Source organism: Marinomonas vaga, from assembly GCF_055388305.1.
Genome location: NZ_AP043903.1, coordinates 619,077 through 1,080,449, shown reverse-complemented (window position 1 = coordinate 1,080,449; position 461,373 = coordinate 619,077). Strand labels below are relative to the sequence as shown.

Genomic DNA, 461,373 nt, shown 5'->3' with positions numbered 1-461,373 from the left:
ACGAAGGCATCTACCCGCCAAAAGAAGTGAAGGAAAAACTCTTCGCCCAAAAAGTACGCGGCATGCGCATCGAGCGCCTAATGGTACGCCTATGGACAGATGTGAAAACGGGACGCTAACCCAGCATAACCCAAAATAAACATCAAAAAGCCGCCAACTTCACCGAACTTGGCGGCTTTTTCGTACCACTTACTTGTTGGAACCAAATCCTTTTGGTGACGAAGATCGCAACCTAGATGTCAACCAGAAGCCACCACAAACGCCCGAACCTCTGTAGGTCGGGCTTTAGCCCGACAACTACGTGACACCCCAGCTCCTCAGAAAGAAAGCCTCCATGCAATTCAATTCGCTTGCGCATTGTCTTGCTTCGTTCCTTAGCTTCGACCGTCAGCGCGAATTAAACACATGGAGACTTATATCAAGGCCATTGTTATTGGAAATGCCGAAAGAATAGCTTAATCTGTAATCAATGCAGTCATGGATGACGAGAAGCCTACCCTTTTACCTCTCCCTGACAAGCACGGTTATCTGCCAAAACGAATGTGCGTGTATCTCCATGCCTAAGATATTTAAAATATTCATGTACATCAATAGTTTATAAGTTTTTAGTAGAGAGCCAAATACAGAATAATGCGCATGCATAGTTTATCGTATAAACACGCACGCGCATTAAAATTTTATGGGCCTGAAGGAGAAATTAATTGAATTGGAAAGATTGGACCGCTGCCCTTGAAAAGGCTGTAAACTCTCAGATTGAAGCTTGCTTTGAAGAGAGAGAAGATGGGCGGTGGGATGAGAATATAATAACCGCAGACATTTTAAGGGCTCTGAAAAAGTTACATAAAGACCCAGTAAAAGTAGAGGATATTTACCGTTCTACTTCTTGGAATGCATACAAGCTAAAGGGTACTTCTGAAAAAACTCATGGTGATATTGCTCTAATCGTTAAGATTCATTTAGAGTCAGGTAAAAGTGTTGAAGGTGTTGCATTTCTTGAGGCAAAGCGAATTACGTATGGAAGTAAAATCTTATCCGGCTCATTTTCATCAATAAAATGGGATCGATTAAAACAATATTCAGAATCATCTCCGGCTCACTATACAATTCTGTATGATTATTTACCTATAGGAAAGAAACCCACTCCACTTTGTCGAAGCATGGTAACAGTGCATTTACTCGCGTTGAATGAAAAGCATCGAGGAATATATAAACACTCAGAGAACATTTCTGAATTGTTAGGATATCGCTTACTGATGGGGCATGGTCTTGATTATCGAGATTCAATTGTGCTCTCTGCTGCAGGGTTTACAGATTCAGAGATAAGGTATAAGTATGTGGTAACAGCAGATGTCATTGTTTCTCATACTCTTGAGCTGGTTGTTGATAATGATCCTGTGCTGGTGAATCGTGAAAAGTATGGAGATATAGATTCACCCGAAGTAAAGTCAAAGCAAGAATATAATAATGACAATGGTCCATCGTTCGGCCCATAAAAAATCCTGCACACGGATAAAATACTAGCTTCGCTCCTATTTTACCGGTTAGCGCGGCGTTAGCTCTCTAGAGTTTAATCACCACAGTTTGCTTACTATATAAAAGGATTGCTAAATGATTGAAAAAGCAAGTATTAGATTCCATAAGGTTAAAAGCTGTGGGCTTTACCGCGAAAAGGCTAGAAATCCAGAAATGGGATCATTTACAGAAATTGTTAATAATATATATAATTGGTCTAACTCGGGTGGAAGGTTAATCCAAAATACATGTACTTATGAAGTCAGTGAAGATTCAGATATGGATTTTCTCGAAACATACTTAGTAAGCATGAAGCACGATCCGAATTCAGGTGATTATTTTTTAGCAATGTGGAATAGAACGCATGATTCTGGTGACTCTGTATATGCCCTAGATCCTTCGGCTACAATAGACAATATTAATGAAAAAGCTTTGCATAGAGGCAATTTGCCTTCTAGATCTATTCCAGGATATGCAACATATTTCTGGTTAATGCCTTCACAAAACACAATAGCCACAATTACTTTTGGCACCCCTAGAACGGGGATGAAATCATTTTCGTATTGGTTAGAGTCTTTTATTAAAACAGAAAGCCGATATGTAAGGTTTGACGAAAATGATCAGTTTCTTGGGTATGCAGTTGGAAATAACCAACCTAATATAGAATTAGTGCCAAGGTTTACTAGAACACTACATAAAAACCCTGCTAAAAGAGATTTGATTATTCGAAGCCGGGCACAGATCCGAGGTGTAATCAGACGTATAAATTTAGATAGAGCTCAACCTGTTCATGAGGGTACAGTAGATAAACTATTAGGCTTGATTGGAATCGCTAATCAAAATGAACATATGCCACACGAAATACCTTTAACATATGAATTGAACTACACACCATCAGAGGGAGAGTTAAATCGAATTATTGCCAATTATGAGGCTGGTCAAGACAATGGAAGCTGGGAGGATGTTGGATTCAAATTCCCTAAAAATAATGTATTTGGTGCAGATGAAAAAGAATGGCTTAGTAAATCTTACTCAAAAGGTAAAATTAGTATCGATGTAGAATGGGTTGTTGTTGGCCAGCTTCTAAATATGATAAACCTCAAGGACAGCATCAATTCCCGTAGGGAAGAACTAATTGCCTTATTACCTGCACGTGAAGTAAATGTATCACCACAGGTGGCTTGATATGAACCTCAGAATGAAGTGGTTGTTAATCATATTAGCCTCTTCAATTGCATTGGTAACTTTATATTTTTTATTCATAGCTGGTAAAAATATAAGTTATGAAGCGCAATCTAAGTATTTTGACAATGTTCGAACTATAGCCTCAATTATATTTGGTGTAACTGGTGCATGGTTAGCTATTACCTATCCCAAAGCCTTAAGTTCAGCTTCTGCTGCTAGACAAGCTTCTGCTGATGAGAGAACCGAAGCACTTAATAGAGCTACTGAAGATTCGAAGATACTTATTGGCTTTGTTAGAACGATGATAATTTCCATTGTTGTTATAGCAATTTCATTATCAGTACCTTTTGTAAAAGAAATATTGGCATTGTATCAGTGGGCAATTGATATAAAAGAATACTTCCGAGGAATTTTATATACGTTACTTGGAATTACTTCAATAGTTCAACTTGCATTGCTAGGTCTTACCTTAAGAAATACTTATTTAGCATTGACTGAATTAAATAGGGAAACAGCAGAGGCTGTCACTCGTGCTGAGCGAGATAGAAATCGCGAGTACTAGAGAGCTAAAAAGCTGTTAAAAAGGACAAAAAATAGTAGTCTTTTCTCCTTCTCCGCTTATTTTTACCAACTATTTTATTGCCTGTTAACAGGGCGTTATGTGTAATTTCTATCGGAGTCTGGGTAGCCTTCATAGGCTAAAGTTTCCGCTAAGGTTTGCGGATGCCCGTTGAAGCGGAAGATCCAAAAAACAGCAAAAGTCCGAACGATCTCATTCCTTAGCATCCTGAAAGACTGAGATCATGCTAATAATGAGAGCCAATGGCGAAATCTATATTAGCGAGTTCAGCAAGCTTGCATCTTAGTTTAGGTGCATTTGGTGCTTTGTTTTTAGTATTGTCTGTTGCATTTCCCCCCAAAAAAGCCCGCACAAGGCGGGCTTCATCATCAGATCTAAAAGCTTAAAACACCATCAATCCTGTTTTGGCTTCTCATTCCAAACGCTCAGATCAATGTCTTTTTGCACTTCTTGGAAGTCATCAGGGTTAAACACAGGGGTGTGTGTTTTGTTCTGGGCGAAGTAGTCTTTGGTCAGTTTCACCACCAAGCCAGACAGCAAGACGATGGCGATGAGGTTGATGGTGGCCATTAAGCCCATGGCCGCATCGGCGGCGTTGAAGACCATTGCCACGCTTTCGTACGCACCCCAAGGAATCATGGCTAACGCTAGGATACGCAGGACAAAGATGCCCGGTTTTGTGGCCCATTTTAGGTAGGTCAGGGCGTTTTCAGCGTAGCTGTAGTTACCAATGATGGAGGTAAAGGCAAAGAAGAAGATTGCGATCGCCACGAAGTAATGACCGCCCGCACCAACGTGATGAGACATAGCCGATTGCGTCAGTACAATGCCTGACTCACCGTTGCCCAATACTCCAGACAAGAGAATCATCAAGGCCGTTGCGGTACAGATCAGCAAGGTATCAATGAACACGCCTAACGACTGCACCATGCCTTGTGACGCTGGGTGGTGAGGATTAGGAGTGGCTACGGCGGCAATATTTGGCGCAGAACCCATACCTGCTTCGTTGGAGAAGAGGCCACGTTTGACGCCGTTTAACAAAGCGCCTGCCACACCGCCTGCGGCTTGCTCGATACCAAAAGCACTCTTGAAGATCAAGGCGAACATAGCTGGCACCTGCTCAATGTTCATGGCGATGATAAACAACGCCAACAGCAGGTACGCAATGGCCATAAAGGGCACCACGATCTCAGCAAAGCGTGCAATCTTCTTGATACCGCCAAAGATCACGATGGCCGCCAGACCCATGATGATCAGGCCTGTGGCCATTTTAGGGATGCCAAAGGCGCCTTCCATTGCTCCTGCGATGGAGTTGGCTTGTACCGCGTTGAACACCAAGCCAAAGGCAAGGATCAAGGCGAGGGAGAAGATAGCTCCCGCCCAAGGTGCTTTTAGGCCTTTACTGATGTAGAACGCAGGGCCACCGCGAAGCTGGCCGTTTTGGTCACGAACCTTGTAAAGCTGTGCCAAGGTGCTTTCAGCATAGGCCGTTGCCATACCGATTAAAGCCACTACCCACATCCAAAAGATCGCCCCTGCGCCACCTAGGGCTAAGGCTACTGCGACCCCTGCCATGTTCCCCGTGCCCACACGGGAAGCCAGACTGGTACACAAAGCTTGGAAAGGAGAGATGCCACCACGGTCGCTTTGGGGGGCTTTAAAAACGGTGCGGACGAATTCAGGGAAGTGGCGTATTTGAATGAAACCTAGGCGAAGGGTGAAGTACACACCCACAGCCAATAGGCCGTAAATAAGAACATAGCCCCAAAAGAAGGTGTTCAGCGAGTCAATTAAAGTGGCCATCAGGCGCTCCCAGTTGGTCTTGTCGTTATGATTTGCAGGAATGAGCTCTGATAGAGCTCGAAGAAACCCCCTATTTTTGGGAGGAGGTTTCTTAAAAAAGGGGCAAGACTAGCGTTTCAGGGAAAATAGGCAAGCAAAAAGGCCTGATAAATGCGCATAAATGGTGCAAATTTAATCAATTGGCCTAATTATGGTGCGTTTTTGAGCGAATGATCTTCAAACCAAACTGGGTAATTTCCCCCGCTTCTAGCTCACGAACGGTCAGCTCGATTTCACCAAAGCGGTATTTATCCCCCACCACCACATGGCCGCGGAACTTGTCTAAGAAGAACTCTTTGACGGTGCTGTCCAGATACTTTTCTTCCATAAAGAAGAAGTAGTTGTAAGCCAGATCCCGCAGTTTGGCGTCGCTGTTGACCACGAAGTCCCCGTAGAACTGACTCATGGTGGTGCGCTGTAGGGCTTGGCCTGGGGTAAAGGCGCGGTTAAGTTCTTGATCGTCTTCCACTTGGGAGAAAAATGCCGCTTTATCAAGGGCTTGTAGCGCTTGATCAGGCTCCAGCAAGAGTTGTCCACTGCGCATGACACCCATTGGGCGCGAGTATTGGGTCGTCGGTAAAGACTCCAAGGGAGAGCCCACCAGATCGCTGTCTTCAGGGACGTGATACACCAGAATATGGCGGTTGTGGTAATCGTCAAAGGCCAAGCTAAAGGAGCTTGGGGTCGCCGCTTTGTCAGGCAGCTCCAATTTAAGCCAACGGGCCACTTGGGGAATCGTCCAGCCCTGTAATACCAAGGACATGATCACCACCACAAAGACCAGGTTGAAATAAATAGGGGTTTGCTCCACCCCTGATAACGAAGGATACAAGGCCAGAATGATCGGCACCGCCCCCCGTAAACCACACCAACTGATAAACACCTGCTCACGCCAAGGAAAGTGAAACGGTAGTAGAGACAGGAGCACCGCAATCGGACGAGCAATAAAGATCAACACGGCACCGATCGCCAATGCTGGGATGATCACTGGGCCGATTTGGCTGGGCACGACTAGCAGACCCAACATCAAGAACATGCCGATCTGGCTCAACCACGCCATGCCGTCGTGAAATCGATGAACGTCTTTTTTGTAGGGCATGTTGGTGGAGTTCCCCAGCATCACACCCACAATGTAAATGGCGAGGAAGCCGCTGCCGCCCCACAGGTTGGTAATGCCAAAGATGCTCAAACCTGCGGAAGTGACCAATAATGGGTACAAGGAGCTGGTGAGGTGTAACTTGGGCAATACCCGATTTAATACATAGCCACCGGACAAACCGATTAATAAACCTAAGCCCATTTGCTGTACCAGCTCCAACAACATGGCCAGACCAAGGTTGGTGTTGCTGGTGCTGATCAACTCCACCATGGTGATGGTTAAGAAGATCGCCATAGGATCGTTGGCACCGGACTCAATCTCTAGGGTCGCGCCGGTACGTTCTTTTAGACGTAAGCCTGCGTTACGGATCAAACCAAATACCGCGGCCGCATCCGTGGAGCCGATAATCGCCCCCATCAAGATGCTTTCTTTCCATGGGAACCCCAGCAAGAAATGCACGGCAGCCCCCGTGAGCCCAGCGGTGACTAACACCCCCACGGTGGCCAGCATAAAGGCGGGTTTTAAACTGATGGAGAAGGTTTCTTTACGTGTTCCGAGACCACCGTCCAGTAGGATGGCGGCAAGGGCTAGGTTACCAAACAGAAATGCCAAACCAGAATTGTCGAACTGGATACCGCCAATGCCATCTTCCCCTGCGAGCATGCCAACGACTAAGAAAATCAACAGCAGGGGCGCCCCAAGGCGGCGTGATAGAACGCTGGCAAGGATACTGAGCAGGGCAAGCAACCCAGCTAAAAATATGTACTGGCTCGATATTTCGATGGTCATGAGTGCGCTATCCGTCGGGCATTTACATGAAAAGGGGTCCTTTCAGTGTATGAAAAGTCTGTGCCACCGACCATAGCAAAGTGACTGATTCTGCTGGATTTTCTTAATCTAGCGTGAGACTGACTAAGTTTTAGAAGGGTGAGGCTGGCTGCCCTTAAGAGCCCACTGCCAGAGCATGTGATTGACCTGTTGGGAATAAGTGATACATAGACCCATGCCCCATAACACAAAGAAGGGTACGCCAAATACAGGATGTGTGACCAGATAAGTGATGAAAAACACAGCGCAGGAAGCCATGAATAACCCGGTGGCAAAGACACAGTAGAGGGCTTTTTGACGCAAGTTGGCGGTTAAAAACGAGCCGCTTTTGGTAGATGACGCTGGAAGGTGGAAGACGGATTTTCTGAGAACTACGGCGCACCAGATACCGAGTACGACAGCGACAGTCGCCATAATCGAGCCACTTAACCAATACTCTAAAATAGGTGAAAGGGCAGCACACAGTAGAGTGAAGACGAGGACGAAAAGCGCCTCAAGGTTGATTGGCTTAGATGTTGGCATACTGAATACCCCTGCGTCCTGCATTGAAAGAGGTATTCAGTGTATCGCTATTAAATAATAATCACTAGCATTTATGCCGTCTGACCGCAGGGCTTTCCAGACTATTTAGCGTGGGGCGCCGTTGGTGCAGGGTAGTCTTGGGTCTGATCGTCGTTTTGCTGTGGCGCTTGCCATTGTTTTTCCAGTGGCAGCACGCCTGCCCAAACGGGCCAATCGAAATCCTCGTCATCATCCAGAGCTCCTTGCGCTCGCACTTTGACACTGGCTTCTTCGATCTTGATGCGTACCAGTCCTGTGGCTTTGACTTCGATGTCCTTCACTGGGCGTAGGCTGTCCCAACGGTTCGGGGAGACTTTGTCTACGAACAGCTTAAAGTGGCGCATTTTTTCATCGTAATCTTCAATGGGCTCAGGCACACCAAATAAGGTCACGGAACGGTAGTTCACCGAGTGGTGAAACGCTGAGCGGGCCAGCACTAATCCATCCAGCTCACAAACGTTAATACACACCTTTTGACCTTCTTTTACCGCCCCATGGGTGTTACGTGCTTTGCTGTGGGCATGCCAGTAAAGGTAATCCCCTTCGCGCCAATGGCAGGTTGGGGTCACGAATACTTGGCCATTCATCTGCTGGCCAATGTGACACAGTAGGGTGTCATCTAGGATTTTGTGTACCAGCTCAACATCGTAAGAAGCGCGGTTTGCCCCACGTTTTACGGTGCTGGTTGGCGTTTGCAATGACGCTGACATGGTCTTTCCTCTGGTGAAAATCAATGGTTACGGTCTGTCGTGGGAGTAAAGTCATCATAGAAGGAGTTGGATGTGTTAAAAATGACCAGATTACATTTATTTAACCAGTCCAGATTGTTGTCGGTTCAGATATAGAGTCAGTTTAGATGGTCGTCAGATACAAAAACGCCCACTCCAAGGAGTGGGCGTTGGTGATGCTCAAAGGCTTGCCGTTAAAGTAGCGGCAAAGGCGGGGGAATTACAGGCCAAGAGCGCTGTTTACCGCCGCAAGACCCGGTTGACCAGAGGTAGTGGTTACGCCTTCTAACCAGTCAGACAGTACGGCTGGGTTGTCCTGTAGCCATTTTTTCGCTGCGTCGTTGGCAGACATGCCTTCATCCGTCATAGAAATCACGGTGTTCTCCATGTTTAGAGTGAATTCCATGTTTTCTAACAACTGGGCCACGTTGCCACATTCGCTGGCGTAGCCTTTACGTGTCACTGTGTGGATGGTCGCGCCGCCGTAGTTTGGACCGAAGTACTCGTCACCACCGGATAGGTACTGTAGGTCAAAGTTCACGTTCATTGGGTGTGGTTCCCAAGCTAGGAAGACGATGAAGTTTTCTCGTTTCACCGCGCGAGACACCTGAGCCAGCATGGCTTGCTCGCCAGACTCAACCACACGCCATTCCCCTAGACCAAAGTCGTTCTTGTCGATCATGTTCATCAGGTTCTGGTTGGCTGGAGAGCCTGCACCAATCCCGTAGATACGGCTACGGAAATCTTTGGAGAACTTCTCAAGGTCAGCGAAATCTGTCACGCCTGCGTCAGCCACGTATTGTGGCACGGCTAGGGTGAATTTAACCCCTTCCAAGTTGGTGCGAATCACGTCTAGGCTGTCTTTGTATTTTTCCAAAAACGCCGTTTGTGCTGGCATCCAGTTACCTAGGAAAACGTCAATTTCGCCGTTTTTAAGGCTTTCGTAACCGATTGGCACCGCCAATAATTTGATATCAGTGCTGTAGCCAAGCGCTTCTAAAACAGTGGTTGCTAAACCGTTTGTCGCGCCGATGTCTGTCCAGCCTGGATCCGTCATGGTGACCGTTTGGCATTGCTCTGGCACGGCCGCGAAGGCTCCGCTGGAAATCGCAGCAGTGGTGAAGGTGGCAATAAGCGTTTTTGATAAGCGCGGGTTTTTCATGAATCGGTTCCTCTGTGATATCTAATCATTTGGTAGTGAAACGAGTTGTTATTACAAATCGGTAACAGGTCTCTTGAGAGAGCCTCTTGAGCTCTCCCAAGAGCATAACATTACACTTTTGGATAACGCGACTTGGCTTCTAGATCATCCAGATCAATATGGTTACGCATGTACATCTCTGTTGCCGGGAAGTACGGCTGGTGATCCCATGCGATGTTGGTTTCGCCTTCGCCCATGGCGCGAACGATCAGACGACGGCGACGTTGGCTGATTTTCACGGCTTGGGTAATGGCATCAGAGTCCCAACGTTGCAATGCTTCTTCTCTGAAAGCTTTAACCACGTCGGCGTGCTCTGGGTCTTGCGCCAAGTTTGTTAGCTCAAGAGGGTCCTTCTCTAAATCGTATAATTGGTCTGGGTCGATGGAACAGTGTACGTATTTATATTGACCGCGGCGAATCATAAACAAGGGGGCGATAGCGCCTTCGCCACAGTACTCGCCAATCACTTCATCGTGACCGCCGTCTTTGCCTTCCACGTGAGGGACTAGCGTGCGTCCATCAATCGGCATAGCGTATTCTGTGCCTTGGTTTTCAGTCGCCCAGTCCACAAAGGTAGGCAATAAGTCCATGGTCGATACGGACGCTTTTACGCGTTTTGGCTCAAAACGGTTAGGCGCACAAACGATCAGAGGCACGCGGGCGGAGCCTTCGAAGTAAGACATCTTGTACCAAAGATTACGTTCACCCAGCATGTCACCGTGGTCCCCAGAGAATACGATGATGGTATCTTCATCTAGGTTACAGTCTTTCAGGGCTTTCAGAAGTCGACCTACTTGGTCATCCACATAGCTGCAAGCGCCGTAGTAAGCATGACGAGCGTTGCGCACTTCTTCTTCTGAGATCTCTTGGTCGTAGTAGGCGTAAACGTCCTGCAAACGGCGAGAGTGCGGGTCTTGGTCTTCTTTCGCAATGGTGACCTTAGGCAAGTCGATCTCATCATGATCATAGCGATCCCAGTATTCTTTGGTGATGGCGTAAGGATCATGGGGGTGCGTCATGGACACGGTTAAACAGAACGGACGTTCTTGCTTGCCGCGGGCATAGTCGTATAGGTAACGCTCGGCGTGGAACACAACCTCGTCGTCAAAGTCCAGTTGGTTACTGCGCACACAAGTACCGGCATCCGTCACAGAAGACATGTTGTGATACCAAGTTGGGCGTGTGTCTGGGTCATCCCAGTTTGGGAACCAGCCGTAGTCCGCTGGGTAGATGTCTGTGGTAAGACGCTGCTCAAAACCATGGAGTTGGTCTGGGCCACAGAAATGCATCTTGCCTGACAGGGCAGTTTGGTAGCCTTTTTCGCGCATGTAGTATGGGAAAGTTGGGATGTCCGCAGGGAAGTCTGCAGCGTTGTCCCATGCACCGATTCGGGTCGGTAGCTGCCCTGTCATGAGTACATAACGGGATGGCGCGCACAACGGGCTGTTGGTGTAAGCCGAGTCAAATACCACGCCCTTCTCCGCCAAGGAAGCAAGATGTGGGACTTTCGCGGTTTTACCGCCATAAAAGGGTAAGGCAGAGGCTGCCATTTGGTCAGCCATGATGAATAGAATGTTGGGCTGTTTAGAAGTCTTGTTGCTCAATTTTGGTGCCTCTATTAAATAAGTGAAAATAATGTCACTGGTGTATAGATTGTGTATGGTTACTAGGTTGCACCCTATAAAACTGTGTGTAAACTGACTGAAATATTATGATTGGGATAAGCTGAACTAATGTTATCTGAAAGCGACATGCCACCCTTACAAATGTTGGTGGTGTTTGAGTCTTCGGCTCGACACTTAAGTTTTACCGCTGCTGCTCGAGAGTTGGGGACCACCCAACCCGCTATAAGCCAGCAAGTGAAAGCCTTAGAGGCATTTTTGAACACACCACTTTTTCGTCGTGTGTACCGTGGCGTGGAGCTCACAGACGAAGGTCATATTTTGCTAAAAACGACTCAGTCGAGCTTCAGTGAGATCCGCAAGGTGGTCAGTTTTATCCGCAAAAAAAATAAGACCCCGCGAATTAATGTCGCAACGGATTTCGCTTTTGCCGCTTATTGGCTAATGCCGCGCTTGCCAGAGTTTCGAAAAGAGCACCCAGAGATCGAGATTCGCCTGCATACCGCCCAGAGTAATGTGGATGTGGGGTTGCAAGACATCGATCTGGCAATTGTCTTCAGTGATGGTTTGCACAAAGGTTTTGTGTCGGAAAAATTGTTCGAAGAAGAGGTGTTCCCTGTTTGCAGTCCGAAGTTAGCAGAGGAATATGGGCCGTTTAACCAGTTAGCCGACATCAGTAGTGCGCCCCTGCTAAAGCTTCACGCGGAGTCCGATGAAAAGTGGATGGTTTGGGAGCGCTTATTTGAACAGCACAACAGTCTTTGGTCGCCCCTACAAACGGTGATGGAGTTTGATAACTATACCCTGCTGTTACAGGCGGCTATTGCTGGGCAAGGGGTGGCGCTGGGGTGGGGCACCCTAGTGGATGATATGTTGGACAAGAATCTGTTGACCGCCTTTCCGGCGTTTTCGACCCGTTCGTCCAATGGCTATTTCTCAGTCATGTCACCGTCTCAGGTAGAAGATCCTGTGGTGAAGACTTTTAAAGAGTGGCTTCACAAAAAGACCGCACCGTTGCCGGTGCGGTAAATCGTCAGGATTGCGATGGGTGAACATCGCTGACGAGGCAATCGAAAACGCTTATTTCAATACACTGCGGTTGATAGCGGATTCAGGATCAAAGCTGTCTACAGGCTTGTTCTGGGCTTTTGCTGTCCACTGCCAAGTCGTAGCAAGGCGTTCAGGCGTCAGGGCGCCCATGCCGTCACGCTCAGACACGGCGTTAAACACCAGACCTTTAATGGATTTGATGGTGTCGGTGGCGGTGGCTGCATCCACTTCTGGCACCATGTCATGGACGATCTCACCGCTTTCTTCAGGGTGGGACCAAGTGTAATCAATGGCTTTGGCGTAGGCGGTAACAAAGCGCTTCGCCACTTCTGGCTGTTCTGATAAGAATCGATCAGAGCCAATAATCGAGGTGGCGTAGAAGGCGAGACCAGCGTCGTACCAAGGCATCACCTTAATGGATTTGTCTGCGATCTGAGCTTGATGCTCGTATTTCACCGTATCCGTCACCCAAGAAATCACCACGTCCGTATTGCCTTGAATCAACATGGCGTTCAGAGCGCCCGGATCGGCTTTGGTCAACTTGATGCTGTCTTCTGGTACGCCATTCACATTCAGTAGCAGAGGCAAAAACACGTTGGAAGAGGTGTAAGGGGAAGTGGCGATGCGCTTGCCTTCCACGTCTTTGACGCTTTCAATTCCCGAATCTTCCAACACAAAGAAAGCATGGGGGGCTTCACTGAAGACGGAATAAACGGCGCTCACGGGCACTTCGTTTTCTGCTTTAGCCATCAACAGGGCGACCAAGTCACTTAGTCCCATGTCGGCGTTGTTGGTGGCGAGCTTGGTGATGGCATCGTTTGAACCACGGCCTGTGGCCACGCTCACGTCTAGGTCTTGCTCCTCAAAGAAGCCTTTTGCAAGGCCCACATAAATCGGTGCTTTGTCCCCGCCTGGTAGCCAATCAAGCTGGAAACGAACCGCGTCCGCTGCAAACGCAGAAGCGCTCACAGAGGCTAGACCAGCCAAGGCAAGAGTGCGGGCAATAGGGTGTTTTACAAGATGAAATTTGGACATAGTGAGACTCCGAAATGATCGATTAATCCGCTAGGCGGAATGAACACGACAAAGTCACGAAGTCGGTGTGGGTGAGGGCGAGAGGATCGGGGTTACACAGCGAGTACAACGGCTGTCACTTCCCATTCCACACGCCGCTTCGGCATCGTCGAATGGGAGTGAGCAATGCCCGGGTATCATCAATACCTGACCGCTTCTACTCAGCTCCAATGGGCCTCTTTAGGAGACCTTGGTTATGATAATGCAAGCGATAGGCCAACTTTTAACCCCATGATTGGCGACGTTTTATGTTTTTCTGCACTATAACGGAACATTATTAGTCTTGGTCTAACCGTTTTGGTGAGATTTAGTTGTGAAACGAGCGTTTCACGCTGGTATAAGATTTGCTTCTCATTTTAATGGCTTGCCGTCGTGGCGATGCCTTACTTATTACCCTATGTAATTTGTACTTTATGTAATGTGTACCCAATGCAAAAGAGTAGAAGCGGTTAGCATCGTTATGACGATCAAGACATTGCTCTTTCCAACTCAGGAGAGGACATGAGCCGCTATCTCATACAGAACTTATCCGCCATGCCAACCGTTGCGGGTTCGGCCAACAGTATTCGCATTCAAGACGGTGTGATCACCGCCCTAGGTGAAGATTTACCTTTAGAAGATGGAGAAATCGCCATCGATGGCTGTCATTGTGTGGCTTACCCCGGTTTTGTGAACACTCACCACCATCTTGCCCAGTCCGTGTTAAAAGGCATCCCTGAAGGTCGTCAGGTCCCCCTAGGGGAATGGTTGGCGCAAGTGCCCTACCGTTATTGGCCCAAGATTACCCCAGAAGACATGTATGTGGCCGCCAAAGTGGGCTTTTATGAGTTGCTGCGCTCGGGTGTCGCCACCTGTGCGGATCAGCATTATTTGTATCATGCGGGCACTTCCCCTGAGTTAGAGGATGCGGTTTGGCAGGCAGCAGAAGAGCTGGGTATTCGCTTTGCTTTGTGTCGCGGGGCCACGACCACCACTGGCAGCCATCGAGGCATGCAGGGCAATCGGATTCAGCCAGAAACCTTAGATATGGCCCTCAGCCGTATGGAAGCCAGTCGTCAGCGCTACCATGATGGTTCAGAGTTGAGTATGCGCCGCTTGGTGGTGGCGCCCACCAGCTTGGTACACACGTCTCCTAAAGACGATCTGCTGGCTTTTGGTAAGTTTGCCAAAGCCAATGGGCTAAAACGCCATTCCCATCTGTTAGAAGTCAGCTACGACGAGCAAGTGGCGCAAACCCAACATGGCATGAGCGCCGTGGACTATGCGGAATCCTGTGGTTGGCTGGGGGAGGACGTTTGGTTTGCCCATCTGGTGAAAGCCGATCGTCCAGCCATTGAAAAATTGGCTCAGTCTGGGACACGTATTGCCCATTGTCCTACGTCTAATAGCCGTCTTGGCAGTGGTATTGCGCCAGTGATTGAGATGGCTCAAGCAGGCATGAAGATCACCCTAGGGGTGGATGGCTCAGCTTCCAGTGAAGGAGGTTCCATGCTCCAAGAGATGAACCTTGCTTGGTTGCTGCACCGCACCCAGCATGGGGCCGACGCCACCAGTCCAGAGGGCGTTATGGGGTTGGCCACAGAAAATGGCGCTGACCTTTTAGGGTTTAAAACAGGCCAACTGGCCGTGGGTTATGGGGCAGATATTGTCCTGTATCGTTTAGACAATCCTCGTTTGGCTGGCATTCATCAAAGTGAATGGGCCCCTGTCATGGCGGGTGAACCCTGTGAGATCCACACCAGCTTGGTCAATGGCAAGCCAGTGGTGCAGGACGGGCGAGTCCTCGGGGTAGATGAGCAACAACTGGCCCAAGACGCCATGGCGGTAGTTCAGCGCTTAAAAACTCTGGTCAATGGCTAAATCCTCTGGTGGTAGGTTTAAGATCTGGTAGGCTGAGAATCTAATATTTAAGTAGATTAAGGCCAGTCCAGAACATGATCGCCAGCCTTTCCTTTAGTTTGGAGTCCAATGAGACCCCAAGGTATCAGCAGTTACAGCAACAGCTCTTAGCAGCCATTGAGCAGGGGCGATTGGGGGTAGGTGATAAGTTGCCTTCCAGTCGCTCCTTGGCGCAATCTCTGGGAGTCTCCCGCAGTGTGGTGATTCAGACCTATGAGCAACTCATTGCGGAAGGAGTGCTGATCAGTGAGCCCAAGCGCGGTGTGTTTGTGGCTGCGGTAGAGCGTGTGATGCCTAAAAGCTCGACTGTGGCTCGCTCTCAGCCTGTGGCACCTACGTTTGCGTTTGATTCAGGGGTAGACGTGGGGGCGTTCCCCCGTAAGGCTTGGGCGGCGAGTATGCGTCGTAGCTGGTTGAATCCAGATCCCAATCTACTTACTGGTGGATTTCGGGCGGGCTTTCCGCCTTTGCGTTTGGCCATTGTGGATTATCTCTATGCGCTGCGTGGATTAGAGTGTTCCCCTGAGCAGATTATCCTGACCGCTGGTAATCGGGATGCCTTGGCCCTATTGACCCATGCCCTGCGTTCAGAAACACGGACTTGGCTGTTAGAAAATCCAACCTACCCACCCATTCAAGCAAGCGTGTCCAGTTATGACAGTCTAAGCCTGCCTGTAACAGACCAAGGGGCGCATCCCCCTGAGAACCTACAGCAGTGGGGGGCTATTTTAACTCCTAACCGTCAGTACCCTTTAGGGATTAGCTACAGCTCACCAGTACGGGAGCAATGGCTAGAAGCCTTAGCGTCCGGTCAGGGCTATGTAATTGAGGACGATTACGACAACGAGTTTGTCTATCAAGGCAAACCTCAAGCGCCCCTGATGCAATTAGCCCAGCGCCGTGGGGCGGCCAGCGAGCGGGTGTTTTATGTGGGTAGCTTCTCAAAGGTGCTGTTTCGTGGCTTACGCATGGGCTTTATCGTGGCGCCAAGTTCTCAGGTGGAGCGAATCATGGGGAGTCAGCAGGCTTTGGGGTTATCGGCGTCTTTGCCGGTACAACCGGTGATTGCCGATTTCATGGAGACAGGCAGTTTTTACCGACACCTGAACCGTATGCGCCGCCTGTATCGTCATAAGCGAGACGTGCTGATTGATGCCTTGGACCGTCATTTGGGTCAGTGGTTTGACTGGGAGCGACCCAGTGGTGGCATGCATGTCATCCTGCATGTGAAACCGGACTACACTTCTGATGTTTGGTGGCAAGCTTTGGATCAAGGCTGTCGCGCAAAGGGTTTGCATTTGTCTTGGTTGCATTCGCACTATCCCTCGGGGGAGCCTGCTCCACTAGGGTTGGTGCTAGGTTTTTCTGGACCGGATGAGGCCAATCTGACCCTTTGGGTGTGTTGGATTGCTGACGTGGCGCAAAGAATTGAGTGATTAAACTGGACAAATGCAAATGATACTGATTATCATTAATGAAATTCTCATTGATGGAGAGGTATTCAATGGAACAGTGGCAACGGTTAATCGTGGCAGGTAACAAGGCATTTCATACGGGCAACAATACTGAGGCGGAGATTCACTATCGTGATGCCTCGCGATCGGCACGCCAAATGATCGATTGCTGGTTCGACACGGAAGGAGCGATTAACGCCTTGGTGGTCACAGATTTAAATCTGGCGGAGTGCCAGTGCCGTATGGGGTGCTTTGAGCAAGCCATTGATACTTACTCCTCTTTAAGTTTGGATTTGCGTAAGTTCCAACTGAGCTTTGCTCCGAGTAACCCTATTGTGGGGATGGTAGCCCGTGCTCTAACGCAAATTAAAAAGGAGTTCCTCACTCTGACTCAAACTTATGCTTACGACATTCTTCAGGTCCGTGAAGCGCCTGTGGTGTCAGCGCCTCGTTCGAGTACTTCAGCCATCACTTCTGCCTCTTAATTCCCTTCTTTTTCTGACAAAAGTTTTGACAACCCCACCGGATATTGATGAATATTCGGTGGGGTAACGAACTTTTTTTGTTGTCTTCTTGCTCCAAAATGACAGTATTTTTAGTGTCTTTTATGACGGAATAAGTGAGTTTTATTGCTTGTTTTATAGAGTTTTTTTGGATTTTTATCGCTATTTTGCAGACGTTCATTAGGTTTTTGCGACAGATTTTTACCTGTTTTACTCAGGCCAGATATGGAAAATTTTTTCGTGTTTAGACAGTTGCAAGTGACTTTGTATGATGTATGATTAAGTCGTTCTTTTAGTCAATTTTAAGCGTTTCTCTGTAGGAAGCATCCTTAGAAAAGCTTAAAGAGCGCGATATCTCGTCTAATACAAAAACAACTACGGGACAGGACAATAACTATGAAAAATATTCTAAAAAATGCAAAAGTAGCTGTATTAGCCACTACTCTTGTTGCTGCACCAACAATCGCTTTCGCAGCGGATAACCCAATCCGTGGCAATATCCGTATCGTGATCGGTTCTAAATCGACCGGTGGAGACACTTACCAAGCGTCTTCGATCATTGCCGAAGCGTTAGCAGCCAAAATCGACGCCAACGTTAAAGTAGATGCTGTCGGTTTCTCTGCGGGTTACCAAGCACTTGCACGTGTACCAAGCGGTAACACCCTAATGATCTTCCATGACCAAGCTTACCTAGGCAACTTGTACGGCAAGAAGGGCTATGAAGATCCATTCAAAAAATGGAACGTCGGTCCAACCTTTGCTACCAACCCAGGTAACGCTTACCTAGTCTCTAAAAGTTCTCCATACAAATCTATGGATGAAGTTTTGAATGCGGCAGGTAACGGCGAAACCATCCGTGTTGCGATCCAACCAGGTGGTGTTTCTGAAATCGGTTTCTCTGCAATGAAAAACGCTGTGCGTCTTGCTTACCCAGGCAAAGAAGACAACATTGTTGCTTTGAACACAGGTTCTCAGTCTGATAAAAACCAAGCGATGTTTGACGGTCTAGCGGACGTGATTAACGGTAGTGTGCAAGCCAACGAGCAGTACACTCGCCTGCCTGCTGATGACCAAAAAGCGATGAGCTTTGTTTGGTTGACTGCAAAAGCGTCGACTGTACAAGATGCGAACCCAGAAGGTATGGGACAAACCTCCCGTGATCAGTTGATGCAGTACGCATCCGGCCTTGGTGTAAAAGTGCCAATGGATGCTGAGAACGATTTTACCTTCGATAAAGAGTTCTTCTTCTTGTACAACAAACGTATGTCTAAAGAGACCGTTGAGTTCTTAGACAATGCGTTAGCAGAAGTATTTGCTGACGGTAAAGTTCAAGAAACCCTTAAGAAGTCTTTCTTCATCCCTAATTTCCGTAAATCTGCTGAAGCGCAAGAGCACTTGATGGCGAAACGCGACAGCTACGCGAAAATTATCCAAAGTCTACACAAGTAATCCTTATGTAGATGGCCGCTCCGGGGGTACCTGCCCCCGGAGTGTTTGACTTCTTAGAGAGGTTTGTTATGTCTTGGTTTTCCTCACTGAATAATGTCGTCATCGATTTTGACCAATCTCATCTGTTTTTCCCGCGTATCATCATTGCGCTGGTGTTGATTTTGGGGCTGGTGATTGTGGTGGTGAATTTCCGACCTGTACTACGTGCTATTCGCACAGGCCAATACCAATTTTTTGTTAAGAACGCGGACTTCTTTCGGTTGATCGCGACCTTAGCGTTAATCCCTGCCTACTTCTGGGGTATGGACTTCATCGGGATGATGTTGCCCAACATGGGATTAGGATTTCTTTTGGCATCGATTCCATTTGTGTTCTTAATGTCGATGCTCTACTGCCATGAACGGACGCGCCGCAACCTTATTATCATTACGGCTAATGCATTGATTGCACCGACGCTTGTCTGGGTCGTTTTGTATCATTTCTTCCTTGTATCAATGCCTTAGGCTAGTGGAGTGACACTATGGAGTTTTTAGAATTACTCTCGCCTGCGTACTTCCTATTAGCGGCAGCAGGATCCATTATCGGCATCATTTTTGGTGCGATTCCAGGTATGACAGCCACTATGGCGGTAGCGGTGTGTTTGCCGTTAACCTATACCTTGGGTTTGCACGACGGTTTGGCGCTGTTGCTGGGTCTATACGTGGGTGGCATTTCCGGTGGCTTGGTGCCAGCGGTATTGCTGAACATCCCGGGTACCCCATCTTCTATTACGACAACCTTTGATGGCTACCCCATGGCACAGCGTGGCGAAGCCGAGCGTGCCTTGAAGACTTGTATTGTAGCTTCCTTGTTTGGTGGCTTCTTTAGTGCTGTGATCTTGTTCTTTTTTGCTCCGATCTTGGCGGATTTTGCGATTAAGTTCTCCTATGTTGAGAAGTTCTTGATGATCTTCTTTGCTATGTCGGTGATTGCATCCCTATCGAAAAACATCCTAATGGGGGTTTTCAGTGGCTTATTAGGTGTGCTGTTGAGCTTGATCGGTACCTACGATGTGTCCAACGGTGGTAACGGTGAATACCGTCTGATGGCGGATTTCATGGAGCCCTACTTGGCCTACGGTTTCTCCCTATTGCCAGTGCTGATCGGTTTGTTTGGTATTTCCACCATCATCGAAGAAGCGGAAAAAGGCACCAAGGAAACCTCGGTTGAGAACAAGGTGAACCTGTCCAAAGGTAAGCCGTTTTCCTTCAATATCTTTAAAGGTCAAATCGGTAACCTATTCCGTTCCTCTTCTATCGGTACTTTTGTGGGCATGTTGCCGGGTATCGGTGGTAGTGCAGCGTCTATTTTGGCCTACACCCAGCAGAAAAACTTGTCGAAACAGCCTGAAAAATTAGGCAAAGGTGAGCCGGAAGGTTTGGTGGCGTCTGAGTCTGCCAACAACAGTTTGACCGGTGGTGCCTTGATCCCGCTATTGTCCTTGGGTATCCCAGGTGACAGTACCACAGCGGTTTTGATCGGTGCCTTTACCCTTCAGGGCTTACAAGTGGGGCCGTTGTTTATCGGTGAAAACATCGATACTTGGTACTCCATGATCACTGGCTTGATGTTTGCCAACATTGTGATGTTCATCGTCATGTTCTATGCGATCCGTCACATTGCCAAAGTGGTGTTGATTCCGAAATTTATCCTTTACCCAATCATCGTCATGATGTGTGCGGTAGGTGCTTATGCCATCAACTACGGCATCATGTTTGATGTTTGGACGCTGTTGATTTTCGGTGTGGCCGGTTGGATTTTCACCAAGATTGGTATCGAAGTCGCGCCTTTGGTGATCGGTTTTATCTTAGGTAGCTCTGCGGAAGTCTACTTTGTGAAAAGCTTGGAGTCCTACGGTGAGTACTCGGTGCTTGTGACTAAGAGTCCAATTGCTATGGTGCTTTGGGGGCTGATCATTCTGTCTGTTGTGGTGTCGGTTATGATCCACAAGAAGAGCAAGCAACAAGCGAATAAAGAGGCGTAATCATGAGCGATTCCTACGTACTAATTAAAATTCATGAGAGCGACAACGTTGCGATTATTCTCAACCAAGGTGGCGCGCCAAAAGGGGCAGAATTGCCCGGCGGCATCACTTTGATTGAAGACGTCCCACAAGGTCACAAGGTGGCCTTGGTGGACATCGAAACCGGTGGCCAAGTGCGCCGTTATAACGAGGTAGTGGGCTACGCGAAGCACGACATCAAGCAAGGTTCTTGGGTGTCTGAAAAAGTCGTGGATATGCCAACGCCACCTAAGTTAGATGAGTTGCAACTGGCCACTCGCGAAAAACCAGCATTTGAGCCATTAGAAGGTTACACCTTTGATGGTTATCGTAATCCAGACGGCTCCGCAGGCACGAAAAACCTTCTAGGTATTAGCACCAGTGTGCAATGTGTGGCGGGGATCACGGATTATGTGGTGAAACTGATCAAGAAGACCTTGCTGCCGAAATACCCGAATGTGGATGGCGTTGTGGCGCTGAACCACACTTACGGTTGTGGTGTGGCCATTACGGCACCAGCGGCCATTGTGCCCATTCGTACCCTACAAAACATTGCTAAGAACCCAAACTTCGGCGGTGAGATCATGGTTATCGGTCTGGGCTGTGAGAAGTTATCACCGTCTCGCTTATTAGAGATTGATGATGAGCAAGCGGTAAACATTCTGCCGAACTCGGAAGCGGCCAAGACCCTAGAAGACCATGTGGTCAGTCTGCAAGACGAGAATCACCATGGTTTCCAAGATATGGTGGATCACATCATGGAGATGGCGGAAGCGCACCTTGAGCGTTTGAATAAACGTCGTCGTGAGCCTTGTCCTATCTCTGAGCTTGTAGTGGGCATGCAGTGTGGTGGCAGTGATGCGTTCTCTGGTGTGACCGCTAACCCAGCAGTGGGTTATGCGTCTGACTTGATTGTGCGTGCAGGGGGTTCCGTGATGTTTTCGGAAGTGTCCGAAGTGCGCGACGGCATTCATCTGTTAACGCCCCGTGCGGACACGGTTGAAGTGGGTCAGGCCTTACTCCGTGAAATGCAGTGGTTTGATGATTACCTGAGCCAAGGTAAAGCAGACCGCAGTGCCAACACGACTCCGGGTAACAAAAAAGGCGGCTTAAACAACATCGTTGAGAAGTCCCTTGGCTCCATTACCAAGTCCGGTAACAGTCCTATTGTTGATGTGTTGAGTCCTGGAGAGCGCATTCGTAAGCGTGGTTTGAATTTCGCTGCGACCCCAGCCAGTGACTTTATCTGTGGCACCTTGCAGTTCGCTTCGGGGATGAACATTCAGGTGTTCACCACGGGTCGAGGTACGCCATACGGTTTAGAAGTCGCTCCAGTGATTAAGGTGTCTACAAACTCTACCTTAGGTAAGCGCTGGCACGACATGATCGACATGGATGCTGGCCGTATTGCTTCCAAAGAGATCACTTTAGAAGAAGCGGGTTGGGAGCTTTTCCACCTGATTCTGGATGTGGCGTCTGGCCGCAAACAAGTGGCGGCAGACAAGCTCGGCCTACACAACGACTTGGTGTTATTTAACCCTGCACCAGTGACCTGATTTTTAATCGTAAATGGCATTGCTATTTAATTGTATAGTTGTATGATGTATTACAAGTAAACATCATACCAACAAGCCGTTAGGCTCAAACAAATAACAACAAGAGAGGAAAACAGCATGGCTTTTTCTGTAGAACAAATTCGCGAAGCATTGAGTGATGGTCTTTTATCTTTCCCAGTAACTGACTTTGATGCGAACGGTAAATTTAACGCTGAAACTTACAAAGAGCGTTTGGAAGCTTTCATCGCTCACGGTGTGTCTTCGATCTTCATCGCAGGCGGTACAGGTGAGTTCTTCTCTCTAGACGAAGAAGACTTCCGTGAAATCGTAGAAGTGTCTGTTGCTACGGTAAAAGGTCGTGTGCCTGTGATCGCTGCAGCGGGTCGTAGCATCAAAGATGCGTCTAAGTTCTCTAACATTGCTGCGGATGCTGGCTGTGACGGTATCTTGTTGATGCCTCCTTTCCTAACAGAATGCCCAGAAGATGGCGTGGTTGAATACGCGTCTGCAGTCATGGCAAGTGCTGACATCCAGTTCGTTTACTACAACCGTGGTAACGGCATCCTAAGCGCTGAGTCCGTAAAAGAATTGGCAGCGCGTAACCCGAACATGGTGGCGTTAAAAGACGGCGTGGGTAACATCGCTGCATTGAACGACACAATCAAAACAGTGGGTGATCGTTTGGTTTACATCGGTGGTGTACCAACAGCGGAGATCTTCGCTGAAGCCTACCTATCAATCGGTGTTAACACTTATTCTTCTGCGGCGTACAACTTCATGCCTGAAATGGCGATGAACTTCTACAAAGCATTGCGTGCCGGTGACAAAGCGACTGTGACCAGCATCATTCAAAACTTCTTCATTCCGTTCTGCCGTCTACGTGACACGAAAAAAGGTTACGCAGTGAGCTTGATCAAAGCGGGTGTTGCATTGCAAGGTATGCCTGCTGGTGACGTACGTCCGCCACTAACTATGCCTAACGATGCTGATCTAGCGGCACTAAAAGCGATCATCGAACAGAACAAATAAGTCGATAACGGGAGAGTTTGCTCTCCCGTTTGCTCATTGAGTGGAGAGAATTATGTTTACCACCATTAAAAAAATGGAAGTCGTACCGGTTGCAGGCTACGACAGCTTCCTACTTAACCTAAGTGGCGGCCATGCCCCTTGGTTCATCCGTACCGTTGTCGTGCTAGAAGACAACGATGGCAACATCGGCCTTGGGGAAATCCCAGCCACAGACAGCATCATTTCAACCCTAGAGCGTTGCAAAGAATTGATCGTGGGCCAGAGTGTTGGCAAGTGGAAGTCCATCATTTCCTCTGTGCGCGAAGCCACTTCTGGTCAAGCAGACGACGTACGCGGCAACCAAACCTTTGACCTACGTACTGCGGTACACGTGATCACAGGTATTGAGTCCGCCTTGTTGGATCTTGCGGGCAAAAACATGGGCTTGCCAGTGGTTGAGCTACTGGGCCAATACGGTCGTCAGCGTGATGAAGTGGAAGCTTTGGGTTACTTGTTCTTCCTTGGTGATCGCAAGAAAACCGATCTACCGTACCCAAGCTACGACAATCCAATTGATGCATGGGACAAAGTTCGTGGTGAAGAAGCTCTAACGCCAGATGCCATTGCTAACCTAGCAAAAGGTGCCTACGAGCGTTACGGCTTTAAAGACTTCAAACTAAAAGGCGGTGTTTTGGACGGCCATCAAGAAGCGGACTGTATCCGTGCCTTGTATGAAGCTTTCCCAGACGCGCGTCTAACCTTAGATCCAAACGGTGCTTGGACCCTTGATCAAGCGGTTGAGTACCTAACACCGATTAAAGACATCTTAAGCTACGCAGAAGACCCATGTGGTCAAGAAGGGGCTTGGTCTGGTCGTGAAACCATGTCTGAATTCAAACGCCGTACGGGTTTGAAAACAGCTACTAACATGATCGCCACTGACTGGCAGCAATTCCGCAACGCTGTGCGTCTGGACTCTGTGGACATCCCTCTAGCGGATTGTCACTTCTGGACGATGCAAGGCGCAGTAGCAGTGGGTGAGTTGTGTAACGAGTGGGGCATGACTTGGGGTTCTCACAGTAATAACCACTTCGACATCTCACTTGCGATGATGACTCATGTTGCCGCAGCGTGTCCGGGCGAAATCACTGCCATCGACACACACTGGATTTGGCAAGATGGTCAACGCATTACCAAAGACCCATTCAAGATCAAAGGCGGCAAGATCGCCGTGCCAACCACTCCAGGTCTAGGCATTGAATTGGATCGTGAGAAATTGATGGAAGCACATGAGCTGTACAAGTCGCTAACACTGGGTCAACGTGACGACTCCATGGCGATGCAGTTCTTAATTCCTGGTTGGACCTTCAATCCGAAGAAACCAACGCTTGTTAGATAATGCGCTCTAGGATAATGTTCTATAAAAAATAATGGCATGAGACGCATGGGCAGTAACGAAACATTGAGTAGCACACTTCAAATCCAACGAGTTGGCAAAGGCGATAGCCTCGCCACCACCGTTGCAAAGCAACTGGAAACAGAGATTACCTCTGGACGCATTAAGGTCGGCGACAAGCTGCCCACCGAAGGCGCCCTGTGTGATCTGTTTGGAGTGAGCCGAACTGTTATTCGTGAAGCTATTACCCAACTCAAGTCATTAGGATTGGTGGAAACTCGACGGGGCGTGGGCACGACCGTGCTACGCTCCATGTCGAGTGAAAACGTGTTTGCATACAACGTCGATCCGACGGCGATCAAAGACATCTTGCACATCCTTGAGATTCGCATGAGTGTTGAAAGTGCCGCCTGTGCACTGGCCGCTGAGCGTCGTACCGATGCAGACTTGGCACGAATGGAACAGCACTTTACAGAGTTTGACGCGGCGCTTTTGCGCGGTGAGCTGGCTCGTAAAGAAGACTATGAATTCCACTTAGCCATTTGCCAAGCGACCCACAATCCATTTTTTAAGCAGTTCTACGAACAGTTTAATAAGAACGTTATCCCACGAGCTAACTTGGTTAATTCAGACGTTGACCATGTAGCCAGTGAAGAATATTTGGAACGAGTGCGAGCAGAGCACAAGGCCATCTTAACCAGCATCCAAGCAAAAGATTCGGATGCGGCCCGAGATGCCATGTACCAGCATTTGAACCGAGCATTCCAACGTTACCAACGCTACAGTGTCTCCAACACGTTTGATTAACCTCTCGATGAACTATTAAGTCTGGCTCAGGCTGGCTTAATCCGCTCAAAAAGGGGATACAAATGGAAGCTCAACTTAAAGGCACACTTCTGATTGCAGGTCAGGAGGTTCAAGGCTCATTGAAAGCCATTGAAGCGATCAACCCTGCAACCAACGAAATCATGGCACCTGCTTACCTAGGTGGTACCAAAGAGCAGGTTAACCAAGCCGCTGACGCCGCATGGCAAGCATTCGATACGTACCGTGCTACCACACCTGAAGCACGTGCAACTTTCCTAGAAACCATTGCTGACGAGATCCTAGCCCTAGGCGACACCCTAGTTCAGCGCGCCATGGCAGAGTCTGGTTTGCCACAAGCGCGTATTGAAGGTGAGCGTGGCCGTACTATGGGTCAATTGCGCATGTTCGCAGGCGTGGTTCGTGCAGGTAAATACCTAGACGTGCGCATCGATCCTGCGATGCCTGAGCGTACTCCACTGCCACGTAATGACCTACGTCTTCAGTACATCCCATTGGGTCCTGTTGCAGTATTTGGTGCGTCTAACTTTCCATTGGCGTTCTCTGTTGCCGGTGGTGATACCGCTTCTGCACTAGCAGCAGGTTGTCCTGTTATTGTTAAAGCACACTCTGCCCATCCTGGCACAGCTGAACTTGTTGGTCGTGCGATCACGGCTGCAGCCGCTAAGACAGGCATGCCAGCAGGTGTTTTCTCTTTGATGTACGGCTCTGGTCGTGAAGTGGGCGCTGCCTTGGTTGAGCACCCATCCATCAAAGCAGTGGGCTTTACCGGTTCTCGTTCTGGTGGTGTGGCGCTGATGAACATCGCTGCAGCCCGTAAAGAGCCGATCCCTGTGTACGCAGAGATGAGCTCGATCAACCCTGTATTCTTGATGCCAAACAAGCTAGCGACACAAGCGGAAGCGGTCGGTAAAGGCTTTGTGGGCTCCCTAATGATGGGCGCTGGTCAGTTCTGTACTAACCCTGGTCTTGTTGTGACTTGCGATGGTGAAGCGACTGATACTTTCATCAATACGGTAGCATCTGAAATCCAAGCCCAAGGCACACAAACCATGCTGACACCGGGCATCTACCAAGCCTACTGTGAAGGTGTGGCTAAGCTAGCGGACAACAAAGGTGTTGAGCTAGTGGGTAAAGGCAACTCAAGCGATGCGCCAAACCAGTGTCAGGCACATGTATTCAAAACCACGGCTGCGGCGTTCCTAGCGGACCCATCCATGGAAGACGAAGTGTTCGGTTCTACCTCTTTGGTAATCCAATGTGCCAATCTGGACGAGTACAAAGCGGTGGCAGAACACTTGGAAGGCCAGCTAACGGCCACTATCCAAATGACAGACGAAGACACAGAAGCAGTTCGTGCCCTACTACCTACTCTAGAGCGCAAAGCAGGTCGTATCCTGTGTAACGCTTACCCAACGGGTGTGGAAGTGTGTCATGCCATGGTTCACGGTGGTCCGTTCCCGGCAACGTCTGACTCCCGTACGACCTCTGTGGGCAGCGCGGCGATTGATCGCTTCGTACGTCCAGTGTGTTACCAAGATCTACCTGTAGCGCTTCAGCCTGCGGCGATCCAAGACGCCAACCCTCTGAATGTGCCTCAGTTGCTAGATGGAAAAGTAAAGTAAGCATTTGCTAACTTAGACTCCAAACTCGCTATTTTATGGGGCACGTTATGTGCCCCTTTTTTGTTGGAGCGAACTAAAACCTATTCAGGAGTGGAATATGGATGCGTCGGCGTTTACTGCAATATTGGATGTTTCTGCACCGGTGCTATTGTTGATCGCGGTCGGCACGTTTTTACGTAAACGACGCATCATCGACGACAGTTTTATCTCGTCGGGTTCCCGCTTTGTGTTCATGGTGGGCATGCCGACCCTTCTCTTCTTCAGCATGCTGGGCGCCTCTCCTGGGGACGTCATGTCATGGCAGCTACCTGTGTATTTCTTTGTCGGCATCATGGTGACCTTTGGCTTCGCCTGGTGGGCATCGGGCCGTATTCACCTACCTGAAAACGAGCGCGGTCATTTCATTCAGATGGCATTCCGTGGCAACACAGGGGTGTTTAGTTTGGCCCTCGTGGTCAACATGTTTGGTGACGAAGGGGTGGTCATTGGTGGTGTGCTTGCCAGTATTACCTCGGTGACCTTTAACGTTCTCGCAGAGACGGCCTTCGCTCGGTTTCAAGACGATCGCAAGCTAGACATCAAAGTCCTGCTTAAAACCATCGCCACCAACCCCATGATTGTAGGGGTAGCGGCGGGTATCTTGGTGAACTTAATTGGTTTGCCCGTGCCGTCTCAGGTGGTGTCTGCGGGGAAATACCTCGGGGGCGTGACCTTGCCTTTGGCGCTCTTATGCATCGGGGGCTCTTTGGCGACCAGCCGTTTTTCCATGTCGAAACAAACCACCTTTGCCATGGGCATTAAGGTGTTTATCAGCCCGATTGTGCTGACCATAGGCGCATCATTGTTGGGCTTTAGCCAGCATGAACAGCTCTATTTATTCCTGTTTTTTGGTGCCCCCATCGCGGCTTCAGCCTATGTAGTATCGGTGGCCCATGGTAGCAACGGCAAAGAAACGGCTAACGCCATCGCCACTTCGACCTTAATCGGTTCTGCGGTGTTGGTGCTCATTGGCCCCCCTTTGTTATCGATCCTATGAATTGCGAATCAGTAAGCCCAATACGAGAAAAAACATGGATTAGGCATATTTTGGCAGCAGACAGGCTGCCTACGGGAGAATCTTAAGATGAGTAAAATCGACGTATTAGTGGTTTGGCCAAATCGACCAGAACAAATGAAAATACTGGAAGAAACCTACCAACTTCACCGTTATGACCAAGCAGATGAACAGGGTAAAGAGGCGATGCTGGACGAGGTGGGCGAGCGTATTCGTGCTGTGGTGACGACTCACGGCGGCGGTGGCTTCCCAGAGTCCCTGTTGGCCCGTTTGCCTAACTTAGAGATTGTTTGCTGTTCTAGCGTGGGATTGGACACTCTCTGTGTGGACAAATGCCATGAGCGTGGCATTCCCGTGACCAATACCCCTGATGTCCTCACCGATGACGTGGCGGACATGGCCATGATGCTGACTCTAACAACCCTGCGTCGATTCTTACCGGCGGTGAACTGGATTCAAGACGGTAGCTGGGTAGAAAAAGGCATGATGCCTTTAAATACCGCCATTAAGGGCAAAAAGCTCGGTATCGTAGGCCTAGGTCGCATTGGTAAAGCCATTGCCAAACGGGCCGAAGCATTTGGCATGATCGTGAGCTACTACAGCCGTTCTCCTAAGCCTGAAGTGGATTATGCCAATTACGATGATTTAGTTGCCTTGGCAAAGGACGTGGACGTGCTGGCCCCTGTGGTGCCGGGTGGCGCAGACACACAGGGTATGATCAGTCGAGAAGTACTGACGGCCCTAGGGCCAAAAGGCTACTTCATTAACGTTTCCCGTGGCTCAGTGGTGGATGAACCCGCCATGGTGGAGTTGTTACAACAAGGCTCTATCGCTGGGGCAGGCTTAGATGTGTTTGTGGATGAGCCAAACGTGCCAGCGCCGTTGCTGACCATGGATAATGTGGTTTTGCAGCCCCACTGTGCCAGCGGTACCTATGAAACCCGTGGGGCCATGGCCCAGCTGGTAGTGGATAATCTGGCTGCCCATTTTGCTGGAAAGCCGCTGCTAACCGCCGTGTAACCCCTAGGTGTTTCTGCTCTCACAGAAAAGCCCTTTAGCTGACAGTTAAGGGGCTTTTTCATGTCTTGGGCTTATTTATTCATTTATTGTATCATTCTCTATTCTATCTATATTAGACCTAAATAAGTTGTCTGCTTACTATGTGCTCATATTGTGAACATAGGGTTAGGAGACACATTATGAATCAAGCCACACTGACACAGACTATCGAAGCGGATGCAATTTCGTACATCAAACTACGTTCCGTGAATGTCCCACTGAAACAAGCTGTAAGTGATGCCAAGGTACTAACAGGTAAGCAAAAACCACTGGGCGAAGTGGCCCTGTTAGTGGTGGAGATTGAAACTAAGCAAGGTGTCTACGGCATGGGCTTTAGCTACACCTTACGTACCGGTGGTCCAGCGCAATATGCGTTTGCCAAAGAAGTGGCACCTCTGCTGATTGGTGAAGACCCAAGTGATATCTCTCGCCTGTGGAGCAAGCTGACTTGGGCGGGGGCTTCCGTCGGTCGCGGTGGTTTGGTGGCTCAGTCTATTGCTGCCTTTGATACGGCTTTGTGGGACTTAAAAGCCCGCCGCGCTAACTTGCCTCTGTCTAAGTTGCTGGGTTCCCATCGCAACGAAGTGCGTTGTTACAACACGTCAGGCGGTTATTTGCAGGCGTCTGTGGGTGAGATCATTGATAAGGCTGAAGCTTCGTTAGCCCGTGGTATTGGCGGCATCAAGATGAAAGTGGGTCATCCAGATCATAAGGAAGACATCGCTCGAGTTGAGGCGATCCGTAAGCACTTTGGTGATAGCGTGCCCCTAATGGTAGACGTGAACCAGCAATGGGATCGAACGACTGCCATGCGCATGGGTAAAGCGTTAGATGACTTTGGTCTACAGTGGATCGAAGAGCCATTGGACGCCTACGATGTGGCGGGTCACAAGATGTTGTCCGATGCCTTGATTACGCCAGTGGGTACGGGGGAAATGCTGGTAAGCGCTGCGGAAGTGAACCGTTATGTGGAAAACGAAGCGGTTGATGTATTGATGCACGATGCTCCTCGTATTGGTGGTATTACGCCTTTCTTGAAGGTGGCAGCACAGGCGGAACAGCGTGGCATGATCATGGCACCGCACTTTGTGATGGAAATTCACCTACATTTAGCGGCGGCCTACGAGCACAGCACTTGGGTAGAACATTTTGAGTGGTTAGAACCTGCCTTTAATGAGCGCTTTGAAATCCGCGATGGCAAGATGATCGTGCCTCAGCGTCCGGGCTTAGGTTTGACCTTACATGAACAAACCGATCATTGGACCGTAGCAAGCTGCGAGTTCCGTTAATCGGTCAACCGTGGGACGAGTACATCGACTCACAGGAGTGAGTCGATGGAATTTTTCCAACTACGTTGCTTTGTCACCGTTGCCACTGAGCTAAACTTCAGTAAGGCAGCGGAGCGTCTCAATATGACGCAACCTCCCTTGAGTCGTCAGATCCAGCTATTGGAACATCAGCTTGGGGTGTCCTTACTGACCCGCACCACCCGCAGTGTGGTGCTGACCGCTGCCGGTCGTGCTTTTTTAACAGAAGCCAAAAGCCTGTTAGAGCGAGCCGATCGGGCGGCCATGTCCGCCAAGAAAATTGCCGCAGGTGACATAGGCACGGTGACCCTGAGTTTTGTTCCCAGTGCCGTCTACGAGTTTGTCCCTAAGGTGATTGCCAACGCCCATCAGCAGCGTCCAAACATCAAGATTTCCCTTGCGGAAATGAACAGCTTTGAACAGCAAGAAGCCGTGCGCTCACGGCAAGTGGATCTGGGCATTGTCCGGTCAGCTCCGCCGCAACCGGATCTGGCGAGTCAGTTCCTATTAAGTGAGCCATTTGTATTGGCTTTGCCCCGTCAGCACCCCTTGGTGAAACAGCCTAAAATAAGCTTGGCCGACCTCCATGAGCAGGCGTTTATTCTGTACTCTCATTCCGAATATCATCCCTTCCATGAGCTACTGTCGGGTATGTTTCGCGCCGCTCGAATCGCTCCCAATGTGGTGCAAAATCTGGGTTCTACACTGACTATTTTGTCCTTGGTAAATGCCAACGTGGGCATGGCCTTGATCCCCAAAAGTGCTGCTGTGATTCAATTTGATCAAGTGGTGTGTCGCCCGATTGAGTTGCCTGAGGGCATCAGCAGTGACTTGCATTTGATCTGGCGGGAAGACAATGACAACCCTGCTTTAATAAGCTTGCTAGAAGACATTCAAACTTCGGTACTCACGCCATAAAAAAGCCCGAACTCATCACTGAGTTCGGGCAAGCAGGACAATAACCTTGTCTTTGATTTGTCACAACAGGGCAGACAAGGGGCCCAGTTGTTAGGTTAGAAACGTGGTACAGTACCCTTCCAGTCAGGTTGGTACTTACGCATCTCAGAAACATCATCACGGGCACGAATACCGCAGTTTTTGTAGTTCTCCGCTAAGACGGCTAGGGCCTCATGGTCTAGCTCCACCCCAAGACCTGGGCGATCTGGTACGACCACTGCCCCGTCTTTGAATTGGATTTTGCCACCTTTGATGACTTCCTCTTCTTGCCATGGGTAATGGGTGTCACAGGCGTAGGTGAGGTTTTCAATGGCCGCTGCCGCATGGGTCATGGCCATTAAGCTGATGCCCAAGTGGGAGTTGGAGTGCATGGAGAGCCCCATGTCCCAAGTCTTACAAATTTTTGCCAGCTCTTGGGTGGCCTTTAAACCGCCCCAATAATGGTGGTCCGATAGGATCACCTGTACGGAATCCAGCTCAATGGCTTTGGGTAGATCAAAGAAACCAATGACGTACATATTGGTCGCCAGCGGAATGTCCGTCATGGCGCTCACTTGGCTCATGGCTTCTTTGCCGTGGGCTGGGTCTTCAAGGTATTGCAGCAAGCCATTCCCGAATTTATCTAATAAACGCTTGGTGGTTTCCACGGTCCAGCCGCCATTTGGGTCAATTCGTAGGGGCAGGTTAGGGAAGGCATCCCGCAGGGCTTCTAGGGCTTGGATTTCTTCCTCTGGCTCAAACACACCGGCTTTAAGCTTGATGGATTGGAAACCGTATTGATCGATCATGGCGCGTGCTTGATCAACGATTTGTGCTGGAGTCACAGCCTCGCCCCATTTGTCCACCCATGGATCATCGGTGAAACCGTGGCGCTCAAATTTGTAAAATAGGTAGGCGCTGTAGGCCACTTCATCCCGCACTTTACCACCTAACAGATCGCAGACAGGACGGCCGGTAATCTTACCCATTACGTCTAAACAGGCCACTTCAAAGGCAGAGAAAATACGTGGCACAGTGGTCGCACCTAGGGTACCCGGAGCAATGTCTAAGCCTGAGTCTGGGTCAGGTAAGGTGATGACTTCCTCGATTTTCTGGCGGATAGCGTTCATGTTAAACACGTCCATACCTTCTAAATGGGGAGCCACTTGACGCAATTGGCTGATGGTTTGCTCGTCACCGTAGCTCTCCCCCAGACCGTACTGGCCGTCTTCGGTTTTCAGCTCGATGATGGTACGTAACGCCCACGCCTCGTGGACCCCATACACATTCAACAGAGGTGGATCGCGAAAGGCGATAGGTGTGATGACGATGGATTGAATGCGAGACATAGTGTTTCTCCTGATAAAAGCTGTCCGTATCGGCCAGCAAACTGGCCGATAGGCACCTACAAAAATGGGTTTAAATCTGAATGCGTGTTTTAAGCGAAACCGGCCGCAAGGCTGAACATGCAAACGATCAATGCGGTTGCTATGACTCCCCCTGCGATCCAAGGGGCAAATCCATAGCGGTCGATTTCTTCGTGGTTATCGTGACCAATCATAAGAAGACTCCTGTGTTAACTGCCTAAGGCTTCGGGCAACCAAAGCGCGATCTGAGGGAAGCTCATAACCAAAATCAAACCAACGATCTGTAAGCCGATAAAAGGCAATACGGATAGGAAGATCTCTTGCAGCGAAATGTCTTTCGGTGCCACGGATTTAAGCCAGAAACAGGCCGGACCAAATGGCGGTGACAAGAAGTAGATTTGGATGTTGAGCACAAACAAGATACCGAACCAGATTTTTGCTTGGTCTTCGGTTAAACCAAGTTCTGGCGCTAGGGACATCACCACAGGGGCGAATACAGGCACCGTGATTAAAACAATGGCGATCCATTCCATGAAGGTACCCAGTACCACCAAGATCAACATCATCACCAAGATGACGCCAATGGCTGGAATGCCAAGGTTCATGAACAAGGAGCGCATAAAGTCCGCACCACCGATCAGGTTAAAGATCCCCACAAATGAGACCGAACCCAACACCAACCAGATGATGGTACCTACTGTCGCCATGGAACCCACGAGGGCAGCTTTTAGCATGGACCATTTGAACTCATGGCGTACCGCAGAGACCACCATCGCCCCTAACGCACCCACAGCAGCGGCTTCGGTCACGGAGGCGATACCGCCATAAATGGAACCCATGACACAGCCGATCAGCATGATGCTTAGGAACACAGCGCTCAAGCGGGCGCGGGACAGCTTTTTCTCAGTGCCGGTTTTCTCGGCAACTTCTTTGGCGGTCGGTGCCATAGACGGGTTAATGTGCACACGCACCAGTACGTATACCGCGTAGAATACCGCTAGCATCAAGCCAGGTACGGCCCCCGCCATAAACAAGTCACCAATGGCTACTTCTGCAGACAAGCCGTAAACGATCATAATGATGGACGGTGGAATCAAGGTCGCCAACGCGCCTGCCGCACAGATCAAGCCAATGGTCATCTTGCGGTCGTAACCAAGACGCAGCATCTGGGGCAGAGCCACCAAACCCAGCATTACGATTTCGCCCCCCATTACACCGGACATGGCTGCTAGAATCACTGCAACCACAACGGTTTGCACCGCCACGCCGCCGCGCAAATTACCCGCAAACACTGACATAGCGTCGAACAAGTCTTCCGCGATACCGGATTTTTCCAAAATAGACGCCATTAAGACGAAGAAAGGAATGGCGATCAGAGTGTAGTGATCCAGTAGGGCTGCGGTATTGGCAGACACCAAATACAAGCCGCGAGGACCAAAGAAGGCAATGGCCATGATCACTGACACGATCAAGGTAACGATGCCCAGAGGCATACCCGTCATCATGAGGGAGACCAGCATCATCACCATGATCAAAGAGATCACACCTAAGCTGTAGGAGCGCATGTTCAAGGCTTGGCTCGGATCCAAGCTAGAGCCAATCGCAGAGAAGTAACCGCTCACGGAAGCAAAAATAGACTCAGGGCCAGACACAAAAGCCAATAGGCCATTGATAAAGTAGAGCGCCATAAACAGGCCCACTAGCTTCACAAGGGTTTTTGCCCAGTTGCTTTGTACATGACGCACAAGGTTGACCGTTAACTGAGACAAGTACAGCAGGCCGCCGATCAGCAAGAGTGACTTCATGATCATAGGCATGGGGGAGTTAAAAGCACTGCCGGTACGCTCGATGTGCTCCACGGCTAAATAGGCGCGAAGGGAGGCGTCGGCTAACAGTAAAAAGAGTGCTGTGATTCCTACGATCATGGCAAACAGATCTAATCGCCATTGGTTTTTAGGCGACGCGATATTGTGGATCACAGTGATGCCAATGTGACGTTTTTTCAGTGTGATGTAGCCAGCGGACAGCATCCACGTGGCAGCACATAACACCATAACGACTTCAAATGCCCATTGGGTTGGAGCATTAAACACGTAGCGTGCGACCACTTCCCAAAGGGTTGCGCCCGCAGCGACTAAGTACAAAAGAGACACACCAATGCCTGTGAAATGGCTCACATGGTCAATCGGGGTGTAATCGAACTGTTCCTGAGGTTGGCTGTGTTCGATAGGGTTATCATCCGCGATGTTCACCACATCATCGGCATGAAGGCTTTGGGAATTAGACATGGTTTCACCTTATTGCCTTGAGTCAGTCAACTTGACTCAACAATGGAATACGCAAGAGAACGGGTCAGGTTCTGCTGGCTGACCCGTTGGTCTTGTGACAGACGTGGGTTACAGAAGACCTTGTTGCTTCATGTATTTCACGTGGGCTTCGTAGACTTCTTTCGCTAAAGGCGATGCCGCGGCGAAAGCTTCCCAAGCTTCTTGAGCGATCTTACGGAACTCATCACGCTCAGCTTGCGGCCAGTCGATGATGGTGATGTCACCGGCTTTTTTGTCACGGGCTACCAGCTCTTTGTCTTTTTCATCTAGGTAGACGCGTAGATCCCCGTAGGCATCGCTGAACCACTGAGTAAGCGCCTGCTGGTCGTCTTTAGACAAAGACTTCCATTTGCTATCAGTGATGGTGAATTGCATAAATGGCATAGAGTGGATGCCAGGGTAGATAGGGTACTTAGCAACCTTGTGCATACCGCTGGCGTCATTATTGGCGTAGGCCGAAGAGTCAGCTGCGTCGATGACGTTTTTCTCTAGGGCGGTGTACACCTCAGAACCCGGCAAAGAAACCGGAGCGGCACCAGCACGACGGAAGACGTCAGCCGCAAGACCTTCAGGGGAACGGATCTTCAGACCTTTAAGGTCTTTCACCGCACGTACTGGGACTTTCGACACGAAGGCTTCACGTTTTTCTGAGCTACAACCGACCACATGAATACCTGGATCGTACTTGTTGTAAAGCTTCTGCAGCAGCTCTTTACCGCCGCCATTCATACAGAAATCGTGGATTTGTCCAGGATTGTCATAACCAGCAATCAAGTCACCCATCAAGGCGAAGGCCGGATCTTTACCTGCGAAGTAACTGGTTGCGGTGAGGTCACCATCCAAAATGCCCATGGAAACCGCTACCGGTGTTTCTTTGTGAGACACCACGGAACCAATGGGTAGCAGCTCGATTTCCACGTCGCCGCCAGTCATTTCTTTTAATTTCGGAACCCACACATTGTTCAGGCGCGTTAGGCTGATGTGTGAAGCGTTGAAGCTGGTTTGCACCTTAAGCGTTTCAGCACTCGCGGCTGCAGCAGACAGGGCGAGACCTGCGGACACAGTGGCAACGGTGAACGCTTTGCGTAGGGGAGTGAAGTGCATAGTGATGCTCCTAATTATTGTTAGATTTATTGTCGTGTAGAGCGATCCAGAACCGAATATAAACTGATATATTAGTTGCTGATTCGATAGATATACTAATATATTAGTTACGAAGTGCAAACTTTTTTTCTCTTTCACCTGTAAAGGGCGTTTGAGATAATGACCCCAAGACTGGATAAATTGTGAACGTAAACCTTATGACTCAAAGCAGTAACTACTTAATAAAGAGTTACCTAGAAAGCACCCATGAAAAGCCTAGAACCGCGGTAGATCGGGTCTATGAAGAGATTTTACGACGTATCGTGAACTTGGAATTACCCCCAGGCTCTCCCCTTGTGCGTGGTGAATTGTGTGCGGAATATCAAGTGAGCCAAACCCCCGTTCGGGAGGCATTACTTCGTCTGGAACAAGTGGGCTTGATCAATGTGCGTCCCCAATCGGGCACCGAAGTCGCCTACATTGACGTAGCGCAGTTGGAGCAAAATCACTTCCTGCGTGAAGCCTTAGAATGTGAAGTGATCCGTCGCCTCGCGGAACAAAAAGACCAGTCCCTAGTGGATCATTTGCGTTCCATTATCGATATGCAGGAGCAGGTGGCGTCCCAAGATGACGATGTGATGCTGTTTGCTAAACTAGACGAATTATTCCACCGCACCATGTACGAGGCCGTGGGGCAATTAGCCTTATTCAATCTGGTACGTTCCCGCTCTGGACACATGGACAGAGTGCGCCGTTTGCACCTGCCCAGCGAAGGTAAAATCCGCAGTGTGCTAGAAGGCCACCGCAACATCATTGCAGGCATAGAGCAGGGCAGCCCTGAGTTAGCCATTGGTTACATGCGTGAGCATTTGGCGGGCACCATTGAGCGAGTCAGAAGCCTCCAAGAAGAGTTCCCTGAATACTTTTGTTAGGGGATTACCCCTAAACGTCATCAAATCCCCCTGAAATGACGCTTTTGGTTTGGAACCACTGGCGTCCTAGGTTTAAGCTGTAATGATCATTAATCGTTTTGGGGATTGTGTATGGATGCCTCGATCAAGCTGGTGTTAAGCGGCATTGCCATAGTGCTGGCTTTAGCTGGCTTTGTTCCCTACATTTGGGCGGTGCTAAAGGGACATGTTCGCCCCCATGTGTTTTCCTGGTTGATCTGGGGAATCACCACGACCATCGTATTTTTCGCCCAGTTGGACGCGGAAGGTGGCATGGGCGCTTGGCCCATTGGTTTGTCAGGCTTTGTCACCATTTATGTGGCATTTCTCGCCTATGTGAAGCGTGGTGATGCGTCTATCAGTCGTTCTGATTGGTGGTTTTTAACAGCCGCTTTGGCCTCTTTGCCCCTCTGGTATGTGACCAGTGACCCTCTTTGGGCCGTGATCGTCTTAACCATTGTTGATCTTTTGGGCTTTGGGCCGACCTTACGGAAAGCCTATCACCGTCCGTTTGAAGAAAGCCGTCTGTTTTTCCTCATGGTGATATTGCGCAACGTGTGTGCCATCGGGGCGTTAGAAGCTTACTCTATGACCACTGTGATGTTTCCGTTGTTAATGGCCCTAGGTTGCGTGGCGCTGTTATTGATTATGCAGTACCGCCGCCTGGTGGTAAGTCGACTCATGGCGGCGGCACAGGTCAAATCCTAGAATGCGCTAAAAGATGACCACGCCTGCTGGCTCTGTTTTACATGTTCTAGCAGGGTGTGCATTTCATGGTCGTTCCGTGGTGGAGTATTGGCTGGGTTATTGCTCAGGACAAACTCAAATACGATGGGCCCATCAAAACCACCCCGTTGCAAGGCTTCATAGTGTTCTAGAAAGTCGATGTTACCGTGACCTATCCCTTCCCTATTGGAATCAGACACATGGAAAATGGCGTTTTTAGCGGCATAGTGTTCGGCGGCCAAAAGCGGGTCTGACTCTCCGATATTCATATGGAAGCTGTCTAGCAAGATGCTCAAATCCTCGCACTGGCTGTCATTGACCAACGCCTGAAAGTCACTGGTTGTGTGAATCAAAGGGACTTCGTAAAGGTTGCAAGGCTCGTAAGACAGGTGTACCTGCCGGGTCTCGGCGTAAGCTTGGATGCGTTTTACGCTTTCCACCAGTTGTGCCCAAGCCGCTTCTTGGGTGTTGCATTGGCTGGTCCAAGCACTCAATCCCTGCAGGGTCGCACCACAGCCTAGTTGCTTAGCATAATCCACAACACGCTGATAAAACGCCACGGCACCTTCAAGACTGGCTTCGCCGTTTTCTTCACTCGGACGGCAGTCGAAGGGGTCAAAGATGAGCAGGTCTAAGTTGTATTTCTGTGCCATGCGTACCACGTCTTCCGCCTTGTGAGCAGACATGGATTCGCAATACTGAACGCTGTTTAAACCCGACTCAGCGATGGTCGACATCAAGGTTTCCAGATCATCAATACCTAACGTCCAAGTACAGATTCCGAATTGCTGACTCATCGTTTTACTCCTTGTTGCTGTGGGGGATCTCTTTAAGTTAGCGCGATTGGCGTTGTGCTTTGTTGAAGAAACAAGAAGTAATTATCCAAAACCTATGGGGTTAGCGGTCTGCTGGTCAAGCTAATTGGGCTTTGATCAAGGCGCATAAGCTCATCAGTTGTTGGTAGGCGCTGTCGCCCTGCTGAGATTGATGCAGTGGCCAACCGCAGTTAATGCGCAGGCAATCTTTGTAATCGGGGTAGGTGCTAAAGCAAGCGCCGGGACGAATGTCTAACCCCTGCTGTTGGGCAGTGGCGGCGAGCTGATTGGTGTCCAGTTGTGGCACCCGTAGCCAAAGCACCAAGCCTCCTTGAGGGGCGCTGATTTGGGTATTGCTAGGCAGCTCTTTCCCTAACAATTGTTGGTATTGATGGATTTGGGAGGGTAGCACGGAACACACCTTATTCATGTGTTGGCGATAATCACCGCAGGCGATGAACTCAGCAATACAACTTTGAGTGAGGTTATTGACGCCCATGGTGGTGCGGTTGTGTTGTTCCAAATACTGCTCTAGGTAGCGCCCAGGTAAGCACCAGCCCAGTCTTAACCCCGGTGCTAGGGTTTTAGAGATGGAACTGCACCAAATAATGTAGCCGTCTTTGTCCCAGTGCTTTGCTGGCAAGGGTTTGTCTTTCCCGTGGCTCAGCTCAAAGTAAACGTCGTCTTCAATAATAGGCATTTGATAGCGTGACCCTAACGCCGCTATGGCTTGCTTTTGGCTATTGGGCAAGGTGATGCCTAGGGGATTCACATGGGTGGTGCTAAGCAATGCTGCCGTGACTTTTTGTTCAGCAAAGCAAGACTCTAAGGCGGCCAAATCAATGCCTTCATGGGTGATGGGGACTTCGATGATTTGGCGCTTTAACGTGGTCAGTAAGTCCAATAAGCCACTGAAGCAAGGGGAGCATACGGCAATGGCGTCCCCAGTTTGAGTTAAGCATTCCAGTGCCACGCGAATGGCTTCAAGGCAGGAGTTGGAGATCACCAATTCGTTAGCACTGAAGGCAAAGTGTTGGGTGCGGAAGTGGTCAGACAGGGCCTGCCGAAGTGCCAGTTGTCCTTGGGTCTCAGGGTAGTGAAATAGGCTTTGGTTGAGTCGACGGGTGACGCGCTTAAGAGTGCGGGTAAGGTCCGTCTCGGGGAGCAGTTCAGGGGCTAGCAAAGACGTGCCCAACGGTGTGAAACCACTTAGAGCGGTGTTGTACCCCTGCTCAGGGGCGAACTCTTGGGGATTCCTTGGGGTGAGTTTGTTATGAACAATGCTAGGAAATTCGGCAAAATGAGTGCGATTTGCGACGAAATAGCCAGATTGAGGGCGAGCATAGATCCAGCCTCTGTCTTCTAAATAGGCATAGGCCTTGCCTGCTGTGGTCAAGCTGACATCCTCTTGCTGAGCCAATTGACGAAGCGCCGGTAGCCGTGCTCCGGTGGGCAGTCGCCCGTTACGTATATCATCGATAAAGGCGTGTGCGAGGGTTTCGTATAAGGTCATCATCAGGGCTCAGTTTATGGCTTAGCTAAATTGCCTATTTAAATTGTACTCTTATTTTTATCAAAAATTGTATCTGATCTCTTTTTGGGCGTGCCCGTCATACTGACTGCAGTTGAATCGAATAAAAAGGTGCAAGGTATGACGGGCAAAGACAGTCTTTTTTTGGTGCTTTTGATGGCGCTCTGGGGCTTTAACTTCAGTGTCATCAAGCTTGGGGTCAATAATATTGAGCCGCTTCTCCTAACGGCTTTGCGTTTTACTTTGGCGGTGTTGCCGTTGATCTTCTTTATCCGTCGCCCCAATGTACCTTGGCGTTACCTCATGGCTTATGGTTTGACGTTTGGGGTGGGGGTCTGGGGGCTGACGACCTTGTCGGTTGGAGCGGGATTGTCTTCTGGCTTGGCCTCCTTGCTACTGGATATGAGTGTTCTCAGTAGTCTGTTGGTCGGACGCTATGTGCTGAAAGAAGCTCTGACGCCAGAGAAGCTGTTTGGCTCCCTGTTAGCGCTGCTTGGGCTGGGCATCATTATCTGGTATCAAGGGGGGACGGTAACACCTTTGGGTTTGATATTGGTGTTGGCGGCGTCGGTCTTTTGGAGCATCAATGGGGTCATTGTTAAGCGCTCCGGCACCCAGTCTGTATTCGCCTTTAACATTTGGGGCATGGCGTTCGCTCCTGTGCCATTGCTCTTGCTGGCGCTGGTGTCCTATGGCCCTACGTCGGTGTCAGAGTCTTTAGCCCAAGTAAATGGCTCCGTGTTGTTTTCGGCTGCGTTTCAAGCCTATCCCACCACCTTGCTCGGTTACTGGTTTTGGAACAAGATGATTGTTAAATACTCTATTTCTACCGTGGCCCCCATGAACCTTTTAGTGCCGGTGTTTGCGTTGATCGGTGGTCTATTGTTTCACGGGGAACAATTGGCCATGCCGCAAGTTGTGGCAGCGGTGGTGATTTTATTGGGTGTGGCGGTCAGCGAAGTTAGATTCCCTAAAGGTAGATTGGCTAAGCTGTAATTGTATTATATTGACGAAGAACGAGAATTTTAGAGGCGTTTTTAAGTGTCTTAACGACTCTTGCTAAGACGCCAAAGGGATCATTTTGCAACAGAGGGACGTTTATTATGATAACGATTGAATACCTACTCACCGCATTAGTGCTGGTGTTGATTCCGGGGACGGGGGTGATTTACACGGTGGCCACAGGGTTGTTTGTGGGCAAGCGTGCCAGTGTGTTTGCCGCTTTTGGATGCACCATGGGGATTTTGCCAGCGCTGCTGGCCAGTAGCTTTGGTTTGGCTGCGATATTTCATACCAGCGTGGTCTTGTTTCAGGTGGTGAAATACGCAGGGGCCATGTATTTACTGTATTTGGCTTGGCAGATGTGGCGTTCTGCCGCACCTCTTGAAGTAGAGGAAGGCCAAGCTGAGCGTTCTTATGTCAGCATTGCCGTGAAGGGATTTTTACTTAACATCTTGAACCCTAAACTTTCGATCTTCTTTCTCGCCTTTCTGCCTCAGTTTATTCCCAGCACCCAAGACAGCGCTTTCGTCAGCATGTTGCTTCTGGGAGGCGTGTTTATGCTGATGACCTTTGTTGTCTTTGTGGTGTATGGCTTTTTGTCTGGCAGCTTTAGCAGCATGGTGGTGAGATCTCGCCGGGCCAGCATCATGATTCAAAAGGTGTTTGCCTCAAGCTTCGCCGCACTTGGCATTAAGCTGGCCTTGAGTGATAAGTAGCGGCGTCATTACCTCGGGAGAATAAGACCAAACGGTGCGTTCATGCGTATAGCTTCGAAAGTATCTGGAGGTGTATGTAATGATTCGCGCTGTTTGTTTTGCTGTGGTTATGATGTTGGTCGGTTGTACCTCTGCCCCAAAAGGCATTGAGCCGGTTGATGAGTTTGCGTTACCTAAATACCTCGGCACTTGGTATGAAATCGCACGTTTAGACCACAGTTTTGAGCGCGGTTTGTCTCAAGTCACTGCGCAATACAGTCTGCGTGAAGACGGTGGCGTAAAAGTGATTAATCGTGGCTATTCAAAAGAAGATAAAGAATGGAGCGAAGCGGAAGGCAAAGCCTACTTCGTCGAGGACAGCAGCACTGGCCATTTAAAAGTCAGCTTCTTTGGCCCATTTTATGGCGCATACGTGGTGTTCGATTTGGACGAAGATTACCAACAAGCCTTTGTTTCTGGTCCTGATCGCTCGTATTTGTGGTTCCTGTCTCGTACCCCTACGGTCTCTGAAGCTGACAAGCAACGCTTTATCCAAGCCGCACGGGCAAAGGGATTTGATACTGATGAATTGATCTTTGTTGAGCAATAACAGTGCCGCAAATCCCTCTTGTGGGACCCGATTGCATCGGGGACAAGGCCAGCAACTTCACTACCAATTAGAGACACCTAAAAGACTCAACCCTTGTAGAGTGGGCTTTAGCCCAACCATTACGAAGTGAAAATACCCATCACAAAGAGTCGTCTTGTGTATGATGTATTTTCAGCCGAAATCAGTGCTTCAGAAATCAGACAATAGGAATGTCGATGCATATTCGAGAAATAACACCCCAAGATGCGGACGCTGCAAGTGCGGTTTGCATGGCAGCTTTCACGTTGTCCGTGGCGGGTACAGTATCAGAAGAGGGTATTGCCACGTTTGCAACGATTGCGTCCCCCGACGCCTTTCTCAATCGAATGAGTCGCGGCGATTATCTTACGTTAGTCGCTGAAATCGATGGCGTGATAGAGGGCGTTTCAGCACTGAAGGATGGTCATCATTTAGCTATGTTGTTTGTCAGGCCTGAACGCCAAAAGAGCGGAATAGGACGACAATTGCTGCGATCTTTAATAGAAAATGTCACCGTTGATACAATGACAGTGCGCGCTTCATTATCGTCTGTTACGGCTTACGAAAAATACGGCTTTGAACTCTCTGGCGATATAGGCGAGTCTGCTGGATTGGCTTATCAGCCTCTAGAGCTTGTGCTTTAGTAGTTCATTATTCCTTCTCGTTTAAAGGTCAATAATCTATTAGCAGTTTGGTCATATTGATCAAATTTTTGCAGTTTAAGGACCATCAAATGCTATAGCAGTTGAACGTATGATATTTAGCATTTCAGCTGGGTTTGTAAGAAGTGTTACATTGGGCTGTCTCCTTATAAAATCAATCTGATTATTTAAGCTTACATAGTCTGCATTAATGCTTTTAAATTCATGCTGCTTGAATTGGCTGTTAGGAGAGATTTTATATGCTTCCTTATTTTGGCATTGGCTCAAGGGTCCATTTAGATCCTGAAGTAGCTTTGTCATTTTTATTGATCTAGTAAAATAAAAGTCGACGATTTTTTCTGATCCAGTATAAGCCTTCATTGCTCTTAGCTCGGAGTCGAATTTTTCAAACTCTGGGATACCTGTATAGAGTGCTTCGCCAAAAACCAACCCTGTTAGGGTTAGAATCGAGAATGCCTTTTTGTCTAAGCTATCAGATAGTAATAGAGACTCTAAATGAGAGCAGAGTTGTCTTACTCTGCGTAGCGGGAGGTGGTTCTTATTTAGTTGGCATATTAAGCTTACTGAATATTGAAGTTCTTCTGTCGTGCTTACTTTGGGTAAAGTTAATAATTTACAGAGATTTACGCCTTCAAAAATTTTCTGAGCTTTTATGAATTCCAAGTAATCTGGCTCTGGCAAAGTTAGTCTCTGCTCAAAGAAGCGACTGAGGTATTCATGAGAGTCGAAATCCTGTCCATAGATTGCTTTTATTGAATGTTGAAGTTGTTTCGTGTCTGTCGAGAAGATGAACACAAAATTTGGTATGTCGAAGAGGTGTTTAACAGTCTCTAGCATCTCTATAGCGTATGACGGACGGCAGCGGTCAAGTTCATCAATAAAGATAAAGACCTTCTCTTTCGGTGTGTCTGGCTGAGCGAATTCAACGAGTTTTTGTACTTCTCGTTTAAAGTCTTTGGTGAATTGCTTGTGTCTTATATGTGCTCTTGTTGTTTCGAGGCCAAGATCACCAATATTTAGATTCGATTTATAATCTTTTGCGTTAACTGCTGAGCCTACTATCGATTCAAAAAGTTCAAGCAGCTCTTTGCTTCCTTGATCCCCGATCAACTTCCCAAGCAAAGAAGTTAGTATTTTGGGAATGCTGCCTTTGAGCTGAGTAGCAAAGTGAACGACTTTCTTTTCTTGTTCATAAAAACCATCTTTCCTTGTTAGCTCAGATAGTTGATCAATGATCTCCGCAATAATGATTGTCAGAGGGTCATCAAGATAATCTGACTCCCATGCATCAATCTTAATTCCAATATGTCCCTTTTCTTCAACCAGCCGCTTCCAGTTTTCCACAAAGAAGGTTTTTCCTGTTCCCCAGGCACCATTCAGGTTTACCGGGAAAGCATGCTCTTCGGTGTTACGTGTTATTAAATATTGAGTAAAACGTTCAGCAAGCTTTTTGCGCTTTGAGCCTGTAGCGCAGTTTTCAAAAGGGCGTTTAGGCATTCGGTAACTTCCTTATAAAAATTATCTCAATCGTGAGTCTTTTCTAGTTCTTCCAATAGCTGCTTAGTTAGTGTTTGAAATATTTCCATCGCATCCTGCCAAGTGACAGGATGTTCTGCATATACCATAGGGCTGACATACTTATTGTAGCGCTCTGCATATAGCTCGTTATTCAGGAGCTGTTCTAACCCAAAACTTAGCTCATCCAGTGGTGAGTCGACTAGCTGAGGGTGTTGATTGCCATACTGCTGAACGTCAGTCTTGATGACGTTGCTAACGAGAGTTGCGAGCTTTTCTGTATTGGAAGGCTCGGCCATTTGGATGTGATAAGTATCGTAGACATGTCTTATGAGTGTTTCGTCATCTACTCGGTTTTGATCTCGGGTGGCGCTAGCTGTTCTTCGTAGCATTGACACCAACTTCTCTGCTTGTGTGTCGAGAATAGCGGCACAGTCCATTTCGATAGTCTGATCGGACTGTTTTAGTATTTCCGAATAAATTGATTGGATGCATCTTTTTTCGGGCGGGCTAAGAGTGACTGATTCAATTAACTCCAGCTTGATGAAAGGCCTAAGGCAAGGCGCTTGTAGGTAAGCCTGCGGATACTTTATTTCAAAGGCTGAATAGCGGTACTCATCTTTTACGTCAGGCGTGCCTTCTATTGAAAATAATCGACTTTGTTCTAGCAGAAGCTCTACTTGTTGTTTGGCTTTCTTGCGAGCATTTCGCCTTGCGTTACGTGATAAAACATCTGAGTAGTTCGGCTTTGGGACCAGTTTCAGATCTATATCCTCGGACATCCTGTATGTCTTGATGGCGGATTTTGCTAATGCCGTACCACCTGAAAATACGATTTGATGGTAGTCCAGATCAATGGTGGAGATCAGTTTTAGCAGCTCGACGATGTAATAATCTTTTTCGACAATGGCGGGGTTGCCGAGTCCTATGGCATCGGCAATATCAACGAAGAGAGAGCTATCGAAGTTCGTTGACACTCTGGCTTCCTACTTTGATCTTACGTGTAAAGCGAGTGCTTCTTGGTGTCACTTTAATCTTGGCAGGAATTTGAGTGCTGTTGCCTGAGAGGCTTGATTGCGATACTTCATCAAAAGAATATGCAACATTGAGTCTTTCAAGCGCTTCAATCATAACGCCATCTGAGCCTGCTGGATTATCTGGCATTGGTTTACCTGTGATCCTATTTATGCGCGCTCGGACGTATAACCCATAGCTTATTTTTAGCAGTAGACCTTCATCAACAAGTTGCCTTAAACAGCGTCCAACTTGGTCGTAATCTGCAATATCTTTAAAGTCTGAACGCATGAAAACAGAACGCTTTGAGCGCTTTACTCTATTTTGTATTCTGCTTTGAATGGTCATGACGTCACCTCGTTAATGTTGTCTATATAATAGACAAAAATACGACATTTCTCAAAAGCAAAAATACGACATTTTAAATACGCTCTTCCTCCCTCAGCGTCAGCACTTCATAGCCTGTTTCCGTCACTAAGATGGTGTGTTCCCATTGTGCGGAGAGTTTGCGATCCGCTGTGACTACCGTCCAGCCGTCTTTTTTGGTTTTGGTCTTGGCACGGCCTTGGTTGATCATGGGTTCGATGGTGAAGGTCATGCCTGGCTTGAGCTTCAAGCCTTTACCCGGTTTACCAACGTGCAGCACTTGTGGGCCTTCGTGCATCTCTCGACCGATGCCATGGCCGCAGTACTCCTGTACCACGCTGTAACCGTTAGCGCGGGCGTGGGCTTCGATGGCGTGACCAATGTCCCCCAGGGTGGCACCGGGCTTCACTTGTTTGATCCCTTGCCACATGGCGTTGTAGGTTTCCTTCACCAGGCGGCGTGCCTCTGGGCCAGCGCTAGGCATGACGTACATCTTGCTGGAGTCGGCGATGAAACCGTTTTTCTCGAGGGTGATATCGAGGTTGATGATGTCTCTTGGGCGCAAGGCGTAGTGTTCTTTTGGCATACCATGACACACCACTTCGTTCACTGAAGCATTTAACACGTACGGGTAGTCGTATTGGCCGAGGCTAGCTGGACGTGCCTGTAATTCTTGACGAATGTAGCGTTCTACCTCGTCGTTGATGGCCATGGTGGTGACGTCTTCTTTGACGATGCTGTCGAGGTGTTTGAAGACTTTGGCAAGCAGGCGACCTGCCTCTCGCATCAGTTCGATCTCTGGTGCGGTTTTGATGTGAATCTGATCGCTCATGCTAAGGCCTGCTTGGGCACTTCAGTCATTGCTTGCTCTTCTAGATCGGCTTTGTCCAGCTCCATTTGTATGATTTCAGAGAAGCTCATGGTTGGATTGCGCTCTGCTAAGCGGCCGATCTTGATCCAGAACTCGGCCTGCGCGTTGATCGAGCGAGACATGACTTGCGAAGCGCGGCGTACATCATCATGTACGTCGTCAGAGATTTTAATGATTCCCATGATATGATCCATATATAAAACGTATATAGACCATATTCTATGGTTTTTATCTTCAATTGGAAAGTCGAGTCAGATTATAAAAATGATGAACTGGGCCGTGACCTTGGCCAACTCGCAGTTCATCCGCGTGCGCGATGGCGTTTGCGATGTAGTTTTTGGCACGTTTTACGGCAACAGGTAAGGTCGCGCCTTGGGCCAAGTAGGAGGCAATGGCAGATGACAAGGTACAGCCTGTGCCGTGGGTGTTGTGTGTCTTAATGCGAGGTGTCGAAAACGGCATCACCTGATCGTTTTGTAGCAACCAATCGGTACTGTCGGGAGACTCGCTTAAGTGTCCGCCTTTAAGTAAGACCGCGCTCACGGGCAAGTTGCTAAGCAACGGGATCAAGGCTTCAGCCTGTGCTTCTGTTTGTGGTGCGGTTTGATTCACCAGCACTGCGGCTTCAGGCAAATTGGGGGTGATCAGCGAGGCGCATGGCAGTAGCTCGTCGAGCATGGTTTGTACCGCAGCAGATTCAAGTAAAGCATCGCCGCTGGATGCGATCATCACAGGGTCGAGTACGACGTGAGGGGGGTGATATTGCTTCAGTTTGCGAGCAATTAGTCGAATGATGTCGGCATTTGCCAGCATACCGATTTTCACGGCGCGGACGTTTAAATCTGAGAAAACCGCATCGAGTTGTGCTTCGATGTGCGTCAGGGGGATTGGGTGTACATCGGTCACACCTAGGGTGTTTTGTGCTGTGGTGGCGGTGATGACAGTGCAGGCGTAACCGCCTGTGGCAGAGATGGCTTTGATGTCAGCTTGGATACCGGCACCGCCGCCACTATCGGACCCAGCTATGCTTAATGTGATCGGTGTTTGGCTCATGGATCTCCCTCTTATTCCTCTCAAAGGGAGGAAAAAAGGGGAGATCTCCAACGTGCTAATACAAGCCGAGCGCTAGAGCAATTGCGTTCCCCATAGTTCCCTCCGTCAGTACTAACTGAATCAGGTTCAACGGGTCTCGCGCTGGCGATCTCAGCATTTCTGCTCCCCGACTATGTGTGTTGTAGATCATATCAAACGAATGAGGAGTTGGCCTAATCTCTCGTTGCTCAGATTGATAGAAGCAAAAAAGCGGATCAATAAAAAAGGCGAATAACCTTTGTTATTCGCCTTTACCGTCATGACAGGTTTAAAGGGGATCTTAAAACTCTGTGCTCACAGACAGTTTGATTTCTCGTGGGTCACCTTGGCTAAGGTAGCCTCCAGCGGCAGAAGCCCAGTAAGCTTCGTTGGTCACATTAGTGATGTTTAGACGCCAAGTTAAAGGCAGATCAGACCATTGAGTTTCGTAACGGGCGCTAAGATCTAAACGTGTCCAAGGGTCTAGTTTAAGCGTGTTGCCTGCGTCTAGGTATTGAGGCCCCGTGTGGATGATTTTACCGCCTAGGGTAATGGCGCGCTCGATCGGTAGATCGTACTCACCCCCAAGCACGACGCTGTACTTGGCAACACCTACGGCTTGATTGCCGTCATTAGTGCCATTTTGTGTGCTGGTCAGCTCCGCATCCGTCCAAGCAAAGGAAGAATTCAAGCGGATATCGTTGGCAGGTGAGCCAAATACGCTCACTTCTAGACCACGGTTAACCTGCTCTCCGTAGACACCGTAGGTGCCGTTTTCCGTGTAAGCGGAAGGCTTTTTGATCTCGTATACGGCGAAGCTGGTAGCTAGGTCGTCAGACTCATATTTGACCCCCACTTCGTTTTGCTTGGCTTTGTACGGTTCAAACACTTCGCCGCTGTTGCTGGCACTACTAGGGGCCGTATCCCCTTTTTGTAGGGATTCAACATGGTTGGCGTAAAGGGACACAGATGGAGTGACCTTGTACACCACGCCGTACACAGGGGAGATGGCGTTTTCGTCGTAGTCTGATTCTTTTACGCCTTCATAGCTGTAGTTTTTAACCTGAAGCTGTTGGTAACGAGCACCTACTGTCACAAGTAGGGTGTCATCTAGGAAGCCTAGGGTGTCAGACAAGGCAAGGCCCTGTGCGGTCGTGCGGCTGCGGATATTCGGGTCATCCATGCTGCCGCCTGAATATAAAGTGGCAGGATAGTCAACGTCTGCTGGATCGTATAGGTTGGTGGCAGAGTTGCCAGACATGGTGTAAGCCGTATACACCTTGGTGTCGAAGCTAGAAAACCCAAGGTTAATGTCATGGCTCACATTGCCCGTTTGTACATCACCTTTTAGGCCAAACGCAGAGGACACAGTATCCGACTCGTAAGGGACGGATAGGCGGTAGAGCGTGGCATTACCCTCATTGTCCGTGGGGGTTGGAGAGGAATAATCACCGTATTCTTTGTTGTGGTTCACACCCAGGGCACCGTGGGCTAGCCAGTTTTCGGACAACTGATAGTCTGCAGTCGCCATAGCAAAGGTGTTTTCTAGCTCAGAGCTAGCCCAAGATGGCGCATAGTTTGTATCTGCTGAAGGTGCGTCTGGGATCTCGGTTAGAGAGCCTTGATAGACCACTGAGCGGCCGCCTTCGATATTAAGTTTTTGATAACCGGCTTCAAGGGCAGTGTGTACCTTGCCTTCCCGGTAATCTACGCCCACGTTGATGGACGTTTCTTCACGGTTTTCGTCATCAATGGCAGTGTCGCCCGCACGGTGAAGTACACTAGCGTGGGCACCATACTGGTCGTGATCGCCAAAACGTCGAGCCACATCACCTGACACGCCAGTGCGGCCTTGTGCTGTGGTGTCTAGGGTTAAGCGGGTGTAGTCATAGGTTGGGATTTTAGGCTCGATGTTGATGGCGCCACCGATACCTGAGTTCCCTGGAGTAACGCCATTGGCAAAGGCGTTTGCGCCTTTCAGAAGTTGTACGCTTCCCACTGGGTTGGTGGAGACCAATTGACGTGGCAGGATGCCGTATAAACCACCATAAGAGATTTCATCGCTGTAAAGGTTGAAGCCTCGCACCATGAAGATTTCAGAGTAGTTACCATAGCCGAAGCCGGATTGAACACTGGCGTCGTTGCTCAACACATCGCCGATGGATTCAAGTTGTTGGTCTTCGATGACCTGAGCAGTGTAAGACACAATGCTGAACGGCGTGTCTTTCGCTTGTTGGTTGCCTAGAACACCCAAGCGCGCGCCTGTTTCCACTTGGCCAGCAGCAAAGCGTGGTGCAGTTTGAATCAAAGAAGGTGCGGTGACGGAAACCGCGCCTAGCTCATGGTTTGCCGCTGCTTCGATGTAGTAGCTGTTGTCATTGCCGGCCACAAGGTACAGACCTGAGTCTTCCAATAACAGGTTGATCACTTCAAGGGGGGCGTATTCGCCGCTTACTGCTGGGTTTTGTTTCCCAAAGGTCAGCAATGGGTCAAAGGCCAATGGAATCTGCGCTTGTGCCGCTACTGTCGTTAGGGCGACGCCTAGATCCCCAGCAGGAATATCAAAATACTGTTCTGCTTGGGCGGTAGGGTTGGCTGTTTGCGCCAACAACGCCGGAGAGCTGACCGCCACAAGGGCAATAGAAGAGCCGAAAAGCGCCGCTCTAACGGCAGCACGTAAAGAGTTTACTTTAAGCATTGGAACGAATTACCTCAGATAAATGGGAATCATTTACTAGATAGGCCACTTAAGATTTAAAAAGGTATCAATACAAATGAGATTTATTTCTATTTTTTTGATCAGCTAAGAAATATTGACCCAAAAGCCCGCTAGGTTTTGCTCCACGTTTAAATGGTAGGAACGCTCCAGCATGGCAAACAGTTGGCGACTGTCTGTGACAGGGAAAGATCCGGATATAAGCAGCTTACGTTTATTCGGCGCAACACGAATTAACCCGTATTGATAGCGCATAAGCTCCTCTGCGAAGTCCTCCATGGGCATGGCGTTGACTGCCAGCATGCCTGAAAGCCACGCCTTTTGGGCTTGGATATTGCCAATCCTTGCTTGGCCTAGTTGCGCCTCTTTAGAGTAGGTGGCCACTTCCCCTGCTTGGAGAGAGAACCTATGGGTGTTGTTCGCAGTGATGACGGTGGCACTACCCGTGAGCAGGGATACCTTAGTGATTCCAGGGTACTGGCGTACACAGAGCGTCCCGTTGTCGCTGGCGATTTGGCATTCTTTGCTGGCGAGGGTTAATGGCGCTAAGGTAGGTTTGTTGGCGACGGCGAGATAGATTTCTCCGTCCAGCAAATCCACATGACGAGTGGTGTCGCTAAAATGAGTATTGATAGCAGACTCGGTATTTAACGTGACTTGGCTGGTATCAGGAAGCTCAATAGTTTCTCGCTCACCTTTGTTGGTGCGATATTGGGCTAACAAATTAAAGTGTTGGGTACCTTGATAAGAAGCAAATCCCATGGGAGCCAGTAGCGCCAGGTAAAAGCTATTGCGCAAGGCTTTACGTTTTCTGAGGTCTGCTGGTCGGTTCAATACCGGTAGGGCAATCTCTGATGGCAAGCCGTTCATTTGCCCGAGCAGGCGCTCGGCACGTTTCCAAGTTCTAGCGTTATTGGGCTGGGCGTACCAAGTTTCCCACTGGGCTTGATCTGCTTTGGAGAGGGTTCCTTCTTCCGCCATTTTGACGAGCCATTCCGAGGCTTCTTCTAAGCTTTTTAAATGGCTCGCATCACTCAAAAAGGTCATCCTCCATAAGTAACAAGCACTGCATAAAGGCTTGTTTCATATAACGTTTTACTGTTATCTCGGATACCTGCATGTGTTCCGCGATGACTTTGTAGGTAAGTCCTTCCAGTTGTGACATTAAAAATGCCTGCTTAACCTGAGCGGGTAAACGGTCCAAGCTTGCGTCAAGTTCTGTCAGAGTCTCGATTAAAATCTGCCGTTGTAACTCATCGAGCTGGAACACCTCAGGGGATAGCGCAAGGTGCTCTAGATAAGACTGCTCAATGCTCTTTCTACGGTAAAAGTGGCTGATCAGTCCTTTTGCGATCGTTGCCAAATAGGCACGTGGGCTATCGATGGATTGGATTTCACGGCGCTCATAAAGACGTAAAAACGTATCTTGAGTGAGGTCGCTCGCATCGAAATGGCACTCCAGCCGACGATGGATCCACTTATAAAGCCAAGTTTGGTGCTCAGAATAGAAAGAGTTGAAGTGGCTTTGTGCAACATTACTCGCAGGTAGCGACATAAACTCCTCAACAAAAAGACTAATGATAATTATTATCATTAGATCATTAAATGATCATAAGATCAATCATTCACCAGTGTAAAGAGTGACTTGTCTGATGGCATGGTTAAAGGTGCTAACACCCTGAAGGGATGTTAGCAGTAGGGTGCGATAGAGTTATTTGGGAGCTTTTGTGGTGCGTAAATAGGGGAGTTTGACGTTGATCTGACCAAATCGCTCTTTTGCTTGGTCATCGTTAAGGCTTAAATCTATGATCACGTCCTCGCCGACTGTCCAGTTGGCGGGGGTGGCGATGGGCGCTTGATAAGTAGCCTGAAGCGCATCCAACGCTCTTAAAATTTCTGCGAAATTACGACCGACTGCCATGGGGTAAGCGATGGATAACTGGATCTTTTTATCTGGGCTAATGATAAACACCACTCGTACGCTGGCTGAGTCCGCGGCGGTTCTGCCATCTGGCAGGTAAGCATCCTCTGGTAACATATTGAGTGCTTTAGAAATCTCCAGTGACTCGTCAGCAATGATAGGGAAATTAGGCTTCGCGCCAGAAAATGTTTCGATGTCAGCTTTCCAAGCCGCATGCTCTTCAACACTGTCCACAGAAAGTCCGATAACCTTGGCGTTACGCTTTTTCCAAGCATTATCCAACAAGGATACTGCGCCAAATTCTGTGGTGCATACAGGGGTGAAGTCCTTTGGGTGGCTGAATAAAATGGCCCAGCTATCACCGATCCAATCATGTAGATCGAAACGGCCCTGATCTGTATTCACTGTTAAATTGGGCAGTATTTCGTTGATGCGTAATGACATGAGTGTCCTCTTCAATGTCTAAACTACTTAAGGTACTAATGTAGCTTAATGTGGTCGACAATTCATTTATTAGGTTTACCTAATGTTTTGGTTGGCCTGATTTGGAGCGACTGTGGTTAAGGGTCAAATCACGAAGCTTTTTGATGGCCACGTCCCTTGATCGCCCTCGTTTAAAGACTAGCGAAAATGGCGCTTGGAAGCCGAAAACGCTGGGATTAATAGGCTTAAGCAGGTTTTGCTTCATGTATTGCTCCGCATAATGTTCCGGCAAATAGCCAACGTAACGGCCTGACAAGATCAGCGCCAGTTGCGCTTCCATGGTATCAACGGTGGCGGTGCTGTAGCCGAAACCCCGTTTGCGCAAATCGGAACTTTTCCAATAACTGCGACTGACAACGCCGTAGTTTTTGATTTCTTCAATGGCGGGCATCTGACTGTTAAACAGGGGGTGCTGATCGCTGCAATAGAGCCAATGTTGTTCCTTGTAAAGAGGCATGTCCACAAGGTTGTTCACCTTGGAAGGGAAGGTGCCAATGGCCGCATCAAAGCGCTCATCCAGTACCCCTTGTGCTAATTCATGGGGGCTGCGAATCAAGAGATTTAACTGCATGGCGGGGAAGGTATCGTGAAACGCGCCAATGATTTCTGGGATGTTTAGGGTTTTATCCATCACTGTGGCGTCTAGTATGGCAAGATTGAAAGTGCCTATTTCATTGCCGTCCAAAGCCAGAGAAGCTTTCTCTAAAACGTCGAATTCTTCTAAAAAGGTCTCCACATATTGCAGATACTTTTGGCCTTTTTCCGTCAGCATAAAGCCTGATCGCCCTCGTCGACATAATACAAACCCCACATGCTCTTCTAGTTCACTCATGTAGTTGCTGATGGCTGAGGTTGTCAGGTTTAAGTCCTGTTGCGCACCGGAATAGCCCTGGTGACGTACTACGGACACAAACACTTCTAGCAGACGGATGTTGACTCTTTTGTTCTTCATAAGGGTATGACTCTAACGGTTTTAATACTTCAGTAATTCATGAAGTAACTATTTCTAATCTTCTATTTAATTCGAATATTTATTTTAACAATATTGATTTAAGCCAGATTAAAAAACCAGTCACGAATAAAAGAATTAAGGTTAACGTTCTATGGACAAAATCTTCCATCAACCGCAGAGTGGCAACGACGTACCGCGTTTCGCCGGCCGTGCCACCATGATGCGTCTGCCATTTGTCGAAAACTTAGAAGGCTTGGATGCGGCCTTTATCGGCATCCCGCTGGACGTGGGTACTTCCCAGCGTGCGGGAACGCGTTACGGTCCCCGCCAGATTCGCGCCGAATCTGTGATGATTCGCCCTTACAACATGGCGACGGGGGCAGCACCATTTGATGCCCTTTCGGTGGCAGACATCGGTGATGTGCCGATCAACACCTATAACCTGCTGAAGTCTGTGGACATCATTGAGCAGTATTACAAAGCTCTAAACCAATACTCACTGATCCCTCTGACGTTGGGCGGTGATCACACTCTGACGCTCCCTATCTTGCGTGCTATCAAAGAGAAACATGGCCCTGTGGCCTTGATCCACATCGATGCCCATACGGACACCAATGACAACATGTTTGGTGAGAAGATCGCCCATGGCACCACCTTCCGTCGTGCAGTGGAAGAAGGCTTGCTGGACTGTGACCGCGTGTTCCAGATTGGTCAGCGCGCCCAAGGCTACTCCTCAGAAGACTTTAAATGGGGAACCCAGCAGGGCTTTACCTTGTATACCGCAGAAGACTGCTGGCACAAATCCCTAGCGCCGCTGATGGCGGAAATCCGCGAAAAAGTGGGAGATACACCGATCTACATTTCCTTTGATATCGACGGCATCGACCCTGCTTGGGCACCGGGTACAGGTACTCCAGAAGTGGGTGGTTTGACTTCGATCCAAGCGTTGGAAATCGTCCGTGGTTGTAAAGGATTGAACATCGTTGGTGGTGACCTAGTGGAAGTGTCTCCTCCTTACGACGTGAGTGGCAACACCTCCCAGCTTGCTCTACGAAATGCTCTGCGTATTGCCCGGTGTGGCATACAGATAAGTTATAAAAATCAAAGTCTTATGCTAGGCGTTCAGGTGCTTTCTTCAGCGTGTTTTTAGCGTCCTCCCAGACCATGAAGCCTGAGCGCCAAGCACTTTAAAACTAGATCTCGCAGATATTGATTCAGTGGCTGACGAGGCGAAAAAATGTCATATACAATAATATAAAGCAGGAACAAATATGAGCCAGAATAAAGATACCTTGGAAGCAGGGCAGGTGGTTTTGGGTGATCAGGATGATGGTAATCGTTGCTTTACCCAATCAGATTATTTGAAATTTATTATTCCCTCTCTTATCGGGGCGCTATTTTTTTTAGTCCCCATTTTCATTGATGGCAAAGTGACCATTGGTATGGGGGTTATCTCCGATTACTTTAAGCTTGTGCTTAAGGATTATTTGCCTGGTATTACTGTGTTCTTGCTCAGTTTTTCTGCCGTGCTATCAGTGGTGTTTTCTCTTTTCATTTCCCCGAAGAAAAAGGCTCTTCAATCAATTTTTAAGGTAAGTTTGCCATGGTTACTGCTACGGGTATTAGGTGCAGTATTTGTGATCTGTACTTGGCAAGAAGTAGGGCCTGAGTGGATTTGGGATCGCAATACTGGTGGCGTTGTTTTATACGACTTGGCTCCTGCCTTAATTACCTTTTTCTTTTTTGCATCATTGTTGCTGCCCTTATTAGTCGATTTTGGCTTAATGGAATTTGTAGGGACTTTGGTACGTAATGTTTTTAGGACAATTTTTCGCCTGCCAGGGCGTTCATCTATTGATGCGGTAGCGTCTTGGATTGGCTCTGGGACGGTTGGTGTTCTGATTACTACGCAACAGTATGAAGGGGGATTTTACTCAAAGCGAGAATCCGCCGTCATTGCCACGAATTTTTCTATTGCTTCCATCGCATTCAGCTTGGTGGTTGCTAGCTTTATTGGTATCGATCACCTATTTATTGAATTTTATGCTTCAGTTTTAATTGCCGGTTTGATTGCAGCGATTATTACCCCAAGGCTACCGCCCTTGTGCTGGAAAAAAGACGAATACGTTGAAGGAGTGGGTAAGCAACTGACAGAAGACAATCATGGGGATATTTCTCTGTTTAGGTGGGGGCTTCATCAAGCAGTAGCTCGGGCTAGCAAGGCGCCTAAAGCTGGGCAAGTGGTGAAAATGGGTCTGCATAATGTGGCTGATATCTGGTTTGGCTTGCTGCCTCTGGTGATGGCGATTGGCACCATTGCGATGGCGTTGACCGAGTACACTCAAATTTTTGTGTGGTTGTCGAAGCCTATTATTCCACTGCTTGATTTGCTGCAAATTCCTGAGGCCGCTAAGGCTGCACCTGCGTTTTTAGTTGGTTTCGCGGATATGTTCTTGCCCGCTATTGTTGGCAAGGGTATCGAGAGTGAATTAACACGATTTGTGATCGCCGGTGTCTCCATGACTCAGCTTATTTACATGTCAGAAGTCGGTTTGCTGCTGATGAAATCTAAGATTCCTCTGAATTTTGTTGAACTGGCGGTTATCTTCATTCTGCGTACCTTAATCACACTTCCTATCATCGCGTTGCTTGGGCACTGGTGGGTGTAACAGACGCCACTACGTCAAATGACGTATATCACTAGGGTGTTTAGCGCATACCGTTTTCCATGTGATTTTTGAATACTGAGTGAACTGGTTATGAAGTGGTAGGTGTTCTACCTGCCACTTGCTGATCGGCTCATAAAATCAAAAATCACATAGGACGACTTAAATCATGAAACTCAAGACGATTGCTTCTGCGATTGCACTGTCTGGTGCAACGCTCATCGCTCTGCCTTCTATGGCAGCCGATACCATCAAAGTCGGCGTGCTGCACTCTTTGTCAGGCACCATGGCGATTTCTGAAACAACTCTAAAAGACACTGTGTTGATGATGGTGGACGAGCAAAACAAAAAAGGCGGCTTGCTAGGCAAAAAGTTAGAAGCAGTTGTTGTTGACCCTGCGTCTAACTGGCCTTTGTTTGCAGAAAAAGCTCGTGAGCTACTGACTGAAAACGACGTAGACGTCATTTTCGGTGGCTGGACATCGGTCTCTCGTAAGTCCGTATTGCCAGTAATCGAAGAGTTAAATGGTTTGATGTTTTACCCCGTTCAGTACGAAGGGGAAGAGTCGTCCAAAAACGTGTTTTACACAGGCGCTGCGCCGAACCAACAAGCAATCCCAGCGGTTAACTACTTGAAAGATGAATTGGGTGTTGAGCGTTGGGTATTGGCGGGAACTGATTACGTGTACCCACGTACTACGAACAAGATTCTAGAAGCTTACCTAAAAGATATGGGTGTGGCGGACGAAGACATCATGATCAACTACACGCCATTTGGTCATTCTGATTGGCAGTCTATCGTATCGGATATTTCTAAGTTCGGTAGCGAAGGCAAGAAAACTGCTGTGGTATCGACCATCAACGGTGACGCTAACGTGCCTTTCTACAAAGAGCTAGGTAACCAAGGTATTTCCTCTGAAGACATTCCTGTGGTGGCCTTCTCTGTAGGTGAAGAAGAGTTGTCTGGTTTGGATACTGAACCATTGGTAGGTCACTTGGCTGCTTGGAACTACTTCCAAAGTGTTGAAACCGATGAAAACGAAGAGTTCATCACTAAGTGGCAAGCTTTCACTAAGAACCCAGAGCGCGTAAGTAACGACCCAATGGAAGCCACTTACATCGGCTTTAACATGTGGGTAAATGCGGTAACAGAAGCGGGTACAACAGACGTGGATGCGGTTGAGCAAGCCATGATCGGTCAAGAAACCCCTAACCTAACTGGCGGTATCGCCGTGATGAACAAAAACCATCACTTGAGCAAGCCAGTACTGATTGGCGAGATTCAAGACGACGGTCAGTTTGAAACGGTTTGGGAAACTGACGGTGTGGTGGCAGGTGACGCTTGGTCTGACTTCTTGCCTGGCTCTAAAGATCTGATTGCCGATTGGACGGCTCCGATCAAGTGTGGCAACTACAACACCAAAACGAAAACCTGTTCTGGTCAGAACTACTAATCTGACTGCCTCCCAGGGTTAAAACTTGGCTCCTTGAGATTCAAGGAGCCTTTTTTCGACTGCCTAAATTTGATCAATCCTGGAGAATGACCTTGAAAGTTCTTATCTCTCTGTTTCTCTTCTTAAGTGTGTTTTGCAACACCGCAGCGGCCCTGACGCCGACCACACAAGGCTTGTTGCAAGATCTAACCGAAGCCAAATTATCCAAAATGCCTGATATGGTCGAGCAGCTGGAGACCGCCGGTGGTGAAGAATTGCTGCCCGTGTTTCGCGCTTGGCTGGAAGGTGATCTTCATTATACCCGCGACCAAGGTCGATTAGTCGTGGAGGTGGAAGTCAAAGGCGAAGACACCTATCAAGATCCTTTTACGGCTGAAACGATTGCCACTTTGACCAGTCGTGATGTCAGAAAAATCAAAGTAAACAACAAGCTGCGAGGCCTATTACGAGGTGTGATCGCACGTATTCAGTTGACGTCTAAAGACGCTGGGGTGCGCGAAGGGGCAGTTCGCGCATTGCTCACCGAGTTAGATGATGACACCTTCGCAACCTTGGAATCGTTATACCCTGAGGAAACCAACAGCGATGTAAAAGACATGATGAGCACGGCGCTTTCCATGTACATCGCCCAGCAATCGGATAACTCTGTCAGCGTGCGTTTGGATGCCATTGAGCGTCTTGGGGACAGCCTAGAAAATGACGTGCGTAACGTCCTTGTTCGTTTGCAAAACGATCCGGCTCCCGCCATTGCCAGCGCCGCAGAAAAGGCCTTGGTCAGCATTAATCAGCAGGTAGAGCGCTACGCCTTGGTGGATCAGTTGTTCTTCGGTTTAAGCCTTGGCTCTGTGCTCTTGCTGGCGTCCATTGGCTTGGCGATCACCTTTGGTGTGATGGGCGTAATCAATATGGCCCACGGGGAGATGATCATGCTGGGGGCTTACACGACTTATGTGGTGCAGTTGTTGATGCCGAATTACATCGATTACTCCATTATCGTCGCGATCCCGGCGGCATTCTTGGTATCGGGCTTAATGGGCGTATTGATCGAGCGTCTTGTGATTTGTCGTTTGCATGGCCGCCCTTTGGAAACGCTACTGGCGACCTTTGGTATCAGTCTGATCTTACAACAGTTGGTGCGTACGATTTTCTCTCCCCTTAACCGTCAGGTTTCTGCACCAAGCTGGATGAGCGGCTCATGGGACATCAACCCAGTGCTGTCCCTCACCCTTAACCGTTTGTATATCTTGGCGTTTGCGCTCTTGGTATTCATCGCCTTGGTGCTCATTTTGAAGAAAAGCTCCTTGGGCCTAAATGTGCGTGCCGTGTCCCAAAACCGCAGCATGGCAAAAGCCATGGGGGTCAAAACCGAATGGGTCGATGCCATGACGTTTGGTCTTGGTTCTGGCATTGCTGGTATTGCCGGTGTGGCCTTGTCCCAGCTAACCAACGTAGGGCCAAACTTGGGCCAAGCCTACATCATTGATTCCTTCATGGTGGTGGTGTTCGGCGGTGTGGGCAATCTGCTTGGCACCTTGGTGGCAGCGTTCACTTTAGGTATCGCAACGAAATTCTTGGAACCCACCACTGGGGCTGTGTTGGCTGCGATCTTGGTGCTGGTGTTCATCATCCTATTTATTCAAAAACGTCCTAAAGGGCTGTTTCCACAAAAAGGGAGGGCAGCAGAATGAGCAAGGTGATCAAGTGGTTCTCAGAAGGTCGCTCATCAGGCAAGTACACCCTGCCATTCGTGATTCTATTGCTGGCGATTACTGTGTTGGCTTCGGGGGCAAACCTATTGCTGCCGCCGGATTCGCCTCTGTACGTCAGTACCTACAGCATTACCTTGTTGGGCAAGTATTTGTGCTACGCCATGCTGGCTCTTGCAGTGGACATCATCTGGGGCTACTGCGGCATCTTGAGTTTGGGCCACGGGGCGTTCTTTGCCTTGGGTGGTTACGCCATGGGTATGTACCTGATGCGCCAGATCGGTGACCGTGGTGTATATGGTCACCCGGTGTTGCCTGACTTCATGGTGTTCTTGGACTGGCAGGAGTTGCCTTGGTTTTGGCTGGGGATGGATCAGTTTTGGTTCGCCATGATCATGGCGGTGGTAGTGCCGGGGTTATTGGCCTTTGTGTTTGGCTGGTTGGCGTTCCGCTCCCGTGTGACTGGGGTGTATTTGTCGATCATGACTCAAGCCCTGACCTATGCGCTCTTGTTGGCCTTCTTCCGTAACGAAATGGGCTTTGGTGGCAATAATGGTCTGACGGATTTTAAAGAAATCATTGGCTTCGACTTGCAGGCAGACAGCACCCGTGTGTCCTTATTTGTGATCACGGCCTTGATGCTGGCCCTCATCTTGGTGGTCAGTCAGCGTATTCTTTCGTCCCGTTTGGGTAAGGTGACCTTGGCGGTTCGTGATGCCGAAGCACGTACTCGCTTTATCGGCTATCGCACGGAGCGCTACAAAGTATGGTTGTTTGTTTACTCCGCTGTGATTGCTGGGGTGGCTGGGGCGTTATACGTACCTCAGGTGGGCATCATTAACCCAGGTGAGTTCTCTCCGATCAACTCCATTGAAGTGGTGATTTGGGTAGCTGTTGGCGGTCGTGGCACCTTGATCGGCGCCATCGTTGGTGCCCTGTTAGTGAATTATGCGAAAACACGTTTTACCGCCATCATGCCAGACGGCTGGTTATTTGCACTGGGGGCTCTGTTTGTCTTGGTGACCTTGTTCCTACCAAAAGGTCTGGTCGGCTTGTACGGCCAGCTGAAGTCTAAACGTCGTCAACCCAGCGGTCAGGAGGTGCAATCATGAGTGCATTAGATCAATCCATTCAAGGCCTGCGAGAGACTTTTCGCCGTGACCAAGTGTGGCCATTTTTAGCGCCGGAGCAAGCCGCTAAGGTGGATGTCTCGAATCAGATGATTCTCTATGTGGAAGGCTTAAATCTGAGCTTCGACGGTTTTAAGGCTCTAAATGACCTGAACCTGTACGTAAAAGATGGGGAATTGCGTTGTTTGATCGGTGCCAATGGCGCCGGTAAAACCACCCTAATGGACGTGATTACAGGTAAAACCCAATGTGACTCAGGCACCGTCTATTTTGGTCAGACCCACAATCTACTGACCAAGGACGAAGCGGACATTGCCCAGTTGGGGATTGGACGTAAATTCCAAAAACCTACGGTGTTTGAAGAACAAACCGTGTTCGACAATTTAGAGTTGTCCCTGAAGACCGACAAGCGTGTGATTCAGACTTTGTTTGCCCGTTTATCTCCTAGTGAAATTGATCGGATTGATGAAGTGCTGAAGATAATTGGCCTTAAAGATCAACGCTTTATGAAGGCTGGTGCCTTGTCCCATGGACAAAAGCAATGGCTGGAGATTGGCATGCTCCTTGTATCAGATCCTAGGTTGTTATTGATCGACGAACCGGTGGCGGGCATGACGGCTCAGGAGACGGAACGCACCGCCGAGTTGCTCACGTCTTTGGCTGGGGAGCGCACCGTTATTGTGGTGGAGCATGATATGGAATTTGTTCGCAGCATTGCCCGCACAGTAACAGTATTGCACCAAGGTTCCGTCTTAGCAGAAGGCACCATGGATCAAATTCAAAACAACAAGGACGTCATCGAAGTGTACCTTGGCGAAGAAGCGGCGGAGGCTTAAACATGATTTCGATTAATAACGTCAGCCAGCTTTACGGCGGTACGCAAATTCTTTGGGATTTGAACTTAGATATAGTGCCGGGTTCCATTACCTGCATCATGGGGCGCAACGGAGTGGGTAAAACCACCCTGATGAAGGCTATTATGGGCCTGTTGCCAATCCAAAAAGGTGAGATCACCATGGGTGATGAAGCGCTCCATAAGCAAAGCGCCGAACGCCGCGCCTACGCAGGCATTGGCTATGTGCCCCAAGGTCGCGACATCTTCCCTATGCTGACGGTGGAAGAAAACCTACGTATTGGTTTGCCAGTGCGCAAAAGCAAAGAGATCCCGGAGAAAATTTTTGAGCTGTTTCCGGTACTGAAAGAAATGCTCCATCGTCGTGGCGGCGACTTATCGGGTGGTCAACAACAGCAGTTGGCCATTGGTCGCGCCCTTGTGTTAGAGCCTAAAGTACTGATCTTGGACGAGCCCAATGAAGGGATTCAACCGAATATCGTGAAGCAAATTGGGGACGTCATTTTGAAGCTCAACGAAGAGGAAGGCCTGACGGTTATCTTGATTGAGCAGAAGCTTGGCTTCGCCCGTCGTGTGGGGAAAGAGTTCCGCTTAATGGAAAAAGGTCGTATTGTGGCGGCTGACAAGATGGAAAATCTCAACGACGAGCTGATTAAACAATACCTTGCGGTGTAACCCCAAGGTATTGAATCCTGCAGACTAAGGAGTGACATGAGTCTAGTGAGTGAAGCTGTGACCCCAAAGGTCAGCGCTGACGAGCGCCCACCCCAAGGGAGCCAATGGCAAGCCTACCTAACCCTAGGTTTTACCAAAACGGCTCGGGGCACAGTATTAAAAACCTGCGATCACAAAGGTCCCTTATATGTGCAAAAGCCCTTCTATCCAGAAGGGCCAGATACCGCACACATCTATTTGCTTCATCCTCCGGGCGGTTTAGTGTCTGGGGATGAGCTGGTGATCGAATCAAACCAAGCCCCCGACACCCATGTATTAATCACCACCCCCGGAGCGGGGCGGGTCTACAAGGCTCGCCCCGATCGTACGTTACAGTGCCAAACGACCCGCCTGAACGTTCCCAAGGACGCCATCATGGAATGGCTCCCTCAAGAAACCATCCTCTACCCTGACGCCAATACCCGTTTACGTAACCAGATCGAATTATCCGCCAATGGCCGCTTTATCGGCTGGGAAATCACCTGCTTTGGGCTGCCAGCGAATCAGCTGGATTTTGGTGTTGGCCATGCTGACCAGAGTTTTCAGATTCGTGTGGATGGCCGTTTGCGATTGCGAGAGCGGTTGCGGGTGGATGCTCAGAGTCAGACCCTCATGGGTGGACAAGCCGGATTACAAGGGTGTCCTGTGAATGGCTTGATGTTGGCTGGGCCGTTTACTGCGTTTGATGACGATGCTTTAGAGCGTTTACGTCAGCTGTGCCGAGACGCAGACGGTGTATCAGGGGTGACCCTAGTAGATGAATTTGTCGTGGTGCGCAGCCTCAGCCATGACAGCGAAAAAATGAAACGACTGTTTACCCAGTGCTGGGGTGTGTTGCGCCCAGAACTGTTAGCAAAAGACGCCTGCGCCCCGCGTATTTGGGCCACTTGATTCTGCGTCTGAGACATTGATTAAACCTATTGCGACCTAAAAAGGTGACACCATGGAATTACTACCAAGAGAAAAAGATAAGCTGCTGGTTTTTACCGCGGCACTGTTGGCGGAGCGCCGTTTGAATCGAGGTTTGAAGCTGAACTACCCAGAAGCCATGGCCTACATCACCATGGAAATCATCGAAGGTGCTCGAGATGGCAAAACCGTAGCGGAGCTGATGGCCTTTGGTAAAACCTTGCTCAGTGCCGAGCAAGTCATGGACGGGGTGGCAGACTTGATCCACGAGGTTCAAGTGGAAGCGACCTTTCCTGACGGCACTAAGCTAGTCACCGTTCATAATCCGATCAACTAAGCAGGAGGCAACATGATTCCAGGAGAAATTCAGGTCGCTGACGGTGTGATCAATTTAAACGAAGGCCGCAAGACCCTCACATTACGAGTAGAAAACACCGGCGACCGTCCGGTGCAGATCGGCTCCCATTACCACTTTTACGAGGTTAACCCCGCGTTAGTATTTGAGCGAGAGCAAGCAAAAGGCTACCGCCTGAACATTGCCTCTGGCACCGCTGTACGCTTTGAGCCCGGCCAAGGTCGTGAGGTGGAGCTGGTGGAATACGCCGGTACAAAGACCATTTATGGCTTCCGTGGTGATGTCATGGGTCGCTTAACAGAGGGAGAAGGCTAATGGCAACGATGGACAGACACAGCTATGCACAGATGTTTGGCCCGACCACTGGTGACCGAGTGCGCTTGGGGGACACAGATCTTTGGATTCAAGTGGAGAAGGATTTCACCACCTACGGAGACGAAGTGAAATTCGGTGGCGGCAAGGTAATTCGTGATGGCATGGGGCAAAGTCAGCTCACCAACGACGTGGCCGTCGACCTAGTGATTACCAATGCCTTGGTGCTGGATCACTGGGGGATTGTTAAAGGGGATGTGGGCGTTAAGAATGGCCGCATTTTCAAAGTGGGCAAAGCCGGTAACCCAGACGTACAAGATAACGTGGACATCGTGGTAGGGCCGGGCACGGAAGTCATCGCCGGTGAAGGCTCGATTCTGACCGCGGGTGGCATCGATGCTCACATTCACTTTATCTGCCCACAGCAAATTGAAGAAGCCCTAACCTCAGGGGTCACCACCATGATTGGTGGCGGCACAGGGCCAGCCACAGGCACCAATGCAACCACTTGTACCTCTGGTCCTTGGTATCTGGGTAAGATGATGCAGGCCACCGACAGCATGCCTATGAACTTAGGCTTCCTAGGAAAGGGTAACGCCAGCCTGCCGGAAGCCTTGGAAGAGCAATTAGAAGCCGGGGCCTGTGGTTTAAAACTCCATGAAGACTGGGGCACCACACCAGCGTCCATCGACTGCTGTTTGTCCGTTGCGGAGAAATACGACGTTCAGGTGGCGATCCATACGGATACCCTAAACGAGTCGGGGTTTGTGGACAGCACCCTGAACGCCTTCAAAGATCGAGTGATCCACACTTACCATACTGAGGGTGCTGGCGGTGGTCACGCACCGGATATCATCCGTGCAGCGGGTCATCCAAACGTTTTACCATCGTCCACCAACCCAACCCGTCCTTACACTCACAACACGGTGGATGAGCATTTGGATATGTTGATGGTGTGTCACCACTTAGACAGCAATATCCCTGAAGACGTTGCCTTTGCGGATTCACGTATTCGTAAGGAAACCATCGCAGCAGAAGACATTTTCCACGATCGTGGTGCCTTCTCCATGATCTCATCAGATTCCCAAGCCATGGGGCGAGTGGGGGAAGTGGTGACCCGTACTTGGCAAACGGCCCATAAGATGAAGCAGCAATTTGGCCTACTGCCAGAAGATGTGACAATCGGTGCCGACAACTTCCGCGCTAAACGCTACATCGCCAAATACACCATCAACCCTGCCATCGCCCACGGGGTGAGCCATGAAATAGGCTCTATTGAGCCGGGCAAACTGGCGGATCTGGTTTTGTGGAAGCCTGCATTCTTCGCGGTGAAACCTTCCATGATCATCAAAGGTGGCATGATCGCCAGCGCTCCCATGGGTGACCCGAATGCTTCCATTCCTACGCCGCAACCTGTGCATTACCGTCCTATGTTTGGCTCCTTTGGTAAAGCCAGTGCCGCTACCTCTGTGACTTTTGTGTCAGAAGCCGCATTGAAAAATGGCATTAAGGAACAGCTGGGTTTGGATCGTACCTTGGTGGCCTGTAAAAACACCCGCAACATCAGTAAATCAGACATGGTGCACAACGCTTGGATGCCCAACATCACGGTAGACCCGCAAACCTATGAAGTGCGCGCCGATGGTGAATTACTGACCTGTGAGCCTGCCGAGCAGCTGCCTTTGGCTCAGTTGTATAACCTGTTTTAAGGAATTGGATATGTTGGACATTTATACTCGCCTTGGCACCCATTGCCACGATGAGGTGTACACCACAGTGGTTTTAGATCATGAACAACGGGAACGTGGACGTCTGAAGTTAACCGGCGAAAACGGCGAAGACATTCGTGTGTTTTTGGAGCGTGGTAAGCCTCTACTAGTAGGGGAATATCTACGCTCTGAGTGCGGTAAAACCATTCAAATCCTTGGTGCAACAGAAGACATCGCCCACGCTAGCTGTGACGATTGGACGACCTTTTCCAAAGCCTGTTATCACCTAGGCAACCGCCACACCAAGGTGGAAGTGGGAGAGCGTTGGTTGCGCATTAAACCAGACCACGTATTGGAAGAAATGCTGCACCTCCTTGGTCTAGTCGTCACCCATGAGCAGGGGGTATTTAATCCAGAATCAGGGGCCTATAGCCATGGTCATCACCACCACTAATCAGGCCATGCTGCGTATCATGCAGCTCAGTAGCGTGAGTTTGCCAGTGGGAGGTTATGCCTTTTCCCAAGGGATGGAATACGCCATAGAGACTGGCTGGGTGACCAAGCAACAACAGGTGGCGGATTGGACCGCCTTACAGTTAACCCAGTCCCTAGCTCGAGTGGATTTGCCTGTGTTGCGCTTGGCCATGGACGCCTGGGGCACTCAAGACGAAGGTCGCATCGTTGAATTAAACGATCTTGTGTTGGCCTGCCGTGAGACCAAGGAGCTGCGCCTAAATGACACCGCTATGGGAGAAGCCCTAGCACGTCTGTTACGAAGCTTGGAGATCCCCACGCCTTTTGTGCGATTGGAAGACATCAGTTTTGTTGTGTTATTTGCCATTGCGGCAAAACATTGGCAGATCGACTATGACACTGCTGCCTTAGGATTTGCTTGGTCTTGGCTAGAAAATCAAATTGCCGCAGCCACTAAGTTAGTGCCTCTTGGGCAAACTCAAGCGCAAAAACTATTAGGGAAGCTGCAACCCGTATTAATGGAGGCCATTACTCTGGCCGACCAGCTGGACGAGGACGACATTGGCGCAGGCTTACCTGCGGTGGCCATTGCCAGCTGCTTACATGAAACTCAATATTCGCGATTATTCCGTTCATAGAAGATCGCCTGACCCATACAAAGAGGAAGGAAACATGAGTAAACCAAAACAAACACTGCGCGTTGGCGTAGGTGGTCCAGTGGGATCAGGTAAAACGGCTTTGCTACGTTCCCTGTGTTCTGCCATGCGCGAGCATTACAACATCGCCGTGGTAACCAATGACATTTATACCCAAGAAGATGCTAAATTCTTAACCCGCCACGAAGCCTTAGAAGCTGATCGCATCATAGGGGTGGAGACCGGTGGTTGTCCCCATACGGCGATTCGTGAAGATGCCTCCATGAACCTAGCCGCCATTGATCAACTGTTAGAACGCCATGGTGAATTAGACGTGGTATTCGTGGAGTCAGGTGGTGATAATCTCAGTGCGACCTTTAGCCCAGAGCTGTCTGACCTAACCATCTATGTGATTGATGTGTCTGCTGGGGATAAGATTCCCCGTAAAGGTGGTCCGGGTATTACTAAATCCGACCTGCTGATCATCAACAAGATCGATTTGGCACCTTTAGTGGGGGCATCCTTAGAGGTCATGGACGAAGATGCGAAAGCCCAGCGTGGCCCCCGTCCCTTTGTGTTCTCTAACTTAAAAGCCGCCCAAGGACTGGATGACATCATTCAGTTCATTGTTTCCGAAGGCATGTTAGAAGCGAAAGAAATTCCGCCCGCTAAAGCGGTCGTATAAAGGCAACCTATCGATAGATAGGCCAATAAAATGCAGTGGGTAACCCTGTGTGCCCACTGTTCATTGAGGTGCTATGACAGCCGCGCAAAAGATTTTTAAAGTCCGGCGCCACTATAACAAGTGGGTGGCCGATCAAACCCTTGAAGACTATGCCCTACGCTATACGTCCAAGCAGGGGCATACCATGACCATCGAGCGAGTGGGGCACACGGCCCTAGGCGCGGCGGCATTTTTAGCGCTCGAAGGCTTGGCGGCGGTGATTACATTAGGATACGGCTTTACCAACGCGGTAGCGGCTATCCTGACGGTGCTGGCGGTGTTTTTCATTACTGGTTTTCCCATCGCATACCACTCTGCGAAACATGGCCTAGACATTGATCTGTTGACCCGTGGGGCGGGCTTTGGCTATCTGGGCTCCACCATCACGTCCCTGATTTACGCCACCTTCACCTTTATCTTTTTTGCCATCGAGGCGGCCATTTTGGCTTCGGCCTTGGAGGTGCTGCTGGGCATTCCATTACCCATTGGTTACGCCTTATCGGCTTTATTTGTGATTCCCATTGTGACCCATGGGATTCGGGCAATTAGCCGTTTTCAAAACGGCACTCAATGGATTTGGCTAGTGCTACAGTTTGCCGCCATCGGTGTGGTGGTGACTCAGGAATACCAAAATTTTTACGGCTGGACCGAGTACGTCCCAGCCCATTTGCCCCAAGATACGGGGTTCAATTGGGTGTTATTTGGCGCGGCGGCGTCGGTACTATTTGCCCTTATGGCACAAATCGGCGAACAAGTGGATTACCTACGCTTTTTCCCGAAGAAGACCCCAGAAAACCGTAAAAAGTGGTGGTTTTGGCTGATTCTTGCAGGACCCGGTTGGGTCTTTATGGGGGCCATCAAGATGCTGCTGGGGTCATTTTTGGCCTATTTGGCTATTTCAGAAGGGGCGACGGCGCTACAGGCCACGGACCCTACTTATTTGTATCAGCGCATTTTCCTATTTTTGACCACTTCCCCAGCCATTGCCTTGATGCTGGCGGCGGTGTTTGTGTTCATTTGTCAGATGAAAATCAATTTGACCAACGCCTACGCTGGCTCCATTGCTTGGTCGAATTTCTTCTCTCGCTTGACCCACTCCCATCCCGGCCGCGTGGTGTGGTTGGTGTTTAATGTCACCATTGCCCTGTTGTTAATGGAACTGGGTATTTACCAAGCCTTGGGCGCTATCTTGAGTGTGTTTGCCATCAGTGCGGTGAGTTGGTTGTCGAGCTTGTCAGCGGATTTATTGATTAATAAGCCTCTTGGTTTGAGCCCCAATTACGTGGAATTCAAGCGGGCGCACCTGTATGACATCAACCCTGTGGGCACTGGCTCCATGTTGATCGCTACCACCCTTGGTTTAATTAGTTATTTGGGGGTGTTTGGTGAGGTGGCGAAGAGTTTGTCGCACTTTATTTCCATTGCGGCCTGCTTTGTCTGCGTGCCCTTGATTGCTTGGATCACTAAGGGGAAATACTACATCGCTCGCCAAAGCCCAGAGCTGGTGCCCTTGCTGACCATTGAGCAAGCGCGACATCCTAATCGTCTGGTCACTTTAACCTGTGGCATTTGTGAGAACCCCTTTGAAGCAGAAGACATGAGCTTTTGTTCCGCCTATCAGCAGCCTATTTGTTCTCTTTGTTGCTCTTTGGATGTGCGTTGTCTTGATAGCTGTAAGCCTCAGGCGAGTATTAGCCAGCAGAGCGACTATTTCCTTAAGTTGTTTTTGCCTAAACGTACGGTGAAGGCACTCAGTTCAAGACTTGGTCGGTTCATTTCCCTGCTGGTCTCCATCAACATCATTAACGCCGCCTTGATGATGCTGATCTATCGTCAGATGGCGCCGGAAACCCCCAGTGAATCCCTGTTGCTACAAGAAGCCATGTGGGCGCTGTTTTTTACGTTGTTGATTGTGTCTGGAGTGTTGTCATGGTTATTTTTGTTGGCCCATGAAAGCCGAGTGGTGGCCCAAAAAGAATCCAATCGACAAACCCGTAAGCTAACTCGGGAGATCGAGGCCCATAAAGAAACCGATTTGGCGCTACAAAGTGCGAAGGAGCAAGCGGAACATGCCAACGAAGCCAAGAGCCGCTATCTCAGTGGGATTAGTCATGAGCTTCGAACGCCCCTGCAATCCATTATTGGTTATGCACAATTGCTGTCGGAAAAGGAAAATACCCCCTCCGGACATCAAAACGGGTTGGATATTATTCAGCGCAGTGGCATGTATTTGGCGGATTTGATCGAAGGGCTATTGGATATTTCTAAGATCGAAGCGGGACGCTTTGACCTGTATCGCAACACCGTGGATCTACCCAAGTTGATTGATCAGCTTAACAGCATGTTTGCCATGCAAGCCCGGGAAAAGGGGATCACCTTTCAAGCGAAAATCCTCGCGCCCTTGCCGAATCACGTGGTCACAGACGAAAAGAGATTACGGCAAATTCTGATCAATCTGCTGTCAAATGCGGTGAAATATACGCCAAAAGGCTCGGTTGTGTTTGAAGTGAACTATCGTAACCAGGTGGCGGAGTTTGTGATTCGGGATACTGGATTGGGTATCAAAGAGGAGCATCTGCAGCGCATTTTCGACCCCTTTGAGCGGGTACGTGACGTAAGCACCGCAAACCTACCGGGTACCGGATTAGGTTTGACCATAGTGAAGCTGTTGACGGACATCATGGGCGGGGATCTTCAAGCCCATTCTAAAGTGGGGGAAGGCAGTGAGTTCAAAGTCAGCTTGATGTTGCCGTGGCTCAGCCAGCCCACGTCCTTGCCGAGTGTGTCTAAGCGGATCGTCAGTTACCGAGGTTATCAACGTACCATCATGGTGGTAGACGATGATCCGGTGGTGCGAGGGCTGTTGTCGGATATCTTGGTGCCTTTAGGATTTAACGTCATTGAGGCAGCGGATGCGAACGCTTGCTTGGAAGAGCTTGCGACCTGCTCCCCTGATCTGTTCATCTTAGACGTGTCCATGCCTGGAATGGATGGTTTAACTCTCGCGAAGGTGTTGCGGGAGCGAAACTATGGGGCCCCAATCGTCATGCTGTCGGCGGATGCCCAAGAGAATCAGCGAGGGCCAGAAGAGGCTAATGCCTTTAACCAATACATTGTTAAACCAGTGAAAAACAGTGCTCTGTTGGATACATTACAGCATTGGTTGGCATTGGAATGGGTCTATCAAGAAACCGAAGCTGCCCATGGGGTGAGTTTGTTTGATCCGGCGGCCAGTGCCCCTGAACAAGAATCAGACAGCCCAGATCTGACGCCGATTCCAGACCATGAAAGTATCCGCGAACTGACAGCGTTTGCGCAAATGGGCTACAAAAAAGGTGTCCGTGGCGTGCTGGATCAAATCCGTGCACAGCATATAATCAGCGATGCTCATCTGGAACAGTTAGAATCCCTCTACAAAAGCTTCCAGTTCGACGGCATTGCCCAGTACTTACAACAACATTCGGCCTCTGACGGTAATTAACATGATGAATGGGACAACTCACAGCGACATCGTATTAGTGGTAGATGACTCCCCTGATGCCCTTAGCATGATTCATGATGCCTTAGAGTCCGCCAATATGGATGTTTTGGTGGCCTTGGAAGGTCGCCAAGCTTTGACCATTGCCAAGCGTATTCGTCCAGACATCATCTTGCTGGATGCCATCATGCCTAATATGGATGGCTTTGAGACTTGCCGTGCCTTGAAGGCGGATCCGAGCTTGTCCAGTATTCCAGTGATCTTTATGACCGGCCTGAGCGAAACCGATGACATTGTTCGTGGACTGGAAGCGGGGGGCGTGGACTATCTCACCAAACCCATTCAGCCTAATGAACTCATCGCTCGCATGCGGGTGCATTTGTCTAATGCCCGCTTGAGTAACAATGCCCAGTCTGCCTTAGACAGCATGGGACAATACTTGATGACCTTTAATGGACAAGGGGATGTTGCTTGGGCGACACCCCAAGCCTATGCACTCATGGCAAAGGCGCGGATTACGCCAGAGTGGCGTGAGTCAGAACTGGCATCGCAAGTACGCACCTGGCTTAATCACAGGCCTGAAGCTGGGCACAGCCTGACCCTGCAAGGCTTAGAATACCCCATTGCCCTAAAATTCATGGGCTTTACCGAGCAATCCGAAGCACTGGTGAAACTCGAAGACGGGGACAAACTGGCTGGAGCAGACCTGCTCAAATCCAAACTCACCCTGACAGAGCGTGAATCCCAAGTGCTCTACTGGATCGCCAATGGCAAAACCAACCGAGAGATTGGCGAAATCCTCGAAATGAGCCCACGCACCGTTAACAAGCACCTGGAACAAGTCTTCCCCAAACTCGGAGTGGAAAACCGCACCGCCGCCGCTGGCGTCGCCTTGAGAGTTCTAGTGGCGGAGTAGGTTTTACTTTAGTCCGACAGGACCGCTCACAAGGACGCGCAGTACTCTTCCGTTGTGCCTTGGAAATTCACTAGGTGTAGCAGGTCTTCTTTGTGGGCGTTCACCACCTCTGCTCCAAGTATTTGGCGTAGCTTGAAGTGTGAGACATATGAGTCAAAGTCCTTGAGTTCACGACCGAGCGTGCGAATATCATTTGAACTGGGCATTAACTCAGTGGTGTCATTCGCAATAAGCTGCTTTTCCAAGCATGAATAGCGCCAGTAAAGAATGGTTTCATCGCGTTTGTAAGTTGCTGGTGGTGACGGAGCTGGCAGCGTTGCTTCGTACTGTTCAATTGCTTCACAATCGAAGTATATGGCGGCTTTTGTACACTGGGGGGATGTGAAAACATCATCATAATAAACCACCTGGGTAGGTGTTTTTGCGCCTTCCCCAGCGTATTCTAAGTAGCGTGAAATAAATGACTGATAGATGCCAAATTTAAAGTAGGCTGCTCCCCCATCGCTATCGATGGTGCTGCCTGAATACTGGTATCTAGGTACAGTTTCTCCGTTGATGTAGATCCGAAAAAAACCTTGATAGTCCGCTCTAAAGTTAGCATGGACAAGAATGTCAGACCACTTTCCACGCATCTCCTCGTCTTGCATAACAGGCTTGTTTTCTGACGTGCCACCCCTTTGTTGCCTATCAATTCGGTAGCCAGCTTTTTGATTCTCCCATTTGTTGGAAACTTGAAACAAAAAAGGTGGATTTGGTCCACTTCGTTGATGAAATTGACCTAAGGTAACAGTAGATGGATAGAGACTTGGAAAATCCTCTGGGATATAGAGCGACCAGTTAAACCAAACATCTCCAGAGGTTCCCTTGGTTGTGAACTCGTGACGCTGACGGTCATTATCACAGTCGCTCCAAACGTCGTTACGGGCACAGTCCCCGTCACGTACTTCAAACCGGATGGAGCTGTTCCCAGTGCGAGTAGGATATCCTTCGTCACTGGTAACACTCATAACGCCCCAAGGTTGAAAGCCAATTGGCAGGCTTTTTTTATAAGTTAAATTAGTGTCGCTACCGGTCGTCGCGCAGCCAGAAATAGTCCCTGCGACTAAGCCGCTGAGCAATAGGGTATGTAGTTTGATCATGAGGGGCTCTTTTACGTTAGTTCCTTTAACAACAAATGTAAGCATATTTGCCGATAATCGCTAACAAAAAACGCTTCTCAAGGTGTTATAATACCCGCACATTTAATCTGGTTTTTATAAAAGGTTTTTAGAATATGAGTCTTCCGGCCTGTCCAAACTGTAGCTCTGAGTATGTTTACGAAGATCAATCCATGTTGATCTGCCCAGAGTGTGCCCATGAATGGAACCCAAATGAAGAAGTGGTTGATGAGGATGCGCTGATCCTAAAAGATGCAAATGGAAATTTGCTGGCGGAAGGGGACAAGGTCACATTGGCCAAAGATCTGAAAGTAAAAGGCTCTTCGCAAGTGCTTAAAGTGGGCACTAAAGCGACGATCAAGCGCTTTGTTGATGGCGACCATGACATCGATTGTAAGGTGGATGGCGCAGGTGACATGATGCTGAAATCAAAGTTCGTCAAAAAAGCCTAACGGTCTGTTTTATTTGATAAAAAGCCCCTTTTATGGGGGCTTTTTTTTGTCGATACCTTTTTTAAGCCTTCTTGTTTTGTTCCTTGGCGAAGGTAATGTGATCTTCCACGTCTTTCGGATGACAAACATAGGGTAGCTCAATATAACCACCCGGAGAGTAGAGCCGAATAGTGGCGTAGCCAAAAAGCCGGCCAAACGGTGTGGTGGTCTTTTCTTGATTCTCAGAGTGGATAAACTCCAACACATCTTCCGTCCTAGTGGCAAACCCTCGATGGGAGGCGACCCTGTTGTGGTGCATCTCGATTTTGACGGTGAACGGTTCTGCGATCTTATAGACATCTTTTAAGATATAGAGCGATGGTAATAGCAGCATACTGATTAAGATGTCTTGGCTATTGTCCGATGCGTCAGTTAACCATAAGAGATATTTAAACGATAAGTAGACAATACTTATCCCCGCTAACTGGATGATTAGCTCTAAAAGGGCTTCAATTGCCCGAGGAATCTTTGAGGTTTTAAGGTATTTTAAGTCGGTTTTACATTCCATTGTCATGAACCTTATTTAGTGGCGCTCGGGACCATAGGATGCTGTACGCACTCTTCCCATTGTTCTCATTGGTTGTCTGAAAACCATGATCTGTTGAAAGCGGCGAATGAGCGTCTATCGCGAGACGACAAGGTTAAGAAAGGGGTGAGAGCAGCTTGGCGCTGATGCCATCAAAACCTAGATGCCATCATTAGCCTGTTTTAAGAGTGACTCCCCTGATAGACATAGGCGAATCATACAAATCTTGCTCTGCTTCCCTGCGAACAAAAATTCTAGTTGGGATTAGTTGTTCATGACTTTTGAGTCCTCAGTTGATGGCGTCCTAGCCATTGATGAACTTAGAAACGGTTCATCTGGCGTATTTTTAACCTATTCCTTGGTTCTAGGCAACCTCACCGAAATCAATGCGGTTAAGCCGATAAAGCCAGCGGACACCCATAAGCACACGGCTAAGCCATATTCCTGATACAGCCAGCCGGACAATAGGGTGCCAATAAGGCGACCCATGGCATTGGCCATGTAGTAAAAGCCCACATCAAGAGAAACGCCATCTTGACCTGCATAGCTGACGATTAAGTAACTATGGAGTGAGGAGTTAATTGCGAAGACTGCTCCAAATGCCAGCAAACCAGCCAGTACGGCGAATTCTATTTGCCAGTTGAAGGTGAGTGCTAACGCAATGGCCGCGGGGATAATGCCTAGTACCAAGGCCCAGCGTAGGGCTTGTCGGCCATCAGGCACCTTGCCAGATGCTTTACCGGTAAAGCGCGGGGCAAAACCTTGAACGATACCATAGGCAATGACCCAAGCAGCGAGGAAGCCACCCACGTACCAGTGATCCCAGCCAAACGTACTGGCCAGAAATACGGGTAGAGCCACGACAAACCAAACATCCCGCGCGCCAAACAAAAATAGGCGTGCTGCAGAGAGGTAGTTCACCGCAGCACTTTTCGAGAAGATATCGCCAAATTTCGGTTTGTTTTTGGCTTTTCCAAGATCTTTTTTGAGAGATAGGAGACTTGCAATCCACACCAGGGTGAGAACGACGGCCATGCCAAGCACGGCACCTTTAAAGCCAAATAAGCTCAACAGTGCGCCACCAAGGAAGAAGCCTACGCCTTTTAGCGCATTTTTAGAGCCGGTTAACAGGGCAACCCATTTGTACAGTTGCCCTTGGGCATCTCCGGGAACCAACAGCTTGATAGAGCTTTTGGCACTCATCTTATTCAGGTCTTTGGCAATACCTGATAGGGCTTGGGCAGCCATAACCCAAGGTACGGTTAAGGCACTGGCGGGCACCAGCAACATGCTCAAGGCGAGGATTTGCAGAAACAGGCCAATGTTCATGGTGCGGTTTAACCCTAACCGCGCTCCGAGCCAGCCCCCTACGAGATTGGTTACCACGCCAAAGATTTCGTAAAACAAAAACAGCATGGCGATTTCCAGTGGGCTGTAGCCCAGTCCATGGAAATACAGCACCACCAGCATACGCAAGGCGCCATCGGTTAACGTGAAGGCCCAATAATTTCCTGTGACCACCATGTATTGGCGGATCGCTGGAGAAAGGTTGGCTAGTGTATCCATTACTCGTAGTGGCTCCAAGAGTGGCTCCCTCCCCTTAAGGAAACAAGGGGAGGGTTAGGGTGGGGTCAGCTGTGATCTAAACGACCAACCATACGCATTAGCTCAGCGGTGCGGTTGGCGTAGCCCCATTCGTTGTCGTACCAAGCGTACAGCTTCACCTGTGTGCCATTGATGACCATGGTAGACAGGGCGTCGATGATGCTGGAACGGGGGTCGGTTTTGTAATCCACGGACACCAGAGGACGCTCTTCGTAACCCAAGATATCCTTTAGTTCGTTCTCTGCTGCGTCTTTTAGGAAGCCGTTGACTTCTGCTTCTGTGGTCGGGCGGCTGACTTCAAAGACACAATCGGTTAACGACGCATTCGCTAATGGCACACGTACCGCATGACCGTTTAGCTTACCTTTCAGCTCAGGGAAGATATGAGTGATGGCAGTGGCGGAGCCCGTAGTGGTTGGGATCAAGCTAGCACCGCATGCGCGGGCGCGACGCAGATCTTTGTGGGGGGCATCCAAGATAGTTTGGGTATTGGTGATGTCATGGATAGTGGTCATGGACCCGTGTTGAATCCCCAGCTTTTCATGTATCACTTTTACCACAGGTGCTAAGCAGTTTGTGGTACAGGATGCAGCGGTCACGATGGGGTGATTAGCTGGATCGTACAGATCATGGTTAACCCCCATAACGACGTTGAGCACGCCTTCTTCTTTCACTGGGGCAGTCACCACCACACGCTTTACCCCTTGATCTAGGTAAGCTTGAAGCAGGGCTTTGGTTTTTATCTTGCCACTGGCTTCGATCACCACATCACAGCCAGACCAATCTGTTTCGCCAATGGCTTTGTTTTGTGTGCATGGAATACGCTGGCCATTGATGATCATCTCATTGCCCTCGGCAGTGGCTTCGTGGTGCCAACGGCCGTGAACAGAGTCGAATGTGATGAGATGAGCTAGGGTTCCCGCATCGCCTGCTGGGTCATTGATTTGGACAAATTCTATTTCGTCCCAGTCAAAGGCGGCGCGAAAAGAGAGGCGCCCCATACGACCGAACCCATTAATACCAACTTTAATTGTCATAATTTCTCGCCTTTTTTAACGATGTTATGAGTGAAACCAATGGCGAGTTCGGTTGGCAAACCACACCAAACTCAGCATAACCGGTACTTCCACTAGCACACCGACCACGGTGGCTAGAGCCGCACCAGAGTGCAAACCAAATAATGAAATAGCCACGGCGACGGCTAACTCAAAGAAGTTAGAGGTGCCGATCAAGCACGCTGGAGCCGCAATTTTGTGGGCCAAGCCTAGCTTTTTCGCCATGGCATAGGTGATGGCGAAGATCAGATAACTTTGGATCAGCAGCGGGATGGCAATTAATACCATGGCTTGAGGGTTATCAAGGATGGTGTCTGCTTGAAACCCAAACAACAAAGCTACCGTGCCCAATAAACCAATAATTGACCAAGGCTTAAGCTTAGCCAATAACTCATCTAGTCGGCTTAAATCCCCCGCACGATCTAAGGCTCGGCGGGTGATCGCACCCGTTATCAAGGGGATCACCACATACAAGACAACCGATAGTGTAAGGGTGCTCCATGGCACTGTGATGTCAGTCATGCCTAATAGGAAGCCCGCAATCGGAGCAAAGGCGAAAATCATAATGACGTCATTGATCGATACCTGTACCAAGGTGTAATTCGGGTCACCCTTGGTGAGCTGGCTCCAGACGAACACCATAGCGGTACAGGGGGCAACCCCTAATAAAATCATCCCAGCGATGTATTCAGTAGCGGTTTGCGGATCGACCCAATCGGCAAAAATTCCCTTAAAAAACAACCAGCCAAGCAGTGCCATGGTAAAAGGTTTGATCAACCAGTTAACCACCAAAGTGAGGACGATGCCCTTGGGCTTTTTACCCACATCCTTGATGGCTGAGAAATCCACTTGCACCATCATGGGGTAAATCATCAGCCAGATCAGCACGGCAATCACCAGATTCACATGGGCGTACTCAAGGCTGGCAATGACCATCAAAGGCTGTTCCGCAAACAGTCCTAGCCCCACACCAGCTAAGATCGCCAGAGCAATCCAAAGGCTTAAATAACGTTCAAATATTCCCATTAGAGGCTCCTATTAACCACAGCAGGATTGCATACGGGCAGGGCGGTCACCCATGCTGTGCAAGCGTGCGCGGTCATCTTCGGTGTATGACGGGTTTTCTACCGTACTGATTTGCAGCACCAGCTCTGCCCATTCTGGGAGAGACTCATTGATGCGGTAATACACCCACTGGCCTTGGCGGCGGTCGGTCAGCAAGCCGCACTGGCGTAACTGCGCCAGATGGCGAGAGATTTTAGGCTGGCTTTCTTGCAGAGCTTCTACTAGCTCGCAGACGCACAGCTCTTGCTCTAAAAAGATCAGCATAAGTGCCCGCAGGCGCGTGTCGTCAGCGAGGCATTTGTAAAAATTTATCGGATCTAGGGTCATGAATCGTTCGTATATATGGAATTTCGTATATGCAAAATATCATATATTTCTAAGATGACGTTGTAAACACCAGCCTGGTGGTATGTCGATAGGGGGTCTGTGGTGTTACCAAAGAGGATGGAAAGTGAGAAAGGTTAGGGCTGTTGGGGAAGTTTTGTGGCTCAAGGGCGATGCCAGAATAATCCTGATAACGTCCGTCATGACTTAGGTAGCCACCGGTATACACCTGTAGCCCAGGTTCAGTGGTGTACACCTGCAGCACGCGTCCTGATCGGGTCTCTGCCAGCTGACAGGCGAGGCGTTCGGTGTGGCGTTCTCCATTAAGGACAAAGTTGTGGTCATAGCCCCTTTGAGTGTTTGAAAAAGCCTGTTCATGCTCTAAAGGGCGACGTGTACGAAAGTCGAAAGGCGTGTCTGCGACCGATAATAATGCGCCGGTTGGAAGGTTGTTTTTATCGGTGACAGTGATTTGCTCGGCCTGCACCTGCAACGTGTGCTGGCGAATGCTTGAATGCAGCTCTCCGGATAAATTGTAATAGTTGTGATGGGTGAGGTTAAGCACGGTTGGGCGGTCAGTGGTGGCTTCAAACAGCACTTTTATCTGATTTTCTATGAGCTGAAATGTCACTTTTACATGGCAGTTCCCCGGGTAACCCATATCAAGGTGAGGAGAGCTGAGTGTGAAGCAAACGCTGGTGTCTGACGGATCGATTTCATAGTCCCAAATCCGCTGGTGAAACCCGTTGGTTCCCCCGTGGAGGTGGTGCTCACCCTCGTTTTTATCGAGCTGAAAAGTGTTCCCGTCGAGAATCATTTGTCCTTTTGCGATGCGGTTAGCAAAGCGGCCACACACCGCACCTAGGTAGGAGGTGTCTTTTTGATATCCGATTATATCTGGGTAGTTGAGCACAATATTCTTAACAATCCCGTCACGATCCGCGACGTTCAGTTCTGTCATTCTTGCCCCAAGATTTATAAAACTGGTCGTGATATGTTGGTTAGATAAGGTTATTTTATCTATGACATGCCCATTACATTGACCAAATGGTGACACCTTAATCATCCGTGTTGTCCTGTCTTGTTATTGTTGGGAGAGGGGGTAAGCGTGGCCATTGCCAGTGTTCTTTGCCCCCACAGATCGCCTATATAGAAAACACTGTTAATAAAAATAAGTAAACGTGCGATGCAGGAATGAATGCCTGTGTCATAGGGGGAACCATGGATATCGGGTTGTCAAAACACCTGAAATTAAACCAATTGCGGTTGATTGCCATCATCGCCGAGTTCGGCCAACTTAGTATCGCTGCCGATGAACTGGCAATCACTCAGCCTGCTGCCTCGCGCATGCTCAGCGAAATAGAGTCCACCTTAGGTGCTAAGCTGTTTACCCGACATGCCAAAGGCATGGTGCCTACTTTGGTGGGGCAGGCTATTTGCCGTCGGGCCCATAACTTGGTGGTGGAGCTGCGTGACCTATCCCGAGAAGTGGAGGAATTGAAGCAGGGCAACGGGGGATCCACTGCTATCGGTGCGGTCACGGGGGCTGCGGTGGGTTTTGTGATCCCTGCGATCCAGCAGTTGCGAGCGGTGGCACCTAAAGCCGAAATCGATATCAACGTCGATACCAGTGAAGCACTGGTAAAAGACCTCATCACGGGAAACAACGACTTTGTCGTGGCGCGTTTGCCCAGTCATTACAACTCTTCTGAATTCGAAATCCTGCCAGCCCGTACCGAAAGCGTGGCGCTCTTGGTGCGACAAGGTCATCCTTTGGCCGAGGCCGATCAAGTATCCATGCGGGATTTATCTAAATACGAATGGGTCATGCAATCCCATCGGGCACCGATCCGCGAAGCCGTGGAAGGGGCGTTTGTGGCTGAGCGTGCCAGCTTGCCCTCTGCCATCACTAACAGTACGTCTCTACTGGCTTTGATCGCCATTTTGGTGTCGTCCAACAGTATTGCTCCCCTCGCCAGTGAGGTGGCGGATTTGCTCATGAGCGAGTCCGTGGGGGCTAAGCTCACCGTGTTGCGTTTGGAGCGAAAAATCGAGTTGAGCCCTTACTTTTTGCTCAAATTGAAGGGGCGTAACTTGTCCCCCCTTGCGCACCAGCTAGAACGCCTGATTCGGGCAGAATTGTCTAAACGTTAATCTAATTTCGCTAGCTTTATACCAAAAATGATATGGCTGGCGTCGTTTTTTCTATTTGAATGGTATGGGGGATATTCCTACTCTACTTGGCAGGTTAGATAACCTGATTGGCTAAAAATAAAGATAAAAAAACCCGGCAGCCGGCGCATTCTAAACAACGTGGGTTGCCATAGGAGGAGCTAATGAATTTTGTAAAAGGCGGTATTGCTACGGCGATTCTGGGTGCGGGCATGGTCTTTGGGACAGGTGCCTACGCGAGTGAAGGGTATGTGGGCATAGCGATGCCGACCAAGTCTTCAGCGCGCTGGATCAGTGACGGTGAGTCTATGGTCAAGCTGTTTGAAGATGAGGGTTACAAGGTCGATCTGCAATATGCGGAAGACGAAATCCCGAACCAGCTAGCACAGATTGAAAACATGATCGTAAAAGGGGTGGACGTGCTGGTGATTGCCGCCATCGATGGTACTACCCTATCGAATGCCCTTGAAAACGCCAACGCAGCGGGCATAGAAGTGATCGCCTACGATCGCTTGATCAAAAACAGCCCCTACGTAAGCTACTATGCAACCTTTGATAACTTCCAAGTGGGCGTACAGCAGGCTAAGTCCCTAGTGTCTGGCCTAGAAGAGCGTTTTGGTGATGGCCCATACAATGTTGAGTTGTTTGGCGGTTCTCCTGACGATAACAACGCTTACTTCTTCTACAATGGTGCCATGTCGGTGCTACAACCGATGATCGACTCCGGTAAGATTGATGTGGTGTCTGGCCAGCAAGGCATGGACACTGTGGGAACCTTGCGTTGGGACGGTTCCGTTGCCCAAGCGCGCATGGACAACCTAATGTCGACTTACTACACCCAAAAAACCCTCCATGGGGTCTTGTCTCCTTATGATGGTCTATCCATCGGTATCTTGTCGTCTTTGAAAGGGGTGGGTTACGGCTCTGGCGGTATGAAAATGCCCATTGTAACTGGCCAAGACGCAGAACTTCCTTCCATTAAATCTATCGTTGCCGGTGAGCAATACTCCACCATCTTTAAAGATACCCGAGTGTTGGCAGACGTGACCGTTGGCATGGTGCAAGCCGTGTTGAACGATGTGACGCCGCAAATCAATGACACCGAAACCTATGACAATGGTTACAAGGTGGTACCGAGCTTCCTACTAGAACCTGTAGCAGTTGACGCAAGCAACTGGGAAGAGGTGCTACTGGGCAGTGGCTACTACCAATCCAACCAAGTGAAATAAGTTAAACCCTAGTAAACACTAGTTTGTTGTAACAGCAGCAGGTGGCTCTGTGCCGCCTGCTCAGGGGATTGTCATGCAAAACGTAATCTTAGAGATGCGCGGTATCACCAAAGAATTTCCCGGGGTGAAGGCTCTGGATAATGTGAATCTGCAAGTAAAGAGCGGTGAGATTCATGCCCTAGTAGGGGAAAACGGTGCCGGTAAATCGACCCTGATGAAGGTGCTGAGTGGCGTATACCCCCATGGGAGCTACGACGGCGATATTCTATTTGAAGGGGAAACCGTGGCCTTCGGTGGCATTCGCGACAGCGAAGAAAAAGGCATCATTATTATTCACCAAGAGCTGGCGCTGGTGCCGCTTTTGTCGATTGCAGAGAACCTCTTTCTCGGCAACGAAAACGTGGAAGGGGGCAAGATTAACTGGCCACACACCTTCGCACGTACCCAAGAGTTATTAGCCAAGGTTGGCCTAAAAGAATCCCCGTCTACTAAGGTGGGCAGTCTTGGGGTGGGTAAGCAACAGTTGATAGAGATCGCCAAAGCCTTGGCGAAAAAGGTAAAGCTGTTGATTCTAGACGAGCCCACTGCAGCGCTGCAGGAGAACGACAGTGCCAAGTTGTTGGACTTGTTGTTGGAGTTCAAAGCTCAAGGCATTTCTTCCATCTTGATCACCCATAAATTGAACGAGATCAGCCGTGTTGCAGATGCCATTACCGTGATTCGAGACGGTGCTTCCGTGTCGAATTTGGACTGCCATGCCCAGAAAATCAGTGAAGCGGACATCATCCGTGACATGGTGGGACGAGACATGGCGAACCGTTACCCAAGTCGGGATGTGGCCATTGGGCAGCAGCTTATGTCGGTCGCCAATTGGAACGTCTGGCACCCTATCCAAACCGAACGCCAAGTCATCGAAGACATTCAATTTGACGTGTGCGCAGGGGAAGTCGTGGGTATTGCAGGCTTGATGGGATCAGGTCGTACCGAGCTGGCCATGAGTATCTTTGGTAAAAGCTACGGCAAAAACATCCAAGGGGAAGTCAAGATGCGCGGCGTACCAGTGGATGTGTCCAATGTACCTAAAGCCATCAAGAGTGGTTTGGCTTACGTGACCGAAGACCGCAAAGAGCTGGGGCTGGTATTGGATGAAAGCATCAAGATGAACACCACCATGGCGGCCTTGGATCGTGTGGCAGAGCGTGGCGTGATCAACAAGTCAGAAGAACAACATGTGGCGGAAGGCTATCGCAAAGCCTTACGTATTCGAACCCCAAGCGTACAGCAAACCGTGGGCAATTTGTCTGGTGGTAACCAGCAAAAAGTGGTGCTCAGTAAATGGCTGTATTCCCAGCCTGATGTGTTGATCTTAGACGAGCCAACACGGGGTATCGATGTCGGTGCCAAATTTGAAATTTACAGCATTATCAATGAGCTAGCGAAAGATGGGAAAGGCGTGCTGATGATTTCATCAGAGATGCCAGAGCTACTTGGCATGTGTGATCGCATCTACGTGATGAACGAAGGTCGATTTGAGGGCGTGCTGAATAAAGACGAAGCCAGCCAAGAAAAAATCATGTCGATGATCGTCAAGGGCTAATCGGAGAGAACCATGAATACAACAACAAAAACAGAAACCCCCGTTCAAAACGAGCCGCCTCAGGCTCCCTCAGCCATGGGCTTTTTAAAGAACCACATGCGCGAGTACGGCATGTTACTGGCCCTTGTGGCCATCATGGTGATGTTTCAGGTGCTGACTGAAGGTACCTTGATGCGTCCCGTGAACTTAACCAATTTATTCCTACAAAACAGCTACATCATCATTATGGCCATTGGCATGTTGTTGGTGATCGTCGCTGGTCACATCGACTTGTCTGTGGGCTCAGTGGTGGGCTTTATTGGCGCCTTAGCAGCCGTCATGGCTGTGAACTTTGAGCTGCCTACGGTCGTGGTGGTTCCGGTGTGTCTATTTGTCGGTTTATTGATCGGTGCAGCGCAAGGGTACTGGGTCGCCTATTGGAAAATACCGTCCTTCATTGTGACCTTGGCGGGCATGTTGATCTTCCGCGGCTTGACTCTGGCATTGCTTGCGGGGCAGTCCGTAGGGCCTTTCCCTAAATCCTTTCAGTTGATGAGTACGGGCTTTGTGCCAGACATCTTTGGCATTGGTCGTCCAAACGTCACGGCGATTGTACTAGGCGTGTTGGCAGCGACTTCCATTGTATTTTTAGCCGCTCGTCAGCGTGCCCAAGCAGCCCGTTACGGTATTCAAGATGAGCCATTTAGCTTTTTCATTGTGAAGAATGCTTTAGTGGCTGTGGCACTGATTTACATCTCTTACTTACTTGCTACCTACCGTGGTTTGCCAAACGTGCTAATCACCATGGCGGTGTTGGTGGCTGTGTACACCTTCCTCACCAACTCCACCACCATTGGGCGTCGTATCTATGCTCTGGGGGGCAATGTGAAAGCGGCCAAGCTGTCCGGCATCAACACAGAGCGCCTGACCTTCTTGACCTTCGCCAATATGGGCATGTTAGCGGCCTTAGCGGGTTTGATCTTCGCTGCCCGTTTGAATACCGCTACCCCTAAGGCTGGTTTTGCCTTCGAGCTGGATGTGATCGCAGCGGTCTTCATCGGTGGTGCATCCATGACAGGAGGTGTCGGTAAGGTCATCGGTGCCGTGGTGGGTGCCTTGATTATGGGTGTAATGAACAACGGCATGTCGATCCTAGGTATCGGTATCGATTGGCAGCAAGTGATCAAAGGTGCGGTCTTGTTAGCGGCCGTTATCTTCGATGTCTACAACAAACAGAAAGCGCGCTAGGCAGGAGTCCTCATGATGTATTTGTCTCAACATAAAAACGGCGGCGTGATGTGCCGCATGGGCCAGACTGCGAAATGGGTACAGGATGCAGAATCTGTCTATGCCCTAGCACAAGAAGCCGTGAGCGCTGGCCTGTCTCTAGCCACTCTGGTGGAGCAAAAGGGCTTCGGTGATACGGTGGACTTGGCCGCCCTTTACGCCAATGGCGAACTCGACTGCCCTGTGCGCCACCCCGATCCAGCTCACACGTATTTAACTGGTACTGGCTTAACGCACTTGGGGTCTGCTGCCACGCGAAATGCGATGCATGGCAACAGCGATGACATGACCGACTCCATGAAAATCTTCCAGATGGGAGTGGAGAAAGGCAAGCCCGCAGCAGGGGAAGAGGGCGTGCAGCCAGAGTGGTTTTACAAGGGGAATGGTGCCGGCATGGTTGCCCCTGGCAGTGCTTTGCCATCCCCTTCCTTTGCCCTAGATGGGGGTGAAGAACCAGAGATCGCAGGCTTCTATTTGATTGGTGACGATGGAACGGTACACCGCATTGGCTACACCTTAGCGAATGAGTTTTCTGACCATGTGACAGAGAAGCAAAACTACCTCTACTTGGCTCACTCCAAACTGCGCCCAGCGTCTTTTGGTCCTGAGTTATTAGTAGGGGAGTTGCCCGCACACATTGAAGGTCATTCAAAAATTGAACGAAACGGTAACACCCTGTGGGGTAAGGACTTTTTGTCAGGTGAAGACAATATGTCCCATAGTTTTCGCAACTTAGAACATCACCATTTTAAATACGATTTATTCCGTCAGCCGGGAGATCTGCATGTGCACATGTTTGGCACGGCCACGTTATCGTTTGCGGATAGCGTTGCTGCGCAGCCGGGTGACGTGTTTGAAATCTCTTCACCGACTTTTGGTTTGCCATTGCGCAATGCTTTAGCCATCGAGGAGGCGCCAGATACAAAGGTGAACGTCCTATGAGTTCGGTAGCGAATTACCCTGATTTGGCCCAACGTACCGTGTTTATTTCCGGTGGTGCCACGGGCATTGGTGCAGCCTTGGTGACCGCCTTTGCGCAACAAGGGGCTAAAACCGCTTTTGTGGATCTGGATAAAGAGGCGGGTGAAACCCTTACCCGTCAGCTGATGGAGCAGGGACATCAGGTTTGGTTTCGCCAATGTGATGTGACGGACACTAGCGCTTACCAAGCGGCTATTCGTGATGCGGCCAATGATCTTGGGCTGATTTCGGTGTTGCTTAATAACGCCGCCAACGATGTGCGTCATTCGTTGGACTCCCTTAGCTCGGAGCGTTTTGACGATCTGGTGGGGGTAAACCTGAAGCATGCCCTGTTTGCGGCACAAGTCGTGACGCCCATGATGAAAGAGCTTGGTGGTGGCTCCATCATTAACTTCGGCTCGGTGGGCTGGATGATGGCGTCCGCTGGTTACCCTACTTATGCAGCCAGCAAAGCAGCCATGCACGGTCTCACTCGCGGCCTTGCCCGAGATTTAGGGGGGGATCGCATTCGCGTAAACACCCTAGTCCCCGGTTGGGTTATGACTGAAAAGCAGTTGCAGCTTTGGGTGGATGACGCTGCCAAAGAAAAAATCAAGCAGAGCCAATGCCTTGCGGGCTCTGTACTTCCTGAACACATTGCCAATATGGCGCTCTTCCTTGGGTCTGATGCGTCGCAAATGTGTTCCGCTCAAAACTTTATTGTTGATGGAGGTTGGGTATGAGCCAATTCACACCAAAGCCTTGGCCGCGCAAATTGCGCTCTACGGAATGGTTCGGCGGCACGTCCCGAGACCATATTTATCACCGCAGTTGGATGAAAAACCAAGGTCTGCCAGCCGACTTATTCGACGGACGTCCAGTGATTGGTATTTGTAATACCTGGTCCCAGCTTACCCCTTGTAACGCCCATTTGCGGGATCTTGCGGAGCGTGTGAAGCACGGTATTTACGAAGCGGGCGGTTTGCCCCTTGAGTTCCCTGTGTTCTCTGTGGGAGAAAGCTCCCTACGCCCTACGGCCATGATGTACCGCAATATGGCGGCCATGGACGTGGAGGAAGCCCTGCGAGCCAACCCACTGGATGGTGTGGTGTTGTTAGCAGGGTGTGACAAGACCACTCCTGCCCTGTTAATGGGTGCTGCCAGTGTGGACATTCCCTCTATCGTGGTGTCCGGTGGCCCTATGTTGAATGGCTACTTCCGTGGTGAGCGTGTGGGCTCAGGCACGGCCCTGTGGCAAATGTCGGAAGACATCAAAGCGGGCAAGATGACCTCTGAGGATTTCCTAGAAGCAGAGCAATCCATGTCCCGTTCTCCGGGCTCCTGTAACACTATGGGAACCGCCTCTTCCATGGCCTCCATGGCTGAAGCCTTAGGGATGGCCCTGTCTGGCAACGCGGCCATTCCTGCAGTGGACAGTCGCCGTCGAGTGATGGCACATCTTACCGGACGTCGCATTGTGGACATGGTGAAAGATGATCTGAAGCCTTCCGATATATTGACCCGTCAAGCCTTTGAAAATGCCATTCGAGTAAATGGTGCCATTGGTGGCTCGACTAATGCCGTCATCCACCTATTAGCCATTGCTGGCCGTGTGGGCATCGATCTTAGCCTTGATGACTGGGATAAGCTGGGGCATGAAATAGCCACCATAGTGAACCTGATGCCATCGGGAAAATATCTGATGGAAGAGTTCTTCTATGCCGGCGGTCTACCGGTGGTCATCAAACATTTGGCAGAAGCCGGACAGCTTCATAAAGACGCGCTTACCGTGTCTGGGGGCAGTGTTTGGGAAGAAGTCAAAGACGTTCGCAACTCCAATCCAGACGTGATTCTGCCGGTGGAAAAAGCGCTTACCCAAAAAGGGGGGATTGCCGTTCTGAAAGGTAACTTGGCACCTCAAGGCGCGGTGCTGAAGCCGTCTGCCGCTTCGGAGCACTTGTTGAAACACCGTGGTCGCGCCGTGGTGTTTGAAGACATCGACGATTACAAAGCTAAGATCAATGACGAAAGCTTAGACATTGATGAAACCTGCGTCATGGTGCTGAAAAACTGTGGACCGAAAGGTTATCCGGGCATGGCTGAGGTGGGCAACATGGGCTTGCCGCCTAAGGTGCTACGCAAGGGGATCAAGGACATGGTGCGTATTTCAGATGCGCGTATGTCGGGTACTGCCTATGGCACTGTCGTGCTGCACACGACCCCAGAAGCTGCGGCGGGTGGCCCACTGGCGATCGTTCAAAATGGCGACATGATTGAGTTGGATGTGGATGCTCGTCGATTGCAGTTGGACATTCCTGACAGTGAATTAGAAGCCCGTCTAGCCGCTTGGAAGTCCAGTATCGAGGCGCCTAAATCGGGCTACATCAAGTTGTTCTTTGACCATATTCAGGGTGCCGATACCGGTGCCGATTTTGATTTCCTTAAAGGGTGCCGTGGTGCGCCTGTGCCGAAAGACAGCCATTAACCGGAGAGCTTATGTTATCAGGTAAACACTTAATCGCTGGGCAGTGGGTTGCCGCTTCAAATACCTTCCACTCTGCCACGGTCAATAACACAGATGCCGAATTTTCAGTGGGGCGGGTGGAAGACGTAAACGCCGCGGTGGAAGCTGCTGAAGCCGCTTTTGATGTGTTTGGCTACAGCAGCCGAGCAACTCGTGCTGGTTTTTTAAATCAGATCGCGGACGAGATAGACGCCCTTGGTGATGAGATTACGGCAGTGGGATGTGCTGAGACAGGTTTGCCAGAGGCACGCTTGATTGGTGAGCGTGGGCGCACGACTGGGCAGCTGCGTTTATTCGCCCAACACATTTTGGCGGGCGATTATTTGGATCGTCGCTACGATGAGGCGCTCCCTGATCGTACGCCTTTACCGCGTCCAGATTTGCGTATGATGCAGCGTCCTATTGGCCCAGTGGCGGTGTTTGGTGCATCGAACTTTCCATTGGCTTTTTCAACGGCGGGGGGCGATACCGCTGCGGCCCTCGCGGCGGGTTGTCCTGTGGTGGTAAAAGGCCACTCAGCGCATCCGGGGACTGGGGAGTTAGTGGCTCAAGCCATTGATAAAGCAATAAAAATTTGTGGTGTGCCAGCCGGGGTCTTTTCCTTGATTCAAGGGGGAGACCGAAAAGTAGGCAGCGCCTTGGTGCAACATCCACTGATCAAAGCTGTGGGTTTCACTGGCAGTCTTGGGGGCGGTCGCGCCTTATTTGATTTGTGTGCTGCTCGCCCAGAGCCCATTCCATTTTTCGGGGAGCTAGGCTCCGTAAACCCTATGTTTGTCTTGCCAAATAAGCTGGATCAAGACACTGAAGCGTTGGCATCAGGCTGGGCTCAGTCGCTCACCATGGGCGCTGGGCAGTTTTGTACCAACCCTGGGATCGCCATTGTGTTAGAAGGCGAAGGGTGTGAGACCTTTATTGAAAAGGCTTCCGCTGCATTAACTCAAGTTCAAGAACAAGCCATGCTGACCCATGGTATAGCGGATGCTTACCGGGAAGGGGTGGCGGTGTTTGATCAGTCTGGGGCCCAATCGGTGTTGCGTACGAAGGATGCTCAGGGACGTCAGGCATTGCCTAATTTGTATCGGGTAGCGGCTCGAGAGTGGCTGGATAAGCCTTCTCTCCATCATGAAGTATTCGGGCCTTTGGGTTTAGTGGTGGTGGCGGAATCTATCGAGCAAATGATGGCCCTTGCTCGACAGCTGGAAGGTCAGTTGACCTGTACCCTGCATTTATCAGAAGCGGATTATGACAGTGCTCGTGGTTTATTGCCGATTCTTGAGCGTAAAGCCGGACGTGTGCTGGCCAATGCTTTCCCAACGGGCGTCGAAGTGTGCGACACCATGGTTCACGGTGGGCCTTATCCAGCGTCTACTAACTTCGGTGCCACGTCCGTTGGTACCTTATCCATTCGTCGATTCTTGCGGCCTGTGTGCTATCAAAACATTCCGGCGCAGATTCTCCCAGCCGATTTGGTGGGATGAGTATGAGCAAGCCTTTATGCATTGCGGTGGACTGGGGGACAAGCAACTTACGAGTCTATTTGATTGATCATGATGGCAAGGTGATGGCAGAGCAAGCCAGCGATCAGGGCATGCTGTCATTAGCACAGGGGGACTTCGAACCTGTGCTCAGTGACTTGATTCAGCCTTGGTTACACCATCAGGTGCCAGTCTTAATGGCTGGCATGGTGGGGAGTCGTAGTGGCTGGCAGGAAGTGCCTTATCTAGAGTGTCCCCTTGGCTTAGATGGGCTTGCCACGCAACTTCATCAACTCGATACAGCATTACCGATTGCGGTTTACATTGTGCCCGGGGTGAAAGGGGTTGGAGCGGCTGGGCAAGTGGATGTGATGCGGGGTGAAGAAACGCAGCTACTGGGCTTATGGGGGGCTCACTCTGACAGTGACGGGCCTATGACCTTTTGCTTACCGGGCACCCATTGCAAATGGGGGCAATTAGATCAAAGCAGGTTAGAGGGCTTTTCTACTGTTATGACAGGGGAGCTATTTGCGTTGCTGTGCCAGCACTCCAGTTTGGCAAAAGGGCAGGCAGACTCAGCTTCTCAGTTTGATCAGGATTGGTTTGATGCGGGTGTGATACTGGCAGAAGAACAGGGCGGTTTAATGCATCAGTTGTTTACGGTGCGCAGCCGTACGGTTACAGGTGAATTACCCGCTTCCGGCCTTGCCAGTTATTTGTCTGGCATCTTGATAGGTACGGATGTGCTGGCAAATTTAGATCTATGTGACAACCGACACCTGTACCTGATTGGTTCAGATACGGTGAGCGCACGCTATCAGCGGGTGCTGTCCCGATTTGCTGTGGACGTTTCCCAACTGACTGCGAAAGACGCCAGTGTGCAGGGCTTTGTTGCCCTAGCAAGATCGGCACAAGCACAAGGAGTCACCCTATGAACTTTCATGATTGTATGGCAGAGCTGCCTTTAGTGGCCATTTTGCGCGGGGTTAAGCCAGATGAGGTGCTGTCCCATGGGCAAGCGCTCGTGAATGCTGGCTTTCGGATCATCGAAGTGCCTTTGAACTCTCCTGACCCCATGGAAAGTATTGCGATTTTGCAGGCGTCATTGGGCTCACAAGCCTTGATCGGCGCTGGCACTGTGATGACGATGGAACAGGTGGATCAGCTGGCTGATCTAGGCGCTAAGTTAATGGTGTGTCCCCATACGGATACCAGCTTAATTCGCTACGCGAAAGCGAAATCTTTGTTTGCGTTACCAGGCTTTTTTACTGCAACGGAGGCCTTTGCGGCACTGGATGCGGGGGCTGATGGGCTCAAGCTGTTTCCAGCGGAAGGCATACCTTCACCTAAAGTGATTAAGGCAATGTGGGCAGTGCTGCCTAAACCCCTTTGGTTTTGTCCGGTTGGCGGAGTGTCCCCTGATAATTTGGCAGAGTACGTCGCCATGGGAGCCAATGGCTTTGGTCTTGGCTCCGCCCTATATAAGGCTGGGCAAGAGGTGAGTGAAACCACAGATAAAGCGGCCGCCTTTGTCGCCGCTTGGCGAAACCGACATAAGGGCTCCCTATGACGTTTAAAACCATCAGTTCGCAAAGACATCAATTGGCCGAAGGCCCCTATTGGTGCGCTGAAACTGCTCGTTTATTTTGGGTCGATATCCCCATGCAGCAAGTCTGGTGCTGGGACTCACTCACTGGCGAACATCAACATTGGCTAATGCCTGAGAAGGTGTCTGCGGTATTCGCAACCAATAAAAAGGATGTGTTGCTGGTGGTGCTGGCCACTCGTGTGGCGGTGTTTGATTGTCAAACTCATCGACTAGAGACACTTTGCACACTGGACGATGATCTTCCTAGTAATCGGGGAAATGATGCCAAAGTGGCTCCTGACGGCTCCCTTTGGGTGGGCACCATGGATGACAACGAAGTCCTTTGCCAAGGTCGCCTATGGCGTATTACAGCAGATGGGCAAAAGCAGTGTTTGTTAGACAATGTCGGTATCGCCAATACCTTTGCTTGGGATGAAAGTCGCGGTTGTATGTACTTTGCAGACTCGATGAAAGGGCAAATCCATAAATTTCCGTATCCCGGGTTTCAAGATGTGCGAGGCGCGGCTGCGTTTGCTCAGACCCCAGAAGGCTCAGGGCCGGATGGCTCTGCTATGGATGACGAAGGCGCCCTTTGGAATGCTCAATGGGATGGTCAGCGTATTGTGCGCTATCTACCAGATGGCTCTGAAGGGGCGGTTTTGAAGTTGCCATTCGCTCGTCCAACCAGTTGCGCATTTGGTGGGCCAGAAGGGAAAACCTTATTTATCACCTCAGCGAGTGTCGGATTGGAAGATCAGCTTGCTGAGCAGCCTTTGGCTGGGCAGGTGGTGGCGTTGGAGGTAGAGCAGAGGGGAGCGCCGAGTCGGCCATTCCAGTTAATTTAAAGCAGCCGGCCATGTGACCGGCTGCTTTAGCACTGAAACGTTTTTAGCACTGGAACGTTTTTAGCACTGGAACGTTTTTAGCACTGGAACGTTGAGAAAGCTTAGTTAACGTTCAGGCCTACGCGGATGTTGCCACGTGTTGCATTGGAGTAAGGACATACTTCGTGGGCTTTTTCGACCAATGGCAGTAATGTCTCTTTGTCCATGCCTTCTACTGTGACGTCTAGGTCTACATCAATGGCAAAGCCTGCGCCGTTTGGGTTTGGGCCGATGCCTACTTTCGCTGTGATGCTTGGGTCGTTTGGAAATTTGACCTTGGCTTGGGACGCAACCAACTTCAAGGCACCAATGAAACAAGCAGAGTAGCCTGCGGCAAACAATTGCTCTGGGTTAGTGCCTTCGCCGCCTGCACCACCTAGCTCTTTCGGTGTGCTTAGTTGAACGTCGAGCTTGTTGTCGTCTGAGACAGCGCGACCATCGCGGCCACCAGTTGATGTCGCTTGAGCTGTGTATAGGATAGCCATAATTTTGCTCCTTGTTGTTTCGAATGAGTATAGTTATCGCGATAACTATATGATTAAAAATAAAGGCCGTTCTGGCCTCTGGTTGATAATTAAGTTATCGCAATAACTAATTCAGCGCAAGCCTCAGTCAGTTATTTTCATGAATGTTTTTTCTAAGGTTGTCTAGTTTTTCTTTCAAATCAATGAGTTCGTCTATGTCTATAGAGCAGGCTTTCAGAATGCATTGATTCACTTCTCGGCCTTGCTTTTGTAAAGACTTGCCCGCGGGTGTGAGACAAATGCTTAGGGCGCGCTCGTCTTGGGCGTCTCGTACCCGCTGTACTCGACCTTCTGCTTCTAAGCGTTTAATGACGGGGGTCAGTGCACCGGATTTTTGTCCTAGGCGTGCGCCGATCTCTTTTAATTGAAGACCATCTTGCTCCCATAAAATCAGCATTACTAGGTACTGGGGATAGGTCAGCCCAAGAGGTTCTAATAGGGGCTTGTAGGCTTGGGTCATGGCGAGGGACGCGGAATACAAGGTGAAGCAAAGTTGGTTATCCAATGCGAGTGGGTTGTTGGTATCCATGGAAGCCTCGGCTGATGACGTGAGGGCACAGGATACCGTAAAAATACTGACCGCCAAAATATCTCTCATGGTACATTGCGCTCTGTTTACGAGCCTAAACAAGGAGTAGGTGATGAAAACATGGGTTATTTTGTTGGTGGCCATCGTTTCTGAAGTGGTGGCGACGTCGGCTCTAAAGGCGAGCGATGGTTTCACTAAGCTGGTGCCAAGCGTCCTTGTGGTGGTGGGTTATGGTTTGGCCTTTTACCTATTGTCGTTGACGTTAAAGGTGATGCCAGTGGGGATTGCCTATGCTATTTGGGCTGGTTTGGGGATTGTGTTGACGGCTGTGATCGGCTGGTTGTTCTTTCAGCAAAGACTCGATTTCGCGGCGTTTGCGGGCATTGCTTTGATTCTTGCTGGGGTGTTGGTCATTAACGTCTTTTCATCCACAAATGGCCATTGATAGGGAATGTCTGTTGTTGCTGTGGTTTTCACAGTAGGATGTCACACAGTTTTTATCATTTGTTTTAGGAGTTGTCCGTGTCATTTGAAGACCGTTTAGCCAAGGCCCATGCTGAGTTGCAATCCCACAATGTGTGGTTGTCCAACTATAAGCCGCCTATGTTTAGTTTGTTGCGTGCTTTGGGCATCAAGGTGCCACCGCCATATTACTTAGGCTTTCATTTGAATGCTCTGATCGCCTTTTGGTATTTTGCCATTATCATTTTCTTGGTCATGTATTTTGGCTTATTAGGTAACGATGAAACCCTTAAGTCAGCCATGGATAAAGCCGTAGTATGGGGATTTGTTTATGGTTTAGGGATGGGGGTGTTTTACGCGGTACGTCGTAAAAAATTACAGCTAAGTCGTTGGTCTGATTTTGATTAATTAGTGACTCTGTCCTTTCGGAAAGCCCCAAAGTGTTGCACGCACCTTGGGGCTTTTTTGTCGGTTTTGTTTCTCTGAATGACTTAGGCTCATGTTGGTTTAAAGCAAATAGGAGAAATGCAGGGGATGCCCAAAAATATTTTATGAAATATTTTCAAGTTTGAGCCGCTTCCAGTGACGCAAATGATTCAAGAATGGGCGTTATGATGAAAATGAAGCAGGTTGGGGCATGTTAAGCTAAAATTTAGGTGGAGAGATTTCTAACTAATGTGTACAATTTTCGGTCGAAATTCTTATTTTCGTCAGAATTGATTAAAAACCAATCAGTTTTGTCTGTCTCAGGTAAAAAGTAGGTATCCAACTTTGGAAGTAGGACACAGTCACATTAACATGCGCAACAGCTTTGGCGAGCTGCGTCAGCCTCTTCAGACAGTGAAGTGGGCGGCCCGTTTGTACGCCTTCGTGTTTGCTGTTGTGATGGTGAACTTAGTGATCTTTCCATTAGGTGGGGCTTACGATCCTAGTGACTTTTTCCACACGGTTTTTAAAGACCTACCTCTAATATCCCTGTATGCCTTTTTCGGCATTATCAGCCTATTTGTGTTTGTCTACTGGTTGTTTTGTACCTCCAGTGGGCAATTTGTGTGGCCAACACAGCGCCGCACATACGCAAGACCGCCTCGCGAGACGGTCCTACGCCAAGCCCTATACAGTACTGTACTGGCTTGTCGCGCACCCCCAGTTTCAGCTTAAAGAGTTTTGTAGATATATCTCAGCATTCTCACGAGTGTCGGTTTATATCTCGTGCTCCTTGGGCGCGCAAAACTCCTCCGTTGGAAAACTTCCGGCTTAGCCGGCTTGAATCCTGTCATCGTTTCGATGTCAGCCTACGTCAATCTAGGGTTAGAGGATGAATCTCTTGTTAACTCGTAACTTAAGTAAAGTCGCTTTGGCAGCACTAGTTGTATTACTAGCTGGTTGTCAGGGTGGTGTGCTTGACCCGAAAGGACAAATCGGTGTTCAAGAGAAGGAGCTGATTATTACAGCGACTGTCTTGATGCTGCTTGTCGTGGTTCCAGTTATCTTCATGACGCTTTACTTCGCTTGGAAATATCGCGAAGGTCGTGGTGAAGCTTACGAACCAAAATGGTCGCACTCCACAAAAATTGAGACCGTCGTATGGGTGATTCCAATTATCATCATCGTGATTCTTGGTGTTATTACGTACAAATCAACGCACGCGTTGAACCCATACAAACCAATTGAATCTGATGAAGAGCCTGTGACTGTTGAAGTCGTGTCTCTGAACTGGAAGTGGTTGTTCATTTACCCAGATCTTGGTATCGCAACGGTGAACGAGTTAGCGTTCCCAGCGAACGTTCCTGTGAACTTCAAGATCACGTCTGCGGGCACAATGAACTCATTCTTCATCCCTCAGCTGGGCAGTCAGATTTACTCTATGGCTGGCATGGAAACCAAACTTCACTTGATCGCAGATGAGCCAGGTACTTTCAAAGGTATTTCGGCAAACTACTCTGGTCATGGTTTCACTGGTATGCAGTTCGAAGCGATCGCAACGCCTACTCGTGAAGATTTCCAAACATGGGTTGAAAACGTCAAAGCATCAGGTGAAGCGCTAACAACTGAGCGCTACGAAGAGCTGCTTGAGCCTACTGAATACCACCCTGTGGAATACTTCGGTTCGGTGAAAGATGGCTTGTACTTCGACATCATCTGGGAATACATGGGCGACATGGGCCGTATTGATTTCTACGGTAAGCCTGAATACGGTGCAGAACTTCCTGAAGGCGTGATTTTGCCTCAGCGTGAGCGTACTAGCACTTCCCATGAAGCTGAGGAGGCCTCTCACTAATGAATCTTCTAGGTAAATTGTCTTGGGATTCGATCCCTCATGACCCTATTGTCCTAGGCACCCTTGCGGTAGTAGCTATCGGCGGCGCGGCGTTGTTCGTGTTTATGACGCTTGCTAAGAAATGGGGCTGGCTATGGCGTGAATGGTTGACGTCTGTTGACCACAAGCGTTTGGGTATCATGTACATCATCCTAGCATTCGTAATGTTGATCCGTGGTTTTGCGGACGCGATTATGATGCGTACACAGCTTGCTGTGGCAACCAATGGTTCGGAAGGCTACCTGCCACCGCACCATTACGACCAGATCTTTACGGCACACGGTGTCATCATGATCATCTTTATGGCGATGCCATTTATGATCGGTTTGATGAACATTGTGCTTCCTCTACAGATCGGTGCTCGTGACGTTGCTTTCCCGTTCCTTAACAACTTGTCTTTCTGGTTGGCGGTTTCGGGTGCAGTGCTAGTGAACATCTCTCTAGGTCTTGGTGAATTCGCTATGACTGGTTGGGTGGCATACCCTCCGTTGTCGGGGCTTGAATTCAGTCCAGGGGTAGGTGTTGATTACTACATATGGGCGTTGCAGATATCTGGTATCGGTACGACTCTAACAGGTGTTAACTTCTTGGTAACTGTACTTAAGATGCGTGCACCTGGCATGAAGTTGATGGATATGCCGATCTTTACTTGGACCTGTACTTGGGCCAACGTTTTGATCGTTGCATCTTTCCCGATCCTGACTGCTGCCCTAGCCATGTTGACGCTTGACCGTTACTTGGATTTCCACTTCTTCACCAACGACGCTGGCGGGAACTCGATGATGTACATCAACTTGTTCTGGGCTTGGGGTCACCCTGAAGTATATATCCTTGTATTACCAGCGTTTGGTATCTTCTCTGAGATCGTGTCTACGTTCACAGGTAAGCGCCTATTTGGTTACAAGTCGATGGTTTACGCCTCTGGTGCGATTTCCATCCTAGGTTTCATCGTATGGCTGCACCACTTCTTTACCATGGGTGCGAGTGCCAACGTTAACGCCTTCTTCGGTATCATGACGATGATCATCGCGATTCCGACGGGTGTGAAACTGTTCAACTGGTTGTTCACCATGTACAAAGGCCGTGTACGTCTTGAAGTTCCTATGCTTTGGACCCTTGGCTTCATCGTGATCTTCTCGATCGGTGGTATGACTGGTGTACTACTTGCTGTACCAGGTGCAGACTACGTACTGCACAACTCATTGTTCCTAATCGCTCACTTCCATAACACGATTATCGGTGGTGCGGTGTTTGGTTACCTAGCGGGCTTTGCCTTCTGGTTCCCGAAAGCAATGGGCTTCCACCTAGATCCAAAATACGGAAAGATCTCTTTCTGGTGTTGGACAATCGGTTTCCTACTAGCCTTTATGCCATTGTACGTTCTTGGTTTCCTAGGTATGACTCGTCGTCTTAACCACACGGACAACCCTGATTGGAACATCTGGCTATACATCGCTGCTGTAGGTGCCTTTGTTATCGCGATTGGTATCGCTTCTCAGTTCATCCAATTGTTCCTTGGCTTCAAAAACAAAGACAAGAACTTGGACAAAACTGGCGATCCATGGAACGGTCACACTCTTGAGTGGTCTTTGGCGTCTCCTCCACAGTTCTACAACTTTGCGAAAATCCCGCATGTTGATGACATTGATGCCTTCACTGACATGAAAGAGAAAGGTACTGCGTACCAGCGTCATGAAAGCTACGAGCCTATCCACATGCCAAGCAACACAAACGCTGGCCCAATCATGGGTGCGTTGGCAACTGCTATGGGCTTTGCCCTAATCTGGCACATCTGGTGGTTGGCTGGTGCAAGCTTTATTGGTCTGATCGTTGCCTTCATCTGTCGTGCGTACGCTAGTAACACTGATTACTACGTTCAGCCTGATGAAGTGACACGTATCGAAAACGAACATCTTGATAACGTGGCTAAGGGGTAAGCATGAGTACTTCTGCAACTGCGCATCACGATGCGCACCATGACGAGCACCACGATACCGGACGTAACACTACGTTAGGTTTCTGGATTTACCTAATGACGGACTGCATCTTGTTTGCGTCCTTCTTTGCAACCTACGCTGTGTTGTTTATGAACACAGCGGGTGGTGTGTCTGGTAAAGATATTTTTGACCTGAATCTGATTGCGGGCGGTACTGCTGCCCTATTGTTAAGCTCGATTACTTTCGGCTTTGCGATGATCAGTGCGTACAAGCAAAACAAAGGTGGCGTGCTATTTTGGTTAGCCGTGACTTTCTTGTTCGGTGCTACCTTCATCGCGATTGAATTGTACGAGTTCAATCACTTGATTCACGCAGGTCACGGCCCAAGCGCTAGTGCTTTCCTAACTGCCTTCTTCTCGTTAGTAGGTCTTCACGGTTTGCACGTAACGGCGGGTCTATTATGGATCACAGTTTTGTTTATTGATGTGGCTAAGCGTGGTCTGAAAGACCGCACTGTAACTCGCTTAGGTTGCCTAAGCTTGTTCTGGCACTTCCTAGACGTGATCTGGATCTGTGTATTCTCTTTCGTCTACCTAATGGGAGCTATGTAAATGAGTCAACATGATCACGATGCACATTCTCACGGTAGCGTAAGCTCATACGTTATTGGTTTCGTTCTGTCTGTTATTTTGACAGTGATTCCATTTTGGGCAGTAATGACTGGTGCTTTTGATCGCGCCACGCTGTTTGCGGTTATCGTTGTAACAGCTGTGGTTCAGATCGTTGTGCACCTTAAGTACTTCTTGCACCTAAACTTCACTAAAGAAGGCAAGATCGATACTTTCTCATTTATCTTTACTGCACTGATTATCGTAATGGTTGTAGCGTTGTCCGTTTGGATTATCTACGAATCCGTTCTGATGATGATGTACTAGGCGAAGAAACGTATGTTTAAGCGGAAATCCTCGTCGCAACAACCAGAGCAGCATAGTGTGTTCGACCGTTACGTTAAAGTAACCAAGCCGGGCATCATTATGGGCAACTTGATCTCCGTGGCGGGGGGATACTTCCTCGCCGCTCGCGGAGACATTGATTGGCTGATCATGCTAGTGACCATCATTGGATTGTCACTGGTTGTGGCTTCTGGCTGTGCGATCAATAACTGTGTCGACCGCGACATTGACGCTAAGATGCAGCGTACTCGTAACCGCGTAACCGTAACGGGTGAGATGTCTTTAAAGGCCGCTCTCGCCCATGGGTTGGTGTTAGGCGTGGTTGGGTTTGGATTGCTGGCGTATTTCACGAATCCCGTGGCTGTGTTTTTCGCAGCCTTCGGTTACTTCGTGTACGTTGTGCTTTACACCCTATACTTCAAACGCAACTCGGTTTACGGAACTTTGATCGGGAGCTTGTCTGGTGCAGTACCACCAGTGGTGGGTTACTGTGCAGTTACAGGGCAGTTCGATGCAGGTGCGGCGATTTTGTTGGTAATGTTTAGTATTTGGCAGATGCCTCATTCCTATGCCATTGCCATCTTCCGCTACAAGGACTACGCAGCAGCAGGTATCCCTGTGCTACCGGTTGCTGAGGGCATTCAGAAGGCGAAACATCACATTGTGTTATGGATCGCTGCGTTTGGTATCGCAACGGCTATGCTGCCTCTGACAGGTTATGTTGGTGTGGGCTTTATGGCGGTTGCGGCCTCGACCAGCCTTTGGTGGTTGTACATGGCGCTGAAAGGCTACCGTAAAGACATTGATGTGAATCGTTGGGCACGCCAAGTGTTCTTCTTTTCTATCATTACGGTGACTGCGCTGAGTGTAACCATGTCATTAGACTTTCGTGCCGTAGGGCCGGATTATCTAGTGATGCTGGCCCGCTGAGCCTAGTTCGTTGAAGAATTGAAAACGCCCCGTTGGGAAACCAGCGGGGCGTTTTTTATTGGGCGTTATAAAGCCTCTTCGTTAGACTCTAACGAACGTCTCAAAGCAGATAGGGGGCGCTGATAAAAGCTTGTAGCGAATTTGATGGAACGCTTAAAAGATGGAGGGATAGTGGTATTAAGGTTAATCAAGTCCGTCGAGCAGAAGGCTCGTGGAATTTAGAATTAAAGCCTGAGTGATCTGCTAGACGGTTACCTGATTTTGGATTTGCGCAGACGTGTCGAGGAACGAAGACAATACGCAAGCAAATTAAAAGCAGGTAAGTGTCTTCTGAAAAACAAAGCCCACTTCATCGAAGCGGGCTTTGTTGCTTAGGCTTGCCAGTTTTTCTTCTTGCTGGTTTGGCCGATGCCAGCATTAAAGCTGTTGGTGGGGTCGATCTTTTGGTAGAAGGAGCTTAAGCTTTCTTCTGCCTTATACTCGTGTCCCACGTTGTGTTCTGCTGGGTATTTCGCGCCACGGGCATCGAAGGTCGCCAGAATTTGTTTCTTCAGAGCCTTGCCGTCTACCCCTTGTTTTAGGACGTAGTTCTGGTGCATCACGTGACAAAAGAAGTGACCGTAGTACATCTTCACAGCGATTTGCTCATCAATTTCTGGTGGTAGAGTCTCGTACCAATCTCGTTCGTTACGTGGGAAAGCCACGTCTATGGTCATGATGGAGCCGAGGTTTTGCGCCTTATTTTGAATTAAGTGGAAGCGGCTCAATGCGCCACCTGCCACGAAACGATGTAGGATGGCCTGTTCCGCTTCTCGCTCAGTACACTCGAAGAAGCCGCCTTTCTCAGGGTTTTCTTTGAAATATTGAGTAAGGTAGGCGCGCGCTTCGTCGACACCTTGGTTTGCGGTTTCAATGATCCAGTGGTGGTCGTATTGTTTGCGGAAGTCTTCCATGGGTTTCGGCAAATGATTCGGAAAGAAATTGCTCATGAACTGCAAAGCCCGGTCAGAAAACTGCTTCGGAATAAAGCTGAACTTCCCTGAAATACGATCCACAGTACGTTTCACGGCAAATAATTTAGGCATGTACTTAGTGCCCAGTTTATCGATGACTATAAAGGTATCTTTGCCATATTTTTTACTTAGGTCATAGCAGCTCTTGTGCATGTACTCACCCGACACAGGAATATGCTTGAACTGGGATAGCATATGGCGGCGGATGTCTTCCATAACGCTAGGGTCATTGGTGCCCATGTAGAATACTTGCTGCTTTTCAGGAATCGGGAACGTATCCATGCGCACGGCAAATACCGCTAGCTTACCAGCACAACCTGCAGACTCATGAAGACGACGTGGGTCGGCGTTAAAACGTGATGGTGTGTCTGCGTCCACGTCACGGACGCGTTGTTCGTATTCCACGTCTGAGGCCCGTTGTGCGGTATCAAGAATGTCAGACGCTTGGTAGCGCTTGTTTTCTAGGTTGCTTAGGATTTCTTCTGGGGAGTCTCCAAGCTTAATCCCCAAGTGATTGACCAGCTCTAGTTTGCCGTCATGGGTGACTTCTGCGTAGAGAGACATTTCTGTGTAAGCAGGGCCTCGTTGTACCAGAGCGCCGCCAGAGTTATTACAAATGCCACCTACGATGGATGCGCCAATGCAAGAGGAGCCAATCACAGAGTGTGGCTCACGGCCATGAGGTTTTAACTCTTCTTCTAGACCAAATAGCGTACTACCCGGTAAGCCGATGATCTGTTCACCATTTTTAATGATTTGTACTTCATCGATGCGCATGGTGCTAACAATCACCACTGGGCGGTCATAATCGGCGCCACTTGGAGTAGAGCCACCCGTTAAGCCCGTGTTCGCGGCTTGCATGATGACGATGACATCGGCTTCGACACAGGCTTGTAGCACGTGCCAAATTTCTACCAGGCTCCCTGGGCGAACCACAGCATATGCGCTGCCATTGCCAAAACGGAAACCTTTGCAAAATGGGGCTTTTTTATCGTCGTCTGTATAGAGGTATTTAGCACCGACAATGCCTTTGAGGGTGTCGGCGAGAGGAAGAGAAGAAAGTTCAGTATTCATTAATGCCTGTACCAATGAGAGTTAGCCAATAACGCTTCACATAAGCGCTGGGAGGGGCTGCCACAATATTCAAGAACGCACTACTTTATAAGTTTTTCGAGGGTTTAGCTAATCATCGCTCGTTATGGGTGTCCTAAAAAAACCTGATAGACACCGGAAAAGCTTTGACTATTTTATTGTTATTGATAATCATTAACAATAAAGATTTGTGAGTGTCTCTTCTATGATGGCTGTGTTCGGATCATCTTCCCCCAGAATGTTGTTGCAAACCTTTGCCAACAAGCGAGCCTTGGTGCCTATTTTGGTGGCCTTGCTGTGGGGTTACCCTGCTACCCGGAGCCTTGTGTCCGGCGTTTTGTCTGATGCCTTTCTACAAGTATCTGCTTTTGTGGCGGCAACTTTGGCTCTGTACTACGGCATAAGTCATAGCTTTAGTGTTAAAGGCATTCAAAACTGGGTGAGCAGTAAAGCCTATCGAGAAATTCTGTTTGCCAGTGTCATGGGGGTGTTACCAGGTTGTGGTGGTGCCATCGTTGTCATCACCCAATATACCAAAGGACAGATTCGGTTTGGTGCGGTTGTGGCTGTGTTAACCAGTACTATGGGGGATGCTGCGTTTTTGCTGATCAGTCAAAGACCTCAAGATGCAGTCATTGTTTTGTCTGTTTGCATGTTGGTAGGGGTGCTCTCTGGGCTGTTTACAAACCAATTTTTGCCCGCTCCGAAGCTCTCTTTTGGGGAGAGGGAAGGTAAACCTGAGCCCTATCAAACACCGTCCACATACATGTCATCGGTGGATGTATGGATATCTCGAATCAATGTGGCTTTCTGGGGTGTTCTTATTATACCTATGGCCATCATCGCGCTGCTTATTGCCATGCAATATGACATGGACCAAATCCCTTGGTTGTCGGCTGATGGGGTTCACAGCCTAGGGGCTATGGCAGGATTTGTGTGTCTTTTGCTTTGGGCGTTATCTGCAAGAAGTGATCGCTACTCTGAATTAGCACGAGAAAATGATAACGAACTACCAAGGCACTGGATGCGCAAGGTTGCACAAGATACTCAGTTCGTCACCAGTTGGGTAGTGGTTGCTTTTATTGTGTTTGAGATCGCCATGCTGCTGGTAGGAGAGAATGACTTTATGTTCTCAGGCCCATGGCTGAGTGGTTCTATTTTGCTCGCGGCCTTGATTGGCCTACTGCCGGGATGTGGCCCGCAGATATTAGTCACAAGCTTTTATTTGCAAAATACCATTCCCATGTCTGCTTTGATCGCTAACGCGGTCAGTAATGATGGAGATGCTTTATTTCCAGCGATTGCTTTGGCACCTAAAGCCGCGGCTCTGGCCACCCTATACTCTTTTGTACCTGCCTTAATAGCGGGCTATGGCTACTATTGGATAGTAGAGATGCCATAAAAAAATCCCGCAGTACGTTTCCGTACGGCGGGCAATGAGGCAAAAAGCAGGCAATAGGGATGCCTGCTTCAATGGCGTTAAAATTAGCCTTGCTTGGCTGTTTCTAAACCATGTAGAGCAACGCGCTCAGACTCCATTAGATAGCGGTAAAGGATCGCCGCCGTGAAGCCACCAATAAACAATGCGTAATTGGCTAGGGCAGTAAAGACAAAGCTACAGAAGATGGCTACGATGCCTGCGATCACAAGGGCGTAGACGCTCTTCTTGTTTACCCCATTGTCGTACCAATAAATGCCTTGTTCAGATTCTGTGTACAGAGAATCAATGTCGATTTTGCCTTTCTTAATAAAGAAGTAGTCCACAATGATAATGCCGTATAGGGGGCCGATCATGGCGGCCAACACATCGACGGTGTAGTGGATTACTTCTGGGTTATTAAACAGGTTCCAAGGCATCAGCAGAACTGAGCCGAACGCGGCAATAAAGCCACCGGCTTTAAAGCTGATTTTCTGTGGCGATACGTTAGAAAAGTCGAACGCAGGAGCGACGAAGTTTGCCACGATGTTGATGCCCACAGTGGCAAAGATAAAGGTCATTGCGCCAAGTACGGTAATCAATCCTGAGTCTAGGCGGCGAACTGTTTCTACAGGGTCAGTAATCATACCGCCAAATACTGGAATAGATGCAGATACGATCACTACGCTGAAGATGGAGAACAAGATAAAGTTAAAAGGTAGTCCAAGTAGGTTACCGAACTTCAATTGTTTGTAGCTGCCACAGTAGCGTGAGAAGTCACTAAAGTTAAGGGTTGGCCCTGCGAAGTAGCCAGCCACCAAGGCAATGGCAATGATCATCTGCATGATGGCATCCATACCAGATAAGCTCGCATCACCTAGGGTGAAGCTGATGTTTTCCCAACCCGCTAGATTCACCATGTACACACATAAGGCAAACATGGCCACATAAATAGCAGGGCCAGACCAATCAATGACCTTACGAATCATGTCCATGCCGAACATAAAGACAATGCCTTGTAGGATCCACATGGCAGTGAATCCAATCCAGCCAAGGTAAGACAGACCTAAGAAACTGTCGTCTGCCAAGGTGCTCATGCCTGGGAAGAAATACAGCAACAAGATAATAAAGGAGCTGGAGGCCAAGAAAGTCTGTATACCATACCAAACCACCGCAATCAGGCCGCGGATAACCGCTGGAATGTTGGCGCCGAAGACCCCGAAGGACATACGTGCGATAACTGGGAATGGTGCGCCGGCTTTTTGTCCGGGTTTGCCCATTAAGTTAGCAAACAGTAGGACAATGGAGATGCCCGCGAGCAAACTGATAAATACCTGAATGCCATTTAATCCAAGAGCGAACAGACTGGCTGCAAACACATAGCCGCCGACACTGTGCACATCTGACATCCAAAAAGCAAAGATAGAATACCATCCCCACTTTTGTTCTGTATCAGGCTTGAGATCCTCGTTGCTGAGCCGAGGGCTTACTGGGAGTTTCTGGGTCATGCGAGAGTTCCTTCGTTGGTTTGCTTATTGTATACAATGTCGAATACAACTTTTGTGCCAATTTTCAGGGAACCTATATTTGCTACTCTGACAATGTTTTTTCTCTTAGGTAGAGAAATCAGTGCACACATTTGCGACAAAATAATCCTTTTTGCTCTTTATCTGTGCGTATTTTGGGTTTTTGGTGTGTCTTGTGGAGCTGATATGATTTTTAAAAAGTCTTTATGTATGCGATCTATTTCTAGTATTGTATACAATATATTGAGTCAGTCGGTGTTGGTGCTTAGATCATCCTGATGACTTTTATGTGCAACAAGTCAGCTTATAAAGGACGCGGATATCCCATGCTTATCCAACTTATCAACCCTAACACCAGCGCAACCATGACCGATGCCATGGCGACCAGCGCCCATCAGGCCGCATTACCGACCACTCAGATCCTCGCCAGTACCCCATTGCATGGCCCACAAAGTATCGAATGCGCTTTAGATGAAGCCATTGCCTCTGCGGCTTTGCTGGATCTTATTCAAGCTGGGAAGGAGCAAGGAGTAGATGCTCACATCATTGCATGTTTTGGTGATCCGGCCTTGGAAGCGGCAAGGGAGTTGGCCGATGCGCCTGTCATTGGCATCGCGGAAGCCGCCTTTCAATTGGCCAGTATTGTGGCGTTTAAGTTTGGTGTGGTGACCACCTTGTCACGCACCTTGCCTGCCAGCGAGCATCTTTTATATAAGTATGGCTACGAAAGGCATTGCAGTGGCGTTCGTGCCACGGACATTCCAGTACTTGCATTAGAGCATCTTGAGCCGCAGGCATACGCTTTGCTTAAGAGAGAGTGCGAACAAGCGATGACAGAGGATGGCGCAGAAGCGATTGTTTTAGGATGCGCTGGTATGTCGTCTCTAGTCGCTCGTTTGCAAAGCGAACTGCCAGTGCCCATTATTGATGGGGTCAGTGCAGCGGTTAAGTGGGCAGAAGCCATTCACCAGCTCGGAATTAAAACCTCTAAAGTCGGGCATTTCGGCGCCCCCGTACAAAAGTCTTATGTCGGTAGATATGAGCATTGGACCCGTTAACAGGAAATTAATATGAAACATTACTTAGAACGAGATTACGCAGGTTACGGCCGCCACAATACACCGAAAGTGGTGTGGCCAAACAACGCACGCATTGCCCTGCAATTTGTTCTGAACTTCGAAGAAGGTGGCGAAAACTGTGTGTTACACGGTGACGAACATGCGGAAACCTTCCTGTCGGAGATCTTTGGCGCCCAGCCTTTTAAAGATCGCCATATGAGTATGGAGTCCTTGTATGAATACGGCTCCCGCACGGGTGTGTGGCGCATTTTAAACGAGTTTGAGAAGCGTGGTTTGCCTCTGTCTATCTTTGCTGTGGCCACCGCTTTGCAGCGCAATCCTGACGTGGCAAAAGCCTTTGTAGAGGGTGGTCATGAGTTGGTTTGCCACGGTTTGAAGTGGATTCACTACCAAGAAATGTCTATTGAAGAAGAGCGCGCGCACATGCAAGAAGCCCTCAAGATCATTCAAGACGTGACCGGTGTGATGCCCATGGGATGGTACACAGGGCGTGATTCCCCTAATACCCGTGCCTTGGTCGCCGAGCAATCCCAGTTAAAATACGACTCGGACAACTACGGGGATGACCTACCTTACTGGGTGTCTGTACCGCATCACCAAGATTCTGAACAGACTAAGCCTCACCTGATCATTCCTTACACCCTAGATTGTAATGATATGCGCTTTGCTTCCCCTTATGGATTCAGCCATGGGGATGAATTCTTCCAGTACCTGAAGGACAATTTCGACTGTCTGTACGCTGAAGGCGAAACCGCTCCCAAAATGATGTCTATTGGTATGCACTGTCGTACTTTGGGCAAACCGTCCCGCTTTATGGCGCTAAAAAAATTCCTCGATTATGTGCAATCCCATGAGGATGTTTGGATCACGCGACGCAGCGATATTGCGGAACACTGGATGACGAATCATCCGCCAGAAGCTCAGGGTTAATGGGCTTGTGAGTTCAGAGTAAGCATAAAAGGACGCCCAGTGCGTCTTTTTTATGCTTGGCACCTGTGTACTAAGTCAGTATTGTCATCATTAAATTCTTAACGCTTGAGGTTAGTAATGCCGTCTCCAGATTGGGTCTGGGAGTTTACCCGAGGCTATTTGGCGTTCTTTTATACGTTCGTTGCGCTGTTCTATACGGTGCGCATTGTGACCTTGCAGCGTTCCACTCAACAAAACCGCGTCTTCCATGGCAAGCGAGGCTCCCTAAATTGGTGGCACCATAAGATTTTTGGCGTCTTTCGGGTGCTCATTTGGATGGTATGTGTGTGGCGCCTGTTCTTCCCGTCCATAGACTCGGCATTAGGCATTTTGCCCCTCCATGCTTATCCTTGGTTGATCATCGCCGGCAACCTGTTGCTCACCTTAGGCTTTGCTTGGGCGATTTTCGGGCATTTTTCATTGGGAAGTGCTTGGACCTCTGGCGTGGATCAACAGGGCAAAATGACGCTGGTGACCGCGGGGGTCTATGGTCTGTCTCGAAATCCCATCTATCTTGGGGTACTGACTGCGCAATTAGGCTTTATGCTGGCGCTGCCTTCGGCTTTTTCAATAGTGTGTTTTGTGGTGGGGGTCATGACCATAGTGCGCCAAACCCAAGTGGAAGAAGCGCACCTGTCACAAGTCTTTAGGGACCACTATACCCTTTACTGCTCCCGAGTAAGGCGCTGGCTGTAGTGCCAGTGACTGGAGGCTGGTGAATCGGGCGGCATGGCAGCTGCGTTTCTTGGTATCGCCACCATGACGACCAAGTTGGTTGTGGATGGAGAATGAAGGCTTCCATGGTTTCTAATCCTGCTGTTACCACCCATCCCGCCTGTGATGAATGAACACGTTCTGCGGGGAAGTCTACGCTGTTGACTTCGCGGGCTTGCATCAGTCGTTCGGATATTTCTTCAGAATACACTTGTATCACTATGTCCTCAGCGCCGTGCTCCACCCCAATGGTGCGGCCATTAAAGCCTCCTGCCAGAAAGCGCACGGGGGAAACCTCGCATAGGTCGCCTTGAGCATTGTGTGTAAGATAACGGCCTTCCCCTTTTATGCCCTTTAACAATGTTAGGGTGCCGACGATTAGGTCCGAAATCTGGACCACACCGAATGCCCCTTCCGGGATAAACAGAGGACGTTCCACGGCCTTGGCATTGGGTAGACATACAAACAGGGATAAAAGAATCACAAGCTGACGCATCATAATGGTTGCTCCTGTAATGGCTCTGGCTGGCTTGGAAACGCAAGCAAAATGAGTAGGAACAACAACCCCACACCGGGCACTAATAACAGCAAAAACCACCAAAGAGACAAACCGGTATCCCGCAATCGCCGACAACTGATCGAGAGTATTGGCAACAAGGTCACTAGGCTATAACACAGGTCGATCCAGCCGAGGTTATCCAGAGAGACTTCAAATACTGCAATGGCGCATGTGATGAGCAAGTTGATGAGCATGAACCACCAAAACCCTGCACGCTGTGTGCGTCCGGAGAAGTCTGTGGCATGCTTAAAGGCTAATAAGTAGTCGTTCATTTTAGGCTCCTTCAATTGAGTAAATCAGGTACTAATTTGGTTGAAGAAGCCCCCAAGTGCGTCCTAAATCCGGATTTAGGACGTTTGAAAAGGCGTTTTAGGACATACTGGTCAACCTATTCATGGAGTGAGATGAGCTAATGGTGTCGATCCCTTTGCCGTTTGTCGTGTCCCTGTTGTTATTAGTCTTAGCAGGGGCTGTGTTTAGTCAAAAAGGTACTGAGCAGAAATCGGCTGCGTGTTTCTTAATCATGTGTGCTTTGACCACTGGGGTGGTGGGGTTACGGTGGCTATTAGATTGGTCCATCTTGCGTATGCTACAGCCCGTGTTGGCGAGCTTGATTCCAGTGTTGGCTTGGTATGTCTTTGCTAAAGCCCATCAATCAAAGGGCATTGCCTGGTGGCATGGGCTCATGCCCAGTATTTTGATTGTCAGTTCAATTACCTATCCTTGGTGGCATCCCCCCATAGATCTTATGTTGACCCTTATGTACCTAGCTTATGGGATTGGTCTTTGGTACTTGGCATTGCATCAAGTGGCTTGGTCGGAAAACATTGCGGTGTCGGATTTACCTGCGGCGAGTTTAGTGATGCGTGTGGCGGGCAGTATGTTGTTGTTTTCAGCGATGATTGATGGGGCTCTGTCGGTGGATTTTATGTTTTGGGATGGGAGTCATGCCCAAAACATATTGGCATTGGGGCACGGAATCCTATTGCCTATGTTGTCCTTAGCGGTGATTTGGATCAGTGCCCACACACAACCCAGCGCCCTTGACGTGAATGTGCTAGATGGTGAGAAGGCCAGCTCCGCTTCCTCAGACGGCTTGCAGAGCAACAGCCCTAGCTTGTCGGAAATGCAGGCAACGATGGAGCAGGTGTCGTCAGTATTAGTTAGCCAAACCTTGTTTCTCGACCCTAACTTAACCTTGGCTAAAGTGGCGCGTAAATCTGGAGTGCCGAGTCGATTGATCTCTCAAGGGGTTAATCAGGTCTTGCAAATGAATGTCTCCCAATGGATAAACTGCTATCGCATTGAACACGCCCAGGCCCTACTTGAGCAAACCGATTTGCCCGTCACGCAGATCTATTTGGATTCAGGATTTCAAACTAAGTCAAACTTCCATCGGGAGTTTTCTCGGCAAGTGGGGTGTACGCCATCGGCTTATCGAAAACAGCAGAGTCTTTAGAGGTGGGGATTGGCAACCCCATGTGAAGTAGGTGAGGGCAAATAGAGTACGTTTGCTCGCCTCAGAAACGAAAAAAGGCAGCCTAAGCTGCCTGTTTTTGCTTTAATCCGTTAAAGCTATCTGTCCTTGAAGTGCGATTCCATCGCCGTCAATCCGTAACATGCCATCTTGGCCTAACGTTCGAATCCTTCGAACTGTTATCCTGTGAGAATCCGTCTCTGAATGTTCCTCACTCAATTCCAGCTATCCCGCAAAGCTTCATGCTTTGCTGCACATCTATGTGCCACTCAATCCTTGAGGTCCCTTTGGATAATGAGAATGTAAGTCATCCCAATAGCCTTTGCAACTTTGGTAAAAACTCCAGAAAATAAGGTTTTCTACTTATAAATCAATATGTTGCATGATTTCTTTACTGATTTTCTAACTATCTAGTATGTAATAGAGAAAACTCCTACGCCGATGTCAGATTTCCCCTACAAGATACTTCCGATTTACTGCCGTTATCGCTCAAATTGATGGAGACGATGACGAAATATCCGAGGCAGTCTTAGTGTTCATAGGCGCTTTTGATCGACAAAATGAGGGGAATGAGATGCTTTGGGATAGGCAATGGCGATCATCAACGGCCGCAATGGGTGTTTTTTTCTCCTGATCTGACAAAAATGTTCACCTCTGCCAATAGGAAAATTGCACTGGTTTTGAGCAGGAGTAGGTGTATGCGCGCTTTTTTGGATCAAAAATGCTGGATTCTATCGTAGTAAGTTTGCTGCTTTACGCGGTTTTGATAGGCCATTGGGGTGGCTTTTACGAGCTTTTTAAACTCTCTTAAAAAGTGAGATTGATCACTAAAGCCAAGATCAAATGCCATGTCAGAAAACACCACTTGGTCATGGTGATTAATGTGATAAACAGCGGACTGGCAACGAATAATTCGGCCAAATGCTTTCGGCGACATCCCCATATCGGCCCTGAATTGGCGTTGAATGGTGCGAGTGGTGTAGCCCGTTTCTTGTGCCATAGCGTCGATGCGAACATTGCCCTGTTGCTCAAAAATATTGGCGACCACATAACGGGTTAAAGGTGACATGACTCGGTTGGCTTTGCCTTCAAAAAACTGCTGGAAAGAAGCCACTTGTGAGGCGAAGCTTTTTTCACTGATGATGGCTTCAAATAGTTGATTTGCATGGGGAACTACATCCACAAAATCAAAATGATGCTCGATTAACTCCTCCGCTGACACCTTCAAACAATCGGGAATCACCCCTGATGCGAAACGGACTCCGAAATACTGATGTTGGCGCTTTAATTCGATGTCGATGGCGGACATAGGCGTGCCAAACACCCCTGCGGTTGGGCAGGTGGCATCACAATCAAACAGCATGTCTACGCAGCCGTCGGGAATCGCGAAGCTTTCCTCCACATTGTCCCCAGCTTTGAAACTGTAGAAATGGGAAATCGCCGGGTTATTTGAACCAGCAATATAGAATTTCTCAGCGGCACTGAGTACCAGCCAAGGTTGTTTTGAGCGAATCCTTTCTAACCGACTAATGACTGCTTGATGTGGCATAGCAAGACCTAAAACGAAAAGAGTTAGATCTCTTGTTTTGCAAGCAAGATGCCACATTTTGGCGACTGTTAAAGACTTTTTTCCATGTCGCAAAAGTTCAATACAGAGTGTTTTTCTCCCTCTAGCATCGAAAAGACAGTAACAACCAACACGAATTTTTTTGAAGGTGAAACGATGTCTGAGAGCACAAAGATTGATTTTATTTACCTGTCTGAGCCAGACATGATCAAAGCTGGGGTAACGGACATGCCTGGGTGTGTCGATGCCATGGAAGAGATGTTTGCCTTGCTCTATCACGGTGATTATCGCATGGCGGGTCCTAACAGTGATTCCCATGGCGCCATGATTACCTTCCCAGAAGAATCCCCGTTTCCAATGATGCCAAAGCCCACAGCTGACCGTCGTTTGATGGCGATGCCAGCTTACCTTGGTGGCGATTTTCAAACCTGTGGTGTGAAGTGGTACGGCTCTAACATTGCCAACCGCGAGAAAGGCCTGCCTCGTTCGATCTTGATGATGATTCTGAATGACATCGAGACTGGTGCACCTTTGGCTTACATGTCCGCCAACTTGTTATCAGCTTACCGTACTGGCGCTGTACCAGGTGTGGGGGCACGCCATCTAGCACGTAAAGACTCTAAAGTGATTGGTCTGTTGGGGCCAGGTGTTATGGGGCGCACTTCCGTCGCGGCATTTGTGGCCGTTTGCCCCCAGATCGATACGATCAAGGTGAAAGGTCGCGGGCAAAAGAGCCTTGATGATTTCATCACTTGGGTCAGCGTGAACTACCCACAAATCACCTCCATTCAAGTGGTCGATACGTTAGAAGAAGTGGTTCGTGATTCGGACATTGTGACCTACTGCAACTCTGGTGAAACCGGGGATCCATCCAAGTACCCATTGGTTAAGCGCGAGTGGGTGAAGCCGGGTGCCTTCCTGTCTATGCCGGGCTACTGCCAATTGGATGCAGATATGGAGCGCGATGATGTACGTAAGGTGCTGGATAACACAGGACTTTACCAAGCTTGGTATGAAGAAGTGCCTAAGCCTGCTCACCATCACATTCCGCTACCGGGTGTGCGCTTTATGGACATGATCGAAGAAGGTCAGATCACCCTAGATGACCTTGAAGACCTAGGCAAGATCGTTGCCGGTGACAGCGCTGGTCGTCAAAGCGAAGACGAAATCATCATTTTGTCAGTGGGTGGCATGCCAGTGGAAGACGTTGCTTGGGCTACCAAGATTTACCGCAACGCCATTGAAAAAGGCATAGGTGTACCTCTGAACCTTTGGGACACCCCCGCACTGCGTTAATCCCATTTATCTGTTTGTTTGGCCCATGTCCGTTTCGTTGGGCTGGGGTCGTTAAGTTATTTAGTTAGGTGCGTTATGACACAAATCGTAAAAGTAAAAACAGGTTCTAAATTCGAAGAAATCGCGAGCTACTCCCGAGTCGTGGCAGTGGAAGATTGGGTGTTTGTTTCGAATACCGCTGGCCGTAATCCAGAAACTCAGATCATTCCCGAGGATGTGTTGGAACAAACCGAGCAGGTGTTTGCCAACATTGAGCGAGCGCTAGAGAGCGTCGATGCGTCATTAAATGATGTAGTGATGTCCCGCGTGTTTATCCAAAACCCAGAAGACACGAACGCAGTGATGGCCTTTATCGGAGAAAAGTTCCGTGGTGTTGATCCTGCGACTACTGTGACCTGCCCACCGTTAGGTTCCACGGTTTACAAGGTTGAGCTAGAAGTCACTGCATACCGTGGTGCTGGCAAGGCTAATGTTAAAAAGATCGTTCTAAATCAATAATTCATTCAGCCCCCGAGACCCGACACATGACGAAAACTCTGACCACCTTTGCTACCGAAAATGCCCTGCCTGAGTCGACCTCGGTCGTCATCATTGGTGGGGGCATTGTGGGCGTCAGCGCGGCATTGACCCTTGCTGAACGTAATATCCCTGTGGTGCTGCTAGAGAAGGGGCACATTGCAGGAGAACAGTCGTCCCGCAACTTAGGCTGGATTCGAAAAACCAGTCGCCATGGCGCCGATGTGCCCTTGGCGCAGGCCGCGGATCGCCTTTGGCATGGTATGGCTGAGCGCGTGGGTGCAGAGGTGGGTTATCAGCAAGCCGGCATCATGTTCTTGGGGCGAACCGAGGAACAAATGGCCATGCACGAGGGTTGGCTAAAGTCGGTGTCGGATCTGGATTTGGATTCAAAACTGTTGTCAGCCCAAGAGGTTGATCAACTTGTCCCAGGGGGCAAGGGACAGTGGCAAGGGGGCATTTATACCCCGTCAGATGGCCGAGCTGAGCCCGCCAAAGCGACTGCTGCCATGGCGCAAGCGGCCATAGCAAAGGGGGCTGTCATTGTGCAGCAATGCGCGGTGCGAGGGCTGATTCAATCCGCAGGCCGAGTGAGTGGTGTGATGACGGAAAAAGGTGAAATCCGCTGTGATCAGGTATTACTCACGGGTGGGGCTTGGTCCCGTCGCTTTTTGGGTAATCATGGTGTGTCTTTGCCAACCTTGCCGTTGATTTGTTCTGTGCTGCGCACCAAGGCGATGGAAGGTCCTACCAATATTGCCGTTGGGGGACCTGACTTCTCCTTCCGAAAACACGAAAACGGCGGCTTCATTATCACTCAGCGAGGTAAGTTGGACGCGCCAATTCTGTTGGATCATCTCAAGATCGGCTGGAAATACCGAGACCAGCTGCGTACTGCTGGAGACTTCTTAAAAGTCAGCCTTGGTAAGGATTTCTTTGACGATCTAGCCCTGCCTCGCCGTTGGCACAATAAAGATATTACGCCGTTTGAGACGGTGCGAGTGCGCGATCCTAAGGTCAATCATGGCCTTAATCGTGATGCTCTGAACAACCTAATCAATGCATGGCCTGCCTTTGAAAACGCCGAGATAGAAGAGTCGTGGGCAGGCTTAATTGATGTCACACCGGATTCATCACCGGTGATTGATCGGATTGAGACGATTCCAGGGTTGACGATTGCCACAGGCTTTTCTGGCCATGGTTTCGGAACTGGCCCTGCTGCGGGGCAGTTAGCCGCAGATCTCGTAACAGGAGAGTCGCCATTAGTCGATCCAACACCTTATCGGTTTAGCCGATTTTAAGGTGTTCTGAGCCGTAAGTGTTCACCCGTCAGGGCATAAAAATATTGTGTAAATCACAAGAGGAACTAAAGAATGAGCGATATCACAACCACAGAGAGCTTAGCTGCTGGCAGCTCCAGTGCGTCAAAAATGAAGAAGATAGGATTAATTACCATGATGGCTGTGTGCATAGGCATGGTCATCGTTCAGGGTGCCATGATCTCTGCTCTACAGGGGATTGGTATCGGAGGCATGGCATTTATCTTTGCGATGATTGCTGCCCTCATTATTGCCCAGTTTAATGCCATGAGCTTCGCTGAACTGTCTTTGATGTTCCCTCAAGAGGGCACCTTGGCGACTTATACACAAAAAGCCATTGGTCACTTTCCTGCGATCGTAGCGGTGTTTGCGGGGTATGTGGTGGTGGCCATGCTGGCATTGCCAGTGGAGCTGTTCTTGGTGGATGCCATGATCGGTGAGCTGTTACCGGGCATGTTCCCTGAAAAACTAGTGCCTTTGGCGATCATTGTGATTCTTGCGGTGACCAACCTTATTGGTGCAGATGTCTTTGCTAAGGTGCAGAATATCTTGGCGTTTGTCATGGTGTCGGCCTTGATCGTGACGGGGCTGGTGGCCTTTAGCAGTGGTTCTGAAGCGCCTGCTTTGACCGGCACTCCGGTGGATTGGAGCTTTGGCGGTGTGATGGATGGCAGTTTCATTGGCTTGATTGCATTGGCTATGTGGTTGTTCGTTGGCGCAGAGTACATTTGCCCGATGATCAATGAAGTGAAAGATCCCGTTAAGAGCATTCCCCGTGCCATGCGTTTGTCTCTGTTTGCCATTTTCGCCATCTTCGCGGCGTTTGCTTACGGTGCCACCTTGTTCTTGGACACTGATACCTTGTTGGGATCTCCAATCCCTTACTTGGATTACGCCAGTGCTGTTTTTGGCCCAGCAGGATTAACCATCGCAACGATTATGGCGCTGACGGCAACGTGCAGTACAGTGAACACGATTTTTGCGGCGCTGCCTCGTATGTTGCATGGCATGGCGGAAAATAAGCAGGCGTTCCCACAATTGAAGCAATTAAATCGCCATAATGTACCTTGGGTCGGTGTGGTGATGATGGCTGTTTTGTCTGCCTTGCCATTTCTATTGCTCGACATCGATTCCTTGATTGTTCTTGTGATCGCGGCCACAACGAGTTATTTGCTGGCTTACATCATTGCCCACATTAATGTCATCGTGCTGCGTCAGCGCATGCCGAACCACAAGCGTCCTTACCGTTCTCCGTTTTACCCATTGCCACAGATTCTAGGCATCGCTGCCATGCTGTATGTGGCGCTAAACAACTCTCCTGCACCGGAAATGACGCAGCTGGTGTACAGCATTGCTGGGGGAATGTTGCTGGTAATCAGTGTGATTGCTGCAGTGTGGGTAAAAGTCTTTATGAAGCGTGGCTTGTTTGAGCCAGACAGTGAGTAAATTAGCTGCTTTGGCAGTGTGTTTGCGCCCAATCTTTCTTGGTTTTGCCTCCCTAAACTGAAGGGAGATAGGGTAACTACCCGAGTGGTTTTAGATCGAAACCCTCGGGTATTTTTTGATTCTTGAGAGAGGGCGTCATATGTTTGGTAAGCAGAAAAGACTGCAGCTGGAGGCTCAACTGGCCGCTCGAGAAGCGCAAGTCGAACAGTTAGAACGTGACAAGCTGAGTTTAACCAGTGCCTTGGCTGAAGCGCAGCAGACAATAGAGAGTCGCTTGCAACCTGCGAATGATGACGATCACCTTTTGTCCGCTCAGGCCGCTGGCTTAGCCCCAGTGTTAGCGGTGATTTCACAGGTGTCAGATCACTTGTTTGAACCAATGAGTGCGTCAGAAGGGACGAATCAGGACATTTTAAAAAACCAACAAGAGATTGAGCGATTGTCTGGAGCCATTCGACAAATCGCGGCGCAAACTCAAACCAGTCTCAGTGATGTAAATGTCTTACAGCAGACGGCAGGAGATATTAAAAACTTCACTGATATCATCCAGAGTATCTCTGAACAAACCAATTTACTGGCCTTAAATGCAGCCATTGAAGCGGCTCGAGCAGGGGAATACGGCCGGGGGTTCGCGGTGGTGGCGGATGAGGTGCGTACCCTAGCCAACAAGGCGCGAGAGTCCAGTGAACAGATTTCTGTGTTGGTGGCGCAAATTGATGAGCGTACCCGAGGCGTAAGCGAGCAAATTAATGCGTTGCACCAGCAAACCGTGTCGGTAAACGATGCCTGTTATCAGCTTGACCAGTCCTTTGAGCGCACTGTTGCTAGCACGACAGGTCTGATGGATGCGGGTTACCGTTCCATGGCGTTTGCCCATACAGCAACCGTGTTATTAGAGTTGCAGCAATGGAAAATGGATGTGCTTTTGGCGGCACAAAATGGTCAGCGGTTTGAGCGCTCCGTGCGCGATACAGAATTTGGTCAGTGGTATCTTCAAGGGACAGACAATGAATTTGATTTTCGACAGCAGGATGCTTTTCAGAAGATTTTAGGTCACTTAGAGCAGCTCGATGAGCTAAGAGAAAGTCATTGGGCTATAAGTGCTCCAGCAGATTTGGTGGGATTAGAAGCCGCAGTACAACATCACATTCGAGCTCTTCATGGCCAGTTAGAAGCGGTGCAGGCATACCTTTTTAAGCATCTATAAAAAATGGCAAGCGCCTGAGGGGCGCTTGCTAATCAAGGGGTAGTTCTTAATTATTTGCTTGTTGCCTCAATCGCATCAGCGATGCGCTGACCGACGGTGCGGGTGGTTGTGTGGCCAAGGTAATCCGCTAAGACGGACAGCTCTTGCTGGGTAATACCTGTATTCATCGCCATGTTGATATGGCTGCGTAGCTGAGGGTCTGTGCCAGACATAGAGGCTAAAATGGCAACGGTAAGCATTTCGCGATCTTGGTTGTTTAAAATGCCGCGTGCGAAAACGTCACCAAAAAGGTGTTTCTGCAAGAAGGTGTTTGCCACCGGAGCAAAGTCAAATAACGGCCCTGCAACGGGCTGTCCTACCAATTCCGTTTGCACCTCTGTGCCGAGTGTTAACGAGTCTTCAGGCAGTTCGTTAGGCTCATCACCTACTGCATCCGTTTTGCCTTCGGCTTTACGAGTGTCTACAACGCTCATCAGTGTACCTAGTGCATTAAGCGATTTTGGAAAACCACCATATGGATACAAGTGTACAAGCGCCTCTTTCAGTTCGTTGATCGTTGTTCCGTGATCTAAGGCTTGGTTAATGGCGACTTTTAGAGAGCCTAAGTCGTCAGAAGCTGCAAAAGCTGCCACAAGCGTAAGGTGTTGATAACGCTCTGAAATCGCATCGTAATGGGCATGGCTATGATGATGTTGTGTGGCGGCAAGCGCTGCGTGATATTGCTCGTCCGTTACTTTTTCTTTCCAGCGAACGTTCTCATCGCCTTTGCTTGCCGTGACGACGAAGTGTGTCATGCTGGAGTTTGGCGTAGCCCCATGCCAGTGATCAACGTCTTCAGGACACCAAACGGCTTCCCCTTCGTGGAACTCAATGACTTGTCCATCACGTGTTGCGGTAATGGCTGTGCCTTTGGTCACAATCATGTGTTGACCAGCAGGGTGATCGTGCCAAGCAGTGCGAGCGCCGGGTTCAAAGGTCACGTATGCGCCAGAGTAAGGAACATCATCTTGACCCGGAAAGGCCATTTGCACACTAACGTCCCCAGTAAACTTATCATCTGGACCAACAAAGGATGGTTGGCTACTAGATCCATATAGAACTTGCTGCTTTTCCGTTGCTATTGCTTCGCCAGACAGGCCTGCAACGGCTAGCAACGCGGCAGTGCTAATGCGTACTTCTTTAGACATAAAAACCTCCAATTACCCATAACGTGATCAGTTAAGATTAAAAAGCTGAGGCTTTATTACAGCATTGGGCGGGAGGGAAGATTATCGAGATTGTCCAGAAGGCTTGCCTGATTCTCTAGCAAAAGAGGAACTGATTTGGGTAATCCGTGCTGAGTTTGTCCTTATTCTAAATGGGGGCAAGGTCGGTCTTCTCAGCAGTGGTTGATATCCACTTCCCGAGCACATCATTTGACCTGACTTGTCGAGTCACTAAGTTAAACGCCGGATTGGAAAATCGGACTGTCTAGAATAATGCCTTCCAAACGTTTGGTTGCCTCGTTGGTTTTGCTGGCACTGAACAGGGTCACTTCCATTTCTGGAAGCTTGGGCAAGTCCCAATGGACCACCAAATCTTCCCCCTGATCGAGGGTATTATCTGGCAGTATGGCGACCCCAATACCGGCTCTAACGGCCGCCAGCACACCCGTGCGAGATTGGCTGGTAAAGGCGATTCGATAGGGGATGCCTTTTGCTTCTAATGCCGCACACGCCAATTTACGTTGTAAACAACCCTCCTCAAAGACAATCAAAGGTAAGACTTCTTGGGTGTGTACGAAATGATCTTTGGCGCTGACCCAAATAAGTTGGTCTCGTCGAAGACGGGTGCCACCTTGGGAGTCTGCGGTCATTTCCACCAAGGCCAAGTCGAGCTTTCCTCGATCGAGGCGATCTATAAGTTGATCTGGGCGATAGTCGCAAAAGGCCTCTAGCTCCGCTTCTGGGTAGCTCAAGATGAATTCCTGCAAGATGGGGGCAAGGATGCCGCTGGCGTATTGGTCGTGGGTACCAATACGCACTACGCCGTTGATGTCCATGTTCTGAAAGGTCCCCACGATTTGGTCATGGAGATTCAGCAACTGTTGGGCGTGGCCTTTGAGTTGGTTGCCTGCGGCCGTTAAACGTACGCCATATTGTCCCCGTTCCATTAATGGATTAGCGACCAAATCCTCTAAACGGTTCAGCTGCATGCTTACCGTGGAGGGGGCTTTGTGAAGCTGACGCCCAGCCTCGGTGAGGTTCAGGGTGTCGGCGACCACCATAAAAGTACGCAGTAATGAGATCGGCAAATCGTGCATCGGTCAGTCTTCAATAAAGTTGAACGTAGTTTTGAATATTTATCGATTTTCTGAATTTACGCAAGACTTTATGATGCGCAGATTCCCTCTTTCGAGAGGCCCCTAATACTGCTTTGAGTGCCGAGAGGTGTTTTATGGGCATGGCCATCACATTTGGATTTAATCAGGTAATTAGCCACGGCTTTGGTTTGTTTTTGTTTGCGGCCTTGATGCCGTTAATGCAGGCCAATATTCAGATTGAGAGCTGGTATTTAGCCATCGCTGGCGCTTTAACGCAGATCTCTTATTTAGCAGGGGCGATGTTATTGGGTGTCATCGGGCCGCGGGTGGAATCAGGTCGTCTCATGTTGACGACAGGGGCCATTACGACTGTCTTGCTAGGGGTCATGGCATGGTTGAGCGACCCTTTGATCATGCTTGGGGTTTTAGCGGTGATGGCTGCCAGTGCGGCTATCAGTTGGGGAGGTATTGTGGAGTTGGTTACGCGCCATGGCAGAGCGGACCGCACTGCAACCAATTTATCCATCGTCTCCAGTGGTTCGGCATGGGGCTATGGCATTAATGGTCTGGTGATTCTGCTTGTAGTACCAGTGTTAGGCTGGCGCAGTGGCTGGATGGTGGCTGCATTGGTGGGGGCTTTCGTTTGGGTTGCTACTTATCGGCTGATTAAACGATTACGAATAGAAAATGACACCCAAGACGTGGATGTTACTTTTGCCATGGGAACTGGGCAGTTATTTAAAACAGTTCTCCGTGAGCGGACTGCGTTCTTGTCCTGCTTGATGTTGTTTTTGGTGGGCATGGCGGCCATGACCTTCTCTACTTGGTTAAATACCTACTTAGCTGAGCTGTCTTTACCGACGGCACTGGGAGGTTATGCTTGGGGTGTGATTGGCGTGACGGGTATGGTCGCTGGCTTTGCTGCTGGCAAGTTATCGGATAGATACGGTCATGGTATTGCTTTGATGCTGATTTTTGTGGCGTTTGCCTTAAGTGTATTCGCTTTCCTCTACAATCCTGGGCGCTTTGTGATGCTGGCAGGCTTTGGTTACGGACTCATGTACTTCCCTATTTGGGGCATCATTGCTGGTTGGCTGAGTAAAACTTACAGCTCCAAGGCGACCATGCAGATCAATGGTATCGGAATGGTTACTTTTGGTCTGGGTGGTGCCTTGGGCAACTTGATGGCAGGGGCGGTGCAAAGTACTACGGGCTCCCTTGAGTTGATGTATGTCGTTATTGCCTTGATTGCCTTAGGCTTAGTTGTGATCGCGGGTTACATTTATTTGTCAGCTTTTCAACTTGTATGGGGGCCAAAGAAGGTGTGATGTCTCACACCTTCTTATCTATTGGAAAAGTGGCTTTCAACCCATTTGGAGGCTACTTGCCATAGCGCTTTTGAACCTTTACTAATCACACTACCGTAGCGGGATGTCACCTGCTCCTTGCTCACCTTTCCTTCCACCCATGTACCCCCTTGGGTTTCGATATTGTGTACCAAGGGTTGTAAGCGATCTAAGGATTTAGCAAAACGTGCGTCGGCACTTTCAGCGGCTTCAAACTCATACCAAAGGGACTTAAGTTCTATCCCTTGCTCGGTCGGGAGCAAACCAAAGATTCGATCCGCAGCCGCCTGTTCGGTGGCTTCTTGCACGGAATTGTCACTGGTTTCGTGGATTGGGTGGTCCCCTGCATCAATCTCAACGATGTCATGAATCAGCAGCATTTTAATGACGCGCTCCACATTGATTGGCTCGTCTGCTGTGTCTTTTAGGATCAAGGCATACATGGCCAAATGCCAAGAATGCTCGGCGGAGTTTTCCTTGCGGGATTGGTCGATCAAGGGGGATTTACGGACCACGGACTTGAGTTGATCGATCTCTTTTAGAAACTGGATTTGTTGTGATAGAGCAAGAGAAGAAGACATGTCAATGCAGTACCTAGGTGAAGCGAAAGAGTCGTGACACTAACCCAGTGATCAGCATTCGCCAAGTTATTTGCCCTCTTTAGTGATCGCAGGGTGATGATTGAAGCTTCTGTTGACGGCAAGGGTAGTAGTGTCGATCATCTTCAGTGTGGGAGCAGTTTTCACTGTCAGGTCATAGCTTAAACCTTGGCCGGAAGCGCTGGTTTTATAGCGCAGCATGTAATCTACCTTGCCATTTTTTTTAAGGAGCTTGTCTAAGCCCTTTTGATTGAATCCGCTAAATTGCCCCATGGCTTTTGCCGAACGCTGTGAATCACCTATGTTTGAGCTTTTTATCCCTAAAATGGCGTTACTGTTAGCGCGAATGGCCTCTTCGTAGCCAGTCATAGAGTTCAAATCGAATGCGCTGATATCAATCTGATTTCGTAGTTCTTTTGCCCAGTAAAATTCTAGGAAAGGGATGGGGTCTTTCGGCTTGTCCCAGCCAACGTCACGGGAAAAATACATCAGTGAGCGGTACGGATCATTGGTGAACTGGGTAATACCTAAAGATTGAGGTAAGTTTTGCCCACTGATGGAATTACCTGTTTCATCTAAAAGCCAGACGTTGCCGTCTTTTTTTATCATTTTCCAGAAGGTTTCCATGGAGTTAAGGTTTCGGTAGTCCTTGTCTATAACCACGTTTATACGAAAATCCGCGCCGCCATCGGACATTTGATAGAAAGCATTAAACGTATGGTGGCCATCGGTTAAGTAATAGTCCCCATCGGGTGCTATGACGATGGTTTTCATGTCTTTCTTATGGGTGCCGACTGGGTCATCACATTGAAATGTGTTGGCGATATTAGGGTGTGCGTTGTTTTGAATGGATGAAACGCCTTTTTGCCCATTGGCTTCACAGATCTCGTCATACATTTTCTCCCGATCAAATTGATAGCGGCCCAGTTTATACATGATCTGATCGTAACCAACTGAAGGTTGAGTAGGGTGAAGTTGATTAAGTGTCACTTCCACAATGTCGCCTTGCTTCAGGTCTAAGGCATAACTTGGTAAGGCGGTTACGCAGGCCACATAGGTGGCACTGGTGATAAGCGTTTTAAACAACATAGGGCGTCCTCTGGATTAATAAAGCGTCTGAACACCACATTAGTGAGAGAGTATGACAGCGATATTATGTTTCGTGCTTGTTGTGTGAGCGATATTTGTTATTTGTGCATGGTGAGTTGGCTTTTTCTCTATTTTTTGCTTGATAATTTTGTTTGGTCGATGGTTTTAGTTGCATTGCATCAGGTAGGTGCATGGGATTTTGTTGCTAACCAAAATTGCACATTCGGTTAAATATTTGACGAGTTTTAAAGCTGTTTTAAGAGTTATATGGATAGACTTCAAATCAGTTGTGGCGCGCCTCAGAGCGATTTTTTGTATATAAAATAATCTATTAGGCATGGTTCATGCAGTAAAGATCTTGTTAAATCATTACTTGAAACTTTCATTTAAATGATCGATCTTAATATGGAAATTAGAACTCTAATTAATATTGCTTACAATTTTGGCGAGAAGAGGGAAAGTTTTGGATTCCAATAATGACTCAGGTTTTGTTGTTTTTGACCAAGTTCAGAAAAGCTATGACGGCGTAACGCTTGTTGTTAAAAACTTAAATCTTTCGATTGCCAAAGGCGAATTTGTCACCATGTTGGGCCCCTCGGGCTCTGGTAAAACTACCTGTCTAATGATGTTGGCAGGATTCGAAACTGCTACCCATGGGGACATCTTGCTCGATGGCCGTCCGATCAACAACATTCCGCCCCATAAGCGTGGTATCGGAATGGTGTTTCAAAACTACGCTTTGTTCCCACACATGACCGTGGCAGAAAACTTGGCGTTTCCCCTACAGGTTCGCAACATCGGTAAATCCGAACAACAAGAGAAAGTTCGCCGCGCGCTGGACATGGTGCAGATGAGTAAGTTTGCTAATCGTCGCCCAGTGCAGTTATCCGGTGGCCAGCAGCAGCGTATCGCCTTGGCCCGTGCCTTGGTGTTTGAGCCAGAGCTGGTGTTAATGGACGAACCCCTTGGCGCCTTGGATAAGCAGCTTCGTGAACACATGCAGCTGGAGATCAAACGCTTGCACGAACGCTTAGGCATCTCCGTTGTGTACGTTACCCACGACCAATCGGAAGCTCTGACTATGTCGGACCGTGTGGCGGTGTTTAACGACGGCGTGATTAAGCAGTTAGCACCACCTGAAGAGCTTTACGATAAACCCGACAATGCCTTTGTGGCTCAGTTTATCGGTGAAAACAACCGCCTAGTGGGTAAGGTTGAAGCGACTGACGGTGATTACGCTAGCGTGCGTCTTGCGTCCGGCGAGGTATGCCAAGCTCTGGCGGTGAACTGCCCAGAAGTTGGCGGTGAAACCACCCTTTCTATTCGTCCAGAACGTGTCCTAATCGGTGACAAAGCGCAATCAAACACTGTGACAGCCACGGTACTGGAACAAATCTATCTCGGCGACCATGTGCGTTGTCGCATGTCTGTCCACGGCGATGATGAGTTTATCGTGAAGGTGCCTAATGCTCCGGGCAACAGCCCTCTACAAGTGGGTCAAACGGCTCAAATTGGCTGGGCACCGGAAGATTGTCGAGCACTGGATATGGATACGGCTGGCTAGTCAGCCACACACAATTTGAATGAGGTGTTTCCGTCGTCCCCGTCGAGGAAACACTGCACTGAACTCGGGGTGAACTACGGAGAGATAAGTAATGAAGATAGCAACGAAACTGCTCCTAACGGGCGTTAGTGCCTCAGTATCATTAACCGTAGCGGCCAAGGATTTGACGGTCGTGTCATGGGGTGGCGCATATTCCAATTCACAGCTGAAGGCCTACAGCGAGCCTTACATGGCAATGAACCCAGACGTGAACATCATCAACGACGAAAGCTCCAACGAAGCGGTGGCCAAATTACGTGCCATGAACGAAGCGGGTAATGTTACTTGGGACGTAGTTGACGTGGTCGCATCCGACGCCATGCGTCTGTGTGATGAAGGCTTGGCCATGGAAATCGACCATGACGAAATGCTAGCGCCAGGGGTTGATGGTTCCTCCCCTGAAGACGACTTTGGCGACTTGATTGTCTCTGAATGTTTCATTCCTCAAATCGTATATTCTACGACCTTTGGTTACCGTACAGACATGGTAGGCGATACACCTCCAACCAGTGTGTGTGATGTGTTCGACACAGTGAAATACCCAGGTAAACGTGCTCTCGAAAAACGTCCAATCAACAACATGGAGTGGGCGTTAATGTGTGATGGCGTTGCCAAAGATGAGGTCTATGACGTACTTGAAACCCCAGAAGGTCAAGAGCGTGCCCTAGCGAAACTAGACACCATCAAAGACGATGTGATCTGGTGGTCTGCTGGTGCGGATACGCCACAGTTACTGGCCGACGGTGAAGTGGTTATGGGTTCTACTTACAACGGTCGTCTGTTCTCTTTGATCGTAGAGAAAGAGCAGCCAGTGGCCATGCTATGGGACGCACAGGTATTTGACCTTGATGGTTGGATTATCCCAGCCGGTCTTCCAGAAGATCGCCTAGAAGCTGCATTGGACTACGTTTACTTTGCGACGGATTCTCAGCGTCTAGCGGATCAAGCGAAATACATTTCCTACGGTCCTGCGCGTGAATCCTCTGCGCCATTGGTGGGTAAGCATGCGGAGCTAGGTATCGACATGGCACCACACATGCCTACAGATCCTAAAAACGCCACCAACACCTTCTTGTACAACTATGAGTTTTGGGCGGACTATCGTGATGACATCGATGCGAAGTTCCAAGCTTGGTTGGCACGCTAATCGTTCGCACTAAGGCGAATCCTCACTCACTCTCCTAATGAGGAGAGTGAGTCTCACCCTGATACGACTGATGGCCTATGAGTGAAAAAGTTTCAAATCAGCCACTGCTCGCAGCAGATGGCACCCCGTTAAAGAGCAGCCTTAATCGCGCATTGCGGATGCAGAAATTAAGAGCCTTGATGCTCATTGCTCCGCTGCTGATCTTTGTACTGATTACCTTTATTTTCCCGATCTACGACATGCTGTTTAGGTCCGTGGAAAATGACATCGTCTCAAACACCTTGCCGCGCACGGTTGTGCAGCTCGAAAACTGGTCTGAGGACAGTGGCGAAGCCCCCGGCGAAGATGTTTTTGCAGCCTTTTACACCGACTTATATTTGGCATCAGAGTATAAAACTCACACTCGTTTAGGCTCCCGCCTAAACTACCAACAAACGGGCATTTCATCCCTTTTTCGTAAGACGGGCCGCCGTGTCCAGCGCTTCGATACGGATGTCTATACCGACCAATTTGAAGCCTTGAACCCACAATGGGCATCTCCCACGTTCTGGGCGAGCTTTATGGACAATGAGCGGGTGCAGCAATTGCTGCCAGAAACCGCTTCCAGCTATGCAGGCTGGCGTGAATTTATCATCAGCGAAGAAGACGACCCTAATCAGGAAACCCCAGAAGATTTCGTTTACACCTCCTTGTATCGCGATCTGATGAAACTGTCTGAGCGCGGTGCCTCCGTGCGTAATGCAGACATTCGCAATGGGATGAATGCCGTGGGCAGCTTTGAAAGCGTGAGCCTCAAAGAGCAGTTCATCGATGCGGATGAGGATTGGGCTGACCCTCAGTATTGGGCGACGATCAAACTTTATTCTGGGGAGTACACTTCGGGTTACTTCTTAAATGCCGTGGACATGGAACAAACCACAGACGGTGCGGAGCTTAAGCCGGAGAACGAACGTATCTACGGTACCTTGTTTGCACGCACTATTTACATGTCCTTGTTTATCATGGGTTGTACCATCCTCTTGGGCTACCCGGTGGCATTCCTATTGGCAAACATCTCCCGTAGATCTGCTAACTTATTGTTAATACTTGTGTTGTTGCCGTTTTGGACATCCTTGCTGGTACGTACTTCCGCTTGGAAGGTGCTGTTGCAGCAACAGGGGGTTATCAACGACATCCTAGTGTGGAGTGGTCTAATTGATGAAGCAGGGCGGTTAATCATGATCAATAACCAGCTGGGTACCATCATTGCCATGACCCATATCTTGCTGCCTTTCATGATTTTACCCTTGTACTCCGTGATGCAAACCATACCGCCGAGCTATGTGCGTGCGGCAAAATCTCTGGGAGCCAATGACTGGACTGCCTTTAGACGGGTGTATTTCCCTCAGTCTATTCCGGGTATCGGTGCGGGTTCGATCTTGGTGTTTATCATGTCTATTGGTTACTACATCACGCCAGAAATCGTAGGTGGTACTCAAGGCGTGTTCATTTCGAACCGAATCGCTTACCACATCTCCAGCTCCTTGAACTGGGGCTTGGCATCCGCCTTGGGGGCAATCTTGCTCGCGGTGGTGCTGATTCTCTATTGGCTATACGACAGATTTGTCGGCATTGATAACATGAAACTGGGGTAGCTTATGATCCATTTACCGAACTACGCCACGCCGCTACAAAAGTTTTGGTTCTATGCCTTTCGAGTGATTTGTGGGCTGGTATTCTTCTTTTTGATTGCGCCGATTGTGGTGATTATTCCGCTGTCGTTTAACGCCGAGGACTTCTTTACTTTCACTAAGGAAATGATTGCTTTGGACCCGGCGGGGTATTCTTTGAAGCACTATGAGGACTTCTTTACTAACTCCGACTGGACTGGAGCGCTGTATAACTCGGTACGCATTGCACCGGTGGCAACCTTGCTGTCTGTAGGGCTTGGTACTTTGGCGGCCATTGGCTTAAGCCAATCCCATGTGCCGTTTAAGCGAGCCATCATGGCGATTCTGATTTCGCCGATGATTGTGCCATTGGTTATCTCTGCTGCGGGTATGTACTTCTTTTATAGCCGTATCGGATTACAAGGTACCTATTGGGGGGTTGTGCTTGCCCATGCGGTGTTGGGTATTCCGTTTGTGATCATTACCGTCACAGCCACCTTGGTGGGATTTGATCGCTCTTTAACACGGGCTGCGGCTAATTTGGGGGCGAACCCTGTTACCACCTTTTTCCGTATTCAAATGCCATTGATATTGCCGGGGATCATTTCCGGGGGCTTATTTGCCTTCATTACCTCATTTGATGAGGTGGTTGTGGTGCTGTTTGTCGGCTCCGCGAGTCAAAAGACCTTACCATGGCAGATGTTTACAGGACTGCGTGAGCAAATCAGTCCGACTATTTTGGCGGTGGCATCCATCATGGTGCTCTTGTCTATCTTGCTACTGGCTTTGGTCGAAATACTTCGCCGTCGTTCGGAGCGCATCCGAGGCATGTCGCCGGGCTAGTCTAGGAACGCACCTATGAATAAAAAAGGGCCGCAGTTTGCGGCCCTTTTTTGGTTAATTAGCCAAAGCGCTTTGCACCTGCCACACAGACAACGGCCATTTCAGGTGCTTGAGCAGGCTCTAGATCGCTTAACTCCTCACCTAGACGCCGCGGGTGACAATCAATAACGCAAAAAGCTCGGCTCCGCTTCCATAATCGCAAAGGTCAGCATCACTGGTATCGTCTGCAGCGACCTTAGCCCGGGAAGAGTGAACGTGTGAGCTCTGCGGCAGAAACAGGGCGGCAACCACTGACATTCTGTCCGGCCCACAATGGCGAAAAGTCACCTGAGCCTAGGCTCTCAGCTTGCTTACGAAGTGGGGCAAGCGCAGGGGTGGACAATGGAAAGGGGGGCGCGTCTTGGCTGATTGGCCCAAGCTCGTCCATGACTCTATTAATAATTCCCCGTGCCGCACCACCACTGAAGATATTGGTTAATGCCGTATATTTTGCCTGCTCTGATTGTAAAGCGGCCCGGTGAATGTCTGTTGTGTTGGCTTCGTCACACAGTAAATACCCTGTGCCGATTTGAGCACCGGAGGCTCCCAAGGCCAGTGCTGCGGCGACACCCTGAGCATCGGCAATCCCACCGGCCGCGATCACTGGAACAGAAACGGCTCTGGCGATCTGTGGCACTAAGGCAAATGTGCCTACTTGTGTGGTGAGGTCTTTTGACAGGAAGAATCCACGATGGCCGCCCGCTTCGATGCCCTGAGCAATAATGGCATCTACGCCTCGCTCTTCGAGCCAAAGGGCCTCTTCAACCGTGGTGGCACTGGAAAGAATTTTACTGCCCCAGCTACGGATGCGTTGCATCAGCGCTGGGGAGGGTAAGCCAAAGTGAAAGCTGACAATGGGCGGTTTAAATGGCTCTAAAACATCCGCCATAGCGTCGCTGAAAGGTGCTCGACTTGCTCCGGTTGGTGCGTCATTTGGGTCAACACCAAGCTCTTGGTAGTAAGGGGCTAAGGTAGTACGCCAGCGAGCTTCAATCTCCGGATCAGGCGTAGGAGGCGTATGGCAGAAGAAATTTACGTTGTAAGGCTTGTCAGTCTTGCTGGTCAAGGCGGTTAACTCGGCCGCTAAGCTTTCGGCGTTTAACATAGCGCAGGGCAGCGATCCTAAACCGCCAGCGTTGGAAACCGCTACGGCCAGTTTATGGTCTTGAACCCCTGCCATGGGTGCTTGAATGATGGGTAGTTCAATACCCAATAAGGTTTGAATAGACACTTAAAATCCCTCTTCTTATTGTTTCGCTGCGTCATTTTTAATGGGCTAGCAGGATTTCTCAAAGATACGCTGGCTCTTATTGGTGATGAATCCCAGCGCCTGGTAAAACTGGTGTGCGTCTGTCCTAAGTTCATTACAGCGAACTCTGACTGTACCATCCACTTGGGTAAGAACTTCCTGCACCAACGCATTGGCAATCCCTTGGCGGCGAACGTTGGGAGCCACCACTAAACCGCCAATTTCATAAAACGACGCTGAGGCCAACCGTTGCGCCCAAAAAGCGTGAATCCAACCCACTAACTCACCGTCTTTTAGGGCAACAAACACCATATCATTGGGGGAATCTAGCAGCTCCTCTAAAGCCTGTTGGGTGTCCGCAAGGGATTGATCACCATAGCCCAAATACTGAGACACCCTATGGATGCCTATCGTATCACTTGGCTCGGCAGCACGGATCAAAAGCGTCATGGAGTCACCTCTATGGGTTAATGATGTTTTGCACAACCGCCTGCTTTCACGACTCTCTGGGTGGAAGCGGGATTGTTCACTAGCTTATCTGCAGGACGAATCGGGCGAGGAACCAAGTTGCCACCACAATTTGGGCAGATATCTTTAAGTACATCGCTTTTGCAAGTGGCGCAAAAAGTACACTCAAAGGTACAAATAAATGCCTCGTTAGAGTCTGGTGGAAGATCTTTATCACAACATTCGCAATTTGGGCGAAGCTCTAACATGGTGGACTCCTTTTAGATAATTTGGGCTAGAACCCGTAGTCGCGTTCTACTTTTGCAATGCGTACCTGATAGCTGTCATACCAACGTTCGCGGCCAGTGCGTTGGGCCTTTAGGTGTTCCGTATTGGCTTTCCATTGCTTAATGGATTCGAGATCCGACCAATAGGATACCGTAATGCCTACTTCTTCGCGGGCGGATTCGACGCCTAAAAAGCCTGACTGCTGTGCGGCGAGCTCAACCATCTTAACAGCCATTTCTCCGTAACCATCATCCCCTTGGGTGCGCAGGGACGTGAAAATGACTGCGTAATAAGGAGGCTTTGGGGTGTTGGCAAAGAGAGATGATTTTGAGTCGGTTAAATTGGACATGCTTAAGCTTCCTTGTACCAAGCTCTATGATCGAAGCAACTGAATCACTACTGGTTCAGTGGACACTTCCAAGTCACCTAGAGTGTACCACACAGACATTCTTATGCTTAGAGTGGTGATCTCTTGCGCAAATGAATAGCTTCTAGTTCATGTTAAGTTGTAAAAGACTATTTTATCAGCTAGCCTGTATTCACTTGGATACGGATGTTGACCATGTATAGCATTAAACTCACGGAAGAATTTGATGTTTGGCTCAGTGGCTTAAAAGACAATGTGGCCCGATTACGACTTGCTCGACGTTTGGAGAAAGCGTCTCGTGGAGCGTTGGGAGATGTGAAGACTGTCGGTGCAGGCGTATTTGAGATGCGAGAGCATTTTGGTCCAGGTTGACGTATGTATTACGTTCAGCAAGGCGACACCTTGATCATCATGCTTGCAGGTGGTGATAAGTCTTCCCAGAGTCGAGATATAACAAGAGCTAAGCAAATTGCGAACAATTTAAAGGAGGTGCGATTATGAGCAGTCCAGTATTGAAAAACTTTGATATGGCTGAGCAACTGCGTGATGACGCGGATATCGCAGCATACTTATCGATGGTGTTAGACGAAGGCGATACCGAAGAATTAATTGCGGCAATTGGTCATATTGCCAAAGCGAGAGGTATGACCCAGATTGCGAAGGAAAGCGGTCTTGGACGAGAAAGCTTATATAAGGCATTGCGCTCAGGTTCGCGACCCCAATTCGACACGATTTTGAAAGTGTTAAAAGCGCTCGGATTAGAGCTAAAAATTGTTGGTTAACATGACCTTATCCCCGCCAGCTTCAGGGTGAGCAGGGACAAGTCGAAACAATGGCGCTTACAGCACAGTGCCTTCTGGCAAAGTAACAAAGATCGAATGGCGGATTTCGTTATTCAGCGCCTTGGAGCAGTGGCCTTCTCCTTCCGTATCTTCTAGCAACAGCACGTCACCGCCCGCGAACTGACGGGTCTCACCAGAGGAAACGGTGAATTCACAGTGGCCTTTTAAAATGAACAATACTTGCCGCTGTGGCGCGGGGTGCCATTTAAAATCGTAGTCCCCAGGGGTTTCTCGGAAAATCATATCCCCTGCGGCGAAGCGTTCAGACAGCATGCCAATGGGGCCACCATCACGTACGGGAATAGTCACCTCGCCAAAGTGGCTTTTGCCCTGATCGTCGTTATAAATGCGTGTAAATTGCATGGTAAATTCCTGTAAGTTATTTAAGGGGGCAGATCCCTTAAGCGTCTTATGGTATCGCCTTCGCACTGCTCTCTTTAAAGGGATCTGACCCCTTTTCAGCTGGTTTTAAATTCGCTACTTCAAGTTCTGTAACGTGTGGCTTAGCACAGCTAAGGTGACGGCCACGTCTGAGGTCTCAATCGCTTCCGCTGGATGATGGCTAATACCTTTGTCACAGCGCATAAACAGCATGGCTACGGGGCAAATGTCCGCGATGGCCATGGCGTCATGTCCCGCTCCAGAAAACAGCGTATGAGACGTGATGCCTTGGGCTTCAATGGCTTGGCGTAAGCTGGCTTGCATCCCTTGGTCGCAATGGACGGCATTGGCAGCATGGGTAGGTTCGCGTTTTAACGTCACCTTACGACGCTCGGCAATGTCAGCAAATTGAGCCAAAATATCGGTCAATGCCACGTCTCGACGGTCATCAAATTCGCTGCGAATGTCTAACGAAAAAGTGGTGGCCCCAGAGATCACATTGACCCCATTTGGACGGTTATTGATTTGACCAACGGTGGCAACCACCCCGTGTTTGATCGCACAGGACTCTACCGCCAAGATCATTTCACTGGTGGCAGCAAGTGCGTCTAAACGCAGTGGCATAGGCACAGTGCCCGCGTGTCCTGCCATACCAGTGACGGAAAATTCAAAACGCTTGGCCCCAGCTATGGCGCTGACCACGCCTACTGGTAGATCTAAGTCTTCCAGTACCGGACCTTGCTCAATATGAAGCTCTAGGTAGCCCGCCAGATTATCCGTAGGGATAGCGGCTTCGGGGATGGCGTCAAAGGACAGTCCAAAGTCTTGTAGGGCTTGGGCAAGGCTGATGCCATTTTCGTCTTCTAGGTCAGCCCAGCTGCTTGGCCATTGGCCTGTGAGGGCGCGGCTGCCTAACAGGGTCGAGCGAAAGCGAGTGCCTTCTTCGTCACCAAAACCCACCACATCCAAGTGAAATGGCAAACGAACCTTGGCGGCTTGCAGGGCCGCAATCAAGGTCACCGGAGCCACCACACCTAACATGCCGTCGTATTTGCCACCGTTAGGGACGGTGTCTAAATGACTGCCCATGATAAAGCGCGGGGCGTCGGGGGTGCTGGCTTCCCAGCGTCCCCAGAGGTTGCCTGCCTGGTCTTGCCAAGTGCTCATGCCCGCCTCTTTCATCCAGTCTCCCACTAAGGCATTGGCCTGCTGGTGTTCTGGTGTCAGGTAGCGACGGTCAAGGTGTTCGCTGGATTGGCTAATTTTGCCTAGGGTCTCCAAGCGATCCATCACCTGCTGAGCAAGTTGCTGGAAATCCTTCATAGACTGCCCTTGCCATTGGCCGCGGCGTCAGCATATACAGCCAACGCAGCGTCTACCCCTGCGCCAGCGGGGAGTGAGAAGCCAGCGCGGCGTAACACGGTTTCTAGAGATTGCAGGGTATGCAATACGGCATCTTGGCGAGCATTGTAGCCCATGGTGCCGATGCGCCAGATTTTGCCTTTTAATGGGCCGAAGCTGGTGCCGATTTCGATGTTAAAGATGTTTAGCAGGTCATGACGAATTTGCTCGCCATCCACCATGTCAGGGATGTAAACCCCCACCACGTTAGTCATCTTGTGTTTTAGGTCACCAAATGGCTTCAATCCCATGGCTTGAATGCCTTTAAGCATGGCTGTGCCAGCATTCACGTGGCGTTGTAATACTGCGTCTTGACCTTCCGTTAGCAGGCCCACGGCACATTCCCGAGAGCCAAATAGCATGGTAGCCGCTTCAGTATGGTGGTTAAGACGTTCGTCGCCCCAGTAATCCATGATCATAGCCAAGTCAAAGTAGTTTGAGCGGATACGCTGGCCTTTTGCGTCTTGGTGATGGCTGTCACGAATCCCGGCTTCCACGTGTTGGCGTTTGCGTACCGCCTCAACAAAACGATCACTCATGGAGATAGGGGCGCTGCCAGATGGGCCACCCAGACATTTTTGTAGACCAACGGTCACAGCATCCACTTGCCACGCATCGGTTTCAAATGGGTTGCCACCGATGGACGCTGTGGCATCCGTGTAAAACAACACATCGTGGGCGCGGCAAATGGCGCCTAGTTCTTCCAGAGGCTGCAACATGGTGGTTGACGTATCCCCTTGCACAATGGCCAGCACTTTTGGCTGGACACGCTTAATCGCGTCTTCGATCTGTTGCGGATCAAACACTTCGCCCCAAGGCACTTCAATGGTGTGTACTTCCGCATCGGCACGCTCTGCGATCTCGGTCAGTAGATGGCCGAAGCGACCGAAGACAGGCACCAGTACCTTATCTCCTGGCTCTAAAACCGATACCAAGGCAGCTTCGATGCCTGCACGGGAAGTGCCATCGATCAAGAAGGTCTGTTGGTTTTGAGTTTTGAATACCTGACGGTAAAGCGCCATGGTTTCGTTCATGTAACCCGTCATGGCTGGGTCATATTGACCCACCAACTGAGTGGACATGGCCTGCAATACGCGTGGGTAGCAGTTAATTGGGCCGGGACCCATTAGCAATCTTGGGGGTAAAGACAATGGCTGCATCAGGGGCTCCTAGGCTAAAACTTGGTACAACATACGTACACCTGTGAAGATGAGTACGATGGCGAAGACTTTTTTCAACATGGCCGCATTCAAGCGGTGTGCAAGACCAGCACCCACAGGGGCAAACAAGACAGTTAACGGAATAATGCAGGCTGCACCCACTAGGTTAACTAGACCCACTGTGCCAAAAGGCGAATCAATTGGGGTTTGGCCAACGATCAACATGGTGACCGCGGCAGGCAAAGAAATGATCAAACCCACTGCTGCTGCAGTACCGACTGCACGGTGAGCAGGGTAGTTACAGAACGTCAGTGTTGGGACGGTGAGGGTACCGCCACCGATGCCGACCATAGAGCTGAAGAAGCCAATGCAAGTTGCAATGATGCTTTGGCCCCCTTTGCCTGGCAAAGATTGAAACAAGGCGTCTTTTTTACCCAGCAACATATTGATGGCGGACAGGGTGGCGATCACACCAAATAATAGGGTAAGCCATTGGCCGTCTACTTGAGTTACCACATAGCTACCAATTAACACGCCTAAAAAGATAAACACGCCCCATTGCTTCAGCAGCGCGAAGTCCACGTTGCCTTTAGCGCTGTGCGCGCGAATAGAGCTGATAGAGGTGGGAATAATGGTCGCAAGAGAGGTGGCCGTGGCCACTAACATGGCGGTATCTGCACTGACGCCAAGGCCTTGATACAGGAAGAACAGCACCGGCACGATGACGATGCCGCCTCCTACGCCCAGTAATCCTGCGAGAATACCAGCAATGACGCCTGTGCCCATCATGGCGAGAATCATGGAATAGTTTTCCATTATGAATGACATCTTACGCTTACTCCTAACATTCGGTGTTAATTGACGATTTACGTCTACTGTGTGATTGATTGGGTGTCGCAGGCTATGGCGGCGCCATCGCTGCGAGGGTCTGTGGCCGCTTCGGTTTGGCCATCAGGTTTGAGCACCACCGCGCCAGCGTGCCCCATGAGTTCGTTGCAGGCATCGACGACGACCATGTCGTGGCCTCGCTGAATCAAGGTGTTGCCTGCCAGCTCGGCGAAATCGGCTTCAACCTTGAGGTTATGGCTGACATCCCCCCAAGTGCGACCTAGCAGCCAGCGTCCTTCGCTGATGGCCTTTTCTAGGGGCATCTTATGGTAAACATAGCGACTAAATAGCGCTGCTTGGGTTTGTGGCTGGCCTTCCCCTCCCATGGTGCCGTAGCTGATACGACGGCCATCGGACAGTTCGGCAAAGGCCGGGTTTAATGTATGAAATGGCTTTAAATTGGGCTTAAGTTCTTGCAAATGGCCCGCTTCTAAACTAAAGGATGAACCTCGGTTATTCCAAACAATGCCGGTACTTGGGCTAACAATGCCGCTGCCAAATTCCCAGTACAAGCTCTGAATGTAGCTCACCATGCGTCCTTCTGCGTCACAGGCTCCCATCCAAATGGTATCCCCGTGTTTTGCCGCATGGGGCCAAGGCTGAGCCGTGTTGAGTTGGATCTTCTCAACCATGCTGTCTAGTGAGGCGTCACTTAGTAGGTCTTGTAAATCCAAGGCCAAACGAGCGGTATCCGTGACGTATTCATTACGGGCGATAAAGGCTTGTTTCGTGGCTTCAATCAGCAAGTGGGCCATGTCCACATCACTGCCGTCTCCTAACGCGTGGATACGGTCGTATAGAGCCAAGATGATCAAGGAGGCAATGCCTTGTGTCGGCGCGGGTAAATTGTAAAGGGTGCCGGCTTGGGTGGTGACACTTAATGGCGTTACTTGTTCTGCACGGTAATTATGAAAATCGGCTAATCGAATAGGAGAGCCCGCGGCTTCCAAATCGGCAGCTAACCGCTCGGCAATAGCGCCCTGATAAAAATCGTCTAATCCCACCTCTGCGAGGTGTTTTAAGGTCTCAGCAAGGGTGGTTAACGACAGTGTTTTGCCTGCAGTTAAGGTCTGATTATCATCTAAAAACTGAGAAAAACCCGGCAACATCGCTAAATCTGCATGAACTTTGTTGCTTGCCGCTTGTAAGCTTTCGGTGATCTGGATGCCTGACTCAGCGTGGTTAATGGCGTTGCTCAATAGACTGCTAAGTGACTTAGGTGTTTGCCAAAAAGCACTGATGTCCAACGCCTTTTGCCAACCTGCCACGGCACCTGCCATGGTCAATGCTGCTTTGCCGCCACGGGCAGGAATAGAATCTTCCCCTTGGTAAAAATCGAGAGTGGCCAACTGTGCAGCCTTACCTGATGCATCGATGCCAATAGGGGCTTTACCCGGCTCGCTAATCAGCCAAAAGCCATCGCCACCAAGGCCATTCATATGGGGGTATACCACAGCAATGGTGGCCGCAGCCGCAACCATGGCTTCAATAGCGGTGCCACCTTGTTCGAGAATGGCTTGTCCAGCTTTAGTGGCTTCGTGGTGGGGCGCGGTAAAAGCGATATGAGCCATGGGTTACTCCATTAACGATTTAGCAAAAGCGATTAACGACAAATCACTGCCCCGTGGGCCGATGAGGGACACGCCACAGGGAGCGCCTTCTATCTCGCAAACAGGAAGGTGCAGTTGTGGGTAACCACATAAGCCAGCGATGGCGGTCAGTTCTAGTAACTGGTTGCGATAGTCGGCCAGCTCAGCGTCTGCCATGGTTAACTCCGGAGCGCGCCCCGGTGTTGTTGGCAGGATTAAAATACTGTCTTGGATCGCCTCATCCATCCACGCGCGAAAGGCGGCTTGCTGGGTTTTGGCTTGTTCAACATCACTGGCCGTTAGGGTCTTGGTCCATTCAAATCGGCTGGCAATGTCAGGGGCAAAGTCTGGATCATGTTGGATGATCCAAGCACCGTGGGTTTGCCAAATCTCAGCCCCTTGTAGGGTGCGGAAGGTGGCGCCTGTTTGCCAATGTATTGGATCAATTTCCAAGGAGCCGTCTAAGGTCAGTTTACCCGCTTGTTGCCAATCGTTTAGCTGCTGTGCAAGCTCGACCTTGTGCTCTACTTGGTTCATTAAGGTGTTTGCAATCAACACCTTAGATAACTTTGGTTGCTGATTAGGTAGCAGTGACTGGGCCACTTTTTCAAGACTTGGCAGGGTGCGGGTCATAAAACCAACGGTGTCGAACGATGGTGCCAAAGCGACCATATTGTCCGCAGGGATGGCCCCATGAGTAGGGCGTAAACCGTATAAGCCGTTATAGCTGGACGGCACACGAATAGAGCCACCAGTGTCGGTACCAAGACCAATGTCTGCTAAATCTTGGGACACAGCCACCGCTGAACCTGATGACGACCCACCTGGGAGGCGGTTAGGGGTCACCGGGTTTTGCGGTGTTCCGTAATGAATGTTTTGTCCGTTAAGGCTATAAGCCAGTTCATCAGTAATGGTTTTGCCCACGAAGGTGGCACCATCGGCGATGAGTTTGCTAACACAGGAAGCGGTGTGTGTTGGTGTTGCATGAGTCGCAAGCCAAGTTGGGTTGCCCGCTGTAGTGGGCAAGCCTGCCATATGAAACAAGTCTTTCACCGCTAAACGAAAACTTTGCAGAGGCTGCGACTGAACCTCAGCACCTGCGGGGGCTGAATAAGCGGTCGGCAAACGCAAAAAAGGATGTTGAACGAGTGAATGTTTCATGGATGCTCCTGTGTATTTTTTTATGAAACAATTGTTTCGTGATCTTGTCAACTGAAACAAGCGGCTAGTCGTTTTTTGTTAGCGTTGCCAAAATTCCGCTGGAAAATCCCCTAAACGAAAGCCTGCAATCTTGTGAACTTCCTTCAGCGCCCGATCAAACTCTGTGTCACGGTCGTTTGGAACTCGTTCTTTGAAACCTGCCAAGATTTGTTCTTTGGTGGCGCCTTTCACGGCCATGATGAAGGGAAAACCAAACTTGCTCCGGTAGGTGTTGTTGAGTTCGGTGAAGGTGGCCAGTTCATCAGGGGAGCATTGGTCTAGCCCGGCACCCGCCTGTTCACTGGTGCTGGCGTGAGTCAGCTCACCCGCTAAAGCGGCCTTGCCTGCTAAGTCTGGGTGGGCACATAGTAAAGCCAGTTTGCGCTCATGGTCTGCTTGGTCCACCAAGGCCTGCATGGCGTCTCGCACTGCATCGTGAAGGGGAAGCGAGCTGGATGCTAGGGCGTTACGTTGTTCGAACACGCCTTCAGCAACCCATTCGGAGTGCTCATAGATGTCTTTTAAGGCATTGATAAAGCTGGCTTTATCTAGGGAAAGAAGTGACCCATTGGTGGTCGTCATGGTTGGTTTCCTTGTGTAATGGCCATCATGAATGGCATGTTTTTTGTTTTGGCACTGTTCACTTTTGCGTTGGGAAAGCGCTTAATTTTAAGATCTTCGCCCACCCGTTCACTTTAAAATGTTAGGAATCAGCATGGGAAATTTAACAACACATATTCTAGATACTACCTGTGGCCTTGCGGCGCCAGGGGTGCACATTCGATTGTCACGAGTGAATGGGGATGGTACTCGTACAGAGTTACATACAACCCTCTCAAATGAGGACGGTCGCTGTGATGCCCCTTTGCTAAGCGGTGAATCGTTTGTTTCAGGACAATACGAACTAGAGTTCGCTATTGGCGATTATTTCGCTGCAAAGGACGTTCCCATGTCTGAGCCACGCTTCTTAGATGTGGTCGTGCTGCGCTTCGGTATTGCCGATGAAGACAGTCATTACCACGTGCCATTACTTGTGACGCCTTATTCCTACAGCACTTACCGCGGTAGCTAGTTATTGCATTGTCTTTGTGCGCCTCGCTCCATGGTGGTGCAATGGCGCGGTTGGTTTGACCTTGAATCAGATGTTTCAGATTTCGCCGCAAACCCTTTGAAATTATTGTTTCATAAAAAATAATGCGGAAACAATCGTTTTAGGTATGAATCTTGCCCTAGCAGAAGAATAGATTTGTTTTGCATTGAAGAGGAAAACCATGAAAGCAATCATCATTGGCGCAGGTATTGGCGGCATGTCGGCAGCCGTCGCGTTGAAACAAAAAGGCATTGAGTGTGAGATCTTTGAAGCAGTCAAAGAGATGAAGCCTGTCGGTGCAGCGATTTCGATTTGGTCCAATGGTGTCAAATGCATGAACCATCTAGGGATGGGGAAAATCATGGATGACTTGGGTGGGCCGATGCGCAAGATGGCCTATAACGAAGGTTTGTCCGGTGCCACCATGACCCAATTTAGTTTGGCTCCCTTGGTGGAAGAGGTTGGCGAGCGTCCGTGTCCGGTTGCTCGAGCGGATCTTCAAGCACAGATGATCGATTGGTGGGGACGTGACAAGGTCAACTTTGGTAAGCGCCTTGAATCCGTCTCCCAAGACAAAGAAGGTGTCACCGCCACCTTTACCGATGGCTCCACCGCTTCCGCTGACTTTATGATCGCCGCAGATGGCGCTCACTCGATTGCCCGCGAATACGTCTTGGGTGAGAAGGTTGAACGACGCTACGCAGGCTATGTGAATTGGAATGGCTTGGTAGAGGTCGATGATGCCATTGCCCCTGCCGACCAGTGGACTATGTTTGTGGCCGATGGCAAACGCGTTTCAGTAATGCCGATTGCAGACAACCGCTTTTACTTCTTCTTTGATGTGCCTCTGCCTCTTGGGCTTGAGCAAGATCGATCCACGGTGAAGGCTGACCTAAAAGGCTATTTTGATGGTTGGGCGCAACCCGTACAGACATTAATCGATGCTATTAACCCAGATACCACCAACCGCATTGAGATCCACGATGTTGAGCCGTTCCGCCCATTGGTGAAAGGTAAGGTGGCTTTATTAGGGGATGCGGGACACAGCACTACGCCAGACATTGGCCAAGGTGGTTGTGCGGCCATGGAGGATTCTGTGGTACTGGGGCAGTGCTTTGCCGAGACACAAGACATTGAAATGGCCTTGGCCCAGTACAACGATGCGCGAGTAGAGCGTGTTAAGGATTTAGTACTCAAGGCCCGTGTTCGCTGTGACGTGACCCATGGCTTCAACCCGGAAGTCACTCAGGCATGGTACGACGAACTGCGGGAAGAGACAGGTACTGGCATTATGCAGGGACTGTCGAAAACCATATTAGGTGGGCCCTTAGGCTAACCTATGACCGTTTGACATAATGATTTGGGGCTTCGGCCCCTTTTTTTGGCCAATACAAAATTGTAGGAGCTGATTGCATCAGCGACGAGGTCAGCATCCCAGATGCCAGGCAGAAGTGTCCTCAAGAACTGGCTCTTCTGTAGGTCGTGATTCATCGCGACAACGCCCCAGCAACCTCTGCGACAAACAGAAATGGCCGAGATTGAACCCCAGTTCTAGTTTGGTGCACTGAAACAAGTGTTTCGCTCCCAGTTGGAACGAGTGTTTCTTGTGTTGCTTCCGTTCTTCCTTCCTGTCGATCAATAAAACCATTTAAATCATAGGGTTAAATTCATTTTTAAGCTTGGTGTAAAGCTGGAACGATTGTTGCTTAATGGTAAATATATGAAACGATAGTCTCACAACCCTGTACTTACCATTGGAGAGTTGAATATGAAAGCAGCACTGAAGGTCTCACTACTGGCTACTATGATGGCGAGCTCCGCAGCGATGGCGGCGGATAAGGTGACATTCCAGTTAGATTGGTTGCCAGGTGGTGATAAAGCGCCTGTTTATGTGGGTATTCAACAGGGGTTCTTTGCAGAACAAGACTTAGAAGTCTCCATCGCCAGTGGTCGTGGCTCTACCGACGCTTTGACTAAGATGGCTACGGGTCAGTCCGATGTGGGCAGTTCAGATATTGGTGCTTTGATGGCAGCAAAAGCTCAGGACGGCATCCCGGTCGTTGCTGTGTTCCCGTATTTCACCCAAGCTCCCCATGCTTTCTTTGCTTTGAAAAGTTCAGGCATTGACTCGATCGAAGATCTAAAAGGTAAAAAAGTCGCCACGTCACCCTTCACGTCTTCAAATGCGTTTTTACCTTTAGTGCTAAAGGAAAACGGTTTATCAGAGGATGATATCCAGCTTGTGAAAACCGATCCAGGTGCCCTAGGCCCAATGATGATCACAGGTAACACAGATGCCATCATCGCCTGGGTCACCAACACCGCTTTGTTCACTACCCAAGCCGCGGAAGCGGGCAAAGAAATTGTAGAAATGCCTTGGTCGAGCGCGGGCTTGTCTTTGTACAGCTCGTCTTTGTTGGCGTCTGAGCGCTTCTTAAGCGAGCGTCCTGACGTGGCAAAACGTTTTGTGAAGGCTTTTGCTAAGTCCCTTGAGTTTACTTACGCCAATCCAGCTCAAGCCGGTGCAGACATTCACGCCATGGTGCCAGAAGTGGACGCGGACATTGCGGCAGCTCAGATCGAGAGCATCACTAACCTTGTTTATAACGATGTCACAGAAGCCGATGGTTTTGGCGTCTTCACCCCAGAGCGTATTCAACAAACTTGGACATACGTGTCAGAAGCGAACGGTTTGAGCGAGGATGCCCTAGATCCTCAAACAGCTGTCAACATGAGCTTCATGCCGGAGTAATGGTAATGGAAAGTAGTAAACAAGCAGCCTATGTGAGCATGAAGGGAGTGGGTCATCGCTATGACCCGCGTCCAGAAGCACCAATGGCTGTGCAAGATATTGATTTAGACATTCACCGTCACGAGTTCGTGGCGGTGGTGGGCCCTTCTGGCTGCGGCAAGTCTACCTTGTTGCGCATGGTGTCAGGCTTATTGATCCCCTCCCATGGGGAAGTGTCGGTGTTTAATCGCCAAGTGACTGAGCCCCGTGATGACGTGGGCATTGTGTTTCAAAAGGCAAACTTATTGCCTTGGCTGACGGTGCGCAAGAATGTGCTGTTTCCGTTGAAGCATAAGTACGGCAGCTACTCTAAGGAAGACGAGAAACGTGCAGAAGAGCTGCTGCAGATGGCGGGATTGACGCAATTTGCAGACAAGATGCCGGATGAACTCTCCGGAGGTATGCAGCAACGGGTGGGGATTGTCCGTGCTTTGTTGTTGAACCCAGATATCTTGCTAATGGATGAGCCCTTCTCTGCGTTGGACGCTTTGACCCGTGAGCAGATTGGTTTTGATTTGCTGAAAATTTGGGAAGAAAACCCCAAAACCGTTTTGTTTATCACCCACTCCATTAGTGAGGCGGTGCTCTTGTCGGACCGTATTTTGGTCATGAGTAAACGTCCCGGTACGGTGCTGGATTTAATTGAAGTGGATTTACCACGACCACGTACGAGTAAGACCATCAACGAACCACGCTTTGTAGAACTGACTGATTTAATTCGAGGGCATATTTATGAGCCAAACGTACCAGCCTAAATCTTGGATTGGCCAGCAGGCGTATCGTTATGCGCCAGTCATGTTCTTTGTGGGTTTGATCGCTTTGTGGGAACTGATTTGTCAGGTGGGTAAGGTGCCTAATTACATTCTGCCTTCCCCTTCGGCGATCATTAAAGCGTTTTTCGATGTGTCCTTTGACCGTTGGTTAGGGCATTTGTGGGCGACCTTGAGGGTTGCGTTAATGGGCTTTGCTTTGTCTATTGCCATCGCGATCCCGTTATCCATTGCCATGATTCGCTCTGAGTTATTGAATCGTACTCTGTATCCATTACTGATCGTGATCCAATCCACCCCAGTTGTGGCGGTGGCCCCTTTGATCATTGTATTGCTGGGTACGGATGATCCGTCTCGGGTGTTGATCACTTGCTTGATCACCTTCTTCCCGCTGGTAGTGTCGGCCACAACGGGTATGTTGGAAACACCACCTGAAATGATTGAGCTGAGCCAGTCTCTGCGTGCTCCTCGCTACCGTGAAACTTGGCAGATCCGTATTCCTTACGCGATCCCCCATATTTTCAGTGGTTTACGTGTTTCCATCACCTTGGCCATTATTGGCGCGGTGGTTGCAGAGTTTGTGGCAGCAGAAGAAGGTTTGGGCTATTTCATCCAGTTTTCCACCTCCTTCTTTAAGATCCCACAAGCCTTTGCAGGTTTGATCTTCTTAGCGGGTATCAGTTTGCTGCTGTTCAAATCAGTGCAGTGGATTCAAGCTTGGTGGTTCCCTTGGAGCTTGCCAAAGAAAAAGCATTAAGCCGTTAAGAAAAGGTTGTTGAACATGTTAAACGCGAAAGACGAAGCCCTGTTACGCCGTAGTTTTGAATTGGCGGACGACGCCAAAAAACAGGGCATTCACCCCTTTGCCGCCATCCTTGTTGATGGCGAAGGCAATGAGTTGATGAGCCAAGTGAATGGCTATTTGCCAGATCTGGATATGACAGGCCACGCAGAGCGTAAGTTAATGACCCGTGCCAGCAAGGCCTACCGTCCAGAGTTCTTGGCAAGCTGTACCATGTATGTGTCGGCGGAACCCTGTGCCATGTGTTCGGGGGCCGCTTATTGGGCGGGGATTGGACGTGTGGTGTATGGCTTGAGCGAAGCTCGATTAAAAATCATCACTGGTAATCACCCAGAAAACCCAACGTTAGATTTGCCTTGCCGTGCGGTATTCGAAGCCGGTCAGCGCAAGGTGGAAGTGGTCGGCCCTTGTCTTGAGGACGAAGCGGCGGCCTTGCAAGAAGGTGTGTGGTAAGCATTCGCTAACCTCACACAGACAATTTAAATCAACGGAGTAGAAGCAGTCAGGCCCTTGGCCAGGTCATTGCTCCAGAATTTTTAGGAGACTCTTATGACTCAATCCTATTCTCTGGAAGAACTGCAACGTGAAACCACCTTTGGTGGCGCGGGCATTGAAGCCGACGACCGCCAAGTGCCCATTATTGATCTGAGTAACTTCGAAGAGCGCCGCGCTGAAATCGCCGATGAACTGTGGCAAGCCGCCACTGAAATTGGCTTTTTTCAGTTGAAAAACCACGGTATTGAACAACCGGAAGTGGACGCTGTTTTTCACGAAGCGGATCGTTTCTTTAAGTTATCTGATGCCGTAAAAGGCCAATACCCACGTCCAAAAGGTGTGAATGCTGGCTGGGAAACCCGCAGCCAAATTCGCCCTTCAACGGGCACCGCGGATCAAAAAGAATCCTACCAAATCACCCAATACCACATGGATGGTCTATGGCCAACGGAAGCCGAACTACCGAATTTCCAAGCCAACGTCATGCGCTTTGAGCAGCAATGTTGGGAAGTGGGCATGCAGGTGTTGTCCTGTTTTGCGGACAAGCTTGGTTTTGAGCGTGATTTTTTCACCAAAGCCCATGATCCTAAGCAAGACGATTACCAATCAACCTTGCGCCTGTTGCATTACTACCCAACGGAAGGTGTGACAGAACAAGGGGATATTTGGCGCGCAGGGGCTCACACGGACTTTGACTGTTTGACGCTTTTGTTTCAACACGAAGGCCATGGCGGTTTGCAAGTGTGTCCGGGCAAAGAAGCGGACACTAAACGCTGGACCAGCATTCCGCCCCTACCGGAAGTGATCACTTGCAACATCGGTGACATGCTAATGCGTTGGAGCGACGATCAGCTCAACTCCAACCTGCACCGTGTACGCTTACCACGAGTGGATGAATACTGTGGTAGTCGTTACTCTGTGGCCTTCTTTTGTCAGGCGAATAAGAATCAAATGATCCAAGGCCCTAACCAGCGCTACCAGCCAATTTCTGCTCAGGATTTCTTGAACCAGCGTATTCAAGCAAACTTCACCAAAGCAGACGCTTAAGCGCAACAATGACCTCCTCAAACGGGGAGGTCATCTCTTCATTTTAGGGGTCGAGCAGAGCGCTCCCATGGACGTGATTTGCCAAAGGGATTACTCTTTGTGCTTACCATTTGATTTAGGTTTCCATGCGATGTCTGCTCCGAAGCGCCCGATTAATGTTCACCAGTCTTACCATGCTCACGTTTATTTCGACGAGCAGACCGTTCAATTTGCCACAGATCTATGCCATCAAGCCGGGGAGACGTTTGGTCTTAAGGTGGGCCGTGTTCATGAAAAACTTGTAGGGCCCCACATGCGCTGGAGTTGTCAGATCTTGTTTGGCCATGAGGTGTTTGATGAGTTTTTGAGCTGGTTGGATGCCCATCGAGGGGGCTTAAGTGTTCTGGTACATGGGGACACAGGGGATAATTACGAAGATCACACAACCCATGCCTATTGGCTGGGGGAAGAAGTGGACATCAATCTGAGCCATTTTGAACGAAACAGATGACTCCTTGAACCTGTAAAACAGCCGCTAATAAAGCGGCTGTTGTGTTTCTAAGACAGGGTACAAAACAGGTTAGGGCTCTAGCTCATCCAGCTCTGTGTAAATATTAGAGATGGCCTGAGTGCGGCGTTGAGCATTTTTGCCGATGTGGCGATAGACCCGATTGCACAGCATGGACACCAGACTCATGGGGGCAGCGTAGCTGTCGAATGGGCTGTCATTACCAAGGTGGCAAACCAGTACATGATTCACTTGCTGGTTGTACACCTGTCCTGTCGGGTCGGTAATCAAGATGGTGTTACGGCCTTCCAATGCTTCCACGATCTTTTTGAAAGTGCGAGTCCGGCGGCGGAAGCCAAATAATACGATCACTTCCCCATCTATGATGTCATGTAGGTCCTCTCCTAGGGTTTGTCCCGGTTGCGGCAAAAGGCGAATGGAGGGACGAACCTGCTGTAATTGCTGGCGAAAGTGTAGGGCAATCGGGTAGGCATTACGAAAACCAATCAAGGTCACCCGGCTGGCACCGGCGATTTGTGCACTGATGTCGTTCAAAATCTCCGGGCGTAACCCTTCAAAGGTGCGCGACAGGTTGCTTAGCTCCTCTGCGGTTTGATCAATATTACTACCTTGAGTTAATACGGGGACACCGCTCTCACGAAGTGCCAATTGTGCTTGTTTGGCATCCTGCTGTGACTCAAACCCTAGCTGGCGAAAGAAACGGCTCACCGTCGCTTTGGACGTATTGGTTTTCTCAGCGATTTCCGCTGAGGTTTGGCTCACAATCGCCAGCGGGTGCTGCTGCAAGTAGTTTGCAATGGCACGGGCTGAAGGCGACAGCGAAGGGTAATTTTGTTCAATTAACGAAAGTACATCCTGCTTCACGATGAGTTGATAGCCTTATTAAGTAAGTGAATGGTATATACGGTAATCTAAAGCGGGTTTTGTGCCAACTGAGATTATTTCTCATGGCACTTTTGTTTCATCATTCCACGAAGCAGTATTACTTTGACCGACACCTATTCACAGCCTACACAGCAATTGCTAAATGAGCTAAAGCCCATTAGCGAGCAGATGAAGCAAGAATGGGTGCGTAAAGACCCCAAACTATTTTACAGGGTTATCAAGAGGCTCAGAGAGCCCCTTGAAATGTCACTTCCACCCGTAATCCTGGATGATTGTCTGACAGGGTGACCTTGCCCCCATGGAAACGAGCAATGGCTTGTACTAGGGGCAAACCAAGGCCATAGCCAGGGCTGGTACGGCTAGACTCCATGCGGTACAAGCGCTGGAACACCTTGTCTCGATAGGCTTCGGGAATCCCGGGGCCATTATCTGCCACAATGAAGCCGGTAGGGGTCACCTCTAGTTGTATTTGAGCGCCTTCTCCAGCGTACTTCACTGCATTTTCAAGGGTGTTAAAAAGCGCTCGGAACACTAGGGTTCTATCCCCTTTTAATGAGGTGCTGCTGAAACTTGCTTGAGTCAAAGTCAGGGTTTGCTGCTGAGCTTGGAGCAAGGGCTGAATCAGGTCCACCGCGTCGCTGGTAATGTCTTCCATATCCAAGTTTACAAGGGCCTTGTTCGCTTGTTTGTGCTCTAGGCGGCTAAGCTCCAACATGGAACTAAAGGTCGTTAGAATGTTGTCTAACTCTTCCAGCATGGTGTGAAGGGTGTGTTCGGATACTGGGTGTTTAGAATGCTCAATCAGGCTGCTTTCTAGCATCAAACGTAAACGCCCTAATGGGGTCCGCAAGTCATGGGCAATGGCATCCGTCACCCCAGAGACCGCTTGGAAGGAATGTTCCACTTGGTTCAGCATGCGGTTGATGTTTTGGGCCAACAAGTCGAATTCGTCGTCCCGTTCACTGGTGGGCATCCGCGCACCGAGATCCCCTCGCTGCACCTCTCCTGCAATCTGGTTAAAGCCTTTAATACGTGTCAGCAGCTGACGGGAAATATAGCGCCCAGAAAACAGCCCTAAGAAGATGGTTAAGATCAAGGCCACGACGCTGGCATGCATAAAGCGTGTTTGTAAAAAGTGCAGGGTACCATTGTCCGTAGCCACCAACATGATGCCTTGGCCGACTCGAGCGACACAACCAGAGAACACTCGCAGATCGTCCTCTCCTGTTTCCACTAAAAAGGTACTCTGTCGCGGGCAGCGAGATAAGCGAGAAGGAATACTACTTAAAATGCCAAGGGAGTAATCAGGGCTTTGAAACGCCAAAATTGGATTGGCCCTTTGTTGGGTCTGTACGGTTAATTGGCGTAAGAATTCCTCGGAAGACAGCTCTCGACTGAGAAGGTTTTGCTGCTGAATGGTGAGCCTAAGCTGATGCGCTTGGTTGCGGCTGATTTCACCCACGCTCAGTTGATAGAGCACAAACAACAAGCAGCTGATTAAGATCAGCAGCAAGGAGGTGAATAAAAAGGTAAAGCGCCAGGCGAAACTAGAGAATCGTTTTATCAACCAAGCGGTAGCCGACGCCACGTATGGTTTCAATAATCGTCGGAAGATCATCAGCTTCTACCTTTTTACGTAAGCGTGCCACATGCACGTCAATCACATTTGTTTGTGGGTCAAAGTCATAGTTCCAAACGGCTTCAAACAGTAGCGTGCGCGTGACTACCTGTCCTGGATGTTCCATAAGGTACTGTAATATTTGGAATTCTTTAGGCTGCAAGGGGATGTTTTGGCCAGCCCTTGTTACTTCACGGGTGAGAAGATTCATAGTGAGATCGCCGCTTTGTAATTGAGACGTTGGAGCGGCGCTGGGTGCAGAATGACGCTTTAGGAGGATCTCAACCCGAGCCAACAATTCCGAGAAGGAAAAGGGCTTAACAAGGTAATCATCTCCGCCTTTGCGCAGACCTTTAACCCGTTCGTCTACGGAATCTAAGGCGCTCAGGATTAATACTGGCAGCTCTTTGTTTGCGGCACGAAGGGTGCCAAGCACCGTTAGTCCATCCAGCTTAGGCAGCATGCGATCTAATATGATCAGTTGATAGTCTATCTCAAGGGCTTGAAACAGGGCTTCCTGACCATCGCTGGCAACATCCACTTGATAGCCTTGTTCTGTGAGGCCTTTCTTTAAAAAGCTTTGAGTGACTTGATCGTCTTCAACTACAAGAATACGCACTGTGTTCTCTCATATGACTAAAGCCGTTGCTTAGGGCAACGGCTTTGCAAAGGTTAGACCCAAGTGTCGCTTAGCGACGCATTGATGGCACTTGCTCACCGGATAGGGCATCGATTAGCAAACGACGCTCTTTACCTGGACCCATGTATTCTACCTTGTAAAAGGTGAGGCCGCGCTTGTTTTCTAGCTCAATGGATTCAATGTAAGCATCTGAGTGATTGCGGGCAATTTCTAGGGCTTTGTCCATGGAAATGGCGCTTTCTGCTTGTACGGCTTTTACTGCCGCCGCGTCATCGTCATCCAATTTGCTGAAACCCAATACATTCAAAGAACGTTTGTTGTACTCGGTTTCTTGCTTGCCACGTAGGGTGTAAGACGCTTTGTGACCTTCGCCAGCATCCAAGTCGATGGCTTTCACTTCGTACACTATGCTGTGTTTTTTGTCGTCTAATTCTACCTCAACCACGGTGCCAGAGTATTTGCTACGGAATTCAGCAATAACATCTTCCATGCTGGTGTCGGCGGATTTCAGGGCTAGCATTTCCAGTTCATTGTCACGGTGCTTACGACCCTCTTTTTTGTCGAACTTATGATCCCGTTCCATTTCATGGCCACGGTCGCGGTCATGCATACGCTCTTTTTCCCAATCATCAGCAGACGCAGGACCTGCGAACATAAGTGCAGAAGTCAATGCTGCGTACATAGATAGAGTGGTAACAGTGCTAGTGGCGATGATGCCGTATTTTGATTTGCGGTTCATGATGTAATCCTCTGTTTCGTGATCCTGACATGCACTATAGCCAACCATGCTTAACGCTAAGGTGGACGACACATTAAACTTTTTTAATGTATTGAAATTCTCCTTAGGGCGTGTCTTTGCATTATGTTGGTGCGGCTTTATCTGCTTGAGCGTCACAATGGTTCTTAAATAAATTTGACTTATCGGTCAAATACTTACGTCGAAATGGAAGGTGAAAATAAAGAAAAGTAAGTAATAGCTGATACTTATGTCTCAAAATGCACTTTGTGTGAAACGTTAGTTTCATATTGGCATACGGATTGCTAACTCTGTTTCACAACGACATAAAATGAAACGAGGCAAACCCAACATGAAATCACTTAAGAAACTGCTAGGAAAAACCCTTCTCGCTACCGCATGCTTAGGCACTGCCATGACTGCAGCAGCTGATGTGCTGAGCGACATCAAATCCCGTGACGAGATTCGTATCGCTGTGCCACAGGATTTCCCTCCATTTGGCTCTGTGGGTGCGGATTTGAAACCTCAGGGTATCGATGTGGACATGGCTAACTACATTGCGGATCAACTGGGTGTGGATCTGACCATTGTGCCAGTGACCAGCGCGAACCGAATTCCTTACCTACAAACCAACAAGGTAGATTTGGTGATTTCTAGCTTGGGTAAAAACCCTGAGCGTGAAAAAGCCATCGACTTCTCTACTCCTTATGCTCCTTTCTTCTTAGGTGTATTTGGTGAAAAAAGTGTTGCCGTGGGCTCTCTACAGGATTTATCGGGTAAAACAGTGGGTGTAACACGCGGTTCAGTAGAAGATCTTGAGCTGGAAAAAAATGCACCGAGCGATGTCACCGTGCAGCGTTTTGAAGACAACAACACTACTTTGACGGCTTACCTGTCTGGCCAAGTGAACTTGATCGCAACGGGTAACCTAGTGGCGACAGAAATCGCAAAACGCCGTCCAGCCCGTGCGCCAGAAGCGAAATTCATGTTGAAAGATTCTCCTTGCTACATCGGTATGGCGAAAGGCGAAACAGCCCTGCAAGCGGAAGTAAATGCCATCATTGCTAAAGCGCTATCTGAAGGCACTCTAAACGATATTTCCATGAAATGGTTGAAAGCGCCACTGCCTAAAGGCTTCGGTGCATAAGGCTTAAGCCATGCTGAATTTTACTGATCTATTACCTTATACGGATGTGTTTTTAGGGGGTCTGATGACCACCATTCAACTCACCGTTTTGACCACAGTATTAGGCGTCTTGGTGGGCACAGCATGTGCCGCCATTCGCCAATACGGTGATCCCGTCAGTCAGCGTGTGGTAGCGGCGTATGTGGAGTTGATCCGTAATACGCCGTTTATTGTGCAGCTGTTCTTCATTTTCTTTGGCCTGCCATCCATTGGGTTGATGTTGTCACCATGGCAAGCCAGTGTCATTGCTCTTACGATTAACCTTGGTGCCTACAGTACCGAGATTATCCGTGCTGGACTGAGCAATATTCCAAAAGGCCAGTGGGAAGCGGCGAAGGTGTTGGGGATGAACTTTCGTCAGACCCTGACCCGCGTTGTTTTCACCCCGGCGTTTGAAAAGATTTACCCGGCGCTGACCAGCCAATGCATCATTGTGATGTTGGGTTCTGCTGTGTTGTCGCAGATCTCGGTACAAGACTTGACCTATGCTGCGAACTTGGTTCAGTCCCGTAACTTCCGCGCATTTGAAAGCTACGTGGTAACAGCCTTGATGTATCTTGGGTTGGCGATGCTGATGCGCTACATCTTTAGCCTAATTGGCAAACGCTTCTTTGCCTATCGGGAGGCCCCATGATTGAATTTAGTAACTGGGACATCCTGCGTAACCTGCTGTTTGCGACCCAGTGGACGGTGTTGTTGTCCCTCGCGGCTTTCCTAGGTGGCTCCATCGTGGCGTTGACGCTTACGGCCATGCGTTTAACTCGTAACCCAGCCATGCTGCGATTGGTCAAAATCTATGTGGAGATTTTCCAAGGTACGCCGCTGCTTATGCAGATGTTCTTGTGTTTCTTTGGTTTGTCCATGATTGGCTATGAAATCTCCGCTTGGGGCGCTGCGATCTTGTCTCTGACCTTGTTCACCAGTGCCTTCTTGGTGGAGATCTGGCGGGGCTGTATCGATACTTTGTCTAAAGGACAATGGGAAGCCAGCCGCGTATTAGGGTTGAGTTTTCTACAAACCTTGCGTCATGTGATCTTACCCCAAGCCACTAAGGTTGCCTTTGCGCCAACCGTTGGCTTCTCTGTTCAGGTGGTAAAAGGCACGGCACTGGCTTCTGTGATTGGCTTCGTGGAGCTGACCAAGGCTGGCACCATGCTTAACAATGCCACGTTTGAGCCCTTCAAGGTATTTGCCTTTGTGGCGCTTATCTACTTTGCCTTGTGTTACCCGCTGTCTTTGTGCAGCAAGTATTTGGAGAAGAAATATCATGTCGCTCGTTAAACTTAATCAGGTCCATAAATACTATGGCGACTTCCATGTGCTCAAAGGCATTGATCTGAATATCAAAGCGGGTGAAGTCGTCTCCATCATCGGTAAAAGTGGTTCGGGTAAAAGCACCCTGTTGCGTTGTATTAACGGCCTTGAGCAATACCAGCAGGGCGGTATTACCGTGGATGACAAAGAAGTAACGTCCGAAGACATTCAGGTGCGCCGTTTGGCTCTGAGTGTGGGGATGATCTTCCAGAACTTTAACTTGTTTCCCCATCTCACCGTGGGTGAAAACATCATGCTGGCACCGACGATTGTCTTGAAAAAGAGCAAAGAAGAGGCTGCCAAGACCGCCCGAGCTATGCTTGAGAAGGTTGGGCTTGGGGATAAGTTCGACAGTTATCCAGAGAAATTGTCCGGTGGCCAGCAGCAGCGTGTGGCCATCGCCCGTGCTCTTGCTATGAACCCCAAGGTGCTGCTATGTGATGAGATCACCTCGGCCCTAGACCCAGAATTGGTCGGGGACGTACTGAAAGTCCTAGAACAATTGGCGAAGGAAGGCATGACCTTGATCCTAGTGACCCATGAGATGAACTTCGCCCGTGACGTGGGTGATCGGGTCGTGTTTATGCATCAAGGCAAAGTGTGGGAAGAGGGCAACTCAAAAGTGTTGCTGTCTAACCCTGAGACAGAAGAACTGAAGCAATTTATTGGTGCTGTGCTCTAACTTTTTAGAGGTCATGAGTTCAGATGAAATAAAAAGCGGCGATCTCCCAGAGGCGCCGCTTTTTTTGTGGAAAAATTACTGTAAAGTCGAAGATTGACTCGCACTGGGCGAAGTCTTTGATAGAAAAAGGGAGTGAAGCTTTGATGGAGTTACAAACGATTTTGACCTTTGTGGCTGTGGCCGCATTACTGGTGATTTCCCCTGGGCCAAATGGCTTTTTGATTGCCAAGACTGTGCCTATGTTTGGTCGCAATGCTGCCTTTGCTAATATTTCAGGGTTTGTTGCCGCTTTCTATGTGCATGGCACCTTGTCTATCTTCGGCGTCTCTTTATTGCTCGTACAATCGGCCCAAGCGTTTATGGTTTTCAAACTATTAGGGGCGGCCTATCTGATCTGGATTGGTATTAAAGCCTTGCGTAGCGCCTTCAAACAGGGCCAACCGATCCCTGGGAAAGGCCCAAAACCAGCGCCCCGAAGAGCCTCCTTACGCAAAGCCTTTTTTGAAGGCTTCTTAACTAACGTCTTGAACCCAAAAGTCTCCATGTTTTACTTGGCCGCTTTTCCTCAGTTTATGTCCCTTGATCAAAGCCCATTAACGGCGTACGCCTTGGTCACTGCCCACGCCATCGTTAACGTGCTGTGGTTTGTGTTGATGGTGATGATGCTGTCGCGCGTGAAGTCCATGACCCAGAGTGAACGCTTTAAGAAATGGCTAAACTCTTTTATCGGCGTGGTATTTATCGGATTTGGATCAAAACTGGCGTTGATGAAAAGCAGCGGCTAGACGGTCTTTTGAACAAAGCGAAGCAAGGTGCTTCGCTTTGTTGTGTGGTACTAGAGTTCTTCGAAGACCGACTCAAGGGTGGTTAAGATAAAGTTAGCTTCGTCCTTGGTTAATGTCATCACAGGGCATAAGCAAAGGGTGTTGTTTAATTTTTCAAATGATCGGTTGGTACGGCCAATAATCAGTCCCTTTTGCATACACATACCGACGGCTCGAATGGCCACGGATTCTGGTACAGGCTCTTTTGTTTGTCTGTCCGCTACTAGCTCGATTCCCAGCAGTAAGCCTTTACCTCGCACATCGCCAATAAGGCTGAATTTACGTTTTAATGCCTCCAGACCTTCTAATAGGTATTGCCCCATTTCAGCACTGTTCTTCACGAGATTTTCTGTTTCGATGATGCGCATATTTTCTATGGCAGCAGCAGGGCCACCGGTACAGCCAGCATAGGTACTGATGTCTCGAAAATAGACATCGCGCTCGCTGCCTTCTCCAAGAAACTCATTAAAGACTTCCTCGGTGGTCACGGTACATGAAATGGCGGCATAGCTTGATGCAACGCCTTTCGCTAAGGTCACAATATCTGGTTGGATGCCGTAATGTTGGTAACCAAACCACTCACCGGTGCGTCCAAGTCCACATACGACCTCATCGATGTGCAGCAGTACATTATACTTTTTGCAGATTTCCATGATCTTAGGCCAGTAGCCTTCTGGTGGCGTGATGACGCCTCCGCCGGCTGTAATAGGCTCTAGAATGACTGCGCCTACTGTCTCTGGACCTTCTTTTAGAATGGCTTTCTCAAGTTCTAATGCGGCGAGTTCACCATAATTCTCTACGTCGCCAAATTGGCTGCGGTATTCACTGCAATGGGGAAAGGACACAAACCCTGGAACAAACGGACCATATTGATCGCGGCGCTCTTCTTGTCCCGTGGCGCTTAATGCAGCAATGGTGGAGCCATGGTAATCACGTTCACGGTAAAGGATTTTGTACTTCTGTCCGCCGTATTTCTTGTGGGAGATCTGACGTACAATTTTGAAGGCTTTTTCATTGGCCTCTGAGCCTGAGCTTGCGTAGTACACGCGACTCATCCCCGGCATTTTTTGGATCAATTTTTCCGCAAACTGTGCTCCAGGTATGGTGCCAGCGGTGCCTGCAAAATAATTTAGTTGGCACAGTTGGTCGCGAATGGCGTCTGCAATAGAAGTGCGCCCGTACCCCACATTGACGCACCACACGCCGCCCGCTGAGGCATCAAGATATGAGTTTCCTTTTATATCCCATACACGAGAGCCTTCCCCCTTTACCATGATCATAGGGTCTTGAGTTTTGAGCACGCTGTGCTGACTCAGGTGGTGCCAGATGTGATTTCTATCTTGCTCAATTGCTTGGCTCTCTAAGAGGGACATAGTTTTCTCCAACAGGTGTTGTTCGTAGTGAAAATCAGCTTAGCGGATTGATCTATAGGGCTTTAGAGCCAATAAAGGCAATCAATAGAGCCAGCGGTAAAAGTGAAATCTGGTGCTACGAAGACTGCCAATTGGCTCTACTGATTTGACTCGGTGGGTTGCGATACTCCGTGATCATTTTGGTTTTGGAAAGAGTGAGAAACCCATGGAAAATTTGCTGTATCTAGTTCCCATCGTGTTCTTTGCGGGACTGGTTCGAGGTTATTCTGGATTCGGTTTTGCGGTGATTGCGGTGATTGGTTTAAACGTGTTTTTGCCCCCCATTCAAAGTGTGCCGATTGTTTTGGGATTGGATTTATTATGCAGTGCTGGCTTGTTAAGGCAGGCGTTAAAGCAGGCAAATTTAAGTGTGTTGAAAAGGCTGGTTGTTGGCGCGGCCATGGGAACACCTATCGGCTTGGCGTTACTGCTGATGTTACCTAGCTATTGGCTGAAATTGCTCATCTGCTTGTTTGTGCTAGGTCTGATTGGCGTCTTGCTGAGCAAGTCTCCCAAGCAAACAAAGGATTCTAGCTGGCGTCAGATGGTAACGGGGGCTGCTTCTGGAGCCGGTACAACCTGTGCCTCAGTAGGCGGCCCCATGGTGTTGTTTTACATGCTTTCTAGCCCCCTCAGTGTTGTGACTCAGCGAGCGACCATGGTGCTGTTCTTTGTGTTGTCCGACGTACTTGCATTAATCGGGCTAGGTGCGAGTTTGTTGCAAACGGGAGTGTTGGTAAATGCCATAGCTTGGCTTTTGTTACCGACCCTGGTGGGCGTTAAGATTGGTCAGTATTGCTTTAATAAACGCGCGCCGCGTTCATTCAAAACCTTGTCATTGCCGCTGATGGCTGTAACGGCCGTTGTTGGAATAATCGATGTAATCGGTGATTTCGCTGGGGGGAGTTAAAAGGCCAGTACTTATGTGTGAGTACTGGCCTTTGATTGACTATCGTAGCGTCTGTTCTTAATTTAAGGCTGCTTCAACATATTCTGAGTTGACGAAGTCCCCATAATTGTCCTTTAGACCACTGATTTTATCTTGCTCAAGTAAAAACTCTGAAGTGGATTTTAACGAAGCAACTGCACCACCTTTATCTCCACAACCTAGCCAAGCACAAGAAGCTTGAGCTTCAAGGGATGGGTATTCGTAAAGCGCCATGACCGCAGGCACAGTGCTGATATCGCCGCCAGTCACTTTGCTGATTGATTTCGCCATGGGATTGTCAGCAGTGAAGCTGGCTTTGTTATCGTTATACTGTTTATCGATGGAAGCGATTAACTTAACAAAGTCGGTTAAAAACTCTTTGTGAGTGGCCGCGAATTTTTTGTTTGCAACTAAGCCATCAAAGGTTGGTTTGCCCCATGCGCTTAATGCCTTAGAGGTGATGAGCACCTGTCCAGTTTGTTTGATCTCACCTAACACTGGATCCCAAATAAAAGCCGCATCAATATCACCACGACGCCATGCTGCTGCGATCGCACTTGGTTGCATGTTCAGTAGCTGTACGTCCTTGGGTTCGATACCAAACTGCTCTAGGGCAAACATGGTATGAAAATGGGTTGTAGAGACAAAAGGAACGGCAATTTTTTTACCGACTAAATCGGATGGCTTGATGATGTTGGAACCATTGCGAGCCACCATGGCTTCGGCATCACCAATGTTTTCAAGGATCCAAAACAGCTCCGCATCCACGCCATTGCTCACGGCTGCAGCGATAGGGCTTGAGCCTGCTGAAGTGATATCGACGCTACCGGAAGCGAGAGCTGTCATGGCCTTCGCGCCAGAATCAAAACGGCGCCAATTGACCGTTACACCGAGTTTTTCCTCGACCATTTTTTCATCGATAATCTGTTTGTAGGGGTTAAACATACCTTGGTAACCAATGGTCACTTCTTCTGCTAAAAGGCTGGCTGAGAAGGCCATTGCGCCTGCGATGAGGCCTAGTTTTTTGATTAATCGCATAGTCACTCCTTAAGTGATGAGTTGTTTTTTTAAAAGATTGTCCAAGTGTTAGTTATGCCCTTTCCATGGGACGAGTTTTCGTTCTAAGTAGCGCATGAATAAGTCAAAGCAGTAGGCGATAATGCCGATGACAATGATCCCTGCGATCACGACATCTGTGCGCAAGAATTCAGAGGCGTTGAGTACCATAAAGCCGATGCCTCGTTGAGCGGCGACCATTTCTGCGGCCACTAGCGTTGTCCAACCAAAGCCTATGGCAATACGCATCCCAGTTAGAATATCCGGTAGTGCCCCTTTTGAAATGACTTGTAATATGACCTGCCAACGACTCGCCCCCATTGAGTAGGCAACTTGAATCTGCTCGATTCGAACCGAGGAAACCCCCGAACGAGCGCTTAAGATGATGGGCGCAAGCATGGCTAAGAAAATGAGAGTCATCTTGCTGCCTTCGTCTATCCCTAACCAGATGATGATGAGGGGTAAGTAGGCAAGCGGTGGTAATGGTCGGTAGAACTCAATAAGTGGGTCGAATATGCCTCGCAGAATATTGCTACAACCAATCAATATCCCTAGGGGAATGCCAATGAGACAGGCGAAAAAGAAAGACCCAAAAATACGCGTTAAGCTGGCAAATAGATGCTGGGAGAGGGTCGCCCCTGCAAAGCCATTGTTCGCAATGTCTAGAAACTTTTGAAACACATCTACAGGGGATGGTAGGAATAAGGGTTCAACCATTTCTAACTCGGTAACAAGTGCCCAAACCCCAATAAAAAAGAGGGTGGCAATGACGGATATTAGTCGGCTGTCTCCCGCTCCGGGGGCGCCATAAAACTCACCACTTTTAATCGATGGCTTTTGGATTTTTAGATTGATATAGACCAACAGCTTTTGAATCAGCGGCGTGAATTCTTTCGCTTTTAGGGGTTTACTCTCGGTCGGTTTACCAGTGCTGGAGCTGGGGCTGCTCTCTGCTTTTGACATTGGGAGTATTGTTTCAGTGCTCATGTTTAGCCTCTTGCGTTTCCATTTCGTCGCCATGAATGATGGATAGAATTTCTTCGCGGGTTTTGATGAATGCAGCGCTGGACTTCACTTTTCGAGCATCGCGGCAGGCGAGAAATTCTTTGTTAAAGCTCAAATCAAACTGGTGGGTAATGCGTCCTGGACGTGGGGACATGACAATTAATCGTGTCGCTAATAGGAGCGCCTCATCGACACTGTGTGTGATAAAGAACATCATCTTGTTGGTCTGTTGCCAGACATCGAGGAGCAGCTCTTGTAGGGATTCACGGGTGAGGGCGTCGAGTGCCCCGAGTGGTTCGTCTAACAGCAACATTTCAGGGTTGTTTGTCAGCGCTCTGGCAATCCCCACACGTTGTTGCATGCCTCCTGATAGTTGGTAGCCCCGGTGGTGATGAAAATCTTCTAGGCCTACGAGCTTTAAATATTCTGCCGCTTTCTCACGGCGCTCTCGCTTACCCACACCTTGTAGCTTGAGGCCAAACTCTGTGTTGCTTATGACATCTAACCAGGGCAATAAGGCATGCTTTTGAAATACAACACCTCGGTCAGCCCCTGGCCCTCGAACTTCATCACCAAGGTCCAAACCACAAGCGACCCTTGGGTATCCTTTAATGGAGCTGTCTCCCAGAGTCAGGTAACCCTTGGTTGGCGCAATAAAGCCTGCAATCAGACTTAATAAAGTGGTTTTCCCACAACCTGACGCCCCTAAAGCAACGACCAAATCCCCTTGGCCGATGGTCAGATTGATGTCTGACAGTGCAGTGACGGCTTCTCCCCCTTGAGAGGCCGGATAAATGACTGATACATCTCGAATATCTAATGTATTCATTGTTTACCTCTATCCTAATTTGATCTCTTAGAGCAGATATTTCTGTTAAACCATGGAGGTTAAGTTACGGGTCTGTTGCCATAAGCAATAGAGCCAATCGTTTAAATTGATGGTCCAGTTAGCAAAATAGATTTCTCTTGGCGGGGTTCTTGCTTCTTTCAAGGCATATTTGAAACAGTGCATTCTGAATAGGCTGAACCATGACTGATCATTTAATTAACGTTGAATTTCAACCGGGAAGAAGCTTTCAGCAGCAGATTAGAGAGAAGCTCGTTGATTTGATTCAGAAGGATTATTTTGGCAGTGCGCCATTACCTTCCAGTCGAAAGATGGCTCAATTATTGGGTGTCTCAAGAAATACTGTGATGCTGGTTTATGAAGGTTTAGTAGATGAGCGGTTTCTTATCTCAAAAGAGCGTAGCGGCTACTTTGTAAATCCTGAACTGGGTGAATATGAGCTACCGCAGCCCCTTACTGATGTCTCTTTTGAAGCCCCTACAGGACTGGCTTGGCAGCAAAGGTTTAAGCGAGTCTCTGCAAATTTCAACACCCTACGTAAAGACAAAAACTGGATTACGTATTCTCACCCATTTATCTATGGTCAGATCGAGCCAACGCATTTTCCCATTTACCAATGGCGTGAATGTACTCGTATTGCTCAGAGCCGAGGAACCGTTCATGAGTGGATAGAGGACTATGTGGACATGGACTCTAAAGCCCTGATAGAACAGATTCGTCTAAATATTTTGCCAAAAAGGGGCATTACCGCAGCGCCTAGCGAGATCATATTGACCATGGGAACTCAGAACTCCTTCTCTTTGTTAGCAGGGGTGTTGACGAATGAAGATACGTTAGTGGGCCTAGAGAACCCAGGTTATCCAGATCTAAGGCACATTTTTAGTGCATCCAGATCGAGACTGAAGTTTTTAGAGTTAGATAATCAAGGCGTAGTGGTGGGTGACCAACTCAGTCAATGTGATTATGTGTGTGTGACGCCAAGCCATCAATATCCAACAACGGTCACAATGACCATAGAACGTCGCTTACAACTACTGGCTCAAGCGTCTGAAGATGATTTTATTATCATTGAAGACGATTATGAAAGTGAGGTTAATTTTCACGACCGGCCTCTGCCATCGTTGAAAAGTATGGATAAGGAAGGGCGAGTCATTTACACAGGCAGCCTCTCTAAATCCTTGTCACCAGGATTGAGAATAGGTTACCTAGTGGCCGATGCGGAATTGATTAAAGAGCTGAGAACCCTTCGTCGCCTACAATATCGTCATCCTCCTGCTAACAACCAGACCGTTGCAGCGTTATTTATCAGCCAAGGTTACTATGACAGCCACTTACGGCGTATGAAAACACTCTACGAAACAAAGTGGAATCTCATGCATGAGGGGCTCAAAAAATACCTCTACCAATGTGAGGTAACGGAGACTCGGGGCAGTTTTTGTTTTTGGCTACGTTTGCCGTCTTCCATTAAAAGCGAGGATCTCGTCCGTCTTGCTTCAGACTACAGCATTTTGGTGGAGTCTGGAGACAGTCTGTTTGCCCAGAATCCAGCCCCCAAAAACTTCATGCGGCTTGGTTTTTCTGCGATCCCCGAAAATAAAATAGACTCAGGACTTAAAACCCTTGGAGAGCTTATTGAACGACTGCAAATAGAAGCTCCTACACATGCTCATACCATGAACTAACTGGTACCTAAGGTTACTAAGACTGGTTCTAGTGCAAGGGAAAGCCTTCTACTAACTTAGCCTGACAAATGTATCAGTTTAAGTAGGTAGTGTATGAAAAGGTGCGTATTAATCACGGGAGCAACCTCTGGTTTTGGGTTGGCAGCAGCCAGAAAATTCGCCGCAGAAGGATGGCGTCTTATTTTAACCGGGAGACGTGAAGACCGACTGCTTCGTTTACAAGAAGAGCTAGAAGACCTTGTGCCTGTATCGGTTCACGTGTTGGATGTAAGAGACGGTGACGCCGTAGCCAAATTCGTAGCCTCATTGCCTGAAGCTTTCCAGAGTATCCAATGTTTAGTAAACAATGCGGGGTTAGCCTTGGGAGCAGGCCCAAGTTACGAGGCTGACTTAAAAGACTGGCATACTATGATTGATACAAACATCACAGGGTTGGTGAATGTAACCCATGCCATACTGCCCCGAATGGTGGAGAAAGAAGGGGCCAGCGTTATTAACCTAGCCTCTATTGCGTCAAACTGGCCATATCCTGGTAGCCATGTATATGGCGCATCCAAAGCATTTGTAGCCCAATTCTCAAGAAATCTTCGGGCCGATGTGGCAGGTAAAGGCGTTCGTGTGACCAGTCTGGAACCCGGCCTATCCGAGAGTGAATTCAGTCTAGTTCGCTTTGGTGGTGACCAAGCAAAGTATGATCAGCTGTATGCTGGGGCAGAGGCACTGCAACCGGAAGATATTGCGAACATCATGGTTTGGATTGCGAGTCAGCCACCGCACATTAATATCAATAGTCTAGAAGTAATGCCAACGTCACAAGCTTGGAGCAATTTTAACGTGGTTAAGCGCTAATAGCCTAAGTTTTTAGACTAAATCGCTTCATTGGGGTTGTCGATGTTGAATAGGTAGGCCCATTCTTTATCGCGCCCCATGGCGTCTTTCATTTCGACTTTGAGTGTCCACTGCATACGTTCATCGGTACACAAAGGGACCACGACCTTGCTGTGCCATGTGTTGTCTGGGCGTTTCACTAATGGGTATTCGTAGACACCCAAATACATTTCTCGACCTTCTAGTACTAGGTTAACCGATTGGGCGTTTTGCACGGCTTTGGGTAGGGTGAGTACCGTGTCGATGCGGCGATTCAATTGGATGCCTTTATCAAATTGGATGGTGGCACCATTGAAGCGTTCTGGGGTTTCTTGCAGGGTGCACAGGCCTGTGTCTAAGTTACAGGGGCCGAGGGCATCCGGAAGAGGGTCTTCTGAATGGATTAGTTTTACCAGTGCGGCAACGCCAAAGACGGAGACAAAGGCGCCTACGTAGAAAATCAATTCGGCTTTGCTAAAAGGTTTCATATCAGAGTTCTATTCACTTAATTAAAAATCGAGGACGTATTTTACCCTCTTATTGACCGCGAAGGCAGACAAGAGTTCTAAGTGATTGCAGATTTTGAAAGGGAGATTGATTTTCAGCGCAATTTTTAGAAAGCATATGGCAACTATTTTGGTGCGTGATAGGCATGAGCCGCGGTTTTGTATATATTGTTATCAACATGGTGTGCTCATGGGAGATAACATGATGACAATAAGAAGAGTACAGCCAATCGATTTAGAACCGCTGGTTGAGCTATGGGAAATGGTTTTCCCTGATGATCCGTCGCACAACGCGCCGCGATCCATGCTACCGACTAAATTAGATGTGGATGATTTGATTTTAGTGGCTTGGGAAGATGGCGTGCTGATTGGCGCGTGCATGGTTGGTTATGACGGCCATCGTGGCTGGTTGTATGCGGTTGCGGTGCACCCTGATCACCGTCGTAAAGGTGTGGGGACCAACTTGATTAACGCATCCTTTGATACGCTAAAATCCCTTGGATGCATCAAGGTGAATTTACAAGTTCGTGAGGTGAATAACCCAGAAGTGGTGGCATTTTACGAATCCCTTGGTTTTAAAGTTGAGCAGCGTATTAGTATGGGTAAGCTGATCGACGATTAACCCAATCAGATTAAAGAAAAAGGCGACTTACAATAAGTCGCCTTTTTTTTGCCTTCAATTTAGTTATATCTCCATGCTTCCGCGGCGCAATGGGCAAAAACTTAGGCCAATTTAGGGTGGTTTGGGAAAGAAGCGAGGAGCTTAGTTAGGCTACATTGTATATAGTAAGCAATGTATATAATAATTCTTGTACATAAAATGAGTAACCCCGTATGAGTTTGGAAAGAGAAATAGGTTTTCTGCTGGCTGACGTGAAACGTTTAATGCGTCGCGAGTATTTGAAAAGTGAGTCCCCCATCACACCGATGCAGGCTCGCGCCCTTGTTTACGTGTCACGTTTTGAAGGGATACGGCAAGTCGCATTGGCGGAAATCCTGGAAATTCAGCCCATCACAACGGCTCGTCTCATCGACCAACTGAGTGAAGATAACTTGGTGGTTCGCCGCCAAGACCCAACTGACCGCCGCGCTTATTGCCTGTATTTGGCAGAGGGGGCACGCCAACGATTGGACCAAATCGGTTCTTTCGTTGCTGACGTTAACCAAAAGGCGCTCGCTGGGATCTCGGCAGAGGAAGTAGAGACATTGGTTCGCTTGTTAAAAACCATGCACAGCAATTTGTGCGACAAAGAATGATCCATGCTGCATGACATCTACGAGGATAGAAGCATTATATGAGTGACCAAAATACTGCCCCTGACGTGCCTAAGCAGGTTGCACAAAAAGGCAAACGTCGTTTTCTTCTGTTTGTGATCCCTGTGGTCGCCGTGCTGGCTGCCACTTACATCTATCTGCATGGGGATCGTTACGTTGAGACGGACAACGCCTTCATCCAAAACGACAAAACCCCGATCACAGCAGAAGTGTCAGGTACGATTCAGACCCTTAACGTCAAAGAAAACCAATGGGTGAAGCAGGGGGACTTATTGTTTTCTGTGGACCCGACGCCTTTTAACGTTGCGGTCGCCCAGGCACAAGCGCAGCTTGAGCAGGTACGCATTGACTTGTTGTCTCAAAAAGCGGCTTACGAAGAGAAGCAAGCGCAAATCGAGCAAGCGGAAAACACCCTAGCCTACAATCAGCGTGACGAGAAGCGTCAGGCGGACTTGCTAAAACAGCATTACATTTCTGATTCTCAGTATGATGCTTCCAGTCAAACGACAAAAACCAGCCAGTTGGAAATCAACACCCTACGCAAAGATTTACGTCGTTTGCAGGAGTCCTTGGGCGGTGATGTGACCCGTCCAGTAGAAGAGCATCCAAGCTATAAATCCGCGCAAGCCGCTTTAGAGCAGGCGCGTATCGATCTTAAACATGTCAATGTGTATGCACCGGCCAATGGCATTGTGACGAATGTGCCAAACCATGGGGAATACGTTTCCACGGGGGCCGTTGCTATGGTTGTGATTGGTAATGAGTCCCCTTGGATTGAAGCCAACTTCCCAGAAAAAGACATGACCTATATGCATGCGGGACAAGCCGTTGAGATTGAAGTAGACGCTTACCCAGAGATTACTTGGCATGGGGTAGTGGACAGCATTAGCCCAGCAACAGGGTCGGAGTTCTCTGTGATTCCTGCGGAAAATGCGACGGGTAACTGGGTGAAAGTGACCCAGCGTGTGCCGGTCCGTATTCACATTGAACAAGACCCTAATGGGCCTTTGCTACGCAGTGGTTTGAGTACGACGGTAACGGTAGATACGGAGCATCAGCGTTCTTTGCTTGGCGTTAAGCTTTAGGGGGACACCATGACCTTAACCCAAGCAAAACAAGGGGATGACAATTTCCAGCGCATCATGATCACGGTCTCGGTTATGTTGGCCACCATCATGCAAGCCCTGGATACCACCATTGCCAACGTGGCCCTGCCTCATATGCAAGGGTCCATGGGGGCGACGCAAGATCAGATCTCGTGGGTGTTGACCTCTTACATCGTCGCGGCGGCGATTTGTATGCCTCTTACTGGCTTTATCTCCGCCCGCTTTGGCCGTAAGCGTTTATTCCTATGGTCGGTGATTGGCTTTACTGTGACCTCTATCCTGTGTGGTATGGCCCAGTCCCTCAACCAGATTATTTTGTTCCGTTTATTGCAAGGTGTCTTCGGTGCCAGCTTGGTGCCCTTGTCCCAATCTATCTTGCTTGACAGCTATCCTCGTGAGAAGCATGGCTCGGCCATGGCAATGTGGGGCGTTGGGGTAATGGTTGGGCCTATTTTGGGGCCATTCCTTGGGGGCTTGCTCACCGAGTATTACAGCTGGCGCTGGGTGTTCTACATCAATGTGCCGTTCGGTATCTTGGCGTGGATGGGGATCAGTGGTTTCGTGAAAGAAACGGAGCTGAAGAAAGACCGAAAATTCGACTTTTATGGTTTCTTCTTGCTGGCTATTGGCATTGGTGCCCTACAAATGATGCTCGACCGTGGGGAAACCCTGGACTGGTTTAGCAGTCTTGAGGTGATCATTGAGTGTGGGCTAGCGGTATTGTGTTTGTATATGTTTGTGGTGCACATCAATACGCACAGCACGCCTTTTATCGAAACTCGGCTGTTCCGTGATCGTAACTTCTCCGTTGGCTTAGTGTTTATCTTTATTGTGGGTGTGATTCTGTTGGCGACCATGGCTCTGTTGCCGCCCTTTATGCAGAACCTGATGGGCTATCCGGTGGTGGACGTCGGTACGATTCTCGCACCCCGTGGTTTTGGCACCATGGCAATGATGATCTTGGTGGGGCGTTTGTCAGGTAAGGTAGATCCTAGGGTCTTTATCTTTATCGGGCTGTCTTTGATCATATTCTCCATGTGGGAGATGACCCAGTTTACTTTGGACTCTACCGCTGGCGATATTATTCGTACTGGTGTAGTGCAGGGGGCAGGACTAGGGTTGGTCTTTGTACCGTTATCCACTATTGCGTTTTCGACTTTGGATCCGTCCTTGCGTACGGAAGCGTCTTCCTTGTTCAGCTTGTTGCGGAACATAGGTAGCAGTATCGGTATCTCCATTGTAGCCACTTATTTGACCCAGCAGACTCAGATCAATCATGCGATCTTTTCTGAGTTTGTGAATCCATTCAACTTGGGGCTGTCATTGGCGGAGCAGGCCGGCACTTATTCAACTCAAAGCACACAGGGCCTAGCGGCGTTGGATGCTATGGTCAATGTACAAGCGGCAACTTTAGCCTACCTTCAGGACTTCCGTCTGATGATGTGGGTGACAGTCTGTGCCTTGCCATTAGTGTTTATCTTAAGTGGACCTGCTAAGCGCCAAGCATCTTAGTCACCTTAAGTATCCAAAGAACCCAGTATTAAAATACTGGGTTCTAGGTTTTCCGAACTAACTTCTCTACAATACAGCCACTTCTATTTGTGGTGTGACTATGTCGACGACATTGGCTTCTCGGTTACGAAAATATGGACGCTGGGTGTTATTCGCCTGGGCTTTGTCCTTATTGGGCCCCCTAGTGGTGCCGACCCAGCCAGTGGTAAAAGACGACTTTGTCGTACTGCGGGTATGTACTTTGATGAACGGTGTTCAGTTCATTAAAGTCCCTCTTGCTGAGTATTCAGACAATCAAATCAAAGATCACATCAGCCAGCTGCATGGTAGTTGTAAGTGTGGCTTGAACGTGGATCACATGTCTTTGATTGCGGCTGACTTTGTGTTGCCGCCACGAGATTTTGCCCCGTCACTCTGGGCAATCCCCCATAATGAGCGCGTTATTGCGACTTTCGTGCCTCATTACTACTCCCGTGCCCCGCCTTTCTTCGTAGCACCTTCATCGGTTTGAGTTGTCGAAAATTTTGCTTGAAAAAAGAAAGGGTTAGTTATGTCTGTACGGTTTATTTCTCGTTTGGCGCTGGCAGCGCTAGGGATGTCTTCGGCTATTGCGATGGCGTCATCCATTGAACTCAGCGCACCTGCGGTGCGTGCTACGCCACCGGGTGCGCCTACTAGTGGTGGCTATGTCACCTTGATCAACCACTCGGATCAAGAGCGCTTTTTGGTCGCTGCAGAAAGCAATGTGGCAAATAAGGTTGAGATTCACCTAAGCGAGATGCAAGGGGACACCATGAAAATGTATCAGGTTGATCAGGTGGTGATCCCTGCTCATGGTGATGCGCAATTAAAGCCGGGTGGTTACCACATTATGTTTATGGGGTTAAAACAACCTTTAAAAGCAGGTGATTCCGTTGCTCTTACCTTAGTGATGAAGAACGGTGAGCGTATCAAGTTGTCTGCCCCTGTTTTGTCTCCTGATGAGATGGCTGCCTATGCCCCAGGCAGTATGTCTATGCATCATATGAATCACGGTGACATGGATCACAGTAAGATGAACCATGACAAAATGGATCATCAAGGCCACGGCGACATGGCGGATAAAAAGCACCATTAAGATAAGGCAATTGATCAGGTCATTGGTTATACTTTGACCTGATCATATTTTATCAATCACATCAGGGAGTGTGTGATGGCTGTGCCTCAAGGATCTCAAATAGCTTTGTACCTACCTCGCGCCTTCTTTGCGGACAGTTGGTCTGTATCCGTTCCGTCTAAAAACATCACCGCCATGACCTTGTATATTGAAAGTATGCGCCGAATGCCTGGTTGGGCGAATGCTTTGATGCAATTGCGCAATAATATCTGGGCCACCGTGGGTCTTAAAAATCTCGGCAGTTTTAAAGAAATTTTGCATGTGAAGCATGCGTGCGACTACATCAAAGGAGATCGGGTGGGGATCTTTACTGTGGTTTCAAACGAACATCACGAGGTGGTGCTAGAGGACTGCGATAAACATCTAAATGTGAGAGTGTCCTTTTACATTAATGATTTGGGTGATCAATCGCACATAGCCGTAACAACGGTTGTCCATGTCAAAAATTGGCTTGGTCGTTTGTATATGATTCCTGTCTTTCCTATCCATAAACTCATTCTTTGGCGTTCTATGGCGCAAATCCGTGCCATTTATAAAAGCCAGTAACCTATTGATTCCTTAGCAAAAACCATATTGCCCCTGACAGTTGTCATATATCTTCTCTGGTTTTGGTGTATCGACCAAGCTATTATCGGCGGCCAAAAACTTTAAATTGCGTGCACAGGAGAAGAGTATGAGTCGTCATTACATTCTCGGCTATGGCAGCCTTATCAGTTCAGAAAGCCGAGCTAAAACCGGTGAAACAGGACAAGTTTGGCCGGTGAAACTGCATGGTTTTGAGCGTCATTGGTCCATCATGACATCAGAGTTTGGGATGAGCTCTGTTGCGGTGGTCAAGTCGGATGCTAAAGCCTGCAATGGTGTTCTTATTGAAGTACCGGAAGATCAATTCACCCTGTTTGATGAACGAGAACAAGGCTACCAACGCACGCAAATTGAGCGCGAGCAATTGACTCCTTACCTAGACGAAGAGTTGCCAGACGGTACCTATTGGATTTATCACACGGAAGAAGTGGTAGAACCCCATACGGAATGCCCCATCGCACTGAGTTATGTGGACGTGATTTTGTCCGGTTGTCTTGAGCATGGGGATTCCTTTGCGACGGATTTCTTAGCGTTAACAAAAGGGTGGCGCGGGCCACTACACAATGATCGTTTGCAACCGAGATACCCTCGTGCTCAAACAAATTTATCGACCGAGCGCCTCAACCGATTGTTAGCGCCGGTTACGACTTTATCTTTAAACGAGTTAGCCATCACTTATGAGTCTTAATCCTCCCAGCCTTTTGCTGGAGCGTAACGCAGAGCAATTTACCGGCAAAGTGCTGTTTGCCAACCCTGAAGATGCTTTTCCTCAAGAGCTAAAAGGGCAGGCAGAAGTGTTTGCCTGGTGTCAGTCCTATACCGTTTACGAACAGCTTTTACGGGTAGGTCTGTCTGAGTCTAATGTGCAGTTTTCAGCCCAGTGGGACAGCACGATTGCCTCTGACTTTGACCACGTCATTATTTATCAGCCCAAAGCAAAAGAACTGCTGGATTATTTGTTAGCGGCGACCTTACCCGTCTTAAAAAAAGGAGGGCAAGTTTGGCTCGTTGGAGACAACAAAAGCGGTGTGAAATCGTCTTCAAAGCGTATGGTGTCGCCTTTAGAGCACGTTGGTAAGTTTGATGGCGCTAAGCATTGTTTATTGTTCAATGGTCAAAAAGCCGACGAAGCAAAGCCTTTTGTCTTTGAGGATTGGGTGACTTCTTGGAATGTAGACGTGGCGGGGCAAGCCTTTACCTTGTGCAGCATCCCAGGGGTTTTTGGACACGGTAAGCTAGATCGTGGCACTGTGATCTTATTAGAGCAAATGCAATCCCACCGATTTATGGCGGATGTGGCCAATGCCCGTTTGTTAGATTTTGGTTGTGGTGATGGCATCATCAGTATGTGGTTGCACAAGCACACAGGGGCCAAGCTCCATGCGTTAGATGATTCCGCTTTGGCCTTGGCGGCCACGGAGCTGACGTTTGCTGCGAACCAAGCGGTGGGTGCTGTGACTTTGGTAGCTTCCAATGGTTTAAATGAAGTGAAAGGACGCTTTAATTATGTGATCACTAACCCGCCGTTCCACACGGGAGTGAGTACAGACTACAGTGTCCCTGAGAAGTTTTTTATCAATGTAAAACAACACCTTACCTTGAATGGTGAGGTGTTTGTGGTGGCTAACGATTTCTTACGTTATAGCCCTTTGATGGATGCGGCCTTGAGTAAGTCCGTGCAATTAGAGCGTAAGAATGGCTTTGCGGTGTATCACGCGCGACAAAAGCGCAATTAGACCCACTTGAGATTTGCCCTAATGTATTCATATTAGGGCATTGCGCCCCAGTTAGGCTGGGGGTAAAGTTTTAGCTTATTTTTAATTAATCGAACTTCGGGGCGGGGCGAAATTCCCCACCGGCGGTGACTTTGCTTTGCAAACAGCCCGCGAGCGCCTTCTTTTGGGAAGGGTCAGCAGATCAGGTGTGACTCCTGAGCCGACGGTTATAGTCCGGATGAAAGAAGATCGACCAAGTCTCCTTTAAAGGTGCCTCTATGGGCGCACCTTTAAAGGCGAGGCTCACCCATGCGCTCGTGTGGGTTACAACTTGGCTGTTCAATCATCACCCCTGTGACTCTTATTTATTGGAGAATGAGAGATGGCAGGAACACTGTTTATTATGCTTGCGTGCTTTACGTGGGCCCTTGATACCCTTATTCGCTACCCTCTGCTGGGAGTAGGCTATAGCACTCTTCAGGTCGTGCTGTTTGAGCACCTGGCCTTAGTACTGATCACTGCGCCCTTGATCTGGCGTTATCGTCATCATTACCGACAAATGCGCCGAGCATCCCTTGCTTGTCTGTTTTTCATCGGAGGTGTCGGCTCTGCTCTGGGTACCTTGGCCTTTACTGAAGCCTTCCATTATCTGAATCCCACAGTAGTGATCTTGCTGCAAAAACTACAGCCCGTGATCGCGATTGTGTTGGCTTTTGCTGTGTTGAAAGAGCAGATCCGCGGTCATTTTGTGCGCTGGTCCTTGGTGATACTTGGGGGAAGCTTCCTTATGATCGCCCCAGATATTATGGCACTTGGAGACGCACAATGGCATTACAGTGATGAAGAAGTGGAGGTTCTAAAAGGTTACGGCTTTACTCTACTCGCCGTGGCTGCATGGGGCGCCGCTACCGTTTGTGGTAAGTACCTGTCTTACCAAAGCGTGCCTGCTAACGCCATTATGTCAGGGCGCTTCTTATCGGGTTTGCTGGTGCTGTTAGTTTTGTCCTTGGGCAATACAGATCAGATCAGCACCATGCCAGCGGAGGACTTGGGCGCACTCGTGGTGATGGCCTTATTAAGTGGCTTGTTAGGCATGTGGTTGTACTACCAAGGGTTAAAGACAGTGCGAGCGCAACTGGCGACCCTCGCAGAGCTTACTTTCCCTGTCTTTGCGGCCGGCATTAACTGGTTGTTTCTTGATATGTCGCTCACCCTTTACCAAATTGCCGGGGCGATTTTATTAATCGCGGGCAACATTGGCTTGCGCCTTCGAGATGCGAAAGTCACCCAGCAGGATACCCTGACGGCACAAGGTGCTTGATGTAATCTATAGGTTGAACCGTTTTTAAAAGGATGTACCTATGCGTTTGCCGTCGCTCAAGCTGGCTTCTCTCGACATAAAAACTCTCTCTGGATATGGGGTAGCGTTAGGTTGCGCTTTGTTTCTGTTGGCCTTGATCCCTGGGCTGGGTGGGCTGCTGATTTTGTCTGGAATGGTCTATTGGGCGGTGTTTGTTAGTGCTTGGCAGCGTCTTAACAGACGTAATAAACGACAATGTGGCTTTTTACTTGTGGTGGGGGTTGTGGCGCTGGTGGTGGCGGTCTTTACTGATGTGACTGTGCCGGTGTTTTCTTTGTTACAGGGGAACTTGGCCATTGTGGCCATGTTAACGGGCGTATCCTTGCTGGGGTTATTGCCAGATTCGACTAAGCCAAAGCCACCTATGACTGGGGTAAAAGGTTTTGCGAGCACGTGGGCGAGCATTCAGTTACTTGGCGCTGTGATTAATATGTCAGCGGTGTTTGTGGTGGGGGATAAGCTGCAACGCCAGTCCGGACAGTTATCTGGGCCTCAATACTCGATTCTAGTTCGCGCTTTGACCAGTGCTGGTTGGTGGTCGCCGTTTTTTGCGTCCGTTGCGGTGGCCTTGTCGATTGCCCCTGATGCAGAGTTTCATCACCTTGCTGTGATTGGTTTACCCCTCTCTATTATGGCTTGTGCCTTGTCTTGCTGGGAGTTTAAACGTAGCGGTCAGATCGAGGCTTTTCAGGGGTTTCCTTTATCAGTGAGCTCCTTAGCCTTCCCCGTTTTGTTAGCGGCCTTGGTGCTGATTTTTCATTATTTTGTGATGCCAGAGGCGGCAATTTTGTCCATTGTCACCTTGTTAAGTCCCATCAGTGTAGTGTTGTTTTTATTTCTTAGAGGTGGTCCTCGTCATACCCGCCAGCGGTTGCGTGACCATGCCCACATTCGTTTGCCAAATATGGCCAATGAGGTGTCGTTATTTTTGGCGGCGGGGTTTTTATCCACTACGGTCAGCTTGGCGCTCCAGGGTCTACTGGGAGAAGGGTGGTCCTTGTTTGACCACTTTGGTTTCTTTGAGGCGTACCTGTGTTTTCTGGTGATTTGTGGTATTTCTTTAATGGGCTTGCACCCCATTGTGGGGATCTCTTTGATGAGTTCTATGGTGCCAGCCAGCGGTGCGGACAATACTTTGTTGGCGTTTGTGTCCTTGTGTACCTGGGCCGTGGGTACGGCCATCAGTCCCTTGTCAGGAATCAACCTTTCGGTGGCGGGCAAGTATGGGGCAGACAACTTTGCGATTGCCCGCTCTAATTGGTTCTACGGTGCGTTAATGGCCGGTGTTGTGGCTCTCGCCATGTTGGTACTGACTTGGACCTTGCCTTAGTGGATACTTTACGTGTGTATCATAAAAAACAGCGGCATTTCGCCGCTGTTTGAGAAGATCTGTGGTGCAGCTGCCAGTCTATAAGTTGGCAAACAACTTGATTTGAAATGTATTGGCGCTTGGGTCACTTTCCGCGCTGAATACGTCTTTTTGATAGGCCTTAGGGTCACGATAGGCATATTGGACTTCCATGCCAAAGTCACCAAAGTTATAGCCTAGGCCAATCGGTGCTTGTAACCCGGTAGCAATATAGTCGCTGCTGCTGGTGGTAGATTCCCAATGTTCGCTGAAATATCCAAGTCCAGCGTACCCATAAAACCCTTTGTCGATAAATGATGTACCGAGCAAAAAGTTGAGCTCTAGCCCGGAGGTTTCAAATACTGATGGGCCTGAGTTAGAGCCTTGGGAATAAGAGCCACTTCCGTTGTAGTAATAATTTGTCGCAAACGCGAAATTTTCGTGGGGGATCAACCGCACACTGAAAACAGGGGAGCCAAAATCTACGCTGTAATCGCTACTTGCATCTTCAATATAGCGAGCATGGTAACCACCACCAATTTGGGCATTGGTCTCAGCCTGTGCGTTAGCTGTGATTAATAAGCAGCTGGTAGCGGTTAGAAAGACAAGATTCTTGCAGTACATGATGTATTCCTCATTATGAATGAAAAAAAGTGATTAGTGGCGCTTACCACCATGGCCACCGGAGCTATGACCACCAGAGCTATGACCACCGGAGCTCTTGCTTCCGCCATTGCCTCTGCTACCTGAACTATGCCCCCCTGAGCTTTTGTTGCCTGAGCTATGACTACCAGAGCGGCTACCGCTGTTTTGTTGACGATTGCTTTGTTTGGATGTGATCCCTGAAGAGGATTGCTGATTTGCGTTGCTCGCCTCTTCTTCTGTCACTGTGCTATCTGAGTCCGTTCCTACAAAGGTTTCATCTGATGCTGAGCCTGACTCGCTAGCAACGCTATTATCATCCGCTAAGTAAGTCTCATCAGAGTTTGTTGTACCTTCTTCACTTGCGGCGTCGCCACTTGTGTCACTGCTCGTAGCGCTCTCATCACTGGTGGTTGTGTCTTCTGTTATGACGGTACTGTCTTCGGATGTGGCACTGCTGTCGCTGGTGGCGTTAGCTTCTTCATCCACAACGTTGGCGTATACCTGCGAGGTAAGGGGAAATGATAGAAAAGTGCTCAGCGCTAAAGTAGCGATGAAACGTAAGGAGGAATTGGCCATGGCTGCTGCTCCATATGAGGGGGTTATGGGGTAATAATTGAGTGTTGTTTTATTTGTGGGATATTTTCCCACTAATTATTGAGGTTAAATTAAGTGGATAAATTTCCCACGTCAACATAAAATTTCGAAAAATTGACTATTTATTGAGCCAATATGTCCCAAGACACACCTAGCCAAGGCACGCGCCAGCTGATCACTAAGTCATTAAAGAAGGTTTTATCCTCTTTAGTTCGCTTGGTTGTTCGTTATGGCGTGACTTATCCTGAGTTTTTGGAGTTGTTGAAAAAGGTTTATGTGGATGAGGTACGCCAAGATCTGCAGCGCAAGGGTGATAAAGTCACTTTAAGTCGTATCAGTGTGGTCAGCGGAGTGCACAGAAAAGATGTTAAGCGGCTTCTAGAAGACGCCCCAGATGAGTCGTATGTACCGGAGAAATCATCCCTTACTTCCCGATTAATTAGTTTGTGGGTGGGAGATAGCCGTTTTTTAGACGAGCAGGGAGAGCCTTGCCTTCTGCCCCGGCAAGGTGACTTGTCGTTCGAGAGCTTAGTTCGCGAAGTCAGCGTGGATATTCGTCCTAGAACAGTCTTTGATGAGTGGTTGGATCGAGGTTTGCTGACGGAGCAAGAGGGTCAATGTCAGCTCAATTTAAATGCTTTATTTCCAAGTGATGATTTGGCGACAAAGGTTTCCTTTTTTGCCCGTAATACCTCAGATCATATTGCTGCCTGTGAACACAATCTTCGAGGCGAACTGCCGCCATTACCAGAACGTTCCGTGTTTTATAACCGATTGTCTTGCGAATCAGTGAGTGCTTTGCAAGACACTGCTAGCCATGAAAGCCAGGCCCTGCTCGTGAAACTCAATAAGCAAGCCCAACAACTGGCCCGTGAAGACGATGGCAAAGCGGAGGCCGATCACAGATTTATTCTGGGTGTGTATTTCTACCGTGAGCAGGATCAACAAGATGGCTAACTGGATTAGATGGGGACTTACCCTGCTTCTCAGTCTGTCCTTGGTGATTTGGGCAAGCGATGACCGAGGCATTGGCGGCACCGGTAAAATGATGGGGCAGCCATCGGATACGCAAGGAGATGACCGAGGTATCGGTGGCACAGGGGTAATTGGTACGATCACAGAGTTCGGTAGTATCTGGGTAAATGGTTTAGAGATAGAGCTTGATGAAAAGACCAATATTCTCAGAGACGGTAGAGCTGCTAGTGAGTCAGATCTGCGTCTTGGGCAACAGGTTGCTGTGCTCGCCACGCAAGAAGGTGACCAGTGGTGGGCACGTGTGGTGCGGATTCAACATGCTGTGATTGGCGAAGTGGTTGAGAGTCAATCGGAAGGTTGGCTGGTTCAAGGAGTATCCGTTGTTCCGGCCACCGATGCGCCGGGGGTGCTACCATCGTTAGATCTAGGGCAAAACGTTCGAGTCAGCGGCTATTTTATTGGCGATCAACTCTATGCAACGGATATCGAAAAGATCCCTGAAACGGACCAATGGCAGATTGTTGCACCTGCGCAAGCTGTGTCACAAACCCAATGGCGTTGGGCGGGGAGAGTCCTGCCAGAGGAAATATTGGACGCTAAAGATGGGGAGGTCATCACCTTGCGAGGGCGAAATACTTCACAAGGTGAATCAGCTTATTTTGTCAGGCATGAGCGGTTACCGTTTGCAGGCCAAGTCTCCAATTACTTAATAGAAACGCCGGATGCATCGTTGCGAAAAGGTCGCTCGGTGAAAAATTGGTCCGCCGATCAATTAAAACAGATGCAGCAACGGGAGCCTGAGCGAAGCTTCTCCCGAGAGGGGGAGCCTAAGCACCGCGGAGATGATGGGATGGAATTTACTGACGATCGACAAGGGTCATACTTAGACAGGCATGATACTCGCAGCAATCACTTTGGGGAGCCCACTAAAAACACAGAAGGGTCTTCTCCAGCCTCAGGTGATCGCAGCTCAGGCGGGCGTCATGGCGATGGTCCTAAGAGACATTAAGTTAACCTCGACGCCAGTTATGGTATTTCTCAAGCCAGCGTAATGCCGCTTGTGGGGCGTGGGCTTTTTTCCATTCTCCCGCGGCGTATTTGTTGGCTTCTGCCCACGTTGGGTAGGCATGTATGGTGCCCAAAACCTTGTTTAGGCCTAAACCATGTTTCATGGCCAGTACGAATTCTGGCAGCATTTCCCCAGCGTTTTCCGCCACTATGGTCACTCCCAAAATGCGGTCTTTGTTGGGGGTGGTTAACACCTTAATCACTCCCTCTGCAGCGCTCTCGGCAATGGCTCGGTCTAGGTCCGATACGTCGTACTCCACGACCTCGTAGGCAATGTTTTGAGCGCTTGCCTCGGTTTCGTTGAGTCCAACCCTTGCTACTTGAGGATCTACGAAGGTCACCGCTGGGATCACCCGATAGTCTGTTTTAAAGCGTTTAAATTGCCCAAATAATGCGTTCACACTGGCGTACCATGCTTGGTGCGCGGCAACGTGGGTGAGTTGGTAGGGGCCCGCCACATCGCCTGCGGCATAGATATTTGGATAAAGGGTTTCTAGGTAGTCATTGGTGTCTAGGGTTCGTGTGGCTGGGATGCCTAGTTCTTCTAGGCCAAAGCCTTCTAAACGAGCTGCACGCCCAAGGGCCACTAATGCATAATCAAATTCGATCGAGCCTTTTTGTGTTTGAGCAAGATGACCTTGGACGCTGGTTTCAAAGGCCTGAACTTCCCCGTTGAACTGCACTGTCACACCGTCAGCAGTGAGCTTTTTAAGCACTCGAGCACTGATGTCAGGGTCTTCCTTACTCAGTAACTGACTGCTTCGTTCGAGTAAGGTGACTTGACTGCCAAGGCGCGCAAACGCTTGAGCCAGTTCGCAACCGATCGGCCCACCGCCGAGTACTAATAGGCGTTTGGGTGGTTCTTCTAATTCCGCAAACGTTTCCCAAAGGGTGTCACTGGTGACGTAAGGAATGGTCTCGATACCGGTAATATCAGGCACAAAAGGTTGCGCCCCTGTGGCCAAAATAATGCTGCGGGTGGTGATCTGTTCGGTGTGACCTTTAGCGTCTGTTAGTGCGACGGTCCAAGGGTCAATCAGTTTTGCTTCCCCCTGACGAACGTCTACCCCCATAGCGCTGTATCGCTCTACGCTGTCATGGGGCTCAATGTCGCGGATCACCTCTTGGATACGTGCCATGACACCTTTGAATGAAAACTGAGGTGTCTGAGGTGTTAAACCGTATTTATCCGCCTGGCGCATTTGTGCGGCGACTTTGGCGCTTTTAATGATCGCCTTACTTGGTACACACCCATAATTCAGGCAGTCGCCTCCCATCTTATGACGTTCAATAAGGGTGACTTTAGCCTTTACGGTAGCGCCGATGTAGGCGCTTACTAACCCTGCGGCACCAGCCCCGATTACCACTAGATTTCGGTCAAACTTTTTGGGAGGCGTGTATTTTTGATAAACGCGACGCTTCTGCAGCCCCGATATGATGAGTTTAGCCAGCCAAGGAAAGAGTCCTAGCAGTACAAAAGAGAGAATTAACTCGACGGACAACACGCCCCGGAGGCTTTCCAGCTGAGCCAGTTGAGTGCCTGCATTGACGTACACCGCAGTCCCCAAAAACATCCCCACTTGGCTGACCCAGTAAAAGGTCCAGGTGCGGATAGGAGTGAGCCCCATTACCAAGTTAATTAAAAAGAATGGGAAAACCGGCACAAGGCGTAATGTAAACAGGTAAAAGCCACCGTCCTTTTCAACCCCTTGGTTGATGGTTTTAAGTCGTTGTTGAAAGCGCTTTTGCACCCAGTCTCGAAACAAAAATCGAGACAGTAAAAACGCTATGGTTGCTCCCACGGCACTGGCAAATGAAATCAGGGTAAGGCCCCAAGCCAGTCCAAACAGAGCGCCTCCCGCAAGGGTAAGTATGGTGGCACCGGGAAAAGAGAGTGCTGTCGCCACCACATAGAGGATAAAAAACAGCAATGAAGCGAACACAGGTTGTTGGTCACGCCAATGTTGCAGCTGATCAAGGTTGGTTTGCACCGATTCTAGGGTGAGCAAGTGTCCATATTGGCTTATACCCAAGGTGGCCAAAGCAACAATTATTAGGGCAGTGAACGCTTTTTTCATCAGTGAGCTCCAGAGTGCGGACGGTTTACATAGATGCATGATTGGACGTCCAGCAAGCAATATTATTACAAATTAATAGTGATCTACTTTCTAATTTAGAACGTAAAGAAATGTAATTACGTGAAAATTTAAAAACTAGATCATTGAAAATATTGAGCTTTTTTGGGTCTTTGCACAATTTAAGCGAATTATGAGAATTAAGGAAGTTTGCTCATTTCTCTTTACCTAACGACCAGATAGTTTCTACTCTAAATATATCAACTCAAATCAAATAATTTACAGGGAGTGTAACGCCAGAATGTTTATTCTATCGATCCTCTTTTTCATGATCGGCCTTGTGCTGACGGCTGGTGGTATCTGGCTGTTAGCTCTCGATGGAAGCCCCTACTACGTGATTGCTGGTGTTATTCTATTGGCCGTCAGCTTCACCTTACGCCGTCGCCGAGTGATTGCAAACAGCTTGTATGCCCTATTGCTCATAGGAACCATGGCTTGGTCCCTATGGGAGTCAGGATTCAGCTGGTGGCCACTGGCAAGCCGAATGGGCACCTTGTTGGTTTTGGCCCTACCATTAATGATCTTTGTTGGCCGCAAAGGGCGTGCAGCCCAGCGTCTATTATTGCCAGCTTGGGCCGTTTGTACTGTGCTTACCTTGAGCCCACTCGCCATGGACGATCCCACTGCCGTAAAAGGCACCATGGCGGAGTCTGTCGTCAACCCATCTGCTGCAACGGGGTTAGCGAACCCAGAAGAATGGCACGCCTATGGCCGTAGTAATTTAGGTCAGCGTTATGCGCCAGTAAATCAGATCACCACAGACAATATTGATGATCTGACCTTAGCTTGGCAGTATCAAACGGGGGACACCAAAGGCCCTGAGGATGTGACCGAAACTACCTATGAAGCCACGCCCCTCAAAATCGGCAATGCCCTGTATCTATGTACTCCGCACAACTGGTTGATTGCGTTGAATGCTGATAGCGGTGAAGAGCTTTGGGTCTACGACGCCAAAGTGCCTGCAGAGAGTCAGCGACAGCACCAAACTTGTCGGGGCGTGTCTTATCTTCCTGCTGCCGACAGCAGTAAACAAAATCTAGCCAAGAAACAAAACCAACCTGCACAAGAGCTGGCGTCCATGCAATGTGATGCTCAGATCTTCTTACCCACTTCAGATGCTCGTCTGCTAGCGGTTGACCCCGAGACTGGGGCTTTGTGTTCTAACTTCGCGGATAACGGCACCTTGGATTTGATGCATAACATGCCTTACAAGCAGTCCGGCTTTTACTACTCTACTTCGCCCCCATTAGTCGCGGGCGGTAAAGTGATTGTGGCGGGCTCAGTTAATGATAACTATGCCGTTAATTCTCCGTCGGGTGTTATTCGTGCCTACGATGCCAAAACCGGCGAGTTGATGTGGAACTGGGATGCTGGTCATCCAGAAGACACAACTCCGATTGGCGAAGACGAAACTTACGCAGTGAGCTCCCCTAATAGCTGGTCTGTGGCCAGTGCTGATGAGGAGCTAGGGCTTGCTTATTTCCCAATGGGCAACCGTACACCGGATCAGCTTGGTATGTACCGTTCACCTGCGGACGAAAAATACGCCACCTCAGTGGTTGCTTTGAGCCTTGAAACGGGCCAAGCAGAATGGGTGCAGCAGTTTGTGCACCATGATTTATGGGACATGGACACACCTGCTCAGCCGGTATTATTGGACTTGAACACGGACAAAGGTGTGGAACCTGCATTGGTGGTGCCCACCAAGCAAGGGGACGTATACGTTTTAAACCGAGGCACCGGTGAGCCGATTTTCCCAATTACAGAAGAGCCAGCGCCCCAGGGATCTATTCCAGGGGACTTTACGGCACCGACACAGCCTACTTCTGCGGTAACTTTTAAGCCCGAGCCATTAACCGAGGCGAAAATGTGGGGGGCCACCCCAATTGACCAAATGTTGTGTCGCATCGAATTTAACAGCTTAGATTACGAAGGTCGTTACACGGCACCGTCAGAGAAAGGCGCCATTGTGTTTCCGGGCAACTTTGGGGTATTCAACTGGGGCAGTGTCGCGGTAGACCCTAAACGTCAGGTGATGTTTGGCATGCCTTTATACCTAGCATTTACCTCAAAATTAGTCGCCAAAACGGGACAAGATTTAGGGGAAACCAACCAAGGGGAACAAGGCTTAAATGAAAACGCTGGCGCGCCCTATGCGGTGGAAATGGGACCTTTCCTATCGCCATTAGGTGTTCCTTGTCAGCAGCCACCTTGGGGCTATGTTGCCGGTGTGGATTTACGCACAGGGGAAACCGCTTGGAAGCATAAAAACGGCACCATCGAAGACCTCACACCACTGGCTCTGCCCATTCAAATGGGTGTGCCGGGCATTGGTGGCCCTATCTTAACAGACAGCGGTGTGGCCTTTATGGCCGCGTCTGTGGACGATTACATCCGTGCTTACGACGTGAAAACCGGTGCGCAGATTTGGCAGTCTCGTTTGCCTGCGGGTGGTCAAGCAACCCCAATGACCTATATGAACAGCAAGGGTGAGCAAATGGTGATTCAAGTGGCTGGTGGCCATGGCTCTATTGGCACCACCATTGGTGATTATGTGGTGGCTTACAAGCTCGCCAAATAACCCTCAGAGCAGCCTTTGCAATAGCACTTTAGCTAGAAAAGCCCAGCAGCTGCTGGGCTTTTTTGTGTCTGATTATAGGGCTAAACCATAGGTGGGTGTGTGCTCATCTAAACCCTTGGCAAAGGTCAAAATGTCATTATGAATGCGTTGATAATCCGGTCGCTCGTTGTGTTCTTGGCGGCTCCATAATGCAATATCCCGTCGCGGCATAAAGCGTTCATCTGTGAGCAACATTTGTTCTGGGAGGATCTCGCCACTCATCAAGGCCAATCGTGCAGGTAAAGACACCAACATATCCGTTGTATTGAGTAGGTGGATCACTGAACGAATGCTACTGGTAAAGGTGATCTTGGCTGCATTGTCTTGGATGGGAAGATTGCTGTTCATAAAGCCTGCGCTGGCCCCGGCCACAAACCACTTTTGTCGTTGCAACACCGGTTCTTCGATCAATTGCTTGTGCTGTAGCAGAGGAGAGTGCTTACCCGCAAAAATGGCGGAACGGTCTCTGAAAACTATGGTTCGAGACAAAGTGCTTTGGGCAACAGTGACATGGGCTGGCCCCAACAAAAAGTCCAGTTCTTCCTCCTTGAGTAGTTGGATTTGTGCCGCTGCGGAACCAGTGCGAAGGTGAAAGGCAAATCTGGGCTCATCGATAAAATGGCGAGTAGTTTGTGCCACAGTAGAATACTCCCAAAGGGGATCAATGCCCACGGTGAACTCGTTGCGAAAGCCGCTGTTCCACTGGCGGATAACTTCGTTGCTGTATTCTGACTCCGCAAGAATCTTTTCACCAATGGCGGCCAGCCGCTCCCCAATTTCAGTCGGGGTAACCCCATACCGGGTGCGCTTTAGGACCGGTGCGCCGACTTTTTGCTCTAGCTGTTGAATCGCACGGGTGAGTGTGGGTTGGGTGACAAACAGCTGTTCTGCCGCGGCAGAGATGGAGCCCTGTTTGATGATGATAGCCAATTGCTTCAGTAGGTTTGGATTCATGTATGCGTTTCTTTTTAGTCTGGCTCTATAAATCTATTTTTCCTTATATTTAATCTACTCTAAAGTGAAGAAAAATAACAAATCGGAGTCAGTGCCATGCAATTCCATCAAGACGGTTTTTTTCCTGGAGACCCACGTATTTCAGATCCACAAGATCGAGTGGTGCCGCCACCGATTAAGCGTCCTATGCCAAAACAGGTAGATGTGATGATCGTTGGCTGTGGTCCCGCAGGGTTAAATCTTGCAGCGCAGCTGTCTCAATTCAGCGATATTTCGGTGTGCATTGCCGATTTGAAGGACGACCGTTTGTTAGTGGGGCAGGCCGATGGTATTGCTTGCCGCACTATGGAAATGTTTCAGGCCTATGGTTTCGCAGATCAGATCAAGCAAGAAGGGTATCAAGTGAACGAAGCGGCGTTCTGGAAGCCCGATGCAACCCATCCAAACCATATTGCCCGCACAGGGAAGGTGGAGGATGTGGAGCAGGATTTGTCAGAAATGCCCCATATGATCATCAACCAAGCCCGCATTCACGATGAGTTCTTGCGGGTGATGAAACACTCGCCAAACAAGTTAGAGCCCCATTACCAGCGGAAATTTCTCGGTTTAACCGTGGACGAAACAGAGGAATACCCGGTGACTGTTCAGTTTGAGCGCATGGTGAATTATTCCCAGTTCACCAAAGAAGTGGAAACGGTAAAAGCCAAGTATGTGGTGGGCTGTGACGGAGCCCGCTCTGGGGTGCGTTCTGCCATAGGGCAAACACTGGTGGGCGATGCCTTGAACCAAGCTTGGGGGGTGATGGATGTGCTGGTGAACACGGACTTCCCTGATATCCGCATTAAGTCTCTGATTCAGTCCCATAAAGAAGGCAACATGCTGATTATCCCACGGGAAGGGGGGTATATGGCGCGGGTGTATGTAGAGCTGGATAAGCTCAAGGAAAACGAGCGTGTGTCACGGGATGAGATGACTTCGGACATTCTAGTGGCCGCTGCCAATCGCATCATTGCACCCTATACCATGGACGTGAAAGATGTGGCTTGGTGGTCGGTGTACGAGATTGGTCAGCGTATTACTACGGCATTTGATGATGGTGCACTAGGGCGCGCTCCACGGGTCTTTTTAGCGGGGGATGCGTGCCATACCCACAGTCCCAAAGCAGGACAAGGCTTAAATACCTCGGTAATGGATACCTGGAATCTAGGTTGGAAGTTAGCTCATGTGCTTCGTGGTTTAGCGGATGTGTCCTTGTTGTCCACTTACTCTTCAGAACGACATGAATACGGACAAGCCTTAATCGACTTTGATCGTCAGTGGTCATCTATGTTCAGTGCTAAACCGAAATCGGCGGAAAACCCTGACGGAGTCGATCCGGCAGAGTTTCAGCGCTATTTTAAATTGTTTGGGCATTACACCGCTGGAGTGTCGATCCAGTATCGCCAATCCTCAGTGATCGGTTCAAATGAGCATCAAGACTTGGCAACGGGATTAAAAGTAGGCTTCCGCTTCCATTCGGCCCCAGTGATCCGTCATGGGGATGCTAAGCCGATGCAATTGGGCCATTGCCATACGGTGAATGGTGCTTACAGGGTGTATGCTTTTGCCGGTAACCAAGCGCCCATGTCCGAGGGCTGTGGAGTTCGTCAGTTGGCTGACTTCATGATGAATCATGGGGACTCGCCTGTGAAGAAATACACCCCTGCTGGTGCTGAGGTGGATTCGGTGATTGACCTGCGGGGTATCTTCCCTTGTCATCATCATGCCTTAGAGCGGTCTCAGTTAGACCCGCTGCTGACTCCGGTAAAGGGCAAACTGGGGCTGAAAGATTTTGAAAAGGTGTATTGTGCGGATCACTTAACAGGGCCTGATATTTATGATTTGCGTGGCATTGATCGTGAGCAGGGGTGCCTAGTGATTGTACGTCCTGATCAATATGTCGCCGCCGTCCTGCCGTTAACAGATTTGGCAGGGATGAATGCGTATTTTGAGCAGGTACTCGTCCCTCAGTAATCCTAGGCAAAGTGTTGAAAAAGCCCAGCCTTAGGTTGGGTTTTTTTACATGCTTCTTTATTCCATAATTGATTTGTATATGTAAACCAATAGTCCTTTTAGTTATAACGAAAAGGGTTTTAAAAAGACCAATTTAATATTGGCGCGTCAGAGTCACTTTCCTTATCATGCCGCCTTCATCGTGGCCACAAGCCCCGTAAAAGCAAAATAAGCTGGAAACATCAGTAATCATGACGAAACCTACTCCTTTGGCCTTGTTGCCATTACTTCTTTTCTTAGCCCTGTTTGTGGGCAGCGGTCTTTGGTATCAGAGCCAAGACGTGGACTTTGCCTTTTATCAAATCCAAGCCCCTGTGGCGATTTTGCCAGCCTTGGTGTTAGCCATTCTACTGAGCCGTGGCGCACTGAATGAGCGGATTGAAACCTTCATGAAGGGCGTTGGCGATCAGACCATTATCACCATGGTATTGATCTACTTATTGGCGGGTGCCTTTGCCAGTGTCGCGAAAGCGGTAGGCGGCGTGGATGCCACCGTGAACTTCGGTTTGAGTGTGATTCCTGCGAGCTTGATTCTGCCGGGTATCTTTGTGATCACTGCGTTTGTGGCGACCTCTATGGGAACGTCCATGGGCACCATTGCCGCCATTGCACCGATTGCCTTTGGCGTCGCAGAAGCGACGGATCTGCCTTTGTTGACCACTGTTGGGGCGGTCATTGGTGGTGCCATGTTTGGTGATAACTTGTCGATTATCTCTGATACCACCATTGCGGCCACTCGAACTCAGGGCTGTGACATGCGTGATAAGTTTCGCATGAACTTTAAAATCGCTTTACCAGCGGCAGTACTGGTATTGATCTGGTTGTTCTTCCAAGGCTCCCAAGCACAGCTTGAACAGGTAGAAGACTACAATATCTGGCTGGTATTGCCTTATGTGGCGGTTTTGGTATTGGCGATCCTTGGGGTAAACGTGTTGTTAGTGTTGTTCACCGGCATCTTGCTTGCGGGCATTTTGGGCTTGGTGACCATGGCTGATTACACTGTGGCGCAATGGTCTAAGGACATCTACGCGGGCTACACCGGCATGCAAGAGATTATGATCTTGTCCTTATTGATCGGTGGTCTAGGGGCGCTGATGAAGTCTCAAGGTGGTCTGGAGTGGATCGTTCGCAGTATCGAAAAGATTAGCCGTGCCTTGGGTGCAAAAGATGGCTCACGCCGGGCAGGTGAGATGAGTATCAGTGCTTCTGTGGCGTTGACGAATCTATGTACCGCAAACAATACGGTTGCCATCTTGATTAACGGCTCCGTGGCGAAAGATGTGGCACAGCGCTATAACGTAGATCCTCGCCGCAGTGCCAGCTTGTTGGATATCTTCTCTTGTGTGATTCAAGGTTTGATCCCATACGGTGCTCAGATTCTACTGGCATCTTCTTTGGCTGGATTGTCGCCGCTTGAGGTCATCACCCATGTGCAATACAGCTGGGTGCTGGCTTTGGTTGCCTTGCTTTCGATTGTGATTGGCCGTCCTCGCGTCAATGCATAACGCGCACTGGCTTGAACAAAAAGGTTAAACAAAAAATCCCCGCCTTGGCGGGGATTTTTTATGGCTGAGAGCCGATTACATTATCGAGTGCTGTAGGCGCCCGATGCGTTCTGCTCGTTAGCGGAGCCGGTTGCGTAGTCGGCAATGGCTTCCCCTTGTTTTTCCCATTGTGCTTGCTCTTCTGCCGTAGCTTTAGGAGAGAAAGCGCCAATTTGAGCGTAGATCAGACCCAATACTGGGGAAATCCAACACGCAAAGGCCAGAGGGATGTACAACAAGTTTTCAAAGTTACCGTTGCCAATGCTCAGACCTAGGGCTCCAATTACGAAGGCACCGCCGGCGTTCCATGGCACCAGTGGAGACACTAAGGTACCGCCTTCTTCAATGGCACGGGATAGGTTCAAAGTAGAGTATTTCATACCACGGTAAACTGGTGCGTACATACGTCCTGGTAGGGCGATAGATAGGTACGGGTCTCCTGCCACAAGGTTGGTCGCTACAGACGTTAGTGTGGCAGAAGATTGCACACCGCGGAACGAGTCCACTTTAGACATGATGGCGCGGATGATGGCTTCTAGACAGCGGGTCTTTTCAAGGGCTCCACCAAAGCCTAAAGCGATTAGGATCAAAGAAATGGTCCACATCATAGACTGAATGCCGCCACGGTTGAGTAGGCTGTTGATGGCATCAGAGCTGGTTTGGATAGAGTAACCGCTGTTGGCGTAAGTCAGTACATCGTGTACCCCAGCGCCTTGGGTGAACATGGCCACAGCGGCACCCGTTAGTACACCCGCAAACAAAGAAGGGATCGGCGGCATGCGTTTAACAGCCAAGACGATCACGACTAGGGCAGGTAGTAACAACCAAGCAGAGATTTCGAAGTTGTTTTGTAGGGAAGTAGTGATGGCGTTGATACGCTCGAAGGAAGCGTTATCGTTATCGATTAAGGTGAACCCTGCCACCAAGTAGATCACCAAAGCGATTAGCATGGATGGCACTGTGGTTGGCATCATGTTTTTGATGTGGGAGAACACATCTGTGCCAGTCACCGCAGGCGCTAGGTTGGTGGTATCAGAAAGTGGCGATACCTTGTCACCAAAGAAGGCACCAGAAACTACAGCACCCGCAGTCCAATACATGGGAATCTCAAAACCTGCACCTATGCCCATCAAGGCCAGACCCACGGTACCAACAGTCCCCCAAGAGGTTCCCAAAGATAGGGAGACAACCGAACACAGGATCATTGCCGCAGCCAAGAATACCTGTGGCGATAGGATGGTTAGACCATAATAGATCAGTGTTGGCACTGTACCTGAGGCAATCCACACACCTACGATCATACCCACAAGGATCAATACGGAAACCGACGGCATGGATACGTGAATAACGTGAAAAATGCCTTCTTCGATGTCTTTCCAGCGCAATCCTTGTTTAATACCTACCAGCGCCGTGATCGCTAGACCAATGGCTAAAGGAATGTGCGGGGTGAAGTCACCGAAGTAAAAAATTTGTACGCCCAGAAGCGCTAGTGTTAAGACGACCGGAATCAATGCTAGCCCTAAGCTAGGCATCTCCGCCGTTCTTGAGTTGGTATTAGCCATAGATTTGTTCCTGCGGTTTTGTGTTATGTGATTGTTATAAAGTGCCACCGAAAATGATGATGCACTTTCGATGACTAACGTTTTAGCAGGATGAAAGAATGAATTCGCAAACAGGTCGTAATACTTTGTATGAACAATGTGAACTCCAATTCACGGATTTGTGACAGATTATCGAGGCTGTTTTGACGTATTTTGTCAGTTGATGCGATTTAAAGGCATGAGGTCATGTGAAAAACTGTCACTAGTCTAAAATGCTGGGGCGCGGTAAGCCTGTAAGTGCTTGGCATTTTGTCAAATCTCCGTCTCTTTTACCCCATAGATGGGGTAACTTAGTTAACCCTTAAGACGGGTTTGAATAGCCTGTAAATGACTGTTTATAACTGGTGCTCTTGTTTACATTTCATTTAAATTTGTGCGTTCTTTGAAGCTCTTATTTTTTGTGGAGTGACTTGGTATAGTTATGAAACTAAGGTGCATAGCACACGGCTTAACCAGCGTAGCGCCCCTAGCAACCTCGAACTTCTTACCCTTTGCAGTGCATAGCTTATGTTGATGTCAGATATCAAAATTCTCGTCGTAGACGATTCAAGTGTTACACGGGAAACATTGGAAAGTTACTTTGCCGAGGAAGGCTATTCTGTTAATGGTGTGAATACCGCTGAAGAAGCCGAGCGCTTGATGCAAGATCAAGAGTTTGATTTGGTTCTGCTAGACATACGTTTGCCTGGAAAAGATGGACTCACCTTAACCCGTGAGCTGCGTTCCCGTTCGGAAGTGGGGATCATACTGGTCACGGGTAAACAAGACGAAATTGACCGAATCATTGGATTAGAATGTGGTGCGGACGAATATGTCTGCAAACCTTTTAACCCCCGCGAAATGCTCGCTCGAGCCAAAAACCTCATCCGCCGTGTGCACAAGCAGCGGGAGCAACAAAAACCTGCGGAAGAAACGCCTATTCGTCAGTTAGGTACATGGCAACTGGATATGTCCCGTCGGGTTTTAGTAGGTCGTGATAAGAGTGTTAGCCAGTTAACCGAAGGGGAGTTCCAACTGCTGACGGCCTTGCTTGAGAGTGAAGGGGTAGCGTTAACCCGTGACCAACTAATGGATCGCATTAAAAACCGTACTTGGAATGCCACGGATCGAACCATTGATGTGCTCATTGGACGCATTCGCCGCAAGTTAGCAGAAGACGAGTCTTGCCCTTCTTTGATCATAACGGTTCATGGGGTGGGCTACTTACTTAGCACCCCAAGCCATTCGGACACTCCATGACTTTGACGTGCCGAACAGCCGCCTATGTTTTGGCTCTCGGTATGCTACTCGGATCTTCAGTCAGTCGGGCGGAAGATACTTCTTCGGACTCTCTAGGGGACCTTAAGGTTCGTATTTGCGGCACTCCCGCCTATCCTCCTGTGTCTTGGATCGCCCCTAATGGTCGTGTGGAAGGGGTCAATGCCGCTCTGATTAGAGCCTTGTTATTACCCTTAGGGGTGCAAGTGGATGATCAACAAAACAGTAATTGGCGTCGCTGTCTTAAAGAGGTGGAGCTGGGTAATGTGGATGTGATCTCAGGGTTTCGCAATGAAGAACGTTTGCAATTTGTCACCTATCTCGACACCCCTATCATCGAAGAATCCATCTACTTTTATTACCCCATAGGGGCACCCTTTGAATTTACCCGTTGGGAAAATCTGACGGGTATGCGCATTGGTGTGATGCGCGGGGACAGCTTTGGAGATGGCCCCGATGCGGCGTTGCAAACCTACCCAGACTTGGAATGGGTATCCACGCAAAATCAAAACCTACTTAAGCTTGCCGATGGTCGTCTCGATGCTGTGCCCATGGGGAAGCTCTCTGGGCAGCTACAAACCGCCGCGCTAGGGCTAAATGGACGAGTGGGACATACGGCTACTGATGTAAACGATTACTGGTATGTGGCCATCTCTAAAAAATCTCCGTTAATGAAATGGTTACCAGAGCTGAATGAGCGGTTGGAACGCTTGTTAAAAAATCCTGCCATCATTCCTAGCTTGTTAGCCCGCCAGAAAACCCTATACCTGCGTACCATGCAGAGGCCGTCACAGGAGGCTAAGTAAGATGAATCGATGGTCTGGCCGCACCTTGTTTTCTAGCCTAGTGCGTTACAAGCAAAACCGCCCGTTGGCGTACCGCATCTTTATCAAGTTGCTGGCTTTGAGTCTGTTACTCGCTCTGATTTCCACCAGTATTCAGGTGTACAACGAGTACCGCCGGGAGCGGGATTCCATGCAGCAGCAAACGGACTTTATTACCTCTTCTCATATTGAAGGGATTCGCAAAGGTTTGTGGGATCTAGACAGTGAGCAACTTTTACTACAGCTCAAAGGCATCATGAACTTCTCCAACGTGAATGCGGTTACTCTGCGTTCCGTGGATTGGAGTGATGGGGACATAGTAGTGGGTACTCCCCCGGACACCTTAGAAGAGGGCTATGGCACCACCTTTTCCATTTATTATGTGGACCGCGAGGGGCAGGAAACGGATCGTCTTTTGGGCGAACTCACCGTGTACCACGATATGGCGGCGATCCAGTCTCGATTGCTCCGCTCCGCTCTAGAAATTGCTTTGTTTCAGAGTGGGTTAGTGTTGATTAATGGACTGGTGTTGCTGTTGATCGTGCACCTGATGGTGACGCGACATTTGGAATACATGGCCAGTTACACTCGTACCATTGGCGCGGGTAATCTGAAGCTCAAACTGGTGCTGCCTCATAAAGCTCGAACGGGCCAAGAAGACGAGATTGATGCGGTGGTGAACGCCATGAATGAAATGCGCGAAGCCATCCTTGCGGACATTAAGCAAAAGGATCGTATCGAGGAAGAACTACGCTTCCACCGGGATCAGTTGCAAGAACAAGTGCGTCGCCGCACCCAACGTTTACAAGGGGCAAAAGAAGCGGCAGAAGAAGCCAACGTGGCCAAGAGTCAGTTCTTGGCGACCATGAGCCATGAAATCAAAACCCCATTGAATGGCATCCTAGGCATGGTGGAGCTACTGCAGCGCGCCCCCCAGCCAGAAGACAGTCGGGAAAAACTGGCGGCCATTTATCAATCCGGTGAAGCCCTGTTAGAGATCCTAAATGGCTTGCTGGATTACGCTCGATTAGAAGAGGGCATGTACAGCCCCGAGATCTTGCCTTTTTCAATGCAGGATCTGGTGAATTCCACCTGTTTGTTGTTTTCGGCCCAAGCCCAAGAGCAAGACACGCAAGTGCGGGTCAACATCAGCCCTGAGTTGGATGATTACTATCAAGGTGGCGCCGGTGCTTTACGTCAGATTCTGTCTAATTTGGTGTCCAATGCTATCAAATTTACTGAAAAGGGCGTTGTCACGATTTCGGTGATTCCAGCGAAAGATGATCCGGTTCACAGTGATCATAATCAGAACGAAGGGGTGGTGTTTGAGATTGAAGACACGGGGATCGGTATTTCAGAGGTGTTTCAAGCCCAGATCTTTGAACGTTTTAGTCAGGCGGACGAGAGTATTACCCGTCGCTTCGGAGGCACTGGCTTAGGGCTCGCCATTACAGCGCAGTTGGTGCATTTACTAGGGGGCGAGATCGGCGTTGAGAGTGAAGAAGGTCATGGTAGTGTGTTTTGGTTCTATGTGCCTTTGACTGCCATGAGGGATCGTCATCAAGCGCCTCTTGTGCCACCGGTGGAAGCCAATGAAACTCTGGCTCCCATGTCCATCTTATTGGTGGAAGATACGCCGATTAACCAAGCGGTGACCATTGAGCTATTGCAGCAGGATGGCCACAGGGTCCGCTTGGCGAAAGACGGCCTAGAGGCATTAAAGCTGACAGCAGAGACACGTTTTGAATTGATCCTGTTAGACATTCATTTGCCGGGTATGAGCGGTTTAGATGTGGCGCAGGAGATTCGTGGAGGCGGCGGCCTCAATGCAGAGACACCGATTGTGGCTCTGACTGCGAATGTTCAGCCAAGCAATGTGAAAAAATGCCACGATGCGGGCATCTGGGCCGTCATTCCTAAGCCTTTCAGTCGTGAGCTGCTTCATCAAGTGATGCGTGCCCAAACCCATGGCAGTGACATTGCTGTGGCGCCTGAAGTGGGTCAAGATCTGCTCGACATGACTCTGATTCGCTCCCATTTGACGGCCCTAGGTAAGCAGCGCCTATCTAAGCTGGTGACCTCTTTCTCTCAAGCCTTACAACGGGGGCTGATGGAGCTTAGGGAAATGAACCAAGAGCGTGACGATTATGAATTGGCTGAGATCGCCCATCGCTTAGCGGGAGACGCAGATGCTGTGGGAGCACAGCAAGTGGCTCAAGCGCTCAGAGAGATTGAGCAACAGGCCAGTGCTGGAGAGCATAGAGATTATCTTGCAGATTTGGATGCCCTAGAGACCCTTTATCAAAAGACGGTTACCGTCTATGGGCAAGTTTTGGAAGACGCCTAAAAAGCCAATGAAAACAATCGTGTAAAAAAAGAGCAAAATACGTAAAGGAGTGTGTTTTATCGTCCCTAGAGATTATAGTCGATGCTCTTTTTGAACCAGTTGTTCAAACTCTACTTATAAGAAGAATTCCATGGATCAGTCTACCAAAACTGGCCTCGCGTATGGCATTACTGCCTACGTCTGGTGGGCCATCGCTCCTGTTTACTTCAAGCTTGTCTCAGACATTGGCGCAATGGACATTTTGTCCCATCGCGTACTCTGGTCTTTTGTGATCGTGATTGCCTTGATCCTAGTGATGGGTAAGTTGCCAGTGCTTATCAAGGTGCTGCGTTCTCCAAAGTCGTTAGTGGCGTTGGCAGCATCCACCGCTTTGATCGCGGCAAACTGGGGCACCTTCATTTATGCGGTCAACAGCGACCAAATGCTCAGTGCCAGCTTAGGGTATTACATCAACCCGCTGATCAGCATCATCATCGGCATGGTGTTTTTTAAAGATCGTCTAGATCGTGCGAAACAAATTGCCGCTGCTCTGTGTGTGGCTGCCGTGGTGTTTGAGGTGATTCAGTTTGGCCGTTTGCCGTGGATTGCGTTGGCTCTTGCCTTCACTTTTGCATTTTATGGCTTGGTGCGTAAGAAACTGGCAGTGGACAGTTTCACAGGAATGGCACTTGAAACCCTATTAATGTTGCCATTTGCCTTAATGCAGCTGAAGTGGTCCAGCGACCCTATGAGTAACATGTTTGCCAATGATTTTTGGACCAATGTGCTCTTGTTTGCCGCAGGCCCAGTGACCATGGTGCCGCTCATGTTATTTGCCGCAGCGGCAAATCGGGTTAGCTTGGTGACCTTAGGTTTCTTCCAGTACATTGGCCCGAGTGGGATTTTCTTGTTGGCGGTTTTTGCCTATGGGGAAACATTCTCGCCTTCTAAATTCATCACGTTTGGTTTGATTTGGGCCGCCTTGCTGGTGCTGGTCTTTAGCTCCCTTCGCAGCATGCGTAAGCCGCCTTTAAAAACAGACGCCTAATGCTTTGATGCATTAGGCGAGAGGCGTGCTGTAATCTAGGCAGGATTTAAGAGAACAGCATGAGCTTCATGGCAGCCAGTGTCGACATGATACGAATCAGCCATTTGAAGTGAGCTGGTTTTACATGCTTCAAAAAGTGATAGCCGATTAGGGCACCGATAATCAACCCGGGCAGTGCATAGGTGGAGATAGTCAGGCTTTCTTGGCTAAACAATCCTAAGCCAATGTACATTGGGAACTTCATAATATTGATGATGAAGAAGCCCCATGCTCGGGTACTCACATAGCTTTCTTTGCTGAGCTTCTGCTCCAAGAGAAACAAGCTGAACAAAGGGCCAGCGGCGTTTGCCACCATACTCACTAAGCCCCCAGCAAAACCCATGGAGTAGGCCGTAATCGGCTTCTGCATAAAGGTGGCTGGTCGTGCATCCAGATAAAAACCTAGGGCAATCATGGCGACAATGATCACACCCAGAAGGGTGACGAATTGGTCAGAGTCCATCCCTGATAAGAGGGTAGCCCCCACTAAGACACCGAGTAACCCCAGTGGCAAGAAACGTGCTAACACGCTCCAAGAGATGTTCTTGCGATAGCTGTACACGGCCATCACGTCAGTAATTAAATACAAAGGCAGTAAAACGCCCAGCGCTTCAGGGCCAGGGAAGGCAATCATCACGATTGGCAACACCAGTAGACCCATTCCGCCTACCGAAAATTTTGAAAAGCCAGTGATCAAACCGGCGATAAACATTACCACGAGAGCAGTGGTCACATGGTCCTCCTTTCAATGAATAAGATGTGTTACTTGATTGGCTATAGAATACGCTGAATAATGAAATAAAAATAATTTCGTTTTTTGATCAAGATGAAAGGTTTAAGTTATGAAGTTGGATCAGATTAGAGCCTTTATTGCAGTGGTGGAAACTGGCAGCTTTCGGGCCGCTGCTGACATCATCCATAAGACCCAACCCAGCATCAGCGCCGCGGTGAAAGCGCTGGAAGATCAGTATGGTATTCAGTTGCTGGATCGAGATAGTTACCGACCCACCCTCACGGCTGAAGGTGAAGCCTTCTTTCGTCAGAGTAAGAAGCTCATGCTACAGGCAAACCAGCTGGAGAGTTTAGGCCATCATTTGGCGTTAGGAGCCGAGCAGCCCCTGCGTTTGTGTGTGAGCCAAATGGGGTTAACGGATCAGATCGTGGCGTTGCTTAAAGGCTTTCAAGAGTATGCTCCTAATATCGCCTTAGAAGTCACTTCAGACCACCTTCATGGGGTGCAGGATCACTTAATCAAAGAGCGTTCTGATATTGCCATTGGCCCCAGCTATGGCTTGGATGACCGACACATCTTTGTGGAAGTGGGCAAGTTAGAAATGAACTGTGTCGTCCACCCGGACTTGTTACCTGGACTGCAAGCAGGGGCGCAAAAAGTTAAGCAACAGGCCCTGTACTCCCTGCCACAAATCTTGGTCAGTCGATCCGGTGCGGAGCATGAACATAGGTTTGTACTGCCCACCGGGAAACGCTGGCATGTGAACGACTTTCAAGTGAAGAAAACCCTAGTGCAGGCGGGCTTGGGTTGGTCGCGGATTCCCCATTACATGATTAAGGATTCCCTAGAGGAAGGACGGTTGGTGTTGATGGATGTGGAGAACTTTACCTCCCATAGTCAGTTCCCCTTGTTTATGATCCGCTTACGCAACAAGACCTTGAGTCATGAGGCCAATGTCTTTTGGCGTTACGTGAAAAACACCCTCAAATCCTCCGGTTCCGACGCCTAATGCTCTTGTAAAAACCTTTGGCTGATTTTAGCTGCTAGGTTGACCCCGAACGCAGGGTGAGGCACTGGGGCCACGGACAATACTATGTCTACCGCGGGTAGGGCTGGCCAGTGATTGTCCTGAACGATGTTGATGCCATGTGACACGCTCGACACGGCCATAGCACTGACGCCTATGCCCCGTCGCAGCAAGCTTTTAATCGCCGTGGCGCTGGATGAGCTGACCATCAGGGAATAGTCCCTTTCTTGCTTTTCCATGCCATCAATGGCGGCGCTGTGAAACTTACAATCTGGCTCATAAAGTACCAGTGGTAACGGGCTCTGCTCGAGGACGCTTGGGTCGCTACCGTAGACCCAGACCCCTCGGTCATGTTTTAGCAGATACCCTTCTTCGGCGTCCGGTGCTCGGGTAAGTATGGCTATGTCGATCTTCCCAGCATCCAACATTAGGCGTAATTCCGTGCTGCAATCACAGACGATTTTAAACGCTTGGTTAGGCAGTAGTTCACGAATCAAAGCGGTGACCGTGGGTAATATGGATTCTGCATAATCATCTGGGCAGCCCATCACCAAGGGGCGATGGTGGGTAGAGTGTTTAAAGTGACTGACGGCCTCGTCGTGTAACGAGAGTATCCGGCGTGCATAGCTCACCAGCTCTTGTCCCCGTTCGGTCAGTGCCACATTACGGCCTTCCTTAACAAACAAGGGCTGCCCAGTGTCTTCCTCCAGCTTTTTCATTTGCATGCTGATGGCGCTCTGGGAGCGGAACGTTTGTTTGGCTGCTCGGGTGAAACTGCCCGTATCGACGAAAGCGATGAAACTTCTTAATGCATCAATATCCATGATGAGTCTTGCTAAACCTATTCGTAAATCGAAAGAGATTCTTCAAAAGTATTCGTTAGTCAAATGAATAGCAAGGTTGCACAATGATTGAGCTGTCATTTACATCACAAGGAATTGGAAATGCCCATGAAACTCATCATCGCAAACAAAAATTACTCTTCTTGGTCTTTGCGTGGCTGGCTGGCGCTAGAAGCGTTTGGTGTGCCATTTGAAGAAGTGAAACTGCCCCTGTTTACGGACACCTTCTACGATACCTTGGCGCAATACACACCGGTTAAAAAGGTGCCTGTGTTGGTGGATGGTGACCTCAGTGTTTGGGATTCCCTCGCTATTGCGGAATATGTGAATGAAACCTACTTAGATGGCAAGGGCTGGCCAGCGGATCGAGCCGCTCGAGCAGTGGCCCGTGCCACGGTAGCAGAAATGCATTGTGGGTATTCCGCGGTACGCAGTGCCATGCCTATGAACTGTCGTGCTCGTCGCCATGTGGCAATCGATGATGCGGTGCGCAAAGACATTGCCGCCATTGATGCCATCTGGGGGGAAAAGCGCCTACCGTACGCAGACCAGGGTGAGTACTTGTTTGGTGAATTCAGTTTGGCGGATGTGTTCTTTGCCCCAGTGGTCTTCCGTTTTGTGACCTACGGGGTAGAGCTGTCTGATGCCGCCAAGGCGTACCAACAAACCATGTTGGCACACCCAGCAATGAAGCGTTGGCTCGCGGATGCTCTAACCGAAACCGATGTGGTGGAAGAAGACGAAGCGGGTGAGCCGATCTAACCCTTCAACAATGCCAATAAATGCTCGGCTTCTGCTTGGCTGATACTGTGTGCGAGGCCGTCGAAGGTTTCCAGTGTGGTGCTGGCACCTAAGGCCTCAAGCCAGTTAAAGCCTTGCTCCGCGTGGATCACGGGAATAACAGGGTCTTTAGTGCCATGTAAGAAGTGCACACTGGTGCCTGCTGGCTTTTGCGTTGGTTGCACGGCAAATCGACCAGAGAGTGATACGACTTCTCGTGCCAACTGAGTGTTCTCTAATTGTGTCGAAGACAACGCCATAATGGCCCCTTGCGAAAAGCCAACGATAGCCGTGTCTTCTGCCCCCACGTTTGCGGTGGCTTGCCACTCATGCACCGTCTTAATAAAGGCTGGCATGGCGGTTTTGATGCGCTCCAAGCGATTATCTTCGGTGACTTCCTTAATGGAGAACCATTGAAAACCCTCACCAAAATCAAAACGATCCGGGGCTGCCACAGCGACGATCATTGCGCGATCTAGAGCATCCGCCAGCCAACGACCAAGCGGTGCAAGACTGTTAGGATTGGCGCCCACGCCGTGGAATAACAGGATTAATCGGTTCGCAACAACCGGCTTTTGAATGATAAGAGAGTGGCTCATGGATAACTCCTGTAAAACAGTGACGCCACTGTAATGCCATCGGTTTAATGAATAAATAGCTAAAAACCGAACAGTCTATTTCTTAAATCGCAATAATGAGCTGGGAACTTTTTTCCTTGCTGTGCTTAATCAATCCAAGCTGGGTTGAAGGGCTTGGGTGTTTTGTTTCCAAGTTTGTAAGACTAGGCACACGCCGATCAGCAACATCCCAATCCATCCCCAAGTAGTAATGTGCTCTCCCACAATGGTGACGGCGAACATTGCCGCGACGACCGGCTCGAACAGTGTCAGGATGGTGGCGGTGCTGGCATGGGTGGTTTTCAGTCCAAAACTGAATAACACATAGCCAAGAAACATGGGCACAATGGCCATATAGAGTGCTACGGAGGCATTGTGTAGATCCGCAAACAGATGATCTCCAGTGAACCAAAGTGATGGCAGTAAGACCAAGGCACTGACCCCAAACATGCTGCTGATAGAAGCTTTCGAGTGAATGCCTGCCTCAATCAAATGTTTGCCAATCCAGGCATATAAGGCATAAGCCAAGCCCGCCACCAAGCCCAATATAATGCCTACAAGGGTGTCTTGGGTGCTGGTGTGATAAGTACTGGCATCGTTAGAAAATGCCAGTAGCAATATGCCGGTAATGCCTAGGGAAAGACTGATTAGCCATCGAGTTGTCACGGGGCTTTTTTTGCTGATGAGCCATTCCAATAAGGCGGTAAAAAAGGGCGCACTGCCGATGGTGACCACGGTACCTATGGCCACCCCTGCAAGGTGCATGGAGCTGTAAAATGCCAATGGATAGGTGGCTATTCCTAATGCCCCCAATACCACCAAGCGTCGATGTTGCCAAAGTAGACTTCTGTCTTGCTGTAAGTTTTTCATTGCTACGAGGGCTTGTAGCAGGCCGCCAATGCCCATGGCAAAAGCGCCAATCGCCAATGGGCTAATGGCTGGGGCAAGGCTTGCGACAGTTCCTGTGGTGCCCCACAAAAAAGACGCAATCAGGATGGCAATATGACCCATCTGGGTCCCAGGGGATGCCTGTGTAATGGTAGACATGATGTAACCTAGTGAATGACGTTAGACCCATAGCATACGATGAATTAGAGCTTAATTTTGTGCAGATCGGACGCTTTGTTAGGGTGATTGGCTGTTTCTAATGGGGCACCGATAGCTCTCTAGGGGAGACACCAAAATGTTGTCGAAAACGTCGGCTGAAGGCAGAGAAATCCCCGTAGCCTACTTGCTCAGCTACCAAACGAATGGGGATGTCTGAGTGAATGAGCAGGGCTTTAGCTCGCTCCATGCGTTGCTCAGTTATATAGCTTAAGGGGCTGTGTTGAGTGTTTTCTTTAAACAGCTTCTTAAACTGGGTTGGGCTGAGATGGGCTAGGTCGGCCAACAAGTTGATATTAAGGGGCGCAGCCAGATGATCCAAAATATAGGTTTGCACTCTGCGAATTCGCGGGTCCATGTGCACGTTAAGGTTCTGTTCGTTCAGCAGCTGGTTAAACAACCGGAACAAGGAGGCTTCAATATCAGGGTGTACCTGATGGGCCAGTTGTTTCTCCACAAACATTAAGAAGCTTTGCAGAGGTCCATTGGTGGCAAATACCTGCTCTGTGCTGGTGGCCAGATGATCGGGTAAGTCCGTCATGTCTGCGACGACAAAGCGAGCCGATTCATCAGCGCGAAAATGATGCTCCTGCCCCTTACGAATCACCACACATTCTCCCACTGCAACCGCCCCTTGATAGGTGGGAATCTCGATCATGATGACACCTTGGGTAGGCAGTACCAATTGATGGTAGTCGTGCAGATGGGTGCGACTCTGCCGAGTGTAAGATCGAATGCTTAGGCTGTTTTGCATGGCTTGCTCAGCTCATAATGGTGGTTAAGTGGTCATGTCATGGTACAACGGTGGCATATTGTAATGCGACATTGGCTTCATAGTTGTGTTTCATTCTTAACTTGGATACAACATACAAAATATAACACGAACAGTTAGGTAGGATTCATGGCACGTAAAATGGTGGCAGGGGAAACACAAGGTTCCCTATTGTGTTCACAAGAAGGTTTAAGCTTTTGGGGGGGCGTGGATTCGGCTTCGGGCAAAGTGGTGGACGCTCACCATCCGCTGCACCAACAGAGTCTGGCCGGAAAGCTCGTCATGCTGCCAACCAGTCGAGGTTCTTGTACCGGTAGTGGTGTGTTGCTGGAGTTGATTCAGAATGGCAATGCCCCTGCCGCTTTGATCTTTCGGGAAGCGGAAAGTGTTCTGACCTTAGGGGCATTGGTGGCCCATTATGTGTTTGATTTGTCCTTGCCCGTGATTCGACTTTCGGCCTTAGAATTTGATCTGCTAAGCCAGCAGACTAGTGCGCACATTCAATCCGATCGCATCCTGTTTGAAGGGGGCGAAATAGGTTTGGAGCCTGCGTCAGAAGGGGCAGTACAACTGACTGAAGCGGATAAAAATAGACTCGCTGGTGGCCAAGGGGAAGCGGTTCGTATTGCCATGCAGATCTTGTGTGCCATGGCCCAGAACGAAGGCGCTACGGGCTTTTTAGATGTGTCGAAAGTGCACATTGACGGTTGTATCTATGCGGGAGATGCCTTGCGACGCTTTGCTCAAGTATTTGATGAGATGGGCGCTAAGGTCACCGTTCCCACCACTATGAACTCCATCTCCGTTGAGTATGCTCGATGGCGACAGCAGGGGATGGACGAAGGGTTTGGCGAGGCGGCCCAAGCCCTAGCCGATGCATACTTAAATATGGGCTGTCAGCCAACATTTACTTGCGCACCTTATCTATTAGAAAACCCGCCTAAGGTGGGCGAGAACATTGCTTGGGCAGAATCCAACGCCGTGATTTACGCCAACAGCGTGTTGGGGGCGCGTACCGCCAAGCACCCAGATTTCCTAGATCTCTGCATTGCTCTCACAGGCCGTTCACCCGCCACGGCTATGTACCAAACAGAACAACGCAGTGCCCAGCGTATCATTGAGATGGCGTATTTTGAGACGGTGGATGACGCCTTCTGGCCCATGTTGGGCTACTTAGCGGGCAGTTTGGCCCCAGATTGTATTCCTCTGATCCGTGGTGTGGCGCACTTATCCCCAAATGAAGATAACTTAAAAGCCCTTTGTGGTGCCTTTGGCACAACATCTGGGGCGCCTATGTTGCATGTGGAGGGCATCACCCCTGAGGCGGATCAGGTTCTGCCTGAGGCCCAGATAGTAAAAGCGGATAAAGAGTCATTGCAGCGGGTTTGGCAACAGTTCAATCCAAAGGTGGCTCCAGTTCAGTTAGTGGCCTTAGGGAGTCCGCATTTTTCGGTGTCAGAATGCCGCGATTTGGCTGAACTACTGGAGGGGAAAGCCTGTAAAGAGGGCGTGGTGGGCATGATCACCATGGGTCAAGGGAGCTTAACTCAAGCGAGAGCCGAGGGCTTGGTAGGCAAGATCGAATCGGCGGGTTTTCAGATTCACGGGGACTTGTGCTGGTGTTCTATCTCCGAGCCGGTGTTCCCTGTGGCAACCCAGACCCTAATGACGAACTCAGGTAAGTACGCCCACTATGGTCCAGGTTTGAGCCAGCGAGAGATCCGCTTTGGTAGCTTAGCGGACTGTGTGGCAGCGGCCATGACGGGCCGATCGCCTTCAAATATGCCTAGCTGGTTGGCATAACGCAGTTGCGTCCAGAACGTTTCGCCAGGTACATAGCATCGTCAACCCGTTTAAACAGGCTGTTAAAATCGTCCGTTTGGTAGCTGGTGGCCACGCCGATACTGGCGGTCACAGGGGGTAATCCCTCTGGTGATGCAACAGTGATTGCTTGACGCAGCTGCTCGGCAAACATAATGGCATCTTGTTTGGTTACATCGGGTAGCAATAGGGTGAACTCTTCGCCTCCCCATCGAGCAACATGATAACGCTGAGTGGTTAGCTCTTTCATAAGACCGGCAACATAAGTCAGTACCCGGTCACCCACTAGGTGGCCAAACTCGTCGTTGATGCTCTTGAAGTGGTCTAAGTCCAATAACAAAATGGAGGATTGGATCGTACCAGTGTTGCTTTTATGGAGGGCATCTTTGAGTAAATAGGTGAATTCGCGACGGTTCAGCAGGCCTGTGAGAGGGTCTTTCGAGACCAGCTCTTGCAATTCAAGGTCGCGACGTTTTTTCTCGGTAATATCTCGGCAAATACAGAGCAACAGAGGTTCATCGTCATAAAATGTGGTGTTGCTACTGATTTCAACATTCAGTATGACGCCATCTTTTCGGCGATGTCGCGTTTCAAAGGTAACCCCTTCAAAATCGATTTCGGTCAATAAGCGAATGATTTCGGGCTTGGAAAAATCTGCATCCCAATCCCATATGTGCATGTCATAAACTTCTTCCCGTTGGTAGTGCAACAGGTCCAGAAAAGCTTGGTTAATGTCCACAGCTTCCCCTTGCATATTCACCAAAGCAACAGGGTCACGGGTACTTTCAAATAAAAAGTGCCATGCGGATTTTTCGTTTCTAATCAGCTGTTTAATGTCCGTATCAGGTTGATCGATGGCTACGTCTTGGTGAAGTGGTCGATCTAGCTCGCTCCCTATTTCAATATCTGTTGATGTCATAAGCGGGGGCTCTTTTAAAGGGCTTGCATTGGCATTGCTTTGTGCACATGAATGACAGGTATCAAAGCAATATCTAATCTAATTAGACTAGCATTTTGTGCAAAAATCACTGTTCTGTTTTGTTATCAGCTTGCTGGGATATGTTGCGAAACGCGTCTTTTTGGTGCGCGAATAAATGTTTGCACCGAAACATTTTCGGCTTTAGCTTCTTTAAGCTCGATCAATAAATGCACACTTAGGCTTTCAATATGGGCCTGAATCATAGACAGTAAAAGAATAAGAATGGTGAGAGTGCAGAGTTACCATGTCGATAAAGGATATAGCGACGCAGCTGGACTTGTCCGTCTCTACGGTGTCTCGGGCGCTGAATGATTACCCAGATATCAGCCCTCGGACAAAAAAGAGGGTATGGAAAGCGGCACAAGCCTTAGGCTACAAGCTCAAGCGAGATGATAATACCCAATGGACGCAAACGAAGAAGTCCGTTTGTGTGTTATTGCCAAGTCATGAGTCGCAACTAATCGACCCCATTCTTTCTAAGGTGCTAGCGGGAACCCGTCAGCATCTTCAGCAACATGGCTATCTCCTGCAGGTGATAGCCCTTGATCAAGGCCGCGAAGAGTTGAGCCAACTGGAGCGCTTAATTCGCTCCGGTGATCAAGATGCCTTTCTTCTTTTACGCACGCGGGTGAATGACCCCAAAGTGCATCGTCTACTCAAGCTTAATGTGCCTTTTGTGTGTTACGGCCGAATGGAGCTAGCCCAGCATTTTGCGTGGTTGGATTTAGATAATTACCACATGGGGCGCATGGCTATTGCTAAGCTCGCTGAGCTTGGACACCACAAGGTGGCGATTCTTGCCCCTGACAAGCGTTACTTCTTTGTGCAGGAGCGTTTGCGGGGGATTGCTGAAGAGGCCGCCGCCCAAGGTTTGGTTTTGTCTTCGGATTATTGGATCGAGATGGATTTTGACGAAGAAGCTTGCTATCTCGCCTGCGTTGAGCGGCTTCTTCAGTACCCTGAAATCACAGCAGTGTTGGCCCTGACCAGTGTGGGAGCCAACAGTGCGGGAATGGCGGCACTGCGTGTTGGAGATCAACACCGGCAAGTGGCCATTCTTGGTTGTGATACGCCCTTGGATGAGCAACGGGCAAGTCTCGGCATTATTGGCTTGCAACAGGCGCCACCCCATTTGATTGGTGAGCGTTTGGCTGACATGGTGTTGGCGCGCATTCAAGGGACTCCGGTGAAAGACCTACAGGTCGAGCTGTCCCCCGGGGTTGTAACGTCTGGGTAAGCTTTGCTTACCGTGAAGGATAACAATAAGAGGAAGACGAACATGACACCTAGCAAATCGACTCTCGTTGCCAGCGCCCTAGTGGTGAATGGGCTAATGCTTTCCCCCCTTGCTGCGGCGGCCACCACGGTGGAATTTTGGACCGCACAAACCCAATCGGATCGGATGCAAACCATTCAGGTATTGGCCTCTACTTTTGAAGCCTTGAACCAAGGTATTTCCGTTAAAGTGGTGCCCGTAGATGAGAACGAGATGGCCACGCAAATGGCGGCCGCAGTGGCGGCAGGCACTCAGCCTAATCTGATTGAAGTGAACTCAGAAATCATCATGGCGTTTGGTGAGGAAGGCATCGTGGATGCGGATCTGCACCAACAAGTGCTGAACGATATCGGCGCGGAACGTTTTCATGAAGGGGCGCTGACTTCCTTAAAATCCCCCAATAATACCTATTACGGCCTGCCGTACCATGGCTGGATCCAAGGTATCTGGTATCGCACGGATTGGTTCGAAGAGGCCGGACTGGAGCCGCCGACCACTTGGGAAAGCATCGAAGCCGCGGCTGAGGCTTTGACAGACCGTAGAGCGAATCAATACGGCATCCTTGTCGGTACTAAACAGGACAGCTACACGGAGCAGGTGTTTACTCAACTGGCACTGTCCAATGATGCGCAACAATTCGATGCTGAAGGGAACTTGGTGTTTAACAGCCCAGCCATGCTAGAAACCCTAGAATTTTACAATCGTCTGGCGCAATACAACCCGCCGGGACCACAAAACTGGCGAGCCCGAGATTATTACATGCAGGGCAAAATGGGCATGTTCTTTTACTCGTCCTACATAATGGATGATCTGGCTTTGGCGGAAGTGGCCAAAGGCTCTTTGACAGCGGAGAACTTTAAAGATTTGGTGGGGGGTACCTTTGACCCTGAGTTGGTTAAGAAAACCGGCTTTGCGCCCATTATTACCCACAAGTCGCCGTCGTCTTACGGCACCATCTCTGGGTTAGTGGCCTTGGACGCTGGTTCAGATGAGCAAGCGCAGGCTACGGCTAAGTTTATGGAGTTCTTGTATGAACCCGCCAGTTACATCAGCTTCTTGCACATGGCTCCGGGTGGCATGAACCCCATGTTAAAAGGCATTGCCGAAGATCCTGTGTACTTAAACGATCCTAACGGTGTGTTTGAACTATACGGTCCTGAGAAGATGACTCAGATCGTGTCAGGGTTTGAGGACATTCGTTCCTTCTCCGTAGTGGAAGGACGCACCTTCCCGAAATCAGGGGAAATCTTCTCCAAGTCTGTGATTCCCCGCATGGTCTACAGCGTCGCCATTGAGGGACAAGACCCACAAGCTGCCTTGGATGAAGCAGAGCAAGAAATGCAAGCCATCGTCGGCGAATAAACCATTTGTGAGTTAGAGCGCCCTGCACCCCTCGGGTGGGGTGGGCGCTCATTACAAGGAGGTCGTTATGTCTTCGGTATTGAAGCAAAACGAAGCGTCGTTAGGGTTGAAGTTGATTGCACCTGCGGTGGGCATCATCGGCTTGCTGGTGTTGTACCCGATTCTGTTCAACATTTATCTCAGCTTTTTCGACGTGCAGCTCAACGGGGAGAAAACCTTTGTTGGGTTTGAAAACTACAGTGTTCTGTTAGGCAATGATCGCTATTACCACTCCATAGGCGTATCCATCATTTATCTGATTGGTACTGTGTCGGGCACCACCTTATTGGGGCTTGGGGCGGCTATTCTGATGAATCAGGAATTCCGCGGGCGCAATATGGCTCGGGGCTTGATTCTGCTGCCTTACTTCGCTCCTGTGATCAGTGTGGTGTTTGGTTGGCAGTTCATCTTTGATCCAGTGAACGGCATTTTTAACCATCTCGTGGTGGATGTGATGCAGCTGACTCAGACACGCACCAACTGGATTGGAGAGCCGGATTCCGCTTTGTTTGTGGTGATTCTATTCGATATTTGGAAGCACTTCCCTATCGCGTATTTGTTGCTACTGGCCAAATTACAAAGTGTCCCCAAAGAGCTTTATGAGGCGGCCGCGATTGATGGGCAAAATGCCCTTGGGCGCTTTTGGCACGTGACCTTGCCGGAGATTCGTTTTGTCCTTGCGACTGTGATTCTGTTGCGGGTGATTTGGAATTTAAATCGCTTTGAGGATGTGTATCTGCTGGCGCCTAATGTTGAAACACTGCCCATATTTACCTACTACCAAGCCTTCGCTGGCATTGTGGATCAAGGTATGGCCGCAGCGATTTCTGTTATTCAACTGCTGGTATTGGTCGGTTTGATCTGGCTATACGTTCGCAAAGTGCTGAAGTGGTGATGACAATGAACAGACGAACACCTTTGCAATCGGTGATTCTGTATGGGCTGGTTTTGCTGCTCGTATTGTTTTGCCTATTTCCATTTTTACAAATTTTATCCACCTCTTTGAAACATCCCATCGACTGGGGGAACCCTTCTCTGATCCCCAGAGTATTGCATCTGGATGCCTACAAAGAGCTTTTGGGGTTGATGCCCGCCCAGGAAGTGGAGGTGCCCGCGAGCATTCAGAGACTGCTGGAAAACCCTGCTTTATCGGATGCCCAGCGGCAGGCGATCCTAGCCAAATTTACGTCCACTGAGAGCGTCTTTCCGTTTGGGCGTTACATGTTGAATACCTTCGTGATTTCTTTTGTGACGGGTATCTGTGCCACCTTTTTAGCCTCTCTTGCTGCCTATGCTATCGCTCGCTTACGGTTCCCCGGTCAGTCCTTGATGGCCAACGGGGTTTTGTTTGTGTACATGGTGGGGGGCGTATTGCTGATGGTGCCCTTATATCAAATGAGCGTGAGTGTGGGCTTGGCTTCTAGCTCTGCAGGGACCATCTTCAGCTTGTTCTTGATCTATTTGATTCAGACCATGCCGGTGGCCATGTATATGCTGGGGAATTACTTTCGCACCATTCCCTTTTCCTTAGAAGAAGCGGCCATGATGGATGGCTGCTCTCGGGTGGAAGCATTCTGGCGAATCATTTTGCCCCTCTCTAAGCCCATGTTGTTTACCGTGTTTATCTACTGTTTTGTGATTGCGTGGAATGAGTATTTATTCGCGTCAGTGTTTTTGAAACAGTACCAAGATTTCCATACCTTGCCGTTGGCATTGCAAACCCTGTTTACCTCTAAAAACGCCATTTGGGACCGCATTATGGCGGCGTCTATGTTGACCCTATTGCCAGTGGTGATTTGCTTTATGTTGGCTAATCGTTACTTGTCAGGGGGCTTAACAGACGGCGGTGTAAAAGGATAAGGAGCAGATTATGAGTTCAGTCATTCTTCGTAATGTGAATAAGTCCTACGGCAACTTGCCGATTGTTAAAAATCTAAATTTGGAAGTTCAGGACGGGGAGTTTGTCGTCTTAGTTGGCCCCTCAGGCTGTGGCAAAAGCACCACCTTGAGAATGGTGGCAGGGCTGGAAGACATCACTTCTGGGGAAGCGCAAATAGGGGGCAAAGCGGTGAATGATCTGCCGCCCCATAAACGCAACATCGCCATGGTGTTTCAAAACTATGCCTTGTATCCCCACATGTCAGTACGGGAAAACATCGTATTTGGTCTGAAAAAGTCCGGGGCCGATCAAGGGACCATTAAGTCCCGTTTGGACGCAGTTTCCGAGATGCTGAAGCTGGAGCCCTACTTGGATCGCAAACCCTCGGATTTGTCCGGCGGTCAGCGTCAGCGGGTGGCCATGGGGCGGGCATTGGCTCGGGATGCGGAGGTGTTCTTATTTGACGAACCTTTGTCTAACCTTGATGCCAAGCTACGCCATCATATGCGCACAGAGATTGCGCGGATTCAGCATCAGTACAACATGACCGCCATTTATGTGACTCATGATCAGGTTGAAGCCATGACCTTGGGAGACCGAGTTGTTGTCATGCGGGATGGTATTGTGGAGCAAGTGGGTACACCCATGGAAATTTATCTGCAGCCCTCTAACACCTTTGTGGCGACCTTTATTGGCTCTCCGGCGATGAACTTAATCGAAGCCAAGGTGGAAGGGGAAGAGTTGGTGATCGATCAGTATCGATTGCCAGCCGCCAAAATTGGTCATGTGGATATGGCGACGTTAGCCAAACATGAGACGGTGTTGGTGGGGATTCGCCCTGACTTTTTCGAAGATGCCACCTTGCATCCTGCGGATGAAGACAGTTTTCAGTTTGAAAATATCACCATTGATTTGGTGGAGAATCTTGGGTTTGATCAGGAAACCTTATTTAAGCTGGGAGGCGAAGATTGCAAAGCTCGTCTAGACTTAAGGTCACATCTAGATCGGGGTGTGTTGAGCACATTACAGGTGAATTTGGAGCGGGTGCTTCTGTTCGACACTGATCCCCAAGGCATGTTGCTTAACCCAGGTCATCTGGGGTAAGCGGCATAAAAGCGTGCGGCGAGCGCTCTGTGCTCGTGCGCACGCGCTTTTCCAGCGCTGGCCATCTCTCTGGCAGGGTTTTGTTATTGTTCTTGCGACACTTTTTTAGAATTGTGCTACAACTTATATAACCCCTTTCAAAGAAGCTCTGCTTCTATGATCCTTCTCAAATGTGTTGGGAGATCTGCACACCTATGAAACCTGCATTAATGATTCGTCAAAAAATCAGTCTTGGTTTAGCTGCCATCATAGTATTGGCACTGGTTGTTATTTACTTAGTCGTGGAAGGCAAGGTGAAATCAGACCTCATTGAAGAGCGTCAAATTCAGATTCAAGCGAGTCAGCAGGGACTCATCGATTTGCTTGGAGCTAAGCTAGATCAGGTCCAGTTGTTGACCAGTTCTTTAGCGCTGAGCACCAGTGGTTTGCCAAAAGATGTGGACCTGTTTAAAAAAGTCTTTCCGCCCTTGATTGATAACCATGGTGATTCAGCCATCGCGGGTGGAGGTATTTGGCCTGAACCTAATGCGTTTACCGCCGGTGTGGATCGTCGTAGCTTTTTTTGGGCGCGTAGCGACAGTGGCGTTGAGCTACTGGAGGATTACAACGACCCAAACGGTTCTGGATATCACAATGAAGGCTGGTACACAGTTGGACGTAATGCACCTTTGGATCGCTGTAGTTGGTCAGAAGCTTACACTGACCCAGTAACCAAGATTCCTATGGTCACCTGTACGGTGCCCTACAAGCAAAACGGTAAGTTTGCCGGCGTGGCCACCGTAGACATGATGCTAGACGGTATCGGCGACATCTTGAAAGAACACGGCCAAGAGCATGAAGGGTATGTGTTTGCTCTGGACGCGCAAGGACAAATGCTGAGCTTTCCTGAAACGGCGGCTAAAATCGTAAATCCGGACGACACCATGGTGACAGCAGCGGATTTGGCGAAGAAGCTCCCTTGGATGGCGGGCGTATTAAATGCGGCTAAGACCCTTAAAGGCTCCACCTTGATGGAGATCGAGAACGACGGCATTTTGAATGAAAAAACCTATGTGGACTTGGTGAAAGAGCCTAAAACTGGCTGGACCATAGGCCTTGTGGTGCCCCGTGGTGTGATGACAGAAGTGGCTCAAAGCATGGGCATCTTTATCATGCTGGCGGTGGGCGGATTGCTCATAGTCGTTGGCATTGCCGCGTTTGTATTCTTCAGAAGCCTACTTACTAAGATCGAACAAACCACATCACAGATTAACATGCTGGTGTCCGGCGATAATGCTCAAGAGTTAGAAGAAGGCACGCTTAATGAGATAGGTGAGTTGCGCCAGGCGGTAAATGCTTATGGCGGCAAGCTGAAAATGCTGCTTACTAGTATTCACGCAGAGTCCGCCAAATTGGTGGATGATGCGGGCAAGTTGAAGCTATTTAGCAATGAATTCCTCAATAAAGCCAACAGCTTGAGTGATGAAAACCTGACCTTGGCAGCGGCGACCGAAGAATTTGGCTCTACCTCAGCAGATGTGGCCATGTATTCCAACGAAACCAAAGAAACCGTGGAGCGGATTCACCAAGACGTGCGTAGCAGTGGCCGTGAGATGTCCGGTGTTATTGATACTATGCGCTCCTTGTCCAATACCATGGACAAGGCTCAAAACAATATCCTGCAACTGGATGAAGACAGCCGCAAAGCTCATAGCATGCTGGGTGTCATTCGAGACATTGCGGAACAAACCAACTTGTTAGCCCTGAACGCCGCCATTGAGGCGGCCCGAGCAGGGGAAACAGGCCGTGGCTTTGCTGTGGTGGCGGATGAAGTGCGTAATCTGGCCGCGAAAAGTGAAAGCTCTGCGGTGGAAATTGAGCAGGTGCTAAACCGACTACAGGAAACGTCGAAAGAATCCGTCAGCTCCATGTCTTTGGGACAAGCGGAGACAGAAAAAGCCGTGAACAATGCCGAGTCTACGGCCCAGCACCTTCATGATGTGGTGAATGCCTTCTCACAAATAACGGATCAGGCGACCCAAATCTCTGTTGCTGCTAACGAGCAGCAGAAAGTCTCTAGCGACTTGAGTGAGTTTGTGGCCCGTTTACAAGGGCTGACCAGCAGTAATGCGGACGACTCTAACCGTTTAAGTCGTATGAGTGAGGAAATAGATGCGATCGCGAGACGTCTAAACTCCCTGAAATAATGACGGACATTGGGCTTGGCTTAACCAACGGAGGTCTATATGACAACAGTACTGTGTTATGGCGACTCATTAACTTGGGGCAGTGTTCCCAATGGTGGTCGTTTCCCAGCCCATTTACGTTGGCCGCAATTGTTGCAGCAAGAGCTAGGTGAGTCCTATCAAGTCATTAATAATGGCCTTCCGGGTCGTACCACAATTTGGGACGACCCCTTTCGGGAAGGTCGTAACGGTCTCACTTATATTCAAGCAGCGTTGGAGATTTTTGGCCCGGTCAAAGTCTTGATCATTATGTTGGGCACTAATGACCTGAAACGTTATTTTAACGTGGGGGCTTATGAAGCGTCTAAAGGCGTTGAAAAGATCATCCAGCGGGCTCGTTTGCCATCGGATGTGGGCTTTCCTTATCCCGAGATCATTGTAGTAGCTCCACCGAATATTCATGACCCGAAAGGGGAAATGCGGGACGTCTTTGCCGGCGCAGAAGAAAAATCCCAGTTCTTTCATCAGTACTATCAAAATGTAGCAGCGGCCAATCATTGTGAGTTTCTGAATGCAGCAGGCTTAGTGTCTGCTTCCACTGTGGATGGCGTGCATCTTGATTCAGAAGCTAATCAGCAATTAGCCCACGCTTTACTCCCTAAGGTGACAGGTCTAATTAAATAAGCCATACAGTGACGATTAGCGTCACACTGATGGCATCTGTATGGGTAAATTTGCCTGTCTTTGTCCCTCGTATGTCCTTGAATAATTGGTTACGCTAACACCAAGTCACTCAAGGAGTATGATAATGAAGGTGAGTTTTTTAGGATTAGGCACCATGGGATACCCTATGGCGGGTCATGTGAGCAAGGCTGGCCATGAGGTTGTGGTGTACAACCGGACAACCAGTAAAGCTGAAAACTGGTGTGAAACCTATCAAGGGCGTGTCGCGGTGACCCCTGCTGAAGCGGCGGCACAAACAGACATTGTGCTCACCTGTGTGGGTAATGATGACGACCTGCGCTCTCTTTACCTCGGTGAGCAAGGTGCTCTCACTCAAGCCAAGCCAGGCACCCTTTTTATCGACCACACTACGGCTTCCGCGGAAGTTGCAAAAGAGCTGCATGCAGCAGCCAAAGCAGCGCAATGTGATTTCATTGATGCCCCTGTATCCGGTGGTCAAGCTGGTGCGGTTAATGGTGTTTTGACAGTCATGATTGGTGGCGACCAAGCCTTAATTGATCGTGCCCAGCCAGTGCTGGATTGTTACGCCAAAGCGGCGACTCGCATGGGCGATGTGGGAGCTGGTCAAATGGCGAAAATGGTCAACCAAATCTTAATTGGTGGTGTGCTGACGGGACTGTCAGAAGGCATTCGTTTTGCTCAGAAAGCAGGGTTAGACATTGAAACCCTTGTAGACACCTTGAAGTTCGGTGCGGCAGGCTCTTGGCAGCTAGAAAACCGTGGTCAGACCATGGCGAAAGATGAGTTTGATTTTGGTTTTGCCATTGAATGGATGCATAAGGACCTAGGCATCGCTTTGGCGCAGGCTGATACCATGGGCTTGAAGATTCCCCATACTAAAGCGGTAGATGACGCTTATCAGGGATTGATGGCAGAAGGGCGAGGTCGTCAGGATACGTCCGTGTTGATTAAGTCTTTGGATAAAGACCAGTAGGACTCTTAAGGACTTGAGATGTAAACGCGCAATCAGACCATAGGCTTGATTGCGCGTCTTGTGTCTCAGAAAGAGTACAGCACTGATACAGTGGTTTCTGTATCTGTTTTTTCTGTATCTGCTGGAACATCAGATGTATGTTTGATGCGATAAGCTAGCTTCATGGCAAGATCATTCAAGATGTTTGCTTGGATTGCAGAAACGGATTCGTTAACGGTGCTACCGCCGCTCGTGCTAATTTCCGAAGTTAAATCCTGACGAAATAGGGAATTGGCTGTGAGTTTGTTTTCATAGGTGGCCGCCAGGCGGACGAAGGAGCCACGATCTGATTTCCCGTCAGGGTCTATGTCTCTGTCGATGCCGTAATCACGGTATCCTACTCCAGCGGAGGCTTCCAAATAAGAGCCGTCCGCTTGTTGCCAGAAGCGATTACCATAACCGGTGGAAACAGAGCTTTGATGACGGTAGCCACCGAAGCGGTCACGGTCATAGGTGCCACGGACATACCAGAACTCTTCTGTGTTGAATTTGTAGTTGCTCTGTACCGACCCCGAGTATTTTTCCGCAGTAGTGTCATCATCAGCGCTGCTGAACAAAGAACTTAGGGAGTAATCGGTACGCCATTTTAGGGATTCTTGAGTGATGGCGAGTCGACCATTTAGGTTGTTGGTATCTGAGTTCCCAGAGGTGGCGATGTAACCAAGTTCTGCGGAGCCGGAGATAGGCTTTGGATCTACGACGGGTTGGTCGGCTGCATAGGCTAGCGGCGTCGCTAGCAAAGCAGACATGACCGGTATGAATACTCGTTTCATGGTTCATGGCCTCTTTGAGTCGGTGTGTTTATAGGTTCTTAAAAAGCTATCACACAGACCTTCATTTCGAGAGGCATCTGCTAGGACATTGCATATTCCAGCGAATTTTCCTAATTAGCGCCTGAATAGATAGGTAAGTTTGCTAAAGCTGCACTTTGGGTTCTTATTTAGTCGCTAAGTAAGAAAACGGTCATAATACAGTGAATGTTTAACCTTTAGGTCATTAATGAAGAGTGCCTATGATTGAGTCACCCCAATACTTGAATGCTTATCCAGTGGATATTCAACAGCGCGTAATCTCCATGCTGGAGCAAGAAAAGACAGGGGCTTGGTTGCTAGGGAAATACCCCAAACGTCATGACATTAATGGCGCTCAGGCGCTGTTTGACTATGGCATGGGGATTAAAAATCGCTACATGAAAAGTTCGGCTCCGATCAGTAAGGTAGTCTATGACGATAAAATTCATGTGATTAACAATGCCCTTGGGTTGCATACTTTTGTCTCACGGGTGCAGGGCAGCAAGCTAAAAGCTAAGCATGAAATCAGAGTGTCAGCGCTTTTTCGCAATGTTCCTGAGCCTTTTTTGAGAATGATCTTGGTGCACGAGCTCGCTCATCTGAAAGAAAAAGCCCACAACAAAGCCTTCTACAATCTGTGTTGCTACATGGAGCCGGATTACCATCAACTAGAGTTCGAGCTAAGGGTGTATCTTTGCCATAGAGATAGGTTTGGAGAGCTTTGGACTCTTTAAGTATGAGTTAAAGAGTCCAAATGCTGATTAAGCATAAGCATCAACTGATTGGCCCAACGGGTCATCAGGATCTTTTTCACTAACGGTAGCCTCTTCGTCTTCTTCAGAAGATGAGTTGGATTCCTGCTGCTTGGCTTTTTGGGCCTCTTGCATTTCAAGTTGAGTGATTTGTTGTTGTAGCATTTGAATTTGTTGCTGTAACAGCTTTGCCTGCTCTTCATCTTCCTCTGTTTTATCTGTACTCGTAGAAATAGTAGTAAGCTCCTCTTGAAGCGTTTTTACTTTCTCCTTAAGAGTATCAATCCGAGATGACGATGATGATTGAGAAGCGCTACTGCTTTGGCTAGTGATGCTACTCAGATTCATTGAGACGCTGCTCATAAAAAACCTCCTTGAAATGTGTTGGGTCATACTTTGTTAAGTATCGACACATTTTTCAGGAGGCTTAAGCATTTTTACTTAAATTTACAAAAAGTTGATTTGGTCAACCAAATGTTAATTTAAGTCATCAGCGCTATGGCGTTCTAACACGCTTCCATCACCCCAGTGATTGACTCGGATGCCTCGTTTTACGGCGGGACGTTGGTCGATCTCTTCTGCCCAGCGTTTAACATAGGTGTAGTCTTCCACTTGTAGGAATTCTGCGGCATCGTATAAACGTCCCAGTACCAGCGCCCCATACCATGGCCAGATGGCAATGTCGGCAATAGAGTATTCGTCCCCAGCCATGTATTTATGCGTTGCCAAGTGCTTATTCAGTACATCTAACTGGCGCTTAGCTTCCATGGCAAAGCGGTCAATTGGGTACTGCATTTTACGTGGTGCGTAGGCGTAAAAATGACCAAAACCACCCCCGATGTATGGACCAGAGCCCATTTGCCAAAACAGCCAGTTGCGGCATTCTGTTTTCGCTTTTAAATCCTTTGGCACTAGGGCATCAAACTTATCGGCTAGATATTGCAGGATGGAGCCAGACTCGAATACTCGAAGCTCTGGGGACTCTGAGGTATCCAACAGGGCTGGGATTTTAGAGTTCGGGTTAATGTCCACGAAGCCAGATGAGAATTGTTGACCCTCGTTAATGCGAATGGGGTAAGCATCGTACTCCGCCTCTTTTATTCCTAGCTCCAGCAGCTCTTCCAGCATGATGGTGACCTTTTGGCCGTTGGGTGTCGCAAGGGAATGAAGTTGCAGCGGATGTTCACCACGGGGGAGTGCTTTTTCGTGGGTTGGGCCGGAATAAGGGCGGTTGATTTTTGACTGCCCTGCTTCGCTTTCAAGATCCCATTTCCAAACCTTTGGTGGTACGTATTCGTTTTCAGAACTCATAAGACCCTCCTAGTAAGATCCATAAATTAATCTGTTACCTATAGGTATAGAGACTAAGGGCTGGGCTTTAAAGGGACATAGTTTGCAGTGAATGAGGAACGCAAGGTACTGGAAGTAAAAAAGAGCACCTAAGTGCTCTTTTGAAAGTGATTTATTAAGCCTTTGCTAAGGAAAAATCGGGCTTCACATGGGTGATTTTTTTGATGATAAAAGCTAATAAAACCCCATACATAGGTATGAACAACCCAAGACTAATCAATAACTTAAATCCGTAATCTGCCCAAGCAATGGCTTGCCAATGTTCGGCCATGAAGGGATCTGGGCTTTGGTAAAAGGCAATACCGAAAAACGCTAAGGTATCCAAACCATTACCAATGACAGTCGAAGCGGCAGGGGCGACCCACCAACTGCGAAGCTTGCGTAAACGGTTGAACACATGCACATCTAGGATTTGTCCCAACAAGTAAGCCATTAAGCTGGCCACCGCAATACGGGCCACAAAGAGATTGAATTCACCGAGTGCCCCAAACCCTTGGAATTGACCTTCGTAGAATAGAACCGATAGGCCATAGGATGCTGCCAAGGATGGTAGCATTACCAAGAAAATAATCTTACGTGCCAGTGCTGCACCGAATATGCGAACGGTCAGGTCAGTGGCTAGGAAGATAAATGGGAAGGTGAAGGCACCCCAGGTCGTGTGGAATCCAAACACTGTGAATGGAATCTGTACCAAGTAGTTGCTGGATGCGATGATCAGTAGGTGGAAGGCAACGAGATAACGCAGCGCCTTGCCTTGCTGCTCAGGGGAAAATTGGCTCATTTTCAGACCTTTTTGGTTAGTTTGGGGTAAGGGAACCCAAATAGAAAGTTTCACTTTCTTTGGCGAATCTATTGTAAAAACTGTGTAGTCAAACAACGGCGGGTGATTATACATTAACCACTAAGTGTGTCTAGTTCACACTGATGGCAGCCAAGCAGTTCAGGAAGGAAGCGCCTGCCAGATCTTTGATTGAAAGGAGTTACCCATGATGTACTGCAAACGATTGTGCCTAGTATTGGCCGTTTTTTTATCCTCCGTTGCTCAAGCGGGCTCTTTAGGTGTTGAAAAAGATATTGAATTGCTCACATTGGATGGTGTAGCAGTGAAAGAGAACTATTGGATCCCACGCTCGGTAAAGTCTGGGGAGCACCAATTGGTGTTTCGTTACGCTAAGCGCTTACAAGACGGTGGGCGAGAAGTGGATTATAAGACACCACCTTTGCTGATCACTCTTAACATGTTGTCCAGTGATGACATTGTTGTTTTGGCTCCAGAGTTAAACACCAAGAGCCAGGCGGATTTATATCTGACAAACAACCAATTTTGGCGCGTTAAATACAAGAACGGCACGGTAAAAACAGTGAAGTTTGAGGTACTGAGCAAAGAGACCAATTTGCCAAAAGAGTCGATTCATACCTTGGTGGCGGAATACAATAAAACCCACCAAAATGAATTTGTCCCTGCGCAACCAGAACCTACGCCAGAACAAACGAACGATTTGTTGCGTTCCGTCCAGTTACTGTATATCCAAGCCAATGAAACTCAACGGGAAGAAATTCGCACTTGGATTATGAATCAGTAGTATTCAGAGTTACCACATTGGCTCGACCATGGGCTTTCGCTTCATACAGCGCTTGGTCTGCCAATGCGATGACTTTTTCAGAGGTGTCTTCCGCCGAAAGCTTGTCAAAATAAGCGATACCCACACTGATGGTGATGTGCTGTTTTGGGGAGCGGGTATGAGGTAATTGGGCATCGACCACCCCCTTCAATAATGCGTGCCCCAACTTGTTAATCTGGGCTTGGGTAACGCCTGCTGCGGCAACGATAAACTCTTCCCCGCCGTAGCGCGCTAACATCCCTTGATTAGCCCCCACTGTCGTACGCAGTATTTTTGCCACCTGTTGCAAACACAAGTCCCCGGCTAAGTGGCCATAGTGATCGTTGTAGCGCTTAAACCAGTCTATGTCGATCATCAGGACACCAAAGCTCGACCCTTTGTCTTTGGCCGTTGGCCAAGTGGCACGCAACCAATTAAAGAATGAGCGACGGTTGGCGGTGGCGGTAAGTTCGTCAGTATTACTTTGTTCGTGTAAGGAGGCATTCAGCTTACGCAGCTTTTGATTCGCTTCTTCGGCTTGGTGCTGTGCTTCTTGAGCTTTTTGATGGGATGCTTGGTTCGCTTCCACAAAGACTGAAAAGGCTTTCCCAATAATGGAAATTTCATCTTGCCCCGATTGGGGGATAGGGACGGGCTCTCCTTCCACATGTTGCAGCATGACGCTGCTGAGTCGGTTTAGACGTTGAATCAAAATGCGCTGAATGAGCCAATATGCCACACCGATTAGGAGTAGGAATATCAAACAAAATCCTACAATCATTTTTGATACCGACTCAATATGGCGGCTGTGTTCAAGTGCGGCGGTATCGGCTTCGGATTTTACGTACAGATAGAAATCATAGCTTGCGCCACTCAGGCGCTGGGCATAGAGGCGTGTTTCTCGCATGGCGGCTAAGGTACGCATACGGGTCTGATCAATGTTCATTTTAAGAGAAAGCGCTTGGGACGCTAGATCTTGAAGCTCAGCAATAGTCTGCTGTTGAGCTGGGTCATCGGTTCTGAAAGCAGCTAATTGTTCCAGCTGGTAGGTTACATCCCGAGTGCGTCTAGAAAGCAGGCCAGGGCTGTCAGCTCGCAGCATGAACAATAATGCGCTGGTCGTATCAGAAATATAGGGCGTCAGCTCATTACGCACATCGGTAAAAGGGGATGGCTGCAATCTAGCAAGGCCACGTTCGATATCTCTAAGGCGCAGTTCTTGTCTGAGCTGTTGCTCAATCATTTTATAAAACGCCAGTATTTGCTCGAAATAAGGTCGAGTGAGGGTGTCAACACGATCGATTAGCTCGGCTTCCCGATCGCTGTGTGCCACCAATGAGTCCCGCGCTACGGTAAAGATCTTGGTAATGTCCGTTTGCAGTACGTTGGCGTCGATCTTCCCAAGTCGCTGGGTGACGGTTTTTTCCATGGCTTGGGTGGCGATCAGCTCCGCGTCTCGAGACAGCTCTGCTGCTAGCATGGCACGGTCATAGTAAGTTTGGGTGATGGCGTTAAATTGTTTGGTTTGTTGCTGTAATGTCCAGATCCCAAAGCCAGACGCCACTAGAAAGAAGACGATAATGCTCAATAACACAATGTTCAGACGTAAACCTATTCGCTGTGTTTTGGATACTTTGAAATCGTCTTGGATCATTCTAGTTAATCACTTTTGTATCATTTAAACGGTGGTGCAAACATGAGTCCGCCATCACGCCATAGGGCATTTAGTCCCCGTTCTTGCCCGATGGGGGTGTCGAGACCTAAGTGACGGTCGTAGATTTCGCTATAATTACCCACGGCTTTGATAACACGGTAAGCCCATAGTGGGTCTAGTCCCAGCTGCTCACCAATATCCCCAGATTCTCCCAATAGGTTTCGTACTTCTACATTTTTGGAAGAGGCTTTGATCTGATCGACGTTCGCTTGGGTGATGCCTTTTTCTTCCGCTAAAAAGGTGGCGTGGACAATGGAGCGAATAATGCGCTCCCATTGGTCGTCATCATTGCGCACCGTTGGGCCGATAGGTTCACGGGAGAAGGTCTCAGGAAGTACCTTGTAGTCGTCTTTTTGCTCCACGCGGTTTGCCAAGTTGATGGCTAGATTCATACGATCAGCACTGTAGGCGTCACAGACACTGCCACGGAAAAACTGATCGCCATTGGTGTATACCACTTCCGTATCAAACCCTTGGGCTTTAATGAAATCTTCTAGATTACGCTGGGTGGTCGTGTTGCCAGTCACGCAGACCGTTTTACCGTCGAGATCGTTTACCGAGTCAATGCCTGCGCTTTTGCGCACCACGAAACCTTGTCCGTCAAAAAGGTACAAGGTGGGGAAGCTGACTTGATAGGTGTTTTCTCTGCCGAGGGTCCAAGTGGAGCTGAACATGACCACATCAGTGGATTTTTCCACAAGGGAGGTGAAACGAGAGGTGGCTCCGACTTCTAGGTAACGTACATAGTCAGGGTTTTCTAATACGGCGGCGGCAGTGGCCCGACAAAAGTCCACATAGAAGCCTTCCCACTGACCTTCTTCGTTAATTGCGCTTCGGCCAGGGTCATCTGGGTAGACGCCGCAATTTAAGTCTCCTCGTTCTTTGACAGTGCTTAAGGTGCTCGCGAATGTCATGGAAGACAAGGTTAGTAAAGAGGCCGATAAAACAGCAGTACGCAAAGACAGGGGAGCTTTCATGTGAATGTCCTTATCTGAAGTGATACGCAATGTTACGCCGGAGTAGTCACTTTAATATAACGAATAACTTTCCGGATCACCACAAATCTGACGGACTGGTTAAATCTTATTTGTCATGAAGTTAGACCGTTTTCGTTGCGGGAAAACGGTCGTTCAAATGTAGGCAGGAAATTAGTGAACAAGATTCGCCGTTAATACAAAGGCATCCATATAGCCACGCTCTCCATCCAGGGGCGTGATAGGCGATGCATAATGGAAAAACTGACGATCATTAATCACCACAAACTCACCATGGTCCAAGGGCGCTTTTACGATGGCGTCGCTTTGCTCATCCGGGTGCACACTGACTTCACCCCCGCCAATGTTATGGCGTTGAATAATGTAAATGCCAATGCGGTCAAAGCCGTCTTGGTGAATGCCTTCAGGGGCCACATCCACTGAATGGTGATCAGCAAAGATGCGCATTTGATGAACCTCAATGGTGGCACCGTCTGCGATATTGGTCATATTTTGAAAATGTTCAAACAGAGCAAGGAAGCCGGTGTCCTTTACTGTTTCGTCATCTATTTCAGGATAGGTGCGTTCTACATTTCCTTGAAAGTGGTTAATGCTGGCGTCTTGAACGAAGGCCTTGGTTGGCAGACGTGCGAGCTTGTCGTCTTTAAAAATAAAACGCGAATAACGGCGTAAGCGATAAGAACCGTCGGCGTAAGGGTTAGGTGGTAAGCCATCAAATGAGGGGGCAAGATGGTCAACGGTGTTGGCGTCTAGTTGGCCAAGCTCGATACGAAAAGCATTCTGTGCTGATTTTGTGGTCAACATATAGGTATCCTCCAATAGCGTCGGCAGATCATGCGCAACGTTTGCAGATTTTTATTGTAGAGTCGGTAAACTCATCCTCTAGTGTAGACGGTTTTTCGCCATATAACCCAGTAAAGGAGCAGGGCATGCAAGCCTATTTCATGACGATATCAGCCTTGTTAGCGTTCGCCGCAAACTCGATTTTATGTCGCCTTGCCCTAGGGGCTCAGGTGATTGATGCGGCCAGTTTTACCACGGTGCGGATCTTGTCGGGAGCCATGATGCTGGCGATCTTGTTGCTGTTAAAAGCCAAATTCCGCCCCAGTACTTCTAACATTAAAGGTATGGCTCGGGGGAAGGGGAGCTGGTCAGGAGCCTTGGCGTTGTTTGTGTACGCACTGGGTTTTTCTTATGCCTATGTCTCCCTCGAAACAGGCATTGGCGCTTTGATCTTATTTGGTATGGTGCAGTTCACCATTATTGCTGTAGAAGTCTCTCGTGGTAAGCGCTTTCGCTTACCTGAATGGTTGGGAGCCACAGTAGCCTTTGTTGGGTTTGTTTACTTAGTATTGCCCACGTTAAGTACCCCCTCTTTTATTGGGGCCGTGCAAATGGCCATCGCCGGTATGGCTTGGGGCGTTTATACCCTTGTTGGAAAAGGTTCTACTAAGCCATTAGAAGATACCGCCTATAACTTTGTGAGAGCTGTGCCCATGGCATTGATCTGGTTCGCTTTCGCCTTGCCTGAATGGCGCTTGAGTGCATCAGGGATCTGGCTCGCGGTTTTGTCTGGCACCCTTGCCTCAGGAATCGGCTATGCCCTCTGGTATGGGGCGCTGAAATTTATCATGCCGTTTCAGGCGTCGGTGTTACAGCTATCGGTCCCTGTGATTGCGGCCGTGGGTGGGATCATTTGGGCAGGAGAGACCCTTGAACAAAGACTGGTAGTGAGTGCCCTAATGATTTTAGGGGGTGTGTTTTTAGTGCTCATGAGCAATAAGCTGGCTCCCCAACGAAACTAGGCATGCGAAAGCATGCCTAGTCTATCGAAACGCAGGTCGAACTTATTTGGCGCTAATGACATCCATCACCAGCTTGCCATCTTTACGTACAGGGCCATCTTCTTTTGCCCCAAGGGTGTATTCAAAAACGCCTGTTTTCATGCCGCCTTCTTCCCCATGAAGCATCAGCATTAGCATTTCGCCGGATTTCACAGGCTCCTGTAGAATCGCAGTCACGTCTTTGTTTTTGCCCGCTTTTAGAGGGGCATACCCCACAACTGGGCCAGGTTTCATGTTGGCATCGGTGCGATGTACCACGAGCCAGCCATTGGCTTCGGCGCTGATCATGCTAGCAGTGACTGTGCCACCGGAAACATCTTGGTCCATGCCTTTAACGGACATGCCATGGTGAGCAGCACTGGCGAATGACGCTGCGCCCACTAAAGCCAAAGAGAGTGCGGTATTTTTAACGGTTTTCAATGTTGTAGTGTTCATAATTACCTTCCTGTAATGACAGTTCTCTGTTTACTAAAACACTAACGTTCTTGTAGTTAGTTTTCTTATACACGGTGGCTTTTCAAAAAAGTTTCACTACTCCTTTAAAAAGTTTTGACCTCTTATCACTAGGGCGGTTAAAAAGAGTGTTTTTTGCGTCATAACTTGGTTGCACCGACAGGTAAAAGCGTCTAACAATAGCCATAGGGCAAACGGTTTTATGGAGGCTGTATGGCAGAGTTTTTTGTGTTGGGTGCAGGGATGGTTGGCATCTCTACCGCTTTAGCACTGCAGGCAAAGGGACATGATGTGGTGGTGCTGGATCGTACTTCCCCTGGTCTTGAAACAAGCTACGGGAACGCCGGTATCATTCAGACAGAGGCCGCAGAACCCTATGCCTTACCTCGGGATATTGGCACTCTATTCAAATACGGGGTGGGACTGTCCAACGATGTGGTGTGGTCCCTTGGTGCCACCTTAAAAATGGCTCCGGCCCTGTGGCGCTATTTAAAGTTGTCCGCCGACAAACCTTATCAACGGATTTCCGCGTCCTACTCACAGTTAGCCGCGCGCGCTACCGCGGATCATCAACCCTTGATTGAAGCCTCTAACAGTGAGCACTTGATCCGCCGGGAGGGTCTGGTGATGCTGTACCGAGATCAACAGAGTTTTGATGAAGCGGCCACCCGGGCACAACGCTTAGATCGAGAATATGGCGTTACCTCACGCACCTTGTCTGGTGAAGACTACCGTAAAGAAGAGCCCGCGTTGCTTAAAACTCCGACCGGTGCGGTGCATTGGCTACAAAGCTGGAGTTGTAGTGATCCCGGTGCTTTGACCCAAGCTTATGGGAAGTTATTTCAATCCCGTGGTGGGCGAATCATCCAATGTGATGGGGCTCAGGTGACCCAAGCCGCTCATGGTTGGCAAGCTAATACGGCGGAAGGTCTGCTGACGGCGGAACAGATCGTTGTGGCTCTGGGGCCTTGGGCGCCAGCATTCTTACAGCGCTTTGGTTATTTCATTCCGATGGTTTATAAGCGCGGCTATCACGGCCACTATGATGCACCTATGGCTCTCACTCGACCGTTTCTGGATGTGGAGAATGGCGTGTTGGCATCGTCAATGACTAAAGGCATTCGCGTAACGACCGGCGCAGCGCTGGTAAAAATGGATGCAAAAGCCAACCCGGTGCAGTTAGAGCGCGGCACAAAAGCCCTCAGTGATATGTTAGCGCTAGGTCAAAAAGTGCAAGAGCCTCAATGGTTTGGTACCCGTCCATGTATGCCAGATATGTTACCAGTGGTGGGGCAAGCACCTCGACATCCGACCATGTGGTTTCATTTTGGGCATGGTCATCAAGGCTTTACCCAAGGCCCCACAACGGCTGAGCTGTTATTGGACGTCATGGCTGGAGAACAAAATGATTTACTGAGCAGCTTGTCTCCGGACGATCGTTTTTAATAAAAGGGTGTTAGCCTGATTGTGTGGACGCTTTTTGCCAACTTGTAAACAAAGAGAAGATTAGAGGTCTAATGTTTCTAATCGTATGAATAGGCGCTAGCTTAAATAGCGAATTCATTAAACGGAGGTACAGGAAATGGCAACTTCAAAAAGCAATGCACAGACGAAAGCTCATGACGCAGTAGATAAGGCAGCAAATACGGCTCACAAGGGTGTGGACAACGCTGCAGAAGCCGCAGAGCATGGTCAAGAGCGTGCTGAAGCCATTGCCCGCCAAGTCAGCGAGCAAGCCCAAGCCATTGCAGATACAGCAAAAGCTCAGTCCGAACGTGTCTCCACCGCAGTGGGTGACTATGCTAAAGAGAATCCACTGAAAACAGTTGGTTTTGCATTTTTAGCGGGTGCCGTCGCAGCAAGCCTACTGTGCAAACGAAAATAAGGTAGAAATGACTCATGGAAGAACGAATGAATTCGTCCCACGCTGATCCAACCTTTGCTTCCCGGCAAGCGGAAGATCACACGTCGATCAAGGATGACGACGTGAGTGTGGCCGAGCTATCCAATACCCACCAACGTTGGTTAAAAAGCGTGATCGGGTTAGGGGCATTAGAGGCTAAGATTTGGGTAGCGTCTGGGGCTCAACTGCTGGCACTCATGTGTGGCGTTGTATTTTTGTTGGTGACCTGTTGGTTGCTAATCATTGCGACGGGAGCAGTGTTTGCTTGGCAAAGTGGTATTTCGTTAATTGCCATCTTTTTATCGGCGATTGGCTTAACGGTTGTGGGAATTCTAGTGTTGATCTGGCAGGTTAAACGCACCCTTAAACACATGAATTTTACCCGCACTTTGGATGCAGCCATCCCCACTGATGATGACGAGGATGATTGATTATGTTTGGTTTAAAGCACATGTATCGAGAGCGGGAGCGTCTTTATCAACGAGCATTGAGACTTGAGGATCAGGCTGGTGACCAACGCATTGCCATGAAATCCCAAGTGCTGAGTACGCTTTCGAGCGCTCAAGGTTTGTTGGTGAGCTTTGGCTTAGGAATGACTACCCAGTGTGATGCCGCCACCAAGGCTCGCAATAGCTTATTAAAAAGTGCTCAGTCGGAGCTGATTGGCATAATTAGCCAGTACTTTGCCAGCAAGATGCAACCTCAGTCCCCAGCCAATGATTCAACGGACCCGTCTAAAGGAGATCAATAGCGCCAGCTTGGATGAAGAACGCATTCACCCTTGTCGCTAGAAACCCACATTTCACCGTCTTGAACCGTCACATTTAGCTGCATGGAACGAGCACAAAGCTGCTCAAGGGCTTGAATGTCCACTTCTGGAAACTTCATGATGCGCAGGTTATCAAAACGGCTGACTTTGCCTTTATTTTGTTCCCACCAAATGTCCGATTTGTCATTGTAATTAACAATCACCACATCTTGCGCACGACCACAGGCTTTACGTAGGCGTTTTTCGTCTGGTTGTCCCAGTTCTACCCACATTAAAATCTCATCCGAAAAGTTTTTTTGCCAAAGATCCGGCTCGTCTTCAGTGCTGATGCCTTTGCTAAACGCTAATTGCTCATCACCTTCCTTTTCGTCTGCTAACAAAGCAAACACAGCTAACCGCGCCATCATGCGCTCTTCGGTTTCAGAAGGATGTAAAGCCAGAGTGAGATCATAGCTTTGGTAATGGTGTCGATCCATGTCTGAAACTTGTAGAGATGCTTTGTAAATCGTTGCTTTAATGGCCATTTTTGAGCTGCTTATCTGAAAAGTAAGGCGCGTATTGTACTCTCATTTTCCGACGGGCGCGTAGTCTTTATATCAAGATTGGCGTGCTTTTTGGGCACGCCAAAGAGTGAATATAAGATCCGAAAAGTTTAGGGCATGCCCTGCCACCAGCGCTTGGTTTGTACGTCTTTTACGGTAAACACTTCCCCAAAGATGGGAGTGCTTAAGGTCACATTTTGCGCTTCTGCGGCAGCCGCCACACGATCTAGAGGGTCTTTCCAAGTGTGGAACGCCAAATCAAAGGTGCCATTGTGGATAGGTACCATGACCTTGGCATTGAGATCTTGGTGTGCTTGAACGCTTTGCTCCGGAGTCATATGAATATGCGCCCAGTCTTTATCGTAGGCACCTGTCTCGATCATGGCCAAATCAAATGGCCCATAGCGCTCACCAATGGCTTTGAAGCCTTTGAAGTAGCCGGAGTCACCACTGAAATAGAGAGATTTTCCATGGGAGGTAATGGCCCAAGAGCCCCAAAGTGTTTGGTTGCCATCCCCCATTGCTCGCCCAGAGAAATGTTGGGTCGGGGTGAAGCGAATGGTGTGTTGCCCAGATGTTGTTTCTTGCCACCAATCAAACACCTGAATCTTGCTTTCTGCGACACCCCATTTTTGCAGATCCCCTTCTACCCCCTGAGGCACGTAGAAATGTTGGGTTTTATCTTTTAAAAGTTTGATGCTGGGCTTATCCAAATGATCGTAGTGGTTATGGGAAATGAATACCCGTTCGATCTCAGGCAGGTCCTCCAACTGAATAGGCGGGTTATGAAATCGCTTAGGCCCTGCAAAAGAAAACGGCGACGCCCGTTCACCAAATACTGGATCAAACAGCCAGTATTCACCATGGTTTTTTAGTAGCACGGATGAGTGGCCTAATTTAATGACAAAGAGGTCGTCATTGGGTAATGCATTCAGTTGTGTTCGAGTGACAGTTACCACAGGGATGGCGGACTCGGGCACCGTATCGACTTTTTTCTCTGTGAAAAAACGCACCCAGAGGGCAAGGTTTTCAGAGGTGCTGCGCTGAGGGACCGGAGGCACGTTGTGAAATCGACCATTTTCAAAATGACTAGACTGAGGGACTTCCATATGGGAGGTATCCGCCTTGATTGAATTGTTGAGCATATATCCTCCAAACGCGAGTACGCCAATGGCAGCCGCGAGGTAAGCGATGATTCGCATCATAAAATTATCTGTCCAAGAAAGGGTGCAAGTAATACAGGTAAGAGCTATATATTTAGGGTGATTGTACGAAATGCAATCAGCCTATGCCGTAGCAAAAGTGACTAAACTGTGAAACCTATTGCGGTTTGAGTGTTTGCATTTAGCAACACTTGGCAACCTTTTGATACGCAAATGCGCGGAAACCACATTGAAGAAAGACTGTTTTTTGACCAAAGTTAGAGTCACAACAAGGATAAATTAGTTCGCTTTTTATAGGTCGCTACCATGCAAAATCCGCTTTTCTCTAAAGGTCCATCTAATTCCAGTGTCGCAGCCCAGTCCATTGCGGGTAAGCTGCAGAGCGCTGTTCCGCCATGGAAAGTGGCATTGATTGATGACGAAGACGATGTGATCGCCGTGTCTGAAATGGTGTTGAAACGTTTGGAAGTGGACGAGCGCCCCCTTGAATTTCTCAAAGCTCACTCTGCTAAAGAAGCCCGAGAGCTGTTTGAAAATAATGACGACATTGCCATTGCGTTAGTGGATGTGGTGATGGAAGACGATCATGCGGGTTTGGATTTAGTGAAGTGGATTCGCGAGAGCAATAAAAATACCACTACGCGTCTTGTGCTGCGTACGGGGCAGCCAGGTCAAGCGCCAGAAGAAGAAGTCATTCGTGATTACGATATCAATGACTACAAAAACAAAACCGAGCTAAATTCCACTCGCCTTAAAACCACTATTTATGCGGCGATTCGCTCTTATCGCGATATTAAGGCCATTGAGCAAAGTAGCAAAGGCCTTGAAGACGTAGTCAGTGCGACCACGCGTGTGTTGCAAGCCAACAACAGTGAAGAGTTTAGTGTTCAAGTACTTAAAGAAGTGCGCGCTCTTACCCAAGATCAAGAGGTGGGGTTGAATATTCACTACCGTGCTCGCAATGCCTTAGGGCATCAAGAGCATTTGTTGATGCATGCGCACAGAGGTGAATTTACGTTAAAAACAGACTTAAACAGTGAGCTTTTTGATTCTGAAACCCGCGCCATGATGGACCATATTTTCCAGTTTAGGCGAGATTTAATGACGGATAACAGCTCTTACTGTTACACCGCGCTGGGGAATCAAAGTGAGTGCGTCACCCAAGTAACCTTCGCCTCACCACTGCCAGAAATAACGAAACGCTTACTGAATGTGTTGCTGACCAAGGTGTCGATCATTTTTGAGAACTTGAACCGCCGAGAAGAAATCGAACGTACCCAGCAAGAGCTCATGTTTGTCCTAGGTGAAGCCATTGAACAACGCAGTAAAGAAACCGGCTCCCATGTACGTCGTGTGTCCTTACTTAGTGAGTTTTTGGCTCGAGAAATCGGTTTGGATGAAGAGTTTGTTCAGCTCATAAAGCATGCTACCCCAATGCATGACATTGGTAAGATCGCCATTCCAGAAAACATTCTTCATAAACCTGCGAAGTTGGATTCGGATGAGTGGCAAACCATGCAAACTCACGCTCAAGTTGGCTTTGAGCTACTGAGTCACTCAAAACGAGCCTTGCCTCAAGTGGGTGCCAGCATTGCCTTGTACCACCATGAAAAGTGGGACGGTTCTGGTTATCCAGTGGGCTTGTCTGGGGAAGACATCCCCATTGAAGGGCGCATCATGGCCGTGGCAGATGTCATTGATGCCTTGGCTGCCCGTCGCTCTTACAAAGAGCCTTGGTCAGAGGAAAAAATTCTCAATTTACTTAAGGAAGAGCGCGGTCGTCATTTTGACCCGACCCTGTGTGATATCGCCATTGAAAAGTTCGATCAAATCATGGCGTTACGTGCCACCCTTCCAGATTGATAAAGAGAGAAGATTTTGAATATCGAATTTGAAAACATCTTATTGCAGGTGTCCCAGTCCCCTTATATTGATGAAGGGGATTTGGATAGGGCGGCGCGCTTAATCCTCGACTCCGTTGTCACGGGCCTTGGGGTGAAACGTACAGGCATTTGGTTGCTTGCAGAAGATGGAGAATCCATCGTATGTCGCTTACTTATTGATGTGCATAACAACACTGAAGTAGAAGACATAGTCCTTACTCGCTCTGACTTTCCTACTTATTTCAGTGCTTTAGATACTGAGCGAGCGATTCGTGTGAATGACGCTTTGACCGATCCTGTGACGGCGGAGTTCATTGAGTCTTATCTGAATCCCCTCGGTATCGGCTCTATGCTGGATACGCCTATTCGCCACCGAGGCAAAATGGTGGGCATCATTTGCTCTGAAGGCACAGAACGTGATCGCAATTGGACAGACGATGAAGCGACCTTTTCTGGGGTGTTGTCGGATCTTTATGGACGTGCTGTTTCTGCCTATGAACGTCTGCAGTTGGAACATGCCCTGCGTGATGCCAATGCTGTCTTGGAGCGTAAAGTCGAAGAGCGTACCCAAACCCTTAATCAAACCTTAGAAACTTTGAAAGCTACTCAAGATCATTTGATTGAGTCGGAAAAAATGGCGGCTTTAGGTGGTTTGGTATCTGGTGTGGCCCATGAAGTGAATACACCTCTTGGAGTCTCGATCACCTCGTTAAGTCATATCAAAGAGGAAGTGCACACCCTGCGTAAAGCCTATGAAACGGGTTCCTTGGATGAAAATGGCTTTATCACCTTTTTGAGTGAATTCGACAGTGCGTATCAGATAGCAACGTCAAACCTAGAGCGGGCGGCTAAGTTGGTGTCTGACTTTAAGAAAACCGCAGTGGACCAAAGTTCTAGTGTGGTAGAGTCTGTGAACCTCAAATCTACCGTAGACTCCTTGATTACCAGTTTGAATCCCATCTATAAGCAAAAGAACGCGACGGTCATTTCCACCATACCTGAAGATTTATCTTTGGTGACTTACACAGGGGCGATTGATCAGGTGCTAACGAACCTTATCAGCAATAGTTGTATTCACGGATTTCGTTCTGTTAACGATGAAAATGATATCTACCTCAGTGCCATGCAGGTGGGGGAACAAGTGGTAGTAGATTACCGTGATAATGGGGTGGGGATGGATGAAGATATTTGCCGTCGGGTATTTGAGCCGTTTTATACCACCAACCGAGCAAATGGCGGGTCAGGTTTAGGGATGTCCATCACTTATAACCTAGTGACGCAAAAATTAGGTGGGGAGATCAAGGTTCTGCCTGCCACTAGCGGCGGTGCGCATTTTCAAATTAAGCTGCCCATGCTGCATCACGGTACCCATTGATTGGAGCAAACGTAAAGGGGGATCTCTTTTCCAGAGATCCCCCTTTTTTGGCTTAGAAGTTGTAAGTTGCCTTAGCCATCACGTTACGTGTTGGACCATAGAAGTTAAAGGTCGCCACACTGCCCACTCGAGAGTAGTACTTTTCATCAAACAAGTTATTAACGTTAAGAGAAAGGTTAAGGTGCTCTGTCACGTCTTTGCTGATGCTGGCATCAACCACCGCGTACTCAGGCGCTGTGATAGTGGTACTACCACGGGTTAAAGAGAAATCGCTCATGGCTGTTACCCCAAGCCCCAGCTCAGTACCTACCAGAGCTCCTCCTTGTAAGGTGTATTTACCCCATAGATTGACGGTGTGCTCAGGCATCAACATAAACAGAGTATTTTCATCGCCCGCTAGGTTTTCTGTTTCTTGGTAGGTGTACCCTGCAATCATCTCAATAGCACCATAATGTCCGCTAAGCTCCAGCTCAGCACCGGTTACACGGGCTTTACCTGTGGCTTCTGAATAGCTTTCGCCAGTAACCGATGCAGCACGATTGCTATCCGTTAGTTGGAATACGGTCACGCGGCTGTTTAGACGGCCATTGTCGTAGCTGCCTTTAATACCCACTTCAAATTGCTCGCCTTCTCGAGGAGCTAACATTTCACCATTGGCATCCAAATCCGTTTGTGGTTTAAACACTTCAGAGTAGCTGGCATAGACAGAGTGATGATCGTCCAAATCCCAAACAGTACCGCCGTATGCTGTGAAGCGACCATCATCACTGTATTCAGATTGACTGACTGCACCGGAAGACAAGGTCGTCTCAGAGCTTTCTAGGTCGTACCAGCTAAAGCGCCCCCCTGCGATCAAGGCTAAAGATTCGACCGGGCGGAAGGTTAGTTTACCGTAGGTACCTAGTTCGCTTTCTTCCGATTGCACGCGGGTAGAGTAAGTGGGTGCTGTGTAAGCCACAGATGAGGAATCAAAGGTATTCACATTGATACTGCTGACATAGTTACGTGTCGCGCCGTTTAGGTAGTCAGTGTCGTAATGCTTATAGTCCGTTCCCACTACAAACTCACTCACCGTATCAAAGGTGCTAAACGGTTGGCTGTAGCTCGCGTCCATGGAAAGGGTTTGTTGCTCGAAGTCACGCTGAGTGGTGTTTAAAGACGTTGAACCATCGCTCCCTAGGGCCGAGCCAGTGAAAGCATAGTAGTAATCTGTGGCACGGTCAGACGCACGTAGGGCAAAGCGCCCATAGCCACCATTGCTGAATTCACGGGTCAAATCAGCGAACACATCGGTCGTGGTGTTGTTAAAGTCGTTCCAGTCTGCCCCAAGGAAGGTGGAAGGATCCCAGTCCGCTAAAGTGCCGTCACTGTAGGCTGGATAGCCGTTAGCGGGGGTGATGTCTTTTTTCTGATGAAGGAGCCCAAGGGACAATTCAGTGCGTTCATCTAGGTCCATTTCCAGGGTAGCGTAGACACTTTGGTCTAGGTTTTCATTGCCATCCACTTCGTTAGGCATGTCTTCACGGGACAGTACCACTCGACCGCGTACCGTACCGTCTTCGTTCAATGGGCCAGACACGTCGGCGCCCAGTTCATTACGTCCCCAGCTACCTACGCCCGCGGAAATGCTGGCTTGGTCTTCGTAAGTCGCTCGTTTGCGGACTAGGTTGATAACGCCACCCAGTTCACTAGAGCTATTAAAAAGACCAGAAGGCCCACGCATGATTTCTACTCGGTCGAAGGCAGACAATGAAGGCAAAGTGCCGTTAATAGACTGCATCGGCGCTGCCAGGCCATCGATGCTGTATTCATCGTATTCGTAGCCTCGAGCATAAATGGACGAGCGGCCGCTGTCGTTAGACAAAGTACGTAACCCCGGAGTGACTTTTGCCACATCATCAAGGTGTGTTAGATCGCGATCTTCAAGATAGTCATTGGTGATCACAGTAATGGACTGTGGAATATCTCTTAAAGACGCAGGAGCTTTAGTACCTATGGTCGCGGCTTCAACCCCATAACCTTCCGTTTCTTCAGATGATTCCATGCCATATAGCGCATTACCTTCCACTGATAAGGCAGGTAGGCGGGTAGAGGTGGTAACAGTTTCCGCAATGGCGGTCATTGAAAAGGGAATTAACAAGGTGGCACTTAGGAAGGTCAGCGAACGCATAGGGGTTCCTCAACGATGGAATAGTCGTAAATTTACAAATGCAAAGGATAATGATTTGCATTTATGTTTTGTTGGGATCATTATTCCACATGCGGAATCATTCATGCCTATGCAAATAGCTCAACTAGCTATGACTAAGCATCAATTCCATTGTTATCGCTATACACAGGTGAGTGATTTGCTGACACTCACGCTCCGAGGATACTTATTATGGCTCCCCCAATTACCAGTCAAGACCACTTTGTGGCGCCGAGTGACTTAGCTGCTCAAGCACAACATCTTGAGCATCATCGTATTCGAGTGCCAGCAAAACGCTTTGCTACGCCCCAGTCCGTTAGTAGCTCCCATCCCGTGCTACGGGGAACGGTACTAACGGAAAAAAGTGCTAGCGGCATGTTGGTGCATTTGGTGGATGCTTTGGCAATGCAGGACTTTACTGTGGAGGCAGAGGTATCGGCGTGTTTAAAAGTGACCATCTTTTTTGAAGGAGAGACGCGCTTTCAGTTTGGCGAGCAAACCTTAACCTTAGAAAAAGACTCTCAGCAAGCTAAGGTAATGACCATTAGCCGTGATGAGAAATGCCGCATGAGTATCCGTGACGGAGATCGTCGTTATGGCTTGTATGTGGCGGTGACACCTGAGTGGTTTGCCTCCCACGGATTCAGTGATGTGAACTTGCTACAACGGCTAAAGGAACATTTGTCGATTCAAAACTGGGTATTGCCACGTCATTTATGGTTACAAGCTCGCAAGCTTCTCGAGCAACAGGATACCAGCCCCAAAGGGCGCTTGGTGCGTGAAGGTTTTGGGATAGCGTTAATCGGAGAGTGGTTAGCGTCTATAGAAGAGGCTAACCAGACTCCTGTGCGTTCGGTGAGTCGCCAGGTGCAGCGTTTTGTTCAGTATCTTTCGGATGAAGCGTCATGGTCATTAAGTTTAGATATGATCGGCAACCATCTCGGGATGAGTTCTGCTACCTTGCAGCGCTATGCGCGAGAGCATCTAGGGATGAGCCTCACACAGTATTTGCGCAAGCAGCGTCTCAATCGAGCTTGCCAAGCCTTGCATCGAGGAGAGGCCAGTATCATGGAGGCTGCTCATATTGCGGGTTATAGTCATCCAAATAATTTTACCGTCGCCTTCAAACGACAGTTTGGTGTGCCTCCCACAGAAGTGCATCAGCGCTCTCTGAATAGCTTGTTAACACGCTATTCAGCGTCAGAAGGAGTCCCATGTGTTAAGTCGTAAAACCCGTCGCTGGATTTGGAAAGCGATTGTCTTTGTTATCATAGTAGGAACATTAATGAGTCAGGTGTTTGCTGGCCCAGTGCGCAGTCATGATGAGATCCGCGTGCCCAATAGCTTTTATCTTGATTGGCCGTTAGCGGAAGGCGACCCTAATCATCGTCTATTTATTTCTGTGCCAGAAGGGGAAGTGCCTGCCGCCGGCTTTCCGGTGGTCTATTTAATGGATGGTAATGCCTTCTTTACCACCGCCGTGGACTTGTCGCGCCAATTGAGTCATGCCCTGAAAAGTCCCAAACAGCCCGCTATCATTGTTGCTGTGGGGTATCCCATTGATGGGGCTTACGACTATCAACGACGTTGGTACGACCTGACGCCACCGACCCCGGAGCCTCCCGCCGTGCCGCTGAAACACATGGCTCGTTATAAAGACATTCGTTACGGTGGCGCGGAGAATGTGCTGCAATTCATGACACACACTTTGCGCCCTTGGCTGGCGGAGCGTTACCCCATTAATCCGGAACAACAGATCCTGTTTGGACATTCTCTAGGAGGACTGTTTACCCTTTATGCCTTGCAACAGCATCCCAATGCCTTTTCAGGCTACGGTGCCATAAGCCCATCCCTATGGTGGAATGAAGGCTACCTTAAAACTCCTTGGCAAAAAGTGGAGACTTCTGTGATTGCAGACAAACAAGTGGTGATGGTTGTTGGCGCAGAAGAAAAGGACTTTATGTTGCAGGATTCAAATGTAGCCAATGATTGGCTATTGCAGCAAGGCGTTCGCAGTAAGCGCTTTGTGTTAGAGGCCATGGATCATGGCACAGTGTCTATCCCAGCGTTAGCCATCGCACTGCGGGAATTGCTCCCCGCAGCGGACGCACAATCCCATAATTAATAGGTTTGTTTTTGCATGATTGAGTCAATGCCGGCGGTTAATTCAATGGCTTTGACCCGTGCCACAGGATCGTGGATAGGGAAGGAGAAAATCATCTCATCCACACCTGTTTGCTCAATGAATTGTTGTAATTTGGTCTCGACTGTTTCCGGTGACCCCACCATCGCGTAGCGTAAGGTTTGATTGATCATGGGCATTTCTGCCGCCGCCACCGCGCTTTGCAAGTCTTCCACAGGCTTGGCAAACGGTAAGTTGGCATTGCGGCGCAGGTGAGAGAACTTAATTTGCGCTGAGGTAAACAGGTACTCCGCTTCCCGCTGATCTTCTGCCACAGATGCCATCACCCCAGCGGAGACATAAGGTTTGTCTAGCTGGGCAGACGGGCGGAAGTTGGCGCGATAAACACTAATGGCTTCCAACAACATGTCTGGTGCAAAGTGGGAAGCAAAGGAAAATGGCAATCCCATATGGGCCGCCAACTGTGCCGAATACAAGCTCGAACCAAGTAACCAAATAGGGACATTGGTGCCTTGACCCGGTACTGAAATCAATGGGTTCACCGTATTTTTGTCTGCTAGATATGCCTGCAACTCTTCCACATCGTCCGGGTAAGTATCCACATGACCACTTAAGGTGCGTCGTAAAGCGCGGGCGGTGGCCATGTCGGTGCCTGGCGCACGCCCCAACCCGAGATCAACTCGATCAGGAAACATGGCCGCCAAAGTGCCGAACTGTTCTGCGATCACCAATGGCGCGTGGTTGGGTAGCATAATGCCCCCTGAGCCAATACGTATTTTGCTGGTGGCTTGACCAATAGCCGCTAATAAAACAGCGGTGGCGGCGCTGGCCACCCCCCGCATGCCATGGTGTTCTGCAAGCCATACTCGCTGGTAGCCGTTTTGTTCTGCCGCTTGAGCCACGGCTTTGCTGTTTTCAATCGCGTCTGAAATGGTTTGGCCTTCCCCTACGGGTGCCAAATCAAGAATAGAAAATGGGATGGACATAATCCTCTCCAGTGTCATCAATATGATGTCACCATGAGGGCAGGTAGCGGGGATCGCAAGGCACAAATTTTGACTGTCTTGATTTTGACTTATTTGTCCTTGCTCCCCAATGGATATAACTATGGGTTATGGGACGGGATGGCCTTGGGATGCGACCCAGATTTCGAACCATTCTTTATCGGACAGTTCTATCGTCAGTGCTTGTTGTGCGGCCTTGACCCGCTCAATTTTGCCTGAGCCGATGACAGGTGCAATACCAGATGGATGGCGAATAAGCCAAGCGAGGGCGATCTGATCTAGGCTGGCATTATGAGTCTCAGCGATTTGTGTCATGGCTTGATGCAAGGTCGGGTCAATGCCCTCTAGCTTGAACAAGTCCCCTCCAGCAAATGGTGACCAAGCCATTGGTGTGATCGCGTGTTGTTGGGCATGTTCTAAGGTGCCATCTTTGAAATGCTTGAGTTCTAAAGGCGACAATTCCACTTGGTTTACGACTAAAGGCATAGGCAGTCTAGATTGCAGCAAATCAACCTGTTGTGGGGTGAAGTTAGACACACCAAAGTGGGTGACTTTGCCCACGGTGAAGAGATGCTCAAATGCTTCGGCAATATGATCTGCGTCCATTAAAGGTGTGGGGCGATGCAGCAGTAATAGCTCGATGTTGTCGACGTTTAGGTTCTGTAATGAGCGGTCAACGCTTTGGATAATGTGTTGGGTGCTTTGGTCGTAGCGGTGGCTGCTGATGTCTGGGCGGTGTTTGCTGGGCAGTAAAATCCCGCATTTCGTGACGATCTGAAGTTGATCTCTTAGGGATGGCTTTAGTTTAAGAGCCTGACCAAATAAGCTTTCGCATTGGTAATCCCCGTAAATGTCTGCATGATCCACCGTGGTGATGCCAGCCGCAATGCTTTGTTCGATAAAGCTGACCAACTCTTGGTCGCTCATGCCCCACTCGTTTAATCGCCAATAGCCCTGCGCGATACGTGATCCTTCAAATCCAAGTGGATGATATTGATGCGTCATACGAACGCTCTCCTAATGGGTTTTATTATGTATTTGCGCCTACTCTAGCAACTCAAATCGCCACTGCCTAGCTCAGAAATTGACGCTTGAAAGGCAATGAAATGGGCGTTTATTGGGCTTATTCTTATTTTTTGCACAAACTAATGGCCTGATCCCCAAAGGGGCCCGAAGAGGCTTGGGAAAATTCACGTTGGAAAGTGTCTCAATTGAGACTTATGGAAAGGATAGCAGGGGTGAATTAATGTGTAAGAAATGTGCTTGTCTGGTCATCTAAGCGTATATTAATTATTTAATGATGATAGTTTTTGATTGGAAATCGATCAAATGCGGCATTTATGTCAAAAGGTTGTGATAGCCTTAAAGTGTCATTAGCCATTTGGAGTTGCATTTTGCCTTCTGCTAACAATCCTTACCATCCCGTAAAAAAGTACGCCTTTGCAGGCTTGTTATACGAGCTACTTTTCGATCCAGCCCCCATTTAAATCAGTCCCTCGTTGATCTTCTACCTTCTTTTAATAACTAAACAGTGATCTTATGGACAATCAAAAAATCAAAGCTTACAACATTCGTTACTTACTACTGATCTGCGGTATTGCCGCGTTAGGTGGTTTGTTATTCGGTTACGACACGGCCGTTATCTCCGGTGCGGTAAATCCTATTTCTCGATACTTCGAGCTGACCCCATTTGAAACCGGTTGGGCGGTTTCAAATGTGGCCATTGGTTGTATCGTTGGTGCCCTCACATCCGGTTGGTTAGCGGGACGCTTAGGGCGTAAGAAAACCCTTATCCTCTCTGCGGTGCTGTTTACCATTTCCGCAGTGGGTGCTGCGGTAGCGACAACCTTCTCCTCTTTCATCGTATATCGTTTGATTGGTGGTTTGGCAGTGGGTATCGCGTCAAGTGTGTCGCCTATGTACATGAGTGAGGTGTCGCCAAAGAGTATTCGTGGTCGTGCCGTGGGGATGCAGAACTTTGCCATCGTGTTTGGTCAGGTGGTGATTTTCTTCGGTAACTTTATGATCGCTAAAGGCGCCGCTACCGAGTGGATTGATACGGTTGGCTGGCGCATCATGATCGGTTCTGAGGTGATTCCTTGTGCCTTGTTCTGCATGGTGGTGTTTTTGATCCCTGAGTCTCCCCGTTGGTTGGTGATGCAGGGTAACCAGAAGCGTGCCCACAAGATTTTGAAAAAGATCGGTGGTGAGGCCTATGCAGACAAAGAGCTAGAGGCCATCGAGCGCAGTATCGAAGAGCAACAAGAATGCAAACAGCACCAGTCTCGAGCCAGTGATTTGTTACGGGAAAGCCGCTTTTGGTTGGTGGCTGTGATCGCCTGTATGATCGCTGTGTTCCAGCAAGCCAGTGGTGTGAATGTGATGATGTATTTCGCGCCAGTCTTGCTTGAAGGTGTCACAGGGGATGCAGAAACCGCATTGTTCATGACCATTTGGATTGGTGTTATTCAGTTGGTGGGTACAGCGATTGGTTCCTTTATGATGGACCGCGTCGGACGTGTTCCACTGCTTCGAATTGGCTCCCTTGGTTGTATTCTAGGTCTGTTGATTACCTCCTACTTCTTGTACGAAAGTGGTCAAGTGGGACCTGAAAGCGCTACTTTATATGGTTACCTCACATTGATAGGAATGCTGATTTTCATGGTGTTCTTCTCTTTCTCTTGGGCGTTAGGGGCTTGGATCATCGTTTCAGAGATCTTCCCGAACCGAATGCGTTCACTTGGTATGTCCATTGCGGTGACGATCTTGTGGGTCAGTAACTTCTTGATCAGCTTGCTGTTCCCAATCTTGAACGAAAACACCTACTTGGTGGAAAACTTCAACGGTGCGGCACCTATGTGGTTATTCGCCGGTATTATGATGTGCGCATACTGGTTCGTCGGTCGCTTCTTGCCTGAGACCAAAGGTGTGTCTCTAGAGAAAATGGAGCAGATCTTGGTGGAAAAAGTGCATGGCAAAAAAGCTTGGAAGAAGTCCATCCAAAGCAGTAAACGCATGGTTGCCAAATAGTAGAGAGTTAAAAGTAGAGTGATTAAAAAAGCGCGCCGATTGGCGCGCTTTTTTGTGTCTGGTTAGAAGTTTTCGTAAGGTAGGTTTGATGTCAGTCGAGCCAAGCCTTTAAATAACTTGATCACAGACCAGATCCAAACCCCCAATAAAATAAAGTAGCCAATCACAAACAGGGCTAAGACTACGCCGACGATGCTCAGGCCAATACCCCACCAAAAGATCGAGATCATGTTGCGGTAGTGATCTTCAAACAGAGTGCCTTTCGCGTCCCTTGCTTTAGCCATGGCCCACACGGCGCCAATTACCCAAAAGATGCCTGTGAACAAACCGAAGACCATCAGCAAGTAGGCGATGAGTGCTTGGGTTTTTGCCTGTTCGTCTCGTTCCGTCATCATCATATGAGAGTTACTCCAATTCGACTACGCAACCAAAGGCTATCATGAGAGAGTCTTTTTACCCAAAGTAAGTCGCTATTTATGCACCACAGTATTGATCGATTCTACAGTCTCCAAATAACTAGGGTTAAGACAGCTTAAATAAACTTTTCTGTTATTTTTTCGAGTCAAATAATAGCTTAAGTGGCGGTTGTGACGTTGCTCAGTATTATCCTGGGCTTCGTCTCCGACCAGCGGAACTGCATCACATATATCGACCAAATCATCTACTAAGATCGCGCGGTTCCCTGCAGGGGTGCGAATGATGACAATTCGTTGGTTGATTGGGATTTCTTCATAACGCTCATCTTCGTCTAAATCCTCAAAGTTAAGGCCGAACAAAGTCTCCATATCGTAGAGCAGTAATGATGCCCCTTCATGTTGGAAGACCCCTAATACATTTTCATCGGGGACTGGAATCAGAGGGATATTTGCCATTTTTATTTCGACGATGTCAGTCAAACGCATGCTAAACGTAGTCTTTCGACGAAAAACTAATAGCGTTTCCTTTTGCGAAGTGATTTCTTCAGAAAACATATTCGAGCCAAATTCATGGTCTTTCGCTTGCGTCGAACGGCACATCTTTGAAATCCCTATTACCGTAGGGTGAGTACGCAATGTGTCTACATCCAAATTGAGCAGTAAAGACTCATCTGGAGTGGCTGAGTTGGGTTTACCAATAGAACTGAGCCATTGCTTTCCTTTGAAGTCCTCCTCTGGCAGATCTACAAACGTTTCATCTGGAATAGACACGATATTCAATATATCGTCCACCAAGAAAGCTACGGTATGTTCTTCTGAGGTTTTAAGGGTGATAGCAGGGCCTGATTGTCGTGGTTTATCTAGACTACTTTTACCGAACAATAATAACTGTAAGTCAATTACAGGCACGTACTCCTCAAGATAAACTACTTCTCCTAAGATGATGTCTGCATTGATTTTGGAGGGTGAGAGTTGCCTAACTTGAATAGTTGCATTGACCTTATCGGATTCGATCGTGATCGGTGCTCCCCCCATTTTCATTAAAAAGTATGACGATGTCAGACTTACTTGGGAGTTATTTGTCTTGCCATGATCCAATACGGGGGCAGCTACCGTTGCCATTGGTAAGTCATTGCGTGAGAACAACCAGTCGGTGTTTACGATCACGCTGTCTTTATTCAGTTCTGGTACAAACAGAGTGCCATGAATCAGCTGGTTATCACAGTTTGTAAAATAACTGGGAGGAGCTGCATTATGTTCGGTTAGAGAGATAACTTCACTGATCGTTAAGCCAATACATAAGTCACCCCGGGATAGGATCAGCAACGCATTGGTGGTCTGTTCATCCTCGCTAATAGTCGATCCAGTTAATATATGAGTATGCAAAACGGGAATGCTTTGTTCTCTAACCCGAATGGTGCCAGCGACCACTGGGTTTGCACCTAACATGGGTGTTAAGTGATGAGCTGGCAAAACCTCTCGAATTGTTTCAGCTGGAACACTAAACAAGTGTTTGGCAAATTCAAAAATACCAAACACTGTGTCGACTCTGTCGATTGTGTTGCTGGCAGCAGTGTTAACCATTGTCAGAAACCACTGAAGCTAGTTGTTGCAAGGTACTGTGGACATCTGAGGTAATATTTCGCTGTATTTGCTGTGACGATTCAAAGGCTTTTATTAAGTTGCGAGTCTCGGTTACATTCCAGACGATGGTTTGGAATGCAGAGCTGGCTTCTTCACTGATGTTCGAGCCTTGCTGAATACTTGATTTAATCTCCTTCACAAGGCTGTAAATTTGCTCCGCTGCTTGTGAAGATTCTTCTGCTAAACGTCGTACCTCACTTGCTACGACAGAAAAGCCGACGCCATGAACGCCTGCTCTAGAGGCTTCAACAGCGGCATTAAAGGCTAACAGATTGGTCTGACTGGAAATTTCTCGAATATGGGTCACGATCTCAGAGATGTTTTCATACGCTCCTTTTACTGAGGACCAAGATTCCCCAATCTCATTAATCAATTTTTCACCATGTTCAGCGCTGTTCTGCGTATTTTGTGATGCAATTGCGGCTTCGCTTAACTGTTTTGCTGACGACTCTAGGGTGTTGAAAACATTGGTAACGTTATCACTCATGTTCTTCGTCTCATCAATGATGAGGTTTTGCAGCGCCATCTCTTGAGTGATGTCGTATGCAATTTTGATGATCTTACTGACATTACCATTCAGATCATAAATAGGGTTGTAAGAGGCCTGAATCCAGACATCGCGATTAAACTTGCCAAGGCGATGGAAGCGGCCACTGATAGGCTTGCCTTCACTCAAATTGAGCCAGAATGAACGGTATTCGTCCGAGCGAACATATTCTCCACTGCAGAAAATGGAGTGATGGTGGCCTTGGATTTCTTTCAACGTATAGCCCATCGCGCTAAGGAAGTTATAATTCGCTGTTAGGACATTGCCTTCTAGGTCAAACTCAATGGTCGCTAAGCTCTTATCGATTGACTCAACCTTGGCCTCGTACTCCGCCGAAATCAATTTATGGCGCGTTATGTCTTTGGCGAATTTAACGACTTTTTTGATTTTGCCATTCAGGTCGAAGACTGGATTGTAGGTGCCGTGAATCCAAATCTCTTGGCCGGTTTTAGTGATACGTTTGAATTCACCGCTGTAATATTCTCCCCGACCAAGCTCACGCCAGAAATTGGTGTACTCTTGGCTCTCAGCGATATCTTTTGGCACAAACATCCTATGATGTTGATCTTTGATTTCGCTGAGCTCATATTGCAGCGTGTTTAGGAAGTTGTCGTTTGCACGAATAACGTGGCCATCAGGCGTGAATTCAATGACGGCATCTGAGCGCTCGATGGCATTCATTTTGCCTTCGATTTCTAAGAAGAGCTGCTTCTCATGTGAAACATCTTGACCTAGAACTAAGACACTTTCGACATGACCATTACTATCAGGTAATGGTTGGAAAGTGGCCTTGAACCACACTTCATTACCTTGCTTGTCGAGTCGGCGGATCTCACGGTTGATGACTTTGCCTAATTTAAGGTTGCGCCAATCTTCTTGATAACGATTACTCTCAACAGTGGCTGATGCCATCAGTGATGTTTCTTCCATCGCTTCAAGTTCTGCCACGGGATAGCCTAGGGTCTCGGCAAACTTTCTATTAGCACGGATAATTTGATGATCGAGGTCTAGCTCCCAAACGCAATTATTAGAGTTAATAGCGCTATAAAGTGTGTCTGCACGTGCTTTAAGGCGTTCATTCGCCGTAATATCAGAACAGAATTTTACAACCTTGTAGACTTTGCCATTTACGTTACGGATAGGGGTGTAAGTACCTTGAATGAAAACGGTTTGCCCTTCGCTGTTGTAACGCTTGAATTGACCTTCTTTAGCGTGCCCACGAGCGAGTTCCTTCCAGAATGAAATGTAACTGTCTGAGATGGCTTCTTCACGAGAGACGAACATAGAATGATATTGACCGATCACCTGACTTTGTTCGTACTTCATTGTAGTTAAAAAGTTGTCGTTGGCTTTTAGAATACGACCATCTGGTGTGAACTCTACTACGGCTTGGGTATTGTTGATGGCGTTGAGCTTTTCTTCACGATCGATCTCTATTTCTTTTTGCTGAGTGATATCGAAACAGATCTTGATGACTTTGGTCACTTCTCCATGTGGTCCATGGACAGGTAGGTACATGCCAAATAGCCACAAACGTTCGCCGTTGGCATTTATTCTAGGGAAGGTTCCTGAGTAGCTCATGCCTAGAGATCGCTGCTTCCAAAACTCTGCGTACTCTCGTGATGCTGCAGTTTCTTCATCCACGAACATACGGTGATGTGCGCCTTGTACTTCTTTTCGAGAGTAGCCAACGCTGCTAAGAAACAAGTTATTGGCATCGATAATGGAGCCATCGGGGGAAAACTTAATCATTGGTATGTTATCGAGCATACTTTTCACAGCATTTTCGGCTTCGTACATAGAGCGCAGCCCGAACTCTGAAAACTGACCAATCAGAGCGAACTGATCGTTATCACAGGTGACGAGTTGTCCTTTGAATGACAACAAATCAGCCCCTTCTGCAAAGCTTATAAAAGTGTCACATGTAAGAGATTCTTTTAAATCTTCAAAGTGATTCCCTTTCACACAGACCATAACATCATCGAAAAATAGAGGTTGGTCTTTTAGCTCTTGTGGTTTTTTTCCTAAGAAGCGTGCAAAAGCGTCGTCTGCTTCTATGAGTAGTCCTTCTCCTGTGAAAGTGGCAACTCCCAAGTTTGCTTTCATCATGCTGACAAAACGTTGAATGACAGATTTTTCAGATAGAATTGAGTGTACTTCGGGATTGAGAATGTCTTCTAATTGGTGACTCATGTTCACATGTCCTGTTGTATGCAGAAGCAGCCTAGATGCTTTAGTAAAAACTAATGTTTTAATTGCCAACTAGTTAAAGACAAGATGCCGTAATTGTCAGGGTGAGTTTGATTAACTCTTGTTGCGCTATGTTAAGAGCTGTAATAGGGGTGTTATTTTGTAACTGGCGGGTAGCGAAAATGTTTGAACGTCATAGGTCTGCCCTTTTGACAGATCTATGACATTGTTCAAAAAAGAGAGTGGACTAATCTAATTCGATTACGCAATTAAACGCCACCACCACGCGATCCTTTTGTCCAAAGTAGGGCAACGCAGAATGTTTCAGATAAGAAGGGAAAATCACCACTTGGCCTTCTGTAGGGGCAAAGTCCCAAAAGCCTTGATTGCCTAAATAGGCGGTGCCAGGGTCGGCGTAGTGTTCCGCATTCACTCTTGGATCGTAAAACCGGTTGATACCATTGCGCTGATCTAACGTGGCGTCTCCCGGTTCTAGGTAATAGATGCCACACCATGAGCAGTTAGGATGGGAATGGGCGTCATGGTAGCCGCCGTTTTGGGTAATGTGATACCAAGATTCAATCGCATGGGCGTAGGCGGTGACATCTTCTGGCCAATGGGCGTGATTCACTTCTCCGGCCACGTCTACTACGATTTCTTCCAGTATACGACGCAGCTCCATTACTTCGGGTACTTCTGCGTCGAGATAGTCTAGCTGGCTTTCAAACAGCTTGTGCTTGGCGAGTACCGCCACTTGGCTGTCTACCTCACTCGCCTGTTGAGCTTGGCACTGGTAAATATGTGCCAGCAGGGCATCTTTTAAAAACTCATGATCTGCCAACTGGGCGACAAACAGAGGGGTTGTCCATGCGTCAATGGCTTCAATGGTTGGGCTGTTCATGTGCAAAAAAATGCCTCAAAAGTCGTTCAACAATTGAGGCATTGTAACAGAGAACTCGAGTAACGGATTCCCTGGGAGAGGGTTACTTGATGATGAGCAGTACCGTACTGGCCGTGGCAAGGCCCATCAAAAGGTTAAAAACTCGGCGTCGTTTAGGGTTGTTCAAATAACGGCGAATGGCCATGCCACCCCATGCCCATAAACAGATGGCTGGGCCGCCCATCAAGGCAAATAAAATAATGATCCAAACCCCAGATTGCACATACAGGTCACCAGCGATGGAAAAAGATGTGATACAGCCGATGGTCATCATCCAGGCTTTGGGATTCACGTACTGGAATAACACGGCTTGCCACCAACGCATGGGGCGATGGTTTGGGTCCTTGGCGCTGATTTCATCTGTCGGAGCACTGCCAAGCTTCCAAGCGAGCCACAGTAAATACACGCTACCGACGACTTTTAAAATGTCGTGCGCCGGAGGCCAGAGGATAAAAATAGTGCCAAGCCCCGCCAATACTGAGGTCAACAAACACGCCATACCCAATACAATACCTAAAATATGCGGGATGGTACGGACGAAACCAAAGTGTGCACCGGACGCTAAGAGCATCATGTTGTTGGGGCCGGGGGTGACCGATGTGATGAAAGCAAAGGTCGCCACGGCGAGGTAAAACGAGCTGTCTAAAAACATAGGGGGCCCCTCAGTGGGTGGTGTCAGAATGGATAATGTAACGGGGTTTTCCTAGCTCGTTTAGGGACACTTGCTATGGTTTTTTGCCATACAGAAAAGGATCTATGCATCTGTATGGCAATCTGCATGGTGGGTTGTATGGAAGATCACATCACCACACTATCAAAAATGAACTGCAGGGCGATGTACCCCAGCATGACCCCCATTAATCGGTTGATCCAGAGAATACGGTTGCCTGATAGAGCCGCTGTCTTAAAGCGAGATCCGAGTAACCAATAGGTGGTCGGAGCCCCTGCCGCCAGAGAGCTCAGCAAAATAGACCAGAGAGCGATACTCGGCCCCACGATATGGGCATTAGGAAACTGTATGGTAACAACGGGTAAGATCACGATCAGCGCCTTAGGGTTACTTAATTGCATGATTAAGCCACTGAGGAAGGTCAACTTGGAGCCCTCTTCCTGATTGACTTTAGGGCTTGGTCGGGAGCGTAAGATCTTAACCGCCAGATACAACAAATACAGCCCGCCGAGCAAACCGACCACTCGCTGCAAATGGGGTGAAACGATGGCTTCCCCTAAATAGCCGATCAACAAAAACAGCAGGCACATGGCGACCCCAACCCCCAGACAAAATTGCAAAGTCCGCCAGCCTTCACCTTTGACACCCGCGAGCAGAGTCAGCAGGTTTACTGGGCCTGGGGTATACATGATAGATAATGAGAACAACAGAATTTCGAGCATAGGGTGTCCCTCTTGAGCCTCGTGGGCAGAGTCGGTTGGATTCGTTAGGTAAGGTTATCGTTGCGCTAGAAAGCGCTGATATTGGCGCGGCGTGGTGCCAAAGATCGGCTTAAAGCGACGGTTGAAGTGGCTCACGTCATTAAAGCCAAACGACATGGCAACGTCCTGTACAGACTTGCCTGACAGCAAGGCTTGTCGTGCTTTATTGATACGACCATTGAGCCAAAACTGATACGGAGTCATGCCAAAGTGCTGTTTAAAATGACGCAGCAGGTGAAACTTAGACATGTGAACCGCCTGACTGAGATCGTCCAGAGAGATCTCTTTGTCTAGGTTGTCATAAAGATAGTCCCGTGCCCGCAGCAAGAGGATGTCCCGTTGCTTATTGGGGGTTAAAGGAGCGATTCCGTCAAAGCGGGCCAGCTGCTCTGCAAATTCAAACATGGCAGACGTGTAGGCAAAGGTGCTGGTGTCCTCATCCTTCACCAAGTTTGCCAATTGCAGAATCTGATGGCGTAGCAAAGGGTCTTCTAGTACAGGTGTCCCAATGCGGAACTGCTCTGCTTGTCTAACACCGACTGCGTCTAAAAACGGTGCTAATTGGTTTGGGTGCACATAGAGCATTTGGTAGCGCAAGGTGTCGTCACTGCCGGACTCCCCATCGTGGGCATCGTCTGGGTTAAACACCAGTACGTTCCCCGGATAGCTGTGGCGCTGCTCCCCTTGGGTAAAGAAATCTTGGCGGCCTGCTAAGGTGACACCAAAGGAGAACTCTTCGTGGGCATGGCGGCCGTAAGAAAAGTCAGTCATAGATGCGCTCAGCAACATTACACCGTCAACGGCTTGGCTGGTGGCAAATTGAAACTGATTGTCTTTCGGCATGATCACCTCAGTGCAAATAGAACCCTTGAGTAAGGATTAAACTCTAACCCAGTAAAGTAAAGAAAGATTGGATGAAATTGCGCAATGCTTTGCCCATTGGTGTTAGAACCGAGAGAATAGGGGAGCTATCGATTGACCACAAGGATATACATGACAACTTTGCAGCGTACGCTTTACGACTACTTTGGTTTTGACCAGTTTCGCGAAGGCCAGCAACACACCATTGAGCAACTGTTGCAGGGGCAGTCCTCCTTGGCGGTGTTTCCCACGGGCTCTGGCAAATCCTTGTGTTATCAATTGACTGCTACTCAATTAGCTCACTTAACCTTGGTGATATCCCCCCTGATTGCCCTGATGCATGATCAGCTGGCGTTTTTACAAAGTAAGGGAATCGCCAGTGCCAGCTTGGACTCCACGCAAAGCAAAGAAGAAAGTCAGCAGGTGATGCAGCAAGTGCGTAATGGCGAGATCAAAATCCTAATGATCTCTGTTGAGCGTTTTAAAAACGAACGCTTTCGTCGTTTTATTCAAGGGGTGCCTATTTCCATGTTGGTGGTGGACGAAGCCCACTGTATTTCTGAGTGGGGGCATAATTTCCGCCCCGATTATTTGAAACTGCCCCAGTACCAACAAGAGCTACAAATCCCATTGGTGCTATTGCTCACCGCCACTGCCACCCGTCGGGTGCAAAAAGACATGGCGTTGAAGTTTCAAATCGCCCCAGAGAACATAGTGCAGACGGGTTTTTATCGTCAGAATTTGGACATTGACCTCATCACTGCCCAAGGCCAAGACAAACAGGCTTTGCTGCGCCAAGTACTGAATGACACACAAGGGGCGGGCATAGTGTATGTGACGCAACAAAAGACCGCTGACGACTTGGCAGCCAGTCTTCAGCAGAGCGGTTATTCTGCAGTGTCCTACCACGCGGGGCTTGGCAACGAGGTTCGCGCCGCCATTCAAAACGATTTTATGGCTGGGCAGACCCGCATCATAGTAGCGACCATTGCGTTTGGGATGGGCATCGACAAATCGGACATTCGCTTTGTGGTCCATTATGACCTACCGAAATCCATCGAAAACTACAGCCAAGAGATTGGTCGGGCGGGACGAGATGGTTTGCCAAGTCGCTGTGTGATGTTGGCGAGCCTAGAGGGGCTTCATGTTCTGGAGAACTTTGTCTATGGAGATACCCCCGAGCCCCATGCCATTCAAACCTTGCTGCAAGAAATGGCTGACAACACTGTCCATGGGGAATGGGAAACCCAAGCCTATGGCTTATCCCAGCTCACGAATATTCGGGCCCTGCCCTTAAAGACGCTGCTGGTACAACTGGAGTTGGCGGGGGCCATTGTGCCGCGCTACAGCTACTACAGCGATGTAAAACTCAAATGGAATCAAAGCCTTGAACAGATTGCTCAGTCTTTATCAGCAGAGCATCACACAACACTCCAAAAGGTGGCACAACAAACCCACTTTAAAAAAGTATGGGGCGTGCCGGACTTCGAGCGCTTGCACCAGCAAGGTATCGAGCGAGGCATGGCCTTAAGTTTACTAGAGCATTTGGCGGATCGAGATCTGATTGCCCTAGAAACCAAAGGCCTTACAGAAGTGTACGGAGTACAGGTTGAAAAACTGACGCCAGTGTTGGCTGAAGAACTGCAAGCCTATGTCACCCAAAAAGAAACGTCAGAAATCGAACGTATCGCGACCATGATTCGCTTCTTCGAACTGGGTCGTTGCTTAAATCATAACTTAGCTCGCTACTTCGGTGATCAACAGGCCCCAGAGCAGTGTGGTCACTGTTCTGTCTGCCGAGGGGAAGTGCTGACCTTGAAACAACAGGAAGACGACACCTCTCTTGATGATCTCAACACTGACCTGCAAGGAGCCAAACTCTGGTTATTGCAAAAGCTGCCATCAGAGCAAGTGACGCCAGTATTGTTAGCTCGATTCATGGCGGGTTTAACGCAACCTGTGTTCACCAAACTCAAAGCCCGACAGCAGCCAAGCTTCGCCAAATATGAGAACGTGGCGTACAAAACCTTATTAAACCAAGCAGAAAAACTGTGAAATGATACACTAGCACCGTCTTAGTTTATTGCTCTTACGGTGCTTGTTTATGAGTTTTTCTACCCTTGGTTTGCACGCTGATTTGCTGTCTATTTTGGACCGTCTTGGCTACCAAAATCCTACGCCGATTCAGCAGGCGGCGATCCCAGATGTGTTGGCTGGGCACGATGTGATGGCGGGGGCGCAAACGGGCACAGGTAAAACGGCAGCCTTTGCTTTGCCTTTGATTCAGCGACATCTGACTCGTGCTGACATAGAGAAAAGCATTCGTGTGTTAGTGCTTACTCCGACGCGAGAACTTGCACAGCAGGTCCACCAAAGCTTTGTCTCCTACAGCCAAGGGCTTCAGTTGAATGCCGTCGTGGCTTACGGCGGTGCCAGTATTAATCCGCAAATCGAAGCTCTGAATGCTGGCTGTGATGTGCTGGTAGCAACCCCAGGTCGTCTATTAGAACTGGCTATGAAAGAGCTGATTGATCTCACCACGGTTGAGACCTTGGTACTGGATGAAGCGGATCGCATGCTGGATATGGGGTTCATTATCGACATTGAACGTATCCTGAAGCGCTTACCTGACACACGCCAAACCCTATTCTTTTCGGCCACTTTTAACGATGAGGTGTTTGCCCTCAGCAAAACTCTGTTAAACCAGCCTAAGCTGATCGAAGTTGCGGAGCGCAACGCCACTGCCGCTAAGGTAGAGCAGCGTATCTACGAGGTTGATAACAAGCGCAAAGCGGGCTTGGTGGCCTATTTAATTGGTTCTAAAAACTGGCAGCAAGTACTGATCTTTACTCGTACCAAGCAAGCGGTTGATGAGCTGGCGAAAGAGTTAGCAAAAGACGGTATTAGCGCCGCAGCCGTTCACGGGGATAAATCCCAAGGTGCCCGTGATAGGGGGTTGGAAGAGTTCAAAACTGGACAGGTGCGGGCCTTGGTTGCCACTGACGTGGCGGCTCGGGGGTTGGACATTCAACAGCTGCAATACGTGATTAACTATGAGTTGCCCTACAACGCGGAAGACTACATTCACCGTATCGGTCGAACGGGACGAGCGGGTAAAGAGGGCTTAGCCGTGTCCCTCGTATCCCATAAAGAGAAGTATCTACTGGCGGACATCGAAAAACTGACTGGGGAGCATTTTGTGCCTCAGTGGATGGAAGGGTTTGAGCCGAATCCCATGGCGCAAGAAGACGCTAGCAGTTCTAAACGTAAACCTTCTAAAAAAGCCCTACGGGCGAAGGCCCTTGGCCAAAGTGGTGGCGGCAAACCGAGAAGCGGCAAGCCCCGCCGACGCTAATCCCAACAAGGCATGACTAAGCCGCCAATACCCAATCGGCAGCTTGGTCTTTTTGCTGGAAAACCTTTAGGTTTGAGGAGATCAGCCAACTGGTCGCGCGGATCAAAAAGTTGTGCCAGTGGTTGTGGCCCACAATGGCAATGCGGTTGAATTCGGAGCCAATTCTCAAACCGTGCAAGAGCTCATTCCAAGCGCTTCTGGCGCTGACACTTTTTAATTCACTCAGATCTACCAATAAAGCGATGTTAGCCGATGGAATGGCGTACACCGCTGTGTCCATCATCTGGGAAAGCTTTTTAAAATCTTGGCGGCTAGGGTGACCCGACGGCTTCATGTTGAGAACCAAGGTATCTTGGTGGCGCTGGACATTCAGTGAAATGTTGTTGGCTTGATTTGTCATAAGGCCCTCCCCGTCATTCGTAACGTTAATTAAGTCCTTATAAGGTAAAGCAAAACTCAGGTTAGGAAAGTTGATTAGCTGCGTAACGATTGTAAGGTCACACTGATACTCTTAACGTTCTGGCCGGACTTGGTAGGAAATGGGGATGAATTTTCAGCCCATGTTGGTAAATCATCAAGAGGATAAAGAGGGTGTCAAAGATGAGGTGCAAAGCGCTGCTTAGGTGCAGCGCTTTGCCAAAGGCTTAGTCTTGGATGTTGCGAATCGCAAACACACCATAGCCAGCAACCACTAAGAAGCAGGCAGCGGGAACCAGATAAGATAGGCTAGCGCTCTGGGTATCGATTACAGCCCCTTGAACCATAGGCATAATAGCGCCGCCAAGGATCGCCATGACCAATCCTGCTGAGCCAAACTTAGTGTCTTTACCTAGGCCATTTAAGGCAATGCCGTAAATGGTAGGGAACATTAAGGACAAACAAGCAGAGATACCAACAATCGCCCACACGCCAGTGATATCAGACACTTGGGAAGCGTATACGCACAACAAGGTGCCAGCGAAGCCCAGAGTGGCCAGCAAAATAGTGGGACGGAACACACCAATCAGCCAGGTCATTACAAAGCGCGAAATCAAAAACAAGATCAGGCTGTACTGTAAGTAATCCGAAGCACTGGCTTCGGTGCCGCCAATGGCTTCTTGAACGTATTGAATTGTGTAGGTCCAGACACAGGTTTGCGCCGCCACATTGAAAAACTGTGCCACCACGCCCCAACGGTATTGTGGCAATTTAATGAGGCGTTTAAGGGTGGCGAGAAAGCCATCGTGCTGCTCTTGTTCATCACTGACACCTGCGTTTTCAGCACGGGGAACTTTGACAAAGGCAATCAGCAACCAGATTACCAACAACACCAGCGCCATGCCCACATAGGGCGTCATAACTGCCTGCAGCTCAGCTGCACGGACTGCGTTGAGTGCCTCTTGAGTCATGGCTGCACGCTGCTCTGCGGTGGCCGTGTTCAAATTCGGTAGGATCAATACGGCCGCCAAGAAGACCCCGATATTGGTGCCTACAGGGTTAAAGGCTTGTGCCAAGTTCAAGCGGCGGGTGGCATTATGACGGGGCCCCATGGCCATAACAAACGGGTTTGCTGAGGTTTCTAGGATCGACATCCCCGCAGCCATAATAAACAGCGCAGCTAAGAAGAAACCATAGCTCATGGAAATGCTAGCAGGATAAAACGCTAAAGCCCCTAGACAGGCTAAGCCTAACCCTGTCAGTACGCCTGTCTTATAGGAAAATCGAACATTGATGAAAGCGGCAGGCAGAGCCAAACAGAAGTAAGCGCCATAATAGGCAAATTGCACTAGGGCAGATTGCAAATTCGTCATGGTAAAGATCTTGCTGAAGACTTTAACCAAGGGGTCGGTCATGTTGGCTGCTACACCCCAAGCGGCAAAGCAGGTGATCAAAAGGATAAATGCCAAACGCATGTTGGCATACACAAACGGTTTTGATTCGTTTTGATGCATAAATCTGGTCTCTGTGAAAATGCTATTTTTATAGTAAGCCGAGATATTCGAGGAGAGCTGTCAAGGCACAGTAGCCAGCCAGATTAGAGTGGGAATGCTGATAGAAAATTAACGGGAGATTCTAAGAGTGCACATAATGAGTAAAAAAAGCATATAAAGCCCTCCTTAATTCATGGTGGTCACCCCAAAAGATGTTTTATGAAGCACTCAAAGGAGAGTAAAAAATCGCGGCAAATTTTCGGCTTCCGGCTATGCTCAAATAAACAATAAAAACGGAGTACTTGTTATGAAGTTCGGACTGGTCGATCGACAAGGTTATGTTCCAGATTTAAATTACGGCGCATCAGGTCAAGAACTGGCGTGTTTTGTCCCTCCTGATTACCCTTTCACACAGGTTTCTTATCAAAACGGCGAAGGCGAAGTGCTGGTGGATGGCCACACTTGGCGATTCATTTTTACTCAAGAAGGCATAGGCGTTGAGCTGATGGCCGGCATTGTCACCCTCAAAGAAGCAGACAAGTTTTTGCATGACATCAAATCCCACATTTGGGGCTCCAGTCACCAGCAGGTGCAAATTTTCATTTCTGGTGTCGCACCAGACTAATCTTGTTATAGGTGGAAGGCTAATCGACGATTATTTAATTCGATCGTCGATTTTCTTTGTTGCTTTTTTTAGTTTGTGATAAATGTAACTTATAAGAAATTTTGTCGGCACATCAAGCAGGTAAGCATAACCTAGCCGGGTGGCTCACAAGGTTTCTCTGCAATACACAAACCAACTTAGGTTTACATGGAATGTTTTCATGATGTTTCAACCGTAGGTGGCGTGCAGCCAAGTTGAATAATGTTGTCGAGTGTTGAAAACAAGCTGTGTAACTAACGAGGTTTTCATATGACGGTACGTGCGAAAATAATCGCTCTTGTTGCGGCTGGGGTGATTCTCCCTGTGCTGATTATCTCTATTCTATTTGTGAGCTCTGTGCGTTCTGATGCGGTGAATAAGTTTGCTCAGCAGGCGGAATCTGAAGTGGGCCATGTGGATGCATTGTTTTCCATGTATTTGAATGGATTAGCCGAAGATGCGGCCTTTTTTGCTCGCTCTGATGTGCTCAAACAACTGACCCCTGGCAGCATTGAAAGCTACGCCAAACAAAAAGCCAAACAGATGACCCCTGAGTCGAATTCCCCCCAAGAGCAGGCGGCGTTCTCATTATTTGATGACTTTGGCAAAACCCATCCTGACCTTGCCTACATTTGGTTAGGCACCAATGACGAAGGTTACTTGCAGTACCCACTTGGCAAGAGTGCAGACAATTACACCCCATCAGAAAAAGGTTGGTATAAGCAGTCGATTAATGCCAAAACCCCAGTACGTATTCCGGCTTACCGAGACACCTTCACAGGGGCGCCACTGGTGGACTACCTGCAACGTTTTGAAGGCAAAAACGGTCTCTATGGGGTCGTAGGTGTCGATGTGACCTTGCAGAAATTGACGGAGCTACTTGCGGATGTGAAGTTTGGTGGCGAAGGCTATGTGGTCATGGTGGAGGACACCAATACCATCTTGGCAGACCCAATGGATCCTGAGAATAACTTTAAAAACATCAGTGACGCATCCCGTCCTTACGCGTCTTTGGGAAGTGACAGTGCCATTCAAACCATGATGTACAACGGTGAAGAGTGGTTCGCTAAGGTGTACACGTCACCAGAACTGGGATGGAAGTTTATTGGCCTGATTCCAAGCAGTGTGGTGTATGCTCAAGCAAATAACCTGATCATGATGACCGTCATTGTTGGTGTCATCATGGTGGCTATCTTCGTTTTGATAGGCTCCATATTAGCGGGTGTGGTGCTGCGCCCGGTACGAGATATGGCCGATCGATTGACGGCGATTAGCCAAGGTGACGGTGATTTGACCCAGCGCCTTGAGGCGAACAGCAAAGACGAATCCGGCCAGATGGCGGAAGCCTTCAACCGATTTGTGGCCTCCATTGATGATATTGTCGGTCATACTAAGCAGTCTTGTGGACAGATCAGCAAGGTGGCCAACGAGTCGGAAAGTCTGTCTTCAAACCTCAGCAATATCGTAGCAAAACAAGCCAGTTCAGTGGATCATTTGTCTGCCGCTTTCAATGAAATGGTGGCGACCGCCAATGAAGTAGCCTCTAATTGTACGTCCGCGGCCGCGTCGGCAGAGGACAGTGAAAAACACGTTCAATCGGGTAACAAGCTGATTCAGCAGACGATGGACTCGTTGAAAAATCTAGAAACTGAGTTAAACAGCTCCAATGAGTCCATGACCACCTTGTCCCAAGAGTCTGACAACATTGTGGGGATTCTAGACACCATTAAAGCCATTGCTGAGCAAACGAACTTGCTAGCCTTGAACGCAGCCATTGAGGCAGCACGAGCAGGGGAACAAGGTCGAGGCTTTGCCGTGGTAGCTGATGAAGTTCGTACCTTGGCAGGCCGTACGGCGGAATCGACGGATGAAATCGATAAACTGCTGACCCGTTTGCAACAGCAAACCCAATTGGTGGCCGGTAAGATGTCTAACAGTGTCAGCGTGGCACACAGTTCTGTGGATTTAGCGTCCCAGACCTATGTGGTGTTTGAGCAGATTCTTGAATCGGTGCAAACCATCAAAGACATGATGATTCAAATCAGCGCCTCTGCGGAAGAGCAACATTTGGTGGCAGAGGAGATCAACAACAATGTGTTGGTGATCCATAACGGTTCTAGCGAATCCAATGACTTGTCTTCTCAAGTGTCTCACACTGCGGCCGCATTGAATGAATTGTCCAGTGAGCTACAAGCCATGGTGACGCATTTCAAGTCCAGTAAATAAGCTCGGCTTGGATATTTGATATTAGCCATTAGCTATAAAAAAGCCCCGCTCTGAGCGGGGCTTTTTCGTGGTGATTGACCGATTCAGCCTTAGGCGATACGAGTCAACCAACCGTGTGTATCAGGTGCTTTACCCCATTGGATGTCGTTTAGGGCTTGGCGAAGTTTTTGTGCCATTGGACCAATTTCACCATTGCCTACTTTCACGTCTTTACCGTTATGAATGAAGGTGCCAACAGACGTTAGTACCGCAGCTGTACCAGACAGCATGGCTTCGACACCTGGTTTAGCAGCGCGTTCTAGTAGCTCTTCTACAGACACTTCACGCTCAGACACCGTCATACCTAGGTCTTTCGCGATTTGTAGGATACTGGAGCGGGTCACACCGTGTAGGAAGCTAGAATCCAATGCCTTAGTGATGATTTCGTTGCCATCTACTAACAGGAAGTTTGCGGCACCGGTTTCGGTGATGTAGCCGTTAGGGCAGAACAAAACTTGGTCTGCTTGGAATTTTTCTTTCGCTTCTAGGGTTGGAGCCAACGCGCTGGCGTAGTTACCGCCGCTTTTGATCATTCCCATGTGCGGTGCACAGCGTTGTCCTGTTTCATCTAGCAGAAGACGCAATGCACGCGCGCCGCCTGCGAAGTAGTCACCCACAGGAGATAGAAGGATGTAAACCATAGACGAATCGGATGGCGCTGCGGCTTTACCCACAGCAGCTTCGGTACCGATATGAGTCGGACGAATGTACATAGAACCTGGAGGCGTAGGTACGTCCGCAGCGTATTCTTTTACGATGTCGACGATCATATTAGACACTTGGTCTTTGTCGACTTTTGGAAGAGACAATAGCTCACTGCTTTGGGCGAAGCGGTTGACGTTTTGGTCCATTCGGAAGACATGCACGCTGCCGTCTTCGTGACGGAATGCTTTCAAGCCTTCAAAACAAGTGCTTGAGTAATGCAAGACGTGCGCACCTGGGTGAAGAGAGATGCTGTCTGATGCAACGATCTGAGTGTCAGACCATTTGTTATCTTCGAATGTTGCTAATGCCATTTTCGGCATAAACACGCTACCAAAAGCCGCCATTATTGTTTCCTACTGAGTTGATAAAAGAATACCTAGAGGTAAGTTGGGTTAAGTTTGGGCAGGCTCGAGTGGATGTCCAAATCTTAAGATAACGATACTAAAACAGATTGGGTTTCTAAGAAAGCCGCATTCGCCGTTTAACGGGGGCTTGCTGAGAATTATCAAAATTGATCGCGCCTAGATTTGAGATCAAAAAAATCCCCTAACCGGCGTTTTCCGGCTAGGGGATTTTCTATAAATTGCTCAGTAAGTGATTGGCTTAGCTGGCATTTTGTACTTGAGAGATATAATGGTCAGTACGGTTGGTGTTTTTTAATGGTGCCAACTCAGTGACATGTAAATCTTCATGGTCAGCTTTAAGGGCTTTCACCAAACTCCACATCATTAAAAACATGATGAAGGCAAACGGTAGACCCGCTGCAAGAGAGGCGGTTTGCAGGGCCTTCAAGCCACCTGCGAGCAGCAATACGGCAGCAACTGCACCTTGACCCATACCCCAGAAAATACGGTAGCTATGTGGCGGCTCATTGCTACCCATACTCACTAAGGTTGTGATCACTAGGGTACCCGAGTCCGAAGACGTGACGAAGTAAGTAATGATCAATACGATAGAGATCAAAGCGACGATGTTAGTAAGCAAGCCTAAATCAAGCTGCTCGATCACCACGAACAAAGGTTTTGAGATATTCTCGTTCACGGCATTCATTACCGCGCCAGTACCGAAGCCACCGTCTGCAAACAGCTCCATGTACATACCTGTGCCACCAAAGATCGACATCCAGAAGAAGGTCACTAAGGTTGGTACTAACAAGACCCCTAGACAGAATTCACGGATCGTACGACCACGGGATACACGGGCAATGAACATACCGACAAATGGTGCCCAAGCAATCCACCACCCCCAGTAGAACACTGTCCACCAGCCTTGCCATTGACCTTCAGGATCAGGATCGACCCAGAAGCCCATAGGGATGAAGTTAGCAACGTATTCCCCTACGTTTGTCACGAAGAAGCCCAGTAAGAAGACCGTTGGGCCTGCGACCAAGAACACTGTGATTAAAATCACCGACAGCCACATGTTCATTTCAGATAAGATCTTGATGCCTTTGCCTACCCCTGTCACAGCAGAAACGGTTGCGACGACCGAGACAACACCAATGATCCATACCTGTGACGTAGTACCGATGGGCACATCGAATAAGTAATTAAGGCCCGCGTTAATTTGACCGGCCCCTAAGCCCAGAGTGGTCGCGACACCAAATACCGTACCAAACACCGCTAGGATGTCGGCAATGTGTCCGCGCCAGCCAAAGATTTCATCCCCAAACAATGGGTATAGGGCGGAGCGAATCGTCAGGGGTAAGTTATGACGGAAGGTGAAGTAGGCTAACGCCAACCCAACGATCACATAAACGGCCCAGCCATGGAGTCCCCAATGTAAGAAAGTCACCTGCATGGCCGTGTAAGCCCCTGCCATGGTATTCGCAGTCCCTTCCGCTAAAAATGGATTGCTCTGAATGTGGTACATAGGCTCGGCAATGGACCAAAACAGTAAGCCGATACCCATACCAGCGCCGAACAGCATGGAGAACCAAGAGAAATAGCTGAATTCAGGACGCTCATCTTTACGACCTAAGCGGATATTGCCGTATTTAGACGTCATCAACCAAAAGATAAAAAGGATGAAAATACACATGGACGCTATGTAGAACCAATCCAAAGTGCTTTGAATCCAGTTTTGCATGCCGCTAAAAATGCTACCGGCTAGTTCAACGTCAGAAATGGTAAACAGAACGAATGCGAGAATGACGAACTTGGATAGCATCGCCATGGGTGGGTTTACATCACGGAATAGACCCTGATCGGCGACTATCACGTAATCCGTATCAGAATGCTTAGAATTAGCCATTGGTGTCCCTCATGTCATAGTTATGTACACAAAGTATGCAAATTTCATGGGGCAGTAAACTGACTAAGAAATAATGAAAGCCATTAGTTAAGCTTATATTTAAAGGTTCTAAAGTAGTTGTACCCCTTAAGTCTTGTGGGCTAAAGCGACGTTTCCCTACCGGTCAATGACTAATATTTAAGAGTGAGAGTTTAGTTAGATAATTTTTTAATTGTCTGAAATTTATACACATTTTTAACGAATTATTAGGTGTTTATCATAGCTGTACTTATTTTGATCAGCTGTAACCCTGATGCATGGAGTCTCTCAAAAGTTAACGTCTCTCCTCTTGTGGTTGATAGTATTTTGCCTGCTTATAGTGTTATTTTGCGTTTTTTGCTGCATGAGAACAGATTGCTTACATGGGTAAAGTGACGCGTATAGGCAATTGAGTGGGTTACAGCGTCTGTTTTTCGAACCATTCTCCGATCAATGCAAATACCTTATTTATGCGGGGGCTGGTCCTTAGCTCCCTGTGTGTGACCAACCAAAGGGGTAAGGTCATTACTGGACCAAACCCTTGGAATGCTCGGTTGAGACGAGGTTCGTTATCACCGATAGCCTCTGGGAAAAAGCCAAGTCCATGCCCTCGTAATACCAGTTGCCATTGCAGGGGTTGAAAGCTGGTCACCAATCTAAAGTTGGCAGTACTGACAGGCCAACCTAAGGGAACTAGATGGTTGATGAGTTCGTCATTACGCTCAAATCCGATAATCTGCATGCCCTGAATAGCAGCTTTGGTACGGTTAGTTGCAAATTGGGCAAGGTAATCTGGCGTGCCGTAAAACCAGATGGGCTCATCCATTAATTTGCGTGCGATCAGATCTTCGTCCTTTGGTCTAAAGCTGCGAATGGCAATGTCTGCATCTCGGCGTTTGATATCTGAGACCTGATTACTTACATGAATGGTTAGCTCGATTGTTGGAGCCTGCTGACATATGTAGTCCACCAAGTCTGGTATGCGAAACAGAGCGTCAATTTCACTGACAGAAAGGCTGACTTCTCCTTCCAAAGATTCCGTTAAACCAGCCACTGCAAGACTGACATTTTTTGCACAAACGCCCATAGGTGCAGCGAATTCTAATAGCCGTTGACCTGCGTCGGTAAGTTGCAAGCCTGTGCTCAGGCGCTCAAACAAGGTCACTTTAAGAGACTGTTCCAGCTGATAAATCTGGCGACTTAAGGTGGGTTGTGTCATGCCAAGGTGGATAGCCGCCTTAGAAAATGAGCCTTCTCGAGCGGCAGTTATAAAGCCTTTTAAAGCATTCCAATCCAGCTGTTCATAATTCATTGCCATGCAAAAATGTATATCCGATCTTTAATAATGGGCGATTTTTAAAGGATAAAGGTAAAAATATACTTCTCCTATACAAAATTATAGGAGGTAGTCCATATGTTTTCACATGCGCATCACACCATTCATAACAAGCCCCATGTGGCGATTGTAGGGGGTTCAGGGAAACTTGGGCGTTACATGATTGATGAATCCTTGATGCAGGGGTACCGTGTGACGGTGATTTGCCGCCCGCAAAGCGTGACTAAGTTGGCCCTTTGGGAAGGGTTGATTGACGTTGTGCCAGCCTATACAGATGACCAAGGGGCATTGACTAAGGCCTTGGCTGATGTGGATGCGGTACTAACCGTTATGGTCTGTTGGGGGGTAAACGGCTACGCCACACACACGGTTGAAGCGGTGTTAAACGCTGCGCCAAAAGAGGCTCGTTTGGTGTTCTCCGGAGGTTGGCATTTGAGTCGGGACGGTTTGGATCAGTATCCTTTGAGCTTACGCTGTTTTGCTGCGGTGTTTGGTTCCCTAGCTCGTTGGTTAAGGTTTGCAGACTTGCGTGATCAAGAGCGCGCCGCTAAGACGGTGTTTGAGTCTGGCCGTGATTGGACCCTTGTTCGTGGTAGTGATTTAGAAGAAGGGGAGAGCGAAGGCTTACCGGTATGGGCAGAGCATGTGGGGGATCCTCGTATTGCGCACAATCGAGTCCGCCGTATCGATTTTGCTAAGTTTATGGTGGCGGCGATTAAAAACACGGGCTTAAGTCAAAAAGCGCCCGCCATTGCGAGCACTCGATTGTCTAGTCAGCGGTTTAAAAGATTGGGTCAAGGGTGAGCACAAGGCGCTGCTCCCCAGCGGGAATAGTGGGCGAGCGATGGATAATCCCTGCCCCCTGGTTACCCGGCCAGCCTTCACCTTTTAATAGGGCCACATCACCAGAAGCGATGGATTGAATCTGATCTGTGGATGTCATAAGTCCGGATTGCTCATCCGGTAGTCCGCCATTGCCACGTCCTAGTTTGCTGCGATCCGCATCTTGATGGGCCAGCCATTGGGTCGCGGGTCCTTGGTAAGTCGTAATCAAGCGGCACACCACTTGATCCACATGAAAGCGCGGGCAAGAGGCACGATCGACCACTTCTAATCGAAGGCCCACGCTATCGCAGCCCATTAAACAGCAAAACGCATCGGTTAATTCTGAGATGTCATTGATGAGCGGCTCTAGGTTATCTGTCTTGCCAAGATGGCGAGTTAGAGCTTTGCTCACCGAATCCGGTGTCACTTCTTCCCGAACATTTAAGTGAGGACTTCTATCTGAGAGCTTTTTGGTGGCTCCAATAAGTGACTCAGATTGCTCCCTCTGCCACGTGACCATGTTAATCGTCGCACGGTCGATTTCGGCAAGTCCGATGAGCTCGGATACAAACTCTGATTTAGGGTTGTTGGTAATGGGAAATGCCTGGGCTAAGCTCATGCGGATTCCTCCCAAGCAGGGAAGGGATCATTGAGGGAGTGCCAGTAGTCCACGCCTTTTAAAACTTCTTCTTCGCTCAGCAAACAAGCATTTAGGGCGGCTATCATCTGGTCCTTTTTCAGGTTTTGGCCGATAAAGACTAATTCTTGGCGCATGTCTCCAAAGGGTTCATGCCAATGCTCCATGATCATTTGGCGGGATTCTTCGTCCTGAGGCCAGCGATCCTCCGGTACGGCACGCCAAAACATACCTGCGAAACCATAGTGAGCAATGCCCCCGGCTTGGCTCCATTGCCCAGCAAATTGAGGACGTGTCGCCAACCAGTAATACCCTTTGGAGCGGATCAATTTGCCATAAGGTTCCGTGTTATGTAGCAGGTTATAGAAGCGCTCCGGGTGAAATGGGCGGCGAGCCACATAGGAAAAGCTTGAGATGCCGTATTCTTCGGTCTCGGGAGTGTGTTCCCCTCGCATTTCTTTTAACCAACCTGCTGCTTGTTGTGCTTTCTCAAAGCTGAATTTGCCTGTGCCGAGGACTTTTTCAATGGGGACGTTACCGTGCTGCATAGGCACGATTTCAGCAAGGGCGTTTAACGAACGTAAGATAGCTTGTAGCTGCTCTAGCTCTGCAGGGCTGATAAGGTCGGTTTTGCTGATGAGCAGCATGTCGGCGAATTCCACTTGGTCAACCAACAAGTCTGCTACGCTGCGCTCGTCTTCCTCCCCTAAGCTTTCACCGGTTTCTTGTAGGGATTTTGCGGCTTCGTAATCTTTCATGAAGTTAACCGCATCCACTACGGTAACCATGGTGTCTAGAGTGGCTACGTCAGATAGGCTGATGCCGTCTTCGTCCGTAAAGGTAAAAGTCTCTGCCACGGGCAGTGGCTCTGAAATACCGGTGGATTCGATGACTAGATAATCAAACTGGCGGGCATGGGCCAAACGGCTCACTTCGATTAATAAGTCTTCTCGCAAGGTGCAGCAAATACAGCCATTACTCATTTCTACGAGCTTTTCTTCACCACGGTTGAGTGATACTTCCTGATGAATTTGCTCAGCATCGATATTGATTTCACTCATGTCATTCACGATTACAGCCACACGCAGCCCCGCGCGGTTGTTTAGGATATGACTTAGTAGGGTGGTTTTTCCTGCGCCAAGAAAGCCGGATAAAACCGTGACGGGTAATTTGGGGATATCGGTAGTCATTATGCTCTCCTCTCGAATATTAATGTTATAACATAACATTAATATTCAGTTAAATAGCCAAGAGTCAGACCAGCTCAGACCACGATGGGAAATGTGCACAGAACGTAGAAGTTGATTCGATTTGTGTCATTGAGATGACATTAACTACCGATTGTACACATTTTGTGCCAAATTTTAGTAAGAGAGGCATTACGTCAGGTAAGCGTCGCGAAAGGTTTTGATCGGATAGGGAGATGTCTATGAGTGTCACTATGAAAGTTTTGGTGGGGATGGTGCTGGGTATTCTGGTAGGGCTCGTCATTAATTTGACGGGGATGAATGCATCAGGATCTTGGGCCAATGCTTACCTCACTGAGGGGCTGTTTAGCGTTGTCGGCCAGATGTTTGTAAATGCGTTAAAAATGTTGGTGGTGCCCTTAGTGTTTTTCTCTCTGGTCTGCGGTGTGTGCGGGATCGGAGACGTAAAATTACTAGGGCGTATTGGCTCCAAGGCCTTCTTGCTGTACCTCCTTACTACAGCGATTGCTATTGCTTCAGCCATTATTATTGCTGCGGGCTTTGGTATCGGTGAAGGTATGAATGCCAGCTCGGAAGCTAACTTTTCAGGCAGAGAGTCGCCACCGTTAACTGATGTGATCGTTAGTATTATTCCTTCTAACCCCATTAATGCCATGGCCCAAGGGGATATGTTGCCAGTGATTTTCTTCTCCATCTTGTTTGGTGTGAGTATTTTGATGGTGGGGAAAAAGGCAGAATCCGTCAGTGATTTTGTCGAAAAACTGAACGAAGTCATGATGAAAATGGTGACTGTGGTCATGGCGGTTGCTCCCTATGCAGTGTTTTGTTTGATCGCTCGTGCGATAGCCAATTTAGGGATGGAGTTACTCGGTCAACTATTGGGCTATGTGTTAGTGCTCATTGGTGTGCTGATGTTCCATTTGTTCATCACACTGCAGGTGGTGCTCAAGTTGTTTTCTGGACTTAGCCCGCTGACATTTGTTCGCAAGATTCGTAACGCTCAAGTTTTTGCTTTTAGTACGTCCAGCTCCAACGCCACCATTCCTGTTACTTTAAGGACGGTGACGGAGCGAATGGGGGTGCGTAACTCGGTGGCGTCTTTCACCGTGCCTTTTGGTGCGACCATTAATATGGATGGTACGGCGATCATGCAGGGTGTCGCGACCGTGTTTATTGCCAACATCTATAATGTCGATCTTGGGATGGGCGGTTATTTAACGGTCATTCTGATGTCCGTTTTGGCATCTATTGGTACGGCAGGGGTCCCAGGTGTGGGGCTGATTATGTTGTCTATGGTGTTTGCTCAGGTCGGTTTGCCGATCGAAGGGATTGGCTTAATCTTAGGTGTGGATCGTTTGCTCGACATGATACGTACGGCGGTCAATATCTCTGGGGATGCGGTGGTGTCTGTGGTGGTGGCCAACAGTGAAGGCCAAGTTGATAAAGATGTGTACAACGATCCAGAAGCTGGTGCCATAGGAGAGGTTCATATTGGGCAACAGCCTAGCTAGTTAGATGCATTAAGCGTGAGATAAAAATCCCAGCCTTGGCTGGGATTTTTTGTGCTAAGTGTTTTATCAGAGGCTGGGTAAGTGACAACAAAGTGTGAGGATTGGCTGCAAACATGTAGCAAGCTTGCAACCTATGTGAAGCCTCGCCAGTACGGTTGAAATCCCTTGGCACATCTTCAAATCTATAAATGCGAACGGTAAATATTCATTCATTAAATCGCACAGTGATAGATAAGGAGGAAGCCATGCTTCAGCAAACAGAATCTGTACATCACATCACGGACATTATTAAAGTCATGAACAGCGGTATCGAGTTTTACCAGAAGGCAAAAGAGAAAGTGGATGACCAGAGTTACCAAGGTTTTTTTAATCGCATGATTGATGCGAAAGCCAAAGCTATTTTTGAGTTGCAGCCATTTGCTGTAGAAGAAAAAGGTGATCTTGAAACAGGCACTGACAACTTGGTTAAAGCGCGGGAAACTTACACCCAAGCGGTGGCGAAACTGTCTTCCAACACCGAATTTACTTATGTGGACCAGCTGGAAGAAGTGGAGGATCGTGTTCTGGAAGAACTAGACGATGCGTTGTCTAAGGAGCAAACTCCTGAATCTGAAGCGGCACTACTGCGTATTAAGGTGCAGGCTAAAGAATGTCACGATGAAATGAAAGCGCTGCAAAATGGTATTGTTCACTAAGAGCTTCATTTGAACAAAGTGCTAGACGAAAAAAGCGCCCGATGGGGCGCTTTTTTATTGCCTGTCGTTGGCTGGTGATAGGGCCTACTCGACTCGGTATTTTCCAAGCTTGCTGTTTAGTTGATCCGCTAGGTGGCTAAGCTGTTTGCACGATTCCATAGTGGCTTGAGAGTAGGACGTGCTTTCCTCACCAGAGCGTTTAATGGATTCGATGTTTTGACTCACCTCGTTAGACACCTGACGTTGCTGATCCGCTGCGCTGGCGATCTGAGTGTTGTAGTCAGAGATTTGACGTACCGATTCCAGTACAGAAGTCAGCATTTCACCTGCGTGTTTAGCACTGTTGACACTTTCTAATGCACCACGTTTGTTGTTGCTCATTTGCTCGGAAGCGTCTTTGCCGCCACGTTGCAAACGCTCAATCATGGTACGGATCTCTTCAGTGGAGGCCTGTGTCCGGCTCGCAAGGGAGCGCACTTCATCGGCAACGACTGCAAATCCTCGACCTTGTTCACCGGCACGGGCTGCCTCGATGGCGGCGTTCAGTGCCAATAGATTGGTTTGTTCAGCAATGTCGCTGATCACTTCCAATACCTTGCTGATGTCTTCGCTGGCATTGACTAGCTCTTGCACCACTTGGCTAGAGGTTTCGATAGCTTGGGCTTGGGTCTCAATGCTAAGAATGGTTTGACTCAAGGTTTGGTTCGCTTGAGCGACACTGTCGTTAGCGCTGAGAGCCTGTTGTTCTGCTGCTGCAGCATTATTCGATACATCTTCTGCGGCAATACTCATTTGATGCGTTGCGGCGGAAACTTGCTCCACATCAGAGGTTTGGGCCATGACCGCACGGCTCGACTGGGCGGATGTCTCTGCTAAGGTCTCGGATGAGCGAGTAAGGGTTTGTACATCGGCTTTGGCTTCTTTGATCGTATTTTGAATTCGATCCAGCAGGGCATTAAAGCCAGAAGCCATTTGTCCTAGCTCATCTTTGCCATGGGCGTCAAAGCGTGTTGTCAGATCACCTTCGCCTTCCGCAATGTTTTTGATGGCGCTGACATAGTTGCCCAATGGACGACCCACTAGGGTGCGAATCAACAAGCTGATGATAATGATCAATACGAGACCGATCGCGATCACAGCTAGCGCCGCATTGATAGCCTTGCTGGTGGATGCCGCACTCACTTCACTGTTTGGGTAAGCCATAACGATGTCGTAGCCCCACTTAGCATAGGGTAAGATGTCAATGGTCCAGTCTTGGGTTTTGCCAGAGATAACGTCTTGAATAGCGTCACTGCTTAAGTGCTCAGAATGAAGGCGTACGTTGCCTTTTCCATCACGTAGGGCAATGAAGCCGCTGTCCAGAATTTTGGTTTTATTAATAACGGATTCCAATGCTTTCAGGTCAGCGGAGTAGCCCACGTACCAGATGCCGATGGTGTCATTGCCTTTTTTAATCGGCGCGTAGCCAGTTAAGTATGGGCGACCTAAGATATCTACTTGACCATAGTAAGGCTTCCCTTGATTGATGGCTTTAATGGCTTTACCTGTGGGAGCCAAGATGGTGCCGGTTGCTCGACCGCCTTTATTGATAACGTTAGTGCTCACGCGAACATAGTCTTGACCATCACGGCTAAATAGAGTCGCTGTGCCGCCCATGACAGCGGTTAAACCATCAACGAGATCGTAGTTGTTGGCCTGGGGTTTGTCTCCCAGCAGTAGGTTAGGGGGATTGCGCTCTCCCACTTTGACGGGGCTACCTTGGCTTGGCTGGCCAATCGCCATACCGCGCTGTTGCAGTAGCTTCATGCTGCTTTGCACCTGTGCGGATACTAGAGTGTCAGTGACATCTAGCAAACGAACCATCTGGTCACCCAGCTGCTCTTTTTCATAAGCAATGGCGACCTTTGTTTGGTTGTTAGACAGACCAACCACAACGGCGATCATGATGAGGGTAACGATGGCAATGATGGCTGCAACCGTTAGGGTAAATTTCTTTTGAAGACTCATGGGTAGGGCTCCGATCAAGCACACACTGTTTGAGTATAGTTATATATTTAAGAGCCATTCTTTACCTATGCAGATTTGTAACAGTTTTAAGAGGATTTGTGCGTGAAGCTAACAGACTGTCACAAGGGAAGAATGGTGTTGGGTGCAAGCAGTTGCCTTGTGAAGATCGAAGACCTTATATTGAACCATTGAGCTAGCAACTTAAGGATATGGACTCATGCATTGCTTTCTTTCGGACTCTTACCGTGATCACAATCCTAAATATGAGTACTTTCGTGGGGAGAAGGTGCCTTGTTTTGAGTCAGTGGAGCGCTTGGATAACATCGTCAAGGCATTACAGGCTCGAGGACATAAAACCGTTTCTCCCGATCACGATGCAACAGGTGTGATCCATACTCTCCATGACCCTGTTTATGTCCAATTCTTGGAAACAGCGTGGCAGCAATGGTTGGCGTTGGATCCTGCCAATGAAGCTCTGCAACCTTTCCCGTCTGTCTGGCCGACGCGCACCCTAAGAGACGATGTGGTGCCAGATAATTTCATTGCTAAGTTGGGGCTGTATTCCATGGATAATGGCACCCCATTGGCTCAGGGCACTTGGCGAGCCGCTAAGTCTGGGGCCGATGCGGCGGTCAGTGCTGCCCAGTATTTACTGAACGGTAATGGGAGTGTGTTCAGCGCCAGTCGGCCACCGGGACACCATGCTGGGCGAGATTTTATGGGGGGGTATTGTTTTCTAAATAACGCCGCCTTAGCGGCCCAAACCCTTTTGGAGCAGGGTATGAAAAAGGTCGTGATTCTCGACATCGATTACCACCACGGTAATGGCACCCAAAGTCTGTTTTACGATCGTGATGACGTTTTGTTTATCAGTCTTCATGGGGACCCTAAGACCGAGTTTCCGTTTTACTTAGGTCACGGGGACGAAGCCGGAGAAGGTAAGGGCGAAGGCTATAATATTAATTATCCCATGCCAGCTGGAACGAACTTTGACCAGTGGTTGCAATGTTTAGAACAAGCATTAGAGAACATTCACAGCTTCCAGCCAGAGGCTTTGGTGATTTCTCTAGGACTGGATACCTTTGCGGAAGATCCCATTTCAAAATTCACCATACAGAGCGATGACTTTTTTAAAGTGGGTCACAAGCTTGCGAGTTTGCGGCTGCCGACGGCTTTTATCATGGAAGGGGGTTATGCCACAGAGGCTTTAGGGACCAATGTGGTCAATGTACTTGAAGGGTTTGAGCAAGGCTAAAGGCTTTATTTCTTAGCTTAAGGCTTTATCTCTTAGCTAAAGCGGCTTTGAATTCAACCGTCAGCTCAGACAAAGGCACTTCCCCAAAGCGTTTGAGTAACACTCCTTCTGCTTCATCCATGGCTTCTTTTAACGTTCGGTTTACCGCGTGCTCGATAGGGCATTCGGTATGCTCGTCCGTCAAACCAATAGTAAAGACACTGCTGTCACTTAATGTTTGGTGAATGTCCAACAGGGTGATATCTCCCAGTGCTTTTGCCAGTGACCAACCACCACTGTGCCCCTTGATTGATTTCACATACCCCTGCTCCCGTAACAAAGCCATGGTACGCCTGACTACCACTGGGTTTGTGCCCAGCATCTTTGCCAAGGTGTCTGACGTTACCGGATGTTCAAATGCATCCAAGTGAATGAGGACATGGAGTACTCGAGAAAGTCGACTGTCTTTGCGCATGATGTCACCTCATAGATAGGGTTCTGAGTCTATCACGAAACATTTAATGTTACATGTATTGCGTTTGAGGGTTTTTAAATGTAACAATAAAAGTTACTTAATAGTTGAAGCCTGTCTTGGAGGCAAATATGACCTATGACGTAATCATTATTGGAGGCAGCTTTGCAGGGCTGTCGGCGGCCATGCAATTGGTAAGAGCCCAGCGGAAGGTGTTGTTGATCGATGGGAACTCTCCCCGAAATCGTTTTGCTAAAGCATCCCATGGGGTGTTTGGTTTGGATGGTAAAAGTCCTGCTGAAATTCGTGAAATCGGTCTAAGCCAGTTGTACGCGTACCCTACTTTTGAACTTTGGGAAGATTTAGTAGAAGGGCTGGAGCAGTGTGCTGAGGGGTTCTCTGTTATCACGCAATCAGATCGGCAAGCCAAAGGTCTGCGAGTGATCTTGGCGTCAGGCATTCGTGATCGCCTACCTGAGATTGACGGCATCGCTGAATGTTGGGGCGAGAGTGCTGTCCATTGTCCCTACTGCCATGGCTATGAGCTTCGCAATCAAAATCTAGGGGTCTTGGCGACCACGGAGATGTCATTGCATCAGGCCGCCATGATTCCTGATTGGGGGGCGACAACGCTTTTTACTCAAGGGGAATTTGAGCCAGAGGGGGATATGGCTGGCCTGCTCAGGCGCCGGGGTGTCACCATCGAGCGAACGCCTGTAGTGCGGGTGATCCATGTGGGGAAACAGGTCCAAGGCGTGGTGTTAGCCGATGGTCGAGAGATTCCCCTAGGGGGACTTTATGTTGGGCCACAGATAGAAATGAATACACCTTTGATTGAGCGGCTAGGTTTGGCAATGCAAGAAACGCCCATGGGGAATGTGGTCAAAGTGGACGAGATGAAAGAGAGCTCCATCAAGGGATTGTTTGTGGCGGGGGATCTGTCTAACCCAATGCAAAGCGGCACCTTGGCGGTGGCATCCGGTATGTTTGCGGGAATCTGCGCCCACCGCTCGTTGATCTTTGATCCCGCATTGAGTACTTAAAATCTAACGTTAGGTCCGTCGCCAGACAGCTCTAGCTGCTGGCGATGAGGCTACTGAAAGCTTTGCTGATTAAGTCTTTCTTAACTGTGGTGCGGCTGACTGATTGATCAAACCAGAAACTCATAGGTTGATCATAGCCAATGCCGTGCATGTAGTTGTACAGGGCTTTACGCAGGCCATTCCCTAGCATGTCATGATCTGTGCCAGTGGGATCAAAGAAGTCCACATCATTTTCTGCAAATAAGGTCTCAGGGCGTTCTGCCAGTGTGATGCCATATTCTTCTGGATGAATGCCGATGGGGCTGTGGATCGTGGCCGCAAAGCGATGCCAGTAGGCGGATTGGAAACAGCCTTGGGACATCATCTGGCGCACCATTTCAAGGGCATCCACCGTCTCTTGTTCTGTTTGTGTGGGGAAACCATACATCAAATAGGCGTGTACCAAGATGCCAGCATCGCTGAAGCCTTTGGTCACCCGTGCCACCTGTTCGACGCTGACGCCTTTCTTCATGAGTTTTAGCAGTCGGTCGGACGCTACTTCCAAACCGCCGCTGACCGCTATGCAACCTGAGTCCGCCAGTAGCTGACATTTTTCTGGGGTAAAGGTCTTCTCAAACCGGATATTGCCCCACCAGCTGATTACAACGCCCCGTTGAATCAAGCGTTCTGCCAGAGCGAATAGCGCCTTAGGTGGCGCAGCTTCATCCACAAAGTGGAAGCCCGTTTGACCGGTTTCTTCAATCAGCTCTTGAATACGGTCCACAAGGATATCTGCCCCTGCATAATCATAGCGCTCAATATAATCGAGGCTGACATCACAGAAGCTGCATTTCTTCCAGTAACAACCGTGGGCAATGGTGAGCTTATTCCAGCGGCCATCGCTCCAAATTCGATGCATAGGGTTGAGCATCTCACACAGGGACAAATACTCCGTCAGGGGCAAGCCATCGTAAACGGGGGCACCTACTTCTGTTTGCGGAATGTCGTGCAGCGCTTTGTTGTCATTAAAGTAGACAAATGGCTCGCCAGTTTCGTCTTCTGCTAAAAAGTAGGTGCGCACAAGCTCGTCCACTTCCCGTTGGCCATCAAAGTATTCCAACAGGGTGATAAATGGACGTTCCCCATCATCTAGACAAATGAAGTCCACAAACTCAAACACCCGAGGGTCTTTCAGAGCGCGCAGCTCTGTGTTCACAAAGCCTCCGCCCATGACCACAGGAATGTCAGGGTTAATCTCTTTACAGGTTTGCGCAATACGCAACGCCCCTAATACGTTACCGGGAAAAGGTACTGTTAAGGCAATGACGCTGGGTTGGGTTTCTTCTAAATAGACTTCAATCAACTGCTCAAGGATCTCCGAGCTAAAGCTAGGTTCCCCCATGAGCGTATCGTACAGGTCATCAAAGGTGGGATTGGCTGCAGCCAAACGCTCGCCGTAGCGACTGACCTCAAAATAAGGGTCTACCCCTTGGGTGATGACAGAGGATAAGTCATTGATAAATAAAGTCGCTAGATACTTAGCTTTGTCTTGGACTCCCAGATCTCCAAAGGCTTTGGTGAGCACATCGCCCGAAACCGATTCCATCTGCTCGATGGCATCGAACGCAGGCCCCTCAGGCAAAAAACGACGGGAGTTAATGCGCATGGCAAGACTGGAGTCCTTGCCCTGTAAAAAGCGAATAACGGGCTCGACGCACAGCTTATAGCGGTCAAACTCCGCTAAAAAGGTATAAATCACATCCGGCAGCTCGTCATCCTCAAACTGCTCAAAGTTTTCTTCTACATGCTGACGCATGATGTCGAGACCCTGTCCCGTCATCATCTCCAAAAACAACTCAATGGCAGGATCTCGCTGCACTGCTTCATAGCCCCGAGACCGCAAAAAGCCAGTCAAATAGGCTGTCGCCGGATACGGCGTATTCAGCTGGGTCATAGGAGGAGTCATTAAAAGAACAGTCATAGGGAGCCTTCAGGGTAGCGCCAATCGAAAGGAGGCTATCTTAACAAATGGCGGTGTGAAATGCGCCGCGTAATTGTAGCTTATCTATCTGAAGAGCTTAGCTTGAAATGCCTAATAAAAGGCTTTTCCAGCCCATGCCAAGAGCCTACCGCACACATTAGTGTCACCATTGTTGATATCACTAAGAAGCTACTGAAGGAGAGTGTCGGCCAGATGGCCAGTGTGCTCTGTTGAATCATAAAGCCATAGATATAGGTGCCGTACGAATAATCCCCTAGGCGGTTAAAACGTCGAATCACTCCATTAGGGCGATAGGCGAGCCAGAGGACACTGTAAACAAGGCTTAGGCAGAAGCCGGCGAGCCACAGTGGTGTATTTTGTAAGACGAGAGCCACCAGCCAAAGCCCCAGCATAAATGGCAGGTTTAGAACGAGAGCTCTTCTGGCCAAATAGCTCAGAGCCCCCGCAAAAAAGACGCAGACGAAGACCAGCATAACCCCTGCATCATCGTTGCGGTGTTGAGTGGCGATACTGCCAAACAGACTGAGTATTATCAGCAGAACAAGGCCAATGGTAAGCATTAGGCTTTGGGGATGTTGGCGAGGGAGCAATGGCCAGCGTTCGATAATCAGGTGAATTAGGCAGTAAGCCATGGCGGTCATGACGTACAGCCAAACTTCGATGGGCAAGGTCCAAAGGGAGGCGTTCACATTGTTTGGGAACGGAGCATTACTGAATACCTTGGGGAGGTCAAATTGGGTATGGATGCTCAGCAAGTTTAGGTTCTGCCAATATTGCCAAGTGTTTGGATGGCTGAAATATTCTGAGGGCAGCAGGGTGCTTAAGGAGGGACCTACAATTAACACAGTTATTGCCACTACAAGGCATAACGCCGGAAATAAGCGCACCATGCGTGCGATGGCATAGCGCTTCAAGTCTTGGCTGACGAGTAAACTGCGGCAAATCAAAAAACCGCTGATGGCAAAAAAGACTGCGACAAAAAGGTGATCCAAACGAATGTGAAAAATCTGCCAAGGCAGCGGTTCACCGGTATAAACCAAGATACTATGCGCCCATAGAACGCCCAGCGCACAGACCATACGGAGCAGATTAAAGTTGTTGTCTTTCGACTGACTTAGATCTGTGAGTGAAGGCATAGCAATCGATACAAGCGTTCGTTACTCCAGCACTGAGTTTAAATACCCTGTGCCTAATTGATCCATCTGGCGCTCCACCCATGTCACCCGTTCCCTCAGATATGGGGTGAGGTGGTTCGGGTCTCGCTCTTTCGGGTTGGGGAGCAATACGGCCAATTGGGCGGATTGTCTGGGCGTGAGGCGTTTCGCAGTTTTACCAAAGTAATGTTGGCTGGCGGCTTCTACTCCGTATATGCCGGGGCCAAACTCTGCAATATTGAGGTAAACCTCAAGAATACGTTTTTTCCCCCAGAGGGCTTCTAGTCCTAATGCAATCCCTGCTTCTAGGCCTTTGCGAATATAGCTTCGACCGGGCCATAAAAACAGGTTCTTGGCGGTTTGTTGGGTAATGGTGCTGGCGCCGCGTAAGGTTTCCCCTTCGTCTCGTTGGGTGATGGCCTTACTGATGGCTGTGAAGTCCACACCAAAGTGATCAGGAAAACGCTGATCTTCCGAGCCAACTACAGCTAAAGACACATGGGACGGCAGGTGCTGTATGCCAACCCATTCATAAGTGACAGGCGTTGGGCTCTGCAGCATAAAGGCTGTGGTCGGCGGGGGGAGAAAACGCAAGATCAGTAGCAATACGACAATCAATAAGGCCAAACGCCAAATCACATACCATATCCAACCGAATACACCTCTTTTACGTTTAGCCATTCCCAGTCCCAAGTCATTAATCGTTATAGGATTTAAGCACTGGTGATAGAGCTTTTAAAGAAAAAATGTATCAACGCTCTAGTGTAAAGAAGTAATTTTGGTTGATCTGTGTACAGTTGGATTGCGTAACGCCCTTTAGTATCCATTAAGGAGGTGTTTATGAAACGTTACCTAATACCCTGTGCACTCGCCGCAGCAACACTCGCACAGACAGCCATGGCCAGTAATGGTGAATTAACCAGTTTAAAAGATTTGATCTGGGAGAACCGCATTATAGTGGCGAACAGTGAACAAAACCGCGATGAGCTGACCGATCTCTTTAGCCAAGAAAATAACGGCATCATTGATCGGGATGTGATCTGGTTTGTGTTTTCTGATGATGAATTACAAACCAATTATCCAGGCACTGTGAGTCCAAGTTTATTAAACCGCGTTAAGAGCCAGTACCAACTGAGTGACAATGAAGTCATTTTGATTGGTAAAGATGGGGGCTTGAAAGAACGTATTTCTGGGTTAGATCTGGATCGTTTATTTGGTGATATCGACCGTATGCCAATGCGTGTGCGAGAAATGCGTAACCAACCTTAACTCCCTCCCACCAGCAATGGCGCTTGGCGGCGTTTGACTGGGGTGGATTTGACGATGGAGGTGTTGGTTTCAGCAATCTCGCACACGCGATTGAGAATCTCGTCGAGCTGGTGGATGTCGGTCAGGCAGAGTCGGGCATAAAAGCAGTCTTCTCCGGTGACTCGATCGCATTCGATGAACTGTGGGATCGATTGGATCAATTCTTCCAGCTCTTTTAGCTTGCCTGGCAGTTGGCGCATGCGCACAATCGCCTGCAGCGTATAGCCGATTTGCTCGGGATCTAAAGTGACCGTGTAACCTGAGATAATCCCTGCTTCTTCAAGGCGTTTTAGACGTTCGTTTACGCTGGGGGAGGACATATTCACAGCGCGGCCAAGCTCCGCTATGCTCATGCGCGCATTCTCATTGAGAAGCGAAACCAGCTTCGCATCGATACCGTCCAATGCTCTAACTTCGTTTTTAAGGTTACTTCGCATTTTTGCCTCACGTTATAAATGTTATGAGCTGGTTTTACATAGTTTTATCTATGCCAATGCCCGTTGAAAGCCTCTAATCTTATGCTTATTCAACGTTAGGAGATTAGAGCGTGAAAGTAAATGAAATGACCAAAGGGAATCTTGAGATGATTCTCGCCATGATGCTGTCAGGCACCATTGGCTATTTTGTGGTGCATTCGGGACAGTCGTTTTGGAATGTGGTGTTTTTTCGTTGTGTGATCGGCGGTGGCCTGTTGTTGGCTTATGCCTTCTATCGAGGGGTATTACCCGAAGCGCTCAAGCAGCGCAGTATCTTGCTGCTCGTGCTGTTGGGCGGGGTCACCTTGGTGGCGAATTGGGTGTTTTTGTTTGCTTCCTTCTCCTATATCCCATTTTCCATCGCAACGGTGGCCTATCACACCCAGCCATTAATGTTGGTGTTGGCGGGAGCGTTTTTGTCGCGCCAAGCCCCCACGGGCTCCCTGATCTTTTGGCTGATCGTCTCCTTCACGGGACTATGGTTCGTCATTGAGCTGGATATGGCGGAAGTGCGCAGTTTGTTGCAAGGGGACAGTAATTCTTTTGAAGCCGTATTGGGGTTAGGTTTAGCATTGGCGGCTGCATTGTTATACACGGCTACTACCTTGATCACAAAGCAGGTGCGCAGTGTGCCGCCCTATTTAGTGGCTTTGATTCAAATGGGAGTCGGGGTGCTGATGTTGTTGCCTTTTGTGCAATGGGAAGCCTTGCCATCCAATAATATTGCTTGGTTGGATTTATTTATCCTTGGGGCTATCAATACCAGCTTTATGTACATCATCATGTATGACGCATTTCAGAAGCTGCCGACGAACTTGTTGGCGATCCTGTCGTTTATTTATCCAATAACCGCCTTGTTTGTGGATCATATTGCCTTTGCGACCCATATTTCCTTTTGGCAACTAGTGGGGGTGGCTTTGATTCTATTGTCTGTTTGTGCCGTGAAGTTTGACTGGTCGTTGCCTAAATGGGGGCGTCAATCTTCCACTAAAGGCGTGTCTTAAGCGCCTTTTGCGGACTTCCAAGTAACACAGACAATCCCTCCCAGAATAACCACACCTCCGATTAATAGGGATGCGCTTAAAGGTTCCCCTAAGAATATAGTGGAAGTGAGCAGCCCAATCACAGGGACACCGAGCATGGCATTCGACATGCTCGCTGAGGAAAGCCAGCGCCCTGCCGCGTTAATGGCAACAAAGGAAAACGCTGTGGCCAGAGGCCCCACATACAGCATCACCCACCAGAAGGTCGGACTTAGATCCCCTGTGAAGCCCCCTTCAATCCAGTAGGCCAATGGCAGCAAGCACATGCTGGCTAAGAGCATCTGCCAAGGGGCCAGCTGATAGGCGCTAGCCTCTGTCTGGTGATGACGAATGTGTAGGATGCACACGGCCCAGCACAGGGAGCAAAACAACAATAAAGCATTGCCCTGCACGGTTTGGCTGTCTTGCCAATTGATCTCCCCAGGATTCAACATAAGCATGACACCTGCAAAGCCGACGATGGTGCCGGCCAGTTGGCGTGGGCTGAAGCGTTCTTTGAATAGGAACATAGCCACCGGAGTGACCCATAAGGGCGTGGTGTAACCCAAGATAGCGGATCGCCCTGCTGAAACACTCAACATGGCGATGGCACCAAGGGCGGTAAACATCATCATTTGAATCAAGCCAACGCTGGCAATGATGGGAAAGTCTCGACGCTTTGGTAGGACTAAGCGACCTGATAGCGCCTGTAGCAATATCAAGCAGATGCAGCCAGAAATAAATCGCACAGCGGCAAACCAGATAGGGGGAATGTGGTTTAGGCCAAGCTTCATGACCGGCCAATTTCCTCCCAATAAGGCAATGCCTAGGACAAATAAGGCGATCATTTTGAAATGCTCGGCCTGTTGTGAGGCGAGGCCAAGCCCTGAAAAAGGCGCTGTGGGAAAGGTAGATGTTTTCTGCATAGATCACCTGTATTGCTGATCCATACATTGTAAGCAGTTAGGGTGAGTTTTATTTTCTGAGTTTTTTGTTGAATTTATCTTAGGTAGTAATTATTTTCTTCAATAAATTACTTTTAGAGAAAATTTATAATGGTTAGCTTGGATAAGACGGATATTCGTATTCTTTCGTACATGCAGGAAAATGCCCGGATCACCCACGCGGAGTTAGCCAAGGCGGTGAATTTGTCGACCACTCCCTGCTACAACCGAGTCAAAGCGTTGGAAGAAAAAGGGCTCATAAAGCAGCAAGTGACTCTGCTGGAAGCAGAAAAGCTTGGTTTAACTTTAAACGTATTTATCCATGTGACCTTAGAGAAACAAGTAGAAGAAGCACTGAAATGCTTTGAGGACGCCATTGATGATCGCCCTGAGGTAATGGAGTGCTATCTGATGACAGGTGACGAAGACTACTTACTGCGGGTGGTGGTGGCGGACATCAAGGCCTTAGAGCACTTCATCCTGCAGTACTTATCCAAAATCCCGTGTGTGGCGAGTATCCGCTCAAGTTTTGCCTTAAAACAGGTGCGCTATAAAACGGCCCTGCCGTTGCCAGAAGGCGGTTTAACCTTGTCACTTTAAGGTGTTTTGGGTTTAAAAGGCGTCTTTGAAGGCGTTCAATAACCAGTGTAGCGCCGGCCCTATGGTGGCTCCCTTTGGCCAAACGAGATCCACGGGGACTTCCCAGGTGCGTTGGTCAAACACGGTTTGAATGGCGATTAAACGCTTTTGTTTGAGTTCGCTTTCGATCTTATGTTTGGGCAGATAGCCCCACCCAATATTCTGTTCGATTAGAGTTTGTGCCGCACTATGGCTCGAACTCCACCAGTTATTGGGGCTCATGCTAACCAAGCTCGCAGGCTCTACTTTTTGGTGGCCGCGCACAGTGATCTGACGGTGGGGGAATAAATCCGTTTCTGTCACACCGGAATGCGTCGCCAACTCGTGCTCTGGGTGACACACTGGCACCATCTCCATTTGCCCAATATAAGAGAAGGCCACTTCTTTAAAGGATTCCACTTCTGAGGTCATCAAGCCCAATACGCAATGGCCTTGTTGTACCTGTCGAATGATGTCAGGAGAGGGCAAAAGCACTAGATCCAGCTGGGTATGAGTGAACTTTTGCGAAAACTCCCCCAATACCTGCAAAACGGTTGGGGTCATCAAACCATCGTCAACGGCCAAACGCAGGGTGCCTTCTTCTTGTCGGTTGATGGCCTTAGCGATCAGCTCGAACTCTTCTGATTGAGTGAGCAGGGCTTTAGCGCTGCGGTACAAGCGTTCCCCTGCGGGTGTGAGAGACGGTTTGCGAGTGGAGCGGTCAAACAGTTCAACGTTTAAATCTATTTCTAAATTACTAATGCCATGACTGACAGCCGATTGTACTTTGCCCATATGACGAGCACAGGCTGAGAACGAGCCGAGATCAGCGGACAAGACCAACATGCGAAGGTGTTCTAAGTTTTGCATATATGAATTTATTAGATAGTAATTAACTTTAAAGCATCGTATATCCAGATAATATGACCGTCAAATTCACAAGCGTCTTAGGAGCTTATTCGGAGGTAGCAAGTATGGCGTGGGTATATTTGATTTTGGCAGGCTTAACGGAAATAGGCTGGCCTTTAGGTATGAAGATCGCACAAACATCCGCTGTGAAATGGCCCGGTTTAATGATGGCTGTGGTTTTCATGGTGGTCAGCGGCACGTTTTTATTTATGGCGCAAAAACACATTCCACTGGGGACGGCTTATGCCGTGTGGACGGGGATTGGTGCTGCGGGTACGTTTTTAGTGGGGGTGATGGTGTTTGGTGATGCCACCTCTTTGATGCGTTACATCGGCATTCTATTGATCATTTCAGGGGTTGTAGTGTTGAAACTGGCACACTAAACCATAGTGTTTTTTCTAAGGGCAGGCTGCTTCCGTAGTCTGCCCTTTTTTGTGATTACGTTAATTACAATTTTGGTTACATAACAAAGTGGCATTTCTAAGCTTATTTGCTAGTTTGAAATCTGACTCTTCCTTCCTTTTATCTAGGGATCACTGCCCCATGAATGATGTGACGTCGCAAGAAAGTGGCTTTGAAAAAGTTTTTCGAAACTCTAAAGACGGTTTGGCGCTTTTCAAAGAAGGTGTTTTCTTTGACTGTAACCAGTCCATGTTGGATTTGGTGGGTATAGAAAATGAAGAAGACTTTTTCGGATTAACGCCTTTTGACTTGTCCCCTGAATACCAGCTTGATGGTCGTACCTCCTTAGAAAAAGGCACAGAGAAGATCGAGCAATGCCTTCGAGAAGGCAGTGTGCGCTTTGAGTGGTTGCACAAGAGGTTTAACGGTGATCTGTTTTGGTGTGAGGTGATCATCACCAAACTTATGCTAAATGGCGAAGAGGTCATTCATTGTAACTGGCGTGATATTTCTGAGAAAAAGAACCTCGCCTTAGAACTGGCCCAGCAAAAAGAAACCTTCGAGACCCTGTTTAACGAATCCATGGATGGCTTGAGTGTGTTCGATGGTCAAAAGTACATTGACTGCAACAAGGCCTTTGTTCGTATGTTTGGTTTTAACAGCAAAGAAGAGGTGATTGGGCTTCATCCAAAGGATATCTCCCCAGAATTCCAAGCAGACGGTAGGCCTTCAAAAGACGCCGCTAAAGAGATTATCTTTGATTCACTGCATAAAGGTGGTGTGCGTTTTGAGTGGGTGCATTCAAAGAAAGATGGAACCGAATTTTGGACCGAAGTCATTGTTACTAAGGTGACCTTGCAGGGGGCGGATCTTATCTATGCCGTCATTCGTGACATCTCGGAAAAGAAAGAGCTAGAGCTGCAAATCAAAGAGCGTAACCTTGAGCTGAAAGAGTCAAATGTCGTATTGGAAAATATGATCGAAAGCCTACAACAAGCCCAAGAAAAACTGGTTGAGTCAGAAAAAATGGCCAGTCTCGGATCCTTGGTCGCAGGGGTGGCCCATGAGATTAATACTCCTATTGGCGTGGGTTTAGTGGGTATTTCCCAGCTTATGGATGAAAGCGCCGCCATTCGCAAACGTTACGAATTAGGGCAGCTTACCGAGACCGATTTCGAAGATTTTCTAAATAACTCCAATGAGCTGTCAGGTATCGTAAATAAAAACCTCGAGCGAACGGCCCAATTGGTAAAAGGCTTTAAGCAAATCGCCGTAGACCAAACCAGTGAAGACGAACGGCAGATCGATCTAAAAGCTTACATCGAAGAAGTCGTCTTTAGCTTGGGATCACTGACCCGTAAATCCAATGTCCAAGTGGCAGTGGATTGTCCTGACAGGGTGCAGGTGGTCACTAATCCAGGGCTTTTATCTCAAGTACTGACCAACATGATAGTCAATTCTATCAACCATGGTTTCGTTGATCACACGTCCGGCAATATTGTGATCTCGGTGAATGAATGTGGGGATAAGACTTTTAATCTGCGTTACAAAGACGACGGCAAAGGCATCAGTGCTGAAAACCTACCTAAGATTTTTGATCCTTTCTTCACTACCAACCGTGGCAAAGGCGGTACGGGTCTGGGGCTGAATGTGACCTATAACATCATTACTAATGCCCTAGGAGGCTCAATCAAGTGTTACAGCAAGTTGGGTGAAGGGGTTGAGTTTGATATGCGCATCAAAGTCAAACAACACATCAAGTAGAAACCGATTCAGTCTCAAAAAAGCCCCGCATCAGGCGGGGCTTTTTTATAACCTATTGCTCTTAAGGTGAGACTAAGCGAGGCTGCTTTCAAAGAATTGAGTGATATTGTCGAACGGAATTTTATCCAGTTGATCGTATAGATCCGTGTGGGTCGCGTTCGGAATGATCATTAACTCTTTTGGCTCCGCCGCAGCAGCGTAAGCGGTTTCGCTAAAGTAGCGGGAATGAGCCACCTCCCCATGAATCAACAACACAGGACGTGGTGCGATTTCCGCAATGTAAGTCAGAATGGGAAGATTCATAAAAGACAGAGGCGTAGTCAGTGTCCAAGAGGCATTGGAGTTGATTGCACGAGGGTGAAAACCACGGTTTTCTGACTTGTAGTAATCTGCGTATTCCACCACAAATTGCGGCTCACCACCTTGTAACTCCAAAGAAACAGGGCCGTAGGCTGGCTTACCGTTTTCCACATCACTCCAACGCTGTTGGCTTAGTTGCTCAAGGGTTTGCGTGCGCTGCTCTTGGGTCATACTGTCGTTATAGCCCTTCGACATCACTCGAGTCATATCGTACATGGTGCTGGCAACAACGGCTTTGACTCGTTTATCCACGGCAACAGCGCTCAGTGCCATGCCACCAAATCCACATATGCCAATAACGCCGATGCGCTCGCGGTCCACATGGGCTTGAGTGCCAATACAATCCACTGCTGCGCTGAAGTCTTCGACGTTAATGTCAGGAGACGCAACGTTTCGGGGAGCACCACCACTTTCACCGGTAAACGAAGGATCGAAAGCCAAGGTAACAAATCCACGCTCGGCCATGGTTTGTGCGTACAGCCCAGAAGACTGCTCTTTCACCGCACCAAATGGACCGCTTACCACCAGGGCCGCAAGACTGCCATTGGCATTTTTAGGGGTGTATAAATCGCCCGCCAAAGGAATGCCGTAACGGTTTTGGAAGATGACTTTTTTATGGTCAACCTTGTCGCTCTTAGGGAAGGTTTTATCCCAGCTATTGTCTAAAGACAGACTGGTAGCACTCTGGGCAATGGCAGGGCTTGAAGCCATTGCACTCACTCCCACAGCAGCCAAGCCTGCACCTGTCATCTTAAGCAGGTCCCGGCGCTCGGCATTGTGAGACACTTCCTTATCGTTAAGGGACGTGTGTTGTGTTGGGTTATTAATACTCTTGTTCATAGGCACCTCATCCAATGGGTCAACATGAAAATACTGACTCTTATTGTTGCTGTGCATGGGGCAAAAGCTGTAGTTCATTCCTCTTAACTTCTTGCCAGATAATCCAGCCAAAAGTGGTTTAAATAAGGCCAATGGTGCAATGGTTAGGAGAAAGAGTGGGAATAAAAGCCCCTAAGGGATCATGCGGTTTGAGTTAAATGCATGATGGCCATTAGGGGCTGACGAGCGGTGAGTGCTCTAGGCGATTTGTTGTCCAGCGGTAGGGCCAGATTTTAGGGTGTAGACTTCATCGACTTTGATCAAGACAGCGCACTTTGGTGTTTTCATGCCGTTATCTGCGGCGTATTGAACGGCATTGTCATAAAAAACACCATCAAGATGGACTTCTGGTGTGCCCACAAAGCGGTAGCCGTCTAGGTTGGGGCGATCGATCACTGCAATGGCGATTTTTGAGCCTTGCTTGATGTTTTCTAGGGTTTGGCCGCCTGTATTTTCGTTAAAAATTAGATGGTTGCCGTCATAAACACGCAAGGAGCGTTTAGGGCCGATGTTTGGCATGCCGGACTCTTTAATGACGGTTGCCAAGATAGGCGTTTGCTCTGCCAACATGGATTGCATTGCATCGTTAAGTTTTTGATCGGACATTTGCTTACTTCCTTTGTCGTAATGTTAAAGATGATAATCTAAATCAAATGCAACTGATTGTCATTACTGTTTTGAGATGGTGATCTTCTGTTAACATAGAGGTTTGTTTAGGGAGCCAAGAGCGCACAAGATGGATATCAAGATAGAGCCAATGGCTGAACACCATGTGGCAGCGTTAGCAAGGATAGCTAACAATCAGCAAGTCAGTCGTACCAGTGGTGTGCCAGCCCATTGTTCTGAAGAACAGGTGCAAACATGGCTACAATCCAGCCGAGATTTTTTGGCGGATCCAAGTCAATCGGAAGAGTTGCATTGGGTGATTGTCTGGCAAGGCCAAGTAGTTGGCTGTTGTATTTTGAAAAAGCTCCATCGCATTCAAAACACAGGGGAATTGGCTTATTGGCTGGGGGAGCCTTTTTGGGGCAAAGGAATCAGCGAGTGCGCAGCTCGTCTGTTACTCACGTTTGCCTTTGACACCTTAGGATTAGAGGAAATGCATGCCCATTGCCTAAAGTGGAACAATCCGGCATCCATTAAAATCTTAACCAAGCTTGGCTTTGAGGCGGATCTTGATCGTCCAGACTTAGCCGTTGCTGGGCGCTTTGAGCAGTTTGAAGGGGATGTTTGGACCTTTTTTAAATTGTCTCGACGCCGCTGGCGACTAAGTCAAAACCTGTATCAAAACCATAAATCTCATGCCCCAAGAAACACTTCGCTGTGAACCACTTGAGCGTATTCACCATCAAGGTTCGCTAAGGACATGGCATGCACCTCTGCTGCGCTGTGAGGGTTACCAAAGTAGTCGTTTTTGGCAAACGTAAAGCAGGCATCTTCCACGACATAGACGTCATACCCTAGATTCCCACCAGTGCGAGCAGTGGCTTCTACTGAATTGTTGGTAGCCACGCCGGTGATCACAAGCTCATGACTGCCAAGGGTTTCGAGAACCTCTGCTAAGTGGTTTTGTGTGAAGGCACAGGGTACGGATTTTTCCAGTCGGGTTTCTTTGTCTTGTGGTTGGAAGTCAGACTTAAGGTTAAAGCCCGATTGGTGCGGCCAAAAGACGGAGTCCGGCTCCTTGGATCTATGTATCACATGCACCACTGGCCAGCCCTGCGCTCGCCAATGAGATAAAAGTGAGAGCATCACTTGTTCTGCATTTGGGTTATTGCGAGGCCCTAATTTAGGATGATCGATCCCTTCTTGCTGGTCGATGATTATCAGAGTTTTCAACATTCGTGACAGTCCTTAAATCTAAGTGGATAAATCTACTCCCTATCCACAGGCTTGTTAAGGCTTTGCAGTCGTTTCAGGTTTTGAAACGGTATGTTCCCGATACAGACAGCTGCCGATGGGCAGGATGTGAAATAATGAGATCAATTCTCAATGAAGAATTGATTTCATTATTACTCTAGAGGAAACGGATATGATCCTAAAACGTGCCATCGCCGTCAGTGCGATCCTATTAGCCAGCCAAATGGCGAGCGCAGCAGAATATGCCAAAGTCGTGAGCTATGATTTTGGCAGTATTGATACCTTGCATGCTCTGGGATTAAGCGATGTGGTGGCAGGTGTGCCTAAGCAGGGACTGCCAAATTACTTGAGTGAATTTTCAGGTGACCAGTACGCCGACATTGGTGGCTTAAAAAATCCTGATGTGGAAGCTCTAAAATCCATTCAGCCTGATCTTGTTCTAGTCACGGGTCGCCAAGGGAGCAAGATTCCAGAGTTGGAAGCCCTGTTTAACGTGCAAAATGTGGGCGCCCAAGGAGAGGATTACTGGACTGGCTTCAGTCAAAAGGTAAACGACTTGGCGGCGTCTTTTGATAAAGAGTCCGAAGCGGCGACGGCATTACAGGCGCTGAAAAAACAGATCGATCAGGTCAAAGGGTCTAACAAATCGGTTGTTGTTTTGACTCACAATGGCGGCAATGTGAGCCTTCGCAATGATGGCGTGGTTAACGACCTGCTGGGTCTGAAAACTCCCACCCTTCCAGAAGGTGTAGAAACCATTAAACGTGGTGCCCGCAGCTTCACACCTCTCACAGCGGCCAATGTGGCAGCTATGAAACCTGCAGTAGTGATGATTGTAGACCGCAGCGCGGCCATCGGCGCTGAATCTGGCGCCATGGACATGGAAAGCTTCAAGGCTGAATTGGCTGCAAACGGTGGCTCAGACATCCAAGTTGCTTATCTTGAACCAGAGCTTTGGTACTTGTCAGGTGGTGGTCTAGAAAGCCTCAAACTGCAAGTAGCAGAAGTTGCGAAAGCGCTGAACTAAGACCGTTTTAACTTTTAAAAAGCCACCTTAGGGTGGCTTGAAGACCCCAGTAAAGACGGGCTATGTCGCTTGTATTCTGGGGTTTTTGCTTTTCAATAGTGTGTGATAGTGGGGTTTGGTGTGGTCTTGGTGGACACTTTGTGGACATTGAAATGCCATTTAAAAAGCACTAAGCTTGTGCCGTTCCTGCTCTGCTTTTGCATCAGGCTTTCAAGACTTCCGCACCTGGCAGCCGCCCATGTAGGGCGTGTAAAAAAAAAGGGCTTAGTTTAGCCCCTTTTCTAATTTCTCTTTTGCTAGTTTTAGGTGTTGCCGTTTGTACCATACGTTGGCCGCGAATGTTGCGGCGGCAACCACTAGGCCACCATAGGCCGCTACATCGTTCGCTGTCATACTTCCCATCCATGCCGTAAAAGCGCCGCCGTATGTGGTCGGGCTTAGTATCTTTTCCATTAGTCGCACTCAATCTCAAACACTGTACAAATGCTACTGTAAGCAATTGATGAAGCGGGTGTGCCTAACCATGCTGGAACACCAATAGCCCCAGATAGACCAAGCAAGATAACCATAATCGGCTTTTTCTGATTTGCCCAAATGGACTTTAGTTTTTCCTTCATGCTAACGCCTTCTTAATTGAGTCCTTGATATACCAACTCGCAAAAGGGTTTGAACCAATTTCAAATTTGATAATGGCAGAAACCAGTTTGTATAGGTTGGCTTGTACGTCTATGGGTTGGTCAGGCGCTACGCCTACCGCCGCCGCTACGTGGTTTATATATGCGCTGGTTGGGTTTTCGTGGCTGGGAGCATAGCGGTTAATCAAGCCTTGTACGGTGTTTATGCCGTGTAGCTTTTGATAGTTCACTAGCAATTTAGCCCCTGCACGAATGCCGTATGAATACGTTTTGAACGTCTCAAAAGTAGGGTCTTCGCCTTCTGTTTTTCCGTCCCATTGAATGTTGGTTTTCACTACGTTCATGGGGTTCTTGTTGCGCATTCCGCGCACGTCATCGACTGCAAGCATTTTGCTCCCCCGATAGATGATGTAAACGAGCCCTAGACCAGCTAGGGCTAGGGCTGGTTTGTTCATTAGGCCGGCTCTGCCACTGGCTCAATGTCTGGCACTTCTACTTCCACATCAAAGCGAAGTGTTAACGCGCCGATGATGTCAGTAGGGGTAGTGGTGCCGCGTTCGTAAGTGCGGACTAGGACGCCGTTTTCATTGGCTTCTGTTTCCAGTGAAAATGATGGTTCGCCGTTATCGTCTTTCTTGATCGTGGTGCGCCAGCCTTCGGAGGCTAGACCGCTCACGCCGCTGATTTGGTACACGCCAAGCTCTAGACGTTCGGTTGTCATCTGTGGCTGTGTGCTGTTTTTATTTACGCCATCTGGTAGCAAGTTCAGCGCCGCTGTGGTTTGGATAATTGCCATGTTTTATGTTCCTTTTGTGATTGTTTCAGGAGTCTAAGCGCGGCGCTTAGACCGTTTTAATGAAGCCGTCAGCATCAACAATAGCCGTCTCGCCAATGACAGGGATTTCGCTCCACTCGCTCCAGCCGCCATTATTTGAATGGGCTGTAAATCGAGCACCGCCATCACTAAGGAAGTCGATTACTGTTCGGTTTTCGCCGTTGATTTCAGAACGGTAAACAACGAGTGAGCCATACAAATTAGCCAAGCCCCAACGAAGCTCAGGAGGTCGGTTAGGGTTAGGGGTCTGTGATCCATTCTGGATTTTGTAAATGCCCGGCTCACGAATCACAAAAAAATCTTCTGTCGTGAGTGTTGGGCGAACCTTCATAAAAGTGTGGAGGTTGTTAATATCCGCGAATTGACTAACGTCTGAGTTCAGCTTGGAAATCGTGGTATTAATCGCTTCGATTTGACTATCCAGTAACGCCAAGTCATTTAAGGTTGATTGAGAACCTACTTTCATTTGATTACCTCAGTAATAAAAATTTGATCATCTGCGGAGACTGCTTGGGCAGTGACCGCGCCTGTGTATTTAGTTAATTCCACATACTGACCAGCGCGAAGCGGGATACCCGCCACAGTCACCGTGTCTGTGTTGTCTTCCGATGCCATGATGGTCACATCACGGCGGTTTGTGTTCGCTGGGATGATGTAAGTCTCCCCAGCCGTAAAAGTCTTTTGAAACGTTGCGAGGCTTGTCGCTGGCGTCTCAATAGTTTTAAGCGTTTCCGTGATCTGGCGAATGTCTACGGTGTTGGCAATGTTGGCCGTGACCGTATTCATTACATTGGCCTTTAACGTCTCTGTGATCGTGCGAATGTCTACGGTGTTGGCAATGTTCGCCGTGACCGTGTTCATTACATCGGCCTTCAACGTCTCGGTGATCGTGCGAATGTCCACCGTCCCCGCAATGCTGGCGGTGATCTGGTTAGTGATCTCCGTCTTTAAGGTTTCGGTGATCTGGCGAATATCCACGGTGTTCGCAATGTTGGCCGTGACTGCTTCAACGATTCGTTGCACTTCGTTCACTTCCACAGGGTCAATAATCCCTTGAATGCGAACAGTTGAACCTTCGGCCAGCGAACGGAATTCCCCTTCCACTACGAGCAATTCAGCCGTGACAGGGCTTTCACCCTTGTTCTGTACTGTGAATTGGTCGAAGGCTGGAAAAGTGATCTGTGAACCACTCGGGATTTCCGCCCGTTTGTTGCTGGCCATCAATAACAGTGGTTCGCTTCCGCTGATGTACACAACGGTTTCACCACGCCCTGATAGGGTCACTTCTTCCAATGGTTGCAGAGTGACAAACATTACTTACCCCCTTTGATCAGTAGTAACCCCAGTACCACGGCCACGCTTACGCCGCCAATGGTGTACACAGTCTTAAGTGACTGGCTTGCCACGTCCGAAGCGCCGCCCGTTGACACAGATTTAGCGAGTTCTTTCATTGCCAAGTTGTTAGCCGCCGCATTCGCCGTGTTTTGCTGTACCAGCGATTCCGCAAAACCGAAGCCCGTTTGCAGTGCTTCGTTGTTGGACTCAATGGCCGTGGTGCCAAATTCAAAGCTTTTATCTAGCGCTTTGCTGTTGGCTTCTAGCGCGCTTTCACCAAAGCCAAAACCCTGATTAAGCGCGTCTTTTGCCAGCTCACCGTTTGCATTAATTGCCAGCTTGGAAACTTCAGTGTTGCCGTTGATAACTTCACCGCCGATCTCTAACGCATTTTCAGCAAAGCCCAGCGCCTCAGACCCAAGAGCAAAGGCACCATCAACCGCGCCGTAATCGGTGGTTGTCACCGTGTTGCCGTCACCCGCGACCACCGTTTCAGCGCTTTCCATACCTTGCAGTGAATAGTTGGTGACGTTGTTAACGGTTTTGTTTGAGCTTTTAGAACTACCGCCCATCACTCACCCCCTAGCGCGACTTTGTAGACACGTTCGATTTCATCACCACCAAAGCCATAGGCTGAGTAAAGACGGTGAGTGGCCTCGTTTGCGTGATAGCGAATGCTGTCAAAGCCCAGACGACTGGCGTTATCAATCAAGAATTGCCCCGCGTCTTTCATGCCATGACCCGCCACGCAAACGATCACAAACTCTCTACCGCTTGGTGTTTCTTCGCCGCGTGTCACCACCAACAAATCGGTGTTGTCCGATTCGAGCTTGTACAAATGGGCAATGCCGTCTTGCACTTGGTTACGAATGGTTTTGAAGTCGTCACCGCAGGCTGTAAGCAGTTTTTCAGGCACTTTAAGAGGCCAATTAATGCGCTGTACCTTCATCGTTTGCCCCCTTTGAACATGAACCAAAGTGCGACCACCACAACACCACCAATCAATAACGGGCTCACGCCTTTTGACTTGGAGTAGTTACCAAAGGCAAAGCCGCCTAGTGCGTTGGTGCCGCCTGTGTTAGTTGCCGTTGCGCTTAAGTCTGGATTGATGTCACCACCACCCGAACTGATGCCAGGAATAGAAGACATTTAACCTCCCAACTTTTTCGTTAAGAAAAACGACACAACGGCCAACATGACGGACTTGATTAAAAAGGGAATGAACCGCATTAGATCACCCCCATTTTTACGTGAAGAACGAACCAAGCCAGCGCCGCAATCAGCAACCACTTAACCCAGCCGAACGAATCACCCGCCCACCAGCCAGCACCGAAGCCGACCACACCCGATAAAAGAGGCGCTAAGAAAACCAATGGCATCATTTACCCCCTTTCATCATCATGGCGAAGACTGCCAACACGACCACCAGCACACCGCCACCGATCAACCAAGGCGAATAGGGCGGTAAAGCCGAAGCAGTGACAACAACGGTCTCCCCTGTGGCATTACTTGCCGTTTCCACTTTGGGAAGGGCTGAGCCTTCCGCGAGCTTTTCCGCTTGGGCTTGCTGTTGGTAAGACTTAGGCGCGCCCTCGCTGTCTTCGGTGTCATTCCACCACTCAGAAACGGCTTGTTCCTTTTCATCGACATAAGCGGTTACGCTGTCCCAAATACCCATAGCCGCCCCCTTAAGCCGTTGCTGATAGCGGTGCGACTTGTTGAATGGACTCAACCAAAACGGGAATAGGTTTCGCTTCGTTCACTTCCACACGGAAAACAAACTCAGAGCTGTAACCTGTGTTCAGCACGTCCGCTTGCTCAAAGCCGTACATGGTCGGATCAAAGGTAAACACGCCCTCTTGAGGGAAACGCCCGATTCGTTTTTGCTGGAAGCGCTGTAGCGAATCCTTTGCATCAAACAGAATGAGGTTGTCGCGCTCCACTTTCAGACGATTGATCCCCGCCTTGAAGTAAGCACGGCGAATAGACGTAGCCGCGTTCGCTGGAAAAGTCGTAAAGTCGTTCCAGCCTGCCGCGTTCGCTGGCATAACGTGAGTACGAATACGAGGCACCCAAACACGGCGAGCCTGTGCAGGGGTTTGGAAGGCGTAAGCGTCCAGAGTCAAAGCACCGGAACCTGCACCGATTTCCACTTCTAAGGTGATGTTCTCACCCGCCAAAGTGACCAAACCGCCGAAGTTCGCACCGTTCTGGTTTTTCGCTGTTGGGTTGGTAAATGGAATGACAAATGTACCTTCATCAACGAAGTGACCTTTGTAGTCTTCCATCATGACCAAATCGTCACCGCTCACTTGAATGATGGTGTCGCCGTTTAGCACAACGGACACTTGGCGGATTTGAGCCGCCTTCAAAGAGGTAACAAGGTGGATTTCGTTGTATGTCGGACCCACTGGCAAAGACATAGACGCCTTAGAGTTAAAGCCCACACCGTTGAAACTGTTTAGGGGTTTCACTACCTGTAACATATTGCCCCCTTAACCGATTGCGTCTTCGACAGCATCGACATTGTTTGACGCCCAGACAACCGCCGCCGCTACTGCTAGCGCGACCATTACCATAGGCATGTATTTTTTAACGTCTTTCATATTGTTGAATGTTCCTGTTCGTGATTAATGTTTGTTGAACAGGACGAAACATACAAAACCGCTCTAGGCTTCCGTCAAGGCACAAAAAAGCCCCGATACCTAAAGGTATATCGGGGCTTCTTATCCTTATTTTTTGCACAAATTAGCGTAACTTTCTTAGCTTCCCTGAGCCGTATTCACCTATATCGTGGTCATTGGTTTTAACCAAATAGTGGTATCTTGGTAGTGCCTTAATTGCATCAACTGGAAAATCCAGCTCTTTGGATAGGTAAACCGCATCATTAAGGCGTTGCTGACGGCCTACCCATTTATTAGGGCAGTTACCCACGATTGTTTTTGGCACCTCTTGTCCACGCTGAAAAATACAAATCGCTTCCAAGCCAAATTTACGGCCACCCGTCAAAATCTCACCAAATGCCCCAGTAGCTTTACCGCTGGTTGTCACACACTTCGCTAACTCTTCCATCACCACCTTAAGCGGCTTCTTGTGTAGGCCGTCCCCAGCGCCCCAGATAATTTTAGAGAATGCCTCTAGGTTTTTAGGGTTGGCACCATCGCTAGGGCTATAAGCAATTTTAAATCCCCGTGATTGCTTAGCGGCACGGGCAGAAAATAAAGCTCGAGCGAATTTAGAAAGCGAGGTATAGCGGCGCACCTCACGACCGCATAAGTCCTCGTAATCTAAATACGGGTCGAATATGGCGACCTGATCGGTAGCCTTTACCATGCCCAACTGCTTAACCGCCGTAGTCTTCCCCGAACCAGACGACCCCACCACCAACCAGTGGTTTTCAGACAGCTTGTTGTTTTGGTTTCTAGGCTTAAGCATTACGCGGCCACCTGATCACGCTGGCTGTTTTGCGTGTCCTGTTTGGCCTTGGCTTCGGCGGCATCTTTGGCCTTTAGCTCGCGGCTGGTGTCCATGCCCTCAGATACCAGTTTACCTACGGCCATGGCCGCTTTAATTTCGGCATCGTATGCGCCCATCCATTCAGGAAGCAAAGCGCCGTATTTGATCAATGCCGGGCTTAGGTTCTCAATGGCATACGCCTTGGTTTCGGTGGTGAATTCAAACTCAGGGTGAATGAAGCGCTTAAGCGCAAATTCAATCGTCCCTAAGCCCATGACCGCCGTCATTTGTGCGGTTTGTTCATCCATTTCGGCTTGTTGCTCCGCCGCTTTTTCTTCGGCCTTGGCTTGCTCAGGGTCGAAGTCTTCCGCCTGCTCTTCGGCTTCCAGAGCCTTTAGGTATTCCGCTTGCTCGGTGGGTAGTTCGCCAGTGTGTTCTAGTTCCAATTGTTCTTCGTCTTTCATGCTGTGTGTTCCTTATGTTTACTTGGTTTACGAGTGGCAAAAACTGCCGTGAGTAGTGCCGCGGCTAATGCCAACGCCCCCAGCAAGGCAGGGGGAGCCGTTGGGATAGCTTTAGGCTTATCCGTAGGTATCGGGTTAGGCTTGTTTTCGGTATCCTCTGAAACGCTGGAAGCCGCTTGTTTACTTGATATAGCGGCTTTTTCTTCTTCGGTTACTGGGCGAGTTACTTTTTCATTCAGCTTCACTACGAAGCCAATGTCATCAACAGTAACCTTTAGGTTGTCTGCTAGGTATTTTTGACGCGCCGCGCCGTTGCCTTGGTTGGTGCCGCAAGCAGGGCAAACCGTATAAAGACTTGAGCGTTTACCGCTTGCCTTGCGTACTTCCGCGATCTCTTTGCAGTGGCGTTCACTGCACTGAATAAAGCCGATTGTTTCAGCCATGAGCTAAAGCCCTCCGTGCTAGTTCTGTGATTACTTGATCATTCAACTCAGCGGACTTTGTAAGCGCTTCAAAAACGCCGCCTAGCCCCTTAGGGTTCATCATCAAGCTCATAGGGTTTACCCCATTCATGGTTTTTATGGATTCGACTAATTCCCATTGGGCTTTCGTTCGCTCTTCCATTAATTCCCTTAGTTGTTCGTTTTTCATTTTTGAATGTTCCTTTAGTGGTTTTCATGTTCCCGCCGGTCGCAACGACCAGCCAATTCAACGAGCCACCGGGCTAAATCTGGTGGTGTATGCTCGCGCTCTGCTTTGGTGATTTCAGGACGCCACCCCAAATCGCCTTTGTGTAATCTGGTTCCATCACTTCGCCGCCCAGGAGAACCGCAAATATATTGCGCCTCGCCCAGGAGCATCGGCAGTTCAGGAATATCTTTCGGTTCGCATCCAACTATGTATAAAAGGGTCGCTTTTTCAGCTTTATGCCCCCACCAAGATTGAAAAATGGGTAACGTCCATCCCCCGAATTGATCCCTTACGCCTGGAAGGGGTAGCCCCGCCGCCGGCCAAAGAGTTGATTTCTTCGGGTGCTCCAAAACACCGCCATTTCTACGGACTGCATCAACGGCAAAGTAAGCTAATTCCTTTTCGCCTGGATACGGGTTTGCAAGTTTGCGTAACTGCCCCCATGCCCTGCATGGTGGGTGAGCAATCACAGGGGAATTACCATCAAATTTTGTTGCATCCCTTTCCTTGTCCCACACATCACACCCATTAATTGTTTTGTAAAAGCTGTCAGACCTGGCAAATAACACCGCTACTGCCATAAATAACCCTCCCGCCGGTCGAAGAGTTGGGCGGCTTCGCCCCCCGTACAGTTATTGACACGAGTCCAAGGGACGACTTCGTCGTCCTCTAAAACCTGAGCCCCGACCTTTTGCACTGTCCACTCATACAAACGAGTGACGGCAACCTCTAAACCGCGGGCAACGCCCATGATTGAGGTGACCATTTCACCGAATTGGTTTTCTTCGGGTTCTGAGTAGTGAGGTTTTAAGGTCTGATTGCGGCCAGCGAATACGCCGCCCATTAATTTAGTGAACGCCATCCAGTCCCCACGGTTTGCAGCGTGGTAAATGTCAGTACATAGAGCAGGGGCGTTTTCAACTGAGAAGCGGCGAAGCTCACGCCATACCGTGACCGATACCCCGCCGAAAAATTGAAACTGTCTGATACCGTGACGGCGTGACCAGGCGGTGATACGTTCCGCCGCCTCAGTGCCGCTTTTACCTGTTTCTAGGTCGGTGTCGATGTGTTTACCGTCAATGTTCTTAGAAATGTATTTAGCCACGTAGCCCGAAGCCGTCCCTTTTGCTGGGTCGATACGGACAACTTTCACACGTTGTTTCTTAGCGCCTAGCTCGTTCCCGTCTTCCATCAAGCCGTAAAGCGTGAAGGCATCAATCACCGCTTTGGTGTGTTGCTTATCGCAAAACAGCATCATGTGCCAATGTGGGCAACCATCATGGTTAGGCTCTACCGTGCGGATACCATAGACAGGTAAGCCGTTGCGTTTTAGAAAGGCGCGGATTCTTGCCCATGTATCACATAGGTATTTTTGACCGTCTCGAACCGTTGGGCGGTTTGCTCGGTCGAACTTCTTGTTTCGTTTTCCGTTGATCTTTACGGCGTGGTACTTAGACGGGCAAGTTAATGTAATGAACAGGCCGTCATGGTTTAGCTCTGTGGCCAACTCTTCCGTACCACGAATACGAGTCATCAACTCATTACGGCGGTTCACTGGATTTGAAACGCCACGATCGGACAATTCAGCCAAAGTAAAAGATTGGTTGTATTGATTCACCGCTTCCCAGCTTTCTAGGAATGAGCGGTTAGATTGTTGTTGCTTACGAAACTTGTTTAGCGACCAACTAGAAACATAAGGTGAGCCCTGTTTGCATACTTGGCCACACTCACGAAGCACATTCTCAACAATACGAAATTGTTTCTTAGCGTTACGAATCCACCACTCTGGCAAGATCATACGAGCGGCCATAGCCGCGACTTTGTCGCCGTCTTCCCAATCGGTAAACGTAACGCCAGCAACTAAGAGGCTTTCGGCCATGTATCGGCGCGCATAGGCCGCACCGCTTTCCATCGCCTCGCGGGTTAAATCCACCTCAAAGCGGCGGCTTTTTTCTTCTGCCCATTTCGCCAGCTCTTCACCGTTTAGATCGGTTATAAGTCGGTCAATGTAACGTAGACGTTGAACGACACCGCGCAACCACTCAAGGGCGGCATTTTGCCCCATTTGTTCCGCCAGTCTGTCAGCTTCTTTCTCTACTGCGGGGCGCATAATCGAAACACGGTTAAGCAACTGCAGTCGTTCAATAACGCTACGTAGCCACGTATTAGCGGCAACATACCCCTCAGACTGGTCTAACTCGTCAAGACGCTGGCGCAATTCGGCGGCGTCTTCACGGCTTACATCAGATAAGAGTTCATTACGCCATTCAATACAGTGCAGAGTAGGGTTAAACACGCTCCACCCCCTTAACACGTTGAACAGCATTAACAGCTGATTGATAGATGCCGCAACCGTCAGACATTCCTGCGAAATGTTGAAGCAACTGGAGTTTTTCAGCCAAGGCAATAGCAGTGCTGTTACACGTCCACGACTGGGTAAGGTATGAACCTAAAACATCGTTCATCACGCCTTCATCTAGCAACAAGAAGCGATTTAAACGACCCTCGATAGCAGCGGTCACCATGTTGTTCAGCATTTCCAATTCCCAGCGGGTTAACGGTGCGTTTAGCTGTGCACCGATTTCGCCTAGTTCATAATGGTGTTGGGTAAGTGAGCTGGTTTTAAATGACGGCTGTCTTTGAATTTTGCTAATGGTTTGCTCAGGGTCCCAAACGGTAATAAACGTCCAACCCGCCACTTCACCACGGTCAATTTCGTGGCATACGTACATTTTTCGCCAGTGGTTACCGATCAACCGCGCAACGTTGATTTCAGACGCTGAAAAACTGAATAAAAGGCAATTCACTTTGTCTAGGGCGTTGGGTCTTGGCTGGTTTGACATTGATTACTTCTCTCTTGGGTTGCATGGCGTGGTAACTGGTAGCGATTTTTTTAAGGACTGGATCAGGCGGAAAAAGCAACATCCACGCTAGGAGCTGCTTTCGTTGTTCCTCTAATGGGGTCATGCTTCCTCCTTGCTGACGTGGCGATAAGCAAGCAACGCAACGGCACTAAACACCGCGCCCCAACCAAACCCAATGACAAAGAATTCCATTTTTAAGCCACCTCTTTAGATAACCCTGTGAACTCAAAACCGAATACAACGTGGTTTTCTTGTTGAGCCCAGCTAGTTAGGTAAGTGATTTCCACCAGACAAGAGCGGCCTGTGTAGCCATCGCCCAAATGATCAAACTCTTGCAAACAGACCAATTGACCAACAGCAAAGCCGCGATCATCTTCACGGATTTCAAAGCACTTACGGCCATCAATGACAGCGCGGTAAAACTCAGGCCAAATTTTTAGTTGGTGGTAAGGAGGTTTAATCATGTGAATCCCTCCTTAGTAAGGCTGTGCTTCGGCGGTTTTCTTCATTTCCGCCAAAACGTTGACGAAAATCGTGCCGCCTTCAATTGGCTGATAACGAGCAATCGTGCCTTCGTTCAGGCGTAGGCGAACGGCTTCTTTCGATAGTCCCGTGTGTTCAGCCCATTGCGCTTGCGTCATATAAGGAGCGGTAACTACCAACGGCATACCGCCAATAATTGCCGCGTTATGTGGTTTAGTGTCTTTTGCTGGTCTTGCCATTGGTCTAAACTCCATTATTCGAATCAAATATACGAGATTGAGTGTCTTATAGTGTCTCAATTGAGTGAATCCTATATCTCAGTTGAGTCTATGTAAAGTCTCTTTTGAGTCATTTTTAATTAATGGAAGAACGCTTATGAATACCAAAGAAGTACTGGATAGACTTAAACAGGCTAATAAAGTAAGTACAAACAAGGAGTTAGCTGGCGCTTTAGATGTTAGCCCCAGCAATATTTCAACGTGGATACAAAGAAGCTCAATCCCATATAAAGAGATTTGCGAAACCTCAATTTCGACAGGTTTTAGTGTTGCTTGGCTTTTAACTGGTGAAGGTGACCAAAGAGACAAGGCCTCAGATTATGTAAACGTTCCTGAATATAAGATCGAAGCCAGCGCAGGGCATGGAGCGCTAGTCGAAGATGAAACGCCAAGCCAGTACATAGCCATTAAGAAAGCCAACTTAGCGGCGGCGGGTGTAAACACCAGTAACCTAATGATCATTTACGCCCGTGGTGATTCCATGGAGCCCACTTTCAACAGCGGTGATCCGCTATTCATTGACCGTACTTTCCACACGGTAGCCCCAGAGGGTGGGATTTACGTTTTCAACTACAACGGGGAATTGTTCGTTAAACGCCTGCAATTGGCCTTTACTGGTGACTTGCTGGTGATCTCTGATAACGACAAATACCCAAACATGACGATACCGAAAGCAGAACTAGGCGGCTTAAAAGTGGTTGGCCGTGTCGCTGTTTACGGCCGCATTTGTGCGTAGGGGGATTTATGGCAGTCAGCAAAGTAAAGGACGGCTGGAAAGTCGATTTCCGTGTGGGTGGCAAGCAGGGCAAACGCTACCGCAAAACTTGTAAAACTAAGAATGAAGCGGAACGTTATCAAAAGTTTGTAGAGGCGCAATTTATCGCTGAGGGTAAGCCGTGGAACGAAAAGCCTAAAGACCCACGCCTACTGTCTGACCTGGTAGAACTGTGGTCCAAACACTTTGGCGTTAAGCTCAAAAAGCACCATGCTAGGCGGTTAAAACTGGATCAAATCGTTTTAGCCCTTGGCGATCCGATAGCCGCGCAACTCACCCCAAAGCAGTGGAATGAATATTTAAGTTCTCGAATCGCCAATGGACGCAAAACCGCGACCATCAATGAATCCATAGCATTCTTGAATGCTGTCTATAACGGCCTGTATAAAATTGGCGAGGTTGACTTTGAAAACCCGATCAAGTCAGTACCTAAGCTACGCATCCGACAGACAGAAATGAGCTTTTTATCACTTGAGCAAATAGATAGCCTTTTGGCTGTTATGGATGGTGAATGCAGACTAATTACCGAAGTCTGTTTAAGCACTGGCGCACGTTGGAACGAAGCAAACGGATTGACCCGTAGCCGTGTCCAAAACTCAAAAGTTACATTCTCTGATACTAAGGGCGGCAAAAATCGAAGTATTCCAATATCTGATGACCTATTTTTTATGATTCAGGAGCACGCCCAGCAAGTTGGGCGCAACCAGTTATTTTCCCCACAAATGAAACTGTTTTATGAATGCCTAGATCTGGCTGGCATTGAGTTACCAAAGGGACAAAAAACGCATGTTTTGCGTCACACATTCGCAAGCCATTTTATGATTAACGGTGGCAACATACTGTCCCTGCAAAAAATCCTTGGCCACTCTTCTATCAGCATGACCATGAGATATGCCCACCTGTCGCCAAATCATTTAATGGACGCAATTCATTACAACCCTCGTTCTAGTGGACAAAAGGTGGACAGTAAAGCGGCATAAAAACATAAAACTCTTTATTATCAGTGGTTTGTGTTTATTAAAAAACTACCTTAGGGTGGCTTTTTCAATGGTTATGTTTTCAGGCGATATCTTCTACGAGCGCTGCCCCGGCTCAGGTACATCGTCCTTGGTGACGCCCTCTTCTTTAGTGATGTCTTTAGCCAGTTCTTTATCTTCTTTTGTGCATTCCACGGCTTCTTGGTCTGAACCTTTCTCAGGTGTTAGAGCCAGCTGTGTCAGTAACGGGAAATGGTCTGAGCCAATGGAGGGCATTCGTTCCATGTGGCTCAAGGTAAAGTGAGAACTATGGAACACGTGATCAAGGGGCCAGCGTAGAAATGGATAACCTGCATGGAAGGTACAAAAGATTCCCCGGCCAATACGTGGGTCTAACAGGCCACTGATCTTGCGGAATAGCCGAGTAGTGGTCGACCAAGCCACATCGTTGAGGTCCCCCGTCACAATCACAGGCATGGTGCTTTCTGCAACGCTCTTTCCGACAATGGTAATTTCCGCATCCCGCTCTTTGGATTCGGTGTTTTCCGTAGGACTGGGTGGCGCAGGATGGAGGAAGTGCACGCGAATGACGCGACCATTATCCAGGGTTAGAGTGGTGTGCACCGAGGGAATGTCGTCTTCTACCAGGTAGCAGAGTTCTGTATCTCCCATTGGAAAACGGGAATATACATGCATGCCGTAAAGGTTATCCAGAGGGCATTTCACCGTATGGGGTAGTTGCTCTTCTATCTCCTTAAGTTGATCCTCCCACCATTGATCCGACTCCAGTGTTACCAGTACATCGGGGCGGTGCTCTTTGACTAAGTTCACCAGCTTGTAAGCGTCACGATTCGGTGTCAGTACATTGGAGGTTAAAATGGTGATTAGGCTGTCTTTTGGCGGCTGATGTGCCGCTTTCACTTCCTTGGGCAATAGGGGCGTGTAAGGCAAAACCCACCAGAGTTGAATCCCTAGGGCAACCAGTGTCGGCAGGATCAGCCCCCAAGTTGATGCTTGATCCATGGGCAGTAACGCCACTTGAGAGACGAGCAAGAGCAACGCCAATAGCGCAAATTGCAAACGTGGAAAGTCGCAACTACGTACGATCCAGTGTGTTATTCGACACATGGGTAATAGGGTGATTACACAAATAAAAGCCGTAAAACCAGCGACAATCGAATAGGTCATAGGGGGTTCGCTACCTAGCATCCATATTAGTGACTTATAACGCTAACACGCCGTTGACGAAAAACCAGCGCTTTGCACAAAAGAGCATCATTCCACCAAACTTATCCCCAAAAGCTCCGTAATCCGAAACAAAGGTGCCTAGATTGAAACCATAATGATTAATAAATAGAACAAATTATTACGACTCAGACTGATCCAGTCGTCTAATCTATAAACATTAACGTTTCCTTAAGGCGAGGGCTCGACATGCTATTTTCCTTTAAAAAACACCAAATATTGCAGGACGCAGCCGATACCTCTGAGCAAGGAAGCCTTATTGATTCTCTAAACGAGCATTGCGCCACTATTTGCTTTACACCGGAAGGCGAAATTCTGGAAGCAAACCAGCATTTTTTAGAGGCAACCGGCTATTCCCTGGACGAAATCATTGGTCGTCACCACCGTATTTTCTGTGATCAAGACGAGGTGAATTCTATTGCCTATGCCTCGTTTTGGCAGAAGCTGGCGTCAGGTGAAAGCCATAAAGGACAATTTTTACGTCGTCGTAAAGACGGCAGTATCTTGTGGATCGAAGCTACCTACTTCCCTGTAAAACACCAAGGCAAAGTGATTAAAGTCTATAAAATCGCGGCAGATATCACGGCGGAGAAAATTCGTTGCCAAGCTCAAGATGCATTACTGGAAGCCATAGATCGCTCCAATGCCATTATCGAGTTTCAGCCAGATGGCACGATTATTACGGCAAATAATAATTTCGTGCAGGCCTTGGGATACAAGTCGTTAGCGGACATTCAAGGGCGTCACCATCGTATGTTTTGTTTTGACGATTTCTACGAGGAACAACCGAATTTTTGGCAGGAGCTGGCTCAAGGCCAAGCTAAAACAGGCTTATTTCGTCGGATGCGTCGAGATGGCTCTGCAGTATGGATCGAAGCCTCCTATAACCCAGTGATCTCCACTAAAGGTGAAGTATTACGTGTGGTAAAAGTCGCGGCTGATGTCACCGAGCGTATTGAGCGTTCACAAAAGATCCAACACGCGGCAGAAGTAGCCCACAGCACCTCTGTGGAAACTGCCCAAGTGTCGGAGCGTGGTGCGGTGTTGTTGAAACAAACCGTGAGTAACACGGAAAACATCACTACAGACATTAATGCTTCAGCGCATCTTGTAGAGGATTTGAATCACCAGTCTGAAGAAATCGACAAAATCGTCAGCACCATTGGTGCCATTGCTGATCAGACGAACTTGCTGGCACTGAATGCAGCCATTGAAGCAGCCCGAGCTGGAGAGCATGGTCGAGGCTTTGCGGTGGTTGCTGATGAAGTACGTACCTTGGCGGCGAGAACCAGCAAATCCACGGAAGAGATCAGCTTGATGGTCAATAAAAACACCCAGCTGGTGGCCAACACCAAAGCCAGCATGTCCAAAGTCACTGAACGAGCCAGTGATAACCTAGGACGAATTCAAGAGGCCGCGGCCATTATTGATGAAATCTTAAAAGGAGCCGAACATGTGTCGGTTGTGGTGGGTGAGCTGGTGGATACCTCGGATGCGTAACAAAATTATTGCCAATGGCATTAATTTTGCTTAAATTTTAGACAAATATTTCGGCAGGTTATTCCTGCTAGGCAAAGGCGCCTGATTCCGCGACAGACTCTCTGTGGTGGTTCAGGCGCCTTTTTTTTGGTTCTACACTGGAGTGAAGGATTATGAGGTGGCTTACTTACCCCGCATTTCTGTTAATGCGTGCCCTAGGAGTATTGGGCATGCTACGCATTTTGATCGGCATTGCCGTGATCGGTGGTACCACAATACTGTTAGTCCCTGCTTGGCCAGTTCAATGGCTTTGGGCCCTGTTAACGTATTTAGCCGTGGCGAGTTTATGGCTAATGCATCAGGAGCTTGGGCAGTTACAGCGTTACTGTGAGACCGCAGCCCAGCCTGTTCAGCAGGCACCTACTAATGATACTAAGTGGCTTATGCTGCAATCGGTGAACCGAGAGTTTCAGCAATGGCTGAGCCGTGAACATCGTCAGCAACAGTTATTACAACAACGACTGGACGAGATTTCCCATTCGTCCACTGAGTTGCAGCAAAGTGCAGCACTGGTGACGCGTAACGCCCAAGGGCAAAGTGAATCAGCCAGTGTGGCCGCAGCGGCGGTTGAGGAGCTTAATGTCAGCATTGTGGAGGTTGCCGCGTTGGCAGAAGCCTCCCGTCAATCTGGTGTGGTGGCCAGCGAACAGCTCGCCGATGGCATTTTGAAACTCACCAACTTGGTGCAACAAGTTTCGGATATGGCGCAGCAATCAATCAAGACCAATAACTTGATTGTAGAGTTGAATGAGAAATCCCATACGATCAATGAAATGTCTGGGGCAATACGGAGCATTGCGGATCAAACCAACTTGCTAGCGTTGAATGCGGCCATAGAAGCTGCCCGAGCTGGAGAAAGTGGCCGTGGTTTTGCGGTGGTGGCTGACGAAGTACGTCGCTTGGCACAACACAGTTTGGAGTCCGCTGACGAGATCAGTCGCAATATTGAATCCGTGCAGCAGCATATTTCCGATGCCACGGTACAGGTTTCTGACCTTACCGAACTGGCCCATCAAAGTGCGACAAGCTCAAAGACTGTTCGCACCTTATTAAATGAGGTTCAACAACGCACTCAACAGTTGACCGAACAGGTTGACCAAGTGGCCCTCAGCACCGAACAACAAGGACTAGCCGTAGCAGAGATTGCGCAGTTGGCGGACCAAGTTCGTCAAGGCAACAATGACAATCTTAATGCTGCTGATCAGGCACGCACCATTGCCCATCATCTGGCTCATCTTACAGGACAAACCCTATGAGTATTCTCACAGAATTCTATTATCTAATGATTATTGCGGTGGCTTTTGGGCTGTTGTTTTACGGATTGCACCGAAGCCTTCGACGTCAAGATCGACTCCACGCGGAATCTAACCTTCAGCAATTGCTGCTGTTGAGAGCTTTGACCGCAGACTTACAAAAGCATCGAGGTTTAACCAGTGCCGTGTTAAATGGCGATACCAGCATGGCTCAAGATATGGAGAATATCCGCCAGCGGGTTAATCAGCATATTGCCACAGCAGAGTCTTGTAAAAGCACCCACAAAGAGACTTGGTTTGGCATTATTGATCACTGGTCCCGTATGCGTGAAGGGCGCAGTCAGGACCCAGAAAATAACTTGAAACAGCACAATCTGATTATTCGCAACTGTATCTTTTTGATGGAAGACATTGCTTGTGAGGTGGATCTTACCCAAGGCAAAGCAGAATTGGCTTATTTAACGTGCATTTGGCGGGAAGTCATTCCCGCAGCAGAGTGGGCGGGACAAGCTCGGGCACTTGGCGCTAGCATTGCTGCCACAGGCTACAGCAGTCCAGCCCAGCGAGTGCGTTTGCAATTCCTCTATGAAAAGATCGAACAGTTATCGGGCGATGCGTTTCATACTTTGCAGGCCCATTTGGCGGCACACCCTGAAACCACAGGGTTTCAGCTGCAGAAACAGGAAGCAGTGATGGCGGAGTTTCTCACTTGCATTAAATCAGAACTACTGAGTACTGCGTCCCCGGGAATCGATGCCAAAAGCTACTTTAAACGGGCAACAGAATCCATTGATGCATTGTTTGCCTTAGTGGATATCGCCTTACATCAAGTGCAATCCCAAAAGCTAAAGTATTAAAACTCACCTGAATGGATAGGCCGAGCCCCACTCGGCCTATCTATTAGAAACGCCAGTAAGGTTAAACAACCATGAGGTGGATCAAAGGCTTCCAATTCGATGAATTCAACCCTGTGCTAAACTACTTCATGCACCACAAATACATGGCACATTTTCGTTCCCGAGATGCGTTTCTGAGTCACGGGCCCATAACTTAGAGTCAGATGAGACATATCGCTAAAGGGCTCAAGGGAAAACCTTGGGGCTTAAGGAGCTTACATGGCAAATCAAAAACTCTCAGAACAAGAACTTCAAGCCGCCTTTAACAAGCTGAACGCAGAGACCGAGCATAAGTGGGTAATCGAAGCGGGCAAACTGAGCAAAACCTTTACCTTCAAAGACTTTCGTCAGGCGTTTGGTTTTATGACTCAATGTGCCCTCTATGCGGAGAAAAAAGACCATCACCCAGAGTGGTTCAATGTCTATAACAAGGTCAGTGTTCAGCTGATGACACACGATGTTTCTGGCTTATCTCTAAAAGACTTTGATCTTGCAAAACATATGGATGCGGTCGCTGCGAACTGTCAATAAAGCACCCAGTGCGATAGATTGTTAAGTATTGAACATCAAAAGGAGCCCCCATGAATCTGTATCTATACGATCACTGTCCATTCTGTGTGCGAGCTGAAATGGTCGCCAATTACAAACAAGTGAACCAGCAGAACATCTACCTTGCTAACGATGACGAAGAAAGCTGCTATAAGCTGATTGGTGCGAAAGTGCTGCCGATATTAGAGCATCAAGGTGATGCCATGGGCGAGAGCTTGGACATTGCCAAGCGCCTTGATGAGCTAGGCAATCCAGAAAAGATCATTGAAGAGGGCGGTCACGCGAAAGACGTGCTAGAGGTGCTTAATCAGGTGAACTTCTCGATTAATTGCCTGCTATTCCCCCGTAATATCCGCATTGGCTTACCTGAATTCAAAACTCAATCGGCTCAAGATTACTTTGAAGGTAAAAAAGAGAAGATCATTGATATGTCCTTTGCCACCGCCATGGACCAGACCCAGGAACACATAGATAAGGTTGAAAATGCCCTAGGGAAACTGCCGTCCTTGTCTCTCCCTTCAGACCGAGAAAACACCCTGAGCTGGGATGATGTGCTGGTTTACCCCGTGCTACGTAACCTGACCATGGTGGCAAATTTAACCTTCCCTGATTCGGTACAAGCCTACATTGATGAAGTGTCCAAGCTGACTCAAACTCATACCTATTTTGATAAAGCCATCTAATTCCGCCTTAATGACCCTACAGCACAGGCGGCATGCCCATTGTCGTCTGTGAACACTGGATAGGGAATTCCACGAAATTTGCTCCACTGGGGTGGATTAATGCTTAACAGCCCCAATTGTTTGGTTTAAATGGCTGTGTCAGTCCTTTCCATAGCTCCTAAAACACCAGACAAAAGAGTCACTATGAACGAACAATCGAAAGCCATCCCAACCAATATCATTACTGGATTCTTGGGTGTTGGCAAAACCACCACCATTAATGCGCTGCTCGCGAATAAGCCAGAAGGAGAAGTCTGGGCTGTGCTCGTTAATGAATTCGGCCAAGTGGGAATTGACCAAGAAATGATGCCCACCCAAGACGGACTCCATATTAAAGAGCTAGCCGGTGGCTGTATTTGTTGTTCATTGGGGGCGTCTTTGGGACAAACTCTGCGGGCGCTGATTGAACAGGCGAAGCCTGATCGCTTGATCATAGAACCAACGGGTATAGGTCACCCAGAAGGCATTATCGACACTCTCATGGGGCCAAACTTTAAAACGGTGCTCGACCTGCGGGCAACGGTCTGCTTGCTCGATCCACGTTGGTTGGAAGAGGAAGGTGTGATTAATAATGAGATCTTTCATGACCAGCTTAACCTGTCGGATGTGGTCTTGATCAACAAGTGCGATCTTGCAACACCAGAACAGATCGAAGTGGCGGAATCTGGTTTGAACGACATGTTCCCACCGAAGCAATTTATCGGGCGAATAACACAGGGTAATATCGATCCAGCATTGCTTGATCTGGTGCGTAATGGTCAGCTAAAAGCGCAATTTCCAGACGCCCATGCTCATCATGATCATGAACATTCGCACCATGACCACGACCACGACCACAACCACAACCACAACCACAACCACAACCATGACCATCATGATCATTCCCATCACGATCACTCGCACCATGAAGCTCAGCCTGAACCTGGGCAACCGATCCGAAAAACTGGCCATGGTAGCGGCTTGTACAGCTGTGGTTGGATCTTTCACCGGGATGACTGCTTTGACTACTGGGAATTAGAGAAAATTCTAACGGGGCTCAAAGGTGTTAATCGCGTAAAAGGCGTGATTCGTATTGGCACGGCTTGGGTGTTCTTTAATCGTGTTAACGATGAGCATGACTTTGATAAAGTCGCCTACCGACGTGACACACGTATCGAAATCATCAGTCCAACGGACCTTGATTGGCAGCAGATAGAGCAAGAAATGTTGGCCTGCTTGCAGCATTAATGGATGGCGTACAGCCCCTCGCGACAACCTAGTGGAGACGAATTCTGATGGCAAATACAACCGCCACCCTAACCATATTAAGCCAGCGTGACGGCATTGATTTAAGTGACTTCCAGCGTGATGCCAAAGACTTTGGATTACCCGCTGATGTGCCTTTACATGTGGAACAAGTCACCCTAGTGGGCGGTAAGCAACAAGGCTCCCGCCTCATTGCTCTGACCGTGGGGGACATCACTGTGCGAGTGATCCCCACCCGTGGGATGGGGATTTTAGACGCCGTTCGCGGGGATGTTCGATTCGGTTGGGATTCCCCAGTAAAAGAAGTCGTGCACCCTGGCTTTATCAACCAAGAAGCCTCCGGTGGCTGTGGTTGGCTGGATGGCTTTAACGAAATGATGGTGCGTTGCGGTTACCAGTGGGCAGGGCATCCGGGGGAAGACCGTGGTGAATTCTTGACCCTCCATGGTCGTATTCAAAATACCCCAGCAGATGACATTGTATTGGAAGTAGATCAGCAGCCCCCTTATAGGGTGCGATTGCGGGGTCGCGTGGATGAGAAACGCTTTAAATTCACCAATTTTGAATTAGATACCTGTCTAACCCTGACTCCTTCATCGCCTTACATTGAAGTGCAGGACACCCTTACCAACCTGTCTAGCTATGACAACACCTATCAGGGGATATACCACAACAACTTCGGTGCTCCCATTCTTGGGAAAGGGGCGCGTCTACACGTCACAGGTAAAAAAGTTGCGCCGTTCAATGACTACGCTGCAACAGGCTTAGATACTTGGGCGCAGATGTCTGAGCCCACAGCGCAATTTGATGAAATGGTGTTCAACATAGAAAGCTTAGGGGATGAGCACGACATGGCCTATGCCCTGTTAGAAAGTCCTAGCCAAGGTCAAGGCATAGAAGTCGCCTATAAGATGGACACTCTGCCTGTACTGACCATTTGGAAGAACCTAGATACCCCAGAGCAGGGTTATGTGGTCGGCATCGAGCCGGGCACATCCTACGCCTATAATCGCCGACACCAGTGGGATTTGAATTTGGTGCCAACGATCAAGGGAAAAGAAAGTAAACATTTCTATGTGCGCTTTGGTTTGCTGACCAATGCAACAGAAGTGCATGCCTCGAAAGACCAGATCGCAAAGGTTCAAGGCGAAACCCCTTGCGTTGTGGAGACTACCCCCACGGTGCGTTTGGACTAAGCACCAGCCTTCATCTGTATAAATTTAAGCTTCGTCTTACAAAGCCACGTCACAGACGGCCCAATCGCTGCCGTCTGTCCAGACGTTGCCTTCCTGCTCTGTCAGCTCGGGGTGATTGGCAGTGTCGCTAAAAAACGCCCCATTCGTGGCTGACATAGCGCGGCCTTGCACGGCCACCTGAATGCGGTCTGGCTCAACCTGTTTTACGACCCCGACACTGTTTTGCCAAGTACACACAGTCGTGCCGACAGACTTATCCAAAGCAAGGCGCTGCTCAAACGTCGCCTCACGTTGTTGAATCTCTTGCTCTGTGGCGGCTTGCTCTTGCTTGGCTTCCTGCTCATCGGCCTTAATCTGTGCTAGCACGCCTTCGTCTGACGAACTAGCGTCTTTCAACGGCGCAGCTTGCACCTCACTAGACTTGGCTGGTTCTGCTTGGGTGCCACCATTCAGTGGTTGGCTCGGATTTGCATTACAGGCCACCAGTAGCAGAGGCAAAATCAACAGACTTAAGATACGTACAAGCATGGGGGCTTCCTTTTATGTGTTTCATATCCTTAAAGCCTAGCACCACCCCCCATCAGCACTCTTTAAATAGTGCGCAGATAAGATCCAATAAAGGGGGAGGTTGGGGAACAAAGGTAAGTTGAGAAGGGCTAAATGATGATTTCCCCATCAACCAATGCTTTGAAACGTTTTATTAGATGCCATTTATTGGCCTGTAATTGTGAAACCGAAGCAAACTGTTAAAGTGCTCTTTTTAATCATAGGAATCAGGTATTAGACATGATCCACCTGCAAGACTACTTCGCCCGTATCCAATATCAAGGGCCAGAAACACCAGAGCTTTCGACTCTAAAAGCCATTCACGCTCTGCATCCAAAGCACATTCCCTTTGAAAATATTGACGTCTTACTTGATCGTGGTATCCGTCTGGATTTAGACAGCATCCAACAAAAACTCATCGGCGATCGTCGCGGTGGATACTGTTTTGAGCACAATGCGCTATTTATGCAAGCCCTTAAACAACTGGGGTTTGAAGTGGAATCCCTAATGGCGCGCAACGTTTGGCGACAACCCGAAAATGCACCATTTGGCCCAAGAACCCATCAGGTGCTCAGAGTTCGTATCGAAGGGGAATGGTGGCTAGCCGATGTGGGCTTTGGTGGTCTCGTGCTGACTGATCCCTTGCGATTGGGGACCAGTGAGGCGCAACAGGGACAACACGAAGCGTTTCGTATTCTCCCACAAGACCACGGCTGGATGTTGCAGGTGAGCGTACAGGATCAATGGGAAGACCTTTACGATATTGCCAGCCAACCACTTGAGCCGATCGATATGGAAGTGGCTAACTGGTTTACCTCGGCCAGCCCCAACTCTAAATTTCGCCATAACCTAATGATGGCACGGGCAATACCGGACACTCGCTATGCACTATTGAACAATCGCCTAACCGTCCGCCCTCGCAACGGCGCAGTGGAGCAGCGAGAGCTAAACGCAGAGCAGTTAGCCGATGCGTTAGAGGAATGTTTTGCGCTGAAGGTCGAAAGTGAGTGGATGCCACTGCTAGAAAAGATTGTTGAAAAAGCTAAGTCGTAAACGCGTTAATCAAGGGGGCGCACTGGTCTGCAGCCCCCTTTGAGCTTAACTGATTTGAATGGAACCGTAAGAAAGAAGAGTGCCGTCATCATTTAAGCGAGTGGTTAACATAAATGCCTCAAAACCACTTCTTGGGAAGACGGTATCTCGGCCACTAGAGAGCGGTGTGCCCTGTTCGCCACGGGCCATGTAATTTGGGTGTTGTGTGCAAATCTCTTTTGCTAGACCGTCTTGGAAGCAAAACTGAGACGTTACGCTCGCATTACCATTTGAATCCGTCACACTGAAGTGAATGTGGATGGTGCGGCCTTGATACCAGCCTGGGAAACACGTCTTAAAATTGACTCGGCCATCTGAGTCAGTCATCAGCTGTCCACGGAACCATGTGGAGGATAACGCGGACTCTTTGTCCCCTGAACAGAAACCTTCATTAAAGCGACGAGAATATTCGCTGTTGCTGGTGTCAGCAGAGTAAATGCCTTCTGAATCACAGTGCCAGACTTCGATCTTATGATTGGCCAAAGGCTGACAATTCTCATCGATTAATTGCAGGCAGAGCTGCATCGGCAACCCTTCACGACCCTCGGAGATGTCTTCCCCCGTACTGTCCTGAAAATAACAAGGGCCTTCCGTCGTTCGTTCCGTCAGTGCGATACTACAAGTGCGACCCGTTTCAAAAATGGACGTGGGAGGATAAGCGCTTGTAATCAAATCGGTACCACCCACAGCCCAAGGACCAGAGTAAGTTCCTTGAGACACAGTGGACGCTGCCACAGCACCATCTTTCATAACACCGGTGCGATCGCACCCAGCTAAAGCGAACGCCGACATAAAGGGCAAAGCCCCTAGGGATTTAACCACCGTGCGGCGGGTATAGCTGTCACTGACAGCCGAATGAAGAGATTTTAATTTAGTCATGAGGGGAAAAAGCTCCATTTGCTTGAACAACCTATTTTAGCAGCTAGGCCAGCACTGTCAGGCATGTGTTATGTAAACAAATAGCATCAAAGGGGTCAGATCTCTTTCATATCAAGACTTGGTGATAGTCTCAATTGAGCTAGATGTATAAGGGATCTGACCCCGAAGCTAAGTCAGCGATCTGCCTGTTTGCCAAGCATTTCGAATAGTATTGATCTCTTGTGTGTTTTGCTGCTGCTCAAACATAGACAAATAGTTACTGCTTAGTGTGACAGTATCTGAACCAGGTGCATTAAAAACAGGATGAGGCGTAATAAAAGACAGTGGCTTTAAGCCGCTATTATGTTGAAAGCTAGACCAACGATAGTGGGCGGCTTGCTCCACCATATTAGCCCTTACAGGATTTAATTCGATATAACGCATTACTGCCAGAAAATAGTGTTCTGATTGCACTAGGTTGCTTTTATAGCGACCTTCCCAGATAGAACCGCTGCGGCCATATTTATGGTTTATGAAAGGAACGTAGCGGCGTCCTATGTGCTGCATAAACTTGCCTACATTTTCAGGATTCTTAGCCGTTAGCAGGATATGAATGTGATTAGTCATCAAGACAAATGCATGGATGGCAATGTCATAAACCACAGCGGCTTCCTTCATCCAACTTGCATAGGCTTTGTAATCCTCATTCTCGAAGAAAACAGCTTTATGTGAAGCACCACGCTGAACGATATGGACGGGTACATTTGGTAGTAATGCACGAGGTCTTCTTGGCATCTTTTCCTCCGTGAATAGAAACCAAAGTGTTTTAGGAAAAGGGGTCAGATCCCTTTCACGCAAAGGCTAAGTTTTAGTCTCAACCAAATTGGTGTATAAGGGATCTGACCCCTGATAGTAAGTTCGTTAATAATAGACGAGGCTTAATGCGCCTCGTCCCAGTTATTTCCAACCCCTGTTTCCACAAGCAATAGTACGTCGATCTCGCTGCTGATTTGCATGATTTCTACGATTTTGGCTTGTGCAGAATAGAAAGGGGTCAGATCCCTTTCACGTAAAGGCTAAGTGTTAGTCTCAATCAAATTCAGTGTATAAGGGATCTGACCACTGAGAGTAAGTTCGTTGATAATAGACGAGGCTTAATGCGCCTCGTCCCAGTTGTTCCCAACCCCTGCTTCCACAAGCAATGGTACGTCGATCTCGCTGCTGGTCTGCATGATTTCTACGATTTTAGCTTGCGCGGCATCAAGGTCTTTCTCAGCAACTTCGAAGATCAATTCATCGTGTACTTGCATGATCATGCGTACGTCTAGGTCGGTGTCGGCGAGCCAGTTGTGCATGTTGATCATGGCGCGTTTGATGATGTCGGCGGCGGAGCCTTGCATTGGGGCGTTGATGGCGGTGCGTTCGGCCGCTTGGCGCATCATGGCGTTACGGGCTTTGATCTCAGGTAGGTACAGGCGGCGACCGAAGATGGTTTCCACGTAGCCTTTTTCTTTGGCGCTTTCACGGGTGTTGTCCATGTAGGAGCGCACACCTGGGTAGCGTTCAAAGTAACGTTGTACGTATTTTTGCGCTTCTGGGCGGCCAATGCCGAGCTGTTTCGCGAGACCAAAGGCTGACATGCCGTAGATCAAGCCGAAGTTGATGGCTTTGGCGCGGCGACGTTGCTCTGTTGTCACTTCGTCTGCGGTAGTGTCGAAGACTTCTGCTGCGGTGGCTTTATGCACGTCTAGGTCATTGGCAAAGGCATCCAGTAGCCCCTTGTCTTGGGACAAGTGTGCCATGATGCGCAGTTCGATTTGCGAGTAATCCGCGGCGATGAGCTTGTAGCCTTGTGGTGCAACAAAGGCTTGGCGAATACGACGGCCTTCGGTGGTACGAATCGGGATGTTCTGCAAGTTTGGATCTGTGGACGACAAACGACCTGTGGCGGTCACCGCTTGGTGGTATGAGGTGTGAATGCGCCCAGTCTTTTGCAGCATCTCTGGTAGCTTGTCCGTGTAGGTGGACTTTAGCTTCGACAGACTGCGGTGCTCCATGATCAAGCGTGGCAGCTCGTATTGTTCCGCCAGCTCTTGCAGGATTGGCTCTGCGGTCGAAGGCTGGCCTTTTGGTGTCTTCTTGATAACAGGCAAACCTTGCTTTTCAAACAGGATTTCTTGGAGCTGTTTGGGAGAGCTTAGGTTAAAGGCTTGGCCCGCTTCTTCGTGGGCTTTGATCTCGATTTCTTGCAGCTTGCTGGCAATCTCGGCGCTTTGAGCATGGAGTAGGTCAGGGTCGATCAGGGCACCGGTTTGTTCCATTTTTGCCAAGACTGGCACTAGGGGCAGTTCGATGTCTTTTAGGACTTTGACCAGGTCCCCTTCTTTTTCCAGTTTAGGCATGATGGCTTGGTGCAGGCGCAAGGTAATGTCTACGTCTTCTGCCGCGTAAAACGCTGCTTGCTCAAGTTCAATCTGGTTAAAGGTTTTTTGCTTCGCGCCTTTGCCTGCGATCTCTTCAAAGCTCACTGTGGTGTGGCCGAGGAATTTAGACGCTAGGCTGTCCATGTCGTGACGGGTGGCGGTGGAGTTGAACACGTAAGACTCCAGCATGGTGTCGAATTCGATACCGCGCAGGGTGATGCCGTAGTTGTTCAGTACGTTGGCGTCGTATTTTAGGTGTTGGCCGACTTTCTTTTGGTTGTCGTCTTCAAGCCAAGGCTTCAATTGCTCTAATACCCAATCACGGTCAAGTTGCTCTGGGGCGCCTTCGTAGTCGTGCGCTACTGGGATGTAAGCCGCTTTGCCCACTTCTACTGAAAGTCCCACGCCTACTAGCTCTGCGGCCATGTAGTTGAGGGAAGTGGTTTCCGTGTCGAATGCCACCAGCTCGGCTTCTTGGATCTTTTTCAGCCAAGCGTTGAAGCTGTCTTTATCTAGGACGGTGTCATAGTCCACTTCGATGTTGGCGGCCGGTGCAGGCTCATCTTCATTGTCTACAGTATCATCGGCGGTGCCGTGAACAGGGGCTTTGTCGATGTCGCGTAGCCAGGTTTTGAATTCCAGCTTTTGGAACCATTCACGTAGGGCTTCTTTGTTGATTTCTTCGTTTTTCAACGCATGGGGATCAAAAGGCAGCTCCACATCGCACTTGATGGTGGCAAGGGTGTAGCTCAGCTCTGCCATCTCACGGTGTTCTTCCATCTTTTTCGCCATGGTTTTGGAACCACGGAAGCCCAATGGGGCGATGTCGTCCAGACGCTCGTAAATCTCTTTGATGGAGCCAATGCCTTGCAGCATTGCCAGAGCGGTTTTTTCGCCAACGCCCGGTACACCGGGGATGTTGTCGACCTTGTCGCCCATAAGAGCTAGGTAGTCGATGATCAGCTCAGGGGGGATACCGAATTTGTCGTGTACCCCTTGGATGTCCATCACTGTGTCCGTCATGGTGTTCACTAAGGTGACCTTGTCCGTCACCAGCTGTGCCATGTCTTTATCACCAGTGGAGACGACGACTTCACGGCCTTCACCGCCGATTTGTTTGGCGATGGTGCCGATCACGTCATCGGCTTCCACGCCTTCGATGATGACAAGAGGTAGGCCCATGGCTTCGATCATGCGGTGAATCGGCTCGATCTGAACCCGCAAATCGTCTGGCATAGGCGGACGTTGTGCTTTGTATTCGCTGTAAAGGTCGTCTCGGAAGGTTTTGCCCTTGGCATCAAAGATCACCACGATCGGAGAATTCGGGTAGCGGCCAATCAGGCTACGGATCATGCTGATCACACCGCGGGCCGCGTTAGTGGGCTGGCCGTCGCTAGTGGTTAACGGTGGAATCGCGTGAAAGGCACGGTACAAATACGAAGAACCGTCTACCAGAACCATGGGGGATGTGTTGGTCAGTGAGTCTTGAGCCGACATAGTTTTCCTCTTGGCCGTCCGGTGTCGTGGACGGCTCTGTTCAAAGTCTTCCGCTGTTTGCGGTGAATACGAATGCTAAATTGTCAGTTAGACTAACATAATCGCTGCTTTTTGGCGGTCTTGAATTGACCTTTTTGCTCTGATTGTGGAGCATAAGCGGCTTAATGCGATTACGCTCGATTTTAACAAGTTTAGGTGCATCACTTGGCGGTTTATACAACTCTTACGGACTCTGACATGCGCGGCCTTGTGGCCGATTATTACTTGGGTGAATTGGTGTCTTTTCAGGGCATTTCTGGGGGCGTGGAAAATACCAACTATTTTCTGACCACCACCACTGGAAAATACGTGCTTACCCTGTTTGAAGAGTTTGAGTTTGATGAAGTACCGTACTTCTTAGATGTGGTGGCTCACCTTAAGCATAAAGGCTTTAACGTCCCAGCGGCGCTGATCGACAACCATGGTGAGCGCCTGCGTACAGTAAAAGGTCGTCCTGCAATTATCGTGGATTGCTTTGCCGGCGGTTTGATCGATGGCACCTCGGTGGAAAGCTGTCGTTTGATGGGCAAGGTCTTAGCGCAATTACATACGGCGGGCATGGATTTTCCCGAGCACCGTGAAAGTCATCGCGGTATCGAATGGTGGCGCAACACCTCTAAAGCCATCGCCCCTGAGCTAGAGCCGGAACAAGCCCATTTGCTGTTAGCACAGGTGGCTGAGTTCGATACCTTTATTGCGGATTACGATGATCAGTTGCCAAAGGGCACGATTCACGGTGATTTGTTTTACAACAATACTCTGTTTGAAGGGGACCAGTTGTCCGCCATCATCGACTTCTACAATGCCTGCTATGCATGGTTGATGTATGACCTAGCCATTGTGATTAATGACTGGTGTACGGATTTTGAAACGGGCGAATTGGATATGGATAAGTACCACGCCATGATCAATGCCTATGTCCATGAGCGTGAGCCCAGTGCCGCAGAAATCATGGCATGGCCGCATATGTTGCGCATTGCAGCGTTGCGTTTTTGGTTGTCCCGTTTGGAAGCATGGCACGGTGCGAAGGATGACCCTGAGCGTTTGGCGCAGCAACATGATCCCATGGAATTCCAGCGTATTTTAGAAGCCCGTGTGCGTTTTGCCCCGAGTTTGATGGAGAATTAATCCCATGATAAGACGCCTAATCATGAGCTTGTTGGCCTTGGGAGCGGTTTGGCAATCCACCGCTGTCATGGCGCACCCTCATATTTGGGTGGATTCTTATTATCGGGTGGTGGTGAATCAGCCCACCTTGCAAACCCTCGAAGCCAACTGGGAGTTCGACCTGTTCTCCAGTTTAGACATGTTGATGGCGTTTGATACCAATGCGGATGGGGTGTTTCAAGGTCAAGAAAAGGCGGAAGCTGCGGTGGCCATGACCAACCTTGCCCAATACGGTTATTTCCTGCGTATCCAAGTGGATGGGGAAGAAATCGCGCCAGCACAGGTGTCCATTGTAGATCTGGCTATTTCGGATCAAAAACTACAGGTGAAACTGGGTATTGAGCTGGCTGAGCCGGTGAACATTCAGCAGCAGACCCTGCGCATTGGCTTTGGTGACAAAGAAAATTACTTTGCCATGGTGATCCCAGATGCTGGCTTAATTCAGCTAACGGGTGTGCTGGCAGAAACCTGCACGCCAACACTGGTCGACGCAGAAGAAATTTATATGGAAGGTTGGATCGACCTTCATTGTGATCGTGGCTAGTAGCCGTTCCCATTAAGGAGTCAGCAGCGTGTTAGAGCATTTTCAGTGGTTACCCTTTTTGTTGGCGATTTCTGTGCTGACTATGAGTCCCGGTGTGGATACCTTGTTGGTGCTGCGTAACTCTGCGGTAGCGGGTTGGCGTGTTGGCTTTGTGTGTAGTTTGGGGATTTGTCTGGGCTTGTTTGCCCATGCGACGATTTCAGCTCTGGGCTTGTCGGTGATCCTGCTAGGCTCGGCGACTCTGTTTACCGCTTTTAAGATGGCGGGGGCTTTGTATCTGGCTTATTTAGGGATTCAAGCATTGCGTAGCGCTTGGCGACCAAAAGGTCTGACATTGCATGTACCAGAAGGTCGTAAGGTAACCGCTGGTAGCGCGTTTCGTCAGGGCATCCTATCAAATGTACTGAATCCAAAAACCATCGTGTTTTACATGGCGTTTTTGCCACAGTTTATCGACCCAGCCCATTCGGCTGTGGCGCAATCTCTGTTTATGGCCGCACTGCACTTTATCATAGCGATGGTGTGGCAAACGTTTCTTGCCGTGATGGTTCATCGCGCGCGAGTTTGGCTGGCGCGACCAAAAGTGGCGCAAGTCTTGGACGGCATCACTGGCGTATTGCTGGTGGGCTTTGGCGTTAAATTAGCACTGACACAACGCTGATCGTGTTATGAGGTGCTTGTTGAGTATTCACCTTCATGAGTTTATTGATCTCTACTTGGATTAAGTTCTTTTTCCTTTTCGCACCGTTTTTCGTGTTGTCGATGTTTTTGGCGTTGACCCGTGGCGAAGCGCCACAGGCACGCAAGAGCGTTGCCAACAAAGCGATTATTGCGGCGTTAGCTATTTCCCTAGTGTTGATGTTTTTTGGCAGTGCCTTGTTTGAAGTGTTGGGCATTACCTTGGATTCGTTCCGCATTGGCTCTGGGATTTTGTTGTTTATGTCTGCCATTAGTTTGGTGCGGGACGGGACTCGAAATCATGCGACAGGCATGCCCAACGAGGAACGGGACGATGTCTCTGTGGTGCCCTTGGCGGTACCCACCATCATAGGCCCTGCCACCATAGGTACGATTCTGGTCTATGGTGCTGAGTTTCAGGGCTGGGATCTGGTCATCGGCGTGCTGGGGTTAGTGGGAGCTTTGCTCACCTTGGGCGTGATTTTGTACTCGGGTTCTTTGATCGAAAAATTGTTAGGCCGTACTGGCTTAAACATCTTATCTAAGATTACTGGCTTGATCTTGGCGGCCATGGCGGCACAGATTTTTATGGGTGGCGTGATGGGGTTTTTGCACCCAGTTGCTCCTTAAAGCAATTGCCACGGCTTCTCGTTTTCAAGGGAAGCCGGAATTCACTTCTCTTTACGCCTTTTGAGGGTCAAAGTCCTTCAAGGGGCGTGTCACTTGTTATAACATAACAGCCTAAAATTTATTCAATGGGAGTAGTCGTCCTAATGGGTCGATGGATACTAGTAGCTTTGTTGCTGTTATCGGGTAGTGCTTGGGCGTCTGGCCAAGTGGAAGTGTTCGAAATCAGTCGCTGGATGATGGAGCAACAACGGGATTTTCACCGGGAGTTGGCGCGCTTAGTACAGACGTTGGCCCGTGAAGAAGATCCGTTTTTGATCGGCAGTTTGTTGGTGGCCAGTTTCTTGTATGGGATTTTCCACGCAGCGGGACCGGGCCATGGCAAGGCGGTAATTGCATCCTACATGCTGGCGACCAAAGCCCCTTCGATGAAAGGTATTAAGTTATCTTTTGTTTCGGCCATGATCCAAGGTTTGGTGGCGATTGCTTTGGTGTTTATGTTGTCCCAAGTCTTTACCTTGGCGGGTATTATTACTGAGACGACTCGAGTGCTGGAAATCGCTTCTTATGTGGCCATTGGTCTGATTGGGGTGTGGATGTTGTGGCGTTTGGCCTGGGGCAAGTCAAGCTGTGGCCACGATCACAGCCACGATCACAGCTGCTGTGACCATGATCATGCCCATGAGCATCATCAAGACCAGCAAGTCGCGAAGCGCAGTACTTGGGCCATGGTGTCTGCCATTGGCATTCGACCTTGTTCTGGGGCGGTCTTGGTGCTTTTGTTCGCCACCAGTACCGGCATTATGTTTTGGGGGATGTTAGCGGTAGTCGCTATGTCCCTAGGGACGGCGATCACCGTTTCTATTTTAGCGATTGTCAGTGTGGCATTGCGCGATGCCAGCGTAGGACTGACACCAAGCGTTTGGCGCACACGTATGACCCGTTTACTGGGCATGGTGGCGGCTCTGGCGTTAATTTTTATTAGTGTTGCTATGATTTACAGCGACCTACAAGTAGCAGGACGGGCATTCTAATGACCGAAGACAATCATTCTCACGACCATAGCCACAATCACAATGTGTGCATTGAGCAAGCCTTGGAAACCGCCGAGACGGTTTGTACCCAACAAGGTCAGCGCTTAACTAAGGTGCGCCGTCGAGCCTTGGAGCTGATTTGGCAAAGCCATCGCCCGCTCGGGGCTTATCAATTATTGGCAAAACTTGCGGAAGAAGGTTTTAACTCTGCGCCGCCAACCGTCTACCGAGCGTTAGACTTTTTGTTGGCGGCGGGGCTGATTCACAAGGTGGAGTCTATGAATGCTTACCTTGGTTGTGCCCATGCGGACAAGCCCCACAAAGGCTATTTCCTGATCTGTGATGAGTGCCACAATGTGGCGGAATTCGATTATCAGGACATCCACAGTGCGTTGATCAATAAAGCCAAAGAGCAGGGCTTTCAACTGCGTGCCGAAACCATTGAGCTGACGGGACTGTGTGCAAACTGCCAGCAGGAGAGCGCCCAATGAGTACCTGCTTGGCCGAGCTAAAAGACATCGGCATTCGCTTTGGTGACCGTCAGCTGTTGAGCAATATTAATATGCCTCTGCATCGTGGTGAGATTGTTACCCTGATCGGCCCAAATGGCAGTGGCAAAAGTACCCTGATTCGTACCTTGCTGGGATTACAAACCCCCACCAGTGGCGAAGTGGTGCGACACAGTGAGCTGCGCATCGGCTACATGCCCCAGAAGCTGCATATTGATCCCACTTTGCCCCTGACGGTGAAGCACTTTTTGGGCTTGGTGCGCGGCGTGGATAAGCGTGAGATCCGCCCAACCCTTGAGAAAATCGGGATTCCTCATTTAGAAAACTCCCAAGTACAGGTCTTGTCTGGTGGTGAGACGCAACGCTTGTTGCTGGCTCGCGCCTTGTTAAATCGTCCCAATTTATTGGTGTTGGATGAGCCGGTCCAAGGGGTGGATGTGAATGGTCAGGTGGAGCTGTATAACCTCATTGCCAGTATTCGTGATGAGCTGAATTGCGGCGTTTTGATGATTTCCCATGATTTGCATTTGGTGATGGCGCAAACAGACACTGTGGTATGCATTAATCAGCATGTGTGTTGTTCTGGCTCGCCGCAACATGTGAAAGGCCACCCAGCCTATCAGGCACTGTTTGGTGTGCCCGGGGCGGCAGAATCCATTGCCATTTATGCCCACAGCCATGACCACGTTCATGATGACAGTGGTGAAGTGGTCGAAGAAGGCCATGTGCACAGTGCTAGCTGTCAGCATCACCATTAATCCCAAGTAGAGTAGAAAGAAATGTTAGAACTGTTGATACGGGCTTTGTTAGGCGGTCTTGGGGTCGCAGCAGTGGCCGGTCCTTTGGGAGCGTTTGTGGTGTGGCGCCGCATGGCGTATTTCGGTGACACCTTGGCCCATTCGGCGTTATTAGGGGTTGCTCTTGGCTTCTTGTTAAACATCAATTTGAATTTAGCCATTGTGGTGCTCTGTGTTGGCTTGGCGCTGGTGCTGGTGACGCTACAAAAGAAACACATCATTGCTACGGACACCTTACTGGGGATTTTGGCCCACTCGTCTTTGTCGTTAGGCTTAGTGGCGGTGAGCTTTTTGGACCATGTACGCATTGATTTGATGGCCTATTTGTTTGGTGATTTATTGGCCATCGGGCAAACGGATTTGTATTGGATCTTTGGTGGTGGGGCGCTGGTAATGGCCTTGTTAGTGATTTTTTGGAAGCCCCTTTTAGCGGTGACGGTCAATGAAGAGCTGGCGAAGGTAGAAGGCTACCCAGTAGAAACCATTCGCCTGTTGCTGATGCTATTGGTGGCTTTGGTAATTGCTGTGGCGATGAAGATCGTCGGTGTGCTCTTGATTACCTCGTTAATGATTATTCCTGCTGCGACGGCTCGCCGCTTGTCTAACACGCCCGTGCAGATGGCGACCATGGCGGGGGTATTAGGCTGCTTGTCCGTGTGTGGCGGCTTGTGGGCTTCTTACCATTGGGATACGCCAACGGGCCCAAGTGTGGTGGTGTGTGCGGCTTTCCTATTCTTAGTGGCGTATACCTTGCCGTTCATGAAGGCGCGCAGTTAATGCTGGATCCTTCCTAGGTGAAGACGATTTTAAAAGGGCCTGCTCTAAAAAGCAGGCCCTTTTTGTTAGTGGTGACGCCAACCTTCCAAAGACAGTTTGCCCGGCCCCCGTTGCATGATGAAGAGCGCTATAGCGGCCCAAGAAGCATGGAGTACGTAGGCTTCTGGGTAGACAAATGTTTGAATCACCAAGGTCATCAGCATTAGGCCAAAGGCGCTTAGACGTGTCCCTACACCTAACAGCAACATGATCGGTAAAAGATGCTCCGCTGTGGTGGCGAGATAGGTTGCCCAAGTGGCCGGAATCAGCGGTAGGGCGTACTCGTATTCAAATAAAAAGAAGCTGGTGTCTTTGATGCTCGGCCAGCCAAATTCGAAGGTTCCGGTCAAAGGGTTTAGGGCGAATCCTTCTATCTTGGTTTGCCCTGAGAGCCAAAAGACCGCCGCCAAAGCAAAGCGCGCTAGTAATAACACCAAGGATTCAGGAATGTGGCGAAAAACTTGTTCCGGTAGTTTGTTTATAAGGCTCAGCATAAAGGCTCCTTGGATTCTTTAATGGCCGTGAACATCTGCCATGTCATCAGCTTTGCTAGGGTTTGGCCGAGATCAAAATCTTCCTGTGAGGGCAAAGCTCGGCTCAAGCTGGGGTGAGTCTGTAGGGCTTCCACAAAGGCAAATTCGGCTTCAGTGAGTACATAGACCTGACCGTATAGGCCACGCTTGGTGAACAATAAGCACTCAGCTTGGTGAATATCGATCTGTTCTAACGTAGGGAGCACTTGATATTTATTCGTTTGGTGGGCGAGAAACAGAGAGCCCACCCTATACCCTGTGCGCAGCAGGGTGCACAGGGGGCTGAGATGTAACTCAAGTCGCTCTGGGTGTTGCACCTGACTCAAGCTTTGTTGTGCGGCTTCCAAGCTCAATGTGGCCGGCTCGGCGGCATGAGTCAGCTGAAGTAATCGGTATTCTAGGTCGCACAGCTCGGCTAAGTAGGGTAAGGACTGAGCGGGAAAGAAGTGTGTGACAAACTCGCTAAACTCATCCCCATAACAGGTTAACACTGGGGATTTAGGCGGGTGGCGTTCCACAAATTGCCGCCCCATGGCGTTAAAGAAATCCTCGCCGACCACTTGTTTGCAGACAGGGAAAATGTCTCCAAGGGCGGTCATGAGGGACACAAACACATTGTTGCGGTAGATGTTTAAACGTTGATTGCGCTCGGAGTTATCTTGTCCCTGAATGTCCTCTAGGAGCCTGTTCCGCTGTTCTGGGTTGGGGGCAAACAAGGCTTGGCTAAATTGCTTTTGCATGGGGAGCCTCCATGACTAACCGGCGAATCTGGTTGGCTTGTTCCGCTTCCTGTAATAGGACGTCTAAAGCAGGGAAGTTTCCGTCTCGTTCGATTAAAGTGGGGCAATCGCCAATCTGTTGCAGCACATACTGATACAGGTGCCAGACTTCTGCCGCGACCGGTTGGTCATGGGAGTCGATTTTTAGCTGGGTAGCGTCTGCCACATCTAGACTATGGCCTGCTAAATGGATCTGCTTTACTGCGTTTAACGGAAAGTGTGCCAAGTAGTCCAGTGGGGAACGACCATGGTTAAAGCAGGATACTTCTACATTGTTCACATCTAAGAGCAAACCACAGCCAGTGCGTTGTACCAGCTCGGCGATAAAGTCTTGTTCTGGCATCACACTGGAACAAAACTCGAAATAAGTAGACGGGTTTTCGATCAGCATTGGGCGTTTGAGCCGCTCTTGTACTTGATGAACGTGTTCGCATAGGGCCGTTAGGCGGACTTCTGAGTAAGGCACAGGGAGCAGGTCATTGTAGAAGCTCTGCCCGTGGGTCGACCAAGCCAGATGTTCAGAAAAGACCGCCGGCTCGATGCGCTCTACCAGTTGCGCCACACGCTCTAAATGATCAAGGTTGAGGGGCTCGTTCCCGCCCAAAGATAACCCCACGCCGTGAATACTCACCTCATACAGGGCACGAATTTTGTCCAGATAATAGGGCGCAGGGCCGCCAGCGCTGAGGTAGTTTTCCGCGTGGATTTCAAAGAACCCAATGTTAGGGCGCTCCGCTAAGATCTGCTCATAGTAAGCGGGTTTAAGGCTGATGCCAGTACGTTGGGAAAAGCCCGAGGGTAGTGGGCTACCCTCGGTATGCATCCCACGTTGGGTGCTTGTTATGGTCATGGGGGAACCCTTAGAAGGCTTCCAGTTTGCCGTGACCGCTTGGGGATTTCGGTGAAGGCATGTCCATGCAAGTACCTGCTGGTACCAGTTTCCATGCGTTACCTTGGTAATCCATAGTGGAAGTGCCAGCACAAGAGGTGCCTGGGCCCGCCGCACAATCGTTTTGGCCCGCTAGGGCAACACCGTAGCATTTTTCTTTACTGGCAGCCTGAGCTGGCATCGAAACCGCAGACAGAGCCACCGCAGTACCAAGTGCTAGAGCAAGAGAAGCGTTTTTAGTAGACATGATCTGGATCCTCCAAAGGAAACGTTTTTGTTAGTTACCTTCGTTTGACGGGGGAGGGGTTGGCTTCTTACAGGGGCGGTGAAAAAAACTGAATATTTTTTCACCGCCCGCCAGATTAGGGGGATTTTGAGAGGTATTTAACGGTCTTTTGGAGTCTGATCTTCACTGTCTCCAGTTTGACTCACATAGCGTTGGCTCACATCCCGTAAGATCAGCATATGTTTGCCAAACTGACGACAAGCGGGACACATGGCCGTATGAATGCCCAGATTAACCTTTTCTTTTTTCGACAATGGTCGGTCGAGTTTTTCGGACAGTAATTGTGTGGCTTCGATGCAGCGAATCATGTTGTTGTCTCCTCTTGAAACCAGTTGTTCTCAAGGCATTCACGTAAGCGCAGGCGCGCTCTGAATAACGTAGTGTTTAAGTTGCTGACGCTTATGTCTTCGTTGTCACAGATCTCATTGGTGTCCAACTCGAGGAATTCTCGCATCATAAAAAAGCGACTGTATTTTGCCGGCAGAGCATCGAGGCAGGCATCGAAGATGCGCCAGAAATGCTGACTTTCAATGCCATGGTCTGGCTCATCCCACTTTTGTGGGCGTTCGTGCTTTTGCCAATGTCCATTATCGGTAAACAACTCTTCGAGAAGGGCTTCACCATTACTGTTACGGCCTTCTTCTAGAGAGCTGGCATTGGTATAGCGCTTCTCCTTGCGCAAAATATCAATCAGCTTGTTTTTTAAAATGGCGAACACCCACGTCTTTAGAGCTGCTTGTCGGTTAAAGCGTTCAATATTTTGATAGGCGGAGAGCATGGCGTCTTGCACTGCATCTTCAGCGATGGCTTCGTTACGTACTTGTAACAGGGCAAATTTAAACATTTGCTGGCGCAGACCTTCCATAAAGACGGTGTCCTGGAAGATGTATCCGTTGCTGGGTTCGGTGGAGCGAGATAGGGCTTGTGTCATGTTAAATCTCGGCTTGTCGTAAACGTTAATTAGCAATGTAGCCAACTAGACGTCTCAAGCCGAGTATTTATTACACTTTGCGGCAGAAAAAATTTAAAAAAAGTTAAGCGCCTTAAAGTTATCGAATATTACTCGCTTGGTGACGAGGTGTTCGCTGCTTCAGCTAGGTACTCGTCTTTTAGCTTCACGTAATTTAAGCCAGCGTATTGGAAGTATTCGATTTCTTTTTCGCTTAAAGGACGTGCTTGTTTTACGGGAGAGCCCATGTACAGATAGCCGGACTCCAAGCGCTTACCCGGAGGCACTAACGAGCCTGCACCTATGATGACTTCGTCTTCGATCACGGCACCGTCTAGGATGGTGGTGCCCATTCCCACTAACACTTTATTACCAATGGTGCAGCCGTGGAGCATGGCCATGTGCCCGACGGTCACATCGTCGCCAATGTGAAGTGGGTGGCCCTCTGGCTTATAACTGCTGGCATGGGTAATGTGTAAGCAGGAATTGTCTTGAATGCTGGTGCGTTGGCCAATACGAATGCGGTGCATGTCACCACGAATGGCTACCAAAGGCCAAACTGAGCTGTCGTCACCTATTTCAATGTCGCCAATCAGGACTGCACTGTCGTCAACCCAGACCCGTTGCCCCAGTTTTGGCGTGTGACCGCGAAACGTTTTCATAACCATTTTGACTCGACCTTAGCACTCAAGGTGCAGCATTAATGAAAGCTATGGAAGTGATCGACGCAACACCATTGAAAAAGCGCCAAGACCACATATCTTATATGTCAGTACTAAAATTTTTGACGAGGTGCTAGAGCATCTCGCTGACGCAAAAAAGGATAACACGATATGACACAATCCGTATGGGATGCCACAAGCTTGCCTGAGTTTTCCAAGGTTGAACCGGCTAACATCGCCAAAGACCTTGAAGCTCTATTAGAAAAGAACCGTGCAGACATCGAAGCGGTAGTGGCGAAAAATAGCGCCCCGACGTGGGCTAGCCTAGTGACGCCATTGGATGAGATTCATGACCGTCTAGGACACTTCTGGTCACCCGTGAGTCATTTGAACTCAGTACAAAATACCCCTGAGATTCGTGAAGCCTACAATGCGTGTTTGCCAAAATTGAGCGAGTATTACACGGAGCTGGGACAAAATAAGGCGCTCTATGAAGCCTACAAAGCCCTAGCGGAAAGTGAAGAAGCCAAAACCTTAACCCCAGCGCAAACGGAAGCACTAACGCAAACGATCCGCGACTTTGAATTATCCGGTGTGGGTCTAGAAGGTGATGCTAAAAAACGCTATGGGGAGATCAGCTCACGCTTGTCTGAGTTAAGCAGTCAGTTTGGTGAAAACGTACTGGATGCTACCCGCGCTTGGAGCAAGTTAATTACCGATGAAAGTGAACTGGAAGGTCTGCCAGAATCCGCCTTGGCCCAAGCGAAGCAAATGGCAGAAGCGAAAGAGCAGGAAGGTTGGTTATTTACCTTGGACATTCCGTCCTACCTGCCGGTGTTAAGTTACGCGGACAACCAAGCCCTGCGAGAAGAAATGTACACGGCCTACGCCACCCGTGCGTCAGAGCAAAGCAATGAGGGTAAGTTTGATAATGCGCCATTGATTGATGAGATTCTCGCGTTACGCCATGAAATGGCAAAGATCTTAGGCTTTGATAACTACGCTGAGTTGTCAGTCGCCACGAAAATGGCTGAAAACGGCCAGCAGGTTATCGACTTTTTGAATGACCTAGCGGTGAAATCTAAACCGTCTGCTGAAGCGGATCTTGCGGATCTAAAAGCCTTCGCCAAAGCGGAGCATGGTGTAGAGGAATTGAACTCTTGGGACGTGGGCTACTACGCGGAAAAACTGCGTGAGAAGAAATACGCTATTTCTCAAGAAGTGCTGCGCCCTTACTTTCCGATCAACAAGGTGACCTCTGGTTTGTTCTACACAGCGCAAACCCTGTTTGGTGTGGACATTCGTGAAGAGTCTGACTTTGACACTTACCACAAAGACGTGAAGCTGTTTACCATCTCTAAAGATGGGGAAGACATTGCGCGCTTCTTCCTAGACCCTTATGCCCGTGAAGGTAAACGTGGTGGTGCTTGGATGGATGAGTGTCGCGTGCGCCGCCGTTTAGACGATGGTCGTTTGCAGCTACCAGTTGCCTACCTAGTGTGTAACTTCACGCCACCGATTGGTGATAAGCCTGCGCTGCTTACCCACGATGAAGTGACCACCTTGTTCCACGAGTTTGGCCATGGTCTGCACCACATGCTGACTCAAGTGGAAGTGTCTTCCGTATCTGGTATCAATGGTGTGGCGTGGGACGCCGTAGAGTTGCCAAGTCAGTTTATGGAAAACTGGTGCTGGCAGCCAGAAGCCCTAGCACACATTGCAGGACACCATGAAACGGGTGAGCCACTGCCTCAGGATCTGTTGGATAAAATGCTGGCTGCGATGAACTTCCAGTCGGGCATGCAGATGGTGCGCCAGCTTGAGTTCTCCTTGTTTGATTTCCGTTTGCACCGTGAATACCAGACGGGCATCAAGGCGCAGGAGATCTTAGACGATGTGCGTAGCCAAGTGGCGGTGACCATTCCGCCAGCGTTTAACCGTTTCCAAAACAGCTTCTCGCACATTTTTGCTGGGGGCTACGCGGCGGGTTACTACAGCTACAAATGGGCGGAAGTATTATCTGCGGATGCGTTTTCTAAATTTGAAGAAGATGGCATCTTCAACACTGAAACCGGTGCTCACTTCCGTGATACCATATTGGCAAATGGTGGTTCACGCCCCGCTGCGGAATTGTTTGAAGCGTTCCGTGGTCGTGAGCCAAGTGTCGATGCGCTGCTACGCCACAGTGGTATTGCAGCTTAAGAGGTAGGTGATGACGACCAAACGTTTTATTGCGGGGGCCGTGTGCCCTCGCTGTAATGAGATGGATAAGATTCGCGCATGGCGTGATGATGAGGCAGAAAAGCAGTTTCGTGAGTGTGTGTCTTGTGGCTATACCGATGAGCAATCCACCGTGGTGCAAGCTCAGCCCCAAGAAATCCCCACTCGTGTGAACCAGCCTCATTCTGCTGCGCCAGAAGTGGAATCTGTGGTAATTAACTTTATCCCAAACCCAGGCGACACCAAGCATTAAGCTTGGTGTTTTGCCTCCTTCCTAGTGCCTAGTCAGCGTAACCGCTGCCGATGGCGCGAAACGGCATATCTAGCTCTAGTTCAGGTACTTGCAAACCAACCCAAGCGGGGAAGGTGTTGCTGTTTGGTCCCGGAAAGACTGTGTACTCATCGGCCCATGGGTAATGGGCGATGGCGTCTTCGATCTTTGGAATGATTTGAGCCGCACGTTCACCGGTAATGGATTGAATCTTTTCCGGACGCGCTCCAAACCAGTATCGATCCGGTGTGGCGGTAGTATAAGAGTAGAGCGCTGGTTGCCCCCGTTCGACACGCCAGCCAACCACTTCATGAACCTTGTACTCAGACGCACCAGCTTCTTTGGTGGCGATCCATGTGTGAATGGCGAACCAGCCGCGCCAGCTAAAGGCGTCCGCACCATAGACTTCTACCACGGCTTCAGGCTCTTGCGCAGGATTTGGAGCTATGCCCGCTGGCTCACGGCTGGCGGTACGCCAATCTGAATTAGAAGAGCAGGCACTGAGCAGAGCGGCCAGTGCAGTGAGTGGAAGCAGTCGTTTCATCATGGTGTGATCCTTTTTGTCAGTCATTAACCCCTAGACAAGCAGGGGCTCAAAAAGAGCCCCTGTTATCGTTTGTTACGCGATTAATCCACGTTTCGGATGAAGTCTTCTTTGGCGCGGCGAACTTTCTTCAGGTTCACTAGCCAGTCGCCTTCCTCTGCTCGATAACCCAAAGGTAGGATGATCACGGAGCGTAGGCCTTGCTCTTTTAGGCCAAGGATCTGGTCAACTTTCTCCGGATCAAAGCCTTCCATTGGTGTGCTGTCGACGCCTTCTTCAGCGGCTGCAATCAGAGCAGAGCCTAAGCCGATGTAAGCTTGGCGTGCCGCATGGGCGTAGTTCACTTCAGGGTCACGTGGAGGGTAAGTGTTAAGGATCATTTTGCGGTAAGCTTCCCAGCCTTCGTTGGTGAAGCCGCGCTCATCATTCACTAAGTCGAACATCATGTTGATGCGATCTTCGGTGTAGTTGTCCCAAGCAGCGAAAACCAGTAGGTGAGAGCCGTCTAGGATTTGCTGCTGGTTCCAAGCGTGGGGCATGATTTGCTCGCGGATGTCTTTGTTGGTGACCACAAACACTTCGTAAGGTTGTAGGCCACTAGAGCTAGCAGATAGTCGGATGGCTTCAAGAATGCGGTCAACCTTTTCTTGTGGAACAGATTTGTTGGCATCCATTTTTTTGGCGGCATAGCGCCAGTTCAGTAGATCGATAGTATTAGACATAACAAAACTCGTAATTTGTGGATAGATACCCACTAAATTAAGTCATTTTCGTCGAACTTCAAGGCAACCTTTGGGGATGAATTGCGTAAACTGATCTGCTTCTTTGTTATATCTCTAGGGCAAGTTAGGACTATCTTTAACTTGCCTGAATGTTGAGATGCTCCACCATTTCTTCTTCTGTCACCGGGTGAAGGAAGAGATAGCCCTGCAAATAATCGATGCCCATGTCCGTGAGGATTTGTTTTTGTTCCTCGGTCTCAACCCCTTCGGCCACTACTTGATAGCCAAAAGAGGAGGCAATTTGAGATACCGCTTCGACGATGGCGCGACCTCCTTGATCCATAGTCCAGATAAAGGTTCGATCGATTTTAACCAGATCCACGTCGAATTCTTGCATCACAGATAAAGAGGAGTACCCGGTGCCAAAGTCATCAATGGAGACCTCAATGCCCACTTTTTTGAGGCGAGAGATGTTCTCAATGAGTCGGTGTTTGTCGTGGGCAAATAGAGACTCTGTGATTTCTAAGTGCAAGTTTTCAGGTCTGAAACCTGTCCGCTCTAGGGTGGCTTTCACATCCTCTGGAAAGTTTTCATCCAGTAATTGTTGGATGGAAACGTTAACGCAGACAGACAAATCCGGTACCAGTTGTTGCAAACGTTTGCCTGCCATACAGGCTTCACCGAGCACCCAAAGGCCAATGGGTTTAATAAAACCGTACTGTTCGGCAATGTTAATGAATTCATCCGGTGGGATGTATTCATTATCTAGACGCCAGCGCAATAGGGCTTCCACGGCGGCGATGCGGTTGGTCTTGGCTTCCAGAATCGGTTGAAAAACGAGAAACAGTTCGTGGCGATGGATGGCGTTTTCAAGATGATCACGCAGGCGGATTTCCCGCAGTAATTGCTCCCGTAGGGATTCATCAAAGATGCCAACGCCACCTTTTTGGGCGCGCTTTTGATGGTACATGGCCATGTCTGCGCGCTGTATCAGGCGTTCGTGATCATTGCCATGGGCTGGGTAATACGATACCCCTATGGTGGCACCAATGGAGAGTTTAGAACCATCCATTAGATAGGGTTCGGAAATGGTTTCTATGAGCTTTTGGGCATTTTCGATCACTTGATCGTTTTGTTCCAGTGCTAACAGAAACTCATCACCGCCCCAGCGGCAGACTAGGTCGCTCGCATGGCTGCTCTGAAGAATACGTTTACCAGCTTCTCGAATCACATGATCTCCGATTTCATGACCGAGGGAGTCATTAATGGTTTTAAAACCATCTAAATCGATAAACAGGATTGCTTGCTTAATGTTGGGTTGGGTCAGCAATCGGTAATCCAGTTTTTCCACAAAGGCTTTACGGTTGTATAAGCCTGTCAGGGGATCAGAGTTGGAGAGAGAATAAATTTCTTTTGTCCGCTTAACGACCTCATGCTCCATATGAGCCAGTAAGTGATCGTTTTGATGCTTGAGGTGGATGGCCTTAGCCGTGAAACGGGCAGACTTATTAGCACTTAGAAGCATGATAATAGCGAACGTCAAAGCAAGTAGGCCGAGGGTGTTGTAAAACGGCTCATCGGCGAGAATTAAGGCGATGGTGAACGGAATGGTCAAAATGCTCGAATACAAAATCGATATTGTGCGGGAGCCAGAGAGTAGATTGGCTGCGCCCCCAGCGAAGGCAGAGAGGATGATACTGAACACAGCGACTTCGGGCACAGAGGCATGGGGAATCATATACAGGGCGTAACTCGCCCAAAACACGGCGGTTAATAGGATGCCAATGGTAAATCGGGCAAACGCTCGACCATATTCAAAGTCACTGGTTGAATGACGCACACGGCGGTAGTAGTACAACATGTCGATACCGCGCAACGCTAAGAGTGCACACATGCCCATCCACCAGCCAAACTGTAGTGTTCCTAAGCTCCCGCCATGGGGAAAGGCAAACACGAAAATGGTGGCGGCCAGAAAGGTACTCGCCAACCCCGTATTCATGTTGTAGTAGAGTAAGTCTACCGCGTCTTTTTGCTCAATATGTGAGAAATCTTTTGGTGGCATCGGGCGTCTTTAATCCATGTGAGAGCGACTTAGTACGGGTACCAAATGAAAAATAGAATTCTAATTCTAGTCAGTATAGGTCAACAGCCAAGGCTGCGTCGAAGTCGTAATGCTCTAAGCTTTGTTTAATTATATCTAACTTATTGGCAGCTATAGAGGTTTCTTGAAGTTTGTGGAGATAAAATAAGGCTTCATCTGCATCCCCTAGCTGGCAAGCATGGGTAAATCTGTCTACCAAGGCTTGCTCTTCGCTAGCAGTGATTTCAGTCATGGGGGGAAGACGATCGTCTTGGGTTCTGGACGGAAGTTCTTTAGTAGGGGGGGGAGACGCCAAGGTCATATTGAAGACTTTCTTAATCGCTCGGCATAATTGCTCTAGCTCCACTGGCTTTGGAACAAAATCAGAGAAGCCATTTTTTAGGTAGTAACGTTTTTCATGTTCAAAGCTGGAGGCGGTGACTGCCACCACTGGAATGTTAGCCAAGTGCTGTTGAGAGCGGATGTGATGAATGAGTGTTAAACCGTCCATATTTGGCATACGAATATCACTGAATACCATGTGAACAACGTCTGTCTTTTCTAATATGGCTAGGGCTTGTTCCCCATCCTCCGCCACAAGGGTATTAAAACCAATACGCCCCAAGATGTTCTTTAACAGGTCTCGGCTGAGTTCGTCGTCTTCAATGATTAAGGCAACTTTAGGTTCTTCTTCTGCTAAGCGCCAATTTTGGTTCCGCTGCGGTAGGCTGCCTTCCTTCTCTACTGTTAATTCCATTGGGATTTGGATCGTTACCGTGGTGCCTTGTCCTACCACACTGCTCAGATTAAAGCTGCCGCCCATGGCAGTCGCCAGTCTGCGTGATAAAACCAAGCCAAGCCCTGTACCACCGTTAATATTGCCACTGGTTCCTTGGCTAAAGGGTTGAAACAAGGTGTCCAGTTCATCTTGACTGATGCCTGGCCCAGTATCTGTCACTGTGGCAAGCAATTGGCCATTTTTGTATTCCACTTTGAACAGGACACTACCGGACTCGGTGAACTTGATGGCGTTATCAATGGCGTTAAGTAAGATCTGACCTAGTTTCGTGCGGTCCACTGTCACATGGTCTTGTTTGCTGAGTTTAATATCTTCTTTAAAAGCGAGGTCTTTGCTCTGGGCCCGTTGACGGTGAATAGCGAGTAGCTCTTCTAGTTCCTGGCGTAGAGAGACTTTTTCAGGGTTGAATTGCAGCTTACCTGCTTCAATTTTAGAGAGGTCAAGGATGTCGTTGATCAATCCCAGTAGACGGCGACCTGCTAGATGTACACGATTGATTTGACGGGATTCTTCTTCATTTAGGTGCTCACTTTGGGTGAGTATTTGTGAGTATCCTAAGATGGCATTTAATGGCGTGCGAATCTCATGGCTCATGTTTGCTAGGAATACTGTTTTACTTGTGTTCGCCTGATCCGCAAGGTGTTTGGCCTCTTGAAGCTCCTGTTGCAGCAGATATTGGTCGGTCATGTCTCGGGCAACCGAAAGTATGCCAATAACCTGACCTTGGTCGTCAATAAAGGGCACCCGCAAAATACTAAAATAAGTTTGGGCTGCATCTGTCGGAGACAGCCAGCTTTCAAAGTGGCAAGAATGTTTAAATTTGATCAGGGTGTCCTGCTGTTTTTGCCACGTTTCGAGTTGCTCTGGAGACAGGGTGTCAGAAACGCTTTGGTCACCAAAGTACCGGCGATAGGCTTTATTAGATATCTGATCTTGGGGCTCAAATAAGTCTAAAAATATCAGATCTGGAATGGCGTCAAAGAGCAATGCGATCAGCTTATCGGTGCGGCCTTTTTCTGCTTCGACCTGTTTACGATAAGAGATGTTTTCGAGTGTTCCTGCCAGATAGGGCTTACCAAAATCATTAATCGCACTGCCTTTTAACGCCAGCCAACAGGTGGTTTGGGTGTTTATACGAAACTCAATGTTGATCAAGCCATCTGCCGATAAACGGGCGTTGCGAAAGGCATTATAAACACGCTCCTGATCCTCAAGGGTGATCATTTCAATGAGTTCGTTTAAGGTCGTTGGCGCTGTTTTGCGTTCTGGGAGAATGTGGGTAAACCCTTCCGGTACATCGAGTCGAGCTGACTCCCGAGGCATCTTCCATTCCACCGCATTGATGGCGGCCAAGGCCGTTTCGAATCGTAGTTTATGTTGGCGTAAGGTAGAACGACTATGAATCCCGTAGGCAATCAAGCCAAGCAGAACTAAGATGACCACGATTAACCAGGCCACATAGGTCCAGTTTACCGTTTCGTAGGAGAAAAAGTCTGTGTTCTCCAGATACCAGCTTTCTGCAATCTGATAGCGTTGTTCCGGGGAAAGGGAGTTGATCCAGCGATTAAAGATCTCTACTAGCTCAGGCCAGTCTTTACGTACAGCGAATGCTAGGTAGGTTTCTACGTCGAGTTGTCCCCGTAGATGTAGGCCTGATTTTCCTAAAGCTGATAGCTGAAACTGCCCCAGTGCATAGGTTGAAACGAGGTAATTGAACTCTTTGTTCTCTAAGGCCTCAAGTCCCTCTTGAATGTTGTCCACTTCTACGAAGCTCACATCTGGGTAGCGCTCGTACAGTTCCCAAGTATAGCCGTAACCCTTAATTAGGCCGATCTTGGCATCACTCAGTTCGTTTATATCTGAAATGGGGACACCTACGGTGTTTGAAATCAGTACCAGATTGTTGGTGATATAGGACTTGGTAAACGTGTGGGTAGCGTAAAGGGTTGCACTGCCCAATACGTCAGAGATCACATCAGCATTGCCTTCTGAGGCCACATCTAAGCTTTCTTGCCAGGTGGCTGTCGGACGAAAAGCGATATTGATGCCAGTGTCTTGGGTAAACTTCTTTAAGAAGGAGGACACAATCCCTATGTATTGGCCGTCTTCGGTAAATGCTTCAAAAGGTAGCCAATTTGGGTCCCCCACAAAAATTATGTAGGGGTGATCGTCGATCCAAGCTTGTTCTTTAGGGGTGATTTGAAATGTTTTGCCTTGCGCACCCATGGATGTGAGTGCGAGCAATAAACCCGTGATTAAAAGAGAAAGTGTTAATCGGCATCGATGCATTCTTGAGTCCCAAGCAAGCACCTTTGAACGTTTTCCACGGTCATTTCTTCTGGTTTATGGAAATAATAGCCTTGGCCCCACTCGATGCCCATTTTGGTAAAGCGGGTGGCGAGAGCCTCGTTTTCCACAAACTCAGCAACACAGGGTTTCTTGAGTTTTTGAGCCACATCTTGGATAGACTGAACCATGGCCATGCTGGATTCGGAGTGTTCTACCTCTCTGGCAAACATGCCATCGATCTTAATGTAGTCAAAGGGGAACTCGCGCAGATAGCTGAAGCTCGAATAGCCGCTACCAAAGTCGTCTATGGCGATGCTACAGCCTAGCTCTTTTAGCTGTTGGAGGATGTTCGAGGTTTGGCTCACATGAATGATCTGTTCTGTCTCTGTCACCTCAAAGCAAATCTTCCGCGGATCTACTCGGTATTTAGATAGCACATCGCACACATAATCCACCAAATACTTATCTCGTAAAGTGGAAGGGGACAAGTTTAGGGACACATTATCGATGCGCTGGTAGAGGCTTGGGTTGTCAAATAAGAACTCCGCCACCTTGCGGATCATCCAACGGTCAATGTCAGCAATGAGTTGGTATCGCTCTGCGGCGTATAAAAAGGTGTCTGGAAACAGTAAGGTGCCTTGATCTGGTGCGTATAAACGAACTAAGGCTTCCAAACGCATGCCACTTTGTTTGGCACTTAAAGGATGAATCTGTTGGAAGAAGACGCGGAAATGGTCATGCTTGATACCATCGATCAAGCGTAATGCCCAGTTTTGTCGGCTGTCCTTTTTATTACAGTCGCTGACTAAATCACTGAGATAGCGAACACAGCGCCCGCCAGAGCGTTTAGCACTGTACATGACATCGTCCGCCAACATCAGTATCTGATCAAAGGAGGTGACGCTTTCATCAATCTTAACCACAGCAATAGTGGTGCCCACGTCAAAGCTGCGATCATCCCAAATGAACGTAAACCGTTCGAACTCGTTAAACAGTTGGTTGGCGAGAGAGGTGATGGCTTGCAGATCTTGGGTTGGGTACACCACCGCAAAGCTGTCGCCACTTAAACGTGCCACAAAAGCTTTATGGCCCAAAATAGTCGAGATCAGCTCGGCTGCTTCGCTGAGTAACTCATCACCTGCAATCAGACCGCAGCTCTCGTTCACAACTCGAAAACGGGACAAATCGATGGAAAGGTAATAAGAAGGGGTAAAAGATTCTGGGGGCTGACTGATGATATCAACCACATAAGATTCCAGTGCTGTGCGATTATAAGTGCGACTGACAAAATCGTGCTCAGCAAGATACTTTAAGCGATCCTGCATGTAGCGTCGTTCGTTAATTTCTTCACGCAATTGTTTGTTCGCCGTTACCAGCTCAGACGTACGCAGGCGAACACGTTCTTCTAACTCGGAATTTAAACTACGTAGTTGCTGTAGTAGTAAGTAGCGTTCTTTATGATGCTGAACACGGGCTGAGACTTCATCAGCATTGATCGGTTTAGTGATGTAGTCGTTGCCGCCGACAGAGAAGCCTTGGCTGATGTCATCGGTGCGGCCAGTGACGAAGATAATAGGGGTATCGGCAAAGCGTTCGTCTTTACGAAGCAAACGACATAGATCGAAGCCACTGATGCCCGGCATCATGACGTCGAGTAGAATAAGGTCTGGTGTGAGTTGCTCTAAAATAGTTAATGCGCGCTCCCCGGAGGTCGCAACGGACACCTTACATTCAAGGGGGGAGATCACCTTGCGTAGGATATCAATATTGTCGGGTACATCATCAACGATTAGAACCGTGAAAGCCTTCATCTTTACCCCTACTTACTTTCCATGCTTTTAGAATCGTTTATTTTTCACGCAAAGTCTAGTGTAAGTGAATCATCAAGTTTATTGGCAAAATTTGTCAGTTTGTCATAAAAATGAGAATACAGTCAGATACTCTGATGCCCGACATTGACAGCTTTCCTAAGGCAGCTCAGGGTGTTATGAACAAGATAGTTAAAAAAACAATTAGGATGACTTTATGACGCAACATCTGGTGTTAACAGTAATTGGTGATGACCGTCCAGGCTTAGTCGAGGCATTGTCTGATGTGGTGGTGGCCCATCAGGGTAACTGGAGCGAAAGCCGCATGGCCCACTTAGCGGATAAGTTTGCTGGGATTGTGACCGTAGAAGTGCCCCTAGATCAGGAGGAGGCCTTGGTGGCGGCTCTGCAAGGGTTGTCTACGGTTGGCTTAAAAGTGACCGCTGAAAAAGCAGTTCATGCTGCGAAACTGGGTGAAACGGCAGTGATCTCTGTGATGGGCAACGATCGTACTGGTATCGTTCGCGAAGTAGCCAAAACCCTCAGTGGTTTGGGAGCCAGTGTCAGAGATTTGAACAGCTACTGTGAGCCTGCGCCGATGAGTTCTGAAATGCTGTTTAAGGCCGAGCTAGAAATTACCCTACCTGAAAATGTATCTCTTGAAGCCCTAGAGGCAGCCATTGAGGACATTAGTAGTGACCTTGTGGTGGAGCTTGTCGACTGATTTTGTCTTTAGGTAATGGGCGTCATATAGGGAAAAATTGTGATGCCCATTGCAGCATTTTGAGAACCTGCTTCAATAGTGCCTCACTTATGACAGGATCGATCAAAGCGCCCCATGCAACTACCCACCACTTTTCGCGCATTAGCTAATTCCAATTATCGCCTTTGGCTGATTGGTGCTTTCATTTCCAACATAGGTACTTGGCTACAACGCACTGCGCAAGACTGGATTGTGATTGCCGATCTCTCCGACCAGAATGCCTCGGCGGTGGGGATAGTGGTCATGTTTCAGTTTTTACCTCAGATTCTGCTACTTCCCCTAACGGGCTGGGCTGCTGACCGATTAGATCGACGTAAGTTATTACTTACTACCCAAATATGTATGGCTATATTGGCGCTGATACTTGGTGTGTTGGCGCTTACTAACATGATTGTGTTGTGGCATGTTTATGCCTGTGCGCTGGCTTTGGGGATAGTCGCTGCCTTTGATGCACCTGCCAGACATGCCTTTGTTTCAGATGTGGTGTCTGAAAATGAAGTTCCTAATGCGGTGGCCCTAAACTCAGTGTCTTTCAACTCGGCCCGCTTAATTGGTCCTGCGATAGCTGGCTTGCTCATCGCCCTCGTGGGTGCTGGCTGGGTGTTTATGATCAACTTATTGTCCTTCATTCCATTATTGAGTGCTCTAGTGATCCTAGGTGGCCGCTCTCTAGCAGGCTGTGAAACCAAGCGTGAGACAAGCCACAAAATGGGCTTTCTGGATGGCTTCCGGTACTTGGGGGCCCACCGTGAAATGATTGTGATGCTAGTCATGTCTTCTCTGGTCTGTGGGTTGGGGATGAACTTTTCTGTTTACCTATCTGCCATGACGGTTCATGTGTTTGGTGGCCATGCAGGGCAATATGGCTTATTGATCTCCATGATGGCGATTGGCTCTATTAGCGGTGCTTTGATTACCGCCAGCCGACCCAAACCCAACTTTGGTTTTATGGTTTGCTTGCCTGCAATCTATGCCATGGCCAGTGTGCTTGTGGCTTGGAGTCCGAATTACCTCACCTTCTCTGGGCTCTTGATAGTTCTCGGCTTGAGTTTGCAGTTGTTCACCACATCTTCTAATACCTTTATGCAAACCTCTACGTCTCGAGCTTATCGTGGACGGGTAATGGCCATTGTCCTAGCGACCATGATGGGCAGCACTGCCTTAGGAGCCCCCTTTGTGGGGTGGGTGGCGGATACCATAGGGGCTCGATGGTCCATCGGGGTGGGGGCGGTCTTTGGTATGCTCGCCTTCTGCATCGGTGGAACCTACTATTTGCGTTATTACCGTCACCAAGAAAAAGCCGCCTAGTGATTAAACTGGCGGCTCTTTTGAAGTTAAGCGCTGCAACTGACTTTTCGCCAGCGTTGTATCGGTGCAAAAGACAGGTTGCTGATTAAAGTCCCCACTAAAATCATTACCAGAGCGATCACCAAACCTGGTGTCCATGCTTCTTGAAACATAGGGATAGCCAAAACACTTGCAAAGACTGGCACCAGTGCCATTAACCCCCCCATTTTAGTCGCGCCAATCAGGTGTACTGCCCGGCCATAACACACCATCTGTATGGTGGTGGCCATGACGCCTTGGTAAAACGCCTGTAGCGCCAACATTTCCCAAGGTGTCGCCGCCAAGTTATGGGGTAAAAAGAGCGCATAAACAGGGGTGAACAACAAGGTCGTCACTGCAATGATGCCTAATGTGGCGTGCCAAGGGGCAAACTTCCAACGGCGTAGTAATACAGTGAAAGTGGCCCAAAACACACAGGACAACACAAAGCTTAAATCCCCTTGCCAATAGGAAGCACCGTGCCAAAAGGTCTCAACCAATAGGGCCAAAATCCCCAAACTGCTGACAATGATGCCTGTCCAAGAGGCGCGGCTGTGCCGCTCCCCTGCGACAAAATAGGCGAACACCGCAATCATAATGGGCATCAACCCCGGTAGTAACAGCGCGGCATGGGTTGCGGGCGCATTGGCAAAACCATTAAACACAGACAAGGCATATGCCAATCCACCGATACTGCCTAGGGCAAACATACGCCATTGAAAAATCACCTTACGATGCTTCCAAATAAAGGGTGAAAACAATACAAAGGCGGTGCCAAAGCGCACCATGATCATGTCAGGGATGGCCAGCGCGCCTAATGCCCCAGCTTTTGAAACCAATATGAATCCTGTCCAAATCGCTACCGCTGCCAGTCCATACAGCAGTCCAGAAGTAGGTAGTGAGGACGGGGAAGTGCTTGAGTGAGTCATAAATAGCATCCTCTTGTTGATTAACTTTCCTACAGTATAGGGGTGGATTTCTTTCATTAAAAATGAATAATAAAGAAATACTTATTCACAAATAATGAAAAGGTGTGCCGATGGACATTTCTGATCTGACCGTCTTTAAAGCAGTTGTTGAGCACAATGGGGTGAGTCGCGCCGCCGAAGCCCTACATCGAGTCCCCTCTAACGTGACGGCCCGTTTAAAAAAGCTGGAAGCAGAGCTAAATGTAGATCTTTTTTTGCGGGAGAATAACCGTTTGTCGGTGACATCAGCAGGACTGCGCCTGTTGGACTACACCGACAAAATCCTACAACTGCAAAAGAGCGCTATTGCGGAGCTGACCCAAGCGGAACCTGCTGGGTTGTTGCGCTTAGGGTCCATGGAAAGTAGTGCGGCATCCCGCTTGCCCAAGATCTTGTCTGACTTTCATCAGACTTATTCTGCCGTGCGGTTGGAGCTTATGACGACGGCATCCATGCCCCTGATAGAGAAGGTGTTGGATGGGGAGCTGGACTTGGTCATGGCGTCAGATCCACCTGAAGACGAGCGTCTAGAGAGTGTTCATTGTTTTGACGAAGAGCTGGTGTTGATTATGCCAACAGAGTGGGCTCAGCGGGAATCACTGCCCAGCTCCTTGATGATGGTGGGATACCATAAGGGATGTTCTTATCGTCATCGTTTGGAGCGCTGGTTGAAACGTACAGGGCACACCTGTGAGAGGGTCATCGAGATTCCTAATCATTTCACCATGATCGGCTGTGTGATCGCTGGTATGGGGATCGGTATGGTGCCGCGCTCCGTTCTCGCATTGCACCAAACCGAAGGCCTGACGGTACAAACGGTGGAGCGGGACATTGCCCACGCACCCACCTATTTGATTTCTCGAAAGGATAACCCTTCCAGTGCTATCCAAGCGTTTGTGCAAACCACACTGGCGTCACCGGATGCGGTTGCCCATGAACTGGGTGAATAGCACTGGATTACTTGGCTTGCAGGAAGTCCCTCACGTCCAGAACGATGATTTCATTATCATCCACCCGCCCCTGCTCACGGCCAACTGAGAAGGGGTAGTTGTTGTCGTTAGCGATAACAATATGATGCTCATCAATACGATCTACGTTCTCAATGGTGAAAAATGGGAAGGTGAAGATGCCATCAATGGTGCCTCTAATGGCCACCTTATTGGGGTCTTGAATGTCCATTAGGTCGATGTAGGCAAGTTTACGGATAACGCCTTGATCGTTTACTTGGTCTAAATCCACCAAGTAAACACGTTTAAACCTAGCAGGATTTTTCGACCAGTTTTCCCTAGGATCTCCAGTGCCATTATCGCGCTCGATAATAAGCGCCCGGTGATCATCGATCATATTGAAATCACCAATGGCATGGCGAGGGTTCTCCAATGGGTAATAAAGAACCTGATCACCCCATGTTTTATTATCAAGATCAAATGACAACATGCGCAACACTGGCTGGCCATTGACGGTTTCAGGTTTGCCCGCTGTTACATCATAGATGGGCTTTTCGAGTAGGGGATACAAGGTTTTCTTGTCTGCTGAAATGGCCATGCCTTCGAATCCCCCAGAACGCATGGTAATGACGTCTGGTGATTTCTCATTTGGGTTCGGCATGAGCAGAAACGGATTATCGGGCGAGGCGTAATGGGTGCCGTTTACGTGAGTGGCGATCACATCTTGAACCACTCCCTTGTTGTCCACATGAATGAGCCAAGGACCGAACTCATCCCCGATCCAGTAACCATCTTCCGTGGGCTGAATCGACTCTGGGTCAAAGTCTGCCCCAGTAAGGAAGCGTGCTGGGCTGGTTTCATCCGTGATCGGGAAGGGGACTTTACGATCTGGGTCCGTTAAAAAAATGGTCTCCTGTACGTTAACTCGACCTGTGTCCCAGTCAACTTGGACCTTATGGAACATGAGCAAGGCGTCCGCAGAGTTGATGGCACGGCCAAATCCATTGTCTGTTAAGACAAGATAGTGGTCATGGTCAATTGCTCGAATTCCAGAGAAGCCTTGAATAGGTTGGCCCGGGAAGGGTAAGGCCAAGCCCGTGGCTGGTTGATAAATATGGTAGTTTTGCTCGACCCGCTGGTTGTCCTTGGCAGTAAATCGACCCGAATGGTTGAAGTAGCTCGGGGCCGAATCAGGAGGAAGAACAAAGGTATTGGCGGGTAGTTGTGCGTGCTCTTTCAGGACAGCGGTAAACTTGGTCGCTTCGGTTGCTGAAGCGAAAGACGACAATCCTATCAATGTGATCATACAAACGTTGCGTAGCATAAAAACTCCTATGACATCCTGTACAGGGTAAGAAGGGACGATCATAGGGAAGAGGTGTTGAAGTTTTATGACGGATGACTCACCTAGGGAAAGGCGATTTGAACGGGACATTAAACGTTAGGGAGCCTGTTGCTATAGGCTCCCTTTGATTGTTGCCATATTTACTATGGCTGCTGCGTAGGGATGAGTTCCCGTTTCACCATGTTATTTAGGTGGTCGATCAAGGTGTCGTCCGACCGTTTGGTCATGTGTTGAAAGCCCGCTTGTCTGGCTTTGGTGACGTCAAACACAGCATCCGTTTGGACGTGAAAAATAAAGTCACCGAACCCTCCTAACGCAAGTTGGGTGATGTCTTTTTCTGCTAGCCCCATGTCTGTTGCGAGCTGTTGCCACATTTCAGAACTGGCGCGGTCCAATCGTTGGGCTAAGGAGATGGGTTGGGGCTCTCCAACTTCTAAACCAAACCAATTGGCCAGCGCTGGCCAGACATGTTTCCAGCGGAATTGGTCCCCATTAGTGACATTGTAGGCCCCATCTTTTTGCTCCAGCGCGGACCATAGAACGGCTTGGCCGAGCACTTCGGCATCACAAATATTGACTAATACTTCATAGGCTTGGGCAGGACCTGGAAATTGCATGGCCAGTCCCATTTGCTGACAAAGGCTGCCATAAACACCGATCAGGTTTCCAAGATTCATGGCAGACCCTAACGAATGTCCAATGACAATGTCAGGTCGCAGGGCGGTCCATTGCACGCCTCTTTGGGGCAAGGTGCGGGCATAGTCTTCTTGGGTAAAGTACAAGTTTGGCGGGAAGTGTCGGCTATCATCTTCGCGTGCAGGGGTTTTATAAACACCCAAGTGAGCGCCGTAGACTTTCCCGCCTTGGAGAAAAATAACCCGCTCCAGTGGTGCTCCCACATGCAACAAGGTCTCAACGAGGTTCTCCATCATTTGACCGTTTTCTTGGGCTTCTGTGAGGGCGTCATCGTTTGGCTTTAATGCCGCATAGAATACATGGGTCACTGTTTTCAAGGTGTCTTGGTGAGCCATTAAACTTTCACGATCCAGCAGATCCGCCTGCAAATGAATGCCCTTGCTCGGGCCGCTGGAGGAGCGCGACAAAGTGATTACGTCTAGATGGGCGTGTTCTAGTACTTGGGTGGCGCCATAACCGGTGACACCACTGGCTCCAGCAATTAAGAATTTCATATGTCCTCCTTATATAAGATGTTTGGCGGTGTTCCTAGGCAATACGACCACCACCATCCACGTTGAGTACTGTGCCGGTAATAAAGCCGTTTTCCAGTAAACTGATGGCAGCATGGGCAAGGTCATCCACATGGCCAACACGTCCACTAGGTAAGCCGCCTGCAACGTCCTTGAACATGGCTTGGCGGTCCGCTTCCGTTAAAAAGTCCCAGCTTCCTGCATCGACGACACCCGGGGATACCGCGTTAAAGCGTTTGGGCTTCATTTCGATGGCAAGGTTTGCTACTAGACTTTCAAGTGCCATGTTTAATGCGCCGACGATGGAGCTACCTTCTCCTTGGCGGTAGGCCGCTAAACCGGAGAAAAGCACCACACTGCCTTGAGCATTTAGGTGTTTGTTGGCGCTTCGAGCAATGTTGATTGGCGTATGAAATTTAGAATTCAGCATCTTGTTAATGTCATCATCAGACAACTCAATGAAGGGTTTAAATGTCAGGTCGGCCGCGGTATTGATGATGTGGTCCCAAGGACCTTGCTCAGACAGGGCCGCTTCAAGAGCCTGGCCATCAGATGCGTCTAAGGAGTAGAGGCCGAGTGCTGGTGAGGAGAGGGTTTCGGCCGTCCCTTGTAGTTTGCTGGCGGTACGTCCTGCCAAAGCCACTTGTGCGCCTTTTGCAGCCGCCATTTTTGCGATGGCAGCGCCCATGCCGGACCCTGCGCCAATGACAAAAATCTTTTTACCTTTTAAAACTGAATGTTGTGGATCAAATTGGGTGATTGGTGTGGTGCTTGTCATGACTCGTCTCCTTTTCAATGGATTTAAGATCAGTTTAAGCATCCTAATTTTTTGAATAAATGAGGCGTAAATGAATGCTTTATTTAGATTAAACTTAATAATCTTTATGAGGCTTCTAGGATATTCCCATGGATCGACTGCATCTCATGCAAACCTTTGTTGATATTGTTGAGCTCGGTAGTTTGGCGGCTGTTGCGCGCCAGCGAAATGTTGCCCCGGCGGCCATTACTCAAGCGCTGCAATCCCTAGAAGCTGAGGCGAGCAGTCGTTTGCTGGTCAGGACAACCCGGAGAATGAGCTTAACGCCGGAAGGTGAGCGCTTTTTATTGGATTGCCATCGGATCTTGAACGATGTGGACGACAGTTTTGAGCGGGTCGCAGATAAGGGACCCTTGAGGGGTACCATTCGACTAACGACCACTAATGATTTTGGTCGTCATCACTTACCGCCTTTGATTGATGCATTTCTTTTGCTGCATCCCTTAGTTCGGTTTGAACTGATTTTAAGTGACGGCATGGATGATCTGGTGCAAGGACATTTTGATTTAGCGATTCGTATGGGGCCATTAACCGACTCGCGTTTTCGCTCCCGTCGTTTGTTGACGGATCACAGGAAGGTATGTGCGGCGCCAAGTTATTGGGATGAGCACGGCCGTCCGGATCAGCCTGAAGCCCTGCAACAACATAACTGCTTGGTATTGGCTCGACCCGGTGAGCCCCAGTCTCATTGGCACTTTTCGAAACAGGGGAAGACTTTCTCCGTTGCCGTTTCCGGCAATCGCAGTGCGAGTGATGGGGGCGTATTACGTCAATGGGCTCGACAGGGGGCTGGGGTGGTGCTTAAGTCTGGCTTTGATGTTCGTCATGACTTGGAACAAGGTCACCTTGAAGCAGTCTTAGAGGCCTACACACAACATGAAGTGAACATTTATGCCGTTTGGCCAGGGCAGTCTTTAGTGCCCCGTCGAGTTCAAGGATTTTTAGACTTTATACAAGCCAAATTGGAGCAAGAATGGTAGCATCATGTCCCGATAAAATTAGCGTTAATCGAGAGACTTACTCATGCCGCAATACACAGTATTAATTCGCGAAGATCTAATGAGAGCGGAATCTGACCCAGAGACCATTGAACGTTTTAAGCGCTGCGGTTACGCCGTAAAAGGGGCATTTGAGGCGACCACAGCGGGTGGGGCGCTAGGTCAATATCGTGAAAAACACCCAAAGCCAGTGCGTGAAGAGAAAGCACCTATGTCAGCCAAGATGCGTTACTTTTTGATTGGTGGCGCGGTCGCGACCGTACTTTGGTTGTGCTTTTTGGCGTTTGGCTTATTGCCCATGGCGCTTTAATTGCGATCAAAAAAAACCGGCTAACCCAGTGCGAAGGGAGAGCCGGTGAAGAGAGTCACATGGCGGGGGCAGCCGCCATGTTTGATCTAAAGGGGAGATTCGCTTAGTTGCGAATCAGGTGATCAAAGGCGCCCAGAGCGGCTGTTGCGCCAGCTCCCATAGAGATAATGATTTGCTTGAATGGCACGTTAGTCACGTCACCGGCAGCAAACACACCTTCCATCGATGTACGGCCGTGAGAATCAATTACGATCTCGCCACGATCTGTTAATTCCAGCGTATCTTGCAAGAATTCACTGTTTGGCACTAGGCCGATTTGCACGAAGATCCCTGCAACGTCTAGCTTGTGCGACTCATCTGTTTTACGGTCTGTGTACTGTAGACCTGTCACACGCTCTCCATCACCAAGTACTTCAGTGGTCATAGCGTTTTTGATGATGGTCACGTTTGACAAGGACTCAGCTTTTTTCACCAATACATCGTCTGCACGTAGGGTATCGCCAAATTCCAATACGGTAACGTGTTCTACGATACCCGCTAGGTCGATGGCCGCTTCGATACCAGAGTTACCACCACCGATTACAGCGGTTTTCTTGCCTTTGAACAATGGGCCGTCACAGTGTGGGCAATAGGCAACCCCTTTGGTTTTGTACTCTTGCTCACCTGGAACATTCATTTCTCTCCAGCGTGCACCTGTGGCTAGGATGACGGATTTGCTTTTCAGCACGGCGCCATTTTCGAGTTCGACTTCCACGAGTTCTTTCTTTTCAACACGTACCGCTTTCTGTGTCTTCATTAGGTCAACATCGTAATCTAAGACGTGTTGCTCTAAGCCTGCGACCAATTTTGGACCATCTGTCGCTTTCACAGAGATAAAGTTTTCAATGGCCATGGTGTCTGACACTTGGCCACCAAAACGTTCTGCTACGACACCGGTACGGATGCCTTTACGGGCTGCGTAAATAGCGGCTGCAGCACCCGCTGGACCACCACCCACGACAAGAACGTCGTAAGCATCTTTTTCAGATAGGGCGGCTGCTTGTTTCTCGCTGGCACCGGTATCTACTTTGTTTAGGATTTCGTCTAAGGTCATGCGGCCTTGACCGAAATGCTCACCGTTAAGGAATACGGCTGGCACACCCATGATGTTGCGATCTGTGACTTCTTCTTGGAAGACACCGCCATCGATCATGGTTGCAGTAATTTTAGGGTTCAATACAGCCATTAGGTTGACCGCTTGAACGACATCTGGACAGTTGTGGCAAGACAATGAAATGTACACTTCAAAGTTAAGTTCGTTGTCCAAGCCTTTAATTTGTTCTAGGGTCTCTTGTGTTGCTTTTGATGGGTGACCACCGGCTTGTAGCAGTGCTAACACAAGGGATGTGAATTCGTGTCCCATTGGAATACCGGCAAAACGTACGCGGGCTTCTTCACCTTTTGGGCCAACTGCCATTTGTGGTGCGCGGCCTTGTGGGTTTTCTTCTACCAATAGGGTGATTTTGTCTTGGTTAAGGGACTCAATGTCGCGAGCCAAACCAAGTAATTCTTCAGATTTAGGATGCTCATTGATAGACACAGTAATTTCAATCGGATTAACGATGTTTTGAAGGTATGTGCCCAACTGCTGTTTCATGTTTGTGTCTAACATAATATTTAACCCGTTTATTTAGTTGAGTGATTACAGTGCCAATAAAATTTCGAGCGAGCGAGGTCATCACCTGTCTCTATGCGAGAGGGAGGCGTGAGGTTCCTTAGCTCGAAAGTTGTGTTGTGGGCTTTTAATGCCTAGCACTGGAAGGCAAGCCCGAGTTGGGCGCAGGGCGCCCAACTATTGGGAGGCGTATTAGATTTTGCCTACTAGGTCTAGAGATGGAGCAAGTGTCGCTTCACCTTCTTTCCATTTAGCTGGGCAAACTTCGCCTGGGTGAGCTGCTACGTATTGAGCTGCTTTCACTTTGCGCATTAGATCTTCTGCGTCACGGCCGATGCCTTCTGCAGTGATTTCCATTGCTTGGATCGTACCTTCTGGATCGATCAAGAATGTTGCGCGGTCAGCAAGACCTTGGCCTTCACGCATCACATTGAAGTTGTTTGTGATGTTGCCAGTTTGATCGCCTACCATGTAGTAGTTGATTTTGCCGATTGTTTCAGAGCTGTCGTGCCAAGCTTTGTGTGTGAAGTGAGTGTCTGTAGATACAGAGTAAACTTCAACGCCAAGCTTCTGAAGCTCTTCGTATTTGTCTGCAACGTCGCCTAGTTCAGTAGGACATACGAATGTGAAGTCTGCTGGGTAGAAGAAGAACACAGCCCACTTGCCTAGTACGTCTTTTTCAGAAATTTCTACGAACTCGCCGTTTTTGAATGCAGTTGCGTTGAATGGTTTGATTTGAGTATTGATCATTGTCTATCTCCTTAAAGTGTTTCGCTGTGTGCGTTACCAACAGTTGATATATTAGGGAGATATTGGTGATTAATAAAATTGTTAATACCTAAATACTTGATAAATATTTCCTATAAATCTATTCGTCTGGGTATTTCGCTCGTATGGCCGTGATGGCTGGAATTAAGGGTAGCGTTAGTTCAACCAGTTTAGGATCAAAGTGTTTGCCGGATTGCTCTTTTAAGTGAGCAACTGTTTTCTCTAAGCTCCAGGCCTCTTTGTAGGGGCGTTTAGACAGTAGGGCATCGATGACATCTGCAAGGGCGACGATGCGGCCTTCAAGGGGGATTTTGTCTCCGGTCAGGCCATAGGGGTAACCTGTTCCATCCCATTTTTCATGGTGGGTTAGGGCGATGCTATGGGCCATCTTTAGCATAGGATCACTGTCTTGGGATAAGATCTCGGCCCCATAAAGGGTATGCTTTTTCATGATTTCCCACTCTTCCGCATCCAGCTTACCGGGTTTCAATAGTATGGTGTCGGAGACCCCGATTTTGCCTACATCGTGCATTGGAGAGGCGTGATAGATGCGTTCAATCCAATTTAGGTCGTCCACACATTGCTGGGCAATCAGGCGGGTGATTTGGCTCATTCTAATCACATGAGCACCGGTTTCATTGTCCTTATATTCAACTGCACGACCAAGATGTTGAATGATCCGTAGTTTGCTGTCCTCTAGGGCTTGAGTGCGCTTTTGGACTTGAATGCTGAGTTGGCGGTTTTGATCGTACAGGGCAAGATGAGTCCGAACTCGAGCCTTCACTAGTGGAGGGCTGATGGGTTTGATGATGTAGTCCACAGCTCCCAGTTCAAAGCCTTTCTCTTCGTCTCGGATATCGTGTTTGGCCGTCACGAAAATCACGGGAATATTGGCGGTAGTGGGGTCGGCTTTTAGACGGCGACACACTTCGTAACCATCCATATCCGGCATCATCACATCCAAGAGGATGAGATCTGGCTTAGGTGTGCTTCGAGCGACAATGAGGGCTCTCTCTCCACGGACAGCCACTTTTAAGGTGTACTCATTATCCAGAGACGCTGCTAGTACGTCGATGTTGTCTGGTGTGTCATCCACTAGTAAGACGATGGGCTTTTTAATTGGTGCTAGGTGTTGGCTGTCAGTGGCTTCTGCTTGCATCTCATGCCCTTATAAATCAGTTATCGTTCACCAAAGCTTTGAGCGATTCTAGATGCTCTGCGGCCTTATCAAAGTCGAACATGTTGACCGCCTGATCGATATTCTTCAGTTCGGCTTTTTTCTCTGGCGTATCAAAATAGGGTTGTATGTCGAGTAATACGTCCCGAGTTTCCAATAGGTTCTGTTCTATATAGGAGGAAAGCTTCTCTAGTGCTTGACGCTGTTCTTCTGGAGTCACTGGAGTGACTTCTTCATTTACCTCTTCTTGCTGTTGAGCGGACCAAGTTGCCAGTGCGGAAAGTACTTCTGTCAGCTCCTTCTCTAATGCCTCGAGAATGTAAGCGTGACCAGATTGTTCACTCATGGCGGTTTCCATTTCGGCTGCGAGGCTTGCTAGTCTCTGAATGCCTAATGTTCCGGCGGTACTCTTTAATGTATGGGCTAATCGCTCAGCATTGTCAAAGTCTTCTTTCTCTATGGTGTGTTTAATGGTGGCAATAAAGCCCTCTTGGCTATCATAGAATCGCTTGAGCAATCGTACATATAGGGCTTCGGTGCGGGTATGTTGTAGGCCGAGTTCAGTGTCAATTTGCTCTATATCGGGCAAGCTTTGTGGTGTGCTTTGCTCTGGCTTGGCCTGCGCCTCAGTTGTGATATCGGCTGTTGGCTTGATAGAGGTGTTGGGGAGCCATTTTGAAATGGTGGCAAACATTTCCTCCACTTGAATGGGTTTGGCGATGTGGTCGTTCATGCCAGCTTCCAGTGCGCGTTCTACATCTTCTTTGATGACATTAGCAGTCATGGCGATGATAGGTAACTTGGCAAATTTTGGCACTCTGCGAAGCTCTTCTGTGGCTTGGTAGCCATCCATTACCGGCATTTGACAGTCCATTAGCACCAAGTCAAAAGGTTCGAACGCTAAGATATCGAGGGCTTGTTGACCGTCTTCAGCAATCGATAGCTCGATTCCTACTTGAGAAAGTAACTCTTCAGCGAGCTCTCTGTTAATCTCATTATCCTCCACTAGAAGGATACGAGTGCCAGTTAACTCTGGGTGTAGGGCATGCTCTTCGATGATTTCTTCATTTTCTTCCAGAGTAAACCCTTCAATGCCATAGGTTCTTGCGACCGTGTCATATAAGCTGGAGATGGTGATGGGCTTGGTTAAGTAGCCCGATACTTGAGTCCCTTTGGCGGCCTTTTTTACATGCTCTAGACCATGGGCTGTCACCATGATTAAAGTCGGTGGCGTCTCTTCTGGAGCGAATTCTTTGAGAATGCGCTGACAGGTTTCCACCCCATCCACTTCAGGCATTTTCCAGTCCACCAAAATCAGCTCATAGTCGCCGCCTTTGCCTCTTATTGCTTGCAGCATCTCGAGGGCCTGTTCACCGCTGTTGGCGGTGTCACAGGACAAGCCCATGGATTCGATATTAGACTGAAGCACTTCCCGTGCGCTGTCGTTGTCATCCACAACCAGTACTTTGGAGATCTGGATGCTGTCTGAAAGGCTGGTTTCCGAAAGAAGTCCTGCCTCTGACCGGCCAAAGCGCACTGTGAAGTGGAATTCGCTGCCTTGTTCTTCCTCACTTTTCACCCAGATACTGCCGCCCATTAACTCTGTAAGTTGTTTAGAGATGGCAAGGCCCAGTCCGGTGCCGCCAAAGCGGCGTGTGGTAGAGGTGTCTGCTTGAGAGAAGGATTGGAACAGGTTGCGTTGCTGTTCTTCGCTGATACCAATCCCAGTGTCCTTGATGGTGAACTGCACGACGATCTCATCAGCAGAGTGTGTGAAGTGACGTGCTTTGATGATCACTTCCCCTTCTTGGGTGAACTTCACGGCATTGTTACCAAGGTTTAACAGAATCTGGCGTAGACGAGTCGGATCACCTGTGACCATTTTGGGCAAATGAGGGTCAATGTCGAAAATGAGTTCGATGTCTTGCTCTTCCGTTTTTAGACTGAGCAGGTTGGCCACTTCGTCCAGCACGTCTTGGATATTGAAGGAGACTTGCTCGATGCTGACTTTGCCCGCTTCGATTTTGGAGAAATCTAAGATGTCATTAATGATGCCAAGTAATGACTCTGCGGAGTTTCGGACTTTTTGGATGTAGTTCCGTTGTTTGCGATTTAGGTCGGACTGCAGCGCTAAGTATGACATGCCAATAATAGAGTTCATCGGCGTGCGGATTTCATGGCTCATGTTAGCAAGGAAGTCGCTTTTCGCACGGCTAGCGTTTTCAGCCACTTCTTTGGCAGCTTTCAGCTCTTTAGTTTGCTCGGCAATGTCTTCTTCTAGCTGCTCTTTATAAGATTGCAGTGAGCGCTGGGCATTGTGCTTTTCAGTAATGTCTCGCCAAGTGCAGATGATTGCTGGTTTATCATCGTAGGTAATCGCGATCATAGTGATATCAGCATACAGCAAGGCGCCATCGAAGCGACGGAAAATCCACTCGCCACGGTAGTGGCCTTTTTGAATCACGATGTTGTAGATCTCTTCCAGTTGTTTTGGCGCATTTTGGCCATTCATTTGAGAGAAAGAGGACAAATCCAACACGGATGTTTGCATCAGGTCATCTTTAGATGGGTAATGCAACACTAGGGTGGTCGCGTCGTTACAGTCAACAATGGACTCGTTCACTATAATCCATGCAGGGTCTGGGGACGCATCGAACATGGAACGGAAACGGTCTTCACTGTTTATCAAGTTGGCGAGCTGACGTTTTACCCCTTTGGTGACCACCCAAGCCAAGATGCTTAAAATGGCAATGGTAATGGCACTGATTGAGATAATAGTGCTGTTTACCCGTGTAAGCTGCTCTTCGATTTCTTGTTCCTGCTCGGAGGATTTGGTTTGCACAATGTCGCCAATTTGATCCAGAAGACGTGGCAGTGGCGAGAAGATCGCTTGAAACTCACGGTTTAAGGCTACCCGCTGGGTTTCGATCTTGAGTTGGGCGAAGCGCTCGTTAAACAGCCCCCCTTCTCCTAAATTCATGGTCTGAGTATCACGGCTAAAGCTGGAGTCTGTGCCAAATAAAATGTCGTTGAGTTCCGCGATAAGGCGTTGGAAGCTTTGGGCGCTCGATGGATACTCTTCTTGGGCTTGATTAATGACATACTGCAACCGATCGATAGATGGCACGAGCTGGTTTTCCAATAAATCGATCAGCTCTTCGTTACGGGAAGCATTAATCGCAAGGTTGATCGCTACCTCTAAGATGGCGATATCCTCGGTGGTGGTACTTAATGAGGAGTTCAATGAAGCCAAACGTAAGTCTAGATACTCTTCCGACAGCAACCTCTTTTCAGAGTTATCATCGGTGTTTTCATAAGTGTACAAAAGGCGGCTTTCTTTCAGACGGTTACGTCCGTTTAAAGCAGTCAGCAGAGTTTTTAAAGCACTCACTTTTAAGAGGGCTTTCTGGGCGAGATCGTCTTCTTCCTGTATGGCCTCGAACTGGGTTTTTCTTTCGAACCAGTCGTTGATTTTGTAAGTGACCTGCTCGATTTGGTTACCACGGGTTTTAAGTACCACGCCCAATACCGTAGTGCTGGTATTTTTCGGAGCTGCCGCTCGTAGTGTCGTCACAGCATCCGAGAAGCGGCTGAAGTTGCTCACATCCTGATACATCATGTTAGTCCCGCCATACAAGGCTTGGCGCAATCGACTTTGCTGTGCGGGGATGATCTCACGCAGCTCTGATGCGGCAGTCAGCATGGAAGTTTGCTGCATCCGTATGTCTGCTTGCTGTTGGCGCAAATCCGACAAGGTGCTGGATAAAATGATGGCACCAATGAGTGAGGAAAACACGGCAAATATTGCCAGTGTCCAAACCAATGGCGACACTGAAACGTGTTTACGGTGGCTGCTAGTCATAGTCATGGCCCTCCGAATTGGCCAAGTCTGCTGATTCGTTGTTATATAGTAGTTCACTATTTTGTGAGACGTCTTGAACCTGTCCCCCCGAGATCAACCTTAACCAGATGGTCTTGTGGTTAGGGGTATCGGTGGATTGTAGAGCGAGTTTAAACCCAGCGCCTAAATCAAAACTGCCAACTCGATTCATGCTCACAGAGAGGGACTTGCTGGTTGGAATATGTTCCCTATGAAACTCGCTAAGTATCAAGCCTAAAATACGTGCTGAGATGTACCCCTCTAGTTTCAAGTTAGTGGGGGTGTCTTCGGGCATAAAATTCGCACTGTCTGTAAGAAACTCTTTAATTAAGGGTAGATAGTTGTGGGACAGTGGTGGTGTGGATTGGGTAAACAGAATCATGGCTTTTGTGTGCTGAGTACGATCCGCCAATGCGCCAATTCCTGCCGCGGACAGTGTCGCGTAAAGAGGTGAAATGTCCATTTCGTCGAGAATGGAAATGAGTTGGCTCGCTACTTCATAGGTGCCAATGATAAATACTATCTTGGGCAGTTTCTTGTGTGAAAGTATGTCTGCTGCCGCATGTTCGGCAAAGGGAGAGTTGCGAGCGTAACGTATTTGCAAGGCTTGTTCTGGGTGTTTGATGCCATGGTACTTTAGGGCATTCAAGAGACTGTTTAATCCCGATTCACCATAGGCGTCTTTTTGTGCCAGTATGGCGATATCTTCAGAGTGAATGTTTAGGTTTTCGACGAGCTTTTCTACCAATAGGAAGACTTCGTCTTCGTAGCTTGCTCGTACGTTAAAAATGGTGCCTTTGGCTCGTTCACTGTATAGGTATTTTGCTCCGGTTAAGGGGGCAATCAGAGGCACGTTGTAGTGTTTGAGCAGGGGTAACGTGGCTACCGCTGTGGGGGTGCCGACACTGCCAAGCATGGCCTTAATATCGTATTCTTCTACCAGTGCGGTAATGGCTTCAGCAGTTCGAGCGGGTTCGTAGCTGTCATTCATCGGTACAAGCGTGACATCATAATTCAGAGATTTGTGGGCGTTAATGTGCATTAACCCTAGCTCTATTCCGCGAGAAATCTCTTCTCCTAAATAGGCGTTTGGCCCATCAAATGGACCAGTGAAACCAACGCGCATAGGTTCAGCATGGCCCAATACAGGTAGGGTCATCCAAACCGCAATCAGCGCCATCAATTGGCTCACTCGCTTTATCATAGGGTACTGCTTCCCGTAAAAATCAGAACGTGTATTAAGTCTTTAAGCCGTAAGACCAATCCTAAAAAACAGATTGAGATTGGGCTTAAGGGCATTCGTATACGGTAGAGTATGCATAGAAGGCCGAGATTATTCGTTATAGTTTAGAAGATGTTTGTGTAATACAGGGGAGGGGTTGTGTGATGTTCTGTAAAAATAGAGGGTGGAAGCGGGCTCAACTTCGCTTAGTTGAGCCCTTTCGGGAAGAGGCTAGGCGTCAGACTGAGGCTATCGCCATTGGGCGATACGAGCCATTTGCAGTAACCGCTCCCGCTCTGCTTGATCAACGGAAACGCAATGGAAGCCTATGATATCTCCGGGTTTTTTCTGTGCTAACAGCCCTCCACCAAAGGCTGTGACGCAGCCTATTTTGGGATAGCCTCCAATGGTTTGACGGTCCCGTAATAGCACAATCGGTTGGCCGTCATTAGGGATCTGAATGGCACCATAAGCGATGCCTTCTGAGATGATGCCTTTTTTGTCGCCACCAATGGCTCGTCCATTCATACGATAGCCCATACGGTCACTGTCGGGGGTGACTTTGAAATCACTGCCAAAAAAGTGTGCCCGATCGAGTCCCGAAAAGGTTTTGAATTGATAGCCCATAACCACGGGAATGTCGGGGTTATCATAGTTAGGGATGGCTAAGCGCGGCACAATTCGCTGCACATGGTCATCGGTCCCAGTGAAAGGCAATTTGTCACCTTTCTCAAGTTTTTTGCCCTTACCGGATAATCCCCCCAGTTGCTCCCGCATCACAGTGGAGACACTGCCGAGAACTGGCTCAACTTGGAAGCCACCCTTGACGGCTAAATAAGCACGTAAGCCGTGGTTCGGTTGTTGGAATGACAGCACATCCCCTTTTTTAATCGGGTAGGTTTGCCATGGCAAAATAGGCTTGTCGTTCAACTGAGCCCCAAGGTCTGCGCCTGTGATAGCGATGCTGGTATTGGCTTGGGCTTCTAAGGTCAGCATACCAAAGGTGATTTCAATCTGCGGTGCGTTGTCGGCGTTGTCTAAGAGAGCATTGGCCCAGCGGAACGCTAATTCGTCCATTGGGCCTCCAGAGGTGACCCCTAGGTGCTGATAGCCGTGGCGACCAAGGTCTTGGATAAGTGCCAACATGCCGGGCTTTACAACATTAAAAGCCATCTAATTTGCCTCCTTGTGCGAGGAATTCTTCACGGGAGATCGGTGTGAAACGCACGGTGTCGCCAGCTTCGATCAAGGCTAGACTTTCACTGCCCCAATCAACCAATTGTAAAGGCGTGCGGCCGATGATTTGCCAGCCACCTGGGGTCACGCTTGGGTACACAGCGGTTTGCTGTTCTGCGATGGCGACACTTCCAAGGGGCACTTTTAGTCTTGGGGTAGTTTTACGCGGGATATGCAGTGCTTTGGGGGTGTTCCCCAAGAAGGCAAACCCCGGTGTAAAGCCAATCGCATAGGCACGGTAGGCGGTTTCAGAATGCTGTTGAATCACTTGATCAACACTCATCTGGCAGTGTTGCGCCACGTCCTCAATATCGGGCCCCACCTCGGAGCCGTAATACACAGGAATAACCACTTCACGGGCATCCCGAGCTTGGGCTTCGTTGGGATCTAGGTTATCGATGACTTGAGCGATCTGATGGCAAATTTTAAAACGGTCAAAATGATCCGTATCAAATACTACCAACAGGGTAGTGTAAGAAGGGATCAGGTCTAGGATGCCTTCAATACAGCGCAGTTTCTTTGTAACCAAGCCAATCCGGTCCGACACTTCATTGCTGATGGTGTCTGAAAAAGTCAGCAAGCAAGCATGATCGCTGACCATTTCAATGGCCGTATCCATGGCTTGTGGTAACGGGTGTTGGTGACTGCTCATGATGCGTTTGACCCGTTGACCACTGCGCGGATGCGTTTTACCGCTTCAACGGCGTGGGCACCATCACCATGGACACAAATAGTGTCCGCATGGACTTCCAGCGATGCACCGGATTCTGTAGTGAGCTTTCCTGTATTGCTGAGCTCAAGCACCTGCTGTTCAATGCGCTCAAAGGAGCTGTGTACGGCATTGGATTGCTTCCGTGGCGTCAGACGCCCTTCGTCTGTATAGAGACGATCGGAAAAGGCTTCGAACCACAGTGTCAGTTGGTATTTTTGCGCCAAAGCTTTCACTTCCTCGGCTTCTGGCACCGCCATGACCATAAGTACCAATGAGCTGTCCAGCTCGCTCACAGCCTGCATTACGGTTTCAAGTACCGCGAAATTGCTCATCATGGTGTTGTACAAGGCACCATGGGGTTTTACATAGGTGACATGAGTGCCATGGGTGGCACAAATACCCTGTAACGCGCCAATCTGATACTGGATCAGGGCTTTTAACTCAGCAGGTGCCACATCCATATTACGACGACCAAAGCCGACTAAATCTGGGTAAGCGGGGTGGGCACCTATCGTAACGCCATGTTTGGCAGCCAGTGCCACGGTTTTGCTCATGGTGAGTGGGTCTGATGCATGAAAGCCACAGGCAATGTTAGCCTGGTCAACGAAGGGCATGATTTGCTCGTCTAAGCCCATGGTCCATGCGCCAAATGCTTCGCCCATATCACAGTTTAATTTCATGATTCTCTCCAATTAGCGTTGCGACATCGTAGTGGGTAGGTAGGTCACGATTTCTGGGAATAACGTGACTAAGCCAATTGCCACAGCAATCAATAAGAAGAACGGCAGTGCCGCACGTGCTACGTACAGGATGTTTTTGCCAGTGAGTGCTTGGATAACAAATAAATTGAAACCTACCGGAGGGGTGATCTGTGACATTTCCACCACCAACACGATGAAGATACCGAACCAAAGTAGATCGATCCCAGCGGCTTCTACCATGGGCAATACCACGGCAACGGTTAGCACCACCACGGAAATACCATCGAGGAAACAACCCAGCACCACAAATAAGACGGTTAGGTATAGGATCAACTCCATCGGGGATAGGTTTAAGCTACCGATCCATACAGCCAACTCTTTAGGAATGCCTAAGAAGCCCATGGCAAGGGTAAGAAAGTGAGCGCCGATCAAGATGAAGGTGATCATACAAGAGCTTTTAACGGCTCCCATGATGCTTTCCATAAAGCTACTGGTAGACAAGGAGCCCGTCATGGCTGCAATCACTAGGGCACCTGTAACACCTAACGCCGCGGCTTCCGTTGGTGTGGTAATGCCGCCATAAATAGAGCCCAATACAAAACCGATCAATCCCACCACAGGCAGCAATTGTTTAAGGGCTTTAATACGTTTACTCCAGCTAGTGTGCTCAGAGGTTTGCTGAGGCAGTTCGTCTTTGCGCAACATCCCCCAAATCATGGTGTAACCCATGAATAGGCATACCAATAGTAAGCCAGGCAGTGCCCCTGCAATGAACAAACGAGCAATGGACACTTCTGCGGCCACCCCGTAAACGATCAAGATGATCGACGGTGGGATTAACAGCCCTAAGGTCCCCGAGCCAGCAAGGGTGCCGATGGCCATGCGCTCGCTGTAACCTTGGCGCTTAAGCTCAGGTAAGGTCATACGACCAATGGTGGCTGCTGTGGCAGCAGAGGAGCCAGACACTGCAGCGAAGATGCCACAGCTTAAAATATTCACGTGTAGCAGTTTTCCAGGCACACCGCCTAACCAAGGGGACAAGCCTTTAAATAAATCCTCTGACAGACGTGTACGGAAGAGGATCTCACCCATCCAAATAAACAGAGGTAATGCAGTCAGGGACCAAGCGGTACCTGCTCCCCATGAGGAGGTGGAAAATAACAGACCAATCTGCATGTTGCCGGACATGACTAGGCCTAAGCCACCGATGAAAATGAGGGTAAAAGATACCCAAACACCGAAGGCCAACATGGCGATCATGGCAACGGCGAGAACAATTGAAATTAACGTAAGATCCATGGCTTATTCCTCGAAAGACAATTCGTCTTCATGCTTCATGTAGTTCGGGGTTTTCCCGCGTAAAGAACCCACCCAGGCATCCAGTACCGCAAGCACCAGTGCAAGGGCGCCAATCGCCACGGGTAATTGAGGAATCCAAAGAGGAACAGGGATGTAGCCATAGGACACTTCTTCATAAATGTAGGACTCATACACCATGTAACAGCTGGCGTAGGCGATGAATGCTGTTAAAGCTAAGGCCAGCGTGAGGATGATGGCTTCTTGGACCTTTCGACTGCCGATGGATAAACGCTGAATTACCAGCGTCACGCGGATATGGCCGCCTTCATTGAAGGTGTAAGCCAAACCAAAGAAGGTGGAAGCGGCTAAGGCAAAGCCAGCAAAATCTTCGGCGGAAGGCACAATAAAGCCAAACAAGCGGCCCAGGATTTGTGCTAACAAAAGCAATGTAATGGCTAGGATGCAGATACCAGAAAGCCAGCCTGACAAGCGATAGCAGGAGTCTTTGAAGTTTTTCATGGTGTTCTCTTCTTTTAGGAATGTCTCCCCAATCATAGCTGATTGGGGAGAGCAGAGGTCTAACAGAGGGATTACTTATTGTAGGCGTCTAGGATTGCGCCGACTGCTTCTGGATCTTCCGCTTTCCATTCAGCAATCATGGTTTCACCGATTGCTTGAAGCTCACCGACCAATTTGTCAGATGGGTCGCTTACGTTCATGCCGTTTTCGACCAGTTTTGCTTTGTCACTTGCAGCGCGGTCGGCAACCCCTTCCCAAGCTTTGGCTTCAGCGTGGGCTGCGGCGGTCATGATGGCCTCTTGAGTGGACTTGTCTAAACGACGGAAAGCACGCTTGTTAACCACGATGATGTTTTTTGGAATCCAAGCTTTCACATCTGTGTAGTAGTTCACATAGTCCCAAGCTTGAGAATCCACCCCTGTAGAGGGGGACGTTAGCATGGCTTGGATGATGCCAGTGCTGAATGCCTGAGGAATGTCAGGTACTTGGATTGTCGTTGGGGTAGTGCCCATTAAATCTGCTAGGCGAGAAGTAGATGGGCTGTAAGCACGCATCTTAGAACCTTCCAAATCAGCCAACTCATTTACCGGCATCTTGGTGTACAAGCTCTGAGCTGGCCAAGCGACCGCGTAAAGCAGTGTCATGCCGCCTTTATCAAGCTGGGCCGCTACCGCAGGCTTCGCTGCTTCCCAAAGCTTCTTAGCGTCTTCAAAAGACGTGGCTAGGAAGGGAATGTTGTCGTGTTTGTACACTGGGTGTTCGTTGCCCAAAATGCCTAGGAATACTTCCCCTAGCTGTACTTGGCCGCTTTTTACTGCACGTGGGATTTCTGTGTGTTTAACCAAGGAGCCACCGGAGTGAACGGTGATGTCTAGATCGCCACCTGTGGCTTCTTTGATTTCTTCTGCGAAACCGTAAGCGATTTGTGTCGGCAAGTTGCCGTCGCCGTATGGGGTTGGCATGTGCCATTGCGCCGCCATTGCAGAAGTTGAAAGTAGACTACCGAACATCAAAGCTGTGCTGAGTTTTTTCATCGTTCCTGTCCTTTAAATGCGAAGGGTTAGTTTTTGTTGTGATTATGGTTATTAAAAAACCACGGCCTATAGGGATAGACCGTGGAAAATCAGATACTTACATAATTGCGAGGTCAGTATCTAAAATGTCGGTCACCAGCATTTTGCCTGGGGCATGGGTGATACAAATTGGGGGTTTCGCGTTACGGATGGCCAGTTGTGGTGTGACGCCACAGGCCCAGAAAACTGGCACTTCCCCATCTTTAATGGTTACAGGGTCGCCAAATTCAGGTTTGTTTAAATCTTTAATGCCGATGGTTGCTGGGTCACCAAAATGCAGTGGTGCGCCATGGGCTTTAGGGAAACGAGTCGTGATCTGGATTGCACGGATGGCATCTTTGGGCACATAAGGACGCATAGTGACGACAGTGTTGCCATGGAAGCGTCCAGCAGGCTTGGTTGGAATGTTGGTTTCGAACATGGAAACGTTCACGTCTTGCTCGATGTTACGAGGCGTGAGTCCCGCCTGAGATAGGGCATTTTCAAATGAAAAGGAACAGCCTAGGACAAACGCTACCATGTCTTCTTGCCAAAGATCTTCAATATCAGAGCGGCTTTCGACCATTTCACCGTTGCGGTAGACATAGTACTCAGGAATGTCATGACGCATGTCGATGTCTTCCCCTAGCATTGGCATGCGGAAATCGCCGACCGCTGACACGCCGATTAAAGGGCAAGGCACAGGGTTGTTCTGACAAAACATCAAAAACTCATTGGCGTACTCGGCAGGTAAAATCACCACGTTCCCTTGCATGGCACCTGTGGCGAGACCACTGGTTGGACCAGTATGCTCTTTGTTGCGGATGGCCTGACGAAGAGCAGCCGTTTGTTGCAATAATGTGTTGGGTATATGCGCCATGCCGTTTTCCTAATTCTTATCACAGTTGGTATGAATTAAGAGTAGATTTTAACGGCATGAAAAGTCTAATCGTGTTTTTTTGCTATTTTTGATCAATTTTTTTTATCAAGCTATAGATTGCTCGTATTCATGGGCGATTTTTACGGCGATTTGCGCCGCCACATCCGCCATGGGGTTAAAGGGCTCGTCAGAGTACGAGGCAGTGAAACGCAGCTCGCTAGGGGTCCAGATGGTGCGAATTCGCTTCAATGTGCCCTCTGCAATGTCTTGCTCAATCATCACGTCTGGCATGGTGGCCACGCCAACCCCATCCAGTGCTAAAGAGCGGCAAGCAGACAGGGAGGTAGAGGCAAAAAAGTGGGCTGGTGGTCCCTCTATTTCACGAAATTTATGGGTGACTTCCGCGTAGGGCTTGCTGTTTCGGGCGTAGGAAATAATCGGCCATGGGGTCAGTTCTTCTAAATACAGAAGACGATCAGGCAGGCCTAAACTCGGGCTGGCAGCCCAAGACAAAGAGAAAGTACACAGCTCTCGGTTAACAATATTAGGCTCGTTGATCGGCCCCATTAACAATCCCAAATCCAAAGAACGATCCTTGATACCTGCAGTCAATGTGGGCGTCACTTCAACGGTCAGTTCCACATCTAGATTGGGCATTTCTCGATGCAGTTGCGCTAGAAACCGTGATAGCCAAGTGTGGGCGATGGTTTCAGAAACGCCAATACGAATCACCCCAGAGTAGGCGCTGGAGCTTTCCGCGCGTTTTCGTAATTGCTCTGACTGGTACAGGATTTTTTCTGCGTAGGGTAATAGATCCTTGCCTTTGGCTGTCAGGGAGATGGGGGCAGATCCCACTTCACGCTCAAATAATTTCACTCCTAGCTCGGATTCTAATGCTGAGATCCGTGCAGAAATGGCTGGTTGGGTGGTGTACATGCGTTCTGCGGCTTTACGGAAGCTGCCTAGGCTGGCGACCCACACGAAGGTTTCTAAGCGTTTGTGATTCACTGTGTTGTCTCTCCTGTTACTTGCGTCAGATTAAAGTACCAATAGGTCGGATCACAAGCTTTCATGTCAGGGTTTTGCAACAAGAAGAATTGCTGGGGCTTCCTTGATCCTTGACGAAAGATTTCATCCGTATCTGTATCTATGCTGGTACGGCTTTTGTATGCTCTAGGGGACTTTCAGGAGAAAGATATGAATCGACTTATAGCATTGATCTTAAAAGGCTTAGTGGCCGTGTTGCCGATTGGTTTGACGGTGTACTTGTTGTTTTGGCTACTCTCGACTGCTGAGGCCCTCGCCAAGCCATTGGTATTGTTGGTTTGGCCAAGTGATTACTATTTTCCCGGTTTAGGTTTGGTCACCAGTTTGCTGTTACTGGCCGTGATTGGTTTGATTGTGAACCTATATGGGGTGCGCTACCTGATGAAGGTAAGCCAACGTCTGTTTGAACGTATTCCCTTAGTAAAGTCCATTTATGGCGCCATCTGCGACATGATGACAGTCTTTAACTTGTCGAAGAAAACCGACATGCAAAGTGTGGTGTCTTTGGAGATTCAAGGCATGCAGCTGATTGGTTTTGTCACTGGGGCTGACATGGGTAAACGCTTGTTTGGAGAAAGTGATTTGGTAGGTGTTTATTTGCCATTGAGCTATCAAATTGGGGGCATGACAGTGTATGTTTCACGGGACAAATTAACCCCTCTTGATATCACGATGGAAGAGGGTATGCGTATTGCTGTAACGGGAGGCGTGCAATCCACGAAATCGGAATGATGCAATTAGAAGACATCGCTAAATTATTAGAAGAAAAGGGTTACCCCGCAAAATTAAAAACCTTTCCCCGCCGGATTTATGTGGGATCTTTGGGCTCTTTCTACGGGGTGACCATAGTGCAGAATGCTCAAACTGGTGCTCTAAGAGTCTCTTATCAGCCACTTATTTTATTAGTGGGTGGGGCATTGCTGGTGTACAGCTTTGTGGTGAGTTATGGCAACGACAACATGTTGTCGGCATTAATCGGCATCACGGGGGCGTCTGTATTTGCTAACTTTTTTAAATCCCGTGTGAAAAAGCAGGAGATCGTGGAGATTCTGAAAGAGTCAGGCGCGCTCTAGCTCGACCCTTTATTTCTTATCTGTGGCCATCTTTCTGTATGGCCTTTTTTGTTTCAAATGAAACTATAAATTTTCATTTGAAAATTAACTATCATCAAAATGAAACATTTTCCCCGTACATTGACCCGCGTTTGATGCATTTTTGAGCGTTTCATCTTTATCTTTTTCAAAATAAAACGAGGGTAACTAACCATGCGCAATTTAGCTTTGGTTTCTATGGCGGTCGGTTTAGCAGTTTCAAGTTCTACTTTTGCAGCAACGCAAGTGGAGTGGTGGCATGCCATGGGTGGCGCCAATGGTGAGAAAGTGGAGGAGATTGCAAAAGCCTTCAATGACTCCCAAGACGCCTACGAAGTAAAACCTGTTTACAAAGGCAACTACACAGAGACCATGACCTCTGCCATTGCTGCTTTCCGTGCGAAGCAACAACCAGCGATTGTTCAGGTGTTTGAAGTCGGGACAGCGAGCATGATGGCGGCTGAAGGTGCCATCTACCCAGTGTACAAACTGATGCGTGAAAACGGTCAATCTTTCCGTCAAGACGGCTTCTTGTCTGCGGTAACAGGTTATTACTCTACAGAAAGCGGCGATATGTTATCTATGCCGTTTAACAGCTCGACGCCAGTGCTTTACTACAACAAAGAGTTGTTCGCTAAAGCAGGTATTAAAAAAGCTCCGACCACTTGGAAAGAAATGGGCGAAGTCTCCCAGAAGCTACTAGACAGTGGCGTATCTTGTGGTTTTACAACGGCTTGGCAGTCTTGGACTCAGCTAGAAAACTACAGTGCTCGCCAAGATCTTCCGTTCGCTTCTGAAGCGAATGGCTTTGGTGGTGTAAACACTCGTTTGCAGTTCAACGGTGACAACCAAGTGGCGCACATTCAACAATTGAGTGACTGGCACAAGAGCGGCATTTTCAGCTATGGCGGTCGCCGTAGCGATGCGGCACCTAAGTTCTACAGCCAAGAGTGTGGCATGTACATGGACTCTTCTGCGGGCTACGCAGGTATGAAGCGTAACGCGAAATTTGACTTCGGTGTTAGCCAGTTGCCCTACGATGATAAGGTCATCGACACGCCTAAAAACAGCATCATCGGTGGCGCTTCACTTTGGGTGTTACAAGGTAAATCGGATGCAGAATACCGTGGTGTGGCGTCTTTCCTAAGCTTCCTATCCCGTGCTGAAGTTCAAGCGGATTGGCACCAGTTCTCTGGTTACCTGCCTATCACCCAAGCGGCCTATGAACTAACAGAAGGTCAAGGCTTCTACGCAGCGAACCCAGGAACAGATGTGGCGGTTATGCAGATGTCTTCAGGCACGCCAACGGCGAACTCTAAAGGTTTACGCCTAGGTAACTTTGTTCAAATTCGCGACATCATCAACGAAGAGCTAGAAGCCGTTTGGGCGGGTAAAAAGACCGCTAAGCAGGCGTTGGATACGGCTGTGAAACGTGGTGATGCCTTGCTAGCTCGATTCGAGAAAGCGAATAAATAACATCACTTCCTCATGGTGAGGTGCCTCCTTCTTCGGGAGGAGGCTTTTTTTGTGATGTAAAAGCGTGTTTGGATGAGCCTAGATATGTCGGTGTATTTCCCCCATAAGCAGCTACCCTATTTGTTGCTGCTGCCTCAGCTGTTAGTAACAGCGATTTTCTTCTTATGGCCTGCGGGCCAAGCGGTTGAGCAAGCGTTTTATCAAGAAGACGCTTTTGGCTTAAGTCGTGATTTTGTTGGCTTAGATAATTTTTCTGAGCTGTTAACCAGTCCTGAATATTACGCGTCTTTGAAGACCACTCTGGTGTTCAGTTTTTCCGTCGCATTTTTGGGAATTGCTGTGGCCCTTTGGTTGGCAGTGATGGCCGACCGAGTGATCCGTGGCAAGTTGGTGTATCAGACTTTATTGGTATGGCCCTACGCAGTAGCTCCGGCGCTGGCAGGGGTACTTTGGTGGATTCTGTTTGATCCAAGTATGGGGCCAGTGGCCCTATGGTTAGAGTATGTAGGTGTTGATTGGAATCACTTTTTAAATGGCAATCAGGCGATGATTTTGGTTGTGATTTCAGCGACTTGGAAACAGATCAGCTATAACTTCTTATTCTTTTTAGCGGGCTTGCAGGCCATTCCTCGCTCCTTGATTGAAGCCGCCGCCATCGACGGTGCGAGCCCTTTCAAACGTTTTTGGGACATTGTCTTTCCATTACTGTCGCCCACCACATTTTTCCTATTAGTGGTGAACCTAGTGTATGCGTTTTTTGAGACCTTTGGGGTGATCGATGCCACGACCCAAGGGGGGCCAGGGCAAAGCACGACGACCATGGTCTATAAGGTCTACAACGACGGTTTTGTAGGCCTAGATCTAGGGAGCTCGGCGGCCCAATCGGTGATTTTGATGGTGATCGTCGGGTTAATGACGATCGTGCAGTTTCGCTACATTGAACGTAAGGTGCAGTACTAATGATTGAAAATCGTCCTTGGATGGCTGTTTTTAGTCATGCCATTTTAATCTTTGGTGTCTTTATTGTGGCCTTACCGGTTTGGGTGGCCTTGGTGGCGTCGACTCATCCAGCGAGTGCTTTTGGCTCTGGGCATATTCCCATGTGGTTTGGACAGGAAGGGTTCGCCAACTGGCAAATGCTGTTAGTGGGATCAGACGGTCAGTCCAGTCAATTGCTGAAGATGCTGATGAACTCTTTGATCATGGCTTTGGGGATTACCTTTGGCAAGATCGCCATCTCCTTGATGTCCGCTTATGCCATTGTATTTTTCCGTTTCCCTTTTCGTGGTTTGGCGTTTTGGATCATCTTTTTTACTTTGATGCTGCCCGTTGAAGTGCGCATCGTGCCCACCTATGAAGTGATCGCTAATCTCAACCTATTAAACAGCTACACAGGTTTAACTCTGCCTCTTATTGCCAGTGCCACGGCGACTTTTTTGTTTCGCCAGTGTTTTATGAGTATGCCAGGGGAGCTGGTGGAAGCGGCACGTATCGATGGGGCAGGCCCCATTCGATTTTTCTTCGATATCTTGCTGCCTATGTCGCGCACGAATATCGCTGCCTTGTTCGTGATCCTCTTTATTTATGGTTGGAACCAATATTTATGGCCTTTGATCGTCACCACAGATGATGCCTATTACACCTTGGTCATGAGTGTGAAACGCATGCTGTCCGTGTCGGAAGGGGATATTCAGTGGAACCAAGTGATGGTGTCTACCTTGTTAGCCATGATTCCACCAGTGATGGTGGTGATTGCAATGCAGAAATTATTTGTTAAAGGCTTGGTGGACGCGGAGAAATAAGATGTCAGATTTAGTATTAGAAAATATTGGTAAAACCTACGCCAACGGCTACCAAGCCATTCCGAGCATCGACCTTACTATTGAAGAAGGGGAGTTTATCGTCTTGGTTGGGCCTTCTGGCTGTGGCAAGTCTACTTTGTTACGCATGGTGGCAGGCCTTGAGAGCATCTCCCAAGGGACATTGTCGATTAAAGGGAATGAGGTGAACAACAAGGAGCCTGCGGAGCGAGACATCGCCATGGTCTTCCAAAACTACGCCCTCTATCCCCATATGTCGGTGTACGACAATATGGCCTACGGTTTAAAGAATCGTGGGGAGTCCAAAGCTGAAATCAAAACCAAGGTGAATGCTGTGGCGCAGATGCTTGGTCTGGAAGAACTTCTAGTGCGTAAGCCCGGTCAGTTATCTGGTGGTCAGCGCCAGCGCGTGGCCATGGGGCGCGCCATGGTACGTGATCCACAGGTGTTTTTGTTTGATGAACCCTTGTCCAATCTGGATGCAAAACTACGTGTGCAAATGCGAGTGGAAATCCGTGAATTGCAGCGCAAATTGGGGACTACCACCCTGTATGTGACCCATGATCAGGTAGAAGCCATGACTCTAGCGGATCGCTTAGTGGTATTGAACAAAGGCCATGCGGAGCAGATCGGCACACCGATGGAACTTTATGAGCGCCCAGCGACGATTTTTGTGGCGGAGTTCATTGGTTCCCCCGCTATGAATCTTATCCCCGCTCGGGTGGAAAACGGCCAAATGATGTTAGATGTGGACAACACACTGGCTTGTCCACAGATTGCCGATGGCAATTTTGTCTGGGGGATTCGCCCAGAGCATGTGCAGATCACGACCCCGGAGCAAGCGGATCTCATGTTTACCGTTAAAGCAGTGGAAGCCCTAGGGGCAGAAACCCTGATCCATGGAAGCATTTTAGGGAGCGCAAATCGCCAATCTTTTGTAGTACGATTATCAGGCAATCATACATTCAAATGCGGCGACCAGTTAGCTCTGAGCGTCCCTGAGTCGGCATGGCATGTGTTTGATTCCCATACACAACAGAGAGTGAACGCGTCATGCAATTGAGTAAAGTTATGGGGCATCGTGGTGCGGCCTTATTGGCACCAGAAAATACCTTGGCTTCTATCCGCGCTGCGGCAGAAACCGGTGTGAAATGGGTTGAAATTGACGTCTATCCGATTGCCCAAGGTGGATTGATCATTTTCCATGATCATTCTTTAGAGCGCTGTACAAATGGCTCAGGCCTGACCTTGGATGCTAATTTAGAGGCGATACTGTCACTGGATGCAGGGGCCTGGTTTGGCGTGCAACATACAGGTGAAAAAGTCCCTACCTTGGAGCAAGCCATTGCTTGTATTCAAGAATTAGGGATGGGACTAAATCTTGAAATTAAGTACGAAGGCACGGATGTGGAAGCGATTGTGCCGCCGATCCTTGCGGTACTGGCCGAGCATTGGCAAGACAATGACAAGTTGATGATCTCTAGCTTCAATTATCCTGCCTTGGAGATTTGCTATGCCATGAATAAGCAGCTTCATTTGGCTTATCTTGTGGAAGATGTGCCTGATGACTGGTTGCTAAAATTGGCTGCAATTGAGGCGTATAGCTTGAATTGCTATTACCTCCCTTTGACGGAACAACAAGCCCGTGCGGTGAAAGCGGCAGGCTATAAGTTGCTGTGTTATACGGCCAATGAAGCGCGCCTAGTGGAGCACCATTGGGATTGGGGGATGGATGCGGTGATTACCGATGATCCAAGGCAATTTATGCACCTGGAGGCTCAATCTTGAGTCTAAATGAACGTCAGCAACACATTCTAAACTGGGTTCAGCAGTGTGATCTGCTTCGAGTGGAGGACATTGTTGAACGTTTTGGGGTGTCTTCCCAAACCATTCGTAAAGACTTGAACCAACTGGCGGAACGGCATCTTGTCCGTCGCCAGCATGGTGGCGTTGCCCCGGTGTCTACTGCGGAAAATCTCCCTTTTGCTAATCGCCAGTTCATGAACAGTGAGGCGAAACAGGCTATCGCCGCGGGGGTAGCAGAGCACATTCCTAATGGGGCCTCGGTGTTTTTAGGGATCGGCACCACGGTGGAGTTTGTTGCGAAAGCCCTGTTGCAGCACCAAGACCTTCAGGTGTTTACCAATAATTTAACAGTGGCCACTATTTTTGCTCAAAACCCGAGTGCCACTGTTCGGGTCACGGCGGGACGTATGCGTCACCGTCACTGTGATTTGGTGGGTACAGAAGCCCTCGAAAGCATGCGCAAGTACGTTTTTGATTACGGCGTACTGGGATGCGGAGGTCTCCATGAAATCTATGGGATTTTGGATTTTGATCCTGATGAAGCCAATGTCAGCCGAACTCTAGTAGAGCAAAGTCGTCACGTGTTGTTAGTCGCGGATCAACACAAGTGGGGACGTAAGGCCAGTGCTCGGGTGGCGGAGTTGAATGCCGCTGAAACGCTCTTTACCGATGCGATTCCCCCTAATTTGATGACCTATCTCACCCAAGAAGGCGTCAAGGTAGAAATATGTCAGCCCCAAGCATCTAAGGAAGGTTAATGAGTTCTGTTGCCAATAATGGGGTGTCCATGCCTCAGCCTATTGCAGGGTTAACCACTGCATGTCTTAAGAACATAGGGTTTGTGCTAACGGATTTTGATGACACCCTGACCCTAGAAGGTAAGCTTCCGGACCAAACACTGAGTGCCTTGTATCGTTTGCAAGAGGCGGGTATCCATGTGATTCCTGTTACCGGTGGCTGTGCTGGTTGGTCCGATATGATGACTCGTATTCTGCCTGTTTCTGGTGTGATCACAGAAGGAGGCGGGGTGTTTATGACGCGCAGTTCGGGCTCAGTAAACTACCAGTATTTCCACGATGAAGCCTCTATGCGGGTAGAGCAGGCGGCCATATTGACCATGGTAGAACCAAGGTTAAAACGCTTTGAAGCCCTACGTCTTACCAAGGATCAAGCTTATCGTTTGACGGATGTGGCCATTGATTATGCCCAAGATGTTCAGCCTCCAGCAGAGCAAGAAAAAGAGATGCTGTTAGCAGAGTTACGGTCCTTAGGGTTGAATGCGAAGGCCTCTTCAATCCATATAAATATCTGCCAAAAGGGCGTCGATAAATATGCCATGGCAAACAAGATATTGAGCGAAAAGTATGGACTTTCGCCTGAGCAACAAAAGGTTAACGTTCTGTATGTGGGGGACGCACCCAACGATGAGAGTATGTTTGCTCAGTTCCCCATCAGTGTCGGGGTGGCTAATATTGCTCCCCATTTGCCTGTTTTGACACACAAGCCTGCCTATATTACCCAAGGAAAGGGCGGATTAGGGTTTGCGGAGTTAGCCGAAATTCTGCTTGATGCCCAAAATTAAGCCTTTAAATCAAAAAAGCCCCATCCTTCAGTGAAGGATGGGGCTTTTTATTAACTATTTTGTACGAAAACGCCTTTAAAACAAGTTCTCAAGGGCGTTTTCAGTACGGGTTTCTTGTTCCCCTGAATCCCTAATGCCTGTGCTCTCGGAGATGGGGGCTGCAATACTGCGTTGCGCAGGCACATGTTCCTTACGGAAAATCTCGAAAATGGCATCTTTTTGGCCCGGTAGCGCTCGCTCACCTGTGAGCGGATCAATACGGACTGTTACCAAGGAAGAAGGTTTGTCGATATAGCTCTTTGGTAACTCTGCCAGGGCTGGGCGCATATAGTTGATCCAAGTAGGCAAGGAAGCAGATCCCCCCCACTCTCCTCGGCCAAGAGGAGACATATCGTCAAACCCTGTCCAGACAGATGTCACGATATCGCCGTTATAGCCAGAGAACCAAGCATCTCGACCATCGTTGGTGGTACCCGTCTTACCCGCAATGTCGTCACGATTGAGCACTCGCGCCCGACGGCCAGTCCCCTTGGTGATCACATCACGCATGATGTCATAGATGATGTAGCTGATTTCTGGGTCTAAAACCCTTGGTGCGACGGGTAAGCTTTCAAAGCCGCTTAGGGTATTGAATAGCCCCATTTGCTGTTCGTCAGGGGTGCTCTTTTCAAGCAAAGTACAGGTCTTACACACGGTAGTTGGATTCGCTTGGAAGATGATGTTGCCGTAACGATCTTCTACGCGGTCGATGAGATAAGGTTGAACTTTAAAGCCGCCGTTGGAAAACACACTGTAACCCGATGCGATCTGTAAAGGGGATAAGTTGGCGCTGCCCAAAGATAAAGATAAGTTGCGTGGAAGTTCGTTGGGATCAAAGCCAAAGTTCTTTAAAAACTCCAATGTTGAGCTTATTCCCATTTGGTCGAGTAAACGAACCGATACGATGTTTTGAGAGCGGTATAAGGCTTGGCGTAATCGTGTAGGGCCGTAGAACTTACCACCATCATTTGTCGGTCGCCAAGCTTGTGCAAGATTTGTGTCGTGGAATACCACAGGGGCATCATTGATGACCGTTGCTGCCGTATACCCTTGGTTAAGTGCCGCAGAATAAATAAAGGGCTTAAAGTTGGAGCCAGGCTGGCGTTTAGACTGAGTGACTCGGTTAAACTTGTTACTAAAGTAATTGAAGCCGCCTACTAAGGACTCAATAGCGCCATCTTTGCTGTCTAATGACACTAGAGCACTTTGTACCGCAGGAGTCTGTGCTAGGCGCCATACGGTATCAGAGTCCGGACGCAGTTGGATAACATCACCAACGACGAGCACATCCCCCACCGTTTCAGGTTTTTTCCCCCTAGAGTCAGCGCTAAGGTAAGGGGCTGCCCAATTGATAGCATCCCATGGTAGTTCGAATTGCTCACCATTTTCTAATCGGACCAGTGCTGTCGTATCACTGACTTCTAGAACCAGAGCCATCACCCAAGAGGGGACATTGCTGTGCTCTTTTAAGGCCTCCTGCTGGTCTTCTACCGATTCCTCCACTAGCTCGGTACGAGTCTCTATTGTGCCACGGTAACCGTGGCGCTCGTCATAGGACAGTACGCCATCATAAATTGCCTTATTGGCGTCTTTTTGGCGCTTGGAGTTGATGGTGGTGTAGACCACTAGCCCTTCTGAATACAGGGCTTCACCATAGGTTTCGTATAGCTCAGAGCGAACCATTTCAGCCACATAGTTGGCGTCAACATCAGGCTGGATGCCATAGTTCTTCGCTGTAATAGGGGATTCCACTGCGGCCTGATAAGACTCTTTATCAATCATATCTAATGACAGCATGCGCTGTAGGATCCAGTTGCGACGAATTAATGCGCGAGAAGGGTTTACTACAGGATTAAAGCGAGAAGGCGCTTTAGGTAGCCCTGCAATCATGGCATATTGGGCCAAATCTAATTCGCTTAATGACTTGCCATAATAAACTTGTGCAGCGGCTTCAAAACCGTAAGCGCGTTTACCTAGGTAAATCTTATTCATGTAAAGCTCGAGGATCTCGTGTTTGCTGAGCTGCTGCTCCATCTTGAGCGAGATGAATATTTCAGTAAATTTGCGGGTAAAGGTTTGTTCAAACGATAGGAAGTAATTACGGGCGACCTGCATGGTGATAGTACTGCCGCCGCCTTGGATTTCACCGGTGGAAACCAACTGATAGACAGCGCGCAATAGCCCCATAATGTCCACCCCAGGGTGATGGTAGAAATTGCTGTCTTCTGCTGCTAATACGGCGTTTTCAAGATCCTTCGGAATGTCATCATAGCTAAGAGGGGTACGTCGTTGCTCACCATATTCGCCAACCAGCTGCTCATCACGAGTGTATATACGTAACGGGATTTTAAGCTCAATGGCTTTCATCTCTTCGACGGTGGGAATGCGATCTTTTACGTGCTGATAGACCCCGTAAGTGATGCCTCCTGCGGCAATGACTCCGACAATGAAGAGTACTACTAATATTTTAAATGTCTTGGCCATGATGGGTCGCTGGTTGATTTGTGTGCGGGCATTATACCTAAGTTGTCACTGCATTCGAGCTTGTTCTAGATGGAATTCATGTTATCTTTGCATTGCAGTCTGACGAGTTAAGAACTTGTAAGTTCCTTGTCAGCAAAAATTAAATGTCACAAGGAAGGTGACATGGCAACTTCATGGAGGAAGTAATGCCCCTAAGATCTCGCCCATATATATTGGCGTGGCGTTCCCAATCCTGGCAGCTCTTTATTGCCCATGACGGGATGCCTCCCAGCACGCCCCAGTCGTCAGATACGGCGACTATATTATCGCTGTTGAATCAGCTGCCTGTTAAAACTCAGAAAAAGTGTCGTGGTATAGCCCTCCCCACGGAGCTTGCTAAGGTCTATTCACAGCAAATCGATCACTTATTACCTTGTGAACTATACCCTCTTGCGGCGCAAACCTTTGCTGAAGACAAAGCCGGCTCCAGCGCTGGTGAAACAGTGGTGAGTTCATGGGTCACTTACGAGCCGTTAACCCTACATTTTGCGGTGATGCCATGGTCATTATTTGATGACTTGCAGCAGGCCACATCACTTCCTCTATTTAGTGAAGCTATGTTCTATTCTCCGGTGACGCCAAGAGTGCTGGAACGGGGGAGTCCGTTCGCCATTTTTCAAGCGGACTTTTTAGAACGACAAGAGCATGCTAAAGCAAAGCGACGACTCTACATCGCAGCACTACTCATCGTGCTTATCACAACTGTCATCATTGAGATGCTGAAACAAGACACGCCTGTTGAGCTGGCGTTTACTTGGCCATGGACCAAACCTCAATACCAGGAACAGACCTTTGAAAAAGCCTTGTCTTACGTGCGGGCCTTACCTTCAAGGGTGAGAGTGGATCGGATTCAAATTTCTAGGGACCAAGTGCTGGTTGAGGTGACAGGGGTGGCTAGTGATTTGAAAACCTGGAAACAGCATTGGTCCAGTGATTTACCACCGCTAGAGTTGCAAATATCCCCTCCTGAACCTGAAGGAGGGAAGCAATGAAAGGGCTCTTTGTTCGAGGATCTTTACTGACCCTGCGCCAGGCGAATATCTTGATTGTGATCCTAGTGCTGATTGCATTTTACGGAGTACATAATGCTTGGGTGGAGCGGGAGCAAGGGTATGTGAAAGCACGACAGTATGCCTATCAGCAAACCCTACTTGCCCACCAATTAAATGCTATTGATTTTGTCGTGCGACGGTTAAATGGCTATGTCGTGTATAGCGCAGATTATCCTGATCAAATTGAAGGGGTGGGGGTAAGAGGCAGCTGGCCTTTGGCAGATTGGCAGAGAATGTTGGAGCAGATCCAACAAAACCTTTGGCTTACTCCCGAGTTTGTTAACTGGCAAAGGGATTTAGAACATCCTAATCAATGGTACGGTGACATTTTTTGGCGTATCCATCGACCTGATGTATTAAAACCGAATCATGATTGGTTGCCCTTATCTTCTGATGCCTCACCGAGGACGCCTGTGCTGCTACTTTCCGTCGTGCATGATAAGCGCTCGGCGGCATTGTTGAGGGTGGATGGTGAGGAGCATTGGGTGTCGGAAGGTACCTGGCTGCCTGCATTATCGGCCACCATTGAAGGTATTCAGGAGCAAAGCATATTACTACGATATGGCACAGGGGAGCTTAAAGTGCTGTCCCTCCATGGTGTAAAGCATCCTCTATGGAGCAAACAACAGGAGGGGTAGAAATGTCCCGATGGAGCGTCTTTTGTGTTTGGTTTTGGAGCGGATTTGTTTGGCCCCTTGATGTGTTTGTGCGGGATCAACCTGTAGGTGAGGTATTGCCACAGCTGGCAGCTGAGCTCGGTGAAAGTATTCTGTTGCAGGAAGGCATAGATGCCAAGGTTACCTTAGCCATTCGTGATGCAGACTGGTCTCAGATTCTTGATGCCATTGCAATGCAGTTGGATTTAGAGGTGGCGTGGCAAGAGGATATCGCGCTTCTAGTGCCAAAAAGGTCGCCTGTTAACAGTGCCCATGCTCCTTCAGCGGCTGCCCATTGTGATCATAAGGTTTGGCGCCTGCGACATGGGGAAGCAGATAAAGTAGGTGCCCATATCAAACAGTACTTTCAGGGTATTCAAATTATCGTAGATGATCGCACTAATGCCCTGATGACCCATTACTGCGGCCCGTCAGGGCCCCTTGAGTTGGCGATAACTTGGCTTGATAGCCCTATGCGCCAGATCGAAATCGCCGCCGAGATCGCTCAGGTCAAAGAGAGTGTTCAACATCAGTTAGGGGTGAATTGGGAAGCAAATCTAATCGACGCGGCAGGAAATGGCCTCATTGGCAGTGCAGGTTTGGATCTGTCTTCTTCTCCAGTGGTGCTTGGTATCTCTGGCTCCAGTGACTCACTGACTCTTTCGGCCACGTTAGATTGGTTGGAGCGAGAAGGGGAAGCGTCCGTATTGGCTCGCCCTAAAATAGTGACCTCTGAAGGTCAGCCCGCGCGGATTGAGTCGGGCACGGAAATTCCCTATCAAGTCATGAATGACGAAAATCTAAGTGTCGAATTTCGCCAAGCTGGGCTGGTGTTGGAAGTGACGCCAGAGGTAAAAGACGAACACACGTTACTTATGAAACTCAAAATTCATCAGGATGCAGTGGGGGATATGGTGAATGGAGTGCCGAGTTTAGAAACCAACCGTGTGCAAACTCAAGTTGAGGTGAAAGATGGCGAAACCCTTGTGCTGGGCGGGATTTTTCGAGAAGAGAATATTGTCAGCGTAAGCAAAGTTCCTGTGTTGGGGGATGTGCCAGTTTTGGGTAAGTTGTTTCGTCAGGAGACGCAAAAGCAAGAAAAGGTTGAATTACTTGTATTTATTACGCCAAAACTGCTAAAAATGTCGGTAAACTAGGCAACAGCCAAAAACAGTTTAACTTCGAAGTAAACATTATAATGATTAATGCCCCCACTATTATTCTGGTGGGCCCGATGGGTGCTGGAAAAACGACCATCGGACGCCTACTGTCCCAACAATTGGGCAGAGAGTTTTTTGATTCGGATCGGGTGATTGAAGAAAACGCAGGGGCCGATATTCCTTGGATTTTTGAAAAAGAAGGGGAAGACGGTTTCCGTAAACGTGAAACTCAAACACTGCGAACCATGCTTGAGGAAGACCAAGCCCCTGTTGTGCTGGCAACTGGTGGCGGTATCGTCATGCGCGAGGAGAATCGCGAGCTACTTAAGACTCAACCCCTTGTTGTTTATCTTTTTGCGTCGGTGAATCAGCAATTACAACGTACTTCCAAGAGTAATCACCGCCCGTTACTCAAACAAGGCAATCCAAAAGAAACCTTAAAGCGCTTATTTGCTATTCGAGATCCTTTATACCGGGATGTGGCAAGCGTGATTGTCGAGACAGATTCGCGTCATCCTAAATCTGTTTCCAACAAAGTAATGGAAGCCATTAAAAAGCATTTACAAGCGGAGGCCTAATTAAATGCGAACGCTGAAGGTCGATCTAGGAGACCGTAGTTACCCGATTTACATTGGTTCGGGAATTCGTCAACAAAAAGCCCTGTTCAGTGAAGCGATTCACGGCAAACAGGTGATGATTGTCACTAACGAAACAGTAGCGGCCCATTATCTAGAGGATATGGTGGCCATGCTGAGTGAAGATTACCAAGTGGATACTTGTATCTTGCCCGATGGCGAACGCTACAAGACCTTGGCAACCTATGAACAAATCATGACCTCTTTGCTAGAGGCCAAACACAACCGTACCACTACTGTCATTGCCCTTGGTGGTGGAGTGGTAGGGGATATGGCTGGATTTGCAGCGGCGACCTATCAGCGCGGGGTGCCTTTTATTCAGGTGCCCACCACCCTGTTGTCCCAAGTGGATTCTTCGGTGGGTGGGAAAACTGGCGTAAACCATCCCCTTGGCAAAAACATGATCGGGGCTTTTTACCAACCTCAAGCCGTGGTGATTGATACGGATTCTCTCAATACCTTGCCGGAGCGAGAACTCTCTGCCGGTATGGCGGAAGTCATCAAATATGGTTTGATTTGTGATGCGCCGTTTTTTACTTGGTTAGAGAATAATATTGACGACCTAATGACGCTTGACGGTGAGAAGATTACCCATGCAATTTACGAATCCTGTCTCGCGAAAGCAAAAGTCGTAGCACAGGACGAGAAAGAAGGCGGTATTCGCGCAATTTTGAACCTAGGTCATACTTTTGGTCATGCCATCGAAACAGAAATGGGCTATGGCAATTGGTTACACGGGGAAGCCGTTGCAGCGGGCACAGTATTGGCAATTGACTTGTCTTGGCGCCTAGGAAATGTCACGGAAACAGATGTGGCCCGCAGTGTTGCCTTGCTGGAAAAGGCAAAGTTGCCGATACTACCTCCTAAGGGAATGTCTCGGGACGCCTTTATTGGCCGCATGTTGCTGGATAAAAAAGTACTAGATGGCAGTCTACGATTCGTGTTGCTTAAGGCACTTGGCGAGGCTTATGTGACATCCGATTTTGCTCTGGATGACTTTAATGCTTGTTTGGATGACGCAATCGAAGCGGCGGCTCAAGCAAGTTAATAATACGGACGACTTGAGGACAGTATGGCGGAGTCAAACTTTCAGTTCGACCTAGAAGAAGCCTTGGACCATCAGCCCAAAGTGATGCTGAGGAACCCTTTTGGCGCCAACGATAATCAAGTCTTTTTTGCCAGCGAAGAACGCAACCAACAGCTGGGCATGTTGGAGCATTTAAGCCGCTACTCAAATCTTATTTCTGTGGTAATGGGAGAGAGTAGCAGTGGTAAAACTCGATTTTTGCAGGAGTTCATTCGCCTGCAAAAAGACACCGCTGTTATTTCCCATGTAAAAGCCACCATGTTAATGACAGCGGGGCAGCTGTTGCAGGCCATCTACAGAGGTTACGCAGATGTCTTGGAGCATGCCGAGGGGGAATCCTCTTTCGGTCCCTTGCTAAAATTTGCCCACGAAATGGAAGGAAAAGGGCAGAAGGCGATTATCCTAGTGGACAACGCCCATGAGCTAAACACGGATGCGGTGACCATGCTAATGGACATGATGTCCTTGGCCACTGAATCTCAAGAAGTGCCACACATTGCGCTGTTTACAGAACATTCCCCTGCACGCAATCTCGATGCCTATCAGAAAAGCCGCTATGAACAGCTGAGCCATGAGTTACGTCTAGCGCCATTTACTTTAGAGCAAACTCGAGCATATATGCTGCACCGGGTGCGAGCGATTGGAGGTGGTATCAACCTTCCCTTCAATGACCGTCAAGTAAAAAAGATTTATCAGCAATCCCAAGGAATGCCAGGTCGTATTAATAAAGTCGCCCTAAGTATGATGGGAGATGGTAAGACTTCGGCAAAAGAGGCCAACGACGGTAAAAAAAGCTTATTTAAAGGAGGGCTATCATTTGGCTTTCCTGTGGTACACATGGCGCTCTTGTCGGTTGTTATGCTAGGCATTTTGGTTGCGGTGATTTTTAATGACCCAGAAGAATCCACTGAGACTGCTGCTACGACCACCTCGATTGCCCCCATTAGCCAAGCGCCTCGTCAGGCTAGCTCCGAAACAATCGCTCGTATCGAAGCGATGCAGCGTCAAATTGGCCAAGAAGCACCATTATCTCTGCCGCCGATCCCAACAGGGGCTGTTCCTTCAGGTGCCAACTCGAGCACTCAAGCTCAGGCTCCAACCATTGAATCTGCTCCATTGAGAGAGACGACAGAACTTTCCACTAGCGAACCTGAGAATATCAGTGAGCCAGTACTTGAGACTCCTGTTTTACAATCTCAGGCAACGCAACCTGTCTCCGAGCCAGAGCCCACAGTGCAAGCTGAGCCCCAGGATCGCTTTGATAAGACTGCCCAATGGACTGAGCGTAATCCTAACCGTTATACCTTACAGTTATTGGGAACCCACAACAAAGATACCGTTCAGGAGTTTATCCGTGATCAAGGTAGTCTAGAGGTATTTAGCTACTTTCAGACGGTTCACAATGGTCGTGACTGGTTTGTTGTGGTCTATGGTGAGTACCGCAACCGAAGTGAAGCCATCGCTGCAGTGGAAAATTTGCCAAGGGATTTACGTGACTTAAACCCTTGGGCAAGAAGTGTGCGTGGCATTCAGCAAGATATTGCTAAGGTTGGAGCACAATAACCTCTCATTTCTGATGGTTTTTTGATCATTTGCAACTTTTCTGCACGTTTGTCGTCGTATTTTGATAAAAAAAAAGAGAAAAAAGCAAAAAAAACCATATTTGCCTGAATTCTTAGGGAAGTCAGAGGAATTTTCTGCCTGCTTATAGCCGAACCATAGATAATTCTACTTTCCCATGAGAACTGTTCTTATTTGGCTCCTAAAAGAGCCTAATTTCCCCTATCCTGCGTCCCCGGCAGTTTGAGCGACAGGGGACCACGGAGTAGTATGACTCACCGTTTGAATGATTAGGTGGGGCTTTAAACACCTTTTCTAAAGCACGTCCGATGCTTGTCTACCTAATCAAATTTGAAGTAAATCCAGTAGAGTTTTCTACATTCTAACTGTGGGAGTTGGTGTATGAATGCAGGCCTTTATCGTCCTGGCGAGTTCAAAGACAACTGTGGGTTTGGCCTAATTGCTCACATGGAAGGCACGTCTAGTCACGACCTTCTTAAGACCGCAATCGAATCTTTAACATGTATGACACACCGTGGCGGTATTGCTGCTGATGGTAAAACCGGTGACGGTTGTGGTCTATTGATTCAAAAGCCAGACGCATTTTTACGTGAAGAAGCCAAGTCCTTGTTCAATCACGTTTTCTCTGACCTTTATGGCGTCGGCATGGTCTTCTTAGATCAAGACGAAGCCTTGGCAACAGAGCAGCGTGATGCCTTGACTAAGCAACTGGAAACAGAAGGGTTGAACGTTGTGGGCTGGCGTGAAGTGCCAGTTGATCCTTCTTGCTTAGGTCGTATTGCGGTGGACTGCCTTCCGCGTATCGAGCAAGTGTTTGTCGACAGTAATCGTCTAGATGCACGTACTTTTGCTACACGCTTATTTGTGGCTCGCCGTCGCACCGAAATCGAAATGGCGCAATACGAAAACTTCTACATTTGTTCCCTATCTGACAAGGTGCTGGCGTACAAAGGCTTGATGATGCCTGTTGATCTGCCAACCTTCTACAAAGATTTGGGTAATGAGAAACTGAAAACCGCGATTTGTGTTTTCCACCAACGTTTCTCAACCAACACTGAACCGAAATGGCCTCTCGCTCAGCCATTCCGCATGGTCGCTCACAACGGTGAGATCAACACCATTGATGGTAACCGTAACTGGGCGTTGGCTCGTGGTAGCAAACTGCGTTCACCAATGATCCCTGAGCTGGCAGACCTGCAGCCAGTGGTTAACTTAACTGGCTCTGACTCGTCTTCCATGGACAACATGTTGGAGTTGTTGGTAATGGGCGGCATGGATATCTTCCGTGCAGCGCGCATGATCATTCCACCAGCGTGGCAAAACGTAGAAAACATGGACGCAGACTTGCGTGCATTCTACGAATACAACTCTATGCATATGGAGCCTTGGGATGGCCCAGCCGGTCTAGTAATGACCGATGGTCGTCACGCGATCTGTATGCTTGACCGTAATGGTCTACGTCCTGCCCGTTGGGTCGTGACGAAGAATGGTTTCATCACCTTGGCATCTGAAATCGGTACCTACGATTACAAGCCTGAAGATGTGGTGTCGAAAGGCCGTGTTGGTCCTGGCCAGATGCTGGTTGTGGACACACAAAACGGTAAGGTTCTACACACAGATGACATCGATAACAAACTGAAGTCTGCTCACCCTTACAAAAAGTGGTTGAAGCAAGAAGGTTTGCGCATTGAGGCGTTGCTGCAAGAACATTCTATGGAGTTTATCCCCTTTACTCCTGAGCAAATGTCCAGCTACCAGAAGATGTTCCAAGTGTCATTTGAGGAGCGTGATCAGATTTTCCGTCCATTGGCTGAAAGTGGTCATGAAGCAGTAGGATCTATGGGTGATGATACGCCGATGGCGGTCATGTCGAGCCAGACTCGTCCCGTGTCTGATTACTTCCGTCAGAAGTTTGCTCAGGTAACCAACCCGCCGATTGACCCATTGCGTGAGTCTGTGGTGATGTCCCTTGAGACATTGATCGGTGTGGAACGCAACTTATTTGAAGAAACGCCAAAGCATGCAAACCGTATTATTCTGTCGTCGCCAGTCTTGTCGCCACGTAAATACAGTCGCCTATTGGCAATGGAAGATCACCGTTTCCGTCTAGTGCGTTTGAACACTAACTACAACCCAGAGGAAATTTCTCTGGAGCAAGCGGTTCGCAATCTACAGATCAGCGCTGAAGAAGTGGTACGTAACGGTGCTGTGATCGTTGTATTGAGTGACCGCGAGATCGAAAAAGGTCTGCTACCTATCCCTGCGCCAATGGCGGTGGGTGCAGTGCATCACCATTTGACAGCAACGGGTCTTCGTTGTGACTCCAACATTATTTCGGACACTGGTTTTGCCCGTGACCCACACCAATTCGCAGTATTGCTAGGCTTTGGTGCGACAGCGGTGTACCCATACCTATCTTACCGCTTGATCAACGATATGATTGATAAAGGCGAAGTGTTGGGCGACCCAATTATTTCGCATCAGAAATACCGTAAAGGCATCAACAAAGGCTTGATGAAAATCATGTCTAAGATGGGGATTTCTACCATGGCGTCTTACCGTGGTGCCCAGTTGTTTGAAGCGGTTGGTTTGGATAGCAAAGTCGTTAGCCTATGTTTCAAAGGAGTGGCGAGTCGTATCCAAGGAGCAACCTTCGAAGACTTCCAACGCGAGCAAACTGCGGTTGCTGCGAATGCTTGGAAAGCACGTAAGCCTATCCAGCAAGGTGGTTACCTAAAATACGTTCACGATCAGGAATACCATGCGTTTAACCCTGACGTAGTGCGTAACCTTCAGACAGCAGTAAGCAGTGGTCAGTTTGAAGACTTTACCAAGTACACCGAGTCCGTGAACACGCGTCCAGCGTCTATGTTGCGTGACTTGTTTGGTTTGTCTGATAAGGCGAAACCGATTGCTCTAGATAAAGTGGAGCCGATCGAGTCTATCCTGCCACGTTTTGACTCGGCTGGTATGTCTTTAGGTGCTTTGTCTCCAGAAGCTCATGAAGCACTTGCGCAAGCTATGAACGAGCTGGGTTGTCGCTCTAACTCTGGTGAAGGTGGTGAAGACCCAGCGCGTCACGGTACTGAGCGTCGTTCTAAGATCAAGCAGATCGCTTCTGGTCGCTTTGGTGTGACACCAGAATACCTAGTGAACGCTGAAGTGTTGCAGATTAAAGTCGCTCAGGGTGCTAAGCCAGGTGAAGGTGGTCAGCTACCAGGTGGTAAAGTAAATGGTTTGATCGCACGTCTGCGTTATGCAGTACCGGGCGTGACCCTGATTTCGCCACCACCACACCATGACATTTACTCAATCGAGGATTTAGCGCAGCTTATCTTCGACTTGAAACAAGTGAACCCAGAAGCATTGGTTTCTGTGAAGCTTGTTTCTGAGCCAGGTGTGGGCACCATCGCAGCGGGTGTTGCAAAAGCCTACGCTGACTTGATTACTATTTCTGGCTACGACGGTGGTACAGCGGCATCGCCCATTACCTCTATCCGTCACGCAGGTTCCCCATGGGAACTTGGTCTAGCGGAAGCACAACAAGCACTGCGTGCTAACGATTTGCGCGGCAACATTCGTCTGCAAACAGACGGTGGTTTGAAAACCGGTCTAGACGTTGTCAAAGCAGCGATCCTAGGTGCGGAGAGCTTTGGCTTTGGTACTACCCCAATGGTCGCCATGGGTTGTAAGTTCCTACGTATCTGTCACTTGAATAACTGTGCGACGGGTGTTGCAACCCAAGATGACAAGCTACGTGAAGATCACTTCATTGGTACTGTTGAAATGATCAAAAACTTCTTCCAGTTTATGGCGGAAGACACTCGTCAGTGGATGGCAAAACTAGGCGTTGCTAGCCTTGCTGACTTGATTGGCCGTACGGATCTATTGACTCTGCTACCAGGTGAAACCTCTAAGCAAGCGAACTTGGATCTGTCGCCAATTTTGAACAACGACGCGATCCCAGCAGACAAGCCACAATACTGCCAAGTTACTAAGAACCCACCCCATGACCAAGGCCTATTGGCTGAGAAAATGTGGGCAGAAGTTCAAAACACGGTTGAAGAGCGTGAAGGTGGTGAATTCAGCTTTAACGTGACCAACTGTGATCGCTCTATCGGTGCGCGTTTGTCCGGTGAGATTGCGAAACGCTACGGCAACCAAGGTATGGTGGATGCACCGATCACCTTGAAGCTAACTGGTACAGCGGGTCAGTCTTTTGGTGTTTGGAACGCCGGTGGTCTGCACATGTACCTTGAGGGTGATGCCAACGATTACGTAGGTAAAGGTATGACCGGCGGTAAGCTAGTCGTTCGTCCACCTAAAGGGTCAGCGTTTGAATCACAAGAATCCGCCATTATTGGTAACACCTGTTTGTACGGTGCAACGGGCGGTAAATTGTTCGCGGCAGGTACGGCTGGTGAGCGTTTCGGTGTTCGTAACTCAGGCTGTCATGCGGTGATCGAAGGCGCTGGTGACCACTGTTGTGAATACATGACTGGCGGTTTAGTCACCGTGCTAGGTAGCACAGGCTACAATTTTGGTGCGGGTATGACAGGCGGCTTTGCTTACGTACTCGACCTAGACCGTACTTTCGTAGATAAGTACAACCACGAGTTGGTCGAAATCCAACGAGTGGGCACAGAAATAACTGAAGAATACCGTTCGCACCTACGCAGCGTGATCGAAGAATATGTTCGCGAAACTGATAGCGATTGGGGCCGAGAAATCCTAGAAAACTTCTACGACTACATCGGTAAGTTCTGGTTAGTGAAACCAAAAGCCGCAAGCTTAGGACAATTGTTAGCGAACACTCGCCAACGTCCAGAGTAATTGAGCTTTATAGAACGTGACTAACTCAGTTTGACCCATTTGAAAGAGTGCCGCGCGGTGCGCGGCCACAGGAGATAGCAGCTTATGTCAGAGCGCTTGAACAACGTATTTCAATTTGTTGAAGTAGATCGTAAAGATCCAAAGAAAAAACCACTGCTGACACGTAAGTCTCAGTTCGTGGAGATTTATCGCCCATTCGAAGAGACTAACGCAAAGGGCCAAGCCCACCGTTGTCTTGAGTGTGGTAACCCATACTGTGAATGGAAATGTCCAGTACACAACTACATCCCTAATTGGTTGAAGTTGGTGTCTGAGGGCAACATTCTTGAAGCAGCGGAATTGAGCCACCAAACCAACTCGTTACCAGAAGTGTGTGGCCGAGTGTGTCCTCAAGACCGTCTGTGTGAAGGGGCGTGTACCCTTGGTGAAGGTGGCTTCGGCGCGGTGACGATCGGTTCCGTTGAGAAGTACATTACCGACACAGCGTTTGCTCTAGGCTGGCGTCCAGACATGTCTAAGGTTGTACCTGTAGACAAAACCGTTGCTATCGTGGGTGCGGGCCCTGCGGGTCTTGCCTGTGCGGACATCCTTGTTCGTAATGGTGTCAAGCCAGTGGTTTTCGATAAGAACCCAGAGATCGGTGGTCTGCTAACCTTTGGTATCCCTGAATTCAAGCTTGAAAAATCCGTCATGACTCGTCGTCGTGAAGTATTTGAAGAAATGGGCGTTGAGTTTGTATTGGGTACTAGCGTAGGTGATGACGTGCCATTTGAGCACCTACTAGAAGAATACGATGCCGTATTCCTAGGCATGGGTACTTACAAGTACATGAAAGGTGGCTTCCCAGGTGAAGACCTTCCAGGTGTGTACGACGCGCTCGACTTCCTCGTTTCAAACGTTAACCACTGCCTTGGCTTTGAAGAAAGCGAAGACGAGTTTGTCAGCATGAAAGGCAAGCAAGTTATTGTACTCGGTGGTGGTGATACAGCCATGGACTGTAACCGTACTTCTATCCGTCAAGGGGCTAAAACAGTTACTTGTGCTTACCGCCGTGACGAAGAAAACATGCCAGGTTCACGCAAAGAAGTGAAAAACGCTCGTGAAGAGGGTGTGCAATTCCTATTTAACCGCCAGCCAGTAGAAATCATTGGTGACGGTAAAGTAGAAGGTTTGAAAGTGGTTGAAACGCAAATGGGTGAGCCGGACGAAAACGGCCGTCGTAGCGCAGAAATCATCGAAGGCAGTGAACAAATCATCCCTGCGGATGCGGTGATTGTAGCCTTTGGTTTCCAACCTAGCCCAGCGCCTTGGTTCGAAAAATTCGGCATCGAAACCGATGCTCGTGGACGTGTGAAAGCGCCTAAAAATGGCCAATTCATGTTCCAAACAACGAATGAGAAAATCTTCGCCGGTGGCGACATGGTTCGTGGCTCTGATTTGGTCGTAACTGCGATCGATGAAGGTCGTAAAGCCGCTGAAGGCATTATGGATTTCTTAGACGTTTAATCGTTCGTCATGTGATGCCGGGTGACTGGTGTCTCATCTGAGCCCCTACTCTTTGAGTAGGGGCTTTTTTTTGCTCAGAACCAGGTAATAAGGTTGTAAACATCATGGCTAAGGGGAGGTACTGTCATCCAGTGGCATGGCCTCCCTCATGAGGCCGTGCTAGTGTGAGCGCCTTTCTATAGTAAGGACTGCTTATGAAGCCTGTCATTTTAACGCTCGCCTTAGCCGTTCCGGTGATGAGCTATGCTGATACAGCGCAAGAGATCGAAGCTCTCATTCAAAAAAATATGACATACACCGAAAGCGAAAATGTGGAAGCTGTTATGTCCACCATGCATTCGGATTCTCTATACTATCAAGCAACTGTGCAGATGTTACAGCAGCTCTTTTCTGTCCATGACTTATCCTACACTCTAATGTCTTATAAGTTTGTTGCTGAAGAGGGAGGTTATGCTTACGCCCGTATAATACAGCGCACCGAAAAAGTAGAGGGGCCTGACTTCCGTGACAATGACCTAGAGTCCTTACAAGTCTTTAAGCAAGAAGACGGTGAATGGAAGCTTTGGTCCCAAGCAAATCTTCGCATAGAGTATTTATAGCGTTTACGAACTAGCACCAAGGTTCTTATTCTTTTGAATACGTTCCTGATACTGAGTCTGATCGCCATTGGGGCTGGGGAAGCTCCATGAGCAGAAAAGGCTCTAAGCGAAAATCTAATAAATATTTAACCGATCGGTCAAACTTGGCAGGAATCCTGCTACCCTTGAAGAATAAATACTGCGCTCTGTGACAAATTAGGCATACTAATTAACAGAGTTTAAAACCTGAAACCAAAATCTTTAATATATTTATCAATAAGTTATATGATTTTGATTGGGCGATATGGTGGCGCAGTAAGACGAATCTTTAGGGAGTAACCATCAAATGATCCGGTTTTTATTTAATGATGAGTTGGTTTGTCTGGACGATTGCTCCCCAGACACTACCGTTTTGGAGTATCTTCGCACCATTGCAGAGCAGCGTGGTACCAAAGAAGGGTGTGCGTCTGGGGATTGTGGCGCCTGTACCGTGGTGATAGCTGAGGCAATCGATGGGCAGTTACGCTACTGTAACGTTAACAGCTGTATTACCTTTCTGGGTGGGCTCCACGGCAAGCAGCTATTGACGGTGGAGCATTTGCAGCAGAGCGGTGCCTTGCATCCTGTGCAACAGGCTATGGTGGACTTGCATGGTTCCCAGTGTGGGTTTTGCACTCCTGGCTTTATCATGTCTATGTTTGCCCTCTACAAAAACACCCATTCTCCCAGCCGTGCTGAAGTAGAGCGTGGACTGGCTGGTAATCTTTGTCGCTGTACCGGCTACCGTCCGATAATCGATGCGGCTCTGAGTCTTGCAGGCAAAAGCGGGCAGGATCAATTTAGTGATAGTGAGCAGGCGACATTGGAGCGCTTAACGACGTTAGTGTCAGAAACCCCAACGGGGCAACTTACCTACCGGGGCAGACACTTTTTTGTGCCCACTTCCAGTGATGAGTTGGCCAGCTTGCTACTTACTTATCCAGACGCCAAATTGGTGGCAGGGGGAACGGATCTCGCCTTGAGCGTGACTCAACAACTGCAGCAGCCAAATGTTTTGATCTACACTGGGCGTGTCGCGGAGCTACTAACGATCACTGACAGTGATGCCGCTCTAACCATCGGGGCAGGTGTGAGTTATTCCGAGGCAGAACCTTTGCTGCATCAGCACTTTCCCGCCTTTGCTGAGCTATTGGATCGCCTTGGGTCCTTACAAGTCCGAAACCAAGGAACCCTTGGTGGCAATGTGGCAAACGCTTCCCCCATTGGTGATACCCCGCCTGTGCTGTTGGCTTTGAATGCTGTACTGCATGTGCGCACTGGGGATCAACGTCAGTCCATTGGTATTGATGACTTCTTTTTAGGCTATCGTCACACCGCATTACCAGAAAGCGGCTTTATCGAGCGCATTGAAATTCCTAAACAACCGGATCAACAGCTGTCTGTGTTTAAAGTGTCAAAACGACTGGACGACGATATTTCTGCGGTCTGCGCGGCTCTGGCATTGGTCATTGAAGAGGGGCATGTGAGGGCTGCCCGACTAGGGTTTGGGGGAATGGCAGCGACTCCTGCACGGGCCCTGAAAGCAGAACAAGCTTTAATCGGTCAGCCGTTCACCGAGGCTGGCATCGTGGCAGCACAACAGGCCCTTGCTCAAGACTTTCAGCCCATTGACGACGTGCGAGCCACAGGCACTTACCGTTTGATGGTGGCGCAAAATCTCCTGTTAAGAGCCGTTTATGAGCAAGGAGCGGATAAGGAGCAAGCTATGGAGGTGGTGCAATATGCGTAATCTAAGCGACATCTCACATACCAAGCAGACGAAAACGGGCGCCACAGGTGTGTCTAAAAAGCACGAGAGTGCTCCCAAACATGTGGCAGGCACGGCCGTCTATGTGGACGACATGCAAGAACCCCGTGGCACCTTGTATGGGGCGGTAGGTTACAGCTCTATCGCCAAAGGCCGCATTATGGCATTGGATCTAGCCTCTGTGCGAGCCAGTGAAGGGGTGGTGGATGTTTTGGAAGTGCAAGACATTCCAGGACACATTGATATTGGTGCGGTTTTTGGTGGTGATCCCCTATTAACCAGTGACGAGGTGAAATACCAAGGTCAGCCAATCTTTGTGGTGGCCGCCGCTACCGAGTTACAAGCCCGTCGAGCGGCTCGTAAAGCGATCATCCAGTATCAAGAAGAGACACCTTTATTGGATGTGACGAAAGCCTTGGGGGAGCAGCAGTTTGTGCGTCCTTCCCATTTTATGAAACGGGGGGATCAAGACGCGGCGCTGGCGAATGCGCCCCACCGTTTACAGGCTAAACAACATGTGGGTGGGCAGGAGCATTTTTATTTAGAAGGGCAAGCGGCCTTGGCAGTGCCCGCTGAAGACGGTGGCATGTTGGTTTACAGCTCCACTCAACACCCCAGTGAAGTACAGAAGCTGGTGGCGGAAGTGCTGAATGTGCCTCTAAATCGCATTACGGTCGATATGCGCCGTATGGGGGGCGGTTTTGGTGGCAAAGAAAGCCAAGGCGCCGCTTGGGCTTGTATGGCGGCCTTGCTGGTAATGAAAACCGGACGAGCCGTCAAAGTGCGTCTGCCACGGGTGGACGATATGTCCATGACGGGAAAACGTCATCCGTTTTACAACGCCTATGATATTGGCTTCGATGAGCAAGGGCTGATTTTAGGGGCTGACATCATGGTGGCGGGAGATTGTGGTCACTCCCCGGATTTGTCAGATGCCATTGTCGATCGGGCCATGTTCCATGCGGACAACGCCTATTATCTACCCGATGTGGCCATTGCAGGTCATCGCTGTATGACCAATACCGTGTCTCACACAGCGTTTCGGGGCTTCGGTGGCCCCCAAGGGATGATGATTATTGAACGCGCCATGGACGATATTGCCCGTGTCATTGGATGTGATCCTTTAGATATTCGTAAACGCAATCTCTACGGTGGCGCGGGGCGTGATATGACGCCTTATCATCAGCAAGTGGAGCATAACGTGTTACTTGAGTTGATTGAGCAGCTTGAGCAATCCAGCGATTATCGCGCCCGTCGAGATGAGATCACTCAATGGAATAGTACAAGCAAGGTGTTAAAACGGGGTTTGGCTCTGACCCCAGTGAAATTTGGTATTTCCTTTACCCTGCAGCACCTGAACCAAGCCGGTGCCCTGATTCATATTTACACGGATGGCAGCATTCAAGTGAATCATGGTGGTACGGAAATGGGGCAAGGCCTGCATACCAAGATTATCCAGATCGTCGCGGAAGCCTTGTCCATTGATCCCAATGAGATTCAAATCACGGCTACTCGCACAGATAAGGTGCCAAACACCTCACCGACGGCGGCCTCAAGCGGTACAGACCTAAATGGTCAAGCCGCTAAAAACGCAGCGTTAACCCTTAAACAACGTATAAGTGAATGCATCGCGGAGCAAAAGGGCTGCACCATTGAGCAGGTGTCATTTGCCGATGGCAAGGTGCACTGGGGAGAAGGGGAGTCCATGAGCTTCGCCGAGGCGGCACAATTTGCCTATGTGAACCGGGTGTCCCTGTCTGCCACCGGATACTACAAGACGCCAAAAATCTGGTACGACCGAGAGCAAGCGAAAGGCCGTCCATTCTTCTATTTTGCCAATGGCGCAGCGGTGTCGGAAGTGGTGGTGGATACCCTCACTGGTGAGTACAAGGTGGTGGGTGTGGATATCCTTCATGATGTGGGGCGAAGTCTAAACCCAGCCGTTGACCGTGGCCAGATTGAAGGAGGCTTCATTCAAGGAATGGGTTGGCTTACCACCGAAGAATTGAAGTGGAACGAAAAAGGCGTGCTGACCAGTAATGGGCCTGCAACCTATAAGATTCCAGCCATCAGCGACACCCCAAAACGTTTTAATGTGGATCTGTTTGAGCGTGATAACGACGAGGAGACCGTATACCATTCCAAGGCTGTTGGGGAGCCGCCTTTTATGCTGGCGATCTCTGTTTGGTCGGCCCTAAGGGATGCCATCTCCAATGTGTCTGATTATAACGTTAGTCCTGCTTTGGACACGCCTGCAACCCCAGAGCGGGTACTTCATGCGGTTATGGCAACAAAGGCCGAGATGGCTCGGGGAGGTGAGTCATGATCCATTGGGGAGAAGCACTCGCGACATTACAAAGCAAAGGTGAGGCCTATGTCTTGGTGACCGTCATTGGTACACGAGGCTCCACCCCTAGAGAAACTGGCAGCAAGATGGTGGTCACGGCAGAAAACAGTTTTGACACCATTGGGGGTGGGCATTTGGAATTCAAAGCCATCGCCAAAGCGAGGGAATTATTGCTGTCAGAACAAGAGGCTCAAGCACTCGAACAATACCCGCTGGGGGCCACTCTGGGTCAATGTTGTGGCGGCCATGTGTCTGTGTTGTTTGAATACTTTGCAGGCGCCAGTAAGACTCTATTGGTGTTTGGTGCAGGTCATGTGGCAAAAGCCCTTATCCCTATTTTGGGAGAGCTACCGCTTAAGGTGGTATGGGTCGACAGCCGAGAAGAGCAATTTCCAGATTATGTGCCCAGTAACGTGAATAAATGTCTGACAGATACCCCTGTAGACGAAGTACAAGATGCCCCATCAGGTAGCTTTATGTTGGTGTTAACCCATAACCATCAGTTGGATTATGAGTTGACCGAGGCGGCTCTGAAGCGGGGGGATTTGGGCTTCTTAGGGGTGATTGGATCAGATACTAAGGCACGACGCTTTCGTCAACGTTTAGCCCACCGCCAATTTAGTCCAACTGATATCGCTCACATGACCTGTCCAGTAGGCGCGCAAGATGTACCGGGTAAACGCCCAATGGAAGTGGCTGTGTCCATTGCAAGTCAGCTGATTGCCTTGTATCACCAGGATCTTCCCAAGCAGGTGTCACCTAGCGCAGCAGATTGGTCTGAGATCAAACAAGCCCTTGAGGTTTAGCCTAGGGCTTGCTCGAAGCCTGTGTACGTGAGTGCAACGAGTTGATTTGCCCCTGGGGGTCATTGGCAAAGGCGCTGGTTAAAAACTCAATTAAGGCCTTCACCCGGGCACTTGGGTGGCGGGCCTTAGGGTACACCAAGCTGGCGGTGGTTTGTCCGAGGGACCAGTCAGCGAGTACCTGCACCAGCTGGCCATTTGATAAGGCTTGTTCAACATAATAGCTGGGTTGGCGAGTGATCCCTAAGCCTGCCAAGGCAAAGCTATGGGCCACATGCCCGTTGCTACATTGTACCTTGGCTTGGACAGTGACTTCGTAAGGCTTCTCTCGATTTTCATGATGCTGCAATGTCCACTTTTTGATGCTGCCATTAATCAACGCATGATGTTGTAGGTCCCTAGGATGGTTTAAAGGCTCAGTGTTTAGAAGGTAATCTGGACTCGCTACCAGATAGTTCTGATAATGCGTTAACGGGCGGCCAATGAGGGAGGAATCGGACAAGGTCCCCATACGCACCACCAAGTCAAACTTCGCTTCAATCACATCTTCTCGAACGCTGGAAAAGTCCAGTTCAATCTGCACCTCTGGGTGTCGCTTCATAAACTGTGCTAAGACTGGCGCTAGAATTTGTTCACCAAACAAGCCTCCCACAGAGTTGATTCGAATCACGCCACTGAGATTGCTGTGCATATCTTGGGCGTTTTCCACAGCGAAATACAATTGATCGATGCCCGTGCGGCATTGTTGATAAAACACTTCCCCAGCACTGGTGAGTGAAATCACTCGCGTGGAGCGATGGAATAATTGAATCCCTAAGGTTTGTTCTAGCTGCCGAATGACTTGGGAGATTCGCGCACGGGATAAACCAAGACTTTGGGCCGCGCCAGTGAAGCTTTGATGTTCAGCAACGAGCAAGAATTCTTCAATACCGAAGGGTAGGGTAGATGGCATATTGTTAAATCTGACTTACCAATGGGTTAAATGTATTGCTGATTATAGACAATCTTTGTCAGGGTACACTATTTAGATATCGAACAAAGCCGAACCATTGGGGGTGTTATGAAGTATCGAACATTAGGTAAAACAGGATTCAAGGTCTCTGAAATCGGCTTAGGATGCTGGCAATTAGGCAACGACTTTGGGCCAGTGGAAGAGCAAATGGCTCAGGACATTTTGCAAACGGCCCAGCGCCATGGGGTGAATTTTTTTGATACCGCTGACGTGTACGGGGGCGGCATATCTGAGCAGCGTATTGGTCAATGGCGCGGGGAATTATCAGAGAAGCCTTTTATCGCAACCAAGGTAGGACGTAATCCTGATTTGTATCCGTCGGGTTATAGCAAGGCATCTGTGCGTGCCAGTTTGGAAGCATCGGCACGACGCTTGGGCGTTGAGGCAATTGATTTGGCTCAGCTTCATTGTGTTCCCCGAGAGGTCTTGTTTGCTGGGGATATTTTGGCGTGGATGGAAGACCTACAGCAAGAAGGCTTGATTCGTCACTTTGGCGCCAGTGTGGAGATGATTGATGAGGCGGTATTTGCTGTGCAGCATCCGAAAGTGGCGTCACTACAGGTATTGTTCAATATGTTTCGACAGGATGCCATCACCGAGTTGTTCCCCATTGCGGAGCAAAATAACGTGGGCATCATAGTGCGTTTGCCCCTCGCCAGTGGCCTATTGTCAGGCAAGATGACCCTAGATCGTCAGTTTGCCGAGACGGACCATCGATCCTACAACCAAGATGGGGCAGCCTTCCACGTTGGTGAAACCTTTAATGGCTTGCCCTATGCAACAGGGGTGGCCCTAGCCAATGAGGCACAGGCTTTGCTGCCTAATGATATGGCGTTGCTGGATGCAGCATTACGTTGGATTCTGGATCAACCTCAGGTGACGAGTGTGATTGCGGGAGCCTCTTCTGCCGCCCAGATTGAGCGTAATGCAAAAGCCTCTGACTTGGCGCCCCTAGACAGTGTCTTGCACAAGCAATTAGCGCAGTTTTATCAAGAGCGGGTACGTGAACACATACGCGGCGGTATCTAATTTGTGAAAAGAGGGTTCATTGAGGCAGCCGTTACATCGGCTGCCAATCACCTTCATAAAGTCGCGCAATGTGTTGATCCTGCCACTGGAATAAATACAGCCATTCGTTATCAACCAAATGGCTGAGTACCGAGTGCTTTTTAACCAGCTCAACAATGCGATCTTTTGGAGCATGGATGAAAACGTTTAAGCGCTCTGGGGTGTGCATCCAGCGCTCGCCGTCATAAATGGATTGGGTCGCAAGCCCGATGCGCAAATCACCACCATTGCCTTCAAACAAGCCAATGTGTTCCCCCACTGCGTTGTGCAGTACTTTGTTACCGCTGCCAAACTTGAAGTTGTCTGTCGTGGATAAGTTGTACTGCATGTTGATCCAATGGGTCACCAGCATAGGGGCTGTCAAAAGACGTTCTAAGATGCTGCCATCTGGGTCTTTATCTGCTTGGTAATCATGTAAGAAGCTACGGCCTTGGAGGTCCAATCCTCGGGTTAGGGCACGCGGCGCGATGACAAAGGCGTTGTTGTTTGCCAAGCCCCACTCAGGACGAGTTTGCGACCAATCCTTCGCTCTCAATTGATAGGCATGATCCCTTTCCACCTTATCCATATCCATTAACTTAGGGTCTAAATCTAGTGCCCGCTCTTGTTGGGTAAAATAGGTGGCTTGCTGTAACCAATGAATGACACCTTCCTGCTTTGGATGCAGGTAGCAGGTCACGTGATCCGTAATGGTATTGTGTAGGGCAGGCACAAATTGGGTGTTATCTGGTAGGTCATACCCTAGGGAGCGCAGTGCCTCACGAACGCCAGCATCGTTTAACAGTTGAGCCAATACGCGCACGTTAATCTCACCGCTTTGACCGCCACAAGCGCCACACTCTAGCCCTGCGCTTTGCAGGTTGTTACGGCTGTTACTGCCATGGCCTACCAGCAAGATGGTTTCGGCAAAGGACTTGAGTCCCATGACGTCAAGGACGCCTTTGGCGAGCTCCGCTTGGTCTTGTACGGTTAACGCTGTTCCCTGACGGGTTAGGGACCAGTTTACGGTTTTGGGTGGCTTGGCTGCTTCTTCAGCATGTTGATGGCTGAAAAGGTCGAGGCAGGTGTTTTTGAACATCTTAAAGGCGTACCACCAGCCCATGGATTCCACCATGGAAAAGGTGGCGACTGCCGTGGAGCCCCAACGGTGCCAGCTGGCTTCCCGAGAGGCTTCATTGAGTAATTCTTCATCCGTGTGGGATTCAAATACTTGTACGCTGGGGGCAATCAGGCCCGGAAGTTGTGGGCGAAAGCTCTGGGTACCTGCTTGTTGGTATTCAATGGGTAGACCAAAGAAGCCTGCAAACCCGTAAGTCTCGATGTTTGGGCTCAGTTGCTCTAGGGCGCGACGGTAGACTTCTGAGCGGACATCAATACAGAAAATCGCCTGCATGCTTGGGGTGTTAGCTGGCTCAGGGTGGTGACTGCGCAGTTTTTTTACTAGGTCTGTTTGTTCGCTCAGCTCCAAAGCGCGTGCCCAGATCATTTGCGGCAATAGGGCTATCTTGTGCTGTCCACCTAGGTCATGCATGTTGCGCAGTTGGTTATCCCAGCGCTGGGTCAAAATATCAAAATCGTCCTGATGATGGCGGCTCATGTAGCGCCAAACCACCCATTCCCAAGCCAATTTAATGGCTAATAAGGACAAGATGTCTTGATCTTGGCTGCCGGATTTCTCCGCTTCAAACCGACGGTAGGCCAGATACGCCCCCCAACCATTTATGTCCAGCAATAGGGCTTGGCAATAGAGACTTAAGGCAGCGTCTGATAGACCGAATTCTTTGATCACTAGGGCAATCAGTTCTTCTTGGTTTTCAGGCAGTTGGTCGAATTCTTTGTTCAGTTCGTCCTCTGACATGATGATGCTTAGGCCGCGATCCTGGCGGGTAATGTAGAGCCAGTGTTGGTACAGGTTCATGGACTGTTCGCGGTACTGACGTTGCAACATGGGCCGTTGTTGCTGGTAATGAGCGGCACAGAATTGACTGATCTGATGGGTGATTTCATCGTGCCAAGACATCTTGTTTTCGGAGCGGGAAAGATCCGCCCAATCCGCTATGTTGCGCCAACTGTCGGGGCGTTTTTCGGGGGTTATTAAATACCCCATCAATTCATCACCACGGAGTTCTAGATCGTACTCTGCGGCAGCCTTTTCTAAAGCGCTATCATCAATGCGCCCGTCTTTGTACCAGGCGTAATAAGTGGCTTGATCCATATGACAACGGGCACTGGCCAACCAAGAAACATCTGCGGCCACTTGATTAAAATGGTGATCGATACGTTGCCAAAGTGGGTTCACGGCGATCATTCGATCCAAAGGCCAGTTAGGGGCAATGCTCTGGGTCGCAATCGAAAGCGCCTGTTGTTGGCTTTCAGAAAGTGATTTAGACGTTGAGGCTTCCATAACTATTTTTTCCATTTCTTCGGTAACTTAGTCAGACCAAACTTGTTGCTTTGGTGTTTCACTTTTGAGTGGGCAGGTAAGCGCACTGGCCAAATCTGTAGAGTCACTTTGGTGAACCATTCATCCAGATAAAAGCCTGCAAACAGTGCCGTTGAAAATTGACGCACCCAGGGTAAATGGGCGTAGTAACGTAGACAAATAGCCAGTGCTACTAGGGCAATAAAGAGTGCACAGGCCCATAAATCTGGCGCGCTGTAGGCCGCTACGGTATGGGTTGTTGCATGACCTTCAAGGGAGTTTTGTAATAGCCATCCCATAACGGTTTTGAGGCCACCATACAGCAATGCTAACCCAAGGCTAACAGCCCCAAGGCGTACCAAATGAGCTGGACGAGGTACGCTGCGACCTTGTGCCACTAGGATAGTGAGGGCAAAAGCAAACAGCCACCAAGGGCTCATTGGACCGTGATATCCCCAGAACCATATCGCCAGGGTGACAGATACAACACTGAAGGCTGCTGCGGCAATCCACGATAAATAGTTAGGTGACTCATCTGGTGCCAGCTTGCGCTGTAGAAACTCCTGTACAGCGCTGCCTGAATTTAAGAAAGCATGGGCCTTGTAAACCGAGTGAGTGAGCAAGTGAAGGATCGCGAGTTCATACAAGCCTAGGGCACATTCCAGCAGCATTAAGCCCATTTGCGCACTGGTGGACCAGGCTAAGCGTACCTTCACACTGATACGGGTGGTCATGATCAAGGCACTGACAAGGGTGGTCAAACCGGCCACGATCAGTAGCAACCAGATGGCCAATCCACTCAAATGCAGCAATGGGTAGAAGGTTAAAACGAGATAACCACCAAGGTTAATAATGCCTGCGTGCAATAGGGCACTGACTGGCGTTGGGGCTTCAACTACTTGCATCAACCAACCATGGACTGGCAGCTGAGCACATTTCATTAAAGCTGCCACGGCGATCAAAATGGAAGCGACTTGCTCTTGCCAAGTGAGAGGTTCATCCATTTGCGCCATGATGTTAGTGATATACCAGCTATCATGGGCTTGGGATAAGAGCCAGAAGGCGACCAAAAGTGAGATTTCAGCCACCCGCGCCAGGATAAACTTTTTATGGGCAGCAATGATGGCGCGATGACGGTCTGGGTAATAGGTCAGTAAGAAGTGAAGCCCTAAACTAATGCCCATCCAACCGGCCCAGAAGGCTAATAAATGGTTGCTGGTCAGGGTCAGAGTTACGGCGCTAAGGGTCAGCATCAACCAACGATAGTAATGACTCACTCGCTGGGAACCCGCCATGTAATGCTGGGAGAACTGTACAAGAATCCAAGCCATAAACACCACAAGGATCAGCATTAACGCACTCAGCATGGTGCCATTCACTGGGGCGTCTAGGGCTAATGCAAGGCGGCTTGGGGCTTGGAACATCCAAGAGATTAAACTTATTAATAGGATCACAGGAGCAATGCGCGATCCCCATAGGGCAATTTTGGCAGCATGTTTTTGCCAACGTTGGAGTCCACAGGCGATGCCAGTCAGTGCAAACAGTATAGGAAGTAAAAAAGTAAAGAAGGTCATGTCGAGCTTGGGTCGTCCTTTATTGCCATGGAATCCATTATGCCAGCGTATAAAAGTTAATAAAAATACATATATTTAAACAAATCGTTCTGTTTTGGTTATGTATTTTTAAATACCATTGATGCTTTCTGTTATGGGTCCCATGGGGTTGCTATGTCACGCTTGAACTACCACCACTTATATTACTTTTGGCGTGTTGCGAGTATAGGTCATTTGACCCAGGCAGCGGAGCAATTGCACATTTCACAATCCGCTTTGTCTGCTCAGATCAAACAATTGGAAGGTAACATTGGTCAGCCGTTATTTGAAAGAGAGGGACGTCGCCTCGTACTGACGGATGTGGGTAAGCGAGTGCAGCTCTATGCCCAAGACATTTTCTCCACCGGAGAGGAGCTGGAGCAGTTTTTGAAAAGCGGCAACAGCGCCAGCCATCAACATCTAAACATTGGCGTTGAAATGCACTTGTCTCGTAACTTTATCGAGGCGTTTATCACCCCTTTGCTGAATGAACCAAACGTTAGCTTTTCCCTGTATGCTCGTACCATGAATGACCTGATGGAAGGCTTAACCAATCATGAGCTGGACATAGCGTTAACCAATCGCGCGCTTAGCAACGATGTCCATGGTGTGCTTTGGCAAAACCAGCTGGTGGCGCGCCAGTCTGTGGCCATTGTTGGCCCATATGGTGAGCAACCTTTACGGGCGTTTCCTGAAGGTTATCAAGATAAAAAATGGATTCTTCCAGCGCGCAATATGGGTATTCGCTCAGTCTTTGAATCCTTCTGCGCAACTCACCATTATCGTGCCGAGATCAAAGCCGAGGTGGATGATATGGCCATGATGCGATTGCTGGCACGAGACAGTGGCTATTTGTCCGTGATGCCGCCGGTGGTGGTTAAAGATGAGATCGAAAGCAAACGTTTGCAGTTGTATCAGTCTCTGCCTCAGGCATTTGAGCACTTCTATGCCATCAGTCTACCCCGTAAATTTATTCCAGAAGTGTTGTTAAACCTATTGCGTTCTAACCAAGTGGAATAGAGGGCAAAGAATAGGCTCTTGTTCACATGTTGTTACTGACATTTGTTGTAAACTCATTATGATTCAAAGATCGTTTTTAATTTGTCTAAGTACCTGAACCCTTCTCTATGTCCACAGAATATGACCATCTAATGCATTTATCAGACCACTCACAGGTTGAGCTGTTTGAGTTGATCCCAGATGTGGTTTGGATCTTCGATCTGGACAAACATGGCTGGTGGTGGGGCAATTCTGCCTCCCTTAAGTTCTGGGGATTAACGACTTTGGATGAATTGATCAATAAAGATCTCTCTGGCGATACACAAGGTGCGAAAGATCGTACGGCTCAGACGTTTGAGTTGGCGGTAAAAAATGGTTTAACCATTGACCCTTGGACCACTTACCCAAATGGTAAGCCCAAAACGATTTATATGCGCCATCGTGCTGCATTAGTGGGGCCTGAAAAGCATCGCGCCATCATTGCTTTTGTGAACGAAGAGGTGAATTTAGGGGAAACCCCTGAGAATCTTTTGTTGGTAGAAGCGATGCGTTATACCAGTGTCTTGGTAACGAGCTTTACCTTTGCTGGGGAGCCCATTGTGGAAAATCCCGCTGCTACGGAAGCTTATAAACACTTATCACGCGATGGGTTTGCCGAAGACAAGTCGTTCTTTACGGCCCGTTTTGTTGACGAGGCTGAGGGCCAGCGAGTTCTAGCCCAAGCCATTCATGACAAAGGCGGTCAATGGACCTGTGAAGTAAATACATCACAAGGTATCAAAAAACACACTCTAGACCTGCGAATGACTCGACACCCTTTGACGGGGGAGTTTTTACTCTTGATGTCCGAGTATGATGTTACCCAGTTGCATGAAGCATTGGATACGGCGGAGAAAGCCCAGCACCAGTTGCGCCAAATGGCCCATTACGATGCGGTGACAAGCATTCCTTCGATGCATTATATGCTAGCCAAAGAGCGCGAGCTGATTGCTCAGGCAGAATCTGAGAAGGGCGGTTTGGCAATCCTATATTTGGATCTAGATGGCTTTAAAGACATTAATGACAGCTACGGCCATGATGCTGGAAATCAGGTACTCAAATGCATTGCTGAGCGAATAGATCGCTTGGTTCGTAATGTCGGGCAAGTCGTACGTATCGGCGGCGATGAATTTTTGATTTGGCTGGAAGGCAAGTTAGACGATGAAGCCATAGAGGACGTTGCTCAAAGTGTGTTGGCCGCGGTGCAACAAGGTATTGAGTTGTCCTGTGCTGAAACGTCTGTCTGTGTCACCACCAGTATTGGGGTTGCTCGCTACCCTGAGCACGGAAAAAATTTAGAAGCCTTGATTCAAGCGGCAGACAGTGCCATGTATCAAGTGAAAAAGTCTGGCAAAGCCGCTGTGGCAAAGCATTCTTAGATCGTTTTTTTGAGTTCAATATACCGTCAGCGCAAACGGTTTATGAGGTGTTATCGCCTCATTAAACATGCGCCTCCTCTGTTAAAACCGATGGATTAGATTTTAAAAGTTATGGAATTTATTTGGATTTTATTTGCGTTTCTATGTGGCCTAGCGGTGAAGTTGGTAAAACTACCACCGCTAATTGGTTTTTTAGGCGCGGGCTTTTTGCTGAACTTCATGCAGGTGCAGCCTTCGAGTGTGTTGTCCCATTTGTCTGATTTGGGTATTACCTTGATGCTGTTTTGTATTGGCTTGAAGCTTCATGTGAAGGATCTGTTGAAGCGGGAAGTCTGGGCCTCGACATTAGGGCACATGGGAGCCTGGACCATAGTTATCATTGGTGTGGCGTCTCTACTTGGCATCATAGGTCTGAATTATTTTGATGTGCTGACCCTGCGCACTGCAGCGTTAGTGGGTTTTGCTCTGAGTTTCTCTAGTACTGTATGTATTGTGAAGCTGCTGGAAGAAACTGGTGAGATGAAAACTCGCCACGGTCAGTTGGCCTTGGGCATCTTGGTCATGCAAGACATTGTGGCGGTCGTGTTTCTGGTGTTGGCAACGGGTAAGGTGCCGAGTCTGTGGGCCTTGTTGTTGTTTGCCTTGATTCCACTGCGTCCAGTGCTGGGGCGTATTTTGGATAAATCTGGTCACGGGGAAATGTTGCCACTGACGGGCTTGTTCTTTGCTTTAGGCGGTTATGAGCTGTTTTATCTAGTGGGTGTCAAAGGGGATTTAGGGGCTTTGATTTTAGGGATTTTGTTGGCTTCCCACAGCAAGGCGGCGGAGCTGAATAAATCCCTAATGAATTTTAAAGACTTGTTCCTAATCGGCTTCTTTTTATCGATTGGCTTTAGTGCGTTACCTACTTGGGAAATGTTTGGCTTAAGCTTGATCCTAACGGCGCTTTTGGTGGCTAAATTTGTCTTGTTCTTCTATTTCTTTGCCAGCTTGCGTCTACGTGGTCGTACTTCGTTCTTGGGGGCATTAGCACTGTCAAACTACAGTGAGTTTGGTTTGATTGTGGTGGCCTTGAGTGTGAGTTATGGCTGGTTGAGCAATGAATGGCTGGTGATTTTGGCCCTAGCCGTGTCTTTCTCATTTGTGATTACGAGTATTTTGTACCGCAAAGCTCATAGCTACTTCCGTCGCTATAAGGATACGATTCGCCGCTACGAGCATTCGGTGGCGTTACCAGAAGATACCTTGTATCAGCCGAAAAATATGGAAATCTTGGTCGTAGGACTAGGTCGAGTGGGACGTGGTGCCTATGACTCGCTCAACAGTATGGTGTCTGGCGGTGTAGTGGCTGGTATGGATGCGGATCAGTTCCGTATCAAGGCCATGCAAGCTGACCAACAGAATGTTTTCTTTGGTGACGGTGAAGACGTGGACCTTTGGGAGCACCTGGACTTATCAGGCGTGAAACTGATTCTGTTGGCACTGCCGTCTGCGGATGACAGCGTGAACGTGGTGAAACAGCTTCGCAGCGCAGGCTTTGAAGGGCAGGTGGCGGCCATTGCCCGTTACCATGATGAACGTGAATACATGGTCAAGGCGGGCATTAACAACGTCTTCAACTTCTATACCGAAGCCGGTACTGGTTTTGCCGAAGAAAGTTTAGCCCTGTTAAAAGCTTAATAGAGTCTCCGTTTTTCAACGGTGCGGTGAGGTGTTTTGTGCTAGCCTAGCTTTCCTAAAAATAAGGAACGCTTATGAAACGCCTCACCCATGGCTTCTCCCTAAGCGCCCAAAAGGCGCTGTCTGAAAAAGAATTCATCGCATTATTTTCGATAATGATGTCTCTCACGGCCCTGAGTATGGACGCTGTCCTGCCTGCCTTCCGTGATATGGCCCTTAGTCTGCAGGTCGCAGATGTGACTCGTATGCAATGGGTGGTTTCTGCCTTAATCGGTGGGATGGTGTTTGGTGAGCTGTTATTCGGTCCCTTGTCTGACGCTATTGGCCGCAAGAAAAGCATCCTCATCGGTGTGGGGATCTATATGGCGGGCACCTTGGTGGCGATGGGAGCTCACTCCTTAGAAACATTATTGCTAGGGCGAGCAATCCAAGGGTTTGGGGTCGCCGGACCAAAGATTGCGTCTCGTGCTCTGATCCGAGATCTGCATAAGGGCGCCCGTATGGCGCGTATCATGTCCTATGTGATGGTGATCTTTATATTGGTACCCATGTTGGCGCCTTCTTTAGGGCAGTTAGTCCTCATGGTGGGGAACTGGCGTTGGATCTTTGGTGCCTTGATCCTGCAAGCCGCTATTGCCTCCCTTTGGTTGATATTACGTCAGCCTGAAACCTTGCTCCATGAAGCGCGTAAACCCTTACATGCTGGCCGATTGGTACAGGATGCCCTCAGTATTTTTGCCCGTAAAGAAGTGGTGTGCTACGCCATGATGGCGGGCTTGATGTTCTCGGGTTTGATGCTTTACATTGGCTTGGCTCAATCCATTTATCAAGACCTGTATCATGTGGGGGATGCTTTTCCCTTGTACTTTGCCTTGATGTCCGGCGGGGCGGGGATAGCGTCTTTTACGAATGGGCGAATTGTGGTGCGTTTGGGAATGCGACGTGTGGTGTCTTTTGCCCTGAAATTAAAGTTTACCGCGGCCATTAGTATGCTCAGTGTCTGCCTTCTGTTTGATGGCGTTCCGCCAATGTGGCTGTTTTTGAGTATTGGTATGGTGTTGTTTTTTACCTTGGGTTTATTGTTTGGCAATGTGAATGCTTTGGCCATGGAGCCCTTGGGGAAAACCGCAGGATTAGGCTCCTCCTTGGTGTCATCGTCGTCGAGTTTGTTGGCCGTTATTTTGTCGGTCATTGTGGGCAGTTTTTATGACTTTTCTGTCACGCCTTTGGCGGTGGGCTTTACCTTATTTACGGCGACAGCCTATGGTTTGTTTCGTTATGCGGATCGAATTAAAGCAAGCTACGGGGAAACAGGGGAGTAAAGGTGCCGTCTCATAAAAAGCCACATCTTCCAGAAAAGGTCTGTCTAGTGTGTGGGCGGCCGTTTGCTTGGCGCAAAAAGTGGGCGTCTTGCTGGGAAGACGTGAAATATTGTTCTGAGCGCTGTCGGCGACAGCGTGCCAAGCAAGCAAAAAGCGGGGAAAATTCACAATAGTGACCCTAACTTCCAGTACAATGGCGCTCATTAATCGGCTTTTCTAATGACCTCGGAGTTCCATGCAATCCAATAAAAACGTTGCAAAACAACTATTCTCTATGACTTGGCCAATGCTGTTTGGCATCTTGTCATTGATGAGCTTTCAGCTTGTAGACAGTGCCTTTATCGGTCAGCTGGGTGTGCTTCCCTTGGCGGCACAAGGGTTCACTGCTCCTATTCAGTTGATTTTTATTGGCCTTCAAGTGGGCCTTGGTATCGCTACGACGGCGCTGATTTCCCGTGCCTTAGGGGCAGATAATCCGCACTTTGCAAAACAGCTGGGTGGATTAGTTATATTGCTGGGTGCGGCGGGGATTTTTGTCTTTTCTTTATTGATTTGGTTTTTCCGCGGCCCTGTGCTGGCGATGCTGAGTGCGCCGGACTCGGTGACGCCTATCATTGATGATTACTGGATTTGGTGGCTCATCAGTACTTGGCTAGGGGCAATGATTTACTTCTTCTACAGCATCTGTCGCTCCAACGGCAATACCATGCTGCCGGGCATCATGATGATTGTCACCAGCTTGCTGAACATTGCCTTGGACCCGCTGTTTATTTTTGTTTTTGACATGGGCATTGTAGGGGCCGCTGTGGCGACTATTTTGGCGTTTGGTATCGGTCTCTTGGTGATGACCCCCAAGGTGTTGGCCAATCATTGGCTGAGCTTTGATTTTAGCGATCTCAATATTGGTGAAACCCTAGGTAAGATCGGCCATATTATGGGGCCCGCTATGATGAGTCAGTTGTTGCCGCCCGTTTCAGCGGTCTTGGCGACTAAGCTGTTGGCAGGCTTTGGTACAGCAGCGGTGGCCGCTTGGGCGGTGGGTTCCCGTTTTGAGTTTTTTGCCATCGTGACTGTACTGGCGTTGACGATGACCTTGCCACCCATGGTGGGACGTTTGTTTGGTGCGGGCAATGTGGCTGAGATCAAGCAGCTGGTGCGCATTGCTGTGATGTATGTACTGGGATTCCAAGCTTTGGTTGCTGCCTTGGTGTGGTGGTTTGCCGCGCCTTTGGCTGCGCTCATGTCCAGTGATGCAGAGGTGATCGAGTTGGTTACTTGGCATTTGCTTTGGATTCCGATTTCTCTAGGGCCATTAGGCGTTTGCATGATCATGGTGTCGGTTGCCAATGCGTTAGGTCGGTCCTATCGCGCTTTGTGGATTTCCACTTTACGCTTGTTTGCTTTCTTTTTACCTGGGCTGTGGCTCGGTGGGCAGATCGGTGGCCTATGGGGGATTTTTATCGGTGCCGCCATTGCGAACATCTGTGCTGGCATTGCAGCGTGGCAGGTTTATCAGCGTATTTTGAAAGCGACCTGCAATACGTCTGTGCCGGCCGCTTCTTAAAGGCTTAAAGTTCTTCTATGTTGTCTAGGCACCATTGGGCCCGATCTAAGATGTCTTGGCGATAGCTGGCATCCTGGCGATCCCAGTTACCATAAATCACACCTATGCGTGGGTTTTTGAATAAACGCTCCCGATGCTTGTCCATAAAGCGCCAATAGAGGCTGTTAAGTGGGCAGGCATTATCAGTGGTTTTTTCGTCCACGTCGTAATGGCAGCTTGCGCAGTAGTCACTCATACGTTGGATGTAGCTGCCGCTGGCGGCGTAGGGTTTGGAGGCGATCCAGCCCCCGTCAGCGAACTGACTCATACTGCGGGTATTGGGTAGCTCTACCCATTCCAAAGCATCCACATAGATGCCTAGATACCATTCGTCTACTTGGCTCGGCGCCACTTCAGTGAGAAGGCAGAAGTTCCCCGTTACCATCAAACGTTGAATGTGGTGGGCATAGGCGTATTCCAAAGATTGGCCAATGGCTTGGGACAAACAGTTCATCTTGGTATGTCCATTCCAGAAATAGGAGGGTAGATCTCGATGGGCCTCTAAAGCATTCTGATCGTGGTAGTCGGGCATGTTGATCCAGTACATACCGCGCACATATTCACGCCAGCCTAAAATTTGCCGTACAAAGCCTTCTACTTGGGCAATACTGATGTCTTTTTTGCGGTATTCGTAAGTCAGTACTGCGGCTTTGATCACATGCTTTGGGCTGATCATTTTGGTGTTCAAAGCAAAGGACAAACGTGAGTGATATAGGCTCCATTTGTGGGGTGTCTGGTCGGTCATAGCGTCTTGGAAACGGCCAAAATTAGGCAGCAGGTGATCACAGAAAAACTGCAGCAAGGTCAAAGCATCGTGACGGGTGACCGGCCAGAGTAGGGTGTCGCAAGGTTTGCCCAAGTAAGGAATCTGATGACGTTCAATGCGCTCTTTGATGGTCGTTACATCCTGTTGGAAACACAGAGGTTCAGGAATATGGGCCATGTCTTTTGCTTTGAGCTTATGACGGTTGGAGCTGTCAAAGTTCCACTTGCCTCCCTCCGGGGTGTTTTCATCTTCCATTAGAATATTAAAGCGCTGGCGCATTTTGCGGTAAAAATGCTCCATACGGGTAGGCGCTTTGGGTTTGAAGTGCTTTGGAATGTCGTCGAAAGGCAGCATAAAGTGCTGTGTATCGTGGAGGGAGACGGACTGCACGGCCTTTTCTGCCACGGATTTGTATTCCATCAACACTCGATATTCGTCTGGACGCTGCAATTCAATGCGGCGGACGCCTATCTCATTGGCTGTTTCCATAATGAGAGAGGCCAGTGTTTTGTCTTGAGTGTGATCAAGGGTCAAAAAGCGTACCTGGTGCCCAGCTTCTTGTAGCGCCTCAGAGAACTTTTCCATAGCGAGGAAGAAAGCACATAACTTTTGAAAGTGGTGTTTTACATAGGTGGCTTCAGGGTGTAACTCTGCCATCAGGTAAAGGACGCCATCGTCCACTTTACGTAGCCATTTATGACCAGCGTTGAGTTGATCGCCAAGAATCACCCGAAGCGTGTGGTATTGGGTCATGACGGTGTCTCCGATTGGTCCTTGCGTGTAGCACGGGCCTGTTTTGCAGCTTGGTTAGGTGAGCGCACATGGCGGCTCAGAATGCGCTGCTTTTCACTTTGAACTTCAGGGTGTTTGCGGTATCCCCAAAGCCGCTCTCGTGCGGCCTTGGCCGCTGCTCCCAGATCGATGATCGGGGCAGGATAATCTTTGCCTATATGGCACTGGTGCAGTGCTTCTTCCATGGCGGTCATCTCCCAAGGTGTATGGATTAACGGAGCCGGTACATCGCGCAATTCTGGCACCCAGCGGCGGATGAAGTCACCTTCTGGGTCTTGGTCTTGAGATTGTTTGAGCGGATTGTAAATGCGGATGGTATTGGTCCCCGTCACACCTGCTTGCATTTGAAATTGTGGATAATGGATGCCTGGCTCAAAATCGAGAAACAGGCGCGCTAAGTGATGTACCCCAAGACGCCAATCGATATTTAAGTGGTGGCATAAAAAGCTGACGAGCATAGCGCGCATGCGAAAGTTTATATACCCAGTAGAGTGTAAAGCCCGCATACAGGCATCAATCATTGGGTAGCCCGTTTGCCCGATCTGCCATGCTCGCAAATCCTCCTGACAGCTTGCAACCTCGCGATATGGAAATAGGGTGTAAGCACGATTGACTGGTCGGAATTCCATGTCCGACTCGCTTTCAAACTTTTGCATAAAGTGACAATGCCAGTGAAGTCTTGAGCTTAACGCGACGAGAGTGCGCCGCCAGCCTTTAGTGTGCCAGCGTGATAACAGGTCCTGATACACCTCCCTCAGACTAATATTTCCCCAAGCTAAATAAGGCGACAGGCGAGTGCAGGCAGAGCGGCTGCTGAGAGGACTTGAAAGGGAGCGATAATAGTTTTGACCTCGCTCTTCATAAAAACTATGCAGTGTTTGCCAGGCGAGGCTAGGGCCGCCAGTTTGCATGCCTTTTTGTGGCTGCTGCCAAGTGTCAGGAATGATGGACTCATCCAATTCAGGCAAAGGTTTAACATCAAACCAACGAACCGATGACAGCGATATATTTTCTAAGGGGGCTCGCATCATGGTTTGCCAGTCTTTATCCCAACTGTCTCGGTTGTTAAGAGCGCGGATCACTGCACCGGTTTGAAACTCACGCCATTGAATGTCTTGCTCCACACACCACTTAGCCACGGTTTTGTCTCGAGCAAAGGTAAGGTTGATACCAATTTCTTGATGGCTGAATAGCTCTCGGAAGCCGGTTTGTGTCTGCAGAGAGTTGAGAGCCTCCAGAGTGTTTCCCCAAACCAAATGGATTTGACTGTTATAAGGAGCCAATTGTCGATTCAAATCCAGCAGGGATTGCCAAACAAAGCGCCAATGACGATCCTCATAATGGGGATCGTCAATTAACTCGGGTTCAAAAATATAAAGCAGCAACACCGGCCGCCCCGATTGATGAGCGCTATGTAACGGGGCATGGTCGGTTAAACGCAAATCACGTTTTAGCCAAACCACCACGGGTGTCTCGAGTTCAGAAGGTGTGTGTGACATGGTTACTGGGAAGGCGAAATGGGCCAATCGGCGGCATCCACCGAATCCAATTGAGCGTCAAAATTATGGCCACACCATTTCTCAATAAAATGGTGCTCGGGATCATACATCTCAGTTTGCTTGGCGATATTAAAATGCCGTCCGCCGCGAGGGTCGGCACCGACACCAGCAATGTACTGCCAATTACCCCAGTTGGAGCCCACATCATAATCAAGCAATTGTTGCTCAAAATACGCCGCACCATAGCGCCAATCAATGCCGAGTTCGTAGATTAGACAGCTGGCCACTATTTGACGTCCCCGGTTGCTCATAAAGCCTGTTTCCTTGAGCTGCTTCATGCAAGCATTTACCAATGCATAAGGAGTGTTGCCTTGGCACCACTTCTTGAATCGCTCTGGATAGAAGCTGCCTCGGAAAGGGCGTTTGAAAGGACCGTCCTGTTTGAAGAGATGCTTGCCATGCAAGATGGCGTACCAATGAAAATACTCTCGCCATAACAACTCAAAGAAGATCCAATAGGTAGACTCATTGGCCCCATGATCCCGTTCATACACATCTAGGCAAGCGCGAATTTGTCGTGCTGAAAGACTGCCTTGGGCAAGCCAAGGAGAAAACTTTGTGGTGCTCTCCCAACCATCCAATTCGTTCCGGGTTTGCTTGTAATGGGACGCCAGATCAGTGGCGAAATAGTCGCTGAGTTGGTTCAAGCCTGCCAGCTCGCCACCATTAAAGGTGCTGTGGTCGGAGCGTTTTTTAAGTGGCCAAGGAGCGATGCCATTTAGGTTGAACTTAGGAGCAGGGGGTAATTCGTCTAGCTCAGGAAGAGGTGATTCCACAGGAAGTTCTTCGATCAAACGGCGGAACTTTGAGAAAGAAGCGGGCAGTTGTTCCAGCTCAAAAGGAAGCTGTGCTGCGCTAAATAGGGTTAGGCCGTCTTCTTCGTGGAATGCCACATCCGTGTATCGCTCGGACAATCGCATCAGCGTCTGGCGTTCGTTGTGACCAGAATGTTGGTTCCGATACACATGGGAGATCGGCAGACTGTTGAGCAGTAAAGCAATAGTAGAGTGGGCCGTATGACGGCTTACATATAAGTTTTGCCCCAGTCCATTTAAACCACGGGAAAGTTCATCGAGCCCTTCGGTTAGAAAGCGCTGACGTTGCTTGGACATGCCTTGTAAACCATAGCGATTAGGTTGATGTAAGTGGGGCTCATCACAATACACGCAGACTAACTGGTCGACTTCTTGGGCGGCGCGCCAGAGTATCTTTTGGTCGGCACAACGGAGGTCATCACCAAACCATACTAATCCGATCTTCATGGACTTCTCCTTTCATACTAAGGACTAATACGTTGCGATTTTGGAATCAGATTTACACTTTATATTTGAGCTAATTGTTGTAAATGCAGTTGAGAATAAATATCATTAGGAGGCTTGTTATTATTTATGGAGCAAGGTAATGGACAACACACTTAGTCAAATTCAAGAATTCCTTATCATCGGGGGCCCTGTTGTTTGGATCCTGATGGGGTTCTCTGTTATTGCGCTCACTATTGTTATGGTGAAGTTCTGGCAACTAACATCGTTACGTGCAGAGAGCCGCAAAGCCCTAGACCTAGCACTAGAATCATGGCGCAACCGTGATGCGGACGGTGCCATTGCTATGCTGTCGGATAAGCGTCCTGTAGAAAGCATAGTCGCTTACAGCATGGAGGCACTACGTAGCACAAGCCGAGATGTGGCAACAGTAAGAGAAGAAGCTGAGCGTCGAGCTCTAAACACCTTGCACACCCTTCGCTCAAACCTGCGTCCATTAGAGATTATTGCTTCTTTAAGCCCGTTACTCGGTCTTCTAGGTACAGTACTGGGGATGATTACAGCCTTCCAAAGCATGGAATCTGCTGGTAGCCAAGTTGACCCTTCCGTGCTGTCTGGTGGTATTTGGCAGGCACTTTTAACGACTGCGGTGGGTATTACGGTCGCAATCCCTGTAGTGGCTCTTCATGCTTGGTTAGAGCGCAAGGTTGAACGCATTGCTCACATTATGAATGATGCCGTGACTCAAGTGTTTACGTCTAAAGAAGGTGAACGCCTAGCTGCAGTGGTTGCCGCTCGCGGAGCCTTGCATGCCGCTTAATCTTGAGCAGCCCCGTCGCAAACAGTTAATCAGCCTTACACCACTCATTGATGTGGTGTTTATTCTTTTGCTTTTCTTCATGCTGACGTCGACTTTTGTGGCGTGGCGTACCGTTGATACGCCCCTATCAACGCCTTCAGAAACGCCTATCGCCAGCGAAGATCCAGCGCCGCCAGCTGTATTTGAGTTGCGCGCCAACGATGGCCAAGTATGGTTTGAGGGTAGTCCTATTGCATTAACCAATGGCAATCGCATTCGTGACTTAGTGCAACAGCATGAAGGCCAGCTGTTTGTGCTAAAGGCTGATGACAATGTGGCATTGCAAACCCTCATGACACTGGCTGACCAGCTTAAACTTCAAGGGGCAGAGAAGCTGTCCATTGCGAATGCATTTAATGAACCCAAACCATGAATATTGATCGAAAGTTTATTGCCCAACGGGATGCGGGCAGCGACAACAGTGTCATTCCGTTGATCAATGTTGTGTTCTTAATGTTGATCTTCTTTATGGTGGCGGGGCAGATTCAAAAATCTGACCCGATTCAGGTCAACCCTCCTAACTCTATTAATGAAACACGCCCAGAGAATGACCCTGATGCCATGATAGTCATGGGAGCAAACGGTGACATTTACCTTAACGATGACCTAGTTCAGCTCGAAAATATCGAGCAGAACTTAACAGGCTTATTTGAAGGTAGCTCTGACCCTGAGGCTTTTTGGGTGCAGATTAAAGCGGATGGTGATCTGGATATTGCCAGCTTGAGACCATTGTTTTCTGCGATTCGTCGAAGTGGCTTAACCAAAGTGAGTGTTGCGACGCAGCTCGGACAAGGATCGTAATTGTGAAGAAGTACCATTGGATCGTTGCGGGTAGTGTCGCCGTGTCCCTTCATGCAGGCGCTTTTTACACGGCGTTTTACCATCAGCAAGATGGCAGTATTGATCAAGGCACTCAAGGGGTTGAGTTTGATCTAGGGATGCTCGGTGATATGGGCGCAGAAACAGAAACGGTCGTGGCTCAAGCGGAAGTTGCACCCCCAGAGCCAGTGGTAGAAACCGAACCTGAAATAGAGCCAGAACCTGTTGTTGAACCTGAACCAGAGCCCGAACCAGAGCCTGAACCTGAACCAGTCGTAGAACCTGAGCCAATCATTGAGCCTCCTCAAGAGGAAGTAGAGGTTAAACAGGAAAGTGAAGTGGTGGCTCCACCAATCGTTGAGCCTAAACCTGAGCCAAAGCCAGAACCTAAACCTAAACCTGAGCCAAAGCCAGAACCGAAACCTAAACCTGAGCCAAAGCCAGAACCGAAACCTGAGCCAAAGCCAGAACCGACACCTGAGCCAAAGCCAGAACCGACACCTGAGCCAAAGCCAGAACCTAAACCTGAGCCAAAGCCAGAACCTAAACCTGAGCCAAAGCCAGAACCTAAGCCGAAGCCGGTAGCTGCTCCAACGCCCGCTCCAAAGGTGGTGGATCAAGCCAATGCAGAACAAACCACAGTGAAGCAGAAGGCGACAACGGGTAAATCTAATGCGTCTACCAATGGTGGACAGGCGGGCGCTCAAGCAACTTATTATTCGGAATTGGCAGCGAAGCTTGCCAGTACCAAGCGTTATCCACGTCAGTCTCGCCGACGTGGGGAAGAAGGGGTTGTTACCATTTCCTTTGTGGCACATCCAAGCGGCGATGCCAGCAATATTAAGGTTGTGGAAAGCTCCGGTTCACGAAGATTGGATAATGCTGCCATCGACATGGTGAAGCGAGCACAGCCTCTGCCAGCCTTCTCGCTGGAAATGGGCAGCGAACCATTAAGCATCACACTGCCCGTTTCCTTCACATTACGCTAAGGCGTTTTGACTAAGGCAGTAGACTCGGCCGCCCGTGGTAACAGTAACCATACGCGGCCGAAGTGTTTTAGTTGCCCTGCGTGAAAATGGGCATCCTCTCCAATCCCTTGATACCAATCTATATGTCCTGGCCCTTTGATTGCGCCCCCCTTGTCTTGTGCCAATAACAAGCGAAATTCGTGGCCAATGAGCTGACCTTGTTCGTTTAACTTAGGCACTTCTCCCAGCAGAATGCTGCCCAATGGGATGACAGCAGGATCTACGGCCACTGAGTACAAAGGGGTTAAGGGGACATTGGCGGCTCCGACAGGCTTGTCTAAACCTTCGCTGAAAAATAAGTAACTCGGGTTGGTGGCAAGCACTTCTCTCATTTGCTCAGGATGCTCCGCTAACCAAGAGCGAATAGATTGAGCAGAGACATGTTCTCGGTCGATTTCTCCTCGTTCAATCAGCACTTTCCCTAGGCTACGGTAAGGATGACCATTGGCCCCTCCCCAAGAAAACAAGCGGCGCTCACCGTCTTCAAATTCCACGACCCCTGAGCCTTGGACATGAAGAAAGAAATTGTCTACAAGGCTTGAGGTATAGGCTAATTCGAGGCCTTGTCCATCCAAAGCGCCCTCAAAGTCGATTTGATCTCGAGTGGGCAAAGGTGCGCCATTCACAGGTGTTGGTTTGCGGTACAGCGGGTAGCGATATAGGGCATCCGGTTGGTGTCTGACTTCCAATACAGGGACGTAGTACCCGGTAATCTGTACATTGCCCCGTTGGTCTTGGCCAGCCAGCTGATAGGCGCTGAGCGCTGGCCAATAAGTGGGGTCATTAAGCCACATCTGCAGTTCACTGGCAGTGGCGCGCAGATCATCCCGACTTATTTGCAGGTTGCCAACGCTGTAATCTTGGGCTGAAATTCGATCCAAATAACGGATTTGTTGCCCTAAGCCCTCTTTGAAACTCTCATCAGGCATTGGGAACCCAGGGGGCAGTCGCTCGTCTAAATATAAGGTGTCTCGTTTGAAAGCGGTTTCATCTCGTCCATTATTAGGAAATTCGTTGGAAGAGTCGATTTCTCGAGTGGAACAGGCGCTGAGAATAAATATAGGCAGCAGTAAAAGTAACGATCGTGTCATCATAGAATTGGAAAGTTTGTTGTTGGTATGGCGTATGAGTAAATGGAACAAAGAAAGTTCACGAATGAGAATGGATTAAACACTCATAAGCTTGTCGTAAAGTAATAAACACATCCGTGTCTCCGCCTCGATCTGGGTGGGCCGCGTGGGCCAGTTTACGATATTGGCGTTTGATGCCTTCCTTATCATCTAGGAAGCTTTCGTCTAACTCCAGCGTCTTTAAAGCTTCTTTACGCACGTCCACGTTAAAGACACCGTGGTAAAAACTGTCGAGCAAACGACTGACGTCTTCTTCGTCCGTTTGCACGTATTCGTTCCAATCGAGATAGTAGGCGGCGAGCTTGGCGTCAACACTGTCGGACAAAGTAGTGGTGCTGCTGATTTCCAGTTCGCTGGCCCCATGGACTTTTATGTGTGTGGCAGTGATGGTGAGAGCCAAGCGCTCTTCTTGCCAAAGGCTGGTTTGCAGTTGGTAGAGAGCATTCATAATTAGAAAGTGCTGTCGGAACAAAGTGAGATTGGCATCTTCGGCTAGCTTGTCTAATTCGGGGCGTTCCGATTTTAGTGCTTTTAGCAAGGTGTACTCCGAGATTCCTTCTGGATGTTCCCGTAGAAGCGCTAAAATGTTTGGGATCAGTGGGTTTCGCATAGTTGGCTCCGTGCTTTGAATTCAGTGTAGGGCGGGTCCTCTTCTGGGTCAAAAAATGAGGCCTAATTTATTCGTTAGTGGGGCGTTTAATGATTTATGTACTGTTATTGGTTGTGGTGTTAGTGCTTTTTTTTGGTCCACAACTATGGGTAAAACACATACTTAAGCGATATCGTGCGCCACGTACCGATTTACCGGGGACGGGAGGGGAATTAGCGGTGCATCTAATCCAGAAATATGAGCTGGAAGGTGTCACCGTAGAAGCTGCGCCAGAGGGTAAGGATCATTACGATATCTTGGAGCGAAAGGTTCGCCTAAGTCCCTATGTATTAAACGAACGTTCTTTAACCGCCGTCGCCGTGGCGGCCCATGAAGTAGGGCATGCCATTGCTCATCATCGTAATGAAACCGTGGCGCGTCTGCGTACCCGGTATTTACCAGCAGCGATGGTGTTACAGCGACTTGCTGCGATTATGTTGTTTGCATGGCCGATCTTGAGTGCCGTGTTGCGCTTGCCTTATACGCCTTTATTGCATGTGCTGGTGGTGGGGACCTTGGGGCTGATGACGGTCTTTATCCAGCTGGCCATTTTGCCAGAGGAATGGGATGCGAGCTTTAACAAAGCGCTGCCTATCTTGAGAAAAGGGCGCTACCTGCCCAGTCAAGATATCCCTAAAGTGCGCAAAATCCTTACGGCCTGCGCCATGACCTACGTGGCGTCAGCCCTAACCAATATTCTGTTGTTCTGGCGGTTGCCAAGACGATAATGATTGCATAAAAAAGGCCCCATAAAGGGGCCAAGCGGAATCAACCTAACGAGGTGGTTAGCGTTGTTTCGTTTCGAACTCTGGGTGAATCCAAACAGGCGCATCGGCAGCTGGTAGCAATGATTTGCCAAGGATCATGTCTGCAGCACGCTCCGCAACCATGATAGTTGGTGCGTTTAGATTGCCGTTGGTGATGGTTGGGAAGATGGAGGAATCCACCACTCGTAGTTGCTCAATACCTCGTACGCGGCATTCTGCATCCAGAACGGCCATAGGGTCGTCATCTGAACCCATTTTACAAGTACAAGATGGGTGGTAAGCACTCTCTACGTTGTCTTTTACCCAACGATCAATTTGTTCATCGGTTTGCACGTCCATTCCTGGTTGAATTTCTTCACCACGGAACTCGTCCAATGCGGATTGCTGAAGCAGCTCACGGGTAAGACGAATGGTGTCGCGCCAATCTTGTTTGTCCTGTTCCGTGCTGATGTAGTTGAACACAATGCGTGGCTGTGCCGCTGGATCGTTGGATTCGATCCATACTTTACCGCGGCTCTCTGGTTTGTTGGGGCCCACATGTACTTGGAAACCATGACCATCCACAGCTGCTTGGCCGTCATAGCGCATGGCAGCAGGTAGGAAGTGGTATTGAATGTTGGGGGCTTTTAGACCCGCACGAGAGCGGATAAAGCCACAAGATTCAAAGTGGTTAGTTGCCCCAAGACCGTCTTTAAAAAGAATCCATCGAGCACCGATCATGCCTTTGCTGATGAGTCCCAGCTTGCTGTTTAAGGTCACAGGCTTTTTACACCAGTATTGGAAGTAGACTTCCAAATGGTCTTGCAGGTTCTCTCCGACCCCAGGCAACTCGTGCACCAATGGAACCTTGGCTTTTTCTAGTACGTCTTTAGGGCCAATGCCTGAACGTTGTAGCAAAGTGGGTGAGCCGATAGAGCCAGCGCTCAAGATGACTTCTTTTGATGCGGTCGCTGTGGCGTCAACGCCGTTATGGCTGTACTCAAGACCAATCGCTACCTTGTTTTGCACCACAACCTTGTTACTCAGAACACCCGTTCGTACGGTCAAATTTGGGCGCTTCATTGCACGGCGTAGGTAAGCATTAGATGTGGACGCACGCACGCCATCTTTTACCGTCATGTGCATAGGGCCAAAGCCTTCTTGACGGTAGCCATTGTAGTCTTCCGTTTGACCGTACCCTGCTTCTTCCCCAGCATTGATAAAAGCTTGGTAAAGTGGGTTTAGGCGCATGTCATTGCCGTTGTTGGTCGACAATGGGCCAGAACCGCCTCGGTAAGTGTCTTCTCCATCGCGCCATGTTTCAGCACGTTTGAAGTAAGGTAGTACCGTTTGGTAGTTCCAACCAGCTGCACCGTTTTCTTCCCATTCATCAAAGTCGCATGCATGGCCACGTACATACACCATGCCATTGATGGAGGAAGAGCCGCCCAGTACTTTGCCTCGAGGACAGTGCATTTCACGGCCGTCTAGACCGTCTTCTTTGTCCGTATGAAACTGCCATGCGAATTTATCTGTGTTCATTGGGTAGGACAGTGCGGTTGGCATCTGAATAAAGATATTTTTGTCAGAGCCTCCCATTTCTACCAGTAGAACCTTGTGTTCACCGCTTTCAGTTAGGCGATCGGCTAGCACACAGCCAGCTGAGCCCGCCCCAACAATGATGTAATCAAACTGTTCGTTGACCATCGCTCGGATCCTCCGTTAGTAAGGGCTAGGAATATCTGTCATAGAAACCAGCACACTCTTCACTTGAGTGTATTGGCGCAGAGTTTCAAGACCGTTTTCACGACCGACACCGGACTCTTTGTAGCCACCGACTGGCATTTCAGCCGGAGAAGCGCCCCAAGTGTTGATCCAGCAAATACCCGCTTCTAGCTGTTTGATGACGCGATGTGCACGGCTGATGTCTTTGGTGAAGACGCCTGCTGCAAGGCCGTATTTTGTGTCGTTAGCGCGGCGAATCACATCCGCCTCATCGTTGAAGCTTAATACTGACATGACAGGTCCGAAGATTTCGTCACGTACCTGTGGCATATCATCGGTGCAATCTGTGAAGACCGTTGGAGCAACGAAAGCCCCTTTTTCGCAACCATTAGCAGTGTATTGCTCGCCACCACACAGCAGTGTGGCACCCGCTTCTTGAGCTGCCGTAATGTAGCCAAGCACTTTTTCCATATGGTCTTTGTTGATGAGCGAGCCGACTTGGGTATTCATGTCCATCGGATCACCGATGATCATGGCTTCAGTGCGGGCTTTCAGCTCTTTTGTGAAAGCCTCTAGCATGTCTTCGTGAACGAATACGCGAGTGCCGTTGGTGCACACTTCACCTTGGGTGTAGAAGTTTGCCAACATGGCACCAGAAACCGCTTGGTCGACGGGCATGTCTGGGAAAATGATTAGCGGAGACTTACCGCCAAGTTCCATGGTCACTTCTTTTAGAGAAGAGGCGGCAGCGGACATGACTTTTTTGCCAGTACCTACTTCACCAGTGAAAGAAACTTTGTCGATTTCAGGGTGATTTGTGATGAGCTGACCTGTACGAGCGTCCCCTTGAACCACGTTGAATACGCCATCAGGAAGACCCGCTTCGGTGAAAACTTCCGCAAGACGGTAAGCGGTCAGAGGGGTTTCTTCAGAAGGTTTGAAAATCATTGCGTTACCAGCGGCTAGGGCTGGACCGGATTTCCAACAAGCGATCTGCACTGGGTAGTTCCAGGCACCGATACCCGCACAAATGCCTAGGGGCTCACGGCGAGTGTAGTAGAAGCTGTCTGCGTCTAGGTCTTGGAAATCCCCTTGGATTTTATCTGCAAGGCCTGCGTAGTATTCGATTACATCTGCACCGGTTTGAATATCAACAACCATGGCTTCTTGCATCGGCTTGCCTGTGTCTTGTACTTCCAAGGCGGCGATTTCATCGTTGTATTGACGTAGCAGATCCGCTGCACGTTTAAGGATACGTCCACGTTCAACACCGCTCATGGCAGCCCATTCTTGCTGACCTTTCTTGGCAGAGTCGATGGCTGCTTGCAGTTCTTTTTCCCCTGCAAGTTCTATGGTTGCAAGTACTTCACCTGTTGCTGGGTTCAGTGTCTCGAAGGTTTCACCCGTCGTTGATGCAAGGTAGCGGCCGTGAATGTATTGCTGCTTATGTGCCATGTTTCACCTCTCAGAATCGATCAGCGTATGTGCTGTGTGTTAAAAGTTTAGCGCGTGTCGTTAACTAAATGATCGGCATTTAATTTTTATTAAACGCGCGTTTAATAAAAACCAATTGTACAGAAATTAAGTGGTTTTGACACCACCTTCGGTTAAAACGGATAAATTTTGAGGGTGAAGTAGACGCTTTTGGGGCTTAAAAATGTTTCTTTCAGGCGCAACAAAGCCCTGATTAGTGAGGCATCAGGGCTTTTGCAAAAGTAGGTCGAACGCTTATGGATTAAATGTCGATCACGCAGTTTTGGTCATGACTGACAGGGCTCGGAATATAGGCGTCCGCACTTTCATCATTGACCCAAGTGGTACCGTCAACAAGGTATCGAAACTGATACTGCTTGTCTTTTTCTAGGTTAATAGTCGAGGCGAACACACCTGTCTTCTGCTTACGCATTAACGTGGCTGTCTCATCCCAGTTGTTGAAATCTCCTACCAAGGCGACATTCTTCGCTCCATTTAGAGCGTCTGCTGGTAGCGCAAATTTCACTTTGCATTCAGGCTTGGTTTTTAAGTAGGTCTTTTCAATCATCTTCAGCTCCTTGAGTCTGGTATGAATGGGTGTAGAAGTTATGAACACCTGAAAGATGCAAAGCAAGTCTCACGCCAATGGGGATAAAACATGGTTTTATCCCCAAGTTCGGGTTGTTTTTGGCGTTATAACTTAATCAACATACTAAAAACGCTAAATATGAGGGCGTTTTGTTTAAAATATGCACAATATTCTAGCGCCTGACGCTAAACTTCATGGTGAACATCAAAAAACAATAAGAGGTGACCCTTATGGAATTTGCTCACATTGTTCTCATTGTTCTCGCTGTCGCGTTCGTCGCGAAACTTTCTTACCTGTGGTACATCAAGCACCATGACCATGGTAAACACCATGATCATCATCGCCATTAGTGCTCGGCGTTTGCTTCCAAGTAGCGCTTACGCTTGCTGTCTTTGACTTTGTTTAGGTCGACAAGTACGAGTCCATCGATGCAGTAGCCAAAGTCAGCATCTACGCCGAAATCTAAGAAGCGTACGCCATCGTCTTCACACAGCTCGCTGTACTGTTTAAATAAAGTCGGTACAGCAGCTCCTACATTGCCTAATTGCTCTTTCAGGGTACGAAAATCCTCTTCGTAGTTGTTGCCGACGAAATAGCTTTTCATTAGGGCTTGGTTGTCTACAGAGATACGGTAGGGAGTGTAGGAGGAGGCCAAATACTCAGGATCAGAGAAATAGGTACGGTAGAAGTAGACGATCATATCTTTGGCAATGTCTGGCACATTACCACTCAGACTGACAGGGCCGAACATGAAACGCACTTCTGGGTGGCGCACCAAATAAGCGCCAATGCCATACCAAAGATAGTCAAGGCTACGTTTGCCCCAGTATTTGGGTTGTACAAAACTGCGTCCTAATTCAATGCCTTGCATAAAATAGGGCTCCATATCACAGCTGTAACTAAATAAGCTTGCGCTGTAGATGGTTTGATCCTGATCCGCCTGCAGGTATTTGTAGACTTCGCCAATTCGGTAGGCCCCGACGATTTCAAGCTCGTCTTCATCCCAAAGAATTAGATGGCGATAGTATTGATCATATTTGTCTAAATCTTTTTTCTCACCAGTCCCTTCCCCCACTTTACGAAAAGCAACTTCCCGTAAGCGACCGATCTCTTGCATCAAACTAGAGTCGTGTTCGTAGTCTACAAGATAGATTTGTTTATTGTCCTTGGTACTGCCCAGGTGCTCCGCTCGTTTGAGCTCTGCTTTCAGTTGTTGGCGGTTTTGTGGGTGAGAAACGGTTTTTTCTGTTTTAAGAAGCGGTTTACGACCCTTGGCAATACGGTAAAGATGGCGCTTAACCAGTTTGTTCTTTTCTTTGGTGCTTAAGGGTAAACGCGCCAATTCTTGAATTGGAATAGGTTGGCCCACTTGCATAGGAATGCGACGATTTCGCTGGCGGAACATTTCATTGGCCAGTTGAACCGTAGACAGGGGGCGATAGATCCATGAGCTGGTGTAAAACAGCATGGAGTTTCGGCCACCAATATGCACAGGTAAAAGAGGGCTATTGGTTTTTTGGGCGATCTTTAAGTAGCTTGAGTTCCAAGCTAGGTCTTTTACTCCGCTTGGAGACAGTCGAGAGACTTCCCCAGCAGGGAAGATGATGACTGCTTCTTCCCTATGTAGACAATCCATGATGGCTTTTAGTTGTGAGCGCCCAGTTTTACCGCCGATATTGTCCACTGGCAGAACCAATCCTTTTAAAGCATCGAATCCTAGCAGTAAGTCGTTGGCAACGATTTTGACATCCGTGCGAATCTCGCCGATTAGGCGCAGTATAGCGAGGCCGTCAAGTGCCCCAAGAGGATGGTTGGCGACGATTAGAGTTCGCCCCACCGCTGGAATATTGCGGCGGTCCACTTGGCTGACTTGATAGCCAAAGTTGAAATGATCCAGTACTCGGTCGATGAATTCAAAACCGATGCAGTCACCGTTATGCTCCAGAAAATCGTTGACTTCGGATTCATGAAACAGCCGCTTTAACAAACTCAATGTGGGCTTGGTTATTAAGGGGCTTTTTTCAAAGAATTGAGGGGATTTGTCTGCAATCAGTTGTTCGACTTGTAGCACGATGCGCTCCGTTAGCCTGTATCATCTAATGAATAGGCTATGACTAGTACATGACAAGTCGGTGACGCTTTTATGTAGGCTTGATGACAGCGGATCGCTTGTGGCAAATGGGTATAAAAAAGCCGACTCAGGAGGTCGGCTTGTTAAGATCTTAGAGAGTCGGCTTACTCAGCTTTCGGCTTGCTGTTACCGAGCGTGATGTGGCGAGATCCCTTGAAATTGGTTTGTCCACTGACGCCAGAATCGATTTGTTCGATTTGGCCGCCACGGGATAAAAACTCTTCCATTTGTTTAGCAATTGAGTCAGAGGTTTCCACCGCTGCTGGTTGCTTCTTCTTAGTCGCCATAATCTGTTCCCTTATTCTTTTCAATTGATGTATCTGTGATCATATCAAATTTCGCCTTCCCTGGCTTGAGTTTATTTTTTAGACGATCTATGCCTCGGCTGGGGTATTGTTCGGATGGAAACGACGCATGATGGGGTTCAAGAATCGAGTCAGCCATCCGGTGAACTCGATGGGCGCATCGAGAACGATCAAACAAATACATTCCGCGTCTTTGGTAACCCGAGGCTTATGCTTGTCATCATCGTTACGACAGATGAAATCTCCGCGACGATAGACCCCTTCTTCATCGGAGAAGGCTCCTGTCAAAACCAGCGTAATTTCGTTGCCAGTGTGAGTATGGGTAGGCATGTGCGCACCGGCTTTGATACGCGATAAAGCCACTTGGGCACCACCGGGTTCACTGCTGAGCATCGCCAACTTGAATGACGGTGTGAGACTCATCCAACTTAGGCTATCGAAGCCTTTTGGAATCAAGCGACGTAGCGAAGCAGGAATGTCTTTAAGGGTTTCATTAAGCTCAGAAGCTTGAGTAACTTCTGTCTTAGCTGAGACCTCTGTTTGCCCTTGAATGGCTTCTAGCACATTGGCTTTTAGGGCTGACAACTGGCTATCAGAAGCACTGGTTGGCTGCTCAGAAAAGAGTTCTGCCCCAAGCGTATTGAGACGTTTAAGTTGTTCGCGACACTCGGCGCATTGATCCAAATGAGCAGACACGGCTAAAGCATGTGGCAGCGCCAGGGCACCAGACGAATAGTCAACTAACATGTCTAAAGATGGATGGTAGCAAAGCATAACGACTACCTCTTAATAAAAACGGATAACTTGTTTAATGCGAGACGCACACGAGATTTGACAGTGCCTAACGGCAATCCAAGTTCTTCGGAAGCTTCAGAATGGCTTTTACCTTCTAAATATACCTTCGACAATACTTGGCGTTGGTCACTGGGGAGCTGCATGAGCCCCTCCCGAATGCGAGTTTCATCGCGCTTCTGTTGTGCTTCCCTGAACGGATCGGCACTTTCATCCACCATCTCACTCCAAAAGCTCTCCGGATCGATGTCGCTTTGATAGCGTCCATTTTTACGCATGTAATCAATACGGGCGTTTCGAGCGATAGTGAAAACCCAAGTATTCAGTGATGCTGAAGATGGGTTATAAAGATGTGCTTTATTCCATAGGCGAATCATCACTTCTTGAGCAATGTCGTCAGCCATCAAATTAGATCCTGGATGCGACGCAAGACAAAACGCTCTGACACGGGGAGCATAGTGATCAAACAGACGTGTTAATGCCTGAGTGTCACGATTGTTCGCGACCCGTTCAATATCAGTTAGTAGAGATGTTTCTATCGTCGTATCAGAAACTGTATTCATCCTTTGCTCCAAACGTGCACTGGTAGCTTGGTGAGTGGAGGTATTCCGCTCAGTAAGTATACGCACTGAGCTATGTCATTGGATCAGTGATCTGATCGTTTTTTTTAAGCGTAGTTATAGGAACAAGGTAACACCATTTATCGCTAAGGGTAATTAACTATGTATCAAGCCGCTTCGGAGGAAAATTTAGCGCTCATTGAGCGTTTTAAATCCTTCTACAAGGATGTGAAGAATCCTCGATTGGATTCTATTGCGGATGTTTACTCTGCCAATATTAAGTTCAAGGACCCAGTTCATCAGATCACGGGGTTGGCTGAGTTGCATGCTTACTTATCGGCTATGTGTGAAAACGTCGAAAGTGGGCGTTTTGAATTTCTCGACCAGATGGTCGGGAAAGATACCGCATACATCAAGTGGAATATGTATTTTCGGCACCCAAAGCTTGGTAAAGAAACCATCGTCGTTCGTGGTATGTCTCAAGTTCAATTTGGTGAACGCATCTATTTCCATGAGGATGTCTACGACATGGGGCAAATGATTTACGAGCATGTGCCTGTATTGGGGTGGGCGGTAAAGCGACTCAAACAGAATTTAAGCACGGAGGATTAAGGTGACAGTGGAGCCTAGCCAAAAAACAGTTTGGATTACGGGGGCCAGTTCAGGTCTGGGGTACAGTCTTGCTCAAACTTACCTTCATAAGGGGTTTAAGGTCATCGCTTCGGCTCGTAAAGAGGGGCAGCTGGCTGAATTATCGAAGAGGTATCCTGAACAGTTGGAATTTTTAGCGTTTGATGTGGCCGATGAAGAGCAAGTCAGTGTCGTCAGCCAGCGTCTTGCGGAACTCACATCACGTTTAGATTGCGCCATTTTGAATGCAGGGACGTGCGAATACTTAAACATGGATGATCCGGATTGGTCCTTGTTTGAGCGGGTCAATGAAGTGAATTACATGGGAGTGGTGCGTTCCGTACGTGTCTGTTTACCATTATTAAAAGAGACACCCAATGCGCATTTGGTGGGAGTCAGCTCCCAAGCGGTTCAAGCGCCTTTTATTCGTTCGGAAGCCTATGGTGCGAGCAAAGCTGCAGTGCGCTATTTGATGGCTTCTTTGCGCTTAGATTTGGCGCCAGATGATATTGCTGTGACCTGCATTCTTCCCGGTTTTGTGGATACACCCCTGACACAAAAAAACGATTTTGATATGCCTTTCATCATGTCGTCTGACGAGGCCAGTGAACGGATCGTAAAAGCCATTGAAAAACGTGTATTTGAATACGCATTCCCTAAACGATTGACCGCAGTACTGGCGTTATCTCGCTGGATGCCCCATCTTTGGTTTAAGCGAAATGCTCGTACTGGTTCATAGAATAGGAAAAAAACTTCATGGACATAGCTGTTATCGGTACAGGAATCGCGGGCTTGACCGCGGCATATTTACTCAATAAACAACATTCAATCACAGTGTTTGAGCGTGACTCTCGCATTGGCGGACACACGGCTACAAAAGACGTAAAAGACGGTGATTCTGTCATTAAAGTGGACACTGGCTTCATTGTTTACAATGACTGGACTTACCCTAATTTTATCCGTCTGATGGAAGAGTTAGGGGTCACAACCAAACCGACCGAGATGAGCTTCAGTGTCAGTTGTCAGCGTACTGGATTAGAGTACGGCGGTAACAATTTAAATTCTTTGTTTGCCCAGCGTAAAAATATATTTAACTTGCCATTTCTAGGCATGCTGAAAGACATCATGGCGTTTAATAAAGCGGCCATTCAAGACTTGGACTCCGGCGTGTTGGATCCTGCTATTACTTTAGGAACCTATCTCAAGCAGAAAGGCTATGGTGAACTCTTCGCGAGTCATTATTTGATCCCTATGGGGAGCGCTATTTGGTCATCGACCTTGGAAGAAATGTTGGATTTTCCATTGGTGTTTTTTGTGCGCTTCTTCAAAAACCACGGTTTGTTGAGTGTGAATAATCGCCCTCAATGGCATGTGATCGAAGGTGGCTCAGCGGCCTACCTTAATCCATTGAGCTTGTCGTTTCAGCCAAACATTAAGCTTAATACCCAGATCACACGGGTAGAACGTCAGCCTGGCCAAGTCACCCTCCATTTTGAAAACCAAGAACCCCGTGTGTTTGATCATGTGGTGTTTGCGTGCCATAGCGATCAGGCGTTGGCTTTGCTCGGAGACGATGCCACTGACAAGGAAAAAGAGATCCTAGGGGCGATTCCATACCGCAGTAACGAGGTAGTGTTGCATACGGATACGTCCCTCATGCCTAAGGCAAAACTTGCTTGGTCGAGCTGGAATTACCACCTTGGTAAAGACACATCGAAGCCAGCCACTTTGAGCTACAACATGAACATCTTGCAGGGGTTTGATATCACAGAGAAAACCTATGTGGTAACTCTAAATAACACTGATGATATTGACCCTAAGAGCATTATTGGAACTTACCACTACGACCACCCCACGTTCACTTTAGAGGGGATTAATGCCCAAGAGCGTTGGGCAGAGATTAACCATGAGAATACCTGGTTTTGTGGCGCTTATTGGCGAAATGGTTTTCACGAAGATGGGTGTTGGAGTGGGGTGCGCGTTGCGAAGGCATTAGGTGTGGATTGGTAATGTCAGAACATTTAGCAAGCGCCATCTATACTGGGGTTGTGCGGCATCGTCGCTTTACCCCCCGCAATCATGATTTCACTTACAACGTGTACATGATGTATTTCGATTTGAGTGAAATCGAGCTGGTGCTTGGGAAGTCTGTTTGTTGGTCTAGCAAGTCTTGGCGTCCTGCTCGGTTTGTACGTGAGGATTACTTTGGCGACCCTAATATTCCATTGCAGGAAGCCGTCAGGGCAGAAGTTAATCGGCGGCTTGGAACTGAGCTCACTGGTCCAATTCGACTGCTCACAAATGCCCGTTATTTTGGTTATTTGATCAACCCAATCTCTGTTTATTACTGCTTTGACGAGCAGGAAAAATTGCAAGCCATGATGCTGGAAGTGACCAATACACCATGGGAAGAACGGGTGACTTACGTATTTTCCTGTGATCCAGCAAAGCATACTCAACGTACAAGAATAGACAAAACAATGCATGTGTCACCGTTTCATCCCATGGATCATTTCTACGATTGGCGTAGCACGGTCCCCGGTCAAAAAATTGCGATACATATGCAGAATAAAAAGCTAGATTCATTAGAGAATTGTGTTTTTGATGCAACCTTGTCACTTCGACGTGAGCCTATTTCATCGGGTAATTTGACGTCTATTTTGTGGCGTTATCCTTGGATGACAGCCAAGGTTGTATGGGGCATTTATTGGCAGGCGTTAAAACTGTTTATAAAGCGCGTGCCAGTTCATGACCACCCAAAACACAGTTCTGGACCTTCGTCTGATTAAGGGGCTGTTGATGATTAATTCCGTGAGTGCTAATAGAAACAGTAAGTCTACTTCCCGTTCCAGTGTCATGGATAAGGTGGCAAAAAGAGCGGTTTTGGCTTTGCTTAAGCGGTTAGAAATCGGACACTTAGTGGTGGAAGATGGGGATGAGCATTATACATTTGGTCAAGACCCAGCGCTCACCCAATACCATGCCCACATTACGGTAAAAGACCCGAGTGCCTACCGGGATGTGTTTTTTAACAGCAGCATCGGTTCCGGTGAAGCCTATATGAAAGGTGCATGGGTGACACCGGATTTGACCAATGTGATTCGACTTATGGTGGCGAACTTAAATGTCATCAATGAGGCGGATGCAAAGCGTCCTATTTGGTCCCGAATCGGCAGCAAACTGTTTCACTCTTTTAACGCCAATACTAAAGACGGTTCCCGTAAAAATATCTCAGCCCATTATGATCTTGGAAATGACTTTTTTGAATTGTTTCTAGATCCGACCATGATGTACTCCGCTGCTATTTACCCTAGTAAAGATGCCAGTCTTGAGGAAGCGGCAGTACACAAGTTAGATCGTATTTGCCAAAAGCTTGAATTGACCCCTGATGATCATCTATTAGAAATCGGTACTGGCTGGGGCGGCATGGCGATTCATGCGGCGAAACACTATGGTTGTCAGGTGACCACGACGACCATCTCAAAAGAGCAATATGATTACGCCAAAGCCCGAGTGGTTTCAGAGGGGTTGGAAGGGCAGATTACTCTTCTACTCGAAGACTATCGCGATCTGACCGGCCAATACGATAAGTTGGTCTCCATTGAGATGATCGAGGCAGTGGGTCACGAGTATTACGACAGCTACTTCAAAAAATGCAGTGACTTATTAAAGCCCCACGGTTTGATGGCAATCCAAGCCATCACCATTGCCGATCAACGTTATGACTATGCCCGTAAATCAGTGGATTTTATTCAGCGTTATATCTTCCCAGGTGGTTGCTTGCCTTCTAATGCGGTCATTGCGGATAAGGTTTCCAATAAGACAGACATGCAGATCGTACAATTGGAAGACATTACTGAGCATTATGCGGACACTCTGATGCATTGGCGTGAGCGTTTTTTCGAGCGATTGGAGGTTGTGAAGCAGCAGGGCTTTGACGACGTATTTTGCCGTATGTGGGAGTTCTATCTGGCTTATTGTGAAGGTGGATTCCGGGAACGGGCCATCAGTACAGGGCAGTTTGTCTTCGCGAAACCGAATTATCGGTTCCGTTAATTTCAATTGCTAAACGATCGGAGGCCCCAATGAAGTCTTTGGTCAACGCCGCCGCTTTCCAAGTGTTTTGGTTTGCCTGTGTGTTAGGCGGAGATAATTGGAGTGTTGCGGCGATTATTTTGTACTTTGTGTTTCACCACTTTTACTTTGTGGAACACTCATCTGAATGGTATTTGATCGCACTTTTTGTGGTGCTCGGTATCCTCCTTGACGGTGCCTTGATGTTCGGGGGCTGGTTGGAGATGCCTCACTCGTTATGGTCACTATCGATTCCGCCACCATGGCTGTTAGGGCTTTGGGCTGGCGTGGGTTCTTTGTTTTTCCATTGTCTCTATTGGGGACAACGTTACCCATGGGTATTAAGTGGCTTGGCGGCTATTTCTGCGCCAGCCAGTTATGTTTTAGGGGCAGATTTAGCAGAAGTGTCATTAGCGGAGCCTATGATTGAGACTTTATTGCTGATGGCATTTATTTGGTTTTGGGTGGTGCAAATAGGTGTCTTTGGTGTTCGTCTCGTAGAATCAAAGCGACAAGGTTGATGTTATGAAAGCTCGAGCTATCTCACTATTTTTATTGGTCTTTTCGAGTGTGGTTTCGGCAAACAGCCAACCCTCTCAAGAAGTCATCGGCAAAGCCTATGATCTAGACAGCGGTGACCTCTTATACGTGGAACGGCATCGTTATCTTGCCAATAAAACCCACGAAGTACGTTATTTCGACCCGGATGGAAAGCCCTTTGCGCGTAAGGTATTGGATTACAGTGTGTCAGAGAACGCTCCTTCTTTTGAGCAGCGGAATGATTTGCGTGGGGAGTGGATTCAAGTCACCGATGACGGTGATGAGCTGCTGTTGAAGTACCAAGAAAAAACCGGTGAAACCGTCTTCGATAAACGCTTTGATTTGTCTGATAACCTGCTGGTGGATGCCGGTTTTGATCGCTATGTGAAAAACAATTGGCAGGCGTTGAATGCCGGCAGTAGCGATATGTCCATCGAGTATTTAGTGCCTAGTAAGCTTACCACTGTAGGCTTTAATGTCAGTAAAGTGGATTGTTTGCCAGAGACCCCAAAGGGTGCCGTATGTTTTGCTATTGCACCTCAGTCTTGGTGGGTCTCACTCGCAGTTGACCCCATCATAGTGGCCTATGATGTCAGCTCAAGAAACCTGTTACGTTTTAATGGGCGCGGCAATATTGCCAGTGCTCAAGGTAAGTACCAATCTGTTGATATTCGTTACGAATACCCAGAGAAACTGGCGCAAAACTAGGAGTTCGTTATGAGCCGTTTATTCGTCCTGTTGCTGTCTTTAGCCGTCCTGTCTGGATGCTCATCCACCACAGTGGAGCAGTACGCAGATAATCGTCCAATATTTGATGTGACGTCTTTTTTTGATGGGGAATTAACGGCCCATGGGATTTTAAAAGATCGTAGTGGCGAAGTAACACGCTACTTTTCCGCTGATTTAAAGGGCCACTGGGAAAACGGAGTTGGCACCCTAGAAGAGTGGTTTGTTTTTGATGATGGTGAGCGTCAGGAGCGAACTTGGACGTTAACGCCTAATGGAGATGGTACTTACACTGCTACGGCAGGGGACGTGGTCGGCTCGGGACTGTTGAAAACCTCTGGTAATGCCTTGTTTATGAAGTACGTGTTACAGGTCCCCTATAATGGCGACACCATAGATGTGAACGTGGATGATCGTATGTATCGTGTGAGTCCTGATGTGGTGATGAACGAGTCAGTCTTAACTAAATTTGGCTTCGAGGTGGGGTATCTCACCCTTACTATCATTAAGGCCCCCAGTGAATGAGCGACAAGCCCTAAGGCATTTGTTAACCTTGCGCCCTTTAGTGTGGCTTTGATTAGGTGAGTGAGTGGCGCAGTTAGTTTTTCGATTAAAAAATGTTCCTGATGCAGAAGCGGATGATATTCGTGAGTTGCTAGCGGAGCATGACATTGAGTTTTACGAAACCACTGCTGGCCGCTGGCAAATCTCCATGGCCGGCATTTGGGTGCGGGATGTGGAACAAGCCAAACTGGCCAAACAATTAATTGCCGAAGATCAAGCTCAACGTGCGGGTACAGCAACGCCCATTTCTGCATTGGATTGGGTTCGTGGCGCATTGAGTCACGCTCGACAAAATCCCGTGGAGTTTATTTTTACACTGATCGCAGTGCTGTTTGTACTTGCGATCAGTGTGTTCCCCTTCATCATCTAATGGGCAGTTCCTACACTGGGACGCAATGTTCTTGGCCCTGTAGCAGTGCCGTCATGACTTGGCGGCGATTCACAATTCCGATTAAACGGCCCTCTTCCACCACGGGATAGATCTTAGGTTTGTTGTCTGTCATAAGTTTTGCTACCTGCATGATTTGCTGGCTCGGTGTCAGGTAGAGCACGTCCTCACTCATCAAGCTAGAGATGTCCTTGGCGCTATGGCAGTAATACACCGCCTGCATAAGTGGCTCCAATAAGTCCTGTTCTGAAATGAACCCAATTAAATTATCGTAGCGATCCGTGACTGGCGCGCCGCTGAGTTTGTGAGCCGCAAGTTGACGAGCGCAGTCGTCAATGCGCGTGGTGGGGTAAACGTGGAATGTGTCTCGAGACATAATGTCCCGGACGGTTAAGGCGTCGAAACTCATAAATCCCCCGCATTTCACTGGTTGTGTCCTTTCAGTGTAGCGGGGGTTTATGGATTTGCGTATTTAAGCGTGGGAAGTTTTTAGTTTATCGAGTGCGGCTTGGCGTTTGTTCAGCGAGGCCGTTAGGAACTGTACGATAATAGCCGCTGCCACCACTAAGCCCATTCCAAATAAACTCAAGCTGTCAGCATTAGAAGAAGTGATGACCCCTTGCCACCAACCGAATGTAACAGCCGCCTCAGTAAAGATAAAAGCTACCACGGGGGTCAAAGCAATGGATGCACTGACTTGTACGGTTTGCCAGTAGTTCATGGCTTGGGCAAAGGCACCGTAAGCCACAATGGTATTTAAGCAGCAAAATGCGGCAACCAAGGTTTGATTCAGATCCATTTCTAATAGGGCAGAAGGGGAAGTGAAAGGAAACATGACCACTAATGCATACAGATAGATACCGAGTAATATATTGGTGCTCGACAGGATTTTAAACAGTGACTTTTGTAATAGGGCATAAAGACACCAAGCACTGGCTGACAACTGCACGATTAGAAAACCGACCAGTACATTGTTTGAGCTACCTGCCCCTTGTCCTGTTAATACAGGGTGAAAAAAGGTCAGCATACCAATGCCGAGAACCACAAAGCAGGCCCACTGTTGCCAGCGAACTTTTTCTTTGAAAAAGACTAGGCCGCCAAGTGCGAGGAATAGAGGGGCCACTTGAAAACTCAGTTGTGCGGAACCCGGATGCAAATAATCCAAGCTCCAGACAAAACTGCTGTAATTGATGATCAGAAAGCTGCCGGCGGCAAAAAGGGTTAGCCATTGCTTACGAGTAAGCTTGGTAAACTCTCGCAAAGCTCCCCGTTGCCATTGCCATAAGAGCAGTATGAGTCCCGCCACGGAAAAGCGTAGCCAAGTTAGTGTCACTGGGTCCGAAAACCCACCTGACAACTTCAGCGCAATGGGGAGGGTGCTCCAAAATACAACACAGATGGTGCTGAAGAATAATCCGTACAGGAAGATTTGTCGTCCTGTTAGCATTGGGAACCTCCTTTGCGTTGGGTAATAGAAGAGGTTTAGCTTGGCGGGGGAGAAGATTTTTATCCAATGCATAATGCTTCTAATTATTATGCGTATTATGGAAAACGCTTAATAAGGTGAATGAAGGCATCTTTTGCATTGGTTTTTTACTTCCGGTTAAAAGTCTTTAGAATAGGCTGCTCGAATTCAGATTCTTCCATTTGGTCACATTCCCTTATGAAAACGGTTAAAAACGACAATAAGTTAAAGCTTCATCCGCGTAACCCTCATCGTGCGCGGTACAACTTTGCTTTGCTGGCTGACTCTTGCCCAGAGCTGGCCCCGTTTATTCAGTTGAACCGTTATGGCTCTGAGACCATCGACTTTTCAAATCCTGATGCGGTAAAAATGCTTAACAGAGCCTTGTTAGTGCATTTTTACGGTGTGCTGTTTTGGGATATTCCAGAAGGCTATTTGTGCCCGTCTATTCCGGGGCGTGCTGATTACATTCATTACCTTGCGGATTTATTAGCTCAGAGCAATGATGGCACTATTCCCCGTGGGCGTAGTGTGCAGGCATTAGATGTAGGGACAGGTGCGAATTGCGTGTATCCCATTATTGGTTCCCAGGAGTATGGCTGGCAATTTGTAGGCACGGACGTCAACCCTGTGGCGGTGCAGTCGGCAAGCACCGTAGTGCAGGCGAATTCCAGTTTGAAAAAGCGTATCAAGATCCGTCAACAAGCGGATGGTGAACATATTTTTGCTGGGGTTTGGCAAACTGGGGAGTGCTTTGATGTGACCCTTTGCAACCCACCGTTTCACAGCAGTGAAAGTGCTATGTCTTCTGAAAATAAGCGCAAATGGCGTGGGTTGGAGTCTAAAGAAGATGCCAAAAAAGGCACCTTGAACTTTGGCGGTCATGGCCCTGAGCTTTGGTATGAAGGGGGCGAGACAGGCTTTATTACGCGCATGATTGAAGAAAGTGTTGCGGTAAAAGAGCAGTGCTTTTGGTTCACCAGCTTAGTAGCGCGTAAGGACAATCTTAAACGTCTCTATCAAGCACTAAAGCAGGCTGGGGCCACGGATGTAAAAACCATAGAAATGTCTCAAGGGCAAAAAATCAGTCGTTTTATTGCATGGACCTTCTTAGAGCCGAATCAAATGGACTTTTGGCGTGATACTCGCTGGCGTAAGTAGTCAGTTTATTTGACGATCTTCGTATTTCAGTAAACACTTAATCCATAAAAAGATTCCTTATATAAAGGTGACGTGATGATAGCGATTGTCAGGCTAATCATTCTATTTTGTTTGATCATCCTTGTGACGGCCTATGGCCTTCTGCTTTGTCTTGTTTTAGGTCGTTCGAAAGATCGTGTGTATTACGTGGCAAAAACTTTCTCTCCGGTGGCGCGTTTATTCGGACTGTCTGTTACCAAGCATGTGTCCTATAAGAGCTTGGATGTGAAGCAAGCTGTGTATGTTGCGAACCATCAAAATAATTATGACCTATTTACCTTCTCCCATGTGGTGCCCCATGGGGTAGTGACCGTAGGTAAAAGCTCATTACGTTGGTTGCCATTCTTTGGGTGGTTGTATTGGGCCAGTGGTAATTTTTTGATTCATCGACATGACCGCAATAAGGCGATTGCTACCATCAGCGAGATTGTCGATAACATGCGTGAGACAGGCTTGTCCATTTGGATGTTTCCCGAGGGGACTCGTAGCCGGGGAAGGGGTTGGCTGCCTTTTAAGCGCGGCGCCTTCCATGCGGCGATTCAGGCACAAGTCCCTATCATTCCCATCGTCTGCAGCTCTACCCATAAACAGGTGTCTCTGAACCGTTTAGATAATGGTCCTGTGAAGGTAGAGATCATGGATCCTATCTTTACCGAGGGACTTACCGACGCAGATATTCCCGATTTAGTGGCTCGCTGCGAGTCGCTCATGCAAGCTAAGCAAGCGGAAATGGACCTTGAGCTGGAGCGAAAGCGCTAGTTCTTGGTGCTTAAGTGCGAAATTTCCTTGGTTAAGCTCTCAATTAGCTCGTGACGAGGGAGTGGGTCTGTCTCGTCCAATGCTTGCCATTCGGTCCTTTGAGCAAGCTTTTTAAACAGCTTGTCTAATCGTCCTATGTCCTCTTTTGAAGGTATTACCTCGTTCTTAGTTTGGAAAGCAACTTGAGCCGCATGGCCTCGGTGATGGAGATGGTTGATCAATTCCGTACCGCGATAGAGCAGGGCAATCAAAGTACCACTATTAGCGGCTAATACGGCACGGTTACGCAGCTTATTCACTAAACTGGCTTTGAAAGATTGACCTGTCTGCCAGCCTGCACCCAGCAATGCCCCTAATGTTGTGGCCGTACCTAAGGTTAACCCAGCGCTAAGAATATCGATGCCTGCCCCGATTGCGGCCCCCGTAGCGGCGACTGTAGTGGTTTGGATGCCCCAGCTTTTGAGGGTTTGCGCATCAAATAGATCTTGTTCCCATTGGTGGCCATCAATGTCCAAGTTCTGTAAGGCTACATCACTGGGTTGAAAGTCATAAATGGCTAAGCACTGCTGGATAAAATGCTCTTCTTGGATACGGATTTTGGATTCAAATTCTAGCTGGTCTTGGGGTGACGGTTTGGCGCTGGCACACAAGTGTTGGTAAGTGGCACAGCTGATAAGGGTGCTGGCTAATTGGTTCTGAGCTCTCTGTAAACGCTGTTGGGCATCCTGTTGGCGTTGGCTAATTAATGACTGCAAGGCATCGTAATGATCTGGGGAAAGGCTCTGCAGGGTTTGATAAAGCTTACGTTCATCAGCAAAGTAAAATGCGACCGTATCGTAGCGTACATGGGCGTGAAGTTGGCGTTCAGCAAGACATTGTTTCCAAGTATCCAAATGACTCGGCTCACCATTACAGAAGTTAAGTATGGGCACAATAGGCTTATTGGCGCAGGCGAGTATGTCTAATTCATTAAGGTATTTTTCTAATGGAGCTTGGCGTAAGTCGATGAGGTAAAGGGTGATATCGCATTGAGGTAGCTGGTTTAGAATCTTAAATTCTTGATCAAAGTGCTCTGTAAGGGCCCCATCAGTGATGATTTGCTCTAACCATTGTTGGTTGGTTTGCTGGTCATAGGGGGCCATGCGGCGGGTTTGCCAAAGCCCCATGGAGTCTTCAAACCCAGGTGTATCAATCAACCTTAGTAAGGTTTCACCCTTAACAGATAACGGGATTTCTTCCACATGGCGAGTGGTGCCAGAACGGTTGTCCACCTCGCCAAAACGTCTGTCGCGCATCAAGGTGCGAATGAGGGAGGTTTTTCCTGTGTTGGCATGACCAACGATCAATAGTGAAATAGCCATTGTTTATTCAACCAACCTTTGAATCTTACTGTGTTCAATGCCTACTTTTATGAGTGCTTGCTGCCAATCACTGCAAAAGGTCGCCCCCACCAAATAGTAGTGGGTGTCTGTGGCTTGAGTCTGTGCCATAAAGCGAAGACTGCCGCGGTCCGGACTAGTTTGGCTGTCTATTATCAGGGCAGCAGGATGTTCAGCTGCTAAAAAGCCTTTTTGCTCATCGAGGGAGTTTATGTGTAAACAAGCGTGTGACGTTATTGTGCTGGGTTTAGGGTTGCTCCACTCAAATAAATAGCAGGTGAGCTCCTTTGGAATCTGTTTGACCGAAGGTATTGATGGGTTGCCATTGAGTGCTTGGTGTTTTGATGGGGAGCTAAAGTCAGGGTCGATGATATGGCTTTTAGGGGATGGCTCAAGCTGACTAGAGGAACGTGTACTCAAGAAACGTGTGTGTGCAAGGCGGTAATTTAAGTGGCAAATCAAGTACAAGATACCTCGTACCAAGACGCCGTAAATCATTACGCAGGCCAGTAGCCAGATGGCCCACATTTGTCGTAAGGACTCTGATTGAACTGCCGCTGACAATTGACTTTGCTGGATATCACTCAGGCTTGGAACCGGGATTCCCACCAACCCCGGAAGGACACTCAAACCATGGGTGAGGGCTGCAAAGTCATTGCTGGTGAGCAGTGTTGTTTCCCAGACAAAGTGTACTTGGTGGGTCATGAGGAAGAATAAAACACTGGTCAGGCCCCCTAGAAGGTAGGCTCCCCAAAAACCATGTATGAGCCGAGCTCCGAGCCATTTCGCACGGTTTCCAGTGATTCGCATCTGGAGAAAAGCGTCAAATATCAATGAAGGGACATTTAATCGTGGTGCAAGGTGTTTTGACATGGACGTCAAAATTGAGGTGCTGTAGGGTGTTTTACGATGGTTAACTATAAGGCTGATGCTCCATAGGGCTAGACTAAAAAAGTGTGCTCCTAGTAATACCCCAAGCAGCCAAAAGATATTGATTTTTTGGCTGCCCGACGTATCGAATGTCATGGGGGCTGCCAGCATACCGACTAAGAAAAAAATTAGACTCATGCCCCATTGAAAGCTTCGCATATTTGTCACTAACTTGGAGTAGGCTAGCACCGCATTCTCATTAGAGATTGCTAGGGACGATTGGCCTTTTGTGGAGTGCAACGTTTTCAGTAGCACGGAGCGTTCTTGGACAGAGATGGTCATCTAGACAGTATCCTTAGTCATCATGACAGATAGTGACACTCGCTGAGCATAATAGTGCCAGAAAGTGTAACAACAGGAGCCCGTCATTGGCGAACTGTAAATGACCAAGGGGAAAGTGTGTGCAATTGTTATTTCAAATTGATTCGCCAAATCGTACTACTCTAATATTCATACATTCTAAATAATCAGTAAGGTTGGAACTGATATGCGTTTAAATTCTATTCGCTCAAAGGTCACTGCACCCATTGCGTTACTCGGCATCATATTAATTGGGGTGTTTTTATCTTTTTTATCCATTGTCGGGATGCAAAAGGAGCAAATGGCCGTTCAGTCTGAACGCTATTTTGCCGCAGCAAACTATGTGCTAAACGCTGACCGAGATATTTACCAAGCCTTAGTTGGACGCAATGGCATTCTAAATAAACAGGGTGATTATGATTCTAACCTTGCGGACTTTGAAGAAAATGCCCAACAAGTTAAAGACCGCTTTCAACTTTATCGTGGTGCTTTAGCAGGGGAAGCAAATTTACTGAAGTCATTTTCGAACTTTGATGGACTATTTAACCAGTGGCTAAAAGCCGAGCGTGCCTTGATTGCCAGTGCTAAAACGGGCACGGTCAATAATGCTGCAATAGCCTCTACTGATGCATTGTTTTCCGATATTCGCGATGTTCTCGATGTGGCTGGAGAGGCTGTGAGCAAGCGTGCCCAAGAGTCCCAAGCTGAAACCATGGCGACTATCCAATCCCTACAGAATGTTGTGTTGGTGATCATTGTTGCGGCCTTAGTTGTTGCGGCAGTAAGCGGCTACATCGTGCCAAAACGTTTGAATCGCCGTGTCTCCAACCTAGCCAATCGTATTAAAGAAATCGCTGAAGGTGACGGGGATTTGACCCTGCGTATCAATTCCACTGCAAAGGATGAATTGGGCGATCTAGCCCATGAATTCGACACTTTCGTTGAGCGTTTAAGGGGTATTATTGGTAGTGTTCATCAGCAGTCAAACTCCCTTGGTGGTATGACTAACGACCTTAATCAGGCTTCAGAGCGCACTGCGGGTATTACCACGACTTTAGTGAATGCCTCTAACTCGATCGTGAGTGCTGCCCATGAGATGAGTATGTCTAACCAGCAGATGGCAGATGTGGCAACTAATACAGCGCACGAAGCACAGAACTCTAGTGAACTAGCAGATCAAGGTATTAGTGCTGTGAATACTTCCCAGTCTGCCATCTCCAACTTGGTCAATGACATTAATGATGCTTTAGGTCGCTCTTCTGAATTGGAGCGTAGCTCTGAGGCCATTGCGTCTGTGTTGGAGGTGATTCGTAACATTGCTGAGCAAACCAACCTATTGGCGCTCAACGCTGCGATCGAAGCGGCCCGTGCTGGCGAACAAGGTCGAGGCTTTGCGGTGGTGGCAGATGAAGTCCGTACTTTGGCCACCCGCACACAAGACAGCACCAACGAAATCGAGTCAATGATTGAGCAGTTGAAGGTGAACGTTCGTGAATCCTCTAAAGCGATTCAGAACAGCCGTTCAAACGCGGATACCACAGTGTCTAATTTTGATGATGTGATTCGTATTTTCGGGGAGTTACAGGAATCTTTCGCTAAGGTTCAGGATATGGCGGCTCAAACTGCTCAAGCCACTCAAGAGCAATCTACCGTATCAAATGAGATTAACGAAAACCTATCTGCGATGCAGTCTCAGACAGAGCAGGTTCAAAGTGTTTCGGATCTAGTGCAAGAGCATTCTCGCCACATCCGCAATTTATATAAGGAACTGGATCGCCAAGTGGGCAGCTTTAAAGTCTAGTGATCCATGACTGATAAAAAAACCGCCATTTGGGCGGTTTTTTTTATGGCATTCAAAGAGTGTTAGTTACGTTTCTTTAGTAAATAAAGCCCTGCAGCCAAACACACAAGAATAGGTATCAATATACCAAGCAAAGGTGGTAATGAACTGACTAAACTCATGCGCCCGGTGATGTACAAAGAATTTTGGAACAGCAATCCGATTAAGACACCAGAAAAGATCCGAGCCCCCATGGTCGAAGATCGTAATGGGCCAAATATGGTGGAGATGGCCACAATGACCAGTGCTAATGAAGATAAGGGGCGGAACACCTTATTCCAGAACTCTAACTCGTAGTTGCCCGTGTTTAATCCCTGTTGCTGCAAAAATTGGGCGTACTGATTTAATTGAGTCAGGGAGAGGCTATCCGGTTCCTGGGTCGATAAATACAGATAATCTGATTTTAGAGTGGAGGTCCATCTTTCTTCTTTTTGAGTGTTGGTTTCAATTCTGTCCTCGTAAAAAGAAGAGGATTTAATATCCTGCAATAACCATTCGCTGTCGTTTACTTGTATAGCTGTTTTAGCCGTTTTGATGGATTTAAGCTGGTCATCAGAGCGGTCATAAATGGTGATCTTGTAAAGCGTTCCGTCTTGATCTGCAGCATCGATGTAAACATAGTCGGTGTCAGTTTTAAGCCAGCTGCCACCTGTGATGGAAAAACTGCTGGCTGCGCGTCCAGATTGTAGCTTATCTACTAAATTTGCCTTCTGCTCCGCAATAGGGGAAACAAACTCTGCGATAAGTAATCCCATAAGGGATAGGAGCAGTATAGGTTTACAAGCGGATAAGCCGATCCGCCATAAAGGGATACCAGCGGCACGCATGACGGTGATCTCTGAGGTCGAAGCCAATGCCCCAAGGCCGATTAAGGTGCCAATGAGAGATGATACCGGAAGGTACTCAGCCAGCTTGCCTGGCAAGCGTAGCGCTAAGACCTCCATCAAAATGGCGGTGGTGTATTGCTCGTTGATTTTTTTTACTTCGTCAATAAAGGTAATCGCAAAATCCAACCCCAATAGGACAAATGCCACCAAGCAAACCGCCATCAACACGCTGTTGCCAATATATCGATCCAGTTTACCCATGGTTGCCTCCCTGTTGCGGTAATCTCGCACTCCGGCGACTAAAAGCTTGGTTAAACATTAAAAAGGTATAAGCACCGATTACAGCAAATATGGCATGTATCCACCATAAACCAAATTGGATTGGGATCTCTTGTTTTTCCAGTGCGGTTTTCCCCCAGATCAACATACCTAAATAAGTAATCATCAAAACAATCGCTGGCAGCATTTTAAAGAACCGCCCTTGGCGCGGGTTAACTTGGCTTAATGACAAGCCGATTACACCAAGTATGGGTACTATCACCACGAGGCTGATACGCCACTGTAATTCAGCAATGTGCTTGGGATTATCTGACTGCAGTAAAAAGGTTGTCGGTAACGCGTATTCTGCGGTGATATCTTTTGGTGGAGTATCTTCTAAACGCAGCGCATAGGTCTCAAATGTCGTAATGCGAAAGTTCGCTTGCCCTGGCGTGCCTTCATAGCGAGTACCATCTTTTAACACCAGATACTGCAAATTGTTATGGTCTGGTAAACGGACAATCTCTGCATAATGGGCAATGGTTTGGGTGGGGACTTGTTGATTATTACGAGTTGAAATGTCGGATAAAAAGACGTTTTCCATCCAGCCTTCGCCGGAGGTGATTTGTTCTACATAGGTGGTTTTTTGTCCGGAGCCTTCAAATTTACCTGGCTGAATGAGATCAAATGCGGTGAGTTGATCTTGCTGTCGATAGATCTCTTGCACCTTGTATTCAAATGATGGGGACATCCAAAAATTAATAACAGCAGAAATTCCTGTCACAAATAGCGCAATACTCAGAGTGTAAACTCCAAGTTTCATCTTACTCACACCACTGGCGAACAAGATCGACATTTCGTTTTCAATGTACAAACGTCCATAGGCCAATAGCAAAGATAAGAAAAATGCTAAAGGGAGGATCATTTGAATAAAGCTAGGAATATGCAATCCTAGAATAATAAAGAGAAAATCGAAGCTCATTTTGCCGTCCGCAACACGACCTAAATAGTTAACGATACGGCCGCTTAAGATGACAAGAAGTAGTATGAAGGTGACCGCTGCGGTTGACACCAACACTTCTTTAGCCAAGTATCTGAATAGTTTCAAAGGAACCTCTTCTGGAGTTCTAGCGTGACTTCAGGCAAACGCTACGTTTTGCAGCCAATATTATCTCGATAGTTGCGGACGGTAGCCAGTATTTTTAGAAAGTTTTATGGAATTGGAAAAGATTATGAGAACACAGTTATTTAAGAATGTTGCAGAGGTAGACGCTAATTTAGTCGTGGCTTTTGTCCCAAGTGAAGGGGACTTGCCGACCGCGACCGCTCAGATCAACGAGACATTAGCGGGTCAAATTCAAACACTGCGTGAGCAAAGTGTGTTCAAAGGTTCCGTTGCCCAGACACTATTATTACCCAGCCTTGCGGCGGATAAGCCAGCGGTGCTTTTGGTTGGTACAGGCAAAGATGCCTTATCAGATATGAAATTGAAAAAAGTCATTGCGGCGATCGGCTCTAGCATCAAAGCCTTGCCTTATGAAACGGTTGCTGTGGCGGCGAGCGGGTTGCCGGCGAAAGATCGTGAATCTAACAATGTAACAACTTTACTTGCCCAGTGGCTGAACGAAAGCTTTTATGAATTTTTAGGCTTCAAAAAAGACGACGCTGAAAAGTCTACTAAAGTTGAAACCCTATTAATCGAAGGCACGGATCAAGCTGCATTAGACATTGGTGTGGCCACTGCCTCCGGCTCGGCCTTTACCCGCCAACTTGGTAACCTTCCAGGTAACGTCTGTACTCCGGCTTATCTAGCGTCAAAAGCACAGCAGCTTGGAGAAGATTTCGGTATCGATGTGGAGCTATTGGATGAAACCAAAATGGACGAGCTAGGCATGCATTGTATGCTGTCTGTTGGTCGAGGCAGTGATCAACCAAGCTACTTGATTGTGATGCATTACCGCGGTGGTGCTGAAGACGAAGCTCCCCATGTTTTATTGGGTAAAGGTATCACCTTCGATACCGGTGGTATTTCATTGAAACCAGGTGCCAAAATGGACGAAATGAAATACGACATGTGTGGCGCTGCCAGTGTGTTTGGCACCATGAAAGCCATCTGTGAACTGAAGCCTAAACTGAACTTTACTGCCGTGATTGCTGCCGCTGAAAACATGCCAAGTGGCCATGCAACCAAGCCTGGTGACATCGTTAAAACCATGTCGGGCCAAACGGTTGAAGTATTGAACACAGATGCGGAAGGTCGTTTGGTATTGTGCGATGCATTGACTTACATCGAACGCTTCAAACCACAATCTGTTGTAGATATCGCCACCTTAACCGGTGCCTGCATCGTTGCTTTGGGAAGTGTTAACTCTGGTATGTACGCCAACAAACCAGAAGTCGCTGATGCCCTTAAAGCAGCCAGTACTGAAGCCGCAGATAAGTTATGGCAGATGCCCCTAGATGAAGAATACCAGCAACAACTGGATAGCAACTTTGCGGATATCGCTAACATTGGCGGCCCAGAAGCAGGCTCGGTGACCGCAGCATGTTTCTTGTCTCGCTTTACTGAAAGCTACCCATGGGCGCACTTGGACATTGCTGGTACCGCTTGGTCTGGCGGCGCAGCGAAAGGGGCAAGTGGCCGTCCAGTTGGCTTGTTAACACGTTATCTTCTAAATAAGGCAGGTTAAGGGTTATCAATGAGTTCGGGTAGTAGTCGTTATGTTTTTTTGATGTGTTTAACTTGTTTGCCCTTATTAGGGCATGCAGAGGATTCAGAAGAGTCTTTTTTTCAAAAAGTCGCTGGCGACTATCAAAACTTTTATACCCTCTCCACCGCCCGGGCGCTTGCGCCCGGGTTCTTTACTGCAGCAATCATGGCTAACTCTGGGATCGATCGTTCAATACAAGATGAAGTGCCACTTCATGACAGGCGATTTAGAGACCATTCCAAACAAGTAAACTATTTTGGTGACTCCACTCGCACCATTCCAAGTATCCCTATTTATGCGGCGGCTATGGGGATTGATCATTGGTTGAATGAAGAGCAAAGCGTAGTTGGGCAATGGGGAGAGTACTCCTTGCGTACGTTTCTAGTCGGAGCGCCGTCAGGTTTCATTTCCGCCAATATCCTTGGAGGCAGTCGACCCACTGAAGGGCGTGGCAGTGATTGGCGCTTGTTTGATGACGTTAACAGCATAAGTGGCCATGCCTTTTCCGGCGCGGTGCCTATGATTAACGCGGCCATGTTAAGCAAATCCTTCTGGGCTAAAAGCGTCTTCTATGGTTTGTCCACATTACCAGCCTTGGCTCGGGTTGCCATGGACAAACACTACACCTCACAAGCGGTACTGGGGTGGACATTTGCTTACGTCAGTGCGAAAGTTGTACAGCGTGATCGCCCAGATATGTCTGTGGCGGTTGGTTATTATCAAGAGACCCCTGTATTAACCTTAGTAAAACAGTTTTAAGTTGCTGTGGTGTTTTATGTCTGATGTGTTGTCTGATACCGAAATGTATAGCGCAGAACCTGATGAGACGGTTTTGACGGCAGCGTTGCGTAACAAAGATGATATTCCTATTTTGATGGACATCGTCGGCGAGGCGAGCGCCCCTGTTAGTCAAGAACAGCACTTTGTACAATCTTTTACTAATGATAAGTCACAACAGCCTGATGCGGCTGAAGAGCCAGCTTTAGAAGCGGGTGCCACGGCAACTCCTGTCACAGATTCTAAGGCCGAAAGCACTGCTGAGGCGTCTTTAGACATTGATTCTGAGCGCTTGTCAGCAGCGATCGAAGCTGTTTTACAGCGAAAACTCCCCGAAATCGTTCAAGAGGTCGTCTTAGAGTTATCTAAGAATGAGACAGCATAACCATCAATTGCTTTCTCGGTTGCCTTTGAAACGTTATAATTCCCCAACTTTATTTGCCATCCAAGAGCTATAAGACACCATAATGGAAAAGACTTACCAACCCCAAAGTATTGAACAGCCGATTTACACGCGCTGGGAAGAGAACAATTACTTCGCACCAAGCGGTGACGGCACGCCATTTTCTATCATGATTCCACCGCCAAACGTCACGGGTAGTCTACACATGGGCCATGCATTCCAGCATAGCTTGATGGATGCCATGATTCGTCGCGCTCGAATGCAAGGTAAGCGCACATTATGGCAACCTGGTAGCGACCACGCAGGTATCGCAACCCAGATGGTGGTAGAGCGTCAATTGGCGGCACAGAATTTAACTCGTACCGGTCTTGGTCGTGAGAAATTTCTAGAAAAAGTCTGGGAATGGAAGGGCCAATCTGGCGGTACCATCTCTGATCAAATGCGCGTCTTGGGTGACTCGGTAGATTGGAATAAAGAACGCTTCACTATGGACCCAGGAATGTCTGCGGCAGTACAAGAAGTGTTTGTTCGCTTATTTGACGAAGGCATTATCTATCGTGGTCAGCGTTTGGTTAACTGGGATCCTAAGCTGCATACAGCTATCTCTGATTTAGAAGTATTGTCAGAGGAAGAAAATGGTTTCATGTGGCATTTCCGCTATCCCCTAGCGGATGGCGTGAAAACCTCCGATGGCAAAGATTACATTGTGGTGGCGACGACACGCCCTGAAACCATGCTTGGCGACTCAGCTGTTGCCGTGGCACCGGATGATGAGCGTTATGCTGATCTAGTTGGCAAAGAAATCATCTTGCCACTGGTGGATCGTCGTATTCCTATTATTGCTGACGAATACGTTGATAAAGAATTCGGTACTGGGTGTGTGAAAATCACCCCAGCCCACGATTTTAATGACTATGAAGTGGGTAAGCGTCACAATCTGCCTATGCTTAACATCTTCACAGATGATGCGGCTATTAACAGTGATGCCCCTGAGAAATACCAAGGCCTTGATCGTTTTGATGCCCGTAAAGTCATTGTTAAGGACTTTGAAGAGCTGGGTCTATTGGAAAAGATCGCTGATCACAAACTGAAGGTTCCTCGTGCAGAACGTGGTAACACAGTGGTTGAGCCGTACCTGACGAACCAGTGGTATGTGGCCGTTGAGAGTTTGGCAAAGCCTGCCATTGAAGCGGTTGAGAACGGCGATATTCAGTTTGTTCCTAAACAGTGGGAAAACACTTATTTCTCTTGGATGCGTGACCTTCAAGACTGGTGTATCTCTCGCCAACTTTGGTGGGGACATCAGATTCCGGCTTGGTACGATAACGCTGGCAACTTCTACGTTGGTCAGAGTGAAGAAGACGTACGCCAAAAATACAATCTAGCGGCAGATCTTGAACTGGTTCAAGACGAAGATGTTCTAGACACTTGGTTCTCTTCAGCCCTGTGGACATTTGCGACTCAAGGCTGGCCTGAGAAAACCGAAGACTTTGACCTGTTTGCTGAGTCTGATGTGTTGGTAACAGGCTTTGACATCATCTTCTTCTGGGTTGCCCGAATGATCATGATGACCTTGAAGTTTACCGATAAAGTGCCGTTCAAAACCGTTTACATCACCGGCTTGATCCGTGATGAGCGGGGCGACAAGATGTCTAAGTCTAAAGGTAACGTCATCGATCCATTAGACTTGATCAATGGTATCGACTTGGAAGCCTTGGTTGCCAAGCGTACCTACGGCATGATGCAGCCACGTTTAGCAGAGAAAGTTGAGAAGAATACCCGCGAAACCTACCCAGAGGGCATGCCTTCTTACGGTACTGATGCATTGCGTTTCACTCTCTGTTCTCTTGCGTCCGGTGGTCGTGATATCAAGTTCGATCTGAACCGTTTGGAAGGTTACCGTAACTTCTGTAACAAGATTTGGAACGCGGCCCGTTATGTGTTGATGAATACTGAAGGCCAAGACTGTGCTCAAAATGGCGGTGACGTAGAGCTGTCACTTGCAGACAAGTGGATCATCTCTCGTTTGCAACATGCCGAAGAAGCGGTAAACAAAGCCTACGATACCCATCGTTTTGATTTGGCAGCGCAAGCAATTTACGAATTCATGTGGCATGAATACTGTGACTGGTACTTAGAGCTTTCTAAGCCTGTATTGTGGGACGAAAATGCCACCCCAGCACAGCTTGCCGGTACTCGTCGTACCTTGGTTCGTGTATTGGAAGCTTTCTTACGCCTTGCCCACCCAATGATGCCGTTTATCACGGAAGAAATTTGGCAGCGTGTAGCGCCCCTTGCAGGTCAAGCGGGTGATACGGTGATGACTCAAGCCTTCCCTGAAACGGAAGAAGCGAAAAAAGACGCCGAAGCCGAAGCCGATGTTGAGTGGCTAAAAGGTGTCATCGAAGGCATCCGTAACATTCGTGGTGAGATGAACATTGCGCCTTCTAAGCCTTTAGATATTTTCTTCCGCAATGGCTCTGAGCAAGATCAAGCTCGCATGGAAGCTAACTTAGCTTTCTTGCAGAAACTTGCGAAGATTGAATCCATTACTTGGCTAGAAAGCGGTGCCGAAGCGCCTATGTCGGCTACTGCATTGGTTGGTGACATGGAAGTATTGGTGCCTATGGCAGGTCTGATCGACAAAGAAGCTGAGCTTGCGCGTCTGCAAAAAGAGATCGATAAGGCGAGCAAAGACCTACAACGAATCGAAGGTAAACTTGGCAATGAGTCTTTTGTTGCTAAAGCACCAGCGGCGGTTGTAGAGAAAGAGAAGGCTAAAAGCGAAGAGCTGAAATCCGTGGTCGCTAAGCTGGAAGAGCAAAAAGCGAGCATTGAGTCCTTGTAATGCATAGTCCCCTGCCATCGAGTGGGGGCTAATGACGCAAAAATAATAAGAAGAGGCGGCACATGACAGATAGACTATTTGGCAAAGTTAGGTGGTTTAATGACACCAAAGGCGTGGGATTTATCAAACGTGATGAAGAGCCTGACGTTTTTGTGCATTACAAAGCCATCCTTTCGGAAGGACACAAAACCTTAAAAAAAGGTCAATCAGTGAGTTTTGAAATCACTGAGACGGATTTTGGTGTTCAAGCCGCAGAGGTAAAACTTGAGAAAAAGCCTGTCTAGTCGCTGATTCTGATTCAAAAAACCCAGCTTAATGCTGGGTTTTTTTATATATAACGGCGCACATCAGAGCATGACGTTACAGCGACTGATGGGCTAACTTAACAAAATCGATGGGACTTAAAATGCCCACTAGCTTGCCTTCATCTACCACAGGCAGGCTACCGTATTTGTTTTCGATAAAAAACTCCGCCGCTGCTTTAAGTGAGAGGGTGGACGAAACCGTGAGAATGTCTTTGTTCATGGCATTACGGACGGGTGTTTGCTCTTCCTTTTTACTCAATTGCTGGGTACCGAACTGGCTAACAAGGTAAAAGGCATGTTTGAGGTATTCACGCTGTGTCAGCATACCTAAACAGGTGCCGTCAGCGTCCACCACAGGTAAATTGCGGATGCTCTTTTCTGCCATGAGTGCTTTGGCGTGAGCCAAAGAGTCGGATTCTTTCAGTGTGACAAGTTTGGTGATCATTAAGTCTGCTACAGTTTGCACGCTCAGAACTCCTTGTATAATGGTTCACTTGAGTTTAGGAGATAAGAAATGCCAAGTGCAATAGACCCTAGTCACCCTTCTGCGGAAGAAGATGCGTTTTGGATGGCTAAAGCCCTAGAATTAGCCTGCACAGCAGAAGCGGCCAGTGAGATTCCCGTGGGAGCCATTGTGGTACTGGAGGGTGAGATCATTGGTCAGGGTTTTAATTCTCCCATTCACAACTGTGACCCCACAGCCCATGCGGAGATTCAAGCGATTAGAGACGCTTGCCGACATATGAACAACTACCGTCTGCCTGGGGCGACCTTGTATGTGACCTTGGAGCCTTGCTCCATGTGCGCTGGTGCGATTGTCCACAGTCGTATTGCTCGAGTGGTGTATGGGGCGACGGAGCCAAAGAGCGGTGTCATTGAAAGCCAACAAGTGTTTTTCGAGCAAGACTTTTTGAATCATAAGGTGGATGCCTCCGGTGGCGTATTGGCTGACCAAGCGAGCAGACAGCTATCAAACTTTTTTCAGTACCGCAGAGAGCAAAAAAAGCGGTTAAAACAACAGGCTAAGACGCTATCCAAGGATGCTGGTGAAGGAAAATAGCGATATTGCAAAGACTGTGCTGGCTTCAAAACACCTCAATGATTTAAAATGTGCGCAAATTTTTCCCCAAACTACCACATGAGGCAAAACTCGACATGCTGACTCTGCATGGTTCCGCAGCGCTTTCTGCGTTTCGCAAAGCTAAGCTACTAGCCGGTCTACAAGATCTGCACCCATCCATCACAGATATCGATGCCCAGTTCCTTCACTTTGTTGAATTGAAATCAGGTCAGGCGCTGACTTCAGAGCAACAAAATGTACTTGAACAGGCTCTAACTTACGGGGCTAAGTCTACGACGACTCGATTGTCTGATAACTATGTTTTGGTCGTGCCTCGTTTAGGTACTATCTCTCCATGGTCATCGAAGGCAACAGACATTCTTCATAACTGTGGTCTTGAGTTGGTTGAACGTGTTGAGCGTGGTGTTCAGTACTTTATTCATTCAAATGAGTCTTTCTCTGAAGTACAACGTAGCCAAATTGCGGCCTTATTACATGACCGTATGACGGAAAGCGTGTTGCTAGACTTAGATGCTGCGACATCTATGTTCAGCCATGCGACCCCTGCGCCCATGACAAGCGTAGACATTCTTGCGGGTGGCCGCGAAGCATTGGTTGAGGCGAACCAAAAGCTTGGCTTGGCACTGGCGGAAGACGAAATTGACTACTTGGTAGAGTCTTTTAAAGAATTGGGGCGTAACCCTAATGACGTAGAATTGATGATGTTTGCTCAAGCAAACTCTGAGCACTGCCGTCATAAAATCTTTAACGCATCGTGGACCCTTGATGGGGAAGAGCAAGAGCGTTCTTTGTTCAAAATGATCAAAAACACTCACGAGCATAACCCAGACGGCACCTTGTCTGCTTATAAAGACAATGCGGCTGTGATGGAAGGTCACAAAGCGGGCCGTTTCTTCCCGAATTCTGAAACCCGTGAATACGATTTCTCCCAAGAAAATATCGACATCTTGATGAAGGTGGAAACCCACAACCATCCAACAGCGATCGCGCCATTTGCAGGTGCTGCGACAGGTTCTGGTGGTGAGATTCGTGACGAAGGTGCTACCGGTATTGGTGCTAAACCGAAAGCAGGTCTATCTGGTTACACAGTGTCTGACCTTAAGTTGCCTGGTTTTGAACAACCATGGGAAAGCCAATATGGCAAACCAAGCCGTATCGTGACACCACTGGACATCATGATTGAAGGTCCGATTGGTGGTGCGGCATTTAATAACGAATTTGGTCGTCCAAACCTATTGGGTTACTTCCGTACATTCGAGCAAAAAGTTCAAGGGCCAACGGGTGACGAAGTTCGTGGTTACCACAAGCCAATTATGTTGGCGGGCGGTATCGGTAACATCCGCCGTGAGCACGTAGAAAAAGATGAGATCCAAGTAGGTTCTAAGCTAGTAGTGCTTGGTGGCCCGGCTATGTTGATCGGTCTAGGTGGCGGCGCGGCGTCTTCTATGGCGTCTTCTGACGGTAACGAAGATCTGGATTTCGCCTCTGTACAACGTGGCAACCCAGAAATGGAGCGTCGTTGTCAGGAAGTTATCGACCGTTGTTGGCAGCTTGGCGACAAAAACCCAATTAGCTTCATCCACGATGTGGGTGCGGGTGGTCTTTCTAATGCCTTGCCAGAGCTTGTAAAAGACGGCGAGCGTGGCGGTAAATTCGATCTTCGTAAAGTATTGAATGACGAGCCAGGCATGTCTCCTTTAGAGATCTGGTGTAACGAATCTCAAGAGCGTTACGTCATGGCTATCCCTGCTGACCGCATCGACGAATTCGCTGCTATCTGTGAGCGTGAGCGTTGCCCATTTGCTGTGGTTGGTGAAGCGAAAGAAGAGCTGCACCTAGAAGTGGAAGATCCACATTTCGACAACAGCCCAGTTGATCTGCCAATGTCTGTTCTATTTGGCAAGCCACCTAAGATGCACCGTGAAGCGACCAAAGCGGACGTGAAAGGCGACGACTTTGATGGTTCTGAGGTTGAGCTTGTTGAAGCCGCGAAGCGCGTGTTGAGCTTGCCAACAGTTGCTTCTAAGAGCTTCTTGATCACTATCGGTGACCGCACCATCACAGGCATGGTGGCTCGTGATCAAATGGTTGGCCCTTGGCAGGTGCCAGTAGCAGACGTAGCGGTAACGACTTCTTCTCTAGACAGCTACACTGGTGAAGCTATGACCATGGGTGAGCGTACCCCTGCTGCCCTATTGAATGCGCCAGCATCTGGCCGTATGGCCGTGGGTGAGGCTCTAACCAACCTAGCCGCAGCGAAAATCACCAAGCGTAATCACATTAAACTGTCTGCAAACTGGATGGCTGCTGCAGGTCATGCGGGTGAAGACGAGAAGCTATACCAAACCGTAAAAGCAGTCGGTATGGAACTATGTCCAGCTCTGGATATCGCCATTCCTGTTGGTAAAGACTCCATGTCCATGAAGACAGTATGGAAAGAAGACGGCGAAGAAAAAGCCGTTACCTCACCTTTGTCTCTTGTGATTTCTGCGTTTGCGCCAGTGGAAGATGTTCGTAAAACATTAACACCTGAACTTAAGCAAACTGACAGTCAGTTGATCCTATTGGATCTTGGCGAAGGCCAAAATCGTCTAGGTGGCTCTGTACTTGCGCAAGTGTTCAATAAAGTGAGCAATGCGACACCAGACGTGGACAGCGCAGCAGTGCTTGCAGGCTTCTTTGATACGACTCAAGCATTGAATGCAGAAGGTAAATTGCTTGCCTACCACGACCGTTCAGATGGCGGTTTATTTGCTACCTTGACTGAAATGTCTTTCGCAAGTCACATTGGTCTAGATGTTGATCTTACAAATGTTGCTAAAGACAAAGCGTCTCTAGCGGCGGCATTGTTCAACGAAGAGCTAGGTGCTGTGATTCAAGTTGCAAACGGCGAAGTGGAAACTGTACTAGCGGCTTACCAAGCAGCGGGTGTTTCTGCGACAGCGGTTGCAACCCTAAATGATAGCGACACATTAAACTTCGCCTTCCAAGGTGAACAAGTATTGTCCCAAGATCGTATTACTTGGCAGCGTACTTGGTCTGAAACAAGCTACCGTATTCAAGCCCTACGTGATAACCCTGAGTCGGCACAGCAAGAGTTTGATAACTTGCTAGATGCGAAAGATCCGGGGCTTTCTGCGAAACTGAGCTTTGATATCAATGCCGATGTTGCCGCGCCTTACATTAACACGGGTGTGAAGCCTCGTTTGGCTGTATTGCGTGAGCAAGGTGTTAACGGTCAAGTAGAAATGGCGGCGGCGTTCCATAAAGCGGGATTCAATCCTGTGGATGTGCACATGAGTGACATCCTTACTGGTCGCGTTTCATTGGAAGAGTTCAAAGGTCTAGTGGCTTGTGGCGGCTTCTCTTACGGTGACGTATTGGGCGCTGGTGAAGGTTGGGCGAAATCCATCCTGTTTAATGCCCGTGCCCGTGAGCAGTTCGAGGCTTTCTTTAATCGCCAAGAAACCTTCTCCCTAGGTGTATGTAACGGCTGTCAGATGCTATCTAACCTTCATGACTTGATCCCAGGTGCGCAGAACTGGCCTAAGTTCGTACGTAACCAATCAGCTCAGTTTGAAGGTCGTCTGGTTCAAGTGGAAGTGAAAGAGTCTAACTCTGTCCTACTTGCGGATATGGCGGGTTCTGTTATGCCAATCGCCGTGGCCCACGGTGAAGGTCATACTGAGTACCGTGATGAAGCACATAAAGCGATTCTTCAGGCCAATGGCCAGGTAGCACTGCAGTATGTTGATCACTATGGTCAGCCAACAGAGCGTTACCCATACAACCCGAACGGCTCTGCTGAAGGTATTACAGGTCTAACGTCAGAAGATGGCCGTGTGACCATCATGATGCCTCACCCAGAGCGTGTTTACCGTGCGGTACAACACAGCTGGAAGCCAGAAGATTGGCAAGAGCAAGGTCCTTGGTTGCGTTTGTTCCAAAACGCTCGCAAGTTCCTAGGCTAAGCCATTAACGGAATTAAAAAGCCCGCTACTGAAAAGTAAGCGGGCTTTTTTGTGCATCCTGGAAATAGCTAAGTTAAAGAGGCAACCAGATGGCGTACATTACTGTGGGCATAGCGGTTGTGCTCAATACCGTAATATCGCCCTAAATTTCCTTTCTGCTCACTTAATGAAACCAAGGTGCCCATCTCAAGGTCCTGCCGGATTAATGCTTCAGGGCATAACGCAACACCTTGGGCGGCAAGAGTGGCCATTTTTAGCAAGTGAAAATCTTCGTAAATCAGTGAGGCGGATTGTTCTAAAAGGTGTCCGCTTTGAGTAAACCATTGCTCCCAGCTGGCGGAGGAGTGGTCGTGTAGTAAGGTGGCGTTTAGCAGTCCTTCTGTCGTATCAAGAGTTGGATGCTGACTCAGATAAATAGGGCTGCACACCGGTACCGTTTCACCTGAGAAAAGACGCTTCAATGAATAGGGGGAAGAAGTGTTCGCTTCATGGCTACCAATACGCACACTGTGTTCATCAAGGTACTCTGGTGCAGAGGAGTGATAACGAATGACCAATTCCAAAGAGGGATTGGTTTCCTTGAACGCTAATAGCCTGGGAAGTAACCATGGCTCCAGCAAAGATGGTAAGCAATACAAGGTAATAGTGTTGTGGGAGTGAGGCCTCTTATTCAGTAACACCTGATCAATATGATCAAAGGGTTGCTCAAGCTCCTGCGCCAATTGAGCTCCTTCGGGGGTGGGTTTTAATTGGCGACCAGATTTGTAAAACAAAGCATAGCCTAGTTTGTCCTCCAAGCGTTTAATCTGATGGCTGACAGCTGATTCAGTCAACTTCAAATGTTCAGCAGTTTGTTTCAAAGTGCCAAAGCGTACGACTAGATGAAAAGTGTGTAGAGCAGTGTAGGGCAAACTCATCTTCAGACTCTTTAATAAATGTCATGTAATTAAAATAAATGTCACTTTTGTTGAGTTTCTCAAATACGTACTCTGAGTCAATTAAAACTCATAAGAGGAACGGATTATGGCAAATGTAGAAGCAGCGTACCGCTCAGGTGAAGGTTCGAAGCTGGCAATCAACAAAGAATTCTATGGCTCACTGATTCAAGGTAAGGCGAAGCGAACCTTAGTTGAAACCGTCAAGGTACCCATGCGCTCAGGGATAGCTTGGAAGGTGCCTGCAGGACATGTGTTTCGTATTCGTGTCTCTGACGGTCCACAAGTGGGAGACTTTAATATGTGGAACCTGCACGATCCTAGAGAAAGAATGTGGGCATCCCGTACTCGTCAGCTCCAGCGTGCCCATGTAAGCACTTATGACCGATTATGGTCGACGCTGCCATTTCTACGACCGATGGCGACCATCATTGAAGACACACTGGCTGACTATGGTAAAGATGAAGATGGTGGTCGAGTCCATGACTTATTAGGAACCCGTTGTGACCCATATATTAATTATCTTTTAACGGGAGAAGACTTCGATTTTCATTGCCATTCAAATTTAGTGAGAGCGGTATTGCCCTATGGTCTAACGGAGTTTGATGTACATGATGTGTTAAATGTATTTCAGTGCACCGGATTAAATGAAGACGATCAGTACTTTATGAAGCCCTGTCCAGCAAAGAAAGGAGACTATCTTGAGTTCTTTGCGGAGATTGATTTGCTGTGTGCAATGTCTTGTTGCCCTGGTGGTGATTTGTCGGTGGATTTCTTAGGTCGTGATGGCGTTGACCCTTTATCGACCTGTCATCCGTTAGAGGTTGAAATCTATAAATTGGAAGAAGATGCCTTAGCTGGATGGGAGCAACCTAAGAGCCCTGCTTATAAAGGTGCTCACGGCATGAAGTCTCCTACGATTGATTGGGCGGAAGTGAAAAGAGAGCTCTAATCTAAGGGTGTTTCAGGGAGGTGGATTAGGATTGTGCCTCCCATCTAAACAAGATTGTTTGATAATTCATCAAAAACAGCCTAAAACAACTGATTTTGGTGAAACTTTGATCAATGTTTTGCTGTTTCAAAATTATTTTAAGTTATTTTAAAAAAGTCCTTGCGCTCAAAATTCTGATGCGTATTATACGCACCCACTGACACGGCAGGCCACCACGGACTGCAAAGCGAATCAAACGAAACGCTAAAGTGTCATCGCTCTTTAAAATAGATAATCAGATAATTTGTGTGGGCGCTCGCTGGAGACTTCAGCAGACCTTTTTAAGGTCAAAAGATTTGAAGTCTTAAACGAGTGAACACGTCAATTCGCTTTACGTTCTTTAATCTTAGGATTGAAGAATATAGTTAAAGTCAGATGTGATTTGTGAGTTTGAGCAAACTTTTTAAACTGAAGAGTTTGATCATGGCTCAGATTGAACGCTGGCGGCAGGCTTAACACATGCAAGTCGAGCGGAAACGATGATAGCTTGCTATCAGGCGTCGAGCGGCGGACGGGTGAGTAACGCGTAGGAATCTGCCTAGTAGTGGGGGACAACATGTGGAAACGCATGCTAATACCGCATACGCCCTACGGGGGAAAGGAGGGGATCTTCGGACCTTTCGCTATTAGATGAGCCTGCGTGAGATTAGCTAGTTGGTGGGGTAAAGGCTCACCAAGGCGACGATCTCTAGCTGGTCTGAGAGGATGATCAGCCACACTGGGACTGAGACACGGCCCAGACTCCTACGGGAGGCAGCAGTGGGGAATATTGGACAATGGGGGGAACCCTGATCCAGCCATGCCGCGTGTGTGAAGAAGGCCTTAGGGTTGTAAAGCACTTTCAGGAGTGAGGAAGGGTATGCCGTTAATACCGGTATATTTTGACGTTAACTCCAGAAGAAGCACCGGCTAACTCTGTGCCAGCAGCCGCGGTAATACAGAGGGTGCAAGCGTTAATCGGAATTACTGGGCGTAAAGCGCGCGTAGGTGGTTTGTTAAGTCGGATGTGAAATCCCAGGGCTCAACCTTGGAATTGCACCCGATACTGGCAGGCTAGAGTACGGTAGAGGGGTGTGGAATTTCCTGTGTAGCGGTGAAATGCGTAGATATAGGAAGGAACATCAGTGGCGAAGGCGACACCCTGGACCGATACTGACACTGAGGTGCGAAAGCGTGGGGAGCAAACAGGATTAGATACCCTGGTAGTCCACGCCGTAAACGATGTCTACTAGCCGTTGGGGATTTATTTCTTTAGTGGCGCAGCTAACGCGATAAGTAGACCGCCTGGGGAGTACGGCCGCAAGGTTAAAACTCAAATGAATTGACGGGGGCCCGCACAAGCGGTGGAGCATGTGGTTTAATTCGAAGCAACGCGAAGAACCTTACCTACTCTTGACATCCAGTGAACTTTCCAGAGATGGATTGGTGCCTTCGGGAACACTGAGACAGGTGCTGCATGGCTGTCGTCAGCTCGTGTTGTGAAATGTTGGGTTAAGTCCCGTAACGAGCGCAACCCTTATCCTTATTTGCCAGCACTTCGGGTGGGAACTCTAAGGAGACTGCCGGTGACAAACCGGAGGAAGGTGGGGACGACGTCAAGTCATCATGGCCCTTACGAGTAGGGCTACACACGTGCTACAATGGCGTATACAGAGGGCAGCGAACTTGCGAGAGTAAGCGAATCCCAAAAAGTACGTCGTAGTCCGGATTGGAGTCTGCAACTCGACTCCATGAAGTCGGAATCGCTAGTAATCGTGAATCAGAATGTCACGGTGAATACGTTCCCGGGCCTTGTACACACCGCCCGTCACACCATGGGAGTTGATTGCTCCAGAAGTAGCTAGCTTAACCTTCGGGATGGCGGTTACCACGGAGTGGTCAATGACTGGGGTGAAGTCGTAACAAGGTAGCCCTAGGGGAACCTGGGGCTGGATCACCTCCTTAAACGATATGAAGCTCTGGTGAGCGTTCACACAAATTATCTGATGACTATGAGTTCCTCATAGTAAGTATCTATCTTTTAGAGTTTGGACAGAGTCCTAAGCAAGAGGTTTGAATGATTCAATCATCCAAGCATCTGACTTAGTGCTTTGCACTAAACTTGCTCTTTAACAATTTAGACTTTTTGAAATAGACGATAATCAAGCGTCAAACCGGTGGAATCCTTCTCTAACCCAGAAGAGATTCTATGATCGTAAATCCAGTGCTGAACAAAAGCAGCGTTGGTATGTAGTTCAAAATAGCGACTAACTTAGGTTAGATAAAAAACTATTTTGGGTTATATGGTCAAGTGACCAAGCGTGCACGGTGGATGCCTTGGCAGTCAGAGGCGATGAAGGACGTGGTAATCTGCGAAAAGGTTCGGGGAGTTGATAAACAAGCTTTGATCCGAACATGTCCGAATGGGGAAACCCACCCGCTTGCGGGTATCGTTAAGTGAATACATAGCTTAACGAGGCGAACCCGGGGAACTGAAACATCTAAGTACCCGGAGGAAAAGAAATCAACCGAGATTCCCTTAGTAGCGGCGAGCGAACGGGGATTAGCCCTTAAGTTGATTTGGTGTTAGTAGAAGGCTCTGGAAAGTGCCGCCATAGTGGGTGATAGCCCCGTATACGAAAACGCCTTATCAATGAAATCGAGTAAGACGGGACACGTGTTATCCTGTTTGAATATGGGGGGACCATCCTCCAAGGCTAAATACTCCTGACTGACCGATAGTGAACCAGTACCGTGAGGGAAAGGCGAAAAGAACCCCAGTGAGGGGAGTGAAATAGAACCTGAAACCGTGTACGTACAAGCAGTGGGAGCCGACTTCGTTCGGTGACTGCGTACCTTTTGTATAATGGGTCAACGACTTAATGTTAGTAGCAAGCTTAACCGTTTAGGGGAGGCGTAGGGAAACCGAGTCTTAATAGGGCGTTCAGTTTCTAGCATTAGACCCGAAACCGGGCGATCTATCCATGAGCAGGTTGAAGGTTGGGTAACACTAACTGGAGGACCGAACCCACGTACGTTGAAAAGTCCGGGGATGACTTGTGGATTGGAGTGAAAGGCTAATCAAGCTCGGAGATAGCTGGTTCTCCTCGAAAGCTATTTAGGTAGCGCCTCGCGTATTGCCATTGGGGGTAGAGCACTGTTTGGGCTAGGGGGTCATCCCGACTTACCAACCCCATGCAAACTCCGAATACCAATGAGTATGAGCGCGGGAGACACACGGCGGGTGCTAACGTCCGTCGTGAAAAGGGAAACAACCCAGACCGTCAGCTAAGGTCCCAAAGTTACAGTTAAGTGGGAAACGATGTGGGAAGGCTTAGACAGCTAGGAGGTTGGCTTAGAAGCAGCCATCCTTTAAAGAAAGCGTAATAGCTCACTAGTCGAGTCGGCCTGCGCGGAAGATATAACGGGGCTCAAACTGTACACCGAAGCTACGGGTTTACACTTTAGTGTAAGCGGTAGAGGAGCGTTCTGTAAGCCGTTGAAGGTCAAGCTGTAAAGCAGGCTGGAGGTATCAGAAGTGCGAATGTTGACATGAGTAACGATAAAGGGAGTGAAAACCTCCCTCGCCGGAAGACCAAGGGTTCCTGTCCCATGCTAATCAGGGCAGGGTGAGTCGGCCCCTAAGGCGAGGCTGAAAAGCGTAGTCGATGGGAAACGGGTTAATATTCCCGTACCGATGTATATTGCGATGGAGAGACGGAGAAGGCTAGGCCAGCACGGCGATGGTTGTCCGTGTTTAAGATGGTAGGCTGAGTACTTAGGCAAATCCGGGTACTTAAGGCCGAGAGTTGATGACGAGCCCTCTTTTGGGTGAAGTGGTTGATGCCATGCTTCCAGGAAAAACTTCTAAGCTTCAGATATACATTGACCGTACCCCAAACCGACACAGGTGGTCAGGTAGAGAATACCAAGGCGCTTGAGAGAACTCGGGTGAAGGAACTAGGCAAAATGGCACCGTAACTTCGGGAGAAGGTGCGCCGGTTAGGGTGAAGGATTTACTCCGTAAGCTCTGATCGGTCGAAGATACCAGGTGGCTGCGACTGTTTATTAAAAACACAGCACTCTGCAAACACGAAAGTGGACGTATAGGGTGTGACGCCTGCCCGGTGCTTGAAGGTTAATTGATGGGGTTAGCGTAAGCGAAGCTCTTGATCGAAGCCCAAGTAAACGGCGGCCGTAACTATAACGGTCCTAAGGTAGCGAAATTCCTTGTCGGGTAAGTTCCGACCTGCACGAATGGCGTAACGATGGCCACACTGTCTCCACCCGAGACTCAGTGAAATTGAAATCGCAGTGAAGATGCTGTGTATCCGCGGCTAGACGGAAAGACCCCGTGAACCTTTACTATAGCTTCACAGTGAACTTTGAACCTACTTGTGTAGGATAGGTGGGAGGCTTTGAAGTGCAGACGCCAGTTTGCATGGAGCCAATCTTGAAATACCACCCTGGTATGTTTGAGGTTCTAACTCAGATCCGTTATCCGGATCGAGGACACTGTGTGGTGGGTAGTTTGACTGGGGCGGTCTCCTCCCAAAGAGTAACGGAGGAGCACGAAGGTGCGCTCAGCATGGTCGGAAATCATGCATAGAGTGTAAAGGCAAAAGCGCGCTTAACTGCGAGACAGACACGTCGAGCAGGTACGAAAGTAGGTCTTAGTGATCCGGTGGTTCTGTATGGAAGGGCCATCGCTCAACGGATAAAAGGTACTCCGGGGATAACAGGCTGATACCGCCCAAGAGTTCACATCGACGGCGGTGTTTGGCACCTCGATGTCGGCTCATCACATCCTGGGGCTGAAGCCGGTCCCAAGGGTATGGCTGTTCGCCATTTAAAGTGGTACGCGAGCTGGGTTTAGAACGTCGTGAGACAGTTCGGTCCCTATCTGCCGTGGACGTTTGAGATTTGAGAGGAGCTGCTCCTAGTACGAGAGGACCGGAGTGGACGAACCTCTGGTGTTCCGGTTGTCACGCCAGTGGCATTGCCGGGTAGCTACGTTCGGACGGGATAACCGCTGAAAGCATCTAAGCGGGAAGCCTCCCTCAAGATAAGATCTCACTGGTACTTTAAGTACCCTAAAGAGCCGTTCGAGACTAGGACGTTGATAGGTTGGGTGTGTAAGCGTTGTGAGGCGTTGAGCTAACCAATACTAATTGCTCGTGAGGCTTGACCATATAACACCAAAGTGGTTTTGCTAGCTCTGAAGAAAACAGAGCGAACTACAAAGAATTTACGATAAGCCGGTTTGATGGCTTGGTTATCGACTGTTTCAAAAAAGTCTAATTGTTGAAGACTCAAGTTAACGAACTTGCGTGTTTTGAACATCAACTCAAAACGAACGCATACCAGTTTGCTTGACGATCATAGAGGCGTTGAACCACCTGATCCCATCCCGAACTCAGAAGTGAAAAGCGCCATCGCCGATGGTAGTGTGGGAGATCCCATGTGAGAGTAGGTCGTCGTCAAGCTTCAAATACGAAGCCCTGATCAGAAATGGTCAGGGCTTTTTTGTGCTTGTTTAAAAAGCGATTAACCCCATCCTAGCCTTCCCCTTAGAAAGGGGAAGGAACCTGAGATGCCTGCGTTAAAAGGGGTCAGATCCCTTTACGTACATCAGTTTCAAGTAACCACTGACAGGATAGGGATCCGACCCCCATCCTAGCCTTCCCCTTAGAAAGGGGAAGGGACACGAAATACCTGCGTTAAAAGGGGTCAGATCCCTTTACGTACATCAGTTTCAGGCAATCCCTTTACGCACATCAGTTTCAAGTAACCACTGACAGGATAGGGATCCGACCCCTACGAGTCCGAACCCCACCCTAGCCTTCTCCTTTAAAAGGAGAAGGAACCTGTGAGCTCAATTAATGTGCTGCATTTGCTTGTATTGGAGCTAAAACAGTTCGCTCAAGGCTCGACTTACGAAAATGATTTGTTTTTGTAACTTTGGTTCGTCATTCGCGTTTTATATAGAGAGTTTTCCTCGAATTTAGGTCCATTTTTGCTTTAGCAAGAGGTGTTATGAAATAAAGTTTCATAATTCCGCTGTTTGTGTGTAGGACTCCACTCTAAAGAGGTATAAAATTCGCGCATCAAATTTTTGGGCTTTTACATTTACGAACTGAGGTTATTGAGATGCCGGCTGTACTGGAGTACATCCTGATTGGCTTAGCGGTTGTCGCTTTGCTAGGGGTGGTGTTAGAAGATGTTATTCATGTTAATAAAGCGAAGGTGACGCTATTTTTAGGCACTTTTTCTTGGGTGCTTTTGTATGTGTTTCATTCAAATACACCTGAGCAAGGAGAAGCGGTTGCGAGGGGGTTTGAGGAGAACGTTGCTGAGATAGCAAGTCTATGGTTGTTCCTGGTGGCAGCAATGACGTTCGTTGCTTATTTAAACAAGAAGGGAATGATTGAAAACGTTATTCACTTGTTTATGCTAAAGCGTATCAGTGAAAGAGCCTTGCTGTTTTTAACGGCAATTTTCTGTTTCATATTCTCTTCGCTAGCAGACAATATCACAGCGACCTTGGTGTCGGTTACTTTGATTCTATCGCTTAATTTGTCCACTAAGAAAACCGTGCGTTTTGCTACTTTGGTTGTGTTCGCGGTGAACTCAGGCGGTGTTTCTTTGATTACTGGTGATGTGACGACGCTGATGATCTTCCTTGAAGATAAGGTCGATATTCTAGATTTGATGATGTTATCAGCGCCTGCCTTTATCGCGGTTATGCTGTTAGCTGTTCTGCTCAGCAGAGGAATGAAGGAAACCGTTGAGATCAGCATCACACGTAATGAAGTCCGTAGTGTGGATTTATTAATTGGTGCGGCCTTCCTATGTACTATTGTCAGTACAATTGTTGCTAACGTTCTGTTTAATATTCCCCCTGTTTTGATGTTCCTATTGGGGATGGCGACTATGTTCTTGATTGCTCGTTTCTTTGATGCGGATGAAAAAGAAGAGCAGTCCATTCTGGAATATATTCGTGTTATTGAGTTTGAGACGTTGTTGTTCTTTTTGGGCATATTGTTGCTCGTGGGTATGCTCAAAGAAATCGAAGTATTAGACTCGATTGTACGTATGTATGAAATCTTGCCGCCATCTATTGCCAATTTCTTGATGGGGGTTTTGTCCTCTGCCATCGACAACGTGCCTCTGACGGCAGCTCTTCTAAAAGCTGGCATTGTCATGACTGAAGCGGAATGGCTGGGTCTGACTTATGCGGTGGGCGTGGGTGGTTCCTTGCTTGTCATTGGTTCTGCTGCGGGTATTGTTGCGATGAGTAAGGTAGATGGGCTGACGTTTGCTTCTTATGCTCGTTATAGCTTGGTGCTTTTGTTGGTGTATAGCATAGGTTATGTCGCTTCTATGGCCTTAGCCCAGTTAGTGCTTGGATAATTAGGCTATCCTGTCGATTTTTAAAAGGCACCTATTGGGTGCCTTTTTTGTATCCATTTGTATCCATTGCTATTAATTTTTTAAAAGTGGCCTGACAATTGAATGATTATAAGGACTCGCTTTGATATCGATTTTCATTCAAAAATTAATCGGTTTTGTCATCTGAATGATCAAGTTTGGTGCGTAAGCGTGATGTAGACAGGATATTGGAGCGCATATGATTGATGTTGGTTGGCTTTTAATCTCGGCCTCATTAGTGTTTTTAATGCAAGCTGGGTTCTTGTGTTTAGAAAGTGGTCGCATCCGAAGTAAGAACAGCATTAACGTTGCTGCCAAAAACATTTCTGATTTTATTCTCTCCTCTGCAATTTTTAATCTCGTCGGTTTTGGTTTGATGTTTGGCCTCTCTCAAGGGGGCTTATTTGGAACATCAAATTTCCTTTTTGGCGATGGGGCGTCTTCTACCTCTATTGCCTTTTTCTTCTTCCAAATGATGTTTTGCGGTACCGCTGCGACCTTGGTTTCTGGAGCCGTGGCCGAGCGAATGACCTTTACGGGTTATCTGGCGATCACGGTTGTGTTGAGTGCCTTAATTTATCCTATTGTGGGCCATTGGGCTTGGAATGGCATTTATTCGGAAAATAATACGTCAGGTTGGTTGGAGTCCTTAGGCTTTATTGATTTCGCTGGCTCCACTGTCGTGCATTCCGTGGGGGGGTGGGTTGCTCTGATTGCGGTATTGCTGATTGGGCCCCGCTTACGACGCTTTGATAAGGGGATTTATTTACCTCAAGGGAGTAACTTGCCTCTTGCTGGGCTTGGGGTGCTGTTAATTTGGTTAGGCTGGATTGGCTTTAATGGTGGCAGCACTTTAGCGTTAAACGATGACGTACCTGGAATTCTACTGAATACTTTTGTGGCGGCCGTATGGGGTGGGATTGCCTCCAGTGCTTTTGTCTTGGTTCGGAAAGGCTTTATTGATGTTTCTCAGATCTTAAATGGTGTGATTGCAGGCTTAGTGGGTATTACTGCGGGTTGTCATGTGGTGTCTGTGAGTGGTGCGATTATCATTGGTATTGTGAGCGGTATGCTAACCGTGGTGGGCAGTGGCTTTATGGAGCGCTGGAAGCTGGACGATGCTTTAGATGTCGTACCTGCGCATTTATTCGCAGGGATTTGGGGGACTGCTGCCGTAGCGTTATTTGGTGATTTGGAGGTGATAGGCACGGGATTAAGCCGATTAGAGCAGCTTGGAGTTCAACTTATAGGGATTGGTTCTGTTGGTCTATATTCTTGTCTAATAGCGTATGTGTCATTGAAGTGCATAGGGCTGTTTGTGTCCCTACGAGTGAGCGTTGAGGATGAAGAGAAAGGACTGAATGTTTCTGAACATCAGGCGACTACGGAGCTCATTGATTTGCTGAATTCTATGCAGTATCAGGAGGATGAAGCAGACTTCTCACGTCGTGTCCCGGAAGAGCCATTCACCGAAGTTGGGCAAATCGCCAAGCAATATAATCAGGTGATTGACCGAGTAAACCAAGAAATCTCTGAGCGTGACCAGGCTTTGTTTTGGTTTAAAGAAAGTGAGATGCGCAAGTCGGCTATTCTTAATTCCTCAATGGATTGCATAATTACCATAGACGCCTATGGCAATATCATGGAATACAACCCCGCTGCAGAGCGTACCTTTGGTATGTTGAAGCGACAGGTTCGGGGGAAAAGTTTTATCGAGCTATTTGTACCCCCTAAAGACAGGGAAGAAATCAGTAATAGTTTGGATACGGGCTTTTCATCTTCCAAAGGATGGGTCTTGAATCGACGTAACCACTTTCAGTTGCAGCGCGGCCGAGATCAGTCTTTTCCTGTGGAAATAGCCATAACGAAAGCTTTAAATGATGATGGGGGCTTTCAAGAGTTTACCCTTCACATTCGTGATGTGACCCGCCATGTGAAGCTGCAACAGCGACTTCGCTTCTTAGCTTACAGCGACCCTCTGACTAATTTGTATAATCGTACTTACATGAATGAACAGCTTGAGCGTTCGTTGAGGAATGGTACGGGTGAGCCGGTCGCTTTGCTTTTCTTAGACTTAGATAAATTTAAGATCATAAATGACACATTAGGTCACAAGGCGGGTGATGAGCTGTTATGTGAGGTGGCTGTTAGGTTGAATAATGCGGTAGCACTCTCAGATGTCATTTCTCGTTGGGGGGGAGATGAGTTCTTGATCATGATGACGGAGGATGTGACAGAAGATCGCGTCAGCTCGCTGGCAATGGCTATCTTAGAGAGCATGCGAGAGCCCGTCACCTTGACAGACAAACCTGTCAATGTGGCCACGAGTATCGGTATGGCGATTTCCACCCCTGACATTACTGCTGAAAAGTTAATCCAACAGGCGGATATGGCCATGTATTGGGCTAAGCAGAACGGTCGCGACAACGCAAAGTTCTATGAACCTCATATGGCTGAAAAGGTTTCAGGCCAGTTTCAGTTTGAGCAGGAAATTAAAGAAGCGCTTGATAGTCATCAAATGTTCTTAGTCTATCAACCCCAAGTGGACAGTAGTAGTGATCGCATTTTTGGCTTAGAAGCTCTGATTCGCTGGCAGCACCCAGAAAAAGGGTTAGTCTCTCCGGCAGAGTTTATTCCTGTTGCGGAAGAATCTACCTTGATTAACAAGATCGGCGAATTCGTGATTGATAGCGTCCTACGTCGTCTCTCTAAGTGGCAGCAAGACAAGGTTGATGTGGTCCCTGTAGCGGTCAATATTTCTGGACGTCATCTCATCTCAGAAGGTTTTCCGCAGTTTATAGAGCGCTCCTTACGCCATTATAAAGTGGATGGCCGCTGGTTAAAGATTGAAATCACCGAGGGGGTCTTTATTCATGATGTTCATGAGAGTATCGAGATCATGAGCGCGTTAAAAACCTTGGGTGTTGAAATCTCGGTGGATGACTTTGGGACAGGGTATTCCTCTTTGCACTACCTCAAAATGCTACCTCTGGATATTTTGAAGATCGATCAGTCATTTGTACTGGAGAGTGGTGATGGGGCAGAGGGAGATAAAATCTGTGAGGCGATTATTCAGCTGGCACAGAATCTGGACTTACAGGTCATCGCTGAGGGTGTTGAGACAGAGCTTCAGGCCAAAGTATTAAATGATTTGGGCTGTAATCTGCATCAAGGCTTTTATTACTTCCGTCCAGAAAGCGAAGAGACTGTTGGCGAACGCTTACGCCAACAGTCAAAAAGATTAGCTTAATCTTCTGTATCAGGTGCTTGACGCTCTTTAGCTCGAGGCATCAGCTCCTGACGGCTTGTTCTAGGGATGGCCGGAGTATTGTGGTGCAAGGCCACCTTGGCTACCATGTTTGCAGCGACTGGAGCTGTGATGAGCAGAAACAAGGTAATCAATAGTTCTGCAACAGATAAGCTACCTTGACGCAGGGAATGATAAATCAAAGACGATAGCAGCACGCCTGTGATGCCTAACGTCGTAGCTTTAGTTGGCCCGTGAAGGCGGGTAAAAATATCCGGTAAGCGCGCTAGGCCAATAGACCCTACTAGCAAGAAAATCCCACCCACTAATAACAGAGCCGTAATTACTAATTCAGTCATAAAACTCATTTTAGGCTCCTTACTCTATGATGTCGCCGCGAAGTAGATATTTACAAAGGGCGGATGTACTCACAAAACCAAGCATCGCGATAAGCAACGCGGCTTCAAAATATAAGCTAGTGCCCGCATAAATCCCGTACAGCATGATCAAAGCAATGGCATTAATGTACATGGTATCTAGCGCTAAAATCCGATCGGCTACATGGGGGCCCACAAGCAGACGCCAAAGATTTAAAAAGAGCGCAATACAAATACAGATGGTGACGAAAAACAACGCCCAACTTAGCATCCTAGGATCTCCTTTATGGGGCGCTCGTAGCGCTGTTTGATTTCATTGATCAACTCCTGCTCATCGGTTAGATGTAGTGCATGAACATAGAGCCACTTCTTATCTTCAGACACTTCCGCACTGACGGTGCCCGGAGTAAGAGAAACCGTACTGGCGAGTAAGGTAATGCCCACATCTGAAGATACCTCTAAAGGGACGGCGATGAAGCCAGGCTCTAACTTACGTAATGGGCCAACAACCAGCAAAGCCACTTGGAAATTCGCTTTTAAAATATCGCCTAAAACCAAAAAGAAATAGCGTACAGCTAACCAAGGCTTTTTAAGCTTAGGGTGCTCATCACGCATGCTATTCACAAGCAAAGGAATGGAAATAGCAAAAAAGGCTGCCAGCAATATATGTCCAGGGTGAATGGAGTTATTCAGCAATAACCAAACAACAAACAGCAAGATGCTATGGAAAGGCATTGGGAAGAAAGCCATATTATCTACCTCCTTCTACAAGTGGACTGGTCAACAGCGCATCGACTGATAAGCTAGGATCGTGCAAGAAGGCTGCAGCAGAGTCCGCTAGCTCCGCCATAGGACCAGCGAACAAAGCAAGCAATGGCGACGCAATCAGTAGCATCACGACGCCAATCCATTCACCCACATGGATGACTTGTTTCTCATCGCTCTGTTTTTGATTTGCTTTGCGCCAGAATAAGGTTGTGCCTGCTCGAGACAAAGCAATCAGAGCCCCCAGACTGCTTAACAACAGAACTGGCCAAACCCAAACGTGCTCAGCGGCAGATTGGGTCGCCTGCAGAATCATGACTTTACCGATAAAACCTGAGAAGGGCGGCATGCCAATAATGGCAATGGCAGCGATGGCAAAAAAGATCCCTAAGAAAATAGGATTATCCATGCCTTTGGCCACAACAAAGCGGTCTTCAGCTTTGCCTCGTTGACGCGAAATCATGTCTGCCAACAAGAACATACCGCCAGCCACTAAAGTACTGTGAACCATATAGTAGACGGCTGCACTGGTAGCGGCTTCGTTTTGCAAAGCGGCACACACTAATAAAGAGCCTGCGGACAAAATAACCAAGTTCGCGTTCAGCAGTTTTAGACCTGGGCTTGCTAGTGCGCCAATGGTGCCGATGGCAATGGTTAATAGTGCCAATGGCCAGATCCACGATTGGGCAATATTCGCTAACTCCCCAGCCTCATCACCGAATACCACATTGTGGATGCGCAAAATGCTGTAGATACCGACTTTCGTCATAACCGCAAAGATGGCTGCCACAGGTGCGCTAGCGCTTGAATAGGTTTTTGGAAGCCAGAAATGCAAAGGCAACATGGCAGACTTGAGACCAAACACGACCAATAGCAACAAGCCACCGATCTTGGCAAGAATTGCCATACTGCCAGATAGCTCTGAAATTTTCTGAGCCATATCGGCAATATTTAGGGTGCCGAGAGTGCCGTACAGAATCCCTAGGCCAAACAAAAACACACTTGAGCCCACCAAGTTTAGAATGACGTAATGCACCGTAGCTTGGGTCTTTTGTTTGCCGCCTCCGTGAACAAGCAAGGCATAAGACGCAATGAGCAAGACTTCAAAGAATACGAACAGGTTAAAAACGTCACCGGTTAGGAAGGCGCCATTGATGCCCATGATTTGAAACATAAACAAGGGATAAAAGTATCCCCCTGCACGGTCGTGGCTACCTGTGGAGTAACTCAAGGCTCCCAAACCTAGGAAAGTGGTTAAAGCCACCATGACGCTGGACAGAGGGTCTGCTACGAGAACAATCCCAAATGGCGGTTGCCAGCCTCCTAAAATGTATTGGGTAACCCCATTCGTTTGAATGTCATACACCAACCAAAAGGCCACAAACACCTGCAAAACAGCCGATAGTAGAGCAAGTAATCGTTGACGTTGTATCGTTCCCGAAAAAGGCGGCAACAGTAACAGCGCACCCGTAAACAAAGGGAGTAATACGGGTAAAATACTTAGGTGTTGTAGCATCTAGCGCTGCCCTCCAGACTTCTGGCGTTGTTGCTCCTGACGTGTGGTGGGTGTTCTACCATCCACATGATCGTTACCCAAATCTGCCCGGGCACGCATCGCTAAGATAACGGCGAATGCCGTCATGGCAAAACCGATAACGATAGCGGTCAACACCAGCGCTTGAGGGAGAGGATCTCCATAGCTATCAGACATACCCAATACAGCAGCGGCGTCTAGCTTCAAGCGTCCGCTAGCAAACAAGAAAAGGTTCACTGCATAAGATAAAAGGGTCAGACCCACAACCACAGAGAAGGTGCGTCCCCGAAGTGTTAAAAAAATACCGCAGGCTGTCATCAGCCCGACACAAAAAGCGTAGATACCTTCCATTTACGCGTCCTCCTCAAAAACCGGGCGCTCGCTGGTTGTTAATTGTCCTAGGTTCGCCAAAATCAACATAGTTGCGCCAACCACTGTTAGGTACACGCCCAAATCAAATAGCATGGCACTTGCCAACTCAAATTTGCCAATAACAGGTAAGTAGAAGTAATCAAACCAAGAGGTTAAGAAAGACTCTCCAAAGAACCAGCTGCCTAAACCTGTCAGTGCTGCGATACCGATCCCTGAGCCAATCATAATCTGATAATCCAGCTTCAGACGGTCCTTGATCCAATCAACACCGTGGGCCACATACTGCTGTACAATGGCCACCGAAGTAATCAAACCAGCGATAAAACCACCACCAGGCATATTATGCCCGCGAAGGAAAATATAAGCCGATACTAACAGCGCCAAAGGTAACAAGCTTTGGGAAATCACCGCCAGCATCAGTGGATGACGATCCGTTGACCAGGGGCGGCCATGATCATCACTGGTCGGCATAAACAATCGCATACGGGCGATCAGCTTAAAGATACCCAGTGCTGCGATCCCCAGTACCGTGATCTCACCCAAGGTATCGAAACCACGAAAATCGACCAAGATCACATTGACCACGTTGGTTCCACCGCCACCCGTTTTACTGTTTTCGGTGAAGAAGGTAGAGATCGAATCCAATGGGCGAGTCATTAGGGCATAAATCACCGTGCCCACAATACCCCCAACCATTGCTGAGATCCCCAAGTCTCGAACTACGCGGCGAGGGCTTGATTCCTTAGGTGTTTTTTGAGGCAAAAAGAATAACGCCAACATCAGCAAGATAACCGTCACGACCTCTACTGATAGTTGAGTCAAAGCTAAGTCTGGTGCGGAGAATTTGGCAAACGCCAATGACACGATTAACCCCACAACAGAGAGCGTCAACAGAGCAACCATGCGACGACGATGCCATACAACCGTTGCCAGAGAACCAATTGCAAGGAGCACGGCACCCGTTATGGATAAAGCATCCACTGGGATTTCAGGTCGACGCCCTGCTGTCGTATTCAAATCTAACAATGGGTAAGCGCTGACGATAATGGTGAAGCTTAATACAAAATAGATGTATCTCTGCAGAGAACCATTTTCGAATAGATTAATGAACTTCTGACACCAGGTGACGCCCCCTTGGATAATGTACTCAAATACCAACTTAGGGTCATTTGCGGGGAATTGGGCCTGAAATTTAAACAAGTGTTGGCGGTTGTAGTACACCAAAAGACCGCCAAAGAAAGCGATAAAGCTCATAAGCAGTGGCATATTGAAACCATGCCAGATAGACAAACTGTAATCAGGCACAGGACTATTCAAGGCCGAGAAAGACGCGCTGTAAAGCAAATCACCTACGACCAAGCTAGGTAGAATACCCACTAGCAAACACAGGGCTACCAAAATCTCCACGGGGACGCGCATGTAGCGTGGTGGCTCATGGGGCGTTTTTGGAAGATTAATCGGTTCGCCATTGAAAAACACATCGTGGACAAAGCGAGTGGAGTAAGCCACGGACAAGACACCACCCAAGGTCGCCAACACAGGTACCATCCAAGATAGGGAACCCAGCGCCCCTTGATGTAAGGTCTCAGTGAAGAACATCTCTTTTGATAAGAAACCATTTAGCAGTGGAACCCCAGCCATCGCTGATGCGGCCACCATTGCCAAGGTAGCGGTATAGGGCATGTATTTCCACAGGCCATTGAGTTGGCGCATGTCACGGGAGCCAGACTCATGGTCGATGATCCCCGCCGCCATAAACAAAGACGCCTTAAAGGTGGCATGGTTAATTATATGGAAGATGGCCGCCACAAGGGCTAAATCTGAGCCCATGCCCAACAGTAGAGTAATAAGCCCTAGATGACTGATAGTGGAGTTGGCCAGCAAACCTTTAAGATCGTGCTGAAACAGGGCTAAGTAACCGCCTAATAGGAAGGTGGCCAGGCCAGTCATACTTACGATTAGGAACCACAGTTCTGTACCCGCCAAAGAAGGGTAAAAGCGTGCCATCAAGAAAATACCTGCTTTAACCATGGTGGCGGAGTGCAGGTAGGCACTAACAGGAGTGGGTGCCGCCATGGCATTGGGCAGCCAGAAATGGAATGGGAACTGGGCGGATTTTGTAAATGCACCAAGCAGAATCAGCACCACAATAACAGGGTAAAGCTGGTGAGCACGGATCAAATCGCCACTGTCTAATACGGTTTGGAGCTCAAAGCTACCCACCACATTACCTAAGATCAGCAAGCCCGCAAGTAAGAATAAACCGCCAGCGCCTGTGATCGTCAGGGCCATACGCGCGCCTTTACGGGCATCGCTCTTGTGTCCCCAGAAACTGATGAGCAAGAAGGAGCTGATGCTCGTCAACTCCCAAAACATCCAAATCTGAATGAGGTTGTCAGACATCACCACGCCAAGCATGGCAAACATGAACAGAATCAGATAAGAGTAGAACTTACCCATATTGTCTTTTTCAGACAGGTAGTAACGGGCGTACAGAATAACTAAAAGACCAATCCCAAGGATCAGCAAAGAGAATAGAAAAGACAGGCCATCTAAACGAAAAGCCAGATTTAGGCCAATGCTTGGCACCCAATCTAAGGCCGCTTGAAAGCGCTGCCCGTCGAGAATAGCCGGCGCTAGCTGAAGTATCAAAAATAGTGCGATTGCAGGCAGTGCTGCTGTCCAAAAGGCGCAAGCTGTTCGACTATATCGGGCGCTGCACAGCGGAACTAAGGTTCCCAACAAAACGAGTAGGGGAATGCATAGTAGAGTGTTCAACGGATCTGCTCCTTTGTAGCAATGTATTCAGGGCAGCCGATAAAAAGCCGATCCCTCGTCTCCGATTTTAAGCGATACCATACAAATCAGACGCTTAATGTTCAATATCTTGTAAGGATAGCGTGATATTGCAATATTTACTGCAAAAAAGTACATGAAAAAAGTAACAAAATTAATGTGTTGCATACACGCTAAAAAGCGCTAGGTGGTGCCCAGCGCTGCTCAAATAGACAGAGTTGAGGTGGGGAAGTTCAACCTTCTTTAATTTCTTCGAGTAGAGCTTCTATGTTTTGAACCACTTGGAGGCTGGCACCTTCCATCTTCTCTAAATGTTGTAGCATCACCTTGCCTTGTCCAGCCATTGCGGCTTGAACGGCTGCGCGTCCAGAGTCGTGAACCAATTTATGGGGCGCTTCAATGGCTTTAAAGTTACGAGACTGTTGGAAATGCTTTTGCCCATATCCTTGGTAGTACCATTTACCTAGGCGACATTCAGTGTGAGCATTCACTTCTTCAGCAAAGTCCTGCTTATCGATTTTAGTGTAAACTTGGTTTTTCCAAACGGAGTGGTCCAGCTTCACAGTATCAAGGAAGGCTTGTGTCGCAGCCAATTTAATGACGTTTTGCATTTGTTCTGAGGTGTTAATCACACTTCCAACAATACTGTCGATTTGACCGGCTGATGTGGCCACATCTTCAGCGCTAGACTGATTCTTGTCTACTATGGTTTTGATCTGTTGGGTTTGCTCCAGCACCTTGCGCACCAAATCCTCGACTTGCTCACTGGCGGCATGGGTTTTACTGGCGAGATTGCGTACTTCATCTGCAACGACTGCGAACCCTCGGCCCGCTTCGCCTGCGCGAGCTGCTTCAATAGCGGCATTTAATGCCAATAGGTTGGTTTGATCAGAAATTTCCTGGATGCTGGACACTAATTGACTGATACCACTAGCGGTTTTATCCAGTACATTGGCGGCGTCCATACTGGAGCTGGCTTCTTGATTAATAATCTGGGCTCGGTCATTGAGACGAGAAAGGGCGTTTCGGGTTTCGCTAAATAATGAATCAACTTCTTTCAGCTTCTTGCGCTCGTCGATAAGGGTTTCAGCACTTTCCGCTAAGCCTTGTCGAATGGAGCCTAGCATCTCTCCGCCTTTGAGTTGGTAACTAAGAAGCTCGTTACACAAATCATCCTGTTGGTTTTGTTCTGATTGCTGGGACACTCGATGCAGCTCGGACTCTAGAGAGGCAATGCGTTGCGCATTTTCCTCTCGCTCTGACTGAAGCTGCTGTTCAAGTTCAGCGATTCGCTGCTTATACCCTTGAAAAAACATCTTAACTTCTACTCCGTATGGCGACACAAGCGCTAGGGGCTTAATTGAAAGTAACCATAGGATAAAAGTTATTTATGATGGATGTGTGGTGTTTTTGTAATCAGATATAAAAAACCTGCTCTCGATCAATTATTGGGAGAGCGAGAGCAGGAATGGGTAGATTATTAAAGCCAAGAGAGAGTGGTTAACCAAAGAACATCCACATGATGCTGTGCTCAGAGCCCATGCTCCAGAGTAAAACCACCACAGCCAGCATGAACTCTAAAACCAAAACGCCTATGCCCAAGGTGCCGCTAGACAAAATAAAACCTTCTTTATGACTGATACCTAAGAAACTAGGGGTGCCTTTATAAAGAAGATAGCCCGTGTAGGCTACGCCTAATACTAATGCCAACGTGCAAAGCCAGATGATGGGGTAGAGGGCAAACAGGCCACTTAGAAACATTGGTGTCGCAATATAGCCTGCAAACACTATGCATTCAGAGCGACTTGGGCGGTGGGAGTGACTGCGGGCTAGGGCATGAATCACAGATCCAACCGCAGCAACGGCCGCTAAAATGATCCCATAGAACAGCACCCCAAGACCCAAGGCGGTCATGGTAGACAGCTTAATGGCTTCTTCACCATTGAGTGTCCAGCCAACTTGTGTCGTGCCGATAAAACTACTGACTACCGGGATAGCCGCCAGAATCAGTACGTGGTGTGCATACATATGACTAACGGATTCGTGCTCTTTATTGATTTCTCGCCATTCTCTATCAGGGTGATGGATTAAGCCCCATACATGATTGATCATGGATACCTCCTCGCTGCGCGTCAGCTGTGAGACATGGATTTCAAAAATGCTTAAATTGACAGTGGTCAATCTCAGTATAGATACATACGGAGGATCTGGCGGATCGGGTAATAATAATTTCTTATAAACAGAAAATGTTTAGATGAAGCCTTTATAAAGAAACGGGGAGTAGAGCACAGACGCTCGTTTGGGCATACCGTCAGCGTCAAAAGCAGCTAGCACAGGATATAAAAAAAGGCCGCTCACAGGTGAGCGGCCTTTTCGATGATTGGTGGAGATGGGGGGAGTCGAACCCCCGTCCGCCAGTCCTCTGCCATCGGATCTACATGTTTAGTCTCTTCTACTTTTTGACTGTTTACCGCCCGAAGGACAGGGTGTAACCAGCGAGCCTGTTTGATCTTAGATCCTTATCCCCAGGCAGGGCATCGGATAGCATCTCGTAATTTATGATACTGCGGAATCCCGGGCTACAAGCAACCTGGGGGCAGCACACTAGCAGGTTATTAAGCTGCTAGAGCGTAGTTTTCGTCGTTTGCGACTATATAATTGATACATGTGGATTTACGAGATCACGTATCACTCTCGACATGCACCTCAGGTTTTGTAACCGGCGTCGAAACCATGTCATCCCCGAAGTTGCGACCATTCTAACGGAATTTGTGCCGCTTCGCTAGGCGTCGAATGCGACTAACATGCGGTAATAAAAGAGGAAAGTAGTCTGCCAGGTAGGCAGACTACTTCTTTAGTGGTTGTTAAGCGTCGCTGTTTTATTGAGCTTGCCAATGGGATGCGGTCATAAAGAAGCGAACGGTTTCTTCATGTAAAAGGTTTTCATCCACATCTAACGGGAAGTAGCTTAGCTTCACAATGACGGTCTCGGTAGATGGGTCTACAAAGATGAATTGTCCTTGTAAGCCAATCGCGGAAAACGCCGGTGTTTTGGAGAAGGTCCACCACTGGTAGCCATAATCAATAGGTTCACTTTCATCGCCCGCTGGGCGAGCGGAATCTAAGACCCATTGTTCAGGTACGATTTGTTTACCGTTAACTCGGCCTTTATTTAGGATCATTTGGCCAATCCGAGCAAAGTCTCGCAGTGAAGCATTAAAGCCTGCACCACTGAACTCACGAC

General features: G+C 48.7%; 433 protein-coding genes, 3 rRNA genes, 1 other RNA gene, 2 pseudogenes and 2 riboswitches (2 of these 441 running past the window's edge). Of the genes and pseudogenes, 238 read left to right on the top strand and 201 right to left on the bottom strand.

What is annotated here, in order from left to right; all coding sequences use genetic code 11:
• The 4 genes from ACZ5DR_RS05070 to ACZ5DR_RS05055 form a co-directional block, all read left to right on the top strand.
• Positions 1-119, top strand: partial view of an extracellular solute-binding protein gene (locus ACZ5DR_RS05070; RefSeq protein WP_377366210.1) — the 3' end only. 1,003 nt of this gene lie to the left of the window's left edge; the window shows 119 of its 1,122 coding nt (coding positions 1,004-1,122); its start codon lies off the left edge, out of view; its stop codon occupies positions 117-119.
• Positions 120-701: 582 nt separating this feature from the next.
• On the top strand, positions 702-1,493 hold the full coding sequence (locus ACZ5DR_RS05065; protein ID WP_377366211.1) for a hypothetical protein: 792 nt from the start codon (positions 702-704) through the stop codon (positions 1,491-1,493).
• A 115-nt stretch (positions 1,494-1,608) separates the two neighbouring features.
• Complete coding sequence (locus tag ACZ5DR_RS05060) at positions 1,609-2,697, top strand: hypothetical protein (RefSeq protein ID WP_377366212.1); 1,089 nt, start codon at positions 1,609-1,611, stop codon at positions 2,695-2,697.
• A gap of 13 nt (positions 2,698-2,710) precedes the next feature.
• On the top strand, positions 2,711-3,259 hold the full coding sequence (locus tag ACZ5DR_RS05055; RefSeq protein ID WP_377366213.1) for a hypothetical protein: 549 nt from the start codon (positions 2,711-2,713) through the stop codon (positions 3,257-3,259).
• Between the two features lie 411 nt (positions 3,260-3,670).
• Here the strand turns inward: ACZ5DR_RS05055 and ACZ5DR_RS05050 are convergent, their stop codons facing one another.
• From ACZ5DR_RS05050 to betC, 6 genes are all read right to left on the bottom strand, one after another.
• On the bottom strand, positions 3,671-5,080 hold the full coding sequence (locus ACZ5DR_RS05050) for an alanine/glycine:cation symporter family protein (protein WP_377366214.1): 1,410 nt from the start codon (positions 5,078-5,080) through the stop codon (positions 3,671-3,673).
• 184 nt (positions 5,081-5,264) lie between these two features.
• Positions 5,265-7,007: a potassium/proton antiporter gene (locus tag ACZ5DR_RS05045; RefSeq protein ID WP_377366215.1), complete on the bottom strand. Its 1,743-nt coding sequence runs from the start codon at positions 7,005-7,007 to the stop codon at positions 5,265-5,267.
• 123 nt (positions 7,008-7,130) lie between these two features.
• Positions 7,131-7,568, bottom strand: coding sequence for a hypothetical protein (locus ACZ5DR_RS05040; RefSeq protein WP_377366216.1), 438 nt, complete (start codon positions 7,566-7,568; stop codon positions 7,131-7,133).
• A 101-nt stretch (positions 7,569-7,669) separates the two neighbouring features.
• Positions 7,670-8,317 carry a pyridoxamine 5'-phosphate oxidase family protein gene (locus ACZ5DR_RS05035; RefSeq protein ID WP_377366217.1) on the bottom strand — a complete coding sequence of 216 codons (648 nt, stop codon included), beginning with the start codon at positions 8,315-8,317 and terminating at the stop codon, positions 7,670-7,672.
• 238 nt (positions 8,318-8,555) lie between these two features.
• Positions 8,556-9,497, bottom strand: a complete 942-nt coding sequence (gene choX / locus ACZ5DR_RS05030) for a choline ABC transporter substrate-binding protein (RefSeq protein WP_377366218.1) — start codon at positions 9,495-9,497, stop codon at positions 8,556-8,558.
• 110 nt (positions 9,498-9,607) lie between these two features.
• Positions 9,608-11,140, bottom strand: a complete 1,533-nt coding sequence (gene betC / locus ACZ5DR_RS05025) for a choline-sulfatase (RefSeq protein WP_377366219.1) — start codon at positions 11,138-11,140, stop codon at positions 9,608-9,610.
• 129 nt (positions 11,141-11,269) lie between these two features.
• Between betC and ACZ5DR_RS05020 the strand changes: the two genes are divergently transcribed.
• A complete protein-coding gene (locus tag ACZ5DR_RS05020) occupies positions 11,270-12,187 on the top strand; it encodes a choline sulfate utilization transcriptional regulator (protein ID WP_377366220.1) in 918 nt (305 codons plus the stop codon).
• 51 nt (positions 12,188-12,238) lie between these two features.
• Here the strand turns inward: ACZ5DR_RS05020 and ACZ5DR_RS05015 are convergent, their stop codons facing one another.
• Positions 12,239-13,243 (bottom strand): ABC transporter substrate-binding protein, encoded by a 1,005-nt coding sequence (locus ACZ5DR_RS05015; RefSeq protein ID WP_377366221.1) that lies wholly within the window; start codon positions 13,241-13,243, stop codon positions 12,239-12,241.
• 540 nt (positions 13,244-13,783) lie between these two features.
• On the opposite strand from ACZ5DR_RS05015, the gene ACZ5DR_RS05010 reads away from it, so the two are divergent.
• From ACZ5DR_RS05010 to ACZ5DR_RS04940, 15 genes are all read left to right on the top strand, one after another.
• Entirely contained in the window at positions 13,784-15,142 is a 1,359-nt protein-coding gene (locus ACZ5DR_RS05010; protein WP_377366222.1) for an amidohydrolase family protein, read from the top strand.
• A gap of 74 nt (positions 15,143-15,216) precedes the next feature.
• Positions 15,217-16,617, top strand: a complete 1,401-nt coding sequence (gene pdxR, locus ACZ5DR_RS05005; protein ID WP_377366223.1) for a MocR-like pyridoxine biosynthesis transcription factor PdxR — start codon at positions 15,217-15,219, stop codon at positions 16,615-16,617.
• A gap of 68 nt (positions 16,618-16,685) precedes the next feature.
• Positions 16,686-17,120, top strand: coding sequence for a hypothetical protein (locus ACZ5DR_RS05000; RefSeq protein ID WP_377366224.1), 435 nt, complete (start codon positions 16,686-16,688; stop codon positions 17,118-17,120).
• Positions 17,121-17,534: 414 nt separating this feature from the next.
• The gene (locus ACZ5DR_RS04995; RefSeq protein ID WP_377366225.1) at positions 17,535-18,587 is read left to right on the top strand and encodes a hypothetical protein; all 1,053 of its coding nucleotides are present in this window, start codon (positions 17,535-17,537) and stop codon (positions 18,585-18,587) included.
• A 68-nt stretch (positions 18,588-18,655) separates the two neighbouring features.
• Positions 18,656-19,090 (top strand): tripartite tricarboxylate transporter TctB family protein, encoded by a 435-nt coding sequence (locus ACZ5DR_RS04990; RefSeq protein ID WP_377366226.1) that lies wholly within the window; start codon positions 18,656-18,658, stop codon positions 19,088-19,090.
• 17 nt (positions 19,091-19,107) lie between these two features.
• Positions 19,108-20,610, top strand: a complete 1,503-nt coding sequence (locus ACZ5DR_RS04985) for a tripartite tricarboxylate transporter permease (RefSeq protein ID WP_377366227.1) — start codon at positions 19,108-19,110, stop codon at positions 20,608-20,610.
• Between the two features lie 2 nt (positions 20,611-20,612).
• Entirely contained in the window at positions 20,613-22,184 is a 1,572-nt protein-coding gene (garD, locus tag ACZ5DR_RS04980) for a galactarate dehydratase (RefSeq protein ID WP_377366228.1), read from the top strand.
• Between the two features lie 117 nt (positions 22,185-22,301).
• Positions 22,302-23,213, top strand: coding sequence for a 5-dehydro-4-deoxyglucarate dehydratase (locus tag ACZ5DR_RS04975; RefSeq protein WP_377366229.1), 912 nt, complete (start codon positions 22,302-22,304; stop codon positions 23,211-23,213).
• 52 nt (positions 23,214-23,265) lie between these two features.
• Positions 23,266-24,591, top strand: a complete 1,326-nt coding sequence (locus tag ACZ5DR_RS04970; RefSeq protein ID WP_377366230.1) for an enolase C-terminal domain-like protein — start codon at positions 23,266-23,268, stop codon at positions 24,589-24,591.
• 45 nt (positions 24,592-24,636) lie between these two features.
• Complete coding sequence (locus ACZ5DR_RS04965) at positions 24,637-25,395, top strand: FadR/GntR family transcriptional regulator (RefSeq protein WP_377366231.1); 759 nt, start codon at positions 24,637-24,639, stop codon at positions 25,393-25,395.
• Positions 25,396-25,457: 62 nt separating this feature from the next.
• The gene (locus ACZ5DR_RS04960; protein ID WP_377366232.1) at positions 25,458-27,038 is read left to right on the top strand and encodes an aldehyde dehydrogenase (NADP(+)); all 1,581 of its coding nucleotides are present in this window, start codon (positions 25,458-25,460) and stop codon (positions 27,036-27,038) included.
• A 97-nt stretch (positions 27,039-27,135) separates the two neighbouring features.
• Positions 27,136-28,074 (top strand): AEC family transporter, encoded by a 939-nt coding sequence (locus ACZ5DR_RS04955; protein WP_377366233.1) that lies wholly within the window; start codon positions 27,136-27,138, stop codon positions 28,072-28,074.
• 87 nt (positions 28,075-28,161) lie between these two features.
• On the top strand, positions 28,162-29,112 hold the full coding sequence (locus ACZ5DR_RS04950) for a 2-hydroxyacid dehydrogenase (RefSeq protein ID WP_377366234.1): 951 nt from the start codon (positions 28,162-28,164) through the stop codon (positions 29,110-29,112).
• Positions 29,113-29,291: 179 nt separating this feature from the next.
• Positions 29,292-30,440 (top strand): L-talarate/galactarate dehydratase, encoded by a 1,149-nt coding sequence (locus ACZ5DR_RS04945; RefSeq protein ID WP_377366235.1) that lies wholly within the window; start codon positions 29,292-29,294, stop codon positions 30,438-30,440.
• 45 nt (positions 30,441-30,485) lie between these two features.
• Entirely contained in the window at positions 30,486-31,376 is an 891-nt protein-coding gene (locus tag ACZ5DR_RS04940; protein ID WP_377366236.1) for a LysR family transcriptional regulator, read from the top strand.
• Between the two features lie 95 nt (positions 31,377-31,471).
• Here ACZ5DR_RS04940 and ACZ5DR_RS04935 read toward each other — a convergent pair whose 3' ends face one another.
• From ACZ5DR_RS04935 to ACZ5DR_RS04920, 4 genes are all read right to left on the bottom strand, one after another.
• Entirely contained in the window at positions 31,472-32,743 is a 1,272-nt protein-coding gene (locus ACZ5DR_RS04935) for a glucarate dehydratase family protein (protein WP_377366237.1), read from the bottom strand.
• Between the two features lie 89 nt (positions 32,744-32,832).
• Positions 32,833-32,955: a dihydroxy-acid dehydratase gene (locus ACZ5DR_RS04930; RefSeq protein WP_228190183.1), complete on the bottom strand. Its 123-nt coding sequence runs from the start codon at positions 32,953-32,955 to the stop codon at positions 32,833-32,835.
• 15 nt (positions 32,956-32,970) lie between these two features.
• Positions 32,971-35,049 carry a TRAP transporter large permease subunit gene (locus ACZ5DR_RS04925; RefSeq protein WP_377366238.1) on the bottom strand — a complete coding sequence of 693 codons (2,079 nt, stop codon included), beginning with the start codon at positions 35,047-35,049 and terminating at the stop codon, positions 32,971-32,973.
• 108 nt (positions 35,050-35,157) lie between these two features.
• A complete protein-coding gene (locus tag ACZ5DR_RS04920; protein WP_377366239.1) occupies positions 35,158-36,192 on the bottom strand; it encodes a TRAP transporter substrate-binding protein in 1,035 nt (344 codons plus the stop codon).
• Between the two features lie 182 nt (positions 36,193-36,374).
• Here ACZ5DR_RS04920 and ACZ5DR_RS04915 point away from each other — a divergent pair, with 182 nt between their 5' ends.
• Both ACZ5DR_RS04915 and ACZ5DR_RS04910 read left to right on the top strand, forming a co-directional pair.
• A complete protein-coding gene (locus ACZ5DR_RS04915) occupies positions 36,375-37,103 on the top strand; it encodes a GntR family transcriptional regulator (protein WP_377366240.1) in 729 nt (242 codons plus the stop codon).
• Between the two features lie 111 nt (positions 37,104-37,214).
• Positions 37,215-37,829, top strand: a complete 615-nt coding sequence (locus ACZ5DR_RS04910) for a hypothetical protein (RefSeq protein ID WP_377366241.1) — start codon at positions 37,215-37,217, stop codon at positions 37,827-37,829.
• Here ACZ5DR_RS04910 and ACZ5DR_RS04905 read toward each other — a convergent pair.
• Positions 37,826-38,644, bottom strand: coding sequence for a sugar phosphate isomerase/epimerase family protein (locus tag ACZ5DR_RS04905; RefSeq protein WP_377366242.1), 819 nt, complete (start codon positions 38,642-38,644; stop codon positions 37,826-37,828). The two genes, ACZ5DR_RS04910 and ACZ5DR_RS04905, sit on opposite strands and share 4 nt — an antisense overlap.
• Before the next feature lie 115 nt (positions 38,645-38,759).
• Positions 38,760-40,178 carry an aminotransferase-like domain-containing protein gene (locus ACZ5DR_RS04900; protein ID WP_377366243.1) on the bottom strand — a complete coding sequence of 473 codons (1,419 nt, stop codon included), beginning with the start codon at positions 40,176-40,178 and terminating at the stop codon, positions 38,760-38,762.
• 135 nt (positions 40,179-40,313) lie between these two features.
• Between ACZ5DR_RS04900 and ACZ5DR_RS04895 the strand changes: the two genes are divergently transcribed.
• From ACZ5DR_RS04895 to ACZ5DR_RS04880, 4 genes are all read left to right on the top strand, one after another.
• A complete protein-coding gene (locus tag ACZ5DR_RS04895; protein WP_377366244.1) occupies positions 40,314-41,189 on the top strand; it encodes an EamA family transporter in 876 nt (291 codons plus the stop codon).
• A gap of 107 nt (positions 41,190-41,296) precedes the next feature.
• On the top strand, positions 41,297-41,911 hold the full coding sequence (locus tag ACZ5DR_RS04890) for a LysE family translocator (RefSeq protein WP_377366245.1): 615 nt from the start codon (positions 41,297-41,299) through the stop codon (positions 41,909-41,911).
• A 79-nt stretch (positions 41,912-41,990) separates the two neighbouring features.
• On the top strand, positions 41,991-42,500 hold the full coding sequence (locus ACZ5DR_RS04885) for a lipocalin family protein (protein ID WP_377366246.1): 510 nt from the start codon (positions 41,991-41,993) through the stop codon (positions 42,498-42,500).
• A 269-nt stretch (positions 42,501-42,769) separates the two neighbouring features.
• A complete protein-coding gene (locus tag ACZ5DR_RS04880; RefSeq protein WP_377366247.1) occupies positions 42,770-43,162 on the top strand; it encodes a GNAT family N-acetyltransferase in 393 nt (130 codons plus the stop codon).
• Positions 43,163-43,237: 75 nt separating this feature from the next.
• Here ACZ5DR_RS04880 and ACZ5DR_RS04875 read toward each other — a convergent pair whose 3' ends face one another.
• From ACZ5DR_RS04875 to ACZ5DR_RS04825, 11 genes are all read right to left on the bottom strand, one after another.
• A complete protein-coding gene (locus tag ACZ5DR_RS04875; RefSeq protein WP_377366248.1) occupies positions 43,238-44,677 on the bottom strand; it encodes a KAP family P-loop NTPase fold protein in 1,440 nt (479 codons plus the stop codon).
• A 26-nt stretch (positions 44,678-44,703) separates the two neighbouring features.
• The gene (locus tag ACZ5DR_RS04870) at positions 44,704-45,672 is read right to left on the bottom strand and encodes a nucleotidyl transferase AbiEii/AbiGii toxin family protein (RefSeq protein WP_377366249.1); all 969 of its coding nucleotides are present in this window, start codon (positions 45,670-45,672) and stop codon (positions 44,704-44,706) included.
• Entirely contained in the window at positions 45,653-46,057 is a 405-nt protein-coding gene (locus ACZ5DR_RS04865; protein WP_377366250.1) for a DUF6088 family protein, read from the bottom strand. The genes ACZ5DR_RS04870 and ACZ5DR_RS04865 overlap by 20 nt, the downstream gene beginning before the upstream one ends.
• A gap of 73 nt (positions 46,058-46,130) precedes the next feature.
• Positions 46,131-46,907, bottom strand: a complete 777-nt coding sequence (map, locus tag ACZ5DR_RS04860; protein WP_377366251.1) for a type I methionyl aminopeptidase — start codon at positions 46,905-46,907, stop codon at positions 46,131-46,133.
• Positions 46,904-47,128 carry a ParD-like family protein gene (locus ACZ5DR_RS04855; protein ID WP_377366252.1) on the bottom strand — a complete coding sequence of 75 codons (225 nt, stop codon included), beginning with the start codon at positions 47,126-47,128 and terminating at the stop codon, positions 46,904-46,906. The genes map and ACZ5DR_RS04855 overlap by 4 nt, the downstream gene beginning before the upstream one ends.
• A 52-nt stretch (positions 47,129-47,180) precedes the next feature.
• Positions 47,181-47,999: a bifunctional hydroxymethylpyrimidine kinase/phosphomethylpyrimidine kinase gene (thiD, locus tag ACZ5DR_RS04850; protein WP_377366253.1), complete on the bottom strand. Its 819-nt coding sequence runs from the start codon at positions 47,997-47,999 to the stop codon at positions 47,181-47,183.
• 80 nt (positions 48,000-48,079) lie between these two features.
• Positions 48,080-48,178, bottom strand: a riboswitch (TPP riboswitch).
• Between the two features lie 140 nt (positions 48,179-48,318).
• Positions 48,319-50,715, bottom strand: coding sequence for a TonB-dependent siderophore receptor (locus tag ACZ5DR_RS04845; RefSeq protein WP_377366254.1), 2,397 nt, complete (start codon positions 50,713-50,715; stop codon positions 48,319-48,321).
• 105 nt (positions 50,716-50,820) lie between these two features.
• The gene (locus tag ACZ5DR_RS04840; RefSeq protein WP_377366255.1) at positions 50,821-51,771 is read right to left on the bottom strand and encodes a FecR family protein; all 951 of its coding nucleotides are present in this window, start codon (positions 51,769-51,771) and stop codon (positions 50,821-50,823) included.
• Positions 51,764-52,288 carry a sigma-70 family RNA polymerase sigma factor gene (locus tag ACZ5DR_RS04835; protein ID WP_377366256.1) on the bottom strand — a complete coding sequence of 175 codons (525 nt, stop codon included), beginning with the start codon at positions 52,286-52,288 and terminating at the stop codon, positions 51,764-51,766. Before ACZ5DR_RS04835 ends, ACZ5DR_RS04840 begins: the two co-directional genes overlap by 8 nt.
• Positions 52,289-52,444: 156 nt before the next feature.
• Entirely contained in the window at positions 52,445-53,098 is a 654-nt protein-coding gene (locus ACZ5DR_RS04830) for a peroxiredoxin (RefSeq protein ID WP_377366257.1), read from the bottom strand.
• A 79-nt stretch (positions 53,099-53,177) separates the two neighbouring features.
• Positions 53,178-54,089, bottom strand: coding sequence for a LysR family transcriptional regulator (locus ACZ5DR_RS04825; protein ID WP_377366258.1), 912 nt, complete (start codon positions 54,087-54,089; stop codon positions 53,178-53,180).
• Between the two features lie 151 nt (positions 54,090-54,240).
• Here ACZ5DR_RS04825 and speB point away from each other — a divergent pair.
• The 16 genes and pseudogenes from speB to ACZ5DR_RS04745 all read left to right on the top strand — a co-directional run bounded on the left by speB (position 54,241) and on the right by ACZ5DR_RS04745 (position 72,123).
• Positions 54,241-55,180: pseudogene (gene speB, locus ACZ5DR_RS04820) on the top strand (agmatinase).
• A gap of 180 nt (positions 55,181-55,360) precedes the next feature.
• Complete coding sequence (locus ACZ5DR_RS04815; RefSeq protein WP_377366260.1) at positions 55,361-56,758, top strand: YjiH family protein; 1,398 nt, start codon at positions 55,361-55,363, stop codon at positions 56,756-56,758.
• A gap of 166 nt (positions 56,759-56,924) precedes the next feature.
• Complete coding sequence (urtA, locus tag ACZ5DR_RS04810) at positions 56,925-58,208, top strand: urea ABC transporter substrate-binding protein (protein WP_377366261.1); 1,284 nt, start codon at positions 56,925-56,927, stop codon at positions 58,206-58,208.
• 86 nt (positions 58,209-58,294) lie between these two features.
• A complete protein-coding gene (gene urtB / locus ACZ5DR_RS04805; protein ID WP_464543872.1) occupies positions 58,295-59,896 on the top strand; it encodes an urea ABC transporter permease subunit UrtB in 1,602 nt (533 codons plus the stop codon).
• Positions 59,893-61,026 carry an urea ABC transporter permease subunit UrtC gene (gene urtC, locus ACZ5DR_RS04800; protein WP_377366263.1) on the top strand — a complete coding sequence of 378 codons (1,134 nt, stop codon included), beginning with the start codon at positions 59,893-59,895 and terminating at the stop codon, positions 61,024-61,026. Before urtB ends, urtC begins: the two co-directional genes overlap by 4 nt.
• Positions 61,023-61,880 carry an urea ABC transporter ATP-binding protein UrtD gene (urtD, locus tag ACZ5DR_RS04795; RefSeq protein WP_377366264.1) on the top strand — a complete coding sequence of 286 codons (858 nt, stop codon included), beginning with the start codon at positions 61,023-61,025 and terminating at the stop codon, positions 61,878-61,880. The genes urtC and urtD overlap by 4 nt, the downstream gene beginning before the upstream one ends.
• A 2-nt stretch (positions 61,881-61,882) precedes the next feature.
• The gene (gene urtE, locus ACZ5DR_RS04790; protein ID WP_377366265.1) at positions 61,883-62,572 is read left to right on the top strand and encodes an urea ABC transporter ATP-binding subunit UrtE; all 690 of its coding nucleotides are present in this window, start codon (positions 61,883-61,885) and stop codon (positions 62,570-62,572) included.
• A 36-nt stretch (positions 62,573-62,608) separates the two neighbouring features.
• A complete protein-coding gene (locus ACZ5DR_RS04785) occupies positions 62,609-63,502 on the top strand; it encodes an urease accessory protein UreD (protein ID WP_377366266.1) in 894 nt (297 codons plus the stop codon).
• Positions 63,503-63,554: 52 nt separating this feature from the next.
• Positions 63,555-63,857: an urease subunit gamma gene (locus tag ACZ5DR_RS04780; RefSeq protein ID WP_055463059.1), complete on the top strand. Its 303-nt coding sequence runs from the start codon at positions 63,555-63,557 to the stop codon at positions 63,855-63,857.
• 12 nt (positions 63,858-63,869) lie between these two features.
• Positions 63,870-64,190, top strand: coding sequence for an urease subunit beta (locus ACZ5DR_RS04775; RefSeq protein WP_377366267.1), 321 nt, complete (start codon positions 63,870-63,872; stop codon positions 64,188-64,190).
• Positions 64,190-65,896: an urease subunit alpha gene (gene ureC / locus ACZ5DR_RS04770; RefSeq protein WP_377366268.1), complete on the top strand. Its 1,707-nt coding sequence runs from the start codon at positions 64,190-64,192 to the stop codon at positions 65,894-65,896. The genes ACZ5DR_RS04775 and ureC overlap by 1 nt, the downstream gene beginning before the upstream one ends.
• 10 nt (positions 65,897-65,906) lie before the next feature.
• Positions 65,907-66,350 (top strand): urease accessory protein UreE, encoded by a 444-nt coding sequence (ureE, locus tag ACZ5DR_RS04765; protein WP_377366269.1) that lies wholly within the window; start codon positions 65,907-65,909, stop codon positions 66,348-66,350.
• Positions 66,331-67,008, top strand: coding sequence for an urease accessory protein UreF (locus ACZ5DR_RS04760; protein WP_377366270.1), 678 nt, complete (start codon positions 66,331-66,333; stop codon positions 67,006-67,008). Before ureE ends, ACZ5DR_RS04760 begins: the two co-directional genes overlap by 20 nt.
• A gap of 34 nt (positions 67,009-67,042) precedes the next feature.
• On the top strand, positions 67,043-67,690 hold the full coding sequence (gene ureG, locus ACZ5DR_RS04755) for an urease accessory protein UreG (protein ID WP_377366271.1): 648 nt from the start codon (positions 67,043-67,045) through the stop codon (positions 67,688-67,690).
• 73 nt (positions 67,691-67,763) lie between these two features.
• Positions 67,764-71,210: a hybrid sensor histidine kinase/response regulator gene (locus tag ACZ5DR_RS04750; RefSeq protein WP_377366272.1), complete on the top strand. Its 3,447-nt coding sequence runs from the start codon at positions 67,764-67,766 to the stop codon at positions 71,208-71,210.
• Between the two features lies 1 nt (position 71,211).
• On the top strand, positions 71,212-72,123 hold the full coding sequence (locus tag ACZ5DR_RS04745) for a response regulator (RefSeq protein WP_377366273.1): 912 nt from the start codon (positions 71,212-71,214) through the stop codon (positions 72,121-72,123).
• 26 nt (positions 72,124-72,149) lie between these two features.
• Here ACZ5DR_RS04745 and ACZ5DR_RS04740 read toward each other — a convergent pair whose 3' ends face one another.
• The gene (locus ACZ5DR_RS04740; protein WP_377366274.1) at positions 72,150-73,262 is read right to left on the bottom strand and encodes a heparin lyase I family protein; all 1,113 of its coding nucleotides are present in this window, start codon (positions 73,260-73,262) and stop codon (positions 72,150-72,152) included.
• Between the two features lie 134 nt (positions 73,263-73,396).
• On the opposite strand from ACZ5DR_RS04740, the gene ACZ5DR_RS04735 reads away from it, so the two are divergent.
• On the top strand, positions 73,397-73,732 hold the full coding sequence (locus ACZ5DR_RS04735) for a zinc ribbon domain-containing protein YjdM (protein WP_377366275.1): 336 nt from the start codon (positions 73,397-73,399) through the stop codon (positions 73,730-73,732).
• Between the two features lie 61 nt (positions 73,733-73,793).
• Here the strand turns inward: ACZ5DR_RS04735 and ACZ5DR_RS04730 are convergent, their stop codons facing one another.
• The 6 genes from ACZ5DR_RS04730 to ACZ5DR_RS04705 form a co-directional block, all read right to left on the bottom strand.
• On the bottom strand, positions 73,794-74,279 hold the full coding sequence (locus ACZ5DR_RS04730) for a PH domain-containing protein (RefSeq protein ID WP_377366276.1): 486 nt from the start codon (positions 74,277-74,279) through the stop codon (positions 73,794-73,796).
• A 369-nt stretch (positions 74,280-74,648) separates the two neighbouring features.
• The gene (arsJ, locus tag ACZ5DR_RS04725; RefSeq protein ID WP_377366277.1) at positions 74,649-75,863 is read right to left on the bottom strand and encodes an organoarsenical effux MFS transporter ArsJ; all 1,215 of its coding nucleotides are present in this window, start codon (positions 75,861-75,863) and stop codon (positions 74,649-74,651) included.
• Positions 75,864-75,928: 65 nt separating this feature from the next.
• Positions 75,929-76,939: an ArsJ-associated glyceraldehyde-3-phosphate dehydrogenase gene (locus tag ACZ5DR_RS04720; protein ID WP_377366278.1), complete on the bottom strand. Its 1,011-nt coding sequence runs from the start codon at positions 76,937-76,939 to the stop codon at positions 75,929-75,931.
• Between the two features lie 24 nt (positions 76,940-76,963).
• Positions 76,964-77,983: an ACR3 family arsenite efflux transporter gene (arsB, locus tag ACZ5DR_RS04715; RefSeq protein WP_377366279.1), complete on the bottom strand. Its 1,020-nt coding sequence runs from the start codon at positions 77,981-77,983 to the stop codon at positions 76,964-76,966.
• A gap of 12 nt (positions 77,984-77,995) precedes the next feature.
• Entirely contained in the window at positions 77,996-78,349 is a 354-nt protein-coding gene (locus tag ACZ5DR_RS04710; protein WP_377366280.1) for a metalloregulator ArsR/SmtB family transcription factor, read from the bottom strand.
• Positions 78,350-78,398: 49 nt separating this feature from the next.
• Positions 78,399-79,412, bottom strand: coding sequence for an aldose epimerase family protein (locus ACZ5DR_RS04705; RefSeq protein WP_377366281.1), 1,014 nt, complete (start codon positions 79,410-79,412; stop codon positions 78,399-78,401).
• A gap of 155 nt (positions 79,413-79,567) precedes the next feature.
• Between ACZ5DR_RS04705 and ACZ5DR_RS04700 the strand changes: the two genes are divergently transcribed.
• The 11 genes from ACZ5DR_RS04700 (at position 79,568) to ACZ5DR_RS04650 (ending at position 92,005) form a co-directional block, all read left to right on the top strand.
• On the top strand, positions 79,568-80,500 hold the full coding sequence (locus ACZ5DR_RS04700; RefSeq protein WP_377366282.1) for a LysR family transcriptional regulator: 933 nt from the start codon (positions 79,568-79,570) through the stop codon (positions 80,498-80,500).
• A 182-nt stretch (positions 80,501-80,682) separates the two neighbouring features.
• Positions 80,683-81,747, top strand: coding sequence for a multiple monosaccharide ABC transporter substrate-binding protein (gene chvE, locus ACZ5DR_RS04695; RefSeq protein WP_377366283.1), 1,065 nt, complete (start codon positions 80,683-80,685; stop codon positions 81,745-81,747).
• A 73-nt stretch (positions 81,748-81,820) separates the two neighbouring features.
• The gene (gene mmsA / locus ACZ5DR_RS04690) at positions 81,821-83,344 is read left to right on the top strand and encodes a multiple monosaccharide ABC transporter ATP-binding protein (RefSeq protein ID WP_377366284.1); all 1,524 of its coding nucleotides are present in this window, start codon (positions 81,821-81,823) and stop codon (positions 83,342-83,344) included.
• A 12-nt stretch (positions 83,345-83,356) separates the two neighbouring features.
• Positions 83,357-84,571: a multiple monosaccharide ABC transporter permease gene (gene mmsB / locus ACZ5DR_RS04685; RefSeq protein ID WP_377366285.1), complete on the top strand. Its 1,215-nt coding sequence runs from the start codon at positions 83,357-83,359 to the stop codon at positions 84,569-84,571.
• Positions 84,572-84,583: 12 nt separating this feature from the next.
• Complete coding sequence (gene araD1, locus ACZ5DR_RS04680; RefSeq protein WP_377366286.1) at positions 84,584-85,552, top strand: AraD1 family protein; 969 nt, start codon at positions 84,584-84,586, stop codon at positions 85,550-85,552.
• On the top strand, positions 85,549-86,313 hold the full coding sequence (locus tag ACZ5DR_RS04675; RefSeq protein ID WP_377366287.1) for an SDR family NAD(P)-dependent oxidoreductase: 765 nt from the start codon (positions 85,549-85,551) through the stop codon (positions 86,311-86,313). The genes araD1 and ACZ5DR_RS04675 overlap by 4 nt, the downstream gene beginning before the upstream one ends.
• Positions 86,310-88,055: an L-arabinonate dehydratase gene (araD, locus tag ACZ5DR_RS04670; RefSeq protein ID WP_377366288.1), complete on the top strand. Its 1,746-nt coding sequence runs from the start codon at positions 86,310-86,312 to the stop codon at positions 88,053-88,055. Before ACZ5DR_RS04675 ends, araD begins: the two co-directional genes overlap by 4 nt.
• An 11-nt stretch (positions 88,056-88,066) precedes the next feature.
• Positions 88,067-89,575, top strand: coding sequence for an aldehyde dehydrogenase (NADP(+)) (locus ACZ5DR_RS04665; protein ID WP_377366289.1), 1,509 nt, complete (start codon positions 88,067-88,069; stop codon positions 89,573-89,575).
• Between the two features lie 2 nt (positions 89,576-89,577).
• The gene (locus tag ACZ5DR_RS04660) at positions 89,578-90,507 is read left to right on the top strand and encodes a 2-dehydro-3-deoxygalactonokinase (RefSeq protein ID WP_377366290.1); all 930 of its coding nucleotides are present in this window, start codon (positions 89,578-89,580) and stop codon (positions 90,505-90,507) included.
• Entirely contained in the window at positions 90,504-91,142 is a 639-nt protein-coding gene (locus tag ACZ5DR_RS04655) for a 2-dehydro-3-deoxy-6-phosphogalactonate aldolase (protein ID WP_377366291.1), read from the top strand. Before ACZ5DR_RS04660 ends, ACZ5DR_RS04655 begins: the two co-directional genes overlap by 4 nt.
• Positions 91,139-92,005 carry an SMP-30/gluconolactonase/LRE family protein gene (locus tag ACZ5DR_RS04650; RefSeq protein ID WP_377366292.1) on the top strand — a complete coding sequence of 289 codons (867 nt, stop codon included), beginning with the start codon at positions 91,139-91,141 and terminating at the stop codon, positions 92,003-92,005. The genes ACZ5DR_RS04655 and ACZ5DR_RS04650 overlap by 4 nt, the downstream gene beginning before the upstream one ends.
• Positions 92,006-92,106: 101 nt before the next feature.
• On the opposite strand, the gene ACZ5DR_RS04645 is transcribed toward ACZ5DR_RS04650, so the two are convergent.
• Both ACZ5DR_RS04645 and ACZ5DR_RS04640 read right to left on the bottom strand, forming a co-directional pair.
• Positions 92,107-92,529, bottom strand: coding sequence for an organic hydroperoxide resistance protein (locus ACZ5DR_RS04645; RefSeq protein WP_377366294.1), 423 nt, complete (start codon positions 92,527-92,529; stop codon positions 92,107-92,109).
• Positions 92,530-92,656: 127 nt separating this feature from the next.
• Positions 92,657-93,166, bottom strand: coding sequence for a MarR family winged helix-turn-helix transcriptional regulator (locus ACZ5DR_RS04640; RefSeq protein WP_464543869.1), 510 nt, complete (start codon positions 93,164-93,166; stop codon positions 92,657-92,659).
• A gap of 43 nt (positions 93,167-93,209) precedes the next feature.
• On the opposite strand from ACZ5DR_RS04640, the gene ACZ5DR_RS04635 reads away from it, so the two are divergent.
• From ACZ5DR_RS04635 to cyoE, 8 genes are all read left to right on the top strand, one after another.
• A complete protein-coding gene (locus tag ACZ5DR_RS04635; RefSeq protein ID WP_377366295.1) occupies positions 93,210-93,542 on the top strand; it encodes a DMT family transporter in 333 nt (110 codons plus the stop codon).
• 77 nt (positions 93,543-93,619) lie between these two features.
• Positions 93,620-93,967: a DUF6404 family protein gene (locus ACZ5DR_RS04630; RefSeq protein ID WP_377366296.1), complete on the top strand. Its 348-nt coding sequence runs from the start codon at positions 93,620-93,622 to the stop codon at positions 93,965-93,967.
• Between the two features lie 390 nt (positions 93,968-94,357).
• Entirely contained in the window at positions 94,358-94,720 is a 363-nt protein-coding gene (locus tag ACZ5DR_RS04625; protein ID WP_464543868.1) for a hypothetical protein, read from the top strand.
• Positions 94,721-94,877: 157 nt separating this feature from the next.
• The gene (gene cyoA / locus ACZ5DR_RS04620; RefSeq protein WP_377366298.1) at positions 94,878-95,840 is read left to right on the top strand and encodes a ubiquinol oxidase subunit II; all 963 of its coding nucleotides are present in this window, start codon (positions 94,878-94,880) and stop codon (positions 95,838-95,840) included.
• On the top strand, positions 95,840-97,816 hold the full coding sequence (gene cyoB, locus ACZ5DR_RS04615; RefSeq protein WP_377366299.1) for a cytochrome o ubiquinol oxidase subunit I: 1,977 nt from the start codon (positions 95,840-95,842) through the stop codon (positions 97,814-97,816). The genes cyoA and cyoB overlap by 1 nt, the downstream gene beginning before the upstream one ends.
• A 2-nt stretch (positions 97,817-97,818) precedes the next feature.
• Positions 97,819-98,427 (top strand): cytochrome o ubiquinol oxidase subunit III, encoded by a 609-nt coding sequence (gene cyoC, locus ACZ5DR_RS04610; protein WP_377366300.1) that lies wholly within the window; start codon positions 97,819-97,821, stop codon positions 98,425-98,427.
• Positions 98,428-98,751 carry a cytochrome o ubiquinol oxidase subunit IV gene (cyoD, locus tag ACZ5DR_RS04605; RefSeq protein WP_377366301.1) on the top strand — a complete coding sequence of 108 codons (324 nt, stop codon included), beginning with the start codon at positions 98,428-98,430 and terminating at the stop codon, positions 98,749-98,751.
• A 12-nt stretch (positions 98,752-98,763) separates the two neighbouring features.
• Positions 98,764-99,699 (top strand): heme o synthase, encoded by a 936-nt coding sequence (gene cyoE, locus ACZ5DR_RS04600; protein WP_377366302.1) that lies wholly within the window; start codon positions 98,764-98,766, stop codon positions 99,697-99,699.
• A 371-nt stretch (positions 99,700-100,070) separates the two neighbouring features.
• Here the strand turns inward: cyoE and dld are convergent, their stop codons facing one another.
• Positions 100,071-101,786 (bottom strand): D-lactate dehydrogenase, encoded by a 1,716-nt coding sequence (dld, locus tag ACZ5DR_RS04595; protein ID WP_377366303.1) that lies wholly within the window; start codon positions 101,784-101,786, stop codon positions 100,071-100,073.
• Positions 101,787-102,009: 223 nt separating this feature from the next.
• Here dld and ACZ5DR_RS04590 point away from each other — a divergent pair, with 223 nt between their 5' ends.
• Positions 102,010-103,206 (top strand): putative manganese transporter, encoded by a 1,197-nt coding sequence (locus ACZ5DR_RS04590; protein ID WP_377366304.1) that lies wholly within the window; start codon positions 102,010-102,012, stop codon positions 103,204-103,206.
• 83 nt (positions 103,207-103,289) lie between these two features.
• Here ACZ5DR_RS04590 and ACZ5DR_RS04585 read toward each other — a convergent pair whose 3' ends face one another.
• Positions 103,290-104,729, bottom strand: coding sequence for an NCS1 family nucleobase:cation symporter-1 (locus ACZ5DR_RS04585; protein WP_377366305.1), 1,440 nt, complete (start codon positions 104,727-104,729; stop codon positions 103,290-103,292).
• Positions 104,730-105,073: 344 nt separating this feature from the next.
• Here ACZ5DR_RS04585 and ACZ5DR_RS04580 point away from each other — a divergent pair, with 344 nt between their 5' ends.
• The 3 genes from ACZ5DR_RS04580 to ACZ5DR_RS04570 all read left to right on the top strand — a co-directional run bounded on the left by ACZ5DR_RS04580 (position 105,074) and on the right by ACZ5DR_RS04570 (position 107,491).
• A complete protein-coding gene (locus ACZ5DR_RS04580; RefSeq protein ID WP_377366306.1) occupies positions 105,074-105,805 on the top strand; it encodes an aspartate/glutamate racemase family protein in 732 nt (243 codons plus the stop codon).
• A gap of 12 nt (positions 105,806-105,817) precedes the next feature.
• The gene (gene puuE / locus ACZ5DR_RS04575; RefSeq protein WP_377366307.1) at positions 105,818-106,756 is read left to right on the top strand and encodes an allantoinase PuuE; all 939 of its coding nucleotides are present in this window, start codon (positions 105,818-105,820) and stop codon (positions 106,754-106,756) included.
• Between the two features lie 117 nt (positions 106,757-106,873).
• Entirely contained in the window at positions 106,874-107,491 is a 618-nt protein-coding gene (locus ACZ5DR_RS04570) for a methyltransferase family protein (protein ID WP_377366308.1), read from the top strand.
• Here the strand turns inward: ACZ5DR_RS04570 and ACZ5DR_RS04565 are convergent.
• Positions 107,442-108,008 carry a hypothetical protein gene (locus ACZ5DR_RS04565; protein WP_377366309.1) on the bottom strand — a complete coding sequence of 189 codons (567 nt, stop codon included), beginning with the start codon at positions 108,006-108,008 and terminating at the stop codon, positions 107,442-107,444. The two genes, ACZ5DR_RS04570 and ACZ5DR_RS04565, sit on opposite strands and share 50 nt — an antisense overlap.
• A complete protein-coding gene (locus ACZ5DR_RS04560; protein WP_377366310.1) occupies positions 108,005-108,340 on the bottom strand; it encodes a DUF805 domain-containing protein in 336 nt (111 codons plus the stop codon). Before ACZ5DR_RS04560 ends, ACZ5DR_RS04565 begins: the two co-directional genes overlap by 4 nt.
• A 140-nt stretch (positions 108,341-108,480) precedes the next feature.
• Here ACZ5DR_RS04560 and ACZ5DR_RS04555 point away from each other — a divergent pair, with 140 nt between their 5' ends.
• On the top strand, positions 108,481-109,527 hold the full coding sequence (locus ACZ5DR_RS04555; protein ID WP_377366311.1) for a helix-turn-helix domain-containing protein: 1,047 nt from the start codon (positions 108,481-108,483) through the stop codon (positions 109,525-109,527).
• Positions 109,528-110,260: 733 nt separating this feature from the next.
• Here ACZ5DR_RS04555 and ACZ5DR_RS04550 read toward each other — a convergent pair.
• Complete coding sequence (locus ACZ5DR_RS04550) at positions 110,261-111,094, bottom strand: helix-turn-helix domain-containing protein (RefSeq protein WP_377366312.1); 834 nt, start codon at positions 111,092-111,094, stop codon at positions 110,261-110,263.
• 174 nt (positions 111,095-111,268) lie between these two features.
• Here ACZ5DR_RS04550 and ACZ5DR_RS04545 point away from each other — a divergent pair, with 174 nt between their 5' ends.
• The 5 genes from ACZ5DR_RS04545 to ACZ5DR_RS04525 all read left to right on the top strand — a co-directional run bounded on the left by ACZ5DR_RS04545 (position 111,269) and on the right by ACZ5DR_RS04525 (position 116,896).
• Positions 111,269-112,408 (top strand): tyramine oxidase subunit B, encoded by a 1,140-nt coding sequence (locus ACZ5DR_RS04545; protein WP_377366313.1) that lies wholly within the window; start codon positions 111,269-111,271, stop codon positions 112,406-112,408.
• 75 nt (positions 112,409-112,483) lie between these two features.
• A complete protein-coding gene (locus ACZ5DR_RS04540) occupies positions 112,484-112,906 on the top strand; it encodes a RidA family protein (RefSeq protein WP_377366314.1) in 423 nt (140 codons plus the stop codon).
• Between the two features lie 26 nt (positions 112,907-112,932).
• Positions 112,933-114,225 (top strand): NAD(P)/FAD-dependent oxidoreductase, encoded by a 1,293-nt coding sequence (locus tag ACZ5DR_RS04535; RefSeq protein WP_377366315.1) that lies wholly within the window; start codon positions 112,933-112,935, stop codon positions 114,223-114,225.
• Between the two features lie 72 nt (positions 114,226-114,297).
• On the top strand, positions 114,298-115,689 hold the full coding sequence (locus tag ACZ5DR_RS04530) for an APC family permease (protein WP_377366316.1): 1,392 nt from the start codon (positions 114,298-114,300) through the stop codon (positions 115,687-115,689).
• A gap of 139 nt (positions 115,690-115,828) precedes the next feature.
• Positions 115,829-116,896, top strand: a complete 1,068-nt coding sequence (locus tag ACZ5DR_RS04525) for a methyl-accepting chemotaxis protein (RefSeq protein ID WP_377366317.1) — start codon at positions 115,829-115,831, stop codon at positions 116,894-116,896.
• A gap of 50 nt (positions 116,897-116,946) precedes the next feature.
• Here ACZ5DR_RS04525 and ACZ5DR_RS04520 read toward each other — a convergent pair whose 3' ends face one another.
• Both ACZ5DR_RS04520 and ACZ5DR_RS04515 read right to left on the bottom strand, forming a co-directional pair.
• Positions 116,947-118,083, bottom strand: a complete 1,137-nt coding sequence (locus tag ACZ5DR_RS04520) for a (R)-mandelonitrile lyase (RefSeq protein ID WP_377366318.1) — start codon at positions 118,081-118,083, stop codon at positions 116,947-116,949.
• A 254-nt stretch (positions 118,084-118,337) separates the two neighbouring features.
• Entirely contained in the window at positions 118,338-119,198 is an 861-nt protein-coding gene (locus ACZ5DR_RS04515) for a LysR substrate-binding domain-containing protein (protein ID WP_377366319.1), read from the bottom strand.
• 140 nt (positions 119,199-119,338) lie between these two features.
• Here ACZ5DR_RS04515 and ACZ5DR_RS04510 point away from each other — a divergent pair, with 140 nt between their 5' ends.
• On the top strand, positions 119,339-120,526 hold the full coding sequence (locus tag ACZ5DR_RS04510) for an MFS transporter (RefSeq protein WP_377366320.1): 1,188 nt from the start codon (positions 119,339-119,341) through the stop codon (positions 120,524-120,526).
• A gap of 14 nt (positions 120,527-120,540) precedes the next feature.
• Here the strand turns inward: ACZ5DR_RS04510 and ACZ5DR_RS04505 are convergent, their stop codons facing one another.
• Together ACZ5DR_RS04505 and ACZ5DR_RS04500 are read right to left on the bottom strand one after the other, a co-directional pair.
• Positions 120,541-121,125: an HD domain-containing protein gene (locus ACZ5DR_RS04505; protein WP_377366321.1), complete on the bottom strand. Its 585-nt coding sequence runs from the start codon at positions 121,123-121,125 to the stop codon at positions 120,541-120,543.
• 66 nt (positions 121,126-121,191) lie between these two features.
• Entirely contained in the window at positions 121,192-122,232 is a 1,041-nt protein-coding gene (locus ACZ5DR_RS04500) for a ParB/Srx family N-terminal domain-containing protein (protein ID WP_377366322.1), read from the bottom strand.
• Positions 122,233-122,695: 463 nt separating this feature from the next.
• Here ACZ5DR_RS04500 and ACZ5DR_RS04495 point away from each other — a divergent pair, with 463 nt between their 5' ends.
• The 5 genes from ACZ5DR_RS04495 to ACZ5DR_RS04475 all read left to right on the top strand — a co-directional run bounded on the left by ACZ5DR_RS04495 (position 122,696) and on the right by ACZ5DR_RS04475 (position 127,642).
• Positions 122,696-123,796 (top strand): ABC transporter ATP-binding protein, encoded by a 1,101-nt coding sequence (locus ACZ5DR_RS04495; RefSeq protein WP_377366323.1) that lies wholly within the window; start codon positions 122,696-122,698, stop codon positions 123,794-123,796.
• Positions 123,797-123,887: 91 nt separating this feature from the next.
• Positions 123,888-124,982 (top strand): extracellular solute-binding protein, encoded by a 1,095-nt coding sequence (locus ACZ5DR_RS04490; protein WP_377366324.1) that lies wholly within the window; start codon positions 123,888-123,890, stop codon positions 124,980-124,982.
• A 77-nt stretch (positions 124,983-125,059) separates the two neighbouring features.
• Positions 125,060-126,616, top strand: a complete 1,557-nt coding sequence (locus ACZ5DR_RS04485) for an ABC transporter permease (protein WP_377366325.1) — start codon at positions 125,060-125,062, stop codon at positions 126,614-126,616.
• A 3-nt stretch (positions 126,617-126,619) separates the two neighbouring features.
• On the top strand, positions 126,620-127,474 hold the full coding sequence (locus tag ACZ5DR_RS04480) for an ABC transporter permease (protein WP_377366326.1): 855 nt from the start codon (positions 126,620-126,622) through the stop codon (positions 127,472-127,474).
• 15 nt (positions 127,475-127,489) lie between these two features.
• Positions 127,490-127,642 (top strand): hypothetical protein, encoded by a 153-nt coding sequence (locus ACZ5DR_RS04475; RefSeq protein ID WP_377366327.1) that lies wholly within the window; start codon positions 127,490-127,492, stop codon positions 127,640-127,642.
• A 67-nt stretch (positions 127,643-127,709) separates the two neighbouring features.
• Here ACZ5DR_RS04475 and ACZ5DR_RS04470 read toward each other — a convergent pair whose 3' ends face one another.
• Genes ACZ5DR_RS04470 through ACZ5DR_RS04455 form a run of 4 tightly spaced genes read right to left on the bottom strand, consistent with a single transcriptional unit; the run spans position 127,710 to position 129,846 of the window.
• Positions 127,710-128,744 carry an NAD(P)H-dependent flavin oxidoreductase gene (locus ACZ5DR_RS04470; protein WP_377366328.1) on the bottom strand — a complete coding sequence of 345 codons (1,035 nt, stop codon included), beginning with the start codon at positions 128,742-128,744 and terminating at the stop codon, positions 127,710-127,712.
• A 45-nt stretch (positions 128,745-128,789) separates the two neighbouring features.
• A complete protein-coding gene (locus ACZ5DR_RS04465; RefSeq protein WP_377366329.1) occupies positions 128,790-129,212 on the bottom strand; it encodes a GNAT family N-acetyltransferase in 423 nt (140 codons plus the stop codon).
• A gap of 17 nt (positions 129,213-129,229) precedes the next feature.
• The gene (locus tag ACZ5DR_RS04460; RefSeq protein ID WP_377366330.1) at positions 129,230-129,478 is read right to left on the bottom strand and encodes a DUF1272 domain-containing protein; all 249 of its coding nucleotides are present in this window, start codon (positions 129,476-129,478) and stop codon (positions 129,230-129,232) included.
• A gap of 26 nt (positions 129,479-129,504) precedes the next feature.
• Complete coding sequence (locus ACZ5DR_RS04455; RefSeq protein ID WP_377366331.1) at positions 129,505-129,846, bottom strand: antibiotic biosynthesis monooxygenase family protein; 342 nt, start codon at positions 129,844-129,846, stop codon at positions 129,505-129,507.
• Between the two features lie 213 nt (positions 129,847-130,059).
• Here ACZ5DR_RS04455 and ACZ5DR_RS04450 point away from each other — a divergent pair, with 213 nt between their 5' ends.
• Together ACZ5DR_RS04450 and ACZ5DR_RS04445 are read left to right on the top strand one after the other, a co-directional pair.
• Positions 130,060-130,236: a type II toxin-antitoxin system RelE/ParE family toxin gene (locus ACZ5DR_RS04450; protein ID WP_377366332.1), complete on the top strand. Its 177-nt coding sequence runs from the start codon at positions 130,060-130,062 to the stop codon at positions 130,234-130,236.
• A 125-nt stretch (positions 130,237-130,361) separates the two neighbouring features.
• The gene (locus tag ACZ5DR_RS04445; RefSeq protein ID WP_377366333.1) at positions 130,362-130,646 is read left to right on the top strand and encodes an addiction module antidote protein; all 285 of its coding nucleotides are present in this window, start codon (positions 130,362-130,364) and stop codon (positions 130,644-130,646) included.
• A 57-nt stretch (positions 130,647-130,703) separates the two neighbouring features.
• On the opposite strand, the gene ACZ5DR_RS04440 is transcribed toward ACZ5DR_RS04445, so the two are convergent.
• From ACZ5DR_RS04440 to uraD, 7 genes are all read right to left on the bottom strand, one after another.
• Entirely contained in the window at positions 130,704-131,069 is a 366-nt protein-coding gene (locus ACZ5DR_RS04440; RefSeq protein WP_377366334.1) for a cupin domain-containing protein, read from the bottom strand.
• Positions 131,070-131,183: 114 nt separating this feature from the next.
• Entirely contained in the window at positions 131,184-132,410 is a 1,227-nt protein-coding gene (locus ACZ5DR_RS04435) for an allantoate amidohydrolase (RefSeq protein WP_377366335.1), read from the bottom strand.
• On the bottom strand, positions 132,407-133,648 hold the full coding sequence (locus ACZ5DR_RS04430; RefSeq protein ID WP_377366336.1) for a pyridoxal-phosphate-dependent aminotransferase family protein: 1,242 nt from the start codon (positions 133,646-133,648) through the stop codon (positions 132,407-132,409). Before ACZ5DR_RS04430 ends, ACZ5DR_RS04435 begins: the two co-directional genes overlap by 4 nt.
• Before the next feature lie 9 nt (positions 133,649-133,657).
• On the bottom strand, positions 133,658-134,476 hold the full coding sequence (locus tag ACZ5DR_RS04425) for a sulfite exporter TauE/SafE family protein (RefSeq protein ID WP_377366337.1): 819 nt from the start codon (positions 134,474-134,476) through the stop codon (positions 133,658-133,660).
• Positions 134,477-134,520: 44 nt separating this feature from the next.
• On the bottom strand, positions 134,521-136,107 hold the full coding sequence (locus ACZ5DR_RS04420; RefSeq protein WP_377366338.1) for a gamma-glutamyltransferase family protein: 1,587 nt from the start codon (positions 136,105-136,107) through the stop codon (positions 134,521-134,523).
• A 3-nt stretch (positions 136,108-136,110) separates the two neighbouring features.
• Positions 136,111-137,286, bottom strand: a complete 1,176-nt coding sequence (locus tag ACZ5DR_RS04415; protein ID WP_377366339.1) for an amidase — start codon at positions 137,284-137,286, stop codon at positions 136,111-136,113.
• Between the two features lie 78 nt (positions 137,287-137,364).
• Positions 137,365-137,907 (bottom strand): 2-oxo-4-hydroxy-4-carboxy-5-ureidoimidazoline decarboxylase, encoded by a 543-nt coding sequence (gene uraD, locus ACZ5DR_RS04410; protein ID WP_377366340.1) that lies wholly within the window; start codon positions 137,905-137,907, stop codon positions 137,365-137,367.
• A gap of 133 nt (positions 137,908-138,040) precedes the next feature.
• On the opposite strand from uraD, the gene uraH reads away from it, so the two are divergent.
• The 8 genes from uraH to ACZ5DR_RS04370 all read left to right on the top strand — a co-directional run bounded on the left by uraH (position 138,041) and on the right by ACZ5DR_RS04370 (position 144,810).
• Entirely contained in the window at positions 138,041-138,397 is a 357-nt protein-coding gene (gene uraH / locus ACZ5DR_RS04405; RefSeq protein WP_377366341.1) for a hydroxyisourate hydrolase, read from the top strand.
• A 199-nt stretch (positions 138,398-138,596) separates the two neighbouring features.
• Complete coding sequence (gene hpxO, locus ACZ5DR_RS04400; protein ID WP_377366342.1) at positions 138,597-139,751, top strand: FAD-dependent urate hydroxylase HpxO; 1,155 nt, start codon at positions 138,597-138,599, stop codon at positions 139,749-139,751.
• 432 nt (positions 139,752-140,183) lie between these two features.
• Positions 140,184-141,167: an ABC transporter substrate-binding protein gene (locus ACZ5DR_RS04395; RefSeq protein ID WP_377366343.1), complete on the top strand. Its 984-nt coding sequence runs from the start codon at positions 140,184-140,186 to the stop codon at positions 141,165-141,167.
• 5 nt (positions 141,168-141,172) lie between these two features.
• Complete coding sequence (locus tag ACZ5DR_RS04390; RefSeq protein ID WP_377366344.1) at positions 141,173-141,961, top strand: ABC transporter ATP-binding protein; 789 nt, start codon at positions 141,173-141,175, stop codon at positions 141,959-141,961.
• Positions 141,939-142,733, top strand: a complete 795-nt coding sequence (locus ACZ5DR_RS04385) for an ABC transporter permease (RefSeq protein WP_377366345.1) — start codon at positions 141,939-141,941, stop codon at positions 142,731-142,733. Before ACZ5DR_RS04390 ends, ACZ5DR_RS04385 begins: the two co-directional genes overlap by 23 nt.
• Positions 142,734-142,757: 24 nt before the next feature.
• Positions 142,758-143,231, top strand: coding sequence for a nucleoside deaminase (locus ACZ5DR_RS04380; protein WP_377366346.1), 474 nt, complete (start codon positions 142,758-142,760; stop codon positions 143,229-143,231).
• A gap of 96 nt (positions 143,232-143,327) precedes the next feature.
• Positions 143,328-144,320, top strand: a complete 993-nt coding sequence (locus ACZ5DR_RS04375) for an isopenicillin N synthase family dioxygenase (protein WP_377366347.1) — start codon at positions 143,328-143,330, stop codon at positions 144,318-144,320.
• A gap of 67 nt (positions 144,321-144,387) precedes the next feature.
• A complete protein-coding gene (locus tag ACZ5DR_RS04370) occupies positions 144,388-144,810 on the top strand; it encodes a DOPA 4,5-dioxygenase family protein (RefSeq protein ID WP_377366348.1) in 423 nt (140 codons plus the stop codon).
• A gap of 69 nt (positions 144,811-144,879) precedes the next feature.
• Here the strand turns inward: ACZ5DR_RS04370 and ACZ5DR_RS04365 are convergent, their stop codons facing one another.
• The 4 genes from ACZ5DR_RS04365 to ACZ5DR_RS04350 form a co-directional block, all read right to left on the bottom strand.
• Positions 144,880-145,692 carry a MurR/RpiR family transcriptional regulator gene (locus ACZ5DR_RS04365; protein ID WP_377366349.1) on the bottom strand — a complete coding sequence of 271 codons (813 nt, stop codon included), beginning with the start codon at positions 145,690-145,692 and terminating at the stop codon, positions 144,880-144,882.
• Between the two features lie 247 nt (positions 145,693-145,939).
• Positions 145,940-147,331: an ATP-binding protein gene (locus tag ACZ5DR_RS04360; protein WP_377366350.1), complete on the bottom strand. Its 1,392-nt coding sequence runs from the start codon at positions 147,329-147,331 to the stop codon at positions 145,940-145,942.
• Positions 147,261-147,950, bottom strand: a complete 690-nt coding sequence (locus tag ACZ5DR_RS04355; protein WP_377366351.1) for a response regulator transcription factor — start codon at positions 147,948-147,950, stop codon at positions 147,261-147,263. The genes ACZ5DR_RS04360 and ACZ5DR_RS04355 overlap by 71 nt, the downstream gene beginning before the upstream one ends.
• 70 nt (positions 147,951-148,020) lie before the next feature.
• Positions 148,021-148,710, bottom strand: a complete 690-nt coding sequence (locus tag ACZ5DR_RS04350; RefSeq protein ID WP_377366352.1) for a PepSY domain-containing protein — start codon at positions 148,708-148,710, stop codon at positions 148,021-148,023.
• 349 nt (positions 148,711-149,059) lie between these two features.
• On the opposite strand from ACZ5DR_RS04350, the gene ACZ5DR_RS04345 reads away from it, so the two are divergent.
• The 5 genes from ACZ5DR_RS04345 to ACZ5DR_RS04325 all read left to right on the top strand — a co-directional run bounded on the left by ACZ5DR_RS04345 (position 149,060) and on the right by ACZ5DR_RS04325 (position 152,674).
• Complete coding sequence (locus tag ACZ5DR_RS04345; protein ID WP_377366353.1) at positions 149,060-149,854, top strand: transporter substrate-binding domain-containing protein; 795 nt, start codon at positions 149,060-149,062, stop codon at positions 149,852-149,854.
• A gap of 10 nt (positions 149,855-149,864) precedes the next feature.
• A complete protein-coding gene (locus ACZ5DR_RS04340) occupies positions 149,865-150,527 on the top strand; it encodes an amino acid ABC transporter permease (protein ID WP_377366354.1) in 663 nt (220 codons plus the stop codon).
• Positions 150,524-151,174, top strand: coding sequence for an amino acid ABC transporter permease (locus ACZ5DR_RS04335; protein ID WP_377366355.1), 651 nt, complete (start codon positions 150,524-150,526; stop codon positions 151,172-151,174). Before ACZ5DR_RS04340 ends, ACZ5DR_RS04335 begins: the two co-directional genes overlap by 4 nt.
• Positions 151,161-151,889: an amino acid ABC transporter ATP-binding protein gene (locus tag ACZ5DR_RS04330; protein ID WP_377366356.1), complete on the top strand. Its 729-nt coding sequence runs from the start codon at positions 151,161-151,163 to the stop codon at positions 151,887-151,889. Before ACZ5DR_RS04335 ends, ACZ5DR_RS04330 begins: the two co-directional genes overlap by 14 nt.
• A 143-nt stretch (positions 151,890-152,032) precedes the next feature.
• On the top strand, positions 152,033-152,674 hold the full coding sequence (locus tag ACZ5DR_RS04325; protein ID WP_377366357.1) for a LysE family translocator: 642 nt from the start codon (positions 152,033-152,035) through the stop codon (positions 152,672-152,674).
• Between the two features lie 50 nt (positions 152,675-152,724).
• Here ACZ5DR_RS04325 and ACZ5DR_RS04320 read toward each other — a convergent pair whose 3' ends face one another.
• Positions 152,725-154,086 carry an aminotransferase family protein gene (locus ACZ5DR_RS04320; protein ID WP_377366358.1) on the bottom strand — a complete coding sequence of 454 codons (1,362 nt, stop codon included), beginning with the start codon at positions 154,084-154,086 and terminating at the stop codon, positions 152,725-152,727.
• A 205-nt stretch (positions 154,087-154,291) separates the two neighbouring features.
• Between ACZ5DR_RS04320 and ACZ5DR_RS04315 the strand changes: the two genes are divergently transcribed.
• Entirely contained in the window at positions 154,292-155,035 is a 744-nt protein-coding gene (locus ACZ5DR_RS04315) for a sulfite exporter TauE/SafE family protein (protein ID WP_377366359.1), read from the top strand.
• A gap of 57 nt (positions 155,036-155,092) precedes the next feature.
• Here ACZ5DR_RS04315 and tauA read toward each other — a convergent pair whose 3' ends face one another.
• Genes tauA through ACZ5DR_RS04300 form a run of 3 tightly spaced genes read right to left on the bottom strand, consistent with a single transcriptional unit; the run spans position 155,093 to position 157,943 of the window.
• Positions 155,093-156,091, bottom strand: a complete 999-nt coding sequence (gene tauA, locus ACZ5DR_RS04310; RefSeq protein ID WP_377366360.1) for a taurine ABC transporter substrate-binding protein — start codon at positions 156,089-156,091, stop codon at positions 155,093-155,095.
• Between the two features lie 48 nt (positions 156,092-156,139).
• Positions 156,140-157,096 carry an ABC transporter permease subunit gene (locus ACZ5DR_RS04305; RefSeq protein WP_377366361.1) on the bottom strand — a complete coding sequence of 319 codons (957 nt, stop codon included), beginning with the start codon at positions 157,094-157,096 and terminating at the stop codon, positions 156,140-156,142.
• Positions 157,086-157,943, bottom strand: coding sequence for a taurine ABC transporter ATP-binding protein (locus ACZ5DR_RS04300; protein ID WP_377366362.1), 858 nt, complete (start codon positions 157,941-157,943; stop codon positions 157,086-157,088). The genes ACZ5DR_RS04305 and ACZ5DR_RS04300 overlap by 11 nt, the downstream gene beginning before the upstream one ends.
• Positions 157,944-158,143: 200 nt before the next feature.
• On the opposite strand from ACZ5DR_RS04300, the gene pdxR (ACZ5DR_RS04295) reads away from it, so the two are divergent.
• Positions 158,144-159,643: a MocR-like pyridoxine biosynthesis transcription factor PdxR gene (pdxR, locus tag ACZ5DR_RS04295; protein ID WP_377366363.1), complete on the top strand. Its 1,500-nt coding sequence runs from the start codon at positions 158,144-158,146 to the stop codon at positions 159,641-159,643.
• Between the two features lie 93 nt (positions 159,644-159,736).
• Positions 159,737-160,492, top strand: a complete 756-nt coding sequence (locus tag ACZ5DR_RS04290) for an SDR family oxidoreductase (protein WP_377366364.1) — start codon at positions 159,737-159,739, stop codon at positions 160,490-160,492.
• Positions 160,493-160,509: 17 nt separating this feature from the next.
• Here the strand turns inward: ACZ5DR_RS04290 and ACZ5DR_RS04285 are convergent, their stop codons facing one another.
• On the bottom strand, positions 160,510-160,998 hold the full coding sequence (locus ACZ5DR_RS04285; RefSeq protein ID WP_377366365.1) for a hypothetical protein: 489 nt from the start codon (positions 160,996-160,998) through the stop codon (positions 160,510-160,512).
• Between the two features lie 220 nt (positions 160,999-161,218).
• On the opposite strand from ACZ5DR_RS04285, the gene ACZ5DR_RS04280 reads away from it, so the two are divergent.
• The 11 genes from ACZ5DR_RS04280 to ACZ5DR_RS04230 all read left to right on the top strand — a co-directional run bounded on the left by ACZ5DR_RS04280 (position 161,219) and on the right by ACZ5DR_RS04230 (position 171,055).
• A complete protein-coding gene (locus ACZ5DR_RS04280) occupies positions 161,219-161,638 on the top strand; it encodes a GNAT family acetyltransferase (protein ID WP_377366366.1) in 420 nt (139 codons plus the stop codon).
• A gap of 212 nt (positions 161,639-161,850) precedes the next feature.
• A complete protein-coding gene (locus ACZ5DR_RS04275; RefSeq protein ID WP_377366367.1) occupies positions 161,851-162,273 on the top strand; it encodes a MarR family winged helix-turn-helix transcriptional regulator in 423 nt (140 codons plus the stop codon).
• Between the two features lie 38 nt (positions 162,274-162,311).
• A complete protein-coding gene (locus ACZ5DR_RS04270; RefSeq protein WP_377366368.1) occupies positions 162,312-163,376 on the top strand; it encodes an HlyD family secretion protein in 1,065 nt (354 codons plus the stop codon).
• Between the two features lie 9 nt (positions 163,377-163,385).
• Entirely contained in the window at positions 163,386-164,909 is a 1,524-nt protein-coding gene (locus ACZ5DR_RS04265) for a DHA2 family efflux MFS transporter permease subunit (protein ID WP_377366369.1), read from the top strand.
• A gap of 100 nt (positions 164,910-165,009) precedes the next feature.
• Positions 165,010-165,420 carry a hypothetical protein gene (locus ACZ5DR_RS04260; RefSeq protein ID WP_377366370.1) on the top strand — a complete coding sequence of 137 codons (411 nt, stop codon included), beginning with the start codon at positions 165,010-165,012 and terminating at the stop codon, positions 165,418-165,420.
• Between the two features lie 39 nt (positions 165,421-165,459).
• Positions 165,460-166,026 (top strand): copper chaperone PCu(A)C, encoded by a 567-nt coding sequence (locus ACZ5DR_RS04255; protein ID WP_377366371.1) that lies wholly within the window; start codon positions 165,460-165,462, stop codon positions 166,024-166,026.
• Between the two features lie 75 nt (positions 166,027-166,101).
• Positions 166,102-166,611: a DUF2867 domain-containing protein gene (locus tag ACZ5DR_RS04250; RefSeq protein WP_377366372.1), complete on the top strand. Its 510-nt coding sequence runs from the start codon at positions 166,102-166,104 to the stop codon at positions 166,609-166,611.
• Between the two features lie 127 nt (positions 166,612-166,738).
• Positions 166,739-167,338 (top strand): gamma-glutamylcyclotransferase family protein, encoded by a 600-nt coding sequence (locus tag ACZ5DR_RS04245; protein ID WP_377366373.1) that lies wholly within the window; start codon positions 166,739-166,741, stop codon positions 167,336-167,338.
• Positions 167,328-168,386, top strand: a complete 1,059-nt coding sequence (locus ACZ5DR_RS04240; RefSeq protein WP_377366374.1) for a methyltransferase — start codon at positions 167,328-167,330, stop codon at positions 168,384-168,386. Before ACZ5DR_RS04245 ends, ACZ5DR_RS04240 begins: the two co-directional genes overlap by 11 nt.
• Positions 168,387-168,474: 88 nt before the next feature.
• A riboswitch (FMN riboswitch) is annotated at positions 168,475-168,619 on the top strand.
• A gap of 128 nt (positions 168,620-168,747) precedes the next feature.
• On the top strand, positions 168,748-169,686 hold the full coding sequence (locus tag ACZ5DR_RS04235; RefSeq protein WP_377366375.1) for a DMT family transporter: 939 nt from the start codon (positions 168,748-168,750) through the stop codon (positions 169,684-169,686).
• 40 nt (positions 169,687-169,726) lie between these two features.
• Entirely contained in the window at positions 169,727-171,055 is a 1,329-nt protein-coding gene (locus tag ACZ5DR_RS04230; protein ID WP_377366376.1) for a hypothetical protein, read from the top strand.
• Positions 171,056-171,133: 78 nt separating this feature from the next.
• On the opposite strand, the gene ACZ5DR_RS04225 is transcribed toward ACZ5DR_RS04230, so the two are convergent.
• Together ACZ5DR_RS04225 and ACZ5DR_RS04220 are read right to left on the bottom strand one after the other, a co-directional pair.
• Positions 171,134-171,697, bottom strand: a complete 564-nt coding sequence (locus ACZ5DR_RS04225) for an outer membrane beta-barrel protein (protein WP_377366377.1) — start codon at positions 171,695-171,697, stop codon at positions 171,134-171,136.
• Positions 171,698-171,730: 33 nt separating this feature from the next.
• A complete protein-coding gene (locus ACZ5DR_RS04220) occupies positions 171,731-172,294 on the bottom strand; it encodes a hypothetical protein (RefSeq protein ID WP_377366378.1) in 564 nt (187 codons plus the stop codon).
• A 153-nt stretch (positions 172,295-172,447) separates the two neighbouring features.
• Between ACZ5DR_RS04220 and ACZ5DR_RS04215 the strand changes: the two genes are divergently transcribed.
• Together ACZ5DR_RS04215 and ACZ5DR_RS04210 are read left to right on the top strand one after the other, a co-directional pair.
• The gene (locus tag ACZ5DR_RS04215; protein WP_377366379.1) at positions 172,448-173,269 is read left to right on the top strand and encodes a DUF6502 family protein; all 822 of its coding nucleotides are present in this window, start codon (positions 172,448-172,450) and stop codon (positions 173,267-173,269) included.
• Positions 173,262-174,296: a DUF5666 domain-containing protein gene (locus tag ACZ5DR_RS04210; RefSeq protein ID WP_377366380.1), complete on the top strand. Its 1,035-nt coding sequence runs from the start codon at positions 173,262-173,264 to the stop codon at positions 174,294-174,296. Before ACZ5DR_RS04215 ends, ACZ5DR_RS04210 begins: the two co-directional genes overlap by 8 nt.
• Before the next feature lies 1 nt (position 174,297).
• On the opposite strand, the gene ACZ5DR_RS04205 is transcribed toward ACZ5DR_RS04210, so the two are convergent.
• Entirely contained in the window at positions 174,298-176,433 is a 2,136-nt protein-coding gene (locus ACZ5DR_RS04205) for an FAD-dependent oxidoreductase (protein WP_377366381.1), read from the bottom strand.
• 298 nt (positions 176,434-176,731) lie between these two features.
• Here ACZ5DR_RS04205 and ACZ5DR_RS04200 point away from each other — a divergent pair, with 298 nt between their 5' ends.
• Positions 176,732-179,071 (top strand): glucose/quinate/shikimate family membrane-bound PQQ-dependent dehydrogenase, encoded by a 2,340-nt coding sequence (locus ACZ5DR_RS04200; protein WP_377366382.1) that lies wholly within the window; start codon positions 176,732-176,734, stop codon positions 179,069-179,071.
• A gap of 72 nt (positions 179,072-179,143) precedes the next feature.
• On the opposite strand, the gene ACZ5DR_RS04195 is transcribed toward ACZ5DR_RS04200, so the two are convergent.
• On the bottom strand, positions 179,144-180,064 hold the full coding sequence (locus ACZ5DR_RS04195) for a LysR family transcriptional regulator (protein WP_377366383.1): 921 nt from the start codon (positions 180,062-180,064) through the stop codon (positions 179,144-179,146).
• Positions 180,065-180,160: 96 nt separating this feature from the next.
• Here ACZ5DR_RS04195 and ACZ5DR_RS04190 point away from each other — a divergent pair, with 96 nt between their 5' ends.
• Entirely contained in the window at positions 180,161-182,077 is a 1,917-nt protein-coding gene (locus ACZ5DR_RS04190) for an FAD-dependent monooxygenase (protein WP_377366384.1), read from the top strand.
• Positions 182,078-182,307: 230 nt separating this feature from the next.
• A complete protein-coding gene (locus tag ACZ5DR_RS04185; RefSeq protein WP_377366385.1) occupies positions 182,308-183,621 on the top strand; it encodes a Na+/H+ antiporter NhaC family protein in 1,314 nt (437 codons plus the stop codon).
• 80 nt (positions 183,622-183,701) lie between these two features.
• On the opposite strand, the gene nhaC is transcribed toward ACZ5DR_RS04185, so the two are convergent.
• The gene (gene nhaC, locus ACZ5DR_RS04180) at positions 183,702-185,222 is read right to left on the bottom strand and encodes a Na+/H+ antiporter NhaC (RefSeq protein ID WP_377366386.1); all 1,521 of its coding nucleotides are present in this window, start codon (positions 185,220-185,222) and stop codon (positions 183,702-183,704) included.
• Between the two features lie 552 nt (positions 185,223-185,774).
• Between nhaC and ACZ5DR_RS04175 the strand changes: the two genes are divergently transcribed.
• The 4 genes from ACZ5DR_RS04175 (at position 185,775) to rarD (ending at position 190,716) form a co-directional block, all read left to right on the top strand.
• Positions 185,775-186,500, top strand: a complete 726-nt coding sequence (locus tag ACZ5DR_RS04175; RefSeq protein ID WP_377366387.1) for a response regulator — start codon at positions 185,775-185,777, stop codon at positions 186,498-186,500.
• Positions 186,497-187,324 (top strand): substrate-binding periplasmic protein, encoded by an 828-nt coding sequence (locus ACZ5DR_RS04170; RefSeq protein ID WP_377366388.1) that lies wholly within the window; start codon positions 186,497-186,499, stop codon positions 187,322-187,324. Before ACZ5DR_RS04175 ends, ACZ5DR_RS04170 begins: the two co-directional genes overlap by 4 nt.
• 1 nt (position 187,325) lies before the next feature.
• Positions 187,326-189,689: an ATP-binding protein gene (locus ACZ5DR_RS04165; RefSeq protein ID WP_377366390.1), complete on the top strand. Its 2,364-nt coding sequence runs from the start codon at positions 187,326-187,328 to the stop codon at positions 189,687-189,689.
• A 130-nt stretch (positions 189,690-189,819) separates the two neighbouring features.
• Entirely contained in the window at positions 189,820-190,716 is an 897-nt protein-coding gene (gene rarD / locus ACZ5DR_RS04160) for an EamA family transporter RarD (protein WP_377366391.1), read from the top strand.
• 46 nt (positions 190,717-190,762) lie between these two features.
• On the opposite strand, the gene ACZ5DR_RS04155 is transcribed toward rarD, so the two are convergent.
• Positions 190,763-191,488, bottom strand: coding sequence for a sulfite exporter TauE/SafE family protein (locus ACZ5DR_RS04155; protein WP_377366392.1), 726 nt, complete (start codon positions 191,486-191,488; stop codon positions 190,763-190,765).
• Between the two features lie 109 nt (positions 191,489-191,597).
• Between ACZ5DR_RS04155 and ACZ5DR_RS04150 the strand changes: the two genes are divergently transcribed.
• The gene (locus ACZ5DR_RS04150) at positions 191,598-192,497 is read left to right on the top strand and encodes a LysR family transcriptional regulator (protein ID WP_377366393.1); all 900 of its coding nucleotides are present in this window, start codon (positions 191,598-191,600) and stop codon (positions 192,495-192,497) included.
• Here ACZ5DR_RS04150 and ACZ5DR_RS04145 read toward each other — a convergent pair.
• Complete coding sequence (locus ACZ5DR_RS04145; protein WP_377366394.1) at positions 192,494-193,339, bottom strand: LysR family transcriptional regulator; 846 nt, start codon at positions 193,337-193,339, stop codon at positions 192,494-192,496. The two genes, ACZ5DR_RS04150 and ACZ5DR_RS04145, sit on opposite strands and share 4 nt — an antisense overlap.
• Before the next feature lie 126 nt (positions 193,340-193,465).
• Between ACZ5DR_RS04145 and ACZ5DR_RS04140 the strand changes: the two genes are divergently transcribed.
• Positions 193,466-194,119 (top strand): glutathione S-transferase family protein, encoded by a 654-nt coding sequence (locus ACZ5DR_RS04140; protein WP_464543863.1) that lies wholly within the window; start codon positions 193,466-193,468, stop codon positions 194,117-194,119.
• On the opposite strand, the gene ypfH is transcribed toward ACZ5DR_RS04140, so the two are convergent.
• From ypfH to ACZ5DR_RS04125, 3 genes are all read right to left on the bottom strand, one after another.
• Positions 194,116-194,736, bottom strand: coding sequence for an esterase (gene ypfH / locus ACZ5DR_RS04135; RefSeq protein WP_377366396.1), 621 nt, complete (start codon positions 194,734-194,736; stop codon positions 194,116-194,118). The two genes, ACZ5DR_RS04140 and ypfH, sit on opposite strands and share 4 nt — an antisense overlap.
• Positions 194,737-194,865: 129 nt before the next feature.
• The gene (locus ACZ5DR_RS04130; protein WP_377366397.1) at positions 194,866-195,801 is read right to left on the bottom strand and encodes a DMT family transporter; all 936 of its coding nucleotides are present in this window, start codon (positions 195,799-195,801) and stop codon (positions 194,866-194,868) included.
• Positions 195,802-195,898: 97 nt separating this feature from the next.
• A complete protein-coding gene (locus tag ACZ5DR_RS04125; protein WP_377366398.1) occupies positions 195,899-196,612 on the bottom strand; it encodes an AraC family transcriptional regulator in 714 nt (237 codons plus the stop codon).
• A gap of 147 nt (positions 196,613-196,759) precedes the next feature.
• Here ACZ5DR_RS04125 and lhpI point away from each other — a divergent pair, with 147 nt between their 5' ends.
• On the top strand, positions 196,760-198,433 hold the full coding sequence (gene lhpI / locus ACZ5DR_RS04120) for a cis-3-hydroxy-L-proline dehydratase (protein WP_377366399.1): 1,674 nt from the start codon (positions 196,760-196,762) through the stop codon (positions 198,431-198,433).
• On the opposite strand, the gene ACZ5DR_RS04115 is transcribed toward lhpI, so the two are convergent.
• Positions 198,417-199,370, bottom strand: a complete 954-nt coding sequence (locus ACZ5DR_RS04115) for a sensor domain-containing diguanylate cyclase (RefSeq protein ID WP_377366400.1) — start codon at positions 199,368-199,370, stop codon at positions 198,417-198,419. The two genes, lhpI and ACZ5DR_RS04115, sit on opposite strands and share 17 nt — an antisense overlap.
• Positions 199,371-199,674: 304 nt before the next feature.
• Here ACZ5DR_RS04115 and ACZ5DR_RS04110 point away from each other — a divergent pair, with 304 nt between their 5' ends.
• The 8 genes from ACZ5DR_RS04110 (at position 199,675) to ACZ5DR_RS04075 (ending at position 208,933) form a co-directional block, all read left to right on the top strand.
• On the top strand, positions 199,675-200,667 hold the full coding sequence (locus ACZ5DR_RS04110) for a LacI family DNA-binding transcriptional regulator (protein ID WP_377366401.1): 993 nt from the start codon (positions 199,675-199,677) through the stop codon (positions 200,665-200,667).
• 42 nt (positions 200,668-200,709) lie between these two features.
• Positions 200,710-202,068, top strand: a complete 1,359-nt coding sequence (locus ACZ5DR_RS04105) for an ABC transporter substrate-binding protein (RefSeq protein ID WP_377366402.1) — start codon at positions 200,710-200,712, stop codon at positions 202,066-202,068.
• Between the two features lie 67 nt (positions 202,069-202,135).
• Positions 202,136-203,002 carry a carbohydrate ABC transporter permease gene (locus ACZ5DR_RS04100; RefSeq protein ID WP_377366403.1) on the top strand — a complete coding sequence of 289 codons (867 nt, stop codon included), beginning with the start codon at positions 202,136-202,138 and terminating at the stop codon, positions 203,000-203,002.
• Positions 203,003-203,007: 5 nt separating this feature from the next.
• Entirely contained in the window at positions 203,008-203,967 is a 960-nt protein-coding gene (locus tag ACZ5DR_RS04095) for a carbohydrate ABC transporter permease (protein ID WP_377366404.1), read from the top strand.
• 10 nt (positions 203,968-203,977) lie between these two features.
• Positions 203,978-205,090, top strand: a complete 1,113-nt coding sequence (locus ACZ5DR_RS04090) for an ABC transporter ATP-binding protein (protein ID WP_377366405.1) — start codon at positions 203,978-203,980, stop codon at positions 205,088-205,090.
• Positions 205,091-205,284: 194 nt separating this feature from the next.
• Positions 205,285-207,276, top strand: a complete 1,992-nt coding sequence (locus tag ACZ5DR_RS04085; protein WP_377366406.1) for a methyl-accepting chemotaxis protein — start codon at positions 205,285-205,287, stop codon at positions 207,274-207,276.
• 39 nt (positions 207,277-207,315) lie between these two features.
• Positions 207,316-207,939, top strand: a complete 624-nt coding sequence (locus tag ACZ5DR_RS04080; protein WP_377366407.1) for an SGNH/GDSL hydrolase family protein — start codon at positions 207,316-207,318, stop codon at positions 207,937-207,939.
• Between the two features lie 124 nt (positions 207,940-208,063).
• The gene (locus ACZ5DR_RS04075) at positions 208,064-208,933 is read left to right on the top strand and encodes an NAD(P)-dependent oxidoreductase (protein WP_377366408.1); all 870 of its coding nucleotides are present in this window, start codon (positions 208,064-208,066) and stop codon (positions 208,931-208,933) included.
• A 65-nt stretch (positions 208,934-208,998) separates the two neighbouring features.
• Here ACZ5DR_RS04075 and ACZ5DR_RS04070 read toward each other — a convergent pair whose 3' ends face one another.
• The gene (locus ACZ5DR_RS04070) at positions 208,999-209,745 is read right to left on the bottom strand and encodes a DUF481 domain-containing protein (protein WP_377366409.1); all 747 of its coding nucleotides are present in this window, start codon (positions 209,743-209,745) and stop codon (positions 208,999-209,001) included.
• A 239-nt stretch (positions 209,746-209,984) separates the two neighbouring features.
• On the opposite strand from ACZ5DR_RS04070, the gene ACZ5DR_RS04065 reads away from it, so the two are divergent.
• On the top strand, positions 209,985-210,497 hold the full coding sequence (locus ACZ5DR_RS04065) for a M48 metallopeptidase family protein (RefSeq protein WP_377366410.1): 513 nt from the start codon (positions 209,985-209,987) through the stop codon (positions 210,495-210,497).
• 27 nt (positions 210,498-210,524) lie between these two features.
• On the opposite strand, the gene ACZ5DR_RS04060 is transcribed toward ACZ5DR_RS04065, so the two are convergent.
• The 3 genes from ACZ5DR_RS04060 to ACZ5DR_RS04050 all read right to left on the bottom strand — a co-directional run bounded on the left by ACZ5DR_RS04060 (position 210,525) and on the right by ACZ5DR_RS04050 (position 212,646).
• Complete coding sequence (locus ACZ5DR_RS04060) at positions 210,525-210,878, bottom strand: FlxA-like family protein (protein WP_377366411.1); 354 nt, start codon at positions 210,876-210,878, stop codon at positions 210,525-210,527.
• A 114-nt stretch (positions 210,879-210,992) separates the two neighbouring features.
• Positions 210,993-211,826: a glutathione-dependent disulfide-bond oxidoreductase gene (gene yghU / locus ACZ5DR_RS04055; protein WP_377366412.1), complete on the bottom strand. Its 834-nt coding sequence runs from the start codon at positions 211,824-211,826 to the stop codon at positions 210,993-210,995.
• A 154-nt stretch (positions 211,827-211,980) separates the two neighbouring features.
• Complete coding sequence (locus tag ACZ5DR_RS04050) at positions 211,981-212,646, bottom strand: 7-cyano-7-deazaguanine/7-aminomethyl-7-deazaguanine transporter (RefSeq protein WP_377366413.1); 666 nt, start codon at positions 212,644-212,646, stop codon at positions 211,981-211,983.
• Between the two features lie 205 nt (positions 212,647-212,851).
• Between ACZ5DR_RS04050 and ACZ5DR_RS04045 the strand changes: the two genes are divergently transcribed.
• Positions 212,852-213,448 (top strand): DUF2057 family protein, encoded by a 597-nt coding sequence (locus ACZ5DR_RS04045; protein WP_377366414.1) that lies wholly within the window; start codon positions 212,852-212,854, stop codon positions 213,446-213,448.
• On the opposite strand, the gene ACZ5DR_RS04040 is transcribed toward ACZ5DR_RS04045, so the two are convergent.
• The 3 genes from ACZ5DR_RS04040 to ACZ5DR_RS04030 all read right to left on the bottom strand — a co-directional run bounded on the left by ACZ5DR_RS04040 (position 213,435) and on the right by ACZ5DR_RS04030 (position 216,979).
• Positions 213,435-215,120, bottom strand: a complete 1,686-nt coding sequence (locus ACZ5DR_RS04040; RefSeq protein ID WP_377366415.1) for a GGDEF domain-containing protein — start codon at positions 215,118-215,120, stop codon at positions 213,435-213,437. The genes ACZ5DR_RS04045 and ACZ5DR_RS04040 overlap by 14 nt on opposite strands.
• A gap of 20 nt (positions 215,121-215,140) precedes the next feature.
• Complete coding sequence (locus tag ACZ5DR_RS04035) at positions 215,141-216,157, bottom strand: amino acid ABC transporter substrate-binding protein (RefSeq protein ID WP_377366416.1); 1,017 nt, start codon at positions 216,155-216,157, stop codon at positions 215,141-215,143.
• A gap of 171 nt (positions 216,158-216,328) precedes the next feature.
• Positions 216,329-216,979: a 2OG-Fe dioxygenase family protein gene (locus ACZ5DR_RS04030; RefSeq protein ID WP_377366417.1), complete on the bottom strand. Its 651-nt coding sequence runs from the start codon at positions 216,977-216,979 to the stop codon at positions 216,329-216,331.
• A gap of 125 nt (positions 216,980-217,104) precedes the next feature.
• Between ACZ5DR_RS04030 and ACZ5DR_RS04025 the strand changes: the two genes are divergently transcribed.
• Positions 217,105-217,980, top strand: a complete 876-nt coding sequence (locus tag ACZ5DR_RS04025; protein WP_377366418.1) for a DMT family transporter — start codon at positions 217,105-217,107, stop codon at positions 217,978-217,980.
• 42 nt (positions 217,981-218,022) lie between these two features.
• On the opposite strand, the gene ACZ5DR_RS04020 is transcribed toward ACZ5DR_RS04025, so the two are convergent.
• Entirely contained in the window at positions 218,023-218,454 is a 432-nt protein-coding gene (locus tag ACZ5DR_RS04020; protein WP_377366419.1) for a DUF7282 domain-containing protein, read from the bottom strand.
• A 231-nt stretch (positions 218,455-218,685) separates the two neighbouring features.
• Here ACZ5DR_RS04020 and ACZ5DR_RS04015 point away from each other — a divergent pair, with 231 nt between their 5' ends.
• From ACZ5DR_RS04015 to ACZ5DR_RS04000, 4 genes are all read left to right on the top strand, one after another.
• Complete coding sequence (locus ACZ5DR_RS04015; protein WP_377366420.1) at positions 218,686-219,918, top strand: NAD(P)/FAD-dependent oxidoreductase; 1,233 nt, start codon at positions 218,686-218,688, stop codon at positions 219,916-219,918.
• A gap of 136 nt (positions 219,919-220,054) precedes the next feature.
• Positions 220,055-220,357, top strand: coding sequence for a hypothetical protein (locus tag ACZ5DR_RS04010; protein WP_377366421.1), 303 nt, complete (start codon positions 220,055-220,057; stop codon positions 220,355-220,357).
• Between the two features lie 26 nt (positions 220,358-220,383).
• Positions 220,384-220,806: a hypothetical protein gene (locus ACZ5DR_RS04005; RefSeq protein ID WP_377366422.1), complete on the top strand. Its 423-nt coding sequence runs from the start codon at positions 220,384-220,386 to the stop codon at positions 220,804-220,806.
• Positions 220,807-220,808: 2 nt separating this feature from the next.
• Entirely contained in the window at positions 220,809-221,126 is a 318-nt protein-coding gene (locus ACZ5DR_RS04000) for a hypothetical protein (protein WP_377366423.1), read from the top strand.
• Here ACZ5DR_RS04000 and ACZ5DR_RS03995 read toward each other — a convergent pair.
• Both ACZ5DR_RS03995 and ACZ5DR_RS03990 read right to left on the bottom strand, forming a co-directional pair.
• Positions 221,120-221,668: a YaeQ family protein gene (locus tag ACZ5DR_RS03995; RefSeq protein ID WP_377366424.1), complete on the bottom strand. Its 549-nt coding sequence runs from the start codon at positions 221,666-221,668 to the stop codon at positions 221,120-221,122. The two genes, ACZ5DR_RS04000 and ACZ5DR_RS03995, sit on opposite strands and share 7 nt — an antisense overlap.
• 128 nt (positions 221,669-221,796) lie before the next feature.
• The gene (locus ACZ5DR_RS03990; protein WP_377366425.1) at positions 221,797-222,831 is read right to left on the bottom strand and encodes an MBL fold metallo-hydrolase; all 1,035 of its coding nucleotides are present in this window, start codon (positions 222,829-222,831) and stop codon (positions 221,797-221,799) included.
• Positions 222,832-223,155: 324 nt separating this feature from the next.
• On the opposite strand from ACZ5DR_RS03990, the gene ACZ5DR_RS03985 reads away from it, so the two are divergent.
• A complete protein-coding gene (locus ACZ5DR_RS03985) occupies positions 223,156-224,712 on the top strand; it encodes an HD domain-containing phosphohydrolase (RefSeq protein ID WP_377366426.1) in 1,557 nt (518 codons plus the stop codon).
• Between the two features lie 15 nt (positions 224,713-224,727).
• Positions 224,728-226,107, top strand: coding sequence for a sensor histidine kinase (locus ACZ5DR_RS03980; protein WP_377366427.1), 1,380 nt, complete (start codon positions 224,728-224,730; stop codon positions 226,105-226,107).
• A 52-nt stretch (positions 226,108-226,159) separates the two neighbouring features.
• Here ACZ5DR_RS03980 and ACZ5DR_RS03975 read toward each other — a convergent pair whose 3' ends face one another.
• On the bottom strand, positions 226,160-228,277 hold the full coding sequence (locus ACZ5DR_RS03975) for a TonB-dependent siderophore receptor (RefSeq protein WP_377366428.1): 2,118 nt from the start codon (positions 228,275-228,277) through the stop codon (positions 226,160-226,162).
• A 210-nt stretch (positions 228,278-228,487) separates the two neighbouring features.
• On the opposite strand from ACZ5DR_RS03975, the gene ACZ5DR_RS03970 reads away from it, so the two are divergent.
• Both ACZ5DR_RS03970 and ACZ5DR_RS03965 read left to right on the top strand, forming a co-directional pair.
• Complete coding sequence (locus ACZ5DR_RS03970) at positions 228,488-229,525, top strand: helix-turn-helix transcriptional regulator (RefSeq protein WP_377366429.1); 1,038 nt, start codon at positions 228,488-228,490, stop codon at positions 229,523-229,525.
• Complete coding sequence (locus tag ACZ5DR_RS03965; RefSeq protein ID WP_377366430.1) at positions 229,512-230,420, top strand: alpha/beta hydrolase; 909 nt, start codon at positions 229,512-229,514, stop codon at positions 230,418-230,420. Before ACZ5DR_RS03970 ends, ACZ5DR_RS03965 begins: the two co-directional genes overlap by 14 nt.
• Here ACZ5DR_RS03965 and ACZ5DR_RS03960 read toward each other — a convergent pair.
• Both ACZ5DR_RS03960 and ACZ5DR_RS03955 read right to left on the bottom strand, forming a co-directional pair.
• Positions 230,417-231,424 (bottom strand): LLM class flavin-dependent oxidoreductase, encoded by a 1,008-nt coding sequence (locus ACZ5DR_RS03960; protein WP_377366431.1) that lies wholly within the window; start codon positions 231,422-231,424, stop codon positions 230,417-230,419. The genes ACZ5DR_RS03965 and ACZ5DR_RS03960 overlap by 4 nt on opposite strands.
• A gap of 126 nt (positions 231,425-231,550) precedes the next feature.
• A complete protein-coding gene (locus ACZ5DR_RS03955) occupies positions 231,551-232,447 on the bottom strand; it encodes an aldo/keto reductase (protein ID WP_377366432.1) in 897 nt (298 codons plus the stop codon).
• Positions 232,448-232,981: 534 nt separating this feature from the next.
• On the opposite strand from ACZ5DR_RS03955, the gene ACZ5DR_RS03950 reads away from it, so the two are divergent.
• A complete protein-coding gene (locus ACZ5DR_RS03950) occupies positions 232,982-234,472 on the top strand; it encodes a sugar porter family MFS transporter (protein ID WP_377366433.1) in 1,491 nt (496 codons plus the stop codon).
• Between the two features lie 62 nt (positions 234,473-234,534).
• On the opposite strand, the gene ACZ5DR_RS03945 is transcribed toward ACZ5DR_RS03950, so the two are convergent.
• The 7 genes from ACZ5DR_RS03945 to ACZ5DR_RS03915 all read right to left on the bottom strand — a co-directional run bounded on the left by ACZ5DR_RS03945 (position 234,535) and on the right by ACZ5DR_RS03915 (position 242,483).
• Positions 234,535-234,870, bottom strand: coding sequence for a DUF4870 family protein (locus ACZ5DR_RS03945; RefSeq protein WP_377366434.1), 336 nt, complete (start codon positions 234,868-234,870; stop codon positions 234,535-234,537).
• A 72-nt stretch (positions 234,871-234,942) separates the two neighbouring features.
• Positions 234,943-236,472, bottom strand: a complete 1,530-nt coding sequence (locus ACZ5DR_RS03940; RefSeq protein WP_377366435.1) for a chemotaxis protein CheW — start codon at positions 236,470-236,472, stop codon at positions 234,943-234,945.
• A complete protein-coding gene (locus tag ACZ5DR_RS03935; protein WP_377366436.1) occupies positions 236,465-239,272 on the bottom strand; it encodes a PAS domain S-box protein in 2,808 nt (935 codons plus the stop codon). Before ACZ5DR_RS03935 ends, ACZ5DR_RS03940 begins: the two co-directional genes overlap by 8 nt.
• A gap of 244 nt (positions 239,273-239,516) precedes the next feature.
• A complete protein-coding gene (locus ACZ5DR_RS03930; protein ID WP_377366437.1) occupies positions 239,517-240,170 on the bottom strand; it encodes a TIGR02466 family protein in 654 nt (217 codons plus the stop codon).
• An 82-nt stretch (positions 240,171-240,252) separates the two neighbouring features.
• Entirely contained in the window at positions 240,253-240,861 is a 609-nt protein-coding gene (locus ACZ5DR_RS03925) for a LysE family translocator (protein WP_377366438.1), read from the bottom strand.
• A gap of 146 nt (positions 240,862-241,007) precedes the next feature.
• The gene (locus ACZ5DR_RS03920) at positions 241,008-241,601 is read right to left on the bottom strand and encodes a LysE family translocator (protein WP_377366439.1); all 594 of its coding nucleotides are present in this window, start codon (positions 241,599-241,601) and stop codon (positions 241,008-241,010) included.
• 54 nt (positions 241,602-241,655) lie between these two features.
• Complete coding sequence (locus ACZ5DR_RS03915; RefSeq protein WP_377366440.1) at positions 241,656-242,483, bottom strand: AraC family transcriptional regulator; 828 nt, start codon at positions 242,481-242,483, stop codon at positions 241,656-241,658.
• 150 nt (positions 242,484-242,633) lie between these two features.
• Between ACZ5DR_RS03915 and ACZ5DR_RS03910 the strand changes: the two genes are divergently transcribed.
• Together ACZ5DR_RS03910 and ACZ5DR_RS03905 are read left to right on the top strand one after the other, a co-directional pair.
• Entirely contained in the window at positions 242,634-244,556 is a 1,923-nt protein-coding gene (locus ACZ5DR_RS03910; protein ID WP_377366441.1) for a RecQ family ATP-dependent DNA helicase, read from the top strand.
• Between the two features lie 49 nt (positions 244,557-244,605).
• Positions 244,606-245,856, top strand: a complete 1,251-nt coding sequence (locus tag ACZ5DR_RS03905) for a DEAD/DEAH box helicase (protein ID WP_377366442.1) — start codon at positions 244,606-244,608, stop codon at positions 245,854-245,856.
• A 16-nt stretch (positions 245,857-245,872) separates the two neighbouring features.
• Here the strand turns inward: ACZ5DR_RS03905 and ACZ5DR_RS03900 are convergent, their stop codons facing one another.
• Positions 245,873-246,256, bottom strand: a complete 384-nt coding sequence (locus ACZ5DR_RS03900; RefSeq protein ID WP_377366443.1) for a SpoIIAA family protein — start codon at positions 246,254-246,256, stop codon at positions 245,873-245,875.
• 244 nt (positions 246,257-246,500) lie between these two features.
• On the bottom strand, positions 246,501-247,787 hold the full coding sequence (gene fucP, locus ACZ5DR_RS03895; protein WP_377366444.1) for an L-fucose:H+ symporter permease: 1,287 nt from the start codon (positions 247,785-247,787) through the stop codon (positions 246,501-246,503).
• Positions 247,788-248,073: 286 nt separating this feature from the next.
• On the opposite strand from fucP, the gene ACZ5DR_RS03890 reads away from it, so the two are divergent.
• Positions 248,074-248,391, top strand: coding sequence for a hypothetical protein (locus tag ACZ5DR_RS03890; RefSeq protein WP_377366445.1), 318 nt, complete (start codon positions 248,074-248,076; stop codon positions 248,389-248,391).
• A 288-nt stretch (positions 248,392-248,679) separates the two neighbouring features.
• Positions 248,680-250,635: a methyl-accepting chemotaxis protein gene (locus ACZ5DR_RS03885; RefSeq protein ID WP_377366446.1), complete on the top strand. Its 1,956-nt coding sequence runs from the start codon at positions 248,680-248,682 to the stop codon at positions 250,633-250,635.
• Between the two features lie 89 nt (positions 250,636-250,724).
• On the opposite strand, the gene ACZ5DR_RS03880 is transcribed toward ACZ5DR_RS03885, so the two are convergent.
• The 3 genes from ACZ5DR_RS03880 to ACZ5DR_RS03870 all read right to left on the bottom strand — a co-directional run bounded on the left by ACZ5DR_RS03880 (position 250,725) and on the right by ACZ5DR_RS03870 (position 254,968).
• Positions 250,725-251,723, bottom strand: coding sequence for a branched-chain amino acid aminotransferase (locus ACZ5DR_RS03880; protein WP_377366447.1), 999 nt, complete (start codon positions 251,721-251,723; stop codon positions 250,725-250,727).
• 259 nt (positions 251,724-251,982) lie between these two features.
• Positions 251,983-253,632 carry a BCCT family transporter gene (locus tag ACZ5DR_RS03875; protein ID WP_377366448.1) on the bottom strand — a complete coding sequence of 550 codons (1,650 nt, stop codon included), beginning with the start codon at positions 253,630-253,632 and terminating at the stop codon, positions 251,983-251,985.
• A 436-nt stretch (positions 253,633-254,068) separates the two neighbouring features.
• Positions 254,069-254,968: a LysR family transcriptional regulator gene (locus ACZ5DR_RS03870; protein WP_377366449.1), complete on the bottom strand. Its 900-nt coding sequence runs from the start codon at positions 254,966-254,968 to the stop codon at positions 254,069-254,071.
• 96 nt (positions 254,969-255,064) lie between these two features.
• Here ACZ5DR_RS03870 and ACZ5DR_RS03865 point away from each other — a divergent pair, with 96 nt between their 5' ends.
• On the top strand, positions 255,065-255,790 hold the full coding sequence (locus ACZ5DR_RS03865) for an NAD(P)-dependent oxidoreductase (RefSeq protein WP_377366450.1): 726 nt from the start codon (positions 255,065-255,067) through the stop codon (positions 255,788-255,790).
• Here the strand turns inward: ACZ5DR_RS03865 and ACZ5DR_RS03860 are convergent.
• The gene (locus ACZ5DR_RS03860; RefSeq protein WP_377366451.1) at positions 255,768-256,430 is read right to left on the bottom strand and encodes a DUF1826 domain-containing protein; all 663 of its coding nucleotides are present in this window, start codon (positions 256,428-256,430) and stop codon (positions 255,768-255,770) included. The genes ACZ5DR_RS03865 and ACZ5DR_RS03860 overlap by 23 nt on opposite strands.
• The gene (gene zigA, locus ACZ5DR_RS03855) at positions 256,427-257,638 is read right to left on the bottom strand and encodes a zinc metallochaperone GTPase ZigA (protein ID WP_377366452.1); all 1,212 of its coding nucleotides are present in this window, start codon (positions 257,636-257,638) and stop codon (positions 256,427-256,429) included. Before zigA ends, ACZ5DR_RS03860 begins: the two co-directional genes overlap by 4 nt.
• A 239-nt stretch (positions 257,639-257,877) precedes the next feature.
• On the opposite strand from zigA, the gene ACZ5DR_RS03850 reads away from it, so the two are divergent.
• Together ACZ5DR_RS03850 and ACZ5DR_RS03845 are read left to right on the top strand one after the other, a co-directional pair.
• On the top strand, positions 257,878-259,167 hold the full coding sequence (locus tag ACZ5DR_RS03850) for a dicarboxylate/amino acid:cation symporter (protein ID WP_377366453.1): 1,290 nt from the start codon (positions 257,878-257,880) through the stop codon (positions 259,165-259,167).
• A gap of 245 nt (positions 259,168-259,412) precedes the next feature.
• Positions 259,413-259,862: a PA2169 family four-helix-bundle protein gene (locus ACZ5DR_RS03845; protein WP_377366454.1), complete on the top strand. Its 450-nt coding sequence runs from the start codon at positions 259,413-259,415 to the stop codon at positions 259,860-259,862.
• Positions 259,863-259,946: 84 nt separating this feature from the next.
• Here ACZ5DR_RS03845 and ACZ5DR_RS03840 read toward each other — a convergent pair whose 3' ends face one another.
• Positions 259,947-261,869: a methyl-accepting chemotaxis protein gene (locus ACZ5DR_RS03840; RefSeq protein WP_377366455.1), complete on the bottom strand. Its 1,923-nt coding sequence runs from the start codon at positions 261,867-261,869 to the stop codon at positions 259,947-259,949.
• A gap of 217 nt (positions 261,870-262,086) precedes the next feature.
• On the opposite strand from ACZ5DR_RS03840, the gene ACZ5DR_RS03835 reads away from it, so the two are divergent.
• Positions 262,087-263,124 (top strand): histone deacetylase family protein, encoded by a 1,038-nt coding sequence (locus ACZ5DR_RS03835; protein ID WP_377366456.1) that lies wholly within the window; start codon positions 262,087-262,089, stop codon positions 263,122-263,124.
• A gap of 25 nt (positions 263,125-263,149) precedes the next feature.
• Here the strand turns inward: ACZ5DR_RS03835 and ACZ5DR_RS03830 are convergent, their stop codons facing one another.
• On the bottom strand, positions 263,150-263,578 hold the full coding sequence (locus tag ACZ5DR_RS03830; protein WP_377366457.1) for an Rrf2 family transcriptional regulator: 429 nt from the start codon (positions 263,576-263,578) through the stop codon (positions 263,150-263,152).
• A 128-nt stretch (positions 263,579-263,706) separates the two neighbouring features.
• Between ACZ5DR_RS03830 and ACZ5DR_RS03825 the strand changes: the two genes are divergently transcribed.
• Positions 263,707-264,618: an NAD(P)/FAD-dependent oxidoreductase gene (locus ACZ5DR_RS03825; protein WP_377366458.1), complete on the top strand. Its 912-nt coding sequence runs from the start codon at positions 263,707-263,709 to the stop codon at positions 264,616-264,618.
• A 31-nt stretch (positions 264,619-264,649) separates the two neighbouring features.
• Here the strand turns inward: ACZ5DR_RS03825 and ACZ5DR_RS03820 are convergent, their stop codons facing one another.
• The 3 genes from ACZ5DR_RS03820 to mtgA form a co-directional block, all read right to left on the bottom strand.
• Positions 264,650-266,578, bottom strand: coding sequence for a B12-binding domain-containing radical SAM protein (locus ACZ5DR_RS03820; RefSeq protein WP_377366459.1), 1,929 nt, complete (start codon positions 266,576-266,578; stop codon positions 264,650-264,652).
• A gap of 80 nt (positions 266,579-266,658) precedes the next feature.
• Positions 266,659-267,735, bottom strand: a complete 1,077-nt coding sequence (locus ACZ5DR_RS03815; RefSeq protein ID WP_377366460.1) for an acyltransferase family protein — start codon at positions 267,733-267,735, stop codon at positions 266,659-266,661.
• Between the two features lie 21 nt (positions 267,736-267,756).
• Positions 267,757-268,434 carry a monofunctional biosynthetic peptidoglycan transglycosylase gene (gene mtgA / locus ACZ5DR_RS03810; protein WP_377366461.1) on the bottom strand — a complete coding sequence of 226 codons (678 nt, stop codon included), beginning with the start codon at positions 268,432-268,434 and terminating at the stop codon, positions 267,757-267,759.
• 159 nt (positions 268,435-268,593) lie between these two features.
• Between mtgA and ACZ5DR_RS03805 the strand changes: the two genes are divergently transcribed.
• A complete protein-coding gene (locus ACZ5DR_RS03805; protein WP_377366462.1) occupies positions 268,594-269,022 on the top strand; it encodes a DUF4174 domain-containing protein in 429 nt (142 codons plus the stop codon).
• Here the strand turns inward: ACZ5DR_RS03805 and ACZ5DR_RS03800 are convergent.
• Positions 269,019-269,414: an Lrp/AsnC family transcriptional regulator gene (locus tag ACZ5DR_RS03800; protein ID WP_464543907.1), complete on the bottom strand. Its 396-nt coding sequence runs from the start codon at positions 269,412-269,414 to the stop codon at positions 269,019-269,021. The genes ACZ5DR_RS03805 and ACZ5DR_RS03800 overlap by 4 nt on opposite strands.
• Positions 269,415-269,608: 194 nt before the next feature.
• On the opposite strand from ACZ5DR_RS03800, the gene ACZ5DR_RS03795 reads away from it, so the two are divergent.
• Complete coding sequence (locus ACZ5DR_RS03795) at positions 269,609-270,541, top strand: DMT family transporter (RefSeq protein ID WP_377366464.1); 933 nt, start codon at positions 269,609-269,611, stop codon at positions 270,539-270,541.
• On the opposite strand, the gene ACZ5DR_RS03790 is transcribed toward ACZ5DR_RS03795, so the two are convergent.
• Entirely contained in the window at positions 270,538-271,485 is a 948-nt protein-coding gene (locus tag ACZ5DR_RS03790; RefSeq protein WP_377366465.1) for a DMT family transporter, read from the bottom strand. The genes ACZ5DR_RS03795 and ACZ5DR_RS03790 overlap by 4 nt on opposite strands.
• A gap of 129 nt (positions 271,486-271,614) precedes the next feature.
• Between ACZ5DR_RS03790 and ACZ5DR_RS03785 the strand changes: the two genes are divergently transcribed.
• Entirely contained in the window at positions 271,615-272,103 is a 489-nt protein-coding gene (locus ACZ5DR_RS03785; protein WP_377366466.1) for an Lrp/AsnC family transcriptional regulator, read from the top strand.
• Between the two features lie 12 nt (positions 272,104-272,115).
• On the opposite strand, the gene ACZ5DR_RS03780 is transcribed toward ACZ5DR_RS03785, so the two are convergent.
• On the bottom strand, positions 272,116-272,991 hold the full coding sequence (locus tag ACZ5DR_RS03780; RefSeq protein ID WP_377366467.1) for a LysR family transcriptional regulator: 876 nt from the start codon (positions 272,989-272,991) through the stop codon (positions 272,116-272,118).
• A 104-nt stretch (positions 272,992-273,095) separates the two neighbouring features.
• Between ACZ5DR_RS03780 and ACZ5DR_RS03775 the strand changes: the two genes are divergently transcribed.
• Together ACZ5DR_RS03775 and ACZ5DR_RS03770 are read left to right on the top strand one after the other, a co-directional pair.
• Entirely contained in the window at positions 273,096-273,413 is a 318-nt protein-coding gene (locus ACZ5DR_RS03775; RefSeq protein WP_377366468.1) for a DMT family transporter, read from the top strand.
• A 160-nt stretch (positions 273,414-273,573) separates the two neighbouring features.
• Positions 273,574-275,196 carry a PAS domain-containing sensor histidine kinase gene (locus ACZ5DR_RS03770; RefSeq protein WP_377366469.1) on the top strand — a complete coding sequence of 541 codons (1,623 nt, stop codon included), beginning with the start codon at positions 273,574-273,576 and terminating at the stop codon, positions 275,194-275,196.
• A gap of 72 nt (positions 275,197-275,268) precedes the next feature.
• Here the strand turns inward: ACZ5DR_RS03770 and ACZ5DR_RS03765 are convergent, their stop codons facing one another.
• Both ACZ5DR_RS03765 and ACZ5DR_RS03760 read right to left on the bottom strand, forming a co-directional pair.
• A complete protein-coding gene (locus ACZ5DR_RS03765; RefSeq protein ID WP_377366470.1) occupies positions 275,269-276,474 on the bottom strand; it encodes a CocE/NonD family hydrolase in 1,206 nt (401 codons plus the stop codon).
• Positions 276,475-276,633: 159 nt separating this feature from the next.
• Positions 276,634-277,041 (bottom strand): pyridoxamine 5'-phosphate oxidase family protein, encoded by a 408-nt coding sequence (locus ACZ5DR_RS03760; RefSeq protein ID WP_377366471.1) that lies wholly within the window; start codon positions 277,039-277,041, stop codon positions 276,634-276,636.
• Positions 277,042-277,171: 130 nt separating this feature from the next.
• On the opposite strand from ACZ5DR_RS03760, the gene ACZ5DR_RS03755 reads away from it, so the two are divergent.
• Positions 277,172-277,762 (top strand): GNAT family N-acetyltransferase, encoded by a 591-nt coding sequence (locus ACZ5DR_RS03755; protein ID WP_377366472.1) that lies wholly within the window; start codon positions 277,172-277,174, stop codon positions 277,760-277,762.
• Here the strand turns inward: ACZ5DR_RS03755 and ACZ5DR_RS03750 are convergent.
• Positions 277,735-278,277, bottom strand: a complete 543-nt coding sequence (locus ACZ5DR_RS03750) for a cysteine hydrolase family protein (RefSeq protein ID WP_377366473.1) — start codon at positions 278,275-278,277, stop codon at positions 277,735-277,737. The two genes, ACZ5DR_RS03755 and ACZ5DR_RS03750, sit on opposite strands and share 28 nt — an antisense overlap.
• Positions 278,278-278,467: 190 nt before the next feature.
• Here ACZ5DR_RS03750 and ACZ5DR_RS03745 point away from each other — a divergent pair, with 190 nt between their 5' ends.
• Positions 278,468-279,322 carry an ABC transporter substrate-binding protein gene (locus ACZ5DR_RS03745; RefSeq protein ID WP_377366474.1) on the top strand — a complete coding sequence of 285 codons (855 nt, stop codon included), beginning with the start codon at positions 278,468-278,470 and terminating at the stop codon, positions 279,320-279,322.
• Positions 279,323-279,586: 264 nt separating this feature from the next.
• Here the strand turns inward: ACZ5DR_RS03745 and ACZ5DR_RS03740 are convergent, their stop codons facing one another.
• The 21 genes from ACZ5DR_RS03740 to ACZ5DR_RS03640 form a co-directional block, all read right to left on the bottom strand.
• Positions 279,587-279,775, bottom strand: a complete 189-nt coding sequence (locus tag ACZ5DR_RS03740) for an HP1 family phage holin (RefSeq protein ID WP_115468640.1) — start codon at positions 279,773-279,775, stop codon at positions 279,587-279,589.
• Entirely contained in the window at positions 279,775-279,939 is a 165-nt protein-coding gene (locus ACZ5DR_RS03735; RefSeq protein WP_377370049.1) for a hypothetical protein, read from the bottom strand. The genes ACZ5DR_RS03740 and ACZ5DR_RS03735 overlap by 1 nt, the downstream gene beginning before the upstream one ends.
• Positions 279,936-280,412 (bottom strand): structural protein P5, encoded by a 477-nt coding sequence (locus tag ACZ5DR_RS03730; RefSeq protein WP_377370051.1) that lies wholly within the window; start codon positions 280,410-280,412, stop codon positions 279,936-279,938. The genes ACZ5DR_RS03735 and ACZ5DR_RS03730 overlap by 4 nt, the downstream gene beginning before the upstream one ends.
• A complete protein-coding gene (locus ACZ5DR_RS03725) occupies positions 280,412-280,753 on the bottom strand; it encodes a phage tail fiber protein (RefSeq protein ID WP_377370053.1) in 342 nt (113 codons plus the stop codon). The genes ACZ5DR_RS03730 and ACZ5DR_RS03725 overlap by 1 nt, the downstream gene beginning before the upstream one ends.
• 46 nt (positions 280,754-280,799) lie before the next feature.
• The gene (locus tag ACZ5DR_RS03720) at positions 280,800-281,258 is read right to left on the bottom strand and encodes a pyocin knob domain-containing protein (protein WP_377370055.1); all 459 of its coding nucleotides are present in this window, start codon (positions 281,256-281,258) and stop codon (positions 280,800-280,802) included.
• Positions 281,255-282,106, bottom strand: a complete 852-nt coding sequence (locus tag ACZ5DR_RS03715) for a hypothetical protein (protein ID WP_377370057.1) — start codon at positions 282,104-282,106, stop codon at positions 281,255-281,257. The genes ACZ5DR_RS03720 and ACZ5DR_RS03715 overlap by 4 nt, the downstream gene beginning before the upstream one ends.
• Positions 282,106-282,699, bottom strand: coding sequence for a hypothetical protein (locus ACZ5DR_RS03710; RefSeq protein WP_377370058.1), 594 nt, complete (start codon positions 282,697-282,699; stop codon positions 282,106-282,108). Before ACZ5DR_RS03710 ends, ACZ5DR_RS03715 begins: the two co-directional genes overlap by 1 nt.
• Positions 282,699-283,076, bottom strand: a complete 378-nt coding sequence (locus ACZ5DR_RS03705) for a hypothetical protein (RefSeq protein WP_377370060.1) — start codon at positions 283,074-283,076, stop codon at positions 282,699-282,701. Before ACZ5DR_RS03705 ends, ACZ5DR_RS03710 begins: the two co-directional genes overlap by 1 nt.
• Entirely contained in the window at positions 283,073-283,276 is a 204-nt protein-coding gene (locus ACZ5DR_RS03700; RefSeq protein ID WP_377370062.1) for a hypothetical protein, read from the bottom strand. The genes ACZ5DR_RS03705 and ACZ5DR_RS03700 overlap by 4 nt, the downstream gene beginning before the upstream one ends.
• A gap of 80 nt (positions 283,277-283,356) precedes the next feature.
• On the bottom strand, positions 283,357-283,509 hold the full coding sequence (locus tag ACZ5DR_RS03695; protein ID WP_377370064.1) for a hypothetical protein: 153 nt from the start codon (positions 283,507-283,509) through the stop codon (positions 283,357-283,359).
• On the bottom strand, positions 283,506-283,805 hold the full coding sequence (locus ACZ5DR_RS03690; protein ID WP_377370066.1) for a hypothetical protein: 300 nt from the start codon (positions 283,803-283,805) through the stop codon (positions 283,506-283,508). Before ACZ5DR_RS03690 ends, ACZ5DR_RS03695 begins: the two co-directional genes overlap by 4 nt.
• Positions 283,806-283,815: 10 nt before the next feature.
• Positions 283,816-284,613, bottom strand: coding sequence for a major capsid protein P2 (locus ACZ5DR_RS03685; protein WP_377370068.1), 798 nt, complete (start codon positions 284,611-284,613; stop codon positions 283,816-283,818).
• 262 nt (positions 284,614-284,875) lie between these two features.
• Positions 284,876-285,562: an ATP-binding protein gene (locus ACZ5DR_RS03680; protein ID WP_377370069.1), complete on the bottom strand. Its 687-nt coding sequence runs from the start codon at positions 285,560-285,562 to the stop codon at positions 284,876-284,878.
• A complete protein-coding gene (locus ACZ5DR_RS03675) occupies positions 285,562-286,047 on the bottom strand; it encodes a hypothetical protein (protein WP_377370071.1) in 486 nt (161 codons plus the stop codon). Before ACZ5DR_RS03675 ends, ACZ5DR_RS03680 begins: the two co-directional genes overlap by 1 nt.
• On the bottom strand, positions 286,044-286,490 hold the full coding sequence (locus ACZ5DR_RS03670) for a hypothetical protein (RefSeq protein ID WP_377370073.1): 447 nt from the start codon (positions 286,488-286,490) through the stop codon (positions 286,044-286,046). The genes ACZ5DR_RS03675 and ACZ5DR_RS03670 overlap by 4 nt, the downstream gene beginning before the upstream one ends.
• Positions 286,483-286,698 (bottom strand): hypothetical protein, encoded by a 216-nt coding sequence (locus ACZ5DR_RS03665; protein WP_377370074.1) that lies wholly within the window; start codon positions 286,696-286,698, stop codon positions 286,483-286,485. Before ACZ5DR_RS03665 ends, ACZ5DR_RS03670 begins: the two co-directional genes overlap by 8 nt.
• Positions 286,699-286,712: 14 nt before the next feature.
• Positions 286,713-287,318 carry a hypothetical protein gene (locus ACZ5DR_RS03660; RefSeq protein ID WP_377370076.1) on the bottom strand — a complete coding sequence of 202 codons (606 nt, stop codon included), beginning with the start codon at positions 287,316-287,318 and terminating at the stop codon, positions 286,713-286,715.
• Positions 287,309-289,033, bottom strand: coding sequence for a replication endonuclease (locus tag ACZ5DR_RS03655; RefSeq protein ID WP_377370078.1), 1,725 nt, complete (start codon positions 289,031-289,033; stop codon positions 287,309-287,311). Before ACZ5DR_RS03655 ends, ACZ5DR_RS03660 begins: the two co-directional genes overlap by 10 nt.
• Positions 289,026-289,580 (bottom strand): hypothetical protein, encoded by a 555-nt coding sequence (locus ACZ5DR_RS03650; RefSeq protein ID WP_377370080.1) that lies wholly within the window; start codon positions 289,578-289,580, stop codon positions 289,026-289,028. Before ACZ5DR_RS03650 ends, ACZ5DR_RS03655 begins: the two co-directional genes overlap by 8 nt.
• Positions 289,581-289,795: 215 nt before the next feature.
• Positions 289,796-290,065, bottom strand: a complete 270-nt coding sequence (locus ACZ5DR_RS03645; protein ID WP_377370082.1) for a DUF3850 domain-containing protein — start codon at positions 290,063-290,065, stop codon at positions 289,796-289,798.
• A 12-nt stretch (positions 290,066-290,077) separates the two neighbouring features.
• Positions 290,078-290,323: a hypothetical protein gene (locus tag ACZ5DR_RS03640; protein ID WP_464543860.1), complete on the bottom strand. Its 246-nt coding sequence runs from the start codon at positions 290,321-290,323 to the stop codon at positions 290,078-290,080.
• A 136-nt stretch (positions 290,324-290,459) separates the two neighbouring features.
• On the opposite strand from ACZ5DR_RS03640, the gene ACZ5DR_RS03635 reads away from it, so the two are divergent.
• Both ACZ5DR_RS03635 and ACZ5DR_RS03630 read left to right on the top strand, forming a co-directional pair.
• Entirely contained in the window at positions 290,460-291,098 is a 639-nt protein-coding gene (locus tag ACZ5DR_RS03635) for a LexA family transcriptional regulator (RefSeq protein WP_464543858.1), read from the top strand.
• An 8-nt stretch (positions 291,099-291,106) separates the two neighbouring features.
• On the top strand, positions 291,107-292,117 hold the full coding sequence (locus ACZ5DR_RS03630; RefSeq protein ID WP_464543857.1) for a phage integrase: 1,011 nt from the start codon (positions 291,107-291,109) through the stop codon (positions 292,115-292,117).
• 93 nt (positions 292,118-292,210) lie between these two features.
• Here ACZ5DR_RS03630 and ACZ5DR_RS03625 read toward each other — a convergent pair whose 3' ends face one another.
• Complete coding sequence (locus tag ACZ5DR_RS03625) at positions 292,211-293,302, bottom strand: endonuclease/exonuclease/phosphatase family protein (RefSeq protein ID WP_377365833.1); 1,092 nt, start codon at positions 293,300-293,302, stop codon at positions 292,211-292,213.
• 246 nt (positions 293,303-293,548) lie between these two features.
• Here ACZ5DR_RS03625 and ACZ5DR_RS03620 point away from each other — a divergent pair, with 246 nt between their 5' ends.
• From ACZ5DR_RS03620 to ACZ5DR_RS03590, 7 genes are all read left to right on the top strand, one after another.
• Complete coding sequence (locus tag ACZ5DR_RS03620) at positions 293,549-294,859, top strand: methyl-accepting chemotaxis protein (protein ID WP_377365834.1); 1,311 nt, start codon at positions 293,549-293,551, stop codon at positions 294,857-294,859.
• A 152-nt stretch (positions 294,860-295,011) separates the two neighbouring features.
• Entirely contained in the window at positions 295,012-296,154 is a 1,143-nt protein-coding gene (locus ACZ5DR_RS03615; protein ID WP_377365835.1) for a methyl-accepting chemotaxis protein, read from the top strand.
• A complete protein-coding gene (locus ACZ5DR_RS03610; protein ID WP_377365836.1) occupies positions 296,151-297,008 on the top strand; it encodes a nitrate- and nitrite sensing domain-containing protein in 858 nt (285 codons plus the stop codon). Before ACZ5DR_RS03615 ends, ACZ5DR_RS03610 begins: the two co-directional genes overlap by 4 nt.
• A gap of 258 nt (positions 297,009-297,266) precedes the next feature.
• Positions 297,267-297,578: a 4a-hydroxytetrahydrobiopterin dehydratase gene (locus ACZ5DR_RS03605; protein WP_377365837.1), complete on the top strand. Its 312-nt coding sequence runs from the start codon at positions 297,267-297,269 to the stop codon at positions 297,576-297,578.
• A 50-nt stretch (positions 297,579-297,628) separates the two neighbouring features.
• Positions 297,629-298,279 carry a glutaredoxin 2 gene (grxB, locus tag ACZ5DR_RS03600; RefSeq protein WP_377365838.1) on the top strand — a complete coding sequence of 217 codons (651 nt, stop codon included), beginning with the start codon at positions 297,629-297,631 and terminating at the stop codon, positions 298,277-298,279.
• A 183-nt stretch (positions 298,280-298,462) separates the two neighbouring features.
• Entirely contained in the window at positions 298,463-299,545 is a 1,083-nt protein-coding gene (locus tag ACZ5DR_RS03595) for a CobW family GTP-binding protein (protein ID WP_377365839.1), read from the top strand.
• 47 nt (positions 299,546-299,592) lie between these two features.
• On the top strand, positions 299,593-300,759 hold the full coding sequence (locus ACZ5DR_RS03590) for an aldose 1-epimerase family protein (RefSeq protein ID WP_377365840.1): 1,167 nt from the start codon (positions 299,593-299,595) through the stop codon (positions 300,757-300,759).
• A 36-nt stretch (positions 300,760-300,795) separates the two neighbouring features.
• Here ACZ5DR_RS03590 and ACZ5DR_RS03585 read toward each other — a convergent pair whose 3' ends face one another.
• Positions 300,796-301,287 (bottom strand): hypothetical protein, encoded by a 492-nt coding sequence (locus tag ACZ5DR_RS03585; RefSeq protein ID WP_377365841.1) that lies wholly within the window; start codon positions 301,285-301,287, stop codon positions 300,796-300,798.
• A 258-nt stretch (positions 301,288-301,545) separates the two neighbouring features.
• On the opposite strand from ACZ5DR_RS03585, the gene ACZ5DR_RS03580 reads away from it, so the two are divergent.
• Positions 301,546-302,358, top strand: coding sequence for an arylamine N-acetyltransferase family protein (locus ACZ5DR_RS03580; protein WP_377365842.1), 813 nt, complete (start codon positions 301,546-301,548; stop codon positions 302,356-302,358).
• Between the two features lie 45 nt (positions 302,359-302,403).
• On the opposite strand, the gene ACZ5DR_RS03575 is transcribed toward ACZ5DR_RS03580, so the two are convergent.
• The 3 genes from ACZ5DR_RS03575 to polA all read right to left on the bottom strand — a co-directional run bounded on the left by ACZ5DR_RS03575 (position 302,404) and on the right by polA (position 307,175).
• Positions 302,404-303,276, bottom strand: a complete 873-nt coding sequence (locus ACZ5DR_RS03575) for a dioxygenase family protein (protein ID WP_377365843.1) — start codon at positions 303,274-303,276, stop codon at positions 302,404-302,406.
• Positions 303,277-303,444: 168 nt separating this feature from the next.
• A complete protein-coding gene (locus ACZ5DR_RS03570; protein ID WP_377365844.1) occupies positions 303,445-304,050 on the bottom strand; it encodes a transposase in 606 nt (201 codons plus the stop codon).
• Positions 304,051-304,409: 359 nt separating this feature from the next.
• Positions 304,410-307,175 carry a DNA polymerase I gene (polA, locus tag ACZ5DR_RS03565; protein ID WP_377365845.1) on the bottom strand — a complete coding sequence of 922 codons (2,766 nt, stop codon included), beginning with the start codon at positions 307,173-307,175 and terminating at the stop codon, positions 304,410-304,412.
• A 204-nt stretch (positions 307,176-307,379) separates the two neighbouring features.
• Here polA and ACZ5DR_RS03560 point away from each other — a divergent pair, with 204 nt between their 5' ends.
• From ACZ5DR_RS03560 to znuB, 8 genes are all read left to right on the top strand, one after another.
• The gene (locus ACZ5DR_RS03560) at positions 307,380-308,342 is read left to right on the top strand and encodes a homoserine kinase (RefSeq protein WP_377365846.1); all 963 of its coding nucleotides are present in this window, start codon (positions 307,380-307,382) and stop codon (positions 308,340-308,342) included.
• Positions 308,343-308,346: 4 nt separating this feature from the next.
• Positions 308,347-308,925, top strand: coding sequence for a DUF1007 family protein (locus ACZ5DR_RS03555; RefSeq protein WP_377365847.1), 579 nt, complete (start codon positions 308,347-308,349; stop codon positions 308,923-308,925).
• Positions 308,926-308,953: 28 nt separating this feature from the next.
• Positions 308,954-309,586 (top strand): LysE family translocator, encoded by a 633-nt coding sequence (locus tag ACZ5DR_RS03550; RefSeq protein ID WP_377365848.1) that lies wholly within the window; start codon positions 308,954-308,956, stop codon positions 309,584-309,586.
• Between the two features lie 35 nt (positions 309,587-309,621).
• Positions 309,622-310,233 carry a MarC family protein gene (locus ACZ5DR_RS03545; RefSeq protein ID WP_377365849.1) on the top strand — a complete coding sequence of 204 codons (612 nt, stop codon included), beginning with the start codon at positions 309,622-309,624 and terminating at the stop codon, positions 310,231-310,233.
• Between the two features lie 143 nt (positions 310,234-310,376).
• The gene (locus ACZ5DR_RS03540; protein ID WP_377365850.1) at positions 310,377-311,264 is read left to right on the top strand and encodes a nickel/cobalt transporter; all 888 of its coding nucleotides are present in this window, start codon (positions 310,377-310,379) and stop codon (positions 311,262-311,264) included.
• Positions 311,264-311,755 (top strand): Fur family transcriptional regulator, encoded by a 492-nt coding sequence (locus ACZ5DR_RS03535; protein WP_377365851.1) that lies wholly within the window; start codon positions 311,264-311,266, stop codon positions 311,753-311,755. Before ACZ5DR_RS03540 ends, ACZ5DR_RS03535 begins: the two co-directional genes overlap by 1 nt.
• A complete protein-coding gene (gene znuC / locus ACZ5DR_RS03530) occupies positions 311,752-312,531 on the top strand; it encodes a zinc ABC transporter ATP-binding protein ZnuC (protein WP_377365852.1) in 780 nt (259 codons plus the stop codon). Before ACZ5DR_RS03535 ends, znuC begins: the two co-directional genes overlap by 4 nt.
• Positions 312,532-312,552: 21 nt before the next feature.
• Positions 312,553-313,347: a zinc ABC transporter permease subunit ZnuB gene (gene znuB / locus ACZ5DR_RS03525; RefSeq protein WP_377365853.1), complete on the top strand. Its 795-nt coding sequence runs from the start codon at positions 312,553-312,555 to the stop codon at positions 313,345-313,347.
• A 65-nt stretch (positions 313,348-313,412) separates the two neighbouring features.
• On the opposite strand, the gene ACZ5DR_RS03520 is transcribed toward znuB, so the two are convergent.
• From ACZ5DR_RS03520 to ACZ5DR_RS03490, 7 genes are all read right to left on the bottom strand, one after another.
• Entirely contained in the window at positions 313,413-313,880 is a 468-nt protein-coding gene (locus ACZ5DR_RS03520; protein WP_377365854.1) for a DoxX family protein, read from the bottom strand.
• Positions 313,874-314,659, bottom strand: a complete 786-nt coding sequence (locus ACZ5DR_RS03515; protein WP_377365855.1) for an HvfC/BufC family peptide modification chaperone — start codon at positions 314,657-314,659, stop codon at positions 313,874-313,876. Before ACZ5DR_RS03515 ends, ACZ5DR_RS03520 begins: the two co-directional genes overlap by 7 nt.
• Positions 314,643-315,548: an MNIO family bufferin maturase gene (gene bufB / locus ACZ5DR_RS03510; RefSeq protein ID WP_377365856.1), complete on the bottom strand. Its 906-nt coding sequence runs from the start codon at positions 315,546-315,548 to the stop codon at positions 314,643-314,645. Before bufB ends, ACZ5DR_RS03515 begins: the two co-directional genes overlap by 17 nt.
• A gap of 10 nt (positions 315,549-315,558) precedes the next feature.
• On the bottom strand, positions 315,559-315,834 hold the full coding sequence (locus ACZ5DR_RS03505) for a BufA1 family periplasmic bufferin-type metallophore (RefSeq protein WP_377365857.1): 276 nt from the start codon (positions 315,832-315,834) through the stop codon (positions 315,559-315,561).
• Between the two features lie 137 nt (positions 315,835-315,971).
• On the bottom strand, positions 315,972-316,181 hold the full coding sequence (locus tag ACZ5DR_RS03500) for a zf-HC2 domain-containing protein (protein ID WP_377365858.1): 210 nt from the start codon (positions 316,179-316,181) through the stop codon (positions 315,972-315,974).
• On the bottom strand, positions 316,178-316,804 hold the full coding sequence (locus ACZ5DR_RS03495; RefSeq protein ID WP_377365859.1) for an RNA polymerase factor sigma-70: 627 nt from the start codon (positions 316,802-316,804) through the stop codon (positions 316,178-316,180). The genes ACZ5DR_RS03500 and ACZ5DR_RS03495 overlap by 4 nt, the downstream gene beginning before the upstream one ends.
• A 128-nt stretch (positions 316,805-316,932) precedes the next feature.
• Positions 316,933-317,490 (bottom strand): gamma carbonic anhydrase family protein, encoded by a 558-nt coding sequence (locus tag ACZ5DR_RS03490; protein ID WP_464543856.1) that lies wholly within the window; start codon positions 317,488-317,490, stop codon positions 316,933-316,935.
• 165 nt (positions 317,491-317,655) lie between these two features.
• On the opposite strand from ACZ5DR_RS03490, the gene prlC reads away from it, so the two are divergent.
• Together prlC and ACZ5DR_RS03480 are read left to right on the top strand one after the other, a co-directional pair.
• On the top strand, positions 317,656-319,686 hold the full coding sequence (gene prlC / locus ACZ5DR_RS03485) for an oligopeptidase A (protein WP_377365861.1): 2,031 nt from the start codon (positions 317,656-317,658) through the stop codon (positions 319,684-319,686).
• Positions 319,687-319,696: 10 nt separating this feature from the next.
• Positions 319,697-319,957, top strand: coding sequence for a YheV family putative zinc ribbon protein (locus ACZ5DR_RS03480; RefSeq protein ID WP_377365862.1), 261 nt, complete (start codon positions 319,697-319,699; stop codon positions 319,955-319,957).
• Positions 319,958-319,985: 28 nt separating this feature from the next.
• Here the strand turns inward: ACZ5DR_RS03480 and ACZ5DR_RS03475 are convergent, their stop codons facing one another.
• The 5 genes from ACZ5DR_RS03475 to ACZ5DR_RS03455 form a co-directional block, all read right to left on the bottom strand.
• Positions 319,986-320,522: a DUF3750 domain-containing protein gene (locus ACZ5DR_RS03475; protein WP_377365863.1), complete on the bottom strand. Its 537-nt coding sequence runs from the start codon at positions 320,520-320,522 to the stop codon at positions 319,986-319,988.
• 80 nt (positions 320,523-320,602) lie between these two features.
• Entirely contained in the window at positions 320,603-321,241 is a 639-nt protein-coding gene (locus ACZ5DR_RS03470) for an NAD(P)H-dependent oxidoreductase (RefSeq protein WP_377365864.1), read from the bottom strand.
• A gap of 136 nt (positions 321,242-321,377) precedes the next feature.
• Positions 321,378-323,303: a putative bifunctional diguanylate cyclase/phosphodiesterase gene (locus ACZ5DR_RS03465; RefSeq protein ID WP_377365865.1), complete on the bottom strand. Its 1,926-nt coding sequence runs from the start codon at positions 323,301-323,303 to the stop codon at positions 321,378-321,380.
• Between the two features lie 70 nt (positions 323,304-323,373).
• Positions 323,374-326,409 carry an ATP-binding protein gene (locus ACZ5DR_RS03460; RefSeq protein WP_377365866.1) on the bottom strand — a complete coding sequence of 1,012 codons (3,036 nt, stop codon included), beginning with the start codon at positions 326,407-326,409 and terminating at the stop codon, positions 323,374-323,376.
• Positions 326,391-328,220: a two-component system response regulator gene (locus ACZ5DR_RS03455; protein ID WP_377365867.1), complete on the bottom strand. Its 1,830-nt coding sequence runs from the start codon at positions 328,218-328,220 to the stop codon at positions 326,391-326,393. Before ACZ5DR_RS03455 ends, ACZ5DR_RS03460 begins: the two co-directional genes overlap by 19 nt.
• 214 nt (positions 328,221-328,434) lie before the next feature.
• Here ACZ5DR_RS03455 and ACZ5DR_RS03450 point away from each other — a divergent pair, with 214 nt between their 5' ends.
• Together ACZ5DR_RS03450 and ACZ5DR_RS03445 are read left to right on the top strand one after the other, a co-directional pair.
• Positions 328,435-328,941 carry a glycine cleavage system transcriptional repressor gene (locus ACZ5DR_RS03450; RefSeq protein ID WP_377365868.1) on the top strand — a complete coding sequence of 169 codons (507 nt, stop codon included), beginning with the start codon at positions 328,435-328,437 and terminating at the stop codon, positions 328,939-328,941.
• A gap of 114 nt (positions 328,942-329,055) precedes the next feature.
• Positions 329,056-330,288, top strand: a complete 1,233-nt coding sequence (locus ACZ5DR_RS03445) for an MFS transporter (protein WP_377365869.1) — start codon at positions 329,056-329,058, stop codon at positions 330,286-330,288.
• A 26-nt stretch (positions 330,289-330,314) separates the two neighbouring features.
• On the opposite strand, the gene ACZ5DR_RS03440 is transcribed toward ACZ5DR_RS03445, so the two are convergent.
• Positions 330,315-331,235 carry a DMT family transporter gene (locus tag ACZ5DR_RS03440; protein WP_377365870.1) on the bottom strand — a complete coding sequence of 307 codons (921 nt, stop codon included), beginning with the start codon at positions 331,233-331,235 and terminating at the stop codon, positions 330,315-330,317.
• A gap of 110 nt (positions 331,236-331,345) precedes the next feature.
• Between ACZ5DR_RS03440 and ACZ5DR_RS03435 the strand changes: the two genes are divergently transcribed.
• Positions 331,346-332,224, top strand: a complete 879-nt coding sequence (locus tag ACZ5DR_RS03435; protein ID WP_377365871.1) for a LysR substrate-binding domain-containing protein — start codon at positions 331,346-331,348, stop codon at positions 332,222-332,224.
• Positions 332,225-332,231: 7 nt separating this feature from the next.
• On the opposite strand, the gene ACZ5DR_RS03430 is transcribed toward ACZ5DR_RS03435, so the two are convergent.
• From ACZ5DR_RS03430 to ACZ5DR_RS03420, 3 genes are all read right to left on the bottom strand, one after another.
• Positions 332,232-333,545, bottom strand: coding sequence for an esterase-like activity of phytase family protein (locus tag ACZ5DR_RS03430; protein ID WP_377365872.1), 1,314 nt, complete (start codon positions 333,543-333,545; stop codon positions 332,232-332,234).
• A 164-nt stretch (positions 333,546-333,709) separates the two neighbouring features.
• The gene (locus ACZ5DR_RS03425) at positions 333,710-334,756 is read right to left on the bottom strand and encodes an SDR family oxidoreductase (protein ID WP_377365873.1); all 1,047 of its coding nucleotides are present in this window, start codon (positions 334,754-334,756) and stop codon (positions 333,710-333,712) included.
• A 34-nt stretch (positions 334,757-334,790) separates the two neighbouring features.
• Positions 334,791-335,552, bottom strand: a complete 762-nt coding sequence (locus ACZ5DR_RS03420) for an SDR family oxidoreductase (protein ID WP_377365874.1) — start codon at positions 335,550-335,552, stop codon at positions 334,791-334,793.
• 128 nt (positions 335,553-335,680) lie between these two features.
• Here ACZ5DR_RS03420 and ACZ5DR_RS03415 point away from each other — a divergent pair, with 128 nt between their 5' ends.
• Together ACZ5DR_RS03415 and ACZ5DR_RS03410 are read left to right on the top strand one after the other, a co-directional pair.
• Complete coding sequence (locus tag ACZ5DR_RS03415; RefSeq protein WP_377365875.1) at positions 335,681-336,571, top strand: LysR family transcriptional regulator; 891 nt, start codon at positions 335,681-335,683, stop codon at positions 336,569-336,571.
• A 43-nt stretch (positions 336,572-336,614) separates the two neighbouring features.
• A complete protein-coding gene (locus ACZ5DR_RS03410; protein ID WP_377365876.1) occupies positions 336,615-336,899 on the top strand; it encodes a hypothetical protein in 285 nt (94 codons plus the stop codon).
• 103 nt (positions 336,900-337,002) lie between these two features.
• On the opposite strand, the gene ahpF is transcribed toward ACZ5DR_RS03410, so the two are convergent.
• The 13 genes from ahpF to ACZ5DR_RS03345 all read right to left on the bottom strand — a co-directional run bounded on the left by ahpF (position 337,003) and on the right by ACZ5DR_RS03345 (position 353,007).
• On the bottom strand, positions 337,003-338,550 hold the full coding sequence (ahpF, locus tag ACZ5DR_RS03405; protein WP_377365877.1) for an alkyl hydroperoxide reductase subunit F: 1,548 nt from the start codon (positions 338,548-338,550) through the stop codon (positions 337,003-337,005).
• A 195-nt stretch (positions 338,551-338,745) separates the two neighbouring features.
• Entirely contained in the window at positions 338,746-339,303 is a 558-nt protein-coding gene (gene ahpC, locus ACZ5DR_RS03400) for an alkyl hydroperoxide reductase subunit C (protein ID WP_377365878.1), read from the bottom strand.
• Between the two features lie 118 nt (positions 339,304-339,421).
• Complete coding sequence (locus ACZ5DR_RS03395; RefSeq protein ID WP_377365879.1) at positions 339,422-340,480, bottom strand: response regulator; 1,059 nt, start codon at positions 340,478-340,480, stop codon at positions 339,422-339,424.
• Positions 340,481-340,496: 16 nt separating this feature from the next.
• Complete coding sequence (locus tag ACZ5DR_RS03390; RefSeq protein ID WP_377365880.1) at positions 340,497-344,360, bottom strand: hybrid sensor histidine kinase/response regulator; 3,864 nt, start codon at positions 344,358-344,360, stop codon at positions 340,497-340,499.
• Positions 344,353-345,582 (bottom strand): ABC transporter substrate-binding protein, encoded by a 1,230-nt coding sequence (locus ACZ5DR_RS03385; RefSeq protein WP_377365881.1) that lies wholly within the window; start codon positions 345,580-345,582, stop codon positions 344,353-344,355. The genes ACZ5DR_RS03390 and ACZ5DR_RS03385 overlap by 8 nt, the downstream gene beginning before the upstream one ends.
• A gap of 267 nt (positions 345,583-345,849) precedes the next feature.
• The gene (locus tag ACZ5DR_RS03380; RefSeq protein WP_377365882.1) at positions 345,850-346,773 is read right to left on the bottom strand and encodes a 5-oxoprolinase subunit C family protein; all 924 of its coding nucleotides are present in this window, start codon (positions 346,771-346,773) and stop codon (positions 345,850-345,852) included.
• On the bottom strand, positions 346,763-347,488 hold the full coding sequence (gene pxpB, locus ACZ5DR_RS03375) for a 5-oxoprolinase subunit PxpB (protein WP_377365883.1): 726 nt from the start codon (positions 347,486-347,488) through the stop codon (positions 346,763-346,765). The genes ACZ5DR_RS03380 and pxpB overlap by 11 nt, the downstream gene beginning before the upstream one ends.
• The gene (locus tag ACZ5DR_RS03370; protein ID WP_377365884.1) at positions 347,485-348,228 is read right to left on the bottom strand and encodes a 5-oxoprolinase subunit PxpA; all 744 of its coding nucleotides are present in this window, start codon (positions 348,226-348,228) and stop codon (positions 347,485-347,487) included. Before ACZ5DR_RS03370 ends, pxpB begins: the two co-directional genes overlap by 4 nt.
• 12 nt (positions 348,229-348,240) lie before the next feature.
• On the bottom strand, positions 348,241-349,548 hold the full coding sequence (locus ACZ5DR_RS03365; RefSeq protein ID WP_377365885.1) for a TRAP transporter large permease: 1,308 nt from the start codon (positions 349,546-349,548) through the stop codon (positions 348,241-348,243).
• A 3-nt stretch (positions 349,549-349,551) separates the two neighbouring features.
• Positions 349,552-350,067, bottom strand: a complete 516-nt coding sequence (locus ACZ5DR_RS03360) for a TRAP transporter small permease (protein WP_377365886.1) — start codon at positions 350,065-350,067, stop codon at positions 349,552-349,554.
• 71 nt (positions 350,068-350,138) lie between these two features.
• The gene (locus ACZ5DR_RS03355) at positions 350,139-351,101 is read right to left on the bottom strand and encodes a TRAP transporter substrate-binding protein (protein WP_377365887.1); all 963 of its coding nucleotides are present in this window, start codon (positions 351,099-351,101) and stop codon (positions 350,139-350,141) included.
• Positions 351,102-351,198: 97 nt separating this feature from the next.
• Positions 351,199-351,999 (bottom strand): putative hydro-lyase, encoded by an 801-nt coding sequence (locus ACZ5DR_RS03350; protein ID WP_377365888.1) that lies wholly within the window; start codon positions 351,997-351,999, stop codon positions 351,199-351,201.
• 105 nt (positions 352,000-352,104) lie between these two features.
• Positions 352,105-353,007, bottom strand: coding sequence for a LysR family transcriptional regulator (locus ACZ5DR_RS03345; protein ID WP_377365889.1), 903 nt, complete (start codon positions 353,005-353,007; stop codon positions 352,105-352,107).
• 189 nt (positions 353,008-353,196) lie between these two features.
• Here ACZ5DR_RS03345 and ACZ5DR_RS03340 point away from each other — a divergent pair, with 189 nt between their 5' ends.
• The 9 genes from ACZ5DR_RS03340 to ACZ5DR_RS03300 all read left to right on the top strand — a co-directional run bounded on the left by ACZ5DR_RS03340 (position 353,197) and on the right by ACZ5DR_RS03300 (position 360,821).
• On the top strand, positions 353,197-353,778 hold the full coding sequence (locus ACZ5DR_RS03340; RefSeq protein WP_377365890.1) for a DUF502 domain-containing protein: 582 nt from the start codon (positions 353,197-353,199) through the stop codon (positions 353,776-353,778).
• Positions 353,775-354,119 (top strand): hypothetical protein, encoded by a 345-nt coding sequence (locus tag ACZ5DR_RS03335; RefSeq protein ID WP_377365891.1) that lies wholly within the window; start codon positions 353,775-353,777, stop codon positions 354,117-354,119. The genes ACZ5DR_RS03340 and ACZ5DR_RS03335 overlap by 4 nt, the downstream gene beginning before the upstream one ends.
• Before the next feature lie 192 nt (positions 354,120-354,311).
• On the top strand, positions 354,312-355,613 hold the full coding sequence (ugpB, locus tag ACZ5DR_RS03330; RefSeq protein WP_377365892.1) for a sn-glycerol-3-phosphate ABC transporter substrate-binding protein UgpB: 1,302 nt from the start codon (positions 354,312-354,314) through the stop codon (positions 355,611-355,613).
• A gap of 84 nt (positions 355,614-355,697) precedes the next feature.
• Complete coding sequence (gene ugpA, locus ACZ5DR_RS03325) at positions 355,698-356,573, top strand: sn-glycerol-3-phosphate ABC transporter permease UgpA (protein ID WP_377365893.1); 876 nt, start codon at positions 355,698-355,700, stop codon at positions 356,571-356,573.
• Entirely contained in the window at positions 356,573-357,415 is an 843-nt protein-coding gene (gene ugpE, locus ACZ5DR_RS03320; RefSeq protein ID WP_377365894.1) for a sn-glycerol-3-phosphate ABC transporter permease UgpE, read from the top strand. Before ugpA ends, ugpE begins: the two co-directional genes overlap by 1 nt.
• A 1-nt stretch (position 357,416) precedes the next feature.
• Entirely contained in the window at positions 357,417-358,496 is a 1,080-nt protein-coding gene (locus ACZ5DR_RS03315) for a sn-glycerol-3-phosphate import ATP-binding protein UgpC (protein ID WP_377365895.1), read from the top strand.
• The gene (locus ACZ5DR_RS03310; RefSeq protein WP_377365896.1) at positions 358,487-359,221 is read left to right on the top strand and encodes a glycerophosphoryl diester phosphodiesterase; all 735 of its coding nucleotides are present in this window, start codon (positions 358,487-358,489) and stop codon (positions 359,219-359,221) included. The genes ACZ5DR_RS03315 and ACZ5DR_RS03310 overlap by 10 nt, the downstream gene beginning before the upstream one ends.
• Complete coding sequence (locus ACZ5DR_RS03305; RefSeq protein WP_377365897.1) at positions 359,218-359,997, top strand: DeoR/GlpR family DNA-binding transcription regulator; 780 nt, start codon at positions 359,218-359,220, stop codon at positions 359,995-359,997. The genes ACZ5DR_RS03310 and ACZ5DR_RS03305 overlap by 4 nt, the downstream gene beginning before the upstream one ends.
• Positions 359,997-360,821 (top strand): HAD-IIB family hydrolase, encoded by an 825-nt coding sequence (locus ACZ5DR_RS03300; protein ID WP_377365898.1) that lies wholly within the window; start codon positions 359,997-359,999, stop codon positions 360,819-360,821. Before ACZ5DR_RS03305 ends, ACZ5DR_RS03300 begins: the two co-directional genes overlap by 1 nt.
• Positions 360,822-360,896: 75 nt before the next feature.
• Here the strand turns inward: ACZ5DR_RS03300 and ACZ5DR_RS03295 are convergent, their stop codons facing one another.
• Positions 360,897-363,344, bottom strand: coding sequence for a penicillin-binding protein 1A (locus ACZ5DR_RS03295; RefSeq protein WP_377365899.1), 2,448 nt, complete (start codon positions 363,342-363,344; stop codon positions 360,897-360,899).
• A gap of 185 nt (positions 363,345-363,529) precedes the next feature.
• Here ACZ5DR_RS03295 and ACZ5DR_RS03290 point away from each other — a divergent pair, with 185 nt between their 5' ends.
• The 12 genes from ACZ5DR_RS03290 to xdhC all read left to right on the top strand — a co-directional run bounded on the left by ACZ5DR_RS03290 (position 363,530) and on the right by xdhC (position 381,431).
• On the top strand, positions 363,530-364,375 hold the full coding sequence (locus tag ACZ5DR_RS03290; RefSeq protein WP_377365900.1) for a hypothetical protein: 846 nt from the start codon (positions 363,530-363,532) through the stop codon (positions 364,373-364,375).
• Complete coding sequence (locus ACZ5DR_RS03285; RefSeq protein WP_377365901.1) at positions 364,372-365,073, top strand: hypothetical protein; 702 nt, start codon at positions 364,372-364,374, stop codon at positions 365,071-365,073. The genes ACZ5DR_RS03290 and ACZ5DR_RS03285 overlap by 4 nt, the downstream gene beginning before the upstream one ends.
• Before the next feature lie 2 nt (positions 365,074-365,075).
• A complete protein-coding gene (locus ACZ5DR_RS03280) occupies positions 365,076-366,248 on the top strand; it encodes a hypothetical protein (RefSeq protein ID WP_377365902.1) in 1,173 nt (390 codons plus the stop codon).
• 41 nt (positions 366,249-366,289) lie between these two features.
• On the top strand, positions 366,290-366,829 hold the full coding sequence (locus ACZ5DR_RS03275) for a shikimate kinase (protein WP_377365903.1): 540 nt from the start codon (positions 366,290-366,292) through the stop codon (positions 366,827-366,829).
• A gap of 4 nt (positions 366,830-366,833) precedes the next feature.
• Positions 366,834-367,934 carry a 3-dehydroquinate synthase gene (gene aroB, locus ACZ5DR_RS03270; protein ID WP_377365904.1) on the top strand — a complete coding sequence of 367 codons (1,101 nt, stop codon included), beginning with the start codon at positions 366,834-366,836 and terminating at the stop codon, positions 367,932-367,934.
• Positions 367,935-367,958: 24 nt separating this feature from the next.
• On the top strand, positions 367,959-369,536 hold the full coding sequence (locus ACZ5DR_RS03265) for an SPOR domain-containing protein (RefSeq protein ID WP_377365905.1): 1,578 nt from the start codon (positions 367,959-367,961) through the stop codon (positions 369,534-369,536).
• A gap of 399 nt (positions 369,537-369,935) precedes the next feature.
• Positions 369,936-374,387: a glutamate synthase large subunit gene (gltB, locus tag ACZ5DR_RS03260; protein ID WP_377365906.1), complete on the top strand. Its 4,452-nt coding sequence runs from the start codon at positions 369,936-369,938 to the stop codon at positions 374,385-374,387.
• Between the two features lie 84 nt (positions 374,388-374,471).
• Complete coding sequence (locus tag ACZ5DR_RS03255; RefSeq protein WP_377365907.1) at positions 374,472-375,893, top strand: FAD-dependent oxidoreductase; 1,422 nt, start codon at positions 374,472-374,474, stop codon at positions 375,891-375,893.
• A 194-nt stretch (positions 375,894-376,087) separates the two neighbouring features.
• Positions 376,088-376,492 (top strand): nuclear transport factor 2 family protein, encoded by a 405-nt coding sequence (locus tag ACZ5DR_RS03250; protein WP_377365908.1) that lies wholly within the window; start codon positions 376,088-376,090, stop codon positions 376,490-376,492.
• Between the two features lie 325 nt (positions 376,493-376,817).
• Positions 376,818-378,260 carry a xanthine dehydrogenase small subunit gene (gene xdhA / locus ACZ5DR_RS03245; RefSeq protein WP_377365909.1) on the top strand — a complete coding sequence of 481 codons (1,443 nt, stop codon included), beginning with the start codon at positions 376,818-376,820 and terminating at the stop codon, positions 378,258-378,260.
• Complete coding sequence (gene xdhB / locus ACZ5DR_RS03240; protein ID WP_377365910.1) at positions 378,253-380,604, top strand: xanthine dehydrogenase molybdopterin binding subunit; 2,352 nt, start codon at positions 378,253-378,255, stop codon at positions 380,602-380,604. The genes xdhA and xdhB overlap by 8 nt, the downstream gene beginning before the upstream one ends.
• Positions 380,601-381,431, top strand: coding sequence for a xanthine dehydrogenase accessory protein XdhC (gene xdhC, locus ACZ5DR_RS03235; protein ID WP_377365911.1), 831 nt, complete (start codon positions 380,601-380,603; stop codon positions 381,429-381,431). The genes xdhB and xdhC overlap by 4 nt, the downstream gene beginning before the upstream one ends.
• Position 381,432: 1 nt before the next feature.
• Here xdhC and ACZ5DR_RS03230 read toward each other — a convergent pair whose 3' ends face one another.
• Positions 381,433-382,380: a LysR family transcriptional regulator gene (locus ACZ5DR_RS03230; RefSeq protein WP_377365912.1), complete on the bottom strand. Its 948-nt coding sequence runs from the start codon at positions 382,378-382,380 to the stop codon at positions 381,433-381,435.
• A gap of 108 nt (positions 382,381-382,488) precedes the next feature.
• Between ACZ5DR_RS03230 and ACZ5DR_RS03225 the strand changes: the two genes are divergently transcribed.
• Positions 382,489-383,469: an aldo/keto reductase gene (locus ACZ5DR_RS03225; RefSeq protein ID WP_377365913.1), complete on the top strand. Its 981-nt coding sequence runs from the start codon at positions 382,489-382,491 to the stop codon at positions 383,467-383,469.
• A 31-nt stretch (positions 383,470-383,500) separates the two neighbouring features.
• Here the strand turns inward: ACZ5DR_RS03225 and ACZ5DR_RS03220 are convergent, their stop codons facing one another.
• A complete protein-coding gene (locus ACZ5DR_RS03220; RefSeq protein WP_377365914.1) occupies positions 383,501-385,912 on the bottom strand; it encodes a YbcC family protein in 2,412 nt (803 codons plus the stop codon).
• Between the two features lie 2 nt (positions 385,913-385,914).
• A complete protein-coding gene (locus tag ACZ5DR_RS03215; protein ID WP_377365915.1) occupies positions 385,915-387,504 on the bottom strand; it encodes an NADH-quinone oxidoreductase subunit L in 1,590 nt (529 codons plus the stop codon).
• A 153-nt stretch (positions 387,505-387,657) separates the two neighbouring features.
• On the opposite strand from ACZ5DR_RS03215, the gene ACZ5DR_RS03210 reads away from it, so the two are divergent.
• From ACZ5DR_RS03210 to ACZ5DR_RS03185, 6 genes are all read left to right on the top strand, one after another.
• Complete coding sequence (locus ACZ5DR_RS03210) at positions 387,658-388,542, top strand: LysR family transcriptional regulator (RefSeq protein ID WP_377365916.1); 885 nt, start codon at positions 387,658-387,660, stop codon at positions 388,540-388,542.
• Between the two features lie 107 nt (positions 388,543-388,649).
• Positions 388,650-389,939, top strand: a complete 1,290-nt coding sequence (locus tag ACZ5DR_RS03205) for a diguanylate cyclase (protein ID WP_377365917.1) — start codon at positions 388,650-388,652, stop codon at positions 389,937-389,939.
• Between the two features lie 111 nt (positions 389,940-390,050).
• Positions 390,051-391,619, top strand: coding sequence for a cation:proton antiporter domain-containing protein (locus ACZ5DR_RS03200; RefSeq protein ID WP_377365918.1), 1,569 nt, complete (start codon positions 390,051-390,053; stop codon positions 391,617-391,619).
• A gap of 74 nt (positions 391,620-391,693) precedes the next feature.
• The gene (locus ACZ5DR_RS03195) at positions 391,694-392,941 is read left to right on the top strand and encodes a multidrug effflux MFS transporter (RefSeq protein WP_377365919.1); all 1,248 of its coding nucleotides are present in this window, start codon (positions 391,694-391,696) and stop codon (positions 392,939-392,941) included.
• Between the two features lie 2 nt (positions 392,942-392,943).
• Positions 392,944-393,114, top strand: a complete 171-nt coding sequence (locus ACZ5DR_RS03190) for a DUF2256 domain-containing protein (protein WP_377365920.1) — start codon at positions 392,944-392,946, stop codon at positions 393,112-393,114.
• A 62-nt stretch (positions 393,115-393,176) separates the two neighbouring features.
• Positions 393,177-394,505, top strand: coding sequence for an MATE family efflux transporter (locus ACZ5DR_RS03185; protein ID WP_377365921.1), 1,329 nt, complete (start codon positions 393,177-393,179; stop codon positions 394,503-394,505).
• A 4-nt stretch (positions 394,506-394,509) separates the two neighbouring features.
• Here ACZ5DR_RS03185 and ACZ5DR_RS03180 read toward each other — a convergent pair whose 3' ends face one another.
• The 3 genes from ACZ5DR_RS03180 to ACZ5DR_RS03170 are packed head-to-tail and all read right to left on the bottom strand — an operon-like array spanning position 394,510 to position 398,923.
• A complete protein-coding gene (locus tag ACZ5DR_RS03180) occupies positions 394,510-396,063 on the bottom strand; it encodes a cryptochrome/photolyase family protein (protein ID WP_377365922.1) in 1,554 nt (517 codons plus the stop codon).
• Positions 396,060-397,628: a cryptochrome/deoxyribodipyrimidine photo-lyase family protein gene (locus tag ACZ5DR_RS03175; protein WP_377365923.1), complete on the bottom strand. Its 1,569-nt coding sequence runs from the start codon at positions 397,626-397,628 to the stop codon at positions 396,060-396,062. The genes ACZ5DR_RS03180 and ACZ5DR_RS03175 overlap by 4 nt, the downstream gene beginning before the upstream one ends.
• Positions 397,604-398,923 carry a DASH family cryptochrome gene (locus tag ACZ5DR_RS03170; protein ID WP_377365924.1) on the bottom strand — a complete coding sequence of 440 codons (1,320 nt, stop codon included), beginning with the start codon at positions 398,921-398,923 and terminating at the stop codon, positions 397,604-397,606. Before ACZ5DR_RS03170 ends, ACZ5DR_RS03175 begins: the two co-directional genes overlap by 25 nt.
• A 139-nt stretch (positions 398,924-399,062) precedes the next feature.
• On the opposite strand from ACZ5DR_RS03170, the gene ACZ5DR_RS03165 reads away from it, so the two are divergent.
• The 4 genes from ACZ5DR_RS03165 to ACZ5DR_RS03150 are packed head-to-tail and all read left to right on the top strand — an operon-like array spanning position 399,063 to position 401,587.
• Positions 399,063-399,740, top strand: a complete 678-nt coding sequence (locus ACZ5DR_RS03165; protein ID WP_377365925.1) for a MotA/TolQ/ExbB proton channel family protein — start codon at positions 399,063-399,065, stop codon at positions 399,738-399,740.
• Entirely contained in the window at positions 399,730-400,152 is a 423-nt protein-coding gene (locus ACZ5DR_RS03160; RefSeq protein WP_377365926.1) for an ExbD/TolR family protein, read from the top strand. The genes ACZ5DR_RS03165 and ACZ5DR_RS03160 overlap by 11 nt, the downstream gene beginning before the upstream one ends.
• Complete coding sequence (locus tag ACZ5DR_RS03155) at positions 400,149-400,580, top strand: ExbD/TolR family protein (protein ID WP_377365927.1); 432 nt, start codon at positions 400,149-400,151, stop codon at positions 400,578-400,580. Before ACZ5DR_RS03160 ends, ACZ5DR_RS03155 begins: the two co-directional genes overlap by 4 nt.
• 2 nt (positions 400,581-400,582) lie before the next feature.
• The gene (locus ACZ5DR_RS03150; protein ID WP_377365928.1) at positions 400,583-401,587 is read left to right on the top strand and encodes an energy transducer TonB; all 1,005 of its coding nucleotides are present in this window, start codon (positions 400,583-400,585) and stop codon (positions 401,585-401,587) included.
• Here the strand turns inward: ACZ5DR_RS03150 and mltA are convergent.
• Both mltA and ACZ5DR_RS03140 read right to left on the bottom strand, forming a co-directional pair.
• A complete protein-coding gene (gene mltA, locus ACZ5DR_RS03145) occupies positions 401,584-402,720 on the bottom strand; it encodes a murein transglycosylase A (RefSeq protein ID WP_377365929.1) in 1,137 nt (378 codons plus the stop codon). The two genes, ACZ5DR_RS03150 and mltA, sit on opposite strands and share 4 nt — an antisense overlap.
• Positions 402,721-402,775: 55 nt before the next feature.
• Positions 402,776-403,366, bottom strand: coding sequence for a DNA-J related domain-containing protein (locus ACZ5DR_RS03140; protein WP_377365930.1), 591 nt, complete (start codon positions 403,364-403,366; stop codon positions 402,776-402,778).
• Between the two features lie 89 nt (positions 403,367-403,455).
• On the opposite strand from ACZ5DR_RS03140, the gene ACZ5DR_RS03135 reads away from it, so the two are divergent.
• Positions 403,456-404,133 carry a zinc metallopeptidase gene (locus ACZ5DR_RS03135; RefSeq protein WP_377365931.1) on the top strand — a complete coding sequence of 226 codons (678 nt, stop codon included), beginning with the start codon at positions 403,456-403,458 and terminating at the stop codon, positions 404,131-404,133.
• A gap of 57 nt (positions 404,134-404,190) precedes the next feature.
• Here the strand turns inward: ACZ5DR_RS03135 and betA are convergent, their stop codons facing one another.
• The 7 genes from betA to ACZ5DR_RS03100 form a co-directional block, all read right to left on the bottom strand.
• Positions 404,191-405,858 (bottom strand): choline dehydrogenase, encoded by a 1,668-nt coding sequence (betA, locus tag ACZ5DR_RS03130; protein ID WP_377365932.1) that lies wholly within the window; start codon positions 405,856-405,858, stop codon positions 404,191-404,193.
• Between the two features lie 15 nt (positions 405,859-405,873).
• Complete coding sequence (gene betB, locus ACZ5DR_RS03125) at positions 405,874-407,331, bottom strand: betaine-aldehyde dehydrogenase (protein WP_377365933.1); 1,458 nt, start codon at positions 407,329-407,331, stop codon at positions 405,874-405,876.
• Between the two features lie 280 nt (positions 407,332-407,611).
• The gene (locus ACZ5DR_RS03120) at positions 407,612-407,917 is read right to left on the bottom strand and encodes an isoamylase early set domain-containing protein (RefSeq protein ID WP_377365934.1); all 306 of its coding nucleotides are present in this window, start codon (positions 407,915-407,917) and stop codon (positions 407,612-407,614) included.
• 367 nt (positions 407,918-408,284) lie between these two features.
• Positions 408,285-410,009: a bifunctional ornithine lipid synthase OlsF gene (gene olsF, locus ACZ5DR_RS03115; protein ID WP_377365935.1), complete on the bottom strand. Its 1,725-nt coding sequence runs from the start codon at positions 410,007-410,009 to the stop codon at positions 408,285-408,287.
• Positions 410,010-410,173: 164 nt separating this feature from the next.
• Positions 410,174-410,356 carry a hypothetical protein gene (locus ACZ5DR_RS03110; RefSeq protein ID WP_377365936.1) on the bottom strand — a complete coding sequence of 61 codons (183 nt, stop codon included), beginning with the start codon at positions 410,354-410,356 and terminating at the stop codon, positions 410,174-410,176.
• Between the two features lie 87 nt (positions 410,357-410,443).
• Positions 410,444-411,148 (bottom strand): ChrR family anti-sigma-E factor, encoded by a 705-nt coding sequence (locus ACZ5DR_RS03105; protein ID WP_377365937.1) that lies wholly within the window; start codon positions 411,146-411,148, stop codon positions 410,444-410,446.
• A 5-nt stretch (positions 411,149-411,153) separates the two neighbouring features.
• On the bottom strand, positions 411,154-411,729 hold the full coding sequence (locus ACZ5DR_RS03100) for a sigma-70 family RNA polymerase sigma factor (protein WP_377365938.1): 576 nt from the start codon (positions 411,727-411,729) through the stop codon (positions 411,154-411,156).
• Positions 411,730-411,888: 159 nt separating this feature from the next.
• On the opposite strand from ACZ5DR_RS03100, the gene ACZ5DR_RS03095 reads away from it, so the two are divergent.
• From ACZ5DR_RS03095 to ACZ5DR_RS03055, 9 genes are all read left to right on the top strand, one after another.
• Positions 411,889-412,338: a nuclear transport factor 2 family protein gene (locus tag ACZ5DR_RS03095; protein ID WP_377365939.1), complete on the top strand. Its 450-nt coding sequence runs from the start codon at positions 411,889-411,891 to the stop codon at positions 412,336-412,338.
• A 1-nt stretch (position 412,339) separates the two neighbouring features.
• Positions 412,340-413,095 carry an SDR family NAD(P)-dependent oxidoreductase gene (locus ACZ5DR_RS03090; protein WP_377365940.1) on the top strand — a complete coding sequence of 252 codons (756 nt, stop codon included), beginning with the start codon at positions 412,340-412,342 and terminating at the stop codon, positions 413,093-413,095.
• A gap of 17 nt (positions 413,096-413,112) precedes the next feature.
• Complete coding sequence (locus tag ACZ5DR_RS03085; RefSeq protein WP_377365941.1) at positions 413,113-414,366, top strand: NAD(P)/FAD-dependent oxidoreductase; 1,254 nt, start codon at positions 413,113-413,115, stop codon at positions 414,364-414,366.
• Positions 414,366-415,145 (top strand): DUF1365 domain-containing protein, encoded by a 780-nt coding sequence (locus tag ACZ5DR_RS03080; protein WP_377365942.1) that lies wholly within the window; start codon positions 414,366-414,368, stop codon positions 415,143-415,145. Before ACZ5DR_RS03085 ends, ACZ5DR_RS03080 begins: the two co-directional genes overlap by 1 nt.
• A 10-nt stretch (positions 415,146-415,155) precedes the next feature.
• A complete protein-coding gene (locus ACZ5DR_RS03075; RefSeq protein WP_377365943.1) occupies positions 415,156-416,412 on the top strand; it encodes a class I SAM-dependent methyltransferase in 1,257 nt (418 codons plus the stop codon).
• 29 nt (positions 416,413-416,441) lie between these two features.
• Positions 416,442-416,951, top strand: a complete 510-nt coding sequence (locus ACZ5DR_RS03070; RefSeq protein ID WP_377365944.1) for a DUF2878 domain-containing protein — start codon at positions 416,442-416,444, stop codon at positions 416,949-416,951.
• A gap of 4 nt (positions 416,952-416,955) precedes the next feature.
• Entirely contained in the window at positions 416,956-417,678 is a 723-nt protein-coding gene (locus tag ACZ5DR_RS03065; RefSeq protein WP_377365945.1) for a hypothetical protein, read from the top strand.
• Between the two features lie 9 nt (positions 417,679-417,687).
• Positions 417,688-418,221 (top strand): DUF3833 domain-containing protein, encoded by a 534-nt coding sequence (locus ACZ5DR_RS03060; protein ID WP_377365946.1) that lies wholly within the window; start codon positions 417,688-417,690, stop codon positions 418,219-418,221.
• A gap of 64 nt (positions 418,222-418,285) precedes the next feature.
• Entirely contained in the window at positions 418,286-418,630 is a 345-nt protein-coding gene (locus tag ACZ5DR_RS03055; protein ID WP_377365947.1) for a DUF6164 family protein, read from the top strand.
• Between the two features lie 10 nt (positions 418,631-418,640).
• On the opposite strand, the gene ACZ5DR_RS03050 is transcribed toward ACZ5DR_RS03055, so the two are convergent.
• Complete coding sequence (locus tag ACZ5DR_RS03050; RefSeq protein WP_377365948.1) at positions 418,641-419,057, bottom strand: CBS domain-containing protein; 417 nt, start codon at positions 419,055-419,057, stop codon at positions 418,641-418,643.
• Between the two features lie 63 nt (positions 419,058-419,120).
• A complete protein-coding gene (locus tag ACZ5DR_RS03045) occupies positions 419,121-420,095 on the bottom strand; it encodes a DMT family transporter (protein WP_377365949.1) in 975 nt (324 codons plus the stop codon).
• A 216-nt stretch (positions 420,096-420,311) separates the two neighbouring features.
• Here ACZ5DR_RS03045 and rlmF point away from each other — a divergent pair, with 216 nt between their 5' ends.
• On the top strand, positions 420,312-421,274 hold the full coding sequence (gene rlmF / locus ACZ5DR_RS03040; RefSeq protein WP_377365950.1) for a 23S rRNA (adenine(1618)-N(6))-methyltransferase RlmF: 963 nt from the start codon (positions 420,312-420,314) through the stop codon (positions 421,272-421,274).
• 75 nt (positions 421,275-421,349) lie between these two features.
• Entirely contained in the window at positions 421,350-422,072 is a 723-nt protein-coding gene (locus tag ACZ5DR_RS03035; RefSeq protein WP_377365951.1) for a 1-acylglycerol-3-phosphate O-acyltransferase, read from the top strand.
• On the opposite strand, the gene ACZ5DR_RS03030 is transcribed toward ACZ5DR_RS03035, so the two are convergent.
• The gene (locus ACZ5DR_RS03030) at positions 422,069-423,433 is read right to left on the bottom strand and encodes a DUF3482 domain-containing protein (protein ID WP_377365952.1); all 1,365 of its coding nucleotides are present in this window, start codon (positions 423,431-423,433) and stop codon (positions 422,069-422,071) included. The two genes, ACZ5DR_RS03035 and ACZ5DR_RS03030, sit on opposite strands and share 4 nt — an antisense overlap.
• A 3-nt stretch (positions 423,434-423,436) precedes the next feature.
• Complete coding sequence (locus ACZ5DR_RS03025; RefSeq protein WP_377365953.1) at positions 423,437-424,663, bottom strand: DUF2868 domain-containing protein; 1,227 nt, start codon at positions 424,661-424,663, stop codon at positions 423,437-423,439.
• 205 nt (positions 424,664-424,868) lie between these two features.
• Here ACZ5DR_RS03025 and ACZ5DR_RS03020 point away from each other — a divergent pair, with 205 nt between their 5' ends.
• Positions 424,869-426,482 carry a methyl-accepting chemotaxis protein gene (locus tag ACZ5DR_RS03020; RefSeq protein WP_377365954.1) on the top strand — a complete coding sequence of 538 codons (1,614 nt, stop codon included), beginning with the start codon at positions 424,869-424,871 and terminating at the stop codon, positions 426,480-426,482.
• Positions 426,483-426,544: 62 nt separating this feature from the next.
• On the opposite strand, the gene lptG is transcribed toward ACZ5DR_RS03020, so the two are convergent.
• Together lptG and lptF are read right to left on the bottom strand one after the other, a co-directional pair.
• Complete coding sequence (gene lptG / locus ACZ5DR_RS03015; RefSeq protein WP_377365955.1) at positions 426,545-427,609, bottom strand: LPS export ABC transporter permease LptG; 1,065 nt, start codon at positions 427,607-427,609, stop codon at positions 426,545-426,547.
• Positions 427,602-428,714 carry an LPS export ABC transporter permease LptF gene (gene lptF / locus ACZ5DR_RS03010; protein WP_377365956.1) on the bottom strand — a complete coding sequence of 371 codons (1,113 nt, stop codon included), beginning with the start codon at positions 428,712-428,714 and terminating at the stop codon, positions 427,602-427,604. The genes lptG and lptF overlap by 8 nt, the downstream gene beginning before the upstream one ends.
• Positions 428,715-428,838: 124 nt before the next feature.
• Between lptF and ACZ5DR_RS03005 the strand changes: the two genes are divergently transcribed.
• The 5 genes from ACZ5DR_RS03005 to ACZ5DR_RS02985 all read left to right on the top strand — a co-directional run bounded on the left by ACZ5DR_RS03005 (position 428,839) and on the right by ACZ5DR_RS02985 (position 434,629).
• The gene (locus tag ACZ5DR_RS03005) at positions 428,839-430,296 is read left to right on the top strand and encodes a leucyl aminopeptidase (RefSeq protein WP_377365957.1); all 1,458 of its coding nucleotides are present in this window, start codon (positions 428,839-428,841) and stop codon (positions 430,294-430,296) included.
• Positions 430,297-430,305: 9 nt separating this feature from the next.
• Complete coding sequence (locus ACZ5DR_RS03000; protein ID WP_377365958.1) at positions 430,306-431,076, top strand: hypothetical protein; 771 nt, start codon at positions 430,306-430,308, stop codon at positions 431,074-431,076.
• Positions 431,077-431,092: 16 nt separating this feature from the next.
• Positions 431,093-431,479: a hypothetical protein gene (locus ACZ5DR_RS02995; protein WP_377365959.1), complete on the top strand. Its 387-nt coding sequence runs from the start codon at positions 431,093-431,095 to the stop codon at positions 431,477-431,479.
• An 82-nt stretch (positions 431,480-431,561) separates the two neighbouring features.
• Positions 431,562-434,345 (top strand): valine--tRNA ligase, encoded by a 2,784-nt coding sequence (locus tag ACZ5DR_RS02990; protein WP_377365960.1) that lies wholly within the window; start codon positions 431,562-431,564, stop codon positions 434,343-434,345.
• Between the two features lie 62 nt (positions 434,346-434,407).
• Entirely contained in the window at positions 434,408-434,629 is a 222-nt protein-coding gene (locus ACZ5DR_RS02985) for a cold-shock protein (protein WP_377365961.1), read from the top strand.
• A gap of 76 nt (positions 434,630-434,705) precedes the next feature.
• Here ACZ5DR_RS02985 and ACZ5DR_RS02980 read toward each other — a convergent pair whose 3' ends face one another.
• Positions 434,706-435,116: a CBS domain-containing protein gene (locus ACZ5DR_RS02980; protein WP_377365962.1), complete on the bottom strand. Its 411-nt coding sequence runs from the start codon at positions 435,114-435,116 to the stop codon at positions 434,706-434,708.
• A gap of 48 nt (positions 435,117-435,164) precedes the next feature.
• Here ACZ5DR_RS02980 and tadA point away from each other — a divergent pair, with 48 nt between their 5' ends.
• A complete protein-coding gene (gene tadA / locus ACZ5DR_RS02975) occupies positions 435,165-435,710 on the top strand; it encodes a tRNA adenosine(34) deaminase TadA (RefSeq protein ID WP_377365964.1) in 546 nt (181 codons plus the stop codon).
• Positions 435,711-435,805: 95 nt separating this feature from the next.
• Positions 435,806-439,702, top strand: coding sequence for a phosphoribosylformylglycinamidine synthase (purL, locus tag ACZ5DR_RS02970; RefSeq protein ID WP_377365965.1), 3,897 nt, complete (start codon positions 435,806-435,808; stop codon positions 439,700-439,702).
• A gap of 68 nt (positions 439,703-439,770) precedes the next feature.
• On the opposite strand, the gene ACZ5DR_RS02965 is transcribed toward purL, so the two are convergent.
• A complete protein-coding gene (locus tag ACZ5DR_RS02965; protein ID WP_377365966.1) occupies positions 439,771-440,619 on the bottom strand; it encodes a LysR family transcriptional regulator in 849 nt (282 codons plus the stop codon).
• Positions 440,620-440,725: 106 nt separating this feature from the next.
• Here ACZ5DR_RS02965 and ACZ5DR_RS02960 point away from each other — a divergent pair, with 106 nt between their 5' ends.
• The 6 genes from ACZ5DR_RS02960 (at position 440,726) to amt (ending at position 452,288) form a co-directional block, all read left to right on the top strand.
• Complete coding sequence (locus tag ACZ5DR_RS02960) at positions 440,726-441,589, top strand: urea carboxylase-associated family protein (RefSeq protein WP_377365967.1); 864 nt, start codon at positions 440,726-440,728, stop codon at positions 441,587-441,589.
• Between the two features lie 444 nt (positions 441,590-442,033).
• A 16S ribosomal RNA gene (locus ACZ5DR_RS02955) occupies positions 442,034-443,572 on the top strand.
• Positions 443,573-443,912: 340 nt separating this feature from the next.
• A 23S ribosomal RNA gene (locus ACZ5DR_RS02950) occupies positions 443,913-446,799 on the top strand.
• Positions 446,800-446,978: 179 nt separating this feature from the next.
• Positions 446,979-447,093 (top strand): 5S ribosomal RNA (rrf, locus tag ACZ5DR_RS02945).
• The 16S, 23S and 5S rRNA genes sit together here, the layout of an rRNA operon.
• 664 nt (positions 447,094-447,757) lie before the next feature.
• A complete protein-coding gene (nhaD, locus tag ACZ5DR_RS02940; protein ID WP_377364313.1) occupies positions 447,758-449,020 on the top strand; it encodes a sodium:proton antiporter NhaD in 1,263 nt (420 codons plus the stop codon).
• 217 nt (positions 449,021-449,237) lie between these two features.
• Complete coding sequence (amt, locus tag ACZ5DR_RS02935; RefSeq protein ID WP_377364311.1) at positions 449,238-452,288, top strand: ammonium transporter; 3,051 nt, start codon at positions 449,238-449,240, stop codon at positions 452,286-452,288.
• Here amt and ACZ5DR_RS02930 read toward each other — a convergent pair.
• The 11 genes and pseudogenes from ACZ5DR_RS02930 to ACZ5DR_RS02880 all read right to left on the bottom strand — a co-directional run.
• The gene (locus ACZ5DR_RS02930; RefSeq protein WP_377364309.1) at positions 452,285-452,653 is read right to left on the bottom strand and encodes a Na+/H+ antiporter subunit G; all 369 of its coding nucleotides are present in this window, start codon (positions 452,651-452,653) and stop codon (positions 452,285-452,287) included. The two genes, amt and ACZ5DR_RS02930, sit on opposite strands and share 4 nt — an antisense overlap.
• Before the next feature lie 10 nt (positions 452,654-452,663).
• Positions 452,664-452,933, bottom strand: coding sequence for a K+/H+ antiporter subunit F (locus tag ACZ5DR_RS02925; protein ID WP_377364307.1), 270 nt, complete (start codon positions 452,931-452,933; stop codon positions 452,664-452,666).
• Positions 452,927-453,412: a Na+/H+ antiporter subunit E gene (locus tag ACZ5DR_RS02920; protein ID WP_377364305.1), complete on the bottom strand. Its 486-nt coding sequence runs from the start codon at positions 453,410-453,412 to the stop codon at positions 452,927-452,929. The genes ACZ5DR_RS02925 and ACZ5DR_RS02920 overlap by 7 nt, the downstream gene beginning before the upstream one ends.
• Position 453,413: 1 nt before the next feature.
• Positions 453,414-454,943 (bottom strand): monovalent cation/H+ antiporter subunit D, encoded by a 1,530-nt coding sequence (locus tag ACZ5DR_RS02915; RefSeq protein WP_377364303.1) that lies wholly within the window; start codon positions 454,941-454,943, stop codon positions 453,414-453,416.
• Entirely contained in the window at positions 454,944-455,312 is a 369-nt protein-coding gene (locus ACZ5DR_RS02910; protein WP_377364301.1) for a Na+/H+ antiporter subunit C, read from the bottom strand. It lies immediately after the preceding gene.
• Complete coding sequence (locus ACZ5DR_RS02905) at positions 455,313-458,111, bottom strand: monovalent cation/H+ antiporter subunit A (RefSeq protein WP_377364299.1); 2,799 nt, start codon at positions 458,109-458,111, stop codon at positions 455,313-455,315.
• Positions 458,112-458,362: 251 nt separating this feature from the next.
• Positions 458,363-458,740, bottom strand: coding sequence for a CZB domain-containing protein (locus ACZ5DR_RS02900; RefSeq protein WP_377364317.1), 378 nt, complete (start codon positions 458,738-458,740; stop codon positions 458,363-458,365).
• Positions 458,741-458,767: 27 nt separating this feature from the next.
• A pseudogene (locus ACZ5DR_RS02895) lies at positions 458,768-459,256 on the bottom strand (methyl-accepting chemotaxis protein); the annotation flags it as partial.
• Positions 459,257-459,629: 373 nt separating this feature from the next.
• Positions 459,630-460,241: a Yip1 family protein gene (locus ACZ5DR_RS02890; RefSeq protein WP_377364297.1), complete on the bottom strand. Its 612-nt coding sequence runs from the start codon at positions 460,239-460,241 to the stop codon at positions 459,630-459,632.
• 269 nt (positions 460,242-460,510) lie between these two features.
• Positions 460,511-460,873, bottom strand: a transfer-messenger RNA (tmRNA) gene (gene ssrA, locus ACZ5DR_RS02885).
• Positions 460,874-461,008: 135 nt separating this feature from the next.
• A protein-coding gene (locus ACZ5DR_RS02880) for a serine hydrolase domain-containing protein (RefSeq protein WP_377364296.1) crosses the window boundary here: on the bottom strand, positions 461,009-461,373 show its 3' portion. Its footprint extends 886 nt past the window's final position; 365 of the gene's 1,251 nt are visible here — the last part of the coding sequence; the start codon falls outside the window, past its right edge; the stop codon is at positions 461,009-461,011.

Coding starts and splice junctions, on each gene's coding strand:
- ACZ5DR_RS05060 (WP_377366212.1), top strand. CDS start 1,609: ATGATTGAAAAAGCAAGTATTAGATTCCATAAGGTTAAAAGCTGTGGG.
- ACZ5DR_RS05055 (WP_377366213.1), top strand. CDS start 2,711: ATGAAGTGGTTGTTAATCATATTAGCCTCTTCAATTGCATTGGTAACT.
- ACZ5DR_RS05050 (WP_377366214.1), bottom strand. CDS start 5,080: ATGGCCACTTTAATTGACTCGCTGAACACCTTCTTTTGGGGCTATGTT.
- ACZ5DR_RS05045 (WP_377366215.1), bottom strand. CDS start 7,007: ATGACCATCGAAATATCGAGCCAGTACATATTTTTAGCTGGGTTGCTT.
- ACZ5DR_RS05040 (WP_377366216.1), bottom strand. CDS start 7,568: ATGCCAACATCTAAGCCAATCAACCTTGAGGCGCTTTTCGTCCTCGTC.
- ACZ5DR_RS05035 (WP_377366217.1), bottom strand. CDS start 8,317: ATGTCAGCGTCATTGCAAACGCCAACCAGCACCGTAAAACGTGGGGCA.
- choX (WP_377366218.1), bottom strand. CDS start 9,497: ATGAAAAACCCGCGCTTATCAAAAACGCTTATTGCCACCTTCACCACT.
- ACZ5DR_RS05020 (WP_377366220.1), top strand. CDS start 11,270: ATGTTATCTGAAAGCGACATGCCACCCTTACAAATGTTGGTGGTGTTT.
- ACZ5DR_RS05015 (WP_377366221.1), bottom strand. CDS start 13,243: ATGTCCAAATTTCATCTTGTAAAACACCCTATTGCCCGCACTCTTGCC.
- ACZ5DR_RS05010 (WP_377366222.1), top strand. CDS start 13,784: ATGAGCCGCTATCTCATACAGAACTTATCCGCCATGCCAACCGTTGCG.
- pdxR (WP_377366223.1), top strand. CDS start 15,217: ATGATCGCCAGCCTTTCCTTTAGTTTGGAGTCCAATGAGACCCCAAGG.
- ACZ5DR_RS05000 (WP_377366224.1), top strand. CDS start 16,686: ATGGAACAGTGGCAACGGTTAATCGTGGCAGGTAACAAGGCATTTCAT.
- ACZ5DR_RS04995 (WP_377366225.1), top strand. CDS start 17,535: ATGAAAAATATTCTAAAAAATGCAAAAGTAGCTGTATTAGCCACTACT.
- ACZ5DR_RS04990 (WP_377366226.1), top strand. CDS start 18,656: ATGTCTTGGTTTTCCTCACTGAATAATGTCGTCATCGATTTTGACCAA.
- ACZ5DR_RS04985 (WP_377366227.1), top strand. CDS start 19,108: ATGGAGTTTTTAGAATTACTCTCGCCTGCGTACTTCCTATTAGCGGCA.
- garD (WP_377366228.1), top strand. CDS start 20,613: ATGAGCGATTCCTACGTACTAATTAAAATTCATGAGAGCGACAACGTT.
- ACZ5DR_RS04975 (WP_377366229.1), top strand. CDS start 22,302: ATGGCTTTTTCTGTAGAACAAATTCGCGAAGCATTGAGTGATGGTCTT.
- ACZ5DR_RS04970 (WP_377366230.1), top strand. CDS start 23,266: ATGTTTACCACCATTAAAAAAATGGAAGTCGTACCGGTTGCAGGCTAC.
- ACZ5DR_RS04965 (WP_377366231.1), top strand. CDS start 24,637: ATGGGCAGTAACGAAACATTGAGTAGCACACTTCAAATCCAACGAGTT.
- ACZ5DR_RS04960 (WP_377366232.1), top strand. CDS start 25,458: ATGGAAGCTCAACTTAAAGGCACACTTCTGATTGCAGGTCAGGAGGTT.
- ACZ5DR_RS04955 (WP_377366233.1), top strand. CDS start 27,136: ATGGATGCGTCGGCGTTTACTGCAATATTGGATGTTTCTGCACCGGTG.
- ACZ5DR_RS04950 (WP_377366234.1), top strand. CDS start 28,162: ATGAGTAAAATCGACGTATTAGTGGTTTGGCCAAATCGACCAGAACAA.
- ACZ5DR_RS04945 (WP_377366235.1), top strand. CDS start 29,292: ATGAATCAAGCCACACTGACACAGACTATCGAAGCGGATGCAATTTCG.
- ACZ5DR_RS04940 (WP_377366236.1), top strand. CDS start 30,486: ATGGAATTTTTCCAACTACGTTGCTTTGTCACCGTTGCCACTGAGCTA.
- ACZ5DR_RS04935 (WP_377366237.1), bottom strand. CDS start 32,743: ATGTCTCGCATTCAATCCATCGTCATCACACCTATCGCCTTTCGCGAT.
- ACZ5DR_RS04930 (WP_228190183.1), bottom strand. CDS start 32,955: ATGATTGGTCACGATAACCACGAAGAAATCGACCGCTATGGATTTGCC.
- ACZ5DR_RS04925 (WP_377366238.1), bottom strand. CDS start 35,049: ATGTCTAATTCCCAAAGCCTTCATGCCGATGATGTGGTGAACATCGCG.
- ACZ5DR_RS04920 (WP_377366239.1), bottom strand. CDS start 36,192: ATGCACTTCACTCCCCTACGCAAAGCGTTCACCGTTGCCACTGTGTCC.
- ACZ5DR_RS04910 (WP_377366241.1), top strand. CDS start 37,215: ATGGATGCCTCGATCAAGCTGGTGTTAAGCGGCATTGCCATAGTGCTG.
- ACZ5DR_RS04905 (WP_377366242.1), bottom strand. CDS start 38,644: ATGAGTCAGCAATTCGGAATCTGTACTTGGACGTTAGGTATTGATGAT.
- ACZ5DR_RS04900 (WP_377366243.1), bottom strand. CDS start 40,178: ATGATGACCTTATACGAAACCCTCGCACACGCCTTTATCGATGATATA.
- ACZ5DR_RS04895 (WP_377366244.1), top strand. CDS start 40,314: ATGACGGGCAAAGACAGTCTTTTTTTGGTGCTTTTGATGGCGCTCTGG.
- ACZ5DR_RS04890 (WP_377366245.1), top strand. CDS start 41,297: ATGATAACGATTGAATACCTACTCACCGCATTAGTGCTGGTGTTGATT.
- ACZ5DR_RS04885 (WP_377366246.1), top strand. CDS start 41,991: ATGATTCGCGCTGTTTGTTTTGCTGTGGTTATGATGTTGGTCGGTTGT.
- ACZ5DR_RS04880 (WP_377366247.1), top strand. CDS start 42,770: ATGGCAGCTTTCACGTTGTCCGTGGCGGGTACAGTATCAGAAGAGGGT.
- ACZ5DR_RS04875 (WP_377366248.1), bottom strand. CDS start 44,677: ATGCCTAAACGCCCTTTTGAAAACTGCGCTACAGGCTCAAAGCGCAAA.
- ACZ5DR_RS04865 (WP_377366250.1), bottom strand. CDS start 46,057: ATGACCATTCAAAGCAGAATACAAAATAGAGTAAAGCGCTCAAAGCGT.
- map (WP_377366251.1), bottom strand. CDS start 46,907: ATGAGCGATCAGATTCACATCAAAACCGCACCAGAGATCGAACTGATG.
- ACZ5DR_RS04855 (WP_377366252.1), bottom strand. CDS start 47,128: ATGGGAATCATTAAAATCTCTGACGACGTACATGATGATGTACGCCGC.
- thiD (WP_377366253.1), bottom strand. CDS start 47,999: ATGAGCCAAACACCGATCACATTAAGCATAGCTGGGTCCGATAGTGGC.
- ACZ5DR_RS04845 (WP_377366254.1), bottom strand. CDS start 50,715: ATGCTTAAAGTAAACTCTTTACGTGCTGCCGTTAGAGCGGCGCTTTTC.
- ACZ5DR_RS04835 (WP_377366256.1), bottom strand. CDS start 52,288: ATGTCGCTACCTGCGAGTAATGTTGCACAAAGCCACTTCAACTCTTTC.
- ACZ5DR_RS04830 (WP_377366257.1), bottom strand. CDS start 53,098: ATGTCATTACGCATCAACGAAATACTGCCCAATTTAACAGTGAATACA.
- ACZ5DR_RS04825 (WP_377366258.1), bottom strand. CDS start 54,089: ATGAAGAACAAAAGAGTCAACATCCGTCTGCTAGAAGTGTTTGTGTCC.
- ACZ5DR_RS04815 (WP_377366260.1), top strand. CDS start 55,361: ATGAGCCAGAATAAAGATACCTTGGAAGCAGGGCAGGTGGTTTTGGGT.
- urtA (WP_377366261.1), top strand. CDS start 56,925: ATGAAACTCAAGACGATTGCTTCTGCGATTGCACTGTCTGGTGCAACG.
- urtB (WP_464543872.1), top strand. CDS start 58,295: ATGACCTTGAAAGTTCTTATCTCTCTGTTTCTCTTCTTAAGTGTGTTT.
- urtC (WP_377366263.1), top strand. CDS start 59,893: ATGAGCAAGGTGATCAAGTGGTTCTCAGAAGGTCGCTCATCAGGCAAG.
- urtD (WP_377366264.1), top strand. CDS start 61,023: ATGAGTGCATTAGATCAATCCATTCAAGGCCTGCGAGAGACTTTTCGC.
- urtE (WP_377366265.1), top strand. CDS start 61,883: ATGATTTCGATTAATAACGTCAGCCAGCTTTACGGCGGTACGCAAATT.
- ACZ5DR_RS04785 (WP_377366266.1), top strand. CDS start 62,609: ATGAGTCTAGTGAGTGAAGCTGTGACCCCAAAGGTCAGCGCTGACGAG.
- ACZ5DR_RS04780 (WP_055463059.1), top strand. CDS start 63,555: ATGGAATTACTACCAAGAGAAAAAGATAAGCTGCTGGTTTTTACCGCG.
- ACZ5DR_RS04775 (WP_377366267.1), top strand. CDS start 63,870: ATGATTCCAGGAGAAATTCAGGTCGCTGACGGTGTGATCAATTTAAAC.
- ureC (WP_377366268.1), top strand. CDS start 64,190: ATGGCAACGATGGACAGACACAGCTATGCACAGATGTTTGGCCCGACC.
- ureE (WP_377366269.1), top strand. CDS start 65,907: ATGTTGGACATTTATACTCGCCTTGGCACCCATTGCCACGATGAGGTG.
- ACZ5DR_RS04760 (WP_377366270.1), top strand. CDS start 66,331: ATGGTCATCACCACCACTAATCAGGCCATGCTGCGTATCATGCAGCTC.
- ureG (WP_377366271.1), top strand. CDS start 67,043: ATGAGTAAACCAAAACAAACACTGCGCGTTGGCGTAGGTGGTCCAGTG.
- ACZ5DR_RS04750 (WP_377366272.1), top strand. CDS start 67,764: ATGACAGCCGCGCAAAAGATTTTTAAAGTCCGGCGCCACTATAACAAG.
- ACZ5DR_RS04745 (WP_377366273.1), top strand. CDS start 71,212: ATGATGAATGGGACAACTCACAGCGACATCGTATTAGTGGTAGATGAC.
- ACZ5DR_RS04740 (WP_377366274.1), bottom strand. CDS start 73,262: ATGATCAAACTACATACCCTATTGCTCAGCGGCTTAGTCGCAGGGACT.
- ACZ5DR_RS04735 (WP_377366275.1), top strand. CDS start 73,397: ATGAGTCTTCCGGCCTGTCCAAACTGTAGCTCTGAGTATGTTTACGAA.
- ACZ5DR_RS04730 (WP_377366276.1), bottom strand. CDS start 74,279: ATGGAATGTAAAACCGACTTAAAATACCTTAAAACCTCAAAGATTCCT.
- arsJ (WP_377366277.1), bottom strand. CDS start 75,863: ATGGATACACTAGCCAACCTTTCTCCAGCGATCCGCCAATACATGGTG.
- ACZ5DR_RS04720 (WP_377366278.1), bottom strand. CDS start 76,939: ATGACAATTAAAGTTGGTATTAATGGGTTCGGTCGTATGGGGCGCCTC.
- arsB (WP_377366279.1), bottom strand. CDS start 77,983: ATGGGAATATTTGAACGTTATTTAAGCCTTTGGATTGCTCTGGCGATC.
- ACZ5DR_RS04710 (WP_377366280.1), bottom strand. CDS start 78,349: ATGACCCTAGATCCGATAAATTTTTACAAATGCCTCGCTGACGACACG.
- ACZ5DR_RS04705 (WP_377366281.1), bottom strand. CDS start 79,412: ATGATTAAGGTGTCACCATTTGGTCAATGTAATGGGCATGTCATAGAT.
- ACZ5DR_RS04700 (WP_377366282.1), top strand. CDS start 79,568: ATGGATATCGGGTTGTCAAAACACCTGAAATTAAACCAATTGCGGTTG.
- chvE (WP_377366283.1), top strand. CDS start 80,683: ATGAATTTTGTAAAAGGCGGTATTGCTACGGCGATTCTGGGTGCGGGC.
- mmsA (WP_377366284.1), top strand. CDS start 81,821: ATGCAAAACGTAATCTTAGAGATGCGCGGTATCACCAAAGAATTTCCC.
- mmsB (WP_377366285.1), top strand. CDS start 83,357: ATGAATACAACAACAAAAACAGAAACCCCCGTTCAAAACGAGCCGCCT.
- araD1 (WP_377366286.1), top strand. CDS start 84,584: ATGATGTATTTGTCTCAACATAAAAACGGCGGCGTGATGTGCCGCATG.
- ACZ5DR_RS04675 (WP_377366287.1), top strand. CDS start 85,549: ATGAGTTCGGTAGCGAATTACCCTGATTTGGCCCAACGTACCGTGTTT.
- araD (WP_377366288.1), top strand. CDS start 86,310: ATGAGCCAATTCACACCAAAGCCTTGGCCGCGCAAATTGCGCTCTACG.
- ACZ5DR_RS04665 (WP_377366289.1), top strand. CDS start 88,067: ATGTTATCAGGTAAACACTTAATCGCTGGGCAGTGGGTTGCCGCTTCA.
- ACZ5DR_RS04660 (WP_377366290.1), top strand. CDS start 89,578: ATGAGCAAGCCTTTATGCATTGCGGTGGACTGGGGGACAAGCAACTTA.
- ACZ5DR_RS04655 (WP_377366291.1), top strand. CDS start 90,504: ATGAACTTTCATGATTGTATGGCAGAGCTGCCTTTAGTGGCCATTTTG.
- ACZ5DR_RS04650 (WP_377366292.1), top strand. CDS start 91,139: ATGACGTTTAAAACCATCAGTTCGCAAAGACATCAATTGGCCGAAGGC.
- ACZ5DR_RS04645 (WP_377366294.1), bottom strand. CDS start 92,529: ATGGCTATCCTATACACAGCTCAAGCGACATCAACTGGTGGCCGCGAT.
- ACZ5DR_RS04640 (WP_464543869.1), bottom strand. CDS start 93,166: ATGAGAGATATTTTGGCGGTCAGTATTTTTACGGTATCCTGTGCCCTC.
- ACZ5DR_RS04635 (WP_377366295.1), top strand. CDS start 93,210: ATGAAAACATGGGTTATTTTGTTGGTGGCCATCGTTTCTGAAGTGGTG.
- ACZ5DR_RS04625 (WP_464543868.1), top strand. CDS start 94,358: ATGCGCAACAGCTTTGGCGAGCTGCGTCAGCCTCTTCAGACAGTGAAG.
- cyoA (WP_377366298.1), top strand. CDS start 94,878: ATGAATCTCTTGTTAACTCGTAACTTAAGTAAAGTCGCTTTGGCAGCA.
- cyoB (WP_377366299.1), top strand. CDS start 95,840: ATGAATCTTCTAGGTAAATTGTCTTGGGATTCGATCCCTCATGACCCT.
- cyoC (WP_377366300.1), top strand. CDS start 97,819: ATGAGTACTTCTGCAACTGCGCATCACGATGCGCACCATGACGAGCAC.
- cyoD (WP_377366301.1), top strand. CDS start 98,428: ATGAGTCAACATGATCACGATGCACATTCTCACGGTAGCGTAAGCTCA.
- cyoE (WP_377366302.1), top strand. CDS start 98,764: ATGTTTAAGCGGAAATCCTCGTCGCAACAACCAGAGCAGCATAGTGTG.
- dld (WP_377366303.1), bottom strand. CDS start 101,786: ATGAATACTGAACTTTCTTCTCTTCCTCTCGCCGACACCCTCAAAGGC.
- ACZ5DR_RS04590 (WP_377366304.1), top strand. CDS start 102,010: ATGATGGCTGTGTTCGGATCATCTTCCCCCAGAATGTTGTTGCAAACC.
- ACZ5DR_RS04585 (WP_377366305.1), bottom strand. CDS start 104,729: ATGACCCAGAAACTCCCAGTAAGCCCTCGGCTCAGCAACGAGGATCTC.
- ACZ5DR_RS04580 (WP_377366306.1), top strand. CDS start 105,074: ATGCTTATCCAACTTATCAACCCTAACACCAGCGCAACCATGACCGAT.
- puuE (WP_377366307.1), top strand. CDS start 105,818: ATGAAACATTACTTAGAACGAGATTACGCAGGTTACGGCCGCCACAAT.
- ACZ5DR_RS04570 (WP_377366308.1), top strand. CDS start 106,874: ATGCCGTCTCCAGATTGGGTCTGGGAGTTTACCCGAGGCTATTTGGCG.
- ACZ5DR_RS04565 (WP_377366309.1), bottom strand. CDS start 108,008: ATGATGCGTCAGCTTGTGATTCTTTTATCCCTGTTTGTATGTCTACCC.
- ACZ5DR_RS04560 (WP_377366310.1), bottom strand. CDS start 108,340: ATGAACGACTACTTATTAGCCTTTAAGCATGCCACAGACTTCTCCGGA.
- ACZ5DR_RS04555 (WP_377366311.1), top strand. CDS start 108,481: ATGGTGTCGATCCCTTTGCCGTTTGTCGTGTCCCTGTTGTTATTAGTC.
- ACZ5DR_RS04550 (WP_377366312.1), bottom strand. CDS start 111,094: ATGCCACATCAAGCAGTCATTAGTCGGTTAGAAAGGATTCGCTCAAAA.
- ACZ5DR_RS04545 (WP_377366313.1), top strand. CDS start 111,269: ATGTCTGAGAGCACAAAGATTGATTTTATTTACCTGTCTGAGCCAGAC.
- ACZ5DR_RS04540 (WP_377366314.1), top strand. CDS start 112,484: ATGACACAAATCGTAAAAGTAAAAACAGGTTCTAAATTCGAAGAAATC.
- ACZ5DR_RS04535 (WP_377366315.1), top strand. CDS start 112,933: ATGACGAAAACTCTGACCACCTTTGCTACCGAAAATGCCCTGCCTGAG.
- ACZ5DR_RS04530 (WP_377366316.1), top strand. CDS start 114,298: ATGAGCGATATCACAACCACAGAGAGCTTAGCTGCTGGCAGCTCCAGT.
- ACZ5DR_RS04525 (WP_377366317.1), top strand. CDS start 115,829: ATGTTTGGTAAGCAGAAAAGACTGCAGCTGGAGGCTCAACTGGCCGCT.
- ACZ5DR_RS04520 (WP_377366318.1), bottom strand. CDS start 118,083: ATGTCTAAAGAAGTACGCATTAGCACTGCCGCGTTGCTAGCCGTTGCA.
- ACZ5DR_RS04515 (WP_377366319.1), bottom strand. CDS start 119,198: ATGCACGATTTGCCGATCTCATTACTGCGTACTTTTATGGTGGTCGCC.
- ACZ5DR_RS04510 (WP_377366320.1), top strand. CDS start 119,339: ATGGCCATCACATTTGGATTTAATCAGGTAATTAGCCACGGCTTTGGT.
- ACZ5DR_RS04505 (WP_377366321.1), bottom strand. CDS start 121,125: ATGTCTTCTTCTCTTGCTCTATCACAACAAATCCAGTTTCTAAAAGAG.
- ACZ5DR_RS04500 (WP_377366322.1), bottom strand. CDS start 122,232: ATGTTGTTTAAAACGCTTATCACCAGTGCCACCTATGTGGCCTGCGTA.
- ACZ5DR_RS04490 (WP_377366324.1), top strand. CDS start 123,888: ATGAAGATAGCAACGAAACTGCTCCTAACGGGCGTTAGTGCCTCAGTA.
- ACZ5DR_RS04485 (WP_377366325.1), top strand. CDS start 125,060: ATGAGTGAAAAAGTTTCAAATCAGCCACTGCTCGCAGCAGATGGCACC.
- ACZ5DR_RS04480 (WP_377366326.1), top strand. CDS start 126,620: ATGATCCATTTACCGAACTACGCCACGCCGCTACAAAAGTTTTGGTTC.
- ACZ5DR_RS04475 (WP_377366327.1), top strand. CDS start 127,490: ATGAATAAAAAAGGGCCGCAGTTTGCGGCCCTTTTTTGGTTAATTAGC.
- ACZ5DR_RS04465 (WP_377366329.1), bottom strand. CDS start 129,212: ATGACGCTTTTGATCCGTGCTGCCGAGCCAAGTGATACGATAGGCATC.
- ACZ5DR_RS04460 (WP_377366330.1), bottom strand. CDS start 129,478: ATGTTAGAGCTTCGCCCAAATTGCGAATGTTGTGATAAAGATCTTCCA.
- ACZ5DR_RS04455 (WP_377366331.1), bottom strand. CDS start 129,846: ATGTCCAATTTAACCGACTCAAAATCATCTCTCTTTGCCAACACCCCA.
- ACZ5DR_RS04450 (WP_377366332.1), top strand. CDS start 130,060: ATGTATAGCATTAAACTCACGGAAGAATTTGATGTTTGGCTCAGTGGC.
- ACZ5DR_RS04445 (WP_377366333.1), top strand. CDS start 130,362: ATGAGCAGTCCAGTATTGAAAAACTTTGATATGGCTGAGCAACTGCGT.
- ACZ5DR_RS04440 (WP_377366334.1), bottom strand. CDS start 131,069: ATGCAATTTACACGCATTTATAACGACGATCAGGGCAAAAGCCACTTT.
- ACZ5DR_RS04435 (WP_377366335.1), bottom strand. CDS start 132,410: ATGAAGGATTTCCAGCAACTTGCTCAGCAGGTGATGGATCGCTTGGAG.
- ACZ5DR_RS04430 (WP_377366336.1), bottom strand. CDS start 133,648: ATGCAGCCATTGTCTTTACCCCCAAGATTGCTAATGGGTCCCGGCCCA.
- ACZ5DR_RS04425 (WP_377366337.1), bottom strand. CDS start 134,476: ATGTCATTCATAATGGAAAACTATTCCATGATTCTCGCCATGATGGGC.
- ACZ5DR_RS04420 (WP_377366338.1), bottom strand. CDS start 136,107: ATGGCTCATATCGCTTTTACCGCGCCCCACCACGAAGCCACTAAAGCT.
- ACZ5DR_RS04415 (WP_377366339.1), bottom strand. CDS start 137,286: ATGAAACATTCACTCGTTCAACATCCTTTTTTGCGTTTGCCGACCGCT.
- uraD (WP_377366340.1), bottom strand. CDS start 137,907: ATGACGACCACCAATGGGTCACTTCTTTCCCTAGATAAAGCCAGCTTT.
- uraH (WP_377366341.1), top strand. CDS start 138,041: ATGGGAAATTTAACAACACATATTCTAGATACTACCTGTGGCCTTGCG.
- hpxO (WP_377366342.1), top strand. CDS start 138,597: ATGAAAGCAATCATCATTGGCGCAGGTATTGGCGGCATGTCGGCAGCC.
- ACZ5DR_RS04395 (WP_377366343.1), top strand. CDS start 140,184: ATGAAAGCAGCACTGAAGGTCTCACTACTGGCTACTATGATGGCGAGC.
- ACZ5DR_RS04390 (WP_377366344.1), top strand. CDS start 141,173: ATGGAAAGTAGTAAACAAGCAGCCTATGTGAGCATGAAGGGAGTGGGT.
- ACZ5DR_RS04385 (WP_377366345.1), top strand. CDS start 141,939: ATGAGCCAAACGTACCAGCCTAAATCTTGGATTGGCCAGCAGGCGTAT.
- ACZ5DR_RS04380 (WP_377366346.1), top strand. CDS start 142,758: ATGTTAAACGCGAAAGACGAAGCCCTGTTACGCCGTAGTTTTGAATTG.
- ACZ5DR_RS04375 (WP_377366347.1), top strand. CDS start 143,328: ATGACTCAATCCTATTCTCTGGAAGAACTGCAACGTGAAACCACCTTT.
- ACZ5DR_RS04370 (WP_377366348.1), top strand. CDS start 144,388: ATGGACGTGATTTGCCAAAGGGATTACTCTTTGTGCTTACCATTTGAT.
- ACZ5DR_RS04360 (WP_377366350.1), bottom strand. CDS start 147,331: ATGATCTTCCGACGATTATTGAAACCATACGTGGCGTCGGCTACCGCT.
- ACZ5DR_RS04350 (WP_377366352.1), bottom strand. CDS start 148,710: ATGAACCGCAAATCAAAATACGGCATCATCGCCACTAGCACTGTTACC.
- ACZ5DR_RS04345 (WP_377366353.1), top strand. CDS start 149,060: ATGAAATCACTTAAGAAACTGCTAGGAAAAACCCTTCTCGCTACCGCA.
- ACZ5DR_RS04340 (WP_377366354.1), top strand. CDS start 149,865: ATGCTGAATTTTACTGATCTATTACCTTATACGGATGTGTTTTTAGGG.
- ACZ5DR_RS04335 (WP_377366355.1), top strand. CDS start 150,524: ATGATTGAATTTAGTAACTGGGACATCCTGCGTAACCTGCTGTTTGCG.
- ACZ5DR_RS04330 (WP_377366356.1), top strand. CDS start 151,161: ATGTCGCTCGTTAAACTTAATCAGGTCCATAAATACTATGGCGACTTC.
- ACZ5DR_RS04325 (WP_377366357.1), top strand. CDS start 152,033: ATGGAGTTACAAACGATTTTGACCTTTGTGGCTGTGGCCGCATTACTG.
- ACZ5DR_RS04320 (WP_377366358.1), bottom strand. CDS start 154,086: ATGTCCCTCTTAGAGAGCCAAGCAATTGAGCAAGATAGAAATCACATC.
- ACZ5DR_RS04315 (WP_377366359.1), top strand. CDS start 154,292: ATGGAAAATTTGCTGTATCTAGTTCCCATCGTGTTCTTTGCGGGACTG.
- tauA (WP_377366360.1), bottom strand. CDS start 156,091: ATGCGATTAATCAAAAAACTAGGCCTCATCGCAGGCGCAATGGCCTTC.
- ACZ5DR_RS04305 (WP_377366361.1), bottom strand. CDS start 157,096: ATGAGCACTGAAACAATACTCCCAATGTCAAAAGCAGAGAGCAGCCCC.
- ACZ5DR_RS04300 (WP_377366362.1), bottom strand. CDS start 157,943: ATGAATACATTAGATATTCGAGATGTATCAGTCATTTATCCGGCCTCT.
- pdxR (WP_377366363.1), top strand. CDS start 158,144: ATGACTGATCATTTAATTAACGTTGAATTTCAACCGGGAAGAAGCTTT.
- ACZ5DR_RS04290 (WP_377366364.1), top strand. CDS start 159,737: ATGAAAAGGTGCGTATTAATCACGGGAGCAACCTCTGGTTTTGGGTTG.
- ACZ5DR_RS04285 (WP_377366365.1), bottom strand. CDS start 160,998: ATGAAACCTTTTAGCAAAGCCGAATTGATTTTCTACGTAGGCGCCTTT.
- ACZ5DR_RS04280 (WP_377366366.1), top strand. CDS start 161,219: ATGATGACAATAAGAAGAGTACAGCCAATCGATTTAGAACCGCTGGTT.
- ACZ5DR_RS04275 (WP_377366367.1), top strand. CDS start 161,851: ATGAGTTTGGAAAGAGAAATAGGTTTTCTGCTGGCTGACGTGAAACGT.
- ACZ5DR_RS04270 (WP_377366368.1), top strand. CDS start 162,312: ATGAGTGACCAAAATACTGCCCCTGACGTGCCTAAGCAGGTTGCACAA.
- ACZ5DR_RS04265 (WP_377366369.1), top strand. CDS start 163,386: ATGACCTTAACCCAAGCAAAACAAGGGGATGACAATTTCCAGCGCATC.
- ACZ5DR_RS04260 (WP_377366370.1), top strand. CDS start 165,010: ATGTCGACGACATTGGCTTCTCGGTTACGAAAATATGGACGCTGGGTG.
- ACZ5DR_RS04255 (WP_377366371.1), top strand. CDS start 165,460: ATGTCTGTACGGTTTATTTCTCGTTTGGCGCTGGCAGCGCTAGGGATG.
- ACZ5DR_RS04250 (WP_377366372.1), top strand. CDS start 166,102: ATGGCTGTGCCTCAAGGATCTCAAATAGCTTTGTACCTACCTCGCGCC.
- ACZ5DR_RS04245 (WP_377366373.1), top strand. CDS start 166,739: ATGAGTCGTCATTACATTCTCGGCTATGGCAGCCTTATCAGTTCAGAA.
- ACZ5DR_RS04240 (WP_377366374.1), top strand. CDS start 167,328: ATGAGTCTTAATCCTCCCAGCCTTTTGCTGGAGCGTAACGCAGAGCAA.
- ACZ5DR_RS04235 (WP_377366375.1), top strand. CDS start 168,748: ATGGCAGGAACACTGTTTATTATGCTTGCGTGCTTTACGTGGGCCCTT.
- ACZ5DR_RS04230 (WP_377366376.1), top strand. CDS start 169,727: ATGCGTTTGCCGTCGCTCAAGCTGGCTTCTCTCGACATAAAAACTCTC.
- ACZ5DR_RS04225 (WP_377366377.1), bottom strand. CDS start 171,697: ATGTACTGCAAGAATCTTGTCTTTCTAACCGCTACCAGCTGCTTATTA.
- ACZ5DR_RS04220 (WP_377366378.1), bottom strand. CDS start 172,294: ATGGCCAATTCCTCCTTACGTTTCATCGCTACTTTAGCGCTGAGCACT.
- ACZ5DR_RS04215 (WP_377366379.1), top strand. CDS start 172,448: ATGTCCCAAGACACACCTAGCCAAGGCACGCGCCAGCTGATCACTAAG.
- ACZ5DR_RS04210 (WP_377366380.1), top strand. CDS start 173,262: ATGGCTAACTGGATTAGATGGGGACTTACCCTGCTTCTCAGTCTGTCC.
- ACZ5DR_RS04205 (WP_377366381.1), bottom strand. CDS start 176,433: ATGAAAAAAGCGTTCACTGCCCTAATAATTGTTGCTTTGGCCACCTTG.
- ACZ5DR_RS04200 (WP_377366382.1), top strand. CDS start 176,732: ATGTTTATTCTATCGATCCTCTTTTTCATGATCGGCCTTGTGCTGACG.
- ACZ5DR_RS04195 (WP_377366383.1), bottom strand. CDS start 180,064: ATGAATCCAAACCTACTGAAGCAATTGGCTATCATCATCAAACAGGGC.
- ACZ5DR_RS04190 (WP_377366384.1), top strand. CDS start 180,161: ATGCAATTCCATCAAGACGGTTTTTTTCCTGGAGACCCACGTATTTCA.
- ACZ5DR_RS04185 (WP_377366385.1), top strand. CDS start 182,308: ATGACGAAACCTACTCCTTTGGCCTTGTTGCCATTACTTCTTTTCTTA.
- nhaC (WP_377366386.1), bottom strand. CDS start 185,222: ATGGCTAATACCAACTCAAGAACGGCGGAGATGCCTAGCTTAGGGCTA.
- ACZ5DR_RS04175 (WP_377366387.1), top strand. CDS start 185,775: ATGTCAGATATCAAAATTCTCGTCGTAGACGATTCAAGTGTTACACGG.
- ACZ5DR_RS04170 (WP_377366388.1), top strand. CDS start 186,497: ATGACTTTGACGTGCCGAACAGCCGCCTATGTTTTGGCTCTCGGTATG.
- ACZ5DR_RS04165 (WP_377366390.1), top strand. CDS start 187,326: ATGAATCGATGGTCTGGCCGCACCTTGTTTTCTAGCCTAGTGCGTTAC.
- rarD (WP_377366391.1), top strand. CDS start 189,820: ATGGATCAGTCTACCAAAACTGGCCTCGCGTATGGCATTACTGCCTAC.
- ACZ5DR_RS04150 (WP_377366393.1), top strand. CDS start 191,598: ATGAAGTTGGATCAGATTAGAGCCTTTATTGCAGTGGTGGAAACTGGC.
- ACZ5DR_RS04145 (WP_377366394.1), bottom strand. CDS start 193,339: ATGGATATTGATGCATTAAGAAGTTTCATCGCTTTCGTCGATACGGGC.
- ACZ5DR_RS04140 (WP_464543863.1), top strand. CDS start 193,466: ATGAAACTCATCATCGCAAACAAAAATTACTCTTCTTGGTCTTTGCGT.
- ypfH (WP_377366396.1), bottom strand. CDS start 194,736: ATGAGCCACTCTCTTATCATTCAAAAGCCGGTTGTTGCGAACCGATTA.
- ACZ5DR_RS04130 (WP_377366397.1), bottom strand. CDS start 195,801: ATGTCTACCATTACACAGGCATCCCCTGGGACCCAGATGGGTCATATT.
- ACZ5DR_RS04125 (WP_377366398.1), bottom strand. CDS start 196,612: ATGCAAAACAGCCTAAGCATTCGATCTTACACTCGGCAGAGTCGCACC.
- lhpI (WP_377366399.1), top strand. CDS start 196,760: ATGGCACGTAAAATGGTGGCAGGGGAAACACAAGGTTCCCTATTGTGT.
- ACZ5DR_RS04115 (WP_377366400.1), bottom strand. CDS start 199,370: ATGACATCAACAGATATTGAAATAGGGAGCGAGCTAGATCGACCACTT.
- ACZ5DR_RS04110 (WP_377366401.1), top strand. CDS start 199,675: ATGTCGATAAAGGATATAGCGACGCAGCTGGACTTGTCCGTCTCTACG.
- ACZ5DR_RS04105 (WP_377366402.1), top strand. CDS start 200,710: ATGACACCTAGCAAATCGACTCTCGTTGCCAGCGCCCTAGTGGTGAAT.
- ACZ5DR_RS04100 (WP_377366403.1), top strand. CDS start 202,136: ATGTCTTCGGTATTGAAGCAAAACGAAGCGTCGTTAGGGTTGAAGTTG.
- ACZ5DR_RS04095 (WP_377366404.1), top strand. CDS start 203,008: ATGAACAGACGAACACCTTTGCAATCGGTGATTCTGTATGGGCTGGTT.
- ACZ5DR_RS04090 (WP_377366405.1), top strand. CDS start 203,978: ATGAGTTCAGTCATTCTTCGTAATGTGAATAAGTCCTACGGCAACTTG.
- ACZ5DR_RS04085 (WP_377366406.1), top strand. CDS start 205,285: ATGAAACCTGCATTAATGATTCGTCAAAAAATCAGTCTTGGTTTAGCT.
- ACZ5DR_RS04080 (WP_377366407.1), top strand. CDS start 207,316: ATGACAACAGTACTGTGTTATGGCGACTCATTAACTTGGGGCAGTGTT.
- ACZ5DR_RS04075 (WP_377366408.1), top strand. CDS start 208,064: ATGAAGGTGAGTTTTTTAGGATTAGGCACCATGGGATACCCTATGGCG.
- ACZ5DR_RS04070 (WP_377366409.1), bottom strand. CDS start 209,745: ATGAAACGAGTATTCATACCGGTCATGTCTGCTTTGCTAGCGACGCCG.
- ACZ5DR_RS04065 (WP_377366410.1), top strand. CDS start 209,985: ATGATTGAGTCACCCCAATACTTGAATGCTTATCCAGTGGATATTCAA.
- ACZ5DR_RS04060 (WP_377366411.1), bottom strand. CDS start 210,878: ATGAGCAGCGTCTCAATGAATCTGAGTAGCATCACTAGCCAAAGCAGT.
- yghU (WP_377366412.1), bottom strand. CDS start 211,826: ATGAGTTCTGAAAACGAATACGTACCACCAAAGGTTTGGAAATGGGAT.
- ACZ5DR_RS04050 (WP_377366413.1), bottom strand. CDS start 212,646: ATGAGCCAATTTTCCCCTGAGCAGCAAGGCAAGGCGCTGCGTTATCTC.
- ACZ5DR_RS04045 (WP_377366414.1), top strand. CDS start 212,852: ATGATGTACTGCAAACGATTGTGCCTAGTATTGGCCGTTTTTTTATCC.
- ACZ5DR_RS04040 (WP_377366415.1), bottom strand. CDS start 215,120: ATGATCCAAGACGATTTCAAAGTATCCAAAACACAGCGAATAGGTTTA.
- ACZ5DR_RS04035 (WP_377366416.1), bottom strand. CDS start 216,157: ATGAAAGCTCCCCTGTCTTTGCGTACTGCTGTTTTATCGGCCTCTTTA.
- ACZ5DR_RS04030 (WP_377366417.1), bottom strand. CDS start 216,979: ATGTTGACCACAAAATCAGCACAGAATGCTTTTCGTATCGAGCTTGGC.
- ACZ5DR_RS04025 (WP_377366418.1), top strand. CDS start 217,105: ATGCAAGCCTATTTCATGACGATATCAGCCTTGTTAGCGTTCGCCGCA.
- ACZ5DR_RS04020 (WP_377366419.1), bottom strand. CDS start 218,454: ATGAACACTACAACATTGAAAACCGTTAAAAATACCGCACTCTCTTTG.
- ACZ5DR_RS04015 (WP_377366420.1), top strand. CDS start 218,686: ATGGCAGAGTTTTTTGTGTTGGGTGCAGGGATGGTTGGCATCTCTACC.
- ACZ5DR_RS04010 (WP_377366421.1), top strand. CDS start 220,055: ATGGCAACTTCAAAAAGCAATGCACAGACGAAAGCTCATGACGCAGTA.
- ACZ5DR_RS04005 (WP_377366422.1), top strand. CDS start 220,384: ATGAATTCGTCCCACGCTGATCCAACCTTTGCTTCCCGGCAAGCGGAA.
- ACZ5DR_RS04000 (WP_377366423.1), top strand. CDS start 220,809: ATGTTTGGTTTAAAGCACATGTATCGAGAGCGGGAGCGTCTTTATCAA.
- ACZ5DR_RS03995 (WP_377366424.1), bottom strand. CDS start 221,668: ATGGCCATTAAAGCAACGATTTACAAAGCATCTCTACAAGTTTCAGAC.
- ACZ5DR_RS03990 (WP_377366425.1), bottom strand. CDS start 222,831: ATGCTCAACAATTCAATCAAGGCGGATACCTCCCATATGGAAGTCCCT.
- ACZ5DR_RS03985 (WP_377366426.1), top strand. CDS start 223,156: ATGCAAAATCCGCTTTTCTCTAAAGGTCCATCTAATTCCAGTGTCGCA.
- ACZ5DR_RS03975 (WP_377366428.1), bottom strand. CDS start 228,277: ATGCGTTCGCTGACCTTCCTAAGTGCCACCTTGTTAATTCCCTTTTCA.
- ACZ5DR_RS03970 (WP_377366429.1), top strand. CDS start 228,488: ATGGCTCCCCCAATTACCAGTCAAGACCACTTTGTGGCGCCGAGTGAC.
- ACZ5DR_RS03960 (WP_377366431.1), bottom strand. CDS start 231,424: ATGTCCATCCCATTTTCTATTCTTGATTTGGCACCCGTAGGGGAAGGC.
- ACZ5DR_RS03955 (WP_377366432.1), bottom strand. CDS start 232,447: ATGACGCATCAATATCATCCACTTGGATTTGAAGGATCACGTATCGCG.
- ACZ5DR_RS03950 (WP_377366433.1), top strand. CDS start 232,982: ATGGACAATCAAAAAATCAAAGCTTACAACATTCGTTACTTACTACTG.
- ACZ5DR_RS03945 (WP_377366434.1), bottom strand. CDS start 234,870: ATGATGATGACGGAACGAGACGAACAGGCAAAAACCCAAGCACTCATC.
- ACZ5DR_RS03940 (WP_377366435.1), bottom strand. CDS start 236,472: ATGGTTAACACTGCTGCCAGCAACACAATCGACAGAGTCGACACAGTG.
- ACZ5DR_RS03935 (WP_377366436.1), bottom strand. CDS start 239,272: ATGAGTCACCAATTAGAAGACATTCTCAATCCCGAAGTACACTCAATT.
- ACZ5DR_RS03930 (WP_377366437.1), bottom strand. CDS start 240,170: ATGAACAGCCCAACCATTGAAGCCATTGACGCATGGACAACCCCTCTG.
- ACZ5DR_RS03925 (WP_377366438.1), bottom strand. CDS start 240,861: ATGTTTTTAGACAGCTCGTTTTACCTCGCCGTGGCGACCTTTGCTTTC.
- ACZ5DR_RS03920 (WP_377366439.1), bottom strand. CDS start 241,601: ATGCTCGAAATTCTGTTGTTCTCATTATCTATCATGTATACCCCAGGC.
- ACZ5DR_RS03915 (WP_377366440.1), bottom strand. CDS start 242,483: ATGCCGAAAGACAATCAGTTTCAATTTGCCACCAGCCAAGCCGTTGAC.
- ACZ5DR_RS03910 (WP_377366441.1), top strand. CDS start 242,634: ATGACAACTTTGCAGCGTACGCTTTACGACTACTTTGGTTTTGACCAG.
- ACZ5DR_RS03905 (WP_377366442.1), top strand. CDS start 244,606: ATGAGTTTTTCTACCCTTGGTTTGCACGCTGATTTGCTGTCTATTTTG.
- ACZ5DR_RS03900 (WP_377366443.1), bottom strand. CDS start 246,256: ATGACAAATCAAGCCAACAACATTTCACTGAATGTCCAGCGCCACCAA.
- fucP (WP_377366444.1), bottom strand. CDS start 247,787: ATGCATCAAAACGAATCAAAACCGTTTGTGTATGCCAACATGCGTTTG.
- ACZ5DR_RS03890 (WP_377366445.1), top strand. CDS start 248,074: ATGAAGTTCGGACTGGTCGATCGACAAGGTTATGTTCCAGATTTAAAT.
- ACZ5DR_RS03885 (WP_377366446.1), top strand. CDS start 248,680: ATGACGGTACGTGCGAAAATAATCGCTCTTGTTGCGGCTGGGGTGATT.
- ACZ5DR_RS03880 (WP_377366447.1), bottom strand. CDS start 251,723: ATGGCGGCTTTTGGTAGCGTGTTTATGCCGAAAATGGCATTAGCAACA.
- ACZ5DR_RS03875 (WP_377366448.1), bottom strand. CDS start 253,632: ATGGCTAATTCTAAGCATTCTGATACGGATTACGTGATAGTCGCCGAT.
- ACZ5DR_RS03870 (WP_377366449.1), bottom strand. CDS start 254,968: ATGGCAATGAATTATGAACAGCTGGATTGGAATGCTTTAAAAGGCTTT.
- ACZ5DR_RS03865 (WP_377366450.1), top strand. CDS start 255,065: ATGTTTTCACATGCGCATCACACCATTCATAACAAGCCCCATGTGGCG.
- ACZ5DR_RS03860 (WP_377366451.1), bottom strand. CDS start 256,430: ATGAGCTTAGCCCAGGCATTTCCCATTACCAACAACCCTAAATCAGAG.
- zigA (WP_377366452.1), bottom strand. CDS start 257,638: ATGACTACCGATATCCCCAAATTACCCGTCACGGTTTTATCCGGCTTT.
- ACZ5DR_RS03850 (WP_377366453.1), top strand. CDS start 257,878: ATGAGTGTCACTATGAAAGTTTTGGTGGGGATGGTGCTGGGTATTCTG.
- ACZ5DR_RS03845 (WP_377366454.1), top strand. CDS start 259,413: ATGCTTCAGCAAACAGAATCTGTACATCACATCACGGACATTATTAAA.
- ACZ5DR_RS03840 (WP_377366455.1), bottom strand. CDS start 261,869: ATGAGTCTTCAAAAGAAATTTACCCTAACGGTTGCAGCCATCATTGCC.
- ACZ5DR_RS03835 (WP_377366456.1), top strand. CDS start 262,087: ATGCATTGCTTTCTTTCGGACTCTTACCGTGATCACAATCCTAAATAT.
- ACZ5DR_RS03830 (WP_377366457.1), bottom strand. CDS start 263,578: ATGCGCAAAGACAGTCGACTTTCTCGAGTACTCCATGTCCTCATTCAC.
- ACZ5DR_RS03825 (WP_377366458.1), top strand. CDS start 263,707: ATGACCTATGACGTAATCATTATTGGAGGCAGCTTTGCAGGGCTGTCG.
- ACZ5DR_RS03820 (WP_377366459.1), bottom strand. CDS start 266,578: ATGACTGTTCTTTTAATGACTCCTCCTATGACCCAGCTGAATACGCCG.
- ACZ5DR_RS03815 (WP_377366460.1), bottom strand. CDS start 267,735: ATGCCTTCACTCACAGATCTAAGTCAGTCGAAAGACAACAACTTTAAT.
- mtgA (WP_377366461.1), bottom strand. CDS start 268,434: ATGGCTAAACGTAAAAGAGGTGTATTCGGTTGGATATGGTATGTGATT.
- ACZ5DR_RS03805 (WP_377366462.1), top strand. CDS start 268,594: ATGAAACGTTACCTAATACCCTGTGCACTCGCCGCAGCAACACTCGCA.
- ACZ5DR_RS03800 (WP_464543907.1), bottom strand. CDS start 269,414: ATGAGCATAGCGGAGCTTGGCCGCGCTGTGAATATGTCCTCCCCCAGC.
- ACZ5DR_RS03790 (WP_377366465.1), bottom strand. CDS start 271,485: ATGCAGAAAACATCTACCTTTCCCACAGCGCCTTTTTCAGGGCTTGGC.
- ACZ5DR_RS03785 (WP_377366466.1), top strand. CDS start 271,615: ATGGTTAGCTTGGATAAGACGGATATTCGTATTCTTTCGTACATGCAG.
- ACZ5DR_RS03780 (WP_377366467.1), bottom strand. CDS start 272,991: ATGCAAAACTTAGAACACCTTCGCATGTTGGTCTTGTCCGCTGATCTC.
- ACZ5DR_RS03775 (WP_377366468.1), top strand. CDS start 273,096: ATGGCGTGGGTATATTTGATTTTGGCAGGCTTAACGGAAATAGGCTGG.
- ACZ5DR_RS03770 (WP_377366469.1), top strand. CDS start 273,574: ATGAATGATGTGACGTCGCAAGAAAGTGGCTTTGAAAAAGTTTTTCGA.
- ACZ5DR_RS03765 (WP_377366470.1), bottom strand. CDS start 276,474: ATGAACTACAGCTTTTGCCCCATGCACAGCAACAATAAGAGTCAGTAT.
- ACZ5DR_RS03760 (WP_377366471.1), bottom strand. CDS start 277,041: ATGTCCGATCAAAAACTTAACGATGCAATGCAATCCATGTTGGCAGAG.
- ACZ5DR_RS03755 (WP_377366472.1), top strand. CDS start 277,172: ATGGATATCAAGATAGAGCCAATGGCTGAACACCATGTGGCAGCGTTA.
- ACZ5DR_RS03750 (WP_377366473.1), bottom strand. CDS start 278,277: ATGTTGAAAACTCTGATAATCATCGACCAGCAAGAAGGGATCGATCAT.
- ACZ5DR_RS03745 (WP_377366474.1), top strand. CDS start 278,468: ATGATCCTAAAACGTGCCATCGCCGTCAGTGCGATCCTATTAGCCAGC.
- ACZ5DR_RS03740 (WP_115468640.1), bottom strand. CDS start 279,775: ATGGAAAAGATACTAAGCCCGACCACATACGGCGGCGCTTTTACGGCA.
- ACZ5DR_RS03735 (WP_377370049.1), bottom strand. CDS start 279,939: ATGAAGGAAAAACTAAAGTCCATTTGGGCAAATCAGAAAAAGCCGATT.
- ACZ5DR_RS03730 (WP_377370051.1), bottom strand. CDS start 280,412: ATGAACAAACCAGCCCTAGCCCTAGCTGGTCTAGGGCTCGTTTACATC.
- ACZ5DR_RS03725 (WP_377370053.1), bottom strand. CDS start 280,753: ATGGCAATTATCCAAACCACAGCGGCGCTGAACTTGCTACCAGATGGC.
- ACZ5DR_RS03720 (WP_377370055.1), bottom strand. CDS start 281,258: ATGAAAGTAGGTTCTCAATCAACCTTAAATGACTTGGCGTTACTGGAT.
- ACZ5DR_RS03715 (WP_377370057.1), bottom strand. CDS start 282,106: ATGTTTGTCACTCTGCAACCATTGGAAGAAGTGACCCTATCAGGGCGT.
- ACZ5DR_RS03710 (WP_377370058.1), bottom strand. CDS start 282,699: ATGGGCGGTAGTTCTAAAAGCTCAAACAAAACCGTTAACAACGTCACC.
- ACZ5DR_RS03705 (WP_377370060.1), bottom strand. CDS start 283,076: ATGAAGGTACAGCGCATTAATTGGCCTCTTAAAGTGCCTGAAAAACTG.
- ACZ5DR_RS03700 (WP_377370062.1), bottom strand. CDS start 283,276: ATGTCTTCTATTCCTGGCATCAGTTCGGGTGGTGGTGACATCAATCCA.
- ACZ5DR_RS03695 (WP_377370064.1), bottom strand. CDS start 283,509: ATGATGCCATTGGTTTTCTTAGCGCCTCTTTTATCGGGTGTGGTCGGC.
- ACZ5DR_RS03690 (WP_377370066.1), bottom strand. CDS start 283,805: ATGGGTATTTGGGACAGCGTAACCGCTTATGTCGATGAAAAGGAACAA.
- ACZ5DR_RS03685 (WP_377370068.1), bottom strand. CDS start 284,613: ATGTTACAGGTAGTGAAACCCCTAAACAGTTTCAACGGTGTGGGCTTT.
- ACZ5DR_RS03680 (WP_377370069.1), bottom strand. CDS start 285,562: ATGCTTAAGCCTAGAAACCAAAACAACAAGCTGTCTGAAAACCACTGG.
- ACZ5DR_RS03675 (WP_377370071.1), bottom strand. CDS start 286,047: ATGAAAGACGAAGAACAATTGGAACTAGAACACACTGGCGAACTACCC.
- ACZ5DR_RS03670 (WP_377370073.1), bottom strand. CDS start 286,490: ATGGCTGAAACAATCGGCTTTATTCAGTGCAGTGAACGCCACTGCAAA.
- ACZ5DR_RS03665 (WP_377370074.1), bottom strand. CDS start 286,698: ATGAAAAACGAACAACTAAGGGAATTAATGGAAGAGCGAACGAAAGCC.
- ACZ5DR_RS03660 (WP_377370076.1), bottom strand. CDS start 287,318: ATGGCAGTAGCGGTGTTATTTGCCAGGTCTGACAGCTTTTACAAAACA.
- ACZ5DR_RS03650 (WP_377370080.1), bottom strand. CDS start 289,580: ATGTCAAACCAGCCAAGACCCAACGCCCTAGACAAAGTGAATTGCCTT.
- ACZ5DR_RS03645 (WP_377370082.1), bottom strand. CDS start 290,065: ATGATTAAACCTCCTTACCACCAACTAAAAATTTGGCCTGAGTTTTAC.
- ACZ5DR_RS03640 (WP_464543860.1), bottom strand. CDS start 290,323: ATGGCAAGACCAGCAAAAGACACTAAACCACATAACGCGGCAATTATT.
- ACZ5DR_RS03635 (WP_464543858.1), top strand. CDS start 290,460: ATGAATACCAAAGAAGTACTGGATAGACTTAAACAGGCTAATAAAGTA.
- ACZ5DR_RS03630 (WP_464543857.1), top strand. CDS start 291,107: ATGGCAGTCAGCAAAGTAAAGGACGGCTGGAAAGTCGATTTCCGTGTG.
- ACZ5DR_RS03625 (WP_377365833.1), bottom strand. CDS start 293,302: ATGACCTATTCGATTGTCGCTGGTTTTACGGCTTTTATTTGTGTAATC.
- ACZ5DR_RS03620 (WP_377365834.1), top strand. CDS start 293,549: ATGCTATTTTCCTTTAAAAAACACCAAATATTGCAGGACGCAGCCGAT.
- ACZ5DR_RS03615 (WP_377365835.1), top strand. CDS start 295,012: ATGAGGTGGCTTACTTACCCCGCATTTCTGTTAATGCGTGCCCTAGGA.
- ACZ5DR_RS03610 (WP_377365836.1), top strand. CDS start 296,151: ATGAGTATTCTCACAGAATTCTATTATCTAATGATTATTGCGGTGGCT.
- ACZ5DR_RS03605 (WP_377365837.1), top strand. CDS start 297,267: ATGGCAAATCAAAAACTCTCAGAACAAGAACTTCAAGCCGCCTTTAAC.
- grxB (WP_377365838.1), top strand. CDS start 297,629: ATGAATCTGTATCTATACGATCACTGTCCATTCTGTGTGCGAGCTGAA.
- ACZ5DR_RS03595 (WP_377365839.1), top strand. CDS start 298,463: ATGAACGAACAATCGAAAGCCATCCCAACCAATATCATTACTGGATTC.
- ACZ5DR_RS03590 (WP_377365840.1), top strand. CDS start 299,593: ATGGCAAATACAACCGCCACCCTAACCATATTAAGCCAGCGTGACGGC.
- ACZ5DR_RS03585 (WP_377365841.1), bottom strand. CDS start 301,287: ATGCTTGTACGTATCTTAAGTCTGTTGATTTTGCCTCTGCTACTGGTG.
- ACZ5DR_RS03580 (WP_377365842.1), top strand. CDS start 301,546: ATGATCCACCTGCAAGACTACTTCGCCCGTATCCAATATCAAGGGCCA.
- ACZ5DR_RS03575 (WP_377365843.1), bottom strand. CDS start 303,276: ATGACTAAATTAAAATCTCTTCATTCGGCTGTCAGTGACAGCTATACC.
- ACZ5DR_RS03570 (WP_377365844.1), bottom strand. CDS start 304,050: ATGCCAAGAAGACCTCGTGCATTACTACCAAATGTACCCGTCCATATC.
- polA (WP_377365845.1), bottom strand. CDS start 307,175: ATGTCGGCTCAAGACTCACTGACCAACACATCCCCCATGGTTCTGGTA.
- ACZ5DR_RS03555 (WP_377365847.1), top strand. CDS start 308,347: ATGATAAGACGCCTAATCATGAGCTTGTTGGCCTTGGGAGCGGTTTGG.
- ACZ5DR_RS03545 (WP_377365849.1), top strand. CDS start 309,622: ATGAGTTTATTGATCTCTACTTGGATTAAGTTCTTTTTCCTTTTCGCA.
- ACZ5DR_RS03540 (WP_377365850.1), top strand. CDS start 310,377: ATGGGTCGATGGATACTAGTAGCTTTGTTGCTGTTATCGGGTAGTGCT.
- ACZ5DR_RS03535 (WP_377365851.1), top strand. CDS start 311,264: ATGACCGAAGACAATCATTCTCACGACCATAGCCACAATCACAATGTG.
- znuC (WP_377365852.1), top strand. CDS start 311,752: ATGAGTACCTGCTTGGCCGAGCTAAAAGACATCGGCATTCGCTTTGGT.
- znuB (WP_377365853.1), top strand. CDS start 312,553: ATGTTAGAACTGTTGATACGGGCTTTGTTAGGCGGTCTTGGGGTCGCA.
- ACZ5DR_RS03520 (WP_377365854.1), bottom strand. CDS start 313,880: ATGCTGAGCCTTATAAACAAACTACCGGAACAAGTTTTTCGCCACATT.
- ACZ5DR_RS03515 (WP_377365855.1), bottom strand. CDS start 314,659: ATGCAAAAGCAATTTAGCCAAGCCTTGTTTGCCCCCAACCCAGAACAG.
- bufB (WP_377365856.1), bottom strand. CDS start 315,548: ATGACCATAACAAGCACCCAACGTGGGATGCATACCGAGGGTAGCCCA.
- ACZ5DR_RS03505 (WP_377365857.1), bottom strand. CDS start 315,834: ATGTCTACTAAAAACGCTTCTCTTGCTCTAGCACTTGGTACTGCGGTG.
- ACZ5DR_RS03500 (WP_377365858.1), bottom strand. CDS start 316,181: ATGATTCGCTGCATCGAAGCCACACAATTACTGTCCGAAAAACTCGAC.
- ACZ5DR_RS03495 (WP_377365859.1), bottom strand. CDS start 316,804: ATGACACAAGCCCTATCTCGCTCCACCGAACCCAGCAACGGATACATC.
- ACZ5DR_RS03490 (WP_464543856.1), bottom strand. CDS start 317,490: ATGGTTATGAAAACGTTTCGCGGTCACACGCCAAAACTGGGGCAACGG.
- prlC (WP_377365861.1), top strand. CDS start 317,656: ATGACACAATCCGTATGGGATGCCACAAGCTTGCCTGAGTTTTCCAAG.
- ACZ5DR_RS03480 (WP_377365862.1), top strand. CDS start 319,697: ATGACGACCAAACGTTTTATTGCGGGGGCCGTGTGCCCTCGCTGTAAT.
- ACZ5DR_RS03475 (WP_377365863.1), bottom strand. CDS start 320,522: ATGATGAAACGACTGCTTCCACTCACTGCACTGGCCGCTCTGCTCAGT.
- ACZ5DR_RS03470 (WP_377365864.1), bottom strand. CDS start 321,241: ATGTCTAATACTATCGATCTACTGAACTGGCGCTATGCCGCCAAAAAA.
- ACZ5DR_RS03465 (WP_377365865.1), bottom strand. CDS start 323,303: ATGCCACCAAAAGATTTCTCACATATTGAGCAAAAAGACGCGGTAGAC.
- ACZ5DR_RS03460 (WP_377365866.1), bottom strand. CDS start 326,409: ATGCATCGATGCCGATTAACACTTTCTCTTTTAATCACGGGTTTATTG.
- ACZ5DR_RS03455 (WP_377365867.1), bottom strand. CDS start 328,220: ATGAAGGCTTTCACGGTTCTAATCGTTGATGATGTACCCGACAATATT.
- ACZ5DR_RS03450 (WP_377365868.1), top strand. CDS start 328,435: ATGACGCAACATCTGGTGTTAACAGTAATTGGTGATGACCGTCCAGGC.
- ACZ5DR_RS03445 (WP_377365869.1), top strand. CDS start 329,056: ATGCAACTACCCACCACTTTTCGCGCATTAGCTAATTCCAATTATCGC.
- ACZ5DR_RS03440 (WP_377365870.1), bottom strand. CDS start 331,235: ATGACTCACTCAAGCACTTCCCCGTCCTCACTACCTACTTCTGGACTG.
- ACZ5DR_RS03435 (WP_377365871.1), top strand. CDS start 331,346: ATGGACATTTCTGATCTGACCGTCTTTAAAGCAGTTGTTGAGCACAAT.
- ACZ5DR_RS03430 (WP_377365872.1), bottom strand. CDS start 333,545: ATGCTACGCAACGTTTGTATGATCACATTGATAGGATTGTCGTCTTTC.
- ACZ5DR_RS03425 (WP_377365873.1), bottom strand. CDS start 334,756: ATGAAATTCTTAATTGCTGGAGCCAGTGGTGTCACCGGTTATGGCGCC.
- ACZ5DR_RS03420 (WP_377365874.1), bottom strand. CDS start 335,552: ATGACAAGCACCACACCAATCACCCAATTTGATCCACAACATTCAGTT.
- ACZ5DR_RS03415 (WP_377365875.1), top strand. CDS start 335,681: ATGGATCGACTGCATCTCATGCAAACCTTTGTTGATATTGTTGAGCTC.
- ACZ5DR_RS03410 (WP_377365876.1), top strand. CDS start 336,615: ATGCCGCAATACACAGTATTAATTCGCGAAGATCTAATGAGAGCGGAA.
- ahpF (WP_377365877.1), bottom strand. CDS start 338,550: ATGTTAGACACAAACATGAAACAGCAGTTGGGCACATACCTTCAAAAC.
- ahpC (WP_377365878.1), bottom strand. CDS start 339,303: ATGATCAATACTCAAATCAAACCATTCAACGCAACTGCATTCAAAAAC.
- ACZ5DR_RS03395 (WP_377365879.1), bottom strand. CDS start 340,480: ATGCAAGCAGAAGCCACTGACAGCCAACACCTAGCACCAATTAAAAAG.
- ACZ5DR_RS03390 (WP_377365880.1), bottom strand. CDS start 344,360: ATGACTAGCAGCCACCGTAAACACGTTTCAGTGTCGCCATTGGTTTGG.
- ACZ5DR_RS03385 (WP_377365881.1), bottom strand. CDS start 345,582: ATGATAAAGCGAGTGAGCCAATTGATGGCGCTGATTGCGGTTTGGATG.
- ACZ5DR_RS03380 (WP_377365882.1), bottom strand. CDS start 346,773: ATGGCTTTTAATGTTGTAAAGCCCGGCATGTTGGCACTTATCCAAGAC.
- pxpB (WP_377365883.1), bottom strand. CDS start 347,488: ATGAGCAGTCACCAACACCCGTTACCACAAGCCATGGATACGGCCATT.
- ACZ5DR_RS03370 (WP_377365884.1), bottom strand. CDS start 348,228: ATGAAATTAAACTGTGATATGGGCGAAGCATTTGGCGCATGGACCATG.
- ACZ5DR_RS03365 (WP_377365885.1), bottom strand. CDS start 349,548: ATGGATCTTACGTTAATTTCAATTGTTCTCGCCGTTGCCATGATCGCC.
- ACZ5DR_RS03360 (WP_377365886.1), bottom strand. CDS start 350,067: ATGAAAAACTTCAAAGACTCCTGCTATCGCTTGTCAGGCTGGCTTTCT.
- ACZ5DR_RS03355 (WP_377365887.1), bottom strand. CDS start 351,101: ATGAAAAAACTCAGCACAGCTTTGATGTTCGGTAGTCTACTTTCAACT.
- ACZ5DR_RS03350 (WP_377365888.1), bottom strand. CDS start 351,999: ATGGCGCATATACCCAACACATTATTGCAACAAACGGCTGCTCTTCGT.
- ACZ5DR_RS03340 (WP_377365890.1), top strand. CDS start 353,197: ATGAATCGACTTATAGCATTGATCTTAAAAGGCTTAGTGGCCGTGTTG.
- ACZ5DR_RS03335 (WP_377365891.1), top strand. CDS start 353,775: ATGATGCAATTAGAAGACATCGCTAAATTATTAGAAGAAAAGGGTTAC.
- ugpB (WP_377365892.1), top strand. CDS start 354,312: ATGCGCAATTTAGCTTTGGTTTCTATGGCGGTCGGTTTAGCAGTTTCA.
- ugpA (WP_377365893.1), top strand. CDS start 355,698: ATGTCGGTGTATTTCCCCCATAAGCAGCTACCCTATTTGTTGCTGCTG.
- ugpE (WP_377365894.1), top strand. CDS start 356,573: ATGATTGAAAATCGTCCTTGGATGGCTGTTTTTAGTCATGCCATTTTA.
- ACZ5DR_RS03315 (WP_377365895.1), top strand. CDS start 357,417: ATGTCAGATTTAGTATTAGAAAATATTGGTAAAACCTACGCCAACGGC.
- ACZ5DR_RS03310 (WP_377365896.1), top strand. CDS start 358,487: ATGCAATTGAGTAAAGTTATGGGGCATCGTGGTGCGGCCTTATTGGCA.
- ACZ5DR_RS03300 (WP_377365898.1), top strand. CDS start 359,997: ATGAGTTCTGTTGCCAATAATGGGGTGTCCATGCCTCAGCCTATTGCA.
- ACZ5DR_RS03295 (WP_377365899.1), bottom strand. CDS start 363,344: ATGGCCAAGACATTTAAAATATTAGTAGTACTCTTCATTGTCGGAGTC.
- ACZ5DR_RS03290 (WP_377365900.1), top strand. CDS start 363,530: ATGCCCCTAAGATCTCGCCCATATATATTGGCGTGGCGTTCCCAATCC.
- ACZ5DR_RS03285 (WP_377365901.1), top strand. CDS start 364,372: ATGAAAGGGCTCTTTGTTCGAGGATCTTTACTGACCCTGCGCCAGGCG.
- ACZ5DR_RS03280 (WP_377365902.1), top strand. CDS start 365,076: ATGTCCCGATGGAGCGTCTTTTGTGTTTGGTTTTGGAGCGGATTTGTT.
- ACZ5DR_RS03275 (WP_377365903.1), top strand. CDS start 366,290: ATGATTAATGCCCCCACTATTATTCTGGTGGGCCCGATGGGTGCTGGA.
- aroB (WP_377365904.1), top strand. CDS start 366,834: ATGCGAACGCTGAAGGTCGATCTAGGAGACCGTAGTTACCCGATTTAC.
- ACZ5DR_RS03265 (WP_377365905.1), top strand. CDS start 367,959: ATGGCGGAGTCAAACTTTCAGTTCGACCTAGAAGAAGCCTTGGACCAT.
- gltB (WP_377365906.1), top strand. CDS start 369,936: ATGAATGCAGGCCTTTATCGTCCTGGCGAGTTCAAAGACAACTGTGGG.
- ACZ5DR_RS03255 (WP_377365907.1), top strand. CDS start 374,472: ATGTCAGAGCGCTTGAACAACGTATTTCAATTTGTTGAAGTAGATCGT.
- ACZ5DR_RS03250 (WP_377365908.1), top strand. CDS start 376,088: ATGAAGCCTGTCATTTTAACGCTCGCCTTAGCCGTTCCGGTGATGAGC.
- xdhA (WP_377365909.1), top strand. CDS start 376,818: ATGATCCGGTTTTTATTTAATGATGAGTTGGTTTGTCTGGACGATTGC.
- xdhB (WP_377365910.1), top strand. CDS start 378,253: ATGCGTAATCTAAGCGACATCTCACATACCAAGCAGACGAAAACGGGC.
- xdhC (WP_377365911.1), top strand. CDS start 380,601: ATGATCCATTGGGGAGAAGCACTCGCGACATTACAAAGCAAAGGTGAG.
- ACZ5DR_RS03230 (WP_377365912.1), bottom strand. CDS start 382,380: ATGCCATCTACCCTACCCTTCGGTATTGAAGAATTCTTGCTCGTTGCT.
- ACZ5DR_RS03225 (WP_377365913.1), top strand. CDS start 382,489: ATGAAGTATCGAACATTAGGTAAAACAGGATTCAAGGTCTCTGAAATC.
- ACZ5DR_RS03220 (WP_377365914.1), bottom strand. CDS start 385,912: ATGGAAGCCTCAACGTCTAAATCACTTTCTGAAAGCCAACAACAGGCG.
- ACZ5DR_RS03215 (WP_377365915.1), bottom strand. CDS start 387,504: ATGACCTTCTTTACTTTTTTACTTCCTATACTGTTTGCACTGACTGGC.
- ACZ5DR_RS03210 (WP_377365916.1), top strand. CDS start 387,658: ATGTCACGCTTGAACTACCACCACTTATATTACTTTTGGCGTGTTGCG.
- ACZ5DR_RS03205 (WP_377365917.1), top strand. CDS start 388,650: ATGTCCACAGAATATGACCATCTAATGCATTTATCAGACCACTCACAG.
- ACZ5DR_RS03200 (WP_377365918.1), top strand. CDS start 390,051: ATGGAATTTATTTGGATTTTATTTGCGTTTCTATGTGGCCTAGCGGTG.
- ACZ5DR_RS03195 (WP_377365919.1), top strand. CDS start 391,694: ATGAAACGCCTCACCCATGGCTTCTCCCTAAGCGCCCAAAAGGCGCTG.
- ACZ5DR_RS03185 (WP_377365921.1), top strand. CDS start 393,177: ATGCAATCCAATAAAAACGTTGCAAAACAACTATTCTCTATGACTTGG.
- ACZ5DR_RS03180 (WP_377365922.1), bottom strand. CDS start 396,063: ATGACCCAATACCACACGCTTCGGGTGATTCTTGGCGATCAACTCAAC.
- ACZ5DR_RS03170 (WP_377365924.1), bottom strand. CDS start 398,923: ATGAAGATCGGATTAGTATGGTTTGGTGATGACCTCCGTTGTGCCGAC.
- ACZ5DR_RS03165 (WP_377365925.1), top strand. CDS start 399,063: ATGGACAACACACTTAGTCAAATTCAAGAATTCCTTATCATCGGGGGC.
- ACZ5DR_RS03160 (WP_377365926.1), top strand. CDS start 399,730: ATGCCGCTTAATCTTGAGCAGCCCCGTCGCAAACAGTTAATCAGCCTT.
- ACZ5DR_RS03155 (WP_377365927.1), top strand. CDS start 400,149: ATGAATATTGATCGAAAGTTTATTGCCCAACGGGATGCGGGCAGCGAC.
- mltA (WP_377365929.1), bottom strand. CDS start 402,720: ATGATGACACGATCGTTACTTTTACTGCTGCCTATATTTATTCTCAGC.
- ACZ5DR_RS03140 (WP_377365930.1), bottom strand. CDS start 403,366: ATGCGAAACCCACTGATCCCAAACATTTTAGCGCTTCTACGGGAACAT.
- ACZ5DR_RS03135 (WP_377365931.1), top strand. CDS start 403,456: ATGATTTATGTACTGTTATTGGTTGTGGTGTTAGTGCTTTTTTTTGGT.
- betA (WP_377365932.1), bottom strand. CDS start 405,858: ATGGTCAACGAACAGTTTGATTACATCATTGTTGGGGCGGGCTCAGCT.
- betB (WP_377365933.1), bottom strand. CDS start 407,331: ATGGCACATAAGCAGCAATACATTCACGGCCGCTACCTTGCATCAACG.
- ACZ5DR_RS03120 (WP_377365934.1), bottom strand. CDS start 407,917: ATGATTGAAAAGACCTACTTAAAAACCAAGCCTGAATGCAAAGTGAAA.
- ACZ5DR_RS03110 (WP_377365936.1), bottom strand. CDS start 410,356: ATGGCGACTAAGAAGAAGCAACCAGCAGCGGTGGAAACCTCTGACTCA.
- ACZ5DR_RS03105 (WP_377365937.1), bottom strand. CDS start 411,148: ATGCTTTGCTACCATCCATCTTTAGACATGTTAGTTGACTATTCGTCT.
- ACZ5DR_RS03100 (WP_377365938.1), bottom strand. CDS start 411,729: ATGAATACAGTTTCTGATACGACGATAGAAACATCTCTACTAACTGAT.
- ACZ5DR_RS03095 (WP_377365939.1), top strand. CDS start 411,889: ATGTATCAAGCCGCTTCGGAGGAAAATTTAGCGCTCATTGAGCGTTTT.
- ACZ5DR_RS03085 (WP_377365941.1), top strand. CDS start 413,113: ATGGACATAGCTGTTATCGGTACAGGAATCGCGGGCTTGACCGCGGCA.
- ACZ5DR_RS03080 (WP_377365942.1), top strand. CDS start 414,366: ATGTCAGAACATTTAGCAAGCGCCATCTATACTGGGGTTGTGCGGCAT.
- ACZ5DR_RS03075 (WP_377365943.1), top strand. CDS start 415,156: ATGATTAATTCCGTGAGTGCTAATAGAAACAGTAAGTCTACTTCCCGT.
- ACZ5DR_RS03070 (WP_377365944.1), top strand. CDS start 416,442: ATGAAGTCTTTGGTCAACGCCGCCGCTTTCCAAGTGTTTTGGTTTGCC.
- ACZ5DR_RS03065 (WP_377365945.1), top strand. CDS start 416,956: ATGAAAGCTCGAGCTATCTCACTATTTTTATTGGTCTTTTCGAGTGTG.
- ACZ5DR_RS03060 (WP_377365946.1), top strand. CDS start 417,688: ATGAGCCGTTTATTCGTCCTGTTGCTGTCTTTAGCCGTCCTGTCTGGA.
- ACZ5DR_RS03050 (WP_377365948.1), bottom strand. CDS start 419,057: ATGAGTTTCGACGCCTTAACCGTCCGGGACATTATGTCTCGAGACACA.
- ACZ5DR_RS03045 (WP_377365949.1), bottom strand. CDS start 420,095: ATGCTAACAGGACGACAAATCTTCCTGTACGGATTATTCTTCAGCACC.
- rlmF (WP_377365950.1), top strand. CDS start 420,312: ATGAAAACGGTTAAAAACGACAATAAGTTAAAGCTTCATCCGCGTAAC.
- ACZ5DR_RS03035 (WP_377365951.1), top strand. CDS start 421,350: ATGATAGCGATTGTCAGGCTAATCATTCTATTTTGTTTGATCATCCTT.
- ACZ5DR_RS03030 (WP_377365952.1), bottom strand. CDS start 423,433: ATGGCTATTTCACTATTGATCGTTGGTCATGCCAACACAGGAAAAACC.
- ACZ5DR_RS03025 (WP_377365953.1), bottom strand. CDS start 424,663: ATGACCATCTCTGTCCAAGAACGCTCCGTGCTACTGAAAACGTTGCAC.
- ACZ5DR_RS03020 (WP_377365954.1), top strand. CDS start 424,869: ATGCGTTTAAATTCTATTCGCTCAAAGGTCACTGCACCCATTGCGTTA.
- lptG (WP_377365955.1), bottom strand. CDS start 427,609: ATGGGTAAACTGGATCGATATATTGGCAACAGCGTGTTGATGGCGGTT.
- ACZ5DR_RS03005 (WP_377365957.1), top strand. CDS start 428,839: ATGAGAACACAGTTATTTAAGAATGTTGCAGAGGTAGACGCTAATTTA.
- ACZ5DR_RS03000 (WP_377365958.1), top strand. CDS start 430,306: ATGAGTTCGGGTAGTAGTCGTTATGTTTTTTTGATGTGTTTAACTTGT.
- ACZ5DR_RS02995 (WP_377365959.1), top strand. CDS start 431,093: ATGTCTGATGTGTTGTCTGATACCGAAATGTATAGCGCAGAACCTGAT.
- ACZ5DR_RS02990 (WP_377365960.1), top strand. CDS start 431,562: ATGGAAAAGACTTACCAACCCCAAAGTATTGAACAGCCGATTTACACG.
- ACZ5DR_RS02985 (WP_377365961.1), top strand. CDS start 434,408: ATGACAGATAGACTATTTGGCAAAGTTAGGTGGTTTAATGACACCAAA.
- tadA (WP_377365964.1), top strand. CDS start 435,165: ATGCCAAGTGCAATAGACCCTAGTCACCCTTCTGCGGAAGAAGATGCG.
- purL (WP_377365965.1), top strand. CDS start 435,806: ATGCTGACTCTGCATGGTTCCGCAGCGCTTTCTGCGTTTCGCAAAGCT.
- ACZ5DR_RS02965 (WP_377365966.1), bottom strand. CDS start 440,619: ATGAGTTTGCCCTACACTGCTCTACACACTTTTCATCTAGTCGTACGC.
- ACZ5DR_RS02960 (WP_377365967.1), top strand. CDS start 440,726: ATGGCAAATGTAGAAGCAGCGTACCGCTCAGGTGAAGGTTCGAAGCTG.
- nhaD (WP_377364313.1), top strand. CDS start 447,758: ATGCCGGCTGTACTGGAGTACATCCTGATTGGCTTAGCGGTTGTCGCT.
- amt (WP_377364311.1), top strand. CDS start 449,238: ATGATTGATGTTGGTTGGCTTTTAATCTCGGCCTCATTAGTGTTTTTA.
- ACZ5DR_RS02930 (WP_377364309.1), bottom strand. CDS start 452,653: ATGAGTTTTATGACTGAATTAGTAATTACGGCTCTGTTATTAGTGGGT.
- ACZ5DR_RS02925 (WP_377364307.1), bottom strand. CDS start 452,933: ATGCTAAGTTGGGCGTTGTTTTTCGTCACCATCTGTATTTGTATTGCG.
- ACZ5DR_RS02920 (WP_377364305.1), bottom strand. CDS start 453,412: ATGGCTTTCTTCCCAATGCCTTTCCATAGCATCTTGCTGTTTGTTGTT.
- ACZ5DR_RS02915 (WP_377364303.1), bottom strand. CDS start 454,943: ATGCTACAACACCTAAGTATTTTACCCGTATTACTCCCTTTGTTTACG.
- ACZ5DR_RS02910 (WP_377364301.1), bottom strand. CDS start 455,312: ATGGAAGGTATCTACGCTTTTTGTGTCGGGCTGATGACAGCCTGCGGT.
- ACZ5DR_RS02900 (WP_377364317.1), bottom strand. CDS start 458,740: ATGCAAAACGTCATTAAATTGGCTGCGACACAAGCCTTCCTTGATACT.
- ACZ5DR_RS02890 (WP_377364297.1), bottom strand. CDS start 460,241: ATGATCAATCATGTATGGGGCTTAATCCATCACCCTGATAGAGAATGG.